Origin of the sequence: Nocardioides sp. CPCC 205120, from assembly GCF_048654585.1 — a bacterium.
Classification (GTDB): Bacteria; Actinomycetota; Actinomycetes; order Propionibacteriales; family Nocardioidaceae; genus Nocardioides.
Genome location: NZ_JBMCYY010000001.1, coordinates 1,591,126 through 2,044,495, shown reverse-complemented (window position 1 = coordinate 2,044,495; position 453,370 = coordinate 1,591,126). Strand labels below are relative to the sequence as shown.

The 453,370-nt window shown below is 74.8% G+C and carries 427 protein-coding genes, 3 tRNA genes, 1 other RNA gene, 2 pseudogenes and 4 riboswitches (2 of these 437 running past the window's edge); of the genes and pseudogenes, 168 read left to right on the top strand and 265 right to left on the bottom strand.

The annotated features are described in order from the left end of the window. A protein-coding gene (locus ACOACO_RS09535) for an AAA family ATPase (protein WP_420295987.1) crosses the window boundary here: on the bottom strand, window positions 1–364 show its beginning. 605 nt of this gene lie to the left of the window's left edge; only the first 364 of its 969 coding nucleotides appear in the window; it begins with the start codon at window positions 362–364; its stop codon lies off the left edge, out of view. A gap of 100 nt (window positions 365–464) precedes the next feature. Next, entirely contained in the window at window positions 465–6,674 is a 6,210-nt protein-coding gene (locus ACOACO_RS09530) for an Ig-like domain-containing protein (RefSeq protein WP_420295986.1), read from the bottom strand. A 142-nt stretch (window positions 6,675–6,816) separates the two neighbouring features. Between ACOACO_RS09530 and ACOACO_RS09525 the strand changes: the two genes are divergently transcribed. Further along, entirely contained in the window at window positions 6,817–8,043 is a 1,227-nt protein-coding gene (locus tag ACOACO_RS09525; RefSeq protein ID WP_420295985.1) for an FHA domain-containing protein, read from the top strand. Next, complete coding sequence (locus tag ACOACO_RS09520) at window positions 8,040–9,524, top strand: serine/threonine-protein kinase (RefSeq protein WP_420295984.1); 1,485 nt, start codon at window positions 8,040–8,042, stop codon at window positions 9,522–9,524. The genes ACOACO_RS09525 and ACOACO_RS09520 overlap by 4 nt, the downstream gene beginning before the upstream one ends. A gap of 39 nt (window positions 9,525–9,563) precedes the next feature. Here ACOACO_RS09520 and ACOACO_RS09515 read toward each other — a convergent pair whose 3' ends face one another. The 8 genes from ACOACO_RS09515 to eno all read right to left on the bottom strand — a co-directional run bounded on the left by ACOACO_RS09515 (window position 9,564) and on the right by eno (window position 16,938). After that, complete coding sequence (locus tag ACOACO_RS09515; protein WP_420295983.1) at window positions 9,564–11,945, bottom strand: hypothetical protein; 2,382 nt, start codon at window positions 11,943–11,945, stop codon at window positions 9,564–9,566. Window positions 11,946–12,255: 310 nt separating this feature from the next. Beyond that, window positions 12,256–12,329 (bottom strand) — tRNA-Leu (locus tag ACOACO_RS09510). A 34-nt stretch (window positions 12,330–12,363) separates the two neighbouring features. Further along, window positions 12,364–12,918: a peptide deformylase gene (locus ACOACO_RS09505; protein WP_420295982.1), complete on the bottom strand. Its 555-nt coding sequence runs from the start codon at window positions 12,916–12,918 to the stop codon at window positions 12,364–12,366. Continuing rightward, window positions 12,915–13,433 carry a glycine cleavage system protein R gene (locus ACOACO_RS09500; protein ID WP_420295981.1) on the bottom strand — a complete coding sequence of 173 codons (519 nt, stop codon included), beginning with the start codon at window positions 13,431–13,433 and terminating at the stop codon, window positions 12,915–12,917. The genes ACOACO_RS09505 and ACOACO_RS09500 overlap by 4 nt, the downstream gene beginning before the upstream one ends. A 46-nt stretch (window positions 13,434–13,479) precedes the next feature. Next, a complete protein-coding gene (locus ACOACO_RS09495; protein ID WP_420295980.1) occupies window positions 13,480–14,400 on the bottom strand; it encodes an exopolyphosphatase in 921 nt (306 codons plus the stop codon). Continuing rightward, the gene (locus ACOACO_RS09490) at window positions 14,397–14,969 is read right to left on the bottom strand and encodes a DUF501 domain-containing protein (protein ID WP_420295979.1); all 573 of its coding nucleotides are present in this window, start codon (window positions 14,967–14,969) and stop codon (window positions 14,397–14,399) included. The genes ACOACO_RS09495 and ACOACO_RS09490 overlap by 4 nt, the downstream gene beginning before the upstream one ends. Then, complete coding sequence (locus ACOACO_RS09485) at window positions 14,966–15,577, bottom strand: FtsB family cell division protein (protein WP_420295978.1); 612 nt, start codon at window positions 15,575–15,577, stop codon at window positions 14,966–14,968. Before ACOACO_RS09485 ends, ACOACO_RS09490 begins: the two co-directional genes overlap by 4 nt. 83 nt (window positions 15,578–15,660) lie before the next feature. After that, window positions 15,661–16,938: a phosphopyruvate hydratase gene (eno, locus tag ACOACO_RS09480; RefSeq protein ID WP_420295977.1), complete on the bottom strand. Its 1,278-nt coding sequence runs from the start codon at window positions 16,936–16,938 to the stop codon at window positions 15,661–15,663. Window positions 16,939–17,104: 166 nt separating this feature from the next. On the opposite strand from eno, the gene ACOACO_RS09475 reads away from it, so the two are divergent. Together ACOACO_RS09475 and ACOACO_RS09470 are read left to right on the top strand one after the other, a co-directional pair. Next, a complete protein-coding gene (locus ACOACO_RS09475) occupies window positions 17,105–17,785 on the top strand; it encodes a MazG nucleotide pyrophosphohydrolase domain-containing protein (RefSeq protein WP_420295976.1) in 681 nt (226 codons plus the stop codon). Between the two features lie 2 nt (window positions 17,786–17,787). Beyond that, complete coding sequence (locus ACOACO_RS09470) at window positions 17,788–18,300, top strand: DUF2867 domain-containing protein (protein ID WP_420295975.1); 513 nt, start codon at window positions 17,788–17,790, stop codon at window positions 18,298–18,300. Here ACOACO_RS09470 and ACOACO_RS09465 read toward each other — a convergent pair. Then, the gene (locus ACOACO_RS09465) at window positions 18,297–18,914 is read right to left on the bottom strand and encodes a hypothetical protein (protein ID WP_420295974.1); all 618 of its coding nucleotides are present in this window, start codon (window positions 18,912–18,914) and stop codon (window positions 18,297–18,299) included. The genes ACOACO_RS09470 and ACOACO_RS09465 overlap by 4 nt on opposite strands. Before the next feature lie 16 nt (window positions 18,915–18,930). After that, window positions 18,931–22,497, bottom strand: a complete 3,567-nt coding sequence (mfd, locus tag ACOACO_RS09460; RefSeq protein WP_420295973.1) for a transcription-repair coupling factor — start codon at window positions 22,495–22,497, stop codon at window positions 18,931–18,933. Window positions 22,498–23,082: 585 nt separating this feature from the next. Between mfd and ACOACO_RS09455 the strand changes: the two genes are divergently transcribed. Then, entirely contained in the window at window positions 23,083–24,561 is a 1,479-nt protein-coding gene (locus tag ACOACO_RS09455; RefSeq protein WP_420295972.1) for a hypothetical protein, read from the top strand. A gap of 436 nt (window positions 24,562–24,997) precedes the next feature. On the opposite strand, the gene ACOACO_RS09450 is transcribed toward ACOACO_RS09455, so the two are convergent. From ACOACO_RS09450 to ACOACO_RS09390, 13 genes are all read right to left on the bottom strand, one after another. Then, window positions 24,998–25,816, bottom strand: a complete 819-nt coding sequence (locus ACOACO_RS09450) for a lytic murein transglycosylase (RefSeq protein WP_420295971.1) — start codon at window positions 25,814–25,816, stop codon at window positions 24,998–25,000. A gap of 104 nt (window positions 25,817–25,920) precedes the next feature. Next, window positions 25,921–26,715: a 3'(2'),5'-bisphosphate nucleotidase CysQ gene (locus ACOACO_RS09445; protein ID WP_420295970.1), complete on the bottom strand. Its 795-nt coding sequence runs from the start codon at window positions 26,713–26,715 to the stop codon at window positions 25,921–25,923. Between the two features lie 10 nt (window positions 26,716–26,725). Continuing rightward, window positions 26,726–28,006, bottom strand: a complete 1,281-nt coding sequence (locus ACOACO_RS09440; protein WP_420295969.1) for a hypothetical protein — start codon at window positions 28,004–28,006, stop codon at window positions 26,726–26,728. Between the two features lie 10 nt (window positions 28,007–28,016). After that, window positions 28,017–29,348 (bottom strand): YncE family protein, encoded by a 1,332-nt coding sequence (locus ACOACO_RS09435; RefSeq protein ID WP_420295968.1) that lies wholly within the window; start codon window positions 29,346–29,348, stop codon window positions 28,017–28,019. Between the two features lie 116 nt (window positions 29,349–29,464). Next, entirely contained in the window at window positions 29,465–30,364 is a 900-nt protein-coding gene (locus ACOACO_RS09430; RefSeq protein WP_420295967.1) for a sulfotransferase family protein, read from the bottom strand. Beyond that, window positions 30,361–31,899 carry a lipopolysaccharide biosynthesis protein gene (locus ACOACO_RS09425; protein WP_420295966.1) on the bottom strand — a complete coding sequence of 513 codons (1,539 nt, stop codon included), beginning with the start codon at window positions 31,897–31,899 and terminating at the stop codon, window positions 30,361–30,363. The genes ACOACO_RS09430 and ACOACO_RS09425 overlap by 4 nt, the downstream gene beginning before the upstream one ends. Window positions 31,900–31,942: 43 nt before the next feature. Beyond that, complete coding sequence (locus ACOACO_RS09420) at window positions 31,943–32,899, bottom strand: glycosyltransferase family 2 protein (RefSeq protein ID WP_420295965.1); 957 nt, start codon at window positions 32,897–32,899, stop codon at window positions 31,943–31,945. Next, the gene (locus ACOACO_RS09415) at window positions 32,892–34,232 is read right to left on the bottom strand and encodes a hypothetical protein (protein ID WP_420295964.1); all 1,341 of its coding nucleotides are present in this window, start codon (window positions 34,230–34,232) and stop codon (window positions 32,892–32,894) included. The genes ACOACO_RS09420 and ACOACO_RS09415 overlap by 8 nt, the downstream gene beginning before the upstream one ends. Next, window positions 34,225–35,571 (bottom strand): O-antigen ligase family protein, encoded by a 1,347-nt coding sequence (locus ACOACO_RS09410; protein ID WP_420295963.1) that lies wholly within the window; start codon window positions 35,569–35,571, stop codon window positions 34,225–34,227. The genes ACOACO_RS09415 and ACOACO_RS09410 overlap by 8 nt, the downstream gene beginning before the upstream one ends. Beyond that, a complete protein-coding gene (locus ACOACO_RS09405) occupies window positions 35,568–36,101 on the bottom strand; it encodes an acyltransferase (RefSeq protein ID WP_420295962.1) in 534 nt (177 codons plus the stop codon). The genes ACOACO_RS09410 and ACOACO_RS09405 overlap by 4 nt, the downstream gene beginning before the upstream one ends. Further along, window positions 36,098–36,676, bottom strand: a complete 579-nt coding sequence (locus ACOACO_RS09400; RefSeq protein ID WP_420295961.1) for a glycosyltransferase — start codon at window positions 36,674–36,676, stop codon at window positions 36,098–36,100. Before ACOACO_RS09400 ends, ACOACO_RS09405 begins: the two co-directional genes overlap by 4 nt. Further along, a complete protein-coding gene (locus ACOACO_RS09395; protein ID WP_420295960.1) occupies window positions 36,673–37,149 on the bottom strand; it encodes a UDP-N-acetylglucosamine--LPS N-acetylglucosamine transferase in 477 nt (158 codons plus the stop codon). The genes ACOACO_RS09400 and ACOACO_RS09395 overlap by 4 nt, the downstream gene beginning before the upstream one ends. Continuing rightward, window positions 37,149–38,606 carry a sugar transferase gene (locus tag ACOACO_RS09390; protein WP_420295959.1) on the bottom strand — a complete coding sequence of 486 codons (1,458 nt, stop codon included), beginning with the start codon at window positions 38,604–38,606 and terminating at the stop codon, window positions 37,149–37,151. The genes ACOACO_RS09395 and ACOACO_RS09390 overlap by 1 nt, the downstream gene beginning before the upstream one ends. A 185-nt stretch (window positions 38,607–38,791) precedes the next feature. Here ACOACO_RS09390 and ACOACO_RS09385 point away from each other — a divergent pair, with 185 nt between their 5' ends. Next, window positions 38,792–39,541, top strand: a complete 750-nt coding sequence (locus tag ACOACO_RS09385; RefSeq protein WP_420295958.1) for a TetR/AcrR family transcriptional regulator — start codon at window positions 38,792–38,794, stop codon at window positions 39,539–39,541. A gap of 15 nt (window positions 39,542–39,556) precedes the next feature. Here the strand turns inward: ACOACO_RS09385 and ACOACO_RS09380 are convergent, their stop codons facing one another. The 9 genes from ACOACO_RS09380 to ACOACO_RS09340 form a co-directional block, all read right to left on the bottom strand. Next, window positions 39,557–40,420, bottom strand: coding sequence for a hypothetical protein (locus ACOACO_RS09380; protein WP_420295957.1), 864 nt, complete (start codon window positions 40,418–40,420; stop codon window positions 39,557–39,559). Window positions 40,421–40,598: 178 nt separating this feature from the next. After that, window positions 40,599–41,207 (bottom strand): aminoacyl-tRNA hydrolase, encoded by a 609-nt coding sequence (gene pth / locus ACOACO_RS09375; protein ID WP_420295956.1) that lies wholly within the window; start codon window positions 41,205–41,207, stop codon window positions 40,599–40,601. Window positions 41,208–41,259: 52 nt separating this feature from the next. Continuing rightward, window positions 41,260–41,928, bottom strand: coding sequence for a 50S ribosomal protein L25/general stress protein Ctc (locus ACOACO_RS09370; protein WP_420295955.1), 669 nt, complete (start codon window positions 41,926–41,928; stop codon window positions 41,260–41,262). A gap of 203 nt (window positions 41,929–42,131) precedes the next feature. Further along, on the bottom strand, window positions 42,132–44,096 hold the full coding sequence (locus tag ACOACO_RS09365) for a serine/threonine-protein kinase (protein ID WP_420295954.1): 1,965 nt from the start codon (window positions 44,094–44,096) through the stop codon (window positions 42,132–42,134). Between the two features lie 3 nt (window positions 44,097–44,099). Then, a complete protein-coding gene (locus ACOACO_RS09360; protein ID WP_420295953.1) occupies window positions 44,100–45,389 on the bottom strand; it encodes a hypothetical protein in 1,290 nt (429 codons plus the stop codon). Next, a complete protein-coding gene (locus ACOACO_RS09355) occupies window positions 45,386–48,226 on the bottom strand; it encodes a hypothetical protein (RefSeq protein WP_420295952.1) in 2,841 nt (946 codons plus the stop codon). The genes ACOACO_RS09360 and ACOACO_RS09355 overlap by 4 nt, the downstream gene beginning before the upstream one ends. Window positions 48,227–48,345: 119 nt before the next feature. Further along, a complete protein-coding gene (locus ACOACO_RS09350; protein ID WP_420295951.1) occupies window positions 48,346–49,329 on the bottom strand; it encodes a ribose-phosphate diphosphokinase in 984 nt (327 codons plus the stop codon). Window positions 49,330–49,413: 84 nt separating this feature from the next. Further along, window positions 49,414–50,853 carry a bifunctional UDP-N-acetylglucosamine diphosphorylase/glucosamine-1-phosphate N-acetyltransferase GlmU gene (glmU, locus tag ACOACO_RS09345; RefSeq protein ID WP_420295950.1) on the bottom strand — a complete coding sequence of 480 codons (1,440 nt, stop codon included), beginning with the start codon at window positions 50,851–50,853 and terminating at the stop codon, window positions 49,414–49,416. A gap of 53 nt (window positions 50,854–50,906) precedes the next feature. Beyond that, window positions 50,907–50,985 (bottom strand) — tRNA-Gln (locus ACOACO_RS09340). A gap of 102 nt (window positions 50,986–51,087) precedes the next feature. Here ACOACO_RS09340 and ACOACO_RS09335 point away from each other — a divergent pair. After that, window positions 51,088–52,251 (top strand): ATP-dependent DNA ligase, encoded by a 1,164-nt coding sequence (locus tag ACOACO_RS09335; protein ID WP_420295949.1) that lies wholly within the window; start codon window positions 51,088–51,090, stop codon window positions 52,249–52,251. Beyond that, window positions 52,248–52,784, top strand: coding sequence for a hypothetical protein (locus tag ACOACO_RS09330; protein WP_420295948.1), 537 nt, complete (start codon window positions 52,248–52,250; stop codon window positions 52,782–52,784). Before ACOACO_RS09335 ends, ACOACO_RS09330 begins: the two co-directional genes overlap by 4 nt. A 53-nt stretch (window positions 52,785–52,837) precedes the next feature. Here the strand turns inward: ACOACO_RS09330 and ACOACO_RS09325 are convergent, their stop codons facing one another. After that, a complete protein-coding gene (locus ACOACO_RS09325; RefSeq protein WP_420295947.1) occupies window positions 52,838–53,920 on the bottom strand; it encodes a DNA polymerase domain-containing protein in 1,083 nt (360 codons plus the stop codon). Between the two features lie 28 nt (window positions 53,921–53,948). Between ACOACO_RS09325 and ACOACO_RS09320 the strand changes: the two genes are divergently transcribed. Continuing rightward, on the top strand, window positions 53,949–54,890 hold the full coding sequence (locus ACOACO_RS09320) for an adenylate/guanylate cyclase domain-containing protein (protein WP_420295946.1): 942 nt from the start codon (window positions 53,949–53,951) through the stop codon (window positions 54,888–54,890). Here the strand turns inward: ACOACO_RS09320 and ACOACO_RS09315 are convergent. Continuing rightward, window positions 54,863–55,978 carry an alginate O-acetyltransferase AlgX-related protein gene (locus ACOACO_RS09315; RefSeq protein WP_420295945.1) on the bottom strand — a complete coding sequence of 372 codons (1,116 nt, stop codon included), beginning with the start codon at window positions 55,976–55,978 and terminating at the stop codon, window positions 54,863–54,865. The two genes, ACOACO_RS09320 and ACOACO_RS09315, sit on opposite strands and share 28 nt — an antisense overlap. A 62-nt stretch (window positions 55,979–56,040) precedes the next feature. On the opposite strand from ACOACO_RS09315, the gene msrB reads away from it, so the two are divergent. Together msrB and ACOACO_RS09305 are read left to right on the top strand one after the other, a co-directional pair. Then, on the top strand, window positions 56,041–56,445 hold the full coding sequence (gene msrB / locus ACOACO_RS09310; RefSeq protein ID WP_420295944.1) for a peptide-methionine (R)-S-oxide reductase MsrB: 405 nt from the start codon (window positions 56,041–56,043) through the stop codon (window positions 56,443–56,445). A 36-nt stretch (window positions 56,446–56,481) separates the two neighbouring features. Beyond that, on the top strand, window positions 56,482–57,552 hold the full coding sequence (locus tag ACOACO_RS09305) for an acyltransferase family protein (RefSeq protein WP_420295943.1): 1,071 nt from the start codon (window positions 56,482–56,484) through the stop codon (window positions 57,550–57,552). Here ACOACO_RS09305 and ACOACO_RS09300 read toward each other — a convergent pair. Next, window positions 57,528–58,016 (bottom strand): rhodanese-like domain-containing protein, encoded by a 489-nt coding sequence (locus ACOACO_RS09300; protein WP_420295942.1) that lies wholly within the window; start codon window positions 58,014–58,016, stop codon window positions 57,528–57,530. The two genes, ACOACO_RS09305 and ACOACO_RS09300, sit on opposite strands and share 25 nt — an antisense overlap. After that, a complete protein-coding gene (locus tag ACOACO_RS09295; RefSeq protein ID WP_420295941.1) occupies window positions 58,013–58,513 on the bottom strand; it encodes a cysteine dioxygenase in 501 nt (166 codons plus the stop codon). Before ACOACO_RS09295 ends, ACOACO_RS09300 begins: the two co-directional genes overlap by 4 nt. Window positions 58,514–59,064: 551 nt before the next feature. Between ACOACO_RS09295 and ACOACO_RS09290 the strand changes: the two genes are divergently transcribed. Next, window positions 59,065–60,564 carry a hypothetical protein gene (locus tag ACOACO_RS09290; RefSeq protein ID WP_420295940.1) on the top strand — a complete coding sequence of 500 codons (1,500 nt, stop codon included), beginning with the start codon at window positions 59,065–59,067 and terminating at the stop codon, window positions 60,562–60,564. Between the two features lie 125 nt (window positions 60,565–60,689). Here the strand turns inward: ACOACO_RS09290 and ACOACO_RS09285 are convergent, their stop codons facing one another. The 3 genes from ACOACO_RS09285 to hemG are packed head-to-tail and all read right to left on the bottom strand — an operon-like array spanning window position 60,690 to window position 63,974. Further along, window positions 60,690–61,682: a hypothetical protein gene (locus ACOACO_RS09285; RefSeq protein WP_420295939.1), complete on the bottom strand. Its 993-nt coding sequence runs from the start codon at window positions 61,680–61,682 to the stop codon at window positions 60,690–60,692. A 40-nt stretch (window positions 61,683–61,722) separates the two neighbouring features. After that, window positions 61,723–62,496, bottom strand: a complete 774-nt coding sequence (hemQ, locus tag ACOACO_RS09280) for a hydrogen peroxide-dependent heme synthase (protein WP_420295938.1) — start codon at window positions 62,494–62,496, stop codon at window positions 61,723–61,725. Next, the gene (gene hemG, locus ACOACO_RS09275) at window positions 62,493–63,974 is read right to left on the bottom strand and encodes a protoporphyrinogen oxidase (RefSeq protein WP_420295937.1); all 1,482 of its coding nucleotides are present in this window, start codon (window positions 63,972–63,974) and stop codon (window positions 62,493–62,495) included. The genes hemQ and hemG overlap by 4 nt, the downstream gene beginning before the upstream one ends. A gap of 19 nt (window positions 63,975–63,993) precedes the next feature. On the opposite strand from hemG, the gene ACOACO_RS09270 reads away from it, so the two are divergent. Then, on the top strand, window positions 63,994–65,013 hold the full coding sequence (locus ACOACO_RS09270; protein ID WP_420295936.1) for a DUF4349 domain-containing protein: 1,020 nt from the start codon (window positions 63,994–63,996) through the stop codon (window positions 65,011–65,013). A 7-nt stretch (window positions 65,014–65,020) separates the two neighbouring features. On the opposite strand, the gene ACOACO_RS09265 is transcribed toward ACOACO_RS09270, so the two are convergent. From ACOACO_RS09265 to ACOACO_RS09255, 3 genes are all read right to left on the bottom strand, one after another. After that, entirely contained in the window at window positions 65,021–65,713 is a 693-nt protein-coding gene (locus ACOACO_RS09265) for a TetR/AcrR family transcriptional regulator (RefSeq protein WP_420295935.1), read from the bottom strand. Between the two features lie 161 nt (window positions 65,714–65,874). After that, entirely contained in the window at window positions 65,875–69,852 is a 3,978-nt protein-coding gene (locus ACOACO_RS09260) for a DUF7507 domain-containing protein (RefSeq protein ID WP_420295934.1), read from the bottom strand. A 240-nt stretch (window positions 69,853–70,092) separates the two neighbouring features. Next, complete coding sequence (locus ACOACO_RS09255; RefSeq protein ID WP_420295933.1) at window positions 70,093–72,693, bottom strand: AAA family ATPase; 2,601 nt, start codon at window positions 72,691–72,693, stop codon at window positions 70,093–70,095. A gap of 404 nt (window positions 72,694–73,097) precedes the next feature. Here ACOACO_RS09255 and ACOACO_RS09250 point away from each other — a divergent pair, with 404 nt between their 5' ends. The 3 genes from ACOACO_RS09250 to ACOACO_RS09240 are packed head-to-tail and all read left to right on the top strand — an operon-like array spanning window position 73,098 to window position 76,766. Continuing rightward, on the top strand, window positions 73,098–73,940 hold the full coding sequence (locus tag ACOACO_RS09250; protein ID WP_420296322.1) for a 3-hydroxybutyryl-CoA dehydrogenase: 843 nt from the start codon (window positions 73,098–73,100) through the stop codon (window positions 73,938–73,940). A 58-nt stretch (window positions 73,941–73,998) separates the two neighbouring features. Beyond that, entirely contained in the window at window positions 73,999–75,165 is a 1,167-nt protein-coding gene (locus ACOACO_RS09245) for an acyl-CoA dehydrogenase family protein (RefSeq protein ID WP_420295932.1), read from the top strand. 35 nt (window positions 75,166–75,200) lie between these two features. After that, complete coding sequence (locus tag ACOACO_RS09240; RefSeq protein ID WP_420295931.1) at window positions 75,201–76,766, top strand: fatty acyl-CoA synthetase; 1,566 nt, start codon at window positions 75,201–75,203, stop codon at window positions 76,764–76,766. A gap of 15 nt (window positions 76,767–76,781) precedes the next feature. Here ACOACO_RS09240 and ACOACO_RS09235 read toward each other — a convergent pair whose 3' ends face one another. Continuing rightward, window positions 76,782–77,060, bottom strand: coding sequence for a hypothetical protein (locus ACOACO_RS09235; protein ID WP_420295930.1), 279 nt, complete (start codon window positions 77,058–77,060; stop codon window positions 76,782–76,784). A 42-nt stretch (window positions 77,061–77,102) separates the two neighbouring features. On the opposite strand from ACOACO_RS09235, the gene ACOACO_RS09230 reads away from it, so the two are divergent. Next, window positions 77,103–77,756 (top strand): 4'-phosphopantetheinyl transferase family protein, encoded by a 654-nt coding sequence (locus tag ACOACO_RS09230; RefSeq protein WP_420295929.1) that lies wholly within the window; start codon window positions 77,103–77,105, stop codon window positions 77,754–77,756. Here the strand turns inward: ACOACO_RS09230 and mca are convergent. Further along, entirely contained in the window at window positions 77,746–78,633 is an 888-nt protein-coding gene (gene mca / locus ACOACO_RS09225; protein ID WP_420295928.1) for a mycothiol conjugate amidase Mca, read from the bottom strand. The genes ACOACO_RS09230 and mca overlap by 11 nt on opposite strands. Before the next feature lie 41 nt (window positions 78,634–78,674). On the opposite strand from mca, the gene ACOACO_RS09220 reads away from it, so the two are divergent. Both ACOACO_RS09220 and greA read left to right on the top strand, forming a co-directional pair. Next, window positions 78,675–79,106 (top strand): DUF4307 domain-containing protein, encoded by a 432-nt coding sequence (locus tag ACOACO_RS09220; RefSeq protein ID WP_420295927.1) that lies wholly within the window; start codon window positions 78,675–78,677, stop codon window positions 79,104–79,106. A gap of 172 nt (window positions 79,107–79,278) precedes the next feature. Further along, window positions 79,279–79,782 carry a transcription elongation factor GreA gene (gene greA, locus ACOACO_RS09215; protein ID WP_420295926.1) on the top strand — a complete coding sequence of 168 codons (504 nt, stop codon included), beginning with the start codon at window positions 79,279–79,281 and terminating at the stop codon, window positions 79,780–79,782. Between the two features lie 27 nt (window positions 79,783–79,809). On the opposite strand, the gene ilvA is transcribed toward greA, so the two are convergent. From ilvA to ACOACO_RS09195, 4 genes are read right to left on the bottom strand one after another with little or no spacing between them, the layout of a single operon-like run. Then, window positions 79,810–81,027 (bottom strand): threonine ammonia-lyase, encoded by a 1,218-nt coding sequence (ilvA, locus tag ACOACO_RS09210; RefSeq protein ID WP_420295925.1) that lies wholly within the window; start codon window positions 81,025–81,027, stop codon window positions 79,810–79,812. Continuing rightward, the gene (locus tag ACOACO_RS09205; protein WP_420295924.1) at window positions 81,024–82,475 is read right to left on the bottom strand and encodes an AI-2E family transporter; all 1,452 of its coding nucleotides are present in this window, start codon (window positions 82,473–82,475) and stop codon (window positions 81,024–81,026) included. The genes ilvA and ACOACO_RS09205 overlap by 4 nt, the downstream gene beginning before the upstream one ends. Before the next feature lie 10 nt (window positions 82,476–82,485). Then, window positions 82,486–83,853, bottom strand: coding sequence for a glutamate mutase L (locus tag ACOACO_RS09200; protein WP_420295923.1), 1,368 nt, complete (start codon window positions 83,851–83,853; stop codon window positions 82,486–82,488). A gap of 7 nt (window positions 83,854–83,860) precedes the next feature. Next, window positions 83,861–85,054, bottom strand: coding sequence for a cystathionine gamma-synthase (locus ACOACO_RS09195; RefSeq protein ID WP_420295922.1), 1,194 nt, complete (start codon window positions 85,052–85,054; stop codon window positions 83,861–83,863). 87 nt (window positions 85,055–85,141) lie between these two features. Between ACOACO_RS09195 and msrA the strand changes: the two genes are divergently transcribed. From msrA to ACOACO_RS09175, 4 genes are all read left to right on the top strand, one after another. Beyond that, complete coding sequence (gene msrA / locus ACOACO_RS09190; RefSeq protein WP_420295921.1) at window positions 85,142–85,786, top strand: peptide-methionine (S)-S-oxide reductase MsrA; 645 nt, start codon at window positions 85,142–85,144, stop codon at window positions 85,784–85,786. A 25-nt stretch (window positions 85,787–85,811) separates the two neighbouring features. Further along, window positions 85,812–87,251: an ABC1 kinase family protein gene (locus ACOACO_RS09185; protein ID WP_420295920.1), complete on the top strand. Its 1,440-nt coding sequence runs from the start codon at window positions 85,812–85,814 to the stop codon at window positions 87,249–87,251. A gap of 56 nt (window positions 87,252–87,307) precedes the next feature. Beyond that, window positions 87,308–87,712 (top strand): DUF4259 domain-containing protein, encoded by a 405-nt coding sequence (locus ACOACO_RS09180; protein ID WP_420295919.1) that lies wholly within the window; start codon window positions 87,308–87,310, stop codon window positions 87,710–87,712. A gap of 190 nt (window positions 87,713–87,902) precedes the next feature. Continuing rightward, window positions 87,903–88,601, top strand: a complete 699-nt coding sequence (locus tag ACOACO_RS09175) for a GAF and ANTAR domain-containing protein (protein ID WP_420295918.1) — start codon at window positions 87,903–87,905, stop codon at window positions 88,599–88,601. 328 nt (window positions 88,602–88,929) lie between these two features. On the opposite strand, the gene ACOACO_RS09170 is transcribed toward ACOACO_RS09175, so the two are convergent. From ACOACO_RS09170 to ACOACO_RS09150, 5 genes are all read right to left on the bottom strand, one after another. Then, window positions 88,930–91,053 carry a prolyl oligopeptidase family serine peptidase gene (locus ACOACO_RS09170; RefSeq protein WP_420295917.1) on the bottom strand — a complete coding sequence of 708 codons (2,124 nt, stop codon included), beginning with the start codon at window positions 91,051–91,053 and terminating at the stop codon, window positions 88,930–88,932. Between the two features lie 191 nt (window positions 91,054–91,244). Continuing rightward, the gene (locus tag ACOACO_RS09165; RefSeq protein ID WP_420295916.1) at window positions 91,245–91,859 is read right to left on the bottom strand and encodes a DJ-1/PfpI family protein; all 615 of its coding nucleotides are present in this window, start codon (window positions 91,857–91,859) and stop codon (window positions 91,245–91,247) included. A gap of 93 nt (window positions 91,860–91,952) precedes the next feature. Continuing rightward, the gene (locus ACOACO_RS09160) at window positions 91,953–94,013 is read right to left on the bottom strand and encodes a vWA domain-containing protein (RefSeq protein WP_420295915.1); all 2,061 of its coding nucleotides are present in this window, start codon (window positions 94,011–94,013) and stop codon (window positions 91,953–91,955) included. A 3-nt stretch (window positions 94,014–94,016) separates the two neighbouring features. Beyond that, window positions 94,017–95,438, bottom strand: a complete 1,422-nt coding sequence (locus ACOACO_RS09155) for a sigma 54-interacting transcriptional regulator (RefSeq protein ID WP_420295914.1) — start codon at window positions 95,436–95,438, stop codon at window positions 94,017–94,019. Beyond that, entirely contained in the window at window positions 95,435–96,949 is a 1,515-nt protein-coding gene (locus tag ACOACO_RS09150) for an MFS transporter (RefSeq protein ID WP_420295913.1), read from the bottom strand. Before ACOACO_RS09150 ends, ACOACO_RS09155 begins: the two co-directional genes overlap by 4 nt. Window positions 96,950–97,229: 280 nt before the next feature. Here ACOACO_RS09150 and ACOACO_RS09145 point away from each other — a divergent pair. Then, window positions 97,230–97,448 (top strand): annotated as a pseudogene (locus ACOACO_RS09145) (YchJ family metal-binding protein); the annotation flags it as partial. 47 nt (window positions 97,449–97,495) lie between these two features. Here the strand turns inward: ACOACO_RS09145 and ACOACO_RS09140 are convergent. The 5 genes from ACOACO_RS09140 to ACOACO_RS09120 are packed head-to-tail and all read right to left on the bottom strand — an operon-like array spanning window position 97,496 to window position 102,018. Next, the gene (locus tag ACOACO_RS09140) at window positions 97,496–98,173 is read right to left on the bottom strand and encodes an IMPACT family protein (protein WP_420295912.1); all 678 of its coding nucleotides are present in this window, start codon (window positions 98,171–98,173) and stop codon (window positions 97,496–97,498) included. After that, entirely contained in the window at window positions 98,170–99,165 is a 996-nt protein-coding gene (locus ACOACO_RS09135) for a YihY/virulence factor BrkB family protein (RefSeq protein ID WP_420295911.1), read from the bottom strand. The genes ACOACO_RS09140 and ACOACO_RS09135 overlap by 4 nt, the downstream gene beginning before the upstream one ends. A gap of 26 nt (window positions 99,166–99,191) precedes the next feature. Then, window positions 99,192–99,977, bottom strand: coding sequence for a TSUP family transporter (locus ACOACO_RS09130; RefSeq protein WP_420295910.1), 786 nt, complete (start codon window positions 99,975–99,977; stop codon window positions 99,192–99,194). After that, window positions 99,974–100,627, bottom strand: a complete 654-nt coding sequence (locus tag ACOACO_RS09125) for a DNA-binding response regulator (protein WP_420295909.1) — start codon at window positions 100,625–100,627, stop codon at window positions 99,974–99,976. Before ACOACO_RS09125 ends, ACOACO_RS09130 begins: the two co-directional genes overlap by 4 nt. Then, on the bottom strand, window positions 100,624–102,018 hold the full coding sequence (locus ACOACO_RS09120; RefSeq protein WP_420295908.1) for a cystathionine beta-synthase: 1,395 nt from the start codon (window positions 102,016–102,018) through the stop codon (window positions 100,624–100,626). The genes ACOACO_RS09125 and ACOACO_RS09120 overlap by 4 nt, the downstream gene beginning before the upstream one ends. Before the next feature lie 51 nt (window positions 102,019–102,069). Here ACOACO_RS09120 and ACOACO_RS09115 point away from each other — a divergent pair, with 51 nt between their 5' ends. Further along, window positions 102,070–103,176: an SGNH/GDSL hydrolase family protein gene (locus ACOACO_RS09115; protein ID WP_420295907.1), complete on the top strand. Its 1,107-nt coding sequence runs from the start codon at window positions 102,070–102,072 to the stop codon at window positions 103,174–103,176. A 99-nt stretch (window positions 103,177–103,275) separates the two neighbouring features. Here the strand turns inward: ACOACO_RS09115 and ACOACO_RS09110 are convergent, their stop codons facing one another. From ACOACO_RS09110 to rpsJ, 32 genes are all read right to left on the bottom strand, one after another. After that, on the bottom strand, window positions 103,276–104,142 hold the full coding sequence (locus tag ACOACO_RS09110; RefSeq protein WP_420295906.1) for a Bax inhibitor-1/YccA family membrane protein: 867 nt from the start codon (window positions 104,140–104,142) through the stop codon (window positions 103,276–103,278). A 128-nt stretch (window positions 104,143–104,270) separates the two neighbouring features. Further along, complete coding sequence (locus ACOACO_RS09105) at window positions 104,271–106,766, bottom strand: FHA domain-containing protein (RefSeq protein WP_420295905.1); 2,496 nt, start codon at window positions 106,764–106,766, stop codon at window positions 104,271–104,273. Window positions 106,767–106,864: 98 nt separating this feature from the next. Beyond that, complete coding sequence (locus ACOACO_RS09100; protein ID WP_420295904.1) at window positions 106,865–107,710, bottom strand: HAD family hydrolase; 846 nt, start codon at window positions 107,708–107,710, stop codon at window positions 106,865–106,867. Further along, window positions 107,707–110,235, bottom strand: a complete 2,529-nt coding sequence (locus ACOACO_RS09095) for a phosphoribosyltransferase (protein ID WP_420295903.1) — start codon at window positions 110,233–110,235, stop codon at window positions 107,707–107,709. Before ACOACO_RS09095 ends, ACOACO_RS09100 begins: the two co-directional genes overlap by 4 nt. Beyond that, a complete protein-coding gene (locus ACOACO_RS09090; RefSeq protein WP_420295902.1) occupies window positions 110,232–111,389 on the bottom strand; it encodes an HpcH/HpaI aldolase/citrate lyase family protein in 1,158 nt (385 codons plus the stop codon). The genes ACOACO_RS09095 and ACOACO_RS09090 overlap by 4 nt, the downstream gene beginning before the upstream one ends. Window positions 111,390–111,499: 110 nt before the next feature. Beyond that, complete coding sequence (locus ACOACO_RS09085; protein ID WP_420295901.1) at window positions 111,500–112,747, bottom strand: hypothetical protein; 1,248 nt, start codon at window positions 112,745–112,747, stop codon at window positions 111,500–111,502. Between the two features lie 26 nt (window positions 112,748–112,773). After that, window positions 112,774–113,355 (bottom strand): TerD family protein, encoded by a 582-nt coding sequence (locus ACOACO_RS09080; RefSeq protein WP_420295900.1) that lies wholly within the window; start codon window positions 113,353–113,355, stop codon window positions 112,774–112,776. A gap of 76 nt (window positions 113,356–113,431) precedes the next feature. Further along, on the bottom strand, window positions 113,432–114,577 hold the full coding sequence (locus ACOACO_RS09075) for a DUF475 domain-containing protein (RefSeq protein WP_420295899.1): 1,146 nt from the start codon (window positions 114,575–114,577) through the stop codon (window positions 113,432–113,434). A 69-nt stretch (window positions 114,578–114,646) separates the two neighbouring features. After that, window positions 114,647–115,465 (bottom strand): type I methionyl aminopeptidase, encoded by an 819-nt coding sequence (gene map, locus ACOACO_RS09070; RefSeq protein WP_420295898.1) that lies wholly within the window; start codon window positions 115,463–115,465, stop codon window positions 114,647–114,649. 16 nt (window positions 115,466–115,481) lie between these two features. Continuing rightward, window positions 115,482–116,054: an adenylate kinase gene (locus tag ACOACO_RS09065; RefSeq protein WP_420295897.1), complete on the bottom strand. Its 573-nt coding sequence runs from the start codon at window positions 116,052–116,054 to the stop codon at window positions 115,482–115,484. Beyond that, the gene (gene secY / locus ACOACO_RS09060; RefSeq protein WP_420295896.1) at window positions 116,054–117,352 is read right to left on the bottom strand and encodes a preprotein translocase subunit SecY; all 1,299 of its coding nucleotides are present in this window, start codon (window positions 117,350–117,352) and stop codon (window positions 116,054–116,056) included. The genes ACOACO_RS09065 and secY overlap by 1 nt, the downstream gene beginning before the upstream one ends. A gap of 161 nt (window positions 117,353–117,513) precedes the next feature. Further along, complete coding sequence (rplO, locus tag ACOACO_RS09055; RefSeq protein WP_277500977.1) at window positions 117,514–117,960, bottom strand: 50S ribosomal protein L15; 447 nt, start codon at window positions 117,958–117,960, stop codon at window positions 117,514–117,516. Next, window positions 117,960–118,142: a 50S ribosomal protein L30 gene (gene rpmD, locus ACOACO_RS09050; RefSeq protein WP_277501016.1), complete on the bottom strand. Its 183-nt coding sequence runs from the start codon at window positions 118,140–118,142 to the stop codon at window positions 117,960–117,962. Before rpmD ends, rplO begins: the two co-directional genes overlap by 1 nt. Continuing rightward, complete coding sequence (rpsE, locus tag ACOACO_RS09045; RefSeq protein ID WP_420295895.1) at window positions 118,139–118,765, bottom strand: 30S ribosomal protein S5; 627 nt, start codon at window positions 118,763–118,765, stop codon at window positions 118,139–118,141. Before rpsE ends, rpmD begins: the two co-directional genes overlap by 4 nt. A gap of 37 nt (window positions 118,766–118,802) precedes the next feature. Next, window positions 118,803–119,186 (bottom strand): 50S ribosomal protein L18, encoded by a 384-nt coding sequence (gene rplR / locus ACOACO_RS09040; protein WP_420295894.1) that lies wholly within the window; start codon window positions 119,184–119,186, stop codon window positions 118,803–118,805. 2 nt (window positions 119,187–119,188) lie between these two features. Then, window positions 119,189–119,728 carry a 50S ribosomal protein L6 gene (rplF, locus tag ACOACO_RS09035; protein WP_420295893.1) on the bottom strand — a complete coding sequence of 180 codons (540 nt, stop codon included), beginning with the start codon at window positions 119,726–119,728 and terminating at the stop codon, window positions 119,189–119,191. A gap of 28 nt (window positions 119,729–119,756) precedes the next feature. Continuing rightward, the gene (gene rpsH / locus ACOACO_RS09030; RefSeq protein WP_277500981.1) at window positions 119,757–120,179 is read right to left on the bottom strand and encodes a 30S ribosomal protein S8; all 423 of its coding nucleotides are present in this window, start codon (window positions 120,177–120,179) and stop codon (window positions 119,757–119,759) included. Window positions 120,180–120,279: 100 nt separating this feature from the next. Beyond that, window positions 120,280–120,465 (bottom strand): type Z 30S ribosomal protein S14, encoded by a 186-nt coding sequence (locus tag ACOACO_RS09025; RefSeq protein ID WP_277500983.1) that lies wholly within the window; start codon window positions 120,463–120,465, stop codon window positions 120,280–120,282. Window position 120,466: 1 nt separating this feature from the next. Beyond that, on the bottom strand, window positions 120,467–121,039 hold the full coding sequence (gene rplE, locus ACOACO_RS09020) for a 50S ribosomal protein L5 (RefSeq protein WP_420295892.1): 573 nt from the start codon (window positions 121,037–121,039) through the stop codon (window positions 120,467–120,469). 1 nt (window position 121,040) lies between these two features. After that, window positions 121,041–121,394: a 50S ribosomal protein L24 gene (gene rplX / locus ACOACO_RS09015; RefSeq protein ID WP_277500985.1), complete on the bottom strand. Its 354-nt coding sequence runs from the start codon at window positions 121,392–121,394 to the stop codon at window positions 121,041–121,043. A 2-nt stretch (window positions 121,395–121,396) separates the two neighbouring features. Further along, window positions 121,397–121,765 carry a 50S ribosomal protein L14 gene (gene rplN, locus ACOACO_RS09010; RefSeq protein WP_011757324.1) on the bottom strand — a complete coding sequence of 123 codons (369 nt, stop codon included), beginning with the start codon at window positions 121,763–121,765 and terminating at the stop codon, window positions 121,397–121,399. A 92-nt stretch (window positions 121,766–121,857) separates the two neighbouring features. Continuing rightward, a complete protein-coding gene (gene rpsQ / locus ACOACO_RS09005) occupies window positions 121,858–122,136 on the bottom strand; it encodes a 30S ribosomal protein S17 (RefSeq protein WP_277500994.1) in 279 nt (92 codons plus the stop codon). Then, window positions 122,133–122,387 carry a 50S ribosomal protein L29 gene (rpmC, locus tag ACOACO_RS09000; protein WP_277500995.1) on the bottom strand — a complete coding sequence of 85 codons (255 nt, stop codon included), beginning with the start codon at window positions 122,385–122,387 and terminating at the stop codon, window positions 122,133–122,135. Before rpmC ends, rpsQ begins: the two co-directional genes overlap by 4 nt. Then, window positions 122,387–122,806 (bottom strand): 50S ribosomal protein L16, encoded by a 420-nt coding sequence (rplP, locus tag ACOACO_RS08995; protein ID WP_277500996.1) that lies wholly within the window; start codon window positions 122,804–122,806, stop codon window positions 122,387–122,389. Before rplP ends, rpmC begins: the two co-directional genes overlap by 1 nt. Before the next feature lie 5 nt (window positions 122,807–122,811). Continuing rightward, on the bottom strand, window positions 122,812–123,654 hold the full coding sequence (gene rpsC, locus ACOACO_RS08990; RefSeq protein WP_420295891.1) for a 30S ribosomal protein S3: 843 nt from the start codon (window positions 123,652–123,654) through the stop codon (window positions 122,812–122,814). Beyond that, complete coding sequence (rplV, locus tag ACOACO_RS08985; protein ID WP_420295890.1) at window positions 123,654–124,088, bottom strand: 50S ribosomal protein L22; 435 nt, start codon at window positions 124,086–124,088, stop codon at window positions 123,654–123,656. The genes rpsC and rplV overlap by 1 nt, the downstream gene beginning before the upstream one ends. Next, window positions 124,085–124,366: a 30S ribosomal protein S19 gene (gene rpsS / locus ACOACO_RS08980; RefSeq protein ID WP_277500999.1), complete on the bottom strand. Its 282-nt coding sequence runs from the start codon at window positions 124,364–124,366 to the stop codon at window positions 124,085–124,087. The genes rplV and rpsS overlap by 4 nt, the downstream gene beginning before the upstream one ends. Window positions 124,367–124,381: 15 nt before the next feature. Beyond that, window positions 124,382–125,215: a 50S ribosomal protein L2 gene (rplB, locus tag ACOACO_RS08975; RefSeq protein ID WP_277501000.1), complete on the bottom strand. Its 834-nt coding sequence runs from the start codon at window positions 125,213–125,215 to the stop codon at window positions 124,382–124,384. Between the two features lie 31 nt (window positions 125,216–125,246). Then, on the bottom strand, window positions 125,247–125,552 hold the full coding sequence (gene rplW / locus ACOACO_RS08970; RefSeq protein WP_420295889.1) for a 50S ribosomal protein L23: 306 nt from the start codon (window positions 125,550–125,552) through the stop codon (window positions 125,247–125,249). Beyond that, window positions 125,549–126,172, bottom strand: coding sequence for a 50S ribosomal protein L4 (rplD, locus tag ACOACO_RS08965; protein WP_420295888.1), 624 nt, complete (start codon window positions 126,170–126,172; stop codon window positions 125,549–125,551). Before rplD ends, rplW begins: the two co-directional genes overlap by 4 nt. Next, on the bottom strand, window positions 126,169–126,834 hold the full coding sequence (gene rplC / locus ACOACO_RS08960; RefSeq protein ID WP_420295887.1) for a 50S ribosomal protein L3: 666 nt from the start codon (window positions 126,832–126,834) through the stop codon (window positions 126,169–126,171). The genes rplD and rplC overlap by 4 nt, the downstream gene beginning before the upstream one ends. 28 nt (window positions 126,835–126,862) lie before the next feature. After that, a complete protein-coding gene (rpsJ, locus tag ACOACO_RS08955; protein ID WP_008360994.1) occupies window positions 126,863–127,171 on the bottom strand; it encodes a 30S ribosomal protein S10 in 309 nt (102 codons plus the stop codon). Between the two features lie 502 nt (window positions 127,172–127,673). On the opposite strand from rpsJ, the gene ACOACO_RS08950 reads away from it, so the two are divergent. The 5 genes from ACOACO_RS08950 to ACOACO_RS08930 are packed head-to-tail and all read left to right on the top strand — an operon-like array spanning window position 127,674 to window position 132,924. Continuing rightward, a complete protein-coding gene (locus ACOACO_RS08950) occupies window positions 127,674–128,765 on the top strand; it encodes a hypothetical protein (protein ID WP_420295886.1) in 1,092 nt (363 codons plus the stop codon). Next, window positions 128,762–129,367: a DUF4129 domain-containing protein gene (locus tag ACOACO_RS08945; protein ID WP_420295885.1), complete on the top strand. Its 606-nt coding sequence runs from the start codon at window positions 128,762–128,764 to the stop codon at window positions 129,365–129,367. The genes ACOACO_RS08950 and ACOACO_RS08945 overlap by 4 nt, the downstream gene beginning before the upstream one ends. Then, complete coding sequence (locus ACOACO_RS08940; RefSeq protein WP_420295884.1) at window positions 129,364–130,581, top strand: DUF4350 domain-containing protein; 1,218 nt, start codon at window positions 129,364–129,366, stop codon at window positions 130,579–130,581. Before ACOACO_RS08945 ends, ACOACO_RS08940 begins: the two co-directional genes overlap by 4 nt. Continuing rightward, entirely contained in the window at window positions 130,578–131,621 is a 1,044-nt protein-coding gene (locus tag ACOACO_RS08935) for an AAA family ATPase (RefSeq protein WP_420295883.1), read from the top strand. The genes ACOACO_RS08940 and ACOACO_RS08935 overlap by 4 nt, the downstream gene beginning before the upstream one ends. 7 nt (window positions 131,622–131,628) lie before the next feature. Beyond that, entirely contained in the window at window positions 131,629–132,924 is a 1,296-nt protein-coding gene (locus tag ACOACO_RS08930; RefSeq protein WP_420295882.1) for a DUF58 domain-containing protein, read from the top strand. A 7-nt stretch (window positions 132,925–132,931) separates the two neighbouring features. Here the strand turns inward: ACOACO_RS08930 and ACOACO_RS08925 are convergent, their stop codons facing one another. After that, a complete protein-coding gene (locus ACOACO_RS08925; protein ID WP_420295881.1) occupies window positions 132,932–133,927 on the bottom strand; it encodes a stage II sporulation protein M in 996 nt (331 codons plus the stop codon). Window positions 133,928–133,961: 34 nt separating this feature from the next. Between ACOACO_RS08925 and ACOACO_RS08920 the strand changes: the two genes are divergently transcribed. Then, window positions 133,962–134,825 (top strand): RDD family protein, encoded by an 864-nt coding sequence (locus tag ACOACO_RS08920; RefSeq protein ID WP_420295880.1) that lies wholly within the window; start codon window positions 133,962–133,964, stop codon window positions 134,823–134,825. 36 nt (window positions 134,826–134,861) lie between these two features. Here ACOACO_RS08920 and trmB read toward each other — a convergent pair whose 3' ends face one another. The 7 genes from trmB to ACOACO_RS08885 all read right to left on the bottom strand — a co-directional run bounded on the left by trmB (window position 134,862) and on the right by ACOACO_RS08885 (window position 141,991). Beyond that, window positions 134,862–135,605, bottom strand: a complete 744-nt coding sequence (trmB, locus tag ACOACO_RS08915; protein ID WP_420295879.1) for a tRNA (guanine(46)-N(7))-methyltransferase TrmB — start codon at window positions 135,603–135,605, stop codon at window positions 134,862–134,864. A gap of 116 nt (window positions 135,606–135,721) precedes the next feature. Further along, window positions 135,722–136,915, bottom strand: coding sequence for an elongation factor Tu (gene tuf / locus ACOACO_RS08910; protein ID WP_420295878.1), 1,194 nt, complete (start codon window positions 136,913–136,915; stop codon window positions 135,722–135,724). A gap of 76 nt (window positions 136,916–136,991) precedes the next feature. After that, window positions 136,992–139,106, bottom strand: a complete 2,115-nt coding sequence (gene fusA / locus ACOACO_RS08905; RefSeq protein ID WP_420295877.1) for an elongation factor G — start codon at window positions 139,104–139,106, stop codon at window positions 136,992–136,994. A gap of 83 nt (window positions 139,107–139,189) precedes the next feature. Continuing rightward, window positions 139,190–139,660, bottom strand: a complete 471-nt coding sequence (gene rpsG / locus ACOACO_RS08900) for a 30S ribosomal protein S7 (protein ID WP_277501374.1) — start codon at window positions 139,658–139,660, stop codon at window positions 139,190–139,192. Next, window positions 139,660–140,034 (bottom strand): 30S ribosomal protein S12, encoded by a 375-nt coding sequence (gene rpsL / locus ACOACO_RS08895; RefSeq protein WP_277501373.1) that lies wholly within the window; start codon window positions 140,032–140,034, stop codon window positions 139,660–139,662. The genes rpsG and rpsL overlap by 1 nt, the downstream gene beginning before the upstream one ends. A 90-nt stretch (window positions 140,035–140,124) precedes the next feature. Next, window positions 140,125–141,477: an MFS transporter gene (locus ACOACO_RS08890; RefSeq protein ID WP_420295876.1), complete on the bottom strand. Its 1,353-nt coding sequence runs from the start codon at window positions 141,475–141,477 to the stop codon at window positions 140,125–140,127. A gap of 61 nt (window positions 141,478–141,538) precedes the next feature. Continuing rightward, window positions 141,539–141,991 (bottom strand): MarR family winged helix-turn-helix transcriptional regulator, encoded by a 453-nt coding sequence (locus ACOACO_RS08885; RefSeq protein ID WP_420295875.1) that lies wholly within the window; start codon window positions 141,989–141,991, stop codon window positions 141,539–141,541. Window positions 141,992–142,089: 98 nt separating this feature from the next. Here ACOACO_RS08885 and ACOACO_RS08880 point away from each other — a divergent pair, with 98 nt between their 5' ends. Further along, on the top strand, window positions 142,090–142,446 hold the full coding sequence (locus ACOACO_RS08880) for a DUF2530 domain-containing protein (protein ID WP_420295874.1): 357 nt from the start codon (window positions 142,090–142,092) through the stop codon (window positions 142,444–142,446). Between the two features lie 22 nt (window positions 142,447–142,468). Here ACOACO_RS08880 and ACOACO_RS08875 read toward each other — a convergent pair whose 3' ends face one another. After that, entirely contained in the window at window positions 142,469–143,266 is a 798-nt protein-coding gene (locus tag ACOACO_RS08875; protein ID WP_420295873.1) for a DUF3027 domain-containing protein, read from the bottom strand. A 119-nt stretch (window positions 143,267–143,385) separates the two neighbouring features. Between ACOACO_RS08875 and ACOACO_RS08870 the strand changes: the two genes are divergently transcribed. Continuing rightward, entirely contained in the window at window positions 143,386–145,215 is a 1,830-nt protein-coding gene (locus ACOACO_RS08870; protein ID WP_420295872.1) for an MFS transporter, read from the top strand. Here ACOACO_RS08870 and ACOACO_RS08865 read toward each other — a convergent pair. Beyond that, window positions 145,205–145,606 (bottom strand): cold-shock protein, encoded by a 402-nt coding sequence (locus ACOACO_RS08865; RefSeq protein ID WP_420295871.1) that lies wholly within the window; start codon window positions 145,604–145,606, stop codon window positions 145,205–145,207. The two genes, ACOACO_RS08870 and ACOACO_RS08865, sit on opposite strands and share 11 nt — an antisense overlap. Window positions 145,607–145,720: 114 nt before the next feature. Further along, the gene (locus ACOACO_RS08860; protein WP_420295870.1) at window positions 145,721–146,353 is read right to left on the bottom strand and encodes an HAD family hydrolase; all 633 of its coding nucleotides are present in this window, start codon (window positions 146,351–146,353) and stop codon (window positions 145,721–145,723) included. Between the two features lie 111 nt (window positions 146,354–146,464). Between ACOACO_RS08860 and ACOACO_RS08855 the strand changes: the two genes are divergently transcribed. Next, window positions 146,465–148,654, top strand: coding sequence for a carbon starvation CstA family protein (locus ACOACO_RS08855; protein WP_420295869.1), 2,190 nt, complete (start codon window positions 146,465–146,467; stop codon window positions 148,652–148,654). Further along, window positions 148,651–148,848, top strand: a complete 198-nt coding sequence (locus ACOACO_RS08850) for a YbdD/YjiX family protein (RefSeq protein ID WP_277500906.1) — start codon at window positions 148,651–148,653, stop codon at window positions 148,846–148,848. Before ACOACO_RS08855 ends, ACOACO_RS08850 begins: the two co-directional genes overlap by 4 nt. A gap of 136 nt (window positions 148,849–148,984) precedes the next feature. Here the strand turns inward: ACOACO_RS08850 and cobF are convergent, their stop codons facing one another. Together cobF and cobN are read right to left on the bottom strand one after the other, a co-directional pair. Then, entirely contained in the window at window positions 148,985–149,758 is a 774-nt protein-coding gene (cobF, locus tag ACOACO_RS08845; RefSeq protein WP_420295868.1) for a precorrin-6A synthase (deacetylating), read from the bottom strand. Next, the gene (cobN, locus tag ACOACO_RS08840; RefSeq protein WP_420295867.1) at window positions 149,755–153,417 is read right to left on the bottom strand and encodes a cobaltochelatase subunit CobN; all 3,663 of its coding nucleotides are present in this window, start codon (window positions 153,415–153,417) and stop codon (window positions 149,755–149,757) included. Before cobN ends, cobF begins: the two co-directional genes overlap by 4 nt. Before the next feature lie 190 nt (window positions 153,418–153,607). Between cobN and ACOACO_RS08835 the strand changes: the two genes are divergently transcribed. From ACOACO_RS08835 to ACOACO_RS08815, 5 genes and pseudogenes are all read left to right on the top strand, one after another. After that, entirely contained in the window at window positions 153,608–154,939 is a 1,332-nt protein-coding gene (locus ACOACO_RS08835; protein ID WP_420295866.1) for an ATP-dependent 6-phosphofructokinase, read from the top strand. Window positions 154,940–154,976: 37 nt separating this feature from the next. Then, window positions 154,977–155,618, top strand: a complete 642-nt coding sequence (bluB, locus tag ACOACO_RS08830) for a 5,6-dimethylbenzimidazole synthase (protein WP_420295865.1) — start codon at window positions 154,977–154,979, stop codon at window positions 155,616–155,618. 31 nt (window positions 155,619–155,649) lie between these two features. Further along, a riboswitch (cobalamin riboswitch) is annotated at window positions 155,650–155,781 on the top strand. 78 nt (window positions 155,782–155,859) lie between these two features. Further along, window positions 155,860–156,063 (top strand): annotated as a pseudogene (locus tag ACOACO_RS08825) (nitrite reductase); the annotation flags it as partial. 675 nt (window positions 156,064–156,738) lie between these two features. Next, entirely contained in the window at window positions 156,739–157,425 is a 687-nt protein-coding gene (locus ACOACO_RS08820; protein ID WP_420296321.1) for a precorrin-8X methylmutase, read from the top strand. Next, window positions 157,422–159,035: a precorrin-2 C(20)-methyltransferase gene (locus ACOACO_RS08815; RefSeq protein ID WP_420295864.1), complete on the top strand. Its 1,614-nt coding sequence runs from the start codon at window positions 157,422–157,424 to the stop codon at window positions 159,033–159,035. The genes ACOACO_RS08820 and ACOACO_RS08815 overlap by 4 nt, the downstream gene beginning before the upstream one ends. Before the next feature lie 69 nt (window positions 159,036–159,104). Here ACOACO_RS08815 and ACOACO_RS08810 read toward each other — a convergent pair whose 3' ends face one another. The 5 genes from ACOACO_RS08810 to ACOACO_RS08790 all read right to left on the bottom strand — a co-directional run bounded on the left by ACOACO_RS08810 (window position 159,105) and on the right by ACOACO_RS08790 (window position 163,208). Beyond that, the gene (locus ACOACO_RS08810) at window positions 159,105–159,725 is read right to left on the bottom strand and encodes a response regulator (protein ID WP_420295863.1); all 621 of its coding nucleotides are present in this window, start codon (window positions 159,723–159,725) and stop codon (window positions 159,105–159,107) included. Further along, window positions 159,722–160,840 (bottom strand): sensor histidine kinase, encoded by a 1,119-nt coding sequence (locus ACOACO_RS08805; RefSeq protein ID WP_420295862.1) that lies wholly within the window; start codon window positions 160,838–160,840, stop codon window positions 159,722–159,724. Before ACOACO_RS08805 ends, ACOACO_RS08810 begins: the two co-directional genes overlap by 4 nt. 26 nt (window positions 160,841–160,866) lie before the next feature. Next, the gene (locus ACOACO_RS08800) at window positions 160,867–161,628 is read right to left on the bottom strand and encodes an ABC transporter permease (RefSeq protein ID WP_420295861.1); all 762 of its coding nucleotides are present in this window, start codon (window positions 161,626–161,628) and stop codon (window positions 160,867–160,869) included. Next, window positions 161,625–162,623, bottom strand: a complete 999-nt coding sequence (locus ACOACO_RS08795) for an ABC transporter ATP-binding protein (protein WP_420295860.1) — start codon at window positions 162,621–162,623, stop codon at window positions 161,625–161,627. Before ACOACO_RS08795 ends, ACOACO_RS08800 begins: the two co-directional genes overlap by 4 nt. Before the next feature lie 153 nt (window positions 162,624–162,776). Beyond that, a complete protein-coding gene (locus ACOACO_RS08790) occupies window positions 162,777–163,208 on the bottom strand; it encodes an organic hydroperoxide resistance protein (protein WP_420295859.1) in 432 nt (143 codons plus the stop codon). A gap of 106 nt (window positions 163,209–163,314) precedes the next feature. Here ACOACO_RS08790 and ACOACO_RS08785 point away from each other — a divergent pair, with 106 nt between their 5' ends. Continuing rightward, entirely contained in the window at window positions 163,315–163,953 is a 639-nt protein-coding gene (locus ACOACO_RS08785) for a TetR/AcrR family transcriptional regulator (RefSeq protein WP_420295858.1), read from the top strand. Window positions 163,954–163,962: 9 nt separating this feature from the next. On the opposite strand, the gene ACOACO_RS08780 is transcribed toward ACOACO_RS08785, so the two are convergent. The 3 genes from ACOACO_RS08780 to ACOACO_RS08770 all read right to left on the bottom strand — a co-directional run bounded on the left by ACOACO_RS08780 (window position 163,963) and on the right by ACOACO_RS08770 (window position 166,894). Beyond that, window positions 163,963–164,739, bottom strand: a complete 777-nt coding sequence (locus tag ACOACO_RS08780; protein ID WP_420295857.1) for a cobalt-precorrin-4/precorrin-4 C(11)-methyltransferase — start codon at window positions 164,737–164,739, stop codon at window positions 163,963–163,965. Further along, on the bottom strand, window positions 164,736–166,037 hold the full coding sequence (gene cbiE / locus ACOACO_RS08775) for a precorrin-6y C5,15-methyltransferase (decarboxylating) subunit CbiE (RefSeq protein WP_420295856.1): 1,302 nt from the start codon (window positions 166,035–166,037) through the stop codon (window positions 164,736–164,738). The genes ACOACO_RS08780 and cbiE overlap by 4 nt, the downstream gene beginning before the upstream one ends. A gap of 104 nt (window positions 166,038–166,141) precedes the next feature. Beyond that, entirely contained in the window at window positions 166,142–166,894 is a 753-nt protein-coding gene (locus ACOACO_RS08770; protein ID WP_420295855.1) for a MerR family transcriptional regulator, read from the bottom strand. A gap of 39 nt (window positions 166,895–166,933) precedes the next feature. Here ACOACO_RS08770 and ACOACO_RS08765 point away from each other — a divergent pair, with 39 nt between their 5' ends. Further along, window positions 166,934–167,428, top strand: a complete 495-nt coding sequence (locus ACOACO_RS08765; RefSeq protein ID WP_420295854.1) for a DUF6194 family protein — start codon at window positions 166,934–166,936, stop codon at window positions 167,426–167,428. A 3-nt stretch (window positions 167,429–167,431) separates the two neighbouring features. On the opposite strand, the gene ACOACO_RS08760 is transcribed toward ACOACO_RS08765, so the two are convergent. Continuing rightward, on the bottom strand, window positions 167,432–167,860 hold the full coding sequence (locus tag ACOACO_RS08760; protein WP_420295853.1) for an NUDIX hydrolase: 429 nt from the start codon (window positions 167,858–167,860) through the stop codon (window positions 167,432–167,434). A 43-nt stretch (window positions 167,861–167,903) separates the two neighbouring features. Then, window positions 167,904–168,506: a M15 family metallopeptidase gene (locus tag ACOACO_RS08755; protein WP_420295852.1), complete on the bottom strand. Its 603-nt coding sequence runs from the start codon at window positions 168,504–168,506 to the stop codon at window positions 167,904–167,906. A gap of 86 nt (window positions 168,507–168,592) precedes the next feature. On the opposite strand from ACOACO_RS08755, the gene ACOACO_RS08750 reads away from it, so the two are divergent. Both ACOACO_RS08750 and ACOACO_RS08745 read left to right on the top strand, forming a co-directional pair. Beyond that, window positions 168,593–169,255, top strand: a complete 663-nt coding sequence (locus tag ACOACO_RS08750) for a response regulator transcription factor (protein WP_420295851.1) — start codon at window positions 168,593–168,595, stop codon at window positions 169,253–169,255. Then, window positions 169,252–170,394, top strand: coding sequence for a sensor histidine kinase (locus ACOACO_RS08745; protein WP_420295850.1), 1,143 nt, complete (start codon window positions 169,252–169,254; stop codon window positions 170,392–170,394). Before ACOACO_RS08750 ends, ACOACO_RS08745 begins: the two co-directional genes overlap by 4 nt. Here the strand turns inward: ACOACO_RS08745 and ACOACO_RS08740 are convergent. After that, window positions 170,386–171,294 (bottom strand): alpha/beta hydrolase, encoded by a 909-nt coding sequence (locus ACOACO_RS08740; RefSeq protein ID WP_420295849.1) that lies wholly within the window; start codon window positions 171,292–171,294, stop codon window positions 170,386–170,388. The genes ACOACO_RS08745 and ACOACO_RS08740 overlap by 9 nt on opposite strands. Window positions 171,295–171,472: 178 nt before the next feature. After that, window positions 171,473–171,566: riboswitch (cobalamin riboswitch) on the top strand. A 46-nt stretch (window positions 171,567–171,612) separates the two neighbouring features. Here ACOACO_RS08740 and ACOACO_RS08735 point away from each other — a divergent pair. The 4 genes from ACOACO_RS08735 to ACOACO_RS08720 are packed head-to-tail and all read left to right on the top strand — an operon-like array spanning window position 171,613 to window position 177,807. Continuing rightward, window positions 171,613–173,751, top strand: coding sequence for a putative cobaltochelatase (locus ACOACO_RS08735; RefSeq protein WP_420295848.1), 2,139 nt, complete (start codon window positions 171,613–171,615; stop codon window positions 173,749–173,751). Further along, the gene (gene cobO, locus ACOACO_RS08730; RefSeq protein ID WP_420295847.1) at window positions 173,751–174,365 is read left to right on the top strand and encodes a cob(I)yrinic acid a,c-diamide adenosyltransferase; all 615 of its coding nucleotides are present in this window, start codon (window positions 173,751–173,753) and stop codon (window positions 174,363–174,365) included. The genes ACOACO_RS08735 and cobO overlap by 1 nt, the downstream gene beginning before the upstream one ends. Beyond that, on the top strand, window positions 174,362–176,869 hold the full coding sequence (locus tag ACOACO_RS08725) for a cobyrinate a,c-diamide synthase (RefSeq protein WP_420295846.1): 2,508 nt from the start codon (window positions 174,362–174,364) through the stop codon (window positions 176,867–176,869). The genes cobO and ACOACO_RS08725 overlap by 4 nt, the downstream gene beginning before the upstream one ends. Next, entirely contained in the window at window positions 176,866–177,807 is a 942-nt protein-coding gene (locus ACOACO_RS08720) for a cobalamin biosynthesis protein (protein ID WP_420295845.1), read from the top strand. Before ACOACO_RS08725 ends, ACOACO_RS08720 begins: the two co-directional genes overlap by 4 nt. Here the strand turns inward: ACOACO_RS08720 and ACOACO_RS08715 are convergent. The 6 genes from ACOACO_RS08715 to ACOACO_RS08690 all read right to left on the bottom strand — a co-directional run bounded on the left by ACOACO_RS08715 (window position 177,791) and on the right by ACOACO_RS08690 (window position 185,010). Then, window positions 177,791–178,552 (bottom strand): cobalt-precorrin-6A reductase, encoded by a 762-nt coding sequence (locus ACOACO_RS08715; protein WP_420295844.1) that lies wholly within the window; start codon window positions 178,550–178,552, stop codon window positions 177,791–177,793. The two genes, ACOACO_RS08720 and ACOACO_RS08715, sit on opposite strands and share 17 nt — an antisense overlap. Further along, window positions 178,549–180,057 carry a cobyric acid synthase gene (locus tag ACOACO_RS08710; protein ID WP_420295843.1) on the bottom strand — a complete coding sequence of 503 codons (1,509 nt, stop codon included), beginning with the start codon at window positions 180,055–180,057 and terminating at the stop codon, window positions 178,549–178,551. The genes ACOACO_RS08715 and ACOACO_RS08710 overlap by 4 nt, the downstream gene beginning before the upstream one ends. Window positions 180,058–180,066: 9 nt before the next feature. Beyond that, the gene (locus ACOACO_RS08705; RefSeq protein WP_420295842.1) at window positions 180,067–180,918 is read right to left on the bottom strand and encodes a sulfurtransferase; all 852 of its coding nucleotides are present in this window, start codon (window positions 180,916–180,918) and stop codon (window positions 180,067–180,069) included. Window positions 180,919–180,920: 2 nt separating this feature from the next. Continuing rightward, window positions 180,921–182,294, bottom strand: coding sequence for an RDD family protein (locus ACOACO_RS08700; protein ID WP_420295841.1), 1,374 nt, complete (start codon window positions 182,292–182,294; stop codon window positions 180,921–180,923). Between the two features lie 77 nt (window positions 182,295–182,371). Beyond that, window positions 182,372–184,189 carry an FHA domain-containing protein gene (locus tag ACOACO_RS08695; protein WP_420295840.1) on the bottom strand — a complete coding sequence of 606 codons (1,818 nt, stop codon included), beginning with the start codon at window positions 184,187–184,189 and terminating at the stop codon, window positions 182,372–182,374. Beyond that, window positions 184,186–185,010, bottom strand: coding sequence for a PP2C family protein-serine/threonine phosphatase (locus ACOACO_RS08690; protein WP_420295839.1), 825 nt, complete (start codon window positions 185,008–185,010; stop codon window positions 184,186–184,188). The genes ACOACO_RS08695 and ACOACO_RS08690 overlap by 4 nt, the downstream gene beginning before the upstream one ends. A gap of 57 nt (window positions 185,011–185,067) precedes the next feature. Between ACOACO_RS08690 and ACOACO_RS08685 the strand changes: the two genes are divergently transcribed. Together ACOACO_RS08685 and ACOACO_RS08680 are read left to right on the top strand one after the other, a co-directional pair. After that, window positions 185,068–187,380, top strand: a complete 2,313-nt coding sequence (locus ACOACO_RS08685; RefSeq protein WP_420295838.1) for a helicase-associated domain-containing protein — start codon at window positions 185,068–185,070, stop codon at window positions 187,378–187,380. A gap of 31 nt (window positions 187,381–187,411) precedes the next feature. Further along, complete coding sequence (locus ACOACO_RS08680; RefSeq protein ID WP_420295837.1) at window positions 187,412–189,076, top strand: DNA repair helicase XPB; 1,665 nt, start codon at window positions 187,412–187,414, stop codon at window positions 189,074–189,076. An 18-nt stretch (window positions 189,077–189,094) separates the two neighbouring features. Here ACOACO_RS08680 and ACOACO_RS08675 read toward each other — a convergent pair whose 3' ends face one another. Beyond that, a complete protein-coding gene (locus ACOACO_RS08675; RefSeq protein ID WP_420295836.1) occupies window positions 189,095–189,583 on the bottom strand; it encodes a hypothetical protein in 489 nt (162 codons plus the stop codon). Beyond that, entirely contained in the window at window positions 189,580–190,296 is a 717-nt protein-coding gene (locus tag ACOACO_RS08670; protein ID WP_420295835.1) for a hypothetical protein, read from the bottom strand. Before ACOACO_RS08670 ends, ACOACO_RS08675 begins: the two co-directional genes overlap by 4 nt. 342 nt (window positions 190,297–190,638) lie before the next feature. Between ACOACO_RS08670 and ACOACO_RS08665 the strand changes: the two genes are divergently transcribed. Then, window positions 190,639–190,932: a hypothetical protein gene (locus tag ACOACO_RS08665; protein ID WP_420295834.1), complete on the top strand. Its 294-nt coding sequence runs from the start codon at window positions 190,639–190,641 to the stop codon at window positions 190,930–190,932. Between the two features lie 91 nt (window positions 190,933–191,023). Beyond that, window positions 191,024–191,827, top strand: a complete 804-nt coding sequence (locus tag ACOACO_RS08660) for a nuclease-related domain-containing protein (protein WP_420295833.1) — start codon at window positions 191,024–191,026, stop codon at window positions 191,825–191,827. Between the two features lie 26 nt (window positions 191,828–191,853). Here ACOACO_RS08660 and ACOACO_RS08655 read toward each other — a convergent pair whose 3' ends face one another. Further along, complete coding sequence (locus ACOACO_RS08655) at window positions 191,854–193,107, bottom strand: DUF222 domain-containing protein (protein WP_420295832.1); 1,254 nt, start codon at window positions 193,105–193,107, stop codon at window positions 191,854–191,856. A 210-nt stretch (window positions 193,108–193,317) separates the two neighbouring features. Beyond that, the gene (locus ACOACO_RS08650) at window positions 193,318–193,836 is read right to left on the bottom strand and encodes a GNAT family N-acetyltransferase (RefSeq protein ID WP_420295831.1); all 519 of its coding nucleotides are present in this window, start codon (window positions 193,834–193,836) and stop codon (window positions 193,318–193,320) included. 125 nt (window positions 193,837–193,961) lie between these two features. On the opposite strand from ACOACO_RS08650, the gene ACOACO_RS08645 reads away from it, so the two are divergent. The 3 genes from ACOACO_RS08645 (at window position 193,962) to ACOACO_RS08635 (ending at window position 196,916) form a co-directional block, all read left to right on the top strand. After that, complete coding sequence (locus tag ACOACO_RS08645) at window positions 193,962–194,375, top strand: MerR family transcriptional regulator (RefSeq protein ID WP_420295830.1); 414 nt, start codon at window positions 193,962–193,964, stop codon at window positions 194,373–194,375. Between the two features lie 136 nt (window positions 194,376–194,511). Beyond that, the gene (locus tag ACOACO_RS08640; protein ID WP_420296320.1) at window positions 194,512–195,975 is read left to right on the top strand and encodes a SulP family inorganic anion transporter; all 1,464 of its coding nucleotides are present in this window, start codon (window positions 194,512–194,514) and stop codon (window positions 195,973–195,975) included. 62 nt (window positions 195,976–196,037) lie between these two features. After that, window positions 196,038–196,916: a hypothetical protein gene (locus ACOACO_RS08635; protein WP_420295829.1), complete on the top strand. Its 879-nt coding sequence runs from the start codon at window positions 196,038–196,040 to the stop codon at window positions 196,914–196,916. 43 nt (window positions 196,917–196,959) lie between these two features. Here the strand turns inward: ACOACO_RS08635 and ACOACO_RS08630 are convergent, their stop codons facing one another. Together ACOACO_RS08630 and ACOACO_RS08625 are read right to left on the bottom strand one after the other, a co-directional pair. Further along, entirely contained in the window at window positions 196,960–198,228 is a 1,269-nt protein-coding gene (locus tag ACOACO_RS08630) for an aminotransferase class I/II-fold pyridoxal phosphate-dependent enzyme (RefSeq protein WP_420295828.1), read from the bottom strand. A 127-nt stretch (window positions 198,229–198,355) separates the two neighbouring features. Then, entirely contained in the window at window positions 198,356–198,697 is a 342-nt protein-coding gene (locus ACOACO_RS08625; RefSeq protein WP_420295827.1) for a ribosomal protein L7/L12, read from the bottom strand. A gap of 194 nt (window positions 198,698–198,891) precedes the next feature. Between ACOACO_RS08625 and ACOACO_RS08620 the strand changes: the two genes are divergently transcribed. The 5 genes from ACOACO_RS08620 (at window position 198,892) to ACOACO_RS08600 (ending at window position 203,675) form a co-directional block, all read left to right on the top strand. Continuing rightward, window positions 198,892–200,067: an RtcB family protein gene (locus ACOACO_RS08620; RefSeq protein ID WP_420295826.1), complete on the top strand. Its 1,176-nt coding sequence runs from the start codon at window positions 198,892–198,894 to the stop codon at window positions 200,065–200,067. An 88-nt stretch (window positions 200,068–200,155) separates the two neighbouring features. After that, window positions 200,156–201,130 (top strand): oxygenase MpaB family protein, encoded by a 975-nt coding sequence (locus ACOACO_RS08615; protein ID WP_420295825.1) that lies wholly within the window; start codon window positions 200,156–200,158, stop codon window positions 201,128–201,130. A 4-nt stretch (window positions 201,131–201,134) separates the two neighbouring features. Next, window positions 201,135–201,659 (top strand): hypothetical protein, encoded by a 525-nt coding sequence (locus tag ACOACO_RS08610; RefSeq protein WP_420295824.1) that lies wholly within the window; start codon window positions 201,135–201,137, stop codon window positions 201,657–201,659. A gap of 129 nt (window positions 201,660–201,788) precedes the next feature. Next, window positions 201,789–203,255, top strand: coding sequence for a hypothetical protein (locus ACOACO_RS08605; RefSeq protein WP_420295823.1), 1,467 nt, complete (start codon window positions 201,789–201,791; stop codon window positions 203,253–203,255). 69 nt (window positions 203,256–203,324) lie between these two features. Then, window positions 203,325–203,675 (top strand): hypothetical protein, encoded by a 351-nt coding sequence (locus tag ACOACO_RS08600; protein WP_420295822.1) that lies wholly within the window; start codon window positions 203,325–203,327, stop codon window positions 203,673–203,675. Window positions 203,676–203,690: 15 nt separating this feature from the next. Here the strand turns inward: ACOACO_RS08600 and ACOACO_RS08595 are convergent, their stop codons facing one another. The 5 genes from ACOACO_RS08595 to ACOACO_RS08575 form a co-directional block, all read right to left on the bottom strand. Continuing rightward, window positions 203,691–204,776 carry an alpha/beta hydrolase family protein gene (locus tag ACOACO_RS08595; protein WP_420295821.1) on the bottom strand — a complete coding sequence of 362 codons (1,086 nt, stop codon included), beginning with the start codon at window positions 204,774–204,776 and terminating at the stop codon, window positions 203,691–203,693. A 61-nt stretch (window positions 204,777–204,837) separates the two neighbouring features. Further along, window positions 204,838–205,386 carry a nucleotidyltransferase family protein gene (locus tag ACOACO_RS08590; RefSeq protein WP_420296319.1) on the bottom strand — a complete coding sequence of 183 codons (549 nt, stop codon included), beginning with the start codon at window positions 205,384–205,386 and terminating at the stop codon, window positions 204,838–204,840. A 73-nt stretch (window positions 205,387–205,459) separates the two neighbouring features. After that, complete coding sequence (locus ACOACO_RS08585; protein ID WP_420295820.1) at window positions 205,460–206,176, bottom strand: GntR family transcriptional regulator; 717 nt, start codon at window positions 206,174–206,176, stop codon at window positions 205,460–205,462. A 116-nt stretch (window positions 206,177–206,292) separates the two neighbouring features. Further along, window positions 206,293–208,875: an ABC transporter permease gene (locus tag ACOACO_RS08580; RefSeq protein ID WP_420295819.1), complete on the bottom strand. Its 2,583-nt coding sequence runs from the start codon at window positions 208,873–208,875 to the stop codon at window positions 206,293–206,295. After that, window positions 208,875–209,660 carry an ABC transporter ATP-binding protein gene (locus ACOACO_RS08575; RefSeq protein WP_420295818.1) on the bottom strand — a complete coding sequence of 262 codons (786 nt, stop codon included), beginning with the start codon at window positions 209,658–209,660 and terminating at the stop codon, window positions 208,875–208,877. Before ACOACO_RS08575 ends, ACOACO_RS08580 begins: the two co-directional genes overlap by 1 nt. An 83-nt stretch (window positions 209,661–209,743) precedes the next feature. Between ACOACO_RS08575 and ACOACO_RS08570 the strand changes: the two genes are divergently transcribed. The 3 genes from ACOACO_RS08570 (at window position 209,744) to ACOACO_RS08560 (ending at window position 211,517) form a co-directional block, all read left to right on the top strand. Further along, on the top strand, window positions 209,744–210,382 hold the full coding sequence (locus tag ACOACO_RS08570) for an alpha-ketoglutarate-dependent dioxygenase AlkB (RefSeq protein ID WP_420295817.1): 639 nt from the start codon (window positions 209,744–209,746) through the stop codon (window positions 210,380–210,382). Between the two features lie 62 nt (window positions 210,383–210,444). Beyond that, window positions 210,445–211,245, top strand: a complete 801-nt coding sequence (locus tag ACOACO_RS08565; RefSeq protein ID WP_420295816.1) for a hypothetical protein — start codon at window positions 210,445–210,447, stop codon at window positions 211,243–211,245. Then, window positions 211,242–211,517 (top strand): DUF3253 domain-containing protein, encoded by a 276-nt coding sequence (locus tag ACOACO_RS08560; protein WP_420295815.1) that lies wholly within the window; start codon window positions 211,242–211,244, stop codon window positions 211,515–211,517. Before ACOACO_RS08565 ends, ACOACO_RS08560 begins: the two co-directional genes overlap by 4 nt. 68 nt (window positions 211,518–211,585) lie before the next feature. Here ACOACO_RS08560 and groL (ACOACO_RS08555) read toward each other — a convergent pair whose 3' ends face one another. From groL (ACOACO_RS08555) to ACOACO_RS08525, 7 genes are all read right to left on the bottom strand, one after another. Then, a complete protein-coding gene (groL, locus tag ACOACO_RS08555) occupies window positions 211,586–213,214 on the bottom strand; it encodes a chaperonin GroEL (protein WP_420295814.1) in 1,629 nt (542 codons plus the stop codon). A 215-nt stretch (window positions 213,215–213,429) separates the two neighbouring features. Next, a complete protein-coding gene (locus ACOACO_RS08550) occupies window positions 213,430–214,293 on the bottom strand; it encodes an ATP-grasp domain-containing protein (RefSeq protein ID WP_420295813.1) in 864 nt (287 codons plus the stop codon). Window positions 214,294–214,302: 9 nt separating this feature from the next. After that, a complete protein-coding gene (locus tag ACOACO_RS08545) occupies window positions 214,303–215,403 on the bottom strand; it encodes an SGNH/GDSL hydrolase family protein (protein WP_420295812.1) in 1,101 nt (366 codons plus the stop codon). A 174-nt stretch (window positions 215,404–215,577) separates the two neighbouring features. Further along, window positions 215,578–216,900, bottom strand: a complete 1,323-nt coding sequence (gene thrC / locus ACOACO_RS08540; RefSeq protein ID WP_420295811.1) for a threonine synthase — start codon at window positions 216,898–216,900, stop codon at window positions 215,578–215,580. A 9-nt stretch (window positions 216,901–216,909) separates the two neighbouring features. Further along, a riboswitch (SAM riboswitch) is annotated at window positions 216,910–217,046 on the bottom strand. 157 nt (window positions 217,047–217,203) lie between these two features. Further along, entirely contained in the window at window positions 217,204–218,049 is an 846-nt protein-coding gene (otsB, locus tag ACOACO_RS08535) for a trehalose-phosphatase (RefSeq protein WP_420295810.1), read from the bottom strand. Window positions 218,050–218,129: 80 nt separating this feature from the next. After that, window positions 218,130–218,633: a LytR C-terminal domain-containing protein gene (locus tag ACOACO_RS08530; RefSeq protein ID WP_420295809.1), complete on the bottom strand. Its 504-nt coding sequence runs from the start codon at window positions 218,631–218,633 to the stop codon at window positions 218,130–218,132. Between the two features lie 5 nt (window positions 218,634–218,638). After that, window positions 218,639–218,941 (bottom strand): DUF3263 domain-containing protein, encoded by a 303-nt coding sequence (locus tag ACOACO_RS08525; protein WP_420295808.1) that lies wholly within the window; start codon window positions 218,939–218,941, stop codon window positions 218,639–218,641. A 193-nt stretch (window positions 218,942–219,134) separates the two neighbouring features. Between ACOACO_RS08525 and ACOACO_RS08520 the strand changes: the two genes are divergently transcribed. Then, window positions 219,135–220,577, top strand: a complete 1,443-nt coding sequence (locus tag ACOACO_RS08520) for an alpha,alpha-trehalose-phosphate synthase (UDP-forming) (RefSeq protein WP_420295807.1) — start codon at window positions 219,135–219,137, stop codon at window positions 220,575–220,577. Window positions 220,578–220,608: 31 nt separating this feature from the next. Here ACOACO_RS08520 and ACOACO_RS08515 read toward each other — a convergent pair whose 3' ends face one another. Continuing rightward, entirely contained in the window at window positions 220,609–222,069 is a 1,461-nt protein-coding gene (locus tag ACOACO_RS08515; RefSeq protein WP_420295806.1) for a glutamate synthase-related protein, read from the bottom strand. 152 nt (window positions 222,070–222,221) lie between these two features. On the opposite strand from ACOACO_RS08515, the gene ACOACO_RS08510 reads away from it, so the two are divergent. Genes ACOACO_RS08510 through ACOACO_RS08495 form a run of 4 tightly spaced genes read left to right on the top strand, consistent with a single transcriptional unit; the run spans window position 222,222 to window position 227,007 of the window. Next, window positions 222,222–223,409 carry an alpha/beta fold hydrolase gene (locus ACOACO_RS08510; RefSeq protein ID WP_420295805.1) on the top strand — a complete coding sequence of 396 codons (1,188 nt, stop codon included), beginning with the start codon at window positions 222,222–222,224 and terminating at the stop codon, window positions 223,407–223,409. Next, window positions 223,396–224,790, top strand: coding sequence for an MFS transporter (locus ACOACO_RS08505; RefSeq protein ID WP_420295804.1), 1,395 nt, complete (start codon window positions 223,396–223,398; stop codon window positions 224,788–224,790). Before ACOACO_RS08510 ends, ACOACO_RS08505 begins: the two co-directional genes overlap by 14 nt. After that, window positions 224,787–226,271: a pyridoxal phosphate-dependent decarboxylase family protein gene (locus tag ACOACO_RS08500; RefSeq protein ID WP_420295803.1), complete on the top strand. Its 1,485-nt coding sequence runs from the start codon at window positions 224,787–224,789 to the stop codon at window positions 226,269–226,271. Before ACOACO_RS08505 ends, ACOACO_RS08500 begins: the two co-directional genes overlap by 4 nt. Window positions 226,272–226,305: 34 nt before the next feature. Beyond that, the gene (locus ACOACO_RS08495) at window positions 226,306–227,007 is read left to right on the top strand and encodes a uracil-DNA glycosylase (RefSeq protein WP_420295802.1); all 702 of its coding nucleotides are present in this window, start codon (window positions 226,306–226,308) and stop codon (window positions 227,005–227,007) included. A gap of 25 nt (window positions 227,008–227,032) precedes the next feature. Here the strand turns inward: ACOACO_RS08495 and ACOACO_RS08490 are convergent, their stop codons facing one another. Continuing rightward, complete coding sequence (locus ACOACO_RS08490; protein ID WP_420295801.1) at window positions 227,033–227,512, bottom strand: MarR family winged helix-turn-helix transcriptional regulator; 480 nt, start codon at window positions 227,510–227,512, stop codon at window positions 227,033–227,035. A gap of 79 nt (window positions 227,513–227,591) precedes the next feature. Here ACOACO_RS08490 and ACOACO_RS08485 point away from each other — a divergent pair, with 79 nt between their 5' ends. The 6 genes from ACOACO_RS08485 to ACOACO_RS08460 all read left to right on the top strand — a co-directional run bounded on the left by ACOACO_RS08485 (window position 227,592) and on the right by ACOACO_RS08460 (window position 232,148). Continuing rightward, complete coding sequence (locus ACOACO_RS08485; protein ID WP_420295800.1) at window positions 227,592–228,374, top strand: dioxygenase; 783 nt, start codon at window positions 227,592–227,594, stop codon at window positions 228,372–228,374. Between the two features lie 25 nt (window positions 228,375–228,399). Then, on the top strand, window positions 228,400–229,281 hold the full coding sequence (gene pdxY / locus ACOACO_RS08480) for a pyridoxal kinase PdxY (protein ID WP_420295799.1): 882 nt from the start codon (window positions 228,400–228,402) through the stop codon (window positions 229,279–229,281). A 69-nt stretch (window positions 229,282–229,350) separates the two neighbouring features. After that, window positions 229,351–230,340, top strand: a complete 990-nt coding sequence (locus ACOACO_RS08475) for a pirin family protein (RefSeq protein ID WP_420295798.1) — start codon at window positions 229,351–229,353, stop codon at window positions 230,338–230,340. Window positions 230,341–230,411: 71 nt separating this feature from the next. Next, window positions 230,412–230,487: transfer RNA gene (locus ACOACO_RS08470), tRNA-Thr, on the top strand. A 193-nt stretch (window positions 230,488–230,680) separates the two neighbouring features. Continuing rightward, window positions 230,681–230,869, top strand: a complete 189-nt coding sequence (locus tag ACOACO_RS08465) for a hypothetical protein (protein ID WP_420295797.1) — start codon at window positions 230,681–230,683, stop codon at window positions 230,867–230,869. Window positions 230,870–230,876: 7 nt separating this feature from the next. After that, the gene (locus tag ACOACO_RS08460; RefSeq protein ID WP_420295796.1) at window positions 230,877–232,148 is read left to right on the top strand and encodes a DUF222 domain-containing protein; all 1,272 of its coding nucleotides are present in this window, start codon (window positions 230,877–230,879) and stop codon (window positions 232,146–232,148) included. A gap of 172 nt (window positions 232,149–232,320) precedes the next feature. On the opposite strand, the gene ACOACO_RS08455 is transcribed toward ACOACO_RS08460, so the two are convergent. Both ACOACO_RS08455 and ACOACO_RS08450 read right to left on the bottom strand, forming a co-directional pair. Beyond that, window positions 232,321–232,788, bottom strand: a complete 468-nt coding sequence (locus ACOACO_RS08455) for an SRPBCC family protein (RefSeq protein WP_420295795.1) — start codon at window positions 232,786–232,788, stop codon at window positions 232,321–232,323. Window positions 232,789–232,824: 36 nt separating this feature from the next. Then, entirely contained in the window at window positions 232,825–233,898 is a 1,074-nt protein-coding gene (locus tag ACOACO_RS08450) for an alkene reductase (RefSeq protein WP_420295794.1), read from the bottom strand. A 147-nt stretch (window positions 233,899–234,045) separates the two neighbouring features. Here ACOACO_RS08450 and ACOACO_RS08445 point away from each other — a divergent pair, with 147 nt between their 5' ends. Then, complete coding sequence (locus tag ACOACO_RS08445; protein WP_420295793.1) at window positions 234,046–235,299, top strand: DUF4032 domain-containing protein; 1,254 nt, start codon at window positions 234,046–234,048, stop codon at window positions 235,297–235,299. 9 nt (window positions 235,300–235,308) lie between these two features. Further along, window positions 235,309–236,544, top strand: coding sequence for a GNAT family N-acetyltransferase (locus ACOACO_RS08440; protein WP_420295792.1), 1,236 nt, complete (start codon window positions 235,309–235,311; stop codon window positions 236,542–236,544). Between the two features lie 18 nt (window positions 236,545–236,562). On the opposite strand, the gene ACOACO_RS08435 is transcribed toward ACOACO_RS08440, so the two are convergent. From ACOACO_RS08435 to cysS, 3 genes are read right to left on the bottom strand one after another with little or no spacing between them, the layout of a single operon-like run. Continuing rightward, complete coding sequence (locus tag ACOACO_RS08435) at window positions 236,563–238,260, bottom strand: metallophosphoesterase (protein ID WP_420295791.1); 1,698 nt, start codon at window positions 238,258–238,260, stop codon at window positions 236,563–236,565. Continuing rightward, window positions 238,257–239,216, bottom strand: coding sequence for a 23S rRNA (guanosine(2251)-2'-O)-methyltransferase RlmB (gene rlmB, locus ACOACO_RS08430; protein ID WP_420295790.1), 960 nt, complete (start codon window positions 239,214–239,216; stop codon window positions 238,257–238,259). Before rlmB ends, ACOACO_RS08435 begins: the two co-directional genes overlap by 4 nt. Before the next feature lies 1 nt (window position 239,217). Next, complete coding sequence (gene cysS, locus ACOACO_RS08425) at window positions 239,218–240,669, bottom strand: cysteine--tRNA ligase (RefSeq protein WP_420295789.1); 1,452 nt, start codon at window positions 240,667–240,669, stop codon at window positions 239,218–239,220. Between the two features lie 130 nt (window positions 240,670–240,799). Between cysS and ACOACO_RS08420 the strand changes: the two genes are divergently transcribed. Next, entirely contained in the window at window positions 240,800–242,125 is a 1,326-nt protein-coding gene (locus ACOACO_RS08420) for a peptidase C39 family protein (RefSeq protein ID WP_420295788.1), read from the top strand. A 30-nt stretch (window positions 242,126–242,155) separates the two neighbouring features. Here ACOACO_RS08420 and ACOACO_RS08415 read toward each other — a convergent pair whose 3' ends face one another. Continuing rightward, window positions 242,156–243,736: a molybdopterin-dependent oxidoreductase gene (locus ACOACO_RS08415; protein ID WP_420295787.1), complete on the bottom strand. Its 1,581-nt coding sequence runs from the start codon at window positions 243,734–243,736 to the stop codon at window positions 242,156–242,158. Between the two features lie 140 nt (window positions 243,737–243,876). On the opposite strand from ACOACO_RS08415, the gene ispF reads away from it, so the two are divergent. Next, on the top strand, window positions 243,877–244,338 hold the full coding sequence (gene ispF, locus ACOACO_RS08410) for a 2-C-methyl-D-erythritol 2,4-cyclodiphosphate synthase (protein ID WP_420296318.1): 462 nt from the start codon (window positions 243,877–243,879) through the stop codon (window positions 244,336–244,338). A gap of 23 nt (window positions 244,339–244,361) precedes the next feature. Here the strand turns inward: ispF and ACOACO_RS08405 are convergent, their stop codons facing one another. Both ACOACO_RS08405 and nirD read right to left on the bottom strand, forming a co-directional pair. After that, window positions 244,362–245,159 (bottom strand): MerR family transcriptional regulator, encoded by a 798-nt coding sequence (locus ACOACO_RS08405; RefSeq protein WP_420295786.1) that lies wholly within the window; start codon window positions 245,157–245,159, stop codon window positions 244,362–244,364. Between the two features lie 45 nt (window positions 245,160–245,204). Continuing rightward, window positions 245,205–245,558 (bottom strand): nitrite reductase small subunit NirD, encoded by a 354-nt coding sequence (nirD, locus tag ACOACO_RS08400; RefSeq protein ID WP_420295785.1) that lies wholly within the window; start codon window positions 245,556–245,558, stop codon window positions 245,205–245,207. Between the two features lie 148 nt (window positions 245,559–245,706). On the opposite strand from nirD, the gene ACOACO_RS08395 reads away from it, so the two are divergent. Continuing rightward, window positions 245,707–246,447, top strand: a complete 741-nt coding sequence (locus ACOACO_RS08395) for an IspD/TarI family cytidylyltransferase (protein ID WP_420295784.1) — start codon at window positions 245,707–245,709, stop codon at window positions 246,445–246,447. On the opposite strand, the gene ACOACO_RS08390 is transcribed toward ACOACO_RS08395, so the two are convergent. From ACOACO_RS08390 to ACOACO_RS08380, 3 genes are all read right to left on the bottom strand, one after another. Then, window positions 246,434–247,012 (bottom strand): 2-C-methyl-D-erythritol 4-phosphate cytidylyltransferase, encoded by a 579-nt coding sequence (locus ACOACO_RS08390; RefSeq protein WP_420295783.1) that lies wholly within the window; start codon window positions 247,010–247,012, stop codon window positions 246,434–246,436. The genes ACOACO_RS08395 and ACOACO_RS08390 overlap by 14 nt on opposite strands. A gap of 10 nt (window positions 247,013–247,022) precedes the next feature. Further along, window positions 247,023–248,294, bottom strand: a complete 1,272-nt coding sequence (locus ACOACO_RS08385) for a glycosyltransferase family 4 protein (RefSeq protein WP_420295782.1) — start codon at window positions 248,292–248,294, stop codon at window positions 247,023–247,025. A 120-nt stretch (window positions 248,295–248,414) separates the two neighbouring features. After that, window positions 248,415–248,900: a CarD family transcriptional regulator gene (locus ACOACO_RS08380; RefSeq protein ID WP_277500246.1), complete on the bottom strand. Its 486-nt coding sequence runs from the start codon at window positions 248,898–248,900 to the stop codon at window positions 248,415–248,417. A gap of 193 nt (window positions 248,901–249,093) precedes the next feature. Here ACOACO_RS08380 and ACOACO_RS08375 point away from each other — a divergent pair, with 193 nt between their 5' ends. The 3 genes from ACOACO_RS08375 (at window position 249,094) to ACOACO_RS08365 (ending at window position 251,462) form a co-directional block, all read left to right on the top strand. After that, window positions 249,094–249,903 (top strand): UbiA family prenyltransferase, encoded by an 810-nt coding sequence (locus ACOACO_RS08375; RefSeq protein ID WP_420295781.1) that lies wholly within the window; start codon window positions 249,094–249,096, stop codon window positions 249,901–249,903. Window positions 249,904–250,002: 99 nt separating this feature from the next. Continuing rightward, on the top strand, window positions 250,003–250,713 hold the full coding sequence (locus ACOACO_RS08370) for a hypothetical protein (RefSeq protein ID WP_420295780.1): 711 nt from the start codon (window positions 250,003–250,005) through the stop codon (window positions 250,711–250,713). Between the two features lie 5 nt (window positions 250,714–250,718). Then, window positions 250,719–251,462 carry a phosphoglyceromutase gene (locus ACOACO_RS08365; RefSeq protein ID WP_420295779.1) on the top strand — a complete coding sequence of 248 codons (744 nt, stop codon included), beginning with the start codon at window positions 250,719–250,721 and terminating at the stop codon, window positions 251,460–251,462. 121 nt (window positions 251,463–251,583) lie between these two features. On the opposite strand, the gene phoU is transcribed toward ACOACO_RS08365, so the two are convergent. Further along, complete coding sequence (gene phoU, locus ACOACO_RS08360) at window positions 251,584–252,246, bottom strand: phosphate signaling complex protein PhoU (protein WP_420295778.1); 663 nt, start codon at window positions 252,244–252,246, stop codon at window positions 251,584–251,586. A gap of 132 nt (window positions 252,247–252,378) precedes the next feature. Here phoU and ACOACO_RS08355 point away from each other — a divergent pair, with 132 nt between their 5' ends. From ACOACO_RS08355 to ACOACO_RS08345, 3 genes are all read left to right on the top strand, one after another. Further along, complete coding sequence (locus ACOACO_RS08355; RefSeq protein WP_420295777.1) at window positions 252,379–253,593, top strand: sensor histidine kinase; 1,215 nt, start codon at window positions 252,379–252,381, stop codon at window positions 253,591–253,593. Beyond that, complete coding sequence (locus tag ACOACO_RS08350; protein WP_163774485.1) at window positions 253,590–254,267, top strand: response regulator transcription factor; 678 nt, start codon at window positions 253,590–253,592, stop codon at window positions 254,265–254,267. Before ACOACO_RS08355 ends, ACOACO_RS08350 begins: the two co-directional genes overlap by 4 nt. Before the next feature lie 76 nt (window positions 254,268–254,343). Then, window positions 254,344–255,309: a DMT family transporter gene (locus ACOACO_RS08345; protein WP_420295776.1), complete on the top strand. Its 966-nt coding sequence runs from the start codon at window positions 254,344–254,346 to the stop codon at window positions 255,307–255,309. Here the strand turns inward: ACOACO_RS08345 and ACOACO_RS08340 are convergent. Together ACOACO_RS08340 and mshA are read right to left on the bottom strand one after the other, a co-directional pair. After that, window positions 255,306–255,863, bottom strand: coding sequence for a YbjN domain-containing protein (locus ACOACO_RS08340; protein WP_420296317.1), 558 nt, complete (start codon window positions 255,861–255,863; stop codon window positions 255,306–255,308). The two genes, ACOACO_RS08345 and ACOACO_RS08340, sit on opposite strands and share 4 nt — an antisense overlap. A gap of 16 nt (window positions 255,864–255,879) precedes the next feature. Continuing rightward, on the bottom strand, window positions 255,880–257,133 hold the full coding sequence (gene mshA, locus ACOACO_RS08335; RefSeq protein ID WP_420295775.1) for a D-inositol-3-phosphate glycosyltransferase: 1,254 nt from the start codon (window positions 257,131–257,133) through the stop codon (window positions 255,880–255,882). A gap of 95 nt (window positions 257,134–257,228) precedes the next feature. On the opposite strand from mshA, the gene ACOACO_RS08330 reads away from it, so the two are divergent. Beyond that, window positions 257,229–258,002, top strand: a complete 774-nt coding sequence (locus tag ACOACO_RS08330; protein WP_420295774.1) for an SDR family NAD(P)-dependent oxidoreductase — start codon at window positions 257,229–257,231, stop codon at window positions 258,000–258,002. Between the two features lie 25 nt (window positions 258,003–258,027). Here ACOACO_RS08330 and ACOACO_RS08325 read toward each other — a convergent pair whose 3' ends face one another. The 3 genes from ACOACO_RS08325 to ACOACO_RS08315 all read right to left on the bottom strand — a co-directional run bounded on the left by ACOACO_RS08325 (window position 258,028) and on the right by ACOACO_RS08315 (window position 261,218). Continuing rightward, complete coding sequence (locus ACOACO_RS08325; protein ID WP_420295773.1) at window positions 258,028–258,621, bottom strand: DinB family protein; 594 nt, start codon at window positions 258,619–258,621, stop codon at window positions 258,028–258,030. A gap of 68 nt (window positions 258,622–258,689) precedes the next feature. Then, window positions 258,690–260,339 carry an FAD-binding dehydrogenase gene (locus ACOACO_RS08320; RefSeq protein WP_420295772.1) on the bottom strand — a complete coding sequence of 550 codons (1,650 nt, stop codon included), beginning with the start codon at window positions 260,337–260,339 and terminating at the stop codon, window positions 258,690–258,692. A gap of 87 nt (window positions 260,340–260,426) precedes the next feature. Beyond that, window positions 260,427–261,218, bottom strand: a complete 792-nt coding sequence (locus ACOACO_RS08315) for an IclR family transcriptional regulator (protein ID WP_420295771.1) — start codon at window positions 261,216–261,218, stop codon at window positions 260,427–260,429. A 187-nt stretch (window positions 261,219–261,405) separates the two neighbouring features. On the opposite strand from ACOACO_RS08315, the gene ACOACO_RS08310 reads away from it, so the two are divergent. Both ACOACO_RS08310 and ACOACO_RS08305 read left to right on the top strand, forming a co-directional pair. Continuing rightward, window positions 261,406–262,188, top strand: a complete 783-nt coding sequence (locus tag ACOACO_RS08310; protein ID WP_420295770.1) for a CoA transferase subunit A — start codon at window positions 261,406–261,408, stop codon at window positions 262,186–262,188. A 1-nt stretch (window position 262,189) separates the two neighbouring features. Next, window positions 262,190–262,819, top strand: a complete 630-nt coding sequence (locus ACOACO_RS08305; RefSeq protein ID WP_420295769.1) for a 3-oxoacid CoA-transferase subunit B — start codon at window positions 262,190–262,192, stop codon at window positions 262,817–262,819. Window positions 262,820–262,994: 175 nt separating this feature from the next. Here ACOACO_RS08305 and ACOACO_RS08300 read toward each other — a convergent pair whose 3' ends face one another. After that, window positions 262,995–265,196 (bottom strand): hypothetical protein, encoded by a 2,202-nt coding sequence (locus tag ACOACO_RS08300; protein ID WP_420295768.1) that lies wholly within the window; start codon window positions 265,194–265,196, stop codon window positions 262,995–262,997. Window positions 265,197–265,324: 128 nt separating this feature from the next. Between ACOACO_RS08300 and ACOACO_RS08295 the strand changes: the two genes are divergently transcribed. Next, window positions 265,325–265,975: a TetR/AcrR family transcriptional regulator gene (locus ACOACO_RS08295; protein ID WP_420295767.1), complete on the top strand. Its 651-nt coding sequence runs from the start codon at window positions 265,325–265,327 to the stop codon at window positions 265,973–265,975. Between the two features lie 93 nt (window positions 265,976–266,068). On the opposite strand, the gene ACOACO_RS08290 is transcribed toward ACOACO_RS08295, so the two are convergent. Next, entirely contained in the window at window positions 266,069–266,737 is a 669-nt protein-coding gene (locus ACOACO_RS08290) for a hypothetical protein (RefSeq protein WP_420295766.1), read from the bottom strand. 38 nt (window positions 266,738–266,775) lie between these two features. Then, window positions 266,776–267,765 (bottom strand): helix-turn-helix transcriptional regulator, encoded by a 990-nt coding sequence (locus ACOACO_RS08285; RefSeq protein ID WP_420295765.1) that lies wholly within the window; start codon window positions 267,763–267,765, stop codon window positions 266,776–266,778. A 58-nt stretch (window positions 267,766–267,823) separates the two neighbouring features. On the opposite strand from ACOACO_RS08285, the gene ACOACO_RS08280 reads away from it, so the two are divergent. Both ACOACO_RS08280 and ACOACO_RS08275 read left to right on the top strand, forming a co-directional pair. Next, window positions 267,824–268,987 carry an epoxide hydrolase family protein gene (locus ACOACO_RS08280; RefSeq protein ID WP_420295764.1) on the top strand — a complete coding sequence of 388 codons (1,164 nt, stop codon included), beginning with the start codon at window positions 267,824–267,826 and terminating at the stop codon, window positions 268,985–268,987. A gap of 86 nt (window positions 268,988–269,073) precedes the next feature. Further along, window positions 269,074–270,441: an SMI1/KNR4 family protein gene (locus ACOACO_RS08275; RefSeq protein ID WP_420296316.1), complete on the top strand. Its 1,368-nt coding sequence runs from the start codon at window positions 269,074–269,076 to the stop codon at window positions 270,439–270,441. Window positions 270,442–270,448: 7 nt separating this feature from the next. Here ACOACO_RS08275 and ACOACO_RS08270 read toward each other — a convergent pair whose 3' ends face one another. After that, window positions 270,449–270,868, bottom strand: coding sequence for a hypothetical protein (locus ACOACO_RS08270; RefSeq protein ID WP_420295763.1), 420 nt, complete (start codon window positions 270,866–270,868; stop codon window positions 270,449–270,451). A 180-nt stretch (window positions 270,869–271,048) separates the two neighbouring features. On the opposite strand from ACOACO_RS08270, the gene ACOACO_RS08265 reads away from it, so the two are divergent. Further along, a complete protein-coding gene (locus ACOACO_RS08265; RefSeq protein ID WP_420295762.1) occupies window positions 271,049–271,528 on the top strand; it encodes a hypothetical protein in 480 nt (159 codons plus the stop codon). Window positions 271,529–271,781: 253 nt separating this feature from the next. Continuing rightward, window positions 271,782–273,512, top strand: coding sequence for a sensor histidine kinase (locus ACOACO_RS08260; protein ID WP_420295761.1), 1,731 nt, complete (start codon window positions 271,782–271,784; stop codon window positions 273,510–273,512). A gap of 54 nt (window positions 273,513–273,566) precedes the next feature. On the opposite strand, the gene ACOACO_RS08255 is transcribed toward ACOACO_RS08260, so the two are convergent. Continuing rightward, the gene (locus ACOACO_RS08255; protein WP_420295760.1) at window positions 273,567–274,154 is read right to left on the bottom strand and encodes a dienelactone hydrolase family protein; all 588 of its coding nucleotides are present in this window, start codon (window positions 274,152–274,154) and stop codon (window positions 273,567–273,569) included. Between the two features lie 84 nt (window positions 274,155–274,238). On the opposite strand from ACOACO_RS08255, the gene ACOACO_RS08250 reads away from it, so the two are divergent. Continuing rightward, entirely contained in the window at window positions 274,239–275,258 is a 1,020-nt protein-coding gene (locus tag ACOACO_RS08250; RefSeq protein WP_420295759.1) for a TIGR01777 family oxidoreductase, read from the top strand. Here ACOACO_RS08250 and ACOACO_RS08245 read toward each other — a convergent pair. Further along, entirely contained in the window at window positions 275,242–275,604 is a 363-nt protein-coding gene (locus ACOACO_RS08245) for a nuclear transport factor 2 family protein (RefSeq protein ID WP_420295758.1), read from the bottom strand. The genes ACOACO_RS08250 and ACOACO_RS08245 overlap by 17 nt on opposite strands. 118 nt (window positions 275,605–275,722) lie before the next feature. Between ACOACO_RS08245 and ACOACO_RS08240 the strand changes: the two genes are divergently transcribed. Then, window positions 275,723–276,250: a MarR family winged helix-turn-helix transcriptional regulator gene (locus ACOACO_RS08240; RefSeq protein WP_420295757.1), complete on the top strand. Its 528-nt coding sequence runs from the start codon at window positions 275,723–275,725 to the stop codon at window positions 276,248–276,250. A 37-nt stretch (window positions 276,251–276,287) separates the two neighbouring features. Here the strand turns inward: ACOACO_RS08240 and ACOACO_RS08235 are convergent, their stop codons facing one another. The 10 genes from ACOACO_RS08235 to ACOACO_RS08190 all read right to left on the bottom strand — a co-directional run bounded on the left by ACOACO_RS08235 (window position 276,288) and on the right by ACOACO_RS08190 (window position 290,348). After that, complete coding sequence (locus ACOACO_RS08235; RefSeq protein WP_420295756.1) at window positions 276,288–277,361, bottom strand: ABC transporter substrate-binding protein; 1,074 nt, start codon at window positions 277,359–277,361, stop codon at window positions 276,288–276,290. Next, on the bottom strand, window positions 277,358–278,227 hold the full coding sequence (locus ACOACO_RS08230) for an ABC transporter ATP-binding protein (protein ID WP_420295755.1): 870 nt from the start codon (window positions 278,225–278,227) through the stop codon (window positions 277,358–277,360). Before ACOACO_RS08230 ends, ACOACO_RS08235 begins: the two co-directional genes overlap by 4 nt. Then, entirely contained in the window at window positions 278,224–279,288 is a 1,065-nt protein-coding gene (locus ACOACO_RS08225) for a FecCD family ABC transporter permease (protein WP_420295754.1), read from the bottom strand. The genes ACOACO_RS08230 and ACOACO_RS08225 overlap by 4 nt, the downstream gene beginning before the upstream one ends. Window positions 279,289–279,415: 127 nt before the next feature. Continuing rightward, a riboswitch (cobalamin riboswitch) is annotated at window positions 279,416–279,598 on the bottom strand. A gap of 32 nt (window positions 279,599–279,630) precedes the next feature. Beyond that, window positions 279,631–280,467: a lytic murein transglycosylase gene (locus tag ACOACO_RS08220; protein ID WP_420295753.1), complete on the bottom strand. Its 837-nt coding sequence runs from the start codon at window positions 280,465–280,467 to the stop codon at window positions 279,631–279,633. Next, window positions 280,464–281,375, bottom strand: a complete 912-nt coding sequence (locus tag ACOACO_RS08215) for an anchored repeat-type ABC transporter permease subunit (protein ID WP_420295752.1) — start codon at window positions 281,373–281,375, stop codon at window positions 280,464–280,466. The genes ACOACO_RS08220 and ACOACO_RS08215 overlap by 4 nt, the downstream gene beginning before the upstream one ends. Then, entirely contained in the window at window positions 281,372–282,130 is a 759-nt protein-coding gene (locus ACOACO_RS08210) for an anchored repeat-type ABC transporter ATP-binding subunit (protein ID WP_420295751.1), read from the bottom strand. Before ACOACO_RS08210 ends, ACOACO_RS08215 begins: the two co-directional genes overlap by 4 nt. Further along, window positions 282,127–283,215, bottom strand: coding sequence for a choice-of-anchor M domain-containing protein (locus ACOACO_RS08205; RefSeq protein WP_420295750.1), 1,089 nt, complete (start codon window positions 283,213–283,215; stop codon window positions 282,127–282,129). Before ACOACO_RS08205 ends, ACOACO_RS08210 begins: the two co-directional genes overlap by 4 nt. 101 nt (window positions 283,216–283,316) lie before the next feature. Continuing rightward, window positions 283,317–284,924: an anchored repeat ABC transporter, substrate-binding protein gene (locus tag ACOACO_RS08200; protein ID WP_420295749.1), complete on the bottom strand. Its 1,608-nt coding sequence runs from the start codon at window positions 284,922–284,924 to the stop codon at window positions 283,317–283,319. Further along, on the bottom strand, window positions 284,894–287,401 hold the full coding sequence (locus ACOACO_RS08195; RefSeq protein WP_420295748.1) for a TIGR03773 family transporter-associated surface protein: 2,508 nt from the start codon (window positions 287,399–287,401) through the stop codon (window positions 284,894–284,896). The genes ACOACO_RS08200 and ACOACO_RS08195 overlap by 31 nt, the downstream gene beginning before the upstream one ends. A 112-nt stretch (window positions 287,402–287,513) precedes the next feature. Further along, window positions 287,514–290,348 carry a choice-of-anchor M domain-containing protein gene (locus ACOACO_RS08190; protein ID WP_420295747.1) on the bottom strand — a complete coding sequence of 945 codons (2,835 nt, stop codon included), beginning with the start codon at window positions 290,346–290,348 and terminating at the stop codon, window positions 287,514–287,516. Window positions 290,349–290,562: 214 nt separating this feature from the next. On the opposite strand from ACOACO_RS08190, the gene ACOACO_RS08185 reads away from it, so the two are divergent. Next, window positions 290,563–290,760 (top strand): hypothetical protein, encoded by a 198-nt coding sequence (locus tag ACOACO_RS08185; RefSeq protein ID WP_420295746.1) that lies wholly within the window; start codon window positions 290,563–290,565, stop codon window positions 290,758–290,760. A 229-nt stretch (window positions 290,761–290,989) separates the two neighbouring features. Here the strand turns inward: ACOACO_RS08185 and ACOACO_RS08180 are convergent, their stop codons facing one another. After that, on the bottom strand, window positions 290,990–292,507 hold the full coding sequence (locus tag ACOACO_RS08180; protein WP_420295745.1) for a protein kinase domain-containing protein: 1,518 nt from the start codon (window positions 292,505–292,507) through the stop codon (window positions 290,990–290,992). A gap of 440 nt (window positions 292,508–292,947) precedes the next feature. Here ACOACO_RS08180 and ACOACO_RS08175 point away from each other — a divergent pair, with 440 nt between their 5' ends. From ACOACO_RS08175 to ACOACO_RS08160, 4 genes are all read left to right on the top strand, one after another. Continuing rightward, a complete protein-coding gene (locus ACOACO_RS08175; RefSeq protein WP_420295744.1) occupies window positions 292,948–293,931 on the top strand; it encodes a siderophore ABC transporter substrate-binding protein in 984 nt (327 codons plus the stop codon). A 73-nt stretch (window positions 293,932–294,004) separates the two neighbouring features. Further along, the gene (locus ACOACO_RS08170) at window positions 294,005–294,991 is read left to right on the top strand and encodes an iron chelate uptake ABC transporter family permease subunit (protein ID WP_420295743.1); all 987 of its coding nucleotides are present in this window, start codon (window positions 294,005–294,007) and stop codon (window positions 294,989–294,991) included. Continuing rightward, entirely contained in the window at window positions 294,984–296,060 is a 1,077-nt protein-coding gene (locus ACOACO_RS08165) for an iron chelate uptake ABC transporter family permease subunit (RefSeq protein ID WP_420295742.1), read from the top strand. The genes ACOACO_RS08170 and ACOACO_RS08165 overlap by 8 nt, the downstream gene beginning before the upstream one ends. After that, on the top strand, window positions 296,057–296,812 hold the full coding sequence (locus ACOACO_RS08160; protein WP_420295741.1) for an ABC transporter ATP-binding protein: 756 nt from the start codon (window positions 296,057–296,059) through the stop codon (window positions 296,810–296,812). Before ACOACO_RS08165 ends, ACOACO_RS08160 begins: the two co-directional genes overlap by 4 nt. Window positions 296,813–296,878: 66 nt before the next feature. Here ACOACO_RS08160 and ychF read toward each other — a convergent pair whose 3' ends face one another. Then, the gene (gene ychF, locus ACOACO_RS08155; RefSeq protein WP_420295740.1) at window positions 296,879–297,955 is read right to left on the bottom strand and encodes a redox-regulated ATPase YchF; all 1,077 of its coding nucleotides are present in this window, start codon (window positions 297,953–297,955) and stop codon (window positions 296,879–296,881) included. A gap of 80 nt (window positions 297,956–298,035) precedes the next feature. Here ychF and ACOACO_RS08150 point away from each other — a divergent pair, with 80 nt between their 5' ends. The 10 genes from ACOACO_RS08150 to allB all read left to right on the top strand — a co-directional run bounded on the left by ACOACO_RS08150 (window position 298,036) and on the right by allB (window position 308,664). Then, window positions 298,036–298,572: a PH domain-containing protein gene (locus ACOACO_RS08150; protein ID WP_420295739.1), complete on the top strand. Its 537-nt coding sequence runs from the start codon at window positions 298,036–298,038 to the stop codon at window positions 298,570–298,572. Next, window positions 298,569–300,296: a PH domain-containing protein gene (locus tag ACOACO_RS08145; RefSeq protein ID WP_420295738.1), complete on the top strand. Its 1,728-nt coding sequence runs from the start codon at window positions 298,569–298,571 to the stop codon at window positions 300,294–300,296. Before ACOACO_RS08150 ends, ACOACO_RS08145 begins: the two co-directional genes overlap by 4 nt. 9 nt (window positions 300,297–300,305) lie before the next feature. Then, a complete protein-coding gene (locus ACOACO_RS08140) occupies window positions 300,306–301,082 on the top strand; it encodes an exodeoxyribonuclease III (RefSeq protein ID WP_420295737.1) in 777 nt (258 codons plus the stop codon). A gap of 213 nt (window positions 301,083–301,295) precedes the next feature. Beyond that, a complete protein-coding gene (locus ACOACO_RS08135; RefSeq protein WP_420295736.1) occupies window positions 301,296–301,757 on the top strand; it encodes a hypothetical protein in 462 nt (153 codons plus the stop codon). 1,003 nt (window positions 301,758–302,760) lie between these two features. Continuing rightward, entirely contained in the window at window positions 302,761–303,921 is a 1,161-nt protein-coding gene (locus ACOACO_RS08130) for an acetamidase/formamidase family protein (protein WP_420295735.1), read from the top strand. A gap of 8 nt (window positions 303,922–303,929) precedes the next feature. After that, window positions 303,930–305,462 (top strand): AtzH-like domain-containing protein, encoded by a 1,533-nt coding sequence (locus ACOACO_RS08125; RefSeq protein ID WP_420295734.1) that lies wholly within the window; start codon window positions 303,930–303,932, stop codon window positions 305,460–305,462. A gap of 104 nt (window positions 305,463–305,566) precedes the next feature. Further along, complete coding sequence (gene uraD, locus ACOACO_RS08120) at window positions 305,567–306,070, top strand: 2-oxo-4-hydroxy-4-carboxy-5-ureidoimidazoline decarboxylase (RefSeq protein ID WP_420295733.1); 504 nt, start codon at window positions 305,567–305,569, stop codon at window positions 306,068–306,070. Beyond that, window positions 306,067–306,408: a hydroxyisourate hydrolase gene (uraH, locus tag ACOACO_RS08115; RefSeq protein ID WP_420295732.1), complete on the top strand. Its 342-nt coding sequence runs from the start codon at window positions 306,067–306,069 to the stop codon at window positions 306,406–306,408. Before uraD ends, uraH begins: the two co-directional genes overlap by 4 nt. A gap of 1 nt (window position 306,409) precedes the next feature. Next, window positions 306,410–307,330, top strand: coding sequence for a factor-independent urate hydroxylase (gene pucL / locus ACOACO_RS08110; RefSeq protein WP_420295731.1), 921 nt, complete (start codon window positions 306,410–306,412; stop codon window positions 307,328–307,330). Continuing rightward, window positions 307,303–308,664 (top strand): allantoinase AllB, encoded by a 1,362-nt coding sequence (gene allB, locus ACOACO_RS08105; RefSeq protein ID WP_420295730.1) that lies wholly within the window; start codon window positions 307,303–307,305, stop codon window positions 308,662–308,664. Before pucL ends, allB begins: the two co-directional genes overlap by 28 nt. Here allB and ACOACO_RS08100 read toward each other — a convergent pair. Next, on the bottom strand, window positions 308,661–309,194 hold the full coding sequence (locus ACOACO_RS08100; protein WP_420295729.1) for a TlpA family protein disulfide reductase: 534 nt from the start codon (window positions 309,192–309,194) through the stop codon (window positions 308,661–308,663). The two genes, allB and ACOACO_RS08100, sit on opposite strands and share 4 nt — an antisense overlap. A gap of 117 nt (window positions 309,195–309,311) precedes the next feature. Between ACOACO_RS08100 and ACOACO_RS08095 the strand changes: the two genes are divergently transcribed. The 14 genes from ACOACO_RS08095 (at window position 309,312) to ACOACO_RS08030 (ending at window position 324,621) form a co-directional block, all read left to right on the top strand. Then, complete coding sequence (locus tag ACOACO_RS08095; RefSeq protein ID WP_420295728.1) at window positions 309,312–310,583, top strand: pyridoxal-phosphate-dependent aminotransferase family protein; 1,272 nt, start codon at window positions 309,312–309,314, stop codon at window positions 310,581–310,583. Further along, window positions 310,580–311,905: an allantoate amidohydrolase gene (locus ACOACO_RS08090; protein ID WP_420295727.1), complete on the top strand. Its 1,326-nt coding sequence runs from the start codon at window positions 310,580–310,582 to the stop codon at window positions 311,903–311,905. The genes ACOACO_RS08095 and ACOACO_RS08090 overlap by 4 nt, the downstream gene beginning before the upstream one ends. Continuing rightward, the gene (locus ACOACO_RS08085) at window positions 311,902–312,726 is read left to right on the top strand and encodes a MurR/RpiR family transcriptional regulator (RefSeq protein ID WP_420295726.1); all 825 of its coding nucleotides are present in this window, start codon (window positions 311,902–311,904) and stop codon (window positions 312,724–312,726) included. The genes ACOACO_RS08090 and ACOACO_RS08085 overlap by 4 nt, the downstream gene beginning before the upstream one ends. Then, the gene (locus ACOACO_RS08080) at window positions 312,726–313,586 is read left to right on the top strand and encodes an FAD binding domain-containing protein (RefSeq protein WP_420295725.1); all 861 of its coding nucleotides are present in this window, start codon (window positions 312,726–312,728) and stop codon (window positions 313,584–313,586) included. Before ACOACO_RS08085 ends, ACOACO_RS08080 begins: the two co-directional genes overlap by 1 nt. Beyond that, window positions 313,583–316,360: a molybdopterin-dependent oxidoreductase gene (locus ACOACO_RS08075; protein ID WP_420295724.1), complete on the top strand. Its 2,778-nt coding sequence runs from the start codon at window positions 313,583–313,585 to the stop codon at window positions 316,358–316,360. The genes ACOACO_RS08080 and ACOACO_RS08075 overlap by 4 nt, the downstream gene beginning before the upstream one ends. Further along, window positions 316,357–316,887: a nucleoside deaminase gene (locus tag ACOACO_RS08070; RefSeq protein ID WP_420295723.1), complete on the top strand. Its 531-nt coding sequence runs from the start codon at window positions 316,357–316,359 to the stop codon at window positions 316,885–316,887. Before ACOACO_RS08075 ends, ACOACO_RS08070 begins: the two co-directional genes overlap by 4 nt. Window positions 316,888–317,051: 164 nt before the next feature. Continuing rightward, window positions 317,052–318,131: an ABC transporter substrate-binding protein gene (locus tag ACOACO_RS08065; RefSeq protein WP_420295722.1), complete on the top strand. Its 1,080-nt coding sequence runs from the start codon at window positions 317,052–317,054 to the stop codon at window positions 318,129–318,131. An 85-nt stretch (window positions 318,132–318,216) separates the two neighbouring features. Further along, entirely contained in the window at window positions 318,217–319,059 is an 843-nt protein-coding gene (locus ACOACO_RS08060) for an ABC transporter ATP-binding protein (RefSeq protein WP_420295721.1), read from the top strand. Window positions 319,060–319,069: 10 nt separating this feature from the next. Continuing rightward, the gene (locus tag ACOACO_RS08055; protein WP_420295720.1) at window positions 319,070–319,855 is read left to right on the top strand and encodes an ABC transporter permease; all 786 of its coding nucleotides are present in this window, start codon (window positions 319,070–319,072) and stop codon (window positions 319,853–319,855) included. Beyond that, window positions 319,852–320,730 (top strand): ABC transporter permease, encoded by an 879-nt coding sequence (locus ACOACO_RS08050; RefSeq protein ID WP_420295719.1) that lies wholly within the window; start codon window positions 319,852–319,854, stop codon window positions 320,728–320,730. The genes ACOACO_RS08055 and ACOACO_RS08050 overlap by 4 nt, the downstream gene beginning before the upstream one ends. After that, window positions 320,727–321,800, top strand: a complete 1,074-nt coding sequence (locus ACOACO_RS08045) for an adenosine deaminase family protein (RefSeq protein ID WP_420295718.1) — start codon at window positions 320,727–320,729, stop codon at window positions 321,798–321,800. Before ACOACO_RS08050 ends, ACOACO_RS08045 begins: the two co-directional genes overlap by 4 nt. A 53-nt stretch (window positions 321,801–321,853) precedes the next feature. Further along, window positions 321,854–322,960 (top strand): isopenicillin N synthase family dioxygenase, encoded by a 1,107-nt coding sequence (locus ACOACO_RS08040; RefSeq protein ID WP_420295717.1) that lies wholly within the window; start codon window positions 321,854–321,856, stop codon window positions 322,958–322,960. Between the two features lie 81 nt (window positions 322,961–323,041). Continuing rightward, a complete protein-coding gene (locus ACOACO_RS08035) occupies window positions 323,042–324,202 on the top strand; it encodes a DNA recombination protein RmuC (protein WP_420295716.1) in 1,161 nt (386 codons plus the stop codon). A 23-nt stretch (window positions 324,203–324,225) separates the two neighbouring features. Next, complete coding sequence (locus ACOACO_RS08030) at window positions 324,226–324,621, top strand: DUF6542 domain-containing protein (RefSeq protein ID WP_420295715.1); 396 nt, start codon at window positions 324,226–324,228, stop codon at window positions 324,619–324,621. Between the two features lie 18 nt (window positions 324,622–324,639). On the opposite strand, the gene ACOACO_RS08025 is transcribed toward ACOACO_RS08030, so the two are convergent. The 3 genes from ACOACO_RS08025 to ACOACO_RS08015 form a co-directional block, all read right to left on the bottom strand. Next, the gene (locus tag ACOACO_RS08025; protein ID WP_420295714.1) at window positions 324,640–326,019 is read right to left on the bottom strand and encodes a uracil-xanthine permease family protein; all 1,380 of its coding nucleotides are present in this window, start codon (window positions 326,017–326,019) and stop codon (window positions 324,640–324,642) included. A gap of 125 nt (window positions 326,020–326,144) precedes the next feature. Next, window positions 326,145–326,768: an L-threonylcarbamoyladenylate synthase gene (locus tag ACOACO_RS08020; RefSeq protein ID WP_420295713.1), complete on the bottom strand. Its 624-nt coding sequence runs from the start codon at window positions 326,766–326,768 to the stop codon at window positions 326,145–326,147. Between the two features lie 4 nt (window positions 326,769–326,772). Further along, entirely contained in the window at window positions 326,773–327,774 is a 1,002-nt protein-coding gene (locus ACOACO_RS08015; RefSeq protein ID WP_420295712.1) for a 4-hydroxy-3-methylbut-2-enyl diphosphate reductase, read from the bottom strand. 92 nt (window positions 327,775–327,866) lie between these two features. Between ACOACO_RS08015 and xseA the strand changes: the two genes are divergently transcribed. Both xseA and ACOACO_RS08005 read left to right on the top strand, forming a co-directional pair. Beyond that, window positions 327,867–329,144 carry an exodeoxyribonuclease VII large subunit gene (gene xseA / locus ACOACO_RS08010; protein ID WP_420295711.1) on the top strand — a complete coding sequence of 426 codons (1,278 nt, stop codon included), beginning with the start codon at window positions 327,867–327,869 and terminating at the stop codon, window positions 329,142–329,144. Beyond that, window positions 329,137–329,364, top strand: coding sequence for an exodeoxyribonuclease VII small subunit (locus ACOACO_RS08005; RefSeq protein ID WP_420295710.1), 228 nt, complete (start codon window positions 329,137–329,139; stop codon window positions 329,362–329,364). Before xseA ends, ACOACO_RS08005 begins: the two co-directional genes overlap by 8 nt. 24 nt (window positions 329,365–329,388) lie before the next feature. Here the strand turns inward: ACOACO_RS08005 and ACOACO_RS08000 are convergent, their stop codons facing one another. From ACOACO_RS08000 to ACOACO_RS07975, 6 genes are all read right to left on the bottom strand, one after another. Next, entirely contained in the window at window positions 329,389–330,243 is an 855-nt protein-coding gene (locus ACOACO_RS08000) for a WXG100 family type VII secretion target (RefSeq protein ID WP_420295709.1), read from the bottom strand. Further along, window positions 330,240–330,575: a hypothetical protein gene (locus ACOACO_RS07995; RefSeq protein ID WP_420295708.1), complete on the bottom strand. Its 336-nt coding sequence runs from the start codon at window positions 330,573–330,575 to the stop codon at window positions 330,240–330,242. Before ACOACO_RS07995 ends, ACOACO_RS08000 begins: the two co-directional genes overlap by 4 nt. Beyond that, window positions 330,575–331,156: a YbaB/EbfC family nucleoid-associated protein gene (locus ACOACO_RS07990; protein ID WP_420295707.1), complete on the bottom strand. Its 582-nt coding sequence runs from the start codon at window positions 331,154–331,156 to the stop codon at window positions 330,575–330,577. Before ACOACO_RS07990 ends, ACOACO_RS07995 begins: the two co-directional genes overlap by 1 nt. 89 nt (window positions 331,157–331,245) lie before the next feature. Beyond that, complete coding sequence (locus ACOACO_RS07985) at window positions 331,246–332,346, bottom strand: glycerophosphodiester phosphodiesterase family protein (protein WP_420295706.1); 1,101 nt, start codon at window positions 332,344–332,346, stop codon at window positions 331,246–331,248. Window positions 332,347–332,431: 85 nt separating this feature from the next. Continuing rightward, window positions 332,432–333,004 (bottom strand): hypothetical protein, encoded by a 573-nt coding sequence (locus ACOACO_RS07980; RefSeq protein WP_420295705.1) that lies wholly within the window; start codon window positions 333,002–333,004, stop codon window positions 332,432–332,434. Between the two features lie 82 nt (window positions 333,005–333,086). Continuing rightward, a complete protein-coding gene (locus tag ACOACO_RS07975) occupies window positions 333,087–333,491 on the bottom strand; it encodes a hypothetical protein (protein WP_420295704.1) in 405 nt (134 codons plus the stop codon). Between the two features lie 68 nt (window positions 333,492–333,559). Between ACOACO_RS07975 and ACOACO_RS07970 the strand changes: the two genes are divergently transcribed. From ACOACO_RS07970 to ACOACO_RS07960, 3 genes are all read left to right on the top strand, one after another. Continuing rightward, on the top strand, window positions 333,560–334,147 hold the full coding sequence (locus tag ACOACO_RS07970; protein ID WP_420295703.1) for a hypothetical protein: 588 nt from the start codon (window positions 333,560–333,562) through the stop codon (window positions 334,145–334,147). A 149-nt stretch (window positions 334,148–334,296) separates the two neighbouring features. Then, complete coding sequence (locus tag ACOACO_RS07965; protein ID WP_420295702.1) at window positions 334,297–335,106, top strand: hypothetical protein; 810 nt, start codon at window positions 334,297–334,299, stop codon at window positions 335,104–335,106. Between the two features lie 68 nt (window positions 335,107–335,174). Continuing rightward, window positions 335,175–336,221 (top strand): LLM class F420-dependent oxidoreductase, encoded by a 1,047-nt coding sequence (locus ACOACO_RS07960; RefSeq protein ID WP_420295701.1) that lies wholly within the window; start codon window positions 335,175–335,177, stop codon window positions 336,219–336,221. Here ACOACO_RS07960 and ligD (ACOACO_RS07955) read toward each other — a convergent pair. The 3 genes from ligD (ACOACO_RS07955) to ligD (ACOACO_RS07945) are packed head-to-tail and all read right to left on the bottom strand — an operon-like array spanning window position 336,211 to window position 338,854. Further along, window positions 336,211–337,161, bottom strand: coding sequence for a non-homologous end-joining DNA ligase (gene ligD, locus ACOACO_RS07955; RefSeq protein ID WP_420295700.1), 951 nt, complete (start codon window positions 337,159–337,161; stop codon window positions 336,211–336,213). The two genes, ACOACO_RS07960 and ligD (ACOACO_RS07955), sit on opposite strands and share 11 nt — an antisense overlap. Window positions 337,162–337,163: 2 nt before the next feature. Then, the gene (locus tag ACOACO_RS07950; protein WP_420295699.1) at window positions 337,164–337,904 is read right to left on the bottom strand and encodes a L,D-transpeptidase family protein; all 741 of its coding nucleotides are present in this window, start codon (window positions 337,902–337,904) and stop codon (window positions 337,164–337,166) included. Continuing rightward, the gene (ligD, locus tag ACOACO_RS07945) at window positions 337,901–338,854 is read right to left on the bottom strand and encodes a non-homologous end-joining DNA ligase (RefSeq protein ID WP_420295698.1); all 954 of its coding nucleotides are present in this window, start codon (window positions 338,852–338,854) and stop codon (window positions 337,901–337,903) included. Before ligD (ACOACO_RS07945) ends, ACOACO_RS07950 begins: the two co-directional genes overlap by 4 nt. A 140-nt stretch (window positions 338,855–338,994) precedes the next feature. Between ligD (ACOACO_RS07945) and ACOACO_RS07940 the strand changes: the two genes are divergently transcribed. Further along, window positions 338,995–340,035 carry a Ku protein gene (locus tag ACOACO_RS07940; protein WP_420295697.1) on the top strand — a complete coding sequence of 347 codons (1,041 nt, stop codon included), beginning with the start codon at window positions 338,995–338,997 and terminating at the stop codon, window positions 340,033–340,035. An 87-nt stretch (window positions 340,036–340,122) separates the two neighbouring features. Here the strand turns inward: ACOACO_RS07940 and ACOACO_RS07935 are convergent, their stop codons facing one another. From ACOACO_RS07935 to ACOACO_RS07900, 8 genes are all read right to left on the bottom strand, one after another. Continuing rightward, complete coding sequence (locus ACOACO_RS07935) at window positions 340,123–341,034, bottom strand: SDR family NAD(P)-dependent oxidoreductase (RefSeq protein ID WP_420295696.1); 912 nt, start codon at window positions 341,032–341,034, stop codon at window positions 340,123–340,125. 40 nt (window positions 341,035–341,074) lie between these two features. Beyond that, on the bottom strand, window positions 341,075–342,019 hold the full coding sequence (locus ACOACO_RS07930; RefSeq protein ID WP_420295695.1) for an aldo/keto reductase: 945 nt from the start codon (window positions 342,017–342,019) through the stop codon (window positions 341,075–341,077). Between the two features lie 56 nt (window positions 342,020–342,075). Then, window positions 342,076–342,642 carry a DUF1697 domain-containing protein gene (locus ACOACO_RS07925; RefSeq protein WP_420295694.1) on the bottom strand — a complete coding sequence of 189 codons (567 nt, stop codon included), beginning with the start codon at window positions 342,640–342,642 and terminating at the stop codon, window positions 342,076–342,078. Between the two features lie 51 nt (window positions 342,643–342,693). Further along, window positions 342,694–343,200: a hypothetical protein gene (locus ACOACO_RS07920; protein WP_420295693.1), complete on the bottom strand. Its 507-nt coding sequence runs from the start codon at window positions 343,198–343,200 to the stop codon at window positions 342,694–342,696. Between the two features lie 99 nt (window positions 343,201–343,299). After that, window positions 343,300–344,997 carry a DEAD/DEAH box helicase gene (locus tag ACOACO_RS07915; protein WP_420296315.1) on the bottom strand — a complete coding sequence of 566 codons (1,698 nt, stop codon included), beginning with the start codon at window positions 344,995–344,997 and terminating at the stop codon, window positions 343,300–343,302. 116 nt (window positions 344,998–345,113) lie between these two features. Further along, the gene (locus tag ACOACO_RS07910; protein WP_420296314.1) at window positions 345,114–345,359 is read right to left on the bottom strand and encodes a DUF3039 domain-containing protein; all 246 of its coding nucleotides are present in this window, start codon (window positions 345,357–345,359) and stop codon (window positions 345,114–345,116) included. Between the two features lie 109 nt (window positions 345,360–345,468). Further along, a complete protein-coding gene (locus tag ACOACO_RS07905; RefSeq protein WP_420295692.1) occupies window positions 345,469–346,032 on the bottom strand; it encodes a YqgE/AlgH family protein in 564 nt (187 codons plus the stop codon). A 70-nt stretch (window positions 346,033–346,102) separates the two neighbouring features. Next, a complete protein-coding gene (locus ACOACO_RS07900) occupies window positions 346,103–346,648 on the bottom strand; it encodes a hypothetical protein (protein ID WP_420295691.1) in 546 nt (181 codons plus the stop codon). A 174-nt stretch (window positions 346,649–346,822) separates the two neighbouring features. Between ACOACO_RS07900 and ACOACO_RS07895 the strand changes: the two genes are divergently transcribed. Further along, window positions 346,823–347,572 (top strand): TetR/AcrR family transcriptional regulator, encoded by a 750-nt coding sequence (locus ACOACO_RS07895; RefSeq protein ID WP_420295690.1) that lies wholly within the window; start codon window positions 346,823–346,825, stop codon window positions 347,570–347,572. On the opposite strand, the gene ACOACO_RS07890 is transcribed toward ACOACO_RS07895, so the two are convergent. The 4 genes from ACOACO_RS07890 to ACOACO_RS07875 all read right to left on the bottom strand — a co-directional run bounded on the left by ACOACO_RS07890 (window position 347,563) and on the right by ACOACO_RS07875 (window position 351,594). Beyond that, on the bottom strand, window positions 347,563–348,585 hold the full coding sequence (locus tag ACOACO_RS07890; protein WP_420295689.1) for a DUF3048 domain-containing protein: 1,023 nt from the start codon (window positions 348,583–348,585) through the stop codon (window positions 347,563–347,565). The two genes, ACOACO_RS07895 and ACOACO_RS07890, sit on opposite strands and share 10 nt — an antisense overlap. A gap of 172 nt (window positions 348,586–348,757) precedes the next feature. Continuing rightward, a complete protein-coding gene (locus ACOACO_RS07885; RefSeq protein ID WP_420295688.1) occupies window positions 348,758–349,525 on the bottom strand; it encodes an SDR family NAD(P)-dependent oxidoreductase in 768 nt (255 codons plus the stop codon). 5 nt (window positions 349,526–349,530) lie between these two features. Further along, window positions 349,531–349,986: an HIT family protein gene (locus tag ACOACO_RS07880; protein WP_420295687.1), complete on the bottom strand. Its 456-nt coding sequence runs from the start codon at window positions 349,984–349,986 to the stop codon at window positions 349,531–349,533. 6 nt (window positions 349,987–349,992) lie between these two features. Beyond that, a complete protein-coding gene (locus ACOACO_RS07875) occupies window positions 349,993–351,594 on the bottom strand; it encodes a M15 family metallopeptidase (protein ID WP_420295686.1) in 1,602 nt (533 codons plus the stop codon). A gap of 69 nt (window positions 351,595–351,663) precedes the next feature. Between ACOACO_RS07875 and ACOACO_RS07870 the strand changes: the two genes are divergently transcribed. After that, window positions 351,664–352,662, top strand: coding sequence for a DMT family transporter (locus tag ACOACO_RS07870; protein WP_420295685.1), 999 nt, complete (start codon window positions 351,664–351,666; stop codon window positions 352,660–352,662). Here the strand turns inward: ACOACO_RS07870 and ACOACO_RS07865 are convergent. Then, window positions 352,641–353,363 (bottom strand): response regulator, encoded by a 723-nt coding sequence (locus ACOACO_RS07865; RefSeq protein WP_420295684.1) that lies wholly within the window; start codon window positions 353,361–353,363, stop codon window positions 352,641–352,643. The genes ACOACO_RS07870 and ACOACO_RS07865 overlap by 22 nt on opposite strands. Beyond that, window positions 353,360–355,003, bottom strand: coding sequence for an ATP-binding protein (locus tag ACOACO_RS07860; protein WP_420295683.1), 1,644 nt, complete (start codon window positions 355,001–355,003; stop codon window positions 353,360–353,362). The genes ACOACO_RS07865 and ACOACO_RS07860 overlap by 4 nt, the downstream gene beginning before the upstream one ends. A 124-nt stretch (window positions 355,004–355,127) precedes the next feature. Here ACOACO_RS07860 and ACOACO_RS07855 point away from each other — a divergent pair, with 124 nt between their 5' ends. From ACOACO_RS07855 to ACOACO_RS07840, 4 genes are all read left to right on the top strand, one after another. Next, window positions 355,128–356,078: a Bug family tripartite tricarboxylate transporter substrate binding protein gene (locus ACOACO_RS07855; RefSeq protein ID WP_420295682.1), complete on the top strand. Its 951-nt coding sequence runs from the start codon at window positions 355,128–355,130 to the stop codon at window positions 356,076–356,078. A 77-nt stretch (window positions 356,079–356,155) separates the two neighbouring features. Next, on the top strand, window positions 356,156–356,713 hold the full coding sequence (locus tag ACOACO_RS07850; RefSeq protein WP_420295681.1) for a tripartite tricarboxylate transporter TctB family protein: 558 nt from the start codon (window positions 356,156–356,158) through the stop codon (window positions 356,711–356,713). A 14-nt stretch (window positions 356,714–356,727) separates the two neighbouring features. Next, a complete protein-coding gene (locus ACOACO_RS07845) occupies window positions 356,728–358,305 on the top strand; it encodes a tripartite tricarboxylate transporter permease (protein WP_420295680.1) in 1,578 nt (525 codons plus the stop codon). After that, complete coding sequence (locus tag ACOACO_RS07840) at window positions 358,302–358,697, top strand: universal stress protein (RefSeq protein WP_420295679.1); 396 nt, start codon at window positions 358,302–358,304, stop codon at window positions 358,695–358,697. Before ACOACO_RS07845 ends, ACOACO_RS07840 begins: the two co-directional genes overlap by 4 nt. A gap of 622 nt (window positions 358,698–359,319) precedes the next feature. Here the strand turns inward: ACOACO_RS07840 and ACOACO_RS07835 are convergent. Together ACOACO_RS07835 and ACOACO_RS07830 are read right to left on the bottom strand one after the other, a co-directional pair. Continuing rightward, window positions 359,320–359,589: a hypothetical protein gene (locus ACOACO_RS07835; RefSeq protein ID WP_420295678.1), complete on the bottom strand. Its 270-nt coding sequence runs from the start codon at window positions 359,587–359,589 to the stop codon at window positions 359,320–359,322. A 61-nt stretch (window positions 359,590–359,650) separates the two neighbouring features. Further along, a complete protein-coding gene (locus ACOACO_RS07830; RefSeq protein ID WP_420295677.1) occupies window positions 359,651–360,172 on the bottom strand; it encodes a hypothetical protein in 522 nt (173 codons plus the stop codon). 116 nt (window positions 360,173–360,288) lie between these two features. Here ACOACO_RS07830 and ACOACO_RS07825 point away from each other — a divergent pair, with 116 nt between their 5' ends. The 6 genes from ACOACO_RS07825 to ACOACO_RS07800 all read left to right on the top strand — a co-directional run bounded on the left by ACOACO_RS07825 (window position 360,289) and on the right by ACOACO_RS07800 (window position 365,446). After that, window positions 360,289–360,735: a helix-turn-helix transcriptional regulator gene (locus ACOACO_RS07825; protein ID WP_420295676.1), complete on the top strand. Its 447-nt coding sequence runs from the start codon at window positions 360,289–360,291 to the stop codon at window positions 360,733–360,735. A 5-nt stretch (window positions 360,736–360,740) separates the two neighbouring features. Continuing rightward, the gene (locus tag ACOACO_RS07820; RefSeq protein WP_420295675.1) at window positions 360,741–361,148 is read left to right on the top strand and encodes a VOC family protein; all 408 of its coding nucleotides are present in this window, start codon (window positions 360,741–360,743) and stop codon (window positions 361,146–361,148) included. 24 nt (window positions 361,149–361,172) lie between these two features. Then, window positions 361,173–362,135 carry a squalene cyclase gene (locus ACOACO_RS07815; RefSeq protein WP_420295674.1) on the top strand — a complete coding sequence of 321 codons (963 nt, stop codon included), beginning with the start codon at window positions 361,173–361,175 and terminating at the stop codon, window positions 362,133–362,135. An 89-nt stretch (window positions 362,136–362,224) separates the two neighbouring features. Continuing rightward, window positions 362,225–363,694, top strand: a complete 1,470-nt coding sequence (locus tag ACOACO_RS07810; protein ID WP_420295673.1) for an amidase — start codon at window positions 362,225–362,227, stop codon at window positions 363,692–363,694. Window positions 363,695–363,728: 34 nt separating this feature from the next. Further along, on the top strand, window positions 363,729–364,196 hold the full coding sequence (locus tag ACOACO_RS07805; protein ID WP_420295672.1) for an SRPBCC family protein: 468 nt from the start codon (window positions 363,729–363,731) through the stop codon (window positions 364,194–364,196). A gap of 71 nt (window positions 364,197–364,267) precedes the next feature. After that, window positions 364,268–365,446: a hypothetical protein gene (locus tag ACOACO_RS07800; RefSeq protein WP_420295671.1), complete on the top strand. Its 1,179-nt coding sequence runs from the start codon at window positions 364,268–364,270 to the stop codon at window positions 365,444–365,446. Window positions 365,447–365,515: 69 nt separating this feature from the next. Here the strand turns inward: ACOACO_RS07800 and ssrA are convergent. Then, window positions 365,516–365,885: a transfer-messenger RNA gene (gene ssrA / locus ACOACO_RS07795) on the bottom strand. Between the two features lie 153 nt (window positions 365,886–366,038). Between ssrA and ACOACO_RS07790 the strand changes: the two genes are divergently transcribed. After that, window positions 366,039–367,748, top strand: coding sequence for an FAD-dependent oxidoreductase (locus tag ACOACO_RS07790; protein ID WP_420295670.1), 1,710 nt, complete (start codon window positions 366,039–366,041; stop codon window positions 367,746–367,748). A 100-nt stretch (window positions 367,749–367,848) separates the two neighbouring features. On the opposite strand, the gene ACOACO_RS07785 is transcribed toward ACOACO_RS07790, so the two are convergent. From ACOACO_RS07785 to ACOACO_RS07760, 6 genes are all read right to left on the bottom strand, one after another. Continuing rightward, window positions 367,849–368,841 carry an amidohydrolase family protein gene (locus tag ACOACO_RS07785; protein WP_420295669.1) on the bottom strand — a complete coding sequence of 331 codons (993 nt, stop codon included), beginning with the start codon at window positions 368,839–368,841 and terminating at the stop codon, window positions 367,849–367,851. Beyond that, window positions 368,838–369,320, bottom strand: coding sequence for an SsrA-binding protein SmpB (smpB, locus tag ACOACO_RS07780; RefSeq protein ID WP_420295668.1), 483 nt, complete (start codon window positions 369,318–369,320; stop codon window positions 368,838–368,840). The genes ACOACO_RS07785 and smpB overlap by 4 nt, the downstream gene beginning before the upstream one ends. A gap of 65 nt (window positions 369,321–369,385) precedes the next feature. Further along, on the bottom strand, window positions 369,386–370,750 hold the full coding sequence (locus ACOACO_RS07775) for a M23 family metallopeptidase (RefSeq protein WP_420295667.1): 1,365 nt from the start codon (window positions 370,748–370,750) through the stop codon (window positions 369,386–369,388). Window positions 370,751–370,807: 57 nt separating this feature from the next. Beyond that, window positions 370,808–371,731, bottom strand: a complete 924-nt coding sequence (gene ftsX / locus ACOACO_RS07770) for a permease-like cell division protein FtsX (protein WP_420295666.1) — start codon at window positions 371,729–371,731, stop codon at window positions 370,808–370,810. A 39-nt stretch (window positions 371,732–371,770) separates the two neighbouring features. Further along, window positions 371,771–372,460 (bottom strand): cell division ATP-binding protein FtsE, encoded by a 690-nt coding sequence (ftsE, locus tag ACOACO_RS07765; protein WP_420295665.1) that lies wholly within the window; start codon window positions 372,458–372,460, stop codon window positions 371,771–371,773. 10 nt (window positions 372,461–372,470) lie between these two features. Then, a complete protein-coding gene (locus ACOACO_RS07760; protein WP_420295664.1) occupies window positions 372,471–373,412 on the bottom strand; it encodes a LysR family transcriptional regulator in 942 nt (313 codons plus the stop codon). A 90-nt stretch (window positions 373,413–373,502) separates the two neighbouring features. Between ACOACO_RS07760 and ACOACO_RS07755 the strand changes: the two genes are divergently transcribed. Beyond that, complete coding sequence (locus tag ACOACO_RS07755) at window positions 373,503–374,771, top strand: MFS transporter (RefSeq protein WP_420295663.1); 1,269 nt, start codon at window positions 373,503–373,505, stop codon at window positions 374,769–374,771. Here ACOACO_RS07755 and ACOACO_RS07750 read toward each other — a convergent pair. After that, complete coding sequence (locus ACOACO_RS07750) at window positions 374,688–376,424, bottom strand: helix-turn-helix domain-containing protein (protein WP_420295662.1); 1,737 nt, start codon at window positions 376,422–376,424, stop codon at window positions 374,688–374,690. The genes ACOACO_RS07755 and ACOACO_RS07750 overlap by 84 nt on opposite strands. 132 nt (window positions 376,425–376,556) lie before the next feature. Between ACOACO_RS07750 and ACOACO_RS07745 the strand changes: the two genes are divergently transcribed. The 8 genes from ACOACO_RS07745 to ACOACO_RS07710 all read left to right on the top strand — a co-directional run bounded on the left by ACOACO_RS07745 (window position 376,557) and on the right by ACOACO_RS07710 (window position 383,560). Beyond that, complete coding sequence (locus tag ACOACO_RS07745) at window positions 376,557–377,603, top strand: ABC transporter substrate-binding protein (protein WP_420295661.1); 1,047 nt, start codon at window positions 376,557–376,559, stop codon at window positions 377,601–377,603. Next, window positions 377,600–378,439, top strand: coding sequence for an ABC transporter permease (locus tag ACOACO_RS07740; protein ID WP_420295660.1), 840 nt, complete (start codon window positions 377,600–377,602; stop codon window positions 378,437–378,439). Before ACOACO_RS07745 ends, ACOACO_RS07740 begins: the two co-directional genes overlap by 4 nt. Next, window positions 378,436–379,299 carry an ABC transporter permease gene (locus ACOACO_RS07735; RefSeq protein WP_420295659.1) on the top strand — a complete coding sequence of 288 codons (864 nt, stop codon included), beginning with the start codon at window positions 378,436–378,438 and terminating at the stop codon, window positions 379,297–379,299. Before ACOACO_RS07740 ends, ACOACO_RS07735 begins: the two co-directional genes overlap by 4 nt. A 62-nt stretch (window positions 379,300–379,361) precedes the next feature. Then, window positions 379,362–380,129 (top strand): ABC transporter ATP-binding protein, encoded by a 768-nt coding sequence (locus ACOACO_RS07730; RefSeq protein ID WP_420295658.1) that lies wholly within the window; start codon window positions 379,362–379,364, stop codon window positions 380,127–380,129. Further along, the gene (locus ACOACO_RS07725; protein ID WP_420295657.1) at window positions 380,126–381,166 is read left to right on the top strand and encodes an amidohydrolase family protein; all 1,041 of its coding nucleotides are present in this window, start codon (window positions 380,126–380,128) and stop codon (window positions 381,164–381,166) included. The genes ACOACO_RS07730 and ACOACO_RS07725 overlap by 4 nt, the downstream gene beginning before the upstream one ends. Then, entirely contained in the window at window positions 381,159–382,373 is a 1,215-nt protein-coding gene (locus tag ACOACO_RS07720; protein ID WP_420295656.1) for an FAD-dependent monooxygenase, read from the top strand. Before ACOACO_RS07725 ends, ACOACO_RS07720 begins: the two co-directional genes overlap by 8 nt. 21 nt (window positions 382,374–382,394) lie before the next feature. Then, on the top strand, window positions 382,395–382,841 hold the full coding sequence (locus ACOACO_RS07715; protein ID WP_420295655.1) for a hypothetical protein: 447 nt from the start codon (window positions 382,395–382,397) through the stop codon (window positions 382,839–382,841). A 26-nt stretch (window positions 382,842–382,867) separates the two neighbouring features. Beyond that, on the top strand, window positions 382,868–383,560 hold the full coding sequence (locus tag ACOACO_RS07710) for a hypothetical protein (protein ID WP_420295654.1): 693 nt from the start codon (window positions 382,868–382,870) through the stop codon (window positions 383,558–383,560). Between the two features lie 33 nt (window positions 383,561–383,593). Here ACOACO_RS07710 and prfB read toward each other — a convergent pair whose 3' ends face one another. From prfB to ACOACO_RS07695, 3 genes are all read right to left on the bottom strand, one after another. After that, entirely contained in the window at window positions 383,594–384,712 is a 1,119-nt protein-coding gene (gene prfB / locus ACOACO_RS07705; protein ID WP_420295653.1) for a peptide chain release factor 2, read from the bottom strand. Window positions 384,713–384,728: 16 nt separating this feature from the next. Beyond that, the gene (locus tag ACOACO_RS07700; protein ID WP_420295652.1) at window positions 384,729–385,037 is read right to left on the bottom strand and encodes a MerR family transcriptional regulator; all 309 of its coding nucleotides are present in this window, start codon (window positions 385,035–385,037) and stop codon (window positions 384,729–384,731) included. Window positions 385,038–385,132: 95 nt separating this feature from the next. Next, window positions 385,133–385,711 carry a dihydrofolate reductase family protein gene (locus ACOACO_RS07695; RefSeq protein ID WP_420295651.1) on the bottom strand — a complete coding sequence of 193 codons (579 nt, stop codon included), beginning with the start codon at window positions 385,709–385,711 and terminating at the stop codon, window positions 385,133–385,135. A 448-nt stretch (window positions 385,712–386,159) separates the two neighbouring features. Here ACOACO_RS07695 and ACOACO_RS07690 point away from each other — a divergent pair, with 448 nt between their 5' ends. Beyond that, on the top strand, window positions 386,160–386,876 hold the full coding sequence (locus ACOACO_RS07690) for a hypothetical protein (RefSeq protein ID WP_420295650.1): 717 nt from the start codon (window positions 386,160–386,162) through the stop codon (window positions 386,874–386,876). Here the strand turns inward: ACOACO_RS07690 and ACOACO_RS07685 are convergent. Genes ACOACO_RS07685 through ACOACO_RS07640 form a run of 10 tightly spaced genes read right to left on the bottom strand, consistent with a single transcriptional unit; the run spans window position 386,863 to window position 393,530 of the window. After that, window positions 386,863–387,648, bottom strand: a complete 786-nt coding sequence (locus tag ACOACO_RS07685; RefSeq protein WP_420295649.1) for a glycoside hydrolase family 16 protein — start codon at window positions 387,646–387,648, stop codon at window positions 386,863–386,865. The genes ACOACO_RS07690 and ACOACO_RS07685 overlap by 14 nt on opposite strands. A 16-nt stretch (window positions 387,649–387,664) precedes the next feature. Next, window positions 387,665–388,261, bottom strand: a complete 597-nt coding sequence (locus ACOACO_RS07680; protein WP_420295648.1) for a GrpB family protein — start codon at window positions 388,259–388,261, stop codon at window positions 387,665–387,667. 9 nt (window positions 388,262–388,270) lie between these two features. After that, window positions 388,271–388,783, bottom strand: a complete 513-nt coding sequence (locus ACOACO_RS07675) for a DUF421 domain-containing protein (RefSeq protein WP_420295647.1) — start codon at window positions 388,781–388,783, stop codon at window positions 388,271–388,273. A gap of 27 nt (window positions 388,784–388,810) precedes the next feature. Then, entirely contained in the window at window positions 388,811–389,260 is a 450-nt protein-coding gene (locus ACOACO_RS07670; RefSeq protein ID WP_420295646.1) for a pilus assembly protein TadG-related protein, read from the bottom strand. Next, window positions 389,257–389,739 (bottom strand): hypothetical protein, encoded by a 483-nt coding sequence (locus ACOACO_RS07665; protein WP_420295645.1) that lies wholly within the window; start codon window positions 389,737–389,739, stop codon window positions 389,257–389,259. Before ACOACO_RS07665 ends, ACOACO_RS07670 begins: the two co-directional genes overlap by 4 nt. Continuing rightward, window positions 389,736–390,161, bottom strand: coding sequence for a TadE/TadG family type IV pilus assembly protein (locus ACOACO_RS07660; RefSeq protein ID WP_420295644.1), 426 nt, complete (start codon window positions 390,159–390,161; stop codon window positions 389,736–389,738). Before ACOACO_RS07660 ends, ACOACO_RS07665 begins: the two co-directional genes overlap by 4 nt. Further along, window positions 390,148–390,369 (bottom strand): hypothetical protein, encoded by a 222-nt coding sequence (locus tag ACOACO_RS07655; RefSeq protein ID WP_420295643.1) that lies wholly within the window; start codon window positions 390,367–390,369, stop codon window positions 390,148–390,150. The genes ACOACO_RS07660 and ACOACO_RS07655 overlap by 14 nt, the downstream gene beginning before the upstream one ends. A gap of 42 nt (window positions 390,370–390,411) precedes the next feature. Beyond that, window positions 390,412–391,374 carry a type II secretion system F family protein gene (locus ACOACO_RS07650; RefSeq protein ID WP_420295642.1) on the bottom strand — a complete coding sequence of 321 codons (963 nt, stop codon included), beginning with the start codon at window positions 391,372–391,374 and terminating at the stop codon, window positions 390,412–390,414. Then, the gene (locus ACOACO_RS07645) at window positions 391,371–392,225 is read right to left on the bottom strand and encodes a type II secretion system F family protein (RefSeq protein ID WP_420295641.1); all 855 of its coding nucleotides are present in this window, start codon (window positions 392,223–392,225) and stop codon (window positions 391,371–391,373) included. The genes ACOACO_RS07650 and ACOACO_RS07645 overlap by 4 nt, the downstream gene beginning before the upstream one ends. Window positions 392,226–392,228: 3 nt before the next feature. Next, complete coding sequence (locus tag ACOACO_RS07640; protein WP_420295640.1) at window positions 392,229–393,530, bottom strand: CpaF family protein; 1,302 nt, start codon at window positions 393,528–393,530, stop codon at window positions 392,229–392,231. 151 nt (window positions 393,531–393,681) lie between these two features. Here ACOACO_RS07640 and ACOACO_RS07635 point away from each other — a divergent pair, with 151 nt between their 5' ends. Continuing rightward, entirely contained in the window at window positions 393,682–394,113 is a 432-nt protein-coding gene (locus ACOACO_RS07635) for a hypothetical protein (protein ID WP_420295639.1), read from the top strand. Continuing rightward, on the top strand, window positions 394,110–394,502 hold the full coding sequence (locus ACOACO_RS07630; protein WP_420295638.1) for a hypothetical protein: 393 nt from the start codon (window positions 394,110–394,112) through the stop codon (window positions 394,500–394,502). The genes ACOACO_RS07635 and ACOACO_RS07630 overlap by 4 nt, the downstream gene beginning before the upstream one ends. 10 nt (window positions 394,503–394,512) lie before the next feature. Here ACOACO_RS07630 and ACOACO_RS07625 read toward each other — a convergent pair whose 3' ends face one another. Continuing rightward, the gene (locus ACOACO_RS07625; protein ID WP_420295637.1) at window positions 394,513–394,698 is read right to left on the bottom strand and encodes a hypothetical protein; all 186 of its coding nucleotides are present in this window, start codon (window positions 394,696–394,698) and stop codon (window positions 394,513–394,515) included. A 574-nt stretch (window positions 394,699–395,272) separates the two neighbouring features. On the opposite strand from ACOACO_RS07625, the gene ACOACO_RS07620 reads away from it, so the two are divergent. Together ACOACO_RS07620 and ACOACO_RS07615 are read left to right on the top strand one after the other, a co-directional pair. After that, a complete protein-coding gene (locus ACOACO_RS07620; RefSeq protein ID WP_420295636.1) occupies window positions 395,273–395,857 on the top strand; it encodes a DUF6928 family protein in 585 nt (194 codons plus the stop codon). 86 nt (window positions 395,858–395,943) lie between these two features. Next, the gene (locus ACOACO_RS07615) at window positions 395,944–397,032 is read left to right on the top strand and encodes an FUSC family protein (protein WP_420295635.1); all 1,089 of its coding nucleotides are present in this window, start codon (window positions 395,944–395,946) and stop codon (window positions 397,030–397,032) included. A 24-nt stretch (window positions 397,033–397,056) separates the two neighbouring features. On the opposite strand, the gene ACOACO_RS07610 is transcribed toward ACOACO_RS07615, so the two are convergent. Continuing rightward, window positions 397,057–398,529 carry a hypothetical protein gene (locus ACOACO_RS07610; RefSeq protein WP_420295634.1) on the bottom strand — a complete coding sequence of 491 codons (1,473 nt, stop codon included), beginning with the start codon at window positions 398,527–398,529 and terminating at the stop codon, window positions 397,057–397,059. A 149-nt stretch (window positions 398,530–398,678) separates the two neighbouring features. On the opposite strand from ACOACO_RS07610, the gene ACOACO_RS07605 reads away from it, so the two are divergent. Next, window positions 398,679–401,648, top strand: a complete 2,970-nt coding sequence (locus ACOACO_RS07605; protein WP_420295633.1) for a fibronectin type III domain-containing protein — start codon at window positions 398,679–398,681, stop codon at window positions 401,646–401,648. Window positions 401,649–401,658: 10 nt separating this feature from the next. Here ACOACO_RS07605 and ACOACO_RS07600 read toward each other — a convergent pair whose 3' ends face one another. Next, on the bottom strand, window positions 401,659–402,453 hold the full coding sequence (locus ACOACO_RS07600) for an HAD-IIA family hydrolase (protein ID WP_420295632.1): 795 nt from the start codon (window positions 402,451–402,453) through the stop codon (window positions 401,659–401,661). Between the two features lie 25 nt (window positions 402,454–402,478). Next, a complete protein-coding gene (locus ACOACO_RS07595) occupies window positions 402,479–403,225 on the bottom strand; it encodes a MerR family transcriptional regulator (RefSeq protein WP_420295631.1) in 747 nt (248 codons plus the stop codon). A 144-nt stretch (window positions 403,226–403,369) separates the two neighbouring features. Here ACOACO_RS07595 and ACOACO_RS07590 point away from each other — a divergent pair, with 144 nt between their 5' ends. Both ACOACO_RS07590 and ACOACO_RS07585 read left to right on the top strand, forming a co-directional pair. Continuing rightward, window positions 403,370–404,524 (top strand): acyl-CoA dehydrogenase family protein, encoded by a 1,155-nt coding sequence (locus tag ACOACO_RS07590; RefSeq protein WP_420295630.1) that lies wholly within the window; start codon window positions 403,370–403,372, stop codon window positions 404,522–404,524. Window positions 404,525–404,571: 47 nt separating this feature from the next. Then, window positions 404,572–407,142 carry a bifunctional FO biosynthesis protein CofGH gene (locus ACOACO_RS07585; RefSeq protein WP_420295629.1) on the top strand — a complete coding sequence of 857 codons (2,571 nt, stop codon included), beginning with the start codon at window positions 404,572–404,574 and terminating at the stop codon, window positions 407,140–407,142. On the opposite strand, the gene ACOACO_RS07580 is transcribed toward ACOACO_RS07585, so the two are convergent. From ACOACO_RS07580 to ACOACO_RS07565, 4 genes are all read right to left on the bottom strand, one after another. Continuing rightward, complete coding sequence (locus ACOACO_RS07580) at window positions 407,139–408,446, bottom strand: cytochrome P450 (protein WP_420295628.1); 1,308 nt, start codon at window positions 408,444–408,446, stop codon at window positions 407,139–407,141. The genes ACOACO_RS07585 and ACOACO_RS07580 overlap by 4 nt on opposite strands. A 108-nt stretch (window positions 408,447–408,554) precedes the next feature. Then, entirely contained in the window at window positions 408,555–409,784 is a 1,230-nt protein-coding gene (locus tag ACOACO_RS07575; protein ID WP_420295627.1) for a sugar ABC transporter permease, read from the bottom strand. Then, the gene (locus tag ACOACO_RS07570; protein ID WP_420296313.1) at window positions 409,781–410,554 is read right to left on the bottom strand and encodes an ATP-binding cassette domain-containing protein; all 774 of its coding nucleotides are present in this window, start codon (window positions 410,552–410,554) and stop codon (window positions 409,781–409,783) included. The genes ACOACO_RS07575 and ACOACO_RS07570 overlap by 4 nt, the downstream gene beginning before the upstream one ends. An 89-nt stretch (window positions 410,555–410,643) precedes the next feature. Beyond that, the gene (locus ACOACO_RS07565; protein ID WP_420295626.1) at window positions 410,644–411,720 is read right to left on the bottom strand and encodes a substrate-binding domain-containing protein; all 1,077 of its coding nucleotides are present in this window, start codon (window positions 411,718–411,720) and stop codon (window positions 410,644–410,646) included. 175 nt (window positions 411,721–411,895) lie between these two features. On the opposite strand from ACOACO_RS07565, the gene ACOACO_RS07560 reads away from it, so the two are divergent. Together ACOACO_RS07560 and ACOACO_RS07555 are read left to right on the top strand one after the other, a co-directional pair. After that, complete coding sequence (locus tag ACOACO_RS07560; protein ID WP_420295625.1) at window positions 411,896–413,083, top strand: ROK family protein; 1,188 nt, start codon at window positions 411,896–411,898, stop codon at window positions 413,081–413,083. Window positions 413,084–413,136: 53 nt separating this feature from the next. Further along, entirely contained in the window at window positions 413,137–413,550 is a 414-nt protein-coding gene (locus ACOACO_RS07555) for a lipopolysaccharide assembly protein LapA domain-containing protein (protein ID WP_420295624.1), read from the top strand. A 39-nt stretch (window positions 413,551–413,589) separates the two neighbouring features. Here the strand turns inward: ACOACO_RS07555 and guaA are convergent, their stop codons facing one another. The 6 genes from guaA to ACOACO_RS07525 form a co-directional block, all read right to left on the bottom strand. Beyond that, on the bottom strand, window positions 413,590–415,155 hold the full coding sequence (gene guaA, locus ACOACO_RS07550) for a glutamine-hydrolyzing GMP synthase (RefSeq protein WP_420295623.1): 1,566 nt from the start codon (window positions 415,153–415,155) through the stop codon (window positions 413,590–413,592). Window positions 415,156–415,462: 307 nt separating this feature from the next. Further along, window positions 415,463–417,181: a GMC oxidoreductase gene (locus tag ACOACO_RS07545; protein ID WP_420295622.1), complete on the bottom strand. Its 1,719-nt coding sequence runs from the start codon at window positions 417,179–417,181 to the stop codon at window positions 415,463–415,465. Next, a complete protein-coding gene (locus ACOACO_RS07540; RefSeq protein WP_420295621.1) occupies window positions 417,178–418,794 on the bottom strand; it encodes a succinic semialdehyde dehydrogenase in 1,617 nt (538 codons plus the stop codon). Before ACOACO_RS07540 ends, ACOACO_RS07545 begins: the two co-directional genes overlap by 4 nt. 121 nt (window positions 418,795–418,915) lie before the next feature. Then, window positions 418,916–420,658: a glycerol-3-phosphate dehydrogenase/oxidase gene (locus ACOACO_RS07535; protein WP_420295620.1), complete on the bottom strand. Its 1,743-nt coding sequence runs from the start codon at window positions 420,656–420,658 to the stop codon at window positions 418,916–418,918. A 28-nt stretch (window positions 420,659–420,686) separates the two neighbouring features. Next, a complete protein-coding gene (locus ACOACO_RS07530; protein WP_420295619.1) occupies window positions 420,687–421,508 on the bottom strand; it encodes a carbon-nitrogen hydrolase family protein in 822 nt (273 codons plus the stop codon). Then, on the bottom strand, window positions 421,505–422,611 hold the full coding sequence (locus tag ACOACO_RS07525; protein ID WP_420295618.1) for a GuaB3 family IMP dehydrogenase-related protein: 1,107 nt from the start codon (window positions 422,609–422,611) through the stop codon (window positions 421,505–421,507). The genes ACOACO_RS07530 and ACOACO_RS07525 overlap by 4 nt, the downstream gene beginning before the upstream one ends. 125 nt (window positions 422,612–422,736) lie before the next feature. Between ACOACO_RS07525 and ACOACO_RS07520 the strand changes: the two genes are divergently transcribed. After that, window positions 422,737–423,414: a hypothetical protein gene (locus tag ACOACO_RS07520; RefSeq protein ID WP_420295617.1), complete on the top strand. Its 678-nt coding sequence runs from the start codon at window positions 422,737–422,739 to the stop codon at window positions 423,412–423,414. A 27-nt stretch (window positions 423,415–423,441) separates the two neighbouring features. Here ACOACO_RS07520 and guaB read toward each other — a convergent pair whose 3' ends face one another. The 6 genes from guaB to ACOACO_RS07490 form a co-directional block, all read right to left on the bottom strand. Beyond that, entirely contained in the window at window positions 423,442–424,944 is a 1,503-nt protein-coding gene (gene guaB / locus ACOACO_RS07515) for an IMP dehydrogenase (protein WP_420295616.1), read from the bottom strand. Window positions 424,945–424,986: 42 nt separating this feature from the next. Then, window positions 424,987–425,877 (bottom strand): GNAT family N-acetyltransferase, encoded by an 891-nt coding sequence (locus ACOACO_RS07510; RefSeq protein ID WP_420295615.1) that lies wholly within the window; start codon window positions 425,875–425,877, stop codon window positions 424,987–424,989. Between the two features lie 138 nt (window positions 425,878–426,015). Further along, window positions 426,016–427,635, bottom strand: coding sequence for a chaperonin GroEL (gene groL, locus ACOACO_RS07505; protein WP_420295614.1), 1,620 nt, complete (start codon window positions 427,633–427,635; stop codon window positions 426,016–426,018). Between the two features lie 89 nt (window positions 427,636–427,724). Then, entirely contained in the window at window positions 427,725–428,021 is a 297-nt protein-coding gene (groES, locus tag ACOACO_RS07500; protein WP_028472534.1) for a co-chaperone GroES, read from the bottom strand. Between the two features lie 211 nt (window positions 428,022–428,232). Beyond that, window positions 428,233–429,378 (bottom strand): hypothetical protein, encoded by a 1,146-nt coding sequence (locus tag ACOACO_RS07495; protein ID WP_420295613.1) that lies wholly within the window; start codon window positions 429,376–429,378, stop codon window positions 428,233–428,235. After that, window positions 429,375–430,436 (bottom strand): hypothetical protein, encoded by a 1,062-nt coding sequence (locus ACOACO_RS07490; protein ID WP_420295612.1) that lies wholly within the window; start codon window positions 430,434–430,436, stop codon window positions 429,375–429,377. Before ACOACO_RS07490 ends, ACOACO_RS07495 begins: the two co-directional genes overlap by 4 nt. Window positions 430,437–430,560: 124 nt before the next feature. On the opposite strand from ACOACO_RS07490, the gene ACOACO_RS07485 reads away from it, so the two are divergent. Then, the gene (locus tag ACOACO_RS07485) at window positions 430,561–431,748 is read left to right on the top strand and encodes a THUMP-like domain-containing protein (RefSeq protein ID WP_420295611.1); all 1,188 of its coding nucleotides are present in this window, start codon (window positions 430,561–430,563) and stop codon (window positions 431,746–431,748) included. A gap of 5 nt (window positions 431,749–431,753) precedes the next feature. Here ACOACO_RS07485 and ACOACO_RS07480 read toward each other — a convergent pair whose 3' ends face one another. From ACOACO_RS07480 to ACOACO_RS07455, 6 genes are all read right to left on the bottom strand, one after another. After that, window positions 431,754–433,274 carry a long-chain-fatty-acid--CoA ligase gene (locus ACOACO_RS07480; protein WP_420295610.1) on the bottom strand — a complete coding sequence of 507 codons (1,521 nt, stop codon included), beginning with the start codon at window positions 433,272–433,274 and terminating at the stop codon, window positions 431,754–431,756. Window positions 433,275–433,356: 82 nt separating this feature from the next. Beyond that, window positions 433,357–434,724, bottom strand: coding sequence for an ABC transporter substrate-binding protein (locus ACOACO_RS07475; RefSeq protein ID WP_420295609.1), 1,368 nt, complete (start codon window positions 434,722–434,724; stop codon window positions 433,357–433,359). Next, a complete protein-coding gene (locus tag ACOACO_RS07470) occupies window positions 434,721–435,986 on the bottom strand; it encodes a branched-chain amino acid ABC transporter permease (RefSeq protein WP_420295608.1) in 1,266 nt (421 codons plus the stop codon). Before ACOACO_RS07470 ends, ACOACO_RS07475 begins: the two co-directional genes overlap by 4 nt. 3 nt (window positions 435,987–435,989) lie before the next feature. Further along, window positions 435,990–436,868, bottom strand: a complete 879-nt coding sequence (locus tag ACOACO_RS07465) for a branched-chain amino acid ABC transporter permease (protein WP_420295607.1) — start codon at window positions 436,866–436,868, stop codon at window positions 435,990–435,992. Window positions 436,869–436,939: 71 nt separating this feature from the next. After that, window positions 436,940–437,647 (bottom strand): ABC transporter ATP-binding protein, encoded by a 708-nt coding sequence (locus ACOACO_RS07460; RefSeq protein ID WP_420295606.1) that lies wholly within the window; start codon window positions 437,645–437,647, stop codon window positions 436,940–436,942. 3 nt (window positions 437,648–437,650) lie between these two features. Continuing rightward, window positions 437,651–438,469, bottom strand: a complete 819-nt coding sequence (locus ACOACO_RS07455) for an ABC transporter ATP-binding protein (RefSeq protein ID WP_420295605.1) — start codon at window positions 438,467–438,469, stop codon at window positions 437,651–437,653. Between the two features lie 160 nt (window positions 438,470–438,629). On the opposite strand from ACOACO_RS07455, the gene ACOACO_RS07450 reads away from it, so the two are divergent. Next, a complete protein-coding gene (locus tag ACOACO_RS07450; protein WP_420295604.1) occupies window positions 438,630–439,913 on the top strand; it encodes a PucR family transcriptional regulator in 1,284 nt (427 codons plus the stop codon). Between the two features lie 9 nt (window positions 439,914–439,922). On the opposite strand, the gene ACOACO_RS07445 is transcribed toward ACOACO_RS07450, so the two are convergent. From ACOACO_RS07445 to ACOACO_RS07405, 9 genes are read right to left on the bottom strand one after another with little or no spacing between them, the layout of a single operon-like run. After that, window positions 439,923–441,047, bottom strand: coding sequence for an acyl-CoA dehydrogenase family protein (locus tag ACOACO_RS07445; protein ID WP_420295603.1), 1,125 nt, complete (start codon window positions 441,045–441,047; stop codon window positions 439,923–439,925). Next, on the bottom strand, window positions 441,044–442,225 hold the full coding sequence (locus ACOACO_RS07440; RefSeq protein ID WP_420295602.1) for an acyl-CoA dehydrogenase family protein: 1,182 nt from the start codon (window positions 442,223–442,225) through the stop codon (window positions 441,044–441,046). Before ACOACO_RS07440 ends, ACOACO_RS07445 begins: the two co-directional genes overlap by 4 nt. Beyond that, window positions 442,222–443,463 carry an acyl-CoA dehydrogenase family protein gene (locus ACOACO_RS07435; RefSeq protein WP_420295601.1) on the bottom strand — a complete coding sequence of 414 codons (1,242 nt, stop codon included), beginning with the start codon at window positions 443,461–443,463 and terminating at the stop codon, window positions 442,222–442,224. Before ACOACO_RS07435 ends, ACOACO_RS07440 begins: the two co-directional genes overlap by 4 nt. Before the next feature lie 35 nt (window positions 443,464–443,498). Beyond that, window positions 443,499–444,545, bottom strand: a complete 1,047-nt coding sequence (locus ACOACO_RS07430) for a phosphotransferase family protein (protein WP_420295600.1) — start codon at window positions 444,543–444,545, stop codon at window positions 443,499–443,501. Between the two features lie 9 nt (window positions 444,546–444,554). Continuing rightward, complete coding sequence (locus ACOACO_RS07425; protein WP_420295599.1) at window positions 444,555–445,034, bottom strand: MaoC family dehydratase; 480 nt, start codon at window positions 445,032–445,034, stop codon at window positions 444,555–444,557. Beyond that, on the bottom strand, window positions 445,027–445,785 hold the full coding sequence (gene fabG, locus ACOACO_RS07420) for a 3-oxoacyl-ACP reductase FabG (RefSeq protein ID WP_420295598.1): 759 nt from the start codon (window positions 445,783–445,785) through the stop codon (window positions 445,027–445,029). The genes ACOACO_RS07425 and fabG overlap by 8 nt, the downstream gene beginning before the upstream one ends. Window positions 445,786–445,828: 43 nt before the next feature. Continuing rightward, entirely contained in the window at window positions 445,829–446,815 is a 987-nt protein-coding gene (locus tag ACOACO_RS07415) for an NADPH:quinone oxidoreductase family protein (RefSeq protein ID WP_420295597.1), read from the bottom strand. Further along, entirely contained in the window at window positions 446,812–447,630 is an 819-nt protein-coding gene (locus ACOACO_RS07410) for an SDR family oxidoreductase (protein ID WP_420296312.1), read from the bottom strand. Before ACOACO_RS07410 ends, ACOACO_RS07415 begins: the two co-directional genes overlap by 4 nt. A 2-nt stretch (window positions 447,631–447,632) precedes the next feature. Continuing rightward, window positions 447,633–448,850, bottom strand: a complete 1,218-nt coding sequence (locus ACOACO_RS07405) for an acetyl-CoA C-acetyltransferase (RefSeq protein ID WP_420295596.1) — start codon at window positions 448,848–448,850, stop codon at window positions 447,633–447,635. Window positions 448,851–448,970: 120 nt separating this feature from the next. Between ACOACO_RS07405 and ACOACO_RS07400 the strand changes: the two genes are divergently transcribed. Beyond that, a complete protein-coding gene (locus tag ACOACO_RS07400) occupies window positions 448,971–449,573 on the top strand; it encodes a TetR/AcrR family transcriptional regulator (RefSeq protein WP_420295595.1) in 603 nt (200 codons plus the stop codon). Between the two features lie 27 nt (window positions 449,574–449,600). On the opposite strand, the gene ACOACO_RS07395 is transcribed toward ACOACO_RS07400, so the two are convergent. From ACOACO_RS07395 to ACOACO_RS07385, 3 genes are read right to left on the bottom strand one after another with little or no spacing between them, the layout of a single operon-like run. Continuing rightward, entirely contained in the window at window positions 449,601–450,116 is a 516-nt protein-coding gene (locus ACOACO_RS07395) for a polyketide cyclase (protein WP_420295594.1), read from the bottom strand. 40 nt (window positions 450,117–450,156) lie between these two features. Next, window positions 450,157–450,765: an MBL fold metallo-hydrolase gene (locus ACOACO_RS07390; RefSeq protein ID WP_420295593.1), complete on the bottom strand. Its 609-nt coding sequence runs from the start codon at window positions 450,763–450,765 to the stop codon at window positions 450,157–450,159. Then, the gene (locus ACOACO_RS07385; RefSeq protein WP_420295592.1) at window positions 450,765–451,871 is read right to left on the bottom strand and encodes an S-(hydroxymethyl)mycothiol dehydrogenase; all 1,107 of its coding nucleotides are present in this window, start codon (window positions 451,869–451,871) and stop codon (window positions 450,765–450,767) included. Before ACOACO_RS07385 ends, ACOACO_RS07390 begins: the two co-directional genes overlap by 1 nt. A gap of 139 nt (window positions 451,872–452,010) precedes the next feature. Here ACOACO_RS07385 and ACOACO_RS07380 point away from each other — a divergent pair, with 139 nt between their 5' ends. Together ACOACO_RS07380 and ACOACO_RS07375 are read left to right on the top strand one after the other, a co-directional pair. Further along, a complete protein-coding gene (locus ACOACO_RS07380) occupies window positions 452,011–452,592 on the top strand; it encodes a SigE family RNA polymerase sigma factor (RefSeq protein ID WP_420295591.1) in 582 nt (193 codons plus the stop codon). Beyond that, on the top strand, window positions 452,589–453,370 hold the 5' portion of the coding sequence (locus ACOACO_RS07375; protein WP_420295590.1) for a hypothetical protein. Its footprint extends 454 nt past the window's final position; the window shows 782 of its 1,236 coding nt (coding positions 1–782); its start codon is at window positions 452,589–452,591; its stop codon lies beyond the right edge, outside the window. The genes ACOACO_RS07380 and ACOACO_RS07375 overlap by 4 nt, the downstream gene beginning before the upstream one ends.

The window sequence follows — 453,370 nt, the reverse complement described above, 5'->3', positions numbered from 1 at the left end:
TCTTGGGCGACGCCCGGTTGATCTCGTCGGCGAGGACGATCGTGTGGAAGATCGGGCCGGGGTGGAACTCGAACGTGCCGCGGTTCTGGTCGTAGACGGTCACGCCCGTGACGTCGGAGGGCAGGAGGTCGGGCGTGAACTGGATGCGGGCGTGGCTGCCCTGCACCGTGTTGGCCAGCGCCCGCGCCAGCATCGTCTTGCCCGTCCCGGGGTTGTCCTCCAGCAGCAGGTGCCCCTCCGACAGCATGCAGGTGAGCGCGAGCCGGATGACGTGCCGCTTGCCGAGCACCGCCTTCTCCACGTTGTCGGTCAGCCGGTCGAAGGTCTGGCGGAACCACTCGGCCTGTTCGCGCGAGAGGGTCATGGGGCTCCTCGGTCAGGTGGGGCGGGCGTCGGGCTGGTTCTGGCTGGTCGGGCTGGTTCTGGCTGGCCGGGCGGGTAGGGCTGGTTCGGCGGGACGGTCGCTAGTTCGGTGGCCAGTAGTACTCGGCCGAGGCGCTCTGCCCGTTGGCGCCGCGGCAGTTCGCGGTGATGCGGCCGTTGGGGAAGCCGTAGTACGCCGTGAGCTGCGTGCGGCCGTTGCCTGCCGCCCGGTAGGTGTTGTTGGTCGCCGAGAGCGTGCAGGTGACCTGCGCGTCCTCGAAGTTCGTGGTGGTGAGCGCGACGCGCCCGCACGACGCGTGGATGCAGGCCGTGCCGTCGGACGTCTGGCGGCGGCACGGGTTGGCCGTGCCGTCGAGGCACCGGTCGCCGCGGCTGATGCTGAGCGTCGGGTTCGGGCGCGGCGGCGTGCGGGTCTCGGCGGAGGCGCTCACGGGTCCGCGGCTCGGCGAGCCGTCGCGCAGGGTGACCGTGATGCGGTGCGTGGCGTCGTACCCCGCGTCGATCGTGCGGGTGGTGCCCTGCCAGCCGTCCACGCCGGACGCGGTGAACTGCTGCGTCTCGTCGCGCCCGGGCGCGGTGAGCCGGACCTCGACCTCGGCGGGGTCGCCGTTGGTGTCGACGCGCAGGTTCCAGCGCACCTGGTTGCCCTCGCGCACCGGGTCGATCGCCACGATGTGCTCGCGGCGCAGCGGGCCGTAGGTCTGCACGGACTGCTGGTTCGACGTCGTGCACGCGCCGGCCTCGTTGCACAGCTCGAGGGACGCGCTCGTCGCGCCGTCGTTCGACAGGCCCGTGATGGTGGTGTCGAGCCGGCCGCGGACGTCCCCCTCGAACCGCGTGACCCCGCCGGCGACGACGCGCACCCGCGAGGTGGCGCCCCGCGAGCCGGGAACGTCGGCCTGGACGCGGGCCGAGCCGTCGGCGCCCGTCGGCGTGATGCTCCAGGCGCCCCACTCGGCGGGGCGGCCCACGGCGGTCCAGGACGCGGCGGCCCCCGTGGTCGAGACGGCGTCGTCGACCCCGCCGTTGTTGGTCGCGACCACGTCGTAGGAGTAGGTGCGGCCGTCGTAGGTGAGGCCGCTGTCGTCGCAGGTCGTGGCCGTTTGGTTCGTGCACTGCGCCAGCGGGCTCCCGTTGCGGCGCACCGTGTAGAGCAGCGGGCTCGGCCCGTTGGGGGCGACCGGGTCCCACCGCAGCGTCACGGCGCCCGCGTCGCCGGGGGTGCGCTGGTCGGTGACCGTGGGCGCGCCGGGTGCGCCCGGGGCGCCGATCGACTGGAAGGCCGCGCTGCGCACGGCCGGGCCCTCGCGGTAGGCGTTCTCCGCCGAGACCGTGAACTGGTAGGCCCGGGAGTTGTCGAGCCCGGTGACGACGACGCCGGGCGTCGTCGTCTGCGTCTGGCCGCCGGGCCACTGCACGTAGTAGCGCTCGATGGCCGAGGTCTGCGTGGTCGGCTCGCTCCACTGCAGCGTCACCGTGCCGTCGCCGCGCGCCACCATGCGCACCTCGCCGACCGCGCCGGGCGGGGCGTCCGGCGTCGCGGTGGCCGAGGTGGGGCTCCACTCCGACCAGCCGACGGCGTTCTGGGCGCGGACGCGGAAGGAGTAGGGCTCGCCGTTGGTGAGGCCCGTGATGTCGCACCGGGTGGCGGGGCAGGTCTGCGTGCCGCCGGCGTGGGCGACCTCGTAGGTCTGCACCGGCGCGCCGTTCGGCTCGGGCGCCGTCCACTGCAGCCCCACCTCCTGGCTGCGCACGCCGGGCACCGGCACGGGAGCGCTCGGTGTGTCGGGGCGGTCGAGGACCTCCACGGAGATGGTGCCGGTGGCCTGCCGCTCCGGACCACCGTCGGGCACGTCGCTCATGGTGACGGTGAACTCGGCCCGGCCGTCGACGCGGTCGGCCGTCGTGATGCGCACCGACGTGTCGCCCTGGGTCTCGGCGCCGACGCCGTCGGGTCCGGCCGCGCGCTCCACCCCCAGGATCGTGGGCCGCGCGTCCTCGACGCCCGCGCTGAGGTAGGGCGCCAGGTCCACGACGCGCTCCTCGCCGGCCCGCAGGTCGGTGACCGAGACGGGAGCCAGGGTGGGCGGCGGCGCCTCCACCACGCGCAGGGTGAGCACGCCCGGCTCGCTCGAGCCGGACGTCAGCGCGAGGCGGGCCTCGTCGCCGGGGCGGGCGTTCGCGGCCGCGGCGACGGTGATGACGGGGCCGCTGGGCTCGATGACGGCGAGGCCGTCGACGGAGGTCTCCCAGTCGGCGTCGAAGGACAGGCCCTCGTCCGGGTCCGCGGTCCACACGTGGCAGCGGGCGGCGACGTCGAGGTCGACCTCCTCGCCCTGCACCACCTCGACGGGGGCCGCGGGGCAGCTGAGGATCGGGATGCTCTCGCCGACCTGCACGGGGATCGACACCACGGCGCGGACGCCCTCGGGGTCGTCGACCCCGGTGCCCGTCGTGACCTCGGCGACCACCGCGGCCGGACCGGTGTACCCCTCGACCGCGCTCACCTCGAACGTGCCGGTGTCCGTCACCCGGGCGCTCACCTGGGCGGCCGGGGAGGCCCAGACGCGGTCCGACAGCGTGAACGACACGTCCCCGCCGGCCGGGTCGGCCACCAGGTCGGCCAGCTCGGCGGTGGTGGTGCCGCCCGGGTCGACCTCGACCAGCGCGTCGTCGAGCACGTACGGCGCGCCCTCCGTGGCCGCGGGGACGAAGAGCGACGCCAGCGCGGCGGCGCCCGTGCCGTCCTCGACGCGGAACCCGACCACGACGGGGTGCTCGGCCCGCACGACCTCGACCACGCGCCCGTCCGTCGAGGCCTCGATGCCGGAGGGCGCGAAGACGTCGGTGACGCTCAGCTCGGCGTCGTCGCCGTCGGGGTCGAAGGCGTCGGCCAGCACGTCCACCTCGACGCTCGGGCCGCTGTCGGCCTCGCCGTACGCGTCCGGGACGACGGGCGGGTTGTCGTACGGCGTGAGCGCCCGCACCCGCACCGTGGCGCGGGAGGAGGCGAGCCCGTTCGACACCTCGTAGACCACCTCGACGACGTCGCCGGCGCGCTCGGGCGCGGGCACGCGCAGCGGTCCCGCCTCGGCACCGAGCTCGGCGCCCGGGGGCGGGTCGACGAGCGTCACGTCGACCCGGTCGCCCGGGGCGAGGAGGTCGTTGGCCAGCACGTCCACGCGCAGGTCGCGGCCCGGCTCGACCGTGACGACGTCGTCGACGGCGAGCGGGGGCTGCGTCTCCCCCGGCGACACCACGGCCACCCGGACGCTGCCGGTGGCCTCCTCGCCGTACGGGTCGGTCACGGTGTAGGTGAACTCGTCGGTGCCGGCGCTGCGGGGGTAGGCCTGGTACTCGATCGTGTCCGCGCCGAACCCGAGCACGCGCCCCAGTCCGGGGGCGGCGCCGATGCCGGTCACCGTGACGGGGTCGCCGTCGGGGTCCACGCCGCCCGCGGGCACGCGCAGCAGGAGCCGCTCGCCGGCCACCGTGCGGCCCTCGAGGACGGGCGGGGCGGGCGGGCGGTTGGCGGCCTCGACGGGCAGGACGGTCACCTCGAGCCGGCCCGGCGCCCGCTCGCCGGCCGCGTTGGTCGCGACGTACGTGACCTGGGTGCTGAGCGTGTCGGCCAGCCCGGCCGGGGCGGCGTAGCGCACCTGGGCGCCGGAGACGAAGGCGCGGCCCGGGTCCTCGGCCGTGCCGTCCGCGGAGACGACCGCCAGCTCGCCGCGCGGGAGGCCCTCGGCCTCGGGGGCCAGGGCGAGCGCGTCGCCGGCGGGACTGAAGTCGTTCTCGAGCACGGGCACCGTGGCCACGGCGCCGGAGCGCACCACCAGCCGGTCGGTCTGCGTCACGGGGGCCGTGTCGTCGGGGGCGGGGCGCTGGGAGACGACGACCTCGCCCGTCACCGACGCGGCGCCGTTGCTCACCGTGTACTCCACGACCTGGGGGTTCGGGCTGAGCGTCGCCCCGCGAGCGCCGATGCGCAGCCAGCGGCCCTCCACCACGGCGACGTCGAGCTGGTCCGCGGTGCGGGCCCGTGCCGCCTGCACGACGAGCAGGCCGCCGCGCGGGTCGACGTCGTTGGCGAGCACGTCGACGGTCGACGAGGCCTGCCCGTGCAGGGTCACCTGGTCGGGCACGGCGACCGGCGGGGCCGGCGGGTCCTGCGGCGCCTCCACGTCGACCCTCACCTGGCCGCGGGCCGGCTCCGCGTTGCCGTACGCCGCGTCGTAGTCGAGGAAGTAGGTGCGCGCGCGATCGGCCCGGAAGGAGAGCACGCCGCCGACGAGGTCCGTCTCGACCCGCGCGTCGCCGCTCGCCGTCACCGGCCCGGCCAGGGCGAGCTCGGCGTCCGGCGTGCCGGGGTCGGAGCCGGGGAGGTCGTTGCCGAGGGGACGGATCGTGATGACCTCGCCCACCTCGCCGGCGACCACGTCGGGCTCCGCCGTCGCGGGCAGCGCCTCGCGCTCGGACCGGTCCTGCACCCGGAACGTCAGCTCGTCGGTGACGGCGCCGCCGAGGCCGTCGGCGACGGTGTAGGAGACGGTCTGCAGCCCCGTGCTCTGGCCCGCCTCGAAGCGCACCCGGCCCGACCCGGTGGGCCGCGCGAGCGCCGTGCCCGTGGGGTCGGCGTCGACGACGGTCTCGGTGAGCGTGAGCGGGTCGGAGTCGAGGCTGTCGCGCCAGTCGGGCAGCACGGGCACGTCGAGCACGCCGCCGGCCGGCACCACCCATTCCCGCGGGGTGTAGCCGGCGCGCGGGTGGGGCTGGTTGTTCTCCCCCGCCCGGCGGGTCTGCACGGTCACCGTGGCGTGCGCGGCCGGGACGTCGGCGCGGCCGTCGTCGATGTGGTACTCGAACGTCGTGGTGGGGCCGGCGTCCTCGGGCAGGCGCACCTGGACGGTCTGGCCGTCCGGGCTGATCGTCAGGTCGACGGCGTTGCCGGCCGGCGCGTCGACCGAGCGGATGGCGAGCAGCCGCCCGTCGGGAGCGGTGTCGTTGTCGAGCGGGTGGAGCACCGCGGTCTGGCCGGGGCGGGCGCCGAAGACGTCGGGGTTGGCCACCGGCGGGCGCCGGTCGCCCTCGGCCTCGTTCTCGTCCTCCTCCGCGTCGTCGGTGTCGGTCACGCGCTGGCGGAAGGCGTCCCAGTTGTCGAGCCGGGCGGGCTGGTCGGAGTCCACGTCCCACACCGCGCCGCTGCTGCGGTCGTTGAGGACGATGTGGCCGCGGTTCGTGCGGAACACGAGGTCGCTGGCAGCCGTCGCGAGGGGCACGACGTCGCCGCCCGCTCCCCCGTCGCACCGCGTGGCGACCGAGGCGTCGGGGCCGGACCACGCGCCGTACCGGCACGCGCCGAGCCGCACGGGCTCCGTCGGCGCCCCGGAGGCGCCCTCGACGAGCAGCGTGGTCGAGCCCTCGGGGCCCAGCGGCACCTCGCGCAGGTCGCCGCCGGTGGCGAGGAGCACCCCGGTGGCGTCGGGGCCGGGCTGCTGCAGCACGGCGTCGCCGGAGAGGTCGTCGAGCCCGACCTCGAGCGTGCGGTCGTCGGTCGGGACGAGCAGGCGCCCGCCCGCCGGGTCGAGGACCACGGGGCGCTCGCCGACGACCGTGAGCGACGCGTCGTCGCCCACGTCCTCGCCGAGCTCGACCGTGCTCGCCTCGCCCCCGGACCGGACGGGCACCTCGGTCAGCGTGTCGCCGGACGGCGCCAGCACCCACGCGGTGCCGGTCGTGGACACGGCGAGGCGGGTGCCGCCCTCGACCACGTGGTGGGGGTCCAGCTGGCGGTCGAGGCCGGCGACCGGCGCGTGGGCCCCGCCGTCGACCCGCTGCGCCCACAGCCCACCGGTCGCGGGGTCGAGGACGGCCGCGGTGCCGCCCGCCAGGCGCACCTGGGCGCCGGGCGAGAACGCAGCCTGCTCGCCGTCGGGGTGCTGCACCGAGGCCGGGTCGATCGGGGAGAGCACGCCCGCGCTGGTGTCGACGCCGATGACGGCCGCGCCGTCCTGCACCACGTCGAGCTGGGCGCCGACCTGGCCGAACAGGGCGCCGTCGAGCTGGCCGATGGGCTTGTTGATGCGGCCGTAGGCCGAGTCGGCGTCGTTGGTCACCCACACGCCGCCGTCGTCGAGGTCGGCCTCGTGGGTGGTGAACCCGTCGGCGGTGGCGGCGTAGACCACGAAGGCGACGAGCGCGACGACCAGCGCCAGGGTGCTCGCCAGCGTCGCGCGACGGCGTCCGCCCCGCGCGACCGTTCCCGCCCTCCTGGTGCCCACGTCCCCCACGCCCCGACTCGTGCCGCGTACCGGCGGTGCAGCCTAGATCACCCCGGTGACCACTGCGAAGGGTGCACGTCACCCTCCCGGCCCCGGCCGCGGGCGGCGCGTCATGATGTCCCGGGCAGCCGAGCACGTGGGGGGTGGACCGGTGACGGACGAGGTCGCGTACGACGCGGGCGACCGCGTGCTCCTCGGCGACGGCTCGCGCTGGCTGCTGGTGGACCTGCCGTTCCCGCCGTCCGCCGACGACGCGGACCTCGTGCGGGCCCTGTGGGACCACGCCGGGGCGGGCGACGCCGTCGAGCGCTGGCTGCGCCTGCTGGAGCGGCCCGGCCGGCCGCTGCCCGACCACGTCGCCCTCGACACCGGCGGCGCGACCCCGCGCACGGCCACCCACGGCGCGGGGCGCGCCGAGCGGCGCGACGGCCGGTGGGAGCTGCGGCTCGGCCCCGCCCCCGCCCCCGACAGCGACGGGGACGGGGACGTCCCGTCCGGCGGCTTCCTCCGCGCGGGCGTCACCGGCGCCCGCCGGGCGTGGGTACGGCGCACCTCACCCGCCGCTCCCCCGCCCCCGACCGGGTCGACCGGCGACCTCATCGCGGCCATCCCCGCCGAGATCCTCGCCGCCACCGGACCCGCCGTGCCCCCGGGCGCCGGCTTCCGCGCGGTGGACACCTCGGAGCCCGCCGTCGACCCCGGGATGCGCGGCGCGACCGCGCTGCGCCGGTCCCCCCGCACGCCGGCGGCCCCGGCGGCCCCGGTGACCCCGGTGGGCCCGGTGGCCCCGGAGCCCGGCGACCCCGGTGACCACGACCCCGGTGACCACGACCCCGGTGACCACGACGGCGCGACGGTGCACCGCGGCGCCCACTTCCACCACACCACCGCCGAGACGGTGCTGGGCGTGCGCTGCGTCGCGGGCCACGCGACGCCGCCGACGTCGACGACCTGCCGCTGGTGCGGGGCCCCCGTGCCCGACACGGAGCCGCAGCGCCTGCCCCGGCCCGCGCTCGGCGTCCTGCGCCTGCCCACCGGGGAGCTCGTGCCGCTCGACCGCGGGGTGCTCCTCGGTCGTCGGCCGGTCGCCCCGCCGGGTGGGGACTGGCCGCACCTGGTCCACCTGCCGGGCGACTCGACGTACCTGTCCCGCACCCACCTGCAGGTGCAGCTGGACGGGTGGCACGTGCTGGTACGCGACCTGTCGTCGCGGGGCGGCACCACCCGCTACGTCCCGGGCCGGCCCGGGGAGCGGCTGCGTCCGGGCGAGGACTACCTCCTCGAGCCCGGGCACGTGCTCGACCTGGCGGACGTCTACGAGGTGCACTACGAGGTGCCGGCCGGGTTCCCCGGCGGGCCGCAGGGAGAGGCGCGATGAGCGGACCCACCATCCCCGGCTACACGTTCGTGCAGCACCTGGGCAGCGGCGGCTTCGCGCACGTCTTCCTCTACGAGCAGGAGTGGCCGCGCCAGCGGGTCGCGATCAAGGTGGTGCGGCCCGACGTGCCGCTCACCGAGCGGGAGAAGCGGCTCTTCACCGCGGAGGCCGACGCCATGGCGCGGCTGGCCGACCACCCGTACATCGTCTCGGTGATCACCGCCGGCATCACGAGCCCGGCGGACGGCTCGCGGCCCTACCTCGTCATGCGCTACTGCCCGCCGCCCGACCTGGGCCTGCGGGTGCGGACCCGGCCGTTGTCGGTGCCCGACGCGGTCGCGACCGGCATCAAGCTGGCGAGCGCCGTCGAGACGGCCCACCGGGCGGGCATCCTGCACCGCGACATCAAGCCGTCGAACGTGCTCGTCACGACGTACTCCGAGCCTGCGCTCTCTGACTTCGGCATCGCGGGACGGGTCGCCGACGTGCACACCGACGCCGAGGTGCGCATCTCCTACCCGTGGACCGCGCCCGAGCTGCTCGAGGGCACCTCGAACGGGTCGGTGGCCTCCGACGTCTACTCCCTCGGGGCAACGATCTGGAACCTGCTCGTGGGCCGCTCGCCGTTCTCGATCCCCCAGGGCGACAACTCCACGCCGGCGCTCAGCGCCCGCATCCTGCACTCGCCGCCCCCGTCCACCGGTCGCACCGACGTGCCGGCCGCGCTCGACCGGCTCCTGCAGCAGGCGATGGCCAAGCACCCGGCGCACCGGCCCGCCTCGGCGCTCGAGCTGGCGCGCTCGTTGCAGCAGGTGGAGAGCGCCGCCGGCTACGCGCGCACGGCGATCGCCGTCGAGACCCGGCCCGACGAGGACGGGGCCTCGGGTGGCCCCGGTGGCCCGGGCGGGGCGGGCGGGCACGACGTGCTCGACCCCGACGTCACCTCGGTCAAGCCGCTGACGGTGGTGTCGGCCTCGGGGCCGCGGTCGCTGTCGACCGACCGCGCCCGCACGGGCGGTACGACGGGGGGCACGCCGGCGGTCGGCGCCGGGGACGACGGGGACGACGAGTCGATGGGCCGCGGCGTGGTCGTCGCGTCCGTGCTCGGCGTCGCGGCGCTGCTGCTCGCCGCCGGCGGCCTCGTGTGGTGGCAGTCCGGCGGCGGGGAGGACGAGCCGGTCGCCACGCCCACCTCGACGGCCGCCGCGACGACCCCGGGCGACCTGGCCCCCGACGCCCCCGTCGACCCGCCCGAGCTGGTCGCCGCCCCCGAGACGGGCGGCGTCCGCTTCACCTGGACCGCGCCCGGGGTGCGCCCGAGCGACACGTGGGAGTACCGGGTGCCGGCGACCGGCGAGGGCGCCCGCACCTCCGACACGTCCGTGGTGGTGCCGGTGGCGGCGGAGGGACGCACCTGCCTCCAGGTGCGCCAGATCCGCGGGGGCTACACGTCGCCGTGGGCCGACCGCTGCGCCGACTGAGCGCAGCGGCCGGCCCCGGGTGGAGCAGCCCCGGAGGGGTCAGCGCCCGTAGGCGGCGACCCGGATGCGGTACAGGCCGTGCTCCTGGGCCTGGGCGTGCGCCCGCTCCCACGAGACGGACGGGATGCGCACCGTGCGCGCGTCCCGGTCGGCCAGGAAGCGCGCGTCGGCCTGGGCCAGCACGAGGGCGCGCTCGTCGAGGTAGTCGTCGTAGGCGACCAGGTTGGCCTCCGCGACCCGCTCGGCCGAGGTCAGGGCGTAGCCGTCGGCGCAGGCCTGCGCCTCCGCCATCGAGGCGCGGGTGCAGCTGCGCGTGGCGACGGCGCCCGACGACGCCGTGCGGGCCCACATCCGCTCGCGCACCGCGGCGCGGTTCGCGGTCACGTAGACGTTGCCGATCCCCGTCGCGGTCCACTGGCGACCGCGCGCCCAGGCCGTGACGCGCTTGGTGATGGAGGTGCGCAGCACGGTCGCCGAGGCCGTGGCCCGCGCGTCACCCGCGACGGGGCGCGAGAGCGTCGCGTCGCGCGTGGCCGTCGCGGTGAAGAGCTCCGGCTCCGGCTCCGGCTCCGGCTCCGGGTCCGGCTCCGTGTCGGGACGCCCGATGGAGAAGACGTCGATGACCTTCGGCGCGACGTCGGGCGTGCGCACGTCGAAGGAGTAGGTCGTGATCTCGCCCGAGCCGGTGTTGAACTTCGTGAAGACGGCGAGGTTGTTGTCCTGCACGAACGGCAGCGGCGTGCCCGCCTCGTTCGTGTACGGCGCGACGTTCGGCACGATCGGCTCGAGGCCGCCGGGGTTGTCCTGCGCCCAGTAGTTCTCCGCGTTCCACGGTGCGGGCGGGACGGGACGGCTGCGCCCGCTCAGCGGGTGGTAGGCGCCGTACGAGTTGCCCGTGTTGGACGTCTCCAGGAAGTTCGTCGTGCCGTTGTCCGCCACGAAGCGGTTCCACAGGTGGCTGTGGCCGTTGTGCACCAGGTCCACGCCGGCGTCCTCGAGGAGCGGCTGGAGGTCGTAGAGCAGCTCGTTCTCGGTCGCCGGGTACTCGTAGCGCACGCCGACGAGGTTGCCGGCGTCGTCGCGCTCCTCGATGCGCTCGGGGTCCGCGAACTGCGGCATCACGTTGTCACCGAGGCCCTGCGGGCCCTCGTGGAGCATCACGACGCGGTAGCGGGCGTCGGTGAACTCCTCGCTCGCCAGCTCGTCCTGCAGCCAGTCGTACTGCTCGCTCGAGGCGTCGATGGCCTCGAAGATGTGCTCGCCGTAGCCCTGGGCCAGCGGCGCGTCGAGCGTGCTCTGCGCCTCCTGGTAGCGGCTGGACGCCGTGCGGGCCGCCGGGTCCGGGGTCGCGGTCGTGCCCCGCCAGATGCGCGTGGAGTAGAGCGAGACCAGGCGGACGTCGCCGACCGTGGTCGCGTAGTAGGTCTCCCCGCCCGGGGAGGTGTCGGGCAGCGAGAAGATCTCCTCGTAGGTGGTCGTCGAGAACGAGTTGTCGACGATCCACTGCTCGCGCACGGCCGGGTCGCCCGACGGGTTCACGTCGGCGGCGACCGCCTCGTACGCCGTCTCCGCGACGGAGCGCGGCACGGGGGCGTTGAAGGAGGCGCCGAGCGCGGTGGCGCCGGCGCGGCGGCCCTGGACCTCGTGGTTGCCGACCGCCGGGTAGAGCGGCGCGTTCTGCACGATCTCGCCGCCGGCGTACTCCACGCCGCCCGTCGAGGTGCGCCCGCCGTTGCCCTGCAGCACCGGGAAGAAGCCCGAGCCGCGGGTGTCGTCGAACCACTCCGAGGCGCGGTCGGGGATGTTGACGAGGTCGCCCGCGAGGAAGACGGCGTCGATGTCGCCGATGGTGGCGGCGGCCTGGTGCAGGTTGGCCGGGGTGTTCACCATCGCCTGGTGGTCGCTGGTGAGCAGGATGTCCAGGTCGTCGCCCGCCTGGGCGGCCGGCTGGAGGGTGAACGTGCCGGAACCGGCGGTCGCCGAGCCGTCGAGGCTCACGACGCGGTAGGGCACCTCGGTGCCCGGCTGGAGGCCGGTGACGGCGCCCTCGTGGCGCCACACGTCGCGGTCGACGATGCCCTCGGACTGGGCCGGCTTCACCGGGATGTTGGACTGGTAGTCCTCGGCGACCTGCGACAGCTTCGACGTCTCGGCGGCCACGAGGGTGACGCCCGGGAACGTCGTGCCGGAGGCGGCGGCGGCGAGGTCGGCCGCACCGAGCCCCGCGACGCCCTCACCGACGAGGACGGCGTGGCGCGAGCCGGCGAACTCGGTGAACCAGACGACCGAGACGCCGTCGGCGGTCGGCGCCTGCAGGAACGGGTCGGTCAGCAGGGCACGGTCGCCGACGGGGTCGGAGGAGGCGGCGGCCGCTGCGGCGGACGGGGCCGCGGTGGCGGTCGCGGTCGTCGGCGCGATCACGGCCAACGCTCCGGTCGCCGCCAGGCAGCAGGCCGCGGCGGCGAGACCTCGCCGCGCTCGTGAATGGGTCATCAGGTACCTCTCGGTGTCGTCGGTCAGGCACGGGCGACGCACGCCGGAGCGGCTCGCAGCGGCACTGCTGCGTTGGTGGGGAGGTTCGGGGCCTCGCCCGGGCCGACGTCGACGCGCGGTCGTGACGCTGTCGGCGCCCGGCGACGACCAGGTGAACTCCCGGTCACCGGGCAGGGCCCGGAGGAGGAAGCGTCGCGCCGGTGAGGGGTGGCTGACCTGCACGCGAGGAAGCGGACGGTGCCCCCGGCGGGACTCGAACCCGCACCACGCCGTTTTTAAGACGGCTTCCTCTGCCGGTTGGGACACGGGGGCCCGACCGGGCCGGCACCACGCCGGCCCGGGGTTGCTACAGGTAGGTCTTGCGCTGGTAGATCGCGTGCGCGCCGGCGACCCGGTCGAGGAAGAGCAGCCCGTCGCAGTGGTCGATCTCGTGCTGCAGCGCGCGGGCCTCGAACGCGTTGGCCGTGACCTCGACCTCCGCCCCGGTGCCGGGCAGCCGGCCGCGCACCACGATGCGGGTCGGGCGCTTCACGTCGCCGGTGAGGTCGGGGACGGACATGCAGCCCTCGCGCGCCTTCTCGTTGCGGCTGGAGGAGACGACGACGGCGTTGCAGAGCACGAACGTGCCGTGGTGGTCGCGCGTCTTGGGGTGCTCGGAGACGTCGACGCAGAACACCTTGGAGCCGACGCCGACCTGCGGGGCGGCGAGGCCCACGCACCCGGGGCTGACCCGCATGGTCGCGACCAGGTCGGCGGCGAGCTGCACGGTCTCGGGTGCGGTCGGGTCGACCTCGTCCCCCACCGTGGACAGCACGGCGGCGGGGGCGCGGACGACGTCGAGCACGCGACCCTCCACCGCCAGGTCGGTCTCGGTCCAGGCGGTGACCTGCTCGTCGCTCACAGCTCGTCGGTCTCCGCGGCGCGCAGCGTGACGCCCACGCCGAGCGCGTCGGCGGCGGAGTCGAGCGCGGCCCGGAGGGCGTCGACGTCGACGGTCGTGGGCAGGTCGACCTCCGCGAGCAGCACGTAGAGGTCGCCGGACAGGCGGGTGGTGAGGTCGGTGACGTTGCCGCCGACCTCGGCGACCACGCCGACGACGGTGGAGACGATGCCGGGACGGTCACCGCCGTGGACGGTCAGCACGTACGGCGCACCCGCCGCCGCGCCCGCGTGCTCGTCCGGGACCTCGCGCACGGTCACCGTGAGGGTGCCGTCGGCGCTCAGCTCCTCCAGCGCGCCCGCGATGCGGCCCTCGGTGGCGCCTCCGGCGCACACGAGGGTCATCGCGAAGTGACCGCGCAGGAGCGTCATCGAGGTGTCCTCGATGTTCAGCCCGAGGTCGGCGAGGAGCGCCGTGGTCTGGGCGATGATGCCGGGGCGGTCGTGGCCGAGGACGGTGATGGCGTGCTGCGTCACCGGGGCATCCTCTCAGCCGGCGCGCCCGGGCGCACCTCGGCCCGGGTCAGGCGAGCGACGCGGCGATGCCGTCGAGGATGTCGGCGACCGACAGGGTGATCGCGTCCACGCCGGCGCGGGCCAGCACGCGGTCGAGGATGACGGCGCCCGCGCCGATGACGTCGGCGCGGCCCGGGTGCATCACGGGGAGCGCCCGACGCTCCTCGACGGAGAGGGCGAGCAGGCGCGCCACCTCGTCGCCGACCGCGCCCCGGGGCAAGACGGCCTGGTCGAGCCGGGCGGGGTCGAAGGCGGGCAGGCCCAGCGCCCCGGCACCGACGGTCAGGGCGGTGCCCGCGACGCACACCACCTGGGCCGCGCGCGCCGGGTCCACCGGGCTCGCGTCGAGGGCGGCCTCGACGTCGGCGACGCAGGCGGCCACCTCGTCGGGCGTGGGCGGGTCGGAGTGCAGGTGCCGCTCGGTGAGGCGCACCGAGCCGACGTCCATGGAGTGGGCCTCGCGCGCCACCAGGGCACCACCGGGGCCGCCCTCGGGGTCGCGGTCACCGAGCACGAGCTCGGTCGAGCCGCCGCCGATGTCGACGACCAGGACGGGCAGGGCGGGCTCGTGGCGCAGGTTGCGCACGGCGCCGGCGAACGACAGCTGCGCCTCCTCCGCGCCCGAGAGCACCTCCGGCTCGACGCCGAGCCGCTCGAGCACCCCGGCGCGGAACACGTCGGCGTTGGCGGCGTCGCGGGTGGCCGAGGTGGCGCAGAACCGCACGCGCTCGACGTCGTGCTCGCGCAGCAGGACGGCGTACTCGTCGAGGGCCGCGAACGCCCGCTCCAGCGCGGCGTCGGCGAGGCGGCCGGTGCGGTCGACGTCCTGGCCGAGCCGCACCATGCGGGAGGTGCGCAGGACGGCGCGGGTCGGCGTACCCACGAACAGCTTGATCGTGTTCGTGCCGCAGTCCACGGCGGCGATCACGACGTCGCTCCCCCGTCGGCCGGCCCGTCTGCGGTGACGCACGGACCGCTCTCCCACCAGGCCCCGAGGGCGTCGAGCACCTCGTCGCCGAGCGGGTTCACGCCCCGGCCCTGCGCGAGGGACTGCCCGGCGAGCACGTGGAGGCACTTGACGCGGTCGGGCATGCCGCCCGCGGAGATGCCGGCGATCTCGGGCACGCCGCCGACGCGGGGCTCGAGCTCGGCGCGCGCCGCGAGGTAGCGCTCGTGCGCGGCCGCGTAGGCCGCCGCGAGCTCCGGGTCCTCGCCGAGGCGGGCCTGCATCTCCTTCATCGTGCCGCCGCCCTCCAGCGTCCCGATGCGGGACGCGGCGCGGGGGCAGGTCAGGTAGTACGTCGTGGGGAACGGCGTGCCGTTCGGGAGCCGCGGCAGGGTCGTGACGACGTCGGGGTTGCCGCACGGGCAGCGGTGGCCGACCTCGGCGATGCCACGGGGCTCGCGGCCGAGCTGGGCGGCGATCGCGGCGCGGTCGGGCTCGGCGATCGTCTCGGCGGGCTCGGCGGGGGGCTGGGCGCCGGGCGCGTCGCTCACTCGGTCTCCTCGGGGGTGGTGGGTGCCGGGATCGACGCGGCGGGTCCGGGGTCGGCCGCGGCGGCGCCCTCGGGGTCGCCGGCCGCCTCCACGGAGTCCCAGGCGGTGTCCCACCAGGCCGTGGTGACCTCGTCGTCCGGACGGTCGACGGGCTCCGACAGGGTGCTGGTGGCGTCGAGCGGGGTGCCGTCGGGCTGCACGACGACGTACGACGTCTCCCCCGGCATCACGTAGTCGAGCCGCTCGCGGGCCTGGTTCTCGACGTACGCCGGGTCCTCCCAGCGCCGCTTCTCGCGCTCGAGGGCGTGGATGTCGGCCTGGGTCGCGTCGATCTGGGCGCGCAGGTCCTCGAGGTGCTCGCGCTGGGTCAGGTAGGCCCGCAGCGACGAGGCGTAGGAGACGGTCAGCACGGCGAGCACCAGCACGAGGATGGCGGCGCGGCCGGTGAACCGCGGTCGGCGCGGCGCCGGTCCGCGGCCGGTGGCGGGACGGCGGGCCGCCGGCACCCGCGCGGCCGGGCGCGCGCGGCCCGGGCCGCTGCCCGGACCGGTGCGCGGCCTGCGGGCCCCGGGGCCGGACGACCGTGCCCGGCGGCGTTCGTCGACCACGGTCGTCCTCCCCTGCTGCTCGTGCTTCGCGGTGCTGGTGCGGTGCTGGCGGTGCGGTGCTGGTGCAGTGCTGCTGGTGCGGGTCAGCCCTGGAAGCGCGGGAACGCGCCGGCACCGGCGTAGCGCGCGGCGTCGCCGAGCTCGTCCTCGATGCGCAGGAGCTGGTTGTACTTCGCGACCCGCTCGGAGCGCGCGGGGGCGCCCGTCTTGATCTGGCCGCAGTTCGTCGCGACGGCGAGGTCGGCGATCGTGACGTCCTCGGTCTCGCCCGAGCGGTGGCTCATCATGCAGCGGTAGCCGTTGCGGTGCGCCAGCTCGACGGAGTCCAGCGTCTCGGTGAGCGAGCCGATCTGGTTGACCTTCACGAGCAGCGCGTTGGCCTGGCCGCCGCTGATGCCGCGCTGGAGGCGCTCGACGTTGGTGACGAACAGGTCGTCGCCGACGAGCTGCGTGCGGGCCCCGAGGGTGTCGGTGATGGCCTTCCAGCCCGCCCAGTCGTCCTCGTCGAGCGGGTCCTCGATCGAGACGATCGGGTACGCCGCGACGAGCTCGGCGTAGTAGGCCGTCATCTCCTCGGCCGACTTCGAGGCGCCCTCGAACGTGTAGACCCCGTCGGTGCAGAACTCGCTGGCGGCCACGTCGAGCGCGAGCACGATGTCGCGGCCCAGCTCGTAGCCGGCGGCCTGGACGGCCTCGGCGATGAGGTCGAGCGCGGCGCGGTTCGACGCCAGGTCGGGGGCGAAGCCGCCCTCGTCGCCCACGCCGGTGGCGAGGCCGCGCTTCTTCAGCACCGACTTCAGCGCGTGGTAGACCTCGGCGCCGCTGCGCACGGCGTCGGCGAACGTCGGGGCGCCGATCGGCGCGACCATGAACTCCTGGACGTCGACGTTGGTGTCGGCGTGGGCGCCGCCGTTGAGGATGTTCATCATCGGCACGGGCAGCACGTGGGCGTTGGGGCCACCGACGTACTTGTAGAGCGGGAGGCCCGCCGACTCGGCCGCGGCCTGCGCGGTCGCCAGCGAGGCGCCGAGGATCGCGTTGGCGCCCAGCTCCGCCTTGTTGGGGGTGCCGTCCAGCTCGAGCATGGAGGCGTCGACGAGGCGCTGGTCGTCGGCGTCGAGGCCGACCAGCACGGGCGCGATGCGCTCGCGCACGCCCTCCACCGCCTGCTGCACGCCCTTGCCGAGGTAACGCTCGCCCCCGTCGCGCAGCTCCACGGCCTCGAAGGCGCCCGTGGAGGCACCGCTCGGGACGGCGGCGCGTCCGAGGACGCCGTCCTCCAGGAGGACCTCGACCTCGACGGTGGGGTTGCCGCGCGAGTCGAGGATCTCGCGGGCTCCGACGGCGACGATGCTTGCCATGTTGCTCCTGGGTCGGGGTACGCCGCACCGCGGCGCACGACGTGGGGTGGTCGTGCCCGGCCGGTGGGCACGGGCGCCACCGACCGCCGGTCAGCCTAACGGGGCCGGGCCCCCGTGACCCACGGGCTCGCCGGGGCGGCGGGGGCGCGTCGGTACAGTCGACGAGGTGATCGAGGCACCCGTACCCCGCGCCGACGGCGCCGCCCTGGCCGAGCTGGTGCCGGTCATGCGCCGGCTCCGCGCCGAGTGCCCCTGGAAGTCCGCGCAGACCCACCGCACCCTGGCCCGGCACCTGCTCGAGGAGACCCACGAGGTGCTCGAGGCGCTCGACACCGGCGACACCGCGCTGCTGCGCGAAGAGCTGGGCGACCTGCTGCTGCAGGTCTACTTCCACGCCGCCATCGCCGAGGAGCGGGGCGACTTCGACGTCGACGACGTCGCGGCCGACCTCCACGCGAAGCTGGTGCGCCGCAACCCGCACGTGCTGGGCGGCGACGACGCGCGCGGCGCCGCCGGGGGCGCCGGCGACGCGGTCCCCGATGCCGCCACGGTCAACGAGACCTGGGAGGCGGTGAAGGCGACGGAGAAGCGCCGCACCTCCCCCGTCGACGGGCTCCCCGCGACGCTGCCCGCCCTGCTGTGGGCCGACAAGGTGCTGGACCGCGCGGCGCGCGCCGGCACCCCCGTCGAGGTGCCCGGTCCCGCCGCAGACCCCGCCGCCGACCCCGCCGACCCCGCCGGTCCCACTGACCTCGGCGACCGCCTCCTGGCGCTCGTCGCGGAGGCCCGGGCGACCGGCACCGATCCCGAGCAGGCCCTGCGCGACGCCGTACGACGGAGGCTGTGACCATGCGCCGAACCCGACCCGGACTGCGCCGCAGCGAGCGGCACGTGCGGCTGGAGCGACCGCTGGCGGAGGTGTGGTCGGTGCTCGCCGCGCGCCCCGACGGCGACGCCCCCCGCTGGTACGCCGACGCCGCGCCGCTCGTGCTGCGCGCCCGCATCGACGACCTCGCCCGGGCCGTGCTCGGCGACCCGCCCCGGCCCGAGGTGCGCCGCGGGGAGGACGCGCCCGGCCCGCCGGGGCTGCTCTCCACCGGGGACACCGCGGGGTTCTGGGACGTGCTCGCCGCCGACCACGTGGCGCACCGCCTGCGCCTGCAGGCCCGGGTGCACGCGCCCGGCCAGGTGCGGCTGACGACGTGGCTGACGCCGCGCGAGACGGGCTGCCGCCTGCACCTGCGGATCACGTTCCGCCCCAGCGGCCTCATCGGTGCCGCCTACCTGCTGACCGACCTGCCCGCCCGCGAGCTCGTCACCGAGGGCGTGGCCCGGCGCATCGTCGCCGACGTCGGCCGCTAGCCCCCGCAGCGCTGCCCGGCCGGCAGCGCCGCCACCTGCTCCGGGGTCACGGGGGCGTCGGAGGCGAACGTGGTCGCCCGGGCCTCCTCGCCCTGCGCCACGCTGATCCCGTCGCCGTCGATCGACAGCACGCCCTCGTCGTACTGCCCCACCCGGGGGTTGACGCGCACGTCCGCGCCCTCGACGGCCTGGGCCGCCGCGCCCGCCACCGCGGGGTCGGAGAGCGCGTTGCCGAGCGTCAGCAGGCGCACGGTCTCGCGGGCCACCTCCGGCTGCGCACCGGCGTCCTCCAGCTCGTCGACGAGGTCCTCGGCCTGCGGCGGCGGGGCGAGCAGGTCCTCGCCGGCCTCCTCGCGCAGGGCGGCGCCGTACACCCACAGCTGCGCGAAGCCCGCGCGCACGACCGCCCGCGGCTGCGCCCCCACCCCGACGTCGCCGATGTAGCCGCAGTAGGCGCTCGTCACGGCGTCGAGGCGGTCGACCTCGAGCCGGTCCCCGCCGACGGCGACGGCCACCCGGGGGTCGGCGTCGCAGCCGGAGGCGAGGAGCGCGGTCACGGTCAGCGAGGCGAGCGCGACGCCCACCCGGGCGGCACGACGTGGCGTGGTGATCACCGTCACACCGTAGCGGTCACGACTCCCGCGGGTCGATCACCGCGTCGATGACCTGCGCGCACCACTCCAGCAGCGCGAGCCCCGTGATCGGCTTGCCGGCCACCACGGCGGTCTGCGGGCGGGGCACGAGGATCGTGTCCGTCGACTGCTTGACCAGCGACTTCGGGTAGAGCCGCTGCAGCCGCACGGTGCGCGACTCCGGCAGCGAGACGGGGGCGAAGCGGACGTTCTTGCCCGCCATGGTGACCTCGCGGATGCCGGCCTGCCGGGCGCGGGCCCGGAAGCGCGCGACGTACAGCAGGCTCTCGACCTCGACGGGGGGCTCGCCGTACCGGTCGACCAGCTCGTCGCGCAGCACGTCGACGTCCTCGTTGGAGCGCACCTCCGAGAGCCGCTTGTACATCTCCAGGCGCAGCCGCTCGCTCGGCACGTAGTCGTGCGGCAGGTGGGCCTCGACGGGCAGCTCGACGCGCACCTCCTCGAGCTGGTCGTCGACGGTGCCCTTGAAGTCGGCGACGGCCTCGCCGACGAGGCGGACGTAGAGGTCGAAGCCGACGTCGGCGATGTGGCCGGACTGCTCCCCGCCGAGCAGGTTGCCGGCGCCGCGGATCTCGAGGTCCTTCATGGCGATCGCCATGCCGCCGCCGAGGTCCGAGTGCTGCGCCAGCGTCGCGAGCCGCTCGTGCGCGGTCTCGGTCAACGGCTTCTCGCCGGGGTAGAGGAAGTAGGCGTAGGCGCGCTCGCGGGAGCGGCCGACGCGACCGCGCAGCTGGTGGAGCTGGCTGAGGCCGAGGGTGTCGGCGCGCTCGATGATCATCGTGTTGGCGTTCGAGACGTCGAGGCCCGACTCGACCAGCGTGGTGCAGACGAGCACGTCGAAGCGCTTCTCCCAGAAGTCGAGCATCACCTGCTCGAGCTGCTTCTCGTTCATCTGCCCGTGCGCGGTCGCGACGCGGGCCTCCGGCACGAGCTCGGTGAGCCGCTGGGCCGCCTTCTCGATCGACTGCACCCGGTTGTGGATGTAGAAGACCTGGCCGTCGCGCAGCAGCTCGCGACGGATCGCGGCGACGACCTGCCGGTCCTCGTAGGCGCCGACGTAGGTGAGCACCGGGTGGCGCTCCTCCGGCGGCGTGGTGATCGTCGACATCTCGCGGATGCCGGTGACCGCCATCTCCAGGGTGCGCGGGATCGGCGTGGCGGACATGGCGAGCACGTCCACGCTCGTGCGCAGCCGCTTCATCTGCTCCTTGTGCTCGACGCCGAAGCGCTGCTCCTCGTCGACGATGATGAGGCCGAGGTCCTTGAAGCGGATGTCGGGGTTGAGCAGCCGGTGCGTGCCGATGACGACGTCGATCTCGCCCTTCGCGAGGCCCTCGAGGACCTCGGTGGCCTCCTTGTCGGACTGGAACCGGCTGAGCGCCTTGAGCACGACCGGGAAGCCGCTCATCCTCTCGGCGAACGTCGAGTAGTGCTGGGTGACGAGCAGCGTCGTCGGCACCAGCACCGCGACCTGCTTGCCGTCCTGCACGGCCTTGAACGCGGCGCGCACCGCGATCTCGGTCTTGCCGTAGCCGACGTCGCCGCAGACCAGGCGGTCCATCGGCATGGTGCGCTCCATGTCGCCCTTGACCTCGTCGACCGTCGTCAGCTGGTCGGGGGTCTCCGCGAACGGGAACGCGTCCTCCAGCTCGCGCTGCCACGGCGTGTCGGGGCCGAACGCGTGGCCCTGCGTGGCCTGGCGCGCGGCGTACAGCTTGATGAGCTCGGCCGCGATCTCCTTGACCGCCTTGCGGGCGCGGGCCTTGCGCTTCGTCCAGTCGCCGCCGCCGAGGCGGTCGAGGCTGGGCTGCTCGCCGCCCACGTAGCGGGTGACCTGGTCGAGCGTGTCAGCCGGGACGTAGAGGCGGTCCGGCGGCGCGCCGCGCTTGGACGCGCCGTACTCGAGCACGAGGTACTCGCGCACCGCGCCGCCCACCTCGCGCTGCTTCATCTCGATGAAGCGGCCCACGCCGTGCTGCTCGTGCACGACGTAGTCGCCGGCCTTCAGCTCCAGCGGGTCGATCTGGCGCTTGCGGCGCGCGGGCATCTTGCGCATGTCGCGCGTCGAGGCCTTCTGCCCCGACACGTCCTCGCCGGTGAGCAGGACGACGCGGTTGGCCTCGTCGACGAAGCCCTGGGCCAGCGAGCCGCAGGTGACGGTGACGACGTCGGCGGGCGGCAGGTCCTCGAGCTGCTCGACCATGCGGGCGGGCACGTCGCGGTCGGCGAGGGCCTCCACGGTGCGCTGCGCAGGGCCGTGGCCGGGGTGCACGACGACGACGCGGTAGCCCGAGCGGTGCCACGACGACACATCGGCCAGGGCCCGCTCCACGTCGCCGCGGTAGGCCTCCGCCGGGCGCGGTGACAGGACGCGGACGGGTACGCCGGCCGTGGCCGCGTCGCGTCCGCTCGCGTCCCGGGGGCCGTCCGGGTCGTCGTCGTCGCCGATGCCGAACGGGCTGACGCCCCACCAGGCCTGGCCGCGGCCGAGCGCGTGCTCGCGGACGTCGGCGTACGCGTGGTACGACGCGGCGCCCAGGTCGATCGGGGCCTCTCCCCCGCTGGCCGCCGCGGCCCAGGAGGCGCCCAGGAACTCCTCGCTGGTGGCGACGAGGTCCGCCGCGCGGCGGCGGGCGCGCTCGGGGTCGAGCATCAGCACGTGGGTGTCGGCGGGGAGCACGTCGACGAGCAGCTCCATGTCGTCGACGAGCACCGGCGCCAGGGACTCCATGCCCTCGACCGCGATGCCCTCCGAGATCTTCTCCGTCAGCTCGCGCAGCTGGGGGTGGGCCTGCCCGAGCTCGGCCGCGCGACGGCGTACCTCGGGGGTGAGCAGGAGCTCGCGGCACGGCGGCGCCCACAGGCGCTCGACCGTGTCGACGGTGCGCTGGTCGGCGACGGAGAAGGTGCGGATCTCCTCGACCTCGTCGCCCCAGAACTCGACGCGCACCGGGTGCTCGTCGGTGGGCGGGAAGACGTCGACGATGCCGCCGCGCACGGCGTACTCCCCGCGCTTCTCGACGAGGTCCACGCGGGCGTACGCCGCGCCCTCCAGCCCGGCGACCACGTCGTCGAGCCGCGCCTCCTGGCCCGGCACCAGCTCGACCGGCACGAGGTCGCCCAGGCCCTTGACCTGCGGCTGCAGGAGGCTGCGGACGGGGGCGACGACCACGGACACGGGGCCGTTGGTGGCGTCGGTGCCCGGGTGGGCGAGGCGGCGCAGCACGGCGAGACGGCGCCCGACCGTGTCGCTGCGCGGGCTGAGGCGCTCGTGCGGCAGCGTCTCCCAGCTCGGGAAGTAGGCCACCCGGCTCGGGTCGACGAGGTCGCCCAGCGCGGAGACCAGCTCCTCGGCGTCCCGCGTCGTCGGGGTCACCGCGAGCACCACCCGGCCCGTGTCGACGAGGCCCTTGACCACGAACGGCCGCACCGCCGCCGGTCCGGTCAGGTCGAGGACGCGCTCCGACCCGTCGCGCGCGCCCGCGAGCGCGCTGTCGAGGGTCGGGTCGGCCAGGACGGCGTCGGCGAGGCCGGAGAGGTGCACGAGATTGCTCCTGGGGAGGGCGTGGATCGGCTCGGCGCGCACCACCACGACCCCTCCGCGGCGCGACCCGGGGAGCCGGGCCGTGACGGAGGGGTGGGAGAAGGCGCCCCGCCAGCCTACTGGCGCCGCCCCGGTACCCCGCCCGCGCTGTCCTGGTGCGGGTGGGTGCGCGGCGTTCCGGTGGTCGAGGTGGGCGCGCCGCTCCGGTGGTTGAGGTGGCCGCGCTCCTCCGGTGGTTGAGGTGGCCGCGTTCGTCCGGTGGTTGGGGTATGAGCGCGCGGCATCGGTGGTTGGTTGGGCACGCGGCATCGGTGGTTGAGGTGGCCGCGCCGCTCCGGTGGTTGAGGTGGCCGCCCCGCTCCGGTGGTTGGGGTATGAGCGCGCGGCATCGGTGGTTGGTTGGGCACGCGGCATCGGTGGTTGAGGTGGCCGCGCTCTTCCGGTGGTTGAGGTGGCCGCGCCAGCGGCCCTCGAAACCACGGTCCTCAGCCTGGACAGACCCGATCGAAGATCCCTTGAGTTTTCTTTCCCCAGCCCCCGACTTCGGACCCAGAACTGTCGGTGGTCGCCCCTAGCGTTGTCGTCATGAACCAGCCGAGCACCGCAGTCGTCGAGGCCCCTCCGGCCCTCGACACGACGGCGCTGCTCGCGACCGCCCGCGCGGCCGCAGCCGCCCAACAGGCGGCCGAGGTCACGACCTTCGTCGCCGTCGCGGACTGGGCCGACGCCCACACCGAAGGTGTGGTGGGTGACCCGATCGGGCCTCTCGGGCTGTGGCACGAGGACCCCGACGCGGTCCCCGGCGGGGACCGGTTCCTCGAGCTCGGCGGACCGGGCGCACCCCTCGTGTCGGAGTTCTGCCTGTACGAGATCTCCACAGCGCTGGGGCGCTCCGTCGCGTCCGGTCGCCCGCTCGTCGGTGACGCCATCGAGCTGCGCCACCGACTTCCCCGCCTCTGGGAGCGCGTGCTGGCCGGCGCGGACCCGGCGACGCAGAAGCGGGCGCTCCCGGTGTGGCGGGCCCGCAAGATCGCCGCGCTCACCCGCACCCTGACGGCTGAGGGCGCGGACTTCGTGGACCGCAACCTCGCCCCGGTCGCCCACCGGGCCACGATGCCGACGGTCGAGCGGCTGGTCGCCGAGGCGGTCGCGCGGTTCGACCCGGAGAAAGCCGAGCTCGACCGGGCCGACGCCGACGCGGGCCGCTACTTCACTGTCGAGACCGACCCGGTCGACGCGGCGTCACCCTGGACCGGCGTGGTGCCCGTGCACGGGACTCTCGACGTCGCGGACGCTCTCGACCTCCAGAACGCGGTCCAGCGGGTGGCTGCCGACCTCGCCGCGGCGGGTTGCGACGCAGACCTCGACGTCCGCCGCTCCATGGCCGTCGGTGAGCTCGCGCGACGACAGACCACGCTCGACCTCTACGGCGCCGAGGCTGACGTCGAGGAGGCGGCGAGTTCGAGCCGGACGCCCGCCCGTCAGGTGGTGCTCTACGTCCACCTCAGCGACGCCGCGATCGCCGCCCACCGCAGCGGCGACGGGCCCGGGATCGACCCGGCCACCGGCGCCACCGGCATCGACCTCGCCCGCCTCGAGAACACCCGCAGCCTGATCACCACCGACCAGGTCCGCGACTGGTGCCGCGCACGCGACACCAAGGTGATCCTGAAGCCCGTCATCGACCTGACCGAGCACGTCGCGGTCGACGCCTACGAGATCCCCGACCGGATCGCCGAACGCGTCCGCCTCGACCGCCCCACCTGCGCCTTCCCCTACTGCGGACGACCAGCACGCGGGCTCGACCTCGACCACATCGAGCCCTACCGGTCGAACGCGTCACCGGGCGCGGGCCAGACCTCGACCGACAACCTCGCCCCGCTCTGCCGCGGCCACCACCGGGTCAAGACCCACCCCTCACCGACCGGGGCCAGCCCGCCAGGTTCGGACCCGACGGACCGGCGATGGCGCTACCACCGCGACCCGCTCGGCACGTACGTCTGGACCAGCCCGCACGGGCTCCGGTGCGCCGTCGACTCCACCGGCACCACGCCGCTCAGCTAGCCGACCCAGCTAGCCCTCGTCACGCCGACCCCGCCACAGCACCACCGTGTCGGGGCCAGCGGCATGCCCGGGCGTGGTTTCGAGGGCCGCTGGCGCGGCCACCTCAACCACCAGCGACGGGCCCGCCCACCTCAACCACCAGCGACGGGCCCGCCCACCTCAACCACCAGCGACGGGCCCGCCCACCTCAACCACCAGCGACGGGCCCGCCCACCTCAACCACCAGCGACGGGCCCGCCCACCTCAACCACCAGCGACGGGCCCGCCCACCTCAACCACCAGCGACGGGCCCGGCCACCTCGACCACCGGCGTACCCGCGCGGCCACCCCGACGACCCGGCGTACTCCGCGGACATGCCGGAACGGCATCGTGTCGCGGTGTCAGCGGTAGTCACCCACTACCGCTCCTACCGCGACCGGCGACCCGGCGAACGGCTCAACGGCCCTCGGCGGAGCGCGCCGCGTACCCGGACGCCGCGGCGTGCACGGCGTCCACGTAGGACTGGTCGTGGTTGTAGGAGAACACCGCGTCCGACCAGCCCTGTCCCGTCGCGAGGTCGTTGTCGTCGTGGCAGAGGTAGCGGGCGGCGGCGTACGCGGCGTCGTCGAGGTCGTTGGGGTCCGCCTCGCCGTCCCCGTCGCCGTCGGCGCCCCACCGCGCCCAGGTGGAGCCGATGAACTGCATCGGGCCCACGGCGTGGTCCCACACGGTGTCGCCGTGCCACCGCACCAGCGCGGGGTGCGACGGGATGGCGGCGAAGCTGCCGGTGCCGTCCAGCGCCGGGCCCAGCACGGGCGGGCTCGAGCGGCCGTCGAGGCCGAGGATGCTGCCGGAGATCGTTCCGTGGCGGGACTCGACGTACCCGATCCCCGCCAGCGTCGCCCACCCGATCGCGCACTCCGGGTCCTCGGCGCGCACCCGCAGCTCGGCGACGGCGTACGCGTTGGCCGCGACCGGAGGCAACCCCGTGCGGGCGGCCACGTCGGCCGTCCACGCGGGGTCCACGACCGGGACGACCGGCCGGCCCGGCGGCAGCAGCGGCTGCTCCGCCGCGGGCGGCGGGGCGACCTCCCCGAGGGCCGACGTACCGGGCTCGACCGCCGGCTCCGGCGTCGGCTCCCGCGCCGCCCACCACGCCGCGCCGAGGAGGGCGACGGCGACGACGACCAGCAGGCCGGGTACGGCGTGCCTCCCGCGCCGCGGGGCCGCTGCGGGGCGGCGCGCGGCGGCCTTCTTGGTCGGCGTCCTCTTCACTGGGGCCTTCTTGGCGGGGGCCTTCTTGGCCGGCGTCCTCTTCGCTGGGGCCTTCTTGGCGGGCGCCCTCTTGGCGGGCCGGGCGGCCGGCTTGCGCGGCTGGCTCACGCCCCGGCGAGGGCGGTGAGCACGCGGTCGGCCAGCTCGGGCCGGCACACGACGAGGTCGGGCAGGTAGACGTCGGCCTGGTTGTAGCGCAGGGCCGAGCCGTCGATCCGGCTGGTGTGGAGCCCGGCGGCGCGCGCGACGGCGACGGGCGCGGCGGAGTCCCACTCGTACTGGCCGCCGGCGTGCACGTAGGCGTCCGCGACGCCCCGCACGACCGCCATCACCTTGGCCCCGGCCGACCCCATCGGCAGCAGGTCGGCGTCGAGCGCCGCGGCGACCACGTCGGTCACCGCCGGCGGACGGCTGCGCGAGACGACGAGCCGGGGTCGCCGGCCACCCGCCGCGGGCGGGGACATCCGGGGCGCGGCCGTCGAGAAGGTCTCCTCGAGCGCCGGCTGCGCGACGGCGCCGACGGTGAGGTCGCCGCCGCCCGCGGGGTCGGCCGGGTCCCGCTCCCACAGGGCGACGTGGACGGCCCAGTCCTCGCGGGGCGGCTCGCCGTACTCCCGCGTGCCGTCGAGCGGGTCGACGATCCACACGCGCTCCGACTCGAGCCGCACGAGGTCGTCGCGGCCCTCCTCCGACAGCACGGCGTCGCCGGGACGCGCCCCGGCCAGCAGGCCGACGATGAGCTCGTGGGCCACCCGGTCGCCGGTGTCCTTCAGCTGCGACGGCTCCCAGCTCTCCGCGACGCCCCGCACCCGCAGGTCGAGCAGCTGCTCACCGGCGACGGTGGCGAGGTGGGCGGCGAGCGCGTGGTCGTCGTACGACGACAGGTCGGTCCCGGGCACGGGCCCCAGCCTAGGTCGTGCGGGGGCGTCCCAGCCCGTCGGCGGCGAGCACGTCGAGGATGGCGTCGGCCGCCTCGCCCGACCCCCGCTCACCGCCGCCCGCGAGCACGGCGCGGCGCACCGCCATGTCGAGCAGGTAGAGCCGCGCGGTGAGCGGCCCGGTCCGCACCCGGCCCGCCGACCGCGGCTCCGCCGAGCGCGCCAGCAGGTCGACCGCCGCCCGGCCCGCGGAGGCGCCGCCGACGCTCGTGGCGCGGGCGAACTGCCAGTTGTGCCGGTCGAGCGCGAGCGGGGCGCTGCCCTCGCCGTACTCCCAGTCCCAGACCACGAGCCGGCGCCCGCCGTCCGCCCAACCGAGGTTCCACGACGACCAGTCGCCGTGCCGCAGCCCGTGGGGCAGCACGGTGCGCCCGTGGAGGCGGCGCACGGCGTCCAGCACCGCCGCGCACCGCGTGCCCCGCTCGGCCACGGCGGCGTCGGTGGACGCGACGAGGTCCGCCGCTTCGACCCCGAGGCGCGCCAGCCAGGGGGACTCGGCGAGCGCCGGCGCGGAACCGCGGGCGGCGCCGACCAGCGCGTCGAGCCGCTCCCACGTGCTCGCCGGGTCCGCGGCGTCCGCGGGGGCGACGTCGTGCGGCAGCGGCGTCGTGCCCAGCACGGCGACCCCGTCCTCGTCGTGCCACAGCACGGGCCGGGGCACGAGGAGTGCCGCGTCGCCGACGAGGTCGGCCGCCCGGGCGGCTGCCAGGGCCCCGGTGCGCTCGCGGCGCAGCGCGGCACGCCGCTCGCGCCCCGCACCGACCTTGAGGAAGAGCAGCGGGTGACCGGTGGCGTCGGTGACCAGCACCGTCGGCCGGGCCGTGCCGTCGCGGTCGAGCACGGCGAGGCTCAGGTGCAGCTCGTGCTCGGGCCGCCCGAGCGACCCCGCGGCCAGCGCCCGCAGCCGCAGCGCGTCCCGCTGCGGCACGACCCGCACCACCGCGTCCGCGCGGGCCCGGGGGCCGGCGAGGAAGGCCGCGGCCACGAGCGAGCGGGCGGCCCGGCGGCGCGGGGCGCGCAGGCGGTTGCCGTACATCAGGACGGCGTGCCGCGCCCGGCGCGGCAGGCCGCGATCCACGACGTACCGCACCCGCCCGCCGTACCGGACGAGCTCGTAGGCCTCGCCCGCCGGGGAGCCTGACCGGGCCGGGGCCAGCGCCGCGCCCGCTCCGCCGCGGAGCGGCCAGACGACGGCCGCGGTGCGGGCCCAGGCCGGGTCACCCCCCGGCGTCACGAGATCGGCGCGTTCCACGACCCGCTCCTCAGCGCCCGGGCAGACGGACCAGGTTGGCCTGGCTCCGACCCTGCACCGTGGTGAAGCCGCCACCCATGACGACCTGGCGACCGTCCGTGGCCAGCGTGCGGGAGAGCAGGAGCGTGTCGGGCTGCGTGCTCACGCCGCTCGTCATCACCTGGAACCCGCTCTTGACCCGCCCGGTCGACCGGTCGAGCACGTGCATCGCGACGTAGCGCCGCGGGTTGGTCTCGCCGAACCCTCCGGCCGCGCTGCAGTCGTGCGCGTGGGAGGCCACGTAGATCTCGTTGCCCAGCGGAAGCACGTCGAAGGTGTCGCCGTAGCAGCGCGAGTACCACCGCACCGCGCCCGTCGCCGTCGCGATCGCCTGCACGCCCTCCTTGCGGTTCGTCGAGCCGGACCGGTCGTCGCGACCGGCGAGGTAGAGCGTGTCCCCCACGACGTGCAGGGCGGTCGCCCAGTTGTACGGCGCGAGGAGGTAGTCGGAGCGGAAGCCGCCCACCGTCGCCCCGGTGCGGCCGTCGACGGCGCCGACACCCTGCGCGACGCGGCCGTTGACCCGCTGGAACGGGCCCCCGACGAAGACGCGTGCGCCGTCCGCCGAGACCGCCAGGGCCGTCGTGCGCAGCGCCTCGCCCGCGACCGGGGCGCTGATCACCGGACGCCACGGCGTGACCTCGCGGGTCGTGAGGTCGAACGCCGCCAGGCGGTCCCGGCTGGTCCAGCTCGCGACGCTGAAGGCGCCACCGACGTAGAGGGTGCGGCCGTCGGGCGAGATGGCCAGCGAGCGCACGGTGCCGTTGACGCCGTTCCAGCCGACCTGGCCGAGGAAGCGGCCCGTGGCGGTGTCGAACATGGCGAGGTGCTCGGCGGTCTGGCCGTCCACGGAGTTGAAGTCACCGCCGACGTACAGGGTCCTCTTGTCGGGCGACAGCACCATCGCGTGCACGGTGCCGGGCGAGCCGTCCCACTCGTTCGTCAGGCGCGGCGCGAACGACGGGACCAGCGCACCCGTCGCCGCGTCGAAGGCCACGAGCCGGCCCTGGCCGGACTCGCTCGTGCCGGCCGCCGCGCCGGAGGGCCGGGTGGAGGTGAACGCCCCCCCGGCGTAGATCCGGCCCGCGGCCATCTCGACCGCCCAGACGGGGCCGTTGGTCTGCGACATCGGCACGGGCACGTCGCTCACCACGGTCGCCGCGGAGGCGCCGGGGGCCGCGACGACCTGCCCGAGGAGGAGCGCGAGGACGGCAGCCACGACGGTGCCGGCCGCGCCGGCCCGTCCCTGCCACCTCCCGCGGGGTCTCGTTCCGGCGCCGGCGCCGGTGCTGGTCTGTGCCACGGTCTCGTCTCCTGTCGCGCCGGCGGAGCCGGCGGTGGTGGGGGTGGTGGGGGTGGTGGGGGTGGTGGGCGTGGTGGGGTGGTGCTCGTGCGGTGTCCGGGGCCGTCCGAGCGGCCTCACCACCACACCTCCGTGCCGAGGAGCCGTGCGAGCTCCTTCGTGTGCGGCTCGTAGTGGGCCCGCAGCTCCTCGGCCGGACCGGCCGGCAGGGCGTCGCCCGGAGCGCGGTTGCGGCGGGTCGAGGCGGGCGGGCGACGGTCGAGACCGACGTGGTCCTGCACCCGACCGAGGGCGGCGGCGGGGTCGGCGTACATGTCCTCGCTGCGCAGCACCAGCACCCGGTCGGGGCCGTAGGCCTCCAGCCACGCGGCGACCTGGTCGGCGTACTCGCCGCGGGCGCGGTAGGAGTACCAGTCGAGCGCCCGCGGGTGGTAGGTCGGGTCCGCGGCCAGCCGCTCCCGCTCCCCCGCCAGCCGACCGGGCTCCGCGGCGAGCGCCTCGGCGAACCCGAGGGACTCCACCCCGGCCTTCACCCGCTCGCGGTAGTGGGAGTAGGCCCGCTCGACGGGGTCGCGCAGCAGCACGACGATGCACGCGTCCGGCAGCACCTGGTGCGCCCGCGTGGCCACGCGGGGGTCGAACAGGTACGCCGGGTCGGCCTCGACGGCGAGCGCCGCGCCGTGCCGCAGCGCATGACGGCGCCGGGTCGCGGTGGTCGGGAAGTGCCCGCGGTACCAGGCCTCGGACCGGTCCGCGTGCCGCGTGAACCAGTGCGGGCTCTTCACGTGCTGGGCCGCGGGCAGCAGCGGCAGCACCTGCGGGTGCGACAGCAGGGCCGACCACAGGAACGTGGTGCCGCTGCGCTTCGCCCCCACGACCAGGACGTCGGGACCGGGGCGCCAGGCGGCGGTGGCCGTCCCGCCGAGGCGTACGGCGGTGCCCACCGCCTGCTTCGCGGGCTGCGGCACCAGCGACTTGGCCCGCCGCAGGGCTGTGGAGTCGTCGAGGCTGCTCACGGGTTCCTCCATCGGGACGGGCGGTCGGTCGGACGGGTGGCGGGCAGCCGCAGCGGCGGCAGGTCGAGCGGGCGGCGCGCGAGCTGCAGGAGCGCGGCGTACGCGACGGTGCCGAGCAGCGCGTGCGCGGCGAGCCACGACCACGTGGGCTCGGCGAGCAGGCGCAGGAGCAGACCGGGCAGGCCGTAGGCCAGGAGCGCGCAGGCCCCCGCGACGAGCACGGGCCGCCACGGCAGGCGGATCCCCGTGCGACGACCGCCGCGCACCAGGCCGAGCCCGGAGTCGAGGGCCAGGCACCCGGCCCACGCGATCGCGGCGCCGACCAGCCCGATCCGGGGCACGAGCACGAGGTTGAGGCCGATGTTGAGCGTCAGCGCCACCGCGGTGTGGGCGGCGGTCAGCGCGCTGCGTCCCGCCATGAGCAGGGCTGCGGTGACGTTGCCCATCGCGACGTAGGCGAGCATGCCGAGCGCGACGACGGTCAGCGCCGGCGCGGCCTCCGCGAACTCGGGGCCGACGACGCCGAGCACCAGCGGCGCGTGGACCGCGAGGCCGAGGAAGATCGGCCAGGAGACGAGGACGAGCCAGACGGTGGTGACGGCGTAGACGTCGCGGAACGCGGCCCGGTCGCCGCGCGCCCAGGCGCCGGCCATCGCGGGGGCGCTCTGCAGCCGCAGGGCCTCCATCGCCATGGTGCCGGTGGTGACGAAGCGGCTCGCCGCGGCCCACGCGCCGGCGGCGGCCGGGCCGAGCAGGATGCCGACGACGATCACGTCCGCCCACACGATCGCGAGCTCGAGGCAGGACGCGACGCCGCGCGGGAGGTTGAACGCCCACAGCGCGCGAGCCTCGCCCCGCACGTCGGGCGGCCCCTCCGGCAGCACGGGACCCGCCGGCGCGGCGGGAGCGGCGGCGGCGCGGGCGCGGCGCACGCCCCGCAGGAGGAGCGCGGCGGCGGCGACGTCCATGAGCACCAGCGGCCCGGCGTAGCTGACCAGCAGCCACTCCGCCGGGGCGTCGACCCACCACAGCAGCCCGACGGCGAGCAGGCGGGAGGTCGGGAGCAGCACCTGGTAGAGCCACACGAAGGGCAGGACCGAGCCGAGCGAGCGGGTGCCGTTGAGCGCCGCCTGTCCGGCTGCGGAGACGACGAGGGTGCCGACGAGCACCCAGCAGAAGGCGGTGACCGTCGGGCGGTCGGCCACCGGGAAGGTCGCGGCGATGTCGTCGACGAGCACGGCGAGGGTGGCGGCGACCACGAGGCTCCACAGGAGCACCGGGGTCAGGGTGAGGCGCACCGCCCGCCAGGCGCGCTCGTGGTCGCCGACGGCGCGGTGGCCCGACAGCGCCCGGACGAGGCCGGTGTCGCTGCCGGCGAGCGCGACCCCGTTGAGGATCATCAGCACCGCGACGGCCTGGAAGTAGAGCCCCGCCAGGTGGGCGCCGAACAACCGCCCCAGCACGATCGTCAGCGCGAACCCGCCGAGGGCGGCCGCGACCGACCCCACGAGGGAGACGGCGCCGCTGCGCGCCATCTCCCTGCGTTCGGCCGGCCGCGGCGTCAGGGGCCGCGGCTCGTCAGATACCGCGACCACGGGCGTGCAGCGCGGACTGGATGCGGGTGGCGCTGACGATGCGGCTGAGCACGAGGGCGGTCAGCACGACCCGGGGCTCCCGGCGGTTGTCGGTCCAGGCGCGCCGCATCCAGGTGCGGGCCTCGCGCCGCTCGCCGGCGGCGGCGTGGGCGAACGCGATCTGGCCGGAGATGCGGGCCCGGCCGCTCGGCGACGCGGCGAACTCGGGGAACGCCGCGAGCAGCGCCGACAGGGCCCCGGCGACCATCTGCCACCGGCTGAAGAAGTACGACCCGCCGTTCCAGTGGATGTCGGCGACGACGTCGTCGACGAGCCCGATGGTGCCGGCGCGCGCGAGGCGCAGCAGCAGCTCGTAGTCCTCGGCGTAGCCGCCCGGCAGCTCCTCGTCCCAGCCGCCCACCACGGCCACCGCGCGGCGCCGGTAGAGCAGCGCGGACGGGTGCAGCTCCATGACGCGGTCGTCGAGCAGGTCCTGCAGGTGCACGCGGTGGCGGGGGGCGCGCCGTACGACGTGCACGTCACCGCGCACGATCCGCACGCTTCCGCCCACGGCGAGGAGGTCGGGCTCGGCGAGCAGCTCGCGGACCTGGGCGTCCAGGCGGCCCGGCAGCCACGCGTCGTCGTCGTCGCAGGTGGCGAGCAGCTCGTGCTCGGCGAGCGCGAGCCCGCTGTTGCGGGCGCCGGCCACGCCGGGGCGCCGCGTGTTGCGCACCACGCGCAGCGACTGGTGGGGGCGCAGGGGCTGCGGGAGGCCCAGCGAGGCCGGGTCGCGGTCGTCGTCGAGCACGACGACGAGGTCGACGGGCCCCTCGTAGGTCTGCTCCCACACCGACATGACCGCCCGTTGCAGGGTCTCGGTGCGGCCGTGGGTCGCGATCGTGACGGAGACGGCGGGGTGGCGCTCCGCCCGTCCCGCGCCGTGCACGCCTGCCTCACTCATCGCCCTCGACCTCCACCCGTCCGAGCACGGTGACGTCGACGGCGGCGAGGTGCAGGCGGGCCACGTCGAGCGCGTCGGCGGCCCAGCGGCTCGTGCCGACGACCACCACGACGCCGTCGCAGGCCTCGAAGTCGATCCGCCAGTTCGGCAGGGTGACGTCGAGCAGGTCGATCTCGAGGCGCCCGTCGGCGCCGACCGCCCGCACGCCGCGGCGCACGAGGTCGGCCGCGCTCGGGTCGAGGTCGGGGGTGACGTAGACGCCGAGGCGCAGCTCGGCGCCCGGGTCCTCCTGCTCGCGCCGCAGCAGCCAGCCGGTGACACCGAGGCCGATGGGCGCCAGCGCGCCGTCGGGGGCGTCGCGGCGCACGGCGGCGAGCACGTTCAGGTCGTCGGCGAGCACGGGAACGTCTCGCCCGCCGGTGCGGATCGCGCCGCGCTGCGACGTGGACCCCCCACCGGGGACCTGGTCGCGGGCGCCCGAGCGACGACGCCGCACCGCACCCGCGAGACCGCCACCGGGGGCTGCGCCCGAGCCGGCGAGCGCGAGCTGGCGTGGCGCGTTCGGCGACCGCAGGTGCCACAGGTACGCCGACACGAGGCCGAGCAGGAGCCCCCCGAGGAGGCCGGCCAGGACGTGGGCGGCGGGGGCGAGCGAGGTCTGCCGGGCGGTGCCCGCGGCGGCCCCGGCGACCTTGCCCGGGTCGACCACGGTCTCCTCGAGCGTGATCCGCTCCTCGACGAGCTCTGCGGCGCGCGGGTCCTCGGCGTCGTAGGCCGCGATGAGGTCGGCCAGCAGGGCGTCGTGGCTCTCCCAGCGCTGCACCGCCTCCTCCTGCGCCCGCTCGAGGTAGACCTCGGCGGCGGTGTCGGCGCGCTCCTCCGCCTCCTCGGCGTCGTCGTCGGTCCAGGTGAAGAGGAGGTAGTTGCTGTTCGTCTCCGCCACCACGCCCAGGCGGCGCGCGACGTCGTCGGCGGTCGTGCCGTCACCGATCTCCTCGGCGATCGCCTCGCGCACCGGCGGGGTGCGGGTCAGGGCGACCTGGTCCTCGGCCCACAGGGTGTCGGGGCGGAAGTCGCCGACCGGCACGAGGCCGCTGCCGACCCGCACCGTGGCCGTCGCCGCGTACGTCGGCTGCGAGAGCCCCGCGACGAGGAGCCCGGCGAGGAGCCCGAGCGCCATGCCGACGAGCAGGTGCAGGCGGTGGGCGCGGACCGCGGCGGCGAGCGTGGGGAGCCGGCGCAGCTCGCGCCGCTCACCCGCCGTCTCGTCGGGTCCGGTGGTCTCGTCGGACCCCGGGAAGGCGTCCGGGGTCGTGGTCTTCTCGTCATGCATGGTGAGCGGTCACCTTCCTGGGGTGGAGGACCGCGGGCGCGGCGCTGGTGGCGCCGGCCGCGGGAGAGGTGGGGTGGAGGCGGCGCACCCCGGTGAGGGCGAGCGCCAGGAGGGTCACGGCGAGCGGCACGGGCAGCACCTCGTAGAAGGCGATCTGCACCAGCAGCGCGGGACCCGTCGCGTGGAGCCAGACGTCCGCCGAGCGGCCGTCGCGGGGGCGGGCGTGCCACCAGACCGCGGCCACGGCCACGACGAAGACCACGGCTCCCGCGATGCCCTGCGAGACGAGGATCGTCCACAGCTGACCGTGGGTGCCGATCGAGACGTCGTTGCTGTCGGCGAGACCGGCGGAGGACTGCGGTGCGCCCCAGCCGAAGAGGGGCGAGCGCAGCGCCAGGTCCCACGACGCCTGGTAGAGCGTCTCGCGCGTGCTGGTGTTGGCGTACTCCAGCCGGGCGGTCAGCACGCGCCGCACCGGCTCGACGAACCAGATCGTCGCCGCCAGGCCGGCCACGGTGCCGCCGACGGCCCCGAGCGCCCGGAGGTCGCCGGTGGCGGCACGGCGGACGACGACGTACCCCGTGGCGACGGCGATCGTCACCCAGCAGCCGCGGTTGAGCGAGACCAGCACCGGCGGCACGGCGGCCACCAGCAGCCCGGCGAGCAGCACGCGGTCGCGGCGCCGGGAGGCGGCGCAGAACGCGTGCACCACCACGGGGAAGCCGATCCCGACCGCGGCACCCCAGTCGTTGGTGTAGGCGAAGAGCGGGCTCGGCCGCGGCGAGCCGTAGAGCCCGTCGTACTCCGAGAACTCCGGGTGGGTCAGCGACGTCACGAAGGGGTCGTCGAGCCCGACCGCGCGGGTGAGCGCCTGGAAGGGGCTGGTGAACTGCAGGTTGTCGACGAGGATGCCCGGGTACGCCAGCAGCACCGCCGCCGCCCACAGCGCGACCAGCCACGTGAGCACGCGGCGCCCCGGCAGGCCCCGGTCGAGCGCGTTCCACACGACGACCGCCATCGCGACGACGCTCGCGTAGAGCGCGAGCCGGAACCCGTACGCCGCGACGTAGCGCACGGTGCTCAGCATCAGCGCCGAGACGAGCACCCAGCCGAGGAAGAGCAGCAGCACGCCGTACCCCGGCGGGAGGGTGACCACGCGGCGGTTGACCGCCAGCCACAGCACGACCGGTACGGCGGCGACCACCCACGCGGGCACCTGCACGCCGAGTGCCCACCACAGCGGGTAGGCCAGGAGCAGGAGCGCGACCGGCCGCACCGCCGAGGTCAGCTCGGCAGGGGTGGAGGTCGAGGTCGTGGCCGTGGGGCGCGGGTCGCTCACGCGGCCACCTCGCGGACGCGGCGGGCGGGCACCCCGGCGTACACCCCGCCGCCGGCGAGCCGGCCGGTGACGACGGCCCCGGCGGCGACGACGCAGCCGTCCTCGACGACCGCCCCCGGGAGCAGGGTGGCGCGGGCGCCGAGCCACACGTTGTCGCCGACGCGGGTCGTCAGGTACTCCGCGTCGCGGGAGGTGCGCCCGGCCCCGTCGCGCCCGTGGGTGGCGGTCAGCACCATCACCTGGGGGGCGAGGTGGCAGTCGGCGCCGATCTCGATCCGGCCCCGGGCCACGTCGAGGTAGCAGTCGTGGTTGACGAAGGTGCGCTCCCCCACGCTCAGGGCACGGCCGGTGATGGTGACGCCGCTGAAGACGTTGCGGGTGCGCACGTCGAGCCCGGCGGCGCGGTAGACCAGCCACCGCAGCGGCCGCGGAACGAGCGCCGAGCCGGCCACGACGCCCAGGACGAGGTGGCGCCAGGCGATGCCCGCGTCGAGGCGTACGGCGGCACCCGCCCGCCGCAGGCCGCTCACCGGTGCACCCGCGACAGCAGGGCGCGGCGCACCGAGCGGACCCGGCGCTCCCGGTGGCGGACGAGCTCGTCCACGTGGTGGCCGAAGCGGGCGGCAGCCTGCCCGGCGGCGTCGTCCCCCTCCTCGTCCACGCGCGGGCCGGTGCCGGCCAGCGCGTCCAGGACGGCCGCGCTGACGTCGGCCCGTCCGGTCGCCAGCCGCACCATCCCGGCGTCCCCGGCGACCTCGGCGAAGCGCTGCTGGTGGCCGTCGACGTGCTCGCCGAGCGCGGGGTCGCGGGGCACGCAGACGGGCACGTGACCCGCGCGGCGCGCGTCCATGATCGTGCCGGGGCCGCCGTGGCACACGACGACGTCGGCGCCGCGCACGAGGCGCACCAGGTGGTCGTGGCCCACGAAGGCGTGGCCCTCGGCCACGCGGGGCTCGGCGCTATGGCCGTGCTGGACGACCACGTGCGCCCGGCCCTCCAGCGCCCCGGCCAGCGCGTCCATCCAGTCGACGAGCCGGTCGAACGGGTGGTGGTCGGTGCCCAGCAGCGCCACCACGAGGGGGCGGCCCGGGTCCACGGCGGTCACAGGAGCGGTCCCACGAGGGCGGCGTCCGGGTAGACGTCGAGCTGGGTGTCCCACTGCACGACCCGGCGCGTGGTGAAGGGGCCGCACAGGCGACCCGTCATCGTCGGCGAGTCGACCCGGTCGTAGACCTCGAGGAACACGGTGGGGATGCGGAGCACCCAGGCGAGCACGAAGAACGGCACCGCCACGCCGGCGCCGGCGCTCACCACGACGTCGGGCCGCTCGCGCCGCAGCACGCGCCAGGCGAGCACCAGGTTGCGCAGCAGGTTCGCGACGTTGCGGGTCGTCGGCGAGTAGGAGGTGACGACGCGCTCGTCGGCGAGCCGGTCGCGCACGTCGGGGGTGTCGGGGCAGACCCAGGTGCGCTGCCGCTGCTCCCACCAGGGGCGCAGCGCGAGGAGCTGCGCGAGGTGGCCGCCCTGGGTGCTCACGAGCAGCGCGCGCTGCCCCGGCACGGCGGCGATGTCGGTCATCAGTAGGCTCCTTTCGCCCGCAGGACTGCGGACACGGTGCGGACGCAGATGACGAGGTCACCCGCGATCGAGAGGTCGTCGGCGTAGGCCAGGTCGAGGTCCACGCCGTCGCTCCAGGGGAGGTCGGAGCGGCCGCTGACCTGCCACAGCCCGGTCAGCCCGGGCTTCACGGCGAGGCGGCGGCGGGCGGTGTCGTCGTACGCCGCGACCTCCGCCGGCAGCGCGGGGCGCGGGCCGACGAGGGACATGTCGCCACGCACCACGTTCCACAGCTGCGGCAGCTCGTCCAGCGAGGAGCGGCGCAGGAGGCGACCGACCCGGGTGACGCGCGGGTCGGCCCGGATCTTGAAGAGCACGGCGTCGGACTCGTTGAGGTCGGTGAACGCGTGGCGCAGGCGCTCGGCGTCGGTGCCCATCGTGCGCAGCTTGTGCATGACGAAGGGCCGGCCGTCGCGGCCGACCCGCACCTGGTGGAAGAGGGCGGGGCCCCGGCTGTCGAGCCGCACGGCGAGGGCCAGGACCGCCAGGAGCGGGGAGACGAGGACGAGGGCCACCGCGCCGACCGCCCGGTCGACGACGGCCTTGGTGATGCGGTGCGCCGCACCGTGGCGCGGCGGCGCGACCGTGAGCACCGTGCGTCCGGCCGGGCCCCCGAGACGGCCCAGGCCGAGGCGCCGGGTGGCGACGGCGGGAGCGGTGAACCCCAGCGGCACGCCCGTCGCCTGCAGCTGCCAGGTCACGGCCCGCACGGCCCGTGGGGCGAGGCCCGTGCCGGGCGCCAGGAGCACGAGGTCCGCGCGGGTCTCGACGACCGTGCGCGCCAGCGCCGGGGCGGCGCCGGTGTCGAGGTCGACGCCCACCGTGGCCACCGGGGCGACGGGGCCGCCGGCCTCGGGCGTGGCCCGGCGAGCCGACGGGACGAGGAGCACCACGCGGGGCTGCCCGCGCCACGCCGCGACCGCGGCCCGGAGGACGGCGACGAGGAGCGCGGTGATCGCGACCGGGAGCACGAGCACCGGGACCGGCGCCGCGAGCAGACCGGCAGCGACGGCGAGCGCGAGCAGGCCGGAGGCGACCAGCACGGTTCGGGTCAGGCCCCCCAGGTCCGTCCGCGTGACAGCGGCGTGGGTCGGGCGGGAGCCTGCGAGCACCACCCGCGCCGCCCACCAGGAACCGGCCACGAGACCCACCGTGGTGGGCGCCAGCACGCCGGCGACCGCTCCCCCGGCCGGGACGACGAGCGGCAGGGCGACCTCGCCGAGCGCCAGGACCAGCCGGGAGCGGCGGACCCGGCGGACCCGGCCGACCCTCGACCGCGTGCCGACGGCGACCGCGGTCGGCTCGGCGTCCCCCTCCGGGCCGGGGGCACCCGCGGCGCGGCGAGCGCCCGCGGCGACGGACCGCACCGTGGCGTGACCACGCCCACCGCCCGACACCTCGCGAACCACGCCCGACACCCACGTCTCCTTGACCTCGACCCCACTTCCGGGGTGGACTAGACCGTCCCGAGAACACTGTTCGCTTTTGTGAACGGCGTTGTCAAGTGCGAACACGGTTCTTTACCGCCGACCGGGGGCCGACCGTGCGTCGTTGCCCCACGGGTACCGGTCGGACCAGTAGGGTCAGCCGGGAGATGGGTGCGATGACGGAGACACCGGACAGGGGCGCACAGCCCGAGACGTCCGCGTCCACGGGACCGGAGCGGGCCCCGTCGCGCCGCGACCGCGCCCGGCTGGCCACGACGGACGAGATCAAGGCCGCGGCGCGGGAGCTCCTCGCCCCCGCGCGGGACGGCAGCGACCTCTCCCTGCGGGCCGTCGCGCGCGAGGTCGGACTGACCCCGTCCGCGATCTACCGCTACTTCGAGTCGCGCCACGACCTCATGGAGTCCCTGGCCCTCGACGCGTTCGACTCGATCGCCGCCGCCCTGGACGAGGCGGCCAGCGCCCCGGGGCGCCCGCCGCTCCAGCGGGCCGTGGCGATGGCGCACGCCTACCGCGACTGGTGCCTGCGCAACCCGGCGGAGTTCGCCTTGATCTTCCGCCACGGGAACTCCGGCGAGGGCGGGTCACCGACCTGGCACGAGCACCTGCTCGGCTTCTACCGCGTGCCGCTCGAGATCATGCTGGAGGACGTCGCCGCCGGCCACGTGGCGCTGGACGCGATGGCGTCCCCGCTGCCGGCCGTGCAGCCGGAGATCCTCGAGGTGGCCCAGTCCCTGGGACCCGACGGCGTGTGCCCGGAGGCCGTCGTGCGGCTCACCCAGGTGTGGGCGGCGATCCACGGGTTCGTCTGCCTCGAGCTGTTCGGCCACGCCGGGCTCATCATGGGCGACGTCTCGGAGGCCTTCGAGCACCACGTGCGCACGGTGCTGGGCACGCACTACCGCTGAGCGGCGGCGCGCCCGTCAGATCGGCGGCCGCGGCGCCCGGGGGAAGCCGAGCGCCACCTGCACCGCTGCGGAGACCGCGGCCTGGGCCTGGCGCAGGTCGGGGGTCGCCACGTCGCCCACCATGCAGAGCATCCAGCGGCGGGCGTCGAGGTCGTAGCCGCCCGCGGCGACCCGCGTGACCCCGCCGCCCCACACCTCCATGGCCCGGGCGGCGGCCGTCCCGTCGCCCGCCCAGGCGACGAGCGAGCCGCCCTCGAGCACGGCCGCTGTGCGGTCGTCGGTGACCTGGATGGACGGCGCAGCCAGGACGGCGCCGAGCCGCTCGCCCTCGGTGCCGTCACGGCGTACGGAGCTCGCCGCGCGCCACAGCTCCGTGGTCCCGGCCCGGCCGATCCACCAGCCGGCGACGTCGAGGCGCTGCGCGAAGCGGCACGCGACCGCCGTGAGCCGGTCGACCACCGGGGCGTCGACCAGGTCGTCGAGGTCGTGGAGGGTGCGCTCGAGCGCGTCGGCCACGTCGCCGGGCTCCAGCTCGTCCGGCAGCTGTCCCACCGTGCCCCGCACGAGCTGCTCGAGGGCGTCGACCACCCGGCGGGCGAGACGTCGCTCCTCGGCGTCGAACGAGCCCGTCGACCGGACGAGGTGGAGGACGATGCCGGTGCCGTCCGGGCACTCGCGCCGGACGGCGATCACCCCGTCGTCCGTCCCGACGTGCGCCGGGCCCGCCGACGCCCCCGACGACGATCCGCCGCCGGCGGCGGCGAGCTCGCCCGCCTCCTCACGAGCGACGGTCACGGCGTCCAGCGAGATGGCCGCGCTGATGGTGTGCTCCACCAGCTCCCGCCACCGTTCGACCTCGTCCAGTGCAGTGCTCTTCACGACTACCCCATGCCCTCCGGATACAGCTTCCCCCGCGCCGTCACGCACTCTGGACGCCCGAGCACCGGGGCTGTGACCGCACCTTTGCGAAACCAACGATGCAGGGCTGGCGCAAGTCACTCGGAAGTGACGCGCGTCGCATTTCCCACACGTCCGGGCGCCCGTGGGGGCCGGACGGTCAGGAGTTGAAGCGCTGCTGCGTGCGTTCGAGGCCCTCGGTGACGAGGCACTCGATGGCGTCGGCGGCGTCGCCCACCTGGAGGGGCAGCTCCTTGCGCTCGGTGCGCGAGTAGTCGGACAGCACGAAGTCCGCGACGTCCTGGCGTCCCGGCGGGCGTCCGATCCCGGCGCGCACGCGGTGGAAGTCCCCGGTGCCCAGCGAGGAGCGCATCGAGCGCAGGCCGTTGTGGCCGTTGTCCCCGCCGCCCTTCTTCACCCGCAGCGTCCCGAAGGCGATGTCGAGCTCGTCGTGGACGGCGACGATGCGCTCCGGCGGCACCTTGTAGAAGGTGGCGAGCGCCTTGACCGGGCCCCCCACCTCGTTCATGTAGCTGCGCGGGCGCGCCAGCACCAGGCGGGGCCCGGGGGTGCCCGGGGCGCCGACGCGGCCCTCGACCACGTCGGCCCGCCCGGTCTTGTGGGCGCGGAAGGAGCTGCCCCACCGCGCCGCGAGCTCCTCGACCACGAGGTAGCCGATGTTGTGCCGGTTGCCGGCGTACGAAGGGCCGGGGTTCCCCAGCCCGACGGCGAGCCACACGCCTCCGGGCGCGCTCTCGGTCTCGGACATGGGGAACCCCGGCCCTCTCTGCTCAGGGGCCCGGCTCGCGCCGGGCCCGGACTCACTCGGAGTCGGTGGCCTCGCCCTGCTCGGCCGCGGCGGCGTCGCCCTCGGCGTCCTCGGGCTCGTCCTTCTCGATGCCCGCGTCGGCCTCGGCCTCGGCCAGCTCGGCCTCGACCTGCTCGGCCGTGGCGGCCGCGGTGACGTTGACGATGAGGGTCTCCGCGTCGGTGACCAGGGTCGCGCCGGCGGGCAGCACGACGTCGGAGGCGGCGAACTGCGTGCCGGCCGCGGCGCCCTCGACCGAGACCTCGAGGCCCTCGGGGATGTCGGTGGCGGCGACCTCGATCTCGAGGGTGGTGTTCTCGGTGACGACGAGCGTCTCGGGAGCGGCGTCGCCCACGACGTGGACGGGCACGTCCACCGTGACCTTCTCGCCCTTGACGACCGCGACGAAGTCGACGTGCTCGATGACGCGGCGGATGGGGTCGACCTGCACGTGCTTGGTCAGCGCGACCTGCACGTCGCCCTCGACGTCGAGCTCCAGCAGCGCGTTGGCGCCGCCGTGCTTGAGCGCGAGCATCGTGTCGTGGCCGGGCAGCGTCAGGTGCAGCGGCTCCATGCCGTGGCCGTACACGACGGCGGGGATCTTGTCGGCGCGGCGGATGCGGCGGGCCGCGCCCTTGCCGAACTCGGTGCGACGCTCGGCGGTGATCTTCTCGTTGGACATCTGGGACTCCTCGTGGTGCTGGTACGGCGGCACGGGAGGCCGCTCGTCAGGTCGGGCGCCGCGGCGCGACAGCGCGGCGGACACGGGAGTCCGACCGGCCCTGTCGATCACGGAGCCCGGGGGCTCCCTCGCCGAGGCAACCGCAGCACCTTAGCCGCCGTCGGACGGGCCGGCCAAATCCGACGTCCGGCGGCCGGGCCCGCTCAGGTGCTGGGGCCGACGACGGCGACCGTCGCCGGCTCGGGGGTGAAGCCGCCCAGCTCGGCGGTCACCTCGCAGGGCCCGGTCGTGGGGAAGTAGCCGCGGACGTCGCCGTCGGCGCTCACCGTGATCGCGTCGCAGGTCGTGCCGAAGCGCATGCCGTCGCCCGCGATCTCCCGCACCACGCCGCTCGGCAGCCGGGCCCCGCTGTCGTGCACCGGGTCGGCCTCTGCCTCGCCCCCGGCCCAGGTCGCGAAGACCAGCGTGGTGGCGGTGGCGTCGAGGTCGATGCGCGGTGGTGCCACCTCCATCCGCAGGCTGCGCACGCGCTGGGCGGGGAACGCGGTCGTGCGGTTGGCGGGGTCCCCCACCGCGGTGGTCAGCAGGTCGGCGGCCTCGGACTCCCAGGCCTGCAGCGCGTCGTCGTCGACCCCCAGGGCGACGTCCACGACCGCGGAGGCCGGCAGGGTCGTCGTACCGGCCGGGAGCGGACCCACCGCCCAGCCGCACGCCTGCTCCACGGACGTCGTGTAGGGGTCCACGGGGGCGGCGGGCACGTCCCAGACCACGTCGGTCGGGCAGTCGGCCGGGTCGTCCGGCGGACCGGGGAGGAACACGAGGACGGTCGGCTCGGCCTGCGCCGGCTTGGTGAGGGTGAGCTCGACCGTCACCTCGCCCGCCCCGGGGTCGTACGTCGCGGCGCGGCCCACGACGAGCCCGCTGGGCGAGGCCACCGAACCCAGCTCGACGTCCTGCTCCGGCGCCGCGGCGCGCGTGGCGGCGTCGGGGCCGGCACCGTCCGCCGCGTCGTCGCGCCCGGCCCACCACGAGCCCGCCAGCACCGCGGCGAGGAGCACGACCACCGCCGCGGCGGCCGCGGGCACCACGGCGCGGCGACGCGGCGCTGCCGGGGGCGCGGGTGCGGGGTCCGGCGCGCGCTCCCCCACCACCCCGGAGGGCACGAAGGGCACGTCGACCGTGTGGCCGGGCGGGGCGCTCGCCGCGGCGGCAGCAGCAGCGACGTCGGCCCTGTGGTGCGGCTGCGCCGGGTGGGAGCGCACGACGGTCCGCTCCGCGGTCCGCCACGTCTCCGGGTCCGGCTGGCGCGGGAGCGGCTCGCCCTCGAGGGCCTCGTCCGGCAGCCCGCGCAGCGCGCGGGCGGTGGCCCCGGCCGGGAGGCGGGTGGCGGGGTCCTTGGCCAGCATCACCGCCAGCACGCTCCACAGCAGCGGGTGCACCGGCAGCGGCGGGGGCTCGACGGTCACGTGACGGTTGCCGATCGTGTGGACCGTGCCCTTCCCGGCGAAGGGCGTGCGCCCGCCGAGCAGCTCGTAGAGGAGGATGCCGGTCGCGTAGACGTCGGAGGCCGTGCTGAAGCGGCCGTGCTGGAAGAGCTCGGGCGGCATGTAGCCGGGGGTGCCGACGAGGCCCGTCGCCTGCACCGTCGATTCCTCCGCGAGGCGCGCGATGCCGAAGTCGGACAGGCGGACGCCCGATCCGTCCCCCGGCGCGCCGCCGTCGAGCAGCACGTTGTCGGGCTTGACGTCGCGGTGCAGGAACCCCGCGGCGTGCGCCGCGGCGAGGGCGTCGAGGACCGCGCAGGTGATCGCCACCGCCGCCCGGGGCGCGAGGGTCCCGGCGGTGCGCAGGTGGCTGCGCAGGTCGCCCCCGGCGACGAGGTCCATGACGATGGCGAGCTGCGAGCCCTCCACGACGAGGTCGCGCACCCGGACGATGCCGGGGTGGCGCAGGTTCATCAGGATGGCGCGCTCCTGGATGAACCGGCCGACGATGTCGGTGTCGTGGGCGTAGGTCTCGTGCAGCAGCTTCGCGGCCACGGCCTCGCCGGTGGTGCGGTCGACGGCGCTCCACACCTCGCCCATGGCCCCGCCGCCGAGCCGCTCCACCAGCTCGTACCGGCTGCCGAGGGCCCGCGGCGCCGCGCGCGGCTCCTGGTCCTCCCCCACGGCTCAGCCGTCCCGGGGCACGGCGAACCACGCCAGGCGGACCACCGGCTCGGCGGGCGCCGGCCGAACCCCGGGGTCCTGGGTGGTGCCGACGAGCACGTGGACCTCGTCGTCGGGGAGGGCCTCGGCGTCGTCGAACACGAGCGACGGGCCGGCCAGGCCCGACGCGCCGTCGAGCGCGAGGCCGTCCAGAGCGGCCGCCACGTCACCGGCGGCCGTGCTGCCGGCCTCCTCGGCGGCCCGCACCAGGGCGACGACCGCGTCGTGGCTGGCCAGGTCGGCGTCGCCCGCCCGGGCGGCGAACGGGCCGGTCCCGAGCAGGTCCTGCTGGCCGGGGTCGTCGGCGGCCTGGCGCAGTGCGGCGAAGTACGCCGCCGCGCGGTCCCCCGCCTCGTCCGCGGCGAGCGTCGTGGTGTCGGCGGCGTCCGGTCCCACCGTGCGGAGGTCGCCGTTGGCCGCGCCGCCGGCGCCCGTCAGGGCCGTCGTGAAGGCGGGGCGCAGGGCCTGCGGCGTCAGCACCACCGGCAGGTCGTCGACGGCCTGGACGCCGGCGACGACCTCGCCCTGGGCGGCGGCCGGCGCGGCGACGACCACCGCGTCGGCCCCGGCGGCCACGGCCTCCTCGACGGCGTCGACGGCCGCGCCGGTCCCGGCGGGCCCGAGCGCCACCGTGCGCGCCCCGGCCACCGTCGGCGTGCGGGCGCCCGCGCCGACCACCACGACGGGGCTGGTGCTGCCCGCCGACCGCAGCGCGGCGTCCACCCCCGCGTCGACGGCGCCCGCGGACGGGGCGGTCGACCAGGCACCGGCGGGCAGGCCCGCCACGTCCTCGACGTACGGCAGCAGCACGGGCACGTCGAGCTCCGCGGCGTCGGCGAGCGCCGGGGCGAGGTGCGCGCCGGACGTCGCGGCGACGACACCCACCACCCCCGCCTCCGCGAGGTCCGCCACGGCGCGGCGGGCGGCGTCGGCGTCGCCGCGGTCGTCCGCGACGACGAGCTCGACGTCGGCCCCGCCGGCACCGAGCCGCCGCTCGGCGACGACCGCGCCGTGGGCGGGTGAGGCGAGGTCCGAGCCCTCGCCCGATGCTCCGCCCGTGCTGACGAGCACCCCGACCCGCACGGGGCCGTCGAGGCCCGCGACCTCGAGCGCGACCGGGGCCGGCGCCCTCCCGGGGGCGGCGTCGTCCCGGTCCTGCTCGTCGGCGCCGTCGTCGGTGCACGCGGTCAGCCCGAGGGCGCAGACCAGGGCGAGTCCCGTCAGGCCGGGCCCGAGTCGGCGCGGGCGCGTCACTCGCCACCGCCGAGGTGCAGGGAGTAGACCGTGAGGACGCTGGCGTCCGCACCGGCGTCGGCGTCGCCGCGGCTCAGCTCCTCCTGCATCCGGGCGGCGACCTCGGACTGCGCCCGTTGCCGGTTCGCGTCCCGCAGGTCGAGCCGTCGCAGCGCCGCGAAGGCGCTGGTCGTGCCGCCCGCCTCGACGAGGTTGCCGTTCTCCCGGTCGGCCTGCCGCGCGTTCGACGCCAGGGCGCCGAGGATGCCGCTGCCCCGGCCCTCCCGGGTGCCCAGTGCCGTGACGGTGGCGCGCAGCCGCTCGGAGAGGGCGGCGCTGGTGCCGGTCAGGGCGACCTGGTTCACGCCGATCTGGTCGGTCAGGGCGCCCCGCGCCCGGGCGAGGTCGCCGGTGAGGGTCGACGCGCTGCCCACGAGGGCGTCGGACGCGAGGGCGTCGACGCCCGCCACGCGGTCCTCGCCCTGCTGGTAGGCCCGGTCGCCGGCCGTCTCCAGCTCGGTCTCGAACCCGCCGAGGAACGCCCCCAGGTCGGCCGTCGCGGTCTGCTGGGCCCCGGCGGCCGCGGTCATGCCGGCGCCGAGGTCGCGGCCGGCGGCGTCGAGGTAGTCGGCGCGCGCGGCACGGAAGGCCGCACCCACGCGGTCGCCCAGGTCGGCGTTGTGGGCGGCGAGGCCGCCCCACGCGGCGGCGAGGGCGTCCAGGGCGGTCGGCCCGCCCGGTCCCGGCGCGGGGCAGGCCTGTGCGGTCGGACCGACCTCGCCGAGCTCGCGGGCCCGCGCCACGGTGGCGCAGATGGCGTCGCCCAGCGCGGCGATCTGGTCGGGCAGCGTCGTCGCCTCCTCGAGGGCGCGGACGACGTCGGTCGCCGTGTCGAGGAGGGCGCCGACGGACGTGTTGAGACCGGCGAGGGCGGTGGGCAGCGTGCCGCCCGCGCCGACGAGCGCGGCCACCTGCTCCCACGCGTCGGCCACGCCCGCCAGCTGGGCGAGCACGTCGGGCCCGCCGCCCGTGGCCCCGCAGGCGGGCAGCGTCCCGAGCACGTCCTGCAGGAACGTGACCAGGTCGGGGCTGTCGTCGGCCTCGGGGGCGCGGCAGGCCGTGCGCACGAGCTCGTCGAGCGCGGCGACGAGCCCCCCGTCGAGGAGGTCCGCCTGGGCCGTCGCGATGGCCCCGACCTCGTCGAGGCCGCGGGCCAGGTCGCCGGAGGACTGCAGGAGCACCTGGAGGGCGCTCAGGTCGTCGACCAGCAGCCGGGAGGCGGCGAGCACGTCGTCGAGGGCGGCCGCCGTCGTGGCCGCGTCCGCCGTCGACAGCGCCGCCAGCGCGGCGCCCACCTCGGCCGTGGCGGTGCGCAGCCCGGCGATGCCGGCGACCACCCGTCCCGTCTCGTCCGCCGGGTCCACCTCGGCCGCCAGCGCGTCGCCCGCCGCCACCAGGGCGCCGGCGCCCCGCGCGACCTCGCCGCGGGCGATGCCGAGGACGCAGACCAGCGAGCGGGAGGTGCCGCAGGCCGCGGCGGCGTCCGGGGCGGTCGCGAGCGCCTCGACCTCGGCGGCCGTGCCGACCGAGCGCTCGAGCGAGGCCGCGACGGCGTCCCGGCACGCGCCGGTCGAGCCTGCGAAGGCCTCGAACTGCGACTCGACGCTGCGGAACAGGCTGAGCAGGTCGGTGCCGCTCGGCGGCGCGGTGGCCACGGCGCAGCCCGCCCCCGGGACGGGCGCGGGGTCGGCCGCAGGTGCCACGGTGCCCGCGGTGCCCAGCAGGTCGCGGATGCGGACCAGCGCGGCGGCGAGGCCCTCCTCGCCCTGGTCCGCGGCGCGGGCGATGGTGCGGTCCAGCGTCCCGGTCCCGGCCGGGTTCGACAGCGCCTCCAGGTCCTCCACCACGCCGGCGATGCGGGCGGGCACCTCCTCCTGCCCCGCCCCCAGCTCGGCGAGCGCCTGGCGGCCGAAGCCGGCCGAGGTGGCCTGCAGGTTGGCGCGGATGGCGTCGAGCGAGGCGCCCGCGTCGCCGAGCACCGCGTTGACGGCCTCGATCGTCGCGATCGTCTCGTCCTGCACGCGCCGGTTGCTGCCCGGCTCGTCCGCGAACGCCGAGCGCACGAGGCCGTCGAGCGAGGTGTCGGTGACGAGACCGGGCTGCACGCTGAGGTCGACCACCGGCGGGTCGAAGTCGGTGACGTCGAGGACGAGGCGGAAGGTCGCGGTGGCGGCCAGACGGGGCGGGGCGAGCAGCGCGGCCCACTGCACCACGGGCGTGCCGTCCGTCGTGCGCCCCAGCACGCCGTTGGTGGCGGCCGGGTCGTCGGCGAGGGTCGAGGTGACCACCCGGGTGGCGCCCGGCAGCTCGGTGCCCGCGACGACCGTCAGCGGGCTGCCCACCAGCGCGTGCTCCTCGAACGCCTCGCCGCCGCTGTCGTAGCGGACCGGCACGGGCTGCACCGTCGTGTTCTGCACCGTCACGTCGACGGTGACGCGTCCGTCGTACCCGGCGAGGTCGGCGAGGTCGGTGCCGGCCCCGTCGTCGCTGCGCCACGAGGTCAGCACGCGCACCGGCAGCCGCGCGTCCGCCGGGTCGAGCGACTCCTCCTCGGTGGAGAGCTCGCCGTCCGCGTCGCGCACGGTCGTCGTGGTCACGCCCGTGGTGGCACCGTCACCGTCGAGCCGCACGTCCACGACGCGCAGGACGCTCTCGGGCGCCGCGACCGCCACCTGGGGCGCGGACACGAGGCCCGCGGTGAGCACCGCGAGCACGCCGAGCAGCGCCGTACGACGGGGGGCGCTGCGGGCGGTGGGACGGGGGCCGCGGCGGGCGGTACGACGGGGCGACGGGAGCATGGGCGTTCCTCGAGGAGCATCGGCCCCGGCAGCTGCCCGGGGCCGTCGGCAAGGTGACCGGTCGAGGCAGCGTAGGCCGCCGCGACGACCCGGCGTCGGGTTTTGCGCCGATGCGTCGTTCAGGCGTGGCCGTCGAACATCGACGTGACCGAGCCGTCCTCGAACACGGCACGGATCGCCCGCGCCAGCAGGGGCGCGATCGACAGCATGGTGAGCTTGTCGAAGTGCTTGTCGGCGGCCAGCGGCAGCGTGTTCGTGAGGATGACCTCGGTGGCCGGGCTGTTCTTGAGCCGGTCCACGGCGGGGTCGGAGAGGATGCCGTGCGTCGCGGCGATGATGACGCCCTTGGCCCCCTGCTCCATGAGCGCCTCGGCGGCCTTCACGATGGTGCCGCCGGTGTCGATCATGTCGTCGACGAGCACGCACATGCGGCCCTCGACCTCACCCACGACGCGGTTCGCGACCGTCTCGTTGGGGCGGTCGGTGCGCCGCGACTTGTGGATGAACGCGAGCGGCACGCCCCCGAGGCGGGCCGACCAGCGCTCGGCGACCTTGATGCGCCCGGCGTCGGGCGAGACGACCGCGAGGTCGGACTCGGCGCCGTACTTGCCGCGGACGTAGTCGGCGAGGATCGGCAGGGCCATCAGGTGGTCCACCGGGCCGTCGAAGTAGCCCTGGATCTGATCGGCGTGCAGGTCGACCGAGATGAGGCGGTCCGCGCCGGCCGTCTTGAACAGGTCCGCGACGAGGCGGGCGGAGATGGGCTCGCGGCCGCGGTGCTTCTTGTCCTGGCGGCTGTAGCCGTAGAACGGCATGACCACGGTGATGCGCTTGGCCGAGGCGCGCTTGAGCGCGTCGACCATGATGAGGTGCTCCATGATCCACTCGTTGATCGGCGCCGTGTGGCTCTGGATCACGAAGGCGTCGCAGCCGCGCACCGACTCCTCGTAGCGCACGTACTTCTCGGAGTTGGCGAAGTCGTACATCGACGAGGGCACGAGACCGGTCCCGACGAGCTCGGCGACCTCCTCGGCGAGCTCGGGGTGAGCCCGCCCGCTGAACACCATGAGGTTCTTCTCGGTTGTCAGCTTCATTCCGCTCACGCCGGATGCGCTCCTGTCGGGCTCGGGGGAGGCCGGGGTCGGTCGGCCCCGCCGATTCTCGCCTACCGGCGAGGTGGCGCCAACTCAGGGGTGGGAGCGGTCCCCCGCGCCCGCCTCCTCGGCCGCCCGGGCCTGGGCCGTGCCGGGGCGCCGACGCGCCGCCCAGCCCTCGAGGTTGCGCTGCGGGCCGGCCGAGACGGCCAGCGCGCCGGGCGGGACGTCCTCGCGCACCACCGTGCCGGCGCCGGTGCCGGCGCCGTCGCCGACCGTGACGGGCGCGACGAAGGTGTTGTTGGATCCGGTGCGGGCGTGGCGCCCGATCGTCGTGCGGTGCTTCGCGACGCCGTCGTAGTTGGCGAAGATCGTGCCCGCGCCGACGTTGCTGCCCTCGCCGACCTCGGCGTCCCCGACGTACGACAGGTGGGGCACCTTGGCGCCGTCGGCCAGCACCGCGTTCTTCGTCTCCACGAACGTGCCGACCTTCGAGCCGGTGCCGGTGCGCGTGCCCGGGCGGAGGTAGGCGTAGGGGCCGACCTGCGCGCCGTCACCGATCACGGCGAGCTGGCCGTGGGTGCGCACGACGCGGGCGCCCGCGCCGACCTCGCAGTCCTCCAGCGTGGTGTCGGGCCCGATCACGGCGTCCTCGGCCACCACGGTGGCCCCCAGCAGCTGGGTGCCCGGCAGGATCGTCACGTCGCGGGCGAGCACCACGTCGTCCTCGATCCAGGTGGTGTCGGGGTCCATGATCGTGACCCCCACCTCGGTCATCCAGTGCTCGAGGATGCGGCGGTTCATCTCCTTGCCCAGGCGCGCGAGCTGGGAGCGGTCGTTGGCGCCCTCGGTCTGCCGCACGTCCTCCAGGCAGTAGGCGCCGACCGTCAGGCCGGCCTCGCGGGCCAGGCCGACGGCGTCGGTCAGGTAGTACTCGCCCTTGGCGTTGTCGTTGCCGATCCGGGTCAGGGCCTCGGTGAGGAAGGCGCCGTCGAAGGCGAGGATCCCGGAGTTGATCTCGCGGATCTCGCGCTGGTCGGCGTCGGCGTCCTTCTGCTCGACGATGGCGAGGACGTCGCCGTCCTCGTCGCGTACGATCCGGCCGTAGCCGAACGGGTCGGCCACCTCGCCCGAGAGGATGCTGACCGCACGCTCGGCGGCCTCGTGGTCGGCGAGGAAGGCGGCGAGGCTGTCGCCGCGCAGCAGCGGGGTGTCGGCGGTGAGCACGACCACGGTGCCGTCGACCTGGCCGCCCAGGGCCTCCACGGCGACGCGGACCGCGTGGCCCGTGCCCTCCTGGCTCTCCTGCACCGCCAGCACCGACCCCGGCGCGAGCTCGAGGACGTGGGCCCCGACCTGCTCGCGCTGGTGGCCCACCACGGTGACGACCCGGTCGGGCGACACCGACTGCGCCGCCGCCAGCACGTGGCCCACCATGCTGCGCCCGCCCACGCGGTGGAGGACCTTCATGGTCTTCGACTTCATGCGCGTGCCGCCGCCGGCGGCCAGGACGATGACGGTGATCGCGCTCATGCGGCCACACCCTAGTCGGGCCTCGGGGCGCGTGGCGCCCGCGGGGAGAGAGGCTCCCCGGGTAGGAGTCGAACCTACGTCGCTTGTCCTGATTCAAAGTCAGGCGGGCCCTGCCGGCAGACCAACCGGGGAATGCGCGCGCGTCGCGGGGACGTCGCGGACAGTGCCCCACCCTATGCGAACCCGCGGCGCGCCCGCCCGGTGCGCGTGGCGGCACCTGGATAGGGTCGCCCCGTGGACCTGCCCGTGATGCCGCCCGTGCGCCCGATGCTGGCCAAGTCGGTCGCGCAGGTGCCGGACCCGGCCGCCTGGGCCGGCGGCGGCGGGCTGTCCTTCGAGCCGAAGTGGGACGGCTTCCGCTGCCTCGTCTTCCGCGACGGCGACGAGGTCGAGCTGACGTCGCGCAACACGAAGCCGCTGACGCGGTACTTCCCCGAGGTGGTCGAAGCCGTCCTCGAGCAGCTGCCCGAGCGCTGCGTGCTCGACGGGGAGCTGTTCGTCGCGGCCGCCGGGGACGACGGGGTGCCGCGCCTGCAGTTCGAGGTCCTCCAGGAGCGCATCCACCCCGCCGCCTCACGGGTGCGCATGCTCGCCGAGACCGTCCCCGCCGGGTTCGTGGCCTTCGACCTGCTCGCGCTGGGCGACACCTCCTACGTCGACCGGCCGTTCGCCGAGCGCCGCGCCGCGCTCGCCGAGGCCCTCGCGCACCTCGCGGGCCGGGTGCACGACGACGGGCTGACCGGCTGCCACCTGGTGCGCACCACGACCGACGCCGCCGAGGCCGCCGTCTGGTTCGAGCAGTTCGAGGGCGCCGGGCTGGACGGGGTGGTCGCGAAGCCGCTCGACGCGCCGTACACGGAGAACGGCCGCACCATGCTGAAGATCAAGCACGCGCGCACCGCCGACGTGGTGGTCGCGGGCTACCGGGAGCACAAGACGTCCACCCCGGAGCGCCCGCTGCTCGGCTCGCTGCTGCTCGGCCTGCACGACGCGGACGGCACGCTGCAGCACGTCGGCGTCTCCGCGTCCTTCACCGCCGCCCGCCGCGCGGAGCTGATCGAGGAGCTCGCGCCCCTGGTGTGCCCGATCGAGGAGCACCCGTGGGGCGCGTGGGAGGAGTGGGCCGTCGCGAACCCCGACCGCGTGCCCGGCACGCAGTCGCGCTGGAGCGCGGGCAAGGACCTGTCCTTCACCCCGCTGCGCCCCGAGCGGGTGCTCGAGGTCGGCTACGACCACATGGAGGGGCGGCGCTTCCGCCACACCGCGCAGTTCAAGCGGTGGCGTCCCGACCGCGACCCGACCTCGTGCGGCTACGACCAGCTCGACGAGCCCGTCGGCTACGACCTCACCACCGTCCTGACCCCGTCCGACACCGGATCCACCGAGGAGACGCCATGACCTACCACGTCGTCCTGCTCGTCGAGCAGCCCCTGACGGAGCTCGACGCCCGCCAGATCACGTCGCTCCACCTCGAGCTGGGCGACGAGGTGGTGTACGACGTGCTCCTCCCCGTCGACGACGCCGCCGAGCGGGTCGCGACCGCGGTGGGCACCCTGGGCTCGGGCGACGTCGTGGGCTCCCCCAGCTACGCGCTGGCGAGCATCGACCTCGACGAGCTGCACGACCAGAGCGAGGTCGAGGCGCACGAGGGCCTGGCACGCACGCTGGCGCTCCTGCGCGCCGACGGCGCCACCGCGCAGGGCGCGGTCGTCGAGGACCACCCGATCGACGCGCTGCGCGCCACCGTGGCCGCCGTCGACGCGGCCGAGGTCATCGTGCTGACCAGCCCCCACGTGGTCGCGGAGTTCTTCGGCGTCGACTGGACCTCGCGGGCGCGGCGCCACCTCGACGTACCCGTGCTGCACCTGCTGGAGCAGGAGACGTTCGCCGAGCAGGCCGACGGCCACGGCGAGGGCATCACCGGCGTCTGACCCACGGCGGGCGGTCTCACGACGGACGACCTCGCGACGGGCGACCGGGCGGGTCACTCCACCCGGTTGCCGGCCGCGTCCCAGTGGTCGGCGACCTTCTTGCTCGGCTGCACGCGCGGCGGCTCGCCGGGCATCTTGGGGTGGTCGGGCGGGTAGGGCAGCTCGACGGAGCCCTGCTCGGCGAACATCGCGAGGAACGGCTCGATGGAGTGGGCCTCGTCGTCCATCCCCTCCCACGGGTCGCCGTCGGCGAGCCGCTCGGGCACGGTGAGCAGGTTGAGCGTGCGCGGGTCCTCCAGCGCGGCGAGGTCGTCCCAGGTCAGCGGGGTCGACACGGGTGCACCCGGGCGGGCCCGCAGGGAGTAGGCCGACGCGATCGTGCGGTCGCGGCAGTTCTGGTTGTAGTCCACGAAGATCCGCTCGCCCCGCTCCTCCTTCCACCACGCCGTCGTCACCTGGTCGTCGCGGCGCTCCAGCTCGCGGGCGAACCCGATCGCCGCGTGGCGCACGTCGGTGAACTCCCAGCGCGGCTCGATGCGCACGTAGACGTGGACGCCCCGGTTGCCCGACGTCTTGCACCACCCCGTCACGCCGTGCTCGGCGAGCAGCTCGCGGGCGACGCCGGCGACGCGCGCGGCGTCGCGGAACGTCGTACCGGGCTGCGGGTCGAGGTCGATGCGCAGCTCGTCGGGGCGGTCCACGTCGGCGCGGCGCACGGGCCACGGGTGGAAGGTGATGGTGCCCATCTGCGCGGCCCACACCGCGACGGCCGGCTCGGTCACGCAGATCTCGCGGGCCGTGCGGCCCGAGGGGAAGGTGATCTCGACCGACTCCAGGTACGGCGGAGCCCCCGTCGGCACGCGCTTCTGGTAGAACGCGTCGGCCTTCTCGCCGGGCCGGCCCGTGCTGAGCTCGATGCCGGGGAGGACGCCGCGGGGCCAGCGCTCCAGCGCGGTGGGGCGCTCGCGCAGGGCCCGGACGAGGCCGTCGGACACGTCCGCGACGTACTGCGCCACCTGCAGCTTCGTGATCTCGGGGGTGCGCTCGGTCGCGGGGTAGATGACGCGGTCGGGGCTCGAGACCCGCACCGCGCGGTCGCCCGCGATGACCTCGGCCGCCGCCGCCTTGCTCGCCATGGCCCCAACGTAGTGGCAGCATGCGCTCGTGCCGACCTGGTCGATCGTGCTGCTCGTCGTCGTCCAGGTGGCGACCGTCGCCCTCGCGACGACGTTCGGCGTCCTGTGGCTCACCGCCCGGCGCCGCGCGGCCGTCCTGGCCGCCGACCTCGCCGCCCTCCGCGCCGCCGAGGGGCGCCCCGGGTCGCGGCGGCGCCTGCCCCGCCCCCGCGAGGCCGTGCGGGCCGTGTGGGAGACCGTCGAGCTGGTCCGCGACCGCGGGGTCGGCGGGGCCCTGCGCTCCTCCATCGAGGAGCTGGCGGGCTGGGCGCAGGTCGAGCGGCCCGACCTGGTGCGGCTCGCGACGGGCGACGGGCGGGTGACCATCCTCTTCTCCGACATCGAGGGGTCGACCAGCCTCAACGACCGGCTCGGCGACCGCGCCTGGGTGCGGCTGCTCGCCCGCCACGACCGCGTCGTGCGGCGCGCCGTCGAGGACCACCACGGCCAGGTCGTGAAGACGCAGGGCGACGGGTTCATGGTGGCGTTCGGCCCGGCCGACGACGCGGTCGCGGCCGCGCTGGCGGTGCAGGCCCGGCTCGCCGGGTGGCGCCGCGAGCCCCGGGTGCGCGTGCGGATGGGCATCCACCGCGGCTCGGTGCTCCACCGCGGCAACGACCTGTTCGGGCTGCACGTCGCGTACGCCGCGCGGGTCGCGGCCCTCGCCGCGGGCGGCGAGGTGCTGGTCAGCACGGCGGTCGCGGACGCGGTGACCGACCGCTCCCTGCTCGACCTCGACGCGGCCCGCGAGGTGGAGCTGCGGGGCATCGAGGGCGTCCACGTCGTGCACCGCCTGCGCACGCCGGCGCCCGTGCCCGGTGGCGAGGACCCGGACGAGCCGGAGGCGCTCGATGCGGCCGACGAGGCGGCCGACGAGGCGGCCGACGAGGAGGCCGGCGCGGGTCAGCCGGGCGGGCCGGCGCCGAGGTAGCGCTCGGCGAGCACGAGCAGCACGACGTCCGGGCGCTCCTCGGTGACGAGCGCGCCGACGTCGGGCACGGGCCCGGTGCCCGCGATGCCGTGGGAGTGCTGCAGCGTGCGGGGGCTGGTGCGCACGATCGCGGGCGAGACCAGCGTCAGCATCGAGTCGCGCAGCAGGAGGACCTCCGCGGTGCCGAGCGCGCCGGGCGTGCGGGTCTCCGCGGGCATGGCCCCGAGCGCCACGATCCCGCCCGCGCTCGCCGGCAGGGCCCCGTCGGGCCCGGTGACCTCCGACGGCGGCTGCTCCCCCGCGAACACCGGCACCGTCCGCACCGGGGGCGCGTCGGGCACGCCCTCGGCGGCGAGCTCGTTGACCGAGGGCACCGTCTCGACGTCGACGAGCTCCGGCAGCTCGAGGCCCTCGACGCCCGCTGCCGCCAGGTCGGCGACGACGGCCGCCCACGCCAGCCACCCGCCGTACGGGGTCCAGTGGCTGTCGAGCGGGTCGTAGGTCGGGTACGGCGCGTCGCGCAGCACCGTGCGCACGTCGACGAGCGGCAGGTCGGGGTGGAGGCGGCGCAGCACCTGGGCCGACGTCTCCCCCGACAGCTCGCGCGCCCAGGCGGGCAGCTGGTCGCGGTGCACGTCCCACTTCGCGGGGGCGATCACGGCGCGGAACTCCGCGCCGCCCGCCTCGGCCTGCGCCTGCAGGTCGGTGAGGTAGGTCGCCCACTCCTGCGCGCCGGCCGCGTCGAGGCGCACCCGGCCGACGGCCTGGGACAGGTTGAGGTTGTGGTCGTCGCCGAAGAAGTGGAAGCCGTCCTCCCCCACGACGTACGACGTGCCCGCCGCGGCGACCGCCTCGGTGAACGCCGCCTCCGAGGCCGCCCGGCGCTCGGGGCCCCACGGGTCGTCGGCGGCGAGCGCGTCGGCCGCCTCGGGGGACGCGTCGGCGGGGGCGTCGGTCGTGCCCGAGGTGCGGGCCGGGGCGGCGGCGGACCGGTCGGGCGCCTCGTCGGGTGCCGGGTCGCCCGCGGAGCAGCCGGCGGCGACGAGCAGCAGCGCGAGTGCTGCGACGGTGCGGCGGGGCTGGCTCACGGCGTGTCCTCCCTCGGCGAACGAGCTGGGTCGATCGTAGGCGGGTCGGTACCGTTGGGCCCATGGCCTACGACGTGGAGAAGACCGACGAGCAGTGGCGGTCCGAGCTGTCCCCCGCCGAGTACGCGGTGCTCCGCCAGGCCGGCACGGAGCGCGCGTTCACGGGTGAGTACACCGACATCGAGACGACCGGCATCTACCGCTGCAAGGCGTGCTCGGCGAAGCTGTTCGAGTCCGACACCAAGTTCCACTCGGGCTGCGGATGGCCGTCGTTCTACCAGCCGATCAGCGACACGATCGAGTACATCGAGGACAACTCCCACGGCATGAAGCGGGTGGAGGTGCGCTGCGCGTCGTGCGGCTCGCACCTGGGGCACGTGTTCCCCGACGGGTACGGGACGCCGACCGGCGACCGCTACTGCATCAACTCGATCTCGCTGACGCTCGAGCCGCGCCCGGAGGCGTGAGCCGGGAGCCGTCCGCGACCCCGTAGGGTTCCGCGGGTGGATCACCGCACCAACAACCTCGACGGGCTGCGCCTCGTCGGCGCCCTCATGGTGCTCGTCGGGCACGGGTTCGTGCTCGTCGGGCGCGGCGAGGAGACGCCGAAGTTCGGCGGGTTCTCCCTCGAGACGCTCGGCGTCGTCATCTTCTTCTCGATCTCGGGCTACCTGATCGCGGCGAGCTGGGCGTCGAAGCGGGACCTCGTCGCCTACTTCGCGGCCCGCTGCCTGCGGATCTTCCCGGCGCTCGCCGTGCTGGTGGTGGTGACCGCGCTGGTGCTGGGTCCCCTCGCCTCGTCGGTGGGCGCCCGCTCGTACTTCTCGGACCCGCTGACCTGGGACTACTTCCGCAACATCGCGCTCTACCACCAGAACGTGCTGCCCGGCGTGACCGACGACCTGCCCTACCCGGCGTCGATCAACGGGTCGCTGTGGACGCTGCCGATGGAGTTCGTCTGCTACCTGCTGGTGCCGCTGCTGGTGCTGCGCGACCACCGCTTCCGCCTGGGCGCGCTGCTCGTGGTGGTGCTCGGGCTGTGCTGGGTGGCCTACCAGCCGAACGGCACGTTCGACCGCGTGTGGGGCTTCGCGCCCGAGCAGTTCGCCCGGTTCGCCGTGCTGTTCATGGCGGGCTCGCTGATCCGGCTCGCGGTCGAGCGGTGGGGCCGCGGCGTCCTGCGGGCCGACGTCGCCGTGGCGCTCCTCGCGCTGCACGTGCTGGTGCAGCAGGTGCAGCCCGACCAGCTCCACTGGTACGCCTGGCTGACGCTGCCCTACGTCGTGCTCGTCGTCGGGATGGGCAGCACGCCGTACTTCCGCCGCGCCGCCCGCTTCGGCGACCTGTCCTACGGCATGTACCTGTGGGCGTTCCCCGTGCAGCAGCTGTTCGTGCTGTGGTTCGGCACCACCCGGCTGGCCGTGAACTTCACCGTCGTCGCGCTCGTGACCGCCGCGCTCGCCTACGTGTCGTGGCACGTGGTCGAGAAGCCGAGCCTGGCGGTGAAGGACAAGATCCTCGCCCGCCGGGCCCAGCGCTCGATCAGCCGTCAGGACACGGTCGGCATCCCCTGACCCCGCCAGGCCGCGAACCCGCCGACCACGTCGGTGGCGTCGCGCAGGCCCAGGCGCTGCAGGGACTCGGCGGCCAGCGACGAGGTCGTGCCGTGCGCGTCGAGCACCACGACCGCCAGGTCGTAGTCCGCCTCCGGCAGGCGCTGCGGGCTGCGCGGGTCGAGCAGCCACTCCAGGTCGACGCGCTCGACGACGACCGGTCGCAGGCGCGGGTCGACCTCGCCCTGCTCGCGGCGGGCGCGCTCGGGACGGATGTCGACGATGAGCGCCCGGCGCCACAGCACCGACTGGTACGCCGCACGCGGGCTCAGGCGGAGCAGCCGGGCCCGGGCCTCGGCGAGCATGTCGTCGACGCCGTCGAACCAGACCTCCTCGAAGCGGGGGGCGGTCGTGGCGGGCGCGACGGCGCGGGGCGCGACGGTACGGGCGGTCGCGTACCAGGTCTCGATGGCCGGGGCGCTCACAGCTGCACCCCCGCCTGCTCGACGCCGACGACGGACAGGCGGCCGCCGCGCTCCTCGTAGCGGGTCATCGCGGTCAGCTTCGGCGCGTACGCGTGCACCGACAGCGCCGTCGTACCCGTCTCGTTGCGCACCGTGTGCACGTGGCCCCCGGCGTACGCGCGGGCCTCCCCGCGGCCCACCTGCCAGGCCGACGGCGTGCCGAGCTCCCACGTGTGCTCGGTCAGCCGGCCCCGCAGCGTGGCGTAGGCGCCCCGCGAGCCGGCGTGGTCGTGCCACCCCGTGGAGAAGCCGGGCGGCCACGTCAGCAACCAGACCTGCAGGTCGGGCGTCGCGTGCAGCTCGAGCGACTGCCGGTCGGGGCGGGTGAGGTCGACCAGCTCGTGCAGGTCGGGGTCGGCGGCGATCTCGCGGAGCGTCTGGAGGAGGGGCAGCACTGCGAGCCCCTTCGGGGTGTCGCGGGCCGGTCCGTCGGTACGGCGGGTGTTCTGCAGCGTCATGGTGGCGTCCTGGGATGTCGCCCGGGTGTCCGGGCCTCGGTCGTGCCGGGTGCTCAGCCGCGCGGTGGCGCGGCGACGGCCCGCGGTGCGGGCGTGGTGATCGGTCTCAGAGCGAGGAGCGACGACAGCGACACAGCGCGCTGGCGGTCAGGCGGAGGTCGACGTGCAGGCGCCAGACGGCGTCGTGCGTCGCGACCGCGAGACCGTGGGAGGACATGGAACATTCGTAGCAGAGGCCGGGGGCGCGGGTCGCCCGGGTGGTCACATGGTGGACGGTACGACGCGCGGGCGGGTGGTCGACGTGGGCCGCGCTCTCCCGGTGGTTGAGGTGGCCGCGCCAGCGGCCCTCGAAACCACGACCGGCCTCCGTTGGTCGAGGTGGCCGCGCTCTTCCGGTGGTCGAGGTGGCCGCGCCAGCGGCCCTCGAAACCACGATCTTGGTCCCGGCGGACGGACCGATCCGGGCGCCCCCGAAATCCCTCAGATCTTCTTTCCCCAGGCGCCGTTCCTGGACCCGAGAAGTGTCGGTGCCCACCCCTAGCGTTGTCCGTATGAACCACCCGAGCACCGCAGTCATCGAGGCCCCTCCGGCCCTCGACCCGACCGCGCTGCTCACCACCGCCCGCGAGGCCGCTGCGGCACAGATGGCCGCCGAGGTCGCCACGCTCGTCGCCGTCGCGGACTGGGCCGACGCCCACACCGACGGCACCGTCGGTGACCCCATCGGGCCTCTCGGGCTGTGGCACGAGGACCCCGATGCCGTTCCCGGCGGGGACCGGTTTCTCGAGCTCGGCGGACCCGGCGCACCACTGGTGTCGGAGTTCTGCCTGTACGAGATCTCCGCCGCCCTCGGCCGCTCCGTCTCCTCCTGCCGTCCCCTCGTGGGTGACGCGATCGAGCTGCGCCACCGCCTCCCCCGCCTCTACTCCCGCGTCCTGGCCGGCGCCGACCCCACGACGCAGAACCGGGCACTGCCCGTCTGGCGGGCCCGCAAGATCGCCGCCCTCACCCGCACCCTCACCGCCGACGCCGCGGACTTCGTCGACCGCAACCTCGCCCCGGTCGCCCACCGGACGACGATGCCGACCGTCGAACGACTCACCGCCGAGGCCATCGCGCGGTTCGACCCCGAGAACGCCGAGCTCGACCGCGCCGACGCAGACGCCGGCCGCTACTTCACCATCGAGACCACCCCCGTCGACGCAGCAGCACCCTGGACCGGCGTGGTGCCCGTGCACGGGACCCTCGACTTGGTGGATGCTCTCGACCTCCAGAACGCGGTCCAGCGCGTCGCCGCCGACCTCGCTGCAGCCGGGTGCGACGCCGACCTCGACGTCCGCCGCTCCATGGCCGTCGGTGAGCTCGCGCGACGACAGACCGCGCTCGACCTCTACGGCCCCGAGGCTGACAGCGAGGCAGTCGACTCCACCCGGACACCCGCGCGGCAGGTCGTCCTCTACGTCCACCTCAACGAAGCCGCGATCGCCGCACACCGCAGTGGCGACGGGCCCGGGATCGACGCCGCCACCGGCGGCACCGGCATCGACCTGGCCCGCCTCGAGAACACCCGCGCCCTCGTCACCGCCGACCAGGTCCGCGACTGGTGCAGGACGCCCGACACCAAGATCATCGTCAAGCCCGTCATCGACCTCGCCGAGCACGTCGCCGTCGACGCCTACGAGATCCCCGACCGCATCGCCGAACGCGTCCGCCTCGACCGACCCACCTGCGCCTTCCCCTACTGCGGGAAACCAGCACACGGACTCGACCTCGACCACATCGAGCCCTACCGGTCGAACACAGCACCGGGCGCAGGTCAGACCGCCACCGACAACCTCGCCCCGCTCTGCCGAGGCCACCACCGCGTCAAGACCCACCCCTCACCGACCGGCTCCGGCCCACCGAGCACACGTGGTGACGATCCACCGGGCGTCGATCCACCGGACCGGCGATGGCGCTACCACCGCGACCCGCTCGGCACCTACCTGTGGATCAGTCCGCACGGACTGGAGTACGCCGTCGACACCACCGGCACCACACCGCTCAGCTAGCCAATCCGGCCAGCCCTCATCACGCCGACCCCGCCGCAGCACCGCCGCATCGGGGCCACCGGCACGCCCCGGCGCAGTGCCAGCGATAGGCGTCCCCTGCCGCTCCTACCGCGGCCGGCCCGCTGCTACCGAACGTCCCGCAGCTCGGCCCTGACGTGGACCAGGCCCGGCCAACGCTGGTCGGCCCAGTGCTGGAGGCGCCCGTCGTCGTACAGCACCTCGAGCGTGATGCGGTCCGTGCCCCAGCTGACGCTGGACGCGCCGGGGACGCCCTGGGCGAGGATCTCGTCGGCCGCCACCCCGATCTCGCCGCTGTCGTACCGGCCGTCGGCGTCGATGCACAGGTAGCCGCGCCACACCGTGCGGATCTCCGCGACCGCGGCCTCGACCGCCGCGTCCCGCTCGATCGCGGTGAGGTGGCCGAGTGCCAGACCGACGTCGAGCCCCCACGGGTTGCTCCACTGGCCGTAGGTCGCTCCCTGCGCGGCGAGGTCGTCGCCGTACCCCAGGGGATCCTCGTGCGTGACGACGAGCCAGGCGTACCGGTCGAGTCCCTCGACGACCGTGGAGTAGGGAGCGCCGTACATGTTGGTCTCCGGGTCGAGCAGCGTCGTGAAGTCCTCGTCGACCATGGGTCCGGTGGGCGGGCGAAGGTCGCCCGAGCAGTCGGGGAACGGGGCCTCGTCGTACGCCGGCTGGTCGGCGGGCTCCGCGTCGTCGACAGCCAGCGTGGTGCCGTCCCACGTCCCGCTCAGGCGCACGAAGCCGGAGTCGACGAGGGCAGGGTCGAGCCCGGTCACGGCGTACGACAGCCCGGCGCACCCCCGCGGGACCTCGATGGACGGCTGCGGCCCGTAGCAGACGAGCACCTGGTCACCGTCGCCCACGGGCAGCGTCACGACCTCCACCGGTCCGGGAGCACCGAAGGCCTCCGCCGGCCCCGACCACGACGCCCACGCGGCGGGGGTCGCGCTCCCGGCGCCGCCACCCTCGTCGGGTCCTCCGCGCTGCACGGCCACCGCCGCCGCAGTCGTCACCCCCACGAGGGCGAGGACCGCGCCTGCGGCGAGAATCGGCGTACGACGGGCAGCACGGTCGCGGGCAGGCTCAGGGCTCATGCCCCTCGGACGCCCCGAGGGGCTCGACCGGTTCCCGTCCTCAGGGCAGGCGGTCGACGAGCTCGCGCACGGGTGTCAGGGCGCCGGTGTAGAACGGCGTCTCCTCGCGCACGTGGCGGCGGGCGCCGGAGGCGCGCAGCTCGCGCATCAGGTCGACGATGCGCCCGAGGTCGTCGGCCTCGAAGGCCAGCATCCACTCGTAGTCGCCGAGCGCGAACGAGCTGACGGTGTTGGCGCGCACGTCCGGGTAGGGCCGCGCCATCTTGCCGTGCTCCACGAGCAGCGCGCGGCGCTCCTCGTCGGGCAGGAGGTACCACTCGTAGGACCGCACGAACGGGTAGACGCACACGTGCGCCTTCACGGTCTCGTCGGCGAGGAACGCGGGCACGTGGCTGCGGTTGAACTCGGCCGGGCGGTGCAGCGCCATCTGCGACCACACGGGCGCCAGGCGTCGCCCGAACGCGGTGCTGCGGAAGCGGTTGTACGCCGCCTGCAGCGCCACCGAGTCCTCCGAGTGCCACCACACCATGAGGTCGGCGTCGGCGCGGAGGCCGGAGACGTCGTACACGCCGCGGACGACCACGCCCTCCTTCGCGAGCGCGGCGAAGAGGCGCTCGACCTCCTTCGCCTCCTTGCCGCGCTTGGCGTCGGAGCCCAGCAGGTGCTCGAGGCGGAACACCGACCACATCGTGTAGCGGACCGTGTCGTTGATCTCGCGCAGCTTCGCCGCGTTGGTCTTCAGGTGCTCCTGCGGGTCGTTCCCGCCCGTGCCCGTCGTGCCCGTCGTGCCCGTCGTCTCCGTCTCGGCGCTCATGGGCCCCATTCTGCTCCGCCGCCCCTCGCCGCCGACCGGGGGTCGGCCTGCGGCGCCCGCGCCCCCGCTGCCGGCACCTCGGGCGGCACCGCCGGCAGGTCCAGCGCCGCCACGGCGGCGTGCGCGGAGGCCACCACGGCGGGGATGCCGACGCCGTCGTACGTCGCGCCCGCCACGGCCAGGCCCGGCACGGCCGCGACGGCGGCGCGCACCCGCCGTACCCGGTCGACGTGGCCCAGCCCGTACTGCGGCAGGCCGTCCGGCCACCGCTGCACGTGGTGGGCGACGGGCGCGGCGCCCACCCCGAGCGCGGCCTGGAGCTCGGCCAGCGAGTCGGCCACGAGGTCGGCGTCGGGGCGGGCGGCCTCGTCGTCGCCGGCCCGGCCCACCGACGTGCGCAGGAACCGCAGGTCCTCCCCCTCCGGCCCGGCGCCGCGTCCGGCGTCGGCGACCCAGCCCCACTTGTCGGAGGAGAACGTCGAGGCCTTGATGCGCCGCTGCTCCACGGGCGGCACGAGGAACCCGGACGCCTCCAGGGGCGGCAGGTCGGCGGCCCGGAACGCGAAGGTGAGCACCGCGACGGACGCCGTCGCGACGGCGTCGAGGTCGGTGGCCGCCCGCGGCGCGACGTCGCGCAGGAGCAGCGCGGCCACGGGGGCCGGCACCGCGAGCACGACCGCGTCGGCCTCCAGGTCCTCCTCGTCGAGCAGCACGGTCGGGGCCGAGCCGGACGCCCCCTCCGGCTCGGTACGGCGGAGCCCCCGCACGGGGGTCCCCTCCCGGATCACTCCCCCGGCGTCGCGCACCGCCGCGGCGAGCGCGAGCGGCAGGCGCCCCATCCCGCCGGTGATGCCGGCGAAGACCGGCGCGTCGTACGTCGTGGGCAGTCCGGCGGCCTGCTCGAGCAGCGAGCCGCGCCCGGCGAGCGCGACCAGCTGGGGCACGGCGGCCCGGGCGGAGATGCGCCGCGCATCACCGGCGTACACCCCGCCCAGGAGGGGCTCGACGAGCCGGTCGGTGACCTCGGGCCCCAGGCGCCGGTCCACGAGGTCGCCGACGGTGATGTCCTCCCCCGTCTCCACCGCCTCGGCGGGCAGGTCGACCTCCGCGCGCACGCGCGCCAGGCCCTCCGCGGACAGCACTCCCGAGGCCTCGAGGCCCGGCAGGTCCAGCGGCACGCCCATGAGGCTGCGCGGGAGCGGACGCAGCGCGCCCCGGGTCCAGATCCGGGACGACACGAGCGCCGGGTGCGTCACCGGCAGGTCCAGCTCGCGCGCCAGCGCGACGCCCTCGGGGCGGCGGTTGAGCATCGCCTCGGCCCCGACGTCCACGGCGACGCCCGCGACCCGGCTGGTGCGCAGCTTGCCGCCCACCACGTCGTCGGCCTCGAGCACCGTCACCGCGTGCCCGGCCCGCACGAGCGACCACGCCACCACGAGACCGGCGACCCCGGCTCCCACCACCACGACCCGCGCCATGCGACCACCCTGCCACGAGGTGGAACCGTTCACGGGGCGGCGGCGTCCGACCGGCATGAACCGACTCCCGTTCCTGCGGGCCGCCACGCTGGCCCTCGTCACGACCCTCGCCCTCGCCGGCTGCGGCGCCGGCAACGAGAGCTCGTCGGAGGGCTCCGGCATCCCCCAGGAGGTCTCCGCCCCCGGGGCGCCCGCCCCGGAGGGCCCGCCCGAGGACCTGGCCGCCGAGCTCGACGCCCCGGCCGCCGCCGAGGGCGCCGACACCGCCCCCGACTCCGCGTCCGACTCCGCGTCCGACTCCGCGCCCGGCGCGGCACCCGCCGCCGCGGCCCAGCCGCCCGCGATCATCGCGACGGGAACGGTGGAGCTGCTCGCCGAGGACGTGGGTGAGACGCGCCGGGCCGTCCAACGCCTCGCCGACGAGGTCGGCGGCCGCCTGTCCAGCGAGGAGACCACCGCCGACGACGAGGGCACGGCCGTCGCCAGCCGCCTCGTGCTCCGGGTCCCGAGCGCCACCTTCGACGCGACCATGACGGCGGTCGAGGACCTCGCCCCCACCTCCTCCAGCAGCCGGGGGCTGGAGGACGTGACGACCCAGGTCGTCGACACCGAGGCCCGCGTGCGGGCCCAGCGCGAGAGCCTGGCCCGCGTCGAGGCACTGCTCGCCGAGGCCGACGACCTCGGTGAGGTCGTCAGCATCGAGGGCGAGCTGACCCGCCGCCAGGCCGACCTCGACAGCCTGGCCTCGCAGCTCGCCTACCTGCAGGACGCCACGAGCTGGTCGACCATCACCGTCCAGGTGCGGCGCCCGGCCTCCGACGACTCCGACGACGCCGGCGACACCGACGAGGCGACCGGTGGCTTCGTCGGCGGCCTGCGCGACGGCTGGGCCGCGTTGGCCGACTTCGGTGGTGGCGTCGCGACGGTGGCGGGCGTCCTGCTGCCGTGGGCGGTGCTCGCCGTGGTCGTCGGTACGCCGCTGCTGCTGCTCCTGCGCCGCCTCGCCCGCCGCTCCCGGGGCGGGGTCGCGGCGGCCTGACGCCCGGTCAGCCCCGGGGCGTCTGCTCCCGCAGCGCCTGCTCGACGGCGGCGGCGACGGCGGAGGGGTCGTCGTACCCCGGGACCACCACGACGGTGGCACCCGAGCGGCCGTCGCGCTCGCCGCGGTCGGCGAACAGGTCGAGGACCTGCGCGATGGCCGCGTCGAAGTCGGCGTGGGCGTCCTCGCTCTGGCCCCGCAGCCAGCGGCGCAGGACGACGTTGTGGGCGGTGACGACGCTGCCGGCCATGAGCTCGGCCCGCAGCTCGTCGTGCATCCAGGTGCGGATGTACTCGCGGAACACCCGCTGGTACTGCTGCATCCCGGCGATCTCGCGCTCGCGCAGGCTCGGCACGCTGCGCGTCAGCTCGTAGCGGCGCCGGGCCAGCTCGCCCTCGGCGAGGTAGTGGCGCAGCACGAGGCGGGTGGCCTCGGAGACGGCCAGCAGGCTGTGGCGCGACGAGGCGGCGTCGAGGCGGGCCCGCACCTGCTCGAGCAGCTCGTCGTGGTGCGGGAAGATCACGTCCTCCTTCGAGCGGAACGCCCGGAAGAAGGTGGTGCGCCCGACGCCGGCGCGCTCGGCGATCGCGTCGACCGTGGTGCCGTCGTAGCCCTGCTCGTCGAAGAGCGCGAAGGCCGCCTGCTGGAGTCGCTCGCGGACGGTCGTGGGCGCGGACGGACGCCCCGCAGGGGTGGACATGGTGCCCCATCCTAGGCATCGCGTCCCGCGGAGGCGGACCTGCGGCCCGTCACCCGTGGGTGTCCGGGGCGCGGCAGGCGCGCGTGCGCGGGTGGTGGGACGGCGCACGGCCGGGGCCCCGTGGTGCGGGGTCCCCGGCCGTGGCCGTGGTGCGGTCGATCTCAGGCGGCCTGGACGAGGTCCTCACGACGCCGGCGAGCGACCATCATCGTGGCCCCGCCGACCAGCAGCAGGCCGAGGCCACCGCCGGCCAGCAGCAGGGCCGGGCCACCGGTGTTGGGCAGGAACCCGCCACCACCGGCACCCGCGCCGGCCTGCTGGACCTTGTCGTGCTCGGTGCTGCAACCGGGGTTGCCGTCCGCGGCCTCGACGCACACGCCCTCGCCGTTCGGGCTGGTGACGACGTTGAGCAGGGTGTCGTCCCCGGCGTCCTGGACCGTGACCGAGTAGGTGATCTCGGCACGCTGGCCCACCCCCAGGTCACCGGTCCAGATCAGCTCGTCGCCCTCGACCTCCACGGCGCCCAGGCTGGCCTCGGCGTCGCCGTTGTAGCGCGCGTCGTCCAGCACACCGGACATGTCGTCGACCAGGCGCGCACCCGGGACCGCGCCGTTCCCCTGCTGGACCACGGTCACGGTGTAGGTGACGGTGTCACCGACCTCGACCCGCGAACCCGGAGCCGGCTCGGAGGTCTTGGCGTACTCGAAGACACCCACCGGGTGCTCGGTGCCGCACTCCACCGTGGCGCCCTCGACCACCGCGCAACCGTCGGAAGTGACGGTGTTGACCAGCTCGAAGCCGCCCTCCTCGCGCAGACCGGCGACGTCCTTGATCGTGACCGAGTACGTCACGGTGACCTCACCGTCGACGGGGATCGTCCCGTCCCACACGATGAACCCGTCCTCGACCCGCACGTCACCGGCCGTGGCCGCGACGTCGTCGTTGTAGACGGCGTCGTCGAGCACGTCGGCCAGGTCGTCGCTGAACGACGCGACGGCCGGGGCGCTGCCCTGCTGCGTGAGCGTCACCGAGTAGGTCACGACCTCACCGGGGTGCACCGGGGTGCCGGGCGCCGGGTCGGCGGACTTGACGGTCGTGTAGTTCGCGACCTCGAAGCCGGCCGGGTCGGAGTTGATCGTCGGCGGCACCTGCGAGTCCGCCGGGGTGTCGGCGGTGGCGCTGGCGGTGTTGACCAGCGACCCGCTGACCGACTCCTCGAGGGTGATCTCGTACTCGTGCGACTCCGAGTCGCCGGGCGCGAGCTCGTCGACGCTGAACGCACCCAGGTCGGGCTGCTTGTCGTCGGTGACCTCGATGCCCGTGAGCGTGCCCTGGCCGGTGTTGGTGACCACGATGCGGTAGCGCACCGTGTCGCCGTACTTGAACACCGGGTAGTCCACGACGTCGTTGGCGTCGCGCCACTCGCCGTCACGGTCCTGGACGTACTTCTTCAGGCTGGCCGAGTAGTAGTTCGCCACCGACATCGGCGCCGAGGTCCGCATCACCAGCTCGGTGTGGCCCGCGCGGCCCTGCGCCCGGTTCACGAACACGTCCTCACCGTCGGCACCGTCGGTCGCGATCCGCACCTTGAACGCCTGGGTCTGCGAGGGGTCCAGGCGCGGCCCGATCACGCGCACCGCCGTGGCGTCCGGGGTGAACACCGGGGTCCAGCCCACGTCGTTGCCCACCGGGTTGCCCGCCGCACCGTTCGACTCGTGCGCCGGGTCGTCCGACAGCGTCGCCGGGTCGGCGGTGGTGTAGAAGACGTTCGCCTCCGGCGACGGCTCGACCGCCACCAGCGAGTAGTCGCCCTCGTAGTCCGTGCCACGGGCGTCGCCGCGGTACGGGAGGATGTCGATGGTGTCCGTGAACGCCTGCGGCAGCGGGTCGAACGAGCGCACCGTCACGGTCCACGCACCCTCGCCGTCACCCTCACCGGTCAGGTTCGGGATGAACGGCGTGTCCGCCGTCTTGCTGATCTCCGTCGACCCGCTCGAGGACGTCGTGACCTGCGCCGAGGCCGGCCGCGAGGTCTCCCCACGCAGGCTCGAGGTCACCGTGTTCGTCAACGTCTGGCCCGGCGTCACCGAGTCACCCGCCACCGACTGGTACGTCAGGGTGTTGGCCACGTTGGTCGGCACGCCGTCCAACGTCCAGGTCAGCACCTGCCGCCCCTGCGCGTTCGTGGTCACCACCGGAGCCGGCGTCGCCGAACCCGCCACGTACGTCATCCCCGCCGGCAGCGTGTCGACGATGGTGTAGTCGTCCACCGTCGGCGGCATGCTCCCGGGCCCGTTGGCCGAGTACGTCAGGGTGTAGGTCGCCGGGACGCCGGGGCGCACGATGGCCCGGTCGGCGCGCTTCGCGATCGCCGGCACGGCGTAGATGACCCGGAGGATGTCCCGGGCGCCGTTCGTGCCGTTGTACCGGGTGCCCGGCGTGGCCGTCACGGTGCCGCTCGCGGGGTGCACGCCGCGGCCGAGGTCGGTCCAGACGCCGTCGCGGTAGAGCGAGCCCCAGGTCCAGATGTCCTGCCCGATCGGGGCGTCGGCCTGGATCGTGTAGTGCGTCCGCAGCTGGATGATGCGGTAGTCGAGCTGCGCGGCGGTCGCCGTGACGCGCACGGCCTTGACGGCGGTGAGGTCGGTCGGCTCCGTCCTGGTCCACCCCGCGGTCGCGCCGCACCCGGTGAACTGGTCGGGGTTGTAGCCGCCGCTGCCGGGGGTCACGGTCGGGTCGTTGCCGACGTACCACTCGTAGTAGGCACCGGCCGGGAGGGGCTCGATGGCCCAGGTGCCGCCAGGCCGGTAGAAGTAGGCGATCGTGTTGCTGTAGTCGACGTAGGCGGCGTCGACCACGGTGCACGTCGAGATGATGGTGCCGGCAGGCACCCCCTCGGTCGCGCGACCGTCCGTCGTGCCCGCGGCGACCGTGGCGCCGGGAGGCTGCCGGAAGCTGTCGTCCCACGACGTGCCGCCCGTGGTGCGCTGCCAGGCGTGGGACCACGTGCCGGGAGGGGTGACCGTCTTGGTGCTCGTGTTGTTGGACGGGTCGTCCGTGGCCGTCTGACCCGTGACCGAGGTGTAGGTCGGCGCCGACGAGGTCAGGTTCGCCGACGTGCCCTGCGTGAGACCCCGCACCTGCAGCCAGATGGCACCGCTGGCGACCGCGACGCGGTCGACGGGCATCGGGTTGCCGGCCGAGTCCTGGGTCGGCACCTGCGTCTGGGAGTAGTCGATGCCCGTGAGGGTCAGGCGGAAGTTGTTGTAGCCCGGCAGCTGGGTGAGCGTGCACTCACCGACGAACGGCGCGTGCTGGGGGTGACCCACCGCGGTGGGCACCGTGGAGTAGGGGTGCCCGGCCGCAGGGGAGGTGACGTACGGCGTGCATGCCTGGTCGAACGGCGGGTTGTCGTTCTGGCGGCTCAGCTCGAGCGGGGAGCCGTCGCCCATCGGGATACTGAGGTCGTAGGTCACCGTGTCGGGGCCCTGGTCGCTGCCCCGGTCCTGGAACAGCGTCCACTCGAGGTCGAAGCCCAGGGCGTCGCCCGGCATGTACTGGCGGTGGCCGGAGGGGGTGCCCCACAGCATGTCCATGCCGAACGAGTTGCGGATGTCGATCGGGTCCAGCGGCGCGTCCTGGCCGTTGATGGTGCCGACCGCGGACAGCTGGTCGCCCGTCGCGCCGTCGACCACGACCGGGGTCTGCACGACCACGGCCGTGCCCTGCTTCACGGTGCCCAGGTTGCAGGTCAGCGTGCGGCCGTCGTCCGAGACGCTCGACACCGGGTCCAGGCCCTCGCCCGTCGTCAGGCACACGTCGGCCAGACCGCGGAACTGACCGTGCTGGAGCGTCACGCTCAGCAGCACGTTGTCCACCGGCTCGTTCGACGGCGCCGGGGCGTCGTCGTTGACGTTGACCCGGAAGATCCCGGTCACGACGTCGCCCTTGGCGACGGTGCCCGGGGTGCCGGTCTCCCAGTCACCGGTGATCTCGTAGACCGGCGCGGCGCTGGCGGGCGAGGCCGCGCCGACACCCACGCCGATCACCGCCAGCACCAGGGCGAGCAGCGCCGGCATGAGCCGGCGCAGGGGGGGTACCGATCGCCCGACGGGGGGCGAGCCGATGCTGCGTTCCACGAATGTCTCCTCTACGCGTGTCCGAGGCACGGTTGACGACACACCTTCCCGAGCCTTCCGCGCGCACTTTCCCAGTGCCGTCACCCCGGCGGGGGCCCCGCAGCAGGGATTGGTCCACGGTTGGTCCGCACCGCCACGCCGCTGGTCCGCGAGTGGTCCACGGCTGGTCCACGCGGTCCCGCGCGGACCCGACGCAGGAGCGCGCCCGTGCCTCGTGGGCCCGCGTCGGGCGGTGGTCCGTCAGTCCTCGAGGAGCCCGAGCCGCTCCGCGCGCAGCAGGGCGGAGGCCCGGTCGTGGACGCCGAGCTTGGCGTACACCGAGACCATCTGCTTGCGCACGGTGTTGACGGAGACGCTCAACGCCCGGGCGACGCCCGCGGCGGTCTCGTGCCGGCCCATCTGCCGCAGCACCGCGGTCTCGCGGGGCGACAGCTCCACGACCGCCACCTGCTCGGGGTAGACCCGCCGCATCGCGGCGATCGCGCTCGCCGTCTCCTCGTCGAGCACGGTGCCCGTCAGCTCGAGCAGCAGCTGCAGCTGCTCCGGGGTCGGGGTCAGGTAGGGCTCGCGGTTGCGCGTGCCGCGGCACAGGGTGTGGGCCTGGCTGAACGCCGAGACCGCTTCCTCGCTGCGGCCCAGCGCCAGTGCGGTCACCGCGGTGAGCACGAGGAACTCGCAGCGCTCGCGCAGCGTCGTCCGCGGGGCCCACGCTGCCGCACAGGCCATCCGGTGCGCCTGCTCGACGTCCCCGGCGACGAGCTCGATCCGCGCCGCGGGGGCCCGCAGCCACGGCGCCGCGTCCGACTTGTCGCGCAAGACCTGCCGCGCCTGGTTCACCTCCCCGACGGCGAGCAGCAGCGCGGCCCTGCACCGGTCGACGACCGGACGTCCCAGGCCCCGGGGATCCGACAGCTCCGCGTGGTGCAGGCCCGCGACGTGCTCGATCCGGGCCAGGGTGGCGAACGGGTCGCCGAAGAGCAGCGCCTGCCGGGTCAGCACCACGAGGTGCGCCGGCCACAGCTCGCTCGCGCCCGCCGCCCACCCGCACGCCGCCAGCTGCTCCTCCGTCCGCGCCTCGTCGAGCGCGTCGAGCGCGAGCACGGCGCCGGCCAGCCGGGCGGGGACGACCGCCAGGCTCTGCGCCCACCACCCGGACACGTCGACCGCCTCGTGGCGCGACAGCCAGCGGCGGGCGTCGTCGTGCGCGCCGCCCAGGGCGTGCACCAGCGCCAGGAGGGCGGCCGACTGGGCGCCGGTCAGGCCGGTGGGGCTGGTCTCGTAGCCCTTGGTCAGCCGCGCGACCGCCTCGGCGACCTCCCCCGCCAGCAGGTGGGTGAGCCCGCACTGCACGTGGAACCACGCGGACTGGATGGAGCGGACCCCCCACCGGTTGCGCTGGCGGGCACGGGAGAGCTCCTGCTCCACCCTGCCGACCATGGCGAGCGCCTCCTGGAGACGGCCCTCGCCGCGGAGCGCGACCATCGCGGCGATCATCCGCTCCACGGCGTCCTGCGTGCCCCCGGCCTGGCCGGGATCGGCGAGGTGGTCGAGGCCCACCTGCATGTAGTGGCGCATGATGAACCGGGCGCGGTGCGCGGGGTCGGTCGCCGGTGTCTCCGCCACCGCGTCGGCCAGCGACGCCGGCAGGTGCAGGGCCGGGTGCTCCGACCGCGCCCGCTCGGGCAGACCGGCGAACGTCGTGCTGAACTCCTCCGCGCTCAGCTCCAGCAGCTGCCAGGACTCCTCCAGCCAGACCTGCGCGAGCAGCGCCCAGTCCTCACCCCTGCGCGCGTGCCGCAGCAGCTCCGGCAGGCGGCGCCGGTCGCCCGTCCCGCGCAGGGCGCGGGCCACCGCCTGGTGGTCGCGGCGCGCTGCCTCGGGGGCGTCCTGCTCGTGGGCCTCGAGCAGGACGCGCCGCAGGATCCCCGGGAACCGCCAGCGGCTCCCGGATTCCGGGTCGTGCTCGCGCCAGAGCACCCCGTGGCTCTCCAGGACGGGGATGACCGTGGCACTGCAGGCGTCCGTCCGCCCGGGGTCGGCTGCAGCCCCGTGGCCCACGAGCGCGGCCGCGAGGCCCGGGTCGACCTGCTCCGGCACGGCGAGCCGGCCGGCCAGCGCCAGCTTCGCGCGGTCGCCGATCCGCGGCAGCACGGAGTGCCGCAGGTGGTCGACGGCGACGTGGATGTCCGGCTCGTCGGACCACGACGGCGTGGCGTCGAGCACCTGGCGCAGCGGCAGCAACCACCCGCCGGCGAGCTCGTGCAGCCGGACGTCCCACCCCGGCCGCAGCTCGTGGCCCCACGCCTGTGCCCACACCTCCACCCGGTCGACGGGGACGCTGAGCTCCGCGCCCGTGATGACCTGGGTGTCGACGCCTCGGCGCTGTGCCGCCGCGGTGAACCTCTCCTGCCAGTCCGAGCACACGACGAGGTGCAGGTCGTGGCTGCGGGCGACGGCGTCGACGAGGAGGTCGGCGACCGCGGGGTCGGTGAGGTGGTGGGCGTCGTCGACGGCGACCAGGACCTGCCGGTCCTGCGACGCGGCCACGCCCAGGTCGTCGCGCCCGGAGCCGGCGTCGGAGCCGGGGTCGGCTCCGGGTCGTGCGTCGGCACCGGCACCGGCACGCGCCAGCGCCGCGTTGACGGCCTGCGCGAGCGCGGCCGGGGAGTCCAGCGCGGCGTCGGCACGCAGCCAGGCCACGACGGCCCCCTGCTGCCGCAGCCGGGTCAGCCAGTGGGCGGCGAGCGTCGTCTTCCCGAACCCGGGCGGGGCCCGGAGGACGGTGAGCGGCGCGGTGCGGTCGAGGCGGCGCAGCAGGCGGTCGCGCGAGACCAGTCGCACCGGCAACCGTGGGAGGGCGGTCTCGGTGCTGCTCGGGAGGGGGTCGGCCGACGACGGATGGTGACGGAGGCGGACCTCCTCACCCCCCTGCGACAGCGTGTACCCGTACACGTCGTTCACGCGGGGACGTCTTCCTTTCCGTCCACCTGGAGGGCTGGACGTCGTGTCGGCACGCCGGGACTTCGCGCTGGAACCGGCGTGCGGCTCCGCGGGGCCGGGCGGTCGTCGCGCCTTCCCCGATCGGGCGCAGCCTAAGGTAAAGAACACGCGGCCCGTCAACGGGTCGCTCCCCGGGTGACGGCGCTCCGACGGCGCGGCACTCCGGCCCGTCGTACCAGCACGCGGTTCCGCGCTACGGTACTCGGTACCGAACGAGGGAGGACACCGTGGACAACGGGGGAAGCATCGAGCGCGTCGGCGTCGTCGGCTGCGGCCTGATGGGTGCCGGCATCGCCGAGGTGGCGGCGCGGTCCGGGTACGACGTCGTGGTCGTCGAGTCGAGCACCGAGCGCGCCGACGCGGGCCGGGGGCGCCTCGAGGCGTCGCTGCGCCGCGCCGAGACCAAGGGCAAGATCGAGTCGGCCGACGCCGTCCTCGCCCGCATCCGCGTCGTCACCGAGATCGAGGAGCTCGCCGACCGCGACCTCGTCGTCGAGGCGATCGTCGAGGACGAGGCCGCCAAGACCGCGCTGTTCCGCGAGCTCGACCGGGTGGTCACCTCCCCCGACGCGATCCTCGCCTCCAACACCTCGTCGATCCCGATCATGAAGCTGGCGGTCGTCACGAGCCGGCCCAGCCACGTGCTCGGCATCCACTTCTTCAACCCCGTGCCGGTGCTCAAGCTCGTCGAGCTGGTGCCGAGCCTCATGACCGACGCGGAGACCACCGCCCGGGCGCGCACCTTCGCCGAGTCCATGGGCAAGGAGCCGATCGACTGCCAGGACCGCGCCGGCTTCGTCGTCAACGCGCTCCTCATCCCGTTCATCCTCTCGGCCATCCGGATGTTCGAGTCCGGCTTCGCCACGGCGGAGGACATCGACCGCGGCCTCGTGCTCGGCGCCGCCCACCCGCAGGGCCCGCTCGCGCTCGCCGACCTCATCGGCCTCGACACCACCAAGGCCGTCGCCGAGTCGCTCTACGAGGAGTTCAAGGAGCAGCTCTACGCCCCGCCGCCGCTGCTCGCCCGCATGGTCGAGGCCGGCCTGCTCGGCCGCAAGACCGGCCGCGGCTTCTACACCTACTCCTGACCGGCACCTCCCCCGCACCACCCCGCACCCCCCGCACCCCCCCAGACAGGAAGCACCCATGGGCACGTCCACCGACTTCGACCTGTTCCGCACCAGCGACGACCACGAGGAGCTGCGCGCCGCGGTCCGCGACGTCGTCGAGGCGAAGATCGCGCCCCACGCCGCGACCGTCGACGCCGAGGCCCGCTACCCCCAGGAGGCGCACGACGCCCTCGTCGCCTCCGACTTCCACGCCCCCCACGTGCCCGAGGAGTACGACGGGGTCGGCGCGGACGCGCTCGCCACGTGCATCGTCATCGAGGAGGTCGCCCGCGCCTGCGTCTCGTCCTCGCTCATCCCGGCGGTCAACAAGCTGGGCTCGCTCCCGGTGCAGCTCGGCGGCTCCGAGGAGCTGAAGCGGAAGTACCTGACGCCGCTGGCACGGGGCGAGGGCGGCTTCTCCTACGGCCTGTCCGAGCGCGACGCCGGCTCCGACACGGCCTCGATGCGCACCCGCGCGGTGCGCGACGGCGACGACTGGGTGCTGGACGGCCAGAAGTCGTGGATCACCAACGCCGGCGTCTCGGAGTTCTACACCGTGCTCGCGGTGACCGACCCCGACGCCCCGCGCGGCAAGGGCATCAGCGCCTTCGTCGTCGAGAGGTCCGACCCGGGCTTCACCTTCGGCGCCAAGGAGAACAAGCTCGGGATCAAGGGCTCCCCCACCCGCGAGCTCCTCCTCGACCGGGTCCGCATCCCCGGCGACCGCATCATCGGCGAGCCCGGCACGGGCCTCCAGCTCGCGCTGCGCACCCTCGACCACACGCGCGTCACCATCGGCGCGCAGGCGGTCGGCGTCGCGCAGGGCGCGCTCGACTTCGCGCTCGGCTACGTGAAGGAGCGCCAGCAGTTCGGCAAGCGGATCGCCGACTTCCAGGGCATCCAGTTCATGCTCGCCGACATGGGCATGCAGGTCGAGGCCGCCCGCCAGATGGTGTACGTCGCCGCCGCCAAGTCGGAGCGCCAGGACGCGGACCTGCCGTTCTTCGGCGCCGCCGCGAAGTGCTTCGCCTCCGACGTCGCGATGAAGGTGACCACCGACGCGGTGCAGCTGCTGGGCGGCTACGGCTACACGACCGACTTCCCGGTCGAGCGGATGATGCGCGACGCGAAGATCACCCAGATCTACGAGGGCACCAACCAGGTGCAGCGCATCGTCATGGCGCGCCAGCTCCTCCAGGGCTGATCGCCCTGGGCCGGGTGGCCGGGCATGATGGCCGGGTGAGCGAGATCACCTCTGCCGCCCGGACCGCCCGCACCCAGACCGTCGACGGCGTGCTGCGTCGCAGCGCCCGCCGTACCCCCGACCGGCCCGCGCTCGTCGTCGGCGCCGACGCTCCCGTCACCTGGACCTACGCCGAGCTCGACCGCGCCGTCACCCGCGCCGCCCGGGCCCTACGGGCGCGGGGACTTGGCCGCGGCGACCGCGTGGCGGCGTACGGTCGCAACTCCGACGCCTACCTCATCGCCTACCTCGCCTGCGCCCGCGCGGGCCTGGTGCACGTGCCGGTGAACTTCGCGCTGACCGGCGACGAGCTGCGCTACCTCGTCGAGCAGTCGGGCGCCTCCGCCGTGCTGGTGGACCCCGCCCTGCGGGCGCAGTACGACGCGGCGGGCCTCGCCGTCGCCGACGTGCTGCCCCTGCGCGACGCGGAGGGGTCGCTGCTCGACCTCGCCCGCGCCGGCACCGACGAGGCCCGGGACGACGGGGACGTGCTGCCCGCCGGGGAGCCGCCGGTCGACGCGGACGACCTCGTGCAGCTGCTCTACACCTCCGGCACGACCTCGCGGCCCAAGGGCGCGATGATGACGCACGGGGCGCTGCTGGCCGAGTACACCTCCGCCATCACCGCGCTCGACCTCGCGGCGCACGACGCGCCGCTGCACCCGATGCCGCTCTACCACTCGGCGCAGATGCACGTCTTCCTGCTGCCCTACCTGGCCGTCGGGGCGACGAACCACCTCATCGAGGCCCCCGACGTGCCGACCATGCTGCGCCTCGTCGAGGAGCGCCGGCTCGGCGCGCTCTTCCTCGCCCCGACCGTGTGGGTGCCGCTCGCGGGCCACCCCGACCTCGGCACCCGCGACCTGTCGTCGCTGCGCAAGGCGTTCTACGGCGCCTCGATCATGCCGGTGCCGGTGCTGCAGCGCCTCCAGGAGAAGCTGCCCGGCCTGGGCTTCGCCAACTGCTTCGGCCAGTCGGAGATCGGGCCGCTCGCAACCGTGCTGCGTCCCGAGGAGCACGCGGAGCGGCCGGACTCCTGCGGGCGGGCGGTGCTCAACGTCGAGCTGCGCGTCGTCGACGAGCACGGGGTGGAGGTGGCGCCCGGCGAGCCGGGCGAGGTCGTCTACCGCTCCCCGCAGCTGTGCACCGGCTACTGGGACGACCCGGCCGCGACCGCCGAGGCGTTCCGCGACGGCTGGTTCCACTCGGGCGACCTCGTGCGCGTGGACGCCGAGGGCTACCTGACCGTGGTGGACCGCATCAAGGACGTCATCAACACCGGCGGGGTGCTCGTCGCCTCCCGCGAGGTCGAGGACGCGCTCTACACCCACCCGGACGTCGCGGAGGTGGCGGTCGTCGGGACGCCCGACGAGCGGTGGATCGAGGCGGTGACCGCGCACGTGGTGCTGCGGGACGGGGCGGAGGCCGACGAGGCCGCGCTCGTCGCGCACGCCCGCGAGCGGCTCGCCGGGTTCAAGGTGCCGAAGCGGGTGCTGCTCGTCGACGCGCTGCCGCGCAACGCCTCGGGGAAGCTGCTCAAGCGGGTGCTGCGGGACGGCTGACCCGGCCCGCGCGCCTCACTCCGCCGGACGGGCCTCGTCGCGGGCGGCGCGCTCGGCGTCCAGCTCGGCGTCCAGCGCCTCGTCGTCCTGGTTCCGGCGGACCTTGCGGACGTGGCGGCTCATGCTGACGAGCAGCAGCACCACGGCCACGATGAGGCCGGCGAGGACGGCGGCCCCGGTCCACCCCGCCTTGACGTCCTCCGGCTCCGGCGTCTCAGCCGCCTGCACGACGGGCGCGAGGAGGTCGGGGACGAGCTGGACGAGGAGGACGAGGTCGGTCAGGAGCGGAGCCACCTGTCCATGATGCCCCAGGGGCCCGCACGGCAGACTGCGCGGGTGGACCTCGACGCGCTGCTGCCCGGGCTGCCCGGGCTGCCCGGGCTGCCCGGGCTGCCCGGGCTGCCCGGGCTGCCCGGCGTGCGCGGGACGGTCGTGGTCACCCGCACCCCCGCCGGCACCCCCGCCGACACCCCCGCCGACACGCCGGTGCGGCCGCACGAGCGCGACCGCGCCGCCGCCCACGCGCTGGCCCGCCGCCTCGTCGGAGAGGTCACGGGCCGGCCGGCTCCTCCCCTGGCCCACCGGTGCCCGACGTGCGGGTCGAGCGGCCACGGGCGCCCGTCGGTGCCCGGGGCGCCGGACGTGCACGTGAGCCTGGCCCACGCCGGCGGCTGGGTGGCCGCGGTGGTCGCCGACGTCCCGTGCGGCGTCGACGTCGAGCCGCTGCGCCCCCTCGAGGCGCCCCCGGTCGCGCTGACCCCCGGCGAGAGCGCCGCCCTGGCGGCCACGGCCCCCGCCGACCGCCCGGCCGTCTTCCTCACCTGGTGGACCCGCAAGGAGGCCGCCGCGAAGGCGGGCCTGCTGCACATCGACGACTTCGACCGGTACGACGCCCGCACCCCGGGCGCGCACGTCGCCGACGTGCCGGTGCCGGCCCGGTCGCCTGCCGGGTCGCCCGGGGCGGTCGCCGCGGTGGCCGTCAGGCCGTGAGGGAGCCGTCCCGCAGGCCCGCGAAGAGGTCGTCCTCGGGCAGCGTCGTGGGGACGTGCGAGGTGACGAGCTCGTAGTCCTCGGTCGGCCAGACCTCCTGGGCCAGGTCGAGCGGCACGGCGAACCACGCTCCGTCGGGATCGATCTGCGTGGCGTGGGCCAGCAGCGCCTGGTCACGCACCCCGAAGTACTCCCCGCACGGCACCCGCGTCGTGATGCGCGCGTCCCAGTCGGGCTCGGGCTTCCAGTCGGCGAGCCGCTCGGCGTACGGCGACTCCATCCCCCGCGCGACCATCGCGTCGTGCAGCGCCTGGGTGCGGGGGCGGTTGAACGTGTGGTGGTAGTAGAGCTTCGCCGGCTGCCACGGCTCCCCCGCGTCGGGGAAGCGCTCCGGGTCGCCCGCCGCCTCGAACGCGGCGACGGACACCTCGTGGCAGCGGACGTGGTCGGGGTGCGGGTAGCCGCCCCGCTCGTCGTACGTCGTGACGACGTGCGGGCGCACGCTGCGCAGGATGCGCACGAGGCGCTCGACCGCCTCGTCGAGCGGCGCGAGCCCGAAGCAGCCCTCCGGCAGCGGCGGCTTCGGGTCGCCCTCGGGCCACCCCGAGTCGACGAAGCCCAGCCAGTGCTGGGTGATGCCGAGGATCTCGCGGGCGGCGTCCATCTCGGCGCGCCGGATCTCCGACATGTTCTCCCAGACGTCGGGGCGGTCCATGCGCGGGTTGAGCACGGAGCCGCGCTCGCCGCCGGTGCACGTCACGACGTGCACCTCGGCGCCCTCCGCGACGTACCGGGCCGTCGAGGCGGCCCCCTTGCTCGACTCGTCGTCGGGGTGGGCGTGCACGTGGAGGAGGCGCAGGCCGGAGCTGTCGGGCATGCGGAGAATCCTAGGCGGGCCCCCGATGTCACCATGGGGGGGTGACCGCCCCGCCCCGCACCGCCGCCCCCGACCTCGCGAGCCGCTACGGCCGGCCCCGGCCGTGGGCCTCCCGCGTCCTGGTCGCGGTGTGCGTCGTCGGCGGCCTCGTCGGGGGCAGCTGGCTCGTCTACCTCGCGTGGTTCCACGGCACGCCGTCCGTCTCCTCGCAGCTGGTGAGCTGGGAGGTCGTCGACGACGACACCGTGCGGGTGACCTTCGACGTCGACCTCGACGGCGACGAGGTCGCCACCTGCCGGGCGCGGGCCCTGTCGGCCGACCACAACGCGGTCGGCGACCTCGTCGTGCGCGTGCCCACCGACGCCGGCGACGCGGACGGCGGCGTCGTCGAGGAGGAGTTCCGCACGCTGCGCCGCGCCACCTCCGTCGAGCTCGTCGGGTGCACCACCGACTCCCAGCAGCGCCCCTCCTGACGATCCGGCCCGTTCACGGGACTGGCACTTCCTCGCCTCCTGGCTACACTGGAAGTTCTGATCTGCCCCGCCGCGGACGACGACGTGTCGACCGGACCCGGCGGGGCTTCGCACACCGAGCATCGGCCGGGATGGCGTTCACGCCGCCCCGGCCGTGCTGCTAGGAGAGGTAATGACGCAGTCCAGCGACACCGATGTCATCTGGCTGACCGCCGAGGCCCACGCGAAGCTGGTGGCGGAGCTGGAGCACCTGAAGGGCCCCGGGCGCCAGGAGATCGTCGAGCGCATCTCCGCCGCCCGTGACGAGGGCGACCTGAAGGAGAACGGTGGCTACCACGCCGCCCGCGAGGAGCAGGGCAAGCTCGAGGGGCGCATCCGCCAGCTCGAGGACATGCTCGGCAAGGCCGAGGTCGGCGAGACGCCGGCCGACGACGGCATCGTGGAGCCCGGCATGAAGGTCACCTACAAGTTCGTCGGCGACGACGACGACGAGGCCGAGGAGTTCCTCCTGGGCGCGCGGGAGATCGAGCCCGACGGGCTCAAGGTCTACTCGCCGCAGTCGCCGCTCGGCTCGGCCATCATCGGCGCCAAGCGCGGCGACACGGTCAGCTACGAGGCCCCGAACGGCAAGAAGCTGAGCGTCGAGATCCTCGACGCCGTGCCCTTCCAGGGCTGAGCCCGACCGGACCCGGCTGGGCTCAGCTCAGCCCACCACGACCCGACGGCCCTGCTCGCGCAACCTGGCGAGCAGGGCCTCGGCGTGCGTGGGCCCGCGCGTCTCGACCTGGATGCGCACCTGCACCTCGTCCACGTGCAGCGTCGGCGAGATGCGCTCGTGCGCCACGTCCAGCACGTTGGCGCCCGCGTCCGCGAGCTCGCCCAGCAGCTGCGCGAGCCCGCCCGGGCTGTCGACGACGGTGACGCGCAGGAACAGGTAGCGCCCGGCGGCCGCCATGCCGTGCCGGATCATCCGCCCGGTCAGCAGCGGGTCGATGTTGCCGCCCGACAGCACCGCCACCGCCGGCGTCGGGAACGCCCCGGGGTGCTCCAGCAGCGCCGCCACGGCGACCGCGCCGGCGGGCTCGACCACCAGCTTGGCCCGCTCCATGAGCCCGACGAGCGCCCGGGAGATCCCCTCCTCGGAGACCGTCAGCACCTCGTCGACCTGGGTGCGCACCACCGCGAACGGCACCTGGCCGGGGCAGCCGACCGCGATGCCGTCGGCCATCGTCGCCATCTCCGCCACCGCCGTGGGGGCGCCCGCGCTCAGCGACCCCGGGAACGCCGCGGCCGTCTCGGCCTGGACCCCCACGACGCGCACGTCGGGGCGTTGCGCCTTCACTGCGACCGCGATGCCCGCCAGCAGACCACCGCCGCCGGTGGGCACGAGGATGCTCGCCGCCTCCGGGAGCTGCTCCAGCACCTCGAGGCCGCACGTGCCCTGGCCCGCCACGATGTCCGGGTGGTCGAAGGGGTGGATGAGCACCGCGCCCGTGCGCTCCGCGTGCTCCTGGGCCGCGACGAGCGCGTCGTCGACGTAGCGGCCCGCGAAGACCACCTCCGCGCCGTACCCCCGGGTGGCCTTCTCCTTGGGGATCGGGGCCCCCTCGGGCATGTAGACCCGGGCCCGGATGCCGAGCAGCTGGGCGGCCAGCGCGACGCCCTGCGCGTGGTTGCCGGCCGAGGCCGCCACGACCCCCGCCGCGCGCTCCTCGGCGCTGAGCCGGGCCATGCGCAGGTAGGCGCCGCGGATCTTGAACGACCCCGTGCGCTGCAGGTTCTCCGCCTTGAGCCACACCGGCCCGCCGGCGGTCTCCGCCAGCCAGCGCGACGCCTCCAGCGGCGTGCGCGTGACCACGGTGGACAGCACGTCGTGGGCGCGGCGCACGTCCTCCAGGGTGACCCCCGGGACGGCGTTCACCCCGGCCGCCCCGCCTGCCCCGGACGCGCAGGCCGGCCCGGCTCGTCGTCGGGGTGCCCGCCGACGGCCTCGAAGTCGCCGACGGTGCCGGGATCCTCGCCGAGGTCGTCGCCCATGTCGAGCTCGTCCTCCGGGGGCGGCGCGGCCGTCTCGTCGGCCAGGTGGAGCACGACGGCGTTGACCGCGGCGGCGAGCGGCACGGCGATGAGCGCGCCCGCGATGCCCGCGACCAGCACGCCGACGCCGATGGCGACGATGACGCCGAGCGGGTGCACCGACACGAACCGGCCCATGAGGAACGGCTGCAGGATGTGGCCCTCGATCTGCTGCACGAGGATCACGCCGCCGAGCATGAGCAGCGCGGTCAGCGGCCCCTGGGCGACGAGCGCCACGAGGACGGCCACGGAGCCGGCGATGGTGGCACCGATCATCGGCACGAAGGCGCCGATGAAGACGAGCACGCCGATCGCGGCCACGAGCGGCACGTCGAGCACGGCCGCGACGATCATGATCCCGATCGCGTCCGCGAGCGCCACGATGACGGTGGCGCGCATGAACTGCGTCAGCGACACCCAGGCCACCCGGCCCGAGCCGTCGATCTGCTCGCGGGCCGCCTTGGGGGCGAGACGGACGCACCACGACCAGATGCGGGCGCCGTCGGCGAGGAAGAAGAACGACGCGAAGAGCACGATGAAGAAGCCGGCGAAGATGTGGGTCAGCGTCGTGCCGACCTCGGTCACCTGGCGCACCAGCTGCTGGTCCTGCCCGGCCTCGGTGATGTAGCCCTGCGCCTCCTGGATGTAGCCGTCGATCTGGGAGTCGCTCGCGTTCAGCGGGCCGTCCTTCAGCCAGGTGCGGACCTCGTCGAGGCCGACGACCACCTGGTCCGCCAGGTCGGACATGCCGTCGACGACCTGCTGGCTGACGAAGGTGAGCAGCATCGCGACGAAGCCGATGCCGCCGATCACGACGACCGCGGCCGACAGGGCGGGCGGCACCCGCAGCCGCCGCCCGAGGCGCACGACGGGGTTGCCGAGCGCCGTGATGAGCAGCGCGATGAGCAGCGGGAGGGTGACCACGCGGACGTGCCAGAACGCCCACACGAGGATCGCGCCGGCGGCGACGATGACGAGGAAGCGCCACGCCCACGCGGCGGCGAGGTCGAGGCCCCACGGCACCTGCGCGCGGGCCAGGTTGGACTGCCCGCCCTGGATCGGGAGGGGCTCGGCGCCCACCGGGCGGCGCTCGGCGCGGGCGATGGCCCACTGGGTCACGACCTGCTGGACGAGGCGGTCCCGCTCCCGCTCCTCGCGCTCCTCGGCCGTCTCGCCCTCGGCGTCGCGTCCGCGGCGCGCCACGAGCGTCGCGAGGCGCCTGCGGAGCTCCCCCGTCTCGACGGGGTCGTCCCCCGGGCCCGAGCCCTCGGGCCCCTTCCTGTCCGCGTCCACGGGCGCCACGTTACCGAGCGGCACCCCCGGTCGGGGCGGTGACCAGCGCGCGCGCCGCGGCGGGGTGCCCGGCGGCCAGCAGCCCGGCGGCGGCGAGCACGTACGCCGTGTCCACCACGACCCGCGGCGCCCGCGGCACGCGCCAGCCGGCGGGGTCCGCCGTACCCGCCCCGGTGGCCGCCGCGAGCAGGTCGGCGGCGGCGTCCGCGGGGGCGTGGCGCAGCACCCCGCCGGAGCCGACCAGCAGGTCGACGTCCCGCAGGTCGGTGCCCCCGCGCTCGACGGCCCGGGCCCGCCCGGCGTGGCGGCGCACCGCCGCGACGACCGCGGCCCGGGCGAGGGCCAGGTCCTCCGCCCGCTCCGCGGCCGTGGTCGCGACGAGCCCCGGGTCGGCGGTACGGCGGGCTGCCGCGGCCACGAGCGCGGGGTCGTCCAGCCCGGCCGCCTCGACGACGCCGGCGGCGGACCAGCGCACGCCGAGGTCGGCCTCGACGGTGCGGGTGGCGCGGGTGGCGGCGACGACGTCGCGCCCGGCGGCCTCGGGGTCGGGCTCGACGACCGAGTAGACGTCGGTGGTCGCGCCACCGACGTCGACCACCACGACGTCGCCGTGCACGGCGGCCAGCACCTCGACGCCGGAGAGCACCACGTCGGGGGTCGCCCCGCGCAGCAGCTCGCCCAGCCCCGGGCGCCGCGACAGCGCCTTGCCCCCGATGACGTGGGCGAGGAACAGCTCCCGCACCGCGGCGCGGGCGCCGTCGGGGGCCAGCTCGCCGATGCGGGGCACGACGTTGGCGGCGGTGCGCAGCGGCACGCCGGCCGCCGCCAGCACCTCGGCCGCGGTGGGCTGGGCCGCGACGTCCCCGGCGACGACGACCGGCCCGCGCCAGCCGCCCGCGACGAGGGCCCGGGCGCCGGCGAGCAGCGGCTCGGGGTTGCCGCCGTCGGTGCCGCCGACGAGCAGCACGACGTCGGGCCGAGAGGCCAGCACCGGCGCCAGGTCCGGGGCGTCGGCCAGGGCGTGCACCGCGACGACGCGCCCGCCGCTGGACAGCGCGACGCGGCGCCCGGCCTCGGCCGTCACGAGCGCCTCGTTGCCGACGACCGCGATCCGCAGCCCTCCCCCGGCCGAGGAGCAGGCGTGCTGCTCCAATCGCCCCTCGGCCAGCGCGAGCCGGGCCTCCGGGCGGGCGTCGAGCAGGGCGGCGAGGCAGGCGTCGTACCCGTCGAGGAGGTCGGCGTCGGGGCTCGCGGGCCCGGGCAGCGTGGTCGGGTGGGCGGCGGTGGCCAGCACCCGTCCGGTGCCCTCGCCGTCGAGCCCGACGAGCAGCGCCTTGGTCCAGGTCGAGCCCAGGTCGGCGCAGACCGCGAGCCTCACCGGAGCCTCACCGGGTGGCGCGGGCCAGGGCCTCGTCGAGGTCGGCGACCAGGTCGGCACCGGTCTCGATGCCGACGCTGAGGCGCACGAGATCGCCCGGCACCTCGAGGTCGGTGCCCGCGACCGAGGCGTGCGTCATGCGGCCCGGGTGCTCGATGAGCGACTCGACGCCACCGAGGGACTCGCCGAGGGTGAAGAGCTCGGTGGCCGCGCAGACGTCGAGGGCGGCCTGCTCGCCGGCCTTGAGCCGGAACGACACGATCCCGCCGAAGCGCTTCATCTGCCGTGCGGCGACCGCGTGGCCCGGGTGGGACTCCAGGCCGGGGTAGATGACCCGCTCGACCGCCGGGTGGGCGGCGAGGTGGGCGGCGACCAGCTCGGCGTTGTCGCAGTGCCGCTCCATGCGCAGCGCCAGGGTGCGCAGGCCGCGCAGCACCAGCCAGGAGTCGAACGGCCCCGCGACCCCGCCGATGGAGTTCTGGAAGAAGGCGAGCTGCTCGGCGACCTCGAGGTCGCGCACGACGAGCGCGCCGCCGACGACGTCGGAGTGGCCGCCGGCGTACTTGGTCGTCGAGTGCACCACGACGTCGGCGCCCAGCGTCAGCGGCTGCTGCAGGTAGGACGAGGCGAAGGTGTTGTCGACGACGAGCAGCGCGCCCGCGTCGTGCGCGACGCCCGCGAGGGCCTCGATGTCGCCGATGGTGAGCAGCGGGTTGGTCGGCGTCTCGACCCAGACGAGCTTCGTGGTGCCGGGGCGGATCGCGGCCCGCACCGCGTCGACGTCCGCCACGGGCGCCGGGGTGTGCTCGAGGCCCCACGGCCGCGCGACCTTGTCGACGAGGCGGTAGGTGCCGCCGTACGCGTCGTCGGGGATGACGACGTGGTCGCCGGGGCGGGTGAGCGCCCGGATGAGGGTGTCCTCCGCGGCCAGGCCGGAGGCGAAGGCGAAGCCGCGCTCGCCCTCCTCCAGCGCCGCGATGTTGGCCTCGAGGGCGGTGCGCGTCGGGTTGCCCGAGCGGCTGTACTCGTAGCCGCCCCGCATGCCGCCGACGCCGTCCTGCTTGTAGGTCGACGTCGCGTAGATCGGCGGGATGACCGCGCCCGTCGTCGGGTCGGGCTCGTAGCCCGCGTGGATCGCGCGCGTCTCGAAGCCGTGCTTGCCGTGCTGGCCGTGCCCCTGGGGGGTCTGCTCGCTGCTCACCCCGGCGAGCCTACGCGCCGGGAAGGGTTGGCGCCCCCGAGGTGTTGGGCACGGTGGACGACGCCGTCGAGACCGTTGGAGGACACCGTGTTCGGATCCCGCAGCAAGAGCAGCCTGCCCACCGCCGAGGAGGCGTTGAAGGGGCGGAGCGAGCCCTGGTTCACCCTGGGCGAGCACGTCGTGCTGGGCACCCCGGTCGTCACCGACGACGTCCCCGACGGCCTCGAGGTCGCGATCTTCGGCCTCGGCTGCTTCTGGGGCGCCGAGGAGGTCTACTGGGGCAAGGACGGTGTCTTCTCGACGTCGGTCGGGTACGCCGGCGGCCACACGCCGCACCCGTCGTACGAGGAGGTCTGCTCGGGCCGCACGGGCCACACCGAGGCCGTGCGGATCGTGTTCGACCCCGCGCGGATCTCCTTCGCCGACCTGGTGAAGACGTTCTTCGAGGTGCACGACCCCACGCAGGGCATGCGCCAGGGCAACGACGTCGGCACGCAGTACCGCTCGGCGATCTACTTCACCACGCCCGAGCAGGAGCGCACCGCGCGCGAGCTGACCGACGTGTACGCCGCAGAGCTGCGCCGCCAGCGGCTCGGCGACGTGACCACCGAGATCGCGCCGGCGGCGGAGTACTACTACGCCGAGCCCGCGCACCAGCAGTACCTGGCGAAGAACCCGTTCGGCTACCGCTGCCACGCCAACACCGGCGTGCGCTTCCCCGCCACGGCCTGACCGGTCGTGGGGGACGATGGGTGACGTGACCCAGACGCCCGACGACCGCGACCGGGACGACCGCACCGGCCCCGCCGACCGTGACGGACGGCGGGGCCTCCCGCGCCGCACGGCCGCCCGCACGGCGCGGCTCGCGGCGCTGCCGCTGGGGTACGCCGGCCGCAGCGCCGTGGGCCTCGGAAAGCGCATTGGCGGACGCCCCGCCGAGCTCGTGACCGCCGAGATCCAGCAGCGCACGGCCGAGCAGGTGTTCCGCACGCTGGGCCAGCTCAAGGGCGGCGCCATGAAGTTCGGCCAGATGCTGTCCGTGCTCGAGGCGGCCCTGCCCGAGGACTCGATGGCGGCCTACCGCACCGAGCTCACCCGGCTGCAGGACGCGGCCCCGCCGATGCCCACCCACGAGGTGCGCGAGGTGCTCGACGCAGAGCTCGGCGGCGCGGGGATCGCGTGGCGACGCCACCTCGTGTGGTTCGACGGCGGCCCGACCGCCGCGGCGTCCATCGGCCAGGTGCACCGCGGCCGCTGGCGCGACGACCCCGACGACCCCGCCACGGAGCGCGAGGTCGCCGTCAAGGTGCAGTACCCCGGCGCCCGCGAGGCCATCGCCTCCGACCTGCGCCAGATCTCCCGCCTGGCCCGCACCCTCGCCCCGCTCCTGCCGGGCATCGACGTGCGCGCGCTCGTCACCGAGCTGCAGGACCGCATGGCCGAGGAGCTCGACTACCGGCTCGAGGCGGAGGCGCAGGCGGCGTTCGCGGCGGCGTACCGGGACGACGACGAGTACGTCGTGCCCGACGTGGTCGCCCACACCGAGAAGGTGCTCGTCACCGAGTGGCTCGACAGCCCCGGGTCCATCGCCGGCACGATCGCCGACGGCACCCCCGAGGAGCGGGACCACTACGGCCAGCTCTTCGCCCGCTTCCTCTTCGACGGCCCGCGTCGCACCGGCCTGCTCCACGCCGACCCGCACCCGGGCAACTTCCGCGTGCTGCCGACCGCCGACGGCGCCCCGGGTCGCCTGGGCGTCCTCGACTTCGGCGCGGTCGCGCGGCTGCCCGAGGGCGGCATGCCCGAGGCGATGGGCCGGCTGCTGCGCGTGGCCGGGCGCTCCGACCGCGACGGCCTCGAGGCGGGCCTGCGCGCCGAGGGGTTCATCCGCGACAAGGTCCGCGTCGACCCCGACCTGCTGCTGACGTTCCTCGCCCCGTTCGTGGAGCCGACGATGGTCGACGACTACCGCTTCACGCGGGAGTGGCTGCGCACCCAGTACGAGCGGCTGAGCGACCCGCGCGACCCGGTCGCGGCCGTGGGGCTGCGCCTCAACCTGCCCCCGTCGTACCTGCTCATCCACCGCACGTGGCTCGCCGCCGTCGGCGTGCTGTGCCAGCTGGAGGCGCGGGCCCCGTTCCGCCGGATCCTGGAGGAGTCGCTGCCGGGGTTCGCGGAGCCCGACGCCCAGGGGTGAGCCTGGTGGGCCGCAGGGCGTGACCTGGGCGGCGGCGGTGTGCCAGAGTTCCGCGCATGGGCACCTGGGGGCTGGGCCCCTTCGAGAACGACGGCGCGGCGGACCTCCTCGGGGAGATCGAGGACGGGACGTTCTCGTTCGACGCCATCGAGTGGGCCTTCGACGGTGACTACCTCGACGCCGACGGCGGCGAGTTCGCCGTGGCCCTCGTCGAGCTGGCGCTCGTCGCGCTCGAGGCCCACGACCCCCCGGAGGAGGTCGCCGACCTCGACCTCGCCGCCTTCGCCGCCCTCCTGACCCCCGAGCGGCTCGCGTGGCTCGTGCGGCAGGGCGAGCGGACGCTCGCCGGCACGGAGGACTCCGAGCTGCACGAGCTGTGGGCCGAGTCCGGCGAGGAGCAGCTCGAGGCGTGGCGCGCAGCGACCCGCACCAGCCTGTCGGAGCTGCGCGAGCTCACCTGAGACCGGCGCTCACCTGGGCCCGGGGGGGAGACGCGGGAGCAGTCGAAGGTGAACCCGGTGTGCGTGACCTCGTCGTACGGCGGCGTTCCCTCCCTCGAGGTGAGACCTCTGGCCCGGTCCCGGTCGTGGCCGCGCCGTCGTTGCTTCCACATGCACGACGAGGCGTCCGGGCAAGGCATGATACGGAGCTATGGCGAGCGCTGAGAAGTTCAATCGAGACTTGGCCGACATGGCGCGCGGCATGCAGGGCGAGCGTTCGACGAATGGCGCCATGGCCGTGGCCGTCGAGGCCGCCCGCGACGTCATCACCGGCTGCGAGATTGCTGCGGTCTCGATCGTCACCCGAACCGGCATCGAGACGCCCGTGCTCACCCACCCCCACGCGCGCGACATCGACGAGTGGCAGTACGAGCTGAGCGAGGGCCCCTGTCTCGAGGCCCTGCAGAACCACGAGGTCGTCAACAGCAACGACCTCGCCACCGACGCCCGGTGGCCACGCTGGGGCCCACGCGTCGCTGCCGACCTCGGGATGCGCAGCATGCTGAGCCACCGGCTGTTCTCGAGCACCGACACTCTCGGGGCACTCAACCTGTACGGCACCGCGCCGTCGGCGTTCACCACCCAGGACATCCACAACGTCACCGCCCTGGCAGCTCACATCGGTGTCGCGCTCGCCTCGGCCCAGGAGAACGCGCACCTCGTCGTGGCCCTCGACACCCGCACGATCATCGGTCAGGCAAGCGGGATGTTGGTCGAGAGGTTCGACCTCTCTCCCGAGCAGGCTTTCGCCGTCCTCGCGCGGATCTCCCAGACCCAGAACATGAAGCTCAACGCGGTTGCGGAGCACCTCGTACGCACCCGCAAGCTCCCCACCCCACCCGACGCCTAGTACCGGCGCCGGACGATCCGCGACGGCGCGAGGCCGGCTGGCGCGCCACGGTCACCCAGCACCTCGCGACGGCACCCGAGGCAGGGATCGACCGCGCGCGACCAGCAGGCGTGGATGCTCGAGAAGGGCGAGGCGGCAAGCGCATGGCACGCGCCGCGCCCCGACGGGTCGCCTCGGCTCGTCGAGCCGCGAGCTGGGCGGCGCGCTCCTCTCGTCGACGACGCTGCACGTCCCGGCACTGACCCGCTCGGCCCACCACTCCACGGACTCCTCGACGGAGGCCCGCTCGCGCGTGGAACGACTGCCGACCCTCACCTGAGGCCGGAGCTCACCTGGGACCGGGCGCCCCCGCCAGGCCGAGCCGGTCGGCGAGGAACTCCCACTCCAGCGCCGCCTTCGTGGCCGCCTGCGCGTTGGTGGAGGCCCCGCCGTGGCCCCCCTCGACGTTCTCCCAGTAGGTGACGTCCGCGCCCACCTCCTCCAGCCGGGCCGCCGTCTTGCGGGCGTGCCCGGGGTGGACCCGGTCGTCGCGGGTCGAGGTGGTGAGCAGCACCGCGGGGTACGCCGCGCCCTCCGCCACCCGGTGGTAGGCGGAGATCTCCTCGACGAACGGACGGTCCGCCGGGTCGTCGGGGTCGCCGTACTCGGCCATCCAGGAGGCGCCGGCCAGCAGGTGGTGGTAGCGCAGCATGTCGAGGAGCGGCACGGTGCACACGACCGCCGCGAACAGCTCGGGGTAGCGGACCAGCATGTTGCCGACCAGCAGCCCGCCGTTGGAGCCGCCCATGATGCCGAGCCGGTCGCGGGTGGTGAGGCCGGTGGCGACGAGCTCGCGCGCGACGGCCGCGAAGTCCTCGAAGGCGCGGTGGCGGTTCTCGCGCAGGGCCGCCTGGTGCCACGCCGGGCCGTACTCCCCACCGCCGCGGATGTTCGCCACGACGTACGCGCCGCCGCGGGCCAGCCACGCCCGCCCGACGCCGCCGGAGTAGCCGGGGGTCAGCGACACCTCGAAGCCGCCGTAGCCGTAGAGCACCGTCGGCACGGGCGCGTCGCCGGCCAGCGCCGCGTGCGGGGCGACGACGAAGTAGGGCACGCGGGTGCCGTCGTCGGAGGTGGCGAACCGCTGGGTGACGGTGTGGGTGGAGGCGTCGAAGCGCTCCGGGCCCGCCTTGAGCGGGGTCGGCTCCCCCGGCGCACCGCTGGCGCCGAGGTCGACGAGCCCGAGGGTGGGCGGCGTCAGGTAGCCGCTGACGTCGAGCCACGCGAGGTCGCCGTCGGGACCGTCGTCGGTGGCGTCCACCGCCCGCACGCCGACGGACGCGTACGGCGGGAGCCCCGCCAGGTCGTGACGCTCCCACGCGCCGGGCGTGGCCGGCGGCGTCAGCACCTCGACGCGGTGCACCACGTCCTCGAGCTCGACGAGCACGAGGCGGTGGCGCGTGCGGGTCCACCCCGCCAGGGATCGGGCGGCGGTCGGGGTGAAGAGGGCGACGACGTCGCGCCCGCCCGCCAGCCACGCGTCGAGGTCCGCGGCGAGCAGGGACCCCGCGGGGTACGTCGGCCCGCCCGCCACCGGCGCCCACTCCTCGCGCAGGTGCACCAGCAGGTGCTCGCGCCACACGGCGGGCTCGGCGGAGTCGGGGACGTCGATGCGCACCAGGGCGTCGTCGTCGCCCAGCAGGTAGGTCTCGGAGGTGTAGAAGCCCATCATCCGGTGGACGTAGGCCCGCTCGTGGCCCGGCGTCGCGTCGTACCCGACGCCCACCGCCATGTCGTCGACGGCGCTCTCGTGCACGACGGGCGCCACGGCGAGCGGGGTGCCCCGCCGCCAGCGGCGGGCGGTGCGGGGGTAGCCGGAGGTCGTCAGCGAGTCGGGGCCCGTGTCGGTGGCGACGAGGAGGGTGTCGGCGTCGACCCAGGCGACTCCGCCCTTGCCCTCGGGGCGGACGAACCCGCCGTCCTCGGGCGCGACGAAGGTGCGCGTGTCGAGGTCGAGCTCGCGGGTGGTGTCGGCGTCGGAGCCGCCCCGCGACAGGGTCACGAGGGCGCGGCGGAAGGCCAGCGGGCCGGTGCGCAGCACCTGCGCGCCGTGCCACACCCACTTCTCGCCCTCGGCCTCCCCCAGCGCGTCGAGGTCGAGCAGCACGTCCCACTCCGGGGCGTCGCTGCGGTAGGAGGCGAGCGTGGTGCGGCGCCACAGGCCGCGCTCGTGGGCGGCGTCGCGCCAGACGTTGTAGTACCACTCCCCCGCCTTGCCGACGAGGGGGATCCGGTCGTCGGCGTCGAGCACCCCCAGCACCGCATCACGGGTGGCGGTGAAGCCGGGCAGCGCGCCCAGCGTGGCCTCCGCGCGGGCGTTGCGCTCGGCCACCCAGGCCAGCGCGTCGTCGCCGGTGACCTCCTCGAGCCAGAGGAACGGGTCGTGGGCCGCGGGCGGCGTCGAGGTGCTCACGGCTCCCCACCCTACGGAGCCGCCGGTCCTCGCGGCGCTGCTGCGCGACGCCTCCGACACCGTCGCCGACGTGGCCGGGGCGGCGGCAGCCCGACCGCAACCACTCCCCCCGCCGGCACCGCGCAACGACGCGACGTACCACCGACGAGTGGATGCGCCCTGGCGCCGACCCCCACGACCGGGCCTGCGCCTCAGCCGGTGGCGGTCTCCTGCCACGCGTAGTCCATCTGCCGCGCGGTGGCCTCGGCCAGCTCGCGCCCGGCGGCGACCTCGACGAGGTGGAGCGCGAGGTCGATGCCGGCGGAGATGCCGGCGGAGGTGAGGACGTCCCCGTCGCGCACCCAGCGCCGGTCCTCGACCACGTCCAGGGCGGGGTGGCGGCGGCGCAGCTCGGGCACGTCCTCCCAGTGCGTCGTGACGGTCTGGTCGGCGATCACACCGGCCTCGGCGAGCACGAACGCGCCCGTGCAGACCGACGCCACGAGCGGGGTCGCGGCAGCGCGCTCCCGCACCCAGGCGACGACCTCGGCGTCCGCCTCGACGGCGTCGGTGACGCCGCCGGGCACGAGCAGGAGGTCGAGGGCCGGGACGTCGGCGAGCGCGAGGTCGACGCCGAGCCGCAGGCCGGCCCGCGCCCGCACGGGGCGCGACGCGTCGGCCGCGACGAGCAGCACCTCGAAGGGCGGGGCGTCGGGCGGCGCGTCACCGCGTCGTACGGCGACCCGCGCCGCGGTCGTGAACACCTCGAACGGCCCGCACGCGTCGAGCACCTCGACGCCGTCGAACACCAGGATCCCGATCAGCACGCCGCCGATCGTCGCGGACGCCGCGCGGCGCCGCGAGGCAGCGGACGGCCAGCCTCCGTCGACTTCCGGCCAGCGCGGGCACGGCCGGCGCGGTCAGCCCGCCCAGGACCCCCGGCCGCCCCAGCCACCGAGGTCGCCGAGGCCGTCGTCGTACCCCCCGCCCCCGCCCCCGCCGTACGGCGAGCGGCCCGAGCGGTCCCCGAGGTAGGAGCCGACGACGGCGGCGCCGAGGTCGTCGAGCTCCGGCGCGACGACGCGACCGCCGGCGCGGCGGGCCAGGGAGTCGAGGAAGCGCGCCAGCCCCGGGTCCTCGCCCAGCCGGAAGAACGTCGTCTGCGTGCCGAGCCGCACCACGTTGTCGAGCTCCGCCACCGTGCGCGCCAGCGTCAGCGGGTGGGGCGGGTAGTCGAAGAACACGTCGCCGCCACGTTCGAGGTGCGCGGTCGGCTCGCCGTCGGTGACCACCAGCAGCACCGGCTGCATGCCCGGGTGGCGCCGGAAGTGGCGCTGGGCGAGCAGGAGCCCGTGGTGGAGGTTCGTGCCCTTCTGCCACATCGCGTCGAGGCCGGTGAGCTGCTCGATCTGCAGGGTCTCCGCGTGCCGGCCGAAGCCGACGAGCTCCAGCCGGTCGCCCCGGAAGCGGGTCGAGATCAGCTGGTGCAGCGCGAGGGCCGTGCGCTTCATCGGCACCCAGCGGCCGTCCATCGCCATCGAGAACGAGGTGTCGACGAGCAGGGCGACCGCCGCCTGGGTGCGCTGCTCCGACTCGGTCACCTCGACGTCGCCGATCTCGAGGCGCACCCCGCGCGCACCGTCGGGGCGCGGGCCGGCGGCGACCTCCCGACGTACGGCGTTGAGCACCGTGCGCGGCAGGTCCCACGGCTCGGTGTCGCCGAACGCCCACTCGCGGGTGCCGCCCGTCGCGTCGGCCGAGCCGCCGCCCGAGCGCATCTCGCGGGCGCCCTGGCGGCCCGAGAGCCGCTGGGAGACGTCGCGCAGCAGCGCCTTGCCGAGCTGGCGCATCGCCTTCGGCGAGAGCCGCAGCTGCCCGTCGGAGCCGCGCTGGAGGTAGCCCGAGGAGCGCAGCGCCCGCTCGAGCTCGGCCAGCGTGCGGGCGTCCACGGCCGCGTCGTCGCCCACCTGGCGGGCGAGGGCGTCGAGGTCGACGTCGTCGAGCCGGGCGCCGGGGTGGGACTGCGCCAGCTGCTCGGCCAGCGCGTCGAGCTCGGCGAGGTCCTGCAGCGCGCCGGTCCCGTCGCCGAGCCCGAGCCCCTCGGAGCCGCCGAAGTCCTCGGACCCGCCCCAGTCCTCGCCCGGGCGCAGGTCCTGGAGGTTGGCGTCGAGACGGGAGAGCTGGTCGAGCAGCGCCGGCGACCCGAAGGCCTGCGCGGAGAGCTCCATGAGCTCGGCGCGCTGCTCCGGCGTCATCGAGTTGAGCATCCGCTGCGCCGCCGCGGCCCGCTGGGCCATCGCGTCGACCAGCTCCTCGACGCTCTGCGGGTCCTCCGGGAAGTACTCCCCGTGCTCGTCCATGAAGTCGCGGAAGTCCTGCTCGGTGTCCTCGCCGCGGGCGTGCTTCTCCAGCAGCGCGTTGAGGTCGGTGAGCATCGCCGCGATCGCGGCGCGGTCGGCGTCGCTGGCGCCCTCGAGCGCCTGCTTCATGCCGGCGAAGCGCTGGTCGAGCAGCTCGCGGCCCAGCAGGTCCTTGATCTGCTCGTAGGTCTCGCGGGCCTCGCCCGAGGCCCAGTCGTACGACGCGAGCTCGCTCACCGCGGCCGCCGTCGAGGGCGGCAGGTTCTCCAGCTGCATCTCGCGCAGCGTGCGGTCGGCGTCGTCCATGGTGACGTCGCGGGCCAGCTGCCCGCGCTCGGCGAGCACGGCCCGCTCGAGCAGCTCGGTGACCTCGCGCAGGGTGCCGTCGAGGTCGTGGCGGGCCAGCAGCTCGCGCCGCTTCTCCGCCACGCGGCGCATCAGGTCGTCGAGACCCTGCTGGTCGCGGGTGCCGCGGCGCAGGAGCTCGCGCATCGCACGCTCCGGCGAGTAGCCCGCCATCACGTCCTCGCCGATGGCGTCGAGCGCCTCGGCGAGGTCGACGGGCGGCGCCAGCGGGTCCCCGCCGGCGTAGCGCTGGTAGCGCGAGCCCCGCGTCGCCACGGGCTACTCCACCCCGTACGTCGTGCGGCCGGTGTCCTGCTCCTTGCCGACCTTGCGGGCCAGGAACAGACCCTCCAGCGCCAGCTCGATCGCGCTCGCGCGCTGCCCCGGCGTGGTCGCGCCCAGCCGCTCGGCGATCGCGTCGTACAGGTCCGACTCGCCCGCGCCGCTCGGCGGCAGCGGGGGCAGCCCGTCGAGCAGCTCGGTGGCGGTGACCTGCTCGCCCGTGGTGATGGAGGCGCCCGCCTCGAGGGCGTCGACGAGCGGGGCGAGGTCCAGGCCGCGCAGGTGCCGGCGCACGGCCTCGGCGGTCGCGGTGCGCAGCAGGTGGTCGAGCACCGCCCGCTCGCGCCCCTCCTCGCCGGACTCGAACTCGACCTTGCCGCCGAGCACGTCGACGGCGGTCTCGAGGTCGACGACGCGGGCCACGGCCTCGTCCTCGCCGCGGCGCGTGGCGCGGTGCAGGGCGGCCGCGGCGATGGTCTCGGCGCCGGCGATGGCGAAGCGGGCGGAGACGCCCGAGCGCTGGTCCACCGACGACGAGCCGCGCAGCGCCCGAGTGAAGCGGGCGAGGATCTCCAGCAGGTGGGCCGGCACGTCGGCGACGAGGTCGGCCTCCTGGCGGATCACCGCGACCTCGTCGTCGAGCTCGGTCGGGTAGTGCGTGCGGATCTCGGCGCCGAAGCGGTCCTTCAGCGGCGTGATGATGCGGCCGCGGTTCGTGTAGTCCTCCGGGTTCGCGGACGCCACGACGAGCACGTCGAGGTCGAGGCGCACGACGTAGCCGCGCACCTGCACGTCCCGCTCCTCCATCACGTTGAGCATCGCGACCTGGATGCGCTCCGCGAGGTCGGGCAGCTCGTTGATGGCCACGATGCCGCGGTGGCTGCGCGGCACCAGGCCGAAGTGGATGGTCTCGGGGTCGCCCAGCAGGCGGCCCTCGGCGACCTTCATCGGGTCGACGTCGCCGATGAGGTCCGCGACCGAGGTGTCGGGCGTCGCCAGCTTCTCGGCGTACCGCTCGCTGCGGTGGCGCCACGCGACCGGCAGCGCGTCCCCGAGCTCGGCGGCGAGGCGGCGCGACGCGGGCGTGACCGGCTCGAGGGGGTCCTCCCCCAGCTCGGAGCCGGCGATGACGGGCTGCCACTCGTCGAGCAGGCCCACGAGCGTGCGCAGGAGGCGGGTCTTGCCCTGGCCGCGCTCACCCAGCAGCACCACGTCGTGGCCGGCGATGAGGGCGCGCTCCAGCTGCGGCAGCACGGTGTCCTGCAGGCCGTGCAGGCCGGGCCACGGGTCCTCGCCGGAGGCGAGGCGGGCCAGGAGGTTGTCCCGGATCTCGGCCTTGACCGTGCGCGGCGCGTAGCCGGTGGCGCGGAGCTCGCCGAGGGTCGCCGCGGTGGGCGGCGGGGTGGTCGGAGGGGTCACGCCCCCACGCTAGACCCGGGCGCAAGCACCGGGGCGGCGGGCTGGGAGGACGCGACGGGGGTGGTACGACGGCGCTCGCCGGGGGTGCGCAGGTCGGGGATCGCGCACGCCGCGAGGGCGGCCAGGACCATGCCGCCGGCCAGCAGCGCGAAGCCGATGACGTAGCCGTCGACCGACGGCAAGCCGCCGGCGCCGACGTGCGCGGTCACGATGCCGGCCATGACGGCGGAGCCGATCGAGCCGCCGATCGTGCGGATGTTGGCGTTCATGCCGGAGGCGACGCCGGTCTGGGAGGCGGGCACGGAGGCGATGACGACGCCCGCGATGGACGCGAACACCAGCCCGCTGCCGAGGCCCTGGACCGTCATGGCGGCCACGATCTGCCACACCTCGTCGTGCCAGGTCGCGATCGAGGCGAACGCGACGGCGGAGAGCAGGGTGCCGGTGACGATGACGACGCGGGCGCCGACGCGGCGCACGAGGTACGCCGTCACGAAGCCCACCAGGAAGCTCATCACCGCCGAGGGCAGCAGGATGCGGCCCGACTCCGTGATGCTGGCGCCGAACCCGTAGCCAGCGCCGTCGGGGGTCTGCAGGAACTGCGGGAGGAAGCCGAAGCTGGAGAACATGCCGAACCCGACGAAGGCACCCACGAGGTTCGTCGTCCACACGCCGCGCCGGCGCATCATCACCATGTCGACCATGGGCACCGCGACGCGGCTCTCGACGACCACCCACGTCACGACGAGCACGGCCGCGGCGACGAGCAGGCCGACGACGAGCGGCGAGCCCCAGCCCCACTCGTTGCCCCGGCTGACCGCCAGCAGGAGCGGCACCAGCCACCCCGCGAGCAGCACGGCGGGACCGAGCGGCAGCCGGGTGCGCTCCTGCACCGGCGACTCGGGCACGAGCAGGGCGGTGGCCAGCGCGGCGATCGCGGTGGCGATCCCCGGCAGCCAGAAGAGCCAGTGGTAGCCGAGTGCGTCGACGATCGGGCCGGCGATCACGATGCCGACGCCGAAGCCGACGGAGGCGAGCGAGGCGATCACGCTGAGCGCCGTGGCGCGGCTGCGCCCAGGGAACTCGTCGCGGATGATGCCGAACGACAGCGGCAGCACACCGCCGCCCGCGCCCTGCAGCACCCGGGCGAGGATCAGCACGTGGATGTCGGTCGCGAGCGCGGCCAGCACCGATCCGGCGGTGAGCGCGCCCATGGTGACGACGAGCATCTTCTGCTTGCCGACCACGTCACCGATGCGACCCAGCAGCGGGGTGAAGATCGACGCCGACAGCAGGTACGCCGTCAGCACCCAGGTCGCGGTGGACGTGTCCGTGTCCATCTCCACGGCGATGAGGCCGAGCACCGGCACGACCATCGACTGCAGCAGCGTGAAGGCCGACACCGCGACGGCCAGCACCGCGAAGGTCACCGCCCAGTGGCCACGGACCTGCCGTCCGCGGACCTGCTGCTCGTGGGCCGGTCGCCCGGTCACCTCCACGTCGTCTGCCACGCCCCACCCTCTCGTCGTCCGGCCACCCGTCACACAGGACGGTTGCAGATCGCAACCATTAGCCGGGGCAACCTTATTCCCGGCCCCCCGACGGGACCAGTCGCGACGGGTGAGCGGCGCCACCCCGCCGGGCCTCCACCGCCCAGCCTCCACCGGGGGCGGCTAGCGTCGGCGCGTGGACCTCGCCCGCCCCTGCCCCTGCGGCCTCCCCGCGACCTACGACGCCTGCTGCGGCCGGCTGCTGCGCGGCGCCGCCGCCGCGCTGACGGCCGAGGAGCTGATGCGCTCGCGCTACACCGCCCACGCGGTCGGCGGCCGCGAGGGCGCGGACCACCTGTTCCGCAGCTGGCACCCGCGCACCCGGCCCGACGACGTGACGCCGGACCCGGCGACGACGTGGACCCGGCTCGAGGTGCTCGAGGTCGTGGCCGGCGGCGCGGACGACACCGACGGCGTCGTCGCCTTCGCGGCCCACCACACCGGACCGGACGGCCCCGGGGTGCTGAGCGAGCGCAGCACGTTCACCCGGCGGGCGGGGCGCTGGGTCTACGTCGACGGCGAGGTCGACCGACCCGGGGCCCGCTCCACGGGCCCGTCCACCCACGACTCCCCCACCGCGACCGGCCGCACGGCGCCGGCGCTCAGCTCGCCGACGATTCGCTCGAGGGCTGCGGCCCCGTCGTCCGGCACACCCACGCGGAGCACGACGCCCGCGCCGTAGGCCACGTCGAGCACCGCGACCCCGCGCGAGCGCAGGTCGCTCTCCAGCCGGCCGGCGGCGCCGTGGTCGACGGCCAGCTCCAGCTCGACCAGCCGCGAGCGGCGGCGCAGCCCGGCCGCGTCGACGCCGGCGCGGGCCGCGTCGCCGTACGCCCGCACCAGGCCCCCGGCCCCGAGCAGCACCCCGCCGAACCAGCGGGTGACCACGAGGGTGACGTCGCCGACCTCCCGACCGCGCAGCACGTCGAGCATCGGCGCCCCCGCCGTGCCCGCCGGCTCGCCGTCGTCGGAGGCGCGCTGCACGGACCCACCGGCCCCCCACGGGCCGAGGGCCAGCGCGGAGCAGTGGTGGCGGGCGTCGGGATGGCGGCGGCGCAGGCCGTCGACGACGGCCCGTGCCTCGTCCTCGGTCGTCGTGCGCCGCACGGTGGCGAGGAAGCGGGACCGACGCACCTCGATGACGGCCGCGCCGTCGCCCGCGGGCACGAGGTACGACGTCGTCACGTCTCGGGGTCCGCGGTGTCGGGATCGGCCTTCTCGAAGCTGACCGTCACGGTCTCGAAGCCCTTGTGGCGCTGCGCGCGGGCGTACGCCGTGTAGGCCCGCTCGTCGGCCTCGGTCAGGTCCACCTCGTCGGTGAACGGGGTGAGCAACGCGCGCGGGTAGAGCTTGCGCGCCAGCACGACGTTCACCTCGATGGCGAGCACCACGACGATCGAGGCGACGTAGATGAGGCCCATGAGGCCGAGCACGAGGCCGAAGGTCTGGTTCATCGACGAGGTGCGGCCCAGGACGTGCGTGACGTAGGCGGCCCCGGCGTACTGCAGCAGGTGCCAGGTCGCGGCGGCGAGCATCCCGCCCGGCAGCGCCGCCCACAGGCTGTGGCTGCGGGCCGCCGAGAGCCGGAACAGCACGCTCAGCACGAGGCCGGTCGCGAGGATCGTGGCGAGGCTGATGAGCACGCGGCCGAGCCGGCCGATGGCGCCGAGCAGCTCGGTGTTGTTGCCGATCACCGACACCGACGTCACGGCGAGCACCGACAGGCCGCCCACGAGGAGCAGCAGCAGGCTCTTGAACCGCAGGAGGAACGGGTTGGGTCGGCTGTTGCGCGGCACCGCCCAGGCGATGTGCATCGCGTTCTGCAGCGCCAGGCCCAGGCCCATCGAGCCGTACAGGGCAGCGATGGAGCCGACGACGATCGCGGTCACCGAGCCCTGCACGCCCTCGGGCCGGCCGAGCTGGTCCCCGATGATCGGGAAGTTGCTGAGGGCGGAGTTCAGCACGTCCTCGCGCAGGTCGGGCTGGCCCTGCAGCACGAACCCGAGGATCGAGGTGGCGAGCAGCAGGAGCGGGAAGATCCCGAGGAACGCGTAGAACGAGATGATCGCGGCGAGGTAGGCGCCCTGGTCGTCGCCGTACTTGTAGAGGACGGCGAGGGGCACCGACAACGGCGGGAAGCGCCGCTGGAAGCGGTCGATGTCCCCGGCGATGGCCACCGGGTGAATCTAGCGGGCCACCCCGCTCAGCCCCAGAGACCGGCCAGCTCGCCACCGATGCGCACCGCGAAGCCGCCCACGACCAGCACGAAGAAGACGCGCACGAAGCCCGACCCGCGGCTCACCGCGGTGCGCGCGCCGAGGTAGCTGCCGACGATGTTGGCCACCCCGACGACGAGGCCGGTGCCCCACAGCACCGCCCCCTGGGGCACGAAGACGGCGAGGGCCGCGACGTTCGTCGCCCAGTTGGCCAGGCGGGCGTTGGCCGAGGCCGTGAGGAAGTCGTAGCCGAGCAGGCCCACCAGCGCCAGCACGAAGAACGACCCCGTGCCGGGGCCCAGGGCGCCGTCGTAGAACCCCACGACGAGACCGGTGAGCGCGGCCGCGACGACGTGGGCACGCCGGTCCAGGCGCAGCTCGGTGACCGTGCCGAGGTCGGGGCGCAGCAGCACGTAGGCACCGACGCCGACGAGCACCACGAGGATGATCGGCTCGAAGGCCGCGCGCGGGATGAGCGACGCCACGCCGGCGCCGCCCAGGGAGCCCACGAAGGCCGTGAGCATGAGGGGTCCGAAGGTGCCGAGCTCCGGGCGCACCCGCCGGAAGTACGTCGTGGCGCTCACCGTCACGCCCAGCGCCGAGGCCAGCTTGTTGGTCGCCAGCACCTCCACCGGCGACGCCGTCGGCAGCGCCAGCAGCAGGCTGGGCAGCTGCACGAGCCCGCCGCCGCCCACGACCGCGTCGACGTACCCGGCGACGAGACCGGCGAGCAGCAGGAGGAGCAGGACCTCGGTGTCGATCCCCGCGATCACGAGCCGGCCGTGCGGCTGCGGGCGACCGTCGGACCGAACCCGTGGTCGAGCGCCCAGAGCACCGCCTGGCTGCGCCGGTTCACGCCCGCCTTGCGGTAGGCGTGGCGCAGGTAGGTCTTCACGGAGTTGATGCTGAGGTGCAGCGCCGCGGCGATCTCGGTGTTGCTGCGCCCGGCGGCGAGCAGGGCGAGCACCTCGGACTCCCGCTCCGTCAGCCCGTGCTCCATCCCGGGCCAGCCGCGAGGCCGGAGGGGACGCGACGCCGCACCGGCGGGCACGACGCCCGGCACCGCGCCGGCGCGCACCCGCTCGAGCAGGTCGACCAGCTCCTCGGCGCCCACCGACTTTGGCACGCACGCGACCGCGCCCCAGGTCAGCGCCTCCGCCCGCACCTCGTCGCGGTCGTCCCAGGTGTAGGCGACCACGGGCGTGCCGGGCTCGGCGACGTCCTCCAGACGCACCCCGGCCCACGGCTGCGCGAACGTGTCGAACAGGACGACGTCGGCGTCCGCGCCCACGCGCTCGCCCGCGGCGGCCTCCACCACGCGCACCTGCGCGTCGTAGGGCTCCAGCAGGCGGAGCAGGCCCGCCACGACGACCTCGTAGTCGTTGACGACGGCGAGGCGCAGCGGTCCGGGGGCACCCTTCATCCGCGCGCCAGGTGGGCGAGCAGGTCCTGCCGGGTCACGACGCCCACCGGCTTGCCGTCCTCGTGCACGAGCAGCGCGTCCGCCGAGCCCAGCGCCTCCACGGCGTCGGCGGCGGACGCCGAGGCGCCGATGGTGGGCAGCGCGGGCGACATGTGGTCCTCGACCTGGTCGGTGAGGCGCGCCGAGCCGGTGAAGAGCGCGTCGAGCAGGTCCCGCTCGGAGACGGAGCCCGCGACCTCGGCGGCGACCACCGGGGGCTCGGCGCGGACCACGGGCATCTGGGACACGCCGTACTCCTGGAGGATGTGGACGGCCTCGGCGATCGTCTCCGCCGGGTGGGTGTGCACGAGGTCGGGCAGCGAGCCGCTCTTGCCGCGCAGGACCTGGCCGACCGTGCGGTCCGAGGCCGCGGCGAGGAAGCCGTACTGCCCGAGCCACTCGTCGTTGAACACCTTGGTCAGGTACCCGCGACCGGAGTCCGGCAGCAGCACGACGATGACGGCGTCGTCGCCCTCCGGCGTGCCCTCGAGCTCGTGGGCCAGCTGCACGGCGGCGAAGGCGGCCATGCCGGACGAGCCGCCGACGAGCATCGCCTCCTCGCGGGCGAGGCGGCGGGTGAAGGCGAAGGAGTCGGCGTCGGAGACCTCGATGATGCGGTCCGCGATGCCGCGGTCGTAGGTGTCGGGCCAGAAGTCCTCGCCGACGCCCTCGACCAGGTACGGCCGGCCGGTGCCGCCGGAGTAGACCGAGCCCGCCGGGTCGGCACCGATCACCTGGATCGCCGGGTTCTGCTCCTTGAGGTAGCGCCCGGTGCCCGAGATGGTGCCGCCGGTGCCGACGCCCGTCACGAAGTGGGTGATGCGGCCCTCGGTCTGCGCCCAGATCTCGGGGCCCGTGGTCTCGTAGTGCGAGCGCGGGTTGTGGACGTTCGCGTACTGGTTCGGCTTCCACGCGCCCGGCTCGGCGGCCAGTCGGTCGGAGACGTTGTAGTAGGAGTCCGGGTGCTCGGGCGCCACGGCGGTCGGGCAGACGACGACCTCGGCGCCGTACGCGCGGAGCACGTTGCGCTTGTCCTCGCTCACCTTGTCGGGGCACACGAACACGCAGCGGTAGCCGCGCTGCTGGGCGACCATCGCGAGACCGACGCCGGTGTTGCCCGAGGTCGGCTCGACGATGGTGCCGCCGGGCTGGAGCTCGCCCGAGGCCTCGGCCGCGTCGATCATGCGCGTCGCGATGCGGTCCTTCACCGAGCCGCCGGGGTTGAGGTACTCGACCTTGGCGAGCACCAGCGGACCGGACCCGGGGGTCGCGGCGGGCCGGTCGAGGACGCGGGAGAGCTGCACCAGGGGCGTGTCGCCGATGAGCTCGAGCAAGGAGGTGACGAACTGCATGGGGGCAATCTAGCCCCCGCCGCGCCGCAGCGGTCCCCGTAGAGTGGCGGGGTGGGAAGAGCAGCAGCAGCCAGGAAGCTCGCGGCCGCCGCTGCCTACGGCGGAGGAGGGCTCTCCGTCGTCGGTGCGGGGCTCTACGGGCTCCTCCGCTTCGAGGCGACCGTGGCGAGGAAGACGATCGGCGACCCGCGGGAGGACCCGCCCCCGGACTCCACCGGCTGGTACGGCCGCGGGCGCCCCGGCCCCGCCTACAAGGTCGTCCTGCTCGGTGACTCGCTCGCCGCGGGCTACGGCGTCGAGAGCGTCGAGCAGACCCCCGGCGCGCTGCTGGCGTCGGGCCTGGCCGTGCACGCCGACCGCCGGGTCTACCTGCGCACGCTGGCCGTCGTCGGCGCCAAGTCGAGCGACCTCCCGCCGCAGGTGGACCGCGCCCTGCCCGTCGAGCCGGACGTGGCCGTCATCGTCGTGGGCGGCAACGACGTCACCCACACCGTGAAGCCGTCGGAGTCGGTGCAGCACCTCGCCGAGGCGGTACGGCGCTTCCGCGCGGCCGGCTGCGAGGTGGTCGTCGGCACGTGCCCGGACCTGGGCACCGTCAAGCCCGTCCCCCCGCCGCTGAAGCAGATCGCGCGGTCGTGGTCGCGCCGCCTCGCGGCCGGCCAGACGATCGCCGTCGTCGAGGAGGACGGCCGCACGGTGTCGCTCGGCTCCGTGCTGGGCCCGGAGTTCGAGGCGGCGCCCGCGCTGCTGTTCGGGCCCGACCAGTTCCACCCCTCGGCCCACGGCTACGAGCAGATGGCGGCCTCCCTGCTGCCCTCGATGCTCGCGGCCCTCGGAGAGACGCCCGAGGACGAGCGGCTGCCGGAGGCCTTCCGCGGCGAGCGGGTGCTGCCCATCGCGCAGGCGGCCATCGAGGCCGTGCGCACGCCCGGCACCGAGCTCGGCGGCACCGAGGTCGCGGGCAACCGCCGCGGCGTCCGCGGCCGCTGGGTCGAGCTGCGCCACCGCCGCCGCCGGCCGGGCACCGACACCGTCGGCCCCGAGTCGGCGGAGGACCACGCACCGACCGTCCCGGCGCACCTCACCGCCGTCGACGGCGGTGCAGCCGGCGGGGCGGACGGGGACGGCGCCGTGGGGACGAGCGCCACCGGGTCCTGACGACGCCGCGCCCGCGAGTCGTCACGAACGCCGAACGGCGCCGGCCCCCCGAGGGGGACCGGCGCCGTTCGCGTCGAGCGGGTGCTGCCGGGTGCCGCGTCAGTCCTGGCTGAAGATCGCCAGCAGGCGCAGCAGGTTCGTGTAGATCCAGACGAGGCTGACCGTCATCGCGAAGGCGGCTCGCCACGACTCGCGCTCGTCGAGGCCGGCGGCGATGCCCTTCTCCACGAAGTCGAAGTCGAGGATCAGCATGAAGACACCGAGCACGAGACCGACGATCGCGGTCAGCGTGCCGAGGCCGCCGAAGCCGAACAGGCCGATCTGGGCGCCGAACATGCCGAGCGCCAGCTCCATCAGGCCGAGACCGACCATGCCGAACATGGCGGCCACGACGAAGATGCGGAACTTGTCGCTGACACGGATGTTGAGCACCTTGTAGGCCGCCAGCGTGCCGGCGAACGCCGCGAAGGTGCCGATGACGGCGCCCATGACGACACCGCCGCCGAACGCGCCGTTGAACATCTTGCTCAGCGCGCCGAGCGCGACGCCCTCGGCCACGGCGAACGCCATGACGAGCGCGGGGCTCACGAGCCGCTTGAACGAGTTGACGAGCGAGAGGCCGAACGCCGCGAGGGCGCCGAGGCCGGCCAGGGCACCGAGCGCGCCGATGGCGTCCGTGTTGGTGGTCGTGATGTCGGGCGTGAGGATCCACGTCGCCATCGCCACGAGGATCACGGTGCCCACCGAGAACGCCGTCTTCTGCACGACGGTGTCGATCGTCATCCGGCCCGAGGTCGGCGCGGGCGCGGTGGCCCGGGACATGTCCCACGACGCCGGGTCACCGTAGCCGTAGGGCTGTCCCTGGGGCTGGCCGTAGCCGACACCGCCGGCGTAGGTCTGGGTGCCGTTGGCGCGCGACCCGTTGAACTCGGCCGATCGCCTGAACACCGGGTTGTTGCTCTGCATGGGACTCACTCCTCCTGAGGTGCGGGCCCGTCATGCTACGGGCTCGTACTCCTCCAACGCTCGCCGATGCCGATACGTTCCCGCAGCGCACGCGGGTCTCGGCGACGCCGCGGCGCCGCGGACGGGCCTCACTCCGGCGCGCGGGCGCTGCGCCGCACCGTGAGGTAGCCCAGCACCACGAACGCCAGGGTCAGCAGTACGAGCACGAACAGGTTGAGCACCCACTGGTCCACGTCGGGGGTGTAGAGCACGTCGCGCTCCTCCCCCTCCAGCAGCACGCCGTCGGCGCCCTCCTTGGACCGGTTGAGGTCCACGGTCGCGGCAGCCGCGGCGTACCCCCACCGGGCCGGGGCGAGCCAGGCCAGCTGCTCCAGCACGGCCCGCCCGGCGACCGAGATGATCGCGCCGGAGAAGACCAGCTGCGTCATGACGACGCCGATGAGGGCGGGCATGCCCTGCTCCGAGCTCGTCAGCAGCGCGCTGATCGCGAGGCACAGCACGGCCACGGCCGTGCACACGAGCCCCACCGCGATCGCCACCTCGAACCAGCCGAGGCCGACCACTCCCCCGTCGTCCGGACCGGGCAGGCCGACCGTGCCGACGAAGGTGACCACCACCCCCTGCAGGAAGCACAGCACGCCGAAGACGGCGACCTTGCTCGTCAGGTAGACGCCGGGCGAGAGCCCCACGGCGTACTCCCGCCGGAACACCGCCCGCTCGTTGACCAGCGCCCACACCGTCATGACCGCGCCGATGAGGGCCGCGGCCACGATGAAGACCGTCAGGCGCTGCACCACCTCCCCCGGGCGCAGCAGGCCGTTGTCGTCAGCGGTGCGGGCCAGCGCGAACCCGTCACCGCCCTGCGCCAGCCGACTGAGGCCGCCGATGGCGGGCGGGGTGAGCAGCAGCAGGGCGAGCAGCATCCGGTCGGACGCGATCACCGACAGGGTGCGGCGCACGAGCGTCGCGAACTGCCGGGCGAAGGACTGGCGCGGCGGCGAGGGCAGCGCGGCGTTCGCCACGACCGGCAGGGCACCGGTCGCGGCCCGGGCGCCGGGCGGCGGCGGGATGCGGCGCCACAGGTCGGGCTCGTCGAGCAGGTCGAAGACCTCGGGGTAGTCGTTGCAGCCGAAGTGCGCGAGCACGCGGTCGGGCGGCCCGGAGTAGGCGATGCGTCCGCCGGGGGCCATCACGACGACCTTGTCGCACACGTCGAGCGCCAGCACCGAGTGGGTGACGACGACGACCACGCGGCCCTCGTCGGCCAGCCCGCGCAGCAGGTGCATGACGTCGCGGTCCAGACCCGGGTCGAGGCCGGAGGTCGGCTCGTCGAGGAAGAGCAGCGGCGGGGCGGTGAGCAGCTCGGTCGCGATCGAGACCCGTTTCTTCTGCCCGCCGGAGAGCTGGGTGCCGATGCGGTTGTCGACCTGGCGGCCGAGCTGCATCTGCCCGACCACCTGCTCGACGCGCTGGGCCCGCTCGGCGGAGCCGGTGTCGGGCGGCAGGCGCAGGCGCGCGGCGTACGACAGGCCCTGGCGCACCGTGAGCTGCGGGTGCTGGATGTCCTGCTGCGGCACGAGGCCGATCTGGTGGCGCAGCTGGTCGTAGTGGGCGTACAGGTCGTGGCCCTGCCAGATGACGTTGCCGTACGTCGCGGGCCGGGTGCCGGTCAGGGCGCCGAGCATCGTGGACTTGCCGGAGCCCGACGGGCCGATGACCGCCGTCAGCGACGCCGGGCCGAGCTCGAGCGAGACGCCGTCGAGCAGGCGCCGCCCGCCCTTGACCACGGTGGTCAGGCCCTCGACGACGAGCGTGAGGTCCGAGCGGGTGTTGCGGGCCAGCAGCTGCCCGCCGGTCCAGGTGAAGGTCTGGTTGCCGACGATGACCTCGTCGCCGGGCGAGAGCCCGACCGCGCCCTGCAGCCGGGAGCCGTTGACGTAGGTGCCGTTGAAGCTGCCGAGGTCGCGCAGCACGGCGGCCTGGCCGAGCTCGATCGCCGCGTGGCGCCGCGAGACCAGCGGGTCGTCGAGCACGACGTCGCACCCCTGGGCGCGGCCGATCGTGAACGTGCGCCCGGCGACCACCGGCCCGCGCAGCAGCGGCTGGCCGTGCGCGAACTGGCCGGGGGGCGCCGTGCGGGCCGCGGCACCGCCGTGCCCCGGGACGCCCTCGCCTCCCGGGAACGCCGCTGGCGCGCCGGCGGCCATCGTGCGGTCCTCGGCCGGCGGGGGCGCCGGGTGGCGCGGCGGCGGCTGGTGCAGCGGCGGCGGCTGCTGGGGCGGCGGCTGGTGGGGCGGCGGGGCCTGGTGGAGCGGGGGCGGCTGGGGCGCCCGCCCGGGGGCGGCGTACGGCGGGGGCCCGGCCGGACCGCGCTGCGGCGCCGGGGCGCCGGCGGCCTGCACGCGCAGCGGCACGCCGCGGGTGCCGCCGACGAGCACGTCGAGCGGGCGACCGGGCGGGACCGCCAGCTCGCCGACGCGCCGGCCGTCGACGAGGGTGCCGTTGGTGCTGCCCAGGTCCACGACCCACCACGAGCCGCGCTCGAAGCGCAGCTCGGCGTGGCGCCGCGAGACGTCGCCGTGCGCGAGCACGAGGGTGCAGGTCTGGTCGCGGCCGATCGTCACGGTCGTCCCGGGAGCGAAGTCGCGGGACTCACCGCCGACGCCGACGCGGAGGGAGGGACCCGGAGGTCCTGGAGGCGCCACGTGATCGGTCTCCGTCGTCAGGGGAGGGGGTCGGACGACACCGTAGACCACCCCGGCGTCGCCTCGCGCTCCCATCCGTCGAACGCGGCGACGATCTCCGCCGCAGCCCGGCCGCCGGCGGCGGTGGTCACCCGCAGGCCCGGCGCGGACCACTCCTGCGCGTGCAGCTCGCCGTGCGCCGGGCGAACGGCGTGGTCGGCGGCGGCGAGCATGCCGGCGTCCAGCCACGAGTCCCCGGCGGCGGCGACGGCGCGGGCGCCGGTGCGCCGGGCGACCTCGGCGACCGCGGCCTCCTTGGTGAGCCCGGGCGGGATCACGTACGCCTTGCGGCCCTGCACCGACAGCACCCAGCCGAGCGCGGTCGTGGCCTCGGCCAGCTCGTCGTACCACTCCGCGGGGGTCAGCGCCGGCTCGACCACGGCGTAGCAGAACTGTTCCTCCGCGTCGCGCACCTTGCGCACCCACGGGCGCTCCCAGACGGGCCGCAGCGCGCGGGTGGCGTCGAGGTACGACGCGCCCCCCGCCGTGCGTCGGCGCACCTCGGCCGCCCACTCGGGGCAGGGCGTCCCGCCGTCGAGGATGACCGCGCCGTTCGTCGTGACGGCGTGGGTGGAGCGCACGCCGCGCAGCACGATGCGCCCGAACTGCTCGCGGGTGCGCGTCGTCACCGGCACGAACGGGGTGCGCGCGGAGAGCGCGGCGAGCGCCTCGAGGGCCGCGGGGTCCATGAAGCTGGTCGGCCGCCCGTCGTACACCTCGACGCAGACGGGCTCCGCCACGGCCTCGCCCAGCTGCATGGCGGCGGCCGAGTAGACGAGCGTGCGGTCGAGGTCGGAGGCCACCAGCAGGCCGACGCCGCTCACGAGCCGTCCTGCTCGGTCGGGCGGATGATGCCGACGCAGCTGTAGGGCAGGTCGTCCACCTCCACGACGGGCACGCCGCGCTCGGCGGCGAGCAGGCGCACGTGGCGCAGGTCGGCGTCGCGGCCGGGCCGCACCACCACCCGCCAGGGCACCCGGCGCAGCAGCACGCGGGTGGTCTCCCCCACGCCGGGCTTGACCAGGTTGACGCTCGGCAGGCCGTGCTCGGCCTGCAGCTTCTCCGCCGCGGCCCAGCCGGACCACGTGGGCGTGCGGTCGCTCGCGAGGAGGCGCTCGGCCTCCCGCCGCGCGTCGTCCTCGACCGCGTCGAACGCCGCGGTGACGGCGTCGAGGTAGTCGCCCGAGACGTCCTCGTCGGCGAGCTCGGCGTAGAACTTCGCGCCGTGGAAGTCGTGCGGCCCGATCAGGTCGGTGTTGAGCACGGTGCGGGAGACGAGCCCCGACACCGTGCTGTTGAGGCAGGCCGACGGGATGAGGAAGTCGTCGCGGGTGCCGAAGAGCTCCACGCACTCCCCCGGGTCGGCGAGCACGGCGAGGTCGGCGGGCACGCCCCGCTCGCCCAGGCGCAGCCGGTCGTTGGCGCTCGCCACGGCCGCCGCGAGCTCGCGCGCGATCGCGCCCTTGCCCGTCCAGCCGTCCACGATGAGGAGCCGGCGCGGGTCGTAGCGGTCCACCAGCCAGCGCAGCGCCGTGAGGTCGATCCCCCGGTCACGCACGATGCTGACGGCGTGGTGGGGCCAGTCCCAGCCCTGCCGCGCGGCCCAGCGCCGCAGCAGGATCCCGATGGGCGTGCCGGCCCGGGCCAGCGACACGACGACGAGGTCGTCGCGCCCGCGCGTGGTGCGGGCCAGGTCGCCGACCGTCACCACCGCGGCGGCGACCCGGTCGGCGACGGCGCCGACCTGCTCGGCGTAGAGCGCCCGGTAGGCCGCGTCGGGGCGGTACTCCGTCGGCAGCGACTCGGCGTAGTGGGCCTCGCCGGACTGGATGGCCCGCTCGCGCTCCTCGCGGCCGCCCTCCAGCGTGACGTGGGACAGGTCCGTGAGGAGCCAGCCGACCTCGTCCGCGGCGTACGAGCCGAAGTCCGGTCCCCGCAGCGGCCCCGGCCCGGCGGCGTCGACGGGCAGCACGACCGGCAGCACCGCCGGCGCGTGGGGCGACAGCGCGGCCAGCAGCCCGTCCGGGCCGCGCAGCGCCGCGGTGGCCGACGGGCGGTCGAGCACCACGACGATCGCGCGCCACGGGCGGGACGCGACGTTGTAGGCGAAGCGGTCGGCCTCGCCGTACCCGTCGGCGTCCCGGTCGTGGGCGACGAAGCGCACGCCCGAGCGCACCGCGTAGCCGGCCACGTCGCGCACCTGGACGGGGCTGCGGGTCGTGGTCGAGAAGCGGGTCGGCACGCCCGCGCGCCGCAGCGCGTCCGCCACCTCGAGCGGGGCGTACATGAGCTCCTCGGTGCCCAGCACCAGCACCTCGCCGGTGCCGTCCGGGTCCTGCGGCAGGCGCGCCGCCACCGCGGCCGCGACGGCCTCGGCGGCCGCACGCAGCGGCGCCTCGTCCTCCGGCGCGAAGCCGTGGCGGCCGGACTCGCGCACCCCCACGGGCCAGGCGTCCCCGGGGTCCGGGACCTCGACCGGGGCCGGGCGAGGTGCGGACGCCCCCTCCGACGGCAGCGGTACGGCGGACGCCCCCGGCGCCGTCGCCCCGGCGGGCACGCGGACCTCGCCCGCGGCGAGCGCGACGACCTCGATCCGCGCGCCGAGCTCGGCGGCGGCGGCGGCGAGCGCCGCGCGGTCCTCCGCCCGGCGGACGTCGACGAGGGCGGCGATGACGTAGACCTCGCGGGGCGCCACCGCGTGCAGGGCGCGGATCGTGCCCAGCGCGGTGCGCCCGGTGGACAGCTCGTCGTCAACCAGCACGGCGGGGCCGGGCGCGGCGAGCAGCGCCGCGTCGTCGGGCACCACGAGGTGCTCGGTGGCGTGGGAGTGGGCCTCGTCGAACCCGAGGGCGGGCACGGCACCGGGCACCCGGCGCCGGGTGGAGTGCACGGACGGCACGCGCAGGGCGCAGGCCACGAGGTGGCCCAGCGCGGTCGCGGTCTCGGCGTACCCCAGGACGAGGCCGTCACCGCCGGCCACCGTGGCACAGGCGTCGGCCGCCGCGGCGTCGAGCGCCGCGGTGGCCTCCTCCTCCGCGCCGCCGCGCAGCACCTCGACGAGCCCGGCTCGCACGGGCGCGAGCGCGTCGTCGGCGCCGGCCCCCAGTCGGCCCAGGTGGGCCGCGACCTCGAGGCCCAGCAGCAGGCCCGCGGCGCGGACCACGCGGGGGTCGGTCGGCACGTGCTTGGCCAGCACGGTCGAGACCAGCAGGTGCGGGCGGCGCGGGTTCACCCGCAGCGCGAGGCCGAACAGGTCGGTCAGCGCCGGCCCGGCGCCGTCCACGCGGTCGGCGGCCACCACCTCGACCCCGAGCCGCTCCGCCGTCCAGGCGCCCGTCCAGGTGCTCACAGGCGCACCCCGGCCTCGAGCAGGTCCACGAAGGTGACGTCCTCGGCGGCCACGCCGAACGCGCGCGCCCGCAGCAGCACCGACTCCGCCCACGCCGTGTGCGGGGTCGCCTCGTTCATCTTGTTGCCGTAGCGCGACGCCGAGACGCCGCCGCCGCGGCGGGCCTCCACGACGTCGAGGGCGTCGGTGTGGTCCTCGTGCGTCACCACGCTGAGCGCGTGCACCGCCGCCACGTGGGAGGGGTGGATGACGGTCTTGCCGAACAGGCCGTTCGCGTGGTCCAGCGCGACCTCACGGATGAGGCCGTCGAGGCCCTTGCTGATGAGCCGGCGCCGCAGCACGCGCTCCGCCGGGGCCGTGAACGGCGTCTCCCGCAGCTGGGGCTTGAACAGGCGCTCGCCGTTGTCGAAGTGCTCCCACACGGGGCCGGTCACGACGAAGCCCGTGCCGTCGCGACGGCCCATCACGTTGACGATGTCGCCGATGACCGAGGCCATCGGGGCGACGTCGTACACGGTGATGTCGGCCGGGCGGCGCAGTGCGAGCATCGAGGAGAGGTCGGTTGCCCCGATGCGCACGGCGAGCACGTCGGCCCGGTGCGCGTGCAGCAGGTCCCGGGCACCGACGAGGGCCTCGGTGCGGGTCTCGATCGCGAACACCTCGGGCGACTCGATGACGGGCATGACCCACAGCCTCCTGCCCGTGCGCTGCGACGCCTCGGCGACGGCGTCGAGGAACGGGGCCGAGGCGGCGGTGAACTTGGGGACCACGAACCCGTCGAGCCCGTCGGCCTGGTCCCCCAGGCCCTCCACGAGGCGGTGCACCTGGTCGGGGTTCCGCACCCGCACGAACACCAGCGGGCGCGGGGCACCCGACTCGAAGAGCCGGCCCAGCTGGTGCGCGAGGTTCTTCTCGGCGAACTCGACGTCGCCGTCGGCGATCGCGTCCTCGAGGCAGAGCACGGAGCACATCACCCCGTGGGCGGCCGCGCGCGGCAGGTCCCGCTCGATCGTCGGCCGCGTCGCCGGCGTGTAGAGCGTGGCTCCGAGCGCCACGGCGAGCAGCTCCCGCTCCGCGTCCCGCCCGAAGTGCTCCGGGGGGATGCTGAAGAGGTCGGCCCTCAGCTCCTCACCGAGATGCCCGAAGTGCTGCACAGCCCCCTCCTCACCGCTGCCGACCCCCGGGCAGCGAAACGGAGGGCAGGATACGGGTGATCGGGAAACGCGACGGGTCGCCCGGGTGGACGGCCGACGGGGCGTTGCGGCTACCGCCGGGTACGGCCCGCCTGGTCGGCCCGGAAGTCGGCGACGAGGCCGTCGACGCCCGCGTGGATCCGCTCCACCCGCGTCAGCAGCTGCCAGTAGTCGGGGTGGGCACCCTCGAGCAGGCCCTCGACGGCGATGAGCTCGTGGGCGAGGGCGTCGAGGCGCCCGCCCCACGGCTGGGGCGCGCCGCGCCGCAGCAGCAGCCGGGCGTCGCGCAGGGCGAAGCGGGCGCGCTCGAGGAGGGCCTGCGGGTCGCGCTTCACCTCCCGCAGCCGCTCGAGCCGCAGCCGTGGGGCGTCCACCAGCTCGGAGGCGCGTCGCACGTCCCCCTCGACACGCCCCAGCGCGGCCAACGCCCCGGCGTGGTCTCCGGCGGCGTGCAGGCGCCGCAGCGGTTCCAGGCCCTCGCGCGCCGAGGCGAGGCGGGTGCGCAGCTCCTCCTCGGCGCGCGCCAGGTCGTCCCAGCTGGCGTAGGAGAACTCCCGCCGCAGGCCCGACATGTGCTCCCCCATGCGCTCGGAGCGGGTCGTGACGGCGTCGATGCGCGTGGCCAGCGACGGGATCCGCTGGGCCAGGGTGCGCAGGCGGGCGGGCAGCTCGGTGGCCAGGGAGCGGGCCTCCTCGGCGAGCCGCTCCACGACCGCGGCCGGCTCCTCCGCGTCGTCGGGCCCCAGCCGGTCGGCGATCTCGGCCAGCTTGCGGGCCGCGACGCGCGCGCGGGCGAGCGCCTCGTCCGCCTCCGGAAGGCTGAACCCCTCCTCGGCCATGGCGCGCCAGGCCGCCTCGGCGCGGGTGACGGACTCCTGGGCCGCGGCCAGGCGGCGCGCCAGGCGCTCGCGGACCGCACCCACCCGGCCGAGCTCCGCGCCGTACTGGTCGAGATAGCGGTCGACGGCCTCGGCGACCTCGCGCAGGGCCGGCACCCCCCGCTCGAACGCCGTGATGGCCGCACCCACGCGGTAGGGGTCGAGCTCCTCGACGGGGTCGTGCGCGTCGAGCACGCCCAGGTAGGCGAGCACCGCCTCGCTGGCCCGCTCGTCGAGCTGGCGCCACCCGGGCACCACGCCCGTGGAGCGCGCGCGGTCGGGCAGCAGCGCGGCGTACTGCGCGACCGTGCCGCCCACGTCGCGCTGCAGCTGGTCGACGCGGAAGAACTGCTCCTGCAGCTGGGCGCGGGCCTCGAGGGCCCGCTCGAGCAGGTCCGCTCCCCCGCGCCGGCGACGACGGTCGGGCCAGGGGGAGCTCATGCGGCCATCGTAGGAGCGGGCGCCACTCAGCTGGCGTCGACGCCGAAGTCGTGCACGATGCCGAGCAGCCCGGAGGCGTAGCCCTGGCCGATGGCACGGAACTTCCAGTCGCCCTCGCGGCGGTAGAGCTCGCCGAAGATCATGGCCGTCTCCGTGCTCGCGTCCTCCGTCAGGTCGAACCGCGCGACCTCGATCTCCCGCACCGCGTCGACGACGCGGATGAAGGCGCCGCTGACCTGGCCGAAGCTCTGACCGCGCAGGTCCGCGTCGTGGATGGAGACCGGGAAGACGACGCGCACCGCGCGCTCGGGCACCGTCGGCAGGTCGACCTCGATGGTCTCGTCGTCCCCGTCGCCCTCGCCGGTGGTGTTGTCACCGCTGTGGTGGACCGAGCCGTCGGGCGAGGTCAGGTTGTTGTAGAAGACGAAGTGCTGGTCGCTGAGGACCTTGCCGTCCTCGCCGACGAGCAGCGCCGAGGCGTCCAGGTCGAAGTCGACGCCGGTCGTGACGCGCACGTCCCAGCCCAGCCCGATCCGCAGCTTGGTCAGGGGCGCGCCCGCCGCCTTCGCCAACGAGACGTTGCCACCCTTGCGGAGCGTCACTCCCATGCTGCGCCTGCCTCCTCCTCCACCCGCCGGTCGGGTGCCCCCACGAGCCTAGAGGGGCCCCGACCGTGACGGCGGGTCAGACGTGGACCTCGTGCTTCTCCTCGGGGTGCAGCCTGTTCTCGCGGATGCTCCAGGCGAGGGCCGAGATGATGATGACGACACCGATCAGGCCGGTGACGACCTCGGGGATCGAGACGCCCATCGTGACGAACAGCAGCACCGCCAGCGCGCCGATGGCCCAGTGCGCGCCGTGCTCGAGGTAGACGTACTCCGCGAGCGTGCCCTTGCGCACGAGGTAGACGGTGATCGACCGGACGTAGAGCGCGCCCACGCCGAGGCCGATCGCGATGACGATCGGGTCGGTCGTGATGGCGAACGCGCCGATGACGCCGTCGAAGGAGAAGCTCGCGTCGAGCACCTCGAGGTAGAGGAACATGAAGAACGCGGCCTTGCCCGTGGCGAGCGCGACCTCGGCGCCGGACACCTGGGCGGGCGCGAGCGCCCCGTCGTCGTCCTCGTCCTCGTCGTCCATGAGGCCCGACGACGACTCGAAGGCGTCGCCCAGGCCCTTGACCACCAGGTAGGTCAGGAGGCCGAGGATGCCGGCGAGCAGCACGCTGCCGAACTCCTCGGCGGTGAACTCCTCGGGCTGGGTACGGCGGAAGACCTCACCGACGATGACCAGCAGCGCCAGCGCGATCGCCACCGAGATGCCGCTGACCGCGCCGAGGCGCTGGAACGGGCGCTCGATCGGGCCCAGCCAGTGGTGCTCCTTCTCGTCGTCGGTGAAGAAGTCGAGGAAGATCATCATGAGGAACATGCCGCCGAAGGCCGCGATGATCGGGTGGGCCTCCTCGAGGATGTAGGCGTAGGAGCCCTCCCCGTGACCGCCGGCCATCGCGAGGTCCCAGGCGTCGACGGGGTTGAGGCCCGCGGAGGCCCACACCACGAGGAACGGGAACACCAGGCGCATGCCGAAGACGGCGATGAGGATGCCGACGGTGAGGAACATGGTCTGCCAGAACTTCGACATCTTGTTCAGCACCTTGGCGTTGACCACGGCGTTGTCGAAGGAGAGCGAGACCTCGAGGACGATGAGGATCGCCGCGACCGAGAGCGCGCTGAACGCGGCCGAGGTGCCGTCACGGGAGCCGTAGAGGAAGGCGCCGACGAGGCCGGCGACGGTGATCGCGAAGGACCACCCGAAGGTCTTGAGGATCACGGCGAGGTGCCTTTGCGCGGGAGGGGCCGACAGGGAGCCCGGCGCGACGCTGCCCCGAGCGGCGACAACCTACCTGCCGCCGTACGGGATCCCTGCATCCGCCAACCTCTTCGCCCCGCCGTCGAGGGCGGTCAGCACCCACACCCCGGTCGCGGTCACCGTCGTCGTGTGCTCGAAGTGGGCGGCGGCGCTCCCGTCCCGCGTCACGACGGTCCAGTCGTCGTCGAGCGTGTCGTTGACCGGAGAGCCGAGCGTGACCATCGGCTCGATGGCCAGGGCCATGCCCTCGACGATCCGGGGGCCGCGGCCCGGGCGCCCCACGTTCGGCACGTCCGGCGGCTGGTGCATCGCCGAGCCGATCCCGTGGCCCGTGTAGTCCTCGACCACGCCGTACGAGCCGCACGAGCGGACGTACGACTCCACGGCGTGGGACACGTCGCCGACCCGGCCGTCGAGACGCAGCGCGGCGATCCCGCGCCACAGGGCGTCCTCGGTGACCCGGACGAGCTCGGCCACCTCGGGGGCGACCTCGCCGAGCACCACGGTCACCGCGGCGTCGCCGTGCCAGCCGTCCACGATGGCGCCGCAGTCGATGGAGACGACGTCGCCCTCGCGCAGCACGCGCGGTCCGGGGATGCCGTGGACGACCTCGTCGCCCACCGACACGCAGATCGACGCCGGGAACCCCTGGTAGCCCAGGAACGACGGCACCGCCCCGGCGGAGCGGATGCTCTCCTCCGCCAGGGCGTCGAGCTCGGCCGTCGTCATCCCCGGGGCGGCCCGGACGGACAGCAGCTCCAGCGTGCGACCGACGACGAGGCCGGCCTGGCGCATCGCGTCGAGCTGCGCCGGCGTCTTCAGCTCGACGCCGCGCCGCAGGAGACCCATGGCAGGTGCGGCGGTGTCAGGCGCGAGCGCCGTCGAGCGCGGTCGCGATGCGCTCGGCCACCTCGGTGACCTCGCCCATTCCGTCGACGCGCACGAGGAGGCCGCGCTCGGCGTACACCTCGATGAGGGGGGCCGTCTGCTCGTTGTAGACGTCCTGACGGTGACGGATGACCTCCTCGGTGTCGTCCGTGCGGCCGTCGGTCTGCGCGCGCAGCACGAGGCGCTTCACCAGCTCGTCGTCGTCGACCGTCAGCACGAGCACCGCGTCGAGGGCCGTGCCGCTCGCCTCGAGCATGCCGTCGAGCTCGGCGACCTGCGCCAGCGTCCGCGGGTACCCGTCGAGCAGGAACCCGCCGGCGGCGTCGTCCTCGGCCAGGCGGTCGCGCACCATGTTGTTCGTGACCGAGTCGGGCACGTAGTCGCCGGCGTCCATGTAGCGCTTCGCCTCGAGCCCCAGCGGGGTGCCCTCGGAGACGTTGGCGCGGAAGATGTCGCCGGTCGAGATGGCAGGGATGCCGTAGCGCGCCGCGACGCCCTTGGCCTGCGTGCCCTTGCCGGCCCCGGGGGGGCCCATGATGATGAGACGCATCAGCGGAGGAATCCTTCGTAGTTGCGCTGCTGGAGCTGGCTCTCCACCTGCTTCACCGTGTCGAGGGCGACGCCGACCATGATGAGGATCGACGTGCCGCCGAACGGGAAGTTCTGGTTGGCCCCGATCACCGCGAACGCGATCAGCGGGATCAGCGAGATGAGGCCCAGGTAGAGCGCGCCCGGCAGCGTGATGCGGGACAGGACGTAGGACAGGTAGTCCTCGGTCGGCTTGCCCGCCCGGATCCCGGGGATGAAGCCGCCGTACTTCTTCATGTTGTCCGCGACTTCCTTCGGGTTGAAGGTGATCGAGACGTAGAAGTACGTGAAGAAGATGATGAGCGCGAAGTAGACCGCCATGTAGAGCGGGTGGTCGCCGCGCACGAAGTGCTCGTTGATCCACCGCACCCACCCGGAGTCGGACGTCGCGTTGAACTGCGCCGCCATCGCCGGCAGGTAGAGCAGCGAGCTGGCGAAGATGACGGGGATGATGCCGGCCTGGTTGACCTTGAGCGGGATGTACGTCGAGCTGCCGCCGAACATGCGGCGCCCCACCATCCGCCGCGCGTACTGCACGGGGATGCGGCGCTGCGCCTGCTCGATGAAGATGACGGCCGCCACGATCGCGAGACCGATCGCCATGACGATCGCGAAGGTGCCCCAGCCCTGCGACTCCCGCACGGCCCACAGGGAGCCGGGGAACGTCGCGACGACCTGGCAGAAGATGAGGATCGACATGCCGTTGCCGATGCCGCGGTCGGTGATGAGCTCACCGAGCCACATGATGACGGCGGTGCCGGCGGTCATGGTGACGACCATGACGAGGAAGGTGAGGCGGCTGTCCTCGGCGTGCAGCAGCGGCTGCTCACAGCCCTGGAGCAGCTGGCGGCTCCGGGCGAGCGCCACGATGCCGGTGGCCTGCAGGACGGCGAGCGCCAGGGTCAGGTAGCGCGTGTACTGCGTGATCTTCGCCTGGCCGGACTGGCCCTCCTTCTTGAGGGCCTCCAGCCGCGGGATCACGACCACCAGCAGCTGCAGGATGATGCTCGCCGTGATGTACGGCATGATCCCCAGCGCGAAGATCGTCAGCTGGAGCAGCGCCCCGCCCGAGAAGAGGTTGATGAGGGTGTAGAGCCCCTGGTCCTCGATCTGGTTGAGGCAGCTCTGCACGTTGTCCACGTGCACGCCCGGCGACGGGACCTGCGAACCGAGTCGGAAGAGCACGACGACCAACAGGACGAACAGCAGCTTGCGACGCAGGTCCGGTGTCCGGAATGCGTTGGCGAAGGCGCCCAGCACGAGATCCTCTTTCTTCCTGGTGGCACACGGCCTCGGACCCGTCCCCCGAGGGCCGCGGCAGAGCCTAACAGCCGTCTCGACGGTGGTCGGGTGGGGATGCGACGAGGGCGCCGCCCGGCCGTCAGGCCCGACGACGCCCTGCGTCGATCAGTGGTACGACGTCACGCACCGACGACGGTCACGGAACCGCCGGCAGCCTCGATCTTCTGCTTCGCCGACGCCGAGAAGGCGTCCGCGGAGACCTGGACCGCGACCGTGATGTCGCCCGTGCCCAGCACCTTGACGGGCTGGTTCTTGCGCACCGCACCGCGGGCCACGAGGGTCTCCTTGGAGACCTCGCCGCCCTCGGGGAAGAGCTCGCTCACGCGGTCCAGGTTCACGACCTGGAACTCGACCTTGAACGGGTTCTTGAAGCCCTTGAGCTTCGGCAGCCGCATGTGGATCGGCATCTGGCCACCCTCGAAGGCCGAGGGGACCTGGTAACGAGCCTTCGTACCCTTGGTACCGCGGCCCGAGGTCTTGCCCTTCGAGCCCTCACCGCGACCCACGCGGGTCTTGGCGGTCTTGGCACCGGGGGCAGGACGCAGGTGGTGGATCTTCAGCGTCATCAGTCGACCTCCTCGACCGTCACCAGGTGACGGACCGTGTGGACCATGCCGCGGATCTCCGGGCGGTCCTCCTTGACGACGACGTCGCCGATGCGCTTGAGACCCAGCGTGCGCAGCGTGTCGCGCTGGTTCTGCTTGCGACCGATGCCCGACTTCTTCTGCTCGACCTTGAGACGCATCAGTCGTTCACCCCCGTGGCGGCGGGCACCTCGGCCCGCGCCTTGAGGAGGGCGGCCGGGGCGACGTCCTCGACCCGCAGACCACGTCGCGCGGCCACCGCCTCGGGCTCCTCCAGCATGCGGAGGGCCTCGACCGTGGCGTGCACGATGTTGATCTGGTTGGACGAGCCGAGCGACTTGCTCAGCACGTCGTGGATGCCCGCGCACTCGAGCACGGCGCGCACCGGACCACCGGCGATGACACCGGTACCGGGGGCGGCCGGACGCAGGAAGACGACGCCGGCCGCCTTCTCGCCCTGCACGGGGTGCGGGATCGTGCCCTGGATGCGGGGCACGCGGAAGAACGCCTTCTTCGCCTCCTCGACGCCCTTGGCGATCGCCGCGGGCACCTCCTTGGCCTTGCCGTAGCCGACGCCGACCATGCCGTCACCGTCACCGACGATCACCAGGGCGGTGAAGCTGAAGCGACGACCACCCTTCACGACCTTGGCGACACGGTTGATCGCGACGACGCGCTCGATGTAGGCGGTCTTGTCGGCGCCGCCACCACGGCGATCGTCGCGTCCTCCGCGACGGTCACCGCCCTGGCGCTCGCCGCCGGCGCGTCCGCGCTGGGGTCCGCTCATGAGACTTTCCTCTTCTCTCTCTGGTTCGTCTTCGCGATCAGAAGGTCAGCCCACCCTCGCGGGCACCGTCCGCGAGGGCCGCGACGCGACCGTGGTAGCGGTTGCCGGCGCGGTCGAACACGACCGCGTCGACACCGTTGGACTTCGCGCGCTCGGCGACGAGCTCGCCGACCCGCTTCGCCTTCGCCGTCTTGTCGCCGTCGAGGGAGCGGAGGTCCGCCTCCATCGTCGACGCAGACACGAGGGTCTTGCCGATCACGTCGTCGACCACCTGCACGGAGATGTGCTTGGCGCTGCGCGTCACCACGAGGCGCGGGCGCTCCGCCGTACCGGCGATGCGCTTGCGACCACGGACCTGACGACGCAGGCGGGACTTGACCCGCGCCGCGGTGTGCTTGTTGTTGGCAAGGGAGATGGCCATCGTCACTTACCTGCCTTTCCGACCTTGCGGCGGACCTGCTCGCCCGCGTAGCGGACACCCTTGCCCTTGTAGGGCTCGGGCTTGCGGAGCTTGCGGATCTTCGCCGCGGTCTCACCGACGAGCTGCTTGTCGATGCCCTGGACACCGAGCCTGGTGGGACCGTCGACGGTGAACGTGATCCCGGCGGGGGCGTCCACGGTGATCGAGTGGCTGTACCCGAGCTGGAACTCCAGCTGGGTCGGGCCCTTCGACAGCACGCGGTAGCCGACGCCGACGATCTCGAGCTTCTTCTCGTAGCCGTCGGTCACGCCGGTCACCATGTTGGCGACCAGGGTGCGGGTCAGGCCGTGCAGCGAGCGGCTCTCGCGCTCGTCGTTCGGTCGCCGGACCTCGAGGACACCCTCGTTCTTCTCGATCGTGATCGGCGCCGGCACCGTGTGGGTCAGGGTGCCCTTGGGACCCTTCACCGTCACGAGGCTGTTGTCGATCGCGACGTCCACACCGGACGGGACCGTGATGGGGAGCTTGCCAATGCGCGACATGCTTCTTCTCTCCTCTCTCGGTCTCTCGTCACCAGACGTAGGCGAGGACTTCCCCACCCACGCCCTTCTGGTTGGCCTGGCGGTCGGTCAGCAGTCCCTGGCTCGTCGAGATGATCGCGACGCCCAGGCCACCGAGGACCTTGGGGAGGCTCGTGGACTTCGCGTACACCCGGAGGCCGGGCTTGCTGATGCGGCGCACACCGGCGATGGAACGCTCGCGGTTGCGGCCGTACTTCAGCGTGATCGTCAGGGTCTTGCCCACAGCCGCCTCGCCCGTCTTGGGGTCGACGTTGTCCGTCACCTCGAACGAGGTCACGTAGCCCTCCTGACGGAGGATCTCCGCGACGCCCGCCTTGAGCTTGCTGTACGGCATCTCGACGGAGTCGTGGTACGCCTGGTTGGCGTTGCGCAGACGCGTGAGCATGTCTGCGATCGGGTCAGTCATCGTCATGGCCACAAGGCCTTTCTCCACCGTGGTTTCGCACCGCGCACGCGGTGCGACCTACAGCGACTCGTGCTTGATCTGGGAATGGCAGGTCAGGTGAAGCAGGTCACCAGCTGGACTTCGTCACGCCGGGCAGCTCGCCCCGGTGCGACATCTCGCGCAGGCAGATCCGGCACAGACCGAACTTGCGGTAGACCGCGCGGGGCCGGCCGCAGCGCTGGCAGCGGGTGTAGCCGCGGACCGCGAACTTCGGCTTGCGGGCAGCCTTGACCTTCAGCGACGTCTTCGCCATGTCAGTTCTCCTTGAACGGGAAGCCGAGCTGCTTCAGCAGCGCGCGGCCGTGCTCGTCGGTCGTGGCGGTGGTCACCACGGTGATGTCCATGCCGCGCGAGCGGTCGACCTTGTCCTGGTCGATCTCGTGGAACATGACCTGCTCCGTGAGACCGAACGTGTAGTTGCCACGGCCGTCGAACTGCTTGGGCGAGAGCCCGCGGAAGTCGCGGATGCGGGGCAGGGCCAGCGAGAGCAGGCGGTCCAGGAACTCCCACATGCGGTCGCCGCGCAGCGTGACGTGCGCGCCGATCGGCATGCCCTCGCGCAGCTTGAACTGCGCGATGGACTTGCGGGCCTTCGTGACCTGCGGCTTCTGGCCCGTGATCGCGGTGAGGTCGCGGATGGCGCCCTCGATCAGCTTCGAGTCGCGAGCGGCCTCGCCGACACCCATGTTGACCACGATCTTGGTCAGGCCGGGCACCTGCATGACGTTCGCGATGTCGAACTCGCTCTTGAGCGCGGGGAGGATCTCCTCCCGGTAGCGCGTCTTGAGGCGCGGGGTCGCCGGAGCGGCGACGGTGGTCTCGGTCATCTCAGATCTCCTCGCCGGTGGTGCGCGAGACGCGCACGCCGCGCTCGACGGAGTACTCCGAGCCGTCGGCCCGGCGCTTGGTCCCCTCGACGCGCTTGAAGCCGACGCGGGTCACGCCGTCGCCCTCGACCAGCATCACGTTGGACACGTGGATCGGGGCCTCGGTCGTGATGATGCCGCCCGTGGCGTCGCCGCCCTGCGGCGCCGCCTTGGTGTGCTTCTTCACGCGGTTGACACCCTCGACGATCACCCGCTGCTCCTCGCGGAGCACGCCGATGACCTTGCCCTGGGCGCCCTTGTCCTTGCCGGCGATCACCTTGACGGTGTCACCCTTCTTGATCTTGAGCTTCGCCATGGTCAGAGCACCTCCGGCGCGAGCGAGATGATCTTCATGAACTTCTTCTCGCGCAGCTCACGGCCGACGGGCCCGAAGATACGGGTGCCACGGGGCTCCCCGTCGTTCTTCAGGATCACCGCGGCGTTCTCGTCGAAGCGGATGTACGAGCCGTCGGGCCGGCGGCGCTCCTTGACGGTGCGCACGACGACGGCCTTGACGACGTCACCCTTCTTCACGTTGCCACCGGGGATCGCGTCCTTGACGGTGGCGACGATGACGTCGCCGATACCGGCGTAGCGGCGACCCGAGCCACCGAGAACGCGGATGCAGAGGATCTCCTTCGCACCCGTGTTGTCGGCGACCTTCAGTCGCGACTCCTGCTGGATCATCTTCTCTCCTGGTCGTCGGACCGGTTCTCCCGCCCGCGGTGGGGCGGGAGCCTGGCCGAACTAATGGGTTGAACTCGCCGTGGGGCGAGAGGTCACTTCGCCTTCTCGAGGATCTCGACGACGCGCCAGCGCTTCGTGGCCGACAGCGGTCGCGTCTCCATGATCAGGACGCGGTCGCCGGTGCCGCACGCGTTGGGCTCGTCGTGCGCCTTGAGCTTGCTCGTGCGGCGCAGCACCTTGCCGTACAGCGCGTGCTTCACGCGGTCCTCGACGGCGACGACGACGGTCTTGTCCATCTTGTCGCTGACGACGATGCCCTCGCGAACCTTGCGAGCGCCGCGCTGGGCGGTCTCCTGGGTCTCGGTGCTCATGCGGCGCCGTCCTTCGTCATGTCGTCGGAGCCCGGCGTGCTGCGGATGCCGAGCTCACGCTCGCGCAGCACCGTGTAGATGCGGGCGATGTCCTTCTTCACCGTGCGGAGACGGCTGTTGTTCTCGAGCTGGCCGGTGGCCGCCTGGAAGCGGAGGTTGAACAGCTCCTCCTTCGCCTCGCGCAGCTTCTCCGCGAGGTCGACGCCGTCGACCTCGTCGAGCTCGTACGCCTTGCTGACCTTCTGGGACATCAGAATTCACCTGCCTCGCGGGAGACGAAGCGGCACTTCATGGGGAGCTTGTGGATCGCGCGGCGCATGGCCTCGCGAGCAACGTCCTCGGAAACACCGGAGAGTTCGAACATGACACGGCCGGCCTTGACGTTGGCGACCCACCACTCGGGCGAGCCCTTGCCGGAACCCATGCGGGTCTCGGCCGGCTTCTTCGTGAGCGGACGGTCCGGGTAGATGTTGATCCAGACCTTTCCGCCACGCTTGATGTAGCGGGTCATCGCGATACGCGCCGACTCGATCTGACGGTTGGTCACGTAGTGCGACTCGACCGCCTGGATACCGAAGTCGCCGAAGTTGAGCGACGTACCACCCTTGGCGGCACCGGTCCGCTTGGGGTGGTGCTGCTTGCGGTGCTTGACGCGACGGGGCATCAGCATGGGGATCAGCCCTCCGTGGCTGCCGGAGCGGCAGCGGTCTCGGCGGCGGCAGAGGCCGGGGCCTCGGTCGCCGTACCCTCGGCGGACGCGCCCTCGCGACCCGAACGGGTCGGACGGTCGGCACGCGAGCCACGGCTCGGGCGCTCCCCGCCACGCGTCGGGCGGCCACCACGACCGGGCGCGCCGGCCCGGGCGGCAGCCTGGGCCTCGCGCTCGGCGCGGGTGCCCGCGACCTCGCCCTTGTAGATCCAGACCTTCACGCCGATGCGGCCGAAGGTCGTGCGGGCCTCGTAGAAGCCGTAGTCGATGTCGGCACGCAGCGTGTGCAGCGGGACGCGGCCCTCGCGGTAGAACTCGGTGCGCGACATCTCGGCGCCGTTGAGGCGGCCGGAGCACTGGATCCGGATGCCCTTGGCACCGGAGCGCATCGAGGTCTGGATGGCCTTCTTCATCGCGCGACGGAACTGAACGCGGCCGCTGAGCTGCTCGGCGACGCCCTGGGCGACCAGCTGCGCGTCGACCTCGGGGTTCTTGACCTCGAGGATGTTCAGCTGCACCTGCTTGCCCGTGAGCTTCTCGAGCTCGCCACGGATGCGGTCGGCCTCGGCGCCGCGGCGACCGATGACGATGCCCGGGCGCGCGGTGTGGATGTCGACGCGGACGCGGTCACGCGTGCGCTCGATCTCCACCTTCGAGATGCCGGCCCGCTCCATGCCCTTGCTGAGCAGCTTGCGGATCGCGACGTCCTCGCCGACGTACGACTTGTAGAGCTTGTCGGCGTACCAACGGCTCTTGTGGTCGGTCGAGATGCCGAGGCGGAAGCCGTTCGGGTTGATCTTCTGACCCATCAGGCAGACCGTCCCTTCTTCTTCGTGCCGGCGGCGACCGCGTCAGCGGGCTGGACGGCGATCGTGATGTGGCTCGTGCGCTTGTTGATCCGCGTGGCGCGGCCCTGGGCGCGGGGACGCCACCGCTTCATCGTGGGGCCCTCGTCGACCATCGCGACCGAGACGACCAGGTCGGCGGCCTTGAGGCCCTCGACGGTCTCGGCGTTCGCGACGGCGGAGTTGAGGACCTTCGCGACGGTCTCGGCGGCGGCCTGCGGGGCGAAGGCCAGGATGGCCTGCGACTCCACGACCGACCGGCCGCGGACCAGGTCCACGATCCGGCGCGCCTTGAGCGGCGTGATGCGGACGTAGCGGGCGCTGGCGAAGGCACCCGGGGCGTCGCCGAGCAGCGACGCGCGGCGGGCGCTGGTGCGCTGACGCTCGGTGGTGCTCATCGGCGACGTCCCTTCCGGTCTTCCTTCACGTGCCCGCGGTAGGTGCGGGTCGGGGCGAACTCGCCCAGCTTGTGGCCGACCATCGAGTCGGTCACGAACACGGGGACGTGCTTGCGCCCGTCGTGCACGGCGATCGTGTGACCGATCATGTCCGGCACGATCATGGAGCGGCGCGACCACGTCTTGATGACGTTGTGGGTGCCCTTCTCGTTCTCCGCGTCCACCTTCTTGGCGAGGTGGTCGTCGATGAAGGGGCCCTTCTTCAGGCTGCGAGGCATCTCGTTACTTCCCTATCAGCGCTTCTTGCCGGACTTGCGACGACGGATGATCTGGGCGTCGCTGGCCTTGCGCTTGCGCGTGCGGCCCTCGGGCTTGCCCCACGGCGAGACCGGGTGGCGACCACCGGAGGTCTTGCCCTCACCACCACCGTGCGGGTGGTCGACCGGGTTCATGACGACACCACGGACGGTCGGGCGCTTGCCCTTCCAGCGCATGCGGCCGGCCTTGCCCCAGTTGATGTTCGACTGCTCGGCGTTGCCGACCTCGCCGACCGTGGCGCGGCAGCGCACGTCGACGAAGCGCATCTCGCCCGAGGGCAGGCGCAGCGTGGCGCGCGAGCCCTCCTTGGCGACCAGCTGGGCGCTGTTGCCGGCGGAGCGGGCGATCTTCGCGCCGCCACCGGGCCGCAGCTCGATGCAGTGGATCGTCGTGCCGACCGGGATGTTGCGCAGCGGCAGGTTGTTGCCGGTCTTGATGTCGGAGCCGGGGCCCGACTCGACCGGCGTGCCCTGCAGCAGGCCCTTGGGCGCCACGATGTAGCGCTTCTCGCCGTCGGCGTAGTGCAGCAGCGCGATGCGCGCCGTGCGGTTGGGGTCGTACTCGATGTGCGCGACCTTGGCCGGCACGCCGTCCTTGTCGTAGCGACGGAAGTCGATGACGCGGTAGGCGCGCTTGTGACCGCCACCCTGGTGCCGGGTGGTGATCCGGCCCTGGTTGTTGCGGCCGCCCTTCTTGGGCAGCGGTCGCGTCAGCGACTTCTCGGGCGTGGTGCGCGTGATCTCGACGAAGTCGGCGACCGACGAGCCGCGACGTCCGGGCGTGGTCGGCTTGTACTTGCGGATTGCCATGAGTCAGGAGTCCTTGTCTCGGGAAGCCCGGTCAGCCGACCGGACCTCCGAAGATGTCGATGGAGTCGCCCTCGGCGAGGCTGACGATCGCGCGCTTGGTGTCCTTGCGCTTGCCCATGCCGAAGCGGGTGCGACGCGTCTTGCCCGGTCGGTTGAGCGTGTTGACCGAGGTGACCTTGACACCGAACACCTTCTGGACCGCGATCTTGATCTCGGTCTTGTTGGCGTCGGGGTGCACGAGGAACGTGTACTTGTTCGCGTCGAGCAGGCCGTAGCTCTTCTCGGAGACCACGGGCGCGAGCAGGATGTCCCGCGGGTCCTTGTTCAGGGCGCTCACTTCGCGTCCTCCTTCTGACCGGCGATCCGCGCGACGAACGCGTCGTACGCCGTGGTCGTGAAGACGACCTCGTCGGAGACGAGCACGTCGTAGGTGTTCAGCTGGTCCTGGGCGACGATGTGCACCGCCGGCAGGTTGCGCAGCGAGAGCCACGTGGGCGTGTCGTCCCGCTCCACCACGACCAGGAACCGCGCGCGGTCCGAGATCGAGGCCAGGGCGGCCTTCGCGGCCTTGGTCGAGGGCACACCGGTCTCGAGGAAGGCCTCGACGACGTGCACGCGACCGTTGGCGGCCCGGTCAGAGAGGGCACCGCGCAGGGCGGCGGCCTTCATCTTCTTGGGCGTGCGCTGCTCGTAGCTGCGCGGCTGCGGGCCGTGCACCGTGCCACCGCCGACGAACTGCGGGGCGCGGGTCGAGCCCTGGCGCGCGCGGCCGGTGCCCTTCTGCTTGTAGGGCTTGCGGCCACCGCCGCGGACCTCGCCGCGGGTCTTGGTGGCGTGCGTGCCCTGGCGGGCCGCGGCCTGCTGCGCCACCACGACCTGGTGGATCAGCGGGACGTTCACCTCGACGCCGAAGACCTCGGCGGGGAGGTCCACGGCGACCTTCTTGACGTCGCTCACTTGCCAGCCTCCTGCTTCTTGGCGGCCGAGCGGAGGACGACGAGCCCACCCTTGGGGCCGGGAACGGCACCCTTGAGCAGCACGAGGCCCTTCTCGGCGTCGACGGCGTGCACCGTCACGTTCTGCGTGGTGACGGTGTCGCCACCCATGCGACCGGACATCCGCGTGCCCTTGAAGACACGGCCGGGCGTGGCGCAGGCGCCGATCGAGCCCGGCTTGCGGTGGTTGCGGTGCGCACCGTGCGAGGCGCCGACGCCGGAGAAGCCGTGGCGCTTCATCGTGCCCGCGAAGCCCTTGCCCTTGCTGGTGCCGGTGACGTCGATCTCCTCGCCCGCGGCGAAGACCTCGGCGGCGTCCAGCTCCTGGCCGACGGAGTACGTCGACGCGTCGGCGGTGCGGATCTCGACCACGTGACGGCGCGGCGTGACGCCGGCCTTCGCGAAGTGGCCCGCCTGCGGCTTCGTGACCTTGCGGCCCTCGATCTCGCCGAAGCCGACCTGGATGGCGTTGTAGCCGTCCACGTCGGGGGTGCGGATCGCGGCGACGACGTTGGTCGAGGCGGCGACGACGGTCAGGGGGACGATGCGGTTGTTCTCGTCCCAGGTCTGGGTCATGCCGAGCTTGGTGCCCAGCAGGCCCTTGACGTTGTGTTCGATGGTCATGGCTCTGTTGTCTCCGTCCTGCCCGAACTCAGAGCTTGATCTCGATGTCGACGCCCGCGGGGAGGTCGAGCCGCATGAGCGAGTCCACCGTCTTCGGGGTCGGGTCGATGATGTCGATGAGGCGCTTGTGGGTGCGCATCTCGAAGTGCTCGCGGCTGTCCTTGTACTTGTGGGGCGAGCGGATGACGCAGTAGACGTTCTTCTCCGTCGGCAGCGGCACAGGGCCGGCGACCTTCGCGCCCGTACGGGTGACCGTGTCAACGATCTTGCGCGCCGAGGTGTCGATGACCTCGTGGTCGTAGGCCTTGAGCCTGATGCGGATCTTCTGTCCCGCCATAGGTCTCTCTCGTCCTTACTCGTTCGTGCCCGGTGGAGCACCGCGTGCTGTCGTCTCACGACGCTGTCCCGGGTGGGACCTCGCCGCCGTGTCTCCACCACCTGACATCTCCGACCCACGCGGTCGGGCGTGTCGCGGGCTCCTCGCACAGCAGTGCGCGGGGCGCGACAGGACCGGGGTCCTGCGATGTCGTTGGCGGCGCCCGACCGGTTCGTCGGGCTGATCGGGTCTCCAGGTGCGGCGTGGACCACGCGGAGCACCGAACGCAGGCCGGGCCAGAGCCCGACGGGAGACGCGATTCAGTGTTCAAGGTGGAGCCACGCCCCGGCGACCCGCCGGAGCAACCGGGCTATCTTGGCAGACGGACGGGCAGGCGTCCAAATCGGGTCCGGCACGCCGCCGGTGGTGGCCGCCCGGTGCGCCACCTCCGCCCCCGGTAGCATGCCGCACGACCGCGGGGGCGGCCGGTCGGCGGCTCCCCCACCGACCGACGGGGGCCCACATGAGCGGCACTACTCCCCCGCCCGGTGCCGCGCGCGCCCCCGACGCGCCCCGCTCGCCGTACGCCGCCGCCCTCGCCCGCATGGACCTCGCGCCCGGTCCGGTCCCGGCCGGCTCGCGCCCGGCGGCGGCCCGTGTCCCCCTCACCACGCAGCCGGGCGGCGTCCCGCTGCGCCCGATGAGCACCGGGGACGTGCTCGACACCGCCCTCCGCGTCCTGCGCACGGCGCCCGGCGCCACGCTGGGCGCCGCCGTCGTGGTGGCCGCCGTCGCCCTGGTCGTCCCGGTGGTCGTCGTCGCGGCCCTCACCTCCCTGCTGGGCGCGGCCCTGGGCGACGGGCTCGGCGACGGCTCGGCGGACTCCGTGGCCCGTCTGCTCGGCTCCGGCACCGTGCTCGTCGTCGGGCAGGTGGTCTCGCTCGTCGGCTCGGCCTACCTGGCCGGCATCCTCGCCCACGTCGTGCACGCGGCCGCGGTGGGCGAGCTCATCAGCCTGGACGAGGCCTGGCGACGGTTGCGGGGACGTCGCTGGGCGCTGCTGGGGCTGACGCTGCTCATCGCCGCCGGCTACGCGCTCCTGGTGGGCGGCTACCTCGTGTCGGTCGTGCTGCTGGCCGGGACCGGGTCGGTGGGCCTCACCGTCCTCTACTGCCTGCTGACCGGACCGCTCGTGGTGCTCCTGCTGCTGTGGACCGGCGTCCGCCTCACCGGTCTCGCCCTCGTCGTCGTCGCCCTCGAGCGGGCCGGGGTGGGCCGGGCGCTGGGGCGCGCCCTCGCCCTGACCCGCCGCTCGTTCTGGCGCGTCCTGGGCACCTGGCTGCTCGCGGGGCTGGTCTCCTTCGTGGCCACGCTGCTGCTCTCCGCCCCCTTCTCCATCGGTGCCGAGGTGGCGCCGTCCGCGGCCGGCGAGGCGGGCGAGTGGATCGCGGTGGGCCTCACCGCGCTGGGCTCCGTGGCCGTGGGGGCGCTCGTGACGCCGTACCTGGCCGCGGTCGTGGCGGTGCAGTACCTCGACCTGCGCATCCGCGGCGAGGGGTACGACGTCACGCTGTGGACGCAGGCCGACGACCGCCGCGAGGGGGGCCGGCGATGAGGCTCTCCCACGACCCGCCGCTCGACCCGACACCCGGCGAGGCCCGCGACGCGCTGCGTCGCGAGCTGCTGCGCCCGGAGTACAACGACAGCGACCTCCTGCAGCGGATCGTCGACCGCCTCCGGCGCTGGCTCGACGACGGGGTGAGCACCACCGCCGAGGCCCCGCCGCTGCAGACGTTCGCCACCCTGCTCGTCGCCGTGCTGCTCGTGCTCGCCCTCGTCTGGCTGCTCACGCGCCTGCGGGGGTCCGCGCGGGTCCGGCGCGGCGGCGCGGTGCTCGGCGAGCGGGGGGTGAGCGCGGCCGAGCTCCGCGCCCGCGCCGAGGCCGCCCTGGCCGCCGGGCGGCACGAGGAGGCCGTGGTCGACGCCTACAGGGCGCTGGCGGTGCGCGCCGTCGAGCGCGGCCGGATCGCGGACGTGCCCGGAGCCACCGCGGACGAGGTCGCCCGGGCCCTCGTCGAGGCCTCCCCCGACCGCGCCGCCGGGGTCCCCGCGGCCGCGCGGCTCTTCGACGACGTCCTGTACGGCGACCGCCCCGCCACCGCGGACCAGGCCCGCTCCGTGCTCGCGCTCGACGACGCCGTGGCAGGGGCCCGGTGAGCGCCCCCGTCAGTGCTCCCGCGGGGGTCCTGCCGGGGCCCGGCACGCCTCCCGACGGCGACGGCGGCTCCAGCGGCTCCGGGCCGGGACGGCGCCGGTCGCTCCGCACGATCCTGGTCGTCGCGCTCGCGCTCGTCGCGCTCGTCGTCACGGCCATCGCGCTCGGGCGGGGGCAGCCGGAGCACTCGGGCCGCCTCGACCCCGACGACGCGACGCCCACCGGCGGGCGGGCCCTCGCCCGCGTGCTGGCCGACCAGGGCGTGGACGTGGTCGTCGCCCGCGACGCCGACGCGCTCGCGGACGCGGACGTCGACGACGGCACGACCGTCCTCGTCAGCGACCCGGCCGTCCTGGGCGAGCGCGCCGCCCGTGACCTGGTCGACGCAGCCGCGCCCGGCCGGCTCGTGGTCGCCGACCCGGGGCCGGGCGCCGTGGACCTGCTCGGGCTGGACGTCGACCCGCGGTGGGCCGGCGCGGTCGAGGACCTCGCGGCCGACTGCGACCCCGCGGCGACCGACGACCTCGACGCGGACCTCGACGGCCTGGAGGTCTCGGTGGACTCCGCGCTGGCCCTCGAGGGCGCCGACGGCTGCTTCCCCACCTCCGACGGCCCGTTGCTGGCCGTCGAGGAGGGCGTCGTGCTCCTCGGCGCCGACGACCTGCTGACCAACGACCAGGTGCTGCGCGCCGACAACGCGGCAGTCGCCCTGCGCCTGCTGGGTGCCGCGGACCGCCTCGTCTGGTACGTGCCCGACCCCGCCGACCTCGTGGGGGACGAGGGCGTCGGGCTCGGCGCCGCGCTCCCCCGCTGGGTGGTGCCGGCGGCCTGGCTGCTCGTCGCGGTCGTCGTCGCCCTGGCCTGGTGGCGGGGCCGGCGCTTCGGCGCCCTCGCCGTCGAGCCCCTGCCCGTCACCGTCCGCGCCATCGAGACCACCGAGGGACGCGGGCGGCTCTACCGGAAGGCCCGCGACCGGCAGCACGCCGCGCACGCGCTCCGCTCCGCGACGCGCGAGCGGCTGGCCGTCCAGCTGGGGGCGTCGCGCCGTACCGACCCGCACGCGCTCGTCGTCGAGGTCGCCGCCCGCAGCGGGCGCGACGTGGGCGCCGTCGGCGCGCTGCTGCACCCCGCGGCCCCCGTGCCCGACGACGACGCCGGCCTCGTCGCCTTCGCCAACCTGCTCACCGACCTGGAGAAAGAGGTACGCCGCGCATGAGCGAGACGCCCCCACCCCCGCCCCTCTCGCTGGGCAAGGAGGGCCACCGGGCCGCCGGTGCACCCGGGCCCGGCGCCCACGCCGGCGCCGACGCACGGGCCCGTGAGCGGCTCGCCGCGGTGCGCCGCGAGGTGGCCAAGACGGTCGTCGGCCAGGACGCCGCGGTCTCGGGGCTGCTCGTGGCGCTGCTGTGCGGCGGGCACGTGCTGATGGAGGGCGTGCCGGGCGTCGCGAAGACGCTGCTCGTGCGCTCGCTCGCCGGGGCGCTCTCGGTCGACACCCGCCGCGTGCAGTTCACCCCCGACCTGATGCCGGGCGACATCACGGGCTCGATGGTCGTCGAGGGCGGCGGCGGGGAGCTCGTCTTCCGGGAGGGCCCGGTGTTCACCCACCTGCTCCTCGCCGACGAGGTCAACCGCACGCCCCCGAAGACGCAGTCGGCGCTGCTGGAGGCGATGGAGGAGGGCCAGGTGTCGGTCGACGGCACCACCCGGCAGCTGCCGCGGCCCTTCCTGGTGGCGGCGACGCAGAACCCCGTGGAGTACGAGGGCACCTACCCGCTGCCCGAGGCGCAGCTCGACCGGTTCCTGCTCAAGGTCGTGCTCCCGGTGCCGGAGCGGGCCGCGGAGCTCGAGGTGCTGCGGCGCCACGCGGCGGGCTTCGACCCGCGCGACGTCGCCTCCGCCGGCATCACCGCGGTCGCCGGCGCGGACGACGTGCTCGCCGGGCAGGCCGCCGTGCGCCGCGTCCAGGTCGCCGAGGAGGTGCTGGGCTACGTCGTCGACATCGCCCGCGCGACCCGCGAGTCGCCGTCGCTGGAGCTGGGCGTGAGCCCCCGCGGCGCCACGGCGCTGCTGCGCACGTCCCGGGCGTGGGCGTGGCTGCAGGGCCGCGACTACGTGACACCGGACGACGTCAAGGCGCTGGCGCACGCGACGCTGGCCCACCGCCTCACCCTGCGGCCGGAGGCCGAGCTCGAGGGCATCCAGGTCGGGCAGGTGCTCGCCAGCGCGCTGGCGAGCGTCCCCGTCCCCCGCTGAGGCCGGCGTGGCGATCAGCGGGCGCGTCCCCCTCCTGGTGCTCTTCGGCGTCGTCCCGGTGGTGCTGCGCCCCGGGATCGGCACCGTGTGGCTCTGGCTCGCCGTCGTGGCGCTCGTCGTGGCGGCCGACTGGCTGCTCGCGCCGGCCCCCGGCACGGTGGAGGTCGCGCGGGTCGAGGACGGCGGCAGCATCCGCCTCGGCACCGCCACCCGCACCACGGTCGTCGTGCGCGGCACGAGCGGCCGCACGGTGCGCGGGCGGCTGCGCGACGCCTGGCAGCCCTCGGCCGGCGCGACCGGCAACCGCCACCGCTTCGTCCTCACCGGGCGCGACTCGGTGCGGCTGACCACCGCGCTGCACCCGGTGCGCCGCGGCGACCTGCGCTCGCTCGGCACCACCCTGCGCCTGGCGGGGCCCCTGGGCACGGCGTACCGCCAGCGCACGCTGGACGTGCCCGGCAGCGTGCGGGCGCTGCCGCCCTTCTCCTCGCGCAAGCACCTGCCCAGCCGCCTCGAGCGGCTGCGGGAGCTCGACGGCCGCTCGGCGCTGCGCGTGCGCGGCCAGGGCACGGAGTTCGACTCGCTGCGCGAGTACGTGCGCGGCGACGACGTGCGCTCCATCGACTGGCGCGCCAGCGCGCGCAGCCGCAACGTGGTCGTGCGCACCTGGCAGCCCGAGCGCGACCGCCGCGTCGTGCTCGTGCTCGACACCTCCCGCACGTCGGCCGGCCGGGTCGCCGACGTGCCGCGGCTCGACTCCGCGATGGACGCCGCCCTCCTGCTGGCCGCGCTCGCCGGCCGCGCCGGCGACCGCGTCGACTTCCTCGCGGGTGACCGGGTGGTACGGCGGCGCGTGCGGGCCACGGGCGGGGGCAGCGTCGTGCACGCCCTGTCGGAGGCCATGGCCGGCCTGGGCTCCGTCATCGCCGAGGCCGACTGGCGCGGCCTGGCCGGGGCCGTGCAGGACATGGGGCGCCGGCGCGCGCTCGTCGTGCTGCTGACGCCGCTGGAGCCCGCGGCGGTCGAGGAGGGCCTGCTGCCCGTCCTGCCGGCGCTCACCCGCCACCACCGCGTCGTCGTCGCCTCGGTGCGGGACCCGGCGCTCGACGCGCTCGCGGGCACCCGCGACGACGCCGGCGCCGTCTACACCGCGGCGGCCGCCGAGCAGGCGATGGCCCGGCGTCGCGCCACCGCCGACCTGCTGGCGGCGCTCGGGGTGCACGTGGTCGACACGGACGCCGAGCGGCTCGCCCCGGCGCTGGCCGACCACTACCTGTCGCTCAAGGCGCGCGGCCTGCTCTGAGGACGGGTCAGGCCGCGGTCGCCACCCGGGCGCCGCCGACCTCCTCGGCGACGTCCCCGTCGTACCCCTGCTCGACGGCCCGGCGCCCCAGCACGAAGACGTAGGCCAGGAACACGAGCTCGGCGAGCACGCCGATCGCGACGCGGGCCGCGGTGGGCAGCGGCGACGGGGTGACGACCGCCTCGATGATGCCGGAGACCAGCAGCACCACGACGAGACCCAGCGCGACCGTCGCGGCCGTGCGGCCCTCCCGGGCCATCGAGCGGCCGCGGGTGAGGTCCCCCGGCTCGACCCACGACCAGAAGAGCCGCAGCCCCACCCCGCCGGCGACGAACACGGCCGTCAGCTCGAGCAGGCCGTGCGGGAGGATCAGGCCCCAGAAGTGGCCGCCGTGGTCGGCGCGGGTCATGATCGCGCAGGCCATCGCCACGTTGACGACGTTGCCCAGCAGCAGGAACACCACGGGCACGCCCAGCACGCCCAGGGCCAGGCACAGGGCCGCGACCCACGCGTTGTTGATCCACACGCGGGCGCCGAAGCTCGCCGCCGCGTGCTCGCTGTAGTAGTTCTCGAAGTCCTCGTCGACGTACTGCTCGATCTCCGCCGGCGAGAGCAGGCTCTGCTCCACCACGGGGTTCTCCAGCAGCCACAGCACGGAGACGGCGAGGACGACGACGTTCACCGCGATCGTGGCCAGCCACCACCAGCGCAGCCGGTAGAGCGCCGCCGGGAACCGGTGGGTGAGGAACTCGGCGACCGCGCGCCACGTCGTGGTGCGCGCCCCGCCCGCCCGGATCCGCGTGCGGGCCAGCAGGGCGGAGAGGAAGCCGACGACCTCGGCGTCGGGGGCCACCGCGCGCACCACCGACAGCTGCGTGCCGACCCGGTCGTAGAGCTCCATGAGCTCGTCGACCTCGGCACCGGTGAGGCGGCGCGCCCGCGACAGCTCGTCGAGGCGCTGCCACTCCCCCGCGTGCGTCACGGCGTAGGCGTCGAGGTCCACGCGCCCACCTTAGAGCGCCCTATGCTGGGCCGCGATGAGCACACGAGCGGCGGTCCGTCCCTGGCCGCGCGGCGCCCGGGTCGGCGACCCCGGTGACCACGCCGCGGTCGGCAGCGACGACGTCGTCACCGCGGAGGCCGTCGCCATCGAGGTGCCGGCAGCCAGCCTGGGGGTGCGGGTCGCGTCGGGCCTGATCGACGGGCTGTGCGTCCTCGGCACGTTCATCACCCTGACCATCCTGTTCTCGGTCGCCACCATCGGCACCGACGAGGCGCTCTTCGAGGCCGCCAGCATCCTGGCGCTCGTGCTGTCCCTCGTCGGGGCCCCGACGCTGTTCGAGACGCTGACGCGCGGGCGCAGCGTCGGCAAGCTCGCGCTCGGCCTGCGCACCGTGCGCGACGACGGCGGCCCGATCGCGTTCCCGCAGGCCTTCACCCGGGCGCTCATCGGTGTCGTCGAGACCTACCTGCTCCTCGGCGCCCCGGCGTTCCTCGTGGCCCTGCTGAGCCCGCGGAGCAAGCGTCTCGGCGACCACGCCGCGGGCACGTACGTCGCGCGCGAGCGCGTCCAGCTCGTGCTGCCCGTCCCACCCCCGATGCCGTGGCCGCTGCAGGAGTGGGCCCGCACCGCGGACGTCGCCGCGCCGCCGCCGCACCTCGTGCTCGCCGCCCGGCAGTTCCTCGCCCGGGCCCACACGCTGGAGCCGCGCGCCCGCGAGGTGCTGGCGCTGCAGCTGGCCGACCGGCTCACGGCGTACGTCGCGCCGCTGCCCCCCGTGACCGCGCCGCCCGAGGCGTTCCTGTGCGCCGTGCTCGCCACGCGCCGCGAGCGGGACCTCGAGCGGCTCGGCCGGGAGGCCCGTCTGCGCTCCCGCCTGCTGCAGCGCCGCCGCGGCTGACCCGTCGCCGCGCGCGGCGGCCCGACGGCCCGCCGCTCAGGCCCGGCGGCGGTAGGCGAGGTCGGTGATCGCGCGCTCGGCGGCCAGGCCCTTGCGCTCGAACTTCGTCACCGGCCGGTCGGCCCAGCGCTCCACCGCACCGCCCTCGAGGAGCGGCTCGGCGTCGAGCACCGCCTGCATCTGCTCGGCGTACTCCGCCCAGTCCGTCGCGAGGCGCCACGTGCCACCGGGCCGCAGCCGGGAGGCCACCAGGGAGGCGTGGGGCGCGGTGACGAGGCGTCGCTTGTGGTGCCGCTTCTTCGGCCACGGGTCCGGGAAGAACGTCCACACCTCGGCGAGGGACTCCTCGCCCAGCAGCGTCCCGAGGAACCACACGGCGTCGATGCTGCAGAACCGCACGTTGGTGGCCCCGGCCTCCGCCACGAGGCCCAGGCCGTGGGCCACGCCGGGACGCCAGACCTCCAGCGCCAGCACGTCGTACGACGGACGCTGCGCCGCGAGCGCGGCGGTGGCCTCGCCGATCCCCGAGCCGATCTCGACGACGAGCCCGTCGCGCTCCCCCGCGCCCCGGCCGAACCAGGCGTCGAGGTCGAAGCCGTCGGCGTCGACGGCCTCGTCGGGGATCACCCACGCCTCGTGGTGGGCGTCCCACAACTCCTGCTGGCTCGGGGTGAAGCGGCTGCCCCGCCGGGAGTAGGTGAGCACCTCACGCAGCCGGCGCCCCTCCTCGGTGACCTTGTGGTGGGGGCGTGCGGCGGCGACGGCGTGCTGGTCGGACATGGGGGCGATCATCTCCCGGCCACAGCGCCGGGACGAAATGGCACGAGGCCCCGCTCCCTGGGGAGCGGGGCCTCGCGGTGCTGCTGTGCTGCGGTGCCGTCAGGAGACGGCGGTGATCACTTGGTGATCTTGGTGACGCGACCGGCGCCGACCGTGCGGCCACCCTCGCGGATGGCGAAGCGCAGGCCCTCGTCCATCGCGATGGGCTGGATCAGCTCGACGGCCATCTCGGTGTTGTCACCGGGCATGACCATCTCGGTGCCCTCGGGCAGCGTCACGACGCCCGTCACGTCCGTCGTGCGGAAGTAGAACTGCGGGCGGTAGTTGTTGAAGAACGGCGTGTGGCGGCCGCCCTCCTCCTTGCTCAGGATGTAGACCGACGCCTCGAAGTTCGTGTGCGGGGTGGTCGTGCCCGGCTTGATGACGACCATGCCGCGCTCGACGTCCTCGCGCTTCGTGCCACGGAGGAGCAGACCGACGTTCTCGCCCGCCTGGCCCTCGTCGAGCAGCTTGCGGAACATCTCGACGCCCGTGACGGTCGACTTCTGCGACTTCTCGCGGATGCCGACGATCTCGACCTCCTCGTTGACCTTCACGATGCCCCGCTCGATGCGGCCCGTGATGACGGTGCCACGACCGGTGATCGTGAAGACGTCCTCGACCGGCATGAGGAACGGCTTGTCCGTGTCACGCTCGGGGGTCGGGATGGCCTCGTCGACGGCGTTCATGAGCTCGACGATCGACGCGCCCCACTTGGCGTCGCCCTGCAGCGCCGGGAAGGCCGCCACGCGGACCACGGGGATGTCGTCGCCCGGGAACTCGTACTCGCTGAGGAGCTCGCGCACCTCCATCTCGACGAGCTCGATGAGCTCCTCGTCGTCGACCATGTCGCACTTGTTGAGCGCCACGACCAGGGCCGGCACGCCGACCTGGCGGGCGAGCAGCACGTGCTCACGCGTCTGGGGCATCGGGCCGTCGGTCGCCGCGACCACCAGGATGGCGCCGTCCATCTGCGCCGCACCGGTGATCATGTTCTTGATGTAGTCGGCGTGACCGGGGCAGTCGACGTGGGCGTAGTGACGGCTCTCGGTCTGGTACTCGACGTGCGCGATCGAGATCGTGATGCCGCGCTGACGCTCCTCGGGAGCCTTGTCGATCTCGTCGAACGCGGAAGCCGCGTTCAGGTCCGGGTGCTTGTCGTGCAGGACCTTCGTGATCGCAGCCGTCAGCGTCGTCTTGCCGTGGTCGATGTGACCGATGGTGCCGATGTTGACGTGCGGCTTGGTCCGCTCGAACTTCGCCTTAGCCACTGGGGGCTCCTCCTGGTGTGGTTGTTACTTGACTCGTGGTGGTGGTGCGGTGTGCCGAGGATCCTGCAGGGAGCGGTTACTCGCCGCGGACCTTCTTGATGATCTCGTCGGCGACGTTCTGGGGAACCTCGGCGTACGAGTCGAACTCCATCGAGTACGACGCCTGACCGGAGGTCTTGGACCGCAGGTCGCCAACGTACCCGAACATCTCGGACAGCGGGACGAGGGCCGTGACGACCATGTCGCCGTGCCGCTCCTCCTGCGTCTGGATCTGGCCACGACGCGAGTTGATGTCGCCGATGACCGTGCCCAGGAACGTGTCGGGCGTGGTCACCTCCACGGCGAACATCGGCTCGAGCAGGACCGGCTTGGCCATGCGCGCCGCCTCCTTGAAGGCGGCGATGCCGGCGATCTTGAACGCGAGCTCCGAGGAGTCGACGTCGTGGTAGGCGCCGTCCTCCAGCGTGACCTTCACGTCCACCATCGGGTAGCCGGCGAGGACGCCGAACTGCATGGCCTCCTGCGCACCCTGGTCCACCGACGGGATGTACTCGCGGGGGACGCGACCACCGGAGACGGCGTTCACGAACTCGTAGCCGGCGCCGTGGCCCGTCTCCGGGTCGATGCTCGGCTCGAGGGAGATGACGACCTTCGCGAACTGGCCCGAACCACCGGTCTGCTTCTTGTGGGTGTAGCTGTGGTTCGCGACCTTGCGGCGCAGCGTCTCGCGGTAGGCCACCTGCGGCTTGCCGACGGTCGCCTCGACGCGGAACTCGCGCTTCATGCGGTCGACCAGCACGTCGAGGTGGAGCTCGCCCATGCCGGCGATGATCGTCTGGCCCGTCTCCTCGTCCGTCTTGACGGTGAAGGTGGGGTCCTCCTCCGACAGGCGCTGGATCGCGACGCCGAGCTTCTCCTGGTCGCTCTTCGTCTTCGGCTCGATGGCGACCTCGATCACCGGGGCCGGGAACGTCATCGACTCGAGGACGACCTGGTTGGCGGGGTCGCTGAGCGTCTCGCCGGTGGTCGTGTCCTTGAGACCCATGACGGCCACGATCTGGCCGGCGCCGACCGACGCGATCTCCTCACGCTTGTTGGCGTGCATCTGGTAGACCTTGCCGATCCGCTCCTTGCGGCCCTTGACCGAGTTGATCACGGTCGCGCCGGCCTCGAGCTTGCCCGAGTAGACGCGGACGAAGGTCAGCTTGCCGAGGTGCGGGTCGGACGCGATCTTGAACGCCAGGCCGGAGAACGGCTCGTCGTCGGCGGGCTTGCGCGCGATGACGGTGTCCTCGTCGCCGGGCTTGTGGCCCTCGATCGCCTCGACGTCCAGCGGGGACGGCAGGTACTTGATGACCGCGTCGAGCAGGGGCTGCACGCCCTTGTTCTTGAACGCGGTGCCGGTGAGGACCGGGTTGAGCTTGTCGGCGAGCGTGGCGCGACGGATGGCGGCCTCGACCTCCTCCACGGAGAAGACGTCGCCCTCCTCGAGGTAGCGCTCCATGAGGTCGTCGTCGGTCTCGGCGAGCGTCTCGATCATCTTCTCGCGGTACTCCGCGGCCTGCTCGGCGAGCTCGGCCGGGATCTCCTCGACCGTGTAGTCCTCACCCATCGTGGTCTCGCCACGCCAGGTCAGGGCACGCATGCCGACGAGGTCCACGACACCGATGAAGTCCTGCTCGGCGCCGATGGGCAGCTGCAGCACGAGCGGCGTGGAGTTGAGGCGCTCGACGATCATGTCGACGCAGCGGAAGAAGTCCGCACCGGTGCGGTCGAGCTTGTTGACGAAGCACATGCGGGGCACGGCGTACTTGTTCGCCTGGCGCCACACCGTCATGGACTGCGGCTCGACGCCGGCCACGCCGTCGAACACGGCGACCGCGCCGTCGAGGACGCGCAGCGAGCGCTCGACCTCGACGGTGAAGTCCACGTGGCCCGGGGTGTCGATGATGTTGATCTGGTGGTTCTTCCACCAGCAGGTCGTCGCGGCGGACGTGATGGTGATGCCGCGCTCCTGCTCCTGCTCCATCCAGTCCATCGTGGCAGCGCCCTCGTGGACCTCACCGATCTTGTAGGTGATGCCGGTGTAGAACAGGATCCGCTCGGTGGTGGTGGTCTTGCCGGCGTCGATGTGCGCCATGATGCCGATGTTGCGGACCTTCGTGAGGTCCGTGGTGATGTCGACAGCCACTTGGGTCTGGTTCCTTAGAAAGTTCGGACTGGGTGGGTGGGCGCCGGGCGCCCGCCGTCAGGCGGGGCGCCCGGCGCGTGGGTTCACCAGCGGTAGTGCGCGAAGGCCTTGTTCGACTCGGCCATCTTGTGCGTGTCCTCGCGCTTCTTCACAGCGGCGCCGAGGCCGTTGCTCGCGTCGAGGATCTCGTTCATCAGCCGCTCGGCCATCGTCTTCTCGCGACGGTCCTTCGCGTAGCCGACGAGCCAGCGCAGGGCCAGCGTCGTGCTGCGGTTCGGCTTGACCTCGATCGGCACCTGGTAGGTCGCACCGCCGACGCGGCGGGACTTGACCTCGATGGCCGGCTTCACGTTGTCGAGCGCGCGCTTCAGCGTGACGACCGGGTCGGTGCCGGTCTTCTCACGGGCGCCCTCGAGCGCCGTGTACACGATGCGCTGCGCGACCTGCTTCTTGCCGTCCTGCAGCACCTTGCTCACCAGCTGCGACACCAGCGGCGACCCGTAGACGGGGTCGACGTCGACGGGACGCTTCGGGGCGGGACCCTTGCGCGGCATCAGCCCTTCTCCTTCTTCGCGCCGTAGCGGCTACGCGCCTGCTTGCGGTTCTTCACGGCCTGCGTGTCGAGCGCGCCGCGGATGATCTTGTAGCGGACACCCGGGAGGTCCTTCACACGGCCACCACGCACGAGCACGATCGAGTGCTCCTGGAGGTTGTGACCCTCACCGGGGATGTAGGCGGTCACCTCGACCTGCGAGCTCAGACGCACACGCGCAACCTTGCGCAGCGCGGAGTTCGGCTTCTTCGGGGTGGTGGTGTAGACGCGCGTGCAGACGCCGCGGCGCTGGGGCGATCCCTTCAGGGCAGGCGTCTTGGTCTTCGACACCTTGTCCTGGCGGCCCTTGCGGACCAGCTGGTTGATGGTGGGCACCTGGTGGTTCCCTCTCTTGTAGCTCTCAGTACCCGGCACTCTGCCGGGCACGGTGTGTTGCGGGTGGTGCTGCTCGATCTGGTGGTTGCCTCACGCCTGGCGACCGCCCGCTCCCACGGGGACGCTGCCCCCGCGGTCGGGCGTGTCGATCTGGTTTCCGGCACGCTCGATGGTCTGGCTGTGCCAGACACGAGGACCGAGGCTACCGGGTCGCCTCAGGGCGGTCAAAACAGGCCGGACGTGCCCCAGGACGGCCAGCGAGACGAGGATCCCGACCAGGGTGATCGCACCCCCCAGCACGAGGGTCCAGCGTGCGCCGTACTCCTCCCCCACCCAGCCGATGAGGGGTGCGCCGACGGGCGTGCCGCCCATGAAGATCATGAGGTAGAGCGCCATCACGCGCCCGCGCAGCGCGGGGTCGGTGGCGATCTGCATGCGGGTGTTGGCCGCCGTGATCATCGTCAGCGCGGTCACGCCGAGCACCGGGGCGAAGACCACGAACGACCAGTACGTCGGGAGCAGGCCCGCGACGACGACCGCCACGCTGAAGACCAGCCCGGCACCCACCACCAGCCGCAGGCGCACCTCGGCGCGACCGGCCGCGAGCAGCGCGCCCGTCAGCGAGCCGACCGCGACGGCCGAGCCGACGAGGCCGTAGGCGGCGGACTCGCGCCCGAACACCTCCGTGACCATCAGTGCCGAGGTGATGGAGAAGTTGAGCCCGAAGGTCCCGGCGAAGAACACCACCGCGAGGACGAGCATGAGGTCGCGGCGCCCGCGCACGTAGCGCAGCCCCTCCCGCAGCGCACCCTTGCGCCGCCCGGTCACCGAGGCGCTGTGCAGCGCCGCGCCGTCGAGCCGGCCAAGGACCGCGATCACCGGCAGGTAGGAGACGGCGTTGATGAGGATCACCCAGCCCGTGCCCACCACGCCGCCGCCGAGCGCCGCGATCATGACGCCGGCCAGCGCCGGGCCCACGAGCCGCGCCGCGTTGAACGACGCCGAGTTGAGGCCCACCGCGTTGGTGAGGTCGTCCTCGTCGACGATCTCGCTCACGAACGACTGCCGCGCCGGTGCGTCGAACGCCGTGCCCACGCCGAAGAGGAACGTCAGCGTGTAGACGTGCCACACCTCGACCGTCCCGGTGACCGCGAGCACGCCGAGCGCCGCGGACGGCGCCGCCATCATCAGCTGCGTCACCTGGAGCAGGCGGCGCTTGGGCACGCGGTCGGCGACCACCCCGGCGTACGGAGACAGCAGCAGCATCGGCAGGAACTGCAGGGCCGTGGTGATGCCGAGGGCGGTGGCGCCGTTCGCGGCGATCGCCAGCACCAGCCAGTCCTGGGCGATGCGCTGCATCCAGGTGCCGGTGTTGGAGACGATGCCGCCGGCGGCGTAGAGGCGGTAGTTCGGGTTCCGCAACGAGCGGAAGGTGGGGCTCACTCGGTGGGCGCTCCTGTCGTCGGTGGTCGGGGCGGGTGGGTGGTCGGGGGAAGGGGGGCGCTCAGCCCTGCACGGCGAGCCGGTCGAGGATCGGCACGGCGGCGCGCAGCGTCGCGCGCTCCGCCGGCGTCAGGGCCCGCAGCTCGCGCGCGAGCCACTCGTCGCGCCGGCGCCGGTCGGCGAGCACCAGCTCGCGGCCCGCGTCGGTGAGCGACACCAGCACCAGGCGCCCGTCGCGCTCGTCGGAGCGCCGGGCCACGTAGCCGCGCTCCTCGAGCTTGCGCACGGCCCGCGTCATCGACGGCGGCTGGACCTTCTCGAAGGCGGCCAGCTCGCCGACGCTCGCCTCGCCGTGGCGGTGCAGCGCGCCGAGCACGCCCATGACCCCGATGCCGAGGTCGTTGGCCGGGTCCCGCTCGTTGGCGAGACGACGGCGCAGCCGCATGACCGCGACGCGGAGCTCGGCGGCGAGGCCGGCGTCCGTGCGGGCGACGCGTTCGGTGGTGGGTGGCATGGCACCGAGCGTAACTCGTTACCCCGGGTAACTATTCCGCCGGTCGCGGACCCGGCGGTCGCAGGCCCGGCGGCGAGGGCGTCGTCTAGGGTGACCGCGTGGAGCTCCGTGACGACCAGCCGAGGCAGCACGAGATCGGTCGGCGCACCTACGTCGTCGCCGACGTCGAGCCGCTCGACGTCGACGGCGTGCGCACCGTCGAGATCGGCTGCGTGCTGTGGGCCGTCGCGTTCGTCGGCCTGCTGCCCTTCTACTCGCGGCTCACCGCGGAGGGCGTGGGCTGGGTGCTGTGGACCTGCCTGACCGGTCTCGGCCTGGGCCTGCTCGGCCTGGAGTACTGCCGCCGCCGGCGGCGGGCGCGCACCCTGGCTGCGGAGGCGGCCGACGCTTCCGGGGCTGCCGGACCTCTCGGCCCCGGTGACCCGGTGGAGCCCGAGGCGGGTCCCGCGGCCTGAGCCGCCCGGACCCCCAGGAGCCTCAGAAGCGCTCGAGGTCCTCGAGGGTGATCGTGTCCACCACGGGGTCGGGCAGCGGGGCGGGCAGGTGCTTCTTCGCGATCTGCACCTCGGAGTGGGCACCGCAGCCGTGGTCGAGCGAGACCACACGGCCGTCGTCGTTGGCGTTCGCGTTGGCGCACACGCCGAACATCTCCGAGAGCGGCCCGGCGAGGCGGACGAGGAAGCCGCACGTCGTGCACGCCGCGGGCGCCGACTTGGCGAGCGGGGTCGACGGGCCGCCGTCGCCGTCGTACCAGCGCTGGGCCGCGAGGTCGCGGCCCTCGGGCGAGAGCGTGCGCACGCGACCGAGGCCGAGCTCGCGGGCGACGCGGCGCACCTGGGTGCGGGTGTCGTCGTCGATCGGGTCGTCGCCGAAGGAGTACGTCGGCACGAGGCGCGGGTCGTCCTCGTCGACGGGGAGCAGGTCGCCGGGACCGAGGTCGCCGGGGCGGACACGCTCGCGCCACGGCACCCACGGCGGCGCGACGATCGCCTCGTCGCCCGGGGTCAGCACGACCTCGTCGACGGTGGCGGTGCGCTGGCGGGAGGCGCGGGCGACGGTGACCGACCAGTGCCAGCCGCGGTAGCCGGGGCGCAGGCAGGCGAAGGCGTGGGTGGCGACGCGCTCACCCTCCGCGTGGCAGCCGAGGTGGTCCCCGACGTCGGCGGCGTCGACCTGCTCCAGCAGGGCCGAGCGGGCGACGTCGACGGCGCGGGCCAGCGTGGAGTCGACGCCCGCGGGCGCGGCGGCGGCAACCGTCGTCGTAGTGGGAGTCACGGGCCCGATCATGACGCATCCGGCCCCGTCGTGTCGCGCCGGGGGCTCGGGTGGCGCCTCGGGACACGGGGCGGGTGGCAGGATGGGCCGACGACCCGGACGCAGGGAGAAGCACGCCGATGAGCACGCCGTACGGCGACGAGCGGGACGGGCGCTACCCGCCCGGCGCCCGCGACACCCACCCGTCCGCCCCGCGCACGCCCGGCGGTCCTGGCCGTGGCGCCCCCGGGGATCCCGATCAGCCGGGGCAGCCGGGGCAGCCGGGGCGCGAGGGCCCCTCGGCCGCCGAGGTCGCCGCCCGCACCGCGCGCGCCACCGGGCACGGCGTGGCCCGGGCCGCCCGCGCGACGGGCCGGCTGGGCCGCTTCACCGTGACGCAGGCCCGCCGCGCCTCCCACGCCGAGGGCGCCGGCGCCAGCGGGCTGTCGCGCCTCATCGAGCTCCACGCCTTCAACGCCGCCGGCGACGCCGCGGTCGCGATCTCGCTGGCCGGCACGCTGTTCTTCCAGGTGCCAACCGGGGAGGCGCGCGGGCAGGTCGCGCTGTTCCTCGGCCTTACGATGCTGCCGTTCGCGATCGTGGCGCCGCTCATCGGACCGTTCCTCGACCGGTTCAGCCACGGCCGGCGGTGGGCGATCGGCGGCACCATGGCGATCCGCGCCTTCCTCTGCTGGGTGCTGGCCGGCGCGGTCGTCACCGGCTCGACCTGGCTGTTCCCGGCCGCGCTCGGCGTGCTCGTGGCGTCGAAGGCCTACGGCATCACCCGCAACGCCTCCGTCCCGCGCCTCGTGCCCCCCGACCTGACGCTGGTGAAGTCGAACGCCCGCGTCTCGCTCGCGGGCGTGGTGGGCGCCGGTGTGTCCGCGCCGCTGGCCGGACTGGCCTCGCTGGCCGGGCCGGAGTGGTCGCTGCGCTACGCGTTCGCGGTCTTCACGGTGGCGACCATCCTGGCGATCCTGCTCCCCCGCCGCGTCGACTCCACCCAGGGCGAGACGCACCTCGCGCTGGTGCCCGGGCCGTCGGCGCCCAGCATGGCGAAGGACCCGGGCAACCGGCGCAAGGCCAACCTGCGGATGCCGGCGTCGGTCTCGTTCGCGCTGCGGGCCAACTGCGGTCCGCGGTGGCTCTCGGGGTTCCTCACGATGTACATGGCGTTCCTGCTCACCACGAACCCGTTCGACGGGTGGAGCACCGAGGTGCTGTTCGCGCTCATCATCGGCGCGGCGGGCCTCGGCAACACCCTGGGCATCGCGCTGGCGTCGCTGCTGCGCAACGTGAACCCCGCGCTCACGGTCGTGCTGGCGCTGGCCGCGGCGGCCACCATGGCGACGCTCGCCGCCCTCTTCTACGGCGTCCTCACCCTGTCGCTGCTCGGCCTCACCGCGGGCCTCGCCCAGTCGCTCTCGAAGCTCTCGCTCGACTCGACGATCCAGACCGACGTGCACGAGCGGGTGCGCACCAGCGCGCTCGGCCGCTCCGACACCCTGCTGCAGCTGGCGTGGGTCGTCGGCGGCTTCGTCGGCATCGCCGTGCCGCTCGAGCCCGGGCGCCTCGGGCTGTCCGTGGCTGCCGCGGCGCTCCTCGCCTGGGCCGTCTACGTGCTGGGCGGCCGGTTCCAGGCCCGTCGCCTCGCCCGCCGCGAGCCGGCCGGCACCGAGACGGCCGCACCCGAGCCCACGGCGGGGGGTGCGCCGTACCCGCCCCGGGAGGGGAACCGGTACGACGACCACCTCGACGAGGACGGGCTGCCGCCCACCCAGCCGTGGGGCGTGCGCGACCCGGCGGAGCGGGCGCCGGACGGCGTCCCCGACGGGGTGCCGCAGGAGACGCCGTACGAGACCCCCTACGAGACCCGGCCGTACGACGCGCGCACCGGCGAGGCGGGGCGCACCACGATCGTCTACCCGCCCGAGCGGGGCGAGGCGGGCGGACCCGGCGTCAGCCGTTGAGCTCGAGCTCGTCCGCCAGCGCGCGCAGCAGCTTGGCGGTCGGCTTCGCGGTGCGGGGGTCGGGGTGACGGCCGTGGCGGTACCCCTCCCCCACCTTGTCGAGGAGCTGGATGACGTCCTCGACGATCGGGGCCATCTCGTCGGGCTTCTTGCGGGCGGCGCGCGACTGGTTGCGCACCACCGAGCTGGGGGCGTCGAGCAGCCGCACCTGCAGCGCCTGGTCGCCACGGCGGCCCTGGGCGATGCCGAACTCCACGCGCGTGCCGGCCTTGAGGGTGGTGGTGCCCGCCGGCAGGGCGTCGGCCCGCACGTGCACGTCCTGGCCGGTGTCCGTGGACAGGAAGCCGAAGCCCTTGGCCGCGTCGTACCACTTCACCTTGCCAGTCGGCACTGCTCCGACCCCTCTCTCGATCCGGCCCGGACGGTCCCGGGACGCACGCAGGCCGGGCATCCGCCCGGCCTCCGACCAGACTAGCGCCCGGGATCCAGGGAGGTCGCGCGGGTTTCAGGCGCCCCGGGCGGCGACGTGCTCGTCGAGCCAGGCGGGGAACGCGAGGAGGTCCGGCAGCACCACGTGGGTGCCCGCGGCGCGCAGTTCCTCGGCGGTGCACCCGCCGGTCGGCACCGACACGCTCGTGGTGCCCGCGGCCAGGGCGCCCTCGACGTCGTGGACGTGGTCGCCGACGTACGCCGCCGCACCCGCCGCCCGCAGCGGGTCGGCCTTCAGCACGCCCCAGACCCACCCGACGACCTCGTCGACGTCGAGCCCGAGGTGGTCGACGTGGCGGCGCGCGTTGGGCTCGTACTTGCCGGTGACGAGCAGCGTCCGACCGCCGTGCCGGCGCACCGCGGCCAGCGCCTCGTGGGCGCCCGGCAGCGTGGGCACGCTCGTGACGGCCAGGTCGGGGTAGAGCGCCCGGAAGCGGTCGCAGGCTTCCGGCACCCGCGCGGCCTCGAGGTGGGGGGCGAGCAGCACGTCCAGCGGCGGGCCGAGCCGCTCGGTCATCTCGGCGATCGGCAGGTCGACGCCGAGCTCCTCCCCGAGGGCCCCGAGCGTGGCCGCGAACCCGGGGACCGTGTCGATGAGGGTCATGTCGAGGTCGAACCCGACGACGAGCGGGGCGGCGGGGCGGGTCACGGCGACCAGGGTAGGGGCGCGGGCGGACGGCTGCGTCGGCAGCAGCGCGGGGCGCCCCGCGGGAGGTAACGTTCACCGGTCCGCGATCCGCCTGTCCCTCGGGAGCGCCCCATGTCGACGACGACGTCCACCCCTCCGTCCCCACCCGCTCCACGCTCCCGCCGCTCGCCGGTCTCGATCGCCGTGTGGGTGCTCGTGGCCCTCGTCGGCGCGGGCTGCTGGACGGTCCTGGCGCTCAGCCGCGGCGAGTCCGTCTCCGCGCTGTGGATCCTCTTCGCGGCGCTGGCGTCGTACGCCATCGCCTACCGCTTCTACGCCCGCTTCATCGGGCGGAAGGTGCTGCGCCTCGACGACCGGCGCGCCACCCCCGCCGAGCGGCTGGAGAACGGCACCGACTTCGAGGTGACCGACCGCCGCGTGCTCTTCGGCCACCACTTCGCCGCCATCGCCGGCGCCGGCCCGCTGGTGGGCCCGGTGCTCGCGGCGCAGATGGGCTACCTGCCCGGCACCGTGTGGATCATCGTCGGCGTCATCCTCGCCGGCGCGGTGCAGGACATGGTCGTCCTCTTCCTCTCCATGCGGCGCGACGGCAAGAGCCTCGGCCAGATGGTGCGCGAGGAGATCGGCGTCATCGGCGGCATCGCGGCGCTCATCGCCGTCTTCGCCATCATGATCATCATCCTGGCGGTGCTGTCGCTGGTCGTCGTGAACGCGCTGGCCGAGTCGCCGTGGGGCGTCTTCTCCATCGGCCTGACCATCCCGATCGCGCTGTTCATGGGCTTCTACCTGCGCTACCTGCGCCCCGGCCGCGTGCTCGAGACGACCGCCATCGGCGTCGTCCTGCTGCTGCTGGCGATCATCGGCGGCGGGTACGTCGAGAGCTGGGGCCTCGGTGAGGCGCTGACGCTCGACAAGGAGACGCTGACGCTGCTGCTCGTCGCCTACGGCTTCGTCGCGTCGATCCTGCCGGTCTGGATGCTGCTGACCCCGCGCGACTACCTCTCGACCTTCATGAAGGTCGGCGTCATCGTGCTCCTCGCGATCGGCCTCGTGCTCGCCCGGCCCGTGCTGGAGAACGAGAAGGTCACCGAGTTCGCCTCGAGCGGCGAGGGCCCCGTCTTCGCGGGCCAGCTCTTCCCGTTCCTGTTCATCACCATCGCCTGCGGCGCCCTGTCCGGCTTCCACGCGCTCATCTCGTCGGGCACCACGCCCAAGATGGTCGCCAAGGAGCGCCAGGTCATGATGATCGGCTACGGCGGCATGCTGATGGAGTCGTTCGTCGCCATCTCCGCGCTCATCGCCGCCTCGGTCATCGACCCGGGCCTCTACTACGCGATGAACGCCCCCGTCGGTGCGACCGGCGGCACGGTCGAGAGCGCCAGCGAGTTCGTCGCCACCCTCGGGTTCTCGATCTCCCCCGACGCGCTGGCCGCGGCCGCGGCGAGCGTCGAGGAGGAGCTCATCTCCCGCACCGGTGGCGCCCCGACGCTGGCCTTCGGCATCTCGCTGATCTTCGACGAGGCGTTCGGTGGCGGGATGGCGGCCTTCTGGTACCACTTCGCGATCATGTTCGAGGCGCTGTTCATCCTCACCGCCGTCGACGCCGGCACCCGCGTGGGCCGCTTCATGCTGCAGGACACGGTCGGCAACGTGTGGCCCAAGTTCGCCGACACGTCGTGGAAGCCGGCGGCCTGGACCGCCTCGGCGGTGGTCGTCGCCTGCTGGGGCTACATGCTCTACGTCGGCGTGACCGACCCGCTCGGCGGCATCAACCAGCTCTTCCCGCTGTTCGGCATCGCCAACCAGCTGCTGGCCGCGATCGCCCTGACCCTCTGCGTGACGCTCTTCCTCAAGCACGGCTGGCTGCGTTACGTCTGGGTGCCGGCCGTCCCGCTGGCCTGGGACCTCGTCGTGACGATGACGGCGTCGTACCAGAAGGTCTTCTCGTCGAACCCGAAGATCGGCTACTTCGCGCAGGCCGACACCTACCGCGAGGCCCGCGACGCGGGCGAGGTGCTGGCGCCGGCCGCCGACGCCGCCCAGATGGACACCGTCATCCGCAACTCCACCACCAACGGCGTGCTGCAGGCGGCGTTCGCCGTGCTCGTGCTCGTCATCGTCGCCAACGCCGTGGTCATCTGGGTGCGCGCCGTGCGCGCCGGCTCGCTGCCGACCACCGAGGTGCCGGCCGTGCCGTCCACCATCGTGGCCCCGGCGGACTTCGTGGCCACGAAGGAGGAGAAGGCCGAGCTGGCCGCCTGGGAGGCCGAGCGGCGCGAGAAGGCGGGGGCGGAGGCATGAGCGCGCTCGCCGAGCGCACCCGCCGGGCCTGGTCGGGCGTCCGTTGGTACCTGCGCGAGGTCAGCGGCGAGGGCCGCTGGGACGCGTACGTCGCGCGCTGCGCCGCCGACGGCGTCGAGCCGGTGTCGCGCCGCGAGTTCGAGCGGCACCGCGACCACCTGCGCGAGCACGCCGCTGCGGGCCGCTGCTGCTGACGCGCGACCGCCGCTGATCCGCCGACGGGCGGGCTCGTCGTCGGACGGGCCCGCCCGTTCGTCATCACTCCCCCGAGCGGCACCGCACGGTGACGGGCACGTCGTACGACGTGTGGTGACGGTCGGGCGCCGCGCGTCAGGCCGGGGCGGGGCGGCGCAGCAGGTAGCAGTCCATGACCCAGCCCGCCTCCGCCTTGGCGGCGTCGCGGGCGGCGAGCACGTCGCCCAGCACGTCGCCGACGCGACCGGCGACGAGGCGCTCGCCCGCGGCGGCGAGGTTGGCGCCCCACCAGATCGTCCAGTCCTCCAGACCGGCCAGGTCGAGGCCGGCGTTGAGCATGACGAGGACGTTGTCGGCCCCGGCGTCCACGGCCTCGCGCAGGCGCCGCCCGGTGGTGACGGTGATGGGCTGGCCGACCTCGTGGAGCACGATCCGGTGCGCCGCCGCGAGCAGCTGCAGGCTCGAGATGCCCGGCACCACCCGCACCTGCGCGGCCACGCGACCGCCCGCGAGCACGGCGTCGACGATGCGCAGCGTGGAGTCGTAGAACGCGGGGTCGCCCCACACGAGGAAGGCCGCGTCACCGGGCCGCTCGAGCAGCACCTGCTCGTACGCCGCGGCGCGGGCGGCGTGCCAGTCCGCCACGGCCCCGCGGTACGCCGCCGCGTCACCCGCCACGCGCGCCGAGCGGTCGCGCTCGGGGTCGGGCACCTCGACCAGCGCCAGCCCGGGGGCGACGGCGGCGAGGAGGTCGCGCCGTACCGCGACGAGGGGGTCGTCCCCGCCGTCGCCGCGTGCCTTGCGGGGCGCCACGGCGTACGCCGCCCCCCGCAGCGCCGCGACCGCCTGGCCCGTGAGGTGCGCCGGGTCGCCGCACCCCAGGCCGACGACGTGGAGCGTGCGGGTCACCGGTCCTCGATCTCGCCCTCGACCTCGAGGTAGACGCGCTGCATCTGCGCCACGACGTCGGGGTCGGGCTCGGCCCACATGCCGCGCTCGGCCGCCTCGGAGAGCCGCTCGACCATGCCGCGCAGCGCCCACGGGTTCGACTGGCGCAGGAACGCCTGGACGTCGGCGTCGAGCACGTAGGCGCGGGCGAGCGCGTCGTACATGTGGTCGCCCACCACACCGGCGGTGGCGTCGAAGCCGAAGAGGTAGTCGACCGTGGCCGCGAGCTCGAACGCGCCCTTGTAGCCGTGGCGCTGCATCGCCGAGATCCAGCGCGGGTTGACCACGCGGGCCCGGAAGACGCGGGCGGTCTCCTCGCCCAGCGTGCGGGTGCGCACGGCGTCGGGCGAGGTCGAGTCGCCGACGTACGCGCGGGGCGCGGTGCCGGTGAGCGCGCGGACGGTCGCGACCATGCCGCCGTGGTACTCGAAGTAGTCGGCCGAGTCCGCGATGTCGTGCTCGCGGGTGTCGATGTTCTTCGCCGCCACCGCGATGCGCTTGTAGTTGGCCTGCATGTCCTCGGTCGCCGGGACGCCCGCCAGGTCGCGGCCGTAGGCGAAGCCGCCCCAGGCCGTGTAGACCTCCGCCAGGTCGGCGTCGGTGCGCCAGCTGCCCGACTCCACCGCCTGCAGGACGCCCGCGCCGTACGCGCCGGGGGCGGAGCCGAAGATGCGGGTCGTGGCGCGGCGCTCGTCGCCGTGCGCCTCCAGGTCGGCCCGGGCGTGGGCCCGCACGAAGTTGAGCTCGTCGGGCTCGTCGAGATCGGCCACGAGGCGGATCGCGTCGTCGAGCATGTCCACCACGTGGGGGAACGCGTCGCGGAAGAAGCCCGAGATGCGCAGCGTCACGTCGATGCGCGGGCGGCCGAGCTCGTCGAGCGGCACCGGCACGAGGCCGTTCACGCGCCGCGACGCCTCGTCCCAGGTGGGGCGCACGCCGACGAGGGCCAGCACCTCGGCGACGTCGTCGCCCGACGTGCGCATCGCCGAGGTGCCCCAGGCCGAGAGACCGACGGAACGGGGCCAGTCACCGGTGTCCTCGCGGTGGCGGGCGAGCAGCGACTCGGCCATCGCGACGCCCGTGTCGTAGGCCAGGCGGGACGGCACGGCGCGCGGGTCGACCGTGTAGAAGTTGCGGCCGGTCGGCAGCACGTTGACGAGCCCGCGCAGCGGCGAGCCCGAGGGACCGGCCGGCACGAAGCCGCCGTCGAGGGCGTGCAGCACGGCGGTCACCTCGTCGGTCGTGCGGGCCAGGCGCGGCACGACCTGGGTGGCGGCGAACGCGAGCACCTCACCGACCGCCGGGTCGGCGTCGCCCTCGAGCCGGTCCACGACGCCGGGGACCGCGGAGGGCTCCCAGGAGGCCGCCTCCATCGCCTCGACGAGGGCGCGGGCGCGGCGCTCCACGGCGTCGACCTCGGCCGTGCTCGGCTCCTTGCCCGCGCCGGTCGGCAGGCCCAGGGCGCTGCGCAGGCCCGGGACCGCGCCCGCCTGGCCGCCCCAGACCTGGGTGGCGCGCAGGATGGCGAGCACGAGGTTGACCCGCGCCTCGCCCTCCGGGGCGCCGCCGAGCACGTGCAGGCCGTCGCGGATCTGCGCGTCCTTGACCTCGCAGAGCCAGCCGTCGACGTGGAGCAGGAAGTCGTCGAAGTCGTCGTCCTCGGGACGGGTCTCCAGCCCGAGGTCGCGGTGCATCTGGGCCGACTGCATGAGGGTCCAGATCTCGCCGCGGATCGCCGGCAGCTTGGCCGGGTCCATCGCCGCGATGTTGCCGTACTCGTCGAGCAGCTGCTCGAGGCGGGCGATGTCGCCGTACGTCTCCGCGCGGGCCATCGGCGGCACCAGGTGGTCGACGATCGTGGCGTGGGCGCGGCGCTTGGCCTGCGCCCCCTCCCCCGGGTCGTTGACGAGGAACGGGTAGACGAGCGGCAGGTTGCCGAGGACGGCGTCGGTCGCGCAGTCCGCCGACAGCGCCGCGTTCTTGCCGGGCAGCCACTCCATCGAGCCGTGCTTGCCCAGGTGCACCACCGCGTGGGCGCCGAAGCCGCCCGCCTCCGGCGACGCCTCGATCCAGCGGTAGGCCGCCAGGTAGTGGTGGCTCGGCGCCATGTCGGGGTCGTGGTAGATCGCGACCGGGTTCTCCCCGAAGCCGCGCGGCGGCTGGATCATCACGACGACGTTGCCGGCCCGCAGGGTGGCCAGCACGATCGCGCCGTCGCCCCCGTCCGAGGACTCCGCGACGAACAGCGTGCCGGGCGCCTCGCCCCACGCCTCGACCATCTCGGCCTTCAACGCCGGCGACACCTCGGCGGTCCACGCGGCGTACTGCTCCGGGGTGATGCGCACGTGGGCGTCGGTGAGGTCGGCGTTCGTCAGCCACTCCTCGTCCTGCCCGCCCGCGGCGATGAGGGCGTGGATGAGCGCGTCGCCGGCGGCGGTCTCGTCCTCCAGGTCGAGCAGGCGGGTGACCTCGCCGTCGGCCGGGCCGAGGTCGTAGCCCTCGTCGCGCAGCGCCCGCAGCAGGCGGATCGCGGAGACCGGGGTGTCGAGGCCGACCGCGTTGCCGATGCGGGCATGCTTCGTCGGGTACGCCGACAGCATGAGCACGAGGCGCTTGCGAGCCGCAGGTGTGCGGCCCAGCGCGGCGTGCGCGGCGGCGATGCCGGCGACGCGGGCGCAGCGCTCGGGGTCGGCGACGTAGCGCGGCAGCCCGTCCTCGTCGACCTCCTTGAACGAGAACGGCGCCGTGATGATGCGCCCGTCGAACTCGGGGATGGCGATCTGTGTCGCGGAGTCGAGCGGCGAGACGCCGTCGTCGGAGGCCTCCCACTCCTCGCGGCTGCTGGTGAGCGCGAGCGCCTGCAGGACGGGCACGTCGAGGGCGGCGATCCGCTCGACGTCCCACGTCTCGTCGGCCCCGCCCGCGGCCACGTCGGCGGGCGTCGAGCCACCGGCGGCCAGCACGGTGACCACGAGCGCGTCGAGGGAGCCCAGCGCGTCGTACAGGTCGTCGGGGGCCGAGCGCAGCGAGGAGGAGTAGACCGGCAGGCCCACGGCGGTGCCCGTGGCGTCGACGGCGTCGGCCAGCGCGTGGGCGAACGCGGTGTTCCCCGAGGCGTGGTGCGCGCGGTAGTAGAGGATGCCGATCCGCGCCCGGTCGCCCGCCTCGGCGAGGGCGGCGGCCTCCTGCGGGCGCTCCGCCCAGCCCCACGCCGGCAGCGAGGCCGGGGGCTCGAAGCCCTCGCCGGTCAGCAGGACCGTGTCGGAGAGGAAGGCGTGCAGCTGGCGGAGGTTCTCCGGCCCGCCCTCGGCGAGGTAGCGGTGCGCCTCCGCGGCCACGCCCACCGGCACCGTCGAGAGCTCCATGAGCTCCGCGCTCGGGGTCTGCTCGCCGCCGAGCACCACGGTGGGGACGCCGGTGCCGACGATGCGGCGGAACCCGGAGCAGAGGTCCTGCGGCGAGCCGAGGATGCGGGCCACGACGAGGTCGGCCTCCGCGAGCGCGTCGGCCATCTCCTGGTGCGCCGAGCGGGAGGGGTTCGCGACCGTGAACTCGACGCCGCTGGCGCGGGCGGAGAGCAGGTCGGTGTCGGACGTCGAGACGAGCGCGATGCGGGTCACGGGGTTCCTCCTCGGGGTTTTCGCCCCGTCGGGTCAGGACCGCCGGCGGTCAGTGTCTGGCTGGCCCGCGCCGCCGTTCGGCGTCGTGGGGGTCACAGTGGCGGAACCGCCCCGGAGTCGCGCCGGGTTCCTGGGTCCGTCGGCGGAAGGTCGTCGGCAGCCTAGGGCACGGGCCACTAGGGTTCGGCACGTGGTGACCCTCGCGGACCTCCAGGTCAGGACCCTCGGCGAGCCGACGGTCGAGTCCCCCCTCGCCTCCTACGTCGAGGGCCGGACCACGAACCAGTACTACGTCGCCGAGGGCGACCGGATCCTCATGGACGACACCCTCGCGCTCATCGACGCCCGCCGCGTCCCGCGCGAGGAGCTGCCGACCTTCGAGGCCGGCGGCCCCCGCGCCCGCATCTTCTTCGAGCCGTCGCGCACCCGCGCCGCCGTCATCACCTGCGGCGGGCTGTGCCCCGGCCTCAACAACGTGATCCGCGCGCTCGTGCGCTCGCTGGACGACCACTACGGCGTCACCGACGTCGTCGGGTTCCGCAACGGGTACGCCGGTCTCGACCCCGCGAGCGGGCTGGAGCCGGTGGCGCTCACCCGCGACTACGTCGCCGACATCCACGAGCGCGGCGGCACTGTGCTGGGCTCCTCGCGCGGCGCCCGCGATCCCGGCGTCATGGTCGACACCCTCGCGGCGCACGACATCGACATCCTCTTCGTCGTCGGCGGCGACGGCTCGATGCGCGGCGCCCACGCCCTGCACGAGGAGTGCGCGCGCCGCGGCCTGCCGATCGCGATCGTCGGCGTGCCCAAGACGATCGACAACGACATCCCGCACATCGGGCAGAGCTTCGGCTTCCAGACCGCCTTCGCCCGGGCCGCGCAGTCGATCACCGCGGCGAAGGTCGAGGCGCAGGCCGCGGTCAACGGCGTCAGCATCGTGCAGACGATGGGCCGCCACGCCGGCTTCATCGCCTGCTACTCGGCGCTGGCCGCCCAGACCGCGAACTTCGTGCTCATCCCCGAGGTGCCCTTCACCCTCGAGGGGGACAACGGCCTGCTCGCCCACGTGCGCCACCGCGTCGCCGACCGCGGGTACGCCGTGATCGTGGTCGCCGAGGGCGTCGGTCCGCACCTGCTGCCCGGTGGCGAGGCGGCGGCGGACGCGACCGACGCGTCGGGCAACCAGGTGCTGGGCGACCCGGGCCGCTACCTGCGCGAGCGCATCCGCGACGACTTCGCCGAGCACGGCGAGGAGGCGACGCTGCGCTACTTCAACCCCGGCTACTTCATCCGGTCGGTGCCCGCCGACCCGGCCGACGCCGTCTACTGCGCGCGCCTCGCGCAGAGCGCCGTGCACGCCGCGATGTCGGGCCGCACCGACGTGGTGGTCGGGCGGCGCAAGCACCGCTTCGTCAACGTGCCGATCCCGGCCGTGACGAAGCGGGCCCACAGCGTCTCCCCCGACGGCGACCTGTGGCTCAGCGTGCTCGAGTCGACGGCCCAGCCGCGCCAGATGCTCTGAGGTGCTCCCCGGCGCCGACGGCGTACCCTCCCCGCCCGTGACCCCCCACGCCTTCAGCGACCCCGAGCGCGCCGCCGTCTACCGCGTGATCGGCGAGCGCCGCGACGTGCGCCGGTTCGTGCCGGGCGCGACCGTGCCCGACGACGTGCTGGCGCGGCTGCTCGCGGCCGCCCACGCCGGGCCGAGCGTCGGGCTCATGCAGCCGTGGCGGTTCGTGCGGATCACGCGACCGGAGCTGCGCGAGGGCATCCACGCCCTCGTCGAGACCGAGCGGCACGCGACCGCCGCCGCGCTCGACGAGCGCGCCGCCGAGTTCCTGCGCCTCAAGGTCGAGGGCGTCCGCGAGTGCGCCGAGCTGCTGGTCGTCGCCCTGCGCGAGGGCCGGGAGCAGCACGTCTTCGGCCGGCGCACCATGCCGCGGATGGACCTGGCGTCGGTGGCCTGCGCGATCCAGAACCTGTGGCTCGCCGCACGGGCCGAGGGGCTCGGCATGGGGTGGGTGTCGCTGTTCGACCCCGCGGCCCTCGCGGAGCTGCTCGGCATGCCCGACGGCGCCGAGCCCGTGGCGGTGCTCTGCCTGGGCCCGACGCCCCGCTTCGACGAGCGGCCGACGCTCGAGCTCGACGGCTGGACGACCGCCCGGCCGCTCGCGGACTTCGTCACCTCCGACGGTTGGTAGTCTCGCCGCGCCAGTCGACCCCGCGAGGGGCAGGGAACCCGGTGCGACTCCGGGGCTGACGCGCAGCGGTGTGGGTGACGGGCGGGACCTCCTCGTGAGGAGCCACTGGGGGCGATCCCCCTGGGAAGGCGTCCCGGCCGGCGGACCCCGAGCCCGAAGACCTGCTGGCACCCGGTGGCGCCCGCCACCGGTGTCGAGGACGGGCTCCGCGTGACGAGCCCCGGCACGGACGAGGTTCCCCATGGTCGTCACCCGCACGCGCACCGACCTGTGCCCCGGCGTCGCCCGCCCCTGGCCCGCCGACGACGGCGGCCTCGTGCGGCTGCGGCTCGTCGGCGGCGCTACCGACGCGGGCACGCTGCGGGCCGTCGGCCGGGTCGCCGCCGCCCACGGCGACGGCGACGTGCACCTGACCCGACGGGCCAACCTCCAGCTGCGGGGCCTCGCGCTCGCCGACGGGCAGCTCCTCCCCGCGGCCGACGCCGCCATCGAGGCCACCGGCCTGCTCCCCTCGCGCAGCCACGAGCTCGTGCGCAACGTGCTCGTCTCCCCGCTCACGGGCGTCGAGGGCGGGCGGGCCGACCTGCGCCCCGTCGCCCGGGCGCTCGACGAGGCCCTGCGCGCCGACCCGGCCCTGGCCGGGCTGTCGGCCCGCTTCCTGTTCGTGCTCGACGACGGCCGCGGCGACGTGCTCGGCCGCCCCACCGACGTCGGTCTCGTCGCGCTCGACGCGACCACCGCCCAGGTGCGCTGGGGCGCCGCAGGCTGGGGACCGGTCGTGCCGCTCGAGGGCGCCGTGCCCGCCCTGCTGGGCGTCGCCCACGAGTTCCTCGTCGCCCGCGGCGAGGGCCCGGAGGCCCCGTGGCACGTCGACGAGCTCGAGGCGCCCCTCCCCCTGCCCGCGGGCGAGCCGGACCCGCGGGTGCCCGCGGCGGCCGAGCCCCCGCCGTACGGGCCGGTGGGCGGGAGCCACGACCACGTCGCGGTGCCCGACGGGGTGCTCACCCCCGCCGTGGCGGCCCGGCTGCTCGACGGCCTGCCGGACGACGCGCCCGTCGTCGTCACCCCGTGGCGCTCCCTGCTGCTGCCCGTCGTCGTCGCGCCCGCGGCCGCCGCGGAGCTGCGGCGCCCGACCCGGCGCTACGCCTACGAGGGCTCGGGGGCGGCGATCTACGTCGACTCCTTCGCCACGATCCGCCGCGAGGTGCGGGCCGCCGGGGGCTTCGACCACCTGCCCCGCGGCACCGACGGGGAGCCCGACCCGGACGTCGAGCGCGTCGTCGTGCGCATGGTGCACGGCACCGGGCAGACCGACCTCGCCCCCTCCGTCGTCGTGCACCCCGAGCTCGTGCGCGCGGCGCGGTCGGCGCTCGCCGCGGGCGCACCGATCATCACCGACGCCCACATGGTGGCCACCGGCGTGACCCGGGCCCGCCTCCCCGCCGCCAACGAGGTGCTGTGCGCGCTGCGCGACCCCCGCGTCGGCGGGCTCGCGGCGGCCTGGGGCACCACCCGGTCCGCGGCCGCGCTGTCGCTGCTGGCCGACCGGCTGCCCGGCTCGGTGGTCGCGATCGGCAACGCCCCCACCGCGCTGTTCCACCTGCTCGAGCTGCTCGCCGACGGGTGCCCGCCGCCCGCCGCGGTCGTCGGCTGCCCGGTCGGCTTCATCGGCGCCGCTGAGTCGAAGGAGGCGCTCGCCGCCTGGGCCGGCGCGCACGACCTGCCGTTCCTCACCGTCCACGGGCGCCGCGGCGGCTCAGCCATGACCGCCTCGGCCCTCAACGCGATCGCCCAGGAGGCGGAGTGAGCACCCCCGGCACCACCACCGGCACCACCACCGGCAGCCCGCTCGACGTACCCCCGGGCCGCTTCCACGGCGTCGGCGTCGGGCCCGGCGACCCCGAGCTGGTGACGCTGAAGGCGGCGCGGCTCATCGCGGCCGCCGACGTCGTCGCGTTCCACGCCGGGCGGGGCAAGCAGTCCAACGCGCGCCGCATCGCCGCCGACCTCATCCCGGCCGGCGCGATCGAGGAGGAGCTCGTCTACCCCGTCACCACGGGAGCGACCGACCACCCGGGCGGGTACGCCGGCGCGATGGCCGACTTCTACCTCGAGTCCGCCGCGCGGCTGGCCGCCCACCTCGAGGCGGGCCGCGACGTCGTGCTGCTCGCCGAGGGCGACCCGATGTTCTACGGGTCGTACATGTACATGCACGACGCCCTGTCCGAGCGCTTCTCGACCGAGGTCGTGCCCGGCGTGCCGGCCTTCGCCGCGGCCACCGCGACCGTCGCCGCGCCGCTCGTGCGCCAGACCGACGTGCTGACGATCCTGCCCGGCACGCTGCCCGAGACCGAGCTCGCCCGGCGCCTCGCCGACACCGACGGCGCGATCATCATGAAGCTCGGCCGACGCTTCCCCGCGGTACGGCGCGCGCTCGCCGCCGCGGGCCGGCTCGAGCACGCCGTCTACGTCGAGCGGGCCTCCATGGCCTCCGAGCGGCACCTGCGCGTCGTCGACGTCGACCCCGACACGGTGCCGTACTTCTCACTCATCGTCGTCGCGGGCGACTCGCTGCACAGCGTGGGGCGGCGGACCGGGACCGCCGGGGCCGCTGCTCCGAGCACGGGCGCGCTCCCGGGGGCGGTCGGCGCCGACGGCGCCGCGTCGTCGGCGCCCGCCGAGCTGGCCGTCGTCGGGCTCGGCCCCGGGCCGGACCGCTGGCTGACGCCCGAGGCCTCCGCGGTGCTCGCGGAGGTGGACCACGTGGTCGGGTACGCGCCGTACGTGCGGCGGGTGCCGCACCGCGAGGGCCTGACGCGCCACGCCAGCGGCAACGCCGTCGAGGTCGACCGGGCCCGGCTGGCACTCGACCTCGCGCTGCGCGGCGAGCGGGTCGCGGTGGTCTCCGGCGGCGACGCCGGGGTGTTCGGCATGGCGACCGCCGTGCACGAGGCGCAGGTGGCGGCGGCCGCGGAGGACCCGGCGTACGCCTCCGTGCCCGTCCACGTCGTGCCGGGCGTCTCCGCCGTGCAGGCCGTGGCCGCCCGGGCGGGCGCGCCCATCGGGGGCGACTTCGCGGTGATGAGCCTGTCGGACCGCCTCAAGCCGTGGGCCGTGGTCGAGCAGCGCCTGCGCGCCGCGGCGCAGGCCGACCTCGTGCTGGCGCTCTACAACCCGCGCTCGGCCAGTCGCCCCGACCAGCTCGGCGACGCGTTGAAGGCGCTCCGCGAGGTGCGCGACGACGCGACCGTCGTGGTCGTGGGGCGCGACGTCGGGCGGGCGGAGGAGGAGCTGCGCGTCACGACGCTCGGCGAGCTCGACCCCGAGACCGTCGACATGAAGTGCCTGCTGATCATCGGCGCGACCCGGACCCGCGTGGACCACGGCCGCGTCTGGACCCCCCGCAGCGTGGACTGAGCCCGCTCCCCGGTTCGTGGTGGGAGCGCCGCGGAAAGCCTGGCGCTGCTACCACGAACGCGGAGCCGGTCAGATCCAGCCGCGGTCGCGGGCCACGCGCGCCGCCTCGACCCGCGTCGCCGTACCGGTCTTGCCGATCGCGGAGGACAGGTAGTTGCGCACCGTGCCCGGCGACAGGTGCACCCGCTCGGCGATGCGGGCGACCGGCACGCCGTCGAGCGCGACCCGCAGCACCTCGACCTCCCGTTCCGTCAGCGGGTTGGAGCCCCCCGCGAGCGACTCGCCCGCCAGCAGCGGGTCCACGACCCGGAGCCCGGCGTGGACCCTGCGCACCGCCTCGGCCAGCTCGGAGGCGGGCGTGTCCTTGACGACGAACCCGGACGCCCCGGCCTCGAGGGCCCGGCGCAGGTAGCCGGGACGCCCGAAGGTGGTCACCACCAGCGACCGCACCCCGGGGGCGCGACCGCGCAGGGCGGCGGCCGCCGCGATCCCGTCGGGGACGGCGGCGTCACCCGGCATCTCGATGTCGAGCAGGCAGACGTCGACGCCCGCGGCCACCGCGGCCTCGACCACGTCGTCGGCCCGCCCCACCTCGGCGACGACCTCGAGGTCGGGCTCCAGCGACAGCAGGGCGGCGAGCGCGCCCCGCACCAGGGCCTGGTCGTCGGCCAGCAGCAGTCGGATGGTCATGCCCACACCACCTCCACCCGCGTCCCGCCGCCGGGCGCCTCGTCGATGCCCAGGGTGCCGCCGGCCGCGCGGACGCGCTCGGCGATCCCGCGCAGGCCGTTGCCCGGCGGGTGCGGACCGCCGCGGCCGTCGTCGGTCACGACGAGGCCGTCCTCCGCCAGCGTGACCGTGCAGCGCCGTGCGCCGCTGTGGCGCACGACGTTCGTGATCGCCTCCCGCAGCGCCCAGGCGACGACGATCCGGCGACGCGGGTCCACCACCGACGGGTCCTCGGGCACCTCGGCCTCGATCCCGGCCGCGGCGAGGGCGGCGCGGGCAGCCGCGAGCTCGTCGCCCAGCCGGGCGATCCGCAGACCCGCGACCGTCGCCCGCACCTCGCTGAGCGCCTCGCGGCTCAACGAGCGGATCTCCGCGAGCTCCGTGCGGGCGCGGGCCGGGTCGAGGTCGACCAGGCGCTCGGCGAGCTCGGCCTTCGCCACGACCACGGTGAGGCTGTGCCCCAGCACGTCGTGCACGTCGCGGGCCACCCGCTCCCGCTCGGCGACGAGCGCCAGCTCCTCGGCCACCCCCTGCGACGCCTCCCGGTGCTCCTCCAGGACGCGCACGGCGGTCAGCGTCACCACGGTCGCCAGCAGGATCGGCACGAAGAACAGGCCGCCGTCGAACCGGGGTACGACGGCGGTCAGCGCCGCCGTCGCCCCCGTCAGGAGGACGGCCGTCCCCAGCGCCAGCCGCAGCGGCACCAGGAGCAGGGCGTAGGCCGACGTGTAGATGCTCAGGCCCATGGCCGTCGTGCCCTGCAGCGCCACCCCGGCGGCACTGAGGCCGACCAGCGCGCCCAGGCCGGCGACGGGCCACCACGCCGGCAGGCGGCGCGCCGCCGCCGGGCGGTCCGACAGCAGGAAGCCGTGGAGGTAGACGGCGACGAAGACGACCAGCACCGCCGCGCCGACCAGCCGCTCCAGGGGCGGACGCGGGGTGTGCACCAGGTCCAGCACCGGGAAGACCATGAAGACCAGCCAGACCGCCGGCATCAGCCAGGCCCAGCGGGCCCACGGCTCCGCGGCCGGGGCGTCGACCGGGCCCCGAGGGTCGACCGCGCCGGTCCCGGTCACCGGTGTCCCGGTCACTGGCGTCCCGGTCACTGGCGGCCCCGCCCGCGGCGTACCAGCAGCGTCGCGACGACGCCCAGCACCAGCGCCCACGCGCCGAGGTTGACCAGCGGCACCCACAGCGCCTCGGTGCCCAGGTCGCGACCGTCGTTCGAGATGAGTCGGCCCTCCGTGACGGGGTAGCGCGCGAGCGACACGTACCCGTAGAGCGGGGTGAACTTCGCGATCTCCAGCATCACACCGCTCAGGGGCACGAACAGGTTGCCGAGGAACGCGAGGATCACGACCATACCGCTGGCCGCGGACACCGCCGCGTCCGTGCGGAACGCGAGGGCGGCGCACAGCCCGAACAGGGCGAAGACGGTCGATCCGGCGGCCACCGCGAGCAGGCTCAGGGCCCACGCGCCGACGGGACCCTCGGCGCCGCCGAGCCACCCGACCAGGGCGATGAGCGCGACGGGGAGCGTGCCCACGAGCACGGCGAGCGTGGCCTTGACCGCCACGAAGGAGCCGTCCGGGAGCGGGGTCAGGGCGAGCTGCCGGCCCCACCCCTGCATCCGCTCGACCGCCGCCATCCCGCCCACGCCGACGGTGGCGGTGACCGCGCCGTACGCGGCCATGGAGACCAGCATGTAGAGCGCGACGTTGCCGTTGCCCACCGACGCCTGCGCGTAGTCCTGGGCGGAGCCGAAGACGACGAAGAGGAACGTCGGGAGCACCGCGACGAAGAACAGGTTCGCGCGGTCGCGGGCGAAGCGGCGCAGCTCGAGCCCGAGGTACGTGGTGTTCACCGGACCCCCTCCTCACCGGTCGGCGCCGCCGCGGACGTGCCTGACGTGAGGGCGACGAAGGCCTCGTCGAGCGAGCCCGTCGCGATCTCCAGGTCGTGGCCGCCGAGGTCGACGAGCAGGGTCCGGGCCACGGCGTCCGCATCGGTCGCCAGCACGCTCACCCGGTCGCCCTGCAGCCGGACGTCGGCCGCGCCCGGGTGCGCGTGCAGCGCACGCAGCGCCGCGTCGCGCCCGGTCTCCGGCAGGGCCGCCCGCACCGTGCGCCCGACGGCGCGCGAGCGGATGTCGGCCGTCGAGCCGTCCGCGATCACCCGGCCGTCGGCCACCACGACGATGCGGTCGGCGAAGGCGTCGGCCTCCTCGAGGTAGTGGGTGGCGAAGACGACGGTGCGCCCCTGCGCGGCCTCGTCGTGCATCGTGCGCCAGAAGTCGCGTCGCGCGGTGACGTCCATCCCCGCCGTCGGCTCGTCCAGCACGAGCAGCTCGGGGTCGGGCAGCAGGGCCAGCGCGAACTTCAGGCGCTGCTGCTCCCCGCCGGAGCACTTCGCGACGAGCCGGTCCGCCAGCTCCACGAGGCCGGTCCGTTCCAGCACGTCGTCCACCCCCGCCGTGGACGGGTACGTCGAGGCGACGAGCCGCTCGGTCTCGCGCACCGTCAGGTCGCGCAGCAGTCCCCCGGTCTGCAGCACGGCCGCCAGCCGCCCCTCGCGGACGGCCTGCCGCGGGTGGCGCCCGAGGACGCGCACGGTGCCGGTCGTCGGCTCGGCCAGCCCGAGGACCATGTCGAGGGTCGTCGTCTTGCCGGCGCCGTTGGGGCCGAGGAAGGCGACGATCTCGCCCGGCGTGATCGTGAGGTCGATGCCGCGGACGGCCCGGACCTCCCCCGCCGGGGTGCGGAAGGTCTTGGTGACGCCGTCGAGCGCGACGGCGGCCGGGGGTGCGCCCGGTGAGGGCTCGTCGGCCCGCACGCGGCGGGCGGTGCTGGTCGTGGTCATGCCTCCACCCTCGCCGCGACCGCGGGTACGGCGCCGTACCCGCCTGTCACGTGCTGGGCATGACATCCGTCATCGCAGCCGGGCGGGAACGACGGAGCCCGCCGTACCGACCCCTCACGGGCCGGTACGGCGGGCTCCGCCGCGCCGGGAGGCTCAGGCCACGTCGATCTCGGTGACGACGTCGACGTTGCCCTGGGTGGCGTGGGTGTAGGGGCAGATCTGGTGGCCGGTCTCGACCGCCTTCTCCGCGTCGGCCTGCGAGACGCCGCCGCCGAACTCGACGAACAGCTTGACCGCGAGGCCGAAGCCCTTGTCCTCGCGCGGGCCGATGCCGACCTCGGCGGTGACCGAGACGTCCTCGAGCTTCACGCCGTGCTCCTTCGCGCCGGCCTTCAGCGCGCCGAGGAAGCAGGCGGCGTAGCCCGTGGCGAAGAGCTGCTCGGGGTTGGTGCCGCCGCCGGCGCCACCCATCTCCTTGGGGACGACGAGCTCGACGTCGATCTGGCCGTCGGAGGTGCTGGCGTGGCCGTTGCGGCCGTCGCCGGTCGCGGTGGCGGAGGCGGTGTACGCGATGGAGGTGGGCATCGTTTCTCCTTCTCGAACCTCCGGCGTGGTGACCGGAAGCCATGTAGAGTGACTAGTACGTCTACATCAGGGTGACACGTGGTCGCCCGCCACGCAAGGACCTCCCATGAACCGCACCGACACCGCCAGGACCGACACGGCCGCGACCGCCACCGCCACCGCGCCCACGCTGCGCGGCCCCGCCGTGCGCGCCCGCATCCTCGAGGTGGCCACCCACCGCTTCTACGCGGACGGCATCCGCGCCGTGAGCGCCGACCGGCTCATCGCCGACGCGGGGATCTCGAAGGTGACCTTCTACCGGCACTTCGCGTCGAAGGACGAGCTGGTCGTGGCCTACCTCGAGCGCGTCGCCGCCGCGGAGGAGCAGGCCCTGCTGCGGGTCCGCGCCGCCCGGGGCGACGAGCCCGCCGCGGTGCTCCGCTGGTACGCCGACCACGTCGCCGAGGTCAGCTGCGCCGAGGGCTTCCGGGGCTGCGCGTTCCTCAACGCCGCCGCCGAGATCGCCCAGGAGGACCACCCGGCTCGCGCGGTCGTGGCAGCGCACCGCGCGTTCCTGCTGGGCCAGGCCCACGAGCTGCTCGCCCAGATGGGACTCTCCGAGGACGCCGCGGCCCGCGCCGCCCACGCCCTGCTCATGCTGCGCGACGGCGCGATGGTCGCGAGCAGCCTCGACGGCGACCCCCCCACCACCGCCGCCGCGCTCGTCGCCGCCGGCGAGGCGGTCGTGCGGAGCGCTCGGGCCTGAACCCCGCCCCTAGGAACCCGGCCCGGTCCGCTTCGCCGACCGGTCGCGAGCGGCGTCGTACAGGTAGGACTCCCCCGCCCCCTCGAGCCGCGCGCCCGCGAGCGCCCGGCCGACGAGGATGACGGCGGCCTGCCGCAGCCCCGCCGCCTCGACGGCGTCGGCGACGGTCGCGAGCGTGCCGGTCAGCACCTGCTCGCCGGGCTGCGAGGCGCGGTAGACGACCGCCACCGGGCAGTCCTCGCCGTACGACGCGGCCAGCGCGGCGGCGAGCTCGCGGGTGCGGGTGATGGCCAGGTGGAGCACGAGCGTGGCGCCGGTGGCGGCGAACGCCTCCAGCGACTCCCCCTCCGGCATGGCGGTCGAGCGGGCCTGGGTGCGGGTCAGCACCACCGACTGCGCGACGAGCGGCACCGTCAGCTCGCGGCCCACGCGGGCGGCCGCGGCGGCGTACGCCGGCACCCCGGGCGTCACGTCCCAGGCCACGCCGGCCGCGTCGAGGCGCCGGGTCTGCTCGAAGAGCGCCGAGTAGAGCGACGGGTCGCCCGAGGTCAGCCGCACCACGTCGCCCCCGGCCCGGTCGGCCGCGACGAGCTCGGCGGTGATGGCGTCGAGGTCGAGGTCCTGGGTGTCGACGAGCCGCGCGCCGGAACGGGCGTGGTCGAGCACGGCCGCGTCGAGGTAGGTGCCCGGGTAGAGCACCACGTCGGCCTCACCGAGCATCCGCGCGGCGCGCAGGGTCAGCAGGTCGGCGGCGCCCGGGCCGGCACCGACGAAGTGGACGGTCACGCGGGCTCCTCGGGGTGATCGGCGGGGTGATCGGCGGGGTGGTCGGCGGGGTGGTCGGCGGGGTGGTCGGCGGGCGCGGTCCACGCCCACTGGGTGACGGCACGGGCGGGGGTGAAGCCGCGGAAGGAGCCGATGGGGGTGGCGGTCTCGACCACGTGGCGGGTCAGCTCGCCGCCGCGCTCGCCGTGCCAGCGCGCCAGCAGCGCCTCGGTCTCGACGGTGACGCCGTGGACCACGAGGCGCCCGCCGGGCCGCAGCGCGGCGACGCAGGTCTCGAGCACGCCGGCCCGGGTGGCGCCGCCGCCGACGAAGACGGCGTCCGGGGCGGGCAGGCCGGCCAGGGCGTCGGGCGCCGCGCCGTGCACCACGCGCAGGTCGGGTACACCGAGGCGGCCCGCGTTGCGCCGTACCCGCGCGGCCCGCTGGGCGTCCGCCTCGACGGCGACCGTCCGGCAGGCGGGGTGGGCGCGCATCCACTCGACGCCGACCGAGCCGGCCCCCGCGCCGACGTCCCACAGCAGCGCACCCGGGTACGGCGCGAGCCGGGCCAGCGCCGCGGCCCGCAGGTCGCGCTTCGTCAGCTGCCCGTCGTGCTCGAACGCCTCGTCGGGCAGGCCCGGCGCCCAGGTGACGGGGGCGTCGAGCGGGACGAGGCCGGGGGCCTCGACCGCCACGACGGTGAGGTCACCGAACGCCGGCGGGTCGGCCGCCCACTCCTCCGCGGTGCCCGCGACCCGCGACTCCTCGGGGGCGCCGAGGTCGCCGAGGACGACCAGGCGTGCGGCTCCCCACCCGCTCATCGCGAGCAGGGCGGCGAGGTCGCCCGGGGTCGTGGCGTCGGCCGACAGCACGAGCACCCGGCGCCCCGGCGCCAGCTCGCGCAGCACTCGGCGCACGTCGCGCCCGACCGCGCTGACCACGACGCCGGCCTCCGCCGACCAGCCGAGCCGGGCGCGGGCCAGCGCGACCGAGGAGACGGCCGGCTCGGCGTGCACCGCGTCGGGGCCGAGCAGGTCGACGAGCGTCGTGCCGATGCCCGAGACGAAGGGGTCGCCCGAGGCCAGCGCGACGACGGTGCGGCCGGCGTACCGCTCCAGCAGGGCGGGCAGGCCCGCCCGCAGCGGGGAGGGCCAGGGCGCGCGCACCTGGCCGGGCACGTCCGGCACGAGGGCGAGGTGGCGCTCGCCGCCCAGCAGGACCTCCGCGGAGGTCACGACGGAGCGCAGGCGCTCCGGCACCCCGGGCCAGCCGTCGGCGCCGATCCCGACGACGGAGATGACGGGGCGGGAGCGGCTCACGGTCCCGAAGGCTACGCCCGGCTCCTCGCGCGGTCCGACGCCGTGGTGCACCACGGCGCGGTGCCCCGGTGGACGCGGGCGCAGGTCCTGCTCCCGCGAGGTCCTCACGCCCCGGGCCCCGGCTCCCGGGGTGACTCGATGATCGCCGCCAGCAGGGACCCTGCCCGCAGGAGCGCGAGCGCGCGCTGCGCGATGGTCGCGAGCCGTGCGTCGAGCGCGGTGATCGTGGCGCTCACCTCCTCGAGGTCGCGGACCGCCGTGATCGCCTCCCGCACGTCGGGGATGCGGTAGCCACCTGCGCGGAGGGCGGCGGTGATGCGCGCCTCGCGGATGGCGGCGAGCGGGTAGCGCCTCGCCGTGCCGGCACGGGTGGCGACCCGCTCCGGGGCCACCAGACCGACCCCCTCCCAGTAGCGGAGGGTCGACGCCCTGACACCGAGGGCCCGGGACAGCTCCGTGATGGTCATCGAGTCGCCCTCGACGGGCGCAGCATCCGTGGCCACCTCGGAACGGATGGACTCCAGGGCACGGCGGGCCGCGAGCGCCTGCTCGCGCTCCCCGTCGAGCCGGGCGTGGAGCCCGCAGGCCAACGCTGCCCCCTGGCCGGCCGGCAGGGTGCGGAGGTCCCGCATCACCCGGCGGGCCTCGACGGGCCCCACGGCCCCTGCGAGAGCGCGGTAGGCACGCAGCGCGTCGACGTGCGCGGCGGAGAACCGCCGGTACCCGTTGGACGCCCTCGGCGCCGCGGGGATCACCCCCTGCGCCTCCAGGTCGCGCACCTGCTGCACGGAGTACCCCGCCGCTGCCGCGACGGCGGCGGTGCTCGTCCCTGGCCGCCCGTCGGCCGCTCGGTCCACCACAACCCTCCACTAGCACTTCAAGTTCACGCTCGAACCATGAGTATGGACGACATCCTCCAGACGGTCCGCGCGTTCGACGGCGTCCTCGAGCTCGCCCCCACCGAGGGCAGCGCCTTCCCGGAGATCGCGTGGGGCGACCACTTCTTCTACTTCGCCCCCGACGGGCAGGTGCCCCAGCGCGAGCAGCCGTACGCCACCATCGTGACGAAGGACTACCCCGGCGACACCGCCTCCGACCTCGACCGTCCCGACCGCTGGCGGCTGAACATCCACGTCGGGGCGGAGGCCTTCGTCGAGCTCACGGGCGAGCATCCCCGGGCCGAGGTGGTGGCGCCGTGGGACCACACGCTCCGCGACACCGTGCTCCCCCACCCCGTGTACCGGGCGCAGGCCTGGGTGGCGATCGTCGAACCCGGCGCGCGCACCCGGGAGCTGGCGGTCCGGCTCCTCCGCCGGGCACACGTGGATGCCGAGCGCCGGGCGGAGCGTCGGCGCCGCGACGCGCCTCCCGAACGGCCGGCGTCCCGGTGACGCTCAGAGGCGGTCGACGTCCGCGGCGTCCCGCGCGAGCAGCGCCGGGGCGACGTGGTGGCGCAGCATCGGCGCGACCGGCACGTCGTCGGGCAGCGCGGCCAGGTCGAGCCAGCGCAGCTCCTCGATCTCGCCGTCGACGACGGGGGCGGTGGCGGCGGTCGCGGTGAACACCGTCGAGGTCAGGACCGCGCCGGGCTCGTTGGCCGCGGCGGAGACGAACTCGCCGAGCAGGGCCAGGTCGGCCACCTCGACGCCCACCTCCTCGCGGGCCTCGCGGGCGGCGGCCTGCGCCGGTGTCTCCCCGGCCTCGAGCTTCCCGCCGGGCAGCATGAACGCCTGCGTGCCGCGCTTGCGCACGCTCAGCAGACGGCCCTCCGCGTCGCGCAGGCAGACGGCGGCGACGACGATGTGGAGCGGCTCCTCGGGCACGACCGGCAGGCTAGCGGGGGGCCCGCGGCGCCGCGCGGTCGGCTCAGGACGCGTTGTCCTCGCGCATCGGCGGGCACTCGCCGTCGACGACGTCGCGCAGCTCGTAGTGCCAGATCTCGTTGCCGAAGACCTGGCACAGCCCGAAGTCCGCGCCGTGCTCGGTCATCCAGTAGGCAGCGTCCGTCGGACCGACGTCGACCGCGTCGCCGGTGACGTGCGCCGAGGCGTCGGGCCCCGCGACCCACCGGCTCGCCTCGGCGGGGCTCCCGTACCGCTCGACCGCCCGGTCGAGGAGACGCTGCTGGTAGTCGCGGCTGCGCCACCCGCTCGTCACCCGCACCTCGATCCCGTCGGTGGCCGCCGCCGTCGCGGCGGCGCGCAGCGCGGTGCGCAGCTCCGGATCCAGCCGGGTGAGCGCGGGGATGTCGGCGTCGACGGGGACGGACCCCTGGAACTCCCCGTCCGCGCCCCCGTCGCCGCCGGGGTCGCTGCCCACGAACGTGCGGGGGGCCTGCGTGAGCCGGTCGATGACGGGTGCCGTCATGTCGCGGTCCACGGCCTGGCCGACCGCGACCGCGCCGCCCCCGGCGACCAGGACGAGCAGTGCGGCTCCGGTGCGGGCTCGTCGCCCTCTCGTGTCGATCATGGGAGGAGCCCACCGGCCCGGCCGTTGCCACGCCGTCTCGATTCCCGCATACGCGGGCGATACGTCCGGCGCCCTAGCATCGCGGGGTGCGGGTGCTGGTGGTGGAGGACGAGGTGTACCTCGCGGAGGCGATCCGCGACGGGCTGCGGCTCTCCGCGATCCCGGCCGACCTCGCCCACGACGGGGCGCGGGCGCTGGAGCTCGCGGCCCACACGGCGTACGACGTGGTGGTGCTGGACCGCGACCTGCCCGTCGTCCACGGCGACGAGGTCGCGCGGCGGCTGGCCGCGGCGGACCCCGCCCCGCGCATCCTCATGCTGACCGCGGCCGAGCAGCTCGCCGACAAGGTCGCCGGCTTCGAGCTGGGCGCCGACGACTACCTCACGAAGCCCTTCGAGCTGCCCGAGCTCGTCGCCCGGCTGCGCGCGCTGGCCCGCCGGACGGACCGCGCGGCGCCCCCGGTGCTCGACGTGGCCGGGGTGCGGCTCGACCCGTTCCGGCGGGAGGTGTTCCGCGACGGACGGTACGTCGCGCTCACCCGCAAGCAGTTCGCCGTGCTCCACGAGCTGATGGCGGCCGACGGCGGCGTGGTGAGCGCCGAGGACCTGCTGGAGCGGGCCTGGGACGAGAACGCCGACCCGTTCACCAACGCCGTCCGCATCACCATCTCCACGCTGCGCAAGCGGCTCGGCCCGCCGGCCCTGATCCACACCGTGACCGGCGTCGGCTACCGGTTCGGGGCCCCGTGACCGGGCCCGTGCGGCGGCGCGGGCTCAGCCTGCGGTGGAAGCTGACGCTCAGCTACGCCGGGTTCGTCACCGTCGCCGGCATCGCCCTCCTCACAGTGCTGCTCCTCGTGCTGCGCTACGTCCCGGACACCAACGTCGTCGTGGCGCGGGACGGGTCGTTCGCCCCGGGGCGGGGCGACCTGCTGGAGGTCGCCGTGCCGCTGCTCGGCTTCGGGCTCGCGTTCCTCGTTCTCGTCGGGCTGGCCGGGGGCTGGCTCATCGCCGGACGGGTGCTGGGCCCGCTGGCGACCATCAGCGCCGCGGCCGCCCGCGCCAGCGACGGGGCGCTCGACCACCGCGTCGCGCTGCCGGGCCCGCGCGACGAGCTGCGCGACCTGGCCGACGCCTTCGACGCCATGCTCGACCGGCTGCAGCGGTCCTTCGAGGAGCAGCAGCGGTTCACCGCCAACGCCTCCCACGAGCTGCGCACGCCGTTGGCGGTCAGCCGGACGATGCTCCAGGTCGCCCGGGCCGACCCGTCGTCGGTGGACCTCGACCAGCTGCTGGGCCGGCTCGAGGAGATGAACACGCGGTCGGCCACGACGGTCGACGCGCTGCTCCAGCTCGCCCGGCTCGACCGGGACGGCCTCGACCGGCGCCCGTTCGACCTGGCCGACGTCGTCCGCGACGTGCTGGCGGACCCCTCCCTGCCGGTCGGCACCCACGTCGTGCGCCCGGACCTGTCCCCGGCCCCCGTCCTGGGGAGCCGCGCCCTCGTCGAGCGCCTGGTGGGCAACCTGGTGCGCAACGCGGTGGAGCACCAGCCGCGGCCGGGCGGGGAGGTCCGGGTCGTGACCGGCACCGACGCGCGGCGCGGTGCCCGGCTCACCGTCGAGAGCACCGGTGACGTGCTCGACCCGGCCCTCGTGGGCCGGCTCACGGAGCCGTTCGTCCGGGGCGGCGGCCGCACCCGCGCCGCGCACTCCCCGACGGGCAGCGGTCTCGGGCTGAGCATCGTGGCCTCCGTCGCCCGCGCACACGACGCGCGGCTCACCCTGGCCCCGCGCCCGGGCGGCGGGCTGGTCGTCGACGTGGGGTTCCCGCCGTACGACGCCGCGGGCGCCACCGCCGATGCCCCGGCCCCCGGGACCTCACGCTGACGCGCAGCCGCGCACGACCTCCCGCACGGTGCGGACGAGCGTGTCGAGACCGGGCTGCTCGACCGGGAAGTGGCCGCACCCCTCGAGCAGCACCGTCCGCGTGGGCACCCGCGCGATGCGGGCGAGGAAGCGCTCGCTCAGCGCCGGCGGCGTCCACGTGTCGGCGGCCGGGTGCGCCAGGGTCACCGGGCAGGCGTCGAACGTCTCCGGGGGCGTCCCCGTGGCGCGGAACCAGCTGGCGAGGAAACCCAGCGGCACCCGCGTGCCCCCGCCGAGGAGGTCGGTCGCGCACAGGCGCGACAGAGCCGGGTCGAGGCTCATCGCCTCGAGGTCGGCCACCCACGTGACGGGCACGCGCACCCGGCCCAGCGGGCTGCGGCCGGTCGCCCCCGCCAGCAGCGCCGGTGCGTGCCGGCCCAGCGGGCCCCAGCGCGACGCGGCCGCCCGCGCCGCCGGGTCGGCGGGGTCGAGCAGGCAGGTGGCCACCACGTGGTCGACGAGGCCCGTCCGCGCCGCCGCCTCGTAGGCGAGCATCCCGCCCATGCTGGCGCCCAGGAGCACCAGCGGGCGGGCGTCGCGCTCCTTCTCGTGGCGCACGAGGTCGCACAGGAGGGCGACCCAGTCGTCGTACCGCACCCCCGCGGGGTCGGGCTCCACGGTGCGTCCGTAGAGGGGCAGGTCGCAGAACAGCACCTCGGCGCCGTCGCCGGCGAGCGCCGCGTGCGGCCACAGCGCGCCGACGTGGCCGCCCGCGCCGTGGACGCCCAGCAGGCGCACCGGGGCCTCGGGCCGGGGGCGCCGGGCGACGTGCACCTGCCGCCCGCGCCAGGACCACCAGGTCGTGGTGGGTGGTTCGACGACCGTGCCGGCCGGGAGGAAGGCGGCGTAGGGGTTGCTCACGCGGGCAGCCTGCCAGTCGCGGGGCCCGTCGGGCGAGGACCGCGACCGCACCGCGACCGCACCCCGGCCGGCCCCGGCCGCGCCCTGACGGCGTCGGGGTCGGCGGACGGGTCTAGGGTGACGGCGGACGTGAGGTGCCCCGTCGGCGCACCCGGGAGACAACCGGGCGCGTGGGGAGAATCTGGGAAGCCGGTGAGAGTCCGGCACAGGGCCCGCTGCGGTGACCGCCGCCCCGCTCGACGAGAGCGGGGACGACGGGAGTCCGAAGACCGGCCTCGCGTCGCCCATGACCGATGGCAGAGCGAGCGGGAGCCCCACATGCCACAGCACTACCCCTTCACGGCCGTCGTCGGATCCGACGACATGACCCTGGCCCTGCTGCTGACGACCGTCAGCCCCGAGATCGGCGGCGTGCTCGTGCGCGGCGAGAAGGGGACGGCGAAGTCCACCGCCGTGCGGGCGCTGGCCGCCGTGCTGCCCCCCATCGACGTCGTCGCCGGCGACCGGTTCTCCACCGACCCCGCCGACACCGCGCCGCTGTCGCCCGACGGCCCCTTCGCGGCGGACGCCGGCGTCGAGACCCGCCCCGTGCGCCTCGTCGAGCTGCCCGTCGGCGCCACCGAGGACCGCCTGCTCGGCTCGCTGCACCTCGAGCGGGCGCTGTCGGCGGGCGTCGCCGAGTACGAGCCCGGGCTGCTGGCCCGCGCGCACCGCGGCATCCTCTACGTCGACGAGGTCAACCTCCTCCACGACCACCTCGTCGACCTGCTCCTCGACGCCGCCGCCATGGGCCGCGCGACGGTCGAGCGCGACGGCGTCTCCGTCGTGCACGCCGCCCGGTTCGTGCTCGTCGGCACCATGAACCCCGAGGAGGGCGAGCTGCGCCCGCAGCTCCTCGACCGCTTCGGGCTCACCGTCGAGGTCGCCGCGCCCCGCGACCCGTCGCTGCGCACCGAGGTCGTGCGCCGCCGCCTCGCCTTCGACGCCGCCCCCGAGGCCTTCGCCGAGCGGTACGCCGACGACGAGGCCGCGCTGCGCGCCCGCATCGCCACCGCCCAGGAGCTCGTCGCCTCCGTCGTGCTCGGCGACGGGGCGCTGCGCAAGATCGCCGAGGTCTGCGCCGCCTTCGACGTCGACGGCCTGCGCGCCGACATCGTCACCGCGCGCACCGCGATCGCCCACGCCGCCTGGCACGGCCGCCGGTACGTGCTGCGCGAGGACATCCGGGCCGCCGCCCTGCTCGCGCTCCCCCACCGCCGGCGCCGCAACCCCTTCGACGCGCCCGGCATCGACGAGGACCTGCTCGACCAGGTGCTCGGCGACGACGAGCCGGACCCGGAGCCCGACGAGCCCCGGCCCGACCCCCAGCAGCCCGACCCCCAGCAGCCCGACCCCCCGCAGCCCGGCGGGGGCGACGACGGTGGCGACGGTGCGGCGGACGGTGCGGGTGACGGCCCGCAGCCCGGCGACGACGGCGCGACCGACGGCGCCCACGAGCCGCCCGCCGCCCAGGAGCCCACCACGCCCGACTCGCCCGACACCTCCGACGACCAGCCCGGCGACCAGCCCGGCGACGGCAGCGGCACCCCCGCCGCCCCGGCGGGTACGACGGTCGCCGCGGGCACGCCGTACCGTCCCCGCGTGCTGCGGGTCGCCGGTACTGGTGAGGGCGAGGCCGGGCGACGCTCCCGCGCGATCACCTCGACGGGGCGCCGCATCGGCAACGCCCCCGGCACCGCGGGCGGGCTCGACCTCGTCGGCACCGTCCGCGCGGCCGCGCCCCACCAGCACGCCCGCGGGCGCACCGACGGCCGCCTCCTGCTGCGCGGCGCCGACCTGCGCGGCGCGGTGCGGGAGGGCCGGGAGTCCAACCTCGTGCTGTTCTGCGTCGACGCGTCGGGCTCGATGGCGGCGCGCAAGCGGATGCAGCAGGTGAAGACGGCGATCCTGTCGCTGCTGCTCGACGCCTACCAGCGCCGCGACAAGGTCGGGCTGGTGACGTTCCGGGGCCTCGAGGCCGAGGTCGCACTGCCGCCCACCGGGTCGATCGACGTGGCCGCGCGCCGCCTCGACGCGCTCCCGGCCGGGGGGCGCACCCCGCTCGCCGAGGGCCTCCTCGCCGCCGCCGACGTCGTGCGCCGCGAGCGCCTGCGCGACCCGCGCCGCCGCCCCCTGCTGGTGCTCGTCACCGACGGCCGGGCCACCGCCGGCACCGATCCCGTGGAGCGCTCGCAGCAGGTCGCCGCGTGGCTGGCCGAGCAGGGCGTCGAGACCGTGGTCGTCGACTGCGAGAGCGGGCCGTTCCGCCTCGGCCTGGCCCGGAAGCTGGCTGAGCACCTCCAGGCGACGTACCTGCCCGTGGCCGAGGTGAGCGCCGAGGTGCTCGCCGGCGCCGCCCGGGCCGCGACCGCCGACCGCGCCCACCCCGACCGCTCCGGGACGCGGGGGGTGGCCTGATGCCGCAGGGCAAGCCGGTCGTCGTGCCCGACGACGGCCTCACGACGGCGCAGCGGCGCAACCTGCCGCTGCTCATGGTCAACACCGGCGACGGCAAGGGGAAGTCGACGGCCGCGTTCGGCCTCGCCATCCGTGCCTGGAACCAGGGCTGGGACATCGGGGTCTTCCAGTTCGTGAAGTCCGCCAAGTGGCGCATCGGCGAGCAGACCGTGCTCGAGCGCCTCGGCGAGCTGCACCAGCAGACCGGCGAGGGCGGCCCCGTCGAGTGGCACAAGATGGGCGCCGGCTGGTCGTGGTCGCGCAAGGCCGGCGAGGCCGAGGACCACGCCCGCGACGCCGCCGAGGGCTGGGCCGAGGTGAAGCGCCGCATCGCGGAGGAACGTCACGACCTCTACGTGCTCGACGAGTTCACCTACCCGATGGAGTGGGGCTGGGTCGACGTCGAGGACGTCGTCGAGACCCTGGCGAACCGCCCCGGCCGGCAGTACGTCGTGGTGACCGGCCGCCGCGCACACCCCCGGCTCGTGGAGGTCGCCGACCTCGTCACCGAGATGACGAAGGTCAAGCACCAGATGGACCGCGGCCAGAAGGGCCAGCGGGGGATCGAGTGGTGAGCACGCACCTCCCCCGGCTCGTCGTCGCCGCCCCCGCCTCGGGCCACGGCAAGACCACGATCGCGACCGGGCTCATGGCCGCGCTCGCCCGCCGCGGGCTCGAGGTGTCGGGCCACAAGGTGGGCCCGGACTACATCGACCCCGGCTACCACGCGCTGGCCACGGGCCGCCCCGGCCGCAACCTCGACCCGCACCTCGTGGGCGAGGAGCGGATCGTGCCGCTGCTGCTGCACGGCGCCCGCACGCCCCGGCCGGCCGACGTGGCCGTCGTCGAGGGCGTCATGGGTCTCTTCGACGGCCAGATCGGCGGCGACGGGTTCTCCTCGACCGCCCACGTCGCGACGCTGACCGCCAGCCCGGTCGTGCTCGTCGTCGACATCTCCTCGGCCTCCCGCACGATCGGCGCCGTGGTCGCCGGCCTCGCCGCCCACGACCCCCGGGTACGGGTGGCCGGCGTCGTGCTCAACAAGGCGGGCTCGCCGCGGCACGCCGACGAGGTACGGCGCGCGGTCGCCGCCACCGGCATCCCCGTGCTCGGCGTGCTGGGCCGCGACGACGCCATCGTCGCGCCGTCGCGCCACCTCGGTCTCGTGCCCACCGCCGAGCGGGCCGACGCCGCCGCGTCGCTGGAGCGGCTCGCCGCGCAGGTCGCGGAGCGCATCGACCTCGACGCGGTGCTGGAGATCGCGCGCGGCGCCGCGCCCCTCGCCGTACCCGCGTGGGAGCCGGCCGCCGCCGTGGAGCCCGTCGCGGCCGCCGCCCGACCGAAGGTCGCGGTGGCCGGGGGCCGGGCGTTCACGTTCACCTACGCCGAGACCACCGAACTGCTCGAGGCCGCCGGCTGCGAGGTCGTCGTGCTCGACCCGACCCGCGACACCGGGCTGCCGCCGGGCACCCAGGGTCTGTACCTGGGCGGCGGCTTCCCCGAGGTGCACGCGGCGGCGCTGAGCCGCAACGCGGCGCTGCGCGACGACCTCCGGGCCGCCGTGGCCGCCGGGGTGCCGACGGTCGCGGAGTGCGCGGGGCTGCTCTACCTGTGCGGCACCCTCGACCACGCGCCGATGGTCGGTGCGCTGCCGGCCACGGCGGCCATGGCCCCCCGGCTCACGTTGGCCTACCGCTCGGCGACGTCGGAGGCCGCGACCCTGCTCGGGCGGCCCGGCGAGACGGTGACGGGCCACGAGTTCCACCGCACCCGCGTCACCCCCGCGGCCGGCGCCACCCCCGGCTGGGTGCTCGAGCCGACCGCCTCCCACCCGCGGACCGAGGACGGCTACGCGTCGGCGACGCTGCACGCCTCCTACCTCCACGTGCACTGGGCGGGCCACCCGCACCTCGCGCAGCGCTTCGCCGCGGCGGCCGCCGCGACCGCGCCGTACTCCCCCGTCGCGCCCGTCGCCGCCGTCACGACGGCCGGCGCCACCGCACCGGCCCCGCCCCACGACGCCCCGCCCGCCGACCCGCTGCGCCACCACGGCGACACCGAGACGAGCACGGCCGACGGCACACCGCTGGCCGACTTCGCCGTCAACACGTACGACGGGCCCCGCCCGCCGTGGCTGACCGCGGCGCTGCTCGGCTCGCTCGACGACGTGGGCGCCTACCCCGACGCGGGACGCGTGCGGGTGGCGGAGGAGGCCCTGGCGCGCCGGCACGGCCGGCCCGCCGACGAGGTGCTCGCGACCGCGGGCGCCGCCGAGGCGTTCACGCTGCTGGCCCGGGCGCGCGCGTGGCGGCACCCGGTGGTGGTGCACCCGCAGTTCACCGAGCCCGACGTCGCGCTCGCGGCGGCCGGCACCCCGGCGCGCCACGTGCTGCTGCGCGCCGAGGACGGCTTCGCGCTCGACCCCTCCCGCGTGCCCGACGAGGCCGACCTCGTCGTCGTCGGCAACCCGACGAACCCGACCGGGCGCGTGCACCCCGCCGTCGACCTGCGGGCACTCACCCGGCCCGGGCGCCTCGTCGTCGTCGACGAGGCGTTCATGGACGCGGTCGCCCAGCCGCGCCACGCCCTCGCGGACGCAGAGGTGCCGGGCCTCGTCGTGCTGCGCAGCCTGACGAAGCTGTGGGGCATCCCCGGGGTGCGGGCCGGCTACGTGCTCGGCGAGCCGGCGGTGCTGGAGCAGCTGCGGGCCGTGCAGACGCCCTGGTCGGTGTCGTCGACGGCGCTCGCCGCCATGCGCGCCTGCGCCTCCGACGAGGCCGCGGTCGAGGCCGCCGAGCGGGTCCGTCGCCTCGCCGCCTGGCGCGGCGTGCTGGTGGCGGGCCTCGACGAGCTCGGCGTGCCCCACGTGCCCGGCCACGCGCCCTTCGTGCTCGCCCGGCCCGGCGCCGGCGTCCGCGAGGAGCTGCGCCGCCACGGCCACGCCGTGCGCCGCGCCGACACCTTCCCCGGGCTCGACGCCTCCTGGGTGCGGATCGCGGTGCGCAGCCCTGAGCGCACCCGCTCGCTGCTGACCGCCCTGGCGTCGGTGACCTCCGGCGTCGGGGCCCGGGCGCGGTGAGGCGCGCCGCCGGCCTGCTGCTGGGGTTCGCCGTCGACCGCGCGCTCGGCGACCCGCGCCGCGGGCACCCCGTGGCGGGCTTCGGCCGGGTCGCGGGCCGGCTCGAGACGCTCGGGTGGGCCGACAGCCGGGGCCGCGGGGCGGCGTACACGCTCGTGCTCGTGGGCTCGGTGACCGGGCTCGGCGCCCTCGCCGAGCGCCACACCCGCGGCGGCGCGCTCCGCGAGGTCGCGCTCGTCGCGCTCGCCACCTGGGCGGTGCTGGGCGGTCGCTCGCTGGACCGCGAGGCGGCGGCCGTCCAGGGGCTCCTCGACGCGGGCGACCTGCCGGGCGCCCGCCGGCGCCTCACCCACCTGGTGGGACGCCGCACCGAGGACCTGACCGCCGACGAGGTGGCGCGGGCCGTGGTCGAGTCGGTCGCGGAGAACACCTCCGACGCCGTCGTCGCGCCGCTCGTGTGGGGCGCGCTGGCCGGGGTGCCGGGGCTCGTCGGCTACCGCGCCGCCAACACCCTCGACGCGATGGTGGGCCACCGCTCGCCGCGCCACGAGCGCTTCGGCTGGGCCTCGGCCCGCCTCGACGACGGGCTCAACCTGCCGGGCGCGCGCCTCGCGGCGCTGCTCGCGGCGGCCGCCGCGCCGCTCGTGGCCGGCGCCCCCGCCGACGCCCTGCGCGCCTGGCGCCGCGACGCGGGCGCCCACCCCTCCCCCAACGCCGGACCCGTCGAGGCCGCGTTCGCGGGCGCGCTCGGGGTGCGGCTGGGCGGACGGACCGTGTACGGCGCACCCGGCGCCGAGCGGGTCGAGGACCGGCCCGTGCTCGGCGACGGCCGACCCGTCGCGGTCGGCGACATCGCCCGCGCGCGGCGGCTGGCGGCGTACGTCGGCGCGGGGGCCGTGCTCGTGGCCGCCGGCGCGGCGCTCAGCGCGCGCCGCTGACCGCGCGCACCCAGGACGCCGCCGCGGCGACGTCGTGGGCGACCTCCGGGGCGTCGGCGCCGGGGGCCCGGACGGCGCTCGGACGGCGCACCACCACGACCGGGAGCCCCAGCTCGCGGGCCACGTCGAGCTTGGCGCGGGTGAGGTCGCCGCCCGAGTCCTTGGTGACGAGCACGTCCGCGCGGTGCTCCGCGACGAGGGCGCGCTCGCCCGCGACGGTGTAGGGCCCACGGTCGAGCAGCACCCGCCAGCCGTCGGGCAGCGGCACCTCCGGCGGGTCGACGACCCGGGCGAGCACGGCGGCGTCGGTGAGCGGCCCGGTGCAGTCGTCGAGGCCCTGGCGACCGACGGTGAGGAACGGGCGCGCGCCGAGCCCGGCGGCCGCGCGGGCGGCGCCGGCGACGTCGTCGACCCAGGTCCAGGTGTCCGCGCCGGGCTCGCCCGACCAGCCGGGGCGCTCGAGCCGCAGCAGCGGCGTGCCCGTGCGGGCACAGGCGGCCCGGGCGTTGCCGGAGATGCCGACGGCGAAGGGGTGGGTGGCGTCGACGACGGCCCGGGCGCCGTGCTCGACGAGCCACGCGGCGAGGCCGTCCACGCCGCCGAAGCCGCCCACGCGCGTCTCGCCGACCGGCAGTCGCGGCCGGGCGACGCGCCCGGCGAGCGACGACACCACCTCCTCGCCCGCCTCGACGAGCACGCGGGCCAGGTCGCGGGCCTCGGCCGTGCCGCCGAGCAGGAGGATCACCGCTCGCTCCCCGGGGGCAGGGGGCGCAGGTCGCGCGGGGCGCCGGAGGCCACGAGGTCGAGCAGGGCGTCGACGTCGAGGTGCTCCTCGACGAGGTCGCCGAGGAGGTCGAAGCGCGCCTCGCGGGCGGCGGCGAAGGAGACGTCCGCGGCCGGGTACGCCGCACCCACCGCCCCCGCGGCCCGGGCGAGGAAGGCCCGGCGGAAGGCGTCGGACTCCAGCGAGCCGTGCCACATCGTGCCGTGGACCGCCCCCTGGGCGGCGCCGTCGAGGAACTCCTCGCCGCCGTGGCGGGTGACGCGGCCGTGGTGGATCTCGTAGCCGCCCACGGGGGCGCCCAGCGCCGTGCCCGTCGGCAGCCGCAGCACCTTCTCGGCGGCGAACGTCGTCGTGACGTCGAGCAGCCCCAGCCCGTCGGCGGACGCCCCGGGGCTCCCCTCGACGCCGTCGGGGTCCTCCACCCGGCGCCCCAGCATCTGGAAGCCGCCGCAGATGCCGAGCACCGGGCGCCCGGCCGCGGCGTGGTCGAGAACGGCGCGGTCGAGCCCGCGGGCGCGCAGCCAGGCGAGGTCCTCCAGCGTCGCGCGGGTGCCGGGCAGCACGACGAGGTCCGCGTCGGCCAGGGCCGCGGGCGAGGACGCGAAGACCACGTCGACGCCCGGCTCGAGGCCGAGGGCGTCGACGTCGGTGAAGTTGCTGATGCGCGGCAGCCGCACGACCGCGACCCGCAGCGCGCCGCCCGCCGGGGCCCGGCGGCCCGCGAGGTCGAGGGCGTCCTCGGAGTCGAGCCACACGTCGGGGCTCCACGGCAGCGCGCCGTAGACCCGGCGCCCCGTCAGCCGCTCGAGCTCCCGCAGGCCCGGGGCGAGCAGGGCGGCATCGCCGCGGAACTTGTTGACGACGAACCCGGCGACCAGCGCCTGGTCGGCCGCCTCGAGCAGCGCGACGGTGCCGTGGAAGGCGGCGAAGACGCCGCCGCGGTCGATGTCGCCGACGACCACGACCGGCATCCGGGCGTGGCGGGCCAGGCCCATGTTCACGTAGTCGCCCGAGCGGAGGTTGATCTCCGCCGGGCTGCCCGCGCCCTCGGCGACCACGACGTCGTACCGCTCCGCGAGGTCGTCGTACGCCGCGTGCGCGGCCGCCGCGAGGTGCCGCCGGCCCGTCTCCCAGTCGGCGGAGGACACCGATCCGCCGGGCCGGCCCATGACGACGACGTGGCTGCGCCGGTCGCCGCCGGGCTTGAGCAGCACGGGGTTCATGGCGGCCTCGGGCTCGGCGCGGGCGGCGAGCGCCTGCGTCCACTGCGCCCGGCCGATCTCGGCGGTGCCCGCCGCGGGGTCACCGGGCCGCAGGGCGCAGACCATCGAGTTGTTCGACATGTTCTGCGCCTTGAACGGCGCGACGCGCAGGCCCCGGCGCGCGAACGCGCGGCAGAGCCCCGTCGTCACGGCGGACTTGCCGGCGTCGGACGTCGTCCCGGCGACCAGCAGCGACCCGTGCACGCGGGGAGGCTACCGGGGCCGGTGGGCGTCCGCGTCGCCGGTGGCCACGGGCAGGTCGTGGTTGCTCCACTGCGACCACGACCCCGGGAACAGGGCGGCCTCGACGCCCGCGAGCGCGAGGGCGGCGATCTCGTGGGCGGCGGTGACCCCGGAGCCGCAGTAGACGGCGACGGGTGCTCCGTCGGTCGCGCCGAGCGCGGCGAAGCGGGCCCGCAGGACCTCGGGCGGCAGGAAGCGGCCCTCTGCGTCGAGGTTCTCGGTCGTCGGCGCGCTGCGGGCACCGGGCACGTGGCCCGCCCGCGGGTCGACGGGCTCGACCTCGCCGCGGAAGCGCTCGACGGCGCGGGCGTCGAGCAGGACGCCCGCGTCGGGGAAGGCGGCGACCTCGCCGAGCTCCAGCGTGGGCAGGGCGCCGGGGCGCAGCTCGACGTCGCCGGGCTCGGGCACCACGTCGTCGGTGTGCAGCTCGCCGCCGGCGGCGCACCACGCGGCGAGGCCCCCGTCCAGCAGGCGCACGTCGGTGATCCCGGCCCACCGCAGGAGCCACCAGGCCCGGGCCGCGGCGAGGTTGCCGGACGCGTCGTACGCCACGACGGGCGTGCCGGCCCGCACGCCCCAGCGCCGCGCGGCCCCCTGGAGCGCCCCGACGTCCGGCAGCGGGTGGCGGCCGTCGGTGGGGTCGCCGTGGCCGGCGAGCTCGGCGTCGAGGTCGACGAAGACCGCGCCGGGGAGGTGGCCGGCGAGGTAGGCGTCGCGTCCGGGCGGTCCGCCGAGCGCCCACCGCACGTCGAGGAGCACGACGGGCGCACCCGCGGCGAGAAGGTCGGCCAGCTCGGCCGGTCGCACCAGGACGTCCACCACGCTCACCCCTCCCGCGCCACCCGCATCTCGCGGTCGCCGAAGCGCACCACGTCACCGTCGACCAGGGTCGCCGCCCGCCCCGGGGACAGCTCGCGGGCGACGCCGCCGCGGTTGATGAACGAGCCGTTCGTCGAGCCCCGGTCCATCACGACCAGGGCGCCGTCGGCCGACAGGTGGAACTGCGCGTGCGTCTTCGACACCGACATGTCGTTGGAGGACAGGGGCACCAGGTGCGCGACCTCCTCGCCGCCGCGCGGCTCGGGGCGCCGCCCCACCAGCCCCAGGCCGGTGACGACGAACGACTCGCCCGAGTCGAAGGTGACCCGCCACCTCGTCGAGCGGTTCGGGGGCGTCTGCACCGCGTGCCGCGAGGTCGGGGGCGCCGCCGGGCGCTGCGGGGCGGGGGCCGGGGGCACGGCGGGCGTCGCCACCGTGGGCGGCGTCGGGCCCGCCGGGGGCGTTGCCGACGGGTCGCGGCGACGGCGCCCGGGCTGCTGGGGCTGCTGGGGCTGCTGGAGCTGCTGGGGCTGCTGCGGCGGCTGGTACGCCGGCTGCTGCGGCGCCCGGGCCGCCGGCGCCACCGGCGGCGGGGTCCACGACGGCGCCGGCTGGGGCGCCGGCTGGTGCTGGGGTGCCGGCTGGCTCGGGGGAGGCTGGTACGACGGCTGACGCACCGGCTGCGCGTGCGGGGGCTGCGCCTGGGGCTGGGGCTGCGCCTGGGGCTGCGGCTGGGGCTGCGGCGTCGGCGCGGGCCACGCGCCGGGAGCGGGCTCGGGCTCCTGCCGGCCGACGGGGCGCGGAGCGGGCGCGGACTGGCGCGGCGGGGTCGGGTCGGCCGGAGCGGGCCGCAGGCGCATCGCGGTCAGGTTGACCACGTGCCGCGGGGCCTCGTCCTCGGGCGGGGCCTCGTCGGCGGCACGCCGGCGCACGTCCAGCACGACCGAGTTGGCGATGAGGTCGTGGAAGCCGCGGCGCTGGCGTCCCTGGTCGGTCACGGCCGTCCACGCCAGCGTCACGAGGCCGAACCCGAGCGGCACGGTCGCCGCGAAGACGATGAGCGAGCGGAGCACCGCCGGGCCGACGCCGATCGGCGTACCCGTGCCGTGGTGCACGACCCGCAGCCCGAGCAGCGCCTTGCCCGGGGTCACCCCGCGGGTGCCGGTCAGCACCGCGAAGAGCAGCCCCACGAGGAGCACCCCGGCGACCGCGACGCCCCACCCGAGCGCCGCCCGGTCCTCCTCGACGAGGTAGCGCCACGCCGCGTAGCCGATGCCCGCCATGAGGCCCCAGCCCACGAGGCGGTCGACGACGAGGGCGAGGAATCGGCGGTCGACCTCGGCGGCCGGCGCGGACGCGTCGGCAGCGGACAGGGACATCGGGGCACCTTCGGGATCACGGGACGGGCGGGTGGACGGGCGGGCGGGCGAGACGGGGCCGGGCGGGCCCCGTCCGCTCAGGGGTTGGCGACCTGGATGGTGACGCCGTCGCCGAGGTCGATCACGGCGCCCGGGATGAGCTGCACCGCGATGCCGGGCTGGAGCTCCTCCGGCGGCAGGCCGGGCTGCATCAGCACCGTGCCGTTGGTGGAGCCCATGTCGGTCACGACGGCCGAGCCGTGGTCGACGCCGGAGCCGGGGCGCACCTCGAGGTGGGTCGAGGAGATCTCCTGCTGCGGGCTCGGCACCGTCACCAGGCGGGGCTGCTCGGTCGAGCTGAACCGGCGGGCCTCGGGGGCGCGGCCCACGAGGATCGCGCGGTCGACGTCGACGGTGTCGCCGCTGGAGATCACCAGCTTCGCCACGGGACGCGAGGTGACGCTCGGTGCGGGGGGCTGGCCGGGGATGCCGTGCGAGGGACGGGAGAACTGGGCGGGGTCCCAGCCCCCGGCCTGCGTCATCCCGTCGTGGTCGACGTCGCTGTCGCCCGCGGGCCCGGCCGGACCGGCCCACGCGGGGGCGGCGAAGCCCTCCGACGGCGCGGGCGGGGGCGGCGGCGGCGCGTAGCCGCCGCCCGGGGCCCAGGCGGGCGGCGGGGGCGGCGGGACGTCCTCGGCCAGCGGCATGGCCTCCGTGGCCGGCTCGGCGGCGCGGTCGTCGTCCGCGAACGAGCCCTGGTCCTGGCCGAACGGGGGTGGCGGCGGGGGCGGGGCCTGCTCCGGGCTCGGGGCCGGCTCCGCGAAGTCGCCCAGCGGCGGCGGGGGCGGCGGCGCCGACGGGTAGGCATCGCCCAGCGGGTCGTCACCGGCCGGCACGCCGGTGTCGTGCGCGTCGTCGAAGCCGCCCGCGGGGAACGGCGAGGCCGGGGGCACGGGGGCGCGGGGCGGCAGCGGCGGCATGGGGGGCATCGTGGCCTCGTCGGCCGCGGGCGCCTCGTCGGGTGCGGGCGCCGGGGCGGGGCGGGCCTTCACGAGGTCCAGCGGGGCGGCGGGCGCCTGGTCGGCGGCCCCGTCCTGGCCCTCGGCCTCCTCCTCGCCGTCGCCCTCGACCTCCGCCGCGAGCTCGGCGAGCTCCTCGTCGGGCACGTCGCCCGGCAGGTCGTCGGGACGCTCCTCGACGGCGGCGGCCACGGGCTCCGACGCGGGCTCCGGCTCGGAGTCCGACGCCGGCTCCGGCTCGGGGTCCGACGCGGGCCCCGACGGCAGCTCGGGCTCCGGCACGGTGTCGACCCCGAGCGGGTCGGCCGCGGCGGGGACCTCGACGGGCGAGATGACCGGCGCGGGCGCGGGCGCAGCCGCAGCCGGCGGGGCCGCCGCCGCACCGCCGTCGGCGAGCGCCTCCGCCGGCACCGGGCGCGGCGCCGTACGGGCGGGGGTGTCGACGCGCGCGACGCGGACGAGCCCGGAGGCGATGGGGAGGTCGGCGGCGTCGTCGGCGAGGTCGGTGTCGTCGGCGCCCTCGAGCACGACGGCGTGGCTGGTGACGTCGGTGAGGGTCCGCTCGACCCACGTCGAGGCGGCCAGGCCGGAGACCTCGACCTCGTCGTCGGGCAGCGTGAAGGTGACGCTCGCGCCACCGCGGACGACGACGCGGACGGTGGTGCCCTCGTGGCCGAGCAGCACGAAGCCGGGGAGGTCGCGCAGGCCGGAGGTGATGAGGGCGTCGAGCACCTCGTCGAAGCCGGCGCCGTCGTCGACGAGCGCCCACAGCGCGGCGACGCGGCGCTTCTCGCTCGGCGGGAGGAGCACCGAGGCGCCGGTGCCGAAGACGGCGAACCAGGACCCCGGCCGGTAGGACCGGGCGACGGCACCCGTCGTGCTCTCGTGCTCTGTCATGGCAGTGCTCCCAGCTTCTCCTCGAGACTCTGCTGCTGCTGGGCCGAGTCGTAGACCTGCCCGGACCGCGCCAATCCCACCACATCGACGACCACGGCCGTGGCGTTGTCCTGGCCGCCGGCCTCCACCGCGGCCGCGACGACCCGTTCGGCGGCGTCCCGGGGGTCGGGGGTGTCGCGCAGGATCCCGGCGATGGCCTCCCCATCGATCATGCCGCTGACCCCGTCGCTGCACAGCACGATCCGCTCGGCCGAGGCCAGCGGCAGCAGGAAGAAGTCGGGCTGGTCGAACCCGGGCCCGCCCAGCGCGCGCGTGATGACGTTGCGGCGGGGGTGGGTCGCCATCTCGGCGGCGCTGATGTGCCCGGCGTCGAACATCTCCTGCACGACCGAGTGGTCGATGCTCACCTGGTCGAGGTCGCCGTCGGTGAGCTTGTAGATGCGGGAGTCGCCGAGGTTGGCCAGCAGCCACTTCGGCACCCCCTCGTCCTCCACGACGAGCGCGACGACGGCGGTGGTGCCCGAGTACCAGTCGGGCTGGCCGGCCGAGCGCATCTCCTCGGCCCGCTCGAGCAGGCGGCCGTGGCAGGAGCGCAGGGACGCGATGACGAGCTCGGCGCCGCGCTGCGCGTCGCACGTGGCGTCGGTGAGGAGCGAGAACTCCTCCACCACCATCCGGCTCGCGACGTCGCCGTCGTCGTGGCCGCCCATGCCGTCGGCGACGACGAAGACGGGGGGCTGGGCCAGGAACGCGTCCTGGTTGGTGGCCCGCACCTGACCGACGTCGGTCGCGGACCCGTAGTGCAGCTCGACCTCGTTCACCGAGCCGTTCCCCCCGCTCCTCGGACAGCCGTCGGCGCTACCAGTAGCGTGAGAGGGATGTCCGCAGCAGCCACGCCTCCCCCGGCGTACCGGAGCCTCGCCGACCAGCTGCGCAGCTGGTCGGACGAGCAGCTCACCCGTCTGCTCCACGCACGACCCGACCTCGCCACTCCCGCTCCCCACGACTCGGGCCAGCTCGCGTCGCGAGCGGCCACCCGTGCATCCGTCCTCCGCGCCCTCGACCGGTTGGACCGGTGGGAGCTGCTGGTCCTGCATTCCCAGGTGCTCGTCGGGCAAACCCCCGCGTGGACGGCCGCCGACGTGCTGGGCGTGAACCTACCCAGGGACCGCGAACGGGTGGGCACCACGCTGGCGCGGCTCGTCGACCAGGCGCTGCTGTGGCAGTCCCCCGACGGCCTCCGGCCGCTCTCCACCGTCCCCGACGCGCTGGGCGTCGGCCCGGTCGAGACGCGCGTGCCGCTCGAGCCCCTCACCGCCGACGCGCTCGCCCCCGACGCGGTGCGGGCGGGGCTCGCGGCGCTGTCGGAGCCGGCGCGGGCGCTGCTCGACCACGTGCACGCGCACGGCGGGCGGGGCACGACCAAGGAGGACCTGCGCGACGTCACGACGCCGAGCACCCCGGTCACCGAGCTCGTCGCCGCCGGCCTGCTGCGCCCCCGCGGCACCGGCGAGGTGCGGGTGCCGGGCGAGGTGGGGGTCGTGCTCGGCACGGGCATCGCGGTCGACGACCTCACCGCCCCGCCGCTCGCGACCTCGGCGCGCGACGCCGCCGTCGTGGATCGCGCCGGGGCCGGCGCCGCCTTCGAGCTGGTACGGCGCACCGAGCTGCTGCTGGACACGTGGGGCACGCGCCCACCCGGGCTGCTGCGCGCGGGCGGGCTCGCGGTGCGGGACCTGCGGGCGACGGCCGCGGCGCTGCACGTCGGGGAGCCCGAGGCCGCGCTCCTCGTCGAGGTCGCCCACGCGGCGGGGCTGCTCGCCGAGGGCGTCGACGGCGACGGGGACCCGGTGTGGGTGCCGACCGACGCGTACGACGCGTGGGTCACCCGCGACGTGGCCGCCCGCTGGCTGGTGCTGGTGCAGGCGTGGTTGGACTCGCCGCGGCTGGTCGGCCTCGTGGGGCGCCGCGACGAGCGCACGCGGAAGGCCACCAACGCCCTCGAGCCCGACCTGACGCACCCGGTCGCCGCGGAGACCCGCCGTACCACCCTCGAGGTGCTGCTCGACGCGCTGCCCGCCGGGGAGGTCCTCGCGTCCGGCACGGGCCCGGCCTCGGTGGTCGCGCACGTGCGCTGGCTGCGGCCGCGACGCCCGCCGGTGCGCGACGAGGTCGTCGTGTGGTCGCTCGACGAGGCGGCCGTGCTCGGCCTCGTCGCGCTCGGGGGCCTCACCACCGCGGCGCGGGCCGTGCTGACCGGTGACGGCGACCGGGCCGTCGCCGCCCTCGACGCGCTGCTGCCCGACCCCGTCGACCGGGTCCTGCTCCAGGCCGACCTGACGGCCGTGGCGCCGGGGCCGCTGGAGGCGGAGCTGGCGCGGCGGCTGCAGCTGGTGGCCGACCTGGAGTCGGCGGGCGGCGCGGCGGTCTACCGGTTCTCGGCCTCGTCCGTGCGGCGGGCCTTCGACGTGGGCTGGAGCGCCTCGGACGTGCACACGTTCGTGGCCGAGGTGTCGGCCACGCCCGTGCCCCAGCCCCTCACCTACCTCGTCGACGACGTGGCCCGCACCTTCGGCACCCTGCGGGTGGGGCACGCCGAGTCGTTCGTGCGCACCGACGACGAGACGGCCCTGACCTCCTTGCTCCACGACCCGCGGGCCGCCTCGCTCGGGCTGCGGCGGATCGCGCCGACGGTGGTGGTGAGCGCCGTACCGATCGACGTGCTGCTCCCCCGCCTGCGCGAGCTGGGCACGGCCCCCGTGGTGGAGGCCCCGGACGGCACCGTGCGGGTCGCGCGGCCCGACGTGCTGCGCGCCCGGGTGCCCCGCACCCGACGGGTGGCGGGCGCCAGCGCGGCGCGCGAGGCCGCGCACGCCTCGGCCGTGGTCACCGCCGTGCGGGCCGGCGACCGCGCGGTGGCCTCCCGGCCCGCCACGGAGCCGCGGGCCCCCGGCACACCGGCGCCCCGCCCCACGACCACCACGCCGGCCGCGGCGCTGAGCATGCTGCGCGAGGCGATCGAGCTGGGGTCGACGGTGCGGATCGCGTACGTCGACAACCACGGCACCTTCCTCGAGCGCGTCGTCGACCCGCGGCGCGTCGAGGGCGGGCAGCTCACGGCGTACGACCACCGCAGCGACGACGAGCGCGTCTTCGCCGTGCACCGCATCACCGCGGTGCACGCCGTCTAGGCCCCGTGCAGGCGGCTCGTACGCTGGAGCGGTGAACGGCCCCCTCATCGTCCAGTCGGACAAGACGCTCCTGCTCGAGATCGACCACGAGCAGGCGGCGGAGTGCCGCAAGGCGATCGCCCCGTTCGCCGAGCTGGAGCGCAGCCCCGAGCACGTGCACACCTACCGGCTGACCCCGCTGGGGCTGTGGAACGCGCGCGCCGCGGGCCACGACGCCGAGCAGGTCGTCGACACCCTGCTGTCCTACAGCCGCTACCCCGTGCCGCACGCGCTGCTGGTCGACGTCGCCGAGACGATGGCCCGCTACGGCCGGCTGCGCCTGGAGAAGCACCCGGTGCACGGGCTCGTGCTGTCGACGACCGACCGGCCGGTGCTCGAGGAGGTGCTGCGCGCCAAGCGGGTGCAGGGCATGCTCGGCGAGCGCGTCGACCCCGACACCGTGGCCGTGCACCCCTCCGAGCGCGGCAACCTCAAGCAGGCGCTGCTGAAGATCGGCTGGCCCGCGGAGGACTATGCGGGGTACGTCGACGGAGAGGCCCACGCGATCTCGCTCAACGAGGACGAGTGGACGCTGCGGCCCTACCAGCGCGAGGCCGCCGACTCGTTCTGGCACGGCGGCTCGGGCGTCGTGGTGCTGCCCTGCGGCGCCGGCAAGACGCTCGTCGGCGCGGCGTCGATGGCGCACGCGCAGGCGACGACGCTCATCCTCGTCACCAACACCGTCAGCGCGCGGCAGTGGAAGGACGAGCTGGTCAAGCGCACGTCGCTGACGGAGGAGGAGATCGGGGAGTACTCCGGCGCGACCAAGGAGATCCGGCCCGTCACCATCGCGACGTACCAGGTGCTCACCACCAAGAGGAAGGGCGTCTACCCCCACCTCGAGCTGCTGGACGCCCGCGACTGGGGCCTCATCGTGTACGACGAGGTGCACCTCCTGCCCGCCCCCATCTTCCGGATGACGGCGAACCTGCAGGCGCGCCGGCGCATCGGCCTGACCGCGACCCTCGTGCGGGAGGACGGCCGCGAGGGCGACGTGTTCAGCCTCATCGGCCCGAAGCGGTACGACGCGCCCTGGAAGGACATCGAGAGCCAGGGCTGGATCGCGCCCGCCGACTGCATCGAGGTGCGGGTGACGCTGCCCGACGACGAGCGGCTGGTCTACGCGACCGCGGAGCCCGAGGAGCGCTACCGGCTCGCCGCCTGCACGAGCCGCAAGACGCAGGTCGTGCGCTCCCTGGTGGAGAAGCACGCCGCGCAGCCGCTGCTGGTGATCGGGCAGTACATCGAGCAGCTCGACGAGCTCGCCGCTGCCCTCGACGCGCCCGTCATCAAGGGCGAGACGACGGTCAAGGAGCGGCAGCGGCTGTTCGAGGCGTTCCGCACCGGGGAGATCCGGCGGCTCGTCGTGTCGAAGGTCGCAAACTTCTCCATCGACCTGCCGAGCGCCGAGGTCGCCATCCAGGTGTCGGGCTCGTTCGGGTCCCGCCAGGAGGAGGCCCAGCGCCTCGGCCGGCTGCTGCGCCCCGGCGACCCGGGCCCCGACGGCGAGCGCAAGGTCGCGCGGTTCTACACCGTCGTCTCCCGCGACACCGTCGACGCCGACTTCGCGCAGAACCGCCAGCGCTTCCTCGCCGAGCAGGGGTACGCGTACCGCATCCTCGACGCGGAGGACGTGATGGGACGCAACCCGAGCTGACGCCCGGGCGAGCGGGCGTCAGCCCTCGCGCCACTTCTCCTGCCGCCAGCGGTGATCGCGGACGAGCTGTCGGACGACGACCACGATCACGGTGACGCCCACCGCCACCTGCAGGAGGCGGACCGTCACGATGACGGCGTCCGGGAGACCGCCCACACCCGTGATGAGGACGAGGGCGAAGGACAGCCCGAGGAGGACCCAGAGGCGCCGCCGTTGCTGCCCGCTGGGAGGGGGTGCCGTGGCCGCGGCTGCCCGCCGCAGGCGGTCCGCCTCCAGCGAGTCCGGGTGTTGGCGGGCCCGCCGCACCCGCACGAGGACGACGGCCGACAGCACTGCCACCGCCCCCATGCAGAGGGCCGCGACCACGAGCGCCACCCGCGTCCCGCCATCCGTCCTCACCGCTCCCACACCGGCCGCGACCGCCACGACGAGGAAGCCGACGCCGTAGGCGACGACACGCGGGGGTGCGAGCACGGGTGGCAGGGGTTGCTGCTCGGGCTGGGTCACCTGTGACTCCTGGGATCGGGGCTCGGTAGGCGAGCCTCCCGATGCTGCGCGAGGAGGCGGCGCAGCGCCGTGACCACGATCCCGACGAGGAGCGCGGCGCCGACGGCCGTCGCCACCACGGCCCACCACGCCGTGAGCATCCCCTCGGCCGAGGCGAGCCCCTCGATGCCCTGCAGGAGAAGGGCCGCCGCCACGCAGGCGCCCACCACCAGCAGCGCGCCGGGCGGCGGCTGGTCGGGCGGGACCGGCGTCGCACCTCGAGCCGCTGCGCGCTCGTGCCGCTTCTTCTGCGCGGCGGACCACACGGTGGACCCCACCGTGCCCACGGTGCCCAGCACGATGAGCCACTCGGACCAGTCGAGGCTCGACCCACCACCGTCGGAATCGTTCGCCAGGAGCGTGGCCGCCGCCACCGGCGTCACGACGAGCCATACCCCGTGCATCGTCCACGACCACGGCATCTCCCCGGCGTAGTAGCCGCGCTGCCGCCGGACCTCCTTCGTCCGACGGCGGGTTCTCGCCGCGGCCACCACCGCCGTGCCGAGCCCGCCGACCGCCACCAGCCCGAGGATCACGACCAACCCCCAGACGAGGGGGTTGCGCGCGTCCTCACCAGTGGGGAACGACGCCACCGCGGCGATCAGCGAGAAGCTGCCGACGATCGCCCCCACGAGGGTGGCGGTCGCTACGGGCACCCCGTGGTCGTTCCGCATGTCTCTTACCTCCGTACGACGCGTGCGACGCGTCCGGTCTGTTCGAGGGTCGGTACCCGTGCCGCCGGTGCCGACCGGCCCTGAACCTAGCGGCCCGGGGAGGACCGGGGCCGGTGTTCGGGGCGATCGGACGGGTCCGGGCTGGGGACCGGTCTGGACCGCCGGGGTCGGACCACCCGTTCCCCTCGTGTCGACGACCGACCGGCCGATGCTCCGGCCGACTCGTGACCAGCCGCGACCCGGGGGGCGCCCGTGCTGCAGACCTTGACCTGTCCCGTGTGCAGGAACGACGTGCCGCCGAACGCGGCGAGCTGCCGCTCGTGCCACCTGCCGATCCGGGACGTGACGTCGAACCAGTCGCTGGCGCGCCCCCGGTGGTCGCGTCTGGCGCGCGTCCGGACGCGTCTGTGGGGTCTGCTCGTGTACGGCGGCGTCCTCGCGTGGTGCCTGGTCCAGCTGCCGACCGCGGCGGTGTTCGTCGTACCCGCCGTGGCCGTCGGAGCGGTGCTGCACGTCGTGCGCGGGCGCCCCATCCTCGGGGCGACCGTCTTCCTCGTGATCCTCGTCGTGGCACCGTCGCTCTTCTGGCCGTCGATGCTCACGGACGTCATGAACTCGCTCGGGTCGCGCCTCTGAGGGCGAGCCTCGGCCTCGACCGACCCGAAGTCGTAAGGACGCGCCCCACCCGGCCGAAGTCGTCCGCGACGTCTCGACGTGTGGAGCGGCCATGACCAAGTTCGACCCGTACTCCCGCCGGGAGCTCCGACGCCGCAGAGCGGCCTGGCTGCGAGCGCGGCCCAAGATGCTCGCGCTGCAGGTGGCGGTGCTGGTGGGCCTGCTCGTCGTCGTGACCACCTGCATCTGGGTGCTGCCCCTGGGGGCTGGCGGGTGGTACCTCATCGGCGTCTTCCACGCGGTCCTGGTCTGCGCCTGGCTGCACGTCCTCCACGAGAGCCACCTCGCGTTCGACAGCGACGCGATCCGCCACGTCCGGGGAGCGACCGGCGAGGAGCTCACCCGCGACGAGCTCCTGTCCGCGAAGCGGAGGCGGTTGATCTGGGGGTGGGTGGACAGCATCGGACTCGCGGTCGGCGACCTCGACCACCTCGTGGTGACCCGCCGGGGCGGCATCGTCGCCATCGACTCGAAGTGGCGCAACGCGATCGTCGACCAGGACGTCGAGACGATGGCTCGTGCCGCGCGGCGCGCGCAGGTGCGCGCCGACGGTGTCCTGCGTACCGTCCTCACCCAGGAGAAGGGCGCTCACCGCGCGCGGGTGCGCCCCGTCGCGGTCACGCCCCTCGTCGTGGTGTGGGGCGCGGCGCAGGCGGACCTGCCACCGACTGCTGAGCGCGACGGCATCCAGTTCGTGGCGGGCCGTGAGCTGCGCTCGTGGTTGCGACGCCTGGACGGGGAGGTCGTCGACAAGCGCGCAGCAGCCGACCTCCTCGGCCGCATGCGCAGCTTCCGGGCACGGTCGTCCCAGCCCTCTCGGCGAGAGGTGACGGCCGGACGCGCGACGTCGAGGTGACGGGCCGGGTAGGAGCCACTCCGGTCCTACACCCGCCGCGTGAAGCGGAGCTTCCCGGTGCCGAGCCTCTCCGTGAGGTACGCCGCGTCGTGGGCCGCGCGGTGGTGGCGGTGGCAGAGCAGCCGGCCCTGGTCCACGGTCGTGTGACCGCCCCGCGACCACGGGGTCTCGTGGTGGGCCTCGCAGCGCTGCGGTGGCGCGTCGCAGCCGTCGGCGGTGCAGGCCCCGTCGCGCACGATTAGCGCGATCCGCTGCGCCCGGCTGTGGAGGCGTGCGCCGCGCCCGAGGTCCAGGACCTCGCTGGCGGCGCCGAGGACGGCGGGCACGAGGTCCGCGCCGCACGCGAGGCGGCGTGCCTCGCCGGGCGAGATCCGGTGACCGGTGTCGAGGCTGGCGGCGGCGAGACCGCCGGTCAGGGTGTCGAGCGGCATCGTCACCACGACGGTGGCCCCGGCGCCCGCGGCGTCCGGGAGGTCCGCGTCGCGCATCCTCTCGACCAGCTCGGCGAACGCCTCCCCGCGTCGGCGCCACGACGGCCTCCGGTCGTCGGCCTCGCTGGACGCCTGGTCGTCGCGCAGGTGGTCGCGCCGGGGCGAGGCGATCGCGTCGATGATCTTGGTCAGCATCGCCCCCTGGAGCTCGGGCAGCACGAAGCGACCGTGGACGCAGCCGTGGCCGTCCTCGCGCATCGTCAGCGAGACCCTCGCGGCGGCCTCGCGCTCCTCCTTCGCGAGCAGCTCCGCCTCGCGGGCCTCGCCGACGGCCGGGGCGACGACGTCGAGGATCCGCCGGCCGAGGACGCGCAGGTCCTTCGCGTCGTGCTGTGCAGCCAGATCGACCAACGCCCGCTCGGCGTGCTGCAGCAGGTCGGCGCTCACGTCGTCGGCGAGGTCGTCGAGCGCCCGCACGATCACCTCGGCCTGGTCGGGCGCCACCTCGCCGCTCGCAGAGGCGACGGCGAGGGCGTCGTACCGCTCGTCGGCGGCCACGGCCGACCGCACCCGGCGGTGGGCCTCCGCGCGCGTCACCCGCGTGGCGTTCGCGAGCCACACCGCGGTCGACGGCGCACCGTTCTCGTCCTCGACCCGCACGGCCGCCGCGTGGGCGAGGACCCGTGCCTGCAGGGCGGCCAGCCGGTTCGCCGCGCGCTCCAGCGCGACCAGCGTCGCCCCCGTCTCGCCCGGCGAGGAGCCGAGCAGGCCGATCTCGAACCCCTCGTCCACCGCGTCGTCGAGACGCGCGAGGACCCCGGCCCAGGGGTGCAGCGCGGTCTCGGTCATGGGTCCATGACACCAGCGAGCACCGACAGTTCCGGGCCGGCCGGGCGGTCGTCCACAGGTCGGTTCCGGCGAGCGTCGGCCGCGTGGTCGCGGCTCGGCACCGCGTGGTTTCGAGGCTCGCTGGCGCGAGCACCTCAACCACCGACTAGCGCCGGCACCTCAACCACCGACTAGCGCCAGCACCTCAACCACAGAAGCAGCGCCGGCACCTCAACCACCGGAGCGGCGCGAGCGCCACACCACGGCGCGGGCGGGGTCGCCGCCGGGGCTCGGCTCGACCCGGTCGACCGTGAACCCCTCACGCTCGTAGAACGCACCCGCCCGCGCGTTGCCCGCGAAGTGCTCGACGAGCACCCGCTCCGCGTCGGCGGGCAGGTCCGACAGGAGGGCGTCGAGGAGGCGCGGGCCCAGACCGGTGCCGCGGTGCTCGGGCGCGACGTACAGCTTCCACACGACGTGGTCGGTGCCCCACCGGCCGCGCTGGGCGACCCCGACGACCTGCCCGTCCTCCTCGGCGACCACGACCAGCCCGTCGGCGACGGCCGTAGCGATGGCGTCCTCGCCCCACCAGTCGCGCACCTGCGCGGCGGCCGCCTCTGCACCGATGAGCGGGGCGTAGTGCGGTGGCACGTGCGTCGCCCCGAAGGCGCAGACCGCCGGGACGTCCGCCGCCACCGCCCGCCGTACCGCGGGCTCCCGGGGGCCCTCCGCGTCCTGTCGCACACCCATGGCCCCACCTTGCACCACGGCGCCGACGCCCCGGCGTGGTTTCGAGGCTCGCTGGCGCGAGCACCTCAACCCCCGAGGCACCTTGCACCACGGTGCCGACGCCTGTCCCCTGCCACACTGGCCCGGTGAGCGACGCACCCACCCACCTGCAGATCGGCGAGGTCGCGGCGCGGACGGGGCTGAGCCTGCGGACGATCCGCTACTACGACGAGATGGGCCTCGTGGCACCGTCGGCGCGGACGGCGGGCGGGTTCCGGCTCTACACCGAGCCCGACCTGGCCCGGCTGGGGCTCATCATGCAGATGAAGCCGCTGGGGTTCACGCTCGACCAGATGCGCGACCTGCTCGGCATCGTCGACGCCCTCGCCGCCGAATCCGCGCCCGACGCCGACCCCGACGAGCGCCGGCGCCTCCTGACCAGCCTCGCGGCCTACCACGCCGACGCGGAGGAGCGGGTGACGAAGGTACGCCGCGAGCTCGCCACCGCCGAGGCCTTCGCCGCCGACCTCGCCACCACCCTCGAACGCGCCGACACCTGACCCGGGATCGGCCCCTCGGCCCGCGGGCTGCCGTGGTCGACACCACACCCCCCGCGCTTTGCAACCCTCACGCAACGTGAGGTTTGCTGCGGCGGTGACCTCCGCCGTACCCGTGCAGCCCGCGCCCGACCACCGCGTGCGCACCGCGCTCCGCTCCCCTGCCGTGCTGCGCCGCGAGGTGGTGGCCGGCCTCGTGGTCGCCCTCGCCCTCATCCCCGAGGCGATCTCGTTCTCGATCATTGCCGGGGTCGACCCGCGCCTGGGCCTGTTCGCGTCGTTCACGATGGCCGTCAGCATCGCGTTCCTCGGGGGACGCCCCGCGATGATCTCCGCCGCCACGGGCGCGGTCGCGCTGGTCGTGGCGCCGGTGGTGCGCGACCACGGGGTGGACTACCTCATCGCCACCGTCATCCTCGGCGGCCTCATCCAGGTCGCGCTCGCGCTCGTCGGCGTCGCCCGGCTCATGCGGTTCGTGCCGCGCTCGGTGATGGTCGGGTTCGTGAACGCCCTGGCGATCCTCATCTTCACGGCGCAGCTGCCCTACCTGCGCGACGTGCCGTGGCTGGTCTACCCCCTCGTCGCGGCGGGCATCGCGATGATGGTGCTGCTCCCCCGCGTCACCGACGTCGTGCCGGCCCCGCTGGTGGCCATCGTCGTGCTGACCGCGCTCACCCTCGCCGCCGGCTGGGTGCTGCCCGACGTCGCCGACCAGGGCGAGCTGCCCGACACCCTGCCGACGTTCCTCGTGCCCGACGTGCCGTTCACGCTGGAGACCCTGGAGATCATCGCCCCCTACGCGCTGGCGATGGCGCTCGTCGGCCTGCTCGAGTCGCTGCTGACCGCCAAGCTCGTCGACGACATCACCGACACGCACTCCGACAAGACCCGCGAGTCGTGGGGCCAGGGCGCCGCCAACGTCATCACGGGGTTCACCGGCGGCATGGGCGGCTGCGCGATGATCGGCCAGACGATGATCAACGTGAAGGCCTCGGGCGCCCGCACGCGCATCTCGACCTTCTGCGCCGGCCTCTTCCTGCTCGTGCTCGTCGTGGGCCTGGGCGACGTCGTCGGCCGGATCCCCATGGCCGCCCTCGTCGCGGTCATGATCATGGTCGCGGTCGGCACCTTCGACTGGCACAGCGTCGCCCCGTCGACCCTGCGGCGCATGCCCCGCAGCGAGACCACGGTCATGCTCAGCACCGTCGTGGTCGTCGTGGCCACCCACAACCTCGCGATCGGCGTCGCCGTGGGCGTGCTCGTCGCGATGGTGCTCTTCGCCCGCCGCGTGGCGCACCTGGCACGCGTCGACCGCACGGTCGAGACCGACGCCGACGGCGAGCTCGCCCGCTACACCGTCACCGGCGAGCTGTTCTTCGCCTCCAGCAACGACCTCTACAGCCAGTTCGACTACGCCGGCGACCCCGAGCGCGTGCTCGTCGACCTGTCCGCCTCCCACGTGTGGGACGCCTCGACCGTCGCGGCGCTGGACGCGGTCGTCACCAAGTACGCCGGCAAGGGCAAGCACGTCGAGGTGGTCGGGCTGAACGAGGCGAGCGCCGGCATGCACGAGCGGCTCAGCGGCCACCTCGGCGCGCACTGACGGAACCGCGGCGGCGACCGGCGCGTCGTACGGGTAGCCACGCCCCCACGGGAGGAACCGCCATGCCCGCCACCGACTCGACCGACCCCACCGGGCACGACGGACGCGCCCGGGGCCGCCTCGTCGTCCCCGCCGTGGTGGCAGCCGTCCTCCTCGTCGCCGGCGGCGCCGTCGCGGGCGCCCTCGCCCTGCGCGGGGAGACGACCGGCGCCTCCGACCCGGGTACGGCGGGAGGCCGGGCGTCCGCCGCGGCTGACGACCGTCCGCTCCTCGAGCAGCTGTACGCCGCCGTCGCCGTGGACCCGGGCCTCGCCTTCGTCACGTTCGAGGCGGACCCGACGACGCGCACCGTCACGGCCTGGATGGCCACTGGCGAGACGGACCGCGCGACGGTGCGGACGGCGACGGCACCGGTCCTCGACCGGTTCGACCACGAGCTGACGATCGCCGACGACGGCGCCCCGCAGGACGCGGTCGTCGACGAGGCCGACCTGGTGCTCTCCGACGTGGCGACGCAGGTGCAGCAGCGCCTCGTGGCCGGCGGGTCCGGCTTCTCCTGGATCAAGCTGCACGAGGGGCTGGGCTGGGTCACCGCGTGGCGGACCACCCCTGACCCGCAGGTCGACGCCGAGCTCGTCGCGCTCGGCGCCGAGCACGGCGTCACGGTGCAGCTGCTCACCGCCCGCTACACCGAGGAGCACCTGCAGTCCGTCATGACCGGGGGCATCGGGTGGGGCAACGCCGGGAACGGGTTCGAGGTCGTCTCGATGCGCGCCCTCCCCGACGGCATCGTCGTGGAGGTCGCCGGCGACGAGACGGAGGCGGCGGCGGCGCGGGAGGCCTACGCCGACGTGCCCGAGGTGGCCCACGTCGTGGGCGGGGCCAGCCCCGTCGAGCCCCTCCCCGCCACCGCCGAGGTCGAGCTGGGCGCCACGGGCTGACCGGGTACGCCGCGCCCCACGGCACGGCGTACCCGGTCCGGGCTCAGCCCTGCAGGCTCTCCGCGGCGGCGAGCAGCACGCAGGTCGCGACGCCCTCCATCGCAGCGGTGACCTCGGCGACCGGCGGCAGCGTGGGCGCGAGGCGGATGTTGCGGTCGCGCGGGTCCTCGCCGTACGGGAACGACGAGCCGGCCGGGGTCAGCGCGATGCCGGCCTCCTTCGCGAGCTCGACCACGCGCCGCGCCGTGCCGTCGAGCACGTCGAGGCTGACGAAGTAGCCGCCCGCGGGGTCGGTCCACTCCGCGATGCCGTGCTCGGTGAGGCGCTCGCCGAGGATGCGCTGCACCTCCGCGAACTTCGGGGCGATGAGGTCGCGGTGCTTGCGCATGTGGGCGCGCACGCCCTCGGCGTCGCCGAAGAACTCGACGTGGCGCAGCTGGTTCACCTTGTCGGGGCCGATGGAGTAGAAGCCGAGCCCCTCGAGGTAGGCCGCGACCGTCGCCTCGGACCCGGCGAGGAACGCGACACCGGCGCCCGCGAACGTGATCTTCGAGGTGGAGGCGAACATGACGACGCGGTGCGGGTTCCCGGCCTCGGCGGCCAGCGCCAGGATGTCGGGGGTGGCCGTCTCCACGTCGGTGAGGTGATGCACCGCGTACGCGTTGTCCCACAGGATCGTGAAGTCGGGCGCCGCCGTCGGCATCGAGGCCAGCGTGCGCGCCACGTCCTCCGAGCACACCGAGCCCGTCGGGTTCGCGTAGGTCGGCACGAGCCACATGCCCTTGATGGTCGGGTCGTCGGCGACCATCGCCGCGACGACCTCGGTGTCGGGGCCCTCGTCGTTCAGCGGCACCGGCACGAGCTCGATGCCGAGGCGGTCCGCGAGCGCGAAGTGGCGGTCGTAGCCCGGCACGGGGCACAGGAACCGCACGACGTCCTCGACGCCCCACGGCTCCGGGCTGTCCGGACGGCCGTAGAGCAGCGACTGCACGAGGGTGTCGTGCATGAGCGTCAGGCTCGAGTTGCCGGCGGCGACGACGTTGGCCGGCGAGGTGCCGAGCAGCTCGGCGAAGATCGCGCGCAGCTCGGGCAGGCCCGCGAGCCCGCCGTAGTTGCGCACGTCCGTGCCGTCGGCGGCGACGTGGCCCGACGGCAGCGACAGCAGGGCCTCGGAGAGGTCCAGCTGCTCCGGCGACGGCTTGCCCCGCGTCAGGTCCAGCTGGAGACCCTTCGCCTTCAGCTCCGCGTACGCCGCGCGCTGGGCGTCGGCGAAGGCGGCGAGGTCGGCAGGGGCGAGGTCGGGCAGCGCCATCAGGGGCTCACTCTCATCGGTCGCGGTGCAGGCCGGGCACGATCATCGCAGGCCCGGGACCCCGGTGCCCGCCGGTGGGTCCCGACGTCCGCCGTCCGGACACCCGGGCAGCGGTGTCCCCGAGGCCTCAGGCGCCCGGCGACCCGCGGTGCACGACGCGGGCGGTGGCGCCGGCCTCCTCCAGCACGCGGCGCGCGGCCTCGGCGCTGCCGGCCGAGATGCCGGTCGACAGCACGACGGGCGGGCGGTCGGTGGCCTGCTTGGCCGGCACCAGCTTCCAGCCGGTGATCTGGCGGACGGCCTTGACGACCGCCACCGGCCGCGGGCCGGTCGCGAGGAGCTCGACGGCGTGCTCGCCCGGTTGCGACAGGCTCTCGAGGGGCCAGGGCCGCGTGAACCGCTGCCAGCGCGCCCGCAGCGACCCCGCCGGCTCGTGGCGCCCACCCGTCCCGTTCGTCTCCCCGCGCATGCCTCCCATGGTGCCGGGCACCGGCTCGCCACGCATGCGCGCAGGCACGTCGACTCGGCCACACGCACACCGATTTGGCGTCGTGCAAGGCGTTTCGCGGCACCTACGGTGCGGTGCGCGGCGGCCGGGTGGTCGCCGTACCCGCGCCGACCGGGGGCGGGACGACACCGGAGAGGGACGACGGCAGGACGACGATGGAGCAGATCACCCCGACGCTCATGAGCTGGGCGTCGATCCTCGAGGAGGACACCCGCGCGCAGGCGGTCACGACGGCGACCATGCCGTTCATCCACCCGCACGTGGCCCTGATGCCCGACGCGCACCTCGGCCTCGGCGCCACCGTGGGGTCGGTCATCCCGACCCTCGGCGCCGTCATGCCCGCGGCCGTCGGCGTCGACATCGGCTGCGGCATGATCGCGGTCCGCGCGGCGTGGACGACCGACCGGCTGCCCGCCGACCGGCGCGCGCTGCGCGAGGCGATCGAGCGCGCGGTGCCGCTCTCGGCCGGCGCCGCGAACCGCGACGTCAGCCGCGACCACACCCGCGCCCGCCTCGACGACCTGGCGGCCCGGGCGGAGGCGGCCGGGTTCGACCCCGCCCGCTACGCCGGCCGGTGGGAACTGCAGCTCGGCACGCTCGGCTCGGGCAACCACTTCATCGAGGTGACCGCCGACGAGCGGCACCGGGTGTGGCTGTTCCTGCACTCCGGCTCCCGGGGCGTGGGCAACAAGATCGCCCAGCGGCACATCGCGGTCGCGCGCCGGCAGTGCGAGCAGGCCGGCGTGGACCTGCCGCACCGCGACCTCGCCTACCTGACCGAGGGCACCCGCGAGTTCGACCGCTACATCACCGAGATGCAGTGGGCGCAGCACTACGCGCTGCTCAACCGCGAGGAGATGATGGACCGCGTCGTCGCGGAGTTCTCCGCGTGGGTCGGGGAGCCGGAGCCGGTCGAGCGCCTCGAGTCCATCAACTGCCACCACAACTACACCGAGCCGGAGGAGCACTTCGGCCGGCAGGTGTGGCTCTCGCGCAAGGGCGCCATCAACGCGGAGGAAGGGCGCCCGGGTCTCATCCCCGGGTCGATGGGCACGGCGTCGTACGTCGTGGTGGGCCGCGGCAACGCCGACGCGCTCCACTCGGCGCCCCACGGCGCGGGCCGGGAGTACTCGCGGACGCGCGCCCGCAAGACGTTCACCCGCGAGCAGCTGCGCGAGGCCATGGCGGGCATCGAGTACCGCGACACCGACGCGTTCCTCGACGAGATCCCGGCGGCCTACAAGCCCATCGACCGGGTGATGGAGGACGCCGCCGACCTCGTGCGAGTGCGCCACGTGCTGCGCCAGCTCGTCAACGTCAAGGGCGACTGAGCGGTACGGCGGGCGGGCGCCCGCCGCCGCGGGGCGGGTGCGGGGCGGGGCGCTGGTCCGGGCACCGGCCGCGGGGCACGATGGAGGGATGCGCGTCCCCCTGATCGGTCCCGTGGTCGGCCCCGTGCTGTCCCCCGTGCTCACGCCGGTGGTGGGCCCGGTGGTCGCGGACGCCCGGCAGCGCCTCGGCGAGGCCATCTTCACCCGGGTCGCAGGGCCGGACGGTGCACGTGCGCGCACCCGGATCCACGGCCGGCCCGGCCCGCGGCGCTTCTCGGTCGACGACCCCATCGCCCGGGTGCACGGCGACGCGTCGATGTTCGTCGGCGGGATGCGGGCGCTCATGCTCCAGACGCTGCACCCCTCGGCGATGGCCGGCGTGGCGCAGCACTCGTCCTACCGCGAGGACATGTGGGGGCGGCTCAACCGCACCGCCACGTTCCTCGCCACCACCACCTTCGCGACCGACGCGGACGCCGACGCGGCGATCGGCGCGATCCGCCGCATCCACGAGCGCATCACGGGCACCACGCGCGACGGGGTGCCCTACGCCGCCTCCGACCCCCACCTGCTGCGCTGGGTGCACGTGGCCGAGATCGACAGCTTCCTCGCCGCCCACCGCAGGTACGGCGCCCAGCCGCTCTCGCCGGAGGACACCGACACCTACGTCGCGCAGGCCGCCCACGTCGCCGAGGCGCTCGGCGCCACCGACGTGCCCCGCAGCCGCGCCGAGCTCGACGAGGTGCTGGCCGCCTACCGCCCCGAGCTGCGCTCCACCCCCGAGGCGCGCGAGGCCGTGCGCTACCTGCTGCTCAAGCCGCCGCTTCCGCTGCCGGCCCGCGCGCCGTACGGCGTGCTCGCCGCCGCCGCGGTCGGCCTCATGCCGGCCTGGACGCGGCTGCCGCTGCGCCTGCCCTACCTGCCGCTGACCGAGCGCACCGTCGTGCCCGTGCTGGGGCGCCTCTCGACCTCGACGGTCCGCTGGGCGATGACCTCGGACCGGGACGCGGTCGACGAGCTGCGCTCTTCCGCCACCACGGGGGCCACCGACGCGCCAGGATGAGCACGTGCACCCGCCGCCGTACCAGCCGAAGCAGCCGTCCCAGCAGCCCCACCAGCCGCAGCCCCAGCAGCCGCCCCCGCCGACGCCGTACGCCCAGCAGCCCCCGCAGCGGGGCTACGCTCCGCAGCCCCACCCGCAGCACGACCCGCAGCAGGCGTACCCGCCGGCTTGGCTGGACCTGCACGTGGCGGGCAGCCGGTGGACGTCGGCGTTGAACGGACCACGGGCGACGGTCAACGGGGAACGCATCCCCGTCGACTTCGGCGCCAACCGCGTCCCGATCGCGCCCGGCAACGTGCAGGTCGACTGCTACCTGAACTGGATCTTCGAGCAGGGCAGGGCGTCGATCCGCTTCCAGTGCCGTCCCGGCGACGTCGTCCCGGTCTACTACGCGCCCACCTTCATCGCGTTCGCCAAGAGCCGGATCGCCCACGTGCCGCAGGAGCGGCCCGGGCTCGTCTGGTTCGTGCTGCTGATGGCTCTCCTGCTGCCGCTGACTGCCTTCAACCTGTGGAACCTCTTCCGCTGAGGCGGCCCGCCCGCGCCCGGCGATCTTCTCCGTCACTTGCGACCTTCTTGATGCCGGGCGCAGGAGGGCGACCCTAGGCTGGCGGCGGCGCGCGCCCGGCTGCGCCCTTCCCTCCCCGGAGTCTGCCTGATGCCTGCTGCCCTGCCCCCCGTGCGTCGCCACGCGCTCGCCGCCCTCGTCGCGCTGCTCGTGCTCGTCGCCGGCGCGGTCGTGGCGGTCGGCTCCACGTCCATCGGCTCGCGGGCCGAGGCCGCGACCGCGACGAACGCCCGCCTCGTCGGGGCGATCCGCCAGGCGAACGGGCAGCTGTGGGGCGGGGCCGTGAGGGTCACCCTCTTTGACCGCAACTGGAAGCAGCTGGGCTACACGACGGCGCGCTCGACGTACTCCATCCCCGTCGTCGCCGGCACCTACCGGATCCAGGTGACCGACACCCGCCCGACGTACGACACCAATCGGTTCGCGCCCGCCGACCTCTACGTCCCCGTCGTCCCGGGCCAGACCCGCCAGGCCGACGCGGTCATGCGCAAGGGCGTCAGCATCACCGGCACCGTCACCACCGGCGGCGGGGTCGGCTCCTACGCCCGCGTCGTCGCGGCCAACCAGTACGGCCAGTCGTTCGAGACCACGGCGAACAACCGGGGCCAGTTCGCGGTGGCGGGCATGCCGTCGGGCAACTACTCCGTCTTCACCTACGACGCGCGCCGCCAGTGGGCCGCCGGGAGCACCTACCTGCCCAGCCGCCGCGTCGGGCTCAACACGAACATCGCGATCAAGCTCGGCTACCGCGCCGGCTCGCTCGTCGTGAACGTCGTCGGCGGCGGCCAGGACCTGCGCGGCACCGGCTGGGTGACGGCGACCAACCGCAGCAGCGGCCAGTGGTACGTCGCGCGCGCCACCAACGGCACCGTCAACTTCGCCGGCGTCGCGCCCGGCGCCTACAACGTCACCGTCCCCGACATGGGCAACTACCTGGGCCGCACCGGCGCCCTGCCGGGCGGGCGCCACGTGCCCGCCGGCGGCGTGCTGTTCTCCGCCTTCGAGCTGGTGCAGCGCGGCGGCAGCGTCACCGGCTCGGTCACCGACGCCCGCGTCACCGACCGCGGCCTGCCCAGCGTGCTCGTGCGCCTCTTCGACAAGTACGGCGCGCCCGTCGGCAGCGCGTGGACCTCCCCGAGCGGCCGGTTCACCATCGCGGGCGCCCTGCGCAGCAACGGCGGCTACAAGCTCGTGCTCGAGCGCCCCGATGGCGGCTGGGTGAAGTTCGGGCCCGGCGGCAACGACCAGTGCCAGTACGCCGGCCTGACCACGACCGCGTTCACGATCCGCCAGGGCCAGGTCGCCAACGTCGGCCGCCTCGGCCTGCGTGCCGTCGGCCACCCGCAGAACACGCTGTGCGTCCCGGCGGAGACCACGCCGCCCACCGCGTCGCCGACCACCGCGCCGACCACCGCGCCCACCACCGCCCCGACGACGGCGCCCACCACCGGGACCACCACGGCTCCGACGAGCACGCCGACCACGACCGCCCCGGCCCCCACCAGCGAGCCGACGGCCACGGTCACCGTCACCGTGACGGCCACGCCGACGCCCTGAGGCCGCGGCGCCCCCGCCGCCCGGCGGCCCGGGGGCGCGGTGGTTGAGCGCGGCCGGAGAATGGACGGCATGTCCGACGTCGAGCTGCTCTCCGCCCGCGCCCTCGTGCTCTCCGACCTGGGAGCGCGTGGCTTCGCGGACGCGGAGGGCGTGTCGCTGCTGGAGCAGGCGCTCTCGGAGCGCCGCTGGTGGGTCGAGCAGTGGCCCGACGGCCTCGTCTTCGTCGCGGGCCTCGTGGCCACCGACGTGCAGGACGCCCTGCTCGACCGCGGGTCGCGGTGGCCGACCTGCACCACCTGCCCCTCGGTGGAGGAGCACGCGCTGCGCGTCGACCCCGAGATCGGCGGGCCCGACCCGCACTGGGTCTGCGAGACCACGGGCCAGGCGATCGCGCCGCTCGGCCGGCTCACCGCCGCCTGACGCGCCCGGGCGGCCTCAGCCGCCGGTGAGGTGCTCGCCCAGGAACGCGATCGTGCGTTCCATCGACACCTCGAACTGCGGGCCGAACGCGTGCCCCTCCCCCGGGTAGGTCAGCAGCGTGCTGTCCACCCCGGCGGCGGTGAACGCCGCCTGCGTCTCCTGCGACCACACGAGCGGGCAGGTGTCGTCCGCGGTCCCATGGTGGATGAGGACGGGCTCGCTGATGCGGTCGGCGTACGTGCGGGCCGACAGCCCTGCGTAGAACGCGGGGTTCTCCTCCGGGGTCCCGACGCCCGCGGTGAGCCGCTCCACCACGTCGGCCCGCTCGGGCACCGCCCAGCGCTCGTAGTTGTCGACGAAGTCCGAGCTCACCGGCGCGAAGACGACCGCCGCGTCGACGAGGCCCGGCTGGGTGACGAGCACGTTGTAGGCCACCGCCCCGCCCATCGAGCGACCGACCACCGCGGTCCGGTCGGCGTCCACGACCGTCTCCCGCTCCAGCGACCGCACGGCGTTCACGACGTCGCGGGTGTAGCCGAGCCGCGACTCCCGGTCGAGGTCGCCCGCGGGCGACGACGCCGCGTGGCCCCGGTAGTCGGTGTGGAGCACGACGTACCCCGCCCGGGCGAGCCGGTCCTGCTCGCGGCGCATGCCCTGGCCGGTGACGTAGGCCGACGGCTCGATGTACCCGTGCGCGAGCACCACGGCCGGGAACGGACCGGGACCCTCGGGCACCAGCAGCACGCCCGAGACCGTCGTGCCAGAGCTGTCGTAGGTGACCTCGAAGCGCTGGTACGGCCCCTCCGCCGCCGTCTCCCGCACCCGCTGCAGCGGGCCCCCGACCATCTCCTCACGCATCAATGTGGGCAGCGACAGCTCGTGGGGCGCGGCGGGGAGGGCGTCGGCCGTACCAGTCGCGGAGGGCGCCGACGAGGGCGCCGAGCCGGCCGCGAAGGAGGTCGTGGTGGACGGGCTCGGTGCCTCCGCCTCCTCGCGCGGCGCGCCGCTGCAGGCCGCGAGGGCGAGCACGAGCACGAGGGAGGCGGCCGGTACGGCGCGCCGGCACCGGCGGGCGGGCCGGTGCGGCGCGAGCGGCGTCATGTCTCCTCCTGCGCGGGCGGACCCGGCCAGCGTAGCCAGCGGCTGCGTCAGGCCGGCTGCGTCAGGGGCGGCTGTCGACGTCGGCGCCGCCGGCGAGGTCGCCGCACCACACGGCCGTGGCGCCGACCTGCGCCAGCAGCCGCCGCGCGCCCTGGTCGCCGCCGGCGACGGCGCCCGCGGCGTCGAGGTGGTCGCGGCCGAGCAGCACGGGGTGGCCGGGTCGGGGGTCGGCCGGGTCGCCGTACGCCGCGCGCGCCGCCGTCGCCGGGCCCCGCCACGCGGCGAGGACCCGCCGTACGACGTCGGGACCCACGTCGGGCAGGTCGACCAGGTGCACGAGCACGCCGGGGGCATCGGGCGGTACGGCGGCCAGTCCCGCCCGCAGCGAGGCGCCCATGCCGTCCGCCCAGTCGGACGCGACCACGACGTCCCCGGCCGGGTGCGGGGCCGGGCCGTCGTCGAGGAGGGCACGCGCCGCCTCGGCCTCGGCGCCGAGCACGACGAGGACCCGGGCGCAGCCGCCGGCGCGCAGCGTGGCGACGGAACGGGTCAGCCAGTCGTCGACGAGGGCCTTCGGCCGGCCCATCCGCCGGCCCGCGCCGGCCGCCAGCAGCAGGCCGACGACGGGCGGGGCCTCGACGGGCGGGGCCGGGGCGGGAGCGACGGGGTCGATGGCGACGGGTTCAGTCGTCGCTGAGCTGCACGTAGAGCGTGAAGCGGTCGGAGCGGTAGACGGAGCGCGACACCTCCACGACCTTGTCGCCCGCGACGGCGCGGCGCGCGACGCGGAGCACCGGCGTACCCAGCGGGATCTCGAGGGCCTGGGCCTCCTCGGCGGTCGGCACGTCGGCCGTCACCGAGTCCTCCGCCCAGCTCGGGCGCAGGCCGCGCATCGACAGCGCGTGGTAGAGGCTCGTGGGCATGCCGCTCTGCAGGAAGCCGGGGAGCAGCACCTCGTTGAGGTAGGCGTCCTCGACGCACATGGGCTGGCCGTCGGCCCGCCGCAGGCGCTTCCAGTGGATGACGGCGTCACCCTCGGTGAGGTCGAGGGCCCGGGCGACGCCGGGGCCCGCCTGCTCGCGCCGCGCCAGGATGGTCTGCGACTCGGGCAGGAGCCCGCGGCGCTGCATCTCGGAGGTGTAGCTGAGCAGGCGCCCCACCTGGTTGCGGGGCTTGGCCACGAACGTGCCCCGTCCGGGCATCCGCTCGAGGAGGCCCTCCGCGACGAGCGCGTCCATGGCCTGGCGCACCGTCATGCGTGCGACGCCGAAGCGCTGCACCAGCTCGCGTTCCGAGGGCGCCGGCGTACCCGGCGCGCACTCGCCCACGAGGTCCCGCACGTACTCCCGCACCTGCACGTGCTTGAGCGGCTCCCGCTCGACCACCACCGTGTTGTCCACGAGGGTCACCGTAAGGACCCCGGGGGGCCCGTGTCCGGGAATTCGGCCTCAATTTCCCTACCAGGTTTGCCGAGCGCGGACCAGGCGAGCCGGTCGTGGACCAGACCAGGGCCGCGTCACTCGGTTCCGACGGCGGTCAGCACGTCGAGGCGGGCGGCGCGGCGCGCCGGCAGCACGGCGGCGAGCACCCCCACGACGAGGGCGGCGAGGCCGAAGAGGGCGAGCTGGTCGACGGGGACGCTGACCACCTCGAGGCCCTCGTCGCGCAGGGCGCGCATGAGCACGACGCCCAGCACCACCCCGAGCACGAGCCCCAGCACGGCGCCGAGCAGCGCGATCACCACCGACTCGAGCGTGATCATCCAGCGCAGCTGGCCCCGCCCGAGCCCGACGGCGCGGAGCAGGCCAACCTCCCGGGTCCGCTCCACGACCGACAGCGCGAGGGTGTTGACGATGCCGAGCACCGCGATGACCAGCGCGAGGCCGAGGAGGGCGAGGACGACGAGCACCAGCTGGTCGATGGGCTCGCGCTGCTCCGCGGCGTAGTCCGCCTGGTCCTTCACCGTGACCAGCGGGTTGTCGGCGACGACGGCGTCGAGGCGCTCCTGCGCGCCGGCCAGCCCGCCGGGGGCGTCGTCGGCGACCTCGACGACGAGCGTGGAGTCGACGTCGCGGTAGCCGGCGTCGAGCAGCGTGCCGGTCGTGGTGGCCAGCGGGAACCCGACCACGGGGTCGGGCTCGACCACGGCGACCACCGGTAGCGTGAGCTCGCCGCCGACCGTGCCGAGGACGAGCTCGTCCCCGACGGCGATGCCCTCGTCCTCGGCCTCCTCGGTGTCGACGACGACCGTGCCGTCGCGCAGGTCGGCGAGGTCGCCCTCGACGACCTGCAGCTCGAGCCCGCGCCCCAGGTCGGCGGGGTCGAGACCGGCCAGCCCCTGGGGGCCGCCGTCGACCTCGACGATGCCGTAGCGCAGCGCCACCAGGCTCTCGACACCCTCCACCTCGCGCATCGCCGCGGCCACGGCGGGCGAGAACCCCTGCCCGACCTGGTTGCTGACGACGAAGTCGCCGGGGAACGAGTCGGCGATGGTCTTGTCGACGGACGCCTTCGCGGAGTCGCCGAGGATCGCCATCGTCGAGGCCAGCGCGAGCCCGATCATCAGCGCGGACGCCGTGGCCGTCGTACGACGGGGGTTGCGCAGGGCGTTGAGGCCGGCGAGGTCCCCGACGGTCCCGAAGGCCCGGCGGTAGACCGCGTGGGCCAGCAGCAGCACCGGGCGCCCGAGCAACGGGCTCGCGGCCGACACCCCGAGCAGCACGGCCAGCACCCCCGCCCCCAGCCACCAGAACGGACGGGGCACGTCGCCGACGAGCCGCAGCCCGAGCAGCACCGCCACCGCCCCACCCGCGACGAGCCCCAGGCCGAGCAGGCTGCGCCGGCGGATGGTCGTCTCCGGGAGGGCGACGTCGTCGCGCAGCGCCTGCACGGGCGCGATCCGGGTGGTACGACGGGCCGGGCCCCACGCGGCGGCCATCGTGACGAGCACGCCGACCGCGTACGCCGCGACCACCGTGCGCGGCTCGAGCACGAGCGGCTGGCCCTCGAGGTCGAGCCCGAAGCGGCCGAAGAGCGTGCGGATGCCGATCGCCAGCAGCACGCCGAGCCCCAGGCCGAGGGTCGAGCCGACGAGGCCGAGCACGAGCGCCTCGAGCTGCACCGACCGCACCACCTGGCCGCGGGAGGCGCCGAGGGCGCGCAGCAGCGCCAGCTCGCGGCTGCGCTGGGCGACGAGCATCGAGAACGTGTTGACGATGAGGAAGCCGCCGACGACGAGCGCGATGCCGGCGAAGATGAGCAGGAAGGTGGTGAGGAAGGAGATGGCCTCGAGCAGCACCGAGGCGCTCTCGTCGGCGGCCTGCTCCCCCGTCACCGCCTCGACGCCGTCGGGGAGCAGCGGCTCGACCGCGGCGCGCAGCTCGTCGGGGCTGGTGCCGTCGGCCGCGCTGACCCAGACGTCGGTGAAGGCGTCGGGCTCGCCGAGGAGGAGGTCCTGGGCGACCGCCATGTCGAGCACCGTCACGGTCGCACCGTTGAGCGAGGCCCGGTCGCCGAAGGCCACGAGGCCGACGAGCGTCGGCGCGAGCGTGGGGCGCTCCGACGCCGTCACCAGCGAGACGGTGTCCCCGAGCTCGTAGCCGGCCCGCTCGGCCGTCGCGGCGTCGAGCGCCACCTCGTCCTCGCCCTCGGGCGCCCGGCCGGCGGTGACGTTGAGGCCCTCCCCGCCGCCCGCGCTCGGGGCGTCGTCGAACCCCAGGCCCAGGCCGGGGGCGCCCTGGGCCCCGACCACCTTGCCGTCGACATCGACGACGTAGACGCCCGGCACCGTGACCTTGCCGTCCACCCGGGACGCGCCGCCGCCGTCCGCCAGCCCCGCGGCGAGCTCGTCGACGAGGGACGCCGGCACGGTGCGGCTCGTGCCGCCCGGGCCGCCCGGGCCCCCGAAGCCGGTGCCGGACTCCGGGCGCACGACGACGTCGCCCACGGTGGAGGTGAACAGCGACGTGAAGGAGCGCTCGAGGGTGTCGGAGAACATCAGCGAGCCGCAGGTGAAGGCGACCCCGAGCACGACGGCGAACGTGCTCATGAGCAGGCGCACCTTGCGCCCGAGCAGGCTGCGCCAGGCCGCGCGGAGCATCAGGCGCGGCCGCGCGGCGCGGGCGCCACGCCGGGGTCGGTGCGGGCCATGGCCGCGAGCACCTGATCGCGGTCCGGGTCGCGCAGCTCGTCGACCACGCGCCCGTCGGCGAGCAGCACCACCCGGTCGGTGAACGCCGCGGCCACGGCGTCGTGGGTGACCATGACGACCGTCTGGCCCACCTCGTCCGCGCTGCGCCGCAGCAGGCCGAGCACCTCGGCGCCGGAGCGGGAGTCGAGGTTGCCCGTCGGCTCGTCCGCGAAGACCACGTCGGGGCGGCTGACCAGCGCCCGGGCGATCGCCACCCGCTGCTGCTGGCCGCCCGACAGCTCGTTCGGCTTGTGCCGCAGCCGCGGCGCGAGCCCGACCGTGTCGACCACCGAGGCGAGCACGTCGGGGTCCGGCTTCCGCCCGGCGATCGCCAGCGGCAGCAGGATGTTCTCCTCCGCCGTCAGCGTCGGCACGAGGTTGAAGGACTGGAAGACGAACCCGACGCGGTCGCGCCGCATCCGGGTGAGCTCGCGGTCGCCCAGCCCCACGAGCTCGGTGTCGCCCAGCACCACGGAGCCCGAGTCCGGGGTGTCGAGCCCCGCGCAGCAGTGCATGAGGGTCGACTTCCCCGAGCCGCTCGGCCCCATCACGGCGGTGAACTCGCCGCGCCCGAGGTCGAGCGTGACGCCGTCGAGCGCGCGCACGCGCGACTCCCCCTCGCCGTACGTGCGCACGAGGTCGCGCACGCGCACCGCGGCGGGTCTCGACGGGGCGGCGTCGTCCTCGGACCTCATGGCCACCACTCTCCCGGGTGCCCGGTCGCCGCGCCAGGGTCGACCCTGGCCAGTCGCACACCTGTTCGACTAGGGTGGTGGGCATGGACTTCCAGGCCACCCTCTTCGCGGCGGCACCCGAGACCGAGGCCGGTCCGGGCGCCGGGGCCGACCTCGCCGCCCGGGTGCAGCGGCACGAGCTGAGCGCGGGCGCCTGGGTCGACGTGGCCCGCGACTGGCTGGCCGCCGACGCGGACGCGGTGTTCGACGCGCTCGTCACCCGCGTGCCGTGGCGGGCCGAGCGCCGGCAGATGTACGACCGGGTCGTCGACGTGCCCCGCCTGCTCCACACGTACGGCGCGGGCCAGCCCCTGCCCCACCCCGCGCTCGTGCGCGCGCGGGACGAGCTGAGCGCCCACTACGCCGACGAGCTCGGCGAGCCGTTCACGACGGCCGGCTGCTGCTACTACCGCGACGGCCACGACTCGGTGGCGTGGCACGGCGACACCATCGGCCGCGGCTCGACCCACGACACGATGGTCGCGATCGTCTCGGTCGGCGACCCGCGCCGGCTGGCGCTGCGGCCCCGCGGCGGCGGCGAGGCGCTGTCGTTCGTCATGGGCCACGGGGACCTCGTCGTCATGGGCGGCTCGTGCCAGCGCACGTGGGAGCACGCGGTGCCGAAGGTCGCCCACGCCGGTCCCCGCCTGTCGGTGCAGTTCCGCCCCGCCGGCGTCTTCTGAGCGTCGGGGAGGGGCGAAAACCGGAGGCGGGGCGCCGCGCGCCGACCCTAGGCTCGGCGCCCATGACCGATCTCGACGCCGGCACCTCCGTCCGCCTGGAGGAGGACGACGAGCGTGGTGGCACGTTCGAGGGCCACAGCGCATTCGCCCGCCACTCGCCGCACTACCTGGAGGAGGACACGCCGGACCGGCACGACCGCCGGCACGACGCCGTCGTCCGCACCGCACCCGCCCAGTTCGACCGCACGAACGCCGACGACGTCGACCGCGTCCAGCACGAGCTGATGCTCCAGCTCGCCGGCGCGGTCGACGACCACTGCCTGCGCACGGCGCTCGCCGCGGGCCCCGCCGCCGGGATCGACGTCGACGACGTGGGCCCCGACGACCTCGACACCTGGCTCGCGGAGGCCGCGTCCGCCATCAGCACCGACACCCGCAGCGCCTGCGACGTAGAGGCGGTGCTCGACGTCGAGCTGGGCGCCTTCCTCGAGCAGCAGCGCGGCGGGTGCGGCTCGCCGTACGTCGACCTGGGCTGGACCCGGTGCGACACCGCCCCGATGGCGCGGGGCGCGTCCGTCGACGAGGGGTTCCACGTCGTGCTCTCCACCCAGCACCTCCTCGGCCTGTCGAGCCGCGCCGCGCTCTACTACTCCTCGCACGTGCTCGGCGGGGAGGAGTACCTGAGCGCCCGGTGCGAGCTCGCCTACGCCCCGCGGCTGCGCTTCCACCCCGGCGCCGTGCGGGTGGCGCGCGTCCGCTTCGACGACGAGACCCACTGGCGCCGGCTCGTGGCCGAGCGCCGCGCCCGGGCAGTCCGCGCCGCCCGGCACCACGAGGCCCGGCGCGGCATGCTGGAGGGGTGAGCCCCTCCCCCGACGCGCCCGACCTCGACCGCCGCATCGCCGCGGCGGTCGACGACCTGCTCGACGCCCGCGCCGCCGGCGCGACGATCTGCCCCTCGGAGGCGGCCCGCCGGGTCGCCGGTGACGACGGCGACTGGCGTGCCCTGATGGACCCGGTGCGCGCTGTCGTCGGCAACCTGGTCGGCCGCGGCGAGGTCGAGGTCACCCAGGGCGGCGAGGTGGTCGACCTCGCCACCGCCCGCGGACCGATCCGGGTACGACGCACCCGCTGACGGCACGAGGCCCCCGCTCCCGGGTGAGAGCGAGGGCCTCGCGGGTGGTGCTGGTGGTGCGGAGGGACTCAGAAGTCCATGCCGCCCATGCCGCCGGTCGGGTCGCCGCCGGGGGCGCCCGCCTTCTCCGGCTTGTCGGCCACGACGGCCTCGGTGGTGAGGAACAGCGCGGCGATCGACGCGGCGTTCTGCAGCGCGGAACGCGTCACCTTGGCCGGGTCGATGATGCCCGCGGCGACGAGGTCGACGTACTCGCCCGTGGCCGCGTTGAGGCCGTGGCCCGGGGTCAGGTTGCGCACCTTCTCCGCCACGACGCCGCCCTCGAGGCCGGCGTTGATCGCGATCTGCTTGAGCGGGGCCTCGATGGCGAGACGCACGATGTTCGCGCCGGTCGCCTCGTCACCCTCGAGCTCGAGCTTGTCGAACGCCACGGCACCGGCCTGGACGAGAGCGACGCCACCACCGGCGACGATGCCCTCCTCGACGGCGGCCTTCGCGTTGCGAACGGCGTCCTCGATGCGGTGCTTGCGCTCCTTGAGCTCGACCTCGGTGGCCGCGCCGACCTTGATGACCGCAACGCCGCCGGCCAGCTTGGCCAGGCGCTCCTGCAGCTTCTCGCGGTCGTAGTCGGAGTCGCTGTTCTCGATCTCCGCGCGGATCTGGTTGACGCGACCGGCGATCTGGTCGGCGTCACCCGCACCCTCGACGATGGTCGTCTCGTCCTTCGTGACGACGACCTTGCGCGCCTGGCCGAGCAGCTCGATGCCGGCGGTCTCCAGGGAGAGCCCGACGGTCTCGCTGATGACCTGGCCGCCGGTGAGGATGGCAATGTCCTGCAGCATGGCCTTGCGGCGGTCGCCGAAGCCGGGGGCCTTGACGGCGACCGACTTGAACGTGCCGCGGATCTTGTTGACGACCAGCGTCGAGAGAGCCTCGCCGTCGACGTCCTCCGAGATGATGAGAAGCGGCTTGCCGGTCTGGATGACCTTCTCCAGGAGCGGCAGCAGGTCCTTCACGTTCGAGATCTTCGACTCGACGAGGAGCAGGTAGGCGTCCTCGAGGACGGCCTCCATGCGCTCCATGTCGGTGGCGAAGTAGGCCGAGATGTAGCCCTTGTCGAACCGCATGCCCTCGGTGAGCTCGAGGTCGATGCCGAAGGTGTTCGACTCCTCGACGGTGATGACGCCTTCCTTGCCGACCTTGTCCATCGCCTCGGCGATGATGTCGCCGACGGTCGGGTCAGCGGCGGAGATCGAGGCGGTGGAGGCAATCTGCTCCTTCGTCTCGACGTCCTTCGCCAGGTTCAGCAGCTGCTCGGAGACGGCGGCGACGGCGGCCTCGATGCCCCGCTTGAGGGCGATCGGGTTGGAGCCGGCGGCGACGTTGCGCAGACCCTCGCGGACCAGCGCCTGCGCGAGGACCGTGGCCGTCGTCGTACCGTCACCGGCGACGTCGTCGGTCTTCTTGGCGACCTCCTTGACCAGCTCGGCGCCGATGCGCTCGTAGGGGTCCTCGAGCTCGATCTCCTTGGCGATGCTCACACCGTCGTTGGTGATCGTGGGAGCACCCCACTTCTTCTCGAGCACGACGTTGCGGCCCTTGGGGCCGAGAGTGACCTTGACGGCGTCGGCGAGGGTGTTCATCCCACGCTCGAGACCGCGCCGGGCCTCCTCGTTGAAAGCGATGAGCTTCGACATGTTCTCCTGCGATTCCTTGTCTGCTGGAGAGTGCGGATGGCCCGGGTCGTCGCCCGCGACGGACGGCCAGACCGACCGGTGGACCCTTCCCACCGTCGCTGCTGACCTCGACTCCACCGAGCCAGGTTGTGGTGCACGTTCGGTGGCACTCTCGCTAGGAGAGTGCCAGTCCAATGTCTAGCACTCGACCCCCGAGAGTGCAAGGAGACGGGCGCTCAGCCGAGGCGCTGCGCGACGAGCTCGGCGAAGTGCTCGGCCATCTCGGGGGCGACGTCGAGGTAGAGGCCGGGCTCGATCAGCTCCAGCTCGCTCACCACCCACTCGCCCTCGTGGCGCAGCAGGTCGACGCGGGCGTAGTCGAGCCGCACGCCGTGCAGCTGCTGCGCGGCGGCGACGGCGCGCCGCGCCACCTCGCTCGGCCCGTCGGCGAGCGGCACGGCGTGGGAGGTCCCGCCGTACTGCTCGTGCACGCGCACCTCGCCCCCGGCGGGGAGCTTGTCGACCTGCAGGACGGGGCGGTCGTCGAGGACGAACACGGAGGTCTCCCCCTCGGTGCGCACGGACTCCACCAGCGGCTGCGCGACCCACGGCCCGGCGGTGAGCGCCTCGAGGCGCGGGTCCTCGGCGGAGTCCACGACGACGACGCCGACCCCGCCGGCGCCGGTGGCCGGCTTGACGACGACCGTCCCCCAGTCCGCGGTCGCCGCGGCCAGGGCGGGACGCAGGGTGGCGTCGTCGAGCGCACGGGTCGGCACGGTCGGCACGAGGTCGGCGAGGCCGACCAGGTAGGCCTTGTCCGCGTTCCACGCGAACGTCCCTGCCCCGTTGAGCAGGCGGGTCGCCGCGTCGGTACGGCGCGCCCACTCGAGGAAGGCGGGCAGGCGGCGGTGGTAGTCCCACGTCGAGCGCGCGGCGACGAGGTCGGCCGCGGCCCAGTCGACGGCCGGGTCGTCCCACACGGCCCAGCGGGCGTCGACGCCGCGCGCGTCGAGGGCGGCGAGGAGGAGGTCCCCGCCCGCCTCGCCGGCCGGCGCGAGCTGGAAGGTGGCGAGCAGTACGGCGGGGCGGTCGACGGTCACCGCGGCAGCCTAGGACGCGGCCGAGGAGCCCGCCGGTCCGGTCGCCTCCGCGTGGTCGCGGCTCCCGCCCACGACCTGGTCGTCGATCCCCCAGTCGTCGACGTCCCAGCCCTCGCGGGGGTCGGTCCCGGCGGTGGCGTCGTCGGTGGCCCCGTGGGTGGCGTCGTCGGTGGCGTCGTCGGTGGCGTCGACCTCCGCGCCCCCGTCGGCCGGGTCGCCGGACGCGCCGGCAGCCGCGGCAGCCTCGGGGGCCTCGTCCGCCGGGCGGTCGACCGGGGCGGTGACCGGCGCGTGGTGGCCGAACGGCACCTCGTCGAGGTGACCCAGGGCAGCGAGCACGGACGGGAGCACCGCCTTGGCCGTGCGCTTGTAGCCCGCCGCGCTCGGGTGGAACCGGTCGAGGCTGAACATCTCGTCGGGGTTGGTGATGAAGAACGGGCCGACCACGTCGGCCAGGGAGACCGCCCGGGCGCCGGCGGCGACTGCGGCCGCTCGCTGGGCGGCGGCGAGCTGGCGCGAGGCCCGCGAGCCGAGCGAGCGCAGCGGCTGGGGCACGGGGCGCAGGGCGCCGAGGTCGGGGCAGGTGCCGACGACGACGGGGATGCCCCGCTCGCCGAGCGCCTCGATGGCCTCGCGCAGGTGGCGCACCGAGTCCGCGACGGGCACGCGGTGGGTCACGTCGTTGCCGCCGACCACGAGCACGGCGACGTCGGCCCGGTAGCCGGGCGGCAGCTCGGCCAGCTGGTCGCCGAGCATGCTCGACTCGGCCCCGACCTGGGCGACGCTGCGCAGCCGCACCGGACGCTCCAGCTCGCTCGCGACGTGCTTGGCGACCCGGGCGCCGAACGTGTCACCGGGGGTCTCGGCACCGAGGCCGGCGGCGATGGAGTCGCCGAGGACGAGCAGCTCGACGGGGCGTCCGCCGTACCGCTTGCGGTAGGTCTTGTCCGCGTCCAGCGCCTGCTCCCCCAGCGGCTTGCCGATGAGGCGCCGAGCCGTGGCGGCCTGGCGGCGCAGGAGGGACCTCCCGCCGTACCCCACCGCGACCCCGACACCACCGGCAGCAGTCGCGACCGCGACCGCGGCGCGCACCTTCGACGAAGCAGACATGCGCTCGTTGATGCCCGACGCGCACGAGCGCGAGGTGAACTGCCCACCAACGCCGCGTGCCCGCACCCCGACAGTTCGGGCGGGCCGGCCGGCGGGTGGGCCGGCGGGCGGACGCACGACGGCCCCGCTCCCTCGCGGGGGCGGGGCCGTCGGAGCGGTTCGTCGTCGGGTGGCTCAGACCAGGCCGGTGGCGACGAACGCGGCGTAGTTCGGCGCGATGGTCGCGGCGGGGGCCACGACGCCCGCGACGGCGTCGAGCGTCTTGAGGCCGTGGCCGGTGTTGATGACCACCGTCTCCTTGGTGGTGTCGAGCTGGCCGGTCTCGACGAGCTTCTTCAGCACGCCGACGGTCGTGCCGCCCGCGGTCTCGGTGAAGATGCCCTCGGTGCGGGCCAGCAGCACGATGGCCTCGCGCACCTCGTCGTCGCTGACGTCCTCCACGAGGCCGCCGGTGCGGCGGCACACGTCGAGCACGTACGGCCCGTCGGCGGGGTTGCCGATGGCCAGCGACTTGGCGATGGTGTCGGGCTTGACCGGGCGGACGACCTTCTTGCCGTCCTTGAACGCCGCGGCGACGGGCGAGCAGCCCGTGGCCTGGGCGCCGAAGATCTTGTACGGCTTGTCCTCGACGAGCCCGAGCTGGATCAGCTCCTGGAACGCCTTGTCCACCTTCGTCAGCTGCGAGCCCGAGGCGACCGGGATGACGACCTGGTCGGGCAGGCGCCACCCGAGCTGCTCGGCGATCTCGTAGCCCAGCGTCTTCGAGCCCTCGGCGTAGAAGGGGCGCACGTTGACGTTCACGAACGCCCAGCCCTCCTCCTCGCCCGCGATCTCGGAGGCCAGCTTGTTGACGTCGTCGTAGTTGCCCTCGACGGCGACCAGCGAGTCGGTGAAGACGGCCGAGTTCACGACCTTCGGCGTCTCGAGGTTGCTGGGGATGAACACGACGGTGCGGATGCCGGCGCGGGCGCCCGCGGCGGCGACGGCGTTGGCCAGGTTGCCGGTCGAGGGGCAGGCGAAGACCCGGCTGCCGAGCTCGCGGGCGGCGCTGAGCGCGCACGCCACGACCCTGTCCTTGAAGGAGTTGGTCGGGTTGGTGGAGTCGTCCTTGACCCAGAGCTTCTCCAGGCCCAGCGTCGCGGCCAGGTTGCGCGCCTCGAGCAGTCGCGTGAAGCCGGGCTCGGTGTTGGGGCTGCTCGCGATGTCGGTCGGCACCGGCAGCAGCGCCTGGTAGCGCCAGATGTTGCGGGGGCCGGCCTCGATCTGCTCGCGCGTCACCGCGGGGAAGTCGTAGGCGACCTCGAGGGGGCCGAAGCACTCCGGACAGGCGTACGACGGGCCCAGCTCGACCTCGTGGCCGCACTCGCGGCAGGTGAGGGCGGTGGCGTTGCCGAACGCGCCCTCACGCAGGACGGGGGTGCCGCCGGCGCCGGGCGCGGGGCTGGTGGCGGGCGTGGTGCCCGCGGTGGTCTCGGTCTCGACGACGGACGCGCTCATGAGTCCTCCTTCTCATCTTCCCCGCGACGTCCCTCGCCGTGGGCCGGAATTAGCACCGTTTCCACGACTGCCGACGGGGCCGGCAGGGAGACGTGGCGGTTGCCGGGACTTCACTGGGCCGTTCCCTCAGTCCCTCTCGATGAGCTGGCGTCAGCGTAGGGAGCGACCCGAGCGGGGCGCGAATCGTCGTACCGCCATGTGGGACGCCTGTCCATCAACTGGGACGCGGCCGTCGACCGCCCCGCAACGGCGCGGCAGGGACGTCGGACGAGAACGTCCGGCGGGGGCGTCGGGCGGGGAGCGTCAGGCGCGGACGGACGCCGCGTCGGACGCGAGGCGGCGCAGCAGGTCGAGCACGCCCTCCGGGCCGGGTACGACGACGTCGGCCAGGTCGGCGAGCACGCTCTGCTCGTCCGACGCGGAGCAGACCAGCAGCGCGGGCATCCCCTGGCTGCGCAGGTCCGCGACGGCCTTGAACGCCTCGACGTCGCCGAGGTCGTCGCCGGCGAAGACGAAGCCGCCGGCGCGGGTCTCGCGCACCAGCGTGCGCACCGCCTCGCCCTTGTGCATGCCGGGCGAGCGGACCTCGATGACCGAGCGGCCCGGCTCGACGCCGAGCTCGTTGGCGGCCGCCAGCTCGGAGACGAGCGGCATCAGGCGCTCGAAGGCACCCTGGGGGTCGGCGAGGCGGCGCGTGTGGACCGCGATCGCCAGGCCCTTCTCCTCGACGTACGCGTCCACGGCGTCCGCGGTGCGCAGCACCTTCGGCAGGCCGGCGAGGAAGGTCGAGAGCCCGTGCGGCGGGCGGGGAGAGCGGACGCGACGGTCCTGGGTGTCCCAGCGCTCGTTGCCGTACTGCCCGAAGACGTAGAGGTCGCTGCCCGCGTCGTGCACGAGCTCGCCCACCTCGTCGAGGCCGCCGAGGGCCAGCACCTGGCGCGCGGGGCGGCCCGTCACCACGGCGAGGGCGCGCACGTGCACCGCGAGGTCGACGAGCACACCGGGGGCGTCGTCGTGGATGTGGGCCGTCGCGGGGTCGTCGACGATCGGCGAGAGGGTGCCGTCGAAGTCGAGCGCGACCACGGTCGAGGCCGCCACCTTCACCACCGCGGCGTAGTGCCGCTCGGCGCTCGGGGAGGAGAACTCCATGACGAACAGTGGACCACGGATCGGCACCCCCGCGGGCATCCGTCGCGACCGGTCCCGCGTCACATCCCGCGGGCGACCGGTCAGGCGCGGTCGGCCGTGAGGATGACCGTGAGCCGGTCGCCCCGCATGGGGTCGACGGCCGGCATGAGACGGGCGATCCCGAGGTCCTCCGCGAGCAGCTGCGCCTCGCGCTCGAGGCGGTCGGGGAAGTAGACGGTCGAGGCCGGGATCGTCCCGACCCAGTTGTCCGAGCCGACGACCTGCCAGCCCGCGGCGGCGGCCTCGTCACCGGTGCGCGAGGCGAGGCCCCGGATGCCCGAGTTGTTGAAGACCTCGACGACGACCTGCGCGCGGTCGACCGGCGGCGGCTCCGGCGCGGGGGGCGGGGCCGGGGCGCTCGTGGCGGTCTCGGTGGGGGTGGCCTCGGAGGTGGCGGCCGGCTGCGCGGCCGTCACGACCTCCTCGTCCCGGTCGTCCCCGCCGGTGAGGGCGAAGGCGAGGCCGGCCATGGCGACGGCGATGACGCTCAGCATGACGAGGGGGGCGGGGTAGGCCGCCCCGCGGTCGTCGCGACGGGTGCTCACGGCGCTCAGGCGTCGAAGCCGAGGCGGCGGGCGGAGCGCTGGCGCTGGCGTGCGGCGCGCAGACGACGCAGGCGGCGGACCAGCAGCGGGTCGGCCGCGAGCGCCTCCGGCTTGTCGATGAGGGCGTTGAGCACCTGGTAGTAGCGCGTCGAGCTCATCTGGAACTTGTCCCGGACCGCCTGCTCCTTGGCCCCGGCGTACTTCCACCAGTGGCGCTCGAACTCGAGGATCTCGAGGTCGCGCTCCGACAGGGCGTCGACGTCGGGGGTGCTCCGTGCGTCCGGGGAGACGGCGTTCGCGGCATCCATGAACAGCTCCTGGTGCAGGGGACGGGCGGCGGTGCGCCCCACCGGGGCGCGGGTCACGCGCGCGGTGACGCGCGACCTCGGCCATGGTAGGTGACGAACGACAACGGTGTCATTCACGCGCGCGGTGCGTCGTCGTGCGGCACGCCGGGTACGCCGGGTGGCCCGCGCCCCTCGTCCCACTAGGGTGATCGACGTGGCTCCCACCGGCACGGCAGACCTCGTCATCGTCGCCAACCGACTCCCCGTCGACCGCACGACCAACCCCGACGGCTCCGTCGGCTGGCGTCGCTCGCCGGGCGGCCTGGTCAGCGCGCTCGAGCCCGTCATGCGCGCCAACGACGGCGCGTGGATCGGCTGGCCCGGCGGCAGCGGGGACAGCGACCTCGAGCCGTTCGTCGAGGACGGCCTGCAGCTCGTCCCGGTCGGCCTGAGCGCCGAGGAGGTCGTCGAGTTCTACGAGGGCTTCTCCAACAGCACGCTGTGGCCGCTCTACCACGACGTCGTCGCCAAGCCCGAGTTCCACCGCGAGTGGTTCGACAGCTACGTGCGGGTCAACGAGCGCTTCGCCGCGCGGGCCGCGGAGATCGCGGCCGAGGGCGCCACGGTGTGGGTGCAGGACTACCAGCTGCAGCTCGTGCCGCAGATGCTGCGCGACCTGCGTCCCGACCTGCGGATCGGGTTCTACCTGCACATCCCGTTCCCCCCGACCGAGCTGTTCCAGCAGCTGCCGTGGCGCCGCCAGATCCTCGAGGGGCTCCTGGGCGCGGACCTCGTCGGCTTCCAGCTGCCCGGCGCGGCGCAGAACTTCATCCGCCTCGTGCGCCAGCGCGTGGGCCACAAGACGCACCGCGACATGGTCTACCTGCCCGACGGGCGGATGGTGAAGGCGGCCGCGTTCCCCATCAGCATCGACGCCGCGGGCTTCGAGGAGCTGGCCCGCTCCGAGGACGTCGACCGGCGCGCCCGCGCGATCCGGGAGGCGCTCGGCAACCCCGGCAAGATCTTCCTCGGCATCGACCGGCTCGACTACACCAAGGGCATCTACGCCCGGCTGCGCGCCTTCTCCGAGCTCGTCGCCGACGGCCACTTCGGCGTCGAGGACGCCGTGTTCGTGCAGGTGGCGACGCCGTCGCGCGAGCGGGTCGAGCAGTACCGGATCCTCCGCGACGACATCGACCGACTCGTGGGCCGCATCAACGGCGACCTCGGGCGCATCGGGCGCCCCGTCATCTCCTACCTCCACTCCTCCTACCCGCGCGAGGAGATGGCCGCGCTCTACCGGGCGGCCGACGTCATGGTGGTGACGCCGTACCGCGACGGGATGAACCTCGTGGCCAAGGAGTACGTCGCGTGCCGCTACGACAACGACGGGGCGCTCGTGCTCTCGGAGTTCGCGGGCGCGGCGGAGGAGCTGCGCCAGGCGTGGCTGGTGAACCCCTACGACATCAACGGCATGAAGCAGGCACTCCTGGCCGCGCACCAGGCGGACCCGAAGGACCGCAGCCGCCGCATGAAGGCGATGCGCAAGACGGTGACGGAGAAGGACGTGGCGTTCTGGGCCGCGCGCTTCCTCGAGGAGCTGTCGGCCACGCGCCCCGACCACGGCAAGACGGTCCGCCCCGCCCGCAAGTCCTGACGGGCGGGACGGCCCGCTCCCCCGCGCCGGCTCAGTAGCCGTACACGTCGCGCAGGCTGCGCCGGTCCGTCACGCCGTCGACCACGTCGACGTCGTCGACCGTGATGAGCGCCGGGTGGTCGACGCCCACGGCCTCGGCGACCTTGAGCAGGTCGCGGCGCAGCGAGACGAGGTAGTTGGTGACCCGCTCCGCCTTCGACGGCACGTCGAGGCCGCGCACGTAGCGCGGGTCCTGCGTCGCGATCCCCACGGGGCAGCGGTCGGTGTGGCACTTCTGCGCCTGGATGCAGCCGAGCGCGAGCATGGCCTCGCGACCCACGCTGATGACGTCGACGCCGAGCGCGAAGGCGACCACGGCGTTCTCCGGGATGCCGAGCTTCCCGGCCCCGAGGAACGTCACGCGGTCCCCCAGCCCGGCGGCGTCGAAGCGCTTGCGCACCTCGGCGAAGCCGATCCGGAAGGGGTAGGCCACCGCGTCGGAGAAGATGAGCGGCGCCGCGCCGGTGCCGCCCTCGCCGCCGTCGATGTTGACGAAGTCGACGCCCCGCTCGCCCCCCGCCATCTGCTCGACGAGCTCGTCCCAGAAGTCGAGGTTGCCCACCGCCGACTTGATGCCGACCGGCAGCCCGGTGGCGTCCGCGACGCGCTCGACGAAGTCGAGCATCGAGTCCACGCTGTCGAAGGCGGTGTGCCGACTCGGCGAGGCGCAGTCGACGCCGACGGGGATGCCCCGCACCTCGGCGATCTCCGGCGACACCTTCGCGCCCGGCAGCAGCCCGCCGAGGCCGGGCTTCGCGCCCTGGGACAGCTTGATCTCGATGGCCCGCACGGGCGCGGACGCCACCAGGTCCACGAGCCGGTCGAGGTCGAACCGACCCTGCTCGTCCCGGCAGCCGAAGTACGCCGTACCGATCTGGAAGACGAGGTCACCCCCGGCGCGGTGGTACGTCGAGAGCCCGCCCTCGCCGGTGTTCTGCCACGCCCCGGCGGCGGCGACGCCCTGGTTGAGCGCCGTGATCGCCGCGTGGGACAGCGAGCCGAAGCTCATCCCCGAGACGTTGACGATCGACGGCGGGACGAAGGCGTGACGGCGTCCCCGCGGCCCACCCAGCACCTTGAGGCCGGGCAGCGGCACGCCCTCCTCGCTGTGGGGGTGCGTGCCGGGTCCGCTGCCGGCGAAGGTGCGGTGCTTGACGACCGGGTAGCCGGCGGTGTTCTCGACGTCGTTGTCGGTGCCGAACCCGACGTAGGCGTTCTCGAGCTTCGAGCTCGCGTAGACCCAACGGCGCTGGTCGCGGCTGAACGGCCGCTCCTCGTCGTTGGACGACACGATGTACTGCCGCAGCTCGGGGCCGAAGCGCTCCACCAGGAAGCGGGCGTGGCCCACGACGGGGTAGTTGCGCAGGATCGCGTGCTTCTTCTGGGTCGCGTCGCGCACGGCGACGGCGCCGACGGCCGCGGCACCCAGACCGGCCAGGGATGTCCACCTCATCCAGCCACCTTGCCCCACCCCCGGTCACGCCGGCGGGAACCGCTCGCGGTCGAGCGCGCCGCCGCCGTGGCGTCACGGACCGCGCCGGGCGAGGTGACCGGTGGGTAACGAACCCTCCCCCGGGCCCGTGGACCGGAGGTACCTTGCCCCCCATGGACCTCCTCCCGAAGCCCGACCAGGTCATCTCGGCCACCGGCAACGTGGCGCACAAGGTGCTCTACGGCGGGCTCGCCGACCTGCGCAAGATGCCGCGGGTGCTCATCGACGACGGTCAGCTGCGCGAGGTCTACCACTACCGCCCGGACCCCTCGGTCCCCGAGACCGGCGACCCCGTCCTGCTGGTCACGCCGCTCGCGGCACCGGCGAGCTGCTTCGACCTGCGGCGGGGCTGCTCGCTGGTCGAGCACCTCGTGGCGCAGGGGCGTCCGACGTACCTCGTCGAGTACGGCCAGGTGTCGTTCCGCGACCGCAACCTCGGCATGGAGCACTGGATCTCCGAGGTGGTGCCGACCGCGATCCGGGAGGTCGCGCGGCACTCCGGCGGTCGCCCCGTGCACGTCGTCGGCTGGAGCCTCGGCGGGATCTTCGCGGCCCTGACGCTCGCCGGCGACGCCGACCTGCCGGTCGCCTCCCTCACCGTGGTGGGCTCGCCCTTCGACCTCAGCAAGGTGCCGCTCATCGCCCCGCTGCGCCCGCTGCTCAACCTCGACGTGCTGCCGCCGCAGCTGCGCGCGGTCACGCGGGTCTACCAGACCATGGGCGGCGCGCCCCGCCCGCTCGTGCGGTGGGCCTTCCAGCTCAGCGCCTTCCAGAAGCTGGTGACCAAGCCCCTCGCGCTCGCGGCCAACCTCGACGACGCCGACTTCCTGGCGCAGGTCGAGGCCGTCAACGCGTTCACGGCCGGGATGATCGCCTACCCCGGCCGGTCGTTCGGGCAGCTCTACCACCGCATGTACCGCGGCAACGCCCTGCTCAGCGGCACCTTCCCGCTCGACACCCCCGACGGCCCGCGCGAGATCCGGGTCGCCGACATCACCTGCCCCGTGCTGGTGTTCGCCGGCGCGACCGACGGCATCGCGCCGGTCAGCGCCGTCAAGCCGCTGACCGAGCTGCTGACCGGGGCCGAGGAGGTGCAGTTCGAGGTCGTGCCCGGCGGGCACCTCGGCATGCTCACCGGCCGCGCCGCCCGCGGGACCACCTGGCGCTCCATCGACGAGTGGGTCGACCGGTGGTCGACACCGCGCCCGGGCGCGGCCCCGCCGACCCCGCCCCGCGCCGACCGGATCGGTTCCAACCCCAGCCGCCGCTACGGATCGGCGGCGTCGCGTGCGTTCGGCTGAGCGCCCGGCCCCCTCCCCCGCCACCAGCGCGCTGCCCCGCTCGGTCCGCCTCGGGTACGGCAGCGGCTCGGTCGCCACCGGCGCGTTCGGCACGGTGCCGGGCCTCATGCTGCTGCCCTACCTGACCGACGAGCTGGGCGTCGCCGCCCTGTGGGCGGGCATCCTGGTCGTCGCCCCCAAGGCGTGGGACGTCGTCGTCAACCCGGTGGCCGGACGGATCACCGACCGCACGCGCGACCCCCGCGGGCCCCGCCGGCCGTGGCTGCTGCGCGCCGGGCTCCCCCTGGCCGCGCTCTTCGCGCTCGTCTTCGCCTCCCCCGGTCTCGAGACGCAGTGGCTCGAGGCGGCGTGGGTGCTGGTGGCGTTCCTGGGCTGCGCGACGGCGTACGCGTTCTTCCAGGTGCCCTACGTCGCCATGCCCGCGGAGATCACCGACTCCTACGACGAGCGCACCCGCCTGATGACGTGGCGCGTCGCGATCCTCGCCCTCACGATCCTCGTGGCGGGGGCCAGCGCGCCGGCGATCCGCGACGCCGTGGGCGGGCGCGACGGCTACCGCGCCATGGGCCTGACGATCGCCGTCATCATCGCGGTCGGCGTGGTCGGGGCGTACGTCGGCACGCGCCGCGCCCCCGTCCTCGCGCCCGCCGCGGGGGCCGGCAGCCTGCGCGACCAGCTGCGCGTCGTGTCCCGCGCCCGCGACTTCCGGCTGCTGCTCTCGACGTACGTCGTGCAGGCCCTCGCCGTCGGCACCATGCTCGCCGGCGTCGACTACCTCGCCCGCCACGTGCTCGACGACGCGTCGCTCTCCACGCCCCTGTTCGTCTGCTTCGTCGGCCCGGCCCTGGTGCTGACCCCGGTGTGGACGCGGTACGGCGAGCGGGTGGGCAAGCAGCGCGGGTTCGTCGTCGCCTCGCTCGTGCTGGCCGCGGGCGCCGCCGCGACCGCGAGCGCGCTCGTGGCACCGCTGGTCGTCGTCGCGCTCGCCGTCGCCGTGGTCGGCGTCGGGTACGCCGGCACCCAGGTCTTCCCGCTGGCGATGCTGCCGGACGCCGCGGCGGTCGACGCGCGCCGCACCGGCGAGAACCGGGCCGGCGTCTACACCGGCGTGTGGACCGCGGGCGAGACCGTCGGCCTGGCCCTGGGCCCCGGCGTCTTCGGCGTCGCGCTCGCGCTGGGGGGCTACGTGTCGAGCACCGGGGGCGCGTCGGCGCAGCCGGACTCCGCCGTCACCGCCATCGCGCTCGGGTTCTCCCTCGTGCCCGCCGCGCTCGTGCTGCTCAGCCTGCTGTGGCTGGGCCGCTACGCCCTCGACGCCTCGACCGTCGCGGACGCGACCGGGCACGCGACCGGGACCCCCGACCGGACGGAGCCGGCATGAGCGAGCACCAGCACCCCGTCCTCGCCCGCCTCGAGGAGCTGCAGCGCGGTGACCTGCCGACGCACGGCGGCCGGACGCTGGCCTACGTGTACGACGCCGGCCTGCCCGAGGTCGACCGCGTCGCGCGGGCCGCGGTCGCGGCGTACGCGGCGACCAACGGCCTCGACCCGACCGCGTTCCCCAGCGTGCTGGTGATGGAGAACGAGGTCGTCGGCGCCACCTGCGACCTGCTGGACGCGCCGGCGTCGGCCGTCGGCACCGTCACCTCGGGCGGCACCGAGTCGGTGCTGCTCGCCGTGCAGGCCGCCCGCGACGCCCGGCCCGACCTCGCCGCGGCCGGGCTGCGGCCCCGGATGGTCGTGCCGTCGACGATCCACGCCGCGTTCCACAAGGCGGCGCACTACTTCGGCGTCGAGACCGTGGTCGTGCCCGTCGGTCCCGACTTCCGCGCCGACGTCGCCGCCACGCGGGCGGCGGTCGCGGCCGACGCCGACCGCACGGTGCTGGTGGCGGTGAGCGCCCCGTCGTACGCCCACGGGGTCGTCGACCCCGTCGCGGAGGTGGCCGCGATCGCGGCGGAGCACGGCGTGCGCTGCCACGTCGACGCCTGCATCGGCGGGTGGGTGCTGCCGTACGCCGCGCGCCTGGGCCGCGCCGTGCCGCCCTGGACCTTCGCGGTGCCGGGCGTCACGAGCATCTCGGTGGACCTCCACAAGTACGCCTACGCCCCCAAGGGCACCTCGGTGCTGCTCCACCGCGACGCCGGCCTGCGCCGGCCGCAGTTCTTCGCGGAGGCGGACTGGCCGGGCTACACGATGCTCAACACCACGATGCAGTCGACGAAGTCGGGCGGCCCGCTCGCCGGGGCGTGGGCGGTGCTGCGCACCATCGGCGACGCCGGCTACCTCGAGCTGACCCGCACGGTGCTCGACGGCGTCGACCGGCTCGTCGCCGGCCTCGCCGACCTCCCCGGGCTCGACCTCGTCGCCGCGCCCGACTCGACCCTCGTCGCCGTGGCCGCCGACGGCTCCTGCGACGTCTTCACGGTCGCCGACGAGCTCGCGGTCGACGGCTGGCTGGCGCAGCCGCAGCTGTCGTACGCCGGGCAGCCGCCGACGCTCCACCTCTCCCTCAGCGCCGCCACCGACGTCGCGGGGCTGCTCGTCGCCCTGCGGCGCGCCGTCGAGGCCGCGCGGGCCGCGGGGCCGGTCGCGCTCGACGCGGACGTGGTCGGGTTCGTGCAGGCGCTCGACCCCGCGACGCTCGACGACGCCGCGCTCGACGGGCTGCTCGCCGCGGTCGGCATGGGGGCCGACGCGGACGGCGGGCTCGCGCTGCCGGAGCGGATGGGCGAGGTCAACGCGCTCCTCGACGTCGCCTCCCCCGCCCTGCGCGAGGCGCTGCTGTCGGCGTTCCTCGACCGGCTGTCCCGGCCCGTGCGCGGCGGCGGACCTGGCAGCGGACCCGGCAGCGGCCGCTGACGGGGCGTTCCGCGCGACCGGGCACGATGGCCCCGTGGGCAGCCTGGACGCACTGGTGGAGAAGGGCCTCGTCGCCCCCGACTGGGCCGAGGCCCTGCGCGGGGTCGACCCGGCGATCGACGAGCGCATCGCGGCGATGGGCGCGTTCCTGCGCGAGGAGCTCGCCGCCGGGCGGCCCTACCTGCCGGCGGGCGACGCCGTCTTCCGGGCCTTCCAGCGTCCCTTCGCCGACGTGCGCGTGCTGGTCGTCGGCCAGGACCCCTACCCCACCCCGGGGCACCCGATCGGGCTGTCGTTCGCGGTGGCCCCCGACGTGCGGCCGGTGCCGCGCAGCCTGGAGAACATCTACCGCGAGCTGCGCGACGACCTCGGTGTGCCGACGCCCGACCACGGCGACCTCACGGCGTGGGCCGACCAGGGCGTCATGCTGCTCAACCGCTGCCTCACGGTGCGCCCGGGCGCCTCGGCGTCGCACCGCGGGAAGGGCTGGGAGCACGTGACGGCGACCGCCATCACGGCGTGGGTACGGCGGGGTGGCCCCCGCGTCGCCGTGCTGTGGGGACGCGACGCCCAGGGGCTCGCGCCCCACCTCGGGGACGTGCCGTCCGTCGCCTCCCCCCACCCCTCCCCGCTCTCGGCGAGCCGGGGCTTCTTCGGCTCGAAGCCGTTCAGCAAGGTCGACGCGCTGCTGCGCGAGCAGGGCGGCGAGCCCGTCGACTGGCGCCTGCCGGCCTGAGGCTGCGGCGTCCGGGCCGTCGCGCTCAGCCCTCGAGGGTGGTGAGCCCCGAGGCGTCGAGGTTGGCCCGGATGGTGCCGGCGATCGCCGCGAGCTGGTCCACCTGCTCGGGCGCCAGGCCGTCGAAGACGAGCTGGCGCACCGCACGGACGTGGCCAGGCGCGGCGGCGACGAGCACGTCGTACCCCTCCGCGGTGAGCGAGCACTCGGTGACCCGACGGCTGACCGGGCTCGGCGTGCGGGCGAGCCAGCCGCGGGCCTCGAGCTTCTTCACGACGTGGGAGAGCCGCGAGAGCGAGGCGTTGACCTGCACGGCCAGCTCGCTCATCGGCAGGCGCCGCTCGGGCACGTCCGACAGCATCGCCAGCACCTGGTAGTCGAAGTGCGTCATCCCGGAGTCGCCCTGCACCTGCGAGTCGAGCGCGGGGCCCAGCCGCAGGAGCACGCCGACGAGCGCCAGCCACGCCTCCATCTCGGCGTCGTCGAGCCAGGGTCCGTCGGTCACGGGCGCACCCTACCCACCGCTGACACTTGAAGGTTCAAGCGAATCGGCCTAGGCTTCCCCCGACCCAGGAGGAGCCCCCATGACCACGACCGCCGACCGGATGCCCGCCCTCTACATCGGGCACGGCGCGCCCCCGCTGCTCGACGACCCGATGTGGTCGGGGCAGCTGGCGACCTGGGCGCAGGAGCTGCCGCGTCCCACCGCGATCCTCGTCGTGAGCGCGCACTGGGAGTCGGCGCCGGTCAGCCTGACCGCGTCGGGCGCTCCCCTGGTCTACGACTTCGGCGGCTTCCACCCGCGCTTCTACCGGATGACCTACGCGACGCCGGACGCCACGGCCCTCGCCGCCCGGGTGGCCGCGATGATGCCGCGCACCCAGCCCGTGCACCAGCACGCCTCCCGCGGCCTCGACCACGGGGCGTGGGTGCCGCTGAAGATCATGTACCCCGACGCTGACATCCCCGTCCTGCAGATGTCCCTGCCGACCGACGACCCCTACCGGCTGCTCGCCCTGGGCGAGCGCCTGCGCCCGCTGCGGGACGAGGGCGTGATGATCGTCGCCTCCGGGTTCCTCACCCACGGCCTGCCGTTCCTGCGCGACTTCAGCATCGACGCGCAGGCACCGGGCTGGTCGGTCGACTTCGACCTGTGGGCCGCCGACGCCCTGGCCCGGGGCGACGTGGACGAGCTCGCGGCGTACCGCTCGAAGGCGCCCGGCATGCCCTACGCCCACCCGACGGTGGAGCACTACACGCCGCTGTTCGTGGCCCTCGGCGCCGCCCTGCGGGCCGACGAGCCGTCCGACCAGCGCATCGACGGCTACTGGATGGGGCTCGCGAAGCGCTCGCTGCAGGTGGCCTGAGGCGCGCCGTGGGAGGATCGCGCCCGTGAAGATCCTGTCGATCCAGTCGTCGGTCGCCTACGGGCACGTGGGCAACTCGGCGGCCACCTTCCCGCTGCAGCGCCTCGGCCACGAGGTGTGGCCCGTGCTCACCGTGCACTTCTCCAACCACACGGGGTACGGCGCGTGGCGCGGCCCGCTGCTCGCCCCCGCGGACGTCGCGGACGTCATCCGGGGCATCGGCGAGCGCGAGGTGCCCGGGTCCGACGGGAAGCCGGTGAGCGTGCTGGCGACCGCGGACGCGGTGCTGTCCGGCTACCAGGGCGCCGAGGAGGTGGGCGCCGTCGTGCTCGACGCGGTCGCCCGGGTGAAGGAGCTCAACCCCCGCGCCGTCTACTGCTGCGACCCGGTGATGGGCGACGTGGGTCGCGGCATGTTCGTGCGGCCGGGCATCCCCGAGTTCATGCGCGACCACGTGGTCCCGCACGCCGACGTGCTGACCCCGAACCACTTCGAGCTCGACTTCCTCGCCGGCACGACGACGCGCACGGAGGCCGAGGTGCTCGACGCGGTCGACAGCGTGCGCGACCGCGGACCCCGCGACGTGCTGGTCACGAGCGTCATCACCGACGCCACGCCGGCCGGCTCGCTCGAGGTCGTCGCGGTCTCCGACGACGGTGCCTGGGCGGTGACGACCCCGCAGCTGCCGATCACGCCGAACGGGTGCGGCGACGTCACGTCGGCGCTCTACCTCGCGCACCTGCGCACCACCGGCTCGCCGCAGGTGGCGCTGGAGCGCACGACGTCGTCGGTGTTCAGCATCCTGGAGGCGACCATCGCGGCGGGCACGCGCGAGATCCAGCTCGTCGGCGCGCAGGCGTCGATCGCGAACCCGCCCGAGCGCTTCACCGCCCGCCAGCTGCGGTGACCGGGCGTCGGGAATGCCGCCGACGCGGATCTAGTTCATCTTTCAACTAGACCGACGAGGAGGCTCCCGATGCCTGCTGTGACCGTTCCCGACTGGACCGTCCTCCCCCGCACCGTCGCCGCCCTGCCCGGCGCGGAGGACCGCGCCGTGGTGAAGGTGACGACGGCCCCGCGGGGCTACGAGGGCGAGGGCTTCCCCGTGCGGCGCGCGTTCGCCGGCGTCGACGCCCGGATGCTCGACCCGTTCATCCACCTCGACCAGATGGGCGAGGTGGAGTACGCCCCCGGCGAGCCCAAGGGCACGCCCTGGCACCCCCACCGCGGGTTCGAGACGGTCACCTACATGATCGACGGGGTCATGGACCACCAGGACAGCCACGGTGGCGGCGGGTCCATCACCGACGGCGACACCCAGTGGATGACCGCCGGCTCCGGCCTCCTGCACCTCGAGGCGCCCCCGGAGTGGCTCGTCGCCCGCGGCGGGCTGTTCCACGGCCTGCAGCTGTGGGTGAACCTGCCGCGCGCCGACAAGTGGCTCCCGCCGCACTACCAGGACCTGCGGGCCAGCGAGGTCGGGCTGGGCACCTCCCCCGACGCCGGCGCGCTCATCCGGGTCATCGCCGGCGAGGTCGACGGCATCCGGGGCCCGGGCAGCACCCGCACGCCCATGGCGATGGTCCACGCGACCGTCACGCCCGGCGCCGAGCTCGTGCTGCCGTGGCGCACCGACTTCAACGCGCTGGTCTACGTGCTGAGCGGCGACGGCTACGTCTCGGGCTCGCGGCGTCCCCTGCGCAGCGGCCAGCTCGCCGTGCTCGGCCACGGCGAGACCGTGACCGTCGGCGCCGACCGGACCCAGGAGTCGCGGCACGACGCGCTCGAGGTCGTCGTGCTCGGCGGCGAGCCGATCCGCGAGCCCGTCGTTTGGATGGGCCCGTTCGTGATGAACACCCGCGCCGAGGTGGTCCAGGCGTTCGAGGACTTCGGCAAGGGCCGGCTCGGCACCATCCCCACCGTCCCCCACGCCGACGTGCACGGCGAGATCACCGACCCCGCCTGAGGCCCCGACCGGGCCGGGACGCGCGACCCCCTACGATGGCCGCGCGTCCCGGCCGCCCCGCGTCCGGCCGCGCCGGTGTAGCTCAGTCGGTAGAGCGCTTCTCTTGTAAAGAAGATGTCGCGGGTTCGAATCCTGTCACCGGCTCCACGCCCTACCCTCGCCCCCGTCGTGTCGGTGGTCGAGGTGGCCGCGCCCGGTCCGGTGGTTGAGGTGGCCGCGCCAGTCCGGTGGTCGAGGTGGCCGCGCCGGTCTGGTGGTCGAGGTGGCCGCGCCGGTCCGGTGGTTCAGGTGGCCGCGCCGGTCCGGTGGTCGAGGTGGCCGCGCCGGTCCGGTGGTTGAGGTGGCCGCGCTCGACGCGGTGGTTGAGGTGGCCGCGCTCGACGCGGTGGTTGAGGTGGCCGCGCCAGCGGCCCTCGAAACCACGTCTGGCACGCCGGCGGCCGGGCACCAGACGCCCGCTGACCTGCGCAAACTCGTTCTGTGGAGAACTGTCGACCGCGGCCGAGAATGTCGGTGGTCGCTGGTGTGATGGACTCATGACCGAGACGGCGCTGCACCCCATCACCGGGGTCGCCGCGCGCCTGCACGAGGACCTCGACGACGGCTTCGACCTCGGTCTCCTAGCCCTCGGCCCGACCGAGACCGGCGCCGCGCTCGTCGAGCTCGAACGAGCCGCGAACCGCCTCGCCGCACTCCAGTCGCGGCTGCTTGCCCACGCCACCGAGGTGCGGGTCGAGGACGAGACCGGCGCCCCGTCGACCGCGGTGTGGCTCGCGAACGCCACACACGTGACGCGCGCGGAGGCCCACCGCCGCGTCCGCGTCGCGATCGCCACCGACGAGCGGTACGACGCCCTCGCCGCCGCCTGTTCCTCCGGCGAGGTGTCACCCGGGCAGGCCGAGGTGGCCGCGCGCGCCCTGGACGATCTCGATGACGGGCCGACAGGGTCGGTCGACCCCGGGGTGCTCGCTGACGCGGAACGAGCCCTGGTCGGGTTTGCCGCCGACCACGACGCCAAGGACCTGCGGGTGCTGGGGCGACGGATCCTCGACATCGTCGCCCCCGCCGTGGGTGAGGCGCGTGAGGCGGGGCTGCTGGCGAAGGAGGAGCGCGAGGCGGCTGCGAAGGTCCGGCTGACGATGCGCGAGGACGGGCAGGGCTGTGTGCACGGCCGGTTCACGGTGCCGGAGATGCACGGCGCGATGTTCGCCAAGATGCTCGACGCCATCGCTTCGCCGCGTCGTAACCACCTCCGCGTTGACCCTGCTGCTGACGCTGCTGACTTCGCCGACGTCCGGCCGGTGTGGGAGAGGCGCGGCCTCGCGTTCGTCGAGCTCATCGAGCGGATGCGTGACGCCGACCTGCCCGACGCGGCCGGTGCGGGCGCGACGGTGGTGGTGACCATGCAGGTCGACACCCTGACCGGTGGACTCGCGGCCGCATCCCTCGACACCGGTCACCGCATCTCCCCGGGCGAGGCCCGGCGGCTGGCGTGCAGCGCGGACCTGGCCCCGGCTGTGCTGGGCACCAAGAGCGAGCTTCTGGACCTGGGGCGTTCCGCGCGGTTCCACAACAAGCCCCAGCGCATCGCACTGATCCTGCGCGACAAGGGCTGCACCGCCGAAGGATGTGACGCCCCGCCGCACCGCTGCGAGGCCCACCACGACGATCCGTGGTCACGCGGCGGCAAGACCTCGGTGGCCCGCGGACGGCTGCTCTGCTGGCGCCACCACCGCGTCGCGCACGACCCGACGTACCTCACCGAGAGGCTCGGCACCGGGAAGCTCAGGTTCACCCGCCGGAACTGATGAGCTGCACGCGCTCGCGCGCACTCGCGACCCCGGCCGTGGTTTCGAGGGCCGCTGGCGCGGCCACCTCGACCACCGAACCCGCGCGGCCACCTCGACCACCGAACCAGCGCGGCCACCTCGACCACCGGACCCGCGCGGCCACCTCGACCACCGGCTAAGCGCAGCCACCTCACCCACCGCGGGCGGAGCGCTCCGCCACCTGCTGCACGTACGCCGCGCGCTGGCGCAGCAGCCGACGCAGGTACGGCGCGAGCACCGCCCGTGCGACGACCGCGCCGACGGGCCCCAGCGGCGCGGTGAACGTCATGCGGTCGACCATCTCGGTCCGTCCGGCCCCACGCTCGTGGAACTCGTGCTCGTGGCGCATCGCCCGGAACGGGCCGCGCACCTGCTCGTCGACGAAGCGGTGCGGGCGGTCGAGAGCCGTGACACGGCTCGTCAGGGTCCACACCAGCCCGAGGTGGCGCGCGCGGAACGTGACCTCGTCGCCGAGCCCGAGCCGGCGGCTCCCGCTGCTGGTCGTCGCCCGTTCCTCGCTGCCGGCCAGCGACGCGGCGTGCACGTCGACGTCCAGCTCGAGGTCGAACACGACCGCGGCCGGGGCGTCGACGAGCGTCCTCACCTCGATGTCGGTCACGCCCCCGATCCTAGGAACGGGGGCGCGGCCGCCACCTCAGGCGCTCAGCGTCGGGTAGTCGGTGTAGCCCCGCGCGCCGCCGGCGTAGAACGTCGACGCGTCGGGCTCGTTCTCCGGGTGCTCGTGGCGCCAACGCTCCACGAGGTCGGGGTTGGCGATGGCGGCGCGGCCGACGGCGACGACGTCGGCGTGGGCGGCCTCGACGAGCTCGAGGGCCTCGGCGCGGGTGGTCACCGTCCCGAAGCCGCTGTTCGCCATGAGCGGGCCGTCGAAGCGGCGGCGCAGCTCCTGCACCAGGTCGCCCGCGGGCTCGCGGTGCAGCACCGACAGGTAGGCCAGGCCGAGCGGGCGCAACTGGTCGAGCAGCGCGCCGTACGTCGCGAGCACGTCCGCGCGGTCCGGCTCGAGGGCGTCCTGGATGCCGTGCTCGGGCGAGATCCGCAGCCCGACGCGCCCGGCCCCGACGGCCTCGGCGACGGCGGTGACCACCTCGACGACGAAGCGGGCGCGGTTCTCGGGCGAGCCGCCGTACTGGTCGTCGCGGACGTTCGCCGCCGGCGAGAGGAACTCGTGCAGCAGGTAGCCGTTGGCGCCGTGCACCTCGACCCCGTCGAGGCCGGCGGCCACGGCGCGGCGGGCGGCGGCCACGAAGTCGTCGCGGACCTCGTGGGCCTCGGCGACGGTGAGGGCGTGCGGCACCGGGTAGGGCTGCTTGCCCTTCTCGGTGTGCACCGAGCCCTGGATCGCGACGGCGCTGGGCGCCTCGACGCGACGGCCGCCGTTGACGTCGGGGTGGGTGACGCGCCCGCCGTGCATCACCTGCATGACGATCGTGCCGCCGCGCTCGTGCACCGCGTCGGCCACCCGCGCCCAGCCGGCCTGCTGCTCGTCGGTGACGATGCCGGGCTGGCCGACGAACGCCTGCGACTCGTGCCGGGGGTAGGTGCCCTCGGTGACGACGAGCCCGAGACCGGCGCGCTGCGCGTAGTGCTCGACGAGCAGCTCGTCGGGCACGCCGGAGGCGCCGGCACGCATGCGGGTCAGGGGCGCCATGGCCACGCGGTTGGCGAGCCGCAGCTCGCCGAGGGCGACGGGGGTGAAGAGGTCCACGGGGGGCTGGAACGGCGTACCGCCCCGGGCGCATTCCGGCGCCGGGTCGACTGCGGCACGCGTCACACGGCGACCCCGGCGGCCCCCGCCGCGACGCACCACCCGTCGCGGCGCACCTGGCGTAGGGTCGCCCGCGGAGGTTCTGCCATGGCACTGCGCATCGTCGCCAACCGGCCCGACCCGGCGCTGGTCGGCCTGCCGTGGTCCACCCCGCTCGAGGAGTGGACCGAGCACGTCGTCCCGCTCCCCCGCGGCCTGTCGCGCCACGTCGTGCGCATCGTGCAGCTGCCCGGGCGCGGCGGCCGCCCGCCCGCGACGTACGCGGTCAAGGAGACCCAGGAGCCCCTCGCGTTCCGCGAGCACCGCCTGCTGCGCGACCTGCGCCGCGCCGGCCTGCCCTCGGTGCGCCCCGAGGCCGTCGTCACCGGCCGCACGGGCGCCGACGGCCAGCCGCTGCCCGCGGCCCTGCTGACCCGCCACCTGCGCTTCTCGCTGCCCTACCGCAGCCTGTTCTCCCACGGCGCCAGCACCGACGACGTCCCCTCCCTCGTCGACGCCCTCGTCGTGCTGCTCGTGCGGCTGCACCTGCAGGACTTCTACTGGGGCGACGTCTCGCTCTCCAACGTGCTCTTCCGCCGCGACGCCGGCGGGTTCGCGGCGTACCTGGTGGACGCCGAGACCGGCGAGTGGCGCTCGCCGCTCTCCCCCCGCCTGCGGGAGTACGACGTGGAGGTGGGCTGCCAGAACGTCTTCGCCGAGCTCATGGACCTCCAGGCCGCCGGCTCGCTGGCCGCCGACTTCCAGCCGCGCAGCGTGGTGACGATGCTGCAGGAGCGCTACGACGCCCTGTGGAACGAGCTGACCGGCGAGGAGGAGTTCGGCACCGACGAGATGTGGCGCATCGAGCAGCGGGTCGAGCGGCTCAACGCCCTCGGGTTCGACGTGGAGGAGCTCGACATCGTCACCGACTACGACGGCGACCAGGTGCGGATCCAGCCGCGCGTCGTCGAGGCCGGCCACCACCGCCGCGAGCTGCAGGCCCTCACCGGGCTGGCCGTCGAGGACGCCCAGGCCCGCCGCCTGCTCAACGACATCGCGGCCTTCACCGCCCACTTCGGCCTCGGCGGCACCGACCGCAGCCTCGTGGCCCACAAGTGGCTCAACGACGTCTACGAGCCGCTCGTGGCGATGATCCCGCCGGACATCCGCGGCAAGCTCGAGCCGGCCGAGGTGTTCCACGAGGTGCTCGAGCACCGGTGGTACCTCTCCGAGCAGGCCGGCCACGAGGTCGACATCTTCGCCACGGCCCGCGACTACATCGACACGGTGCTCGCCCGGCGCCCCGAGGAGGCCGTCACCGCGACGGAAATCGAGTCGAGCGAGGCCGCCGGCGCCCCGTAGGTTGCCCGCATGAGCCTCGACGTGCGGCGCCTCGGTCCCGACGACCCCGAGGCGGTCACCGCCGCCTCCCGCGCCCTCGGCGCCGAGGCGTTCGGCTCGACGCCGCCGGGCGCCACCCCGCCGCCGATGCCCGCCCCCGGCAGCTGGCCCGACGGCGTCGGCATGTGGGCCACCTTCGACGCCGCCGACCCCGACCCCGCCGACGGCAGCCCGCGGATGGTGGCGCGGGTCCGCACCCACGACTACACGTCGTGGTGGGGCGGCGCCGCCGTGCCGACCTGCGGCTTCGCGGGCGTCGTCGTCGCCGCCGAGCACCGGGGCCGCGGGCACCTCACCGAGCTCCTCCGCCGCTCGCTGGGCGAGGCGGCGGCCGCCGGGGCCGCGGTCAGCACGCTCTTCCCGACGGCGCCGGGCATCTACCGCAAGTTCGGCTACGAGCTCGTCACCTCCTTCGACACCGTCGAGCTGCCCGCCGCGGACCTCGCCGGCGTGCGTCCCGCGCCCGCGGTCACCGTGCGCCGGGCCCGGCCGGCGGACCTGCCGGCCCTCACCGCGACGTACGACGCGTGGGCGTCCCTGCAGAACGGCCCCCTGACGCGGCGCGGCCCGCTCTTCGCGGACGAGACCCTGATCGACGAGGTCACCGGCGTGACCCTCGCCGAGACCGACGGCCCCGACGGGCCCCGTGTCGTGGGCTACGCCGCGTGGGAGCGCGGCACCGGCTACGGCCCCGACCGACTGCTGGAGGTCGAGGACCTCGTCGCCCTCACGCCCGACGCGGCGCGCGCCCTGTGGCGCGTCATCGGCTCGTTCTCGTCGGTCACGGGCCGGGTCCGGCTCCACACCTCCGACCCGGACACCGCGCGGCTCGTGCTGCCGTCGCTGGCGTGGCAGCGCGTCGAGAGCCACCCCTACATGCTGCGGCTGCTCGACGTGCCCGGCGCGCTCGTCCCCCGCACCTTCGCCGTCGACGGCGAGGCCACCTTCACGGTGGCGGGCGACCTGCTCGGCCTCGTCGACGGCACGTGGCGGCTGCGCGTGGTCGACGGCGTCGCGGAGGTCGAGCCGACGACGTCGACGACCGCGCCCGTGCTGAGCGTCGCCGGACTCTCGCTGCTGTACGCCGGCACCCAGGGCCCCGCGAACCTGCGGGTGGCCGGGCACCTCGAGGGCCCGGGGACGTACGACGCGCTGCTCGGCGCCTGGTTCGGCGGGCGCCAGGTGCACGTGCGCGACTACTTCTGAGCCACGCGCCGGCCGGGCTCAGCCCGTGGGGCCGCCGTCGTCCGCCGGCGCGCCCTCGTCCGCAGGCGCCCCGTCGTCGGTGGGGCCGGCGGTGTCCTCGGGGGCCGCGGGCTGCTCCGGCGCCGTGGTCGGGACGTCCGTCGGCTCGCCGTCGGCGCCGGTCGTGGTCGGCGCGTAGTCGAGCTCGACGTACTCCCCCACGTCGAAGCGGCCGTTGGTCTGCAGCACGACCCACTGCAGGCCGACGGGGCGGCCGTCGCGGTAGGTGATGAGGGTGGTCTCCGCGGGCCGGCGGGGCTTGCTGCCGACCGCGATCGCGTACGCCGCGCCCCCCGTCGTGCCGCTCGTGTAGGTGTAGCCCACCTCGCCGTTCTCGCCCTCGACCGCGCTCGGGCCGGAGCGGACGTGGATGTGGCCGCCGACGACCAGGTCGACGCACCCCTCCGCCAGCGCGTCACGGCCGAGCGCGGCGTCGTGCACGAGCAGGGTCGCGACGCGCTCGTCGGCGTCGCAGGCCGCCTCCGTGACGAGGTCGCGCACCTCGCCGAAGCTGAGGCCCGTCTCGTCGCGCCAGTTGCCCAGGCCGCTGGAGCGCGGGTCGTCGACCCCCAGCAGGGTCGCCCCGCCGGGGCCCTCGACGACCTCGCCGTCGACCGGGCGCTCCCACCCGGCGTCGGCCAGGTAGTCGCCGACGAAGTCGCCGTTGTCGTGGTTGCCGGTGATGGAGTAGCGCTCCAGGTCGCCGAACGCCGACTGCAGCGAGTCGAGGCTGAACGCCTCCCACGGCTGGCCCGTCGAGGTGTCGTCACCGGCGTCGAACACGGCCGTGGCGCCGCCGGCGTCGGCGATCGCGCGGGCCACCGGGTCCATGCCGATGTTGTCGTGGCGGTCGGTGACGAGCACGACGACCGTCTCGTCCTCCTGGGGCTGGCGCACCTCGAGGTCGGCGGCCGCCTCGGCCGCGGCGGAGTAGAACTCCAGCGAGCCCTCGTAGGTGGAGATCGCGCTCTCCACCAGCCGCCGGGTCTGGGCGGTCACGGCGTCCTGCCGGACCTCGACCGCCCGGGCCTCCTCCGGCAGCGGCACGGCCGCGCCGAGGAAGTCGCCGAGGCCCTGCCAGGTGCCGACCTCGTCCTGGGTCTGCGCGGTCGTCGTGGTCTCGGGGTCCCACGGCTGCACGAGGAGCACGACGCCCGTCGCGCCGGCGGCCACGACCGCGACGCCCCGCCAGCTCGCGGCGCCGCGCAGCAGCTGGCGCCGTCGTGCCGGCCCCAGCAGCAGCCACAGCGCGACCGGGACGGCGCCCAGCACGACGCCCCGCAACGCGGCCGAGAGCGCCATGTCGGTGACGAGGCCCGTGACCTTCTCCACCTGGCCCTCCGGCTGCGAGGCGATGAAGGCGTAGCGCTGCACCAGCTCGTCGGTCGAGCCCACCTCGGTCTTGCCGAGCTCGACGTCGACGCCGACCCGGCTGTCGACCGGCACCCGCACGTCCGGGAGCAGCGCACCCGGACGGATCACGGCGTACGGGTCGAACGTGGGGGACACGACGGCGTCGTGGCCCGCGATGACCGTCTCGCGGCTGCTCGCCAGGAACAGCAGCACGCCGACCACCACGGACACCACCGCCCAGGTGGCGACGGCCACCACGACGGCCGCGACCGCGCCCGGGCGCCGCCACCACCGCCGGGGGGACGCGGCCGAGCTCGGGGTCACGCCGTGGCCCGCGCCTGGCTCACCGCGTAGAGGGCGACCGAGGCCGCGACGCCGGCGTTGAGCGACTCGAGGTCGCCCGCCATGGGGATCGAGACCAGCTGGTCGCAGTGCTCCTTGACGAGCCGCGACAGCCCCGCGCCCTCGGAGCCGACGACGACCACCAGCGGACCGTCGCCCAGCTCGAGGTCGGGCAGCGAGACGTCGCCGTCGGCGGCCAGGCCGACGATCATCAGGCCCGCGTCGGCGTAGGCCTTCAGCTGGCGGTTCAGGTTCACGGTCTGCGCGACCGGGATGCGGGCGGCCGCCCCGGCCGAGGTCTTCCACGCCGAGGCGGTCATGCCCGCGGCCCGGCGCTCGGGGATCAGCACGCCGTGGGCGCCGAAGCCCGAGGCCGAGCGGATGACCGCGCCCAGGTTGCGGGGGTCGGTGACGGAGTCGAGCGCGACGATGAGCGGCGGCTCCCCCATCTCGTCGGCGCGGTCGAGCAGGTCGTCGGGGTGGGCGTACTCGTACGACGGGATCCGCGCCGCCATGCCCTGGTGGACCGCACCACCGGTGAGCCGGTCGAGCTCGGTGCGCGAGACCTCGGCGATGGCCATGCCCCGGTCGGCGGCGAGCCCGAACGCCTCGCGCAGCCGGCCGTCGCGCTCGGCGCCCTCGGCGACGTAGAGCGCCGTGGCGGGCACGCCCTCGCGCAGCGCCTCGACCACCGAGTTGCGCCCGGCGATCCACTCGGCGTCGCTGCTGCCGCGGCGCCGCTGGGCCGGACGACCCGGGGTCGAGGAGCGCTGCGCGGCGTTCTTCGTCTTGTGGGCCTTGTGGTAGGGCCGGTCCTCGGCCCGGGGGGTCGGGCCCTTGCCCTCGAGGCCGCGGCGCACGCGCCCGCCGGACCCCGCCGTGGGGTTGCCCTTGCCCGTCTTCTTGATCGCGCCCTTGCGCTGCGAGTTGCCCGCCATGTCAGCCCTCCCGGCCGTCGGTCGTGCTGTCGGTGGTTGCCGCGAGCGCCCACGTGGCGCCGTCCGGCCTGTCGGTGACCTCGATGCCGGCCGCGGCGATCCGGTCGCGGATCGCGTCCGCCGTGGCGAAGTCCTTGGCCGCACGGGCCGCGGCACGCTGCTCGAGCAGGGCGCCCACGAGCACGTCGAGCGCGCTCGTCAGCCCGGCGTCGGCCGCCGCGCTGGGCCACACGTCGTCGGCGGGGTCGAGGCCGAGCACCCCGAGCATCGCCCGCACGGCGACGGCGTGGCGCAGGGCCGCGTCGCGGTCACCGTCGGCCAGCGCCCGGTTGCCCTCGCGCACGACGTCGTGGAGCACGCCGACGGCTGTCGAGGTGCCGAGGTCGTCGTCCATCGCGGCCGTGAACGGCGCGGGCAGCACGGCCAGCAGGTCGTCGCCCGGGGCGGTCGAGCCGACCGCGGCGGCACGCTCGAGGAAGCCCTCGACGCGGGCGAACCCGGCCGCGGCCTCCGCGAGCGCCTCGAAGCTGAACTCCACGTGGGAGCGGTAGTGCGCGGCGACGAGGTAGTAGCGCAGCTCGATGCCGCGGAAGCGCTCGAGGATGGCCGGGATCGACAGGGTGTTGCCCAGCGACTTGCTCATCTTCTCGCCCGCGGTGGTGATCCAGGCGTTGTGCATCCAGTACGACGCGAACGGGTGCCCGGCCGCGCGCGACTGCGCCTGCTCGTTCTCGTGGTGGGGGAAGCGCAGGTCGAAGCCGCCGCCGTGGATGTCGAAGGCCTCGCCGAGGTACTTGCCGGCCATCGCCGAGCACTCGACGTGCCACCCCGGCCGCCCGCGGCCCCACGGCGAGGGCCACGACGCGGTGACCGGCTCGTCGGGCTTGTGGCCCTTCCACAGCGCGAAGTCGCGGGGGTCGCGCTTGCCGCGCGGGTCGGCGTCGGCCGCCGCCTCCATGTCGTCGACGCGCTGGCGGGTCAGCTCGCCGTACGCCGGCCAGGAGCGCACGTCGAAGTAGACGTCGCCGGAGCCGTCGTCGGCGGCGTAGGCGTGGCCGCGCCGGACCAGCAGCTCGATGAGCTCGAGCATCTCGGGCACGTGGCCCGTGGCCGCCGGCTCGTACGTCGGGGGCGCGACGTTGAGGGCGGCGTACGCGGCGCTCAGCTCGCGGTGCATCGCCTGGGCGTGGGCGTACCAGGGCCGCCCGGCGGCCCGCGCCTTGGCCAGGATCTTGTCGTCGACGTCGGTGACGTTGCGGATGAACGTGACCTCGAGCCCGCGGGCGGTGAGCCAGCGGCGCAGGACGTCGAAGTTCACCCCGGAGCGCACGTGGCCCACGTGGGGCTCGGACTGCACGGTCAGGCCGCACACGTAGACACCGACGCGACCCTCGACCAGGGGCACGAAGTCACGGACCTCGCGGGCAGCGGTGTCGTACAGCCTCAGCGTCACCCGCACGATTCTAGGTGCGGCGCGGGCCTGTGCCGACTCGGCGCCGCCTGCGACCCCACCAGTCCCGTGCGCACCAACGACCTCACGCGTATCGGCTGACAGGGCGGCGGGGCCGACGTACCCTCGACCGGTGGACCAGCCCACCTTCCCCCCGGCCTCTCCCGCACCGCTCCCGAGCACCTCGTCCGGCAGCGCCCTGCACCGTCGCACCCTGCTGCGCGTCCCCGCCGTCGCGGCCGGTGGCGTCGCCGCCGCGGGCGTGCTGGGGACCGCGTCGCCCGCCGAGGCCGCCGCCGGCGACCGGCTCGTCATGTACCGCAACTGGGAGGGTCCGCGCCTGCTGCGCCAGGGTGCGCTGGACCGGGTCGTCGTCGACTCCGCGGGCCGCCTCGCACTGGCCGCCAGCCCCCGCCTGACCACCACGCTCAACGGCCGCGCGTACGTCGGCGGTGCCTGGCACTCCCCGTGGATCACCGAGTCCTTCGGCTTCACCGAGCTGGTGCCGTCGTGGAAGGCCGAGACGCCCGGCGACAGCTTCGTGGTCATCGAGGTCCGGGGGCGCGACGCGTCGGGCCGCCTGTCGAGCTGGGACACCGTGGCGCGCTGGGCCACCGGTGACTCCAAGGTGCGGCGCACCTCGTTCAGCAGCCAGAGCGACGACCTCGCCACGATGGCCGTCGACACGTGGAAGGCGAACAGCACCGCCGGCCTGCGCGGCTTCCAGCTGCGCGTCGGCCTCTACCGCCTGCGCGGCGCGACGACGCCCAGCCCCACCGTCACCGCCATCGGCGCCATGACGTCGCGGCTGCCGTCGACCTGGCGTGCCTCGGCGCCGCTGGGCATCGTCCGCACCCTGCCCGTGCCGCAGTTCTCGCAGATGGTCCACAGCGGCCACTACCCGTCGTACGGCAACGGCGGCCAGGCATGGTGCTCACCGACCTCGGTGTCGATGGTGCTGCACTACTACCGCGCGCTGCCGACCTCGAGCGCGTACTCCTGGGTGCCCGCCGGCCACCCCGACCCGTGGATCGACCACGCGGCGCGGATGGTGTACGACGCGGAGTACCGCGGCTGCGGCAACTGGCCGTTCAACACCGCCTACGCCAACCAGCGCGTCGCCTCGGCCTTCGTCACCCGTCTGCGCAGCCTGCGCGAGGCCGAAGAGTTCATCGCCTACGGCATCCCGCTGGTCGCCTCGATCTCGTTCGGGCGCGGCGAGCTGGACGGCTCCCCCATCGGCGCGACGAACGGTCACCTGCTCGTCATCGCCGGCTTCACGCCCGAGGGCGACGTCGTGGTCAACGACCCGGCGGCGCCGCGCAACTCGAGCGTGCGCCGGGTCTACCAGCGGGCGCAGTTCGAGCGGGCGTGGCTGCCGCGCTCGGGCGGGCTCGTGTACGTCATCCGCGACGCGGCGACGCAGCTGCCGCCCCGGGGCACGCGCCGCAACTGGTGAGCCGGGCGGGCGTCCGTTCGCCCGCCCGCGTCACGCCTCGGGCGCCACGACCTCGACGGTGACCTCGTGGAGGCCGGTGGCGCCGGCCCCGTCGTCGACGACCGCCGACTCCTGCACCCCGCCGAGGCGGTCGCGCACCCGCACGCGCACCCGGTGGGTGCCCGCCTCCAGCTCGACCGCGGCGCGCCACTGCGCCCACGCGTCGTCGAGGCGTACGTCGCCCAGCACCGCCCGCTGCCAGTCACCGTCGTCGACCGCGACCTCCACGGCCTCGACGCCGGCGGGCGGGGCCCAGGCCGTGCCGGCCACGTCGACCACGCCGGGCGGCACCTCGGCGCCGTCGGCGGGCACCTCGATGCGCGACGACAGCCGCACGGGCGCCGTCAGCGGCCGGTCCGCGTCCCAGGTCGGCCCGACGACGTCGAGCCGCGTGACCTCCCAGTCGACGACCCACTTGCAGGCGGCCACCCCGCCGTACAGCCCGGGGACGAGGGTCCGCACGGGGAAGCCGTGGTCGAGCGGCAGCGGCTCGCCGTTCATGCCGAACGCGAGCAGCGCGGAACGACCGGGGTCGCCGAGCACCTGGGTCGTGGTGACGCAGCGCCAGCCGTCGGCGCCCGTCTGCACGACGGCGTCAGCGCCGGGCAGCACCCCCGCGCGCTCGAGCAGCGCGCTCGTGGGCACCCCGCTCCACCAGGCGTTGCCGACCCGGTTGCCGCCCACCTCGTTGGTGAGCCCGACGAGGGTCGTCCACTGCTCCCGGGTGGTCATCGCGATGAGCTCGGCGTAGCCGACGACGACCTCCCGCTCGACCTCGCCGTGGATGCGCAGCGTCCAGTCCTCTGCGGCGGTGGTGGGCACGACGATGGCGGAGTCGACGCGGTAGAAGTCGTCGTTGGGGGTCTGCCACGGCCTCACGCCGATCACCCCGACGTCGGCCCCCGCCGGGACCCGGGGCTCAGTGACCATGGTGAGGCGCAGCAGGCGGCGCCCCTCCTCGACGGCGCGTCGGCCCCGCCCGACCACTTCTCCCGTCACGGCCAGCACGACGCCGACGACGGCGACGGCGCCGGCCGCCGCGAGGAAGCCCCGCCGGCCGGTCAGCACGGCGAGGCGCCGCACCGCCGGACCGTCCGGGACGGCGGGGGCGGGATCGGTGCCGGCCCGGCCGGCGTCGCGGCGCAGCGCGATCGCCAGGCCGAGCAGGGTCGCGCCGTACCCCAGCACGCCCGCCGCCACCGGCAGCAGGTCGAGGAGCCCGGCGTCGGGCCGCACGAGGGTCAGCGCCGCCCCCACCGCACCGACACCCGCCGCGACGACGGCGGGGCGGCGCCAGCCGCGGGCGGCGGCGATGCCCGAGGAGAGGGCGAGGCCGGCCACGACGAGGGCGACGAGCAGGGTGAGGAGCGGGCCGGTCGCGATCGCGACGAGGTCGATGCCGTTGTGCACGACGTACTCCGACGGCAGCAGGCGCTGCACCGCCTCGCGCACCCCGAGCAGGGGGCCGGTGTGCAGGGTCAGGGCGCCGGCGGCGAGCTCGCTGACGCCGAACCCGAGGAGGGCCGCGACGAGGCCGGAACCGGCCCACGCGACGCGGGTGCGCTCCTCCACCGCCCGTCCCCCTCCTCGGCCCTGGTCGCCGACGCCTGCGCGCCCCGTGCGGCGCGTCCGGCATGATGCCCGACGTGACCGTATCCGGCGACGCCCCCGTCCACGGCCAGCCCCACCCCCTCCCCTTCCCGCTCCCCCGTGTGGGGGTCGGCACGGACGTGCACCGGTTCGCGACGGGGGTCCCGATGCACCTGGCGGGCCTGCACTTCCCCGACGAGACCCGGGGCCTCGAGGGCCACTCCGACGCCGACGTCGCCGCCCACGCGGCCTGCGACGCGCTGCTGTCGGCGGCCGGCCTGGGCGACCTGGGCTCGAACTACGGCACCGCGGACCCGGCGTGGGCCGGCGCCCCCGGCACCGCCCTGCTCGCCGAGACGGTACGGCGGGTGCGCGCCGCCGGCTTCGCGGTCGGCAACGTCGCGGTGCAGGTCATCGGCAACCGGCCCCGGATCGGCGCGCGCCGGGCCGAGGCCGAGGCGGTGCTGAGCGAGGTGGTCGGGGCGCCGGTGACCCTGTCGGCCACCACGACCGACGGGCTCGGGCTCACCGGGCGCGGGGAGGGCGTGGCCGCCGTGGCGACCGCGCTCGTCGTACCGGTCTGAGGCCCCGCCGGCCGCGCGGCTGGCTAGCCGCCGAACGACCCGAGCGACCCGTCGTCGCCGCCGAAGAGCGCCTCCGCCTGCTCGCCGGTCAGCGCGCCGAGCTCCTCGGCGAGCGCCTGCTCGATGACCCGCGCGAGCTCGTAGCGGAACGAGGCCAGCACGGCCTGGCTGACGACCGGCAGCAGCGTCTCGATGCTCCCGACCAGGGCGGGCCACTTCTCCTCGGGCATGCCCTCGCCGAGGAAGCGGCGCCACACGTCGTCGCGGAAGGCCTCGACGTACGCCCCCGCCATCCGGCCCAGCAGGTCCTGCGACTGGCCGAACAGGTCGAGCACCCGCTCCTTGCCCAGCCCCAGGCGCATCGCCTGCGCGCCGGCGCGCACGAGCGCGGGCCGCAGCAGGCGCACCGTGTCGGGGTCGACGCGCACCAGCAGGCCGCGCTCCTCCAGCCGGGCGACGAAGTCGTCGTCGTGCTCGATGCCGGCGAGCTCGGCGAGGGTCTCGACCGAGATCTCCTCCGGCTCGACCGTGCCCCCGACGGGCCGGGTGAGCAGCGTGAGGAGGTCGAGCGCGTGGGTCTCGGGCACGTGGGGGTTCTCGGCGAGCGCCTTCTCCACGGCGTTGAGGGTGTAGCCGCGGTCGAGGAGGTCGCGCACCAGCGCGAGGCGGGCGACGTGCTCCTCGCTGTAGTAGCCCTTGCGGCCCACGAGCCGCGGCGCGGCCATGAGGCCACGGGTCGCGTACGCGCGGACGTTCCGCACGGTCATCCCGACCCGTGCGGCGAGCTCGTCGATCGTCATCTCCCCGTGGCGCGCACTCATCGCGGCCATCATCGCAGGGAGGTCCCCAACCGCGGGGCACGACGCTCAGGCAGCCGCCTCCTGGCGGCGCCCGCCGACGAGCACGACGCCCTCCACGACCCGCACCTCGTACGCCGGCACCGAGACCGTCTCGTCCTCGCGGCAGCGCCCCGTGCGCAGGTCGAAGGAGCGGCGGTGCACCGGCGAGGCGACGAACGGCACCCCGTCGCGCGAGCCGACGATGCCGCGCGCCATCACCGACGCGTGCGCGAACGGGTCGTGGTTGCCCAGCGCGAACACCCGGTCGTCGGGGAGCCGGAACAGCGCGATGGCCTGGCCGTGCACCAGCGCGGTCGCGCCGCGCTCCACCTCGAGCTCGGCCACGCGGCAGACCGGTCGCCACTCCTGCGCCCCGCCCATCGGGCCCCCTCGCTCCGGCGGACCCGCTGCGCCCGGCGGGCGCCGCGAGGCCCGAGATCTCGCTGGTCGCTCGGAAACTAGGCTCTGCGTGTCAACGCCGCGTGTCGGTGTGTAACGCCCGTGGAAACAACCGTCCGGAGGGAGCGCCGTGAGCGCCGCCGTCGTCCTGCTCGCCGCCGGTTCCGGCACCCGTGTCGGCGCCGGGGTCAACAAGGTGCTGCTGCCGGTGGCCGGTGCGCCGGTGCTCGTGCACGCGCTGCGCACCGCCCTGGCCGTCGACGGGGTCGACCACCTCGTCGTGGTGGTGCGCCCCGGCGACGAGGCGGAGGTCGCCGACGCCGTGGGCCCGCTGCTCCTCGACCACGAGGGCCGCGAGGTGCGGGTGACGGTGGGCGGGGCGACGCGGCACGCCTCGGAGCGCGCGGCCCTGCGGGCGCTCGAGGCCGAGGTGGACGACGGACGGGTCGACGTGGTCGCCCTGCACGACGCGGCCCGCCCGCTCGCCGCCCCTGCCCTGTACGACGCCGTGCTGGCCGCCGCCCGCGAGCACGGCGGCGCGGTCCCGGCGTACCCGCTCACGGGCCTCGTGCGCCGCCACGGCGGCCCGGTGCCGGGCACGGGTCGCGGCACCCGCACCGTGGCGGTGCAGACGCCGCAGGCGTTCCGGGCCGGGGTGCTGCTCGCGGCGCACCGCTGGGCCGAGGAGACGGGGTTCACGGGCACGGACACCGCGTCGTGCGTCGCCGCCTGGGCCGCCCGGCCGGAGCACGGGGGGCCGGAGCACGGGGGGGCGGAGGTGGGGATCGTGGCGGTCCCGTCGGACGCCACCAACCTGAAGGTGACGTGGCCCGGCGACGTGCGCGTCGCCGAGCACCTCATCCGGCCGTGAGCGCCTCCAGCACGGCGACGTCGGCGACCGAGGACACGCGGCCCCCGCTGGCGGGCACCTCGACCAGCACCACGGGGTAGCGCGCCTGCAGCACGGTCGTCAGCGCCGCGAAGTCGGTCGACGGCAGCCGCTCCAGGTCGGCGACGACGGCGGCGGGCAGCACGACGGGCGAGGCGACGGCGGCGAGCCCGTCGCGGTCCACGGTGCCGCCCAGCACGCCCCCGCGCTCCAGCTTCACGGTGTCGGTGACCGGGCGCACGCCGACGACCACCACGTCCTCGGCGACGGCCCGGCGCACGCACTCGAGGATCACGCCGGCGTCGAGGAGCGGGCAGAGCGCGTCGTGCAGCACGAACGGAACCCCGGCCTCCTGCACGACCTCCCACGGGGTGCCGAGCGCGACGGCCTCGACCTCCGCGGCCCCCAGCGCCCAGGAGGCGCACGCGACGAGCGACTCCCCGTGGACGAGCGCGAACGGCAGCGCGCCGCGCCCCTCCTCCACGACGGCACCCCAGACGGGTCCCTCCACCTCGGGGTACGCCGGCTGCTCGCTGTCGTGGGTCACGGTCGTCAACCTAGCCCGCGACGTCCGCGCCGACGCCGCGCAGCACCGAGCGGTAGACCTCTGTCGTGCGCGCCGTCATCTCGTCGGCGGTGAAGCGCTCCGCGAAGCGGCGGCGGCCCTCCGCACCCTGCGCGGCGCGGCGGTCGGGGTCGCGCAGCAGCCCGGCGATCGCCTCGGCCAACGCCTCCGCGTCGCGGGGGCGCACGAGCTCGCCGGTGCGACCCGGCTCGACGATCTCGGCGGTGCCGACGACCGAGGTGCCGACGACGGGCAGCCCGGCGTCCATCGCCTCCATGACGGCCAGGGGCATCCCCTCGTGCAGCGAGGGCAGCGTGAAGACGTCCGCGGCGTCGAGCAGGTCACGGGCGTCGGAGCGGTGGCCGACGAGGTGGAGGGCGTGCGCCACGCCGAGCGCCTCCGCCTGCGCGCGCAGCGCCGCCTCCAGGTGCCCGGAGCCGACGACGACGACCGCAAGGTCGGGCCACTGCGCGAGGAGGTGCGGCAGGGCGTCGACGAGGTAGCGCTGCCCCTTCATCACCGTCAGGCGGCCCACCGCCATGACGACCGGCCGGCGCTCGTCGAGCCCGAGGGCCCGGCGGGCGGCGGCCCGTCCCGGCCCACGGCCCCGCGGCCGCACGCCGTTGGGCACGGTGGTGAGGAGCTCGGGCGGCACGCCGATCCGCAGGTAGGTCGCGCGCTGCGCCTCGGAGACCGTGACGAGGTGGTCGACGTCCGCGATCGCGGCGAAGAACGGGTCGCGCTTGCGCCGCTCCGACAGCATCCACGGCAGGTGGAGGGTCTGCACCACGGCCGGCACGCCGGCGGCCCGGGCCGCGCGGGCCCCGTCGAAGTTCTCCCGGCCGGTCCCGACGTGGGCGTGGAACACCTCGACGTGGCGGCGGCGCAGGTGCGTCGCGATCGCGGCGGCGAACCCGGGGTCCCGGGGGTGCGGCAGGGCGACGGGGGCCGCTCCGGCGGTGGCCGCCCGCTCCAGCAGCCGTCGGCCCGGACCGGTGGGCCACGCCATCAGGGTGACGTCGGCGCCGCGCTCGACGAGGCAGGCGGCGAGGTCGAGCATGTGCTGGCCCATCCCCGACGGGTCGGCCGAGGGCGTGTAGAGGCAGGTCGCGGGCGGGACGGACGACGCGGGCGGGCGGCGCGGGGCCCGCAGGACCCGGCGTCCCCGGCCGATGTCCGGGTGGGGGTCCCGTCGTACCTCCGGACGGGCCTGCGGACGGGCGCCGGGGTGGGTCCCGGGGAACGTGGGCGTGTCGTGCGTCATGCGACCTCCTTCCGTGCCGTTACCCGGCACGGCGGTCGTTCAGGCGGGACGCACCGGGCGCCGGGACGTCGAAGGCCCCCGGGGTCTCACCCCGGGGGCCTTCGACGGAAGTGGTGGTGCTCAGGAGGCCAGCACGTCGTCCAGGATGGACTCGGCCTTGTCCTCGTTCGTGCTCTCCGCCAGGGCGAGCTCGGACACGAGGATCTGGCGCGCCTTCGCCAGCATGCGCTTCTCGCCGGCCGACAGGCCGCGGTCGCGCTCGCGGCGCCACAGGTCGCGGACGACCTCGGCCACCTTGTTCACGTCGCCGCTGTGCAGCTTCTCCAGGTTGGCCTTGTAGCGGCGCGACCAGTTGGTCGGCTCCTCCACCTGCTCGGCGCGGAGGATGTCGAACACCCGGTCCAGGCCCGCCTTGTCCACGACGTCGCGCACTCCGACGAGATCGAGGTTGCACGCCGGCACCCTCACGACCAGGTCCTGCTGGGCCACGATCCGCAGCACCAGGTACTGCCGGTCCTCTCCCTTGATCTTCCGCATCTCGATGTCCTCGATGACTGCGGCCCCGTGATTGGGATAGACGACCGTTTCGCCGACGGTGAAAGTCATATGTCAGGTTCCCCTTCCTAGGGGGTCGAGTCTAACACGGCTCTCATCTCCCTCTCAGGCACGTTTGTGCAGGTCAGGGGCCCCGCGAGGGGTTGACAAGACACGAACTGCTGTGATGCGCACGCCGACGGCCGACCCGGATCTCGGCCCGGGACCTCCCCGGAGGGGGCCGTCGTGGCCGATACTCGCCCTCATGGCCGCCCCGACCACGAGCAGCGACACGTCGACGTCACCGACCCCGTCGGCCGCCGACGACGCCACTGCCCCCGCCCGTCCCCGCCGCCGCCCGCCCGTGCCCCAGGCGGTCCGCAACGTCCTGGCCCTGGTCGTCGCCGCCCACCCCCGCCAGCTCGTGCTGACCGCGGCCGCCGTGGCGCTGGCGGCCTTCGTGGCCGGGCGCCCGATGGAGGAGGTCGGCCTCGTCGCCCTGACGGTGGCGCTCGGCCAGGCAGTCCTCGGGTGGCACAACGACCTGGTGGACGCCGACACCGACCGCGAGGCCGGACGGGCCGGGAAGCCGGTGGCCGACGGGCGCCTGGACCCCGGGACCGTGTGGTTCGCCGTCGCCGCGGCGGTGCTGGCCCTCGTGCCCCTGTCCGTGGCCAACGGGCTGGTGGCGGCCGGCGCCTACGTCGGCGCCGTCGTGGTCGCCCTGCTCGGCAACCTGGTCCTGCGCGGCAGCCTGCTGTCGTGGCTGCCGTGGGCCGTCTCGTTCGCGCTCTACCCGGTCTTCCTGTCGTACGGCGGGTTCGGCGGGCGCTACGTGGGCGAGCCGCCCCACGTCGCGGTCGTCGTGCTCGCGGCCCTCCTCGGTGTCTGCGTGCACTTCCTGCGGGCGCTGCCCGGCCTGGTGCAGGACAACCGGGACGGTCGTCGCCACCTGCCCCTGCGGGTCGCCCTGCGGACGGGCGCCCCGCGGCTCCTGCTGCTCTCCGGCGCGGCCACCACGCTCGTCGTCGCCGGGCTCGTCGCCGCCGGGGCGACCGTCGGGCTCACCGCCTGAGGGGACCGCGTCCTCGGTCCCGGGCCGGACGCTAGGCTGTCGTCCGCCACGCCCCGGCGCGGCGCAGGTCCCGCCCACCGACCGTCGAAGGTAGTCACGATGCCGCGCACCCCCGCACGCACCTCCGTCGCCTCCCGCGCCCGCAGGCGCCGCACCGCCGGCGCCGTGCTGGCCGGCGCCCTGCTCGCGGCCCCCGTGCTGACCGGCTGCTCCAAGCTGACCGGCTTCGACGTGGAGACGGACCGGCCGTACGTGCCGGGTCACGGCGCGAACTACCGGGTCCCCTCGCTCGACGCGCTCGTGCAGGTCAACGGCATGGTCATCGTCTCTGCGGAGGACGGCCGGGGCACCCTGATCGCCAACTTCCTCAACACCTCGCGCGACACGCAGACGACGCCGCCGATCGAGGCCACCGACGGCATCGAGCTCGTCGGCTACGAGCCGTTCGAGCTGAGCGGCAACGAGACGGTGAACCTGGCCGACGAGACGATGGCGCCCATCACCGTGTCCGGCGACGAGGTCGACGCGGGCGCGTCCATCCCGTTCGAGGTCGGCGAGGGCGAGGACGCCCGCACCCTGTGGGTGCCGGTGGTCCCCGACGACGACGAGCTCACCACCGAGCCCCGCCGCGACGGCCACGAGGGTGGCGACGGCCACGAGGAGCCGCACGACGGCGCCGAGAACCCCTGGGCCGGTCTCGACCGGTCGGCCGACGGCGTCGCCGGCGAGGCCGAGACGGTCGCCCCCACGACCTCCGGCACGACCTCGGGCGAGCCGACCACGTCCGCCACCGACGGCTCGGAGGGCTGATCACCATGACGCACACCCTCGTGCTCCTGCGCCACGGCCAGAGCGAGTGGAACGCCAAGAACCTGTTCACCGGCTGGGTGGACGTCCCGCTCACCGAGCAGGGGCGCGCCGAGGCCGTCCGCGGCGGCGAGCTCATCCGCGAGGCCGGGCTGCTGCCCGACGTCGTGCACACGTCGCTGCAGCGCCGCGCGATCAACACCGCCGCGCTCGCGCTCGACGCCGCCGACCGCCACTGGATCCCCGTGAAGCGCTCGTGGCGCCTCAACGAGCGCCACTACGGCGCCCTCCAGGGCAAGGACAAGAAGCAGACGCTCGAGGAGTTCGGCGAGGAGCAGTTCATGCTCTGGCGCCGCTCCTTCGACGTGCCGCCGCCTCCGCTGGACGACGACGCCGAGTTCTCCCAGGCGGGCGACCCGCGCTACGCCGACCTCGGCGACGACCTGCCCCGCACCGAGTGCCTGAAGGACGTCATCGAGCGGTTCCTGCCCTACTGGGAGTCGGCCATCGTCCCGGACCTGCAGGCCGGTCGCACGGTGCTCGTCGCCGCGCACGGCAACAGCCTCCGCGCCCTCGTCAAGCACCTCGACCAGGTGGGCGACGACGAGATCGCCGGGCTCAACATCCCGACCGGCATGCCGCTGGTCTACCGCCTCGACGAGTCGATGACGCCGACGGTGCGTGGCGGGGAGTATCTCGACCCCGACGCCGCCGCCGCGGCCGCGGCGGCCGTCGCCAACCAGGGGCGCTGAGCCCCGCCGTACCCCCAGGTGCTGCGTCCACGACGCACGCACGGACGAGCGAAGGGCCCGGAGATGTGTCTCCGGGCCCTTCGTCGTTCTCGCGCCCGCCGCGACGCGGGAGGTCGGTGCGTCAGCGCGTGACCTGCTGCGCCGACGGGTTCTCGCCGGTCACGACGAAGACGACGCGGTTCGCGACGGAGACGGCGTGGTCGGCGATGCGCTCGTAGTAGCGCCCCAGCAGGGCGAGGTCGACCGCGGCCTCGACGCCGTGCGGCCAGTCGTCGCTGAGCATCGCGGTGAAGGTCGCGCGCCGCAGCTGGTCCATCTCGTCGTCGATGAGCCGCAGGTCGGCGGCGGACTCGGCGTCGCGATCGGCGATGATCGTCTCGACGCGCGCGGTCATGGTCTCGGCGACCTTCGCCATCCGCTCGAGCGTCGGGCGCACGGGCTCCGGCACGGCCAGCTCGGGCACGCGCAGGCGGGCGATCTTCGCGACGTGCACCGACAGGTCGCCCATCCGCTCCAGCTCGGTGACCATGCGCAGCGCGGCGACGACGACGCGCAGGTCGCCGGCCACCGGGGCCTCGAGGGAGAGCAGCGCGAACGCGTTCTCCTCGGTGCGCTCGCGGAGGTCGTCGACCTCCTTGTCGGCGGAGATGACGCGCTCGGCGATCTCGGCGTCGCCCGAGAGCAGCGCCTCCGTGGCGTCGGCGACCGCGTGGCGGATCAGGCCGGCCATCGTGGACAGGTCGTCGAAGAGGGAGTCGAGCTTCTCGTGGAAGATGACGCGCATGCCCCGACGGTACGACGCCCCCCATGGGGCCGCCGACCGCTGCGGCGAGCGACGCGTGAACGCGCGGTGAACATCCCCCCGCGGGGGTCCACGGCGGAGGGGGCACGGGTGGAGGATGCGTACGATCACGGCGTGGACCCGTCGACCCAGGCACTCGTGGCTGCCCTCCTGGGCGCCCTCGTGGCCGGGTCGGCCGTGATGGCCTGGCACATCAGCGACCGGCTGCAGCGCTCCGCGCCCCCCGCCGCCGAGCCCGCCCTCCCCGCCGGCGTCGCCGACGTCCTGTCCGTGCTCCGCAGCAGCGGCCTCGTCGTGGACGACCACGACGTGGTGCTCAAGGCCTCCGCCCCGACGTACGCCCTCGGCATCGTGCGCGGCCGCGAGGTCGTCGACCCGCGGCTGGCCGAGATGGTGCGCGAGGTGCGCCGCGACGGCCAGATCCGCGAGCAGGAGATCACGATGGCGCGTCCGGGCTACCCGACGCGCACGATCGTGGCCCGGGTGGCGCCGCTGGGCTCGCGCCTGGTGCTGGGCCTGGTCGAGGACCGCACCCGCGAGCACCGCGTGGAGGCGGTGCGCCGCGACTTCGTCGCCAACGTCAGCCACGAGCTCAAGACCCCGGTGGGCGCCATCCGCCTGCTCGCCGACGCGGCCGTGGAGGCGTCGGAGGACCCGGAGGCGGTCGAGCGCTTCGCCCTGCGGATGATCAAGGAGAGCGAGCGGCTCTCCGTGCTCGTGCAGCAGATCATCGAGCTGTCCCGCCTGCAGGGCGACGACCCGCTCGAGCACGCCGCGCCCGTCGACGTCGCCCAGGTCGTCGAGGCGGCCGTCGACACCAGCGCGATCGACGCCCAGAACCGCGACGTCACCGTCGTGTTCTCCGGTGAGGAGGACCTCGTCGTGCTGGGCAACCGCGACCAGATCGTCATCGCGGTCGGCAACCTCGTGGCCAACGCCGTGACCTACAGCCCGGCCGGCTCGACCGTGGCCGTGACGGCGAAGTCCACCGACGACAGCGTCGAGATCGCCGTGTCCGACCAGGGCATCGGCATCCCCGCCAGCGACATCGACCGCATCTTCGAGCGGTTCTACCGCGTCGACCCGGCCCGCCACCGCTCCACGGGCGGCACCGGCCTCGGTCTGTCCATCGTCAAGCACATCGCCGCCACCCACGGCGGCGACGTGCGCGTCTGGTCCGTCGAGGGCCAGGGTTCGACCTTCCGGCTCCGGCTGCCCCGCAGCCTGGACCACTCCCCCCACCGCGACGACCTCGTCGTGCCCGAGGACCCCCGGGACCTCGTGTCCAGCTCCGAGCTCCGCCCCACCCACCAGGAGGAACGCCCGTGACGCGGGTACTCGTCGTCGAGGACGAAGAGAGCTACAGCGACGCGCTCGCCTACATGCTCCGCAAGGAAGGCTTCGAGGTGGCGATCGCCGCCGACGGCAACACGGCTCTGACCGAGTTCGACCGCAACGGCGCCGACATCGTCCTGCTCGACCTCATGCTCCCCGGCATCCCCGGGACCGAGGTGTGCCGCCAGATCCGGCAGACCTCGAGCGTGCCGGTCATCATGGTCAGCGCGAAGGACGACGAGGTCGACAAGGTGGTCGGCCTCGAGCTGGGCGCCGACGACTACGTCACCAAGCCCTACTCCCCCCGCGAGCTGGTGGCCCGCATCCGCGCCGTCCTGCGGCGCGGTGCCGAGCCGGACCTCTCGCCCTCCACGCTGGAGGCCGGGCCGGTGCGGATGGACGTCGAGCGCCACGTCGTGACGGTCGACGGCAACGAGCAGCGGCTCCCGCTCAAGGAGTTCGAGCTGCTCGAGATGTTCCTGCGCAACCCGGGTCGCGTGCTGACCCGCGGGCAGCTCATCGACCGCGTCTGGGGCTCCGACTACGTCGGCGACACCAAGACCCTCGACGTGCACGTGAAGCGCTTGCGCGCCAAGCTCGAGCCCGACCCGAGCGAGCCGAAGTACCTCGTCACCGTCCGCGGCCTGGGCTACAAGCTCGACCTGTGAGAGTTGGCCGCGGATCGTCGCGGCCCGGCAGGAAACCCGGTGTCGGGCGTCGGCGCGGGTGCCCTAGCGTGCGGGGGTGAGCAGCACTCCCCCGCCCGCCGCGGCCCCCGCCCCGGCTCCCGCACCCGACGACGTCACCCCACGCCCCACCGAGCGGCCCTGGCTGCCCGTCGCGGCCGGCGCCGTGACGCTCGTGCTGTGGGCCTCGGCGTTCGTGGCGATCCGCCACCTCGGCGAGGAGGTCTCGCCGGGAGCGCTGTCGCTCGGCCGGCTCCTCGTGGCCAGCGTCGTGCTGGGGGCGCTGCTGCTGCTGCGTCGTCGTGCGTCGCTGCGCTGGCCGGTACGGCGGCACCTCCCCGTCCTGCTGCTGTGCGGCGTCGCCTGGTTCGGGGTCTACAACGTGGCGCTCAACGCCGCGGAGCGACGCATCGACGCCGGCACCGCCGCCCTCGTGGTGCAGGTCGGCCCGATCCTCGTCGCGCTGCTCGCGACCGTGTTCCTCGGCGAGGTGCTCCACCGCTGGCTCGTGGTCGGCATGGCCGTGGGCTTCGCGGGCGTCGTCGTCATCGCGCAGGCCTCCTCGGGCCACGGCACCGGTGACCTGGGCGGCGTCCTGCTCGCCCTCGTCGCCGCGCTGACCTACGCCGTCGGCGTGCTGAGCCAGAAGCCCGTGCTGGCGCACGCGGGCGCCCTCGAGGTGACGTTCCTGGCCTGCGCCGTCGGGGCGGCGGTGTGCCTGCCGTGGGCCGGCGACCTCGTCACGACGCTGGGCGACTCCTCCACCGACACCGTGGTGTGGATCGTCTACCTCGGCCTGTTCCCGACCGCGCTGGCGTTCAGCACCTGGGCCTACGCGCTCTCGCGCACCAACGCCTCGACGATGGCGCTGACGACGTTCCTCGTGCCGTTCCTGGCCGCGGGCATCGCGTGGGTCGCGCTCGACGAGGTGCCGCCGCCGCTCGCGTTCCTCGGCGGGGCCCTGTGCATCGCCGGCGTGCTGCTCACCCGGCGCCGCCCGCGGACGGCCGCTGCCGGGTCCTAGCCGCGCCGGGCGCCGTCGGGGTCGGGGCCCTGCTCGAGCCAGCCGCGGAACGCGTCGAGGTTGCGGGTCGACTCGCCGCGCTCGTTCCGCCACTCCCACTCGCGGCGGATCGACGAGGCGAAGCCCAGCTCGAGAATGGTGTTGAACGACTCGTCGGCGTAGGTGAGCACCGAGCCGAGCAGGCGGTCGAGCACCTCCTCACCGAGCGACTCCAGCGGCAGCCGGGCGTCGAGGTAGATGTCGCCGGTGCGGTCGACGGCGAAGGCGACGGCGTACATCCGCAGGTTGCGCTGCAGCAGCCAGCGGTAGACGCCCTCGTGGTTCTCGTCGGGGTTGCGGCACACGAAGGCGTGCACGCCCAGGGCGTGCCGGCCCACGTCGAGGCGCACCGGGATCGTCAGCTTGCGCTCGCCGGGCAGCGACAGGGAGAAGACGCCGGGCACCTGCTCCTCGTGCTCGATCCCGCCGGCCTCGAGGTAGGCGCGCACCAGCGCGCGGGCGCCCTCGTCGACGTCGGGCACGGGCTGCTGCTGGTCGATGCCGGTCTCGTCCATGTCGCTCACCGCCGGCTCACCGTCCTGCCGTCACGCGCATCGTGCGACGCGCGCGCTCGTACGCCGCGAGCGTGGCCTCCGCGGCCCGCTCCCACGCGAAGCCGCGGGCGTGCTCCAGCGCGCCCGCCGACAGCGCGAGGCGCCCGGCGTCGTCGCGCAGGAGGCGGCGCAGCACGGCGGCCCAGTCGCCCGGCTCGTGGGTGTCGACCAGCCAGCCGCTCTCGCCGTGGCGCACCGCGGTGGTCAGCCCGCCCACGCCGGCGGCGACCACCGGCGTACCCGTGGCCTGGGCCTCGAGCGCGACGAGCCCGAACGACTCGTTGTACGACGGGACGGCCACGAGGTCGGCGGCGGCGTACCACCACGCGAGCTCGGCCTGGCCGACGGGCGGGACGAACCGGACGACGTCGTCGAGCCCCAGCTCGCTGACGAGCTGGGCCAGGGCCTCCGGGCGGGCGAGCCCGGAGCCCGACGGGCCACCGACGATGGGGACGACGAGGCCCGGGCGCAGCGCCGGGTCGTCGGCGAGCAGGTGGGCGACGGCGCGCACCAGCACGTCGGGCGCCTTGAGCGGCTGGATGCGGCCGGCGAAGAGCACGACGCGGGCGTCGCGGGGCAGGCCGAGCGCCGCGCGGACGCTGGCGCGGTGCTGCGGGCGGAAGCGGGCGAGGTCGACCCCGGGGTGGATGACCTCGACGCGCTCGGGCGCCGCGCCGTACAGGCTCACCAGCTCGTCGGCCTCGCGGTCGGTGTTGGCCACCAGGAGGTCGGCCGCGTCGACGACCTGCTCCTCGCCGATCACGCGCACGGCCGGCTCGGGGCTGTCGCCGGCGGCGAGCGCCGCGTTCTTGACCTTGGCCATCGTGTGCATCGAGTGCACCAGCGGCACGCCCCAGCGGTCGCGGGCCAGGGCCCCGACCTGGCCGGAGAGCCAGTAGTGGGTGTGCACCGCGTCGAAGTGGCCGCGGGGCGCCTCGGCCTCCTGGCGCAGGACCTCGCGGGCGAAGGCGCACAGCTGGGCGGGCAGGTCGGCCTTGTCCATGCCCTCGTAGGGGCCGGCGACGAGGTGGCTGACGCGGACGTGGTCGGCGACCTCCACGACGGCGGGCTGGCGGGACGACGTCGCCCGCGTCATGACCTCGACGTCCACGCCGAGGGCGCCGATGCGGCGCGCGAGCTCGAGGACGTAGACGTTCATCCCGCCGGCGTCGCCGGTGCCGGGCTGGTCGAGCGGCGAGGTGTGGAGGCTGACCATCGCGACCCGCTTCACCCGGTACCTCCTCGCCTCGGCCCGTCCCCCACGTCGGGGGCCGGGCACCGCCGCCCATTGTCCACCCCGGCCCCAAGGTCGGTCAGACTGGGCGCATGTCCACGCCCAGCGCCCCCACCACCCGTCGTACCGCCGTCGTCACCGGAGCCAGCAGCGGCATCGGCGAGGCCACCGCGCGCACGCTGGCCGCCGCCGGCTTCCGCGTCGTCTGCGCCGCCCGGCGTGCCGAGCGCGTCGAGGCGCTCGCCGCCGAGATCGACGGCACCGCGGTGGCCTGCGACGTCACCGACGCCGCGCAGGTCGCCGCCCTGGCCGAGGCCGCCGGCGACGTGGTGCACGTGCTCGTCAACAACGCCGGCGGGGCATTCGGCTCCGACCCGGTCGAGAGCGCGGACCCGGGCCAGTGGCGCGCCATGTACGACGTCAACGTCGTCGGCCTCCTGCAGGTGACCCAGGCCCTGCTGCCCGCGCTGCGGGCCAGCGGCGACGCCGTCGTCGTCAACGTCGGGTCGACCGCGGGCCGCGTGGCCTACGAGGGCGGCGCCGGCTACACCGCCGCGAAGCACGGCACCAAGGTCGTCACCCAGACCCTGCGCCTCGAGCTGGTCGGCGAGCCCGTCCGCGTCACGGAGATCGCGCCGGGCATGGTGCACACGCCCGAGTTCTCCCTCGTGCGGTTCGGGGGCGACCAGGCGGCGGCCGACAAGGTGTACGCCGGCGTGCCCGACCCGCTCGTCGCCGAGGACGTCGCCGACGCCATCGGCTGGGTCGTCACGCGGCCGAGCCACGTCAACATCGACGAGCTCGTCATCCGGCCCCGGGCCCAGGCGGCGCAGCACAAGGTGCACCGCGTGGCGCCCGAGGCCTGAGCCCCGCCGCCGCGGGGCCGGTCGCTCAGCGGTCGGCCGCCTCCGCCACGTCGCGGAGGCGGTCGACGTAGCGGTCCCACCAGGCCTCGTCGGCGTCGGGCAGGTTGTCGTTGTCCTCGGCCAACCCGCGGGACCCGTCGATGCTCTCCCGGACCACGTCGGCGTGCCCGGCGTGGCGCGCGGTCTCCGCGATCATGTGGACGAGCACGTGGTGGAGGGTCGTGTCCCCCTCGTCGCCCCACCACGGCACCCGGCCCGGCGCGTCGAGCGGCAGCTCGGCGATGGTGGCGTCGGAGTGCGCCGCGATCCGGCGGTAGAGGGCGACCAGCTCGTCGGGCGACTCGTCGGGGCGCGCCCACATGTCGGAGTTCGGCTCCTCGTCGGCGCCGGTGGCGATGTCGAGCAGCCACTGCGGCGCCCAGCGGGGCGGGCGTCCGAAGACGAGGCCGAAGTAGCCCGCCTCGGTGAACGCGAGGTGCTTGACGAGGCCCAGCAGGTTGGTGCCCGACGGGGTCGCGGGCCAGCGCTGGTCGCGCTCGGAGAGTCCCTCGAGCTTCCAGAGCACGGCCTCGCGGTGCGAGCGCAGGTAGCGGTGCAGCACGTCCTTCGTGGGGTCCATGCCCCGCACGCTAGCGCCGGACGCGGACCGTCGTGGTCCGCTTCTCCGGGGTCGTCCCCGGCGCCGCCTCAGCGCACGTCGGCAGCGGCGGCGCGTCCCGCCGTACGACCCGAGAAGAGGCAGCCGCCGAGGAAGGTGCCCTCGAGGGCGTTGTAGCCGTGCATCCCGCCGCCGCCGAAGCCGGCGACCTCGCCCGCGGCGTACAGGCCCGGCAGTGGCGCCCCCGAGGCCGTGAGGCAGCGGGCCCGCAGGTCGGTCTCGAGCCCGCCGAGGGTCTTGCGCGTCAGCACGTGCAGGCGCACGGCGATGAGCGGGCCGGCGGCGGGGTCGAGCAGGCGGTGCGGGGTGGCGACGCGCACGAGCTTGTCGCCGAGGTAGCCCCGGGCGCCGCGCAGCGCCGTGATCTGGGCGTCCTTCGTGTACGGGTTCTCGATCTCCCGGTCGCGCTGCTCGACGAGGCGGCGCAGGGCCGTGACGTCGATGCGGGCGGTGCCGTTGCGCTCGTTCATGCCCGCCACGAGCGTGTCGAGGTCGTCGGCCACGACGAAGTCCTCGCCGTGCTCCTTGAACGCCTCGATCGGGCCGGGGGCGCCGGGGGTGACGCGCTTGAGCAGCAGGCGCAGGTCCTTGCCGGTGAGGTCGGGGTTCTGCTCGGAGCCCGAGAGCGCGAACTCCTTCTCGATGATCTTCTGCGTCAGCACGAACCACGAGTGGTCGTGGCCGGTGGTGCGCAGGTGGCGCAGGGTGCCGAGGGTGTCGAACCCGGGGTGGTACGGCGCGGGCAGCCGCCGGCCCTCCGCGTCGATCCACAGCGACGAGGGGCCCGGGAGGATGCGGATGCCGTGGTTGGCCCAGATCGGGTCCCAGTTGCGGATGCCCTCGACGTAGTGCCACATGCGGTCCGGGTTGATGACGCGGGCGCCGGTGGCCTCGGTGATGCCGAGCATCCGGCCGTCCACGTGGGCCGGGACCCCGGCGATCATCGACGCCGGCGGCTCCCCGAGGCGGGCGGGCCAGTTGCGCCGCACCAGGTCGTGGTCGCCGCCGATGCCGCCGCTGGTGACGACCACCGCCTGGGCGCGGATCTCGAAGTCGCCGGTCTCGTCGCGGTTCGAGGCGCCGCCGCGCTCCACGTCGTCCGGGGCGAGCGTGCGCCCGCGGACCCCGACGGCCGCGCCGCCCTCGACGACGACCTCGTCCACACGGTGCCGGAAGGCGAGCTTGAGCCGGCCCGTCGCCACGTGCTCCCGCACCCGGCGCTCGAACGGCGCGACCACACCCGGGCCGGTGCCCCACGTGATGTGGAAGCGCGGCACCGAGTTGCCGTGGCCCTCGGCGCGCCCGTCGCCCCGCTCGGCCCAGCCGACCACGGGGAAGATCCGGTGCCCCATCTGCCGCAGCCAGGAGCGCTTCTCCCCCGCGGCGAAGTCCACGTACGCCTCCGCCCAGGCGCGGGGCCAGCGGTCCTCCTCGCGGTCGAACTGCGCCGAGCCCATCCAGTCCTGCAGGGCCAGCTCGACGGAGTCACGGACCCGCATGCGCCGCTGCTCGGGGCTGCCGACGAGGAAGAGCCCGCCGAGGCTCCAGAACGCCTGACCGCCCAGCGACTGCTCGGGCTCCTGGTCCACCAGCACGACCCACCGGCCCGCGTCGGCGGCCTCGGCCGCGGCGACCAGTCCGGCCAGGCCGGCTCCGACGACGACGACGTCCGTGCGCACGGGTGGGCTCCCTCCCCCGGCCGGGCACCTCCCGGTCGGCCGCGCCCATGATGGCCCACCCGACGCCCCGGCGGGGCGGGAGCCGGTCTACGGGCCGGCCGGGCCGGTGCCCCCACCGGGCCCGGCGCTCAGCCGGGTGCCCAGCGCGTGGGCCTCGCGCAGCAGCAGCGCGCCGAGCTCGCGCCGCCGCGCGGGGGCGAACCGGGCCTCGATCCCCGTGAGGGTCAGCGCCCAGGCGGGGCGGCCCGCGGCGTCGAAGACCGCGGCGGCGAGGCCCCAGCTGCCCTCGACGATGAGCCCGGGGTTGGTGGCGTAGCCGTCGGCGCGCGTCGTGGCGATGCGGGCGCGGAGGGCGTCGGCGGCGTGGGGCGCGCCGTACCGCGGGACGAGGTCGACGCGCGCCAGGTAGTCCTCGACCTCGCGGTCGGGCAGGTGCGCGAGCACCACGAGGCCCGCCGAGACGACGCCGAGCGGGAAGCGGGCGCCCTCGACGAGCACGTGCGAGCGGATCGGGAAGTCGCCGTCCTCGCGCAGCAGGCAGACGGTGTCGTCGCCGCGGCGGGCGGAGAAGAACGCGCTCTCGCCCGTGACCTCCGCGAGGCGCCGGACGGCCGGGTGGGCCACCTGGGCGACGTCGTAGCGGCGCGCGGCGGCCGCTCCCAGCACGAACAGCTCGGGCCCGAGGTGCCAGCGGCCCGTCCCGGCGGCCCGGTCGACGAACCCCTCCTCGAGCAGCGCGCTCAGCACCCGGTGCACCGTGGGGCGCGGCAGGCCGACCGCACGGGCGAGGTCCGCCGTGCGGGCGCCGGCGGCGTCGAGCTCGGCGAGCGCCCGCAGCACCGCCGCGGTGCGCCCGACCATGCCAGCGGGTTCGCTCACGGCAGGGATCGTACGACGCGTCCACTCAGTGGACGCGCACGGCGGGGAGCGGTCACCCGGCGAGCACTCCCCGGCGGTGCCTTGACCCCGTCCGGGCCCCGGCGGTGGACTCGCGGACGTGCCGCCCGGGCGGCACCGGACGGAAGCAGCAGGACGAGAGCAGCAGCACGAGGGCAGGAGGAGCCGGGTGGACAAGGTCGTCACCTCGGCCGCGGACGCGGTCGCGGACATCGGATCGGGGTCGAGCATCGCCGTGGGGGGCTTCGGCCTCTGCGGGATCCCGACCGTGCTGCTCGAGGCCCTGCTGGCCACGGGCGTGGACGGGCTCGAGGCGTTCTCCAACAACGCCGGCGTCGACGACGCGGGCCTGGGGCTGCTGCTCGGCGCGGGCCGGCTGCGGCGGATGGTCGCCTCCTACGTCGGGGAGAACAAGGAGTTCGCCCGCCAGTACCTCGCCGGCGAGCTCGAGGTCGAGCTCACCCCGCAGGGCACGCTGGCCGAGCGCATGCGCGCGGGCGGCTCCGGCATCCCGGCCTTCTTCACCGCCACGGGCGTCGGCACCCAGGTCGCCGAGGGCGGGCTGCCGTGGCGCTACGACGCGGCCGGCAACGTCGTGAAGGCCTCCCCCGCCAAGCAGACCCAGGTCTTCGAGACCCCCGAGGGCGAGAAGGAGTTCGTGCTCGAGGAGGCGATCGTCGCCGACTTCGCGCTCGTGCGCGCCGCCCGCGGCGACCGGCACGGCAACCTCGTCTTCCGCCGCTCGGCCCGCAACTTCAACCCGCTCGCCGCGATGTGCGGCCGGGTGACGATCGCCGAGGTCGAGGAGCTCGTCGAGCCCGGCGACCTCGACCCCGACCACGTGCACCTGCCGGGCGTCTTCGTGCACCGGGTGGTGCCGCTCACCCCCGAGCAGGCGGCCGACAAGCGGATCGAGAAGCGCACCGTGCGCGCGAGCGGCGAGGAGGCCTGACATGGGCTGGACCCACGACGAGATGGCGGCCCGCGCCGCCCGCGAGCTGCACGACGGCTCCTACGTCAACCTGGGCATCGGACTGCCGACCCGGGTGCCGAACTTCGTGCCCGACGACGTCGAGCTCGTGCTGCAGAGCGAGAACGGCATCCTCGGCGTCGGCGCCTACCCGACCGACGACGCGGTCGACCCCGACCTCATCAACGCCGGCAAGGAGACCGTCACGGTGCGCCGCGGTGCGTCGTACTTCGACTCCGCCACCAGCTTCGGGATGATCCGCGGCGGCAAGGTCGACGCCGCGATCCTCGGCGCCATGCAGGTCTCCGAGGGCGGCGACATCGCCAACTGGATGATCCCCGGGAAGATGGTCAAGGGCATGGGCGGCGCGATGGACCTCGTCCACGGCGCCGCCAAGGTGGTCGTGCTCATGGAGCACGTCGCGCGCGACGGCTCCTACAAGATCGTCCGCGAGTGCTCGCTGCCCTACACCGGCCGCGGCGTCGTGCAGCGGATCATCACCGACCTCGGCGTCATCGACGTCACCCCGGCGGGCCTGCGGCTCGTCGAGCTCGCCCCGGGCGTCGACGAGGCCGAGATCCGCACCAAGACCGAACCCGACCTCCTGACCTGAGCCAACCGCGTCGAGAGGCAGGGCCGTTCGAGGCGAGCGGCTGGCCCAGGACCGAGTCCGCGTCCTCGGGCGGTGCGCCCGAGGCACGTGGGCCCCGACGGCGTCAGCTGACCTCGGGTGAGTGGTGCACGAGCCGCCGAGGGGGCACGCCCGCGTGGGGCACCCCACCCTCCCCTCACCCGGTGGTCGTCGCGGCGGGCTGCCGGCCGTCGGCTCGCCCGCTCGTGCCGCCGTCCTCCACGGCGTCCCGTGCAGGGACCTGGTCCCGGCGCGGCACGATGACCGGCGGCTCACGGCGGACGAGCAGGCGGTCCACCCCGAGGTTCAGCACCAGGCCGACGGCTCCCCAGCAGCCGATGACCAGCAGGTCGGCGCCGAGGCCGGACCCGTCGAAGTAGACGAGCGAGCGCGCGATGTCGACCGCAGCAGGAAGCGGCAGCACGTCCTGCAGTGAGCGGAAGACGTCGGGGACCATGTAGACGGACAGCCCGCCCCCCGACGCGGGCACCCCGGCGAGGAGGAGGACGACCATCACCGGCACGATCGCGGCCAGCCCGAGCGTGCGCGTGAACACGGCGGTGACGAGGGAGGTCGCGAAGATGGTCACCGACCCGGCGCCGACGAGGGCGAGCGCATGGCCGTTCACGGCCCCGATGAGGACGTCGAAGAGGAACCACAGCCAGATCGCCATCCCGACGGCCCACCCGCCGAGGAACGGCAGCAGCTCGCGCAGCGTGCGCAGCTGCGGGGCGCCGCCGCGCATGACGGCCATGATGAGGAACCCGGCGAGCACCCAGGACATCCCGACGTACAGGCTGTTGCTGCCCATGGTGTCGTCGTCCGTGAGCGGAGCGATGTCGATCGCCTCGGGCGTGACCCCGACGCCGCTCGCCAGCCCCGTGACGATGCTCTCCACGACCGTCTTCTGGCTGGCCCCGGCACCGGCTGCGGAGTACACGGCCGACCCGGAGCCGTCCGCGCGCGGCAGCACGTAGCCGCCGACCAGCTCCTTCGTCTCGACCTGATCGACGAGCTCGTCGACGGAGTCGACGACCGTGAGGTCGGCGACGTCGCCCAGCCCGTCCTGCGCCCCACTGACGAACTGCTCAGCAGCCTGGGGCGAGTCGGCCACGACGCCGATCGGCATGCCGCGCACCTCCGGCTCGTGCATCGCCGTGCCCATGAGTCCCACGACCATGACGACGATCGACATCGGGAACAGGGCGGCCGCCGCGTAGCGGATCCTCTTGGTCCGCAGCGGCCCGCCCGCCAGGGCGGGAAGAGGGGTGTCGGCGTCGTCGTAGGCCGGCTCGCCGGGCAGCCCCACGCCGCCACGGCGCTCCTTCAGCAGGCAGAGGCCGAGCGCGCCGACCACCCATGCCGCGAGGACGGCGACGTGCGCGAGGGCCCCCGCACCGTCGAAGTAGAGGAACGCCCGCAGCGCCTCGCCCGCGGCGGGCAGCGGGAGGAGGCCGTGGAGGAGGCCGAAGAACCCGGGCATCGAGTCGACCGGCAGCGCGAGGTTCGACGACGGCATCCCGAACACCACCCACAGCAGCATCCCCGGCAGGACGGCGAGCGCTCCCATGACCTTGGTGAAGAGGAGCTGGGCCAGCCCGACGGCGGCGATCGCGAGCACACCGACTCCCAGGAACGTCGGGAGGTGCCCGTCCACCGCGCCGACCACCGGACCCAGGAGGGTCCAGATGATCGTGCTGAGGGCCACCGACCACCCGAGCAGCAGCGGCAGGAAACGCCGTACCGAGAGCAGGTGAGGGGCGCCGAGCAGCAGGATGCTGAGCGGCACGTACCCGGCGAGCATCATGCCCATCGCCGCGAACAGGACCAACGTCCCGGAGGCGTCACCCTCCGGCAGGGGCGCCAGGTCCTCGGTCGCCACCGCCCAGCCCTCGCCCGCCGCCACACCTGCGAGGGTCTGCTGCACCATCGCCGCTTCCTGCGCACCGCCCGCGGCCGCCGTCAGGACCTGCGCCTCCTGACCCGGCCCGTCCGGGGGCACGAGGACGCCGGCGACCTCCTGCGCCTCGACCAGGTCGAGCGCCTCGGCGCGCGACCCCACGGAGCTGGTGGCGACGACGTCGTCCGGCAGCGCCTCCAGCGCCTCGACCGCCGCATCGGCCGAGGCGCCGTCGCCGACGACCGCCACGGGTACGTCGGTGGGCGTGGGGTCGTGCATCGTCCCCATGTAGGTCGCGAACATCATCGTGACCATGAGGAACGGCATGACGATGAGGGCCACGTAGCGCCCCGTGCGCTCCTTCGTCGACTCCGGTGGGACCCGGCTCCATGATTCCGGCGGGGTCAGGTCGGACTTGCTGGGCACGTGGTTCTCCTGCTCGGGGGACGACGGGCGCACGGCCGGCGACGCTGCGCGCACCCCGGAGGACGGGGCGGTCCCCATGATTAAGGCACGTGCCTTAACATGCAAGATGTCGTGGTCACCGACCGCGTCACACCCGATCGACCGAGGAGCCCTGAGCCCCGTTGCCCCGCTCGTCCACCCCCGCCGCGCTGCTCGACGCCGCGGAGAAGCTGTTCGCGGAGAACGCGATCTCGGCCGTGTCCGACCGCCGCGTGGCCGAGGCGGCCGGGAACGCCAACAACTCGGCGGTGAAGTACCACTTCGGCGGACGGGACGGACTCCTCCGGGCCCTGATCGAGCGTCACGTGACCGCCCTCGAGGGCCCTCGCGAACGGCTCCACCTGACGTCGCGCACGCTGCTCGGGGACGTGCGCAGCCTGGTGATCCCGGTGACGACGTCGCTCGCCGCGCTCCCCCAACCCACCTACCGGGCGCGGTTCCTCGCACGGGCACTCGTCGAGCCCGGCCCCTCGGACCTCTACCGGGAGGTCGGCCCGCACGCGCCCGTCGCCACCCGGCTCCTCGAGTCGATCACCGCCCGGGTGCCCCACCTCGACCGGACCACGCTCACCGCGAGGGCGCGACAGATGACACGCGTGGTGTCGTTCACCTGCGCGGACGTCGAGGCCGAGTCCCACCGGGAGGGAACCACGCCCGACTGGCCGGCCGTGGGCACGCTCCTCGCCGACACCATCGCCGGCATGCTGAGCGCGCCGACCTCGCGCGCGGACTCCTACCCGTCGCCGGACGAGCAGGCGGAACCCGTCCCGTGAACCCCCGCGGCGGCCCGCTCCGGGCGTCCAGCGCAGCGGCGTCACGGGTACGGCCCGGGCCCGGGCTCGGGGGCCGGATCCAGGTGGCGGGGCTCAGGCCGCCCGGCGGCCGAACGCGAGGACGCCGCGGGCGGGGTCCACGTCGTACGGCTCGACGTCGGTGAGGACGAGCATGTCCTCGAAGGAGTCGAACTCCCCCACCTGCCGCCGCACCTCGACGATGCGCGCGGCCGCGGCCAGCGGCACGTGGGCGTGGGCGGCGAGCGTGCGCTCGTCGACCCGGTTGACGTCGACCAGCCCGCCGTCGGGGAACGTGCGCCCCGGCAGGTCGGGGCGGCCGATCTTGAGCTCGTGCGCCAGGGCCGGCTGCTCCGCCAGCAGGTGACGGGCGGCCTCACGAGCCGCGACGGTGTCGCGGTGCTCCGCCATCGCCTCGGCCTGCTGGTCGAGGAGCGAGTGCCGGCCGGGGGTGTGCGGGAACACCCACGAGCGGATGGTGACGGCGTGCGCGAGCCCGAGCCCCATGTTGATGGTCATCCCGAGGCCGAAGAGGAACTCCTGGCGCCGCCCGTGGTCGGGGTCGAAGGCGAGGACCAGCACCAGGCCCGCCACGTAGAGCGGCAGGCACAGCCCCAGCAGGACGCTCCGCTTCTTCACGGTCGCGTGCCCCATGACCGCGGCGGTGCCGAACCCGAGGCTCCACACGGGCGCCAGGGCCCACAGCCAGCTCAGGACGGTGGTGGTCCTCTTCTCGTCGCGCACGAGCCACGTCCTTCCCAGCCCGGACCGTCCCCATGCCTCTACCCGTCCCGGTCCTGTTCCCCGGGCCCCGCCGCGCGGCCGAGCCGCTCGGCCACCTCGCGCAGAGCCCGGCGGAACGCGGGCGCGTCCGGGCCGTCCAGCACCTCGAAGTCCGCGCCGCTCGCCCCGACGTACGCCGCGATCTCGCGCAGCGACGGCGCCCCCGTCACGAGGACGCACGTCCCGTCCCCGCGGTCGACGACCTGGGCCACCGACGGCCCGAACAGGCGCCCGACCACGTCGGCGCTCTCCCGCACGAGCAGCGACACCTGGTAGCGGTACGGCGCCACGGCGACCGCCGTGCTGGTGAGGGCCCGGAGCTCGGCGACCGGGACGTCGCGGGGGACGAAGGGCTCGCGCAGGGGCGTGGCGGCGACCACCCGGTCGAGGCGGTAGGTCCGCCAGGCGCCACGCTCGCAGGCCCATGCGACGAGGTACCACCGGCGGCCCGCCTGCACGACCCGGTGCGGCTCGACGCGGCGGTCGACCGCCTCGCCCTCGCGCGGCCGGTAGCGCACGCGCAGCCGGTGGGACGCGGCGATGGCGCCCGCGACCGCGACGACCACGTCCGCGGCCACCTCGTCCCCCCTCGCCGGGTCCAGGGGCACCAGGGCACGACCGACCTCGCTCACGTGGCGGCGGGTCGCCGGGGAGAGCGACTGCTCGACCTTCGCCAGCACGCGGGCGGCGGCGTCCTCGACACCTTTCACCGGCCCGTGCTGCGCCGCTCGCAGACCGACCGCGATCGCGACCGCCTCGTCCGGCGACAGGGTGAGGGGCGGGAGGTTCGCTCCCGGCCCGAGCCGGTAGCCCCCGCCGACACCCGGCCGGGACTCGATGCCGTAGCCCAGCTCCCGCAGGTCCTCCACGTCGCGGCGCAGCGTGCGCTCGCTGACCTCGAGGCGCTCCCGCAGGTCCGGGCCCGACCACTCCCGGCGGGACTGGAGGAGACCGAGCAGGGCGAGGCTGCGACCGGTCGTCCGCGTCATGCACCCACCCTGGCACTTCCGGTCACTTCGTGGCCGCGATCCGACGCAGGATCGCGGCATGACCACGCACCAGCACCTCGTCGACCCCTTCCACATCCACGTGCCCGACGCCGACCTCGACGACCTGCGCCGACGGTTGCGCACCACCCGCCTCCCGGCCCCGCTCCCGGGTGACGGCTGGGACAGCGGCGTACCGGTGAGCGTCCTGGAAACCCTCGTCGAGAGGTGGGCGGCCCACGACTGGCGGGCGACCGAGGAGCGCTGGAACCGGTGGCCCCAGGTGCGGACCCGCATCGACGGCCAGACGATCCACGCGGTGCACGTGCGCTCCGAGGTCCCGGGCGCCCTCCCCCTGCTCCTGGTGCACGGGTGGCCGGGGTCGTTCCTCGAGCTCGAGCAGGTCATCGGGCCCCTGACCGACCCCGAGGCGCACGGCGGGCGGGCCGAGGACGCGTTCCACGTCGTGGTGCCGTCGCTGCCGGGTTTCGGGTTCTCGACCCCGCTCGAGGAGGCCGGATGGCCCACCGACCGGATCGCGCGGGCCTTCGTGACGCTGATGGACCGCCTCGGCCACGGCCGGTTCGCCGTCCAGGGCGGTGACATCGGTGCGGTCGTCGCCCCCGAGGTCGGTCGGGTCGCCCCCGACCGGGTGGTCGGCGTCCACGTCAACGGGGCGCTCGGCCCGTTCGTGTCCGAGGTGGGCGACCAGGCTGCCGCCACGCTGAGCGCACTCGAGCAGGACCGTCTGGACCGGGTGCGCACCTTCCAGCGCGAGGAGCTCGGCTACATCGCCCTGCAGTCGACCCGGCCGAGCCTCGTGGGCGTGATGGCGGCCGACAGCCCCGTCGCCCAGCTGGCGTGGATCCTCGACAAGCTCCAGGCCTGGAGCCACCCCGCGCCGGCGCCCGCCGTCGACGTGCTGGGCGAGGAGTTCGTCCTCGCCAACGCGTCCCTCTACTGGCTCACGGCGAGCGCCGGCTCCGCCGCGTACGTCGGCTACGCGCAAGGCGGGGCCTGGGGTGCCGAGCAGCCCGTCTCGGGGGTGCCGACGGCCGCCCTCCAGCTGGCGCACGACGTCGGCCTCCGGTTCGCCGCCGAGCGGGAGAACCACGTGGTGCGGTGGACGGACGTCGAGGACCGCGGCGGCCACTTCGCGGCGCTCGAGGAGCCCGGGCTGCTGGTCGACGACGTCCGGGCGTTCCTGCGGCCCCTGCGTCCCTGATGCCGAGGTTTGCGGCGGCCGGAGCCTGCCCAGGATGGCGCCGCCCGGCCTGCGCCCCGCCTCGAGGAGGAATCGTCGTGACCTGGATGAGCAACCCCGAGCTGGCCCGGCTGCTCGGCGACGTCGGCCGGGAGCTGCGCCAGCACGCCCGGACCCGTCAGGAGACGTGGCGCTGGACGATGCTCGTCCGCGACGGCTCGGTGACGGGACCCGTGCTGCACACCCCGACCGGTCGCCGCGGCACCCGCTCGACGGGCGCGTTCGCCACCGCCGAGAAAGACCTGGTCTGGCGCGACGACCTCCCGCTCGGCACGCTCGAGCTGACGGCCCACCCCGACGGCACCGTGCGCGGGCTGCACTCCGGCGTCAACGACGGGAGCCACTTCGGGTCCCTGCACGTCGGCGTGGTGCGGCTGCCGGAGGCCCGCCCGTCCCACCGCCCTGTGCACCCGCCGCTGCGACCGCTCAGTCCCCGCGTCGCCGACAACGACCTCGACGCCCTCCGCGCCCTGCTCGAGCAGCGGGGCCACACCGCGGGGTACGGCGCCGAGGAGATCGAGGCCGCGGAGCAGAGCCGGGGCGTCCGCTTCCCCGACGAGCTCCGGCTGTTCTTCTCGCTCGTCCGCGAGGGCGAGGTGCTGGGCGCGGACGACGACGTGGAGCTCGACGACGACGAGGACGAGGACGAGGAGGTCTTCGCGCCGTACGCGGTCGTCCGCGAGGGGCTGCACGCCGGCACCGGGGAGCTCGGCAACGTCGTCGACCCCGCCCGCCGCTGGGACGAGCCCGGACGGCCGCTCCCCGTGCCGCCGCCGGCGCAGGACGACGACGCCGTCCAGCCCGCGCTCGCCGACCCGGGGTGGGTCGCGTTCGCGGACGACGGCGGGGGCAACCACTACGTCCTCGACCTCGTCCCCGGCCCCGCCGGAGCGGTCGGGCAGGTCCTGCAGTTCAACATGGAGAACACGGCCGCCCCCTACCTGGTCGCACGCTCCCTCACGGACTTCCTCCGCGGGGACTGGGTCGAGGACGACGGCGCCGAGCTGTGGGAGCCGGCGTACCCGCCCACCGGCAGCGCGGCGGCCCCGGAGGGGGCGGTCGAGGTCGAGATCGGCGCCGACGACGACCTGGCCGCCTGGCGCGGGGCGCCGGCGCTCGAGAGTGCCGTGCTCGTCGCGCCGCACCCCGACGACCACGCGGTCGTGGCGTCGTGGCCGCGGCTCCGCATGCTGACCGCGCCGGCCGCCTTCTGGGCCGAGTTGCTCGCCCGGGACGCCGTCCCCGCGACGCTGACGGTGGCGGCGGTCCGCGACAGCGACGACCTCGACCACGCGGCCCACCTCGACGTCGTGGACGGGCTGCGCACCCGGTCGGGCCTCGACCCCGTGGACCGGGACGCGTTCGAGGTCCCCGTCACCGGGGGCCTGTCCGACGACCCGGGGTCCCCGCGCTAGCCGGGCCTCAGCGCGTGGGCCACCCCGGACCCGCGGCCGGCGGCTGCGGCGGGTACGACGTCCCCGGCTGCTGCGGGGTCTGCTGCGGGCTCTGCTGCGGGCTCTGCTGCGGGCTCTGCTGGTACGGCGCCGCGAACTGCCCCGCGCCGGGCTGCGCGTGCCCGGCGCCCTGGGCCCGGCCCGCACCCGGGCGACGCCAGGGCTCCGGCCGGAAGACGCGCATGACGACGAGACCGAAGACCGTCACCATCAGCGGCTTCCACGTGAACAGGCCGTCGTCCTTCGCGCCGTCGTCCCAGAAGTACATGGCCAGCACGAACGTGCTGACCGCGGCGAGCAGGAAGGCGATGTTCGGGCCGAACGGCCGGGGCACGGCGACCCCGACCACGACCGCGAGAAGGGGGCCGAAGGCCATGACCTCGTCCATGCTGACCGTCCTGTCCGCCGGGCCGTCGGCCGGGCGCTCGAAGGGGCGTCGGGTGCGCGGGCGTCCGGTGACCCGCAGTGACCGGGACGTGGTCCCCCACCGGGCGGCGGCTGAAACCGGGCGCCTCGGCGACGAGCCGGCCGGAGGGTCGGCTGGTGGTGGTGCTGGTAGGAACGGGACGTGGCCACCCCGCGCATCACTCCCGCCACGCTCGGCGCGTGGCTGATCAAGACCGACCCCCGCGCCAACCCCGACCTGGTCGCGGCGGTGCGGGACGCCGTACCGCTCGTGGTGACGCGCCGCTGCGTGAGCGACAACTACCGCGGCCGGATGATGGCGCCGGGCGACCGAGTGCTCCTGTGGGTCTCCGGCGACGGGCGCCTGGTGACGCGCGGCATCTGGGGGCTCGGCCATGTGAGCGCCGCCCTGCGGCCCCGCGACGGCGACGGGCGTCCGGAGGTCGGGCTCGACCTCCCGCTCTCACCAGGCGGCGTGCCCGCCGAGGCGGTCCGGGCTGCGGGGGCGGGCGACCTCGAGGTGCTGCGGATGCCGGCCGGCTCCAACCCCTCGTGGGTCTCGCGCGACCAGCTGGCCGCGCTGGCCCCGCTGCTGCCGCCCTGGCCCGCCCGTTCGCCGGACACGACCGCCCCGGGCGCCTAGGCTGACCGACGTCGCGGCCCCGGGACGCCGCTGCCAGAACGCCGCTGCGGAACGCCCCTGCGCGTCGCCTGCTGAAGACCCCATCTGGGCCGCCACAAGTTGTGCGGTGGTTGTCCGCAAGCACGTGGGCAGCGCCCCGTTCCTGGTGTGGACTGGTCCCTTCCCACGCTCGGGGCGTGGAGACGGAGGGAACCTCGGGGTGCTCGGACCTGCACGTGACCTGACGCTGAGCGGGCGTCTTCGCGTTCTCGCGGTGTGGCAGCTGCCCACGCTGCTGCTCGCGGCGTACCTGGCCGTGGGCCTGGCGGTGAGCGCGCCGCACCTGCTGCGGCGCCCGGCCACCGTGGTCGCCCTGGGACTGGTGGCCGCCGCCTCGGTCGCCGCGGCCGTCCTGCCCTGGGAGCGGTGGGGACCCGCGTGGCGGACCACGGTGCCCGCCGCGGGACTCGTCGCCGCCGTGACGCTGCGGCTCGGTCTCGACGAGGTGCGCGCCGTCGAGCTGCTGGGCGTCCTGCCGCTGGCCTGGCTGGCCTTCGAGCTGACGGGGCCGGGACTGGTCGCCGCCGCCGCCGTCGCGCTCACCCCCTCGGGGGTCCTCGTCCTCGACGCCGGGAGCCGGCCGGAGTCGGGCCTCGGGTGGGTGCAGGAGTCGCTCCTCCCCCTGCTCATGGTCGGCGTGGTCCTCGTGTCCCGGAGCCTGGCGACGTCGCTGCGCCGCGACCAGCGCGACCTCGTCGCCTCGCGCGCCGCGCTCGGCCAGTCCCTCGACCTGGCCCGCCACCGGCTGCTCGTCACCGAGCGCATCACGGGCGTCATCGACGCGGGCGTCTGCTACCTCGACGACCGCGGCCGGCCCGCGCTGCTCAACCCCTACGGGCGGCACCTCGCGGCACTCGCGGGGTACGACGTGGGTCGCACCGTGCCCGCCGGTCCGGCGCCGGGCTCCCCCGACCGGGTGTTCTACGAGGACCGGGTGACGCCGGTGCCCGCCCGGGAGCAGATCGTCGCCCGCGCCCGCCGCGGCGAGGACGAGCCCGGCCGCCTCTACTGGGTCGGGCCGCCCGGCGACCAGCGGGCCATGATGGCCTCCTGCCACCAGCTGTGGGAGGGCCGCGACCCCACCGGCGCCGGTGGGCAGCACCGCGACCCCCTCTTCGACACCGGCGTCGACCTCGGCCCGGAGCCGCGCCCCGAGCGGGCGGACGGCCCGCCGGTGCACCTGGGCTCCGTCGTCACCGCCTGGGACGTCACCGAGCTGACCGAGGCCGTCGAGGTGCGCGACCGGTTCCTGTCCACCGTCTCCCACGAGCTGCGCACGCCCCTGACGTCGATCATCGGCCACAACGAACTGCTCGCCGAGGCGCTGGAGAGCGGGGACCACCGCCCCGACGACCCGCGGCTGGTGCGCTCCGTCGAGTCCGCCCGGCGCAACGCCGACGTGCTCGTGGGTCGCATCAACGACCTGCTCGAGGCGTCCCGCGAGGACCTCGCCGAGATCGGGGACGACCGCAGCCCGGCGGACCTCCGTGAGCTGGCCCGCCGCGCGCACGACCGGCACGCCGCGGCCGCGGCGGAGCGCGGGACGACGCTGCGCCTCGACGTACCACCCGCGCCGGTGCGCGTGCTCGCGCAGGACCGCCTCGCCCACGCCGTGGACCAGCTCGTGTCGAACGCCGTCAAGCACTCCCCCGACGGCGGCTCCGTCACCATCACGGTCCGCGGTGAGGACGGCCCCCACGGCGCGGACGCCGTCGTCGTCGTGCAGGACTCCGGCGTCGGCATGACCCCCGCGGAGGCACGCCAGGCCTTCACCCGCTTCTACCGCACCGAGCGGGCCCGCCGCAGCGCCACCCAGGGCCTCGGCATCGGCCTGCCCGTGGCGCAGCGCGTCGTCACCGCGCACGCCGGCACCATCGACCTCGACACCGCCCCCGGCGCCGGGACCACCGCCACCATCCGCCTGCCCCAGGAGCGCACGCCGTGACCGGCTCGCTCCACCCCCGGCGTCGGCTCCCGCGTCGGCTCCCGCCGCGGGCGCTCAGCCGCGGGCGTCGGCCTGCGCCAGGAAGGCCAGCACGCGGTCGGTGAGCAGGGCCGCGGCCTCCTCGTCGTACGACGGCAGCGTCGGGTCGGCGAACAGGTGCGCGTCCCCGGGGTAGAGGAAGAGCTCGCCGCCCTCGACCTGCGCGGTGAGCGCCCGGGCGACGTCGAGGTCGCCCTCGCCCGCGAAGTACGGGTCGTCGCTCATGCCGTGCACCTGCACCGGCACGTCGTCGGGCCAGCGGTCGCCGAACTCGCTGGGCGGCACGCACGCCTCCAGCAGCAGCGCGCCACGGGCGCTCGGACGACCCTGCGCGAGCATCTGGGCGGGCAGCACCCCGAGGGAGAACCCGGCGTACACCAGCTCCTGCGGCAGGTCACCGACCGCCGCCGCCCCGCGTTGCAGCATCGCGGGGAAGCCGATGTCGGCGACGTGGTTGACCCCGTCGACCACCGAGTCGAACGTGCGCCCGTCGAAGAGGTCGGGCGTGTGCACCTCGTGTCCGCCCCCGCGCAGGCGCTCGGCGAACCCGAGGACGCCGTCCGTCAGGCCCTGGGCGTGGTGGAACAGGACGACGGTGGCCATGGCTGCCTCCTCGACTCGGGTACGGCGGCCACCCTAGGCCCGCGCCCTATTTGAACGCGTTCAGTTCTGCGTTACGGTCACCCCATGAAGATCGTGATCCCCGGTGGGACCGGGCAGGTCGGAGGCATCCTGCGGCGCGCGCTGGCGGCGGAGGGCCACGACGTCGTCGTGCTGAGCCGCCGTCCCGAGGCGCTCGAGCCGGGCGTGCGGCACGCCGTGTGGGACGGGCGCACGGTCGGCCCGTGGGCCGCGGAGGTCGACGGGGCGGACGCCGTGGTCAACCTCGCCGGCCGTTCCGTCAACTGCCGCTACACCGACCGCAACCTGCGCCAGATGATGGACTCGCGCGTGGAGTCGACCCGCGCCGTCGGGCAGGCGATCGCGCAGGCCGGGCGCCCGCCCCGCGTGTGGCTGCAGATGAGCACCGCGACGATCTACGCCGACACCCGCGGCCCCGCCCACGACGAGGCGCACGGCGTGATCGGCGGCGAGGAGCCCCACGTGCCCCTGTACTGGGAGTACAGCGTGCGCATCGCACGGAGCTGGGAGGCGGCGCAGGCGGAGGCCGCGACGCCGGCCACGCGTCGGGTGGCACTGCGCACCGCCCTCGTGATGAGCCCGGACCGCGGCGGCATCCTCGACTACCTGCTGTGGATGGCGCGGCTCGGCGTCGGCGGGCCGGTGGCCGGCGGGGGCCAGTACGTGTCGTGGATCCACGCCGACGACCTCGTCCGCGCCGTGCTGCTGCTCCTCGAGCGCGACGACATCGAGGGACCGGTCAACGTCGCTGCGCCCGAGCCGCTCCCCCAAAGCGACCTCATGCGGGCCCTGCGCCGCGAGTGGGGGCACCGCCCCGGGCTGCCGGCGACGCGGTGGATGGCGACCCTCGGGGCGTTCGCGCTGCGCAGCGACACCGAGCTGCTCCTCAAGAGCCGGCGGGTGGTGCCCGGGCGCCTGCTGGAGGCCGGGTTCACCTTCGAGCACCCGACGTGGCCCGGCGCCGCGGCCGACCTCGTGCGGCAGGTGCGCTCGCGACGACACGACGAGCCGCCCCGGCCGGGGGCCGCACCACGCCGGGCGCGGCCGCTCAGGGAGCGATCGTGAGCGCGGCGATCCTCCCGTCCTGCAGCGTGAAGCGGTAGCCCAGGTCGACCGTCCCGCCGGGGAAGTCGCCCTCGAGGTGGGCCAGCACGCGCCACTCGTCGTCGCCGAGCCGCTCCTGCCCGACGTACGTCGTCGTGAACCGGTACTCGCTCGACGAGCGGGCGAGCCAGGTCCGGATCTCGTCGAGCCCCGTGTAGGTCGAGCCGTCGTCGACGACGACGGCCGACGGGCCGAACGTAGCGGCGGCCCGCTCGACGTCACGGGTCTCGCCGTCGTACCCGCTCAGGTACGCGTGGACGGCCTCCGGCAGGAGCTCCGGGCGGTAGGGGTCGTGGGTGGTGTCCATGGGTTCCTCCTCCGCGGGTCGACGCCCTCGCGCCACCCGATTTACTGTCCTTACGGACACAATAACCGGCGAGGTGGGTGGTCCATTCCCTCCTGCGGCTGCGCCTAGAGTCGTCTCCATGGCGGACGAACCGAGCACGGCGCGGGACCCTCGCGCCCGCCGTCCGGAGGACTTCCCCTACCGCTCGCGCCTGCTGGCCGGCCTCAGCGCGCTCATCCTGCTGTGGGAGTCCCCCACCCTGCAGAGCGAGATCCTGACCCGCAGCGGCGAGGCGATCGACCAGCCGTCGCACCAGGCGCTGCGCCACCTGCTCGCGTGGGGCCCGATGCGGCCCTCCGCCCTCGCCGAGGCGCTCGGGACCGGCGCCTCCAACGTCAGCAAGATCGTCGGGCGGCTCGAGCGGGCGGCGCTCGTGGAGCGGGCCACCGACCCCTCGGACACCCGGGCGACCCTCGTCAGCCTGACCGACGCGGGCACCGAGGCGGCACGCCACGTCTACGCGCTGGGCGACGACATGATCCGCGAGGTGCTCGCCTCGTGGTCGGAGGAGGACGTCGCCACCCTCACCGCCCTGACCGAGCGGTTCGTCGACGACGCGATCGAGGCCGCCGAGCACATGCGCCGCCGCGGGCTGCAGCGGCCCTAGCCCGGCCGCTCCCCCGCCGCGACCGCCGGGACCCCGGTCAGTCGACCCAGTCGTTCCCGGGCAGCTCGTCGAGCGCCGTGATGTCGAGCGTCGGCTCGATGCCCGACTCCGGGGCGAACCCGAAGTGCTCGACCGCGCGTCGTACCCACTCGGCGGCGTCGATGTTGAGCGGGCCCGAGACCCACAGCGCGTAGGGCAGGTTCACGAACCGCTCCTCGCGCACCGCGGCGAGGTCGCGCGAGGCCGGGTTGGAGCGGAGCACCTCGACCTTGTCCTCGAACGACTGCCCCGGGTAGTCGACGAAGAAGATGACGTCGGGGTCGGCGGCGGCCAGCGTCTCCCAGCCGACCTCGGTCCACGTGTCGTCGACGTCGGCCGTGGCGCTCGTGACGCCCGCGGCGTCGAAGATCGCCTGGGGCCCGCCGTACGAGCCCGAGGTGAAGATCGCGTCGGTGCCGGAGTCGAAGAGGAACGCCGTCGGGGCCTCCTCGGGCTGCGGCGCCTGCTCCAGCGCGGTACGGCGGGCCTCGATGTCGGCGACGACCCGCTCGGCGGTCGCGGCGTGGCCGGTGAGCTCGCCGATGTTGCGCAGGTCGGTCGTCAGCGCCGTCCAGGCGTCCATCGTGCCGCGGCCGCCGTCGCCCTGCTGGCAGGTCTCGCTCAGCAGGTACGTCGCGATGCCGTGCTCCTCGACCATCTCGGGCACGAGGTTGCGGGCCTCGCTGAACCCGTAGCCCCACCCGGCGAACATCAGCTGCGGGTCGACGGCCAGCACGTTCTCGAGCGTCGGGAACTGGTCGCCCACGACCCGGAGGTCGTCGACGCGGTCGTCGGGGTAGGCGAGCTCGAGCACGTCCTGGTCGCGCTCGACGCCGGTGACGGCGACGAGCTCGTCGCGCGCACCCGCGGCGAGGGCGATCGAGATGATCCCGCCGTCGTAGGCGTAGAGCTCGGTGACGGGCTCGGCGACGGTGAGGTCCTCCCCGCAGTTCTCCACGGTGATCCCGCCCCCCGCCGCCGGGGCGGCGCCGTCGGAGCCGCACCCGCCGAGCAGCGAGGCACCGAGGGCGAGGGAGACGACGCCGACGCGGCGGGCGGGGCTGCTGCTCACGGGTGGTCCTTCCGGGGGTGGATCAGGAGGTGGGACTGGTCGAGGTGGGGGTGGGCGACCTGCGTCGACCCGACCCCGAAGTGGGCCGCCACGTTCGGCGCGCTCAGCACGTCCTCGGGACGGCCGACGGCGACGAGCCCGGCGGGCCCGGAGCCGCGCTGCTCGGGTTCGGCCCAGCCGACGACGGCCAGGAGGTCGAAGAAGCGCAGCGCCAGGTCGAGGTCGTGGACGGTGGCGACGAGGGTCTCGGCGCGCTCGGCGAGCACCTCCAGCAGGCGCAGCTGCCAGGCGACGTCGAGGTGGTTGGTGGGCTCGTCGAGGAGCATCACCGGGCACTGCTGGGCCAGGCCGCGGGCCAGCACCGCACGACGCCGCTCGCCGCCGGAGAGCTGGTCGCAGGGGTCGTCGACCCGGTCCGCGAGCCCCACGGCGGCCAGGGAGGCGAGCACCACCTCGCGCTCCGCCGTACCCCCGCGGGACCACGGGCGGGCGCGCGGGACGCGGCCGAGCGCCACCATCTCGCCGACGAGCAGCTCGGCCGCGACCACCTCCTCCTGGGGCACGTAGGCCAGGCGGCGGGCGCGCTCCCGGATGGGGACGTCGTGGCTGTCCTCGAGCCGTCCGGCGGCGTCCGCGATCAGCACGTCCCCGGCGCCGGGGTGGAGCACCCCGGCCAGCACCCGCAGGAGGGTCGTCTTGCCGGCGCCGTTCACGCCGACGATGCCGAGCCGGCGTCCCCGCGGCACGTCGAGGTGCACGTCGCGCAGCACCTCCCGACCGCCGAGGCGGGCGGTGACGCCCCGCAGGCGCAGGGCCAGGTCGGGCCCGCCGCCGGCCCCGCCGTCGGGGCCGTGGTCCGGGCTCACCGGCCGCCCCCGAACTCGTAGCGGCCCCGGCCCATCAGCAGCAGGAAGAGCGGCGCGCCGACGACGCCGGTCACGACCCCCAGCGGGATCTCCTGCGGCCGCACCGCGAGGCGGGCCACCACGTCGACCCACAGGAGGAACAGGCCGCCGCCGAGCGCCGCCACGGGCAGCACCACCCGGTGCTGCGCCCCGACGACCAGCCGCGCCGCGTGGGGCACGATCAGGCCGACGAAGCCGATGCCCCCGCTGACGGCGACGAGCACGCCGACGAGCACCGCGAGGCCGACGAAGAGGGCCGTGCGGAGACCGGTGACGCTCACGCCCAGCGCCGAGGCGGTCTCGGGTCCCGCGGCCAGCGCATCCATCCACCGGTGGATCGCGACCATCGCCACGGCGGCCACGACGACGACGAGGGCGGGGATCCAGAGCTTCTCCCAGGTGGCGCCACCGACGCTCCCGAGCATCCAGAACATCACCGAGTTGGCGGCGCGCGGGTCGTCGCTGAGGAAGACGAGGAACGAGGCGATGGCCGACAGCCCGGAGGACAGCACGACCCCGGAGAGCACGAGGCGCAGCGGCGTCAGCCCGCCCTGTGCGGTCGCCACGAGCCAGACGAGCAGCGCCGCCACGAGGGCGCCCAGCAGGGCTCCGACAGAGATCGCGTAGATGCCGAGCGCGCCGAGCACGCCCATCGTGATGACCGCGGTGGCGCCGACCGACGCGCCCGAGCTGATCCCGAGCAGGTAGGGGTCGGCCAACGGGTTGCGCACCAGCGTCTGCATGCCCGCGCCGGCGACCGCCAGGCCCGCGCCCACGACGAACGCCAGGAGCGCCCGCGGCAGCCGGAGCTCCCACACGATGACGTCCCAGCGGCCCGGCTCGCGCCCGGTCAGGCGGTCGGTCACCGCGGACACGACCTCCCCCACGGGGATCGCCTCGGAGCCGAACGCCAGGGAGACGACGACGCTGGCGAGCGCGGCCGCAGCCAGGACGAGGGTGAGCGGCCAGAACGGCAGCCGGCGGCGGGGACGCGCGGTCCGGGTCCGCTTCCCGTGGCTCACGGGGTGCGGCCGCGGGCGGGCTCGGGGGCAGGGCCGGGGGCGCCCCTGCGGGCGGGGCGAGCAGGACGAGGTGACGGGTCCACCGCGGGAGGCCTCTCGGGTCCGGGGCCCTGTGCGCGAGGGCCCGCTGTCGAACACGTGAGCCGACAGGTCTTCGGACTCGGGATCGTCCGACGACACCGCCTTCCCAGGGCTCCCGCCCCAGTGGCACCTGGTGTCGCCGTCTCCCTCACCGCTGCGCGCCAGTCCCGGATTCCCACCGGTGTTCCCTGGCATCCCTCAGGATGCGATCGACTCGGTCCGGAACGTAGCACGGCGTCGCGGGGCGCGGGGCCCGCGGTCTCAGCGCCCGGCGGCGGCCCCGATGCGCTCGGCCTCGTCGGCGACCTGGTTCACGTAGGCGACGTCGGCGTTGTAGGCCGTCACCGCCGAGATCCACGCCGTCGGCTCGGTCAGCACCCCACCCGTGGCGCACAGGTACGTCGCGGCGGAGAGCGCGGCGTCGTCGATGCTGTCGGGGTCGGGCGTCCCGTCGCCGTCACCGTCCGCCGCGTGCTCGCGCCACGTGGCGGGGACGAACTGCATCGGCCCCACCGCCCGGTCCCAGGTGGTGTCCCCGTCGAGCTCGCCGCCGTCGGTGTCCGCGACCGCGGCCACGCCGTCGCCGTCGAGGGGCACGCCGAGGATCCGGGGCAGGGCCCGCCCGTCGGCACCCACGACCGCTCCCCCGATGCGCCCGTGGTCGGACTCCACGGCCCCGATCGCGGCCAGCGTGTTCCACCCCAGGCCGCACCCGGGCGCGCTCGAGGCGACGGCGAGGGAGGCGCCGGCGTACGCCGCGAGCGCCCGCTCCGGCACGCCCGTCGTCGCCGCGGTGCTCGCGACCCACGCCGCGTCGACGAGGTCGGTCACGGGACCGGCGGCCCCGTCGGTCCCGTCGACCGTGCCCGCGGCGTCGCCGTCCGGCTCGGCCGGTGCCGCGGGGAAGGTCCGGGGCGCGGTCGGGTCCACGGCGGGGGCCGACGTGGGCGGCGACGCAGGGCTGCGACCGTCGTCGCTGCGCGCGTCGACCACCCCCGCGGCGACGGCCCCGAGCCCCAGCACGGCGAGGGCGCAGGAGGTGGCGAGCAGCGCCGTACGCCCGCGGTCGGGGCGCTTCCCCGAGCCGACCCGGCTCATCGGAGGTCCCCCGCCGCGCCGACCGGAACGGGTACGACGGGAGCCGACGCCCGCGCCTGCCCGCGGGCGGTGCGCGCCGTGCGGAGCGCACCGCCGAGGGTCCACACCAGCAGGAACACGGCGGTCAGGACGAGCACCACGGTGCCGCCGGTCGGGAGGTCGAACGACCACGACAGGTAGAGGCCGACGACGGCGCAGGCGGCGCCGTTCGCGGGGGCCAGCAGCATCATCGCGCCGAGCCGGTCGGTGAGCAGGCGGGCCGTGGCCGCCGGGGTGATGAGGAGCGCGAGCACGAGGATGTTGCCGATCGTCTGGACGGAGATGACCACCGCGAGGGTGACGAGGACGTAGAGGAGCAGGTCGAACCAGAAGACCCGGAGCCCCAGCGCGCGGGCCGACTCGCGGTCGAGCGAGATGGTCACGAGCTCCTTGCCGAGCACGGTGACCAGCACCAGCACGGCGAGTCCGGTGAGACCGACGACCCACAGGTCGCGCGTCGGGATGCCCGCGATCGAGCCGAAGAGGAACTGCTGCAGGCTGCCGGCGTACCCCTGGGCCTGGGAGATGACCACGATGCCGAGCGCGAAGGCGGCGACGAAGAAGACGCCGATGACGGAGTCCTCCTTGAGCCGGCGGTTCTGCGCGAACACGGCGACGAGCACCGCCGTGAGGACGCCGGCGATCGTGCCGCCGAGCACCAGGTTGCCGCCCACGACGAACGCCACGGCCAGGCCGGGGAAGACCGCGTGGGCGACCGCGTCGCCGATGAAGGCCATGCCGCGCAGGACGACGTGGCAGCCGACGACCCCGCACACGACCGAGCTCATGACGAGCACCGCGAGGGCCTTGGGCAGGAACGACAGGTCGGGGTTGAGCAGGTCGGTGAGGAACTCGGCGGGCGACATCACGCCGCCTCGAGCACGCGCACGAGCACGCGGAGCAGCGCGGAGTCGGGACCGACGCCGAACGTGTCCATCCACGCCTGCGGGCTCGCCGCCAGCTCGGCCGGGGTGCCGGTGGCGACCACCCGGCGCTGCAGCAGGGCGATGCGGTCGCAGGTGTCGAGGGCGCCCAGCAGGTCGTGGGTCGTCATCAGCACCGCCCGGCCCTCGCGGGCCAGACCGGTGAACAGCTCGGACAGCAGCTCCTGGGTGGGCAGGTCGAGCCCCGTGAAGGGCTCGTCGAGCAGCAGCACGGCGGGCCGCTGCACGAGGGCGCGGGCGACGAGCACCCGCTGGCGCTGGCCCCCGGACAGCTGGCCGACGGGCCGCTCGGCGAGCTCGCGCATGCGGACGCGGTCCAGCGCCTCGGCGACCGCCTCCCAGTGCCGGCGCCGCGGCTGCCGACCGAGGCCGACCTGCCGGGTCAGGCCCGTCATGACGACACCGGCGACCGAGGCCGGGAAGTCCCACGCGAACTCGTGGCGCTGCGGCACGTAGCCGATCGGGGCGCGGCCCGGACGCGCCGGGCGGCCGTCGACCTCCACCCGTCCGGCCGAGGGGCGCACGAGGCCGAGCGTCGTGCGCAGGAGCGTCGTCTTGCCCGCGCCGTTGGGGCCGATGAGGCCCACCAGCTCGCCGCGGGCGACGGCGAGGTCGACGCCGTCGAGGACGCGCCGCCCACCCAGCTCGACGGCGACGCCGTCCAGCACCAGCGCGCTCACGCGCGGACCTCCTCGTCCTCGCGCGGTCCGCCCCGCAGCACGCGGTCGCGCTCGCGACGTCCCCGCACCAGCGCGACGACGACCCCCGCCACGAGGGCGAGGCCCACGGCGGCGATCGCCACGACGAGCACCACGGTGAGCGTGTCCCGGCCCCCGTCCGCCGCGGCGTCCTCGCCGGACGCGGCCGGCGCCGTGCCGTCCGCCGGCTGCGCCACCACGTCGCCGCCCGCTCCGGCGCCGGCCGCGCCGCGGTCGCCACCCTCCCAGGTCGCGGCGAGCGCGTCCTGCGGCGACGTGGCGGTGCCGACCGCGAAGCGCACCACCTGGGTGTCGCTGACCGTCGTGCCGTCGACCAGGTCGGCCTCGGCCGTCAGCTGCAGGAGGTAGACGCCCGGCTCGGTGAAGACCCAGTTGGCGTGGGTGTGGGTGTTGACGTCGACCCAGACGGGCTGCGGCTCGCTGACGCGCGAGTCCCACAGCACCTGCGGCTCGCCGAACGACCCGGACTGCAGGTAGACGGTGGCGGTCCCGGGTCCCTGCACCCCGGTGAGCGACAGCGTGACGCCCCGGTCGATGCTCTCCATGACCCCGGGGTCCTGGGTGTTCCACCCGACCCAGACCACGTCGGGGTCCTGCGTCTGCGGCATCACCCAGACGTCCGCGCCGGGCTCGGCGCCGAGGAAGGCGTACGCCGGGTCCTCCGGCACGCTCAGCCGGCCCTCGTCGAGGATGTGCAGGACCGTCTCGTCGGGGTGGCGCCACACGCTCTGCCCGCCGGCCTCGCCGCGGGCCACGTCGTCGTGGACGAGGAACGTCCACTCGCCGTCGACGAGCTTCGGGCCCATGTCGACGTGGCCGGAGGTGAGCACCCGCTCCCCCCGCACGACCGGCTGGTCCGCCTCGACGGTCTGGTCGAGGCCTCCGGGGTCGTCGGTGGGCTCGGCGGCCCCCGCGGGCGGTGACGCACCCGGCCCGGCGACGAGCAGCAGCGGCACCAGGGCCGTGAGGGCGGCGAGCGCCGCGCGGGCCGGTCGGCCGCGGCGGGACGGACGGGGGTGGGGCCGGCGGGGCCCGGTGGCGGTCATGCGTGGTGCTCCTCTGCTGCCGCCGGTGGCGGTGCTGGCGGGGACGGTGGTGGACAGGACGGGCGGATCGGGACGGGGGTGGGCGGTGCGGTGGCGGCGCGTCACGGGCCCAGGCACTCGCGCAGGGAGTCGGCGTTGAACCGCACCAGCTCGACGTACGACGTCACGCGGTCGTCGAAGGTGTCGCCGTAGATGGCGCACACCCGCACCCCGGTCTCGGCCGCGAGCTCGGAGAGCGTGCTCGATCGGGCGGCGAGGTTGGGCTCGAGGAACACCGCGGGGATCTCGAGCGTGCGCAGGGTCTGGGTGAGCTTGCGCCGGTCGGCCAGGGACGGCTCGACCGCCGGGTTCGGCGTCACGAAGCCGGCGACCTCGATGCCGTACGCCGCGGCCAGGTAGCCGAAGGCGTCGTGCGTGGTGACGAGGTAGCGCCGCGCGGGCGGGATCGCGTCGATCGCGGCCTGGACGTAGGCGTCGACCTCCTCGAGCTCCGCGAGGTAGGCCTCGGTGTTCGCCCGGTACTCCCGCGCGCCGGCCGGGTCTGCCTCGATGAGCGTGTCGCGGATCAGCTGGGCGTAGGCCATCGTGTTGCCCACGTCCTGCCACAGGTGGGGGTCGATCTCCCCGTGCACGTGCTTGCCCAGCACGGCCTGGGCGAGCTGGTAGACCCGGGTCCCGGGGCGGCCGAGGAAGTCGTGCCCGGCACCTTCGGGCACCTCGTCGAGCGCGCGGGGCGGCACGTCGACGACGACGCGGGACGCGTCGTACGTGGTCTGGGTGTGCTCGCCGCCGCCCGAGGGGTCGTGGACGACGACGACGGCGCCCTCGTCGAGGTCGGCGGTGACGTCGGCGTGGCCCTCGGAGAGCACCACGGGATCCGTGATGCCCGCCTCGGCGGCCGCCTCGTGCGGGTTCACCCCGACCGCGAAGGTCACGGTCGCCTCACCGACGTCGACGGGCCGGCTGGTGCTGTCGACCTGTAGCCGGGCCCGGAAGGTGAGCGTGTAGGTGCCCGGCTCGTCGAAGGCCCACGACAGGTGGGTGTGGGCGTCGACGGGCAGCGTCATCGTGTCGTCGCCGTACCCGTCCGCGGCGTCGAAGCCGTCGGAGGAGTCGAGGTAGACGTCGGTGTCGCCGAAGGTGCCCGTGAGGTAGGCGTGCACGTCGCCCGGCCCGGTGGCGTCGACGGCCGAGACGAGCACCTGCGAGGCCCGGGTCGCGCCCTGCTCCGCGGCGTCGCCCCGGGCCCGCATGCCGAGCCAGACCGTGTCCAGGTCGACGTGCTCGACGAGCGGGATCAGCTCGGCGGCGTACTTCACCGACTCCTCCGCCAGCGACACGTTGGGCGCCCCGGCCGGCAGGTTGGCGTCGAGGGTGCGGATGACGTTGTGCTCCTCCAGCAGCGCGTAGTTGCTGAACGCGACGTCCGCGTAGACCACGTTCCGGGCGTCGCGCAGCGTCGGCTCGTAGGAGTGCGGGTCCCCGCCGGCCCGCACGATCGAGGCCACGTCGACCCGGTCGCCGCCGACCCGGCCCACGAGGTCGGCGAGCAGCGGGGTGGTCGTGACGACCTGGAGCCGCCCGCTGTCGGCGGACAGCAGCGGGGACGCGGTGCACGCGGTCCCGGTCGTCAGCGCCACCGCGAGGCCGGCGGCGGCGAGCCCGCGGCGTACCCCGCTCACGGCGTCGGCACCGGACGCCGCTGCCACCACAGCAGGGCGGTCCCGCCCGAGCCGAGCAGCAGCAGGCCGCCGAGCACGCCGAGCAGCAGGGGCACGGCGTCGCCCCCGTCGTCCTCGCCGCGGGCGTCGGCCACGCGCACCGCGTCCTCCTCGCCCTCCAGCGCCACGAGCCCGCCGTCCGCGGGCACCGCGGCCGCCTGCGCGGCCGCCCGGGCGACGAGCGCCTCGTCACCCCCGGCGGCCAGGGCCGGACCGCACGCGGTGCCGGCCCCCGCGCCGGCACCGGTACGGACGACCGCGGCCGCCGGGTCGACGTCACCCACCGCGACCGTCAGGGTCTCGGTGTCGCTGGACCGCGTGCCGTCCGCCAGCGTCGCGGTCTGGGTCATCCGGAGCCGGTAGACCCCCGGCGCGGAGAAGGCCCAGTTCGCGTGGGCGTGGACGCCCAGCGGGATCGAGTACGACGACCCCGGCCCGGCGAGCACGACCTCGTCGACGCCGCCGAACGCGCCGGTGAGGAACACGCTGACCCGCCCGGGGCCGTCGACGGCGTCCAGGCGCCAGTCGACGGCGCCGCGCACGTTCCCGGTGTTGAGGGACTCCGTGTTCCACCCGAGCCAGACGAGGTCGGGGTTCTGCGTCTGCGGCACCTGCCACACCCGGGAGCCGGCGGCGCCCACCGCGCCGAAGCCGGCGGGGAGGGTGACGGCCGCGGACGGCTTCACCCACAGCACGACGCCCTCGGGCTCGCGGTAGACCTTGCGGCCCGACGTGTCGTCGCCGACCGACGACTGCAGCCGGCCGTCGACCACGCGCGACGCGTAGTCCACGTGGCCGGCGGACAGCACCGTGACCTGCGGGACGCACGGCCGGGCGGGGGTCGTGCGGGCCGGCGGGGTCGACCCGGCGGCCGCACCGCCCCCGTCCCCCGGCGGGGGCGGCGTGGTGCCACCGGGCTCGGTGTCGACCGTCTCCCCGCAGCGGGCCGGGTCGAGGCCGGTGACGTCGGCGGTGCCGACGGCGACGGCGAGCACGAACTGGTCGGCCGAGGTCGCGCCCGAGGCGAGCCGGGTGGCGCGCTCCATCGACAGGCAGTAGGTGCCCTGGGCGGTGAACGCCCACGAACCGTGGGCGTGCGTGTTCTTCGGGATCGTCACGGTGTCCGCGGCGTCGAGGCCGTCGCGGGAGCTCATGAGGACGTCGACCCCACCCAGGACCGTCGAGGACGGCCGGTAGAGCGCGAGGTGCCCCGGGCCCGAGAGGTCGGTGAGCCGCCAGCTGACGCCGCCCTGCGTGGCCGCCGCAGGGATCTCCTCGGTCGACCAGCCGGGCCAGAGCAGCCCTGCCTGCTGGGTGTGCGAGACCTGCCACACCGGGCTGCCGGGCGCACCCAGGAACGCGTACGTCGGACCCGCCGGCACCTGGGCCCGCGTGCGGGGCAGGAGCTGCAGCACCGTCTCGTCGGGCCGGCGCCACACCGGACGGGTGGCGGACGTGGTGGTGTCCTTCACGAGGGTGTCGAGACGCCCGTCGGTCAGCACCGACGCGACGTCGACGTGGCCGTCGTTGAGCACCGTGGCCCCGGCGCGGTTGACCGTGCCGTTGGGGACGTCCCACGTCCCGCCGGGGGTCGGTCCGGGGGTGGGTCCCGGGTCCGGGGTGGGGTCGGGGGTGGGGTCCGGCGTGGGGTCGGGGTCGGGGTCGGGGCCCGGGTCGGGGTCGGGGCCCGGGTCGGGGTCGGGGCCCGGGTCGACCCCGCCGGCGCAGTCCGCGGGGTCCACGGAGCGCACGTCGGTCTCGCCGACGGCGACGGCGAGGTGGAACGCGTCGACGGTCCGACCTCCCGACGCCCGCTGCGCGGAGCGCTCGAAGGCGAGGCAGTAGGTGCCCTGGGCGGTGAACGCCCAGGAGCCGTGGGCGTGGGTGTTCGGCGCGACGGTGAGGGTGTCGGCCGCCGAGATCCCGTCGCGGCTCGAGAGGAGCACGCGCGTGGCGCCGAGGCTCCCGGGGTCGGAGGCGTGGAGGACGAAGTCGCCCGGGCCGTCGACGCCCTCCAGCGACCACCGCACGCCGCCCGGGATGGCCGCCGGGTCGATGGCCTCGGTGGACCAGCCCGGCCAGAGCAGGCCCTCCTGCTGGGTCTCGGCGACCTGCCACACGGGGTCGCCGGGGGCGCCGAGGAAGTCGAAGCCCTGCGCGGGGATGGTCGCGCGGGAGGCGGGCAGCAGCTGCAGCACGGTCGTGGCGGGGTCGCGGTACACGGGTGCGCCGGCCGTGCCGTCCTTGATCCGCGTGGTCAGCTCGCCGGCCTCCAGCAGGGACGCGACGTCGACGTGGCCGTCGTTCAGCACGACGGCGCCGGCGGCGTTGACGGTGCCGTTGGGAACGTCCCACGGGGCCGCGGCGGCGGCCGCGGACGACGGGGACGGGTGCAGCGCGGCGACGAGGGGCACCGCGAGGGCGAGCACGGCGAGGGGCACGAGGCGGGACGGGCGGTGACGCACGGGGACTTCTCTCCAGGGTGGGGACGAGGCGGACGGCCCGCCCGTCGTCCCCGGGACGGGTGTCCCGGGGACGACGGGTGGAGCGCCGAGGCTGGGCCGCTCGGTGGGTCGCTCAGGGGCGACCGGTCGGGGTGGCCCAGATCCAGAAGTGGCGCTGGGTCGTGCGGTAGGTGTCGTCGTGCGGCACGAAGACGACGCCCACCTGGTAGCTGCCCTTGACCTGCGGCAGGACGGGGGTGGCCACCTGGCGGCGGGTGCCGTCGTACGCGTAGGCCGTGGCCGTGACCTGCCCGGTGCCCGCACGGCGGGTCGTGACGAACACGGTGCCGGTGACGGCCTCGCCGTCGTGGCCCTCGAAGAACACCGAGATGGGCTTGGCCGTGCCGAGGCGGCCGTACTGCCACGGGCCCGCGGGCGAGATGCTCGACCCCGTGCCCACCGACCCGGGCTGCGGGAGCGCGGGGACGTCGGGCTCGGCGGCAGGAGCCACGTCCAGTGTCACCGGGGCCGACGGGCCGTAGGCGACGGCGCCGTCGGGACGCACCACGCTCGCGGTCACCTGCGCGCCGTCGAGCTCGGTCGTCGCGGGGAACGCGTACGTCGCACCCGTCGCCCCCTCGACCGTGACGGGCTCGCCGCCACCGGCGGGCGTGAGCGTCCACCGGTAGGTGTCGAGCACGGTGGCCGGCGCGACGGACGCGGTCAGCTCGACCGTCTCGCCCGCCGTGACCTGCTCGGCGCCGCCCGCGACCGTGACGACCTGCCGCGGGGCGGCACCGTGGTCGTCGACGTGGATCGCGACCGGCTCGGTCGTGACGGTCTCGTCGGTGCCGGCGAACGTCAGCGTCGCCCGCACCTGCACGCCCTCGAGCGCCTGCTCGGCCACGAGGTCGTGCGAGAGGCCCTCGGCGCCGGGGAGCGTCGTCCACTCCTCGGTGCCCGGCCAGCGCCACTGCCAGGCGACGGTGTCGCCCTCGGCGAGACCGGGGTCGGCGACGAGGTCGAGGTTGATCGCCCCGCCCTGGTGGTAGTGCCCGCCGAGGCCCTGGAAGAAGAAGACCTGCTCGTCGGCGTCCGCCGTCGAGACGTTGATCGCGACGCTGGCCTGGCCGGCGTAGACGTCCTCGCCGTCGGCGCCCGCACCGGGGCGGACCGCGATGAGGTAGAGCAGACCGCCGTCGAGGTCGGCCGTCACGGGCATCTCGACGCTGAGCGCCTCGGGGCCCGTGCCGCGCTCGATCTCGGTGTTCACCCACGGGTCGGCGTCGAAGTTCGAGTACTGCCAGACGTAGGTCAGGCCCTCGGCGGCGGGGAAGACGGTGCCGGTGGCCCGCAGCGTGCTGCCGTCGCGGTAGACGCCCTGGACGCCCTCGATGAGGACCTCGCGGTTGCGGATGTCCACTGCGATCGGGGCCGACTGGGCAACGGCGACACCGTCGCGCACGGCCTGCACGGCCCACTCGCCGACGGTGTCGAAGGTCGGGACGGCCTCGAGCGCGCCGTCGGTGACGACCGCGCCCGGCACCTCGGACCACGTGTAGCCGTTGCTGCGGTGGACGAGGCGCAGGGTCTCGCCCGCACCCTCGCGAGCGGTGACCGCGACGCGGTGCGGCTCCCCGACGTACGTCGCGCCCGTCTGCTCGAGGCGCGCCTCGACGGGGGCGGAGGTCGGGGCGACCGTCACCCGCTGCCACGGGGTGCTCTGCACGACGGTGCGGCCCTCGACCAGCTCGACAGCGAGCTCGTACCCGTCCCAGCCCATGTCGGCGACGAGCTCGAGACGGCCGGCGGCGGCCTCGGTGCCGGTGCCGCTGACGACCATGCTGGAGGCGTCGCTGCCGGCCACGCGGGCCAGCCAGCGGTAGCTCTGCCCCTCGGCGAGGGTCGCGCCGACGACGCGCGCCGTGAGCGGGTCGCCGGCCGTGTAGCCGTCCCGGAGACCGTGGATGCCGAACTCCGCGCCGTCCGGCTCCTCGGTCACGACGACCGAGGTGGCCGCGGAGGTCGAGGCGGCGGCGAGGTTGGCGACCGACGGCACGAAGCGGGCGGTGATGGCGTGCGTGCCGACCGTCAGGGCGTCGGTGGTGAACCGCGCCGCGCCGTCGACGACCGCCTCGTGGCCCAGCACCCGCTCGCCGGCGAGGAGCTCGACGTACCCGGCGGCCTCGGCCGGCGCCACGGTGGCCGCCAGCTCGAGGGTGTCGCCGAGCACCAGGCGCTCGCTCGACGCGCTCAGCGTGGTCGTCGTGGCGACGGCCTCGGGGAGGTCTCCCACGACGAAGGTGTACGTCGCGGTGTCGCGCTGCGGCTGACCGCCGACCGTGACCGTCGCCTCGACGCCGACCTCGTAGGTGCCGGGGGCCGTGAACGCCCAGTTGGCGTGCATGTGGGTGCGCCCGATGGTGAAGGTGCGGAACGTGTCCTCGTCGGAGGACCACAGGCGGTTGGGCTGACCGAAGTTGCCGCTGGTGAAGAGCTCGAGGTCGCCCGGACCCTCGAGGCTCGTCAGCGTGAACGTGGTGCGGTTGCCCTCCACGCCCCCGACCGGGATCGACTCGGTGGAGAAGCCCGGCCACAGCTGGGACGGGCCGGGGTTGGACTCGGGCGCGATCCAGACCTGCGTGCCGGCCGGCGCGACGAACTCGTAGCCCGCGGGCACGGTCATCACGGAGTCGTCGTCGACGTGGAACCAGGTGGTGTCGGGGTCGAGGCGCGTGCCGTTGCCCTCGGGGACGTCGGCCTTCGACCCGAGTGCGAAGGCACCGGCGTCGAGGAACGTGGAGACGGCGTCGGTGTGGACGTCCTGCAGGACGCGGTGCTCCCGCGGGGCCGGGGCCGGCCCCTCGGCGGCACCCGCGGGTGCGGCGGGCAGGGCCAGCGCACCGAGACCGGTCGCCAGCGCGACGACCAGGCCGACCGCACGAGGCGGTGTTGACGTGGGGTTCACGGGTCTTCTCTCTTCTCGGGTCACGACGGCTCGCCGCGTCCGGGCATGCGGACCCAGGGACGAGGTCGACGAGCGACGCTCTTGCGAACGATTTTCATTATTGACTAGGCATTCGCTGAGCGCCACCTGTGACGGGAAGAAATCGCGCGGGGACGCGGTGGTCCGGCAACGGAGAGGGGTGCGCAGGCGCGGCACCTGCGTCAGACTGCTGGGCATGGGTCTGACGTGGGCGGTCGTGGCGGCGCTGGCCGCCCTCCCCCTGGCGCTCGCCGTGCTCACGGCGCGCGGCAGTCGGCGGCGGGGCGCGGGACGGGTGCGCGCCGCGCTCGCGGGCGCGCTGTTCCCCGTGACGTGGGTGGCGTGGTACCTCGTGGACGCGCCGCCGCGGTGGTGGCACGCGACGCACGGCTGACCGGTACGGCGCGCGCCGTACCGGTCGGGGTGGATCAGGTCCTGCGGGTCAGGCCCTGCGGGTCAGGCCCGGTGGGTCAGAGGACGACCAGCACCAGCACGAGCAGCGCGGTGAGTGCGAGGGAGAGCAGGATCGAGCCGAAGCAACCGAGGCGGTTGCTGAAGAACAGGAACACGGGGGCCTCCGGGGGTAGGCGTGGTCCGGGGCAGGTACCCGCCCTGGCGCTCGGTCAGCCGGCGACCTCGTCGTCGACGATGAGGTAGCCGCCGTCGCCGCGTTCCAGGTAGAGGCGGCGCACCTCGCTCTCCGAGGAGCCGTCGCTGGTGTAGGTGAGCGTCACGTCCACCGCGCCCTCCCCCGCCGGCTGGACGTCGTCCACGGTCACGGCGTCGATCGTCGACCAGAAGCCCTGGTAGTCGGCGAGGCTCCCGACCTCGTCCTGGAACCCGCTGCCGAGCATGGCCCAGGCCGTCCCGGTGTCGCCGGGCAGCGCGCCGTAGTAGGCCTCGACGAACTGCGCCCGTTCGGCGTCCTCGTCCGGGGCGGACGTGGTCGTGGTCGGCTCGGGGGCGGGAGGGGCCGACGCGGTCGGCTCGGGGCTCGACGGCTCCTCCTCGGTGGCCGTGCTCGCCGGGGCCTCGCTGGAGGAGGTGGCCGGCGCGGGGTCGTCGGCGCTCTCCCGGTCGTCGTCGCCGAGGCCCCACACGAGGAACGCGATGCCGCCCAGGACGGCGACCAGCGCCAGCGCGGCGACGAGCGGCCAGCGGTGCCGCCGGTCGTCGCCGGGGGCGCCGGGGCCGTCGGGGCCGACGGGCAGCGCGGCGGGTGCCGGCTCGGGCGGCACGGGCGGGGTCGCGGGCGGGACCACGGCCTCCGGGGCCGTGGACGTCGGCGCGACCGGGGCGGCGAACGCGCCCGTCCGCGGCGTACCCCCGCCGGCCCCGTGCCGCTGGTGGAGGCGGCGCAGCGCGTGGGCGGCGTCGTCCATCGACCACCGGGAGACCGGGTCGGGGTCCATCATCCGGGCGAGCGCGTCACCGAGGAGGCCCGCCCGCTGCGGCTGGGGCGGTCGCTGGGTGGCGATGGTGACGAGCAGGGCGATGGCGTTCGACTGCTCGGGGAACGGCGGTGCGCCCTCGACGGCCGCGTAGAGCGTCGCCCCGAGCGCCCACACGTCGGCGGCCGGGCTCGGGTCCTCGCCGCGGGCGAGCTCCGGGGAGAAGTACGCCGGGCTGCCGACGACGATGTCGGAGCGGGTCAGGTGGTCGTCGCCGGTGGTGCGGGCGATGCCGAAGTCGGAGATCTTCGCGACGTCGTCCTCGGTGACCAGGATGTTGCCGGGCTTGACGTCGCGGTGCACCGTGCCGCGGGCGTGGGCCGCCACCAGCCCGTCGGCCACCTGGGCCCCGATCCACGCGACGCGCTCGGGGGGCAGCGGGCCCTCCTGGGCGACGATCTGCGACAGGGTGCGCCCGGCGACGTACTCCATGACGAGCCAGATGTGGTCGCCGTCCTGGATGGCGTCGTACACCGAGACGACGTTGCGGTGGTTCAGCGCCGCGAGCGAGCGGGCCTCCCGCATCGCGCGGGCCAGGTCGGGGATCGACTCTCCCGGCAGCTTGCCGACCTGCTTCGCGGCCACCGCCCGTCCGAGGACCTCGTCGTGGCACAACCAGACGCTGCCCATGCCCCCGCGCCCGATCTCCCGCTCGACGCGGTAGCGGCCGGCGATGGTCTGCGGCGGCATGCGGCTCCTCCTCCGGCTCGGCTGCTCGTTCGGCTGGGTCGTGCTCCGCACCCGTTACCCACCGGGCTCGCCGGCCACGCTCCCACGGCGGGTGAACGCCCCGGTCGTGGGTACCGGTCCTCCATGAGACTGTTGCGAGGCGCTGCCATGATCGGGATCGGCAAGAAGCTGTACGACGAGGCCCGGAAGCCGCACAACCAGGCGAAGATCAAGAACGCCGTGGCGTCGGCGAAGAACCGGCGCGCCAAGCCCAAGCGCTGACACCCACGCTCGTCGTCGGCGGCTGATCGCCTCCGACGGCGGGCGTGCGTGCCATGAGCGAGGGCGGCCCCGTCCACCGGTCGACCCCCTGGGTCGCCGGAGGCCGCCGAGAGGATAAGTTAGGCAAACCTACCCTGATCTTCGGGTGGGCTTCCCTCACGACCTCCGAAGGAACTCTCGTGGTCCTCCCCCGCAAGGCTGCCCTGCTCTCGCTCGTCGCCGTCGCGCCGCTGGCCCTCGCCGGCTGCGCCTCGGGCGAGGCCGACGCTGGCCCCTCCACCAGCGCCGAGACCATCGAGGTCACGGACAACTTCGGCACCCAGACCGTGCCCTCCCCGCCGCAGTCGGTCGTCGCGACCGACAACCGCACGTTCGAGACCCTGGCCGATTGGGGCGTCGAGCTGAGCGCGGGTGCCGTCGCCCTGATGCCGAGCACGAACCCCTACACCGAGGACGAGTCGATCGTCGACATCGGCACCCACAACGAGCCCGACCTCGAGGCCGTCGTCGCTGCGGAGCCGGACCTCATCATCAACGGCCAGCGCTTCGCCACCTTCCGCGAGGACTTCCAGTCCCTCGCCCCGGACGCCGCCATCGTCGAGCTCGACCCCCGGGAGGGCGAGCCGCTCGACGAGGAGCTGAAGCGCCAGGTCACCGTGCTGGGCGAGATCTTCGACCGGCAGGAGGAGGCCGAGGCCCTCGTCGCGGACCTCGACGCGGCGATCGAGCGGGTGACCGCGGCGTACGACGCCGCCGACTCGGTCCTCGCCGTCACCGTGTCCGGCGGCGAGATCGGCTACCTCGCGCCCGGCGTGGGACGCACGCTGGGTCCGCTGTACGACATCCTCGGCCTGTCCCCCGCCGTCGAGGTCGACGACGCGAGCGACGACCACCAGGGCGACGACATCTCGGTCGAGGCCATCGCCGACTCGAACCCCGACTGGATCCTCGTGATGGACCGGGACGCGGCCGTCGCCGCGGGCGACTCGTCGTACGAGCCGGCTGCCGAGGTCCTCGAGTCGAGCGAGGCGCTCGCGGGCGTTCCCGCCGTCGAGCAGGACCAGATCGTCTACATGCCGGCGGACACCTACACCAACGAGGGCATCCAGACGTACACCGAGTTCCTCGAGACGTTCGCGGACGCCCTCGAGTCCGCTCGCTGACGTCCGCCCGGCCGGCCGGGTCCGCTCCCCGAGCGCAGCGACCCGGCCGGCCCCTCCAGACAGGTACCTCTCGATGGTGACGTCCACCGCCCCCCGCCTCGGGCGCTCCGGAGGCGGGCTCCTCGATGCCCGGCTCATCGCCGGGATCCTCGCTGTCGCGGCCCTGCTCGCGCTGTCGCTGTTCACCGGCGTCTACGACGTCCTCGGTGGCGAGCGCGGCGCCGAGATGTTCGCGATCACCCGCATCCCCCGCACGGTGGCCCTCGTGCTGGCGGGCGCCGCCATGGCCATGTCGGGGCTGGTCATGCAGCTGCTGACGCAGAACCGCTTCGTCGAGCCGAGCACCACGGGCACGACGGAGTGGGCCGGCCTGGGCCTGCTGGCCGTGCTGCTCCTCGTGCCGGACGCGAGCCTGACGGTCCGCATGCTCGGTGCCGTCGCCGCCGCCTTCGTCGGCACGATGGTCTTCTTCCTCTTCCTGCGCGGCGTCTCGCTGCGCTCCTCGCTCGTGGTGCCCATCATCGGGATCATGCTCGGCGCGGTCGTCAGCTCCGTCTCGACCTTCATCGCCCTGCAGACCGACATGCTCCAGAGCCTGGGCGTGTGGTTCGCGGGCAGCTTCACCTCGGTGCTCCGCGGCCAGTACGAGGTGCTGTGGGTGGTCGCCCTCGTGGTGGTGGCCGTCTTCCTCGTCGCGGACCGGCTCACCGTGGCGGGCCTCGGCCAGGAGGTCGCCACCAACGTCGGGGTGAACTACGACCGGATGATCCTGCTGGGCACCGCGCTGATCGCCATCGCCACCGGCGTGGTCACGGTGGTGGTCGGCAACCTGCCGTTCATCGGCCTGATCGTGCCGAATGTCGTCTCGATGGTGCGCGGCGACGACCTGCGCAGCAACCTCCCCTGGGTCTGCCTGCTGGGCATCGCCATCGTGACCGTCTGCGACCTCGTCGGGCGCACCATCATCGCGCCCTTCGAGGTGCCGGTGTCGCTGGTCCTCGGCGTCGTCGGCGCGGCGGTCTTCGTGCTCCTCCTCCTGCGGCAGCGTCGCCGTGGCTGACGCGCGTCGTACCAGCATCGCCCCGGCCGTGCCGGCCGCGCCGGCCGTGCCGGTTCCGCCGTCGTCCCGGCGCTCCTCGGGACCGCTCGACGCCCCTGGGGTACGGCGGCGCTACTGGCTGGTGGTCACGGCCCTGGCCGCGCTGGCCACCGTGTTCGCGGCCGGCCTGCTCGCCTGGGACAACCCCATGCCCTTCGGCAGCCGCGGCTTCTGGCTGATCGCGGAGCTGCGGGCCACCAACGTCGTGGTCATGCTGCTGGTCGCGTTCTGCCAGGCGCTCGCCACCGTCGGCTTCCAGACCGTCACGAACAACCGCATCATCACGCCGTCGATCATGGGGTTCGAGTCGCTCTACGTCGCCGTGCAGACCTCGGCCGTCTACTTCCTGGGAGCGGCGGGCCTCGTCGCCTTCCAGGGCACGCGGCAGTTCGTGCTGCAGGTGGCCCTCATGGTCGGCTTCTCGCTCGCCCTCTACGGCTGGCTGCTCTCGGGCCGCTACGGCAACCTCCACGTGATGCTGCTCGTCGGCATCGTCATCGGCGGCGGCCTCGGCTCCGTGTCCGCGTTCATGCAGCGCCTGCTGACGCCCAGCGACTTCGACGTCCTCGCCGCGCGCCTGTTCGGCTCGGTCGCCAACGCCGACCCCGACTACTTCCCGGTCGCGATCCCCCTGGCGCTGGTCGCCGGGGCGCTGCTGTGGGGGCGGGCCCGCCGGCTCGACGTGGTCGCGCTCGGGCGTGACGCCGCCACGAGCCTCGGCGTCGCCCACCGCGCCGAGACCATGCGGGTGCTGTTCCTCGTCTCGATCCTCATGGCCGTCTCGACCGCCATGGTCGGCCCCATGACCTTCTTCGGGTTCCTCGTCGCGACGCTGGCCTACCAGTTCGCGGGGACCCACGACCACCGCTACGTCTTCCCCGTCGCGGTGCTCTCGGGCTTCGTCGTGCTGGCCGGGGCGTACTTCACGATGCGCCACGTCTTCTACGCCGAGGGCGTCGTCTCCATCATCATCGAGCTCGTCGGCGGCTCGGTCTTCCTCCTCGTCATCCTGCGAAAGGGCCGTCTGTGATCACGCTCTCCGGCGTCCGCAAGAGCTACGCCCGCGACGCGGTCATCGGGCCCGTCGACCTGACGATCCCGACGGGCGGCATCACGGCGCTCGTCGGCCCGAACGGCGCCGGGAAGTCGACGCTGCTGACGATGGTGGGACGCCTGCTCGGCATCGACGAGGGCGTCATCGAGATCGCCGGGTACGACGTGGCGAGCACCCCCTCGCGCGACCTCGCGAAGGTCGTGTCGATCCTGCGGCAGGAGAACCACTTCGTCACCCGGCTGACCGTGCGCCAGCTCGTCGCCTTCGGCCGGTTCCCCTACTCGCGGGGCCGGCTCACCACCGAGGACGAGGCGGTCATCAGCCGCTCCATCGACTTCCTCGGGCTGGCGGAGCTGGAGGACCGCTTCCTCGACCAGCTCTCGGGTGGTCAGCGGCAGCGGGCGTACGTCGCGATGGTGCTGACCCAGGACACCGAGTTCGTGCTGCTCGACGAGCCCCTCAACAACCTCGACATGCGCCACTCGGTGCAGATGATGCAGCAGCTGCGGCGGGCGGCCGAGGAGCTGGGGCGCACGATCGTCATCGTGCTGCACGACATCAACTTCGCCGGGCACTACGCCGACCACATCTGTGCCGTGAAGGACGGCCGCGTGGTCGAGTTCGGGACGCCGGCGGAGATCATGACGGACGACGTCCTGACCCGGGTGTTCGACACCCCCGTGCAGGTCGTCGAGGGACCGAACGGTCCGCTGGCCGTCTACTACTGAGGTCGACCACCGGGTCGCCGCCCGGGTCGCCGCCCGGGTGGTCGGGTGGGCCGAGGTGGGCTCGGGTCACACGTTGAAGCGGAACTCCACCACGTCGCCGTCGGCCATGACGTAGTCCTTGCCCTCCATGCGGACCTTGCCGGACTCCTTGGCCTTCTGCATCGAGCCCGCGGCGACGAGGTCGTCGAAGGACACGATCTCGGCCTTGATGAAGCCGCGCTGGAAGTCGGTGTGGATGACACCGGCGGCCTCGGGGGCGGTGGAGCCCTTCTTGATCGTCCAGGCCCGCGTCTCCTTGGGGCCGGCGGTCAGGTAGGTCTGCAGGCCGAGCGTGTCGAAGCCGACGCGGGCGAGCACGTCGAGGCCGGGCTCGTCGACGCCGGTCTCGGCGAGCATCTCGCGGGCCTCGTCGTCGTCGCCGAGCTCGACGAGCTCGGCCTCGAACTTGGCGTCGAGGAAGATGGCCTCGCTGGGCGCGACCAGGTCGCGCATCTTCTGCTTGAGCTCCTCGTCGGCGAGCTCGTCGGCGTCGCAGTTGAAGACGTAGATGAAGGGCTTGGCGGTGAGCAGCGACAGCTCGCGCACGAGCTCGCGGTCGACCGAGGTGGCGATGATCGGCGTACCGGCCTCGAGGTGGCCGAGCGCCTCCTTGGCCGCGGCGAGGTTGGCGGCGAGCTCCTTCTTGCCCCGCGCCTCCTTCTCCAGCCGCGGGATCGCCTTCTCCACCGTCTGCAGGTCGGCCAGGATGAGCTCGGTCTGGATGGTCGAGATGTCGTTGGCGGGGTTGACCTCGCCGTCGACGTGGGTGACGTCCTCGTCGCGGAAGACGCGGGTCACCTGGCAGATCGCGGCCGACTCGCGGATGTGGGAGAGGAACTTGTTGCCCAGGCCCTCGCCCTCGCTCGCGCCGCGGACGATGCCGGCGATGTCGACGAACTCGACGGTCGCGGGCAGCACCTTGGCGGAGCCGAAGATCTCCGCGAGCACCGCGAGCCGCTCGTCGGGCACGCCCACGACGCCCACGTTGGGCTCGATCGTGGCGAACGGGTAGTTCGCCGCGAGCACGTCGTTCTTCGTCAACGCGTTGAAGAGCGTCGACTTGCCTGCGTTGGGGAGACCGACGATGCCGATGGTGAGAGCCACGGGGCGCGAGTGTACGGCGCGCCGCACCCGCCGCTCACATCTGCGGCCGTCCCGTCGGCACGACGTGGGAGGCTCGCACCGTGAGCACCCCGACGTCGCCGCCCCGGCAGGACCCGTCCGCGGACCCCACCCCCGTCGCCCTGCGTCTGCCCGCGCACCAGGTGTCGCCGCGCGCCCGCGGCTACTGGCGGGTGACCGCGGCGCTCGCCACCGCGCTGCCGGTGATCGGCCTCGCCATCGCGTGGGCCCTGTGGGGCGGGCGGCCGTGGTGGTTCACGCTGCTGCTCGTCGCCTCGGTCGTGCTCCTCGTCGTCCAGGTCGTCGTCATGCCGCCGCTGCGTTACCGCATCCACCGCTGGGAGGTCACCGGCGACGCCGTCCACACCCGCAGCGGGTGGCTGAGCATCGACGAGCGCGTCGCCCCGCTCTCCCGCGTGCAGACGGTCGACTCCTCCCAGGGCCCGATCCAGCGCATGTTCCGGCTCCGCTCGCTGACCGTCACCACCGCGTCGGCGGCCGGCCCGATCAGCATCGAGTGCCTCGACGAGCGGCTGGCCCGCGAGCTGGTCGCCGAGCTCACCGCCATCACCTCGGCCACCCGGGACGACGCGACGTGAGCGAGCAGCACCCCCCGTCGTACGGCCCGTCGCCCGACTCGCCGTACGGCCCGTCGGCCCCGCAGGAGCCGCAGCAGTGGGCGCAGCCGCCGGCGGACCCCGACGAGGAGGGGTGGATCCGCCTCGACAAGCGGATGCTGGTCATCGGCCCGGTGCGGGTGCTGGGGCAGTTCGCGTTCCCGCTGGTGCTCGGCTTCATCGGCGTCGGCACGCAGATGGGCCCGTGGGCGCTCCTCTTCGTGCCCGTCGCCGTCGTGGCGGCGTGCGTGCTGGGCGCGATCCCGTGGCTGACGACCTACTACCGGCAGACCGCCACCCAGTTCGAGGTGCGCCGCGGGCTGCTCAACCGCACGAACCAGACGGCCCCGCTCGACCGGGTGCGCAGCGTCGACCAGACCGCGTCGCTGCTGCACCGCGTGCTCGGCGTGACGAAGGTCGAGATCGGCACCGGCGTCGACGACAGCCGCATCACCCTCGACGTCGTGACCGCCCCGGAGGCGCACCGCCTCCAGGTCGCGCTGCTGCCCCGCACCGTGGGCGGCGCCGCGCCGACCCCGACCCCCGCGGCCGGTGAGGGGCGGGCGGCGCCGGACGCGTCGCCGTACCCGCCGGAGGCCGTGCCGGGCTCCCCCGTCGGTACGCCGGGTCCCGGTGCCGAGCAGGTGCTCGCGACGCTGCGCTGGTCGTGGCTGCGCTTCGCCCCGCTGAGCCTGGCGCGGCTCGCGATCGTGGCGGGCGCGTTCGGTGCCGGCTCGCAGTTCTTCGACGACCTGCCGATCTTCGACACGGAGCACGCGTCGGCGCTGTGGGACTGGCTGGGCCGCCAGTTCCTGCCGCTGCTGCTGCTCGTGGTCGCGGTGGTGCTGCTGGTGCTGTGGCTGGTGATCTCGCTGACGGGGTACGTCGTGCAGTGGGCCGGTTTCCGCCTCGTGCGCCAGCCCGGCGGGCGGCGCCCGGGCGACACGTCGCTGCACCTGCGCGCCGGCCTGCTCACCACGCGCTCCGTCACCGTCGAGGAGCGGCGCGTGCGCGGCGTCGTGCTCGTCGAGCCGGCCCTCATGCGCTTCGCCGACGGCGCCGAGCTGGCCACGCTGGCGACCGGGGTCGAGGACGGCACCACGAAGGTGCTCCCGTCGTGCCCGATCGACGTCGCCGTCGCCGTCGGCCACGACGTGCTGGGCCCCGACGCCGCGGCTGCCGCTCCCCTGACCGCTCCCCTGGTCTCCCACGGTCCGGCTGCCCGCCGGCGCGCCCACGTGCGCTGGCAGTGGTCGACCCTCCTCTTCGGTACGGCGACCCTCGTCGCCGCGCTCCTGGCCGACGAGGTGCCCGACTGGGCGCCCGTGCCGGTCGCGGTGTTCTTCGCGGTGCTCGGGGTCGCCGGGGCGGAGTCGTCGTACCGCAACCTGGGCCACGCCCTCACCACCCTCGACGGGCGGCCGCGGCACCTGGTGGCCGGCAGCGGGGCGTTCGCGCGCACCCGCACCGTGCTGGAGGCCGAGGGCGTGATCGGCTGGGTGGTGGAGCAGTCGTTCTTCCAGCGCCGTACCGGTCTGGCCGACCTGGTGGCGACCACGGCGGCCGGCGGGGAGTCGGTGCGCGTGCGCGACGTCGACCTCGGCACCGGGCTGCGGCTCGCGGACGCGACGACGCCGGGGCTGCTCGACCCGTTCGTCGCGGGTCGCGCCGACACCCCGCGCCGGGCCGCGCCGCTCGGGTCGTAGCCTCGAGCGGTGCGCATCGCGACCTGGAACGTCAACTCCCTCCGCTCCCGCATCGACCGCGTCGAGGCCTTCCTCGAGCGTCACGACGTCGACGTGCTGGCGCTGCAGGAGACGAAGGCGCGGGTCGACCAGCTGCCGCTGATGGGCTTGCAGGCGCGCGGCTACGAGGTGGCCGCGGCCGGCACGAGCCAGTGGAACGGCGTGGCGATCATCAGCCGCGTCGGCCTCGACGAGGTGGAGGTCGGCTTCCCCGGCATGCCCGGCTGGGGCGACCCCGTGGAGCCGGAGGCGCGCGCTATCGGCGCGGTGTGCGGCGGCGTGCGCGTGTGGTCGCTGTACGTGCCCAACGGGCGCAAGGTCGACGACCCGCACTACGTCTACAAGCTCGACTGGCTGGCCCGCCTGCGCGAGGCCGCCGGCGCCTGGGCGGACACCCCCACCGCGCTCGTCGGTGACTGGAACATCGCGCCCCGGGACGAGGACGTGTTCGACATGAAGCAGTTCGCGACGTCGACGCACGTGACGCCGCGCGAGCGCGCCGCCTTCCAGGCGTTCCTCGACGCCGGCTGGGTCGACGTCGTGCGTCCGCACGCGCCGGGCCCGGACGTGTACACGTACTGGGACTACTACCGGCAGCGGTACGAGCGGAACCGCGGCCTGCGCATCGACTTCGTCGTCGGGTCGCCCAGCTTCGCCGAGCGCGTGAGTGGAGCGTTCATCGACCGCGAGGAGCGCGCCGGCAAGGGCGCCTCCGACCACGCGCCCGTCGTGGTGGACGTGGACTGAGAAGCCACACAAGCGCCTGTGAGGCCCTAGGACTTTGGGTTAGCTCTAGGGCCTCCTTTCTATTGTTTGAAGCACCGAGAGCGATTCTTGGCGCACGGGGGGAGATTGACCGCATGCCGCGTGGCCTGGCAGTACCCCTACGAGGGGTGGGGTGCCTGGGTTCGTCACACGCTCCACTGCGAGACAGCCTCCCAATCCGATATGTTCAGTCACATGGCCCGAACCGGTGACCTCAAGAGAGCCATCATTGGCTACTCTGCTGTGCTGCTCGGGGTTACAGTCAACGCACTAATTGTGGCTGCTGACGCCACAAAACCAGCGACGGACAGAGTAGCGGCAGGCATCTTCCTGTTCGTTGTTGTCGCCGTGTACTTGTATTCCGTCTTAACGGCTCGCGGTCGTGCAGCGTTGATTAGTGACTCTGGCGTTCCGCAGAGCACTCGGGGGAAGACGTTCTACTACGCGATCGTCATTGCCATACTGGTTCTGATTGTTGGCTCAGTCATCAGGTTTGATTTGCCTTACTGGTCAAGCATCTTGTTGGTTTTTCCCATCGCGACCGTTGTGTACTTTGCTTTCTACCGGGTCATCATGCGTCTAGACGAGAGGTGGGTTGAGAGCGAGACTTCCTCCTCCACCCCGCCGTCTGACGAACGACGCTGGGGTCAGCAGTGAAGACACCGCACCCGCTTCGCAAGTTTGCCTTCGAACTCTCTTTCTTTGCAGTCTTCAGTGTCCTGTTCGTATGGGGTTTCTGGGTTGGAGTGTCTCGGACGCAGCAGGTCGCTGGTCAACTGCTGTCGCTGGTGGTCATCTGCTTTACCGGTTACCGAGCCTTTTCTCGACGTGGCCAGCAGGCAACGTTAGAGAACAACGAGCCCCTTGACTTGAGTCGCCCTGTTGACCAGTGGCTATTCTTCTTTCAGTTCATCTTCCTCATGGCGCTTGTGACTCTGCAGGGCAGTCTTGATTGGTCGTACTGGTCGAAAATGACTATCCTCCTTCCCTCATCCATCATTGCGTTTCGGTGTGCATTGATTGCGATACGACCTTGGGTGAGGAAACGAAGGGCTGAGCAGACTGAACAGAAGCCGTAGAGTGCGACGACAGCGAAGAACGTCGTGAACGGCGTGGCGATGAACCATCAACCACCTACAGCCAGCGTGTACGCCACCATGAGCAATGCCAGCACTGCGCCGATGACTGCACCGGTCTTGGTCATTCATCGTATGGGTCCTAAAGCAATGCAATGGTGTCGATGCCATAGATGGTGAGAATGAGCCTCAGTGCGTCTTTGCTTCCACCGTCAATCTTGGTGTGCCATGCCTCTTCCCCTACCGGCGGAGGAACGATGCGGTTCCACGACCTCGCGAGCGTCGCCGTACTGTTCGACCGCGTGGTCGACGGCCTCGTTGCTCTCCCGCAGCTCCTCGGACCCGCAACGGCGTGCGTCGATTCAGCCGGAGACCCGCCCGTCGGCTGAACCTGCGCACTCTCGTGCGACGAGGGCGCGGCGGCCGCTCCACGCCACGTCCCGGCCGCGACTCTGCGACGAATCCCTGTGCTCTACGGCCCAGGCATTGGCCGCAGAGCACATGTTTCCCCGCCTAGGCGGGGAAACCTCAGCGCTGCAACGCCCGGAACACCCCCGAAACATCGGTTTCCTAGCGTGCGCGGCGTGACTCTCCTCCCCGTGCCCGACCGGCCGCTCGACGCCGGGGTGGGGCCGATCCGCTCGGCGACCTACCTCCCCTCGACGCGCGAGAACCTCCTGTGGGGGCGTCTGCCCTGCGCGCGCGACCGGCCGGTGCTGACGGTCGACCCGGGCACGGAGGTCACGGTCGACACCCTCAGCCACGAGGGCGTGCTGGAGGACCAGGGCCGCGACCCGCGTGCCTTCTTCGCCCGCCACGGGGTCGGGGCCGACGGGGTGCTCGCCGACGCCGTCGACCTCGCCGCCTCCGACCACCCGCACGCGCCGGGCACCGACGGGCCGCACGTGGTCACCGGGCCCATCGCGGTGCGCGGCGCCCGCCCGGGCGACCTGCTCGCGATCACCGTCCTCGGGACCCTGCCCCGTGTGCCGTACGGCGTCGTGTCCAACCGGCACGGGCGCGGCACGCTGCCCGGCGAGTACCCCCGCGACGACCTCCCCGTCTTCTCCGCCTTCGCGGCGCTCACCGAGCACACCGGCGCCGACGGCGAGCGGGCGTCGTACGGGGAGCTGCCCCTGACCCAGGCCGGGTACGGCGACCCGCAGGCGCCGCGCGTCCGGTTCCCGCTCGCGCCCTTCCTCGGGATCATGGGCGTGGCCGTCGCGGACGACGCCCGGCCCCACTCGGTGCCGCCCGGCGCCCACGGCGGCAACCTCGACATCAACCTGCTGACCGTCGGGGCGACCCTCTACCTCCCGGTGCAGGTCGCCGGGGCGCTGGCCTACGTCGGCGACCCGCACTTCGCGCAGGGCGACGGCGAGGTCGCGCTCACCGCGATGGAGGCCAGCCTCCGCGCGACCGTGCGGCTCGACGTCGTGGCCCACGAGGAGGCGGTCGCCGCGTTCGGCGAGCTGGCGGGGCCCCTCGCCGAGACCCGCGACCACCTCGTGCCCACCGGCCTCGACCCCGACCTCGACGTCGCCACCCAGAACTGCGTGCGCGCCGCCATCGCCCTGCTCGGCGCGCGCTACGGCATGGAGCCGGCGATGGCCTACGCCTACCTCTCGGCCGCCACCGACTTCGACATCTCCCAGGTGGTCGACGTGGTCAAGGGCGTCCACGCCCGCATCCGCACCGCCGACTTCGCGCACCTCCCGCCGTACGACGGGCCGGCCGCGCGATGATGCCGCCCATGAGCGGTACGGCGAGCGCGCCCGACGACCTGCCCCCCGGCCTGGTCGAGGCCTTCTGGGCCTACGAGCGGGCGCTGATGGCCGACGACCTGGCGACGCTCGACGCCCTCTTCGCGCCCGGCCCCGACACGCTGCGCGCCGACGCCGCCGGCGTGCTGGTCGGCCACGACCAGATCAGCGCCTTCCGCGGCGGCCGGGGCGGTGCGCCGCGCCGTACCGTCGTCGACGTCCGCGTGCAGGTGGTGGACGACGCCAACGCGCTCGTCATGGCCACCACCGAACTGGCCCGCGGCGGCCGCGGCGTGCAGACCCAGCTGTGGCAGCGCCGCGCGCAGGGGTGGGTCGTCACCGCCGCCCACGTCGCGACCACCCCGCCCGCGCTCGACACACGCATCTGGCGCGTCGTCGGCGACCCGCTGGTGACGGGCCGCCACGAGGGCCCGCTCGCGGGCGAGACCGTGGCGGTGAAGGACGTCTACGCCATCGCCGGCCAGAAGGTGGGGGCGGGCAGCCCGGCGTACCTCGCCGCCGCCCCGCCCGCGCCCCGCACCGCACGGGTCGTCCAGCGCCTCCTCGACGCGGGTGCGGACGTCACCGGCATCGCGCGCACCGACGAGTTCGCCTGGAGCCTGTTCGGCACCAACGAGCACCACGGCACCCCGCCCAACCCGCACGCACCGCGCCGCATCCCCGGCGGCTCGTCGTCGGGGTCCGCGACGGCCGCGAGCCTCGGGCAGGTCAGCATCGGCCTCGGCACCGACACCGGCGGCTCCATCCGCGTGCCGTCCGCCTGGCAGGGGCTGTGGGGCATCCGCACCTCCCACGACGCCGTGCCCCGCGACGGGCTCCTCGCCCTGGCCCCGACCTTCGACACCGTCGGGTGGATGACCCGCGACGCCGGCCTCCTGGCCCGCGTCGGCGACGTGCTGCTGCCCCCCGCCCCGCCGCCGGCCGTCAGCGACCTGGTGCTCGCCACCGACCTGCTCGCCCTGGCCGCGCCCGACGTTCGCGCCTCCGTCGAGGCCGTGACGCGGTCGTGGGGCACCGTCTTCCGCGAGACCTTCGGAACCCGCGAGCTGGCCGAGTGGCGGCGCACGTTCGTGCTCGTGCAGTCCGCCGAGGCGTGGCGCCAGCACGCGGGCTGGGTCGCCTCGCGCCTGTCGACCCTGACCGCGCCCGTGCGCGCCCGCTTCGAGGCCGCCGCCCGCCTCGACCCCGCCGAGGTGGCCGCGGCCACCGACGCGCTCACCGGCATCCGGCTCGAGATCCGGCGCCGCATCGGCGACCGCGTCCTGCTGCTGCCCTCGGCGCCGACGGTCGCGCCGTACCCCGGCACCGCCGACCAGCAGCTGCGCGACACCCTGCTCGAGCTGACCTCCGTCGCCGGGATCGGGGGCCTGCCCGCCGTCAACGTGCCGCTGCGCACCGCCGAGGGCCTGCCCTGCGGCGTCTGCCTCGTGGCGGCGCCGGGCCGCGACCGCGACCTCCTCGCGCTCGCCGCCGACCTGGCCCGCGCCACCGCAGCGCCCTGAGGCCGCCGCCGAAACGTTCGTTACCACCACGAAACGCGCGCGCCGGTCCGTGAAACACGGCGTCCCTAGGTTGGTCGCCGACCGCGGGGAAGGGAGCCAGGGGCGTGCGGATCGAAGAGTTCAACGGCCTGCCGGCCGACGCGGCGCGGGACCTGCTGCGCCCGGCCGCCGACGTCGGCTGGTGGGTCGACGCGCTGGTCGCCGGGCGTCCGTACGACGACCGCGGCGCCCTGCTCGCCCGCGCCGAGCGGGAGGCCGCCCGGTGGAGCCCCGCCGACGTCGACGCCGCCCTGGCCCACCACCCCCGGATCGGCGAGCGGCCCGCCGGCGACGGCGCCGAGGCCGCCCACAGCCGGCGCGAGCAGGCCGCGATCGTCGAGACCGGACCGCGGGACCCCGGGCTCGAGGAGGCCATCGCGGCCGGCAACGCGGCGTACGAGACCCGCTTCGACCGCGTCTTCCTCATCCGGGCCGCCGGGCGCAGCCGCAAGGAGATCCTCGACGAGCTCGTGCGCCGCCTCGACCTCGACCCGGCCACCGAGGCGGCCGAGGTCACCGGCCAGCTGACCCAGATCGCGCTCCTCCGACTCGACGGGATCCTCTCGTGACCACCTGCTCCACCCACGTGCTCGACGCCGCCCGCGGCGTGCCGGCGGCCGGCCTGAAGGTGACGCTCGCGGACGCCGACGGCACCGCGCTGGCGCACGCCACCACCGACGCCGACGGACGCGTGCGCTGGGACGGGCCGCTGGAGCGGGCGGGCCTGGCCGCCGACCTCGACCCCGCGACGTACCGGCTGCAGTTCGCGACCGGCCCGTGGTTCACGGCCGCCGGGCGCGCCACCTTCTTCCCGCGCGTCGAGCTGACCGTGGGCCTCGCGGGACCGCACGCGCACGTGGCGCTGCTGCTGAGCCCGTACTCCTACACCACCTACAAGGGGAGCTGAGATGGCGATCGGCGACATCGTCCTGGGGGCCAACCAGTACGGCAAGGCGGAGTGCCGCCTCGTGCGCGTCGACCGCGACACCCCGGTCCACCGCATCACCGACCTCAACGTCACCGCCCAGCTGCGCGGCGACTTCGCCGCCTGCCACACCGACGGCGACAACAGCCAGGTCGTCGCGACCGACACGCAGAAGAACACGCTCTACGCCTTCGCCCGCGAGCACGGCGTGCGCACGCCCGAGCACTTCCTCATGACGTACGGCGCCCACTTCGTCGAGGGGTTCCCGTGGGTGAGCGGCGGCCGCTGGGAGGCCGAGACCTCCACCTGGGACCGCATCGCCGTCGACGGCGCCGCCCACGACCACTCGTTCGTGCGGCGCGGGCAGGAAACCCGCACGACGGTCGTGCAGAAGGACGGCGACGCCACCTGGATCGTCTCCGGCCTCAAGGACTGCGTCGTGCTGAAGTCGACCGGCTCCGAGTTCCACGGGTTCCCCCGCGACCGCTACACGACGCTCGCCGAGGTCGACGACCGCATCATGGCGACGTCGGTGACGGCGTGGTGGCGCTACGCCCCGCAGACCCAGGCCGAGCTCGAGGAGCTCGACTTCGACGCCCTGTACGACGGGATCCGCGCCGAGCTGCTCGCCGCGTTCGCCGACCTGCACTCCCTGGCGCTGCAGCAGACGCTGTTCGCGATGGGGCGCCGGGTGCTCGAGCGGTACGGCGTGGTGGCCGAGGTGCGCCTGTCGTGCCCGAACAAGCACCACTTCCTCGTCGACCTCGAGCCGTTCGGCCTCGACAACCCCGGCGAGGTGTTCTTCGCCGCCGACCGCCCCTACGGGCTCATCCAGGCGACCATCACCCGGGAGGGGCAGGCCGAGGTGCCGCAGGCGTGGGCCACCGTGCCCGCGTTCGCCTGATGCGGGTCGACGCCGTCCGCGCCCGGCGGGTGCTGGTCGGGGACGCGTTCGTGCCCGCCACCGTGGTCGTGCAGCGCGGACGGATCGCCGCGGTCGAGGCCTACGAGCACGAGGCCGAGGGCGTGGTCGTGCAGGCCGCCGACACGGCGTACGTCGTGCCCGGGGTCGTCGACACCCACGTGCACGTCAACGAGCCGGGGCGCACCGAGTGGGAGGGCTTCGCGTCCGCGACGCGGGCCGCCGCGCTGGGCGGGGCGACGACGCTGGTCGACATGCCGCTGAACTCGCTGCCGCCCACCACCACGGTGGAGCACCTGCGGGTCAAGCAGGCCGCCGCGCGGGACCAGCTGATGGTCGACGTCGGCTTCTGGGGCGGGGCGGTGCCCGGCAACGTGGGCGACCTCGAGCCGCTGTGGGACGCCGGCGTGCTCGGCTTCAAGTGCTTCCTCGCGCCCAGCGGGGTCGACGAGTTCCCGCCGCTCGACCCGGAGCAGTTCCGCGCGGCGCTGGCCGAGGTGGCCCGTTTCGACGGGCTGATGATCGTGCACGCCGAGGACGCGGGCGTGCTCGCGGCGGCGCCGCAGGAGGCGGGCGGGTCCTACCGCGCGTTCGTGCGCTCGCGGCCCCACGAGGCGGAGGTCGCGGCGATCCAGCAGGTCGTCGACGGTGCCCGCGAGACCGGCGCCCGGGTTCACGTGCTGCACCTGTCGAGCGCCCGCGCGCTCGACCTCATCGCCGACGCCCGCGCCGAGGGCCTGCGGCTGACCGTCGAGACGTGCCCGCACTACCTCGTCTTCGACGCCGACCGGGTGCCGCACGGGGCGCCGCAGTTCAAGTGCTGCCCCCCGATCCGCGACGCCGGCAACCGCGAGGAGCTGTGGGCGGCGCTGCGGGCGGGGATCATCGACTGCGTCGTCTCCGACCACTCCCCCGCCACCGCCGAGGAGAAGGGCCGCGGCGACGGCGACCTCCAGCAGGCGTGGGGCGGCGTCTCCGGCCTGCAGGTCGGGCTCGCGGTCATGGCCGCCGAGGCCCGCCGCCGGGGCATCGGGCTCGCCGACGTCAGCCGGTGGATGTCGCGCAACACCGCCGACCTCGTCGGCTTCGCCCACAAGGGCCGCATCGCGGTGGGCGCCGACGCCGACCTCGCCGTCTACGACACCGGGGTCGACTTCCGGGTCGAGGCCGCACGGCTCGCCCACCGCAACCCGATCTCGGCGTACGACGGCATCCGCTACGGCGGCCGCGTCGTCCGCACCGTCGTGCGCGGCAACGCCGTCGACGTCGACCGCCCCGACCACACCTGGGGGCGGATGCTGGAGCGCGGGCGCTAGAGCGCCGCCTCGAGCCCCGCGAGCACCTGCTGCTTGGTGGGCGCGCCCGCGGCGCGGGTGACCTCGCGGCCGGCGGCGTCGAGCACGAGCGTCGTCGGGGTGCGGCGCACGTCCAGGTCGCGCACCAGCTGGAGGTGGTGCTCCGCGTCGACCTCCACGTGGGCGACCCCGGGCACCAGCTCCGCCACCTCGCCGAGCACCCGCCGGGTGGCGCGGCACGGGGCGCAGAAGGCGGAGGAGAACTGCAGGAGCGTCGCGCGCTCGCCGGGCTCCCCCGGTACGCCGGCAGCCGCTGCCCGCGCCCACGCGCCGGGCTCGGCCGGGGCGGTCGGCTCCGACGCCGGGGTCTGGGTCACGGGGTCCTCCTCCAGCGGGTTCTGCTCCGGCGGCGTCTCCAGCGGGCCGGTGGCGGGCTCCGCCGTACCGGCCGGGGAGGCGGCACCCCGGAACCGGCCGTCGGTGCGCAGGCGCCACAGCCCGAGGCCGCCGGCGAGCACGACGGCGGCGAGCAGGATCCACAGACCGGTCACGAGCGGGGCAACGCCCGCGCGGCGGCGCCCATTCCGCCGCCCCGCTCCGTGGGGCCCGAAACAACCCGTTCGCGCGCCGAAACACCTCGGAAACGACCGTTTCATAGCGTCCACGTCATGCCCGCCGCCCCACCGGTCGCCCCGGTCCACCCGCCCGCGCGCCTGCTCATGGGCCCCGGCCCGATCAGCGCCGACCCCCGCGTGCTGCGGGCGATGGGCGCGCCGCTCGTGGGCCAGTACGACCCGTCGATGACGGGCTACATGAACGAGACGATGGCGCTCTACCGCCAGGTGTTCCGCACCGCCAACGAGCAGACGCTCCTCGTCGACGGCACCTCGCGGGCCGGCATCGAGGCGGCGCTGGTCAGCCTGCTCGAGCCCGGTGACCGGGTGCTGGTGCCGGTGTTCGGTCGCTTCGGCCACCTGCTGGTGGAGATCGCCGAGCGCTGCGGCGCCGAGGTGCACACCCTCAGCGCCGACTGGGGCACGGTGTTCGCCCCGGAGCAGGTCGAGGAGGCGGTGCGTGCGGTCCGTCCGAAGCTCGTCGCCGTCGTCCACGGCGACACCGCGACCACGATGGCCCAGCCCCTCGCCGACCTCGGCGAGATCTGCCGCCGCCACGACGCGCTGCTCTACGTCGACGCCACCGCCACCCTCGGCGGCAACGCCTTCGCCACCGACGACTGGGGCGTCGACGTCGCCTCGGCCGGGCTGCAGAAGTGCCTCGGTGGGCCGTCCGGCAGCGCCCCGATCACGCTGTCGCCACGCGCCGTCGCGGTCGTCGACGGACGTCGCCACGTCGAGGCCGGCATCCGCGAGGAGGCCGACGTGGCCCGGGAGGCGGGCACGCGCATCGCGTCGAACTACCTCGACCTCGCGCAGATCATGGACTACTGGGGCCCACGCCGCCTCAACCACCACACCGAGGCCACGACCATGCTCTACGGCGCCCGCGAGTGCGCCCGCCTCCTCGTCGAGGAGGGCGTCGACGCGGCCGTCGAGCGCCACCGCCTCCACGGCCGGGCGATGCTCGAGGGCGTCCGCGGCCTCGGCCTCGCCGTGTTCGGCGACGTCGCCCACAAGATGCACAACGTCGTCGCCGTCCACATCCCCGACGGCGTGCCCGGCGACGCGGCCCGCGCGGCGATGCTCACCGACTTCGGCATCGAGATCGGCACCTCGTTCGGCCCGCTCCACGGCAAGGTCTGGCGCATCGGCACGATGGGCTACAACGCCCGCCGCGACGCCGTGCTCACCACCCTCGCCGCGCTCGAGCAGGTGCTGCGCGGGTACGGCGTGCCGCTGACGGGTGGCGGCGGGGTCGGCGCGGCCCGCGAGGTGTACGCCGAGGCCGCCGCCCCCACCGGGACCACCGGGACCGCCGCGTGAGCGCCGGGACCCCCGGGGCCGCCACCGACCCCACGGCCGCCGACCCCACGACCGCCGCCGGCGTGCTCGCGCGCTGCGCCGAGCTCGACGCCTTCTCCGCCGCGCCCGAGCGCCTCGAGCGCCTCCACCTGACCCCCGAGCACGCCGCGGCCAACGCCCTGGTCCGCACCTGGATGGAGCAGGCGGGCCTGACGACCTGGCAGGACGCGGCCGGCAACCTCTGCGGTCGGCGCGAGGGCCGCGAGCCCGGTCTGCCGGCGCTGCTGCTCGGCTCCCACCTCGACACCGTGCCGGACGCCGGCAGCTTCGACGGCATGCTCGGCGTCGTGCTGGCGGTGGCCGTCGCCCAGCGCCTCGGCGACCGGGTCGGCGAGCTGCCGTTCGCCCTCGAGGTCGTCGCGTTCTCCGACGAGGAGGGCGCCCGCTTCGGGACGGCGCTGCTCGGCAGCCAGGCGCTCGCCGGCAGGTGGGACGACGCCTGGTGGGACCTCGCCGACCGCGACGGCACCACGCTGGCCCAGGCCTACCGCGCCTTCGGCCTCGACCCCGCGCGCAACCACGAGGCGGCGCGGGCGCCGGGCAGCCTCGTCGGCTACCTCGAGGCCCACATCGAGCAGGGCCCCTACCTCGAGGCCGCGGACGCCTCGCTCGGCGTCGTCACCACCATCGCGGGCGCCCGGCGCTTCGTGCTGACCGTCCACGGCGAGGCCCGCCACGCCGGGGGCACGCCGTACGAGCGGCGCCGGGACGCCCTCGTGGGCGCCAGCGAGGCCGTCACCGCCGTCGAGCGCCTGGCCCGCGAGCTGGGGGTCATCGCCACCGTCGGGCAGATCGAGGTGCAGCCGGGCGCCGTCAACGTCATCCCCGGCCGCGCCGACCTCAGCCTCGACCTGCGGGCGCCGCGCGACGCGGAGCGCGACCACGCGTGGGAGGTGCTGCACACGGCCATCACCGACGCCTGCACCGCCCGCGGCCTGCGCCTCGAGGTCACCGAGACCCACTCCGCGCCCGCCGCCCCGTGCGCCGGGTGGCTGCAGCAGGCCGTCGTCGACGGCATCCGCACCACCGGCGACACCGACCCGATGGCGCTGTGGAGCCGCGCCGGCCACGACGCCATGGCGGTCGCCGCCGTCGCCGACGTCGGCATGCTGTTCGTGCGCTGCCACGACGGCATCAGCCACCACCCGGGCGAGGACGTCCGCGAGGTCGACGTGGCCCGCGCCGTCGACGCGTTCGAGGCCGCCGTGCTCGCGGCGGCCACCGCGCACGAGGCGGGCGGCACCACCGCCGTGCCCGCCCCGGCGACGGGACCGGTGCGGTGACGACGGTGCGGATCGACGAGCGCATCGCCACCCACCGCGCGAGCCTGTCGCCCCAGGAGCGCCGCGCCGCCGACACCCTGCTGCAGCACCTCGACGACCTCGCGACCTACCGCGCCGCCGAGCTCGCCGACCTGGCCGGGGTCTCGAAGGCCACGATGAGCCGGCTGTTCCGCAGCCTGGGGTACGCCGACTTCGACGAGGTCCGCGACCACCTCCGGGCCCAGCGCGTCGCGGGCGAGCCCCGCCAGCTGAACGCCCCCGCGAGCCTCCCGGCGCACGCCCGCGCCGAGGCGGCGACGATCGCGACCGTCGTCGGCCAGCCCGGCGTCGTACCGGCCGTCGCCGCGCTCGCCTCGGCGCGCCGGGTGCACGTCGTCGGCTGGCGCGGCAGCCACGCGGTCGCGCTCCACCTGCGCCAGCAGCTCGCCCAGGCCCGCCCCGACGTGCGTCTCGCCCCGCTGCCCGGCCAGGTCATGGGCGAGGAGCTGGCCGACGTGGACGCCGGGGACGCCGTGCTCCTCGTCGGGTTCCGCCGCCGCCCCGTCGGGTTCAGCGCCTTCCTCGCCGACGCCGTCGCGACGGGCGCGGACATCGTGCTGCTCGCGGACCCGACGGCCGCCGACCACCGCCGCCACCTGGGACCGCGCGGCACGTGGCTGGGGTGCCCCATCGCCACCGAGCTCGCCTTCGACTCCTACGCGGCCGCGATGAGCATGGCCGCCGTGCTGGCCGACGGCGTGCTCGCCGCGCGCGGCGCCGCCGGGCGCGAGCGCGTCACCACGATCAGCAACGCCTACCTGCGCCTGAGGGAGATCGAGTGATGGACCTCGCCGAGCTGACCGGCGTGCGTGTCGCACGCACCGAGGACGACCTGGTGCTCCGCCCCGGGGAGGCGTGGCTCGGGGGCGGGTCGTGGCTCTACTCCACCCCGCAGCCCCACCTGACCGGCCTCGTCGACCTCACCGGCATGGGATGGGCGCCGACGGCCCTGCACGGCGACGGGTCGCTGCGGGTCGCGGGCACCTGCACCGTCGCCGACCTCGTCGCCGCCGCCGGGGCCTGGCCCGCCACCGACCCGGCCACCACGAGCGCCGCCGCGCTCGTGCGCCGCTGCGCCGACGCGTTCCTCATGTCCTCGAAGATCTGGCGCACCGCCACCGTCGGCGGCAACCTCTGCCTCGGCCTGCCCGCGGGCGCGATGATCTCGCTGACCACCGCGCTCGACGGCGTCGCCGAGCTGTGGTCGCCGACCCGGGGGGCGCGCGCCGTACCCGTCGTCGACCTCGTCACCGGCCCCGGCCGCACCGACCGCGCGGGCGACGAGCTGCTGCGGGCCGTCGACGTCCCCGCCGCGGCCCTCACCGCCCGGTACGCCTTCCGCCAGCTCGCCCTCACCCCCGTCGGCCGCTCGTCGTCGGTGGTCGTCGGCCGCCTCGACGCCGACGGCGCCTGCACTTTCGTCGTCACCGCCGCGACCACCCGCCCCCTGCGGCTGGCCTTCCCCGCCCTGCCCGGCGCGGCCGAGGTCGCCGACGCCCTGGCCGGGGTCACGACCTGGTACGCCGACCCGCACGGCCCTGCGGACTGGCGGGCCGGCGTCACGCCCGTGCTCGCCGCCGAGGTGCTGGCGGAGCTGGCCGGCGCGGCGGGCACCGCGGGCACCGGGGAGGTCGCCGCGTGATCGAGGTCAACGGCACCCCCGTCGACGCCTCCGGTGCGCACCCCGGCCAGTGCCTGCGCACGTTCCTGCGCGAGACCGGCCACCTCGACGTGAAGAAGGGCTGCGACGCCGGTGACTGCGGCGCGTGCACCGTGCTCGTCGACGGCGCCGCGACCCACTCCTGCGTGCTGCCGCTGCACCGGGCCGAGGGCCGCGCCGTCACCACGGCCGCCGGCCTCGGCACCCCCGACGACCTCCACCCCGTGCAGCGCGCCTTCGCCCGCGCCGCCGGCTTCCAGTGCGGCTTCTGCACGGCGGGGTACGTCGTGACCGCGGCCGCCCTCGCCGACGAGCGCGGCGTCGTGCCCGGCGCCGACGACCCCGCGCGCGCCGAGGAGCTGGCCCGCACGTTCAAGGGCAACCTGTGCCGCTGCACGGGCTACCGCTCCATCCGCGACGCCCTGGCCGGGCGGTGCAACGTCGAGGAGCCCGGCGGTGAGCCCGGGAACGAGCCCGGCGCGGGCTGCGGGGCGGGGGCCGCCCTGGGGCGCTCCGTCGGCGCGCCGGCCGCCCGGCGCGTCGTCACGGGCCGCGAGCCGTTCACCCTCGACCTGCCCGAGGCCGGCGTGCTGCACGTGGCCCTCGTGCAGAGCCCCCACGCCCACGCACGCGTCGTGTCGATCGACGCGCGGGCCGCGGAGGCCGTGCCGGGCGTGCGGCTCGTGCTGACCCACCGCGACGTGCCCGACGTGCTGTTCTCCACCGCGCGGCACCAGAGCCGGCTCGACGACCCCGACGACACCCGGGTGCTCGACGACGTCGTGCGATTCGTCGGGCAGCGCGTCGTCGCGGTCGTCGCCGACTCCCCCCGCACCGCGGCCGCCGCCGCCCGCCTCGTCGAGGTCACCTACGCTCCCCTCCCGGCCGTCCTCGACCCCGAGGAGGCCCGGGCGCCGGGCGCGCCCCTGGTCCACGGCGACAAGGGGCCGGAGAGCCGCATCGCCGACGCGGCCCGCAACACGGTCGCCCGCAGCCACGGGGAGGTGGGCGACGTGGCCGCCGGCCTCGCCGCCGCCACCCACCGGGTCAGCGGCACGTGGCGCACCTCGCGCGTCACGCACGCCGCGCTCGAGACCCACGGCGCCCGCGCCTGGGTCGAGCCCGACGGCACCCTGGTCGTGCGCACGAGCACCCAGGTGCCGTTCCTCGTGCGCGACGAGCTGGCCCGCATCCTCGACCGCGACCCCTCGACGGTGCGCGTCGTCGCGGCCCGCGTCGGCGGCGGCTTCGGCGGCAAGCAGGAGATGATCGTCGAGGACCTCGTCGCGGTCGCCGCCCTGCGGCTCGCCGAGCAGGGCGAGCCCGCGCCGGTGCAGCTCGAGCTCACCCGCGAGCAGCAGTTCACGATGGTGCCGCTGCGCCACCCCATGCGCGTCGAGGTCGAGCTGGGCGCGGACGCCGACGGGGTGCTCACCGCGCTGCGGGTCGACGTGCTGTCCGACACCGGCGCCTACGGCAACCACGGCCCGGGCGTCATGTTCCACGGCTGCCACGAGTCGGTCGCGCTCTACCGCTGCGCCAACAAGCGGGTCGACGCCGAGGCGGTCTACACCCACAACGTGCCCTCCGGAGCCTTCCGCGGCTACGGGCTGGGCCAGGTGGTGCTCGGCATCGAGTCGGCGCTCGACGAGCTGGCCCGCGAGGTGGGCATCAACCCGTTCGAGATCCGCCGCCGCAACGCCGTGGTGCCGGGCGACGACTTCGTCGTCAACGGACCGCCCGACGCCGACCTCGTCTTCGGCAGCTACGGGCTCGACCAGTGCCTCGACCTCGTCGAGTCCGCGCTGGCCGAGGCCCGGGCGGGTGCCGCCGTACCCGGGGAGGGGTGGCTCCTCGGCGAGGGCGTGGCCGCCGCGATGATCGCGACCATCCCCCCGCGCGGGCACCACAGCGAGGCCGCCGTGACCGTCGCACCCGACGGGTCGGTCACCGTCGACGTGGGCACCGCCGAGTTCGGCAACGGCACGGCCACCGTGCACACCCAGCTCGTCGCCGACGCGCTCGGCGTGCCGGTCGGGCGCGTGACGCTGCGCGCCTCGGACACGGCGACGTCGGGCTACGACACCGGGGCCTACGGCTCGACGGGCTCCGTCGTCGCCGGCGCCGCGGTCGCCCGGGCGGCCGCCGACCTGCGGGAGCGTCTCGACGCGGTCGGCGGCCCGGGGGTGCTCGAGTCGCCCGTGACCGCACGGGCGTCCCACACCGGGTCGCCGCGCTCGGTCGCGTTCAACGTGCACGGGTTCCGCGTCGCCGTCGACCCGCGCACGGGCGAGGTGCGGGTGCTCGACTCCGTCCAGGGCGTCGACGCCGCCGTCGTGCTCAACCCCGAGCAGCTGCGCGGCCAGGTCGAGGGCGGCGTCGCCCAGGCGATCGGCGGGGCCCTGCACGAGGAGGTGATGACGATCGACGGAGCCGTCACCACCGCCACCTTCCGCGACTACCGTGTGCCCCAGATGGCCGACGTGCCGCCGACCCGCGTGCTGTTCGCCGACACCGTCGACAGCCTCGGCCCGGCCGGCGCGAAGTCGATGAGCGAGGCGCCGTACAACCCCGTGGCCGCCGCCATGGCCAACGCCGTGCGCGACGCCCTCGGCGTCCGGCCCCACGAGGTGCCGATGAGCCGCGACCGGGTCTGGCGGCTCGCGCAGCGACGGCCCGCCGCGGCTCCCGCCGTACCCCCGAGCCCCACGACCGCCCCGACCCGCACCACCAGCCCGAGCGAGGACCCCCGATGACCACCACCCCCACCCCCGGAGCCACCCCGGTCCCCGCCGCACCGGCCCCCGGCGAGGCCGCCTCCGACGCCGCCTGGATCGCGCGCGCCGTCGCGCTGGCGGTGGAGAACGTCGCCGACGGCGGCGGGCCGTTCGGCGCGGTCGTCGTGCGCGGCGGCGAGGTCGTCGCGACCGGCCAGAACCGCGTGACGCCGACGCTGGACCCGACGGCGCACGCCGAGGTGCAGGCCATCCGCGCCGCGTGCCGGACGCTCGGCGACTTCTCCCTGGCCGGGTGCGAGCTGTTCAGCTCGTGCGAGCCCTGCCCGATGTGCGTGGCCGCGTCGCTGTGGGCGCGCGTCGACCGGGTCGTGTACGCCGCGGACCGCGACGACGCCGCGCGCGGGGGCTTCGACGACCGCGCGTTCTACGACCTGCTGGCCGCGCCCCGCGACACGTGGGCGACGCCGGTGGTGCAGGTGCGCCCGGACGACGCCCCCGCGCCGTTCGACGCGTGGCTCGCGAAGGTCGACCGCACCCGCTACTGAGGCCTCCCGCGCCGCTCGAGCCCGGCGGCCCGGCCACCTGAAACGAACGTAACAGCGGTGAAACGCCGCCAACGTCACGGCGTTACCCGCCCTTCCTAGCCTCCTCGCGTACTCGGGGCCCCGCACCGACAGGTGCCGCCAGCACCCCTGATCGAGGAGAGACCATGAAGCTGTCCCTGCGCCACCGACGGTTCGCCCGCTGCGCCGCCGCCGTCAGCGCCACCGCGCTCGTCCTGTCCGCCTGCGGAGGCGGCTCGGAGGAGGCCGACGCCGCCGACGGCGACTTCGGCGACGTCACCCTGCAGCTCTCGTGGGTCAAGAACGCCGAGTTCGCCGGCGAGTTCTTCGCCGACGCGGAGGGCTACTACGCCGACGCCGGCTTCGGCGCCGTCACCATGAACCCGGGCCCGGGCGCCATCGAGACCCTCGTGGCCTCGGGCGAGGCGGACTTCGGCCTCAGCAACGCCATCGCGACCGCCCAGCTGGTCGCGGAGGAGGACGCCCCGATCAAGATCGTCGGCACCAAGTTCCAGAAGAACCCGTTCACCATCCTGTCGATGGCCGACGGCGGGAACATCGCGACGCCGCAGGACCTCGTCGGCAAGCGCATCGGCGTGCAGGCCGGTGGCAACGAGACGCTCTTCGACGCGCTGCTCGAGGTCAACGGCATCGACCCGGCCGACGTCACCAAGGTCCCGGTCGAGTACGACCCCTCCCCGCTCGTGGACGGCGAGGTCGACGGCTTCCTCGCCTACCTGACGAATGAGTCGATCACCGTGCAGTTCGACGGCCACGAGGTCACCAACCTGCCCTTCGCCGACAACGGCCTCCCGTTCGTCGCCGAGTCGCTCATCGTCAACGAGCGCACCCTCGAGGAGAGCCCCGAGATGGTGAAGGCGTTCCTGGAGGCCGAGATCCGCGGCTGGCAGGACGCGCTCGCCGACCCCGACGAGGCCGCCCGCCTCGCCGTGGAGGAGTACGGCGCCGACCTCGACCTGTCGATGGACAAGGAGCTGGAGCAGGCCAACGTGCAGGCCGGCCTCATCCTCACCCCCGACGTCGAGAGCAACGGGCTCTTCACCATCAGCGACCAGCTGATCGAGGAGAACCTGGCCACCCTCGCTGCCGCCGACATCGAGATCGAGGCCGACGACCTGTTCGACCTGACGCTGCTCACCGAGCTGCTCGAGGAGAAGCCGGAGCTGGCCGAGCTGCCCGAGGGCGTCGAGGTCCCCACCTCCTGACCCCGCGCGTGCCGCCGCCCGGTCCCGGGCGGCGGCACGCCCGCGTCCGCACCACCCGTCCCCGCAGCACCTGAGGGAGCACCCCGTGACCACCACACCGACAGCCGCCGCGGTCGTCCCGCCGCAGGGCCCGACCGGCGCCTCGACCGGCACCTCGACCGGCACCGGGGTCAGGATCGAGAACCTGACCAAGACGTTCCGCATGGGCCGGCGCAGCGTGACCGCGCTCGACGACGCCACCCTGTCGACCGACAAGGGCAGCTTCCTGTCGCTGCTCGGCCCGTCGGGCTGCGGCAAGTCGACGATCCTGCGCATCCTGGCCGGGCTCGAGAAGCCCACCTCGGGCACCGCCCTGGTGGAGGGCCGCACGCCCCTGGAGCTGCGCCGCGACCACGAGCTGGGCATCGCGTTCCAGGACTCGGCACTGCTGCCCTGGCGCTCCGTGGTCGCGAACATCCGGCTGCCCTTCGAGGTGTCCGGGGAGAAGCCCGACGAGGCCCTCATCGCCGAGCTGGTCGAGCTCGTCGGCCTCACCGGCTTCGAGAAGGCCAAGCCCGCCCAGCTCTCCGGCGGCATGCGCCAGCGGGTGTCGATCGCCCGCTCGCTCGTCGTGAAGCCCTCGGTGCTGCTGCTCGACGAGCCCTTCGGCGCCCTCGACGACATGACTCGCCAGCGCCTCAACGTGGAGCTCCTGCGCATCTGGACCGAGAAGCCGGCGACGACCCTGATGGTCACCCACGGCATCTCCGAGGCGATCTTCCTCTCCGACCAGGTCGCGGTGATGAGCCCGCGCCCGGGCCGGGTGAAGGCCGTCATCGACGTGGACCTCCCCCGCCCCCGCCTGCCCGAGATGATGCGCACGCCCGAGTTCCACGCCCTCCACGACCAGGCCAGCGAGCTGCTCTTCGGCTCGCACGGCACCGACTGAGGGGCGCCCCGTGCTCCCCTCCGCACGCGCCCGCTCCCTGCTGGTCGGCGCCGCCGGCGTCGTCGTGGTCCTGCTGCTGTGGTGGCTGCTGGCCCTCACCCTGCTCGCCGACGCCCGCGTGCCCACCCCGGGCGGCGTCGTCGCCTCGGTGCTCGACGACGGCTGGGCCTACTACTGGCCCAACTTCTCGATGACCATCGAGGAGTCGCTCGTCGGCTTCGTCTACGGCAACGTCGCGGCGATCGCGCTGGCCTCGTTCGTGCTGCTGGTGCCGCAGCTGGAGAGCGTGATCATGCAGCTGGCCGTCATCAGCTACTGCATCCCCATCGTCGCCATCGCCCCGGTGCTCTACATCGTCATCGGCATCCCGGAGGACGGCGCCCCCTCCGGCACCGCGGTCGCCCTGGCCACGCTGTCGGTCTTCTTCACCACCGTGGTCGGCACGGTGCTGGGCCTGCGCTCCGCGGAGCGCACCAGCCTCGACGTCGTCAGCGTGTACGGCGGCGGCCGCTGGGCCCAGCTGCGCAAGGTGCAGCTGGTCTCCGCGCTGCCGTCGATCCTCAACGCCCTGCAGATCGCCGCGCCCGCCGCGTTCCTCGGCGCCATCCTCGGGGAGTACGCCGGCGGCCTGCGCCCCGGCGTCGCGCGCGTGCTCGTCACCGCGCAGCAGAACCTGGACGTCGAGCGGGCCTGGGCCACGGGGCTGCTGTGCGCGCTCGTCGCCGGCCTCGGCTACGCCCTCTTCGGCGTCGTCGGCCGCCTCGTCAGCCCGTGGTCGAAGGGGGCCCCCGCATGAGCACCACCGTCACCCCCACTGGCGCCACGCCCGCCACCGCGGCCGCCGAGCAGCGGCCCGTGCGCAGCCGCACCGGTCTCGCCGTGCTGCGCTCCGTCGGCCGCGCCCTGCTGACCATGGCGTTCGTGCTCGCCGTCGTCATCGGGCTCTGGGTGGCGGGGCTCGCCCTGTGGGACGTCGACGACTTCGTCGGCAAGGGCCCGGCCGACGTGTGGGCCTACCTCGTGACCGACCCCGACGCCGCCGAGAACCGCGACGGCATGCTCGGCCTCCTTCTGGTGACGCTGGAGGACGCGGCGACCGGCTTCGTCGTCGGGCTCGTCGCGGCGGTCGCGCTGGCCCTGCTCATCGTGCGCTTCCGCGCGGTCGAGAGCGCCGTCATGCCGGTGGCGATGGTGCTGCGCTCCGTGCCGCTGGTGGCGCTGGCGCCCATCATCATCCTGCTGGCCGGGCGCGGGTTCCTCACCGTCGCCTTCATCAGCGGGGTCGTCGTGCTCTTCCCCGCGCTCGTGACCATCGTGTTCGGCCTCCGCTCGGTCTCGCCCCAGCTGCGCGACGTCGTGACCGTGTACGGCGGCAGCGAGGGCACCGTCCTGCGCCGGGCCGCCCTGCCGTCGGCGCTGCCGTCGCTCTTCGCGGCGATCCGCATCTCGGTGCCCGGCGCCATCACCGGTGCGCTGCTCGCGGAGTGGCTGGCCACCGGCCAGGGCATGGGCTCGGCGATCGTTTCGGCCTCGCGCAACGGCCGGATCAACGAGACCTGGTCGTTGGTCGTGATCGTGACGGTGGCGTCGCTGGTGCTCTACCTCGTCGCCCAGCTCGTCGAGTCCGTCGTGCTCGCCCGCTACGGCGACGACGCGGGGCGCGGCCGATGAGCACCTTCGCCCACTCCACCCCGACGCCCGCCGACCCGGAGATCGACACGCTCGTGGCGGCGCTGCCGAAGGTCAGCCTCCACTGCCACCTCCTGGGCACCGTGGCGCCCGGCACCGTCGTCGACCTCGCCCGCAAGCACGGCGTCGACCTGGGCCGGCGGGCCGACGAGCTCTACGACCACGGCAGCTACGAGGACCTCGGCGAGTTCCTGCGCGTGCTCGACGTCGTCGGCTCGCTCGTGCGCGACGCCGACGACCTCCACCGCATCACCTACGAGTCGCTCACCCTCGGCGGCGCCGACCACGGCGTGCTGCACCGCGAGATCCAGCTGAGCCCGCCCGGCCACCCGGACGTGCCCTACGGCCGGCTCCTCGACGGCGTGCTCGCCGGCGCCCGCGACGCGCAGGCCGACACCGGCATCTCGTTCGGCCTGGTCGTCGGCATCAACCGCGAGCGCAGCGGGGCCGACGCCGTCGCGCTCGTCGAGCAGGTCGTCGCCGACCGGCGCGACGAGGTGCTGGGCATCGGCCTCGACTACGCCGAGGTCAACGGCCCGCCCGGACGGTTCGTCGAGGCCTACCGGCTCGCCGGGCGCCACGGCCTGCGTCGTACCGCCCACAGCGAGTCGGGCCCGCCCGCCCACGTCCTCACCCTGCTCGACGAGCTCGGCTGCTCCCGCGTCGACCACGGCTACCACGTCGTCGACGACCCGGAGATCACCGCGCGCTGCGTCGAGGAGCGGGTGCCCTTCAACTGCACGCCGGTCAGCTCCGACATCGGGCGCTACTCCGGCTCGGGCGACGGCACCCACCACCGCATCCGCGAGATGGTCGACGCCGGGCTGCTCGTCACGATCGACTCCGACGACCCGCCCATGTTCGGCACCGACCCGACGCACGACTTCCGGGTGCTCGCCCACGCCCTCGGGTACGGCGCGCCCCAGCTCGCCGCGTTCACGCGGAACGCCGTCGAGGCCTGCTGGCTCGACGACGGCGACAAGGCGGCCCTCGCCCGCCAGGTCGACGAGCTCTGCGCCCCGCTGCTCGCGGACGCGCCCGCCCCCGCCTGACCGCCCCGACCGTCCCCGCCCAGCCGACCGCTCCGCCGTACCCAGGAGGACCCATGACCAGCGAGACCACCACCGAGGCCGTACGCGGCGGCGCCCGCGTCGGCCCCGACGGCTTCCACGTGCCCACCGTCGACATCAGCGCCTACGTGGGTGAGGGCGACGCCGCCGCCCGCGCCGCGGCTGCGGCCGCGTTCGACGAGGCCGCGCGCACCGTCGGGTTCGTGCAGGTCGTCGGCCACGGCGTGCCGGACGACGTGCTCCGCGGCTTCGCCGACGCGCTCGACGGGTTCTTCGGGCTGCCCCTGGAGGCCAAGAAGGCCTACCGCACGCCGCCGGAGGTGAACCGCGGCTACAGCCCGCCGAAGACGGAGTCGCTGAGCCTGAGCCTCGGTGTCGCGCCGTCGAACCGCATGCACGACTTCTTCGAGGCCTTCAACGTGGGCCTCGCGGTCTCGGACTTCCCCGGTCTCGACCTGCCGCTGGCGGACTACCCGGAGAACGTGTGGCCCGACGAGGACCTCGGGGCGGCGGGCTTCCGGGCGGCCGTGTCGGCGTACTTCGACGAGGCCGGCCGGGTCGCGCGCACCCTGACGACGCTGTTCGCCGACGCGCTGGGCCTGGAGCCCGGCTACTTCGACGCGTTCACCGGCCACTCGGTCGACGTGCTGCGGATGAACAACTACGCGCTCGAGCCGGGGGCCGTCGAGCTCGACGGCGACCTCACCGGGATGGGGGCCCACACCGACTACGGCATCGTCACCGTGCTGTGGGCCGACCAGGTCGCCGGCCTGCAGGTGCTGGGCGCCGACGGGTCGTGGAACGACGTCATGCCCGCCGACGGGGCGCTGCTCATCAACCTCGGCGACCTCATGGCGCGCTGGACGAACGACCACTGGATGTCGACCGTGCACCGCGTGAAGCCGCCGATCGTCGATGGCACGATCCGGCGGCGGCGCAGCGCGGCGTACTTCCACGACGGCGACATCGACGCCGTGGTCGCCACGCTGCCGACCTGCCGCGACGCGGACGGCACGTCGGCGTACCCGCCGGTGACGGTGGCGGAGCACCTGCGCGCGAAGCTGGCCGGGTCCCGCGCCGGCGTGGCCAACGCGGCGGCGGCCCGCGAGGCCGCGCGCGTGCTGGCGGCCGGCGAGGCCTGAGGCCCGCCGGCGCTCAGCCGCGGACGCCCCGGCGGGCGGGGCGCCGGCGAACCGTCGGTGGGCCCCGCCATGCTGTCGGCCATGGACGTGCTCGACGTGGTGACGGCGCTGGCCCTGCTCGCGGTCGGCGTGGCGGCGGGGTGGTACGTCGGGGTGCTCTGGTCGCGGGGCCGCCCGGCCGAGCGTGCGGCGGCGGTCGACGCGCTGCGCCTCGCCGAGGGCATCGACCGGCTCGGCGACCAGCTCGCCGACCTCCACCACGACCGCGCGGTGTGGCAGGGCGAGCTGACCGCCCAGGTCGCCGCCATGCGCGACCAGACGGGTGAGCTGCGCCGCGAGACCCACGCGCTGGCGACGGCGCTGCGTCGCCCGACCGTGCGGGGGCGCTGGGGCGAGCTGCACCTGCGCCGCGCCGTCGAGCTGGCCGGCATGGTCGACCGCTGCGACTTCTCCGAGCAGGTGCGCCTGGCCGACGGCGCGCTGCGTCCCGACGTCGTGGTGCACCTCGCGGGCGGGCGCTCGCTGGTGGTCGACGCGAAGGTGCCCCTCGACGCGTTCCTCGACGCCGCCGAGCTCGACGGCGGCGACGCCGATCAGGCGGAGCGCCAGCGGGCCCACCTCGCCCGGCACGCCCGCCAGGTGCGCAGCCACGTCGACGCCCTCGGCGCGAAGCGCTACTGGGCGGCGCTGCCCGACTCCCCCGAGCTCGTCGTGCTGTTCGTGCCCGGCGACGCGTTCCTGGCCGCCGCGCTCGAGGCCGACCCGGGCCTGCTCGAGCACGCGGCCACCGCCCAGGTCGTGCTGGCGACGCCGACCACCCTCATCGCGCTGCTCCGCACGGTCGCCCACGGGTGGCGGCAGGAGGCGCTGGCCGAGCGGGCCGAGGAGATCCAGCGCACCGGGCGCGAGCTGCACCAGCGGCTGCGCACGTGGGCGGAGCACCTCGACGCGCTGGGTCGCTCGCTCGGCGCCGCGACGCGCCACTACAACAGCGCCGTCGGGTCCCTGGAGAGCCGGGTGCTGGTCTCGGCGCGCCGGCTCGCCGAGCTCGGGGTCACCGACGAGGAGCTGCCCGGCCCCCGCGCGGTGGGCGACCTCCCCCGTCGTACGACGGTCGCCGACCCCCACGACGGCCGCGAGCCGGAGGACCAGACCGGCGACGTGCTCGGCGAGGCGGGCCTGGACGCGGTCGTCGACCCGGTGCGCCGCCCGGACCCCGGCGCGTCGGCGCGCGGCGCCTGACGCCGCGACCTAGGGTCGGTGCCGTGAGCCTGCTCGCGGCCACCCGTCCGACGACGGGACACGTCCCCGGTCGCCGCGTCGTGCTGCTGGGGGTCGTCGGCGTGCTCGGCCTCCTGGGCCTCGACCTGCTGCTCGGCCCCACGGTCGGCCTCTTCTTCGACCTGTGCTTCATCGTGCTGTGCCTGGGGCTCGCCGTGCTGGTCGACCGCGCCGACGTCTTCGTCGTCGGCGTGCTGCCGCCCCTGCTGCTCGTCGGTGCGTTCAGCCTCGTGGCGGCGCTCGCGCCCGGCGCGCTGGCCCGTCCGGACGACGGCGCCGTGCAGGCGCTCGTCACCGGCGTGCTGCACCACGCGGTGGGCCTCGGCGTCGGCTACGCGCTGTGCCTGGCGACGCTCGCCGCCCGCATGACGGGCGACTGAGCGCCGCCGACGGGTTCCTCAGGGCACCCGGGGCACGTCGACGTCGAGCTCGGCCTCCCGCTCCGGGTCGGAGGGGCGCAGCAGGTTGAGCACCACGGCGATGAGGGCCGCCGGCACGATGCCCGACGTGAGGAGCACCTCGACCGACTCCGGCATCTTCGCCACCGAGCCGGGCACCGCGGCGAAGCCCTGGCCGACGCCGATCGAGACGGCGATGACGAGCATGTCGTGCCGGTCGAGCGCCTCCTCGGCGAGAAGCTTGATGCCGGCGCCCAGGAGCATGCCGAACATCGCGACCGCGGCCCCGCCGATGACCGCCGACGGCATCACGGCGATGACCGTGGCCATCTTGGGGAAGAGCCCCAGCACGATGAGGAAGCCCGCGCCGATGGACACGACGTGACGGCTCATCACCCCGGTGAAGGCCACCAGGCCGACGTTCTGCCCGAAGGACGTGTTGGGCAGCGCGCTGAAGAGGGCGGCGACACCGGTCGACACACCGTCCGCCATGACCCCGCCCGACAGCTCCTTGTCGGTCACCTGCCGCCCGGCGCCGCTCTTGGTGATCGCGGACAGGTCGCCGATCGTCTCCACACCGGTCGCGATGGCCATCGCGCCCATGGCCACGAAGGCCGCGGCCGGGAACTCCAGCCCGAACTCGAGCGGCATGGGCACCGCGAACCAGGCGGCGTCCCCCACCGCCTCGAAGCGCACCTTGTCGAGCGGGATGGCGATGAGGTAGCCGACCACCAGGCTGATGAGCACCGCCGAGGCGCCGACGACACCGCGGCCGAACCGGTAGCAGACGAGCATGATGAGCAGGACGGCCGTGGCCAGGCCGAGGTTCGTCCACGACCCGAAGTCGTCCGCGCCGTTGCCGCCGGCGAAGAGCGCCATGCCGGTCGGCAGCAGGCCGATCCCGATGACGAGCACCACGATGCCGCTGACCAGCGGCGGGAAGAGGAACTTGAGCCACTTCAGCGACAGACCGAGCCCGACCTGGACGACCGCCGCGAACAGCGCGCCGCCGAAGACGGCCGCGAGGCCGTACTGCTGGGCGAGCGGGATCGAGACCACGAGGAAGCCGAAGCTGGTGCCCTGCACGATGGGCAGCCGCGCGCCGATCGGCCCGATGCCGACGGTCTGCAGGAGGGTGGTCAGGCCGGCCACGAGGAGCGCGACCTGCACGAGGAACGCGGTCTCGCCGGTCGTCGCCCCGATGGCCGTGGCCAGCACGATCGGGATCGTGACGTTGCTGGCCATCATCACCAGCACGTGCTGCACCCCGAGGAGCACCGCCTCGCCGAGGGGCGGCATCTCGTCGATGTCGTAGCGCGCCTTGACGGCGTCGGTCGTGCCTGTCGGCGGCTGAGCGCCGGATGGACCGTCGTGCTCCATGGGAGCTCCCGTCGACGTGTGTGGGCTGGGTCACGTCATCCTTCGTGACCAGCGGGCCCGGGCGCCACGCCAACTACTGACACAAACCCCGTCGGGGGTTCGGTGGAACCTGCCGGAGCGGCCGGTCAGTCCTCGAAGCGTGAGGCGTCGCCGGCGCCGTGGCGCAGCACCTCGGGGGTGTCCTCGGACCAGTCGACGACCGTGGTGGGCACGGCGGGGGTCTCACCGGCCTCGATGACGATGTCGACCGCGTGGTCGAGGTCCTCCTTGACCTCCCAGCCGATCGTGCGCGGCTCGGTCTCGCCGGGAAGGATCAGGCTGCTCGTCAGCATCGGCTCGCCCAGCCCGGCCAGGAGGGCCGCCACGACGGGGTGCTCGGGGATGCGCACGCCGACCGTCTTCTTCTTCGGGTGCATGAGCTGCCGCGGCACCTCGCGGGTGGCGGGCAGGATGAACGTGTAGGGCCCCGGCAGCGCCGCCTTCACGGAGCGGAACGCGTGGTTGGAGACCTGCACGAAGTGCCCGAGCTGGGAGAAGTCGGAGCACATGAGCGTGAAGTGGTGCTTCTCGTCGAGGTCGCGGATCCGCAGGATCCGGTCCTTCCCGTCGCGGTTGCCGAGCTGGCAGCCCAACGCGTAGCCCGAGTCCGTCGGGTAGGCGATCAGCGCGTCGTCGCGCAACGCCTCGACGACCTGCGCCACGAGGCGCGGCTGCGGGTCGACGGGGTGGAGATCGAGGTAGCGGGCCACGGGCTCAGACCCGCCCGGCGGCCTTGAGGTCGCGGCGCAGCTCGGGCGGGAGCGCGAAGATCAGCGACTCCTCCGCGGTCTGCACGGCGCGCGCGTCGGGGTAGCCGCGCTCGGCGAGGAACGCCAGCACGCCCTCCACGAGGTCCTCCGGCACGGAGGCACCGGAGGTGACGCTGACCTTCTCCACGCCCTCGAGCCACGCCTCGTCGATCTCGCTCGCGTCGTCGACGCGGTACGACGCCTTCGCCCCCGCCTCGAGCGCGACCTCGACGAGCCGCACCGAGTTCGACGAGTTGCCGGAGCCCACGACGATGACGAGGTCGGCGCCCGCGCCGATCTCCTTCACCGCGACCTGGCGGTTCTGGGTGGCGTAGCAGATGTCGTCGCTCGGCGGGTCCTCCAGCTGCGGGAACTTCTCGCGCAGCCGGCGCACCGTCTCCATGGTCTCGTCGACGCTCAGCGTCGTCTGCGAGAGCCACGACAGCCGGGTGCCCTCGGGGAACTCGAGGTCGTCGACGTCGTCCGGGCTCTCCACCAGCGTGATGTGGTCGGGCGCCTCGCCCGCCGTGCCCTCGACCTCCTCGTGGCCCGCGTGGCCGATGAGGAGGATGCGGTAGCCCTCCCGCGCGAAGCGGATGGCCTCGTGGTGCACCTTCGTGACGAGCGGGCAGGTGGCGTCGATGGTCTTCAGGGAGCGCTCGGCGGCCTCCGCGTGCACCATCGGCGAGACGCCGTGGGCGGAGAAGACGACGGTGGCCCCCTCGGGGATCTCCTCGATCTCCTCGACGAAGACGGCGCCGCGCTCCTCGAGCGTGCGCACCACGTGCTTGTTGTGCACGATCTGCTTGCGCACGTAGACGGGGGCGCCGTAGAGGTCGAGCGCCTTCTCGACCGTGATGACGGCGCGGTCGACGCCGGCGCAGTAGCCGCGGGGCGCCGCGAGCAGCACGGCCCTCTCGGCGTCGTCGCGCGGCAGGAGTCGCGGCGTACCCAGGTCGGTGCTCATGGGTCCCGAGTCTAGGCGAGCGGGGCACACGGCCGAAGTCCTCGGTACGGCGGCGCGCGCCGGCGTCGGCGCGCTCCCCTAGGCTCACCGCCGTGGCCCTCGAGACCTCCCCCGAGCAGCCGGCACCGGTGCGGCAGATCGCCAACGCGGTCGCCGGCTGGATCGACCGGCTCGGGGCCGTGTGGGTCGAGGGCCAGGTCGCCCAGGTCAGTCGCCGCCCCGGGGTCAGCACCGTCTTCATGACGCTGCGCGACGGGGTGGCCGACCTGTCGGTGACGCTGACCTGCTCGCGCACCCTGTTCGACGGGCTGAACCCGCCGCTGGTGGAGGGCGCCAGCGTGGTGGTGCACGCGAAGCCGTCGTACTACCCGAACCGCGGCACCTTCTCGCTCTACGCCCGCGAGATCCGCATGGTCGGTCTCGGCGAGCTGCTCGCCCGGCTGGAGCGGCGCCGCCAGCTGCTCGCCGCCGAGGGCCTGTTCGCCTCGGAGCTCAAGCGCCCGCTCCCGTTCCTGCCCGGGGTCGTCGGCCTCGTCACGGCGCCCGGATCGGCTGCGGAGCGCGACGTGCTCGAGGTGGCCCGGCGGCGCTGGCCGGCGGTGCGGTTCCGCGTGGTGCACGCCGCCATGCAGGGCCAGCGGTGCGCGCCGGAGGTCATCGAGGCCGTCGAGCGGCTCGACCGGGACCCCGAGGTCGACGTGGTCGTCGTCGCCCGCGGCGGCGGCTCGGTGGAGGACCTGCTGCCGTTCTCCGACGAGGGCCTCGTGCGGGCCGTCCACGCGGTGCGCACACCGGTGGTCTCGGCCATCGGCCACGAGCCGGACTCGCCGCTGCTCGACCTCGTCGCCGACTGGCGCGCGGCCACCCCGACCGACGCGGCGAAGCGCATCGTGCCCGACGTGACGGAGGAGCGGCGCGGCGTCGCCCACGCCCGCGACCGCGCCCGCCGGGTGCTCGAGCACTTCCTCGCCCGGGAGCAGGCGGGGCTCGACGCCCTGCGCTCCCGGCCGGCCATGGCCGACCCGCGGCACCTGCTCGCCGTACGGGGGGACGAGGTCGCCGCCCTGCGCGACCGCGCCCGCCGCACCCTGCGCCACCGCCTCGACCGGGCCGCGGACGACGTCGAGCACCGGCGGGCCCGGGCGGAGTCGCTGTCGCCGCTGGCGACGCTGCGGCGGGGGTACGCCGTGCTCCAGACCGCCGACGGAACGGTCGTCACCGAGCTCGACCAGGTCAGCGTCGACGAGCCCGTGACCGTGCGGGTCGCCGACGGCCGCGTCCACGCCACCCCCACCCGGCTCGAGCGCCTCGAGTCCGACCTGACCCCCGACCGCGACACCGACCGCGAACCCGAGGAGACCGATGGCTGAGAAGAAGGCCGCCCCGCAGGAGGCCCTCTCCTACGAGCAGGCGCGCGACGAGCTGGTCGAGGTGGTACGCCGGCTCGAGAGCGGCGGCACGACGCTCGAGGAGTCGCTGGCCCTCTGGGAGCGCGCGGAGCTGCTGGCGCGCTCGTGCCAGACCTGGCTCGACGGGGCCCGCGAGCGGCTCGACGCCGCCGTCGGTGAGGACGACGGCGCCGAGCGCTAGTCGGGGAGCAGTACGACGAGCGGCTCAGCCGTTGCCGGGGTTCCAGCCGCCCTCGGAGTTGGCGTCGGTGACCAGGAACGGGTCGAAGGGCGGCCAGGCACCTCCCGGCAGTCCCTCGATGCCGAGACCGCTGGTGATGTCGGCCCACGAGCCGGCGTACGTCACGTTGAGCTCGATGAAGTAGTTCACGAAGTCCGTGACGATCGTGTTGATGTTGGTGACGATCTCGGTGATGAGGTTGATCGTCGGCGCGACCCAGGCGCCGGTCGCCTTGTCGAGGCTGGCGAAGCCCCCAGCGGCGTTGACGATGCCAGCCTGCAGGTTCACGAGGTTGCTGATCTGGTTGGCCCACTCCGTGAGCAGCCGCGCCGATCCCTCCTCGAGCAGCGACGCCGCCTCGCCGAGCACGGTGCCGACGGCCTTCGCCGCCTGGTCCTGCTGCTCGGCGATGGTGACGTAGGCGTTGAAGCCGCGGCCCTCCCAGTAGTTGCCGACCGCGGTGTTGGTCGACGCCACGGTGGTGCTCACCTCGCCGATCTCGATGACGGCGGTGCGGTAGTCGGCGGCCAGCCCGGCCATGCGCGGCGGGTCCCCGAGGATCTTCTGGGCAGCCGTCCGGATCTCCTCGACCGCGGAGTCCCAGCGCTCGCTGATCTGGTCGCAGGCGCCGTCGTAGATCTCCTGGATGGCCCGGCCGAGGAGCCAGCCGGCGATCCCGCCGGGGATGCCGCCGCCGGCGAAGCCGATCACGGTCCCGACCCACTCCGCGTTCTCGGTCAGCCACGTGGCGACGTCCTCGAACATCTGGCCGATCGCAGTGGCGACGTCCTCGATGCCCTGGTCGATCTCGGACAGGAACGTCTCCGGCGTCATGGTCATGACGGCACCCCGAAGTTGTCCGCGACGCTCGTGTCCGTGCCCGCGTAGTCGTTGGCGGTCTCGACGAGCCCGTCGGCGAGCAGCCCCGCAGCGGTCGCGCCCGTGTCGAGGGCGGTGACCATCGCCGCGTTGAAGTCCGCGTGCTTGCTGCTCGCGGTGTAGAGGGCGTCCGCGATGCCGAACAGGCCGACGAGGTCGAAGTCGGCGCTGACGTGGTCGCGGGCCGTCGTGAGCTTGCTGCCGATGTCGTCCCAGCGCGAGGCCGCGTCGACGAGCCGCTGGGCCTCGACGCTGAACCCTCCGCCCGGTGCTACCGGGTCCCCGTGTCCCATCACCACTCCCCTCTCGTGTAGGCGGAGGCGAAGGCCTCCTTCAGTGCGTAGCGCACGTCGTCGGCGGACGCCGACGACAACCAGGCGGCGTCGGCCTCCAGGCTGCTGTAGCCGGCCGGGAAGTGCGCGACGAGGCTCAGCTCTCGCTCGCGGGAGATCCCCCGGAGCGGGGCCGGGCGGCGGTCGCCGACACCTGGCCCGGCGAGGTCGGCGGGCGACAGGGCGGGCGGGGACGGCAGGGGCACCCGCGGGGCCGGCCGCACGCGGACCGCGCCCCGGCCCTCGACGAGGGCGAGCCCCGCCTCCTTCTCCTCGGGCGTGGCCGGGTCGTGGGCGGTGGCCTCGAGGGTCCGCCGCAGGGTGGCGACCTGGTAGGCCTCGTTGACCGCCGAGGCCAGGGCCGCGGGCTCCCGCAGCGCCTGGACGTCGTCGACCCGGACCTCGCTCACCCATCCGCTGGCGTCCAGCACGAGCGTCACCGCACCGTCGAGGCTGCTGCCCTCGACCGGCGCGTGCTCGGCGTACCCCTTCCGACCGTGCCGTCGCAGCTGGTCCAGCCGCGCGCGTACCGCCGCGTCCATCGATCCCCCTCGTCGATCGCGCGGGGTGGTCCCGCGCCGCGCGACCGGCCTACCCCCCAGGACCGGAGGGCCAAACCCGACAGGAGCCGTCAGGTGCGCGCGGCGACGACCGCGAGGGCGATCTCGGGGTGGTCGGTCGTCAGGCCGTCGACCCCGGCGTCGAGGAACGCGGCCGCCTCGGCGGCCAGGTCGCCGAACGCGGCCGGGTCGTCGCCGCGGCGCAGGTCGGTGGGCAGGAAGCGGTTCTCGGCGCGCAGCGTCCAGACCTGCACCGTCAGCCAGCGCCGGTGGGCGTCGCGGACGAGGGTGGTGGGCCGGCCCAGGCTGCCGTCGTCGCCGGGCGGCAGCACGAGCGCCTTCGAGACGCCGATGCCGTCGGCGTACTCCTCGACGCGGGCGAGGCCCTCGGGCGTCGAGAGGTCGCCGTACGTCGTGGCCTCGCCGTGCACCACGGCGTCGGGCGGCTGCCGGTCGGGGAGGTCGAGCAGCTGCACGACCTGCACCTTCGTGCGCGCCGCGAGGCGGCGCAGGACGCCGGTCTCGAACGACATGACGGTGACGCGGGCCCGGGGGTGGTCGAGGTCGTGGCGGCGCAGGTCGGCCAGCAGCGCGCCCTCCACGTCGAGCCCGCGCAGGCGGGCGTGCTCGACGTGCTTGAGCTCGAGCATGACGCCGACGACGCGCTGGCGGCGGACCGACTCGGCCTCCACCATGGCGAGCACCTCGGTGAGGGTGGGCACCCCCTCGCAGCCGTCGTGAGCGGCGGAGGAGACCCGCAGGTCCGGGAAGCGCTCGCGGGCGGTGAGCGTCTTGACCTCGGCGACCGTCAGGTCCTCCACGAACCAGCCGTCGCGCTCGACACCGTCGACGACCCGGCGGGTACGCCGGTGCGCGAGCTCGGGGCGGGTCGCCACGTCGGTCGTGACGGAGAGCTCGTTCTCGTGGCGGGCGACGAGCACGCCGTCCGCCGTGCACACGAGGTCGAGCTCGATGTCGTCGACGCCCGCGCGGATCGCGGTGCGGTAGGCGTCGAGGGTGTGCTCGGGGCGGTAGCCGGAGGCCCCGCGGTGCGCCGTCACGTTGGGGGTGACGACGAGGCTGGGGACGGCGCGCCGGGCGGGGCTCGGCAGGGCCGAGCGGCTGCGGGTGGGCGTCGTACGTCCGGGATCGAGCGTGATCTGGACCGTCACGCCACCGAGAGCACCAGCCGGGGACGACGGTGGCGCCACCGTCGGGTGACGGCGAGGTGACATCGGCGCGCACAGGCGCCGACGCTCACTCGGACGCGGGCTGCTCCGCGGTCTCCGGCAGGGTCTCCGGCGCGGTCTCCTCGGCAGCTGCCGCCTCGCTGGCGGCGACCGCGGCGCGGATGGCCTCGAGCGCGGCGTACCCGGCCGGGGTCAGCTCCCACAGCCCCGGGCCGCCGGAGGTGACGAGGCCGTCCTCGCCGAGGGCCCGGCGCTCCTTGGTCACGACCGTCCGCCAGCGGATCTCGCCGCTGGGGCCGACCGCGAGGTCGTCGCGCTGCAGGACCCCGGCCATCCGGACGGCCAGCTCGTCGAGCACCAGCTCGCGCTCCAGACGGCCCGCGTGGTCGCCCAGGATCGCGAGGACGTAGGGGCGGAACGCCGACTGCGGGGTGCGCCCCGGCGGGGTGCGGGGCGCGCGGCGCACGGGCGCGGCCGGCGCGGCCGGGGCTCCCGGGACGCGGGCGGTGGCCCGGCGCGTCGTAGCCGTGCCGGCCGGGGCGGTGGCGCGCGAGGTGCGCGTCGCCCGCGGGGCGGGGGGTGCTGCCACCGGCTCCGGTGGCGGCTTCGGCGCACCGTGGGGGCAGCTGATCAGGGACATGTCACAGTGCTCGCACCAGGCGTCCGCGCTCACCCGTCCACCATAGGACGACGGAGGCCCCCGCCTCCAAGCCGGACAGGGCTCAGCGGACCCGATCGGGCCCCGACGTGCGCGACGTCACGCGGCCCGGGCCGGGGACCGGGTCGGTCGGGAGACGCTGGGGACCGGTGCTGTGCAGCACCACGCCGGCCGCGACCGCCCACAGCAGGAGGAAGAGGCTCCCCCACAGGGCGCCGAGGGCGAGCGCGCCCGCGTACCCGACGTCGCCGCCGCCGCCGAGCAGGACGACAAGGAGACCCACCACCGCGAGCCACGTGCCGGCCATCGCGACCGGCAGCCGGACCGCCCCGGCGAGCGGGACGCCGGCCAGGAGGACGACGGCCTCCGCGACGGCCGGGAGGAACCACCCGAGCGACCCGTCGAGCGACCCGGCCACCACGAGGACCGTCCCGGTCCCGGCGACGACGGCGTACCTGCGCGCGTCCACGTGCACCTCCTCGGGCCCGACGGGCTCCTCGGCAGAGCCTAGACCGGCACGGCTGCTTGGATGCGGGGATGGACGAACGCGCGCGCGACGAAGAGCACCTGCGGAACCTCACCGCCACCGCGACGGTGCTGGGCGACCGTGAGCGCTTCTGGTCGCTGGTCGCCGCCGCCCCGACCGTCGACGAGGCCGTGGTCGCACTGCGGGCCTCGTACGGGTTCGACGAGACCCAGGCGGCCGTGGTGCTGGCGACGCAGGCCCGCCGGTTCGTCGCCAGCGAGGTGCGGAAGGTCCGCCAGGCCCTGGGCGAGCAGCCGGAGACTGCCCCGGACCCGACGGTCGAGCCTGCGTCGGACGAGCCCCACGAGGTGGCGTCGTCCCGCGTGCACGACGCGCGCGGCGACGTCCCGCCGGAGCCGCCCCACCTCTCTCCCGACCGCGTGGGCGACCTGGTCCGCTACGCGCGGGCCCAGGCCGCCTGGGTGAGGAACGAGCGGCGGAAGGCCCGGGCGCGGGACCTGGCGAGCCCGGGGCTCGACGAGGCGATCGCGACCTGGGACACCGTGGCGCTGGCGCTGGCGGAGACGTACGACCTGGTGGACCTGCTGCCGGGCGAGGAGGAGGACCGGGACGAGGGGCGTGGTTCCGAGGGCCGCTAGCGCGGCCACCTCAACCACCGAAACCAACCGAGCGGGTGCGGGACGCGGTTTCGAGGGCCGCTGGCGCGGCCACCTCGCCCACCGGCAGCCCACGGAGCGGTCGGCGCGACCAGCGGGGGGCCGACCGGCCCGCTCGTAGGCTCGAGGACATGACTGCGGCCGTCGTCGTCCTGGTCCTCGTCGCGGTCGCCGCTGTCGCGGTGGCCGCCACCCGGCGGGCGCGCGCCCGGCGGGAGCAGGAACGGGTGGCCGCGCTCGAGGCCGTCACCCGCGTCGCCGACGAGGACGTGACGCGCTTCGGCGAGGAGCTGCAGGACCTCCACCTCGAGACCCTCGCCACCGACCTCGACGTCGCGATGCGGCAGGACTACCAGCGGGCGCTGGACTCCTACGAGGCCGCCAAGGACCTGCTGCGCGACGTGCGCCGGCCCGACGACGTCAAGGCCGTGACCCGCTCGCTGGAGGACGGCCGCTACGCCATGGCCTGCGTGCTCGCCCGGCAGGCCGGGGACCCGCTCCCGCAGCGGCTCGCCCCCTGCTTCTTCAACGCCGCGCACGGCCCGTCGACCGAGGAGGTCGAGTGGGCGCCGCCCGGGGGCGTCGCGCGCGACGTACCCGTCTGCCGCGCCGACGCCGAGCGGCTCGCCGCGGGCGCCGAGCCCGACACCCGCATGGTGCGCGACGGCGCGAAGATGGTGCCCTGGTACGACGGCGGCGCTGCCTACCGCCCGTACGCCGACGGCTACTACGGCCTGGCCGCGATGAACGGCCTCTTCCCCGTCCTCGTGCTCAGCATGATGGCCAGCAACGCGTCCGCCTTCGACGCGTACGGCGGCGCCGACGGCACCGCGGGCGGGGGCTGGGACATGGGCGGCTCCGACGGCGGCGGGCACGACGGGGGCGGGTTCGACGGCGGCTTCGGTGGTGGCGGCGGGTTCGACGGTGGCGGCGGGTTCTGACCCGCGCGACGTGACGCACCGCACGGGGCGGTTGTCACGGTGACAGTCGTGCTGTCAGGGTGACCGGCATGACCCTTCGCATCGCGTCCATGCTCATGTACGACGGCAACCCGCGCACCGCCGCCGACCAGGTCAGCGCCTGGGAGAAGGCCGGTCTCGACTCGGTGTGGGTGGCCGAGGCGTACGGGTTCGACTCCCCCACGCTCATGGGCTACCTGGCCGCGAAGACCGAGACGGTCAAGATCGGCGCCGCGATCCTCAACATCTTCTCCCGCACCCCCGGCGCCCTGCTGCAGACGGCGGCGGGCCTCGACAACGTCAGCGGCGGCCGCGCGATCCTCGGCCTGGGCGCCTCCGGCCCGCAGGTCATCGAGGGCTTCCACGGCGTTCCCTACGAGAAGCCGCTGGCCCGCACCCGCGAGGTCGTCGAGATCGTCCGCCAGGGCCTGCGCCGCGAGCCGTTGCAGCACGAGGGGCTCATCAACCTGCCGCTGACCAAGGAGCAGGGCGCGGTCACCGGTCTCGGCAAGCCGCTGAAGCTGCTGACGAAGCCGGAGCGCTCCTCGATCCCGATCTGGATCGCCGCCCTCGGCCCGAAGAACGTCGAGCACACGGCCGAGTACGCCGACGGCTGGATCCCCCACCTCTTCCACCCGGAGAAGGCCGCCGGCGTGTGGGGCGACGCGCTCGCCGCCGGCCGGGCCAAGCGACCCGAGGAGCTCGGCACCCTGCAGGTCATGGCGGGCGGCATGCTCGCGATCGGTGAGGGCGAGGAGACCCGCGCGCTGCTCGACCTCGCGCGCCCGGTGTTCGCGCTCTACGTCGGCGGGATGGGCGCCAAGGGCAAGAACTTCTACAACGACGTCGCGAAGGCGTACGGCTACGAGCGGGAGGCCGAGGAGATCCAGGAGCTCTACCTGTCGGGCAAGAAGAAGGAGGCCGAGGCGCTCGTCCCGACCGAGTGGCTCGAGGCCGCCAACCTCGTCGGCCCCGCCTCCTACGTGAAGGAGCGCCTCGCCGCCTTCGAGGAGGCCGGCGTCACCGACATCAACGTCACCCCGGTCTCCGCCGACCCCGCCGCCACGATCGCGGAGCTGCGCGACCTCATCGGCTGACGCGGAACAGGTCGCCGTGGGCGGCGACCCGGTCGAGGACGACGTCGAAGGTCATCTGCTCCAGCGCGAGCGGGTCCCCGGCGCCGTCCTCGACCTCGTCCCACGTCAACGGGGCCGCCGCGAACGGGCGGTCGCGCCCCCGCAGCGAGTACGGCGCGACGGTCGTCTTCGAGCCGGCGTTCTGCGACCAGTCGAGGAACACCTTCCCGCCCCGGCGCTGCTTCGTCATCGTGGCGGTGACGAGCGATCCGTGGGAGCGCTGCAGGTCCTCCGCGGCCTCGCGGGCCAGCGCGGTCGAGGCGTCCGGGTCGGTCGGCGCCTCGGCGCACGGCAGGGCGTCGAGGTCGGCGTACAGGTGCAGTCCCTTGCTCCCGCTGAGCACGGGGGTCGTCGCCATCCCGCGCTCGGCGAGACGGTCGCGCACCATCAGCGCGACGACGCAGCACTCGTGGAGCCCGGCGGGGTCGCCGGGGTCGAGGTCGATGACGAGGCGGTCGGGGCGCCGCGAGCGGCCCGACCGGCCGACCCGCCACTGGTGCACGTGCAGCTCGAGCGCCGCCAGGTTGACCAGCCAGGTGAGCGTCGCGAGGTCGTCGACGACGGGGAAGTGGATCGTGCCGTCCTCCGGCTCGCCGCCGGTGCTGCGGGCGCGCCGCGAGCCGGTCGTCGACACCTCCGCGGTGCGCACCCACGGCGGGGTGCCGGAGGGCGCGTTCTTCTCGAAGAAGCTCTGGCCCCCGACGCCGTGCGGCCAGCGCACCCGCGTCACGGCCCGGTCGCGCAGCTGCGGCAGCAGCACCGGCGCGATGCGGGCGTAGTAGTCGAGCACCTCGCCCTTGGTGGTGCCCGTCGTCGGGTAGAGCACCTTCTGCAGGTTGGTCAGGCGCAGCACGCGGCCCTCGACCTCGACCCGTACCTCCGTGCCCGCCGCGGCCGGCACCCTCAGTGGCCGATCGCGATCAGCGGCACCTGCGGGGGCTCGAGGTGCAGCATCAGGGCCTCCATCACGTGCCGCGGCACGCTGACGCAGCCGGCGGTCGCGCCCGAGCCGTTCACGTGCAGGAAGATGCCGGAGCCGCGGTGGCGGACCTGCTCGCGGTAGTTGTAGTCGGTCACGACGCTCATCTCGTACTGCGCGCCGTAGTCCGTCAGCCGCTCCGAGGAGTCCGCGCCCTTCAGCCACCAGCGGAACCCGCCCTGGTCCTGGTGCCGGTAGCGGTTGTAGTGCCCCGACGCGTTGTCCTGCACCCAGAAGTCGCCCGGCATGATCCTGCGGTAGGGCATCCGCCACGGCGTCTGGTGGTTCCACTTCCCGAACGTCGAGATCAGCCCGTGGGTGCCGAGCGGCGTCGCGCCGCTGCCCTGCCGGCGGCTCGCGGGGGCGACGAGCCCGCCGTACCCGATCCGGCCGTCCGTGGTGAGGAACTGCACGTCCCAGCGGCCGCTGCGCAGCTGCCAGAACGCGACGCGGGCGCGGTAGCCGCTCGTGCGGTTCACCGTGACGACGGCGCGGGTGCCGGCGCGCAGGGCCACGTCGATGCCGTCGAGGCGCACGGTGCTGGCGGCCTGCGCCGCCGTCGGCCGCACGAGGCCGGTGACGGCGAGGGCGCCGATGGTGCCCAGGGCCGCGCGCCGCGTGGCCGTGTACGGCGTGGCGCCGCGGGTGGTGGGGGGTGTGCTCACAGGTCCTCCGCTCCGAGGTCGGTTCGGACCCCACGGTACGACGGCTGCCGCAGCCGCGCACCGGACTCCTCGGGTGCGCCGCCCAGGCCGAGCGCCTCGACGTCGACCACCACGACCGGGTCGACCCAGTGCGTGCCCGCGGCGTCGACGCGCGGGACCTCGTCGGCGAACGGGCTCGTGGGGCGCTCCAGCGGGGCCAGCAGGTCGCGCAGCACGGGACCCGCCTTGCCCGCGATGCCCGAGCCGACGCGCCCGCGGTAGAGCAGGCCGGAAGCGGTCGGCGTACCGACGAGGAGGGCGCCGAGCCGCGAGGTCGAGCCGGTCTCCGGGCGCCAGCCGCCCACCACGTAGGACTCGCGGCGCCGGTGGGGGAACTTCAACCAGTCGCGGCTGCGGGCGCCGGGCTGGTAGGTCGACCCGGCGCGCTTGCTGACGATGCCCTCGAGGCCCTGCTGGTCCGTCGCGGCCAGCAGCATGGCGCCGTCGTCGTACGTCGGGGGCACCTGCCAGCGGTCGTCGACCGCGACGAGCTCCTCGAGCCGCTCCCGGCGCTCGGCCAGCGGAAGGCGCAGCAACGAGCGGTCCCCGACCTCGAGGAGGTCGAAGGCGACGAGGGTGACGGGCTGGGTGGCCGCGAGGCGCGCGGCCCGGCGGGTGTCGCGCACGTGCATCCGGTCGGCGAGGGCGGCGAAGCTGGGGCGGCCGTCGGCGAAAGCGACCACCTCCGCGTCGATCACGGCGTCGCGACCGCCGACCGCGTCGACCAGGCCGGCGAGCTCGGGGTAGGCGGCGGTGACCGTGTTGCCGTTGCGGCTCTCGAGGCGCAACGCACCGTCGCGCACGTGGGCGAGGACGCGCATCCCGTCCCACTTGACCTCGTGCACCCACCCCCCGCCGGCGGGCACGGCGTCGCCCCGGGTCGCGAGCATCGGGCGCAGGTCGGTCCTCACGCGTTCATCCTGCCCTGGTCCGGGGTACCGGTGGAGGCGATACTGACCGGGTCGCCCGACGGTCTTCCCCGCCCCCGATGAGTCCGGGGCGCCGTCGGGGTCGGAGCTGGTGGCCCGGTGGCGACGGAGAGGAGTGGGCGATGCGCGCGATCTGGAAGGGTGCGGTCTCGTTCGGCCTGGTGAGCGTGCCGGTCAAGCTCTACGCCGCGACCGAGTCCCACGACGTCTCGTTCCGCCAGGTGCACGCCAAGGACGGCGGCCGCATCCGCTACCAGCGCGTCTGCTCGCTCGACGGCGAGGAGGTGCCCTACGCCGACATCGCGAAGGGCTACGAGACCGAGGACGGCGAGATGGTCGTGCTCGACGAGGACGACCTGGCGTCGCTGCCGTCGAGCTCCTCGCGCGAGATCGCCGTCGAGAAGTTCGTGCCGAGCGAGCAGATCGACCCGATGCTCTTCGAGAAGTCCTACTACCTCGAGCCCGAGAAGAGCGGCGCCAAGCCCTACGCCCTGCTGCGCGAGGCGCTGCTCGCCGCCGACCGCATGGCGGTCGTGACCGTCGCGATCCGCAACCGCACCACCATCGCCGTGCTCCGGGTGCGCGACGACGTGATCGTGCTGCAGACGATGATGTGGCCCGACGAGGTGCGCACCCCCGACTTCTCCGTCGAGGTCGGCGAGGTGAAGGACACCGAGGTCAAGATGGCGCGGATGCTCGTGGAGACCCTCGCGGGCGACTTCGACGCCGACGAGTTCACCGACGACTACGCCGAGGCGGTCGAGGCGGTCGTCAAGGCCAAGGTCGAGGGCGGCGAGGTGAAGCGCACCGAGACCACCACGAAGAGCTCGGGCGAGGTGGTCGACCTGCTCGCCGCGCTGCAGCGATCGGTGCAGGCCGCCAAGAAGGCCCGCGGCGAGGACGTGCCGGACGAGGCGGAGGACGACGCCGCCGACGACAGCTCGGACGACGCCGGCGAGGCCGAGGAGAAGCCCACCCGGAAGAGCGCCCCGCGCAAGACGGCCGCGAAGAAGACCACCGCCAAGGCGCCGGCGAAGAAGGCGGCCTCGAGGACCGCCGGCGGGGGCACGACGAAGAAGCCGGCCGCCAAGAAGTCGGCCACCAAGAAGACCGCCGCCAAGAAGACCGCCACGAAGAAGACCGCCGAGCGCAAGGCCAGCTGACCCCGCCCGTCCGTCACCACTCCCCCGCACCCGCCCGCGGCGCCGCGGGCACGGCGTACGACGTGTGGGTGCGGTCGGGCGGCCGGCTCAGCCGAGCGAGCCGTCGCGGGAGCGCACGCGCCCCGGGTCGTCCGCGCCGCGGGCGGCGACGGAGTCGGGGAAGGCGCGGTCGGCCAGCGAGAACACGAGGTCGGTGAGCCGCGGCGCGACGACGTTCGCGATCTCGGCGACGCGGGCGGGCAGCACGTCGACGGTGATCGGGCGCTCCTCCAAGGCCCGCACGATCTTCAGCGCGGCCTGCTCCGGCGTCAGCGCCGGGACCCGGGAGTAGGCCTCGGTGGGGGCGACCATGTCGGTGCGCACCAGCGGCAGGCGGACGTTCGTGAAGGTCACGTTGTCGCGGTAGGTCTCGCGGCCCGCGATGCGCCCGAACACGTCGAGGGCGGTCTTCGAGGCGATGTAGGCCGCGAACTTCGGGCTCTTCACCTGCACGCCCCACGTCACGACGTTGACCACGTGGCCGAAGCGCTGCGCCCGCATCGCCGGCAGCAGGCCCATCGTCAGCCGCAGCGGCCCGAAGTAGTTGACCGCCATCGTGCGCTCGAAGTCGTGGAGCCGGTCGTGGGTGAGGTCGAGCGAGCGGCGGATCGAGCGGCCCGCGTTGTTGACGAGGTGGTCGACGGGCCCGAACTCGGCGACCACCCGCCGTACCAGCGCGTCGACGGCGGGGCCGTCGGTGAGGTCCACGACGAAGGTGTACGCCGTGCCCCCCGCCGCCTCGATGGCGTCGCGGACCCGGTCGAGCTCCGCGGCGCGCCGCGCCACCAGCAGCACCGTCGCGCCGCGTGCGGCGACCGCCCGGGCCGTGGCCTCGCCGACGCCCGAGGAGGCGCCGGTGACGAGCACGGTGCGGCCCGCGAGGGGGCTGGTCGGGTCGCCGGTGAGGGTGCGCACGACCCGCCGCACGCGGGCCAGCGGGGTCGCCAGGAGGAGGGACATGGATCGAGCGTACGGCGGCACCCGCCGCCCGCGGGACCCCTCAGCGGGCGGCGTCGAGCCGCGCGCGCTGGTCGGGGTCGAGCTCGAGCGTCGCCGCGGCGAGCGCCTCGTCGAGCTGCTCGGCCGAGGAGACGCCGACGATCGGGCGCATCGCGGGTCGGCCGCCGAGCAGCCAGGCCAGCACCACCTGGCCGGGGCGCACCCCGAGCTCGCCGGCCACCTCGTGCAGCACGGTGAGGCGGCGCGTCGTGCCGGGGTGGTCGTAGGGCTCGGGGAACGGCCGGTCGGCGCGGTCGTAGCTGCCCTGCACGAGCGGGCTGTAGATCCACAGGTCCAGGCCCGGGTGCTCGGTGACGTAGTCGACGGTCTCGTCGGAGACGAAGCCGAAGCGGTGGTCCTTGCCGGGCACCTCGGTGTCGGGGCGCGGGCGCACGTAGGAGGTCGACAGCTGCAGCGCGGTGAACGGCTCCGTGCCCGCCGCCGCGGCGAGCGCGTTGGCCCGCTCGACGCGCCACGTGGGGTGGTTGGAGATGCCGATCCGGCGCACCTGGCCGTCGCCGACCAGCGAGCCGAAGGTCGCGACGACGTCCGCCAGCGGCACGCTGCGGTCCTCCAGGTGGGCCCAGTAGACGTCGATGACGTCGACGCCGAGGCGCTCGCGGCTCGCGACCACGGAGCGGCGGACCACGTCGGGGGCGAGACCGACGAGGCGGCTGAAGTCGCCTGGCACGACGGGCTCGGGGCCGACCTTGGTGGCGAGCACGACCTCGTCGCGGACCCCGGGGTTGCGGCGCAGCCACGTGCCCAGCAGCTCCTCGCTCTGGCCCCCGGCACCGGTGTCCGACGCCCAGAACGCGTAGCAGTCGGCGGTGTCGAGCGTGGTCCCGCCCGCCTCGACGAAGCGGTCGAGCAGCGCCAGGGAGGTGCGCTCGTCGGTCTTCGTCCCGAAGTACATGCACCCGAGCACGAGGTCGCTGACAGCCATGCGCCCGATCGTCGCAGACGGCCCCACCTGGCGCCCGCGCCGGCCGCGCCGACACCTCAGCACCAGTCGGCGGCCACCCGTCGTACGACGGTCAGGTTGCGGCTGGTGCCCCGGACGCCGAGCACGCGCTCGGCGCGGGCGTTGTCGAGGCGGGTCGCGACGTACCCCCCGGTCAGCGTCAGGTGCATCGCCCGGCCGCTGACCCGGACCCGGGCGTCGGGGCCCGACAACGCCTCGAACGCGGCAGCCGCCTCCGGCGCGGGGGTGTCGCGCAGGAGGGTGACGTACTGCCCCGCGGGCGGCTCGGCGCCACCGGTCGCCGCCTCGGCGGTGGCGGCCGCGAGCATCGCCTCGCCCTCCGCGGCGGCCGTGCGGACCTCCGCCGGCGTCAGCACGGCCACCTCGATCGGGAAGCCCCGCTCGGCGCTCAGCGCCTCCTCGAGCCGCTCGGTCAGGCGCTCGATGCTCCGCATCGGGGTGCGCAGCAGCACGTTGCCGGTGTGGATGTAGGTCGTGGGGTCGGCGAAGCCCGCGGCCTCCAGCGCCGCGCGCAGCTCGACCATCGGGTAGCGGCGGCGCGGGCCCAGGTTGATGGCCCGCAGGAACGCGACGTAGGTGGGCACGGCGTCATCGTCGCGCATCCGCGCCGCGCGCGGGCGCCACCGCGCGCGACCTCACTGCGCCGCGGGCGCCTCGGGGGTCGCGCAGTAGGAGACGGCCCCGTCGGCCGGGCCGTGGTAGGCGAAGTCGGCGCCACCGACGGCCAGCACGACGCGCCGGCCCGGGACGATGGCCTGGGTGTACGTGCCGCCCGCGCTCGGGCAGCCCAGCGCGCCGCTGCGCCACTCCACGGCGTCGTCGGAGACGACCGTGACGTCGGCCGGGTCGACGCCCTCGCGCTCGGCGAGGTCGGCCACCGCGGCCGTGACCACCGCGTCGTACGACGTGCCCCCCGCGTCGCCGGAGCCGCCGGAGCCGCTCGAGCCGCCCGAGCCGGCCGAGCCGTCGGAGCCGTCGGAGCCGTCGGGGGTCGCGCTCGAGTCGTCCCGCGCCGAGGGCGCCGCGTCGTCGCCTCCGTCGGCGCCGCACCCGGCGAGTGCGAGACCGGCGACGAGGGCGAGACCGGCGACGAGGGCGAGACCGGCCAGCGGCGTGCGCAGGCGCGTGCGGTCGTGGGCCATCCGAGATCAGCTCCTGGGTCGGTCGGGCTGCGGTCCACCCTAGGACGCGCGCCGGCCGCGACCGGTTCCCGAGCGGGTCGATCCACGCAGCATGGCGCCTCAGGACGTGCGCCGCACCGCCCAGTCGCGGATGCGGTCGATGCGGGCGCGCAGCTGCTCCGCGGTGGCGACGGCCGCCGGCGGGCCGCCGCAGTCGCGCCGCAGCGCCGCGTGGGTCACGCCGTGCGGCTGCCCCGTGCGGTGGTTCCACGCCGCCACCAGCCCGTTGAGCTCGCGGCGGAGCACCGCCAGCTGCTCGTGCGCGGTCAGCTCGTCGGGGGTGTCGGCCGGCCGGGTCGGCGCGGGGCCGGCGTCGGCGGCCGCCTTCTGCTTGCGGGCACGCTCGGACTGCCGCGACTGCAGCAGGTCGCGCACCTGGTCGGCGTCGAGGAGGCCCGGGATGCCGAGGAAGTCCATCTCCTCCTCCGAGCCGACGCTCACCTCGCCCGCGTGGCCGAACTCGCCGCCGTCGTAGAGCACCCGGTCGAAGACCGCCTCGGACCCGAGCGCCTCGAAGGGCAGCTGGCCCTCCTCGGCCATCGCGGACTCGCTCGCGTTGGCCTGCGCGAGCAGGTCCTCCTCGGCGGCGAAGATGTCGTCCTCGTCCTTCACCGTGCGCCCCAGCACGTGGTCGCGCTGCACCTCGAGCTCGGAGGCGAACTCGAGCAGGCGCGGCACCGACGGCAGGAAGACCGATGCGGTCTCCCCCCGCTTGCGGGCGCGCACGAAGCGGCCGACGGCCTGGGCGAAGAACAGCGGGGTGGAGGTGGTCGTGGCGTAGACGCCGACCGCCAGGCGCGGCACGTCGACGCCCTCGGACACCATGCGGACCGCGACCATCCAGCGGCTCTCCGCGGCGGCGAACTCCGAGATCTTCTTCGACGACGCCTTCTCGTCGCTCAGCACGACGGTGGCCGCCTCGCCGGTGATCGCGCGCAGCAGCTTGGCGTAGGCCCGGGCCGAGGTCTGGTCGGTGGCGATGACGAGACCGCCCGCGTCGGGCACGTGCCGGCGTACCTCCGAGAGCCGCTTGTCGGCGGCCGCGAGGACCGACGGCATCCACGACCCGGCGGGGTCCAACGCGGTGCGCAGGGCGTGCGCCGTCATGTCCTTCGTCAGCGGCTCGCCGAGCCGGGCGGCGACCTCGTCGCCGGCCCGGGTGCGCCACTGCATCTCGCCGGAGTAGGCGAGGAACAGCACGGGCCGCACGACGTGGTCGGCGAGCGCGTGCTCGTAGCCGTAGGTGTAGTCGGCCACCGAGCGCGGGATCCCGTCCGGGCCCGGCGCGTAGGTGACGAACGGGATCGGGTTGATGTCGGAGCGGAACGGCGTGCCCGTCAGGGCGAGCCGGCGCTGCGCGGGCTGGAACGCCTCGCGGACGCCCTCGCCCCACGACAGCGCGTCACCGGCGTGGTGGATCTCGTCGAGGATCACGAGCGTGCGGAACCGCTCCGTGCGGATGCGCATCGCCAGCGGGTTCACCGCGACACCGGCGTAGGTGACGGCGATCCCGACGTACTCCTTCGAGGTGCGGCCCTGGCCCGCGGCGTACGCCGGGTCCACCGGGATGCCGACCTTCGCCGCCGCCGAGGCCCACTGCACCTTGAGGTGCTCCGTGGGCGCGACGATGGTGATGCGGTCGACGATGCGCCGGTCCAGCAGCTCCTTGGCGACCGAGAGCGCGAAGGTGGTCTTGCCGGCGCCGGGGGTCGCGACCGTCAGGAAGTCCTTCGGGGAGTCCTCGAGGTACTGCCGCATCGCGGCCGCCTGCCACGCACGCAGCGACGGGGCCGTGCCCCACGCCGCACGCCCCGGCCAGGCCGGCGACAGGTCGACGGTGGTGGGCTCCTGCGGGCTGCCGGGTGCTGCCCCGCTCACGCCTCGTCGCCCGAGCCGCCGCCCTTGCCCGAGCCGTCCTGCATGGACTCCCAGACCTCCTTGCACTCCGGGCAGACCGGGAACTTCTCCGGGGCGCGGCTGGGCACCCAGACCTTGCCGCACAGGGCGATCACGGGGGTGCCGAGCACCATCGCCTCGGTGAGCTTGTCCTTCGGCACGTAGTGGCTGAACCGCTCGTGGTCACCGTCGTCGACCGGGACCGTACGACGGTCCTCCACCACGCTGGTGCCACCGCTCGTGCCCGGGCCGGAGAATCCGATGCGAGTGCTCACGGGGTCGATCCTACGGTCCCCCGGGCGCTCCGACCGACTCGACGGAGCGGTCCGGGGGTCAGTTCAGGGTGGGGTCGACCGGCCGGTTCACGGCCCACGCGAGCTCGCCGGGCTGGCGCCGCAGCACGTCGCGGCGCAGGTCGTCGGGGTCGTCGGCGAAGGCGTCCGCGGGGACGCCGGGAACGACGTACCAGCTGCCCTCGGCGACCTCCGCGTCGAGCTGGCCCGGGCCCCAGCCGGCGTACCCGACGAAGATCCGGAGCGCGGCGAGCCCGCCCTCGAGCAGCTCGACGGGCGTGTCGAGGTCGACGACGCCCATGCCCATCCCGCCGATCACCTCGCGGTAGCCGACGGGCGGCGCCGCGGGGTCCGCCGGGCGGGCGAGACCGAGGGCGCCGTCGGGGCTCACGGGCCCGCCGCGGAAGACGACGTCCGGGTCGGAGACCACGTCGCGCCACTGGTCGAGCACGTCGGCGACCAGCACGGGCGAGGGATGGTTGAGCACGACACCGAGGGCGCCGTCCTCGTCGCTGTCGAGCAGCAGCACCACTGCCTCCGCGAAGTTCGGGTCCAGCAGCTCCGGCGAGGCGACCAGGAGCATCCCGGGACGGGGCTCGATCATGCGTCCATCATGCACGCGACCGCCGCACCCCGGGGGGTACGGCGGTCGCGGTCGTGCTGCGGGACCGGCCTCACGCGGCGAGCGCCGCCCGCAGCCGGTCGAGCAGGGTGGGGCGCGACGACGCGGCGTGGGCGCCGGGCCGGGGCGCGTCCGCCGGCTCGGCGGCGAGCGTCGCGCGGGCGCGGTCCTCGATCGCGGCGCCGACGGCGGCCGACGCGGCGTCGTCGAAGCTCGAGCGGCCCGCCATGGCGGCGAGCATGAGGCGCTCCTTCGTCACGGCGACGCCGAGCATGCGGTCGGCCTCCTCGCCGGCGCCCTCGCCCGTCGCCCGGTCGAGCACCATCCGCACGCCGGCCAGGTCGCGCGCCGTCGCCACCCAGGCGGCCACGACGGCGGCCTCGAGGTCGAGCGGCTGCGCGGAGAGCTCGCGGTCGATGCGCCCGGCCAGGCGGGTGTGCCAGCGCAGCTGCAGCGCGCCCAGCAGGTCGAGCTCGTCGCGGAAGGTCTCGGCGACGCCCGCGACGTCGGTGGGCAGCACGCCGTCGCGCCGGGCGGCCGCGGTCGCGGCCACGGTCGCGAGCACCTCGCCGCGGCGGTGGTACGAGTTCCACGTCATGGTCGTCTCCTTCGGTCCAGCATTCACATACCCGCGGTACGTACTCCGAGTATGCCCACCAGGTACCCACGACCGAAGGCCCCGCCACGGTGACGTCGCGCACGTGGCGACGCTCACCTCCGGCGGCCGTCCTGACCGGCCCGGCGGCGGACCCCGCCTATGCTGGGCCGCGCCATGAGCAAGCCCCCGTCGTCCAAGCGCCGCCTGCCCGGGCTCCCGTCCGTGCCCGGCACCAACCGCCGCGCGCAGTACTCGGCGACGACGAAGCGGGCCCTGGTCGACGTCGCCGAGCGCCTCTTCGCCGAGGAGGGGTACGCCGGAGCCTCCCTCGACGCGATCGTGGCGGGCGCCGAGGTGACCAAGGGCGCGCTCTACCACCACTTCCACGGCAAGCGGGCGCTGTTCGAAGCCGTCTTCGAGCGCGTCGAGAGCGAGGCCGTGAAGGCCATCCAGCGCTCGATGGACCAGGCGCGCGACCCCTGGGACAAGGCGCTGGCCGGGCTGCGCGCCTTCGTCGCGGTCGTGCAGCAGCCGGCGTACCGGCGCGTGGTCGTGCAGGAGGGGCCCGCCGTGCTCGGCTACGAGCGCATCCGGGAGCAGCAGGAGCGCACGAGCTTCGCCCTCGTGCACGACATGGTCGCCGACGTGCTCGCCGACCCGCGCGCCCCGCTCGACGAGCTCCTGCTGTCGTCCTTCAGCAGCGTGTTCTTCGGTGCGCTGTCGGCCGCCGGCGAGTTCGTCGCCGACAGCGACGACCCGGGCGCGGCCAGCCGCCGCGTGGAGGTCGTCGTCGGCTACATCCTCGGCGGGATGCAGCTCATGCGGGACGGGGGCGTCGCGCTCCCCACGACCGCGCAGCTCGACGAGCCCGAGGGACTCGAGGCGCTCGAGGCGGCCGAGGGGCCCGACGGCGCTCAGTCGTAGGTGATCGACCCGGTCTCGGCCGGGACCAGCTCGATCCACGTGTGCCCGGCCGGCACGGCCAGCGCGGCGCCGTCCATCGTCAGCAGGCGCAGCCCGGAGGCCTCCGTGTCCTTGGACCAGGTGGCCTCCACGGCGCGGCCCCCGTGGAAGAGCGTCGCCGTGCCGGTGCCCGCCAGCACCGTCTCGGGGACGGGGTTGCCCGCCGGGTCGAGGTAACCGGCGTCCACCACCTCCACCTCGAGGGCCACGACGGTGTCGGCGCGGAAGCCGTCGCCCTCACCGGCGTTGCCGTCGACGACGGCGTAGCCGTCCCCGTCGAGCTCCCAGCTCGTCGTGTGCGACGGCGAGAACCGGACGTTGACCTCCGTGGCCGGCGCGCCCGCGGCCCACACCGCGCCGTCGCCCCACTCGAGGTAGTCGTCGGGGCGCTCCCCGTCGGACGGGGCGCCCTCGACCTCGGTGAGGTCGGCGAAGAGGTTGTAGGGGATCCGGCGGGCGTCGCTGCGGGAGAACCCGGCGGGGGTGCCCTCCTCCTCCACGAAGCTCACCCCGGCGTCCCGGAGCCGCGTGATCGTGCGCTGCGCCGCGCCGCTGGTGACGACGGTCGTGTCGTCGGCGGGCACGATGCCGATGTCGCTGGCACGCATGGAACGGACCGGCCCGACCTCGTCCGGCAGCTCGGTGTGGAAGAACGCCGCGAGCCGCGTGGTGCCGCCCTCGACCAGCTCCTCGACCACCAGGTCGGCGCTGCCGAGGCCGCGCTGGGGCGCGGACGCCGCCGTGTTGTCGATCTTCACCACGAAGGCGGGCCCCGTCGTGTCGGACGGGTCCGCGGGCAGGCCCGTGTACGGCCAGGTCGGCGACGGCTCCGGGGCGACCGCGGGTGCGGCGTCGCCCTCCTGGCCGGCCGCGTCGCCGGTCCCGCCGGAGCAGGCCGCCGCCCCCAGGGCGAGCACGAGCGCCCCGACCCCGCCGATCGTCCGCCGGGCCCGTGCCCGCGCCGTACCTGCCACTGCCCTGCTCCTCGTCGTCCCGCTGCGACCGGCTGAGCCGCCGGCGCGCGCCAGTCTGCGACGCGGGGGCGCGCACCGGGTGGCGCCACGCGCACGGGTGACGCAGGACGCCCCACTGGTCGAGACCAGTGGGGCGTCCGGTGCCGTGCGGGAGCCGCGGTGTGCGGCGGGCTCAGAGGAGCGTGGCGCCGCCGTCGACGTAGATGGTCTGCCCCGTGATGTACGACGCCTCGTCGCTGGCCAGGAACGCGACCGCGGCCGCGATGTCCTCTGGCAAGCCGATGCGCTTCACCGGGTTGCGCTCGGCGACGCCGGCGCGGAAGTCCTCGACGCTCATCTTCATCCGGGCGGCGGTGGCGTCGGTCATCTCGGTGGCGATGAAGCCGGGGGCCACCGCGTTGACGTTGATGCCGAACGGGCCCAGCTCGATGCCGAGCGTGCGCACGAAGCCCTGGATGCCCATCTTCGCGGCCGAGTAGTTCGCCTGGCCGCGGTTGCCGAGCGCGGACGTGCTCGAGAGGCAGACGACCTTGCCGTAGCGCTGCTCGGTGAAGTGCTTCTGCGCCGCCTTGGTCATGAGGAACGCGCCCTTGAGGTGCACGCCCATGACGAGGTCCCAGTCGACCTCGGTCATCTTGAACAGCAGGTTGTCCCGCGTGACGCCCGCGTTGTTGACCAGCACGTGGAGGCCGCCCAGCTCGCTCACGACCCGCTCGACCGCCGCGTCCACCGAGGCCGCGTCGGACACGTCGGCACCGATGCCGACCGCCCGCGCGCCGTCGGCGAGCTCGAGCCGGCCGGCCGCGTCGGCGGCCGCCCCCTCGTCGAGGTCGAGGACCGCGACCGACGCGCCCTCGCTCGCGAACCTCTGGGCGGTGCCGAAGCCGATGCCCCGCGCCGCGCCCGTGATGACTGCCACCCGTCCGTCGAATCGACCCATGCGCGTCACCCTAGGGCATCGTCCGACGCCGCCAGGGCGTCGCGGAGGCGGCCCGCGACGACCGCGCGCTCGCCCGCGCCGTACTTGTGTCGGGGCCAGAAGAACCCCCGCAGCCCGTCGCCCTTCGTGCGGGGCACGACGTGCAGGTGCAGGTGCGGCACCGACTGGCTGACGACGTTGTTGACCGCCACGAACGACCCCTGCGCCCCGAGGCCGTCGACCACGGCCCGGCACAGCCGCTGCGCGGTCGCCAGGAACGGGTCGCGCAGGGCGGCGGGCAGCTCGTCGAGCGTGACGACGTGCACGCGCGGCACCAGCAGCACGTGGCCGTGGAACACCGGGCGCTGGTCGAGGAACGCGACCAGGTCGTCGTCGGCGTGCACGACGTCGGCGTCCGCCTCCCCCGCCACGATGGCGCAGAAGACGCACCCCGCGGGCGACGCGGCCCGTGCGGGTGGCACGGGCGCTCAGCCGTCGAAGTGGTGCAGGTCGCCGAGCCCGTAGGTCCAGCGGAAGCCGTGGTTGGCCAAGATCTGCACGACCCGGTGCGAGCGGCTGCGCCAGGCCACCGTCGGGTGCGAGCGGCTGATCCACCACGTGTTGGGCACGACGCCCTGGGCGGAGCGGTACGGGTTCTCCCAGGGGTTGATGTCGATGGAGCGGCCCGTGGCGTGCGGCGAGCGGCGGCCCGGGTTGCCCACGACGCCGCGGCAGTTGAACGCCGAGGTGTTGTCGGCGGCCATCGACTTGTAGTCGTCGGCGCCGCCGAGGCGGGAGCTGTAGCCGAAGCCGTCGGGGCGCACCATCGACCGGATGGGGATGCCGCCGTTGTGCAGGGCGCTCAGCATCTGCGCCGTGCGGGTCGCGATGGAGCGGTGCACCACGACCTCGCCGCGGTAGCGGTAGCCGTCGAAGCCGAGGTAGTTGACGCGCACCAGCCGCAGGTCGGCCCGGCCCACGGGGCAGCCGGGGCGCCACGAACGCCCCACCATGTCGGCCCAGATGTGGTTGGGGATCGTCAGCACCTCGGGCGCGGGCCCCGGAATGGTGGCGCGGGGGGCCGGGGGCACGTAGACGGTCGGGCGCGGGGCACCGGCGGGGAGCACGACGGGCGGGGCGTACGGCGCGACGTTCACCCACCGCTCCGGGCTGATGCCCTGGACGATCCACTCCTGCGGGCGGAAGACGACGCGGTACTTCGTGCCGCGGCGGGGCGAGACGACGATCTTGCCGCCGCCGTTCGACGCGAGCGGGGCGCGGGCCGCGACCACCTTGTAGCCCGAGCCGTCGTTGGCGTGCACCTCGACGGTGCCGGTGACCGGGTTGCGGGCCTCGTCGCGCACGGCGTACCAGAGCGTCAGCGGGTGCTCGTCGCGCACGCTCGTGGGGGCCGCCAGCTCGACGACCGCCCGGCGCTGCCGCAGCGTGATGCGGCCCTCGCCGATCGCGCCCGCGTGCTCGCCGTCGGCGTCGAAGAGGGCGCGCACGACGTTGTCGCGGGTGTACGGCGCCACCACGATCGTCGCCGTGGTCGTGCCGTCCGCGCCCGTGGTGAGGGTCGAGACGGGCGCGAACCTGCCGTAGGTGAAGCGCTCGACGCGCACGCGCGCCCCCGCCAGCGGCGCGCCGTCGGCGTCGGCGACCTGGATGGTGACGTCGACCTGGTCGCCCTTGAACCCCGCCGGGGCGCTCACGGTGACCCGGGCGGGCTCCGCGGCCGCGGGAGTCGCGGGCGCGTCCGGCTCGGCCGGCCCGGCGTCGGGCTGGGCGGGCTGGGTCGGCACCGCGGGTCCGGTGGGTCCGGTCGGCTCGGCGGGAGCAGTGGGCTCGGTGGGCTGGGTCGGCTCTGCGGGCGTGGTCGGCTCGCTCGCCCCGCCGCTCGGCGGGTCCGTCTCGGCGGTGACCGCGGGCGGCGCGGCAGCCGCGGTCGCGTCGGCGTACCCCACCCCCGGCGTCACGAGCAGCGCGGCCACGACGAGGCCGGTCACCGCGACGGTGCCCCGCCCGCGCAGCGGCCTGCGCCACCGGGGCCGGGACGGGACGGGGGACGCGGGGCCCGAGACGCTCATGGGAGCAGGGTAGGGAGGCGGGGCCCCGACCACAACGGCCCGGGGTCCTGGGGCCCTAGGCTCGCGCCGATGCCGACCCCCGCCTCCCCCACCGCTCCCGCCACCGCCGGATCGACCCGCCGGGGGCTCGCGCAGGTGTGCGCGGCCGGGGTGCTGTGGGGCACCGGGGGCCTCGCCGTCCACGAGCTGCACGAGCGCGAGGGCATGGCGTCAGGCACCGTCAGCGCGTGGCGGATGGGGCTGGCGGCGCTCGTGCTGCTCGTCGTGGTGCTCGTGCTGCGCCAGGGCCCGGCCGTCGTCGCGCTCGCCCGGCGCCACCCGGTGCGCACCGGGCTGCTGGGGGTGGCGACCGCGGCGTACCAGGGGCTCTACTTCGCCGCCGTGCTGACCGCCGGCATCGGGGTCGCGACCGTCGTGGCACTGGGCCTGGCCCCGCCGCTCGTCACGGTCGTCGAGTGCCTGCGGGAGCGCCGGGCCCCCCGCCCGGGGGAGCTCGTCGCGCTCGCCGCGGCCCTGGCCGGCCTCGCCCTGGTCACGTACGGCGGCAGCGACGCCGCGGCGGGCCCGTCACCGCTGCTGGGGGTCGGGCTCGCGGTGGCCGCCGCGGTGGGCTACGCCGCCACCACGCTCGTGGGGCGCACCGTCAGCCAGGAGGCCCCTCCCCTGGCGCTCACCACGCTGGCCACGACGGTCGGCGCCCTCCTGCTCCTGCCCTGGGCCGCCGTCGAGGCCGCCCACGGGCTGCCCGTCGTGACGGCCGACCCGGTCTCGCTGGCGTGGCTGGTGTGGCTGGGCGTTGCGACGATGGCGCTGGCCTACGGCCTGCTCTACGCCGGGCTGCGCACCACGAGCAGCGGCACGGCGACCGTCGCCACCCTCCTGGAGCCGGTGAGCGCGGCGCTGCTCGCGGCGCTGGTGGCCGGCGAGCGCCTCGGGCCCGTCGGCGTCGCCGGGGGCGTGCTCATCCTGCTGGCCGTGGCTGTGCGCGCCGTGACCGAGCCGCGCGCCGGGGCGGGGCCGGGGCGGGGCGCGGCGGGGGCCGGCGCTCAGCCCGCCGCGCGGCGGTAGAGCCGCTGCGGGCGGCCGGCTCCGCCGTACTGCAGCCGGGCGGTCGCCTCGCCCGTGTCGACGAAGTGCTCGAGGTAGCGGCGTGCGCTGACCCGGGAGATGCCGACCCGGTCGGCGACCTCGGCGGCGGAGAGCTCGGCGTCGGCGACCAGCTCGGCCGTCACCGCGGCCGCGGTCTCCGCCGAGAGCCCCTTGGGGAGCTGGCGGCGGCCGGCACCGACGGGGGCGAAGACCGCGTCGATGGCGTGCTGGGTCGTGCGGGCCTCGGGCTGCGGACCGGTCTCGCCACCGTCGGCCCCGATGGCGGCCAGCGCCTGGTGGCTGCGACGGAAGTGCTCGAGGCGCGCCACGAGGTCGTCGCGCTCGAACGGCTTCACCAGGTAGTGGGCCGCGCCCGCGGCGGCCGCGGCCCGCACCGTGTCGACCTCGCGGGCCGCCGTCACGATGATGACGCCCGTGTCGTCGCCGCGCCCGCGGAGGCGGCGGAGCACCTCGATGCCCGACAGGTCGGGGAGGTGGACGTCGAGGAGCACGAGGTCGGGGGCGAGCCGCTCGATCTCGGCGAGCGCCGCCGTACCGGTCGCGGCGACGCCGACGGGCACGAACCCGGGGACCTGCTCGACGAAGCGGGTGTGGATGGAGGCGACCATGAAGTCGTCGTCCACCACGAGCACCCGCAGCTCGCCGCCCGCCCCGCTCATGCCCGACCTCCCGGCAGCACCGCCGTGAACACGGCGCCGGGCGACCCCGCGCCGACCCGTACCTCGCCGCCCCGACGTTGGCAGACCTGGCGCACGAGCGCCAGTCCGATCCCGCGGCCCCCGACGACCGGCTCCTTCGAGGACCAACCGCGCTGGAACACCAGCTCGCGCTCGGCCGCGTCGACGCCGGGCCCGGAGTCGGCGACCTCGACCCAGGCGGCCGTGCCGTCGTGCCACAGGCGCACCCGGACGACGGGGTCCGATCCGGCGGCCTCCCCCACGACCTGCCCCGCGACCGCGTCGACCGCGTTGTCGACGAGGTTGCCGAGGACGGTGCCGACGTCGGCCGCGAGGTCGGCGTCGAGCCGCGGGAGCGTCTCGTCCCCCACGAGGTCGATGGCGAGGCCGCGCTCCGCGGCGACGGTGGACTTCGCGACGAGCAGCGCCGCCACCTGCGGGTCCTCGACGCGGGCGCGCACACGGTCGCTGATCTCCGCCTGGCGCCGCACGATGGTGCCGATCGCGGCCGCCGCCTCGTCGTGCTCGCCGAGCTGCAGCAGCCCGGAGATGGTGTGCAGCCGGTTGGCGAACTCGTGGGTCTGGGCGCGCAGCGTCTCGGTCACCGACTCGCGGGCGCGCACCTCGCTGCGCAGGGCCAGCAGCTCGGTGTGGTCGCGCAGCGTCACCACGACCCCGCCGGTCACCCCGCCGCCGCGCACGCGGGTGCGGTTGACCACCAGCACCCGACCGCCGACGACGAGCAGGGCGTCGCGGATCTCCTCGTCGTCGCCCGCGTCCCGCGTCCCGGACGCGTCCGGGGCCGCCAGCACCGAGACGACCTCGGGCGGCAGCGCGGCGTCGAGCAGCGCCGTACCGGGGCCGACGGACGGGTCGAGCTCCAGCAGCTCGCGGGCCGTGTCGTTGACGACGGTGACCCGGCCGTCGTCGGCGACGGCGACGAGCCCCTCGCGGATGGAGTGCAGCAGCGCCTCGCGCTGGTCGGCCAGCGCCCCGATCTCGGCGGGCTCGAGCCCGCGGGTGCGGCGCTTGATGAGCCGGGACAGGCCGAAGGAGCCGACCGCGCCCAGCGCGAACCCGAGGCCGAGGAAGACGCCCAGGTCCGGCGCCGACCGCTCGAGGCGCGCCTGCCAGCCCGGGTACCTCTCGGCGACCACCACGATGCCCACCTGCTCGCCGGTGTCGGCGAGCACGGGCACCATCGCCGCCAGGGACTGCCGGTCGCGCTCGCGCACGTCCCCCGTCCACACGCGGCCCTCGAGGACCGAGCCGTCGCCGAGGTCGACCTGCTCGCCCTCCCGCGTCGGGTCGGGACCGATGACCTGCAGGCCCCCGGCGTCGAGGAGGTAGACGGCGTCGGCCCCGAGCCGGTCGCGCACGTCACCCGCGTACGACGCCAGCGCCTCCTCGGGCGGGTACCTCTCCTGCAGGCCCGCCCGGACGGCGCCGGTGTTCGCCAGGTTCTCCGCCGCGGAGCGCAGCCGGCTGCCGCGGTCGTCACGGAACGCCGAGTCCGCCTGCTGCACCGTCACGAACCCGGCCACCGTCAGCACGACCAGCAGCACGCTCAGCTGGAGCAGCAGGAACTGCCCCGCGAGCGTCAGCCGCGACCGTGACCACAAGTTCCCGAACCTCCATTGCGACCCAAAGAGTGACGGGGGCCACACCGCCGGTGACGATCCCCACATGTGGAACCCATTCTCCTGCCGGACCGCGCGACGACGCGCTGCCGGGACCGTCTCGGCGGTGGTGCTGCTCGCAGCGCTCACCGGCTGCGGCGTCACGCGCGGTGACGCGTCGAACGACTTCACCGTCTACATCCCGAACAGCCCTGGTGGAGGGTACGACCAGACCGGTCGTGCCGCCGTCGCGGCCATGGAGCGCAACGACCTGACCGGCGGCGACTTCGAGATCAGCAACATCATCGGCGCCGGCGGCTCGGTCGCCATGTCGCGCCTCATGAACGCCGAGGGCGACCCGCGGCTGATGATGTACATGGGTCTCGGCGTCGTCGGCTCGCTCTACTCCAACGGCAACGACTTCCGCCCCCAGGACGCCACCCCGATCGCGAAGCTGATCGAGGACCAGGAGGGCGTGCTCGTCCCCCGCGACTCCCCGTACCGCACGCTGGAGGACTTCATCGCCGCGTGGCGCGCCGACCCGGGCTCGATCGTCGTCGGTGGCGGCTCGTCGGTGGGCGGCCCCGACCACCTCTTCCCGATGCTGCTGGCGCAGGCGGCGGGCATCGACCCGCGCGAGGTCCGCTACGTCGTGTACGACGGCGGCGGGCCCCTGACGTCCGCGCTGCTGGGCGACAAGATCCAGGTCGGCTTCTCGGGCCTCGGCGAGTTCGAGGGCCAGATCGCCTCCGGCGACCTGCGGGCGCTGGCCGTCTCCGGCGAGGAGCGCGTGGACAGCCCCACCCTCTCCGAGGTGCCGACGGTCACCGAGGGCGGCGTCGACCTCGTCTTCAACAACTGGCGCGGCGTGCTCGCCCCGCCCGGCATCACCGACGAGGAGCGCCAGCGCCTCATCGACCTCGTGGAGGAGATGCACGGCACCGACGAGTGGCAGCAGGCGATGGCCGACAACGGCTGGATCGACGCGCTGCAGACCGGTGACGAGTTCTCCGAGTTCCTCGAGTCGGAGGACGCCCGCGTCGCCGCCACCCTCGACGAGCTGGGCCTGGCGACGTGAGCGCCACCCGCGACGGCGAGCCGCGCCGTACCCCTCCCACCGACCCCTCAGCCAGCCCCCGACAGCCAGGTGGCCCCGTGACCCTCGACTGCCCCGCGCCCGAGCGCGACCTGACCGCCCACCCCCAGCCCGGGCCCGCCGGCCCGGACGCCGCCCCGCAGCGCGACCTCGCGCAGCTGGGCCTGGCCGCCGCGCTCGTCGTGGTGGGCCTCTACACCGTGTACGACGCCTCCACCCTCGTCGTCGGGTTCGCCGACCCGGTCGGGCCCAAGGCGTTCCCCTACGTCATCGGCGCGGTGCTGACCGGGCTCGGCGTGCTGCTGGCCGTCGCGGCCCTGCGCGGCGACGTGCCCGACCTCGACGACGGCGAGGACGTCGACCTCTCGCAGGGGTCGGACTGGATGACCGTCGTCAAGCTCGTCGCGGTGCTGGTGCTGACCATCGCCACCGTCGGCTGGCTCGGCTGGGCCGTCACCGGTGCGCTCCTGTTCGCCGGCGCGACCTGGGCGCTGGGCTCCCGCACGCCGGTGCGCGACCTGCTCATCGGCGTCGTGCTCTCGGTGGCCAGCTGGTACGCGTTCTACGTCGGCCTCGGCATCCCGCTGACGCCGGGCATCCTCGACGGAATCCTGTGAGAGGGGCCTGAACGATGGAAAGTCTCTCCCTGCTCGGCGAGGGCCTCGCGACGGCCCTCACCCCCGAGAACCTGATGTGGGCCGCCATCGGCGTCCTGCTCGGCACCTTCGTCGGCGTGCTGCCCGGCATCGGTCCCGCGATGGCGGTGGCGCTCCTGCTGCCCGTCACCTTCGGCCTCGAGCCGACCCAGGCGTTCATCATGTTCGCCGGCATCTACTACGGCGGCATGTACGGCGGTTCGACCACCTCGATCCTGCTCAACACACCCGGTGAGTCGGCCTCGGTGATGACGGCGCTCGAGGGCAACCGGATGGCGAAGAAGGGGCGGGCCGCCCAGGCGCTCGCGACCGCCGCCATCGGCTCCTTCATCGCCGGCACCATCGGCACGCTGCTCGTCGTCTTCTTCGCCCCGGCCCTGGCCGACTTCGCCGTCGAGATCGGCGCCCCGTCGTACCTCGCGATCATGCTCATGGCGATGGTGCTCGTCACCAGCGTGCTCGGGTCGTCGCGGCTGCGCGGGTTCATCGCGCTGTTCGTCGGCCTGACGATCGGGCTGGTCGGTCTCGACCTCAACACCGGCCAGCCGCGCCTGTCGTTCGACCAGCCGCTGCTCGCGGACCGCATCGACATCGTCGTGGTGGCGGTCGGCATCTTCGCCGTCGGCGAGGCCCTGTGGGTCGCGGCGCACCTGCGCCGCAAGCCCCTGTCGGTCATCCCCGTCGGTCGCCCGTGGATGGGCCGCGACGACTGGCGCCGCTCGTGGGGGCCGTGGCTGCGCGGCACCGCGCTCGGGTTCCCGTTCGGCGCCGTGCCGGCCGGTGGCGCCGAGACCCCGACGTTCCTGTCGTACGTGCTGGAGCGGCGCCTGGCCCGCAAGGGCCACGAGTTCGGCGACGGTGCCATCGAGGGCGTCGCCGGCCCGGAGGCCGCCAACAACGCCTCCGCGGCGGGCACCTTCGTGCCGCTGCTCGCGCTCGGCCTGCCCGTCACCGCGACGGCCACGATCATGCTGGCCGCGCTGCAGGGCTACGGCATCCAGCCGGGCCCCCAGCTGATGACCGAGCACGCCGACCTGGTGTGGACGCTGCTCGCCAGCCTGCTGATCGGCAACACGCTGCTGCTGGTGCTGAACCTGCCGCTGGCCCCGCTGTGGGCGAAGCTGCTGCGGATCCCGCGGCCCTACCTGTACGCGGGCATCCTGTTCTTCGCCTCGCTGGGCGCCTACACCGCGAACCAGCAGCCGTTCGACCTGTTCCTGCTGCTCGTCTTCGGCCTGCTGGGCCTCGCCATGCGGCGCTTCGGGCTGCCGGTGCTGCCGCTGATCCTCGGCGTGATCCTCGGCCCCCTGATGGAGACGAAGATGCGCGAGGCGCTCGCCATCTCCGACGGCGACGTGAGCGGTCTCGTCGACGAGCCGCTGGCCGTGGTCGTCTACTGCATCATCGTGCTGCTCGTCGTCGTGCCGCTCGTGCTGTCCCGGGTGCGCCCCGGCGCGGCTCCGACCGCCGAGGTCGCCGAGGACACGAACCCCGCCGATCCCCGTGACCCCCGTGACCCCCGTGACCCCCGTGAGAAGGAGACCGTCCGATGAGCGCCGAGACCGTCGTCATCGCCTACACCCCCGACGAGTTCGGGCGCGCGGCGCTCGAGCACGGCATCGTCGAGGCCCGCCGCCGCTCCGCGCGGATCGTCGCGGTCAACGCCACCCGCGGCGACGCGCTGGTGGACGAGCGGTACGCCGACGACGCGGCCATCGACGCCCTCGACAAGACGCTGGCGGAGTGCGGCATCGAGCACGTCATCCGCCGCCCCATGGCGCCCGACGTCTCCGAGGCCGTGCTCGAGGTCGCCGAGGCCGACGGCGGCACCGTGATCGTCGTGGGCCTGCGCAAGCGCTCGCCCGTCGGCAAGCTCGTGCTCGGCAGCGTCGCCCAGCGCGTGCTCCTCGGCGCCGGCGTGCCGGTGCTGGCCGTCAAGCCGTAGTCCCCGCCCGCCCAGCGCGACGCCACCGCGACCCCCTGCCCCGGTACGACGGGGTGGGGGGTCGTTCCGGTGGTCGAGGTGGCCTCCCCAGCGGCACATCCCGGTGGTTGAGGTGGCCGCCCCAGCGGCCCATCCCGGTGGTTGAGGTGGCCGCCCCAGCGGCCCTCGAAACCACCAGCGGACACGGGCGTGGTTTCGAGGCTCGCTAGCGCGAGCACCTCAACCACCGGTGAGCTGGCGCGAGCACCTCAACCACCGGTGAGCTGGCGCGAGCACCTCAACCACCGGTGAGCTGGCGCGAGCACCTCAACCACCGGTGAGCTGGCGCGAGCACCTCAACCACCGGTGAGCTGGCGCGAGCACCTCAACCACCGGTGAGCTGGCGCGAGCACCTCGACCACCGGTGAGCTGGCGCGAGCACCTCAACCACCGGCGAGCTGGCGCGAGCACCTCAACCACCGGCGAGCTGGCGCGAGCACCTCAACCACCGGCGAGCCGGGGCCCTCTCCGGTGGTTGAGGTGGGTGCGCCAGCACCTCGACCACCGGCGAGCCGGGGCCCTCTCCGGTGGTTGAGGTGGGTGCGCCAGCACCCCTCGAAACCACTCCCGAAGGACCCGACGGTCAGTCCTCCTCCGGCTCCGGCTCGGCGCCCAGCAGGTGCTCGAGGATCCCGAGCGCCTGGCCGTCGGTCATGGGCGGCTCGTCCGGCTGCTCGGGCTCGTCTGGCTCGTCGGTCTCGTCGGGCCGGACCGGGACGCCCAGCAGGCGCAGCGCCCGCTCCACGGTGCGGTCCCGCTCGAGCTCCTCGCGCAGGTCGACCTCCTCCGCCGCGGGCACGAGGCCGTGCAGGCGCCAGAGACCGGCGTCGTCGCCGGGGCGGTCGTCGTCCACGTGTGCTCCTCGGGAGGGAGGGGCGACCGTAGCCCGCGCCGCGCCCGCGGCCCGCAGCGGGTCAGCCGGCCCGGTGCGCGTCGTACCGCTGCTGGTGGAAGGCCCAGGGCGTCACGGCGGGCTCGGGCTGCTCGAGGTCGTCGAGGCCCGCGGCGATCTCGACGCCGGCCTCCCGGCACGCCTCCACGTAGTCCTCGTAGTCGACGCGGTAGCCGTCGTGGTCGGCGCTCAGCGCCTCGCTGATGGTGCGGCCCTCGAGCACCTGGAACTGGCCCTCGGTGTCGAGCCGCACCACCGCCGCCTCGGCCAGCGGGGTGTCGTCCGGCCCCCGCCAGTAGCCGTAGGCCGCCTCCTGCTCGCGCTGCGCCACCCAGGTGACGAGCGCCGCGGTGTCCCGGTTGGCGGCCACGTTGGCGGCGATGTCGGGGTTCGCGAGGTCGTCGGGCGTCAGGTAGGAGTCGTCGAGCACGGCCGGCTCCTCGCCGTCGGCGAGGAACGTGACGCCCTCCTCGCTCCACGGCGTGCCCTCGCCCCGCGCCTCCCGCTCCCGCCACACCTGTGCGTCCGCCGGCCACGTCGTCATCGGTCTTCCCCTCGTCGTCCCTCGGGTACGGCGGGCGCCGCCCACTGCGGTGTCTCCCCGCCGGACGCCCGGCAAACCCGGGCGGCCCCGCGCCCTGCGGAACTACCCTGTCGACCGTGGCGACGAGCGAGGAGGAGCGACGGCGCGACCTCGTGCTGCTGCGCCGGGTGCGCGACCGCATCGACCGCGAGCACGCCCAGCCGCTCGACGTCGAGTCGCTGGCGCGCGGCGTGCACTGGTCGGCCGGGCACCTGAGCCGCGAGTTCCGGCGGGCCTACGGCGAGTCGCCGTACAGCTACCTCATGACCCGGCGCATCGAGCGGGCGATGACGCTGCTGCGCCGGGGCGACCTGAGCGTGACCGAGGTGTGCTTCGCGGTGGGCTACGGCTCGCTCGGCACCTTCAGCACCCGGTTCACCGAGCTGGTCGGGATGCCGCCGAGCACCTACCGCGAGCGGGCGGCGGCGGGCGACGGCGCCGGCATCCCGCCCTGCGTCGCCCAGCAGGTGACCCGACCGGTCAGGAACGGAGAAGCACCCCGGGTCGACCCGCGCCTAGGTTGAGCGGCATGAGCCTGAGCATCCACCACGCGTTCCTCCCCCACACCGACGCCGAGGCCTCGCTGGCGTTCTACCGCGACGCGCTGGGCCTCGAGGTCCACAACGACGTCGGCCACGAGCAGATGCGCTGGATCACGGTGGGCCCGCCCGGTGGCACCGGCACGTCGATCGTGCTGCACCCGCCGGCCGTCGACCCGACCATCAGCGACGAGGAGCGCCGCGTGGTGCTCGACCTCATCGCGAAGGGCACGTTCACCGCGCTGACGCTGGCCAGCGACGACCTGGACGCCGACTTCGCGCGCATCGAGGCCACCGGCGCCGAGGTGGTGCAGGAGCCGACCGACCAGGACTACGGCGTGCGCGACTGCGCCTTCCGCGACCCCGCCGGCAACCTGGTGCGGATCAACCAGGCCTGAGGGACCTGGGCGAGCATGGGCGACGTGGGCACCGCGACGCAGGAGTGGCTGCTCGGCCAGGACCCGGCCCTGCGCTGGCAGGTCGAGCGAGACCTCCTCGACGCCCCCGAGGAGGTGTGGGCGGCGACCCGGGCGCGGGTCGCGACGGAGGGGTACGGCGCGCGCCTGCTGGCCGAGCAGGACCCGGACGGCCAGTGGGCGGGCGGCGCCTTCTTCCCCGCCGACTTCTCCGAGCACGCGGCGGACGAGGAGGGGCAGCCGTGGACGGCGACGACGTGGTCGCTCAACAGCCTGCGCGAGTGGGGCGTCGACGCCTCCGTCCTCCCCGGTACGGCGGAGCGCCTCGCCGCGGGCTGCCGGTGGGAGTACGACGACCTCCCCTACTGGGGAGGCGAGGTCGACGTCTGCATCAACTCGTGGACCCTGTCGAACGGGCTGTGGCTCGGGGCGGACGTCGACGGGATCGTCGACTGGTTCCTCACCCACCGCCTGCCCGACGGCGGCTGGAACTGCTCCTGGGTCGACGGCTCCCAGCGCTCCTCGTTCCACTCCACGCTCAACGCGGTGAAGGGGCTGCTCGACCACGCGGTGCGCACCGGGGACGCCGAGCGCACCCGGGAGGCCCGGCGCGCCGGCGAGGAGTACCTGCTGGTGCGCCGCCTCCACCGCCGCCTGTCCACCGGTGAGACGGTCGCACCGTGGGCGCTGCGTCCGACGTACCCGCCGCGGGCCTACTACGACGTCCTCAACGCGCTCGACCACTTCCGCGCCGCGGCGGCGCACGACGGCACCCCGCCGGACCCGCGCCTCGCCGAGGCCGTCGCGACCCTCCGCGACCAGCAGCAGCCCGACGGGCGCTGGCTGCAGGGCCCGCCGCACCGGGGCCGCACGTGGTTCGCGGTCGACGTGGACGAGGGCGAGCCGAGCCCGTGGCTGACATTTCAGGCGCTGCGCGTGCTGCGGTGGTGGGACGCGGAGGCGGGCTGAGCCGGAGCGCGCGCCGCTTCCCTGCCCACGACGGCCCCAGATCGTGTTGGATCGCCCCGTACCGCACGTCACCGCCGACGGGAGCACCGATGGACTTCGACGAGTACCGCCGCCACGACGCCACGGGCCTGGCCCGGCTGGTCGCCGAGAAGCAGGTCAGCGCCGCCGAGCTGCTGCAGGTCGCCCGCGAGCGCGCCGCCGAGGTGAACCCGCGGATCAACGCGATCGTGCGCGACGTGCCGTGCACGGCTGACGAGGAGCGGACGGGCCCGTTCGCCGGGGTGCCGTTCCTCATCAAGGACCTCGGGCAGGACTACGCCGGGCTGCCCACCTCGAACGGGTCGCGGTCGCTGCAGGCCGTGCCCGCCGTCGAGCACTCGACCGTCGTGCAACGCTGGCTCGACGCGGGCCTGGCAATCTTCGGCAAGACCAACCTCCCGGAGTTCGGCGCCAAGGCCATCAGCGAGCCCGACGCCTGGGGCCCGGCCCGCAACCCGTGGGACCTCACCCGCACGCCGGGCGGGTCCTCCGGCGGCTCGGCGGCGGCGGTCGCCGCGGGCATCGTTCCGGCGGCCGGCGCCAACGACGGCGGCGGCTCGACCCGCATCCCGGCCGCGTGCTGCGGCCTCGTCGGCCTCAAGCCCGGCCGCGGCCTCACCCCGCTCGGTCCCGGCGCCGGCGAGATGATGCACGGCGCCGCGGTGCAGGGCGTCGTCACCCGCTCCGTCCGCGACAGCGCCGCGCTGCTCGACGTCATGGCCGGCGGCGAGCCGTGGGGCCCGTACCAGCCGGGCATGCCGTCCGCGCCGTACTCCTCGGTGCTGGGCCAGGACCCGGGCCGCCTGCGCATCGGCGTGCGCGTCCCCTCCGCCATCACCCCCGACCCGCACCCCGAGGCGTACGCCGCGGTGGCCGGCGCCGTGCGCGCGCTCACCGACCTGGGCCACGAGGTGGAGGAGCTGGCGGAGGCGCCGTTCGACGACGCCGCCCTGGCGCGGGAGTTCCTGCTCGCATGGTTCGTCTACATCGCCTGGGAGGTGCGGGACGCGAAGCAGCGCAGCGGCGCCCCCGACACGGCCTTCGAGCGCGACACCCGGATCATGGCGGCGCTCGGCAACGCGACGACCGGCGTCGACTACCTCGACGCGGTGGAGCGGCGCCACCAGCACGCGCGCCGCCTCTCGACGTACTTCGAGTCCTACGACCTGCTGCTCACCCCGACGCTGGCGACGCCCCCGCCGAAGGTCGGGGAGTTCGAGCTGCCGGCGGCGCTGCGGGTGGCGGCGGACGCGCTGCTGCGCACGGGAACGGCGCGCCTGCTCACCCGCACGCCGATCGTCGACGACATGGTGCAGAAGAACCTCGGGTGGGTGCCCTACACCCAGCTCGCCAACGTGACGGGCCGCCCGGCGATCTCCCTGCCGCTGCACCAGACGGCGGACGGGCTGCCGCTCGGCGTGCAGCTGGTCGCGCCGCTCGGCGGGGAGGCGCTGCTGCTGCAGCTGGCCGCCCAGCTCGAGGAGTCGGTGCCCTGGGCCGACCGCGTCGCGCCCCTGTGAGGCGGCCGTCACCGGAGACGGCAGACTCGGGCCCATGACCGACTCGCTGACCTTCGCCGACTCGACCGTCATCGCCGCCTCCCCGGAGGCGGTCTACGCCCTCGTCTCCGACGTGACCCGTACGGGCGAGTGGTCGCCCGTGTGCGAGGCCTGCTGGTGGGACGAGGGTGAGGGACCCCGCGTCGGGGCGACCTTCACCGGCCGCAACGTCACGCCCGGCCGCACGTGGGAGACGCGCTGCGAGGTGACGGTGGCGGACGAGGGCCGCGCGTTCGGCTGGAGCGTCACGGGCGGCAACGTGCTGTGGACCTACACGATGCGGCCCGTCGACGGCGGCACCGAGCTGACGGAGTCGTGGGAGTTCACCCCCCAGGGGCAGGCGTTCCTGGCCGCCAAGTTCCCCGACGACGCCGAGGCGCAGATCGCCGCGCGCGAGCAGCTCGCGCGCACGGGCATCCCCGCCACGCTGGCGCGGATGAGGGAGATCCTCGAGCAGGGCTGAGCCCCTGTCGGCGCCGGTCGGTCGGTCAGTTGGAGCCGGTCGGGAGGATCGGCGGTGTGGACCATCACGACGTGACCATCGTCGGTGCCGGCAACGCCGGCATCTCGCTCGCCGCCCGGCTGCGGCGGGAGGGGGTCGCGGACGTGGCGATCGTCGAGCCGCGCACCACCCACCACTACCGCCCGCTGCTCAACTACGTGGGCGCCGGCCTCGCGCCGATGTCCGCCGTCGAGCGCGCCACCCGCGGCCTGGTGCCCGAGGGCTGCACGCTGGTCGAGGACCACGTCACCGCGGTCGACCCCGGCGCGGCGGGCGGACCGACCGTCACCACCGCGGGCGGTCGCACCCTGCGCTCCACGACCCTCGTGCTGTGTCCCGGCCTCGACGAGGACTGGGACGCCACCCCCGGCCTCGCGGCGGCGTACGACGCCGGCTGGGCCGCCTCGACGTTCGTCGGTGAGGCGGCGCCCCGCGTGTGGCCGGCGCTGCGCGACCTGACCGCGGGGCGGGTGCTCTTCACCGTGCCGCCCGAGCCCGCGCCGTGCGGCCCCACCGCGCTCAAGCCGCTGCTCATGGCGTGCGACCACTGGCGCCGCCGCAGGGTGCTGTCGCGGCTCGACGTCACCCTGGTGCTGCCCGACGCCTCGCCCGTCGCCGTACCCGAGCCGGACCGTCGGCTGGAGGTGACCCTGGAAGGGTACGGCGTGCGCGTGCTGCGCCACGCCCGCGTGGCCCGGCTCGGCGACCGGGCCGTCACCGTGACGACGCCGGGCGGCACCGAGGTCGTCGACGACCTCGCGTTCGCGCACGTGGTGCCGCACTACCGGGCGCCGCGCTGGATCGAGGACGCCGGGCTGGCCGGCACGACGGCCGCGGGCCTGGCTGCCGTCGACCCGCTCACCCTGCGGCACCCGGAGCACCGGAACGTGTGGGCGCTCGGCGACTGCGCCGACCTGCGCACCCGGCCCTCGGGCGGGGCGCTGCGCAAGCAGGTCGCCGTGCTCGCCGCCAACATCACCGCCGGCCCGGACGTCGCCGACGCGGACCTGGAGCAGTACGACGGGTACACCGTCATGCCCATCACCACCGACCGGCGGAGGCTGATGCTCGTCGAGATCGACCGGTCGGGGCGGCCCTCGCCCTCCGTGCCGTTCGTGGACCTCGCCCGGCCCCGCCGCGCCACCTGGCTCGCCGACCGCTACGGGCTGCCGCAGACGTACTTCCGGCGGATCCTGCGCGGGAAGGTCTGAGCCGGAGCGGGCGCTGGAACGACGAACGGCCGCCCCGAGTGGGGCGGCCGTTCGTCGTCAGAGGGCTGCTGGTGGAGCTGCGGGGAATCGAACCCCGGTCCTCGAGCGCTGATCCAGGTCTTCTCCGGGTGCAGTCCGTGTTGTCGCTTTTCTCGGCCTCGGCGCTCGCACGGACACGTCGCCGACAGGCTCAGTCAGGAAAAAGTCCCGGCCACCCCTCCTGACAGGAGATGGCCAGCAAGTCCTCTAGATGAGGCCTGGGTCCGGGACGAGGACGGGTGCCCGGTCAGACCCTTCGATCACTGCTCAGGCAGCGAGAGCGAAGTCGTTGCGATTGGTGTTGGCAACTGTGTTTTCCAGCGATCGTTTACGAGATGGCGCTGGCTTCTCGACCCGCTTCTCCTGGAACGAACGTCCCAAGTCGAAACCGATCAGCCCCTCTTGAGTTGTGATCCACGGACGGCGCACCACCGCCGACCCGCTCCGCAGAGCGTACCTCCCCCAACCAGCCCCGTGCGAGCGCTATTCCACCGCCCGAGGCCCGTCACCTGCACGTCACCCACGGAAGCCCCCGCGGCTCTATGCTCCGGCCGTGCCCACGTCCGCGCCGGTCGTCCTTCTCGTCTCCGAGCACCACCACGCCCTGCTGGCCGACCAGTTCGGCCGCTACGCACGTGAGTACGACGTGCGCACCGCCCGGTCGGCCGCCGAGGCCGCCGAGACCATCCGCTCCGCCCGCGCCGAGGGCCGCACCGTCGCGCTGCTCGTGCACGACGGCGCGCTGCCCGACGCCCACCCGCTCCTCGCGTTCGCCGAGTGGCGCGAGCTGGTGCCGACGGCCCGCCGGCTGGTCGCGTCGCCGTACGAGCGGTTCCTCGACGACAGCGAGAACCTGCGCCACGGCCTGGCCGCCGGCAAGTTCGACGCGCACCTGCTGATGCCCCGCGGCGTGCGTGACGAGGAGTTCCACGGCGCGGTCTGCGAGCTGCTGTCGGACTGGGGCTCGACGGCGGTCGCGCCCGAGGTCGACACGGTGCGCATCGTCGGCGACGCCGACGCCACCCTGGAGCGCGCGATCAGCGAGTACACCGGCCGGATGGGCATGCCGACCCTCGTGCACGCCCCCGACAGCCCCGTCGGCGTGGAGATGACCGCCGCGTTCACGGCCGCCGGCGGGGAGGTGACCTACCCCCTCGTCTCGCTCACGGGCCGGCCCCCCATCGCGCCGCGCGACGTGCGCACCGTCGCGGCCGCGTTCTACGGCCCGCCCCAGCCGGTCGGGTCCACCGACACCGTCGACCTCGCCATCGTGGGCGCGGGGCCGGTCGGGTCCACCGACACCGTCGACCTCGCCATCGTGGGCGCGGGGCCGGCCGGCCTGGCGGCCGCGGTGTACGGCGCGTCCGAGGGCCTCTCGACCGTGGTCGTCGAGGCCGACGCCATCGGCGGCCAGGCGGGCACCAGCTCGATGATCCGCAACTACCTCGGCTTCCCGCGCGGCGTCTCCGGGATGCGGCTCGCCCAGCGCGCCCGCCTCCAGGCGATGCGGTTCGGCGCCCGCTTCTCGACCGGCTGGGAGGTGACGGCGCTCGAGACCGGCGACGGCCGCCACCGGGTCGTCACCGACGGCGGCACCGTCGAGGCGCGGGCCGTCGTGATCGCGACCGGCGTCGCCTACCGCAGCCTCGGCGTGCCCGGCATCGAGGAGCTCGTCGGGCGCGGCGTGCACTACGGCTCGGCGACGTCGGTGGCCCGCGAGATGGAGGGCCACGACGTCGTGGTCGTCGGCGGCGGCAACTCCGCCGGCCAGGCCGCGCTGCACCTGGCCCGGTTCGCGCGGTCGGTGACGATCGTCGTACGCCGCCCCTCGCTCGCCGAGACGATGTCGCACTACCTCATCGACGAGATCCGCTGGAACCCCCGCGTCGACGTCGCGCCCTGCTCGCAGGTCGTCGACGGCGGCGGCAACGGGCGCCTGGAGTGGCTCGACGTGCACGACACCTCGACCGGCCACACCACCCGGCGCGAGGCGCACGGTCTCTTCCTGCTCATCGGCGCGGCGCCCCACTGCGGGTGGCTGCCGCCCGAGGTGGCCCGCGACGCCCACGGCTTCGTGCTCACCGGCCGCGCCGTGCCCGAGGAGAGCTGGGCCGCCGGGATGCCGCCGGCCGACCTCGCGACGTCCGTGCCCGGCGTCTTCGCCGCGGGTGACGTGCGCGCCGGGTCGATGAAGCGCGTCGCGTCCGCCACCGGCGAGGGCGCGTCCGTCATCTCGCTCGTGCACGCGCACCTGGCGCCCTGAGACGGGTCGCGGCGGGGCGTGGTTTCGAGGGCCGCTGGCGCGGCCACCTCAACCACCGGGAACCGGCGCGGCCACCTCAACCACCGAAGGCCGGGGCGGTTCAGTCGCCGAACAGCCGCGCGGCGTTGCGCCAGCACACCTTCGCGAGCCAGGCGTCGTCGAGCGCGGCGTGCCGCTCGCGCAGCGCCTCCAGCACCTCGAGCTGGTGCACGTAGGGGTAGGGGATGTTCGGGAAGTCCGACCCGAACAGGATCTTGTCCCCCAGCGCCGCGTAGCGGGGCAGGAGCGCGTCGGGCACGTCGCCGGGGTGGCGGCACGTGCCGGCGACCTCGCCGGCCACCCCGCCGGCCACCTCGCCGAAGCGGTCGGTGGTCTCGGCGAAGAAGTGGGTGAACGCCATCGTGGTGTCGAGGTGCACCCGCTCGTAGGTCTCCGCCATCGTCAGGAACTCGTCGTACTCGGGCGCACCCAGGTGGGCCATCACGAGCGCGAGACGGGGGTGGCGAGCGAGCACCTCGGCGACCGGGCCGGGGCCGGTGAACTCGGTCGGCACCGGGCCCGAGCCGGCGTGCAGCACCACGGGCGTGCCAGAGGCCTCCAGCACCTCCCAGACCGGCGCGAGGAGCGGGTCGCGCACGTCGAAGGCGCCGACCTGCACGTGCACCTTGAAGACCTGGACGCCGGCGGCGACCCGGGCGGCGACGTACTCCCCCGCCCCCGGCTCGGGGAAGAACGTCGCGCAGCGCAAGGCCTCGGGCACCCGCGCGGCGAAGCCGGCCGCCCATTCGTTGAGGAACTCCGCCATGCCCGGCTTGTGCGGGTACGGCAGGGCGGTGAAGCGGCGGACGCCGTACGCGCGGAGCCGCTCGACGTTCGCCTCGTCGCTGTCGAGGTAGCGGATCGGCCACTCGCGGCCGACGAGCGGGCCCGCGGACGCGAACACCGCGCGCACCTTCTCGGTGACGCGCGGCGGCAGGAAGTGCGTGTGGACGTCGAACAAGCCGGGGACGCCGAGGCGCTCGACCACCGCGTGCAGGTGGTCGCGGCGCTCGGTCGGATCGTCGAGCGCCGGCAGGTCGCCGTCCCGGCTCACACCTGGTCCATGCCCTTGAGCTGGCGCCCCAGCGCCTGCTGCTTCTCGCGGTTGGCCTGGCGCTCGGCCAGCGAGTTGCGCTTGTCGTAGGACTTCTTGCCCTTCGCCAGCGCGATCTCGACCTTCGCCCGCCCGTCGGAGAAGTAGAGCGACAGCGGCACGATCGTGTAGCCCTTGTTGGAGACCTTGGTCGCGATCTTGTCGATCTCGGCGCGGTGGAGCAGCAGCTTGCGCTTGCGGCGGGCGGCGTGGTTGGTCCACGAGCCCTGCGCGTACTCCGGGATGTGCACCGCGTGCAGCCACACCTCGTCGTGGTCGATGTCGACGAACCCGTCGACGAGGTTGGCCCGACCGGCGCGCAGCGCCTTCACCTCGGTGCCCTGCAGGACCATGCCGGCCTCGAAGGTGTCCTCGATGTGGTAGTCGTGGCGCGCCTTGCGGTTCTGCGCGACGATCTTGCGCCCCTGCTCCTTGGCCATCCGTCCATTCTCCCAGCAGCCCGCAACCGGTTTCACCGGGTGGTCGCGGGGGTGGCGGCCACGGCTCAGAAGTAGTTCATCGGGTTCGTCGGCGACCCGTTCTTGTAGACCGTGAAGTGCAGGTGGCAGCCGGTCGACCAGCCGGTCGAGCCGACGTACCCCACGAGCTGGCCGCGGCGCACGTTCTGGCCCACGCTCACGACGTAGCGCGTCGCGTGGTTGTAGATCGTCGAGACGCCGGCGCCCTTGAGGTAGCCGTTGTCGATGATGAGGCGGTTGCCCCACGCCGACTGGTAGTAGCGCTCGACGACCTCGCCGTCGGCGGCCGCGTACATCGGCGTGCCGCAGCCGGCACCGAAGTCCACGCCGTCGTGCAGCGAGTAGTAGCCGTAGATGGGGTGCACGCGCATGCCGTACGGCGAGGTGACGCGCCCGTTGACGGGGTAGCTGAGGCCGCTGCTGCTGCCCCCACCACCGCCGCCGCTGCTCGAGCCGCCGCCGCTGCTGGACCCGCCGCCACCGCCGCCACCCTGGTTGGCGCGCCGGCGGGCGGCCTCGGCCGCGGCAGCCTCCGCGGCCCGGCGGCGGGCCGCCTCGGCGCGCTGGCGCAGGACGTTGCTGATGCGCTGCGACTCCGACTCCAGCGAGGCCAGCTCGGCCCGGTCCGCGTCGCGCGCCGCCTGGGCGGCGGCCTCGACCTCGGCGTGGCTGGCGACGAGGGACTCGACCTGGGCCTCGGCCTCGGCGGCCTGGGCCTCGAGGGCGGCCATGCGCTCCAGGTTCGCGGCGGCCTCGGCGCGCTCGTCGGCGACGAGGTCGCGGGCCTCCTGGACCCGGACCTCCTGCACCTCGAGCATGACCTCGGCGGCCCGCAGGTCGTCGTACGCGCGGGCCTCGGTGCCCAGCACCGTGTCGCGCGCCGCCTGGGCCCGGGTGAGGTCGGAGAGGTCCTCGGCGCCGAGCATGGCGCCGAGCGCCTCGAGGTCGGTGTCGGGGGTCATCGACTGGTCGACGATCTGGCGGCCCACGCGGGCGCGCTGGCCGACGACGTCGTCACGGCCGCCCTGCAGCTCGGCCTCGGCGGCCGCCAGCTCGACCTCGGCGGCGTCGAGACGGGTCTGCATCTCGGCGTCGTAGGCCTGCGCCTGGCCCAGCTCGGCGCGGGCCGTCGAGAGCCGGGCCTGCGCGGAGGCCAGCTGGGCGGTCGACTCGCGCAGCTGCGCCGTCGCGGCCGCCAGCTGGGCGCTGGACTCGCTGAGGTCGGAGTTGGTCGCGTCGATCTGGCCCTGCACCTGTCCCTGGCGCTCGCGGAGCTCGTCGTCCTCGTCGTCGGCGTAGGCGAGGGGTGCGGTCGCGGCACCGGCCGCGACGGCGAGGGACACCGCGATCGCGGCGAGCCGTCGCCGCGACGGCAGGAGGAACTGGTGCATGGGGAAGCCTTCGTTAGTTCGGGGAAGTGAACCGCACGCGACGGTAGACCACGAAGGTCAGACCTTCAGGTATTTCCTCGTGAGCAGGAGTGTCGGCAGCACGGTCAGCAGCGGGCCGAGCAGCGCGATGAGCCCGAACGCCACCCACCACTCGCCGAGCCCGACCCACGGCATGAAGTCCAGCGTGGCCGCCGCCCGGTCGTTCACCACGAACCGCAGCAGCGCCGCCAGCGCGCCGCCGGCGAGCAGCACGCCCAGCAGCGCCGTGACCAGCGCCTCGAGCAGGAACGGCAGGGCGATGTAGAGCGTCGAGGCGCCCACCAGCCGCATGATGCCGATCTCCTTGCGGCGCGCGAACGCCGCCAGCCGGATCGTGTTGCTCACCAGCAGCAGGGCCCCGACGACCAGGATCACCGCCGTGGCGATCGAGGCCCACTGCGCGGCCCCGAGGACGTCGAAGACGGGTTCCAGCAGCTCGCGCTGGTCGGTCACGCGTCGTACGCCGTCGAGGGTCGCCACCGCGCTCTCCACCCCGGCCGACTGCTCGGGGTCCTTGAGCGTGATCCAGATGGAGGCGTTGAAGTCGTCGGCGGTGACCGCGGCGTCCTCGCCCTCGATGAGCCGGCTGTCGCCCTGGGCGCGGGCCAGCTCGAGGGTCTTGTCGTAGGCGTCCTGCTGCGTCTCCTCGCGGACACCGGCCGTCTCCGGGTTGTCCTCGATCGCGCGCAGGATGTCGGCCTTCTGCGCCTCGGTGACCTCGCCGTTGCAGTTGCCCGCGATGTCGGTGGCGTTGCAGAGGTAGACGGTGATCTCGACCTGGCTGCCGAACTGGCGGTCGGCGATGTCGGCCTGCTGCTTGAGCAGCACGCCGACGCCCACCAGCGTCAGGGACACGAAGAGGGTGAGGATGACGGCGAGGTGCATCGAGACGTTGCGACGCAGGCCCTGCCCGAGCTCGGTGAAGACGTAACGCAGCTGCATGTGGGGGGAATCCGCTCCTGGTTCGGGGTGAGGCCGGCGTCAGCTCTGGAAGCCGTAGACGCCCTGGGCCTGGTCGCGCACGAGGTGGCCGTTCTCGAGCTCGATCACGCGCTTGCGCATCTGGTCGACGATGCTGTTGTCGTGGGTCGACATCAGCACGGTGGTGCCGGTGCGGTTGATGCGGTCGAGCAGCTTCATGATGCCGACCGAGGTCGACGGGTCGAGGTTGCCGGTCGGCTCGTCGGCGATGAGGATCTTGGGCCGGTTGACGAACGCCCGGGCGATCGCGACCCGCTGCTGCTCACCGCCGGAGAGCTCGTCGGGCATCCGGTCGGCCTTGCCGTCGAGGCCCACCAGCTCGAGCGTCTGCGGCACCAGCTCGGTGATCTGGGCGCGCGGCTTGCCGATCACCTGCAGGGCGAAGGCCACGTTCTCCGCGACCGTCTTGTTCTGCAGCAGGCGGAAGTCCTGGAAGACCGTGCCGATCTGGCGGCGGTGCCGCGGGATCTTCCAGCTGGCGAGGCGGTTGATCTCGCGGCCGGCGACGTACACCCGCCCCTGCGTCGCACGCAGCTCGCGCAGCACCAGGTAGAGGAACGTCGACTTGCCGGACCCCGAGGAACCGACCAGGAAGACGAACTCGCCCTTCTCGATGTCGAGGGAGACGTCGTCGAGGGCCGGACGGCCCTGGCCGGGGTAGGTCATGGAGACCTTCTCGAAGCGGATCACCGGAGGGACGTTAGCCCAGGCTCCCCGGGCCCCCGGAGACCGTGGGGCGCGTGTTCTCCCCCACGCCGGGCCCACGCCGGGCCGCCGCCCGGTCCACGAGCTCGTCGCGGAAGGCGGCCGCGGCGGCGGTGAGCGGCGTACCGGCCCGCCACACCACCGACAGCCGCCACGGGGGCACGTCGTCGGCGAGCGGCCGCGTGACGCAGCCGTGCGTCGGCACGATCGAGGGCAGCACCGCGACCCCGGTGCCGGCCCGCACGAACGCCACGACCGACGGCAGGTCGCCCGCCTGCACCACGAGCCGGCGCTCCAGGCCCGCCCGGGCCAGGGCGGTCTCGAGCAGCACCCGGTTGGCGTAGCCGGGCAGCGTGTCCACCCACCGCTCGTCCGCGAGCTGCTCGAGGCGTACGACGGACCCGCTCGCCGCCGGGTGCCCCTCCGGCAGCACCGCCAGCAGCGGCAGCTCGTCGAGGAGGCGCCCCGCCAGGTCCGCCGGGCGGGGCAGCGCGGAGAAGGCCAGGTCGAGGCGCCCGCGCCGCACGTCCTCGTGGAGGCCCGTCGACCCCGCGGGCGACGCCGACAGGGTCAGCTCGACGTCGGGGTGGCGCTCCTGGAAGGCCGCGGCCGCGGCCGGCACCTCGAGGGCGTCGAGCGCGGGGAAGAGCCCGACCCGCACCCGGCCCCGCAGGCCCGCCGCGGGCTCACGCACCTCCGCACGCAGGCGGCCCAGCGTGGCGAGGGCCTCGCGCGCCGCCGGCACCGCCCGCTCCCCCGCCGCGGTCAACCGCATGCTCCGGGTGGTGCGCTCGAAGAGCACCGCGCCCAGGTCGCGCTCCAGGGAGCGCAGCGCGGCCGAGACGGTCGACTGCGCCGCGTGCACCCGCGCGGCGGCGCGCGTCACGCTCAGCTCCTCCGCGACCGCGACGAAGACCTCCAGGCTGCGCTCGTCCACCCGCCCACCCTGGCACTGTTCGTCCGACCTGCACAGTGCGATCGAAGAACTTCGTTGGACTCGATCAATGCAGAGGCGGACCCTGGAGGCATGGAGCACCCCACCACCCCCGCCCGGCACCCCGGGCACCGCCGCGGCGCCCTCGTCGTCGCCGTGGCCTTCGCGCTCTCGGCGGCGTTCGCGACGCTGCCCACCCCGCTCTACGCCGAGTACCGCCGCGCCGAGGGCTTCTCCTCGCTCACCGTCACCGTCGTCTTCGCGGCCTTCGCGGTCGGCGTGCTGCTCGCGCTCGGTCTCGCCGGCCACCTCAGCGACGTCCACGGCCGGCGCCGCCTCCTCCTGGCCGCCGGCGCCGCCCAGGTGCTCTCCGCCGCCGTGTTCGTCGCGACCACCGAGCTGCCCGGCGTGCTCCTGGCCCGCGTGCTCTGCGGCGTCGGGGTCGGCCTGCTCGTGCCGACGGCGACCGCCGCGCTCGCCGAGCTGCTCGTGCGTGGCCGGACCGCCGCCTCGACGGTCGTCGTCGCCAACCTCGGCGGGCTCGCGGCGGGCCCCCTCGTGGGCACCGCGCTCCTGGCGGTCACCGGCACCCCGCTGCGCGACCCGTTCCTCGTGCTCGGCGCCGCGCTCGTGGTGGCGACCGCCGCCCTCCTGCTCGTGCCGGAGACGCGGGCACCCGCGCAGCCGCGTCCGCCGTACCGGCCCCAGCGGCTGGCCGTGCCGCCCGACGCGCGCGCCACGTTCTGGTCGCTGGCGCTCGCCTCGTGCGCGGCGTTCGCGGTGCTCGGCAGCTACGCCGCGCTCGCCCCGCGGCTGATGGCCGACGTCTTCGCGGTCGACTCGGTGCTCCTGGCCAACCTGCCCGTCACCCTGCTCTTCGGCTGCGCCGCGCTCGGCCAGCTGGCGACCGCGTCGTGGTCGACGAGCCGGCGGCTCGCGGGCGCGGCGGTGTTCCTGGGCGGCGGGCTCGCCCTCGTGGCGACCACCGCGCTGGCCGCGAACCTGCCCGGCGCCCTCGTCGCCGCCGCCGTGGCGGGCACCGGGGTCGGCCTGGCCTTCCGCTCCGCGGTCGCGGGCGTCGTGGCCCTCGCCCCGCCCGAGCGGCGCAGCGGGGTGACGGCGTCGCTGCTGCTCGTGACGTACGCCGGCCTCACCGTGCCCGTCGTCGCCGTGGGGCTGCTCGCCGAGGTCGCGTCGGCCACGACCACCCTCGTCACGCTCGCCGCCGTCGTCGGCACCGTCGTGGTGCTCACGACCGGCGGGGGCGCACGGGTGCTGTCACGCGCCGAGCAGCCCCGCGACGCGGGCCACGGCGAGCGCGGCGGTGAGCTGCAGCAGGTCGCGGGGCCGACCGACGCGTAGCCCGCTCAGCTCCTCCACCCGGCGCACCCGCTGGGCCACCGTGTTGACGTGCACGTGGAGGCGCCGGGCCGCCTCGGCGCGGTCGAGGTCGCTGGCCACGAGCTCGTCGAGCGTGCGCAGCAGCCGGGTGCCGCGCGCCTCGTCGTAGGCGACGACCGCGCCGAGCACCGAGCGCACGAAGCCGCGCAGCAGCTCGGGGTCCTCGAGGCGCAGCAGCAGGTGGTCGAGCCCGGCCTGCTCGAGGTCGACGACACCCGGCCCGGCGTCCGCGCCGAGGTCGAGCGCCCCGCGCACGAGCCGGTACGTCGAGGGCGCCGCGGCGACCTCGGTGCCCGCGGCCACGACGACCCGGACCTCCCACCCCCGTCGCCGTGCCCGGTCCTCCAGCTCGGCGACCGCGCCGAGCACGGCCGACCGCTCCACCCCCGGCGGCTGCGGCACCAGCGCCACCAGGTCGCCGCGGTGGGCGGCGACCAGCGGTCGCGCGCCGCCCCGGGTCGCCTCCTCCAGCACCCCGCGGGCGAGGGCCGCCAGCGGGGCACGCACCCGCCCCTCCCAGGCCTCCCCCACCTCCCGCACGGCGAGCAGCACCTGCGGCGGCGCCGGGTCCCACCCGGTACGGCGCGCCCGCTCCGGCACGCGGGCCCGGGCCAGGTCGCCGCCCGCCACCACGTCGGCCAGCAGCGAGCCGCGCAGCCGCTCCTCGACCTCGCCCGCGGTCCGCTCGCGCAGCAGCTCCAGCGCCGTCACGGTCGCGGCGTGCTCGACGGCGCGCAGGTCCAGGCCGCCCACGTCGCCCGGCGCGCGGGCCAGGCGGATGCGCGCCACCTCCTCGCCGTCGAGCAGCACCGGACGGACGAAGGCCGGGCTCGCCGCCCGGCCCGCCCCCTCGGCGCCCGGGACTCCCGCGGCCCCCTCGACCCCCTCGGCCCCCTCGACCCCGGACGCGGCGAGCACGGCACCGCCGACGTCCTCGACCACGACGCCGCACCCCACGAGCCGGGCCAGCGAGGTCGCGACGCCGACGACGCCCTCCCCGCGCAGCGAGGCGGCGGTCAGCTCGCCGTGGATGCGCTCGGCGCGCTCGAGCTCGCGGATGGTGCCCTGCTCGCGGGCGCGCACCTGGGCGGTGCCGAGAGCCACGGCCACCTGGGTGGCCAGCGTCGCGACGAGCCGCAGCTCGTCGGCGCCGAAGACGTGGGGGCTGCGGCGGTAGCAGTTGAGCGTGCCGACCGCCCGGCCCGCCTGCAGCAGCGGCACGGCGACGAGCGCGCGGTAGCCCTGCTCGTGGGCGACACCGCCCCAGGGGAACGCGGGCTCGGAGTCGACGTCGCCCAGCGCGACGACCTCGGCGGTGCGGAAGGCGACGCTCGTCGGGGCCTCCTCCGCGCCGCGCACGTGGAGCAGGATCGGGCGCTCGGCGTTGACCTGCTCGACGTACCCGGCCGAGAGGCCGTGGGAGCCGGCGATGACGAGCGAGGCGCCGTCGGGGGCGGGCAGGAAGACCGCGCAGAAGTCGTAGTCGAGCAGCGCGCACGCGGTCTGCGCGACCCGCCCCAGCAGCGCGGAGACCGGCTCGTCGTCGCTGACCGCCGCGGCGATGCCGGCGACCGCGTCGAGCCAGGTGCCGAGGTCGGGTGTCGTAGAGGACATGGGACGCACCGTACTTGTGTGGGCGCCGACATTGCCGGGCGCGCCGTCGGGGCGGGACGCTGAAGCCCTCGTGACGGCCGTCACAACGGCCCGACCGGCACACCCGACCACCCTCCTCGGAGGAGGACCCCTGTGAGAACCCCACCAGCAGCGCGCCGCTGCGGCGCCCTCGCCGTCGCGCTCGCGCTCCTCGCCGGCACCGGCTGCGCCGCCGGCCTCGGCGGCCCCGCCTCGTCCCGTGCTGCACGGGACGGCGTCATCCGCTTCACCTTCGCCCCCGACCCGATCTGGGACTACCTCAACGACGAGGGCATCGTCGACGAGTTCGAGGAGGAGACCGGCATCGAGATCGAGACCTCGGCCACCTGGGACGAGTTCGGCCTCTTCGCCGGCGGCCACGCCGACATCATCTCGTCGGCCTCGTTCGAGGTGCCCGGGCTCGAGGAGCAGACGGAGCGGGAGACGGTCATCATCGGCCGCTACAACTCCGAGCGCAGCCGCATCCTCGTGCGCGCCGACGACCCGGCCGAGTCGCTGGCCGACCTGCGCGGCAAGCGCATCGGCGTCTTCACCACCGTGTCCGGCACGCTGGTGTGGAACGCGCTCGTGCAGCGCATGCACGACCTCGAGCTGAGCAGCGACGGCGACTTCGAGCTCGTCGTCGCGGACATCCAGAACCTCTCGAGCCTGCTGGCCCGCGGCGAGATCGACGCGTGCATCTGCTACCCCGACCTCTCGGCCAACGAGCTGCGGGAGGGCAGCGTCCGCGCCCTGTACGACGGGGAGTCGTCCGCCGAGCTCTACGCCGAGCTCGCCTCCCCCGGGCACGACGGCCCGATGGGCAACGTGTTCGTCGGCCGGCGCGACTGGGTGGAGGACCACCCCGAGGAGGTCGAGGCGTTCCTCGACCTGTGGGAGCGCGGGCTCGCCGAGTGGCAGGCCCACCGCGACGAGATCATCGCCCGCTACCCCCAGCACTTCGCGGTCTCCGCGCCCGAGGACGTCGCCTTCATGCAGGAGTACGTGGCCGAGCACGACTGGGTGGTCGAGGACGTGCGCTTCGACGAGCAGTGGGCCGCCGCCGAGGCGGGCGTGTTCGACCTGCTCCGCGAGACCGGCCTGGCCGAGGCCGGCTCCCCCGACCCGGCGTTCCGACCCTCCGAGGAGGACCCGTCGTGACCACCTCCCTCACCCCCGCCCCGGCGCCCGCTCCGGCCCCCGCCGCGGTCCCGACCGCGCAGCGCGGCCGCGGCCCCCGACCGGCCGGCGCCCCCCGCTGGGTCATCTCGGCCGGCACGGGCGTGCTCGCCCTCGTGCTGTGGGCCGTCGTCGCCGCGGTGGTCGACGACCCGATCCTGCCGACCCCCTTCGAGGTGGGCGGCGCGATCGCCTCCGTCGTCGGCAGCGGCGCGGCGCTGGAGCACTTCACGGCCAGCATCACCAAGATCGTCGCCGGGTTCGGGCTCGCGCTCCTCGCGGGCGTGCCCATCGGGTTCCTCATGGGCCGTAGCCGGTTCCTGACGACCTACTTCTCGCTGCCGCTCTTCGTGCTCGGCAACGTCCCCGGCCTCACCTACGCGGTCTTCGGCCTCGTCGTCTTCGGCGTGGGCGCCACCGGCCCGATCGTGGTCTCGGCGCTCGTCGCCACGCCCTTCGTGGCGATCAACGTCGCCGAGGGCACGCGCTCGGTCGACGGGAAGCTGCTCGCGATGTGCCAGGCCTTCGACCGGGGCCCCTCGGACGTGGCGCGCCACCTCTACGTGCCGGCGCTGACGAGCTTCGTGTTCGCCGGCGTCCGCTACGGCTTCGCCATGGCCTGGAAGGTCGAGGCCCTCACCGAGGTCTTCGGCGCCAGCAACGGCGTCGGCTTCATGATCCGCCGCGCCTACCAGGAGTTCCAGGTGGCCGACATGCTCGCCTGGACCGCCCTCTTCATCGTCCTCATGGTGCTCGTGGAGCGCGCGCTCGCGTTCGGCGAGGACCGCCTCTTCGCCTGGCGGAAGGAGCTGCGATGACCACCGCGGCCACCACACCCACCCCCGCTGCCCCCGCTGCTCCCCCCGGCCCGACCGGTCCCGCCGGCCCCGCCGGACCCGCTGCCCCGGGCTCGTCCCGGCCGCGGCTCACCCGCGCCCACGCCACCGACGCCCTGGCGCTGCTCGCCGCGATCGGCACGGTCTGGCTCGGCTGGTGGGTGGCCACCGTCGCGGGCGACCGGGTGCCCGGCCCCGGCGCCACCGTCGACCGGCTGCGCAGCGAGGCCGCCCTCGGCGAGCTGTGGGGCAACCTCGCGATCAGCATGAACCGCTTCGTGCTGGGCCTGGCCGTCGCCCTCGTGGTCGGCGTCGCCCTCGGGGTGCTCATGGGCCTGTCCCGGTTCGCCGACGCGGCGCTGAGCGACCTCACGATGGCCGCGCTGGCCGCACCGGCCGTGATCTGGGCGCTGCTGACCACCATGTGGTTCGGCTTCGGCTGGCTCACCCCGGTCACCACCGTGTTCCTCTCGGCCCTGCCGTTCGTCGTGGTCAACATCGCGAAGGCGGTGCGGGCCGTGCCCGCCGACCTGCGGCTCATGGCCCGGGCCTTCGGGGTGCCGCGGCACGAGGTGCTGCGCCACGTGGTCGCCCCGGCGGTCGCGGGCTCGACGATCGCCGCCGTGCGCTTCGCGATCATGAGCGCCTGGAACGGCCTCCTGCTCGCCGAGTGGTTCGGCTCCACGTCGGGCGTCGGCTGGCGCTCCCGCTACTGGTACGACGCGAACCAGCTCGACGGGTTCCTCGCCTGGGTCGTCGTCTTCATCGTCTTCCTCGTCGTCGTGGACCAGCTGCTGCTGGGCCCGGTCGAGCGCTGGGCGACCCGCTGGCGCCGGGCCTGACCGGCCCGGCACCCCACCCGGCCCAGCCGGCACCCCACCGACCACTCCCGAAAGGCACCCCCATGGCATCCATCGAGATCCGCGACCTGGTGAAGACCTACACCGACGCCCGCGGCAACCAGACCCGTGTGCTCGACGGCATCGACCTGACGCTGTCCGGCGAGACCTTCACCTCCGTCGTCGGCCCCTCGGGCAGCGGCAAGACCACACTGCTCAACATCGTCTCGGGCATCGAGCCCCACACGTCCGGCACCGTCGACCTCACCTCGCAGGGCCGGGACGCGAAGGTCGGCTACGTCTTCCAGGACCCCCGCCTCCTGCCGTGGCGCACCGTCATGGCAAACCTGGGGTTCGTGCAGGACGGCCGCTCGGGCTGGCAGGAGCGCGCCCGCCACTACCTCGACCTCGTGGGGCTCCCCCACGTCGAGGGTCGCTTCCCCGCCCAGCTCTCCGGCGGCCAGCAGCAGCGCATCGGGATCGCCCGCGCCTTCTCCGTCGAGCCCGACGTCCTGCTCATGGACGAGCCGTTCAGCCACCTCGACGCCATGACGTCGCGGTCGCTGCGCGAGCACCTGGAGCGGATCTGGCTGGAGTCGCGGCGCACGGTCATGTTCGTCACCCACGACGTCACCGAGGCCGTGCAGCTCTCCGACCGCATCGTCGTGCTGGCCCCCGGCGGCCGGGTCCACGAGGTCATCGACGTCGACCTCCCCCGCCCCCGCCGCGCCTCCGACCCGGCCGTCGCGGTGCTCCAGGCCGAGGTGCTCGCCCGGTTCGAGGCCCTCGAGGCCGCCACCGGCGCCGCCGCCCCGGTGGCGGTGGCGCGATGAGCACCGCCACCGCCACCCCGCCCAGCGTCCCCACCGCCCCGGTCGTGCGCGCCGGCGTCGTCGACGTGCACGCCCACTGGCTGCCGCGCGACCTCTTCGACCTGCCGCCCGGCTCGCCGCTCCCCCCGCTCACCGACCGCGACGGCGAGCTGCACCTGGGCGACCTGCCGCTGACCATCCCCACGGCCGCGATGAGCGACCTCGACCAGGTCGCCGCCGACACCGACGCCGCCGGCCTCGGCTCCCGCGTGCTGTCGGCGCCGCCGTTCGCGTTCGGCGTGGTCGACGCCCCCGGCGCGGGTGACTACGCCGACGCCTTCAACGCCGCGCTCGTCGAGGCCTGCCGCGACGGGGGCGGGCGACTGCTCGGCCTCGGGCTCGTCGACCTCCACGACCCGGCCCGGGCGCAGCGGCAGCTGCGGGAGCTGCGCCGTACCGGTGTGGTGCGGGGCATCGCCGTTCCGCCCCTCGTCGGCGCCACCACGTTCGACGACGGCCCGCTCGCCGAGGTCGTCGCGCTCGCGGCGGCCGAGGACGCCGCGGTGCTGGTGCACCCCATGCAGCTGCCGCGGCCGGAGTGGGGGTCGTACTACCTGGCCAACCTCGTCGGCAACCCGACCGAGACGGCCACGGCGGTCGCCGCCTGCGTGCTGGGCGGCGTCGTCGAGCGCCACCCGGACCTGCGCATCTGCTTCGTGCACGGCGGCGGGTGCGCCCCGGGCCTGCTGGGCCGCTGGCGCCACGGCTGGGAGCAGCGCGCGGAGGTGCGTGGCAGCGCCCGCCCGCCGCACGACGGCTTCCGCGACCTGTGGTTCGACACCCTCACCCACGACCCCGCGGTGCTGCGCCTGCTCGCCGAGCAGGCCGACCGCTCCCGCCTGATGTGCGGCAGCGACCACCCCTTCGACATGGGCACGCCCCGACCGGTCGACGACCCGGTCGCGGTCGGCCTCGACGCCGCGCTGCTCGAGGCCAACGCGCGCCGCTTCCTCGGCCTCGACCCCACCGCTCCCCGGAAGGCGGACCACGATGACTGACACCACCCCCGGCGCCCACGACTGGAGCGGCCACACGGCCGCGGTCGTCGGCGGCTCCATCGGCGGCCTGACGACGGCGCTGCTGCTGCGCCGCCTCGGCTTCGACGTGCACGTCTTCGAGCGCACCCCCACCGACCTCGACGGTCGCGGCGGCGGGATCGTGCTGCAGCCCGACACCCTGCGCTGGTTCACCGAGTGCAGTGACCGGCACCCCGAGGAGGTGAGCACCTCCACGCGGCGGGTGCAGTACCTCGGCGCCGGCAACGAGGTGCTCCACGACGACCCGGTCACGTGGAGCTACACCTCGTGGGGCACCTTCTACCGGGCGCTGCTCGGCGACCTCGGCGAGGACGTCTACCACCTGGGCCGCTGCGCCACGGGCTTCTCCCAAGACGACGACGGCGTCGACATCCGCTTCGCCGACGGCACCACCGAGCGGGCCGACCTCGTCGTCTTCGCCGACGGCATCTCCTCGGCGGCGCGGCGGCGCATCTCCCCCGACACCGAGCTCCGCTACGCGGGGTACGTCGGGTGGCGCGGCACCGTGCCCGAGAGCCAGGTCAGCGCCGAGACCTTCGAGCTGGTGCACGACGCGATCACCTACAGCGTCGGACCGCTCACCCACATCACGCTCTACCCGATCCCCGGGCCCGACGGCGGGCGCGCGGTCGGCGAGCGGCTCCTCAACTACGTCTGGTACCGCAACGTCGCCGCCGGAGCGGACCTCGACGAGCTGATGACGGACCGCCGGGGGTTCGCGACGAAGGTGTCGCTGCACCCGGGGATGGTGCAGGACCGGTTCGTCGAGGAGATGCGGCGCACCGCCGCCGAGGTGCTCGCCCCCGCCACCGCCGAGGTCGTGCTGCGCACCGAGCAGCCCTACCTGCAGGCCGTCCACGACGCCGGGGTCGACCGGATGGCGCTGGGGCGCGTGGCGCTCCTCGGCGACGCCGCGAGCGCGGCCCGCCCCCACGCCGCCGCCGGCACCGCGAAGGCCGCCGCCAACGCCTGGGCCCTGCACGACGCCCTCGCGGAGGGCTCCGGCGACGTCGCCGAGGCGCTCGCGAAGTGGGAGCCCTCCCAGCTCGAGCTCGGCCAGCGCCTGCTGCGCCGGGTGCAGGAGATGGGCGACCGCTCCCAGGTCCACGGCACCTGGGTGCCGGGCGACCCCGACCTCCGCTTCGGGCTCTACGGCCCCGGGCGCTGACCCACCACCGAGAGGAACCCCGTGACCACCGAGAGCACCGAGACCACCCCCTTCCTGACCGACGCGCCGCTCGCCGGCACCGTCGTCGCCCGCGACTTCGATGGCTGGACGCCCGCGCTGCACGCCGAGTTCGAGGCCCACGCCCACGACGGCCACGTCGGCGGGCGGCTGCTGAGCGAGGACGCCCGCGTGCGGGTGTGGGAGATCCGCCTCGCGCCCGGCGAGCGCTGGCACGCGCACCGCCACGTGCTCGACTACTTCTGGACCGCCGTGAACGCGGGCACCTCGCGCCAGCACACGGCGGACGGCACGACACGGGAGGTGTCCTACGCCGCCGGGGAGACGCGCCACTTCACGTTCGGGCCCGGGGAGTTCCTGCTGCACGACATCGAGAACGCCGGCGACGCCGAGCTCGTCTTCACGACGGTGGAGCACCTCGACTCGGCGAACCCGCCCCTGCCGCTCTGACGCGGGCGGTGGCTAGGGTCGACCGGGTGAACCGCCCGGTGCCCTCCCGCCGCCGCCCCGCCGGCACGATCGCGGCCCTCGCCGCGCTCACCGCGCTCGCCCTCGGCACGGCCGCCTGCACGGGCGACGACGGCGGGGGCGGAGGCGAGGCGCCGACGGCCGCGCCCACGACCACGGCGCCTCCGACGCTCGCCGACCTCGACACCGCGACCCTGGAGGTCGACCGCTCGCCGTTCTGCGACGACGTCACGGAGGAGGCGGTCACCGCCGCGCTGGGCGCCGCGCCCACCGAGGCGGTGCCGTGGGACACCGGAGCGCCCACCGAGATCGCCCCCGGCCGCGAGGACCTCGTGCACGAGGTGGGGTGCCGCTGGTACGGCGCGGGCGGGGCCGCCGCGCCCACCAGCCCGGCCGCCTCGGCGTGGGTGTTCGTGCCGCCGGCGACCCCGGCGGCGGCCGCGGCGTACGTCGCGGAGACGGCGGCGACCGAGGGGTGCCGCGTGCTCGAGGGGCAGCCGGCGTACGGCGCGCCCTCCCTGGCCCAGGTGTGCGGCGCCGAGGGCGTCGCGGAAGTCTCGTTCCGCGGGCTGCTGGGCGACGCGTGGCTCACCTGCACGCTGCGGGTGCCGGTCTCCGCGACGTTCGACGAGGCGGCCACGGTGCAGCGCACCTCCGACTGGTGCGCCGCCGTCGCGGTGGCGGCCGGCCCCCAGGACTGAGCGCCGGCCGGGGTCGGCTGGGCGCCAGCCGGCTCAGCTCGCGTCGGCCTTCTCGGCGCCGCGGCGCCAGCGGATGCCCGCCTCGAGGAAGCCGTCGATCTCGCCGTCGAAGACCGGCGTGGGGTTGCCGACCTCGTAGCCGGTGCGCAGGTCCTTGACGATCTGGTACGGGTTCAGCACGTAGTTGCGCATCTGGTCGCCCCACGACGCCTGCACGTCGCCGCGCAGCCCGTCGAGCTCGGCCTTCTCCTCGGCCTTCTTCAGGGCGAGGAGCTTGGCCTTGAGCACGACCATGGCGCTCGCCTTGTTCTGCAGCTGCGACTTCTCGTTCTGGCAGCTGACGACCGTGCCGGTCGGGAGGTGGGTGAGGCGCACCGCGGAGTCGGTGGTGTTGACCGACTGGCCGCCGGGACCGCCGGAGCGGAAGACGTCGACGCGGATCTCCTCGTCGGGGATGTCGATCTCGTCGGTCTGCTCGAGCACCGGCACGACCTCGACGGCGGCGAAGGACGTCTGGCGGCGGCCCTGGTTGTCGAACGGGCTGATGCGCACCAGGCGGTGCGTGCCCGACTCCACCGAGAGGGTGCCGTAGGTGTAGGGCCCGTGGATGGCGAAGGTCGCGGACTTGAGGCCCGCCTCCTCCGCGTAGGAGGTCTCGAACACCTCGACGGGGTACTTGTGGTGCTCGGCCCAGCGGGAGTACATCCGCAGCAGCATCTCCGCGAAGTCCGCGGCGTCGACGCCGCCGGCGCCGGCGCGGATCGTCACGAGGGCCTCGCGGGCGTCGTACTCGCCGTTGAGGAGGGTGCGCACCTCGAGGGCCTCGACCGCCTTGTGCAGGCGGCCCAGCTCGGTCACGGCCTCCGCGAGGGAGTCGGCGTCACCCTCCTCCTGCGCGAGCTCGACCATGATCTCGAGGTCCTCGATGCGGCCGCGCAGGGTCTCGAAGCGCTCGAGCTCGCCCTGGAGGGCGGAGAGCCGGCCCGTCACGCGCTGCGCGTTGGCCTGGTCGTCCCACAGGTCGGGGGCCGCGACCTCCTCCTGGAGGGCAGCGACCTCCCGCTGCATGCTCTCGACGTCGAGCACCTGCTCGATGGTGCGCATCGTCGCGCCGAGCTGCTTGATCTCTTGGTCGAAGTCCGGTCCAGCCACGATGACCAAGCCTACGTCACCCGCGGCGGCGGACCCGCCGGGACGAGGGCGCCGCCGGCGCCGCTGCCAGCCCCGCCAGCCTCGCGCGCCGGTGCTCGAGCGCCCGGGCCTCGCGGTCGAACCGGTCGGCCAGCCCGTCGAGCGTCGCTCGCAGGTCGGGGCACATCTCGAGCGACGTCCCGTGCTCGCCGGTCCGGGCGCAGTCCAGGTACCGCCGCACCAGGGCAGCGTTCAGCCCCGCGTCGCGCATGGTGCGGATCTGCGCGACCACGACGACGTCATGGTCGTCGTAGGTCCGGTAGCCCGCCGCCGTGCGGCTCGGCACCAGCAGCCGGCACCACCGTCATCGACCTCGACGGCGTCGCGGCGCTCGAGGAGGGCGACGGCCAGGACGTCGTCTGCACCGGCTCGTCGACCACCTCACCGCGGGGTGGGCCGGTAGACCAGCTCCTGGGACCGCCCGTCGAACGTCCGGCTCTCGAGGAGCTCGAGGTCCACGTCCCCCAGGCCGGCGAAGATCGGGCTGGTCCCGGTGCGTCCCGAGATGACGGGGAAGATCGTCACCTGCACCCGATCGACCATCCCGGCCGCGAGCAGGGCCCAGTTCAGCGTCAGGCTGGCCTGCGAGCGCAGGGGCACGTCGGACTCCTGCTTGAGGCGGCCGACGACGTCGACGGCGTCGCCGCTCACGATGGTCGCGTCCGGCCAGCCCAGCGTCTCCTGCAGGGTGGAGGAGATCACCGTCGCCGGGGACCGCATCATCCGGACGTTCCACTCGTCGAGGGCGTGGGGGTCGACGCCGGACTGCAGGATCGCGGCGTTCTCCCGGAAGGTGGTGGCCCCGAACACCATGCGTTGGCCGGTGTCGAACAGGGAGGACCGGTGCTCGAGCAGCTCCGGGCCCTGCTTGCCCCAGTAGCCGCCCCAGGCGGCGCCCTCGGAGAAGGAGCCCCATCCGTCGAGGGTGCAGAAGACGTCCCAGGTGTAGTCAGCGGTCACGGCGGCTCCTTCGTCCTGCACGGTCGGGGGTCGAGCAGGTGGACCGCCCGTCCGGGCGACACTCATCGGTCGGGCGGGACTTCGACCAGCACGACGACACGGAACTGTGCCCGCCTGCGACCCGCGGGGTGGTTCCGGTCCGGACCCGGCCCCTCGACGGCCCCTCGGAGCAGGTGGCGGCGGCCGCCCGGCACCCCGGACGTCATGCCGAACGTGGCCCCCGACGCTCGCCTTGCATGACATCCCGCCTTCCAAATGGCGGAATGGCGACCTAACCAATCGCCACGGCGGGATGTGAGCGTCCTAGGGTGCCGGGACCGATCCACGCCTCTCGGGAGTCCCTGTGTCGCTGCCGCCCCTGCCATCCCGACCGCCGGGCTCGAACGGCGCCCCCGCCGACCCGGGGCACGGCGCGCCCCGCCCCGCGCGCCGGCGTACCCGCACCTGGGTGCTGGCTGCTGTCGCCGCTGTGGTGCTGGTGGTCGCTGCGGTGGCCGGTACGGCGGCGCTGCGGGGCGGCGGCGACGACACGGCCGCGCCGGAGCCGTCGGACGACGCCTCGACGGAGACCACGTCACCGACCGACGCGCCCTCGACGGGCGACACCGAGAGCACCGAGGAGGCGGCCGACGAGCTGCCGCCGCTCGACGGCACCCTGCCCGACGACCTCGCCCCCGTCTGCGACCGGGAGGCGACGCTCGCCGACGGCGTGCCGTGGTCGGGTGAGGCAGCGGACCTGCGGGTGCTGTGGCTGCTGGAGTGGCCGGAGCTCCCGGGCTACAACCGCTTCGACCTCCTCGGCGCGGAGGGCCTCCCCTGGAACGTCCAGACCGCGCCGGGCAGCTGGGGCGGGCCGAACGCGGTGCTCTGCACCCGTGTCGTCCCGGGCAGCGCGCAGGTGCGTCAGCGCTGCGAGAACACGGAGGCGCGCGGTGTCCTGCTCGCATGGGACGTCTACACGTGGGACCTGCAGTTCGAGCTCCTGGAGGCCACCACCGGCGAGGTCATCGCGACGGGCGACCCCTTCTCCGCCGACGAGACGCTGCCGATCGTGGGCTGCGCGTTCCCGCCCGTGAACGCGGTGCCGGGCGAGGTGCCGGCCACGGCGGGTCTGCTGCCCGACCCGTTGATCCCGCTCGCCGACGCGTTCGTCAGGGGCGCCTGACCCCGTCGGGTCGGCCGGCGCGGGCCCGCACCGCGTGCACGTGGGCGGTCTTCGGGTACGCCGCGGGGTCGCGCCGCGCGTCGGCCGGGAACTCGAAGAGGTCGATCATCAGCTGCTGCGGGTAGTCGAGCCGCTGCGCACTCGCCGCGACGACCTCGCCGTCGACGGTGAACTGCACCAGCTCGCCGCCCCAGCGCACGCCGTACTCGTGCGGCTGGGTCGCGTCGATCGGCAGGTCGACGTCGGTGACCTGGTCGACGAGGCGGGGGTCGTGGTGGGCCTTGACGCCGACGCGCACGGTCGAGCCGTCGGGGCCGATGCGGTCACCGAACAGCTCGGCGATGCAGAGCTCGCCGGAGTCGTCGGCGCCTGTGTCCTCGACGCCCACCAGCCAGATGCCGAGCATGCAGGTGGGGTCGGGGCTCGCGCTGGCGCGCACGACGACCTCCCCCGCGCCGGCCACCCACCCCTTCCAGGTCGGCGTCTCGGTGACGACGACGAGGCCGTCGGGGCGGTGGCGGTGGGTGCCGGCCGTGTCGCTGACCGGCCCGGACCACGTCGCGGTCTGCACGTTGCTGACCCGCATCTCGCCGTCGGCCGCACGCCAGGCAGGTTGGTCGGCGTCGATCCGCAGCCGCAGGCCCTGCTCGTCGAGGTCGTAGCGCGCCGCCGACTGCTCCGGCGTCGTCCAGTGCGGGAGGTAGTGGGGCACCCACAGCCCGGGGTCGAGCGCCGGGGCGGTGAACGTCTCGTCGATGCTCGCGCGGGTCACGGCAGGGAGTATCGCGTCAGAGCAACCCGTGCGCCCGGAACACGTCGGTGAGGATGGCGTGCACGACGGGCTCCTTGCGCGCGTTGTAGTCCATCACCACCCCGCCCACCGCGTTCGTCTCCTCGGCGGCGGCCCACTTCGCGGCGGCGTACCGCTCCCGGTCCGCCGGGTGCGCGCGCAGCCAGTCGCGCAGCAGCCGGTGCCGCACGACCTCGGGGCAGTGGGGGCCCCACACGTGCACGTTCGCGCGCGGGGTCTCGCCGCGGAACACGCGGTGCTCGTGCCAGCGGGGCTCGCGCAGCAGCAGGGTGAGGCCCGCCGCCTCGAGCGCGGGCACGTACGCCGCCTCGTCGCGGGGGTCGGGCACGGTCACGTCGACGTCGATCACCGGCTTCGCCGCCAGCCCCGGCACCGAGGTGGACCCGACGTGCTCGACGTCGAGGGCCAGGTGGCCGAGCGCGGCCCGGATCCGCTGCTCGAGGCCGGCGTACGCCGCGGGCCAGCGCGCGTCGTACTCCACGACGGCGATGTGCTCGACGACCTCCGGTACGACGCGCTCCACCTGCGCCGGGTCGTGGACGTAGTGGCGGACGACGTCGGCGGGGTCGGGCACGGGCCGACGCTAGCCGCCGGCGGGCGCGTCGGGCAGAGCCGAGCCGTCGCCGATGGCGGACGCGGGCACGACGCTGAGGGTGCCGTCGGTCTCCAGCACGACGGCGGCGACAGCGGACAGGTCGCCCTGCCCGCTGCTCCGCACCGCCTGCGAGACCTCCTGGCGCGCCACCCGGCTGCGCCGCAGCGCCGACTCGTCGACCTGCCCGTCCCGCAGCAGCACCGTGGGACGCGCCGTCGCGAGCGCGTGTCCCCCGGGCACCCAGGCGGCGATCGCGGCGACGACGAGCTGGAGGACGACCAGCACCGCCATCGCCGTCAGGCCCTCCGACCACGACACGGCGGTGTTCAGCAGGACGGTCGCGAGGATCGACCCGAGGGCCACGGTCACCACGAGGTCGTAGGCGTTCAGCTTCGCCAGCGTGCGCTTGCCCGACACGCGCAGGAGGAGGACGAGGCCGCCGTAGGCGGCGGCGCCGACGAGGACCACGCGGAGGACCTGGGACCAGGAGTCGAACCACATGAAGGACTGGTACCCGACCGCCGGCGGTCAACCGAGCTGCAGCGCCGCCGTGCCCGTCGCCGCGACGGTGGCCTCGCCCGGGCCGCGGGGGAGCTGGAGCGGCAGGTCGAGCGGCGCGTCGACCCGCACCTCGACGGTGCCGCCGTCGACGACCACGTCGAAGCCCAGCCCCGGCCAGCGGTCGTGCGCACCGATCTCCTGCAGGTACGACGCCACCGCCGCCTCGGCGGCCTCCTCCGTCTGTATCGCGCGGCGGTCGTCGCGGAACCCGCCCGTGTACGCCTCCCCGCCCAGCGCCCCCGCGTCCGCGCCCGCCAGCGCGGCACCGTCCGCGACCGTCGCGAGGCCCTGCCGCTGCAGGTACGCGGCCGACGCGTCCACCACCACGGCCAGCAGCATGAACAGCACCCCCGCGAACCCGACGATCATCAGCGTCGTCTGACCCTGCTGGTCGCGCCGGGCCCGCCGCGCGCTCACGACGCCTCCCGGAACTGGCCGTAGGGCACCGAGTGCGTCGCCTCCAGCGCGAACGTCGGCGCGCCGCCCCCGAGCACGTCGGGCAGGTAGGGCAGCTCGACGGCCGAGTCGACCACGACCGTGATGATGGCGCCCGGCAGCCGGCACGCGGCGGGGCCGGTACGGCGCGCCTCACCGTCGGGTGCGCTGCAGGTGACCTTCACCCCGACGGGCTCCTCGATGCCCTGGTCGGAGAACGCCAGTCGCGCGGCCGCGTCCGCCGCGGCCTGCCCGGAGGCGTGGTCGTCGGAGAGCGCGTAGGCGCGGGCGGCGGTGCGCGACGCCGACGTCACCGCGAACGCCCCGCGCTGCACGTCGAAGACCGCGAGCACGATGTAGACGACCGGGACGAGCAGGATGATGCCGAGCCACGTCAGCTCGATGACGGCGCTGCCGCGCTGGTCCCGCACCCGCCGGGACCGGGGCCCACCCGCCGTCACGGCGCCTCCTCGATCGCGTGCCCCTGGACCCGCAGCTCGATGCCGGGGCCGCCGAGCCCGAGCGCGGGGACGGTCGCCTCGACGGTCACCCGCACGCCGGGCCTGCCCTCGACGGGGCGTTCCTCGACCCGGATGCCCTGCGCGAAGCGCGACGCCACCGCGCGCTCGATTTCCTCGCGCGTGCGGCGCTCGCCGTCGGTCAGCGACCGGTCGTACGCCGCCGCGTGCCGCGCGCCTTCCGAGGCTGCCGACGTCAGGGTGTTGCGCACGTGCAGGACCAGGGCGACCTGGGCGATCCCGGCGAACAGGGGCAGCAGCACGACGAGCACGAGCACGAAGTCGACGACGGCCGATCCCCGCTGGTCGCGCCGCCGCGACCGGCGCGCGGTCCGCGGCCGGCGAGGGCGGTCAGCCCAGGCCACTGACCGAGCCGAGCGCCCGCGACAGCATTGCGTTGAGCTCGGGGCCGGCGAAGGTCCAGATCGCGTAGACCAGACCGGCGGTCATCACGGTGACCATGACCCAGCCGGGCACGTCCCCGCGTTGGGTACGGCGCGCCGCACCGCCGGTCAGCAGCAGCACGGCTGCGCGCACGCGGGCGAGCAGGCCGATGAATCCCGAGATGGACATGTCACTCCTTGGGTGGTCGGACGGGGGCAGGACGGGGAGTGCTCACGGCGCCACCAGCCGGAGCCCGATGACCCCGGGGTAAAAGGCGAAGAGCACCACGACGGGGAGCACCAGGAAGACGACCGGCACCATCATGAAGACCTCGCGGCGGGCCGCGGACTCGATGAGCTCGCGGCGTCCGGCGTCGCGCACGTCGGCGGCCTGGGCGTGCAGCACGTCGGAGAGCGGGGTGCCCCGCTCGACCGCGACGGCGATGCCGGAGGCGAAGCGAGCCACGAGCGGCAGCCCGGTCGTGGCGGCCATCCGGTCGAACGCGTCGGCGACCGGCTCGCCCGTGCGCACGGCGGCGAGCACCCCGGCGAGCTCGCGGGACAGCTCGCCGCCGCTGCGCCGTACGACGCGCTCCAGCGCCGCGACCGGGCCCTCGCCCGCGGCGACGGCGAGCGCGAGGAGCTCGGCGACGGTGGGGAACTCCTCGATGATGCGGCGCTCCCGGCGCCGCACCTGCGACGTCAGGTGCTGGTCGCGTGCCAGGACGCCGCCGACGAAGGCGAAGAGGCAGAACACGACGGCGCTGACCGCCGTACCGGGGTCGGCGAGGGTGCGGACGGCGCCCCAGACGGCAGCGGCCGCGAAGGCGGCGAGGCCCCAGGTGACCTGCTCGATGCGGAACTCGTGGACAGACCGGTCGATGCCCGCGCGGGTGAGGCGCCGGCGTACCGACGTGGCGCCGCCGAGCACCTTCTCCACCCCGTCGGCGGCGCTGCGCAGCAGCGGCCCGAAGACGCCCGAGGCCGCGGCCAACGGGCCGCCGGACCCGGCACCGGCGGCGGGAAGCGAGGCCCGCCCCGGCGCGGCTCCCGACAGGCGGGGGACGTCGCGCACGAACGGCGCGACCCGCAGCGCGAGCGACGGGCGCCGGACGGCCCGCACCCGCGCGGCGACCAGCAGCACGCCGCACGCCACCGTCGCGCCGAGCAGCGCCCCCCACAGCGCCGGGCTCACCGGAGGATCCGCCGCTCGGTCGGCAGCCGCCCGATGCGCATCATGAGGCGGTAGGCCACGACGCACACGGCCGCGCCGGCGACAAGGATCGCCGTACCCGTGGGGGTGGCGTAGCGGCGGATGACCTCGCCCTGGAACGACATCATCAGCAGCACCAGCCAGGGCGCGGCGACCGCGAGCCGCGCGCCGTTGACGGTCCACGCCTGACGCGACTGCATCTCCGAGCGCAGCCGGGCGTCGTCGCGCAGGTAGCCCGACAGGTTGCGCAGCAGGCGGCCCAGCTCCCCGCCGCCCACCTCGCGAGCGATGCGGAGCCCCTCGACGACGCGGTCGCCGACGGGGTCGGCCAGCCGCTCCTTGAGCCGGTCGAGGCAGTCGGAGAAGCGGCCGGTCACCTGGTAGTCGAGCGCGAACGCCGCGAAGGCGGGCCGGAGTGCCTCGGGCCCCCGCTCCCCCAGCCCGGCGACGGCGTCGGGCAGCGAGAGCCCGGCGCGCACCGCGGAGGCGAGGTTGTCGACGGCGTCGGGCCAGACGTCCGCGAACTCCGCCTGGCGCGTGCGGGCGCGGGCGCTGACGAGGGCGTACGGGAGGTACGCCGCCAGCACGCCGAAGACGAGCGCGATCGGGGGCGTGCGTGACACGGCCTGCAGGACCACGGCCGCCGCGGTGCCGCAGAGCGCGCACAGGGCGACGAAGCTGGCGGGCGACACGCTGGTGAGACCGGCGCGCCCGAGGAGGCGGGCGAGAGCGCCGGGGCCGCGCTCGGCGGAACGCGGCGTGCGGGGTACGAAGAACGCCGACCACACGAGGAGGAGCCCCAGCCCCACCCCCAGCCCGACGACCGCGCCCACCGCTCAGCCCGCCTGCAGGATGCCGTGGACGTCGATGCCGGTGCGCTCGAAGGCCTCGATGCGGGGCGGCATGCCGTGGGTACGACGCAGCTCACCCGACTGCCGCACGAAGAGCGGCTCGACCTCGATGACGTCGTTCTCGACGCGGCCCGGCACGCCGACGATCTCGTTCACCCGGCGCACCCCGCCGGCGTCGATGCCGAGGTGGACGACGATGTCGACCGAGGCCGCGACGGTCGGCACGACGAACTTGGCCGACACGTTCTCGCCCGCCAGCAGCGGCAGGGTGCACATCTTCACCAGCGCCTCGCGGGCACTGTTGGCGTGCAGCGTGCACATGCCCGGGAGGCCGGAGTTGAGCGCGAGGAGCAGGTCGAGGCACTCCTCCGAGCGCACCTCCCCCACGATCACCCGCGAGGGACGCATCCGCAGCGCTTCCTTCACCAGCGCGCGCAGCGGCACCTCCCCCGTGCCCTCGAGCCCGGCCTGGCGCGTCTGCATGGCGACCCAGTCGGGGTGGGGGAAGCGCAGCTCGAAGACCTCCTCGGCCGACACCACGCGGTCACCGCCCGGGATGGCCGCGGCCAGGCAGTTCAACATGGTCGTCTTCCCCGCCTGGGTGCCCCCCGCGACCAGCACGTTGAGCCCCGCCCGCACGGCGGCGGTGAGGAAAGCGGCGGCCTGCGGTGTCATCGACCGCAGCTCGACCAGGTCGTTCAACCCGGCCGCCTTGAGCACGAACTTGCGGATGTTCACCGCCGTGAACCCCCGCGTGATGCCCTCGAGCACCACGTGCAACCGGTGCCCGTCGGGCAGCATCGCGTCCACGAACGGGCTCGACACGTCCAGGCGCCGACCGCTCGTCTTCAGCATCCGCTCCACAAGGTCAGCGACCTGGGCCTGCGTCAGCATCAGGTTCGTCAGCTCGTGGCGCCCGTTGCGCGCCACGAACACCCGCGAGGGGTCGTTGATCCAGATCTCCTCCACCGACGGGTCGTCCAGCAGCGGCTGCAACGGACCGAAGCCCGCCACCCGCGCCACCACCTCCGCGACCACCGCGACCGGGTCCACCAGCTTCGCCACCGCACCGGTCATGGACAGGTCGTCGTGCTCCCGCGCCGCGTCCTCCGCGATCCGCCGCACCGCGGCCACGTCACGCTGCGGGTCCACCCCTTGCGCCCGCACCACCTCACGCACCCGCGCGTCCAGGGCGTCCACCACGGCCGCCGGGGCAGCAGCCACCGGCGCGCCGGTCGGCACCGCCCGGTGCCCGGGCGCACGAGAACGCGCGTCGGCGATCGACATGAAAGAGCCCTCATCCCGAGTAGAGGTCGTCCACGAATCCGCCACCTATTGCAATCCAGGCCCCCAGACGCTCGCAACCACTCATCCACAGGTTTTGCCCGCCGGAGTCAGGCATGCTCACCCCCGTGACAACTCGACGCGCGGTAGAGCCATGAGCGAGCGGCCAGGGGGACGCCGTACCTGGTTGCGGCGTGCCGCACCGTTCGCGGCCCTCGGTGCCGCCGCGGTGGTCTTCGTCGCCGCGCTCGCCCACCTGACGCTCGACCTCGGTCATCGCCCGTCGACGGACGGGGCACGCGTGGCGTGCCACGCGTACGTCCAGGGCCGGCTGGGCCACCTCGTGCAGTTCGACGCCTCACCCACGGTCACCGCGGAGGACGACTACGTCACGGTCAGCGGGACCTTCACCAACCGGGCCGCCGATCCGAGCCACGACGGCGAGTACTACTGCGCCGCCCACTGGACCGGGACCGACGGCGGCTGGTCGGTAGGCACCTCCGCGATCGCGAACGACCTGCCAACGGAGCCCACGGTCATCGCCCGCCACCGCCCCTCGCCCAGCGCCGAGGCGACCACGCGGTGACCGGCCCGCGCCGCAGGTGGGTGCGCCGCGCCGTACCCCTCGCCACCCTCGCGACGGGGGTCGGGGTGTTCGCGCTCGCGGCCGGCTACCTCTTCATCGACCGCGACGGGCCGCCCACCGACCACGGGGCCCGCCTCGCCTGCGAGGCGGCCCTGCAGGAGACGACCGAGGACGACCTGCGGTTCAACGTGCCGGAGAGCGTGCACAGGGACGGCGACGCGGCCACCGTGGACGGCTCGTTCGGGCTGCAGGGCCAACCCGACGACGTGGGCGACGGCAGCTACACGTGCACGGCGCGGTGGACCGGCGGCGAGACCGCGCCGTGGGAGGTCAGTCAGTTCTCGACCACCACGATGAACCGCTCGGGGTTCGACGACACCGCGCCCTGAGGCGCACGGGTCAGATCGTCATCACGAGGTCGGAGTACAGGCGGTAGGACCTGCTGGTCTCGCGCGCGCCGTCCGCGGTCACCTGGCTGAGGTGCAACTGCGACAGGACGGCCAGGCCTCCAGTCGGGTCCTCGGGGTCCACGCAGTCGAGGGGGACCGTGACGGCCACGAGGTCGTGGATGCGCGACCAGGCCACCGTGCCGTTGCGCTCGCACGGCGTGCCGTCGGGATAGAGCAGAGTCGGGTCGTCCCCCCCCGCTCGTCGTGCCGACCACGCGGAACCCCGTGCCGGCGCTGTCCACGTGCACGTAAACGCCGACGCCCTCGTAGCCGACGTAGAACCGCTGCTGCGCGAGCCGCAGCCGCCGCTGGTCACCGCGGCGCACCTGCTCGCGAGCGTGCACGAACACGTCCGCCACCGTGAACTCGAACTGCAGGTCGTCGCCGCGCGGCCTCGTCCGCACCCAGTTGACGTCCGCCGAGCCCAGCGGCACCAGCGGCGTGAACGCCGGGCCGTGAGCCATCCAGTCTCGCCCCACGTCCCCGTGGTCGTCCTGCACGAACCGCTCCCCCGGCGCCGCCTGCGCCTGCCCGCCGGCCGCGCCGACCAGCAGCGTCACCACCGCGGCCACGACCGCACCCGCTCGCGCACTCCACCCCATGACGTTCCCCCGTCGGTCGGCTCGATGTGCCGGGAACGTAGCAGCGCCGGTCGCCCCGCGGCGGCGAACGCGGAGACCCGGGCTACCCGCCGTACCTAGGATCCCGCCATGGGTCTCAGCTTCTCGCTCCTCGCCCTCTCGCGCGACGGCGTCCTCGACCTGTCGCGCCCCTCGGCGGGGGCCGAGGCGGACGCCGCCGCCGTGGTGCAGCGCCTGTTCCCCCGCACGCCCCACCAGCCGACGGAAAGCCGACCGCTGCTCGAGACCGCCTTCCCTCCCCGGGGGACGCCGGTGGTCGGGGTTTTCGACTCCGGGGTGCTCGTCGCGACCCGGGACGCTCACCTCTACGACCCCGGCATCCTCCACGCGCGATACCGCAAGCTCACGGAGTGGCCGGACGTGCGGCTGCTCACCGCTGCCTCGGTCAACGACATGTTCGCCTACGGCCGCTGGCGCTCGGGCGAGCTGACCCGGTGCCTCTCCGTCAACGCCGTGGCCGGCGTCGTGCGCGACCACGGGACGCCCGACCCCTTCGAGGCCGACGTGCCCGTCAGCGCCGACAACTGGCTCGACCTGTGCAACGCGGCCCTGCGGACGGTGCTCGGTCTGCAGGGTGACGCCGCGCCGGGGTTCGCCGGGGCGGTCCCGTGGGAGGACGTCACGATGCACGTGTTCGACCGAGCGCCGCGGTAGTCGCCACGGCCTCGGGCAGCGGCTGCGGAGACCCGCGCCACCCGCCGTACGGGGTGTGTGGACGCCCGCACGGGAGACTGGTCCGCGTGCACGACCTCGAGCCCCGCCGCGCGCTGACGCGCTTCCTCGCCCACCACCCCGCCCTCACCGTCGCGGCCAAGGCCGCCGTCGCGGCGGTGGTCGCCTGGCTCGTGGTGCAGCCGTGGGGCGACGTGGCCGACGACTACGCCTACTACGCGCCGCTCGGAGCCGTCGTCTCGGTGTCCACCACCGTGGCCCAGTCGGTGCGCGCCACCGTGCAGTCGGTGCTCGCCATCGCCCTCGGCGCCACGCTGGCCGCCGCAGCGATGCTCAGCGACCTCCCCGGCGTGCTCGGGCTGGCCCTCGTCGTCGGCGTCGGCAGCCTGCTCACCTCGTGGCCGCGGCTCGGCACGATGGCCAGCTGGGTGCCGATCTCGGCCCTCTTCGTGCTCATCATCGGGCGGGACGACCCGTGGCACTACGTGGTCGGCTACCTCGGCCTCACCACCGTCGGCGCGGCCATCGGCGTCATCGTCAACGCCGCGTTCCCCCAGCTGCCGCTCGTCTCCACCGCGGCGGCGCAGGACGCGCTGCGCACCGAGCTCGCCGGCCAGCTCGACGACCTCGCCGACGGGCTCAGCCAGGAGCCGCTGCCCCGCCCCGAGGAGTGGGCGAGCCGCCGGCGCGACCTCAGCCAGCAGACCCGCCGCATGCAGGACCTCGTCGCCCGCGCCACCGACGCCCAGCAGGCCAACTGGCGCGCCCCCCGCTGGCGCACCAGCGCCGAGCGCACCCTCGACCAGGGCCGCGCCCTCGACAACCTCGCCTTCCAGGTCGAGGGCGTCACCGAGCTGCTCGCCGAGAACGAGCACGCCGACAACGAGCACGTCGTGCTCGGCCCCGAGCTGCGCCCCGGCGCCGCCCGCGCCCTCACCGCGCTGGCCGCCGCCCTCCGCTCCGTCGACGACGCCCATGCCGACCCCGACGAGCACGCGACCGCCCGCTCGACCCTCGAGCAGCTGGCCACCGACATCCAGGTGATGCGCCGCGAGACCGAGGCGGAGTACTTCGCCGCAGGCAGCCTCGTCGTCGCCATGCGCCGCGCGCTCACGACGATCGCCCCGTCCGACCGGGACGCCCGACCGACCGCTTGACCTACCTCCCGCTCCGGCCGCCCGTCAGGTACGCCGGAGCCGGCTGAAGCGCCGCTTCGCCGACATCGCCATCACCACCGTGATCAGCAGGACGAGGAAGAAGAAGAACCAGTCCCCCGCGGTCACGCCCGCCTCACCGCCGACGCCCACCGCCGTCGCGCCCGCCAGCGCCGCGATCAGGGTCAGCACGAGGGCGAGCACGACGGTGGCCCACGCGCCGAGCACCCGCAGCGGGCGGGGCGCGACCGGCCGGTAACCCGCGTCGTCCCGCACCGCCTCGCGCCACGTGCGCCAGAACCCCGCGGCGGTGACGACCTCGGCGTCCGGATCCGGGGCGACCGTGCGGTCCAGGATCGCCAGGCCCCGCGGGGGCAGGCCGAGCAGGTCGACGAGCTCCACCAGCGGGTCGCCGCTGCGCGTCTCGGCACGCGTCAGCGCCCGGAGCGCGACCAGGTCGACGCGGTCGGCGTCCTCCCCCGCGACCTGGTAGGCGAGGAACGCCGCCACCTCGTCGGCCGTCTCGGTGTCCCTGGGCCCGACCCCGCGCCAGCCCGTCCCCCAGCCGGAACGCGCGGACGCGCGGTCGCCGTGCGCCACGTCGACCCCACAGGAGCCGTCGGCACCGCGCCACAGGGCGAGCACCGGCGTACGGCGCGGTCCTGCCGCCGCGACGACCTGCGTCAGCGCGGTGAAGAGCTCGTCGACCTCCGTGGTCGTCGTCGGCTCGAGCACCTGCCAGCCGAGCCCGACCGGCGTGATGCGCACCGGCCCGGTGATGTTCGCCGCGATCCGCGCGCCCATCCGCGCCCCGACCTCGTCACCGCTGCGGAGCACCACGACGCGCTCGATCGGCGCCGGCTCGAGCGCGGGCAGCTCGAGCAGCTCCTCGAGCGCCTCGACGAGCTCGTCCAGCCACCCCAGGCTGCGACCGAACGCGGCCACCACAGCCCCGGTGGGGTCGGTGCGCGGGTCCGGCGCCGGGGGCTGCGGGTAGCGACGCGCCCGCCGCGCCTCCCACCGGGCGATCTTCCGCTCCTCCCGCGGCGTCAACGGCACCGGCATCGGTCGCACCGGCGGCTCCGCGCGCACGCCGAAGAGCCCGACCAGCGCCTCCGCGACGGCGAGCACGTCGCCCGAGGTGCGCTCGCCGTCGGTGCGGTACGTCGCGCGACCCGCCGGGCCGGCGACAACCGCGACCAGACCGGCCTCGACGTCCTCGTCCTCCTCACCGCCCCCGTCACCGGCGTCACCGCTCCCGCCCCGCCACCGCGACCCCCACCGGCTGCCCCGGGACCGCACGTCGTCGGGGTCACGCTCCTCGAAGGAGTCCCAGAACCCGACGACGTCGGTGCGCGCCGCGAACAGCTCCAGCGCACCGTGGGCGCACCACGCCGGCGTCCAGCCCCCGGCGCCCGTCGGGCCGACGCCCCCCTCGACGCGCGCGCGGTCGAGCGTCTCCGCGACCTCCGCCTGACCTGCCCGGACCAGCAGCAGCACCGCCGTACCTCCTCCTGTGACGAACGGCCGATCCTCGCAGCCGGCGTCGCGCTGTGCTGTGCGATTCCGGCGAAATTCGCCCCATCCTCCCCACGAGCACCATTCGCCACATACATTGCGGTCTTGTGCCAGTCAACGACCACGAGCCCGTGTCGCCGACCGAACCGGCGCGCACCCGCTCCGCGGGCCGCGTCCGCCGTACCGCGACCCGTCGCGCCGCCGCCCTGCTGGCGGGCCTGGCGCTCGTCGTCGTCACCCTCGCGCTGGTCACCGGCGGCAACCCGCTGAGCCCCGAGCCCGAGGGCGGGGCCGAGCAGACGGCGGCCGCCGGCGGCACGCGCGTGGCCATCTACATGCCGTTCGACAACGGCGGCCGCACCGGCCTCGTCCGTCCCGCCGACCACACCCCGCGCCTGCTCGGCGGCTTCTCGTGGGACCTCCACAAGGGGCCGGGGGCCGCGGTGAAGCCGCAGATGAAGTCGTTCGACGGACCGGTGAGCCTCAAGGTCGCGCGCGTCGACTCCAACAACAACGGCGCCGGGCAGATGGTCACCCTCGACGTGCGCGTCGGCGGCACGGCGGTCGGCCAGATCCGCTACGGCCACCTCGCGAACCTGCAGGTCACCACGAGCACGCCCGCGTTCCCGCCCGGCACCACCATCGGGTTCCTGCCGACCGGCAAGCGCGACGACTCTCGCTGCGGCGACGGCACCGCCGACGGCTGGCCCTACTCCTCGTCGTGGCGCGTGTGCACGGAGAGCGGCATCCACACCCACACCGACTTCCAGAAGGGCTGCTGGGCGGCCTTCGACACCTACGCCGTGCTGCCCGCCGACACGCCGATCGCGATGATGTCGACGGCGCTGCCCACCGCGAGCAACGCCCGCTGCGACGCCGCCGAGCTCGCCCACGTCGCCACCGACCCGGTCGCCGAGGGCGACTTCGTCGCGTACGGCGGCCACACCTACCGCATCGCCGGCGGGGCCCCGCTCCACGTCTCCAACTGGGCGGCCTTCGGCGGCGCCCAGCCCACCGAGACCTACGACGCCGCCCAGTGGGGCACGCTGCGCCGCTACCCCGTCGACGACACCTGGATCCGCGGCCTGCCCTCGGGCCGCGTCTTCCGCATCGCGGGCGGCGCCCCCGTCCACGTGCCCGACATCGCCCCCGACGGGCCCGTCGTCGACGTCGACGACCGGGCGATCGACCGCGTCGGCACCGACCACGTCTACGACCACCTGCGCCCTGCGCCGCTCGACGGCACCTTCCTCGTCGCCGCCCGCAGCGGCCGCACCTACGTCGTGGCCGGCGGCGCCCCGCTCTTCGTCAGCTCGCTCGCCCCCTGGGGCGGCACCGGCGCCGTGAAGCGGGTCTTCGTCGGCGAGCGGGCGCTGGACGACGCGGGCGGCGCGGGCGGCTTCTCGTTCCTGCGCCGCACCCCCGTCGACGGCACCTTCCTCATCGGCCGCTCCACCGGCGGCGTCTTCCGCGTCGCGGGCGGCTCGCCGCAGTGGGTCGACTCGTGGGCCCCGTACGGCGGGGTGCAGCCCACCACCGCCGTCGACGACGCCGCGATCGACCGGGCCGGCACGGGCGGGGAGTGGGACCGCATGGCGGCGTACCCCGCCGACGGCACCGTCCTGCGCACCGTCACCGACGGGCGCCTCTACCGCGTCGCGGGCGGCGCCCCTCTGCACCTGCCCACCACCGCCGCGCTCGAGGACCCCGCCCAGGCGCCCGTCGACGTCGCCGCGACCGTGATCGACGACGCGGCGCGCGCCGACCGCAACCACGCGCACCTGCGCGCCACCCCCGCCGACGGCACCTTCGTCGTCGTGCCCACCGGCGGCGTCTCCGTCTTCGCCGGCGGCGCGGCGTTCCCCGTCGAGAGCTGGGCGCCGTACGGCGGCCCGCGGCCGGCCGTGCGCATCGACCGCGCCGCCCTCACCAACCGCGGCGTCGCTGCCCAGCCGTGGGGCGGCCACGTCGCCGCCGTGCCCGCCGACGGCACGTTCGTGCGGGTGCTCGACGGCACCGTCACCGGCCGCGTCGCCCGCGCTGCCGGCGGCGGGCTCATCCCGCTGTCCTCGTGCGACCTCGTCGGCTGCGCGCCGCTGACCGGCGTCACGGGGCTCGCCTACGACAGCTACACCGCCACGTACGCCCGCCCGGCCGACGGCGCCGTGCTCCGCTTCCTGCCCTCGGGCCAGACCGTCCAGGTCGACGGCGACGCCTGCCTGCCGGCCCGCCCCGGCGCCTCCGTCGTGGAGGTCAACGACCGCGACTACCGCTGCGTCTCGACCGTGCCGGACGCCCCCAGCGGGGTCGCTGCCGTGCGGGGCGACCGCTCCGCCACCGTCACGTGGACCGCGCCGGCCGGCGACGGCGGGGAGCCGCTGACGGGGTACGTCGTCGTCGCCACCCCCGCCGACGGCGGCGCCGAGGTGCGCGCCCGGGCCGCGGCCGACGCGACCAGCGTCGTCGTGCCGGGCCTCACCAACGGCACCACCTGGACCTTCCGCGTCGCCGCGAGCAACCGCATCGGGGACAGCGAGCCGTCGGAGGCGTCCGCCGGCGTCGTGCCGGCCGGCCCGCCCGCGCAGGTCGCCACGCCGTACTCCCGCGCCACCGGCGACGACGTCGTCGTCGCGTGGCTGCCGCCGGACGCGAACGGCGAGCCCGTGACCGGGTACGTCGTGCACCGCGACGGCCGTGCGTGGGCCGTGCCGGCGGAGCTGGACCGGATCACCTTCCGCGACCTGCCGCGGGGCACCTACTCGTTCACCGTCACCGCGACCAACGCCGTCGGCTCGTCGGTGCCCAGCGAGGTGCGCACGCAGGCCGTCACCGTCGCGCCGCCCAGCGCGGTCGGGATGCCCGCCGTGACCGCCAAGGGTCGCGACGTCACCGTGTCGTGGGCGATGCCGGCCACCAACGGCGGCGCGATCACGGGGTACGTCGTGCAGCGCGGCGACAAGTACTGGTCCGTGCCCGCCACCCAGCGCCACCTGACCTACCGCGGCCTGGCGCCGGGCACCTACGACTTCCGCGTCTACTCGACGAACGCCGCCGGCAACAGCCCCGCCAGCCCCGTGCGCCGGGTCGTCGTGGTGCCGTGAGCGGGGGCGCTCAGAGCGTGCCCTCCTCCACCATCCGCACGAGGTCGGCGATGGACTCCTCGACACGGGTGGGGCGGTAGGGGAAGTCCTCGACCTGCGCGCGCGTGGTCGAGCCGGTCATGACGAGCACGGTGCGCAGGCCCGCCTCGAGGCCGGCGACGATGTCGGTGTCCATGCGGTCGCCGATCATCACGGTCGTCTCCGAGTGCGCCTCGAGACGGTTGAGCGCGCTGCGCATCATCAGCGAGTTGGGCTTGCCGACGTAGTAGGGCCGCCGCCCCGTGGCCGCCGTGATGAGCGCGGCCACCGCACCCGTCGCGGGCAGCTTGCCCTGCTGGCTGGGCCCGCTCGGGTCGGGGTTGGTCGCGATGAAGCGCGACCCGCCCTCGATGAGCCGGATGGCCCGCGTGATGGCCTCGAACGAGTAGGTCCGCGTCTCCCCCAGCACCACGTAGTCGGGGTCGCGGTCGGTCTGCACGTAGCCCACGTCGTGCAGGGCCGTGGTCAGCCCCGCCTCCCCCACGACGTACGCCGTGCCCCCCGGCCGCTGGTCGAGCAGGAACTGCGCCGTCGCGAGCGCGGAGGTCCAGATCCGCTCCTCGGGGATGTCGATGCCGCTGCCGAGCAGCCGGGCGCGCAGGTCGCGCGGGGTGTAGATCGAGTTGTTGGTCAGCACGAGGAACTCGCGCCCCGAGGCCTGGAGGGCGGCGATGAAGTCCGACGCCCCGGGGATGGGCTCCTCCTCGTGGACGAGCACCCCGTCCATGTCGGTGAGCCAGGTCTGGATCGGAGCGCGCTCGGTCATGGCGCCATCATCGCGTGCCGGGGCCTCAGCGGCGACGCAGCGACCGTTCGATGACCTGGTTGGCGGCGCGCTGGAAGCCGACCACGACGCCCTCGAGGGTGATGCGGCGCAGGGCGGAGACGGTGCGCTCCATCCGTGCGGCCTCCTCCGGCGTGTGCTGCTCGGCGCGGAAGGGACGCACCACCTGGGTGCGCAGGATCTCGGTGAGCTCGTCGGCCAGCGACTCCATGTGCCGCTCGATGGTCTCGGTGGCCTCGATGATGCTGGTGATCGGGATGTCGAGCGACAGCATCTCCAGCCCGAGCGCGAAGCCGGCGAGCACGACGTAGCGGTCCGTGCCCGGCTCGACCTCGACGGCCCGCACCTGCACGAGGACGTCGACCTCCTCGTCCTCCAGCCGGCGGCCCGCGCGCTTCTCGAGCTGGCGGCGGGTGAGGCGCTCGGGGGGCTCGGTGGTCCAGGAGGTGAGCATCGCCCGCTGCAGCGCGAGCTCCTCGGTGGTCGCCTCGTCGGAGACCGAGGCGAGGTAGCGCTCGATGGCCTGCAGGGTGAAGCCGTGGTCCTGCAGCGCCCGCACCATCTCGAGCCGCGCGAGGTGGACGTCGCCGTAGTAGGCCACCCGCCCGCGGCGCTCGGGCGGGGGGATGAGGCCCAGGCTCGCGTAGTAGCGCGTCGTGCGCACCGTCGTGCCCGCCCGCGCCGACAGCTCGTCGATCGTCAGGGTGGCGCCGTCGGGGTCGCGGTGCTCCGGGCGCTCGGGGATGGCGGTCACGACTGTGACAGTAGGGCTGTCATCGAGGTCGGGGCAATCCGCCGCGCGGGGCGCCGCCCCGCCCCCTTGCTCGATGACAGTTTCGCTGTCACAGTGTCGATGTCACGTTCTGACGCCCCGCCACCGCGCCCAAGGAGCCCCTCCATGCCCCTCGCCTCCGCCGCCGACATCCTCGAGACCGAGCACGAGGACTTCCGCGCGATGCTCCGCGCCTTCCTCGAGAAGGAGGTCGTGCCGTTCCACGAGCAGTGGGAGGCCGACGGGATCGTCGACCGCGAGATCTGGCGCAAGGCGGGCGCGACCGGCCTGCTGTCCTTCGACGTGCCGGAGGAGTTCGGCGGCCTCGGGCTCGACGACTTCCGCTACAACATGGTCGTCGCCGAGGAGATCAGCCGGGTCGGCGCGAGCGGCCTGGGCTTCCCGCTCCACAACGACATCATCGTCCCCTACCTGCTCGCCCTCGGCACGCAGGAGCAGAAGGAGCGCTGGCTGCCCGGCTGCGTCTCCGGCGACATCGTCACCGCGATCGCCATGACCGAGCCCGGCGCCGGCTCGGACCTCCAGGGCATCCGCACGAGCGCGGTCGACAAGGGCGACCACTACGTGCTGAACGGCTCGAAGACCTTCATCTCCAACGGGATCATGGCCGACCTCGTCGTCGTGGTCGCGCGCACCGACCCCGACGCCGGCGCGCAGGGCATCAGCCTGCTCGTCGTCGAGAGCGGCGCCGAGGGCTTCACCCGCGGCCGCAACCTCGACAAGGTCGGCCTGAAGGCGCAGGACACCGCCGAGCTGTTCTTCGACAACGTCGTCGTGCCCAAGGAGAATCTGCTGGGCGAGGAGGGCTCCGGCTTCATCTCGCTGATGGTGAACCTGCCCCGCGAGCGCGTCTCGATCGCCGCCATCGCCGTCGCCGCCTGCGAGCACATCCTGGCGATCTGCCTCGACTACGTGAAGGAGCGCGAGGCGTTCGGCCGCCCCATCAGCAAGTTCCAGAACACCCGCTTCACGCTGGCGGAGATGGCGACCGAGGTGCACATCGCCCGCGTCTTCCTCAACGACACGGTGCTCAAGCTCAACCGCGGCGAGGTCGACACCCAGCTCGCGTCGATGGCGAAGTGGTGGACCACCGAGCTGCAGACGAAGCTCGCCGACATCGGCGTGCAGCTGCACGGCGGCTACGGCTACATGATGGAGTACCCCATCGCCAAGGCCTTCGTGGACAGCCGCATCCAGACGATCTACGGCGGCACGACCGAGATCCAGAAGGAGATCATCGGCCGCATGCTGGGACTCTAACCCTGCGAATCATGTGCATTGTTCGCGACCAGGTCTAGGCTGCGACGGTGACCTCTCCCGACGCTCCCACCCCCCAGCAGGTACGCCGCGCACTCGTGCGCGCGGAACGCGGGGCGAGCCTGGACGCGGCGGAGGCGACGGCGCTCCTGGCGGCGACCGGCGAGGAGCTGGACCGGCTCTGCGCCGTCGCCGCCCGGGTGCGCGACGCCGGGCTGGTCGAGGCGGGCCGGCCCGGCGTCGTCACCTACTCCCCCAAGGTCTTCATCCCCGTCACGCGGCTGTGCCGCGACCGCTGCCACTACTGCACCTTCGTGGAGACGCCGAGGCAGGCGGCGCGGGAGGGGCGCGCGCCGTACCTCTCCCCCGACGAGATCCTCGACATCGCCCGGAAGGGCGCGGAGCTCGGCTGCCTCGAGGCGCTCTTCACCCTCGGTGACCGTCCCGAGGACCGCTGGCCCGAGGCGCGGGAGTGGCTCGACGAGCAGGGCTACGACTCCACGCTCGCCTACGTGCGCGCCATGGCCGTGCACGTGCTGGAGGAGACCGGGCTCCTGCCCCACCTCAACCCCGGCGTCATGAGCTGGGAGGAGATGAACCGGCTCAAGCCCGTCTCCCCCTCGATGGGCATGATGCTGGAGACCACCTCGCGCCGGCTGTTCGAGACGCGCGGCGAGGCCCACCACGGCTCCCCCGACAAGGACCCGGCGGTGCGGCTGCGCACCCTCGAGGACGCCGGCCGCCTCGCGATCCCCTTCACCACCGGCCTGCTCGTCGGCATCGGCGAGACCCTCGCCGAGCGGGCCGACACGATCTTCGCCCTGCGGCAGGTCTCGCGCGCCTACGGCCACGTGCAGGAGGTGATCGTGCAGAACTTCCGCGCCAAGCCCGACACCGCGATGCGCCACACCGACGACCTCGGGCTCGACGAGTACCGCGCCGCCATCGCCGTCACCCGCGTGCTGCTCGGCCCCAAGGCCCGCGTGCAGGCGCCGCCCAACCTCGTCGACCTCGCCGAGTGCCGCGCCCTGCTCGCCGCCGGCGTCGACGACTGGGGCGGCGTCTCGCCCCTCACGCCCGACCACGTCAACCCCGAGCGGCCCTGGCCCTCCCTCGATCGGCTGCGCGGCGTCACCGAGGCCTGCGGGCTCACCCTCGAGCCGCGCCTCACCGTGCACCCCGAGTACGTCGTGGGCGCGCTGCGCCGCGAGGAGCCGTGGATCGACCCCCGCGTCGCCGGGCACGTCGCGGCCCTGGCCGACGCCGGCGGCGACGACCCCGCGCGGGCGGGGCTCGCCGTACCGGGGGTGCGGCCGGTCGGCCGCCCGTGGCAGGAGCCGGACCCCTCGCTGGAGGAGTCGGGCTTCGGGCGGGTGGACCTGCACACCGAGGTCGACTCGACGGGGCGCACCGAGGACCGGCGCAGCGACTTCGACACCGTGTACGGCGACTGGGCCGCGGTCCGGCGGGCCGCCGACGGCGCCGCGGTGCCCGCCCCCGCGCCGCTCGCCCCGGCGGTCAACCTGGCCGCCGGCCGCGAGGCCCTCGCCGCCGCCGTGCGCGACCCCGGCGGGCTCTCCGACGCCCACGCCCTGACGCTCATCACCGCCGAGGGCGCGCTGCTCGACGAGGTCTGCGCGCTCGCCGACGAGCTGCGGCGCGCAGTAGTCGGCGACGACGTCACCTACGTGGTGAACCGGAACATCAACTTCACCAACGTCTGCTACGTCGGCTGCCGCTTCTGCGCGTTCGCCCAGCGCCGCACCGACGCCGACGCCTACTCCCTCTCGCTCGACCAGGTCGCCGACCGCGCCCAGGAGGCGTGGGAGCTCGGCGCCACCGAGGTCTGCATGCAGGGCGGCATCGACCCGCAGCTGCCGGGCACGGCCTACTTCGACATCGCCGCCGCGGTGAAGGCGCGGGTGCCGGAGATGCACGTGCACGCCTTCAGCCCGATGGAGGTGCTCAACGGCTCGACCCGCACGGGGCTCGGCTTCGAGGACTTCCTCATCAAGGCCCGCGAGTCCGGTCTCGACTCGATCCCGGGCACGGCGGCGGAGATCCTCGACGACGAGGTCCGCTGGATCCTCACCAAGGGCAAGCTGCCCACCGCCACGTGGGTCGAGATCGTCTCCACCGCGCACCGCGTGGGCATCCCGACGACGAGCACGATGATGTACGGCCACGTCGACAACCCGCGCCACTGGGTGGGGCACCTGCGCGTGCTGTCGGGCATCCAGGACACGGCCCGCGAGAACGGGTACGGCGGGTTCACCGAGTTCGTCCCGCTGCCGTTCGTGCACTCCTCGGCGCCCATCTACCTCGCCGGCGTCGCCCGCCCCGGCCCGAGCCTGCGCGACAACCTCGCCGTGCACGCGATGGCCCGCATCCTGCTCCACGGGCGCGTCGACAACATCCAGACCAGCTGGGTGAAGCTCGGCGTCGAGGGCACCCGGCGGATGCTGCGGGCCGGGGCCAACGACCTCGGCGGCACGCTCATGGAGGAGACCATCTCCCGCATGGCCGGCTCCGAGCACGGCTCGGCCAAGACCGTCGCCGAGCTCGTGGAGATCGGCGCCGGCATCGACCGGCCCGTCGTGCAGCGGGGCACGACGTACTAGCCCAGCGGGCGCACCAGCAGGCGCTCGACGCCGAAGACGATCGAGGCGTCGAACGTCTCGAGCGCGTCGGTGCCCTCCACCAGCGTCATCCGCGGGAAGCGCTCGGCCAGCGCCGGGTAGGCCTTGCGCAGCTCCATGCGCGCCAGCTCGGCGCCCACGCAGCGGTGGATGCCGTGGCCGAACGCGAGGTGCGACTTCGCCGGGCGGCCCGGGTCGAAGCCCATCGGGCAGGCGCCGAAGGCGGGGTCGCGGTCGGCCGCGGGCAGGTGCACCATCACCACGTCGCCCTTGCGGACCTGCTGGCCCGCGACCACGACGTCGGTCGTCGCGAAGCGCGGGAACGCGACCTGCACGACGGAGAGGTAGCGCAGCAGCTCCTCCACGATCGCGTCGACGTCGCCGGTCGCGTCGACCAGCGACTGCCACGTGCCGCCGTTCTCCACCAGCACGGCCGTGCCGAGCGCGAGCATCCCGGCGGAGGTCTCCATGCCGCCGGTGAAGGCGCCGTCGGCGAGCCCGCCGAGGTCGTAGTCGCTGATCTCGTCGCCGAAGTCGCGGATGATCTGGCCGATGAGCCCCGGACCGGGGTCGGTGCGCTGGCGCGCCGTCTCCGCGAGGAGGAACTCGCGGGAGCCGGAGATGGCGCCGAACGCGCCGTACCCCCCGCCGGAGATGTCGAAGCGCGCCGAGCCGAGCTCGCGGAAGGTCTCGCGGCGCTCGTCGGGCAGGCCCAGCAGCTCGCAGATGACGAGGAACGGCACCGGGAAGCTGAACAGCGGCACGAGGTCGACGACCCCGTCCTCCGCGGCACGGGCCGCCTCCTCGATCTCGTCCAGCTGCCGCGCCACGATCTTCTCCACCAGCGGCTCGAGGCGCTGCAGCCGGCGGCGGGTGAACTCCGGGGTCAGGAACTTGCGCAGCCGCGTGTGGTCGGGCGGGTCGGTGAACCCCAGGCCCCCGATGTCCCCGTCCGCGGCGCCGGCCTTCCCGACGTACGGGCGGATGTCGGTCGAGTACGACGAGCGGTCCGTCAGCACCTCGTGCGCCGCGTCGAAGCCCGTCACCAGCCACACGTTCATGCCCAGGAACGTCGTCAGCCGCTGCACCGGCGCCTCGGCGCGCATCTCGTCCAGCCGCCCGGGCGGCTCGATGCCCTCGCGCGTCAGCGGCCAGCCCAGCGAGGCCGGCACCTTGTCGATCCGCGAGAGGTCGATCCGTCCCGCCGCCTGGCGGAGCAGCACGCCCCGCACTCCCCCGAGGACGCGGGAGCGCACCGCGCCCAGCGTCCGTGTCAATGTCGTCACGGGGTCAGTCTGACGGAAACGGGGCCGCCACCGCACGACGGCAGCGTGGAATCGCTGCGTCGCACCGGTGACGGCCCCGTCGGGCCGCTCGTGCCTGGTCCTGCCCGGCTAGCCGCGTCCGCTGGAGGAGCGGGCCCGCCGGGCGACCGAGTCGATCGCCACCGCGAGCAGCAGCACCGCGCCCGTGACCATGAAGCGCACCGAGGAGTCGACGCCCACGATGTTGAGGCCCGACTGGATGGCCTGCAGCACGATGATGCCGAGCAGTGCCGCGTACGCCGACCCGCGGCCGCCGAAGAGGCTGGTGCCGCCGATGACCGCGGCGGCGATGGCCGTCAGGTTCGTGTCCGTCGTGCCGGTCGCCTGGGAGACCGACGTCTGCAGCCCCGCCCCGAGGACGCCGCCGAGGGCGGCGAGCGTGGAGGTGAGGACGAAGACCGACACGTAGATGCGGGTGACCTTCACGCCGGAGCGGCGCGCCGCCTCCTCGTTGCCGCCCACCGCGAAGACGTGGCGGCCCCACCGGGTACGGCGCAGGGCCAGGTCCATGAGCACGACCAGGGCGACGAACAGCAGGAACAGGTAGCTCCAGCCGCGGTCGATGCCCAGGTAGTAGGTCAGCCCGGCCAGGCCCGCCGCGAGCAGCGCGGCCTTGACCGCGAGACCCACCGCCGACGGCGCGGAGAGCTCCGCGCGCTTGCGCTGGCGGATCGTCCACAGCCCGCCCAGCACGTACAGCGCCACGACGACCGCGACGAGCGCGTACGCCGCCGCCCCCGTCAGGTAGCTGAACCGGGTGAACTCGATGAGGCCCGAGTCGCTCGGCAGGTTGATCGTGCCCTCGCTGCCGAGCAGGTAGAGCAGCACGCCCTGGAAGCCAAGGAGGCCGCCGAGGGAGAACACGAAGCTGGGGATGCCGAGCTTGGTGAACAGCAGCGCGTAGACGAGGCCGACCAGGACGCCCACGCCGATGCCGGCGAGGATGCCGACGAGCACCGACTGGCTCTCGCGCACGACGAGCACCGACATGACGGCGGCGCCCATGCCCGACACGGAGCCGACGGAGAGGTCGATCTCGCCGAGCAGCAGGACGAGCACGATGCCCAGCGCGATGATCCCGACCGGTGCGGCGTAGGTCAGGATGTTGACGAGCGAGAACGACGACAGGAACCGCGGCTCGAGGCTGTAGAAGACCACGCAGATGATGGCCAGGCCGACGACGACCGGCAGGCTGCCGAGGTCGCCGCCGCGCAGGCGGCGCCAGATGCCGTCGACGGCCCCTGAGAGGCCCTTGCTGCGGACGAGCCGCTCGTCGGCGAGGTCGGCGGCGACCGTCATGACGTCCCTCCTGCGGGGTGCTGGGTGGCCGCGAGGTCGTCGCGGCCGCTGCGGGCCTCGTCGCTCGCACCGGTGATGGCGGCGACGAGCTGCTCGACCGAGACGTCGCGGGCGTCGAAGCTCGCGGCGTTGCGGCCGAGGCGGAGCACCTCGATGCGGTCGGCGACGGCGAGCACGTCGGACATGTTGTGGCTGACGAGGATCACGCCGAGGCCGGTCTCGCGCAGGCGCCGCACGAGGGCGAGCACCTCCGCGGTCTGGGCGACGCCGAGCGCGGCGGTCGGCTCGTCGAGCAGCACGATGCCGGGGTCGCCGACGAGGCTGCGCGCGATGGCGACCGTCTGGCGCTGACCGCCGGACAGCGAGGCGATGGGGATCCGGACCGACGGGATCTTGGCCGACAGGCGGCGCAGCAGCCGCCACGCCTCCTGCTCCATGCCGACCTCGTCGAGCACGATGCCGCCCTGGCGGCGCTCGCGACCGAGGAAGAGGTTGGCGACCACGTCGAGGTTGTCGCACAGCGCGAGGTCCTGGAAGACCGTCGCGATGCCGAGCCCCTGGGCGGCGCGGGGGCCGCTGATGCTCACGCGGCGCCCGTCGACCTCGATCTCGCCGCCGTCGGGCTGGTAGACGCCCGAGATGATCTTCACGAGGGTCGACTTGCCGGCGCCGTTGTCGCCGACGAGCGCGACGACCTCACCCGCGCCGACGCGGAAGTCGATGTCCGCCAGCGCCTGGACGGCGCCGAACCGCTTGCCGACCCCGCGCAGGGAGAGGGCGAGGCCCGAGCCGGCCGGGGTGTCCCGGCCGGCTCGGTCCGACGCGGCGGCGCCGCGTCCCTTGCTGGTGTCGATCGGGGTCACGAGGACAGCCCGGCTGCGGCGCAGGCGTCCGCGTAGTCCTCGGTGCAGATGTCCTCGACCGCGTAGAACTCGTCGGCCACGACGGTGTCGGCCACGTTCTCCTGGGTGACCACGATCGGGTCGAAGATGAAGGACGCGACGCCCTCGTAGTCCTCGGTCTCGCCCACGTCCTCGCCCCGGGCCAGGGCGACGGCGACCTCGGCGGCCTTCTCGGCCTCGATCTTGATGGGCTTGTAGATCGTCATGGCCTGCTCACCGGCGACGATGCGCTGGATCGCGGCGAGCTCGGCGTCCTGGCCCGTGATGGGGGGCAGGGCGGCGGGGTCGACGCCGGCGCCGGTCAGCGCGGCGATGACGCCGCCCGCCTGGCCGTCGTTGGCGGCGTACACGCCCGCGATCTCGCCGGCGTCGAAGCGCGCCAGCTGGTCCGACGTCCACTGCTGGGCGTTGGTCGGGCTCCAGTCGGGGTTGTCGTACTCCGCGAGGACCTCGAGGCCGCTGGCGTCGATGGCCTCGTGGGCGCCGGCCTTGAACTGCGCGGCGTTCGGGTCGCTCGGGGCGCCGTTGAGCATGAGGATGCTGCCGGTGCCGCCGGTGGCCTCGATGAGGGCCTCGCCCTGCATGCGGCCGACCGTCTCGTTGTCGAAGGACAGGTAGTAGTCGGCGCCCTCGATGAAGCGGTCGTAGGCGATGACCTCGGCGCCCGCGTCCTGCGCCGTGCGGACCATGCCGCCGGCGCCCGCGCCGTTGACCGGGTCGAGCACGATGACGTCGGCGTTCTGCGACAGGGCGGAGTCGACCTGCTGGGTCTGCTTCGCCTCGTCCTGGTCGGCGTTGAAGTAGATGACGTCGCAGTCGTCGCAGAGCTCGGCGACCTTGGCCTCGAAGAGCGGCTTGTCGAACGCCTCGTAGCGCGTGGTGCTCGACTCGGGCAGCAGGAGGGCGATGGTGGACCCGCCGCCACCGTCCCCGCCGCCGGACTGGGCGTCGTTGGCACCGCACGCGGCGAGGGCGCCGGCACCGACGACGAGTGCGGCCGTGGAGACGACGACCCGGTGGAATCTGGTGGACATGCTTCTCTCCTCGATGACCGGGCAGCACGGCGCTGCCGACGGGGGAACGTGTGGAGTGTTGTGCCTCACAGGGTTTGTCGTCAAGAGTTGAACGCAAATCGTTTCCGACGTGTGAACTGACGCGGTTTGTGGACACTGCTTGACGACTAGTGAGTAACCCGTCAGGGTGACGCCCGTGTCCACCGCCGACCTCCGCGGGCCCTCCCCGGGCTCCACGTCCACCCTGCGCACCGCGAACCAGCGCCGGGTGCTCGACGTGCTGCGCGCGGCGGCCACGCCGGGGGACGAGCCGGTGCTCACGCAGGCGGACCTGGCGCGCGCCACGGGGCTCGCCCCGGCCACGGTCTCCAACATCATCCGGGACCTCGGCGCCGTCGGCCTGGTGGCCACCGAGCCCGGCAGCGGACGGCGCGGCACCGTCGTGCGGCTCGCCGCGTCGGCCGGGCTCGTGGCCGGTGTGGACTTCGGCCACAGCCACGTCGCGGTCGCCCTCGGCGACCTGACCGGCCGGCTCGTGCGCGAGCGCCGCCAGCGCCTCTCCCCCACCCACCCGTACGGCGAGGGGCTCGCCCTCGCGACGTCGCTGCTGGACGAGCTGCTGGCCGAGGAGGGCACGGACCGCTCCATGCTGCGCAGCGTCACCACCGGGCTGCCCGCCCCCATCAACCAGCGCGTCGTCGCCTCGGCGGCGATCCTGCCGGGGTGGGTCGGGGTCGACGCCCTCGCGGTCTGCGAGGCGGCGTTCGGCGTGCCCGTCTGCGTCGAGAACGACGCCAACCTCGGTGCCCTCGCCGAGCACCGCCTCGGCGTCGGCCGCGGCCGCGACAGCTCGGTGTTCGTGAAGATCTCGTCGGGCATCGGCGCGGGCATCGTCATCGACAACCGGCTCTTCCACGGCAGCGGCGGCGCGGCCGGCGAGATCGGCCACCTCACCCTCGACGAGCGCGGTCCGGTGTGCCGCTGCGGCAGCCGCGGCTGCCTCGAGGCCTACGCGTCGGTGAGCTCGGTGCTGGCGATGATGGACGACCAGCTCCCCGGCGCGACCCTCGACGACGTCGTCGCCGCGGCCCACGCCGGCAACCTGTCGGCCCAGCGCTCGCTGGAGGACGCCGGGCGCCACCTCGGCTGGGGCCTGGCGAGCGTGGTGAACCTGCTCAACCCCGCGGTCATCGTCGTGGGCGGGGACATCGCCCGGGCCGGGGACCTGCTCCTGGAGTCGGTACGGCGCGAGCTGCGCCGCCACGTCCTCGACGCCGTCGCGACCACCCCGGTCGAGCTCAGCGAGCTCGAGGAGCGCGCCTCGCTCGTGGGTGCGGTGCTCCTGGCGGCCGAGAACACCGACCTGCTGCTGCCCCTGGAGTGACGCCGGGCGCCGCGTCGCGGGCCGCGGGCGGTCGGGGTTGCTACTTTCGACGGATGACGTCCCCCAGCAGTCCCACGGGCCCCGAGCCCGGCCGCCCGGTCCCCCCTCCGGGCCCCGCCCCGCAGACGACGCCGGGCTCCGGGCCCGTCGCCCCCACCCAGCCCGCCCAGCCCGCCCGGCCCGCCCAGCCCGGCCGGCCGGCGAAGGACCCGACGCGCGGCTCCAAGGCCGGGGGCCTGTGGGCCGCACTGGTCGCGTTCGGCGTGCTGCTGGTGCTGCTGGTCGTCTTCATCGCCCAGAACACCGACACGACGACGGTGCAGTTCCTGGGCTTCGAGGGCGAGACGCCGCTCGCGGTCGCGCTGCTGGTCGCGACGGCGGCGGGCATCCTGCTGACCGCCCTCGTGGGCTCGCTGCGCATCGCGCAGCTCAAGCACCGCGCGCGACTGGAGGCCAAGCGTCGCTGACGCGCCGGGTGGGGCGGGGCCGCCCTGGGGCGGCCCCGCTCACTCCCACTCGATGGTGCCCGGCGGCTTGCTCGTCACGTCGAGCACCACGCGGTTGACCTCGGCGACCTCGTTGGTGATGCGCGTCGAGATGCGCTCGAGCACGTCGTAGGGCAGCCGGCTCCAGTCGGCGGTCATCGCGTCCTCGCTGGAGACCGGGCGCAGCACGACGGGGTGGCCGTAGGTGCGGCCGTCGCCCTGGACCCCGACGGAGCGGACGTCGGCGAGCAGCACGACCGGGAACTGCCAGATCTCCGCGTCGAGACCGGCCGCCGTCGTCTCCTCCCGCACGATCGCGTCGGCGGCCCGCAGGATCGCGAGGCGCTCGGCGTCGACGGCCCCGATGATGCGGATGGCGAGGCCGGGCCCGGGGAACGGGTGCCGGGCCACGATCGCCTCGGGGATGCCCAGCTGGCGCCCCACCTCGCGCACCTCGTCCTTGAACAGGGTGCGCAGCGGCTCGATGAGCGAGAACTCGAGGTCCTCGGGCAGGCCGCCCACGTTGTGGTGGCTCTTGATGTTGGAGGCGCCCGCTCCCCCGCCCGACTCCACGACGTCGGGGTAGAGCGTGCCCTGCACCAGGAACTTCACGGGCGCGCCGGGGGTGGCCAGCACCTCCCGCTCGGCGGCCTCGAAGACGCGGATGAACTCGCGGCCGATGATCTTGCGCTTGGTCTCGGGGTCGGTGACGCCGGCGAGGTGGCCGAGGAACTGCTCGCGCGCGTCGACGACCTTCAGGTCGACGCCGGTCGCGGCGACGTAGTCCTGCTCGACCTGCTCGGCCTCGCCCTCGCGCAGCAGCCCGTGGTCGACGAACACCGCGGTCAGCTGGTCGCCGACCGCACGCTGCACCAGGGCGGTGGAGACGGCGGAGTCGACGCCGCCGGAGAGCGCCGAGATGACGCGGGCGTCGCCGACCTCGGCGCGGATCCGCTCGACCTGCTCCTCGACGATGTTGACCATCGTCCACGTCTGCCGGCAGCCGGCGATGTCGACGAGGAAGCGCTCCAGCACCTCCTGGCCGTGCTCGGAGTGCAGCACCTCGGGGTGCCACTGCACGCCCGCGAGGCGGCGCTCGGTGTCCTCGAACGCGGCGACCGGGGTGACGTCGGTCGAGGCCAGCACGGCGAAGCCGTCGGGGGCCGCGGTGACGGAGTCGCCGTGCGACATCCACACGCGGTGCTCCCCCGGCAGGTCGGCCAGCAGGGTGCCGGGCCGCCCGACGGTGACGGGGGTCCGCCCGTACTCGCGGGCGCCGGTCGGCGACACCGTGCCGCCGAGGCCCTGCGCCATGAGCTGGAAGCCGTAGCACATGCCGAACACCGGGGTGCCGGCCGTGAGGAGGGTGCCGTCGATGCCGGGGGCGTCGTCGGCGTACACCGACGACGGGCCGCCCGAGAGGATGATCGCGGCGGGCCGCTTCGCGAGCATCTCCTCGACGGGCATCGTGTGGGGCACGATCTCGGAGTAGACGCGCGCCTCCCGCACCCGGCGGGCGATGAGCTGGGCGTACTGGGCGCCGAAGTCGACGACCAGGACGAGGTCGTGGTCGGGGGTGCCGGTCATCGGGTGCCTTTCGCGGGGGTACGGCGGGAGCCCGCCGCCGCGGCGCGGGCGCACGCGAGTCTAGCGAGGCCCCACCGGTCCCCCTGCCAACGCATCAGGGCCCGGCCGGGGAGGGAGGGTGGCCGGGCCCTGATGGTCCTGCGGCTGCTGACCAGCGCTGGACTCGGGCCCGGGCTGGGAGGGAGCAAACGTGCCGGACCCATCCAGTGCAACGAGCCCCCGGACCCCCGGTTACGGCGCGTGACGACAAACTTGCGACCGCCGTCACACCCGGCTCCCGCGACCGGCCCGGGAGCCGGTGCCCGCCTCAGCTCACGCCGACGATGGGCAGCCGCAGGGCCGCCGGCGCGTGCGGCGGCACGGCGGGCTCGCGCGGCTCGACCGGGTCGACGCGCTCGTACGCCGCACCCAGCGGCGGCCGCGCGTCGGCCTCGCCCTTGTTGGGCCAGAAGGCCATCGCGCGCTCCGCCTGGGCGGTGATGGTCAGCGACGGGTTCACGCCGAGGTTGGCCGAGATCGCCGAGCCGTCGACCACGTGGAGGCCGGGGTGGCCGTACATCCGCTGGTAGGCGTCCACCACGCCGGACTCCGGGGAGTCGCCGATGGTGCAGCCGCCGATGAAGTGCGCCGTCAGCGGCCGGTTGAACGGCTCGCCGATGGTGCCGCCCGGCGTGCCGTCGACCTGCTTGGCCATCTTGCGCGTCGCCTCGTTGGCCACCGGGATCCACGTGGGGTTCGGCGCGCCGTGGCCCTGCTTCGACGACAGCCGCCAGCCGAACGGCGTACGCCGCGGGAAGGTCGTGATCGAGTTGTCGAGCGTCTGCATGACGAGCGCGATGACCGTGCGCTCCGACCAGTGCTTCATGTCGTAGAGGTCGAGCACGTGGCGGCGCTGGAGCCACAGCTCCTTGAGCCACGTCTGCCAGCGCGGGCCGGGGCCGTCGCCGTCGGTGAGGACCGTCTGCAGCAGCGCCATCGCGTTCGAGCCCTTGCCGTAGCGCACCGGCTCGATGTGGGTGTGCTCGTCGGGGTGCCAGGACGAGGTGATGGCCACGCCCTTGCTGTAGTCCGTCGACAGGTCGGGCGCCAGGGCGCCGAGGATCGACTCCGAGTTGGTGCGGGTCAGCATGCCGAGGCGGTCGGAGACGTTCGGCAGGTCGCCCTTCACCTTGAGCCGGTGCAGGAGCTTCTGGGTGCCGAGCGCCGCGGCGGAGAAGACGACCTGCTCGGCGGTGAAGGAGCGCACGGCGCGGCGGCGCGACAGCTTCGCCTTCGTCCACCGCGCGTCGACCCGGTAGCCGCCGCCCGGAAGCGGCCGCACGCGCGTCACCGTCGTCAGCGGGTGCACGACGGCGCCCTTGCGCTCGGCGAGGTAGAGGTAGTTCTTGACCAGCGTGTTCTTCGCGTTGTGGCGGCACCCGGTCATGCACTCGCCGCAGTTGCGGCACGTCGTGCGGCTCGGGCCGGCGCCGCCGAAGTACGGGTCGTCGACCTCCACCCCGCCCTGCTCGGCGCCGCCGTGCTCGGGGCCGCCGAAGAACACGCCGACCGGCGTCGGGTGGTAGGTGTCGCCCGCGCCCATCTCCTCGGCGACCTTGAGCATGACGTCGTCGCTCGCCGTGCGCACCGGGTTCTCGACCACGCCGAGCATGCGCTTGGCCTGGTCGTAGTAGGGCGCCAGCTCGGAGCGCCAGTCGGTGATGTGGGACCACGCCGGGTCGCGGTAGAACGCGTCGAGCGGCTCGTAGAGGGTGTTCGCGTAGACGAGCGACCCGCCGCCGACCCCCGCCCCGGCGAGGATCATGCAGTCCTTGATGAGGTCGATCCGCTGGATGCCGTAGCACCCGGCCTCGGGCAGGAACAGGTACTTCTTCAGGTCGAACGACGTCTCCGGGAAGTCGTCGTCCTCGAAGCGGGCGCCGGCCTCGAGGACCGCCACCTTGTAGCCCTTCTCGGTCAGGCGCAGCGCGCTGACCGACCCGCCGAACCCCGACCCGACGATGAGGACGTCGTAGTCGAAGGTCATGCCCGGCCCGTCTTCCGCAGCACGCGCAGGCTCGTCGTCATCAGCCGCGCGTACGCCTCGTCGGACAGCCCCAGGACGGGCGCGATCGGCACGACGCGCTGGGTGGCGACCGACTGCGTCTCGGTGTAGCGCAGGATGCCCTCGGCGCCCTGGCGGCGGCCCATGCCGGACTCGCGCATGCCGCCCATCGGCGCCTGCAGCGAGGCGAAGGTGGCGGCGAAGGCCTCGTTGATGTTGATGGTGCCGCACTTGACCCGGCGGGCCAGGGCGCGGGCGCGGTCGCCGTCACGGCTGAAGATCGCGCCGTTGAGGCCGTACTCCCCGTCGTTCGCCCGGGCCACGGCCTCGGACTCGTCGTTGAACCGGTAGAGCGAGACGACCGGGCCGAAGGTCTCCTGGCCGAAGCACGACATCTCGGGCGTGACGTCGGCGAGGATCGTCGGCTCGTAGACGTAGGGGCCGAGGTCGGGCCGGGCGCGGCCACCGGTGAGCACCGTCGCACCGCGGGCCACCGCGTCCTCGACGTGGGCGACGACCGTGTCGAGCTGGCTCTGGTTGATGAGCGAGCCCATGTCGTTGCCCCAGTCGAGCGTGGCCCCCAGCGTCATGGCCTGGGTGCGGGCCACGAAGCGCTCGACGAACCGGTCGTAGACCTGGTCGGCCACGAACATCCGCTCGAGCGAGACGCACAGCTGGCCGGCGTTCGAGAACGCGGCGCGCACCGCGCCCTCGGCGGCCTTCTCCACGTCGGCGTCGCGCAGCACGATCATCGGGTTCTTGCCGCCGAGCTCGAGCGAGCAGCCGATGAGCCGCTCCGCCGCCTGGGCGGCCACGCGCTTGCCGGTCGCCGTCGAGCCCGTGAAGCAGACGTAGTCGGCCTGGTCGATGATCGCGGAGCCCACGACCGAGCCGGGGCCGGCGACGACCTGCCACAGGTCGGCGGGGAAGCCGGCCTCGTCCAGCAGCTTCGCGGCGAACAGCGCGCTCAGCGTGGTCTGCGAGTCGGGCTTCGCGACGACCGCGTTGCCGGCGGCGATGGCGGCGAGGCCGTCGCACAGCGCCATCGTGAACGGGTAGTTCCACGGCGAGATGACGCCGACGACGCCCTTGGGCACCCGGTTCACCTCGACGCGCGTGAGCAGCGGGAAGACGCCCGGAACGCGGCGGGTGCGCACGTGGTCGCTCAGCGTGCGGCCGTAGTAGCGCGCCGTCAGCGCGATGTGGAGGGGCTCGTCGAACGCGTGCTTGCGGGCCTTGCCCGACTCCCACACGATCAGGTCGAGGATCTCGTCCTGGCGGTCCAGCACGATGTCGTGCAGGCGCAGCAGCAGCTCCTGGCGGTGGGCCAGCGACGTGCGGGCCCACGACTCCTGCGCGCGGCGGGCGCGGGCGAAGGCCTCGCGCACGTCGGCGGGCGAGGACTGCGGGAGGTTCGCGAGCGGCGCGCCGGTCAGCGGGGTGCGCGTGACCACGGGGTCCGCACCGCCGGCGGTGAGCCGGGCGGTCAGGGACGCGACGTACTCCGGCTCGAGCGCGTAGGACGCGGTGGGGTCGTGCTCGGGGTCACCGGGGCCCGTGACGAGGGGTCCGCTCGCGGGGGTGGAGTTGCTCATGTACCGAGAGTATGTGAGCGCGGTCTCCCGTTCTACCTCGTGGTAACAATTGGCCGGAGTTGACAACCCCGGGCGATCTGTCAAGCCCCCGCGCCCGGGTCGAGCGTCCCGTCCGGCCGCGTCAGACCAGGTCGGGCACGCTCACCCGGGCCTCGTCCGCCTCCTGGTCCGTCAGCTTCTCCTGGCTGCGGCGCTCCGCGGTGACCCGGCGCAGGTAGTGGTCGACCTCCTCGTCGGTGCGCGCGGCGTCCCACCCGAGCTCGGCCGCCACGACCTCCGCCACCGCCCGGGCCGACGCGGTCCCCCGGTGCGGCGTCTCGATCGAGATCCGGGTACGCCGGGCCAGCACGTCGTCGAGGTGGCGCGCCCCCTCGTGGGTCACCGCGTGCACGACCTCCGCGAGGAGGTAGTCGTCGGCGCCCGGCACCGGCTCCCCCAGCTCGGGCCGCGCGGCCACCAGGTCGAGCACCTCGTCGACGAGCCCGCCGTACCGGCCCAGGAGGTGGTCGATGCGGGCGACGTGCAGCCCCGAGCGGCGGGCGAGCAGCACGCGCTGGTTGGAGCGCGCCTCGAAGCCCTCCGCCCCGAGCAGGGGCACGCGGTCGGTGATCGAGGCCCGCACGGCGCCGCCCGTCGCGCTCAGCGAGGGGGCGGCCGCGTCGACGGCGTCCCTGGCCATCACCCGGTACGTCGTGAGCTTGCCGCCCGCGATCATCACCAGGCCCGGCACGGGGGTGACGACCGTGTGCTCCCGCGAGATCCGCGAGGTGGGCTCGGACTCCCCGCGCAGCAGCGGGCGGAGGCCCGCGTACACCCCGACCACGTCGGAGTGGTCGAGCGGCTCGCGCAGCAGCGTGTTCACGTGCGCGAGGACGTAGTCGATGTCGGCGCGCGAGGCCGCCGGGTGGGCCTTGTCGAGGTCCCAGGCGGTGTCGGTGGTGCCGATGATCCAGTGCCGGCCCCAGGGGATGACGAAGAGGACGGACTTCTCGGTCTTCGTGATGAAGCCGGCCTCGGAGCGGATGCGGTCCCGGGGCACGACGAGGTGGATGCCCTTCGAGGCCTGCACGTGCATCGAGCCGCGCCCGCCGACCATCTCCTGGATCTCGTCGGTCCACACCCCGGCGGCGTTGACCACGACCCGGGCGCGGACCTCGAGCTCGCGGCCGCTCTCCAGGTCGACCGCGCGGACCCCGACGACCCGCTCGCCCTCGCGCAGGAAGCCGACGACCTTGGTGCGGGTGGCGACGTGGGCGCCGTGCCGGGCGGCGGTGCGGGCCAGCGTCGTGACGAGGCGGGCGTCGTCGACCTGCGCGTCGTGGTAGCGGATCGCGCCGGTCAGGTCCTCGGTGCGCAGGTCCGGCGCGATGCGCGCGACCTGGCGGCGGAACAGGTGGCGGTGGCGCGGCACGCCCATGTCGGAGGAGCCGAGGGCGGCCATCGCGTCGTACAGCACGAGGCCCGCGCCCACGTAGGGCCGCTCGTGGGTGTGGCGCAGCGGGTAGAGGAACGGCACGGGGCGCACGAGGTGCGGGGCGAGCCGGGTGAGCAGCAGGCCCCGCTCCTCCAGCGCCTCGCGGACCAGCCCGAAGTCGAACATCTCCAGGTAGCGCAGCCCGCCGTGCACCAGCTTGCTGGAGCGGCTCGAGGTGCCCGACGCCAGGTCGCGCTGCTCGACCAGCGCCGTCGTCAGGCCGCGGGTGACGGCGTCGAGGGCGGTGCCGGCGCCGACGACACCACCGCCGACCACCAGCACGTCGAGCTCGCCCGCGCCCCCGTCCGCCCCGTTCCCCGAGGCGGCCAGGGCGGCGAGGGCGGCGTCGCGTGCCGCAGGACCGAGCGTTCCAGGACGCGTCGCAGTCATGGCCTCCACTGTGACAGAGGCCCGCGGGTCACCGCACGCGGCGCTGCCCGAGGCCGCCCGGCCCGGTGTCGAGGGCCGAGCGGTGGTCGGCCAGCATCGTGTGCCGGGCCCGGGTCGCGGCCACGAGCGCGGGGTCGAGGTCGGCGACCGCGACCCCCTCCTCCGTGCCGAGCCGCGCGAGCGGCCGGCCCTCCGGGTCGTAGACGGCCGAGCCGCCGCTGAAGTCGGAGCCGCCGCAGCGGCCCGTCAGTCCGGACACCACGACGTACGAGCCGTTCTCCACCGCCCGCGCCGCGTGGTGCAGGTCGCGGCGGTGCTCCGCGCCGCGGAACCACGCCGCCGAGACGAGGTAGCCGAGCGCCCCGTCCTCCGCCGCCGCCCGCGCGTGCTCGGGGAAGCACGCGTCGTAGCAGACCGCCAGGCCCAGCTCGTGGCCCTCGACGCGCACCGAGGCGCCCGCGTCGCCCGTGGTGAAGACCTGCTTCTCGTCGGCGTCGAGGTGCTGCTTGTCGTACGCCGGCACGACCTCGCCGTCGGGTCGCGCCAGGAGGAGCGAGAGGGTGCGGGTCGCCCCGCGGTCGAGCGCGACGCCGACGAGGGCCGTCGTGCCGGTCGCCCGGCACGACTCGCGGACCGGGTCGAGCACGGGACCCGTGGCCTGCGCGGGCGTGGGCAGCGGACCGGCGAGGACGGGCCCGTCGTACCCCACGAGGAAGGCCTCGGGCAGCACGACGACCCGGGCGCCCGCGTCACCGGCGCGGCGGACCAGCCGCCCGGCCGTCGCGGCGTTGGCGACGAGGTCGCCCGGGACCGCCGCGGCCTGGGCCGCGGCGACCCGCAGCGGGGTCACAGGACGACGACCTCGACCCGCTGGAACTCCTTGAGCTCCGTGTAGCCCGTCGTGGCCATCGCGCGGCGCAGGGCGCCGACGAGGTTCATCGTGCCGTCCGCGACGCGGGAGGGGCCGAAGAGGACCTCCTCGAGCGTGCCGACCGTCGGGAACTCGACGCGCTGGCCGCGGGGCAGCAGCGGGTGCCACGCCTCGGCACCCCAGTGGAAGCCGCGCCCGGGGGCGTCGGAGGCGCGGGCGAAGGGCGAGCCGACCATCACGGCGTCGGCGCCGCAGGCGATGGCCTTGGCCAGGTCGCCCGACGTGCCGATGGAGCCGTCGGCGATGACGTGGACGTAGCGACCGCCCGACTCGTCGAGGTAGTCGCGGCGGGCCGCGGCCACGTCGGCCAGCGCGGACGCCATCGGCACCGCGAGGCCGAGCACGGAGCGCGTCGTGTGCGCCGCGCCGCCGCCGAAGCCCACCAGCACGCCGGCCGCGCCGGTGCGCATGAGGTGCAGCGCCGCCTGGTAGGTCGCGCAGCCGCCGACGATGACGGGCACGTCGAGCTCGTAGATGAACTCCTTGAGGTTGAGCGGCTCCGCCTGGCTGGAGACGTGCTCGGCGCTCACCGTCGTGCCGCGGATGACGAACATGTCGACGCCCGCGTCGACGACGGTCGAGGCGAACTCCTTGGTGCGCTGCGGCGAGAGCGACCCGGCCACGGTGACGCCGGCGTCGCGCATCTGGTTGAGCCGCGCGGTGATGAGGTCGGCCCGCACCGGCTCGGCGTAGATCTCCTGCAGGCGGGCGGTCGCCGCCGGGCCCTGGAGGCCGGCGACCTCCTCCAGCAGCGGCGTGGGGTCGTCGTACCGCGTCCACAGGCCCTCGAGGTCGAGCACGCCGAGGCCGCCCGCGCGGCCCAGCGCGATCGCGGTCTCAGGGCTCATCACGGAGTCCATCGGGGCGGCGACGACCGGGATCTCGAAGCGGTAGGCGTCGATCTGCCAGGCGACGCTGACCTCCTCCGGGTCGCGCGTGCGGCGGGACGGCACGATGGCGATGTCGTCGAAGGCGTAGGCCCGGCGAGCGCGCTTGGCGCGGCCGATCTCGATCTCGGTCACGGGCACAGGGTAGTTGCCGGTGCCCCCGCCCCCTCCCCCGCGTGCGCCCGAGGGTTGCGCGGTGCCCCCGCGGGGTACGTCGCGCCCCGGCCGACGAACGGCGCCGGCCGACGAGAGAGGTAGTGATGAAGCAGAACCTGCTGGCCCTGACGACGACGGTGGTCCTCGCCGCCGCCCTGAGCGCGTGCGGATCCGACTCCGACGACTCCTCCAGCTCCGCGGCCGAGTCCTCGGCGACCCCGACCGGGCCGCTCGCGGGCAGCGAGTTCGGTCTCGCCGACGGCAGCACCACGGAGGTCCCCCTCGATCCGAGCGTGGTCGCCAGCGGGCCCCAGGACTCCCTGACCACGCCGGCGTCGGTGATCGCCTCCGGCATCACCCCGGACGCCCAGGAGATCGAGTTCGTCGCCGAGCTGGAGATCATCGACGTCGTGCAGGGCGACATCGCCGACTTCGAGCTCGACGCGGAGAGCCTGGAGACCGTCGGGGACGCGGTGCCCTACTACGTCGCCTACGAGGGCCGCTACGTCAACGGCCCGGTCGCGCAGCAGCCCGACCTCGCCAACTTCGACATCGTCGACGCCTCCGGGCAGAGCCTCGACAGCGGCGTGCAGCTCGTCATGGGGTCCGTGACCGAGGACGTGTGCCAGGGCACGTTCAAGGCGGAGTCGTTCGGCGAGGGCGCGGAGATGCGCCACTGCGCGCTGCGCTTCCTCGAGCCGGGCGAGCCCGCCGCGGTCACCTGGACCTACGAGCCCGAGTCCGTCCCGGCGGGCGAGCCCGTGAGCTGGCCGCTGGGCTGACCCCGGCGACGGTGGGGACCGAGGCGCTCAGCGGGCGTTGTAGTTGGGCGCCTCGGCCACCATCTGGATGTCGTGCGGGTGGCTCTCCTTGAGCGAGGCCGACGTGATCCGCACGAAGCGGCCCTTCTCGCGCAGCTCCGGCACCGTGCGGGCGCCGATGTAGAACATCGACTGGCTGAGCCCGCCGATGAGCTGGTGCGCCACGGCCGCGAGCGGGCCGCGGTAGGCGACCTGGCCCTCGACGCCCTCGGGCACGATCTTGTCATCGCTGGAGACCTCGGCCTGGAAGTAGCGGTCCTTCGAGTAGGACTTCTTGCCGCGGCTGCTCATGGCGGCCAGCGAGCCCATCCCCCGGTACGCCTTGTACTGCTTGCCGTTGACGAACACGAGCTCGCCCGGCGACTCCTCGCAGCCGGCGAGCAGCGAGCCGATCATCACGCTCTCCGCACCCGCGACGATCGCCTTCGCGATGTCGCCGGACTGCTGCAGGCCGCCGTCGGCGATGACGGGGACACCGGCCGGGCCGCAGGCGAGCGAGGCCTCGTAGACCGCGGTGATCTGCGGGACGCCGGCACCGGTGACGACGCGGGTCGTGCAGATCGAGCCGGGGCCGAAGCCCACCTTGACGGCGTCGGCGCCCGCGTCGACGAACGCCTGGGCGCCCTCGCGGGTGGCGACGTTGCCGCCGATCACCTGCACGTGGCGGGTCGCGGGGTCGGCCTTCAGGCGCTGCACCATCTCGAGCAGCATCCGCACGTGGCCGTGCGCGGTGTCGGCGACGAGCACGTCGACACCGGCCTCGATCAAGGTGGTGGCGCGCTCCCAGGCGTCGCCGAAGTAGCCGATCGCCGCGCCGACGAGCAGGCGGCCGTCCGCGTCGTACGACGCGTCGGGGAACTGCTCGGACTTCACGAAGTCCTTGACCGTGATGAGGCCGGCGAGCCGGCCGGCGTCGTCGACCAGCGGGAGGCGCTCGCGCTTGTGCGCGCGCAGGAGCGCCGTGGCGTCGTCGCGGCTGATGCCCACCGGGCCGGTGATGAGCGGCATCGGCGTCATCACCTCGTCGACCTTGGTGGTCGCCCACTCCGCCACCGGCGTGAAGCGCAGGTCGCGGTTCGTGATGATGCCCAGCAGGCGGTGGTCGGCGTCGACGACCGGGAGGCCCGAGACGCGGTACTCACCGCAGATGCGGTCGAGCTCCTCCAGCGTCGCGTCCGGCCCGATGGTGACGGGGTTGGAGATGATGCCCGTCTGGGTGCGCTTGACCAGGTCGACCTGGTAGGCCTGGTCGGTCACCGAGAGGTTGCGGTGCAGGATGCCGATGCCGCCCTGGCGGGCCATCGCGATCGCCATCCGCGACTCGGTCACCGTGTCCATCGCCGCCGAGATCAGTGGCGCCTTGAGCGAGATCTCCCGCGTCAGGCGCGACGTCGTGTCGATGTCGGCCGGGGCGAGGTCGGAGTACCCCGGCAGCAGGAGCACGTCGTCGTACGTGAGACCGAGGGCGGCGAACTTGTCGGGGATCTCCACCCATGCATCGTACGCCGCGCGGCGCCACCGCCCGCGCCCCGGTCAGCGGGCGAGCGGCTTGAGCTGGTGCACCGGGATCCGCACCGTGAGCGTGTCCGCGGCCATCCGGATCCGGCCGCGCAGGCCGGCGGCCAGCACCATCGGCAGGACCGCCTGGTTGTCCGCGTGGGTCGCGACGACGATCTCCTCGACCCCCTCCGCCGCGGCCAGCCGGGCGACGTCGACGAGGAGCCGGGTGCCGATCCCGCGCCGCTGCCAGGCCGGGTCGACCTCCAGCTCCACCTCGCGCAGGCCGGAGACGTCGCGCGGCGGGCGGATCTCGGCGTACCCGACGACCACGCCCTCCACCTCCGCGCGCACGGCGAGCCCCACGACGCCGTACGTCGGGGTGGTCCCCCCGCCCAGCCGGCGCGAGCCCGAGCCCAGCACGGCGGGCGCCCGGCCCAGGACGTCGGAGACCAGGTCGGCCATCGCCGCCCCGCGGGCGAGCTCGGTCGGGGTGAACGGGGCGCGGCGGCGGATCTGCACGGCGACGTCGCCAACCGTCAGCTCCATGAGGTCGCCGGCCGGGGACGCCTCGCCGGGCACGTCGGCCTCGGCGTCGAACAGCCGCGCCACCACCTCCGGGAAGCGGGCCGGGCGGGCGATGACCGCCCGCGCCGCCTGCACGTAGCGCGTGGGCTGGTCGACGAGCGCCGCCTCCGTGCACGGGGTGCCGACCACGTCGGTGCCGCCTGCCGTCTCCAGCAGGCGTACGACGTGCGCCTGCGTCCACCCGTCGGGGGTGCGGACCACCAGCTCGTCCGTCACGCCCTCGGTGCCCGGGAAGACCTGGACGCCGAGGATGTTCACCCCCGCCGCCCCGCACTCCCGCGCGAGCGCGGCCAGCGCGCCCGGTCGGTCCGGCAGCGTCGCGCGCACCCTCCACAGCATGGGCCCGAGCGTGCCGCGCCCGTGTTGCGCGGCGGGCACCGCCACGTTGCGGCAGTGCAACGGCCCCCGCCCCCGGAGGGGACGAGGGCCGTGCGTGGAGCGGGTGGTGCCAGGTGGTGCCGGGGAGGGAGCCGGGGCTCAGTGCCCGTGACCGTGGCCGTGACCGGCCGCGGCGGGCTCCTCCTCCTCGGGCTTGTCGACGACGAGGGTCTCGGTCGTCAGCAGCATGCCGGCGATCGAGGTCGCGTTGACGAGCGCCGAGCGGGTGACCTTGACCGGGTCGAGGACGCCCTGGGCGACGAGGTCGCCGTACTCACCGGTGGCGGCGTTGTAGCCGTTGCCGACGCCGAGCTCGCGGACCTTCGAGACCACGACGTAGCCCTGCTCGCCGCCGTTCTCGGCGATCCAGCGCAGCGGCTCGTCGGCGGCCTTGCGCACGATGCGCACGCCGACGGCCTCGTCACCGGTGAGGCCGAGGTCGCCGTCGAGGGCGGAGACGGCGTGGATGATCGCCGAGCCACCGCCGGCGACGATGCCCTCCTCGATCGCGGCGCGCGTCGCGGAGACGGCGTCCTCGATGCGGTGCTTCTTCTCCTTCAGCTCCACCTCGGTGGCGGCGCCGACCTTGATGACGCAGACGCCGCCGGCCAGCTTGGCCAGGCGCTCCTGCAGCTTCTCGCGGTCCCAGTCGGAGTCGGTGCTGTCGATCTCCGCCTTGATCTGGTTGACGCGACCCTCCACGGCGGAGGACTCACCGGCGCCGTCGACGATCGTCGTGTTGTCCTTCGTCACGACGACGCGGCGGGCCTGGCCCAGCACCTCGAGGCCGACCTGGTCGAGCTTGAGCCCGACCTCGGGGGCAATGACCTGACCGCCGGTCAGCACCGCGATGTCCTGCATCATCGCCTTGCGGCGGTCGCCGAACGCGGGGCTCTTGACCGCGACGGCGTTGAACGTGCCGCGGATCTTGTTGACGACCAGGGTGGAGAGCGCCTCGCCCTCGACGTCCTCGGCGAGGATGAAGAGCGGCTTGCCGGCCTGGATGACCTTCTCGAGCAGGGGCAGCAGCTCGGAGACGGCCGAGATCTTCCCCTGGTGCAGCAGGATGTACGGGTCGTCGAGGACCGCCTCCATGCGCTCGGGGTCGGTCACGAAGTACTGGCTGATGTAGCCCTTGTCGAACTGCATGCCCTCGGTGAAGTCCAGCTCGGTGCCGAGCGTGTTGGACTCCTCGACGGTGATGACGCCGTCCTTGCCGACCTTGTCGAAGGCCTCGGCCAGCAGCTCGCCGATGTGGGCGTCGCGCGAGGAGATCGTGGCGACGGACGCCATGTCCTCCTTGGACTCCACCTCACGGGCCGAGGAGCGCAGGGCGTCCCCGACGGCCGCGGCCGCCAGGTCCATGCCGCGCTTGAGGCCCATCGGGTTCGTGCCGGCGGCCACCGCGCGCAGGCCCTCGTGCACCATCGCCTGGGCGAGGACGGTCGCGGTCGTCGTGCCGTCACCGGCGACGTCGTTGGTCTTGGTCGCGACCTCCTTGGTGAGCTGTGCACCGAGGTTCTCGAAGGGGTCGTCGAGCTCGATCTCACGGGCGACGGTCACGCCGTCGTTCGTGATGGTGGGGGCGCCCCACTTCTTGTCGAGGACGACGTAGCGGCCCTTGGGGCCGAGCGTCACCTTGACGGCGTTGGCGAGCGCGTCGACGCCGCGCTCGAGGGAGCGACGAGCGTTCTCGTCGAACTCCAGGATCTTGGGCATGGGCTCTCCTCAGGCTGGGGGGTGGAACAGGTCGAGCCGTGCGCCCCGGAGCGCGTCAGGCGCTCACGGGGCGCACGGCCCTAGGGAGTTCAGGAGACGACGGCGAGGACGTCGCGGCCCGAGAGGATGAGGTACTCCTGGCCGGCGTACTTGACCTCGGTGCCGCCGTACTTGCTGTAGATGACCTTGTCGCCGACCGCGATGTCGAGCGGGATGCGCTCGTCGCCGTCCTCGTTCCAGCGACCCGGGCCCACCGCGAGGACCTCGCCCTCCTGGGGCTTCTCCTTCGCGGTGTCGGGGATGACGAGACCGGACGCCGTGGTCTGCTCGGCGTCGAGCGGCTTGACGACGATGCGGTCCTCGAGGGGCTTGATGTTGACCGACACGATGTCGACCTCCACTTTCCGTGCGGATCCGAAAGATCGAGAGGCGGATGCCTCCCGTCAGGGCGTTGGTCGTCGCCGGTCCGGGCACGCCGTCGCGGGGGTCGCGCCGTTACGTCGACGATTGGCACACTCACGAGGAGAGTGCCAGCGCCGACGTTAGCACTCCACTCCGGCGAGTGCCAGGACCAGGGGGTGCTGCCGGGCCAGGCCCTCAGGCGAGGGGCACGTCGCCCGCCCAGGTGAGGGTGAAGGCGTCCGGCACGCCGGCCGGGTCGCCCTCGCGGACCTCCCGCAGCGCGCTCCGCGCGGCCACCTCCAGCCGCAGCGTGGTCGCGTCGGCGGGCACGGACGCGACGACGGTGCCCGCGGCCCGCAGGTCGTCCGCCGGGGGGACGTGCGCGACCGGCGCGGCCGGCTCCTCCCCCGCGACCGCCACCCGGATGTCGGGGCGGGCGTCGTACAGGCTCCACGACCGGTCGCCGATCGTCACCGAGCGCTCCCCGTCCTCCAGCTCGCCCGCGACGTACAGCTGCAGCGGCAGCACCGCCCACGTGCGTCCGGCGGGAGCCCACCCGAGCCCCGTGACGTACGGCTCCCGGGTCGCCGCGGCCACGACGAGGTCGCCGTCGAGCGGCTGGGCCGGCGTGCCCGCGAAGGGGAAGTCGAAGTCCGTGCCGGTGTCGCCCGGCAGCACCGCGACCGGGTCCTCCTGGTCGAGGGCCTGGTCGTAGTCGTCGTACGCCGCGAAGCGGCCCCGCTCCCCCGTCTCCAGGCGCCCCCCGTCGACGGTCACGACCTGCTCCTCGCCGTCGAACCCGACCGCCAGGGCGAGCCCCGCGTCCGCGTCGTCGCCCGCGGGCACGGCCACGTGGAACCAGGTGCCGTCGGGCTCGGTGGTGGGCCCGGCCGGAGCCGGCACCACGAGCGGGTGCCGCTCCCCGTCCACGAGCAGGGTCAGCGTCGGGACCGGTGCCGCGGCCGGCGTCACCGCCGGCGGGACGCCGCTGTAGGCGCCGAGCGCGTGCCGCTGCGTCCACGCGGTCCACTGCCAGCTGACCGGCAGCCACGCCCCGTCCTCGGGCGCGGGCACGCCGGGCTGGTCGGTGCCCGTCGCGTCCGGCAGCCGCTCGACGGTGCGCCCGACCCGCAGCACCGCCTCGCCGCCGGGCAGCCGCAGCGGGACCTCGTCGGCGGCCGCGGGCACCTCGTCCTCGGCGTAGGAGACCGGGTCGACGACCGCGCCGACGCGGGCGGGCGTCGGCCCCGCGTCGGTCATGCGCACGACGACGGCCACCGCGACCACCACCGCCACGAGGAGCGCCACCGCGAGGACTCGCCTGCGCCGCGGCCCGCTCACGCCCGGTCCTCCGCCGGCAGCTCCACCGCGGGACCGACGGGCAGCTCGACGTCGACCCGGAGGTCGGGCGGCGGGGCGACGTCGCCCGCGGGCCCCACGTCGTACGTCTGCCGCAGGCGCAGCGACACCTCCTCGGCGGTGCGCGGGGGCGGCCCGGGGGCGGGGAAGACGTACGTCGCGCCGGTGAGGTCGCGGTCGGCGAACTGGTCGTCGGTGTCCTGGTACGCCGGGCGCAGCGCGACCGCCGGTTCCCCGCCCAGCTCCACGTCGGAGGCGGTGACGGGCCCGACGACCCAGGCCCGCTCGTCGGAGCCGTCCACCGGGCCCGCGTCGGTCGCCACCATGTGGGTGCCGACGCCGACGAGCCACCAGGTCTCGCCGGGCTCCGCCCACCCGGTCTCCGCGGTCCACGGGGTCGAGCGCACCACCCCGAGGGTGCACAGCAGCGCGCCGTCCCCCAGCGTCGCCGGCGCCAGCACGTCGAGGTCGGGGCACGGGCGCGGACGCCAGGCGGTCGGGCCCTCGTCGTACAGCGCCGCCGCGTCACCCGCCTCGACCCGACCGCTCCACGGGTCGAGCACCTGGGTCACGCCGTCGACGGTGACCTCGATCCGGACCCCCGCCACGTCGAGGTCGCCGGGGACGCCCACGACCGCCGCGCCGCCCTCGACCAGCTCGGGGAAGCGACCCGCGGAGTCGCGCTCGAGGGTGTCGGCCTCCACCAGGGCGCGCTCCTCGCCCTCCACGCGCAGCGCGAGCTCGAGCGGCGGCACGGCGCCGGTGAGGGCCATCCGGTCCGGGCTGCGCAGCCGCCAGCTGACCCCGACGAACGAGCCGTCGCCCTCGGTGTCCTGGAGCGGCTCGTGGAGCACCGACGTCGTGCGCACCTCCAGCGTGCCCCCGGGGACGCGCACCTCGCTGCTGACGCCGTCGACCCACGCGGGCTCGACGGCCTGCACGCGACCGACGCCGTCGTCGGCGCCGCAGCCGGCCAGCAACCCCGCGGCGAGACCGACCGTCAGGCCCGCCGCACCCGCCCGGCGACGCACCGTCCGCACCCCGTCCCGCATCGCGCACCGGCCCTTCGGTCCTGCTCCCCCGCCCGCAGCGCCCTGCCGCGACCGGCGGGGGGTCTGCCCCGTCACCCGCCTCGTGAAACGGCGCCTGGGAGGATGGCTGGTCGTGGACCTCGCGACGTTCTCCTGGCTGCTGACGCCCGACGGCCGCACGCTGCTCGACGTGGCGGGGCGGGCCTGGGCCGACGCCGACGGCGACCCCGTGCGCGCGGCGGCCGCGGTGCGCCGTACCGAGCCCGACCCGGAGCGCTCGGCCGCCGCGCTGACGCAGGTGGGCCTGCGCGTGCGGGGGGTCGCGAAGTTCGGCGAGGACGCGCTGCGGATGTTCTTCACGCCCGACGGGCTCGAGCAGGCCACCCGGCGCCGGGTCGGCGACCACCGGGCCGCGCGGCTCGCGGCCGCGCAGGTGCCGTCGGTGGTCGACCTGGGCTGCGGCATCGGCGGCGACCTCACCGCCCTGGCCCGCGCCGGTCTCGTCGCGGCGGGCGTCGACCTCGACCCCGTGCGGGTCGCGGTCGCCGAGGCCAACCTCGCCGCCCTCGACCTCGAGGGGGCGACGACGGTCGCGGACGTCACGACCCTGCCGATCGACGGCTTCGGTGTCGCGCTCCTCGACCCGGCGCGGCGTGACGGGCGTGGCCGCGTGTTCGACGCCGAGGGCTGGACGCCGTCGTGGGCGTTCACGACCCGCCTGCTCACCACGCGCCCGAGCGTCGCCAAGCTCGCACCCGGCCTGCCCCACGACCTCGTGCCCGAGGGCGTCGAGGCGGAGTGGGTGAGCGACCGGGGCGACGTCAAGGAGGCCGTGCTGTGGTCGCCGCACCTGGCGCTGTCCCGGCGCCGCGCCACCGTGCTGGGCGACGGGGGCCTGGCGAGCATGACCGAGGAGGACGACCCGTACGACGGCGCCCCCCGCCCGGTGCGCGGCGTCGGGCGCTACCTCCACGAGCCCGACGGCGCGGTGATCCGGGCCGGGCTCGTGACGGCGGTGGCGGGTGCCGTCGGCGGCGGGCTGCTCGACGAGCGCATCGCCTACGTCACGACGGACGAGGCGGTGCGCACGCCGTTCGCCACGGCGTACGAGGTGCTCGAGGAGATCCCCTACCGCGAGAAGGCGCTGCGGGCCGCGCTGCGCGAGCGGGGGGTCGGCCGGCTCACCATCAAGAAGCGCGGCGTCGACGTCGTGCCCGAGCAGCTGCGCAAGCGGCTGGCCCTCAAGGGCGACGCCGAGGCGACCCTCGTCATGACGCGCGTCGCCGGGGAGGGCACCGCCCTGCTGGTGCGCCCGGTCTAGCCGGCCTAGCCGCTCTGGCGCGCGGCCGCCCGCTCGGCGAGCTGGCGGCGCACCTCGCGCTTGAGCACCTTGTGGGTCGGGCCGAGCGGCAGGTCGTCGACGAGCACGACGCGGCGGGGGTACTTGTGGCGTCCGAGCCGCTCGCGCGCCCAGTCGACGAGGGCGTCGGCGTCGACCGCCCCGGGCGCGGTGGGCACCACGACGGCGACGACCTCCTCGCCGACCTGGTCGTCGGGCACGCCGACGACGGCGACCTGGGCGACCCCCTCGTGACGGGCCAGCACCTCCTCGACCTCGCGCGGGTAGACGTTGAACCCGCTGCGGATCACCAGGTCCTTCGTGCGGTCGACGATGGAGACGAAGCCCTCCGCGTCCTTGACCCCGACGTCGCCGGTGCGGAACCAGCCGTCGACGACCGCGCCCGCGGTGGCGGCCGGGTCGTCGAGGTAGCCCGCGAACACGTTGTGGCCGCGGATGACGACCTCGCCGCGCTCCCCCGGCGGGAGCAGGACGATCCGCTCCGTCGTCTCGACGTCGGCGATCTCGACGTCGACGCCCCAGATGGCGTGGCCGACGCTGCCGGGGCGCGCGCCGAACGCACGCTGGTTGACGGTCGCCGACGGTGAGGTCTCCGAGAGGCCGTAGCCCTCGTAGATCTTCGTCCCGAAGGTCGCCTCGAACTGCTCGAGCACGGCCACCGGCAGCGACGCGCCGCCCGACACGCAGTCGCGCAGGCGGGGCAGCTCCGGGGCGTCCTTCGCGGCCGCGAGCAGCTGGATGAACATCGTCGGCACCCCGAAGAACAACGTCGCCTGCTGCTGCACCATCGTCGCGAGCGCCTCCGCCGGGTCGAAGCGCGGCTGCAGCAGCAGCGTCGCCCCCACCCGGAAGGTGGTGTTGAGCGACACCGACTGCCCGAACGTGTGGAACAGCGGCAGCGAGCCCATCACCACGTCGTCCGCGCGCATCGGGTTGGCGTCGAACGCGTTGACGGTGGCGTTGAGCACCAGGTTGAGGTGGGTGAGGACGGCGCCCTTCGGCCGCCCCGTCGTACCGCTCGTGTAGAAGACGACGGCCGTGTCGTCGGGCGCGCGGGTGGCGTAGGTCGGCAGCGCCCGCGCCCCGTCCGCGAACCCGGCGAGGGGGTACGCCGGCACGCCCGCCGCCGCGGCGGCCGGCTTGCCGATGCCGGCCAGCGCCTCGTGGTGCACGACGAGGCGGGCCCCCGAGTGCCGCACCAGGTAGGCGACCTCCTCCGCCTGCAGGAGGGTCGGCACCGGCACCACGACGGCGCCCGCGGCGAGGATGCCGTAGTAGGCGACCACGAACTCGGTCACGTTGGGCGCCAGGAGGGCCACCCTGTCCCCGGGAGCGACGCCGCGGGCGTAGAGCGCGCCGGCGAAGGTCCGGGCGTCGCGCCACAGCTCCTCGTACGTCGTGCGGCGCTCCCCCTCGACGACCGCGACGTGACGGGGCCGGCGACGGGCGGGCTCGGCGAGCACCGCGGCCAGGGACAGGGTGGTCATCGTTCTTCCTCTTCTCAGGACGGGTCGAGCGGGGTGGGTGGGGGTCCGGGGATCCGGCGGTCCGGGCGGGGCCCGGGGCCGCTCAACCCACCGGCTCCACGTCGGGGATGCCGCTCTCCGGCGGGGCGTCGCCCGCCGCGGACTCGTCCTCGGTGACCTCCGCGTCGCCGAGGTCGCTCGTGAGGACCGGCGTCAGCGGCTGGCCCACACCACCCTCGAGCTGCACGACGCGCATGCCGGACAGGCCCAGGTGGCTGTCGGCCGAGTAGCGGAACGGGGCGAGACCGGGGCCCTCGAAGTCACCGCCGGCCTCCTCGAGCGCCTCGACGACGCCCTCGCGGGTCAGGTCCTCGCCTGCGGCCTGCAGGGCCTGGACGAGGGTGTAGGCCTGCGACATGCCGTAGATGCGGTAGTTGGTGAGCGGCTCGCCCTCCTCGCCGTGCTCGTCCCACACCCGCTGCCACAGCTGCACCCACGGGTCCTCGGGGGCGTCGACGCCCGGGATGTACTCGGTCGTGATGACCCCGTCGAGCAGGCTGGCCCCGTCGGCGACGGCACCCTCGGAGAACGTCGCGAGCAGCGAGCCGACGAGCGACGGGTCGGAGCCGACGTTCGTGTACATCCACTGCGGGTCGAAGCCGAGGCGCAGCGCCACCAGCTGCGACAGCGCCGTGAACGACGGCACGCTGAAGCCGATGACGAGGTCCACGTCGGCGGCCTGCAGCTGCGCCAGCTGCGGCGCGATGTCGGTGTTGCTCGGCGTGTAGGAGACGACCTCGACGATCTGCTCGTCGATGAACTCCCGCACGCCCGCCTCGCCGTCGGCGCCCAGGTCGTCGTCCTGCAGCAGCAGGCCGACCCGCGCGTCCGGCATGTTCTCCGCGATCCACTGACCCATGACCTTGCCCTCGATCACGTAGTCGGGCTGCCAGCCGAAGGTCATCGGGTACTCCTCCGGCGTCTCGCCCCACTGCCGCGAGCCCGAGGAGACGAACAGGTCCGGCACCCCCTCGTCGTTGAGGAAGTCGATGGCCGCGCCGTGCGTGGGCGTGCCCAGCCCGCCGACCATGCCGAAGATCTCGTCGGACAGCACGAGCTCGTTCGTCACCTGCGTGGTGTTCGTCGGGTTGTAGGCGTCGTCCTTCGCCACGAACTCGATCTGCCGGCCGTTGACACCGCCGGCGGCGTTCACGAACTCGTAGAACGCCTGGTGGCCGCTCGGGATCTCGCTGTAGCCGGGCGCCGCGACGCCGGTCAGCGGGAAGTGGCCACCGACCTTGATCGTGTCGTCGGTGACGCCGACGCGCTCGGCCGGCGACCCGGCGTCGTCGCGGTCCTGGCCGGCACCGCAGGCCGTGGCGAGCGCGCAGGTCAGGACGGTCGCCGTCGCCGCCGCGGTGCGGCGGCGCCAACGGTCGGCGGTGGTGCGGGGAGTGGGGCTCGGGCTCATGCTCGTCCTGCCTTGTCGGTCGGGTGGGTCGGGTGGGTCGGGTCGTTCGGGCCGGTGCTGCTGGCCGGGTCGCTGCTGCTGGCCGGGTCGCTGCTGCTGGCCGGGTCGCTGCTGCTGGTCGGGTCGGTGGTGCGGCCGGGGTGGGCCGGGGCCGGTACGGCGGGGGCGGCGGCCGCGCGCCGGCGCAGCCACCAGCCCTGCAGGGTGCCGACCAGCCCGGCGGGGGCCAGGAGGATGACGAGGATCATCACGACGCCGTACACCAGCGGCGCGAGCTCGGCCGACTGCACGTCGTCGAGGCCGAGGTCGCTGCCGATGCCCGTCACCACCTGGGGCAGGAAGGTGAGGAGCGCCGCCCCGATGAGGGCGCCGGCCAGGCTGCCCAGGCCGCCGAGCACCACGGCGGTGAGCAGCGTGAGGGACAGCGTCAGGGTGAAGCCGCTGGGCGCGGTGAGGCGCACGACCATCGCCATGAGGGCGCCGGCCAGGCCGGCGGTCGCGGCGCTGACGACGAAGGCGACGACCCGGGCGCGGGTCAGGGAGATGCCTGCGAGCTCCGCGGCGACCTCGTGGTCGCGCACCGCCCGCCAGGTGCGCCCGACCCGGCTCTGCGACAGGTTGGCCAGCAGGACGAGCACGATGATGAGGACGAACCACGACAGGTAGGCGACGAACCGCCCGCGGGAGGGGTCGACGGCCGTGAGGAAGAACAGCAGGTCGGCGAACCACGCCGGCGGCTCCGGCACCCGCACCGACAGGCCCTGCTCCCCGCCCAGGGTGTCGCCGAAGTAGATGGCGAGGCCGGGTACGGCGACGGCGAGCGCCAGGGTGGCGCCGGCGAGGTACGGGCCGTGGAGCCGCGCCGCGGCCAGGCCGACGACGAGGCCGACGACGCTGGCCACCGCGGTGGCGGTGAGCAGCACGACGACGAGCGGCGCGGCCGGCTCCGGGTCACCGAGGAAGAGGGCCGCGGTGTAGGCGCCGATGGCCATGAACGCGCCGTGCCCGAGCGAGAGCTGGCCGTTGAGCCCGGTCAGCACGGTGAGGCCCGCGGCGGCGATGCCGAGGTAGGCCATCGCGGCGAGCTGGCCGGCGCGGAAGTCGTCGACGGCCGTCAGCACGGCGAGGGCAACGGCGCCGCCGACGAGGGCGACGAGCAGGTGGCGCAGCAACGGGGAGCCGAGGCCGCGTCGTGTGCGGGTCCGGGAGCCGGCACCGGGGCCGGTGCTGGTGGCTGGACTGGTGGCGGTGGTCGCGGGCACGGCTCAGACCCTCCGGTGGGCGGTCGTGGCGAACAGCCCCGAGGGCTTCACCAGGAGGACGGCGACGAGGATGAGGAGGGCGGCCATCGCCACCAGCTCCGAGCCCAGGTAGCCGCTGACGAAGCTCAGGCACAGGCCGAGCAGCACCCCGCCGGCGACGGCGCCGCCAGGGCTGTCGAGGCCGCCGAGGACCGCCGCGACGAAGCCGTAGACGACCACCGCGTCCATGTAGCCGGGGTGCACGAGGCCCCCACCGGCGATGAGGAGGCCGGCGAGCGAGCCCACCACGGCGGCGAGCGCCCACCCGAGCGTGAGCATCCGCCCGACCCGCACGCCGAGCAGGCGCGCCACCTCGGGGCTGTGCGCCGAGGCGCGCATCCGCAGGCCGATGTCGGTGAAGCGGAACAGCAGCACGAGCAGGCCCATGACGACCACGACGGCGACGATCGTGAAGATGCCGAAGCCGGTCAGCGCGATCGTCGTGCCGCCCACCTCGATGCCCCGCACGCCGAACGGTGCGGGGAAGGACCGGTAGCGCGAGCCGAAGACGAGGGCCGCGACGGAGTGCAGGACGATGAAGAGGCCGAGGGTGAGGATGACCGCGTTGAGGTCGCCCTTGCCCTCCACCGGTCGCACGAGCACGCGCTCCACCACCGCGCCGAGCACGAGGCCCGCCAGCAGTGCGGCCGCGAAGCCGAGCCAGAAGGAGTGGCCGGCCTCGATGATGACGAGCGCGATGTAAGTGGTGAGCATCGCCATCGGCGCCTGGGCGAAGTTCACCACCCGGGTGGAGCGCCAGATCATGACGAGCGCGAGCGCGAACGCGGCGTAGACCGCGCCGAGCACGAGACCCGTGAGGGTCGTGGTGAGCAGCTGTTGCACCGGGTGTCCCCTGTCGGTGGCGTGGTGGGGCGGGTGGGTCGGGGTGGGTCGGGGTGGGTCGGGTTCCGGCGTCAGAACCCGAGGTAGGCGTGCCGCAGCTGCTCGTCGTCGACGAGCGTGTCCGCGGCCTGCTGGACGACGAGGCGCCCCAGGTTGAGGACGATGCCGACGTCGGCGATCCCCAGCGCGCTGCGGGCGTTCTGCTCGACCAGGAGCACGCTCAGGCCGGTGCTGCTGACGAGGTCGCGCAGGAGGGCGAAGATCTGGGCCACGACGCGCGGGGCCAGGCCGAGCGACGGCTCGTCGAGCAGCAGGATGCGCGGCTCGGCGAGCAGGGCGCGCCCGATGACGAGCATCTGTCGCTCGCCGCCCGAGAGCGTGTCGGCCACCTGGTTGCGGCGCTGGCCGAGCACCGGGAAGAGCTCGGTGACGCGGTCGAGGTCGAAGCGGCGCTCGCCCCCGGTGGGCGCGCCGAGCGCACCGAGGCGGAGGTTCTCCTCCACCGTCAGCTCGGTGATGACGCCGCGGCCCTCGGGCACGTGGGCCAGGCCCGTGCGCGTCATCTCCTCGACCGGGGTGCGGAGCAGGTCGGTCGAGCCGAGCTGCGCCGTCCCCGACGTCGGACGCACGAGCCCGGACAGCGTGCGCAGCAGCGTCGTCTTGCCGGCCCCGTTGGCGCCGAGGACGGCGGTGATCTGCCCGTCGGCGGCGTCGAAGCTGACCCCGTCCAGGGCCTTGACCGCGCCGTACGACGCGCTGAGGTCACGCACCTGCAGCACGGCTCAGTCCTCCGCGCCGAGGTAGGCGGCCAGGACGGCCGGCTCGTCACGGACCTCCGCGGGCGTGCCGCGGGCGATGACGCGCCCGAAGTCCAGCACCACCACCTGGTCGCAGACGCTCATCACGAGGTCCATGTGGTGCTCGACCAGCATCACGGCCATGCGGTCCGACAGCGCGCGGATCCGGTCCCCGAGGGCGGCCATCTCCCCGTCCGACAGGCCGCTGGCGGGCTCGTCGAGGAGGAGCAGCTCGGGCTCGGCGACGAGCGCGCGGGCCAGGGCCACCTGCTTGCGCACGGCGTAGGGCAGGCTCGGCGGGTAGCGGTGGGCGTGGGCGGCGACGCCGAGCTCCTCGAGCACCACCATGGCCCGCTCGCGCAGCGCCCGCTCCTCGCGGCTGGAGCCCGGCAGCGCGAGCAGCCCGGACAGGAATCCCGCGCGGGCGTGGCGGTCGGCACCCACCACGACGTTGTCGAGGACCGTCATCCGGTCGAAGAGACCGAGGCCCTGCAGGGTGCGGCCGATGCCCATCCCGGCGAGGTCGTGGGGCCGCAGCCGGCGCAGGTCGCGCCCCTGCCAGGCGAGGGTGCCGCTGTCGGGGCGCACCAGCCCGCAGGCCACGTTGAACAGGGTGGTCTTGCCGGCGCCGTTGGGGCCGATCACCCCCAGCACCTGGCCCGGCTCGACCGCGAGCCCGACGCTGTCGAGCGCGGTGAGGCCGCCGAAGGTCACCGTCACGTCCCGCAGCGCGAAGAGCTCCGGGGCGCCGGGACCGCCGGGCGCGGCCGGGGCGGCGCTGGGGAGCGGGGTCGGGGTGGTCACTGCAGCTGGCTCCTGGGGTCGGGGCGACGTGGTGCAGATCACTGTCGCCGGGCCGGGAGCCGTGAGATATGGGCAGAGTGCACGAACCGGGCTGTGCGCGGCGCCCCGAGAAGGGGCGAGGACACCCGTGGCACTGTGCATCCATGAGAGCCTGTGACTCGTGTCACAGACTGCGACCACCCCTGCCCTCCCGCCCGTGCCCCGGTGGCAGGCCACGCACGACGAGGCGACCGCGCGGCGCATCGAGTGCGCCTGGGCGGCCCTGCTCCCCCGGGCCGACGCCATCGCCGACGCCATCTCGGCCACGATCTTCGCCCGCGACCCGGACTGGTACGCCAAGGCCGACGACCGGCTGCGGGCCGACGTCCGCCAGAACACGCGCGAGCACATCCGCTCGGGCCTCCAGGCCCTGGCCGGCCGCAAGACCTCCGGCACACGCACCACCGACGTGTGGCGCGAGACGGGCCGGCGCCGCGCGCGGCAGCGGGTGCAGCTCGAGCTGGTGCTGAACTCGTACACGCTGGGAGCCCGCCTGCTGTGGGAGGCGATGCTGGAGCTCGCCGGCTCCGGGCACCCCGACATCGACGACCAGGTGCTGGTGGTGGCGGGCCAGCAGCTGTGGCACAACCTCGACGTCCAGAACGCCGTGCTCATCGACGCCTACCGCCGCGAGAGCGCCCGGAGGGAGCGGCGCGACCTCCAGCGCCAGCAGGGCTACCTCGACGGCCTCGTGGACGGGCGCGGCGCGGACCACGGGTTCGCCACCGAGTCGGCCGCGGCTCTCGGCATCTCCGCGGACGAGCCGGTCGCGTGCGTCGTCGCCCCCTTCGACGGACCCCTCGACGAGCCGCTGACCACCCCCGACGACCGCCTGGAGCGCACGGGACGCACCTCCCACTGGCACGTGCGGGGCGGTCACCTCTTCGGGCTCGTGCCGATGGGCGGGCTGGGCACGGCCCAGCTCGCCGAGATCCTGCGGCCCGCGGCGACCGGACGCGTCGGGGTGGCGTCGAGCCCCGAGGGCATCGGCGGGTTCGCCACGGCGTACCAGCTCGCGGCCCGCGCCGCGCAGACCGTGCCGCGCGGGCGGACCGCGGTCGTGCTCGTCGACGACCGCCTGCCCGAGGTGCTGCTCGCCGGCAGCCCCGAGGTGACGGCGCTGCTCGTCGAGCGGTCGGTGGCCCCCCTGCTCGCGCAGTCGCCGCACCAGGCGCGGGTGCTGCTCGACACCCTGGCGGTGCTGCTCGACTGCAACGTGTCCCCCAGCCGGGCCGCGGAGCAGCTCTACTGCCACCGCAACACGGTGATCTACCGGCTCAAGCAGATCGAGCAGCTGACGGGCCGCGACCTGCACGACCCGCGCCAGCGGCTGCTGCTCACCCTCGGCCTGACCGCCATCGGCCACACCGGACCGGACCGGCCGGCCCCCGCGGCCGGCCGGTGACCGGTCGGGTCACTCCAGGCGCGTCCCCGGCGGGTCGAGGTCGGCCAGGCGGGCGACCACGGCCCGGTGGTGCTCCGGGCTGCCGAGGGCGAGCTGGTCGGACTTCGCGCGCTTGAGCAGCAGGTGGGCGGGGTGCTCCCAGGTCATCGCGATGCCGGCGTGCAGCTGCACCATCTCCTCCGCGACCCGCACGGCCGCGTCGGAGCAGGACGCCGCCGCGACGGCGGTGACCAGCGCCTGCTCGAGGTCGTCGTCGACGTCGACGAGCGTGCCGACAGCGAAGGCCGCCGCGGCACCCATCGACTCGACGTCGACGTACAGGTCGGCGAGCCGGTGCTTGAGGGCCTGGAAGCCGCCGACGACCCGGCCGAACTGACGGCGCTGCTGCAGGTAGGCGACCGTGTCGACCAGGCAGCGCCGGGCCGCGCCGACCTGCTCGGCGGCCAGCACCGCCGCGCCCGCCCGCAGCCCTGCCCGCACCGCGTCGGCGGCATCGGTGGCGACGACCGGCGCGGAGGCCAGGGCCGTGGCATCGACGGTGACGTCGGCGAGCTGGCGGGTCATGTCGAGGGACACGACGGGCTCGACGCCCACGCCGTCGCCCACCGGCACCGCCCGCAGCTCGAGCGCCGAGCCGCTCCGGGTCGGCACGAGCAGCACGTGGGCCTCCAGCGCCCCGGCGACGGAGCGCACCGTGGTCGCGCCGACGGGGACGCGCCCCTCGGGCGCGGTCGTCCACGGTACGACGAGGCTCGCCGTCACCTGCCCGCCCGCCAGGTCGGCGAGGAGCCGGTCGGCCTCGGGCGTGCCGGCGTGGGCGAGCACGGTCGTCGCCACGACCGCGCTGGTCACGAAGGGCACCGGCGCGACGGCGGCGGCGAGCTCCTCAGCGACCGCGGCCGCCTCCCGCAGGGAGGCACCGTGCCCGCCACGGGCCTCGTCGACGAGCAGGCCGGCGAGCCCGAGGTCGACGCCGAGGGCGCGCCACAGCGGGGCGACGAGGGCGCGGTCGCCGTCGTAGCAGGCCGTGACGGCCCCGACGGGGCACCGGTCGGCGAGCAGGTCGCGCACGGCTGCACGCAGGTCGGTGACGACCTCGGAGTCGAGCAGGTCCGGGACGGCGTGGGTGGTCATCGCGGGATCTCCTTCCACGGCACGTCCTTGTCGACACGGGGCTCGCCGGGCAGCCCGAGCACGCGCTCGGCGACGATGTTGCGCAGGATCTCCGAGGTGCCGCCCTCGATCGAGTTGCCCTTCGCGCGCAGGTAGCGGTAGCCGGCGTCGCGGCCGGTGAAGTCGACCCGGTCGGGACGCACCAGGGTCCAGTCGGAGTACCGCAGGCCCTCGTCGCCGAGGAACTCGACCTCGAGGCCGGAGAGCTGCTGGGCGAGGCGGGCGAAGACGAGCTTCATCGCCGCCCCCTCGGGGCCGAGCTGGCCGCGGGCCAGCCTCTGCTGCAGCCGCAGCCCCGCGGCGCGGGCGACCTCGGCGTCGACCCAGTGCCGCACGAGGCGGTCGTGCAGGCCGGGCGTGCGGGCCTCGGGGTGGGCGCGCCAGGTCTCGGCGACCCGGCCCACCATGCCGCTCTCGCGCGCGGCGGACCCGGCGCCGATCGCGACGCGCTCGTGGTCGAGGGTGGCCGTCGCGACGCGCCAGCCCTCCCCCACCTCGCCCAGCCGGTGGGCGTCGGGGATGCGGACACCGGTGAGGAAGACCTCGTTGAACTCGGCCTCGCCGGTGAGCTGGCGCAGCGGGCGGACCTCGACGCCGGGGTCGGTCATGTCGCACAGGAAGTAGGTGAGCCCGCGGTGCTTCGGCACGTCCGGGTCGGTGCGGGCCACGAGGATCGCGAAGCGGGCGGTGTGGGCACCCGAGGTCCAGACCTTCTGGCCGTCGACCACCCACGTGTCGCCGTCGAGCACCGCCCGGGTGCCGAGCGCCGCGAGGTCGGAGCCGGCGCCGGGTTCGGAGAACAGCTGGCACCACGTCTCCTCGCCGGTCCACAGCGGGCGCAGGAAGCGGTCCTGCTGCTCGGGGGTGCCGTAGGCGAGGATCGTGGGGGCGGCCATGCCGAGGCCGATGCCGTTGCGGTGGGGCGCGTTGTCGGGCGCCCCGACGGCGGCGAGCGCCTCCTCGACCACCGGCTGCAGGGCCCGGGGCAGCCCCAGCCCGCCTCGGCCCGGCGGGAAGTGCACCCACGCCAGCCCCGCGTCGTACCGGGCCCGGAGGAAGTCGAGCCGCTCCTCGGTCCGGGGGTCGTGCTCGGCCAGGAACGCCGCGACCCGCTCGCGGAGGTCGTCGACGGCGCTCACGACGCCTCCCCGGTGGCGCGGCGGTCGGCCTGGCGGCGCAGCTCGTGGCGGGCCAGGGCCTGCTTGTGCACCTCGTCGGGGCCGTCGGCGAAGCGCAGCGTGCGGATGCCGGCGTACTGCGCGGCGAGCGGGAAGTCCTGCGAGAGCCCGCCGGCGCCGTGCACCTGGATCGCCTTGTCGAGGATCCACTGCACCGTGGACGGGGTGGCGATCTTGATGGCCTGGATCTCGGTGTGGGCGCCGCGGTTGCCGACGGTGTCCATGAGCCAGGCCGCCTTGAGGACGAGCAGGCGCAGCTGCTCGAGGCGCACGCGGGACTCGGCGATCCAGTCGCGCACGACGCCCTGCTCCGACAGCGAGCGTCCGAACGCGACGCGGCCGTCGGCGCGGGCGCACATCAGCTCGATGGCGCGCTCCGCGACGCCGATGGAGCGCATGCAGTGGTGGATGCGGCCCGGGCCGAGGCGGGCCTGGGCGATCGCGAAGCCCTGCCCCTCCTCGCCCACGAGGTTCGTGCGGGGCACCCGCACGTCGTGGAAGACGATCTCGGCGTGCCCGCCGTGGTCGCGGTCGTCGTACCCGAAGACCTCCATGGGGCGGACGATCTCGACGCCGGGGGTGTCGCGGGGCACGAGGATCATCGACTGCTGGCGGTGGCGGTCCGCGTCGGGGTCGGTCTTGCCCATGACGATGAGCAGCTCGGCCTGCGGGTTCATCGCGCCGGTGATCCACCACTTGCGCCCGCTCACGACGTACTCGTCGCCGTCGCGGACGATGCGGGTCGCGATGTTCGTGGCGTCCGAGGAGGCCACGTCGGGCTCCGTCATCGCGAACGCGGACCGGATCTCGGCGTCGAGCAGCGGCCGCAGCCACCGCTCCTGCTGCTCGGGGCTGCCGAACATCGACAGCACCTCCATGTTGCCCGTGTCCGGCGCGGAGCAGTTGAGCGCCGCGGGGGCCAGGCGACCGGCGCGGCCGGTCAGCTCGGCGAGCGGGGCGTACTGCAGGTTCGTCACCCCGGGGCCGTGCTCGCCGGGCAGGAACAGGTTCCACAGCCCCCGGCTGCGCGCCTCGGCGCGCAGCTCGTCGAGGACGGGCACCGTGGACCAGGCCCACGGGTCCTCGAGCGCGTCGAGCTCGGCGGTGAACCGGGCGTCGGCGGGCTCGACGTGGGTGGTCAGGAGGTCGAGCAGCGAGGAGTGCAGCTCCTCGGTGCGGGCGTCGTGGCGGAAGTCCATCGTGGTGTCCTCGCTCGGGGCCGGGATCGGGTGGGTCAGCGGCGTGCGGGCAGGGCGGCGAGCCCCATCTGGAGCAGGGGGACGACGACCGCGCCGACGTCGGCGAAGCCCTCCCCCACGGTCTGGCCGCGCTGGTGGCGGTAGTGGATGCCCTCGAGGATCACGGCGAGCTTGAACGCGGCGAGCCCGAGGTGGACGTCGAGGGCGCGCAGGTCGGTGCCGAGGGCGGTGGCGTAGCGGTCGAGGATCGCGTCCTCGTCGAGGAACCCGGGCGCCCGCCCGGCGTCGGCGACGGCGCCCGGGGCGACCTCGGCGAGGCGGCCGTAGAGCACCATGAGGGCGACGTCGGTGAGGGTGTCGCCGAGCGTGGCCATCTCCCAGTCGATGACGGCCGCGACGGCGCCGGTGTCGTCGACCAGCGCGTTGTCGAGGCGGTAGTCGCCGTGGACGATGCCCGGGTGCGTGCCCGCGGCGGCCTCCTCGACGGCGCCCTCGAGGCGCCGCCGCAGCTCGTCGGCGGCCGGGAGCTCGCGCGAGCGGGAGCGCTCCAGCTGAGTGGACCACCGGCGTACCTGGCGCACGAGGAAGCCCTCGGGGCGACCGAAGTCGGCCAGCCCGACCTCCTCCGGCACCACGGCGTGGAGCGCGGCGAGGGTGTCGACGAGCTCCTCGCTGATCCGCCGGGTCCGCTCGGGGCCGAGCGGGGCGAGCTGGTCGGCGGTGCGGTACGGCGTGCCCGCGACGTCGGCCATCACGTAGAACGGGGCGCCGAGCACCGTGTCGTCGGTGCAGAGCGCGTACGTCGCGGGGACCGGCACCGCGGTCGGGGCCAGCGCGGTCATCACCCGGTGCTCGCGCGCCATGTCGTGGGCGGTGGCCAGCACGTGGCCCAGCGGCGGGCGTCGGACGATCCACGTGCGGGTGCCGTCGCCGACCCGGTAGGTCAGGTTCGACTTCCCGCCGGCGACGAGCGAGCCGCCCAGGTCGCCGGCGAGCCCGGTGGCGGGGTCGTCGGCCAGGGCCGTGCGCCACCAGGCGGTGAGCGCGACCGGGTCGAGGCCGGGGACGTCGGTGTCGGTCATCGGCGCGCCTCAGTCGACCAGGATGCTGACGACCTCGGCCACGCAGGCGGGCTTGGCGCCGCCCTCGATCTCGACCGTGACCCGCGTCGTGAGCTGGTGGCCGCCGCCGCCCGGCTCGAGGGAGACGATCTCGACCCCGGCGCGCACCCGGGAGCCGACCGGGACGGGCGCGGGGAACCGCACCTTGTTGCTGCCGTAGTTCACGCCCATCCGCAGCCCGGAGACGGTGTAGACCTGCTGGCCGAGCATCGGGACCAGGGAGAGCGTGAGGTAGCCGTGCGCGATCGTGCCGCCGAAGGGACCGGCGGCGGCGCGCTCGGGGTCGACGTGGATCCACTGGTGGTCGCCGGTGGCCTCGGCGAACGTGTCGACCTGCTGCTGGGTGACGGTGTGCCAGGCGGAGTGGCCGACGTGGGTGCCGACGAGCTCGCGCACGCCGGCGATGCCGTCGACGACGCGGGGCGCGGGGGCGGACTCGGGCTCAGGCACGGGGGCCTCCCGCGACGTAGAGGACCTGGCCGGAGACGAAGCCGGCGCCCTCGCTGGCGAAGAACGACACGGCGTGGGCGATGTCGTCGGGGCGGCCGGTGCGCGCGACGGGGATCTGGGAGGCGGCGGCCTGCTTGAACTCCTCGAAGTCCATGCCGACCCGGGCGGCGGTGGCCGCGGTCATGTCGGTCTCGATGAAGCCCGGGGCGATCGCGTTGGCGGTGACGCCGTAGCGGCCCAGCTCGATCGCGAGGGTCTTGGTGAGGCCCTGGATGCCGGCCTTCGCGGCGGAGTAGTTCGCCTGGCCACGGTTGCCGAGCGCGGAGGTGCTCGACAGGTTGACGATGCGGCCGAAGCCGGCCTCGCGCATCGGCGCGGCGACGGCGCGCGACAGGAGGAACGCGCCCCGCAGGTGCACGGCGACGACCGAGTCCCAGTCGTCGGCGGACATCTTGAGCAGCACGTTGTCGCGGATGATGCCCGCGTTGTTGACGAGCACCGTCGGGGCGCCGAGCGCCTCGGTGACGCGCCGCACGGCCTCGGCGACCCCCTCCTCGTCGGTGACGTCCACGCCCACGGCGAGCCCGCGGCCGCCGGCGGCCTCGATCTCGGAGACGACGGCGCCGCAGGCGGCCTCGTCGAGGTCGAGCACGGCGACGGCGTGGCCGTCGGTGGCGAGGCGGCGGGCGACGGCGGCACCGATGCCGCGGGCGGCGCCGGTGACGATCGCGACGCGCTGGGTGTCGTTCACGGGGTCCTCCAGGTTCGTGGGTGGGGTGGTGGTGGTGGGGGGTTCAGGTCGCGACGTGGGCGACGCGCCCGACGGTGGTGCCGTCACCGAGGCGCTGCACGCCGTCGGCGACGTCGGCCAGGGCGAGGCGCTCGGAGACGAGGGGGCGGACGGCCCCCGCGTCGGCGAGCCGCACGAGCTCGTCGTGGCAGGCGCGGACCGACGCCGGGTCGCGCTGGTCGTAGAGGCCCCAGTGCAGGCCGAGGATCGAGTAGTTCTTCACGAGTGCGTGGTTGAGCGCGGCGGACGGGATGTCGCCGCTGGCGAAGCCGACGACGACGATGCGGCCCTCGAAGGCGATGCACTTCGTCGAGCGGGCGTAGGTGTCGCCGCCGACGGGGTCGTAGACGACGTCGGCGCCCCGCCCCTGCGTCTCCTCGCGGACGACCGCGACGAAGTCGTCGGTACGGCGGTCGACGACCACGTCGGCGCCGAGCGAGCGCGCGACCTCGGCCTTCGCCGTACCGCCGACGACGCCGATGACGCGCGCGCCCGCGGCCTTGCCGAGCTGGATGGCGGCGGAGCCGACGCCCCCGGCGGCGGCGTGCACGAGCAGGGTCTCCCCCGGCTGCAGGTGGGCGCGGCGGTGCAGGCCGAACCACCCGGTCTGGTAGCCGATGTGCAGCGACGCCGCCTCCGCGTCGTCGAGGGCCTCGGGCGCGGGGAACGCCGCGGACTGCGGCAGCACCGCGAGCTCGGCGAACCCGCCGTGCGGCAGCCGCGGCCGGCCGACCACCCGGTCGCCGACGGCGTGCCCGGTGACGCCGTCGCCGAGGGCGACGACCTCGCCGCAGAGCTCGACGCCCGGGGTGAAGGGCAGGTCGGGGCGCACCTGGTACTGCCCCCGGCACATGAGCACGTCGGGGAAGTTGGCGGCGCTGGCGCGCACGCGGACGAGGAGCTCGCCCGCCGCGGGGACGGGGTCGGGCACCTCGCGCAGCTGCATCACGTCGGCCGGCTCACCGAGCCGGTCGACCTGCCAGGCCCTCACGCGCGGTGCCCGCCCGCCTCGAGCGCCTGCTGGAGCCGGTTCATCTGCCCCAGCCAGCGGTCGGTGTCGCGGGCGCGGCCCACGTAGTAGTCCGCGACCTGGGGGTGGGGCAGCACGAGGAAGCGGTCGTCGGCGAAGGAGGCCCACAGGGCCTCCGCCACGTCCTCCGGCGCCAGCGCCTCGTCGCGGGTCAGCAGCTCCTTGAGCGGGCCGGACTCCTCGAGCATGCGCGTGCGCACCCCCTGCGGGCAGATGGCCTGCACGACGACGCCGCGGTGGCGGTAGGTCGCCGAGAGCCACTCCGCGAAGGCGACCGCGCCGTGCTTCGTGACCGAGTACGACGGGCTCCCCAGCATCGTGAGCAGCCCCGCCGCCGAGGCGGTGACGACGAAGCGGCCCCGGCCGCGTTCGACCCAGCCGGGCACGAGGAGCCGGGCGGCGCGCACGTGGGCGAGCACGTTGACGTCCTGCGCCAGCGTCCACGCCGCGTCGTCGGCGTCGAGGCCGTGACCCGCCTCGACACCGGCGTTGCCGCACCACACGTCGATGGGGCCCAGCACTGCCTGGGCACCGGCGACGACCGCCTCGACGCCGGCCGCGGTGGCCAGGTCGCCCGCCACGGCGCCCGCGGCGCCGACCTCGGCGGCGACCCGCTCGGTCGCCGCCTCGTCGCGGTCGCTGACGACGACCCGCAGGCCGCCGGCGACGAGCCGGGCGGCCAGCGCGCGGCCGATGCCGCCCGCCGCGCCGGTCACGACGGCGGTGCTCCCGACGGGCGCGTTGAACGCCTCGCTGACCGGGGTGCCGTCGGCCATCGTCACGAGAGGCGCTCCAGCACCATCGCCATGCCCTGGCCGCCGCCGACGCACATCGACTCGACGCCGAACTGCTTGTCGTGGTGCTGCAGGGAGTTGATGAGCGTGCTGGTGATGCGCGCACCGGTCATGCCGAAGGGGTGGCCCAGCGCGATGGCGCCGCCGTTGACGTTGAGCTTGTCGACGTCGATGCCGATCTGCTGGGCGGAGCCGAGCGCCTGCACGGCGAACGCCTCGTTGATCTCGAACAGGTCGATGTCGCTCAGCTGCATCCCGGCGTGGCGCAGGGCGGCGGGGATGGCGTCGACGGGACCGAGGCCCATGATCTCGGGCGAGAGGCCGGTGACGGCGGTGGAGACGATGCGCGCCAGCGGCGTGAGGCCCAGCTCCTTGGCCTTCGTGTCGCTCATGACGACCAGCGCCGCGGCGCCGTCGTTGAGCGGGCACGCGTTGCCGGCCGTGACGGTGCCGTCGGGGCGGAACACGGGCTTGAGGCCGCTGACCGCCTCGTACGTCGTGCCCGCCCGCGGGCCGTCGTCGCTGGAGACCACGGTGCCGTCGGGCAGCGTGACCGGGGTGATGTCCTTCGCCCAGAAGCCGTCGGCGATGGCCTTCTCCGTGAGGTTCTGGCTGCGGACCGCGAACCGGTCCTGCTCCTCGCGGGTCATGCCGATGGCCTGCGCGACGTTCTCGGCGGTCTGGCCCATGGCGATGTAGAGGTCCGGCAGCTCGCCGGACTCGCGCGGGTCGGTCCAGGTCTCGGCGCCCTCCCCGGCGCGGCGGGCGGTGCGGGCGACCGCGTCGGCGAAGACGGGGTTCTGCGCGGCGTCGATGTCGGAGAACCCCGCGCCGAAGCGGCTCACGGTCTCGACCCCGGCGGAGAGGAAGACGTCGCCCTCGCCGGCCTTGATGGCGTGGAAGGCCATCCGGGTCGTCTGGAGGCTGGAGGAGCAGTAGCGGTTGACGGTGACGCCGGGCAGGTGGTCCATGCCGCCGAGCACCGCGACGGCGCGCGCGAGGTTGAACCCGGACTCGCCCGCGGGCTGGCCGACGCCCAGCGCGATGTCGACGATGTCGCGGCGGTCGAGCTCGGGCACCTTGGCCAGGGCGGCCTCGACCATCTGCAGGGCGAGGTCGTCCGGGCGCATGCCCTTGAGGGATCCCTTGCCCGCGCGGCCCATGGGCGAGCGGGCGGCGGAGACGATCACGGCTTCGGGCATGGGGGACCTCTTCTGCGTCGGGCCGCGCACACGTCGCGACCGGGGGTGACTAAGCGCTTGCTTAGTGCGAGCATGGGACAGGACGCGACCCGCGTCAACCCCTTCCGAGAGGATGTGCCGGTGGACGAGACCGAGACGGCCCCGAGCCCCAGCCGCGCCGACACCTCGCGGTCCCGGCTCGTCGAGGCGGCCGTGCGGGCCTTCGCCGAGAAGGGGTTCCACGGCACGACGACCCGCGACATCGCGACCGGCGCCGGGATGAGCCCGGCCGCCCTCTACGTGCACCACCGCTCCAAGGAGGAGCTGCTCTTCGTCATCTCCCGCGAGGGACACCTGGCGACCCTGGAGCTGCTCCGGCGGGCGCGCGCCGCCGACCCCGACCCGGTCGAGCAGCTGCGGCGGGCGGTGCGCGACTTCGCCGTCCACCACGCCCACGGGCACACGCGGGCCCGGATCGTGAACTACGAGCTGGCTGCGCTGAGCGAGCCGCACCTCGCGGAGATCAACGGGCTGCGGCGCGCGATCGACGCGGAGCTGCGCGGGATCGTCGTCGACGGGGTCGCTGCCGGGCGCTTCGCCTGCCCGGATCCCCGCATCGCGGCCGCCGCGGTGCTGTCGATGGGCATCGACCTGGCGCGGTGGTACCGCGAGGGCGGCGGGTGGAGCCCCGAGGACGTCGGGGAGCGGTACGCCGAGATCGCGCTGCGCATCGTCGGGGCGTGAGCCGCGGGCCGGGCGGCCTGGGCGGGCTCAGCCCGCGCGGCCGCGGCGCACGACGGTGCGGGCCAGGATGCCGAGGGTGGCCTTGAGGCTCTGCTCGGGGATGAGCGGGAAGATCGCCTTCCACTCCGGCCGCGCCGCGGACCAGTCGTAGAAGCTCGTCACCAGGGTGCGCTCCCGCCCGTCCGCGTCGGGCTCGGCCGGCTCGAGGCGGTAGCCGTAGACGTGCCCGATCGGGGGCCGGACCCGCCCGATGATGCTCCAGGAGACCTCGCGGTCGGGCACCAGCGACTCGATGACGACCGTGACGTCGTACTCGTGGAGGTCGGGGATGTCGCCGAGCGCGTCGCGGTCCATGTGGACCACGAAGCTGTCCCCCACCGCCCGGGGCCGCTCGCCGCTGGCGTCCATGAGCATCCCCGAGGCGTCGATGTCGACGTGGCCCTGCGGGTCGGTCAGCAGGTCGTAGACGGCGCGCGCCGGCGCCGCCACGACCCGCTGGACCTCGATGCGCTCGTTCGTGGACGTCCCCCCGGTGTCGCTCACGCGCCCGAGGGTACGACGGACCCCGGGCCGCGGGGGCGGTTCAGCCGAGTGCGGCCTTCTCGGCGGCGATGGTGGTGTCGTCGCCGTGGCCCGTGTGCACGACGGTGTCGTCGGGCAGCGCGAACAGCTTGGCGCGGATGGACGCCTCGATCGTCGGGCGGTCCGAGAACGACCGGCCGGTCGCGCCGGGGCCGCCGTTGAACAGGGTGTCGCCGGTGAAGACCGCACCGAGCTCCGGGGCGTAGAGGCACACCGCGCCGGGCGCGTGGCCCGGCGTGTGGAGCACCTGCAGCGTGGTGCCCCCGACCGCGATCTCCTGGCCGTCGCTCAGGTCGACGTCCCACAGCTCATCGGTGTGGGTCAGCTCCCAGACCGGGCGGTCGTCGGGGTGCAGCAGGATCGGCGCCGTGACCCGCTCGCGCAGCGCGGGCGCGACGCGGACGTGGTCGTCGTGGGCGTGGGTGCACACGATGGCCTTGACCTTCCGGTCGCCGACGACGGACAGGATGGCGTCGACGTCGTGCGGCGCGTCGATGACGACGCACTCGGCGTCGTCACCCACGACCCAGACGTTGTTGTCGACGTCGAACGTCTCGCCGTCGAGCGAGAACGTGCCGGCGACGACGCCGTGGTCGACCCGGGCGGCCATCAGAGCACCACGACCGAGCGCAGGACGTCGCCGTGGTGCATCCGCTCGAAGGCGGCCTCGACGCCGTCGATGGCGATCTCCTCGGTCACGAACGCATCCAGGTCCAGGCGACCCTGGCGGTAGAGGTCGACCAGCATCGGGAAGTCACGACTCGGCAGGCAGTCGCCGTACCAGCTCGACTTCAACGACCCACCGCGACCGAACACGTCGATCAGCGGGATCTCGGGGACCGTCATGTCGGGCGTCGGCACGCCCACCAGCACGACGGTGCCGGCCAGGTCGCGGGCGTAGAACGCCTGCTTCCACGTCTCGGGCCGACCGACCGCATCGATCACCACGTCCGCGCCGTCGGCGCCCTCGTGGCCCGCGGCCGCACCCGCGATCGCCTTGATCGCCTCCACCGCGTCGGTCTCCGAGGAGTTCACCGTGTGCGTCGCGCCCAGCCTCGTCGCGGCCTCCAGCTTCTTCGCGTCGATGTCGACCGCGATGATCGTGCCCGCGCCCGCCAGCGCCGCTCCCGCGATCGCCGCGACACCCACACCACCGCAACCGATGACCGCCACCACGTCACCGCGCGAGACCCCACCGGTGTTCATCGCCGCACCGATGCCCGCCATCACACCGCAGCCCAGCAGGCCCACGGCCGCGGGACGCGCGTCGGGGTCGACCTTCGTGCACTGACCCGCAGCCACCAGGGTCTTCTCGGCGAACGCACCGATCCCCAGCGCCGGCGAGAGCGCCGTGCCGTCTGCCAGTGTCATCTTCTGCGTCGCGTTGTGGGTGTTGAAGCAGTACTGCGGCTCACCCCGGTCGCACGCCCGGCAGTCGCCGCACACCGCACGCCAGTTCAGCACCACGAAGTCGCCCGGGGCGACGGTCGTGACGCCCTCGCCGACCGCCTCGACCACGCCGGCCGCCTCGTGGCCCAGCAGGAAGGGGAACTCGTCGTTGATGCCGCCCTCGCGGTAGTGCAGGTCGGTGTGGCACACCCCGCACGCCTGCACCTTCACCAGCGCCTCGCCCGGCCCCGGGTCCGGCACCAGGATCGTCTCCAGGCTCACCGGCTCACCCTTGGCCTTCGCCACGACCGCCTTGACCTCGTGCATCAGCGTCTCCCTCTTCCCGGGCAGGGCCCGTACGTCGTCTCGTCGGCCAACGTATCGTCCCGGCCCGACATCCCTGCCACCCCGTGCAACCGATCCGGGGACGACCGCGTCCTGGGGACGGAAGGATGGAGGCGATGGGATGGAACCGGCGACCGGGACCGCGGTGACGACGTCACGACGCGGCGCGCGCGACGAGGAGTTCGCGGCGTACATGGCCGTGCGGCAGGCGGGCCTGCTGCGCACGGCGTACCTGCTGTGCGGCGACCGCCACACGGCCGAGGACCTCGTGCAGACGAGCCTCGCGAAGCTGTACCTGGCGTGGGACCGGGTCGAGGCGCAGGCCTCGCTCGACGGTTACGTGCGCCGGATCCTCGTCAACGAGCACAACTCGCTGTGGCGGCGCGCCTGGAAGCGGCGCGAGGCCACCACCGACGCGATGCCCGAGACCGTGCACCGCACCGACGAGTACGACGACGGCACCGCCGCCCACCTGTGGGCGTTCGTGCAGACGCTGCCGCGGCGGCAGCGGGCCGTGATCGTCCTGCGCTACTACGAGGGGCTCAGCGAGGCCGAGATCGCCGCCATCCTCGGCGTCTCCCCCGGCACCGTGAAGTCGCAGGCCAGCCGCGCGCTGGCCGCGCTGCGGGAGCGGGCCCCCGCGACGCTCGCCACCCCCTCGTCCCCCAGCACCCGCGACGGCTCCCGGGAGGAGCAGCGATGAGCACGCCCCTCGACGACCAGCTCGACGACCGCCTTGGCGCCGCCCTCCGGGAGCGCGCCGACGACGTGGGCGGTACGACGCTCGCCCTCGCGGCCGTCCGCGGCCGCGCCCGCCGCATCCGCACCCGGCGCCTCGCCGCCACGGGCGCCGGGCTCGCCGCCGTCGTGCTCGCCGTCGCCGTGCCCGTAGGGCTCACCGGCGGCGGCGCCGACGACCGCTCCACACCGCCCGTGGCGTCGGGGACCGGTACGACCGCCACCGACGCCGTCGTGCGGGGCGCTACGGTCGAGCTGGACCTCCGCGACCTGTCCCGGGGCGCCGATCCCGCGGTCCCGTACTCGCTCGACGGTGACCTGCACCTGCCGAGCGGCCACGTCGCCGACGGCGGGAGCCCGGCCGGGGCCGACCCCTACGCGCAGGTGGTGCCGATCGACGACGGCTTCCTCGCCCGGTCCGGCACCGACCTCGGTGTCATCCACCTCGGTCCCGAGGGCGGCCTGCGGGAGCACGTGCACCGCGCCGAGTCCCTCGTCGACGACCCCGCGAGCGGCCGGGTCGCCCTGGTCGAGGCGGACAGCCTCGTGGTGGTCGGGGGTCACGGGGACCAGTTCTGGACGCGACGTCTCCTGGCCGACGCGTCGGCCCCGGGCCTCTACCTCTCCCAAGCGCGTCCCCTGGCCTTCGCCGACGACGACGTGCTCGTCGCCCTCGACGACGAGCCCGGCCCGCGCGTCGTGCGGGTCCCCCGTGACGGGGAGATCGAGGTCGTGGTCGACCA

Bases quoted from the DNA above. Each gene is read 5' to 3' on its own strand.
- ACOACO_RS08185 (WP_420295746.1), top strand. From the start codon at position 290,563: ATGGGTCTGACGTGGGCGGTCGTGGCGGCGCTGGCCGCCCTCCCCCTG.
- ACOACO_RS08440 (WP_420295792.1), top strand. From the start codon at position 235,309: ATGAGCCTCGACGTGCGGCGCCTCGGTCCCGACGACCCCGAGGCGGTC.
- greA (WP_420295926.1), top strand. From the start codon at position 79,279: ATGACGCAGTCCAGCGACACCGATGTCATCTGGCTGACCGCCGAGGCC.
- ACOACO_RS08005 (WP_420295710.1), top strand. From the start codon at position 329,137: ATGGCTGAGAAGAAGGCCGCCCCGCAGGAGGCCCTCTCCTACGAGCAG.
- ACOACO_RS08380 (WP_277500246.1), bottom strand. From the start codon at position 248,900: ATGACTTTCACCGTCGGCGAAACGGTCGTCTATCCCAATCACGGGGCC.
- groL (WP_420295814.1), bottom strand. From the start codon at position 213,214: ATGTCGAAGCTCATCGCTTTCAACGAGGAGGCCCGGCGCGGTCTCGAG.
- ACOACO_RS08180 (WP_420295745.1), bottom strand. From the start codon at position 292,507: ATGCCGCCGCAGACCATCGCCGGCCGCTACCGCGTCGAGCGGGAGATC.
- ACOACO_RS08205 (WP_420295750.1), bottom strand. From the start codon at position 283,215: ATGACCGCCACCGGGCCCCGCCGGCCCCACCCCCGTCCGTCCCGCCGC.
- ACOACO_RS08445 (WP_420295793.1), top strand. From the start codon at position 234,046: ATGGCACTGCGCATCGTCGCCAACCGGCCCGACCCGGCGCTGGTCGGC.
- ACOACO_RS08685 (WP_420295838.1), top strand. From the start codon at position 185,068: ATGTCCGCAGCAGCCACGCCTCCCCCGGCGTACCGGAGCCTCGCCGAC.
- msrB (WP_420295944.1), top strand. From the start codon at position 56,041: ATGGCCTACGACGTGGAGAAGACCGACGAGCAGTGGCGGTCCGAGCTG.
- rplF (WP_420295893.1), bottom strand. From the start codon at position 119,728: ATGTCGCGCATTGGCAAGCTCCCCATCACGGTCCCGTCCGGTGTGGAC.
- ACOACO_RS08095 (WP_420295728.1), top strand. From the start codon at position 309,312: ATGCCCGCCGCCCCACCGGTCGCCCCGGTCCACCCGCCCGCGCGCCTG.
- rlmB (WP_420295790.1), bottom strand. From the start codon at position 239,216: ATGGCGGGCAACTCGCAGCGCAAGGGCGCGATCAAGAAGACGGGCAAG.
- ACOACO_RS07900 (WP_420295691.1), bottom strand. From the start codon at position 346,648: ATGACGTGGAACTCGTACCACCGCCGCGGCGAGGTGCTCGCGACCGTG.
- ACOACO_RS07555 (WP_420295624.1), top strand. From the start codon at position 413,137: ATGACGTCCCCCAGCAGTCCCACGGGCCCCGAGCCCGGCCGCCCGGTC.
- thrC (WP_420295811.1), bottom strand. From the start codon at position 216,900: ATGAGCGCGTCCGTCGTCGAGACCGAGACCACCGCGGGCACCACGCCC.
- rpsQ (WP_277500994.1), bottom strand. From the start codon at position 122,136: ATGAGCACCGAGACCCAGGAGACCGCCCAGCGCGGCGCTCGCAAGGTT.
- ACOACO_RS07940 (WP_420295697.1), top strand. From the start codon at position 338,995: ATGCGCGCGATCTGGAAGGGTGCGGTCTCGTTCGGCCTGGTGAGCGTG.
- ACOACO_RS08655 (WP_420295832.1), bottom strand. From the start codon at position 193,107: ATGACCGAGACCGCGCTGCACCCCTGGGCCGGGGTCCTCGCGCGTCTC.
- ACOACO_RS08405 (WP_420295786.1), bottom strand. From the start codon at position 245,159: ATGAGTGCGCGCCACGGGGAGATGACGATCGACGAGCTCGCCGCACGG.
- ACOACO_RS08565 (WP_420295816.1), top strand. From the start codon at position 210,445: ATGACCGATCTCGACGCCGGCACCTCCGTCCGCCTGGAGGAGGACGAC.
- ACOACO_RS07990 (WP_420295707.1), bottom strand. From the start codon at position 331,156: ATGGACGCGGCGGTACGCGCGCGGCTGGACCAGCTGCGACGGCACGGT.
- ACOACO_RS08475 (WP_420295798.1), top strand. From the start codon at position 229,351: ATGCCTGCTGTGACCGTTCCCGACTGGACCGTCCTCCCCCGCACCGTC.
- ACOACO_RS09385 (WP_420295958.1), top strand. From the start codon at position 38,792: ATGACGGAGACACCGGACAGGGGCGCACAGCCCGAGACGTCCGCGTCC.
- ACOACO_RS07545 (WP_420295622.1), bottom strand. From the start codon at position 417,181: ATGACCTTCGACTACGACGTCCTCATCGTCGGGTCGGGGTTCGGCGGG.
- ACOACO_RS07840 (WP_420295679.1), top strand. From the start codon at position 358,302: ATGAGCGCCGAGACCGTCGTCATCGCCTACACCCCCGACGAGTTCGGG.
- ACOACO_RS09470 (WP_420295975.1), top strand. From the start codon at position 17,788: ATGCGCCGAACCCGACCCGGACTGCGCCGCAGCGAGCGGCACGTGCGG.
- hemG (WP_420295937.1), bottom strand. From the start codon at position 63,974: ATGGCGCGGGTCGTGGTGGTGGGAGCCGGGGTCGCCGGTCTCGTGGTG.
- ACOACO_RS07720 (WP_420295656.1), top strand. From the start codon at position 381,159: ATGACTGACACCACCCCCGGCGCCCACGACTGGAGCGGCCACACGGCC.
- ACOACO_RS08935 (WP_420295883.1), top strand. From the start codon at position 130,578: ATGAGCGAGACGCCCCCACCCCCGCCCCTCTCGCTGGGCAAGGAGGGC.
- ACOACO_RS07600 (WP_420295632.1), bottom strand. From the start codon at position 402,453: ATGACCGAGCGCGCTCCGATCCAGACCTGGCTCACCGACATGGACGGG.
- ACOACO_RS07510 (WP_420295615.1), bottom strand. From the start codon at position 425,877: ATGCTGTGGAGGGTGCGCGCGACGCTGCCGGACCGACCGGGCGCGCTG.
- trmB (WP_420295879.1), bottom strand. From the start codon at position 135,605: ATGTCCGACCAGCACGCCGTCGCCGCCGCACGCCCCCACCACAAGGTC.
- ACOACO_RS07565 (WP_420295626.1), bottom strand. From the start codon at position 411,720: ATGTCCACCAGATTCCACCGGGTCGTCGTCTCCACGGCCGCACTCGTC.
- ACOACO_RS07520 (WP_420295617.1), top strand. From the start codon at position 422,737: ATGAAGCAGAACCTGCTGGCCCTGACGACGACGGTGGTCCTCGCCGCC.
- ACOACO_RS08330 (WP_420295774.1), top strand. From the start codon at position 257,229: ATGTCCACGCCCAGCGCCCCCACCACCCGTCGTACCGCCGTCGTCACC.
- otsB (WP_420295810.1), bottom strand. From the start codon at position 218,049: ATGGAGTTCTCCTCCCCGAGCGCCGAGCGGCACTACGCCGCGGTGGTG.
- nirD (WP_420295785.1), bottom strand. From the start codon at position 245,558: ATGGGCGGGGCGCAGGAGTGGCGACCGGTCTGCCGCGTGGCCGAGCTC.
- ACOACO_RS07635 (WP_420295639.1), top strand. From the start codon at position 393,682: ATGAGCGAGCGGCCAGGGGGACGCCGTACCTGGTTGCGGCGTGCCGCA.
- ACOACO_RS07970 (WP_420295703.1), top strand. From the start codon at position 333,560: ATGGACGAACGCGCGCGCGACGAAGAGCACCTGCGGAACCTCACCGCC.
- phoU (WP_420295778.1), bottom strand. From the start codon at position 252,246: ATGCGCGTCATCTTCCACGAGAAGCTCGACTCCCTCTTCGACGACCTG.
- ACOACO_RS07445 (WP_420295603.1), bottom strand. From the start codon at position 441,047: ATGACCACCCACGCCGTCCCGGACCTGCTCGACTCCGAGGTCGTCACC.
- ACOACO_RS08870 (WP_420295872.1), top strand. From the start codon at position 143,386: ATGAGCACGCCGTACGGCGACGAGCGGGACGGGCGCTACCCGCCCGGC.
- ACOACO_RS07810 (WP_420295673.1), top strand. From the start codon at position 362,225: ATGGACTTCGACGAGTACCGCCGCCACGACGCCACGGGCCTGGCCCGG.
- ACOACO_RS08605 (WP_420295823.1), top strand. From the start codon at position 201,789: ATGCCTGCTGCCCTGCCCCCCGTGCGTCGCCACGCGCTCGCCGCCCTC.
- ACOACO_RS09120 (WP_420295908.1), bottom strand. From the start codon at position 102,018: ATGCAGTTCGTCACCTCCTTGCTCGAGCTCATCGGCGACACGCCCCTG.
- ACOACO_RS07410 (WP_420296312.1), bottom strand. From the start codon at position 447,630: ATGGCCGACGGCACCCCGGTCAGCGAGGCGTTCAACGCGCCCGTCGGG.
- ACOACO_RS08795 (WP_420295860.1), bottom strand. From the start codon at position 162,623: ATGACCACGACCAGCACCGCCCGCCGCGTGCGGGCCGACGAGCCCTCA.
- ACOACO_RS07920 (WP_420295693.1), bottom strand. From the start codon at position 343,200: ATGGCCCACGACCGCACGCGCCTGCGCACGCCGCTGGCCGGTCTCGCC.
- ACOACO_RS07915 (WP_420296315.1), bottom strand. From the start codon at position 344,997: ATGCGGCAGTACCTCGAGGACTCCCCGAAGGACTTCCTGACGGTCGCG.
- ACOACO_RS09330 (WP_420295948.1), top strand. From the start codon at position 52,248: ATGACCTACCACGTCGTCCTGCTCGTCGAGCAGCCCCTGACGGAGCTC.
- ACOACO_RS07980 (WP_420295705.1), bottom strand. From the start codon at position 333,004: ATGTCCCTGATCAGCTGCCCCCACGGTGCGCCGAAGCCGCCACCGGAG.
- ACOACO_RS08670 (WP_420295835.1), bottom strand. From the start codon at position 190,296: ATGCGGAACGACCACGGGGTGCCCGTAGCGACCGCCACCCTCGTGGGG.
- ACOACO_RS08255 (WP_420295760.1), bottom strand. From the start codon at position 274,154: ATGGCCACCGTCGTCCTGTTCCACCACGCCCAGGGCCTGACGGACGGC.
- ACOACO_RS08620 (WP_420295826.1), top strand. From the start codon at position 198,892: ATGGAGCAGATCACCCCGACGCTCATGAGCTGGGCGTCGATCCTCGAG.
- ACOACO_RS08790 (WP_420295859.1), bottom strand. From the start codon at position 163,208: ATGCCCACCTCCATCGCGTACACCGCCTCCGCCACCGCGACCGGCGAC.
- ACOACO_RS07390 (WP_420295593.1), bottom strand. From the start codon at position 450,765: ATGGCCGCCCGGGTCGACCACGGCGTCGTCGCCGGCACGTTCTCGCTC.
- ACOACO_RS08950 (WP_420295886.1), top strand. From the start codon at position 127,674: ATGAGCGGCACTACTCCCCCGCCCGGTGCCGCGCGCGCCCCCGACGCG.
- rplO (WP_277500977.1), bottom strand. From the start codon at position 117,960: ATGACGCTGAAGATCCACCACCTGCGTCCTGCCCCCGGTGCCAAGACC.
- ACOACO_RS08365 (WP_420295779.1), top strand. From the start codon at position 250,719: ATGACGCACACCCTCGTGCTCCTGCGCCACGGCCAGAGCGAGTGGAAC.
- ACOACO_RS08045 (WP_420295718.1), top strand. From the start codon at position 320,727: ATGAGCACCTTCGCCCACTCCACCCCGACGCCCGCCGACCCGGAGATC.
- ACOACO_RS08040 (WP_420295717.1), top strand. From the start codon at position 321,854: ATGACCAGCGAGACCACCACCGAGGCCGTACGCGGCGGCGCCCGCGTC.
- ACOACO_RS08700 (WP_420295841.1), bottom strand. From the start codon at position 182,294: ATGTCCCTGTCCGCTGCCGACGCGTCCGCGCCGGCCGCCGAGGTCGAC.
- ACOACO_RS07775 (WP_420295667.1), bottom strand. From the start codon at position 370,750: ATGCACCAGTTCCTCCTGCCGTCGCGGCGACGGCTCGCCGCGATCGCG.
- ACOACO_RS08370 (WP_420295780.1), top strand. From the start codon at position 250,003: ATGCCGCGCACCCCCGCACGCACCTCCGTCGCCTCCCGCGCCCGCAGG.
- ACOACO_RS09455 (WP_420295972.1), top strand. From the start codon at position 23,083: ATGAACCAGCCGAGCACCGCAGTCGTCGAGGCCCCTCCGGCCCTCGAC.
- ACOACO_RS09420 (WP_420295965.1), bottom strand. From the start codon at position 32,899: ATGAGTGAGGCAGGCGTGCACGGCGCGGGACGGGCGGAGCGCCACCCC.
- groL (WP_420295614.1), bottom strand. From the start codon at position 427,635: ATGCCCAAGATCCTGGAGTTCGACGAGAACGCTCGTCGCTCCCTCGAG.
- ACOACO_RS09370 (WP_420295955.1), bottom strand. From the start codon at position 41,928: ATGTCCAACGAGAAGATCACCGCCGAGCGTCGCACCGAGTTCGGCAAG.
- ACOACO_RS08080 (WP_420295725.1), top strand. From the start codon at position 312,726: ATGGACCTCGCCGAGCTGACCGGCGTGCGTGTCGCACGCACCGAGGAC.
- rplC (WP_420295887.1), bottom strand. From the start codon at position 126,834: ATGACCATCGAACACAACGTCAAGGGCCTGCTGGGCACCAAGCTCGGC.
- ACOACO_RS07620 (WP_420295636.1), top strand. From the start codon at position 395,273: ATGGGTCTCAGCTTCTCGCTCCTCGCCCTCTCGCGCGACGGCGTCCTC.
- ACOACO_RS09125 (WP_420295909.1), bottom strand. From the start codon at position 100,627: ATGAAGGGTGCCCCCGGACCGCTGCGCCTCGCCGTCGTCAACGACTAC.
- ACOACO_RS08220 (WP_420295753.1), bottom strand. From the start codon at position 280,467: ATGAGCCGGGTCGGCTCGGGGAAGCGCCCCGACCGCGGGCGTACGGCG.
- ACOACO_RS07845 (WP_420295680.1), top strand. From the start codon at position 356,728: ATGGAAAGTCTCTCCCTGCTCGGCGAGGGCCTCGCGACGGCCCTCACC.
- ACOACO_RS09425 (WP_420295966.1), bottom strand. From the start codon at position 31,899: ATGGCGCGCAGCGGCGCCGTCTCCCTCGTGGGGTCGGTCGCGGCCGCC.
- ACOACO_RS08170 (WP_420295743.1), top strand. From the start codon at position 294,005: ATGGTGACGTCCACCGCCCCCCGCCTCGGGCGCTCCGGAGGCGGGCTC.
- rplP (WP_277500996.1), bottom strand. From the start codon at position 122,806: ATGCTGATGCCCCGTCGCGTCAAGCACCGCAAGCAGCACCACCCCAAG.
- glmU (WP_420295950.1), bottom strand. From the start codon at position 50,853: ATGAGCGCGATCACCGTCATCGTCCTGGCCGCCGGCGGCGGCACGCGC.
- ACOACO_RS08065 (WP_420295722.1), top strand. From the start codon at position 317,052: ATGAAGCTGTCCCTGCGCCACCGACGGTTCGCCCGCTGCGCCGCCGCC.
- ACOACO_RS08340 (WP_420296317.1), bottom strand. From the start codon at position 255,863: ATGGACGAGACCGGCATCGACCAGCAGCAGCCCGTGCCCGACGTCGAC.
- ACOACO_RS08765 (WP_420295854.1), top strand. From the start codon at position 166,934: ATGAGTATGGACGACATCCTCCAGACGGTCCGCGCGTTCGACGGCGTC.
- ACOACO_RS08575 (WP_420295818.1), bottom strand. From the start codon at position 209,660: ATGAGGTCCGAGGACGACGCCGCCCCGTCGAGACCCGCCGCGGTGCGC.
- ACOACO_RS07755 (WP_420295663.1), top strand. From the start codon at position 373,503: ATGGAGCACCCCACCACCCCCGCCCGGCACCCCGGGCACCGCCGCGGC.
- ACOACO_RS07865 (WP_420295684.1), bottom strand. From the start codon at position 353,363: ATGAGCGGGGCGGGCGGCGAGCTGCGGGTGCTCGTGGTGGACGACGAC.
- ACOACO_RS09355 (WP_420295952.1), bottom strand. From the start codon at position 48,226: ATGCTCCCGTCGCCCCGTCGTACCGCCCGCCGCGGCCCCCGTCCCACC.
- ACOACO_RS08025 (WP_420295714.1), bottom strand. From the start codon at position 326,019: ATGGAGCACGACGGTCCATCCGGCGCTCAGCCGCCGACAGGCACGACC.
- ACOACO_RS07675 (WP_420295647.1), bottom strand. From the start codon at position 388,783: ATGTGGTTCGACTCCTGGTCCCAGGTCCTCCGCGTGGTCCTCGTCGGC.
- rpsJ (WP_008360994.1), bottom strand. From the start codon at position 127,171: ATGGCGGGACAGAAGATCCGCATCAGGCTCAAGGCCTACGACCACGAG.
- ACOACO_RS08015 (WP_420295712.1), bottom strand. From the start codon at position 327,774: ATGAGCACCGACCTGGGTACGCCGCGACTCCTGCCGCGCGACGACGCC.
- ACOACO_RS08515 (WP_420295806.1), bottom strand. From the start codon at position 222,069: ATGAGGTGGACATCCCTGGCCGGTCTGGGTGCCGCGGCCGTCGGCGCC.
- ACOACO_RS09395 (WP_420295960.1), bottom strand. From the start codon at position 37,149: ATGACCGACATCGCCGCCGTGCCGGGGCAGCGCGCGCTGCTCGTGAGC.
- ACOACO_RS09110 (WP_420295906.1), bottom strand. From the start codon at position 104,142: ATGCAGAGCAACAACCCGGTGTTCAGGCGATCGGCCGAGTTCAACGGG.
- ACOACO_RS09080 (WP_420295900.1), bottom strand. From the start codon at position 113,355: ATGGGAGTGACGCTCCGCAAGGGTGGCAACGTCTCGTTGGCGAAGGCG.
- ACOACO_RS08485 (WP_420295800.1), top strand. From the start codon at position 227,592: ATGACCACGACCGCCGACCGGATGCCCGCCCTCTACATCGGGCACGGC.
- ACOACO_RS08850 (WP_277500906.1), top strand. From the start codon at position 148,651: ATGAGCGCGCTCGCCGAGCGCACCCGCCGGGCCTGGTCGGGCGTCCGT.
- ACOACO_RS08635 (WP_420295829.1), top strand. From the start codon at position 196,038: ATGCCCGCCACCGACTCGACCGACCCCACCGGGCACGACGGACGCGCC.
- ACOACO_RS07960 (WP_420295701.1), top strand. From the start codon at position 335,175: ATGACCCTTCGCATCGCGTCCATGCTCATGTACGACGGCAACCCGCGC.
- ACOACO_RS07830 (WP_420295677.1), bottom strand. From the start codon at position 360,172: ATGACGACGTGGCCGGCGGACGCACAGGTGTGGCGGGAGCGGGAGGCG.
- ACOACO_RS07655 (WP_420295643.1), bottom strand. From the start codon at position 390,369: ATGTCCATCTCGGGATTCATCGGCCTGCTCGCCCGCGTGCGCGCAGCC.
- rpsS (WP_277500999.1), bottom strand. From the start codon at position 124,366: ATGCCTCGCAGCCTGAAGAAGGGCCCCTTCATCGACGACCACCTCGCC.
- smpB (WP_420295668.1), bottom strand. From the start codon at position 369,320: ATGGCCAAGGAGCAGGGGCGCAAGATCGTCGCGCAGAACCGCAAGGCG.
- ACOACO_RS07750 (WP_420295662.1), bottom strand. From the start codon at position 376,424: ATGTCCTCTACGACACCCGACCTCGGCACCTGGCTCGACGCGGTCGCC.
- ACOACO_RS08500 (WP_420295803.1), top strand. From the start codon at position 224,787: ATGAGCGAGCACCAGCACCCCGTCCTCGCCCGCCTCGAGGAGCTGCAG.
- mca (WP_420295928.1), bottom strand. From the start codon at position 78,633: ATGCCCGACAGCTCCGGCCTGCGCCTCCTCCACGTGCACGCCCACCCC.
- ACOACO_RS09290 (WP_420295940.1), top strand. From the start codon at position 59,065: ATGAACCACCCGAGCACCGCAGTCATCGAGGCCCCTCCGGCCCTCGAC.
- ACOACO_RS07885 (WP_420295688.1), bottom strand. From the start codon at position 349,525: ATGGGTCGATTCGACGGACGGGTGGCAGTCATCACGGGCGCGGCGCGG.
- ftsX (WP_420295666.1), bottom strand. From the start codon at position 371,731: ATGCAGCTGCGTTACGTCTTCACCGAGCTCGGGCAGGGCCTGCGTCGC.
- ACOACO_RS08240 (WP_420295757.1), top strand. From the start codon at position 275,723: ATGGCGGACGAACCGAGCACGGCGCGGGACCCTCGCGCCCGCCGTCCG.
- ACOACO_RS08945 (WP_420295885.1), top strand. From the start codon at position 128,762: ATGAGGCTCTCCCACGACCCGCCGCTCGACCCGACACCCGGCGAGGCC.
- ACOACO_RS08000 (WP_420295709.1), bottom strand. From the start codon at position 330,243: ATGACCATGACGCCGGAGACGTTCCTGTCCGAGATCGACCAGGGCATC.
- ACOACO_RS07895 (WP_420295690.1), top strand. From the start codon at position 346,823: ATGAGCAAGCCCCCGTCGTCCAAGCGCCGCCTGCCCGGGCTCCCGTCC.
- ACOACO_RS07640 (WP_420295640.1), bottom strand. From the start codon at position 393,530: ATGTCGATCGCCGACGCGCGTTCTCGTGCGCCCGGGCACCGGGCGGTG.
- ACOACO_RS07430 (WP_420295600.1), bottom strand. From the start codon at position 444,545: ATGACCGACACCGACGTCCCCGGCCTCGACCCGGTCGCGCTCACCGCC.
- ACOACO_RS09025 (WP_277500983.1), bottom strand. From the start codon at position 120,465: ATGGCGAAGACGTCGCTGAAGGTCAAGGCTGCCCGCAAGCCGAAGTTC.
- ACOACO_RS09175 (WP_420295918.1), top strand. From the start codon at position 87,903: ATGGCGAGCGCTGAGAAGTTCAATCGAGACTTGGCCGACATGGCGCGC.
- pth (WP_420295956.1), bottom strand. From the start codon at position 41,207: ATGTCCGAGACCGAGAGCGCGCCCGGAGGCGTGTGGCTCGCCGTCGGG.
- ACOACO_RS07875 (WP_420295686.1), bottom strand. From the start codon at position 351,594: ATGAGCGTCTCGGGCCCCGCGTCCCCCGTCCCGTCCCGGCCCCGGTGG.
- ACOACO_RS09065 (WP_420295897.1), bottom strand. From the start codon at position 116,054: ATGCGTCTCATCATCATGGGCCCCCCCGGGGCCGGCAAGGGCACGCAG.
- ACOACO_RS07380 (WP_420295591.1), top strand. From the start codon at position 452,011: ATGGAACCGGCGACCGGGACCGCGGTGACGACGTCACGACGCGGCGCG.
- ACOACO_RS07535 (WP_420295620.1), bottom strand. From the start codon at position 420,658: ATGACTGCGACGCGTCCTGGAACGCTCGGTCCTGCGGCACGCGACGCC.
- ACOACO_RS09265 (WP_420295935.1), bottom strand. From the start codon at position 65,713: ATGTCCACCCCTGCGGGGCGTCCGTCCGCGCCCACGACCGTCCGCGAG.
- ACOACO_RS07730 (WP_420295658.1), top strand. From the start codon at position 379,362: ATGGCATCCATCGAGATCCGCGACCTGGTGAAGACCTACACCGACGCC.
- ACOACO_RS08580 (WP_420295819.1), bottom strand. From the start codon at position 208,875: ATGCTCCGCGCGGCCTGGCGCAGCCTGCTCGGGCGCAAGGTGCGCCTG.
- ACOACO_RS07965 (WP_420295702.1), top strand. From the start codon at position 334,297: ATGACTGCGGCCGTCGTCGTCCTGGTCCTCGTCGCGGTCGCCGCTGTC.
- ACOACO_RS08325 (WP_420295773.1), bottom strand. From the start codon at position 258,621: ATGGACCCCACGAAGGACGTGCTGCACCGCTACCTGCGCTCGCACCGC.
- ACOACO_RS08570 (WP_420295817.1), top strand. From the start codon at position 209,744: ATGGACTTCCAGGCCACCCTCTTCGCGGCGGCACCCGAGACCGAGGCC.
- ACOACO_RS08270 (WP_420295763.1), bottom strand. From the start codon at position 270,868: ATGGACGAGGTCATGGCCTTCGGCCCCCTTCTCGCGGTCGTGGTCGGG.
- ACOACO_RS08125 (WP_420295734.1), top strand. From the start codon at position 303,930: ATGAGCGGTACGGCGAGCGCGCCCGACGACCTGCCCCCCGGCCTGGTC.
- rplN (WP_011757324.1), bottom strand. From the start codon at position 121,765: ATGATCCAGCAGGAGTCGCGACTGAAGGTCGCCGACAACACGGGTGCG.
- rpsH (WP_277500981.1), bottom strand. From the start codon at position 120,179: ATGACGATGACTGACCCGATCGCAGACATGCTCACGCGTCTGCGCAAC.
- ACOACO_RS08785 (WP_420295858.1), top strand. From the start codon at position 163,315: ATGAACCGCACCGACACCGCCAGGACCGACACGGCCGCGACCGCCACC.
- ACOACO_RS09520 (WP_420295984.1), top strand. From the start codon at position 8,040: ATGAGCGGACCCACCATCCCCGGCTACACGTTCGTGCAGCACCTGGGC.
- ACOACO_RS09325 (WP_420295947.1), bottom strand. From the start codon at position 53,920: ATGGCGAGCAAGGCGGCGGCGGCCGAGGTCATCGCGGGCGACCGCGCG.
- ACOACO_RS09415 (WP_420295964.1), bottom strand. From the start codon at position 34,232: ATGCATGACGAGAAGACCACGACCCCGGACGCCTTCCCGGGGTCCGAC.
- ACOACO_RS08050 (WP_420295719.1), top strand. From the start codon at position 319,852: ATGAGCACCACCGTCACCCCCACTGGCGCCACGCCCGCCACCGCGGCC.
- eno (WP_420295977.1), bottom strand. From the start codon at position 16,938: ATGGCAAGCATCGTCGCCGTCGGAGCCCGCGAGATCCTCGACTCGCGC.
- ACOACO_RS07540 (WP_420295621.1), bottom strand. From the start codon at position 418,794: ATGAGCAACTCCACCCCCGCGAGCGGACCCCTCGTCACGGGCCCCGGT.
- ACOACO_RS08070 (WP_420295723.1), top strand. From the start codon at position 316,357: ATGACCACCACCCCCACCCCCGGAGCCACCCCGGTCCCCGCCGCACCG.
- ACOACO_RS07475 (WP_420295609.1), bottom strand. From the start codon at position 434,724: ATGAGCCCGAGCCCCACTCCCCGCACCACCGCCGACCGTTGGCGCCGC.
- ACOACO_RS08375 (WP_420295781.1), top strand. From the start codon at position 249,094: ATGGCCGCCCCGACCACGAGCAGCGACACGTCGACGTCACCGACCCCG.
- ACOACO_RS08250 (WP_420295759.1), top strand. From the start codon at position 274,239: ATGAAGATCGTGATCCCCGGTGGGACCGGGCAGGTCGGAGGCATCCTG.
- rplR (WP_420295894.1), bottom strand. From the start codon at position 119,186: ATGGCCATCTCCCTTGCCAACAACAAGCACACCGCGGCGCGGGTCAAG.
- rpsC (WP_420295891.1), bottom strand. From the start codon at position 123,654: ATGGGTCAGAAGATCAACCCGAACGGCTTCCGCCTCGGCATCTCGACC.
- ACOACO_RS07435 (WP_420295601.1), bottom strand. From the start codon at position 443,463: ATGGACTTCCGCCACGACGCCCGCACCGAGGAGCTGCACTCCTCGCTG.
- rplX (WP_277500985.1), bottom strand. From the start codon at position 121,394: ATGGCGAAGCTCAAGATCAAGAAGGGTGACACCGTCAAGGTGATCGCC.
- ACOACO_RS08650 (WP_420295831.1), bottom strand. From the start codon at position 193,836: ATGGGTGTGCGACAGGACGCGGAGGGCCCCCGGGAGCCCGCGGTACGG.
- ACOACO_RS08755 (WP_420295852.1), bottom strand. From the start codon at position 168,506: ATGATCGACACGAGAGGGCGACGAGCCCGCACCGGAGCCGCACTGCTC.
- ACOACO_RS08595 (WP_420295821.1), bottom strand. From the start codon at position 204,776: ATGACGCCGCTCGCGCCGCACCGGCCCGCCCGCCGGTGCCGGCGCGCC.
- ACOACO_RS08695 (WP_420295840.1), bottom strand. From the start codon at position 184,189: ATGACAGAGCACGAGAGCACGACGGGTGCCGTCGCCCGGTCCTACCGG.
- cobO (WP_420295847.1), top strand. From the start codon at position 173,751: ATGCCGCAGGGCAAGCCGGTCGTCGTGCCCGACGACGGCCTCACGACG.
- ACOACO_RS08625 (WP_420295827.1), bottom strand. From the start codon at position 198,697: ATGCGCGGGGAGACGAACGGGACGGGTGGGCGCCACGAGCCGGCGGGG.
- rpmC (WP_277500995.1), bottom strand. From the start codon at position 122,387: ATGTCCCAGAAGGTCAGCAAGGCGTACGAGCTCGACGAGGTCGACGGC.
- ACOACO_RS08245 (WP_420295758.1), bottom strand. From the start codon at position 275,604: ATGGACACCACCCACGACCCCTACCGCCCGGAGCTCCTGCCGGAGGCC.
- ACOACO_RS08615 (WP_420295825.1), top strand. From the start codon at position 200,156: ATGCGCGTCCCCCTGATCGGTCCCGTGGTCGGCCCCGTGCTGTCCCCC.
- ACOACO_RS08305 (WP_420295769.1), top strand. From the start codon at position 262,190: ATGGGCTGGACCCACGACGAGATGGCGGCCCGCGCCGCCCGCGAGCTG.
- ACOACO_RS08810 (WP_420295863.1), bottom strand. From the start codon at position 159,725: ATGACCATCCGACTGCTGCTGGCCGACGACCAGGCCCTGGTGCGGGGC.
- ACOACO_RS08660 (WP_420295833.1), top strand. From the start codon at position 191,024: ATGACCAAGTTCGACCCGTACTCCCGCCGGGAGCTCCGACGCCGCAGA.
- rplE (WP_420295892.1), bottom strand. From the start codon at position 121,039: ATGACCGAGACCACCGTCGCCGCTCCGGCGACCCCGCGCCTCAAGACG.
- ACOACO_RS08545 (WP_420295812.1), bottom strand. From the start codon at position 215,403: ATGTCTGCTTCGTCGAAGGTGCGCGCCGCGGTCGCGGTCGCGACTGCT.
- ACOACO_RS07480 (WP_420295610.1), bottom strand. From the start codon at position 433,274: ATGACCACCCTGTCCCTGGCCGCGGTGCTCGCCGAGCCCGCCCGTCGC.
- ACOACO_RS08600 (WP_420295822.1), top strand. From the start codon at position 203,325: ATGTCCGACGTCGAGCTGCTCTCCGCCCGCGCCCTCGTGCTCTCCGAC.
- ACOACO_RS09245 (WP_420295932.1), top strand. From the start codon at position 73,999: ATGGGCACGTCCACCGACTTCGACCTGTTCCGCACCAGCGACGACCAC.
- ACOACO_RS08280 (WP_420295764.1), top strand. From the start codon at position 267,824: ATGACCACGCACCAGCACCTCGTCGACCCCTTCCACATCCACGTGCCC.
- ACOACO_RS07870 (WP_420295685.1), top strand. From the start codon at position 351,664: ATGCCGACCCCCGCCTCCCCCACCGCTCCCGCCACCGCCGGATCGACC.
- rpsE (WP_420295895.1), bottom strand. From the start codon at position 118,765: ATGAGCGGACCCCAGCGCGGACGCGCCGGCGGCGAGCGCCAGGGCGGT.
- ACOACO_RS09295 (WP_420295941.1), bottom strand. From the start codon at position 58,513: ATGACGCTGCAGAACACCCGCCGTACCGACGGACCGGCCCGCGACACC.
- ACOACO_RS07575 (WP_420295627.1), bottom strand. From the start codon at position 409,784: ATGACGGTCGCCGCCGACCTCGCCGACGAGCGGCTCGTCCGCAGCAAG.
- ACOACO_RS09285 (WP_420295939.1), bottom strand. From the start codon at position 61,682: ATGAGCCCTGAGCCTGCCCGCGACCGTGCTGCCCGTCGTACGCCGATT.
- ACOACO_RS08510 (WP_420295805.1), top strand. From the start codon at position 222,222: ATGGACCTCCTCCCGAAGCCCGACCAGGTCATCTCGGCCACCGGCAAC.
- ACOACO_RS07820 (WP_420295675.1), top strand. From the start codon at position 360,741: ATGAGCCTGAGCATCCACCACGCGTTCCTCCCCCACACCGACGCCGAG.
- ACOACO_RS08920 (WP_420295880.1), top strand. From the start codon at position 133,962: ATGAGCACACGAGCGGCGGTCCGTCCCTGGCCGCGCGGCGCCCGGGTC.
- ACOACO_RS07405 (WP_420295596.1), bottom strand. From the start codon at position 448,850: ATGCCCGAAGCCGTGATCGTCTCCGCCGCCCGCTCGCCCATGGGCCGC.
- ACOACO_RS08135 (WP_420295736.1), top strand. From the start codon at position 301,296: ATGGCCCGAACCGGTGACCTCAAGAGAGCCATCATTGGCTACTCTGCT.
- ACOACO_RS08630 (WP_420295828.1), bottom strand. From the start codon at position 198,228: ATGGCGCTGCCCGACCTCGCCCCTGCCGACCTCGCCGCCTTCGCCGAC.
- ACOACO_RS07930 (WP_420295695.1), bottom strand. From the start codon at position 342,019: ATGGCTGTCAGCGACCTCGTGCTCGGGTGCATGTACTTCGGGACGAAG.
- ACOACO_RS08525 (WP_420295808.1), bottom strand. From the start codon at position 218,941: ATGGATGCCGCGAACGCCGTCTCCCCGGACGCACGGAGCACCCCCGAC.
- ACOACO_RS07935 (WP_420295696.1), bottom strand. From the start codon at position 341,034: ATGTCCCTCCTCCTGGCGACCCCGCTGGCCCGCGTGCGGCGGGTCGTG.
- ACOACO_RS07385 (WP_420295592.1), bottom strand. From the start codon at position 451,871: ATGCACGAGGTCAAGGCGGTCGTGGCGAAGGCCAAGGGTGAGCCGGTG.
- ACOACO_RS08855 (WP_420295869.1), top strand. From the start codon at position 146,465: ATGTCGACGACGACGTCCACCCCTCCGTCCCCACCCGCTCCACGCTCC.
- ACOACO_RS09085 (WP_420295901.1), bottom strand. From the start codon at position 112,747: ATGAGCTCCCCCTGGCCCGACCGTCGTCGCCGGCGCGGGGGAGCGGAC.
- rpsG (WP_277501374.1), bottom strand. From the start codon at position 139,660: ATGCCGCGCAAGGGTCCCGCCCCGAAGCGTCCCGTCGACGTCGACCCC.
- rplB (WP_277501000.1), bottom strand. From the start codon at position 125,215: ATGGCAATCCGCAAGTACAAGCCGACCACGCCCGGACGTCGCGGCTCG.
- ACOACO_RS08385 (WP_420295782.1), bottom strand. From the start codon at position 248,294: ATGACGCACGACACGCCCACGTTCCCCGGGACCCACCCCGGCGCCCGT.
- ACOACO_RS08885 (WP_420295875.1), bottom strand. From the start codon at position 141,991: ATGCCACCCACCACCGAACGCGTCGCCCGCACGGACGCCGGCCTCGCC.
- ACOACO_RS07805 (WP_420295672.1), top strand. From the start codon at position 363,729: ATGACCGACTCGCTGACCTTCGCCGACTCGACCGTCATCGCCGCCTCC.
- ACOACO_RS08735 (WP_420295848.1), top strand. From the start codon at position 171,613: ATGCCACAGCACTACCCCTTCACGGCCGTCGTCGGATCCGACGACATG.
- guaA (WP_420295623.1), bottom strand. From the start codon at position 415,155: ATGACCGGCACCCCCGACCACGACCTCGTCCTGGTCGTCGACTTCGGC.
- ACOACO_RS07995 (WP_420295708.1), bottom strand. From the start codon at position 330,575: ATGGGACACGGGGACCCGGTAGCACCGGGCGGAGGGTTCAGCGTCGAG.
- ACOACO_RS07735 (WP_420295659.1), top strand. From the start codon at position 378,436: ATGACCACCGCGGCCACCACACCCACCCCCGCTGCCCCCGCTGCTCCC.
- ACOACO_RS07905 (WP_420295692.1), bottom strand. From the start codon at position 346,032: ATGATCGAGCCCCGTCCCGGGATGCTCCTGGTCGCCTCGCCGGAGCTG.
- ACOACO_RS08275 (WP_420296316.1), top strand. From the start codon at position 269,074: ATGAGCAACCCCGAGCTGGCCCGGCTGCTCGGCGACGTCGGCCGGGAG.
- ACOACO_RS08285 (WP_420295765.1), bottom strand. From the start codon at position 267,765: ATGACGCGGACGACCGGTCGCAGCCTCGCCCTGCTCGGTCTCCTCCAG.
- ACOACO_RS07725 (WP_420295657.1), top strand. From the start codon at position 380,126: ATGAGCACCGCCACCGCCACCCCGCCCAGCGTCCCCACCGCCCCGGTC.
- ACOACO_RS08460 (WP_420295796.1), top strand. From the start codon at position 230,877: ATGACCGAGACGGCGCTGCACCCCATCACCGGGGTCGCCGCGCGCCTG.
- pucL (WP_420295731.1), top strand. From the start codon at position 306,410: ATGGCGATCGGCGACATCGTCCTGGGGGCCAACCAGTACGGCAAGGCG.
- ACOACO_RS08035 (WP_420295716.1), top strand. From the start codon at position 323,042: ATGGACGTGCTCGACGTGGTGACGGCGCTGGCCCTGCTCGCGGTCGGC.
- hemQ (WP_420295938.1), bottom strand. From the start codon at position 62,496: ATGAGCGCCGAGACGGAGACGACGGGCACGACGGGCACGACGGGCACG.
- ACOACO_RS09180 (WP_420295919.1), top strand. From the start codon at position 87,308: ATGGGCACCTGGGGGCTGGGCCCCTTCGAGAACGACGGCGCGGCGGAC.
- ACOACO_RS07590 (WP_420295630.1), top strand. From the start codon at position 403,370: ATGCCCCTCGCCTCCGCCGCCGACATCCTCGAGACCGAGCACGAGGAC.
- map (WP_420295898.1), bottom strand. From the start codon at position 115,465: ATGGGTCTCCTGCGGCGCGGCGTCGAGCTGAAGACGCCGGCGCAGCTC.
- rplV (WP_420295890.1), bottom strand. From the start codon at position 124,088: ATGAGCACCACCGAGCGTCAGCGCACCAGCGCCCGCCGCGCGTCGCTG.